Origin of the sequence: Streptomyces sp. NBC_01481 (assembly GCF_026339995.1) — a bacterium.
Lineage (GTDB): Bacteria > Actinomycetota > Actinomycetes > Streptomycetales > Streptomycetaceae > Streptomyces.
In genome coordinates this window covers 1,300,565-1,760,563 of record NZ_JAPEPT010000001.1, presented here as the reverse complement: position 1 = coordinate 1,760,563, position 459,999 = coordinate 1,300,565, and the positions used below count along the sequence as shown (strand labels likewise).

Below are 459,999 nucleotides of genomic sequence, written 5' to 3'. Positions count from 1 at the left end.
GATGCGCGCTGGCTGTAGTACTCGACGGTGGACTCGGTGACCGTGAGGCCGTCGCCGTACGCGCGGCTGCGGGTCATCGGCGCCATGGCGATGCGGTTCGCGAGCTGCGTGCCGGACAGTTCTACGGGGTCGAACGCGGTGGTCATGGGTGCTCCCAGAGAGTTATATGGTCGGCCAAGTATTCGCGCCGGATGCCACTGTAGACCATTAATTGGCCGACCAAGGTAAAATTCTCGGAGACACTGTCCATGTGACAGTCGCACCCTTGCCCAGGAGGCCCCGATGACGCCCGAGACCGCGGCCGATCCCGTCTGTACCGAGTCGCCCGAGACCGCGGCCGGCGCCGTCTGTACCGAGTCGCTGCCGACCGCCGCGCTCGGCGGGCCCGTCAGCCTCGCCGTCTCCCGGGTCGCCCGGCTGCACCGCATGGCGGCGGGCAAGCTGCTGCGGGGAGCCGGGCTCTACCCGGGGCAGGAACTGGTCATGATGCATCTGTGGGACGCCGGTGCCGTGCGCCAGTCGGAGCTGATCAAGGCCGTCGAGCTCGACCCGTCCACCGTGACCAAGATGCTCCAGCGACTGGAACAGGCCGGACACGTCCGCCGCCGCCCCGACCCCTGCGACCGGCGCGCGGTGCTCGTCGAAGCGACCCAGGACAGCTGCGCCCTGCACTCCGCGGTCCAGGCGGCCTGGGCGAACCTGGAGGAGCACACCCTCGCCGGGCTCGACCCCGACGAGCGCGGTGAGCTGACCCGGCTCCTCGGGAAGGTCGAGGAGAATCTCTGCATGCAGACCGCGGACTGCCCCGGCCGGCCTCAGCCGGACAGCACGTCCAGCGCCCAGTCGACGTCAGCGGCCGTGTTGTAGAGATGGAAGGCGGCGCGCAGATTGCCCGCCCGCTCCGAGACGATCACTCCCGCATCGGCCAGCCCGGGGACCCGGTCGCCGAGCCCCGGCACGGCCACGATCGCCGAATCGCCGGGCACCGGCCGGTGTCCGAGCTTCGTCAGGCCGTCCCTGAACCGCCGGGCGAGCGCCGTGTCGTGGGCGTGTACGGCGTCGATGCCGGTCTCTTCGAGCAGCGCGAGGGACTCCTTGGCGCCGTGGTACGAGAGGAATGCGGGCGGTTCGTCGAACCGGCGGGCCGAGCGGGCCAGTTCCTCGATCCGCCCGTAGGTGGTGGCCCACAGATCCTCGGCGGCGAAGGTCCCGGCGTGGATGGGCACCAGGGTCTCCTGAGCCTCCTCGGTCACGGTGAGGAACGAGACGCCGCGCGGGCAGAGCAGAAACTTGAAGGCGCCGGTGACGGTGAAGTCCCAGGCGGCCGCGTCCAGCGGCAGCCAGCCCGCCGACTGGCTGGCGTCGACGAGCGTACGGGCCCCGTGAGCGGCCGCCGCGGCACGGATGGCGGGCATGTCGGCGATCCGGCCGTCCGAGGACTGCACCGAGGAGAACGCCACCATCGAGGTGCCCGGACCGACCGCGTCGGCCAGCTGCTCCAGCGGGGCGTACCGCACCTTGAGATCGCCGCGCACGGTGAAGGGCGTGATGACCGAGGCGTACTCCCCCTCAGGGAAGAGGACTTCCGCGCCGGGGTGCAGTGAGGACGCGATCAGCCCCACGTGCACCGAGACCGAACCGCCGACGGCGACGCACCCCTCGTCCACACTGCTCAGCCGGGCGAAGGACTGCCGGACGTCGGTCACCGCCGACCATTCACCGGCGCCGCCCGGACGCCCTGCCGCAAGTTCGTCGGCGAGCAGCTTCACCGCCTCGACGGTCCGGCGCGGCAGCATCCCGCAAGTGGAGGTGTTCAGATACGTCATCTGCGGCGCGAACTCGGCGCCACCCAGGGGCTCCATGAGATCACCCTGCGGCGCGCTCAACGCCAGGTCAATCGCGAATCGTTGAGACACACCCCTCAGCAGCGCTTAAGCATGTGCTCCGGCCTGCGGAATCTCACACAAACCACGGCGTCGCAGGCCGCCGCGTCCGCGCCGATCGGGTGCCTCATGCCGCGTAAGCCCCGCAGGCGCGGAAACGGGCGCTGGACGTGCTTGCAGACGCCCGTTCCGTGGGTCGGAAGTGTTCCGGCCGGCTCCGCCGAGCTGCCGCTGCCCGACCAGCTCCACCCGGACGCTGCCGCACACCACCGCATCGGCGAACGCTTCGCCGCCCTGGACTTCGGCTCCGGCGGCCCGTTCGCCGCCGAGGATGCCTCAGCGCCCCTGTGATCCTCAGCTGCCGTCGCGCAGCCCGTCGGGCCAGCCCGGTCGGAACGCGATCCGGTCGAAGGTCACCACACAGCCCTCGCCCACCGGGGACTGCGCCAGAAAGCCGACGAGCGCGGCCCCGGCCTGCTCCTCGGTGCCCAGGGCGAAGATCCGTACGAAGGTCCAGCGCTCGCCGTCCGTCGACGCGTGGAAGGCGAAGGCCTTGCCCGTGCGGCTGATCCGCAGCCACGCGCTGTCGCCGTCGAGTGCGAAGGAGTTGGCGTCGTCGGAATGGCCGCGGGTGACGACCGTGCAGATGGTGGGCTTGTCCGGGGAGAGTTCCAGGCAGAGCTTGGCCCACTCCCGTTCGCCGACGTGCAGATAGAGCACGCCGGCGTCGAAGGCCGCTGCGAAGCTGACCGTGACCCGCGCGATGAGCTGGAAGTCGCCCTCCGGCGCGCCGAGCAGGCGCGGCGCATCGGATGCCGGTTCCAGCGCATCGCCCGCGGGCGGGACGAAACGGTCCTGCCGGGCTCCGGCCCAGCCGGTCAGCACGCCCTTCTCGTACGACCAGTTGGCGTCGGGGCCGTACGGGCGCAGCGGGAAGGGGAGTTCGGGCAGTTCGATCTGGTCGCTCACAGCGCTCAGCTTCGCGGAGTCTCCTGGCGGCCGTCCACCCGACGCGGCAGACCGAGCGGGTTGTCGTCGCGCAGCTCCGCCGGAAGCAGTGCCTGAGGCGTGGTCTGGTACGTCACCGGGCGCAGCCAGCGCTCGATCGCGGTCGCGCCGACCGAGGTGGAGGTGGAGGTGGTGGCCGGGTAGGGGCCGCCGTGGTGCTGGGCGGGGGCGACGGCGACGCCGGTGGGCCACCCGCCGACCAGGACGCGGCCCGCGAGCGGGGTGAGTTCGGCGAGCAGCTCGGCGCCCCGGCCCTCGCCCGCGGCCTCGCCGTCGGAGAGGTGGAGGGTGGCGGTGAGGTTGCCCGGGAGGCGGCCGAGGACCGCGGTGATCTCGGCGTCGGACTCGTAGCGCGCGACGACGGTGACCGGCCCGAAGCACTCTTCGAGCAGCAGGTCGTGCGGGCCTTCGGCAGCCAGCAGCCGGGCGGGTACGGAGAGGAAGCCCGCGCTGACGGTGTGCGCGCCGCCCGCGCCCGGGGTGATGGGGGCCTCCACCTGGGGCAGTGCCGCCCGCTCCCGTACGCCGTCGACGAAGGCCGCGCGCATCCGGTGGTCGAGCATCACACCGGGCTCGGTCTCGCTGACGGCGTCCGTCAGGGACTTCAGCAGCCGGTCGCCCGCGTCACCGGCGGGGGCCAGGACGAAGCCGGGCTTGGTGCAGAACTGGCCCTCCCCCAGGGTCATCGAGCCCGCGAGCCCGGCGCCGAGCTCCTCCGCCTGTTCCCCGGCCGCCGCCTCGGTGACCACGACGGGGTTGAGGGAGCCGAGTTCGCCGTGGAAGGGGATGGGCGCGGGCCGGGCGGCCGCGGCGTCGAAGAGCGCGCGTCCGCCGCGTACGGATCCGGTGAATCCGGCGGCCGTGATCAGCGGGTGGCGCACCAGCTCGACGCCCGCTTCGAAGCCGTGCACCAGGGCCACGACGTCCTCGGGCAGGCCGACGTGCTGGGCGGCCCTGCGCAGGACGGACGCGCACAGTTCGGAGGTGCCGGGGTGGTCGGGGTGCGCCTTGACGACGACGGGGCAGCCGGCGGCCAGCGCGCTCGCCGTGTCGCCGCCGGGCACGGAGAAAGCGAGCGGGAAGTTGCTCGCGGCGTAGACGGCGACGACGCCGAGGGGGATCTTGTAACGGCGCAGGTCCGGCCAGGGCGGCGTGCGGCTGCCGTCCGCGTGGTCGATGTGGATGTCGAGATAGGCGCCCTCGTCGACGATGTCGGCGAAGGCACGCAACTGGCCGGTGGTGCGGGCGAGTTCTCCGGTGAGGCGGGTCGGGCCGAGCGCGGTCTCGGCGTCGGCGGCCTCGATGACGTGCTCGCGCGCCTCGTCGAGGAGGTCGGCGGCGGTGCGCAGCAGGAGCGCGCGTACACTCCGGTCGGCGAGCGCGGGGCGGGCGGCGTGTGCGGCGCGGACCGCGCGGTCGATCTCCTCGGTTGTGGACTCCACCGCAACCTGCTCACGCGGGTTCCCGGTTCGGGGGTCGACACTCCAGACTGGTGCTGCTGCCACCGCGGCTTCCTTCCCGCTCTACTGCCACCCATCAGGGCTTTTGTTCGGTATTCTGAACAAAGTTCCTGATGATGAATCTGTGGGGACTCTATTTCCGTGCGTTCTGCGCGGTCAAGAAGGGGCGAGGAGCAATGACAACTGCCGATACCGGTGGGGCACAGGTCAAGTCCGCGGTGCGGACGGTGGAATTGCTCGAGTATTTCGCCGGGCGCCCCGGCATGCACTCCCTCGCTGCGGTCCAGGAGGCCGTCGGCTACCCCAAGTCCAGCCTCTACATGCTGCTGCGCACCCTGGTGGAGCTCGGCTGGGTGGAGACCGACGCGACCGGTACGCGCTACGGCATCGGCGTACGGGCACTGCTTGTGGGCACCTCCTACATCGACGGCGACGAGGTCGTGGCCGCCGCCCGGCCCACCCTGGACCGGCTCTCCGACGACACCACGGAGACGATCCACCTCGCCCGGCTCGACGGCACCAATGTCGTCTATCTCGCCACCCGGCAGTCGCAGCACTATCTGCGCCCCTTCACCCGCGTCGGCCGCCGGCTGCCCGCCCACTCCACCTCGCTGGGAAAGGCGCTGCTCGCCACCCACAGCGACGAGCAGGTGCGCAAGATGCTGCCCGAGACCCTGGCCTCGCTGACCGAGCACACCATCACCGACCGCGAGAAGCTCATCGAGGAGCTGCATCTGATCCGCGAGCAGGGCTATGCGGTGGACCGCGAGGAGAACACCCTCGGGCTGCGCTGCTTCGGCATCGCGATTCCCTACCGCACCCCGGCGCGCGACGCGATCAGCTGCTCGGTGCCGGTGGCCCGGCTCACCCCCGGCCACGAGCAGATGATCAAGGACGCGCTCTTCGACGCCCGCGACCGGCTCACGCTCGCCACCCGGAGGCTGTGAATGGCCCTGCCCGTCGCCCTGCGTGAGGTGCTCGACAGCGATCTGCCGCACTTCTTCCGGCACATGAGTGATCCCGAGTCGAACCGGATGGCGGCCTTCACCTGTGAAGACCCCACCGACCGGGCCTCTTTCGACGCGCACTGGGCACGGATCCGCGCCTCGGACGCGGTCATACGGACCGTGCTGGCCGACGGGTTGGTCGTCGGCCACACCGCGGTCTACGGACCGCCCGAGGAGCGCGAGGTCACGTATGTCATCGACCGCGCGTACTGGGGCCGCGGCGTCGCCACCGCAGCACTGCGCGCGCTGCTCGAACTCGTACCGACGCGTCCGCTGCACGCCCGCGCCGCCGCCGACAACGCGGGCTCGATCCGGGTCCTCGAGAAGTGCGGATTCGCCGTCACCGGCAAGGACCGGGGCTTCGCGCACGCCAGAGGTGCACAGACCGACGAGCTGCTCCTCACCCTGGCGGGCTGAGCCTCCTCCGCCGTACGGCGGAGGCGAATCGTCGCAGCGCAGGAGGTGCTGGCAGGGCCGTGCCGGGAGCGTGGTCGCCATGACACGGACACCGCTCGCTCCCGTCCCCGGGGCCCACGTCCCGCTTCTCGCCCCGCGTGCGCACAGGGTGCTGCGCACCCTCACCGTCGCCTCCTGCGTCCCGTATCTCTCGCTCAAGATCGCGTGGATCGCCGGCAGCAGGATCGGCATCCCCGACGGAAGTGTGCTGCTGGAGCACCGCGGCCTGATCGCCGTCGCCAACAGCGTCACCGTCCTGATGGACGGCACCGTCATCGTCCTGGCGCTGCTGCTCACCCAGGCGTGGGGCCGCCGCGTCCCCGCCTGGCTGCTTGCCACGCCGATGTGGATCGCGGGCGGTCTGCTCGCCCCGATCATGGTCGGTTTCCCGGTCCAGTTGCTGACCCGCGCCGTCACCGGAGCCGAGCCCCACCGGGCGGGGGACAAACCCTTCCTCGACGAGTGGGTATTCGGGGTCGTCTACACGGGCTTCATCGTCCAGGGCCTGGCCCTGGGGACGCTCTTCGTGCTCTACGCCCGCGAGCGCTGGAGCCATGTGTGGCGGGGCCGGATCTGGGACCTGCCCAGTGCCGCCACCGGGCTGACGCTGAAGGTGACCGCCGTGGCTGCCGCCGTGCTCGCGTTCTTCCCGGCCGCGATGCACCTGCTGTGGGCCTGCGGCGCGACGACCGGTCTCTCCGCGACGCGGATCGAGCAGCGCACGGCCGACTTCTATGTGCTCGAAGGGATCAACGCCCTTTTCGTGGCCGTCGCCGTGACCGGAGCGCTGCTGCTCGCCTTCCGCCCGGTCCCCGCACTGCCGCTGAAGACTCCGCTGGCCATGGCCTGGCTGGGCTCGGGCGCGGTGGGCTGCTGGGGCATCTGGCTGCTGATCGCCGTGGTGCTGCCGGGCTCCGAAGACGGCGAGCGGGCATCGGGGTTGATGGCCCTGACCTACGCTGTGGGCATGATCGTCGGCTTGCTCGTCATCACCGGCACGGCCTCGTTCGTGCGACGGCGCGGCGCGTGAGGAGAGTGCTGGGGGCGTCCGCCCGGGCGCTGTTCGGGACGCGGGCCGGGCTTCGCTGGCTCCATCTGATCCTGGGCGGCGCCCTGTTGATGCCGTACTGGCTGGTGGGCACGGTGTTCGTCGGCCCGCTCGTCGGTGCCAAGGACATGTTCTCCGACTCCCTCGCCCTCCAGTTCGGCGCGTACGGCATCGCGCTGCCGATAGCCGCGGTGACGGCGCTGTTGTTCCCGCTCACCAGACCGCTGGCGGTCGCCCTGGCGAAGGCTCTGTGCGGGGTGCCCGCCGAGCGGTTCGCGGAAGGGCCGGCGCGATCGCGGGACGCGCGGCTGCGGGCCTCGGGCTGGTTCACGCTGCATGCGGGAATCGGCGCGCTGATCAGCGGCGCCACGCTCGCGCTGCCGCCGTTCGCCGTGAGCCTGATGGTGCTGCCGTTCTTCCCGGCGCTGCGGGGACGGCTCGAATTGCCCCACTACCCCGCCTGGCAGCTGGCCCTGTTCCCGTTCGCCGGAATGGCCATGCTGGCCGCGCTCGCGGCCTGTGCGGCGGCGGCCGGGGCACTGCTGGCCCGCCAGGCGCCGGTCCTGCTGGGCCCCACACCCGCGGACCGGCTGGCAGCCGCTGAGCGCCGGGCCACCGAACTGGCCGAGCGCAACCGGCTCGCCCGCGAGCTGCACGACTCGGTGGGCCACGCCCTGAGCGCCGTCACCCTGCAGGCGGGTGCGGCCCGCCGGGTCCTGGACAGCGATCCGGAGTTCGTACGGGAGGCACTGGCCGCGATCGAGGAGACCACCCGGCGCACGGTGGGCGAACTCGACTCTGTACTGGGCCTGTTGCGCCAGGACGACGACCACACCACCCAGCTCGACGGACCGACCCTGGACACCCTGGACGGACTGCTCGCGCGCAGTGGCGTCCCGGTGTCGCTCAGCTCCGACGGCGACCTGGCCGCCGTCCCCGCGCCCGTCTCGCGCGAGGCGTACCGCATCGTCCAGGAGGGGCTGAGCAACGCCCTGCGCCACGCCGGGGCGACCCCGGTGACCCTGTGGATCGCCCTGTGCGGCGAGGAGTTGGAGATCACGATGGAGAATCCGCTGCCCGACAGGGCCCCGGTGGTCCGTCCGGGAGGCGGCCGCGGAGTGCGCGGCATAGCCGAGCGGGCCGCGCTGCTGGGCGGACGGGCGCAGGCGGGAGCGCAGGGCACGGTGTGGCTGCTGTCCGCGCGGCTGCCGCTGGGCGGTGACCGGTGAGCGTGATCCGGGTCGTCCTCGCCGACGACGAGCGCATGGTCCGTACGGCGCTGCGCGTCATCCTCGACGCCGAGCCCGACCTGGAGGTGGTCGGCGAGGCGTCGACCGGCGCGGAGGCCGTGCCGGTGGTGCGTGAGCTGCGACCCGACGTGGTCCTGATGGATGTACGGATGCCGGAGATCGACGGCATCCGCGCCACCGAGCAGATCCTGGCCACGCTCGACGAACCGCCGCGGATCCTTGTGGTGACGACCTTCGAGAACGACTCCTATGTGTACGACGCGCTGCGCGCCGGGGCCGCGGGCTTTCTGCTCAAGCGGGCGGCGGCCGAGGAGCTCGTCCAGGCGGTCCGTCTGGTGGCTCGCAGTGACTCGCTGCTCTTCCCCGCGGCCGTGCGCTCGCTGGCAGCCGAGTACGGCGGCCGCCGCACCCCCGCACCCCCGCCGTGGGCGGCGCGGCTGACCGAGCGCGAGGCCGAGGTGCTGCGGCTGATGGCGAGGGGGCTGACGAACGCGGAGATCGCCGGGCGGATGGGCGTGGGTCCCGCGACGGCCAAGACGCATGTGGCCTCGGTCCTGGCGAAGACCGGCGCCAGGGACCGTACCCAGGCGGTGATCGCGGCATACGAGTCGGGGTTCATCTCACCGGGCTGAGGCACGGCTCGTCACCGCGCTGAGGCCGGCTCGCGGATGAGGATTCCCTGAGAAGCCCGGCCGGCCGGAACGGCACGTCCGGCCCGGTCGTCCTCCCTATGGGATGAACAAGACGATCAGGAACGCCGCGGTCTTCTCGCTGCTGCTGGTGCTCGCTCTGCTGATACGGGCGACCTGGGTGCAGGCGTACGAAGCCCGGGCCCTCGCGGACGACGAACACAACCGGCGGAAGATCATCGCGCAGTACGCGCAGCCGCTGGGCGACATCGTCGTGGCCGGGTCACCGATCACGGGCTCGAAGAGGACGGAGGGCAGCGACCTCGCCCACAAACGCACCTACACCGACGGCTCGCTCTATGCCGCGGTCACCGGTTACAGCTCGCAGGCATACGGCGCGACCCAGCTGGAAGGCATCTACAGCCATGTCCTGGACGGCACGGACAGCCGGCTGAAGAACCCCGTCGACGCGCTCACAGGCAAGCAGCAGGAGCCCGGCGATGTGCTCACCACCATCGACCCCGCGGTGCAGAAGGCGGCCTACGAGGCGCTCGGCGACACCAAGGGCGCGGCCGTCGCCATCGACCCGAAGACGGGGATGGTCCTGGGCATGGTCAGCACGCCTTCGTACGACCCCTCGAAGATCAGCGGGACGACGGACGGCGACGCCTGGAAGAAGCTGCTGGCCGACAAGGACAAGCCGCTGGTCAACCGCGCGCTGCGGCAGCCGCTGCCGCCCGGTTCGACCTTCAAGCTGGTGGTCGCGGCGGCAGCCCTGGAGGACGGTCTGTACGACTCGGTGGATTCGAAGACGGACAGCCCCGATCCGTACACCCCGCCCGGCACGACCAGGGTCCTGGAGAACGAGAACAAGGCCGCACCCTGCGAGAACGCGAGTCTGCGCACCGCGCTCCAGTACTCCTGCAACAACGTCTTCGGGAAGCTGGCGGTCGACCTCGGCCAGGACAAGGTCCGGGCGATGGCGGAGAAGTTCGGTTTCAACGATGAGAAGCAGGACTCCCCGGTGCGGGCCCTGCCCAGTGTGTATCCGACCGGGATGGACAAGCCCTCGACCGCCTACAGCGGCATCGGCCAGTTCGATGTGACCGCGACCCCGATGCAGCTGGCCATGGTCTCCGCGGCGATCGCCAACGACGGCGTCCTGCGGGCGCCGCACATGGTCTCCAAGGTCGTGGACGCGGACGGCAACACGCTGCAGTCGTACGAGGACGCGGCATCGAAGCGGATCGTCTCCTCGTCCACCGCCGAGCAGCTGCGCAGCGCGATGGTGACCGTCGTGGAGGACGGCACCGGGACCAATGCCAAGGTCGAAGGCGCCGAGGTGGGCGGCAAGACCGGCACCGCCCAGCACGGCGAGAACAACAGCAAGACGCCGTACGCCTGGTTCACCTCGTACGCCAAGGACTCCGGCAGCGACAAGGAGGTCGCGGTCGCCGTCCTGATCGAGGACTCGGGCGCGGCCCGCTCCGAGGTCAGCGGCAACGGGCTGGCCGCGCCCATCGCCCAGAAGATGATGGCCGCGGCCCTGAAGTCCTGAAGCCCGACGGCTGCTTGAGGCGCGACGGCTACTTCACGCCGAAGAGCTGCTCGACCGGGTCGATCGCGAAGTAGACCGCGAACAGCGCCGCCGTGCCCCACAGCAGCCAGTGCACATCGCGGGCCTTGCCCAGCACCGCCTTGATGACGACATAGGCGATGAAGCCGGCGCCGATGCCGTTGGTGATGGAGTACGTGAACGGCATGACCGCGATCGTCAGGAAAGCCGGGATGGCGATGTCGTACCGCTCCCAGTCGATATGGCGGACCTGCGCCATCAGCAAGAAGCCGACGGCGACGAGCGCGGGCGCCGCGGCCTGGGCGGGGACGACCGTGGCGAGCGGCGTGAGGAAGAGGGCGAGTGCGAAGAGCCCGCCGGTGACCAGGGAGGCGAAACCGGTGCGGGCGCCCTCGCCGACTCCTGCCGCCGATTCGATGTACGAGGTGTTGGAGGAGGCGGATGCGGCGCCTCCGGCCGCGGCGGCGACACCGTCGATCAGCAGCACCCGGCCGAGGTGGGGGACCTTGCCGTTCTCGTCCAGCAGACCGGCCTCGTTGGAGACGCCGACGACCGTGCCCATGGTGTCGAAGAAGTCGCTGAGGATCAGCGTGAAGACCAGCAGGACGATCGTGATGACGCCGACCTGCTCGAAGGCGCCGAAGAGGCTGAAGGAGCCGATGAGCCCGAAGTCGGGGGCGGCCACGATGTCGTCGGGGACGGACGGCACGGTCAGGCCCCAGGCGATGGGCTTGATGTCGGCGATCTCGTTGATGACGATCGCGAGGACGGTCATCACGACGATGGAGATGAGGATCGCGCCCTTCACCTTGCGGGCCATCAGCGCGACGGTGAGCAGCACGCCGAGACAGAACACGAGGACGGGCCAGCCGGAGAGATGACCGCTCGCGCCGAGCTGGACGGGCACGGTGCCGGTGTCGCCGGGGATACGGGTCGCGAAGCCGGCGTCGACGAAGCCGATGAACGCGATGAACAGGCCGATGCCGACGCTGATGGCCTGCTTGAGCGAGGGCGGGATGGCGTGCATGACGGCCTCGCGCAGGCCCGTCACGACCAGGACGCAGATGAGGATGCCTTCGAGGACGACCAGGCCCATCGCGTCGGGCCAGCTCATCAGCGGCGCGATCTGGAAGGCGACGACGGCGTTCAGGCCGAGACCGGCGGCGATGGCGAGCGGGAGATTGCCGCCGAGCCCCATGATCGCGGTCATCACCGCGGCGACCAGGGCGGTGGCCGTAACGAGCTGGGGACCGGAGAGATGGGCGCCGAACTTGTCCTCGGCGCTGCCTAGGATGATCGGGTTGAGCACCAGAATGTAGGCCATCGTGAAGAACGTGGCGAAGCCGCCGCGTATCTCGCGGGCGAAGGTCGAGCCTCTCGCGCTGATGTGGAAGTACCGGTCGACCTGTGCAGACATGGCTCTCCTCGGGGGGGGGCAATCCGGCTGGCGGGTAGCTGGATTGTTCCCGTGAGGAGGGCGTTTGTGGTTATGCGCGTGTTACTTCGCACCGGACTTACTTCATATCCGCCTGCTTCTCATCCGGTTGCTTCACATGGCGATTCATGACGGCTCGGGCTGACCTTCTCAGCGGGTCAACCTGCGTACGGATCGGGGTTCTTGCCCGGTTTGGCAAGGAATGCGAAGTCGCAGCCGGTGTCCGCCTGGGTGATCTGCTCGCCGTAGAGCGCGCCGTACCCCCGCTCGTACCGCTCGGGCGGCGGCCTCCAGGCGGCCCTGCGCCCCGCCAGCTCCTCGTCCGTGATCTCCAGCCGCAGCGTACGCGCGGCGACGTCCAGGGTGATCAGGTCGCCGTTCTCGACCAGCGCCAGCGGTCCGCCGACGTGCGACTCGGGCGCGATGTGCAGCACGCAGGTGCCGTAACTCGTGCCGCTCATCCGGGCGTCCGAGATCCGCACCATGTCCCGTACGCCCTGTTTGAGTAGATGGTCGGGCAGCGGCAGCATCCCGTACTCGGGCATGCCGGGGCCGCCCTTGGGGCCCGCGCCCTTGAGCACCAGTACATGGTCGGCGGTGATGCCGAGTTCCGGGTCGTTGATGGTCCGCTGAAGGGTCCGGTAGTCGGGGAAGACCACCGCGGGGCCCGTGTGCTCAAGGAGCCGGGGCTCGGCGGCGATGTGCTTGATGACCGCGCCGTCGGGGCAGAGGTTTCCGCGCAGCACCGCCACACCGCCCTCCTGGGCGAGGGGGTTGTCGCGCGGGCGGATGACATCTGGGTTGTGGACGCGGGCACCCGCGAGCTGCTCGCGCAGGGTCGGATACGCGACGGTGGGCCGGTCCAGATGCAGTACGTCGGTCAACTGCCCCAGAAACGCCGGGAGTCCGCCCGCGAAGTGGAAGTCCTCCATCAGATACCGGCCGCCGGGCCGGAGGTCGGCGAGCACCGGCACCGTACGGGCGATGCGGTCGAAGTCGTCGAGCGTGAGCCGAACCCCCGAGCGTCCCGCCATGGCGATCAGATGGATCACGGCGTTCGTCGAGCCGCCGAGGGCGAGGACGGTGGCCACCGCGTCCTCGTACGCCTCCCGCGTGAGGATCTTCGACAGCTTCAGGTCCTGCCGCACCAGCTCGACGATCCGGCGGCCGGACGCGGCCGCCATCCGCTCGTGCCCGGAGTCGACGGCGGGGATCGAGGACGCGCCGGGGACCGTGACACCGAGCGCTTCCGCGGCCGCGGTCAGGGTGGATGCGGTGCCCATGGTCATACAGGTGCCCGGCGAGCGGGCCAGGCCGTTCTCCAGCTCGGCCAGCTCGGCGTCCCCTATCAGTCCGGCCCGCCTGTCGTCCCAGTACTTCCACATGTCCGTGCCGGAGCCGAGCACTTCATCGCGCCAGTGGCCCGGCAGCATCGGCCCCGCCGGTACGAAGACGGCGGGCAGATCGGCGCTGGCGGCTCCCATCAGCAGCGCGGGCGTGGACTTGTCGCAGCCGCCCATCAGTACCGCGCCGTCCACCGGATAGGAGCGCAGGAGCTCTTCCGTCTCCATCGCCAGCATGTTGCGGTAGAGCATCGGGGTCGGCTTCTGGAAGGTCTCGGAGAGCGTGGAGACCGGGAATTCGAGGGGGAAGCCGCCCGCCTGCCAGACGCCGCGCTTGACGGCCTGGGCCCGCTCGCGCAGATGAACATGGCAGGGATTGATGTCGGACCAGGTGTTGAGGACGGCGACGACCGGCTTGCCGAGGTGTTCCTCGGGGAGGTAGCCGAGCTGGCGGGTGCGGGCGCGGTGGCTGAACGAGCGCAGCCCGTCCGTGCCGTACCACTGGTGGCTGCGCAGCTGTTCGGGGCTCGGTTCCTCGGGGCGCTCGGCGGTCATGCGTCCCATCCCGCGACCAGGGCGGCGACCTCGGCGCGCTGTTCCGCGGGCAGGGTGCGGCCGGGCGGGCGCACGTCGCGGCGGCTCAGGCCGAGCGAGGCGAGGGCCTCCTTGACGACGGTCACGTTGTTGGCGGACTGGTGGGCCGCGCGCAGTTCCTCGAAGGGCCTGATCCGCTCCCAGACGGTCATGGCGTCCGCGTAGCGTCCGTCGCGCAGCGCGTCGCGCATGGCGAGCGAGACGGCGGGGGCGACATTGACGAGCCCCGAGGTGAAGCCGGTCGCGCCGGCGGACCAGTAGGAGGGCGCGTACAGCTCGGCGAGTCCGGCGACCCAGACGAAGCGGTGCAGGCCGGCGTCGCGCGCGAAGGCGGCGAACCGGGCCGCGTCGGGGACCGCGTACTTGACGCCGACGACATTGGGGCAGCGGTCGCCGAGCTCGGCCAGTGCCCGGCCCGCGAGCAGGGGGTTGCGGATGTACGGGACGACGCCGAGTCCGGGGACGGCGTCGGCGACCGCCCGGTGATAGTCGATCCAGCCGTCCTGCGAGACGTACGGGTGCACGGGCTGGTGCACCATCACCAGCTGCGCGCCCGCGTCGCGCGCGTGGAGCGCGGCGGCGACGGCGGTGGGCACCTCGTGGCCGACCCCGGCGACGATCGTCGCTGCTCCCGCGGCCTCCTCGGCGGTCAGCTCGACGGCGCGCCGGCGCTCGTCGGGGGTGAGGGCGTAGAACTCCCCTGTGTTGCCGTTCGGCGTGAGGGTGGTGACCCCGGCGTCGAGCAGCCGCCGCAGCACGGCTCGCTGGGCCTTCTCGTCGACGCTGCCGTCCGCGGCGAACGGCGTCACCGGGATCGCCACGACATCGGCGAGCGCCGCGCCCAGGGCGGGGAGTTGGGGCTCGGTCATGCTGCGTCCTCCTCATACGGGTCCGGGGCGAAGCCCCAGTTCGGGAAGGGCTGGGTGGGGAAAGACTTCAGCCCAGCCGCGACAGCGCCTCCCCCATCGCCGCCAGGTCCGCGTCCGACGCCAACCCCGCGTGGTACAGCCGCAGTTCATTCGCCCCCAGAGCCGCCGCCCGCGCCGCGTCCTCCCCCAGCGTCCCCGGGCTGCCGCCCATCCCGCTCACCACCGTGAGGTTCGCCGCGAGCACCGCCCCGGGCGCCTCCTGTTCCGCGAAGGGCGCGACCCGGGCAGGCTCGCCCGTGCACGGCACGACCACTCCGTCCGCGACGGACAGGATGTGCGCCGGGTCGACGCCCGCGTTGGCGCCGCAGTGGTGGGCGACCGGGTCGGCGTGCAGCAGGACCTGGAAGCCGTCGGGGGCCGCCGCCCGCACCGCGGTGATGGCGGCCTCCTGGAGCGCGCGTGCCGTCCGCGCCCTGAATTCCAGTGTCGCCGCGGCCGGTTCGTGGCCGAGCAGCTTCTCGATCCGGGCGTCGGCCGGCGCCGCACCCGCCCAGGCGGGCTCGAGTGCGTTGCGTACGGCCGCGGCCAGCAGCTCCGGCTCCAGGCCCTCCTCTGCGTAACCGTCCCGGCAAGAACCGCAGAAGCACAGGGACATCAGATACTGCGCCGCGTCACCGAGGGCGACGCCCGCGGTCTTGTCGTGGGCGTGCAGATGCGCGAGGCCGTACCAGCCGCAGGACTCCAGCTCGGTGCCACGGGCACCCGGCCGGGTCGCCGCCTCGGCCGCGAGGTCGATGAGGAGGGCACGGACAGCGGGCTGGGCGATGCACGGCGCCCAGGGGTAGCGGTCGCCGTAGGCGTTGACGACGGAGGTGTCCGGATGGTCGGCGCCCAGGCGGGAGTTGTGGGCGAGGATCACCCAGGTGTGGACCTCGAGCCCGGCTTCCGCGAGGGCCGCTGCGGCTTCCCCGTACACGTCACCGAGCGCCCAGTCCCCCGCGGCGTACGGGCGCAGCTCGCGGCCCGCCCAGCGCTCCTCGTCCGGCTCGTAGAGCACGGCGGCGTGCTGCGCGGTGACGATCCGGTGCCGGGGGTGGCGCGGGGTCAGGGCGCGGGTGGAGTGGTAGGCGGCGGCGAGGGTGACTTGCTGGACGCCGAGGTCGGCGACGCGGGCCGCGGCGTCGGGGTCGCCGACGACGTCCCAGGGGTAGAGGAAGGCGGCGGTCTTCACGCGCCGTCCTCCAGCAGGGCGCGGCCCCGCTCGATGAGGTCGGCGAGGGCGGTGATGTGCTCGGGGCGGGGTTCGCTCAGCGGCGGCCGTACTTCGCCGACGTCCAGCCCTTCGAGCCGTACGCCCGCCTTGACGAGGGAGACGGCATAGCCGCGGCCGAGATTGCGCAGTTCGACCAGTGGCCCGTAGAAGCCGTCGAGCAGCCGGTTGACGGTCTTGTCGTCACCGGTGATCAGCGCGCGGTAGAAGGCGAGGGCGATGTCTGGCGCGAAGGCGAAGACGGCCGAGGAGTACAGGGTGATGCCGATGCCGCGGTAGGCGAGGCCGGTGAGTTCGGCGGTGGGCAGCCCGTTGAAGTAGAGGAAGTCCTCGTCGGGCAGGTCGCGGCGGACGGCGCCGACGATGCGCTGTATCAGGTCGAGGTCGCCGTGGCCGTCCTTGAGGCCGATGATGCCGTCGGCCCGGGCGAGTTCGACGACGGCCTCGGGGGTGAAGACGGCGTTGTCCCGCTGGTAGACGATGACGTCGAGGGAGGTTGCTTCGGCGAGCGCCGTGTAGTGCCGCAGCAGTCCTGGCTGGTCGGCGACGACGAGATAGGGCGGCATCGCGAGCAGTCCGTCCGCGCCCGCGGCTTCGGCGATCTCCGCGAACCGGACGGCGAGCGCGGTGCCGTAGCCCGCGCCGGCGACGACCGGCACCTCGCCCGCGGTCTCGGCGACGGCCGCGGCGACGCACGCGCCGAACTCCTCGGGGGTCAGGGCGTGGAACTCGCCCGTGCCGCAGCACGCGAAGACCGCGGCCGCACCGGCGTCGATGCCGCGTCTGACATGGGTGCGGAAGGCATCGAGGTCCAGGGCGCCGTCCGGTCGGTACGCGGTGACGGGGAAGAACAGCGGTCCTTGGACCCGGGTGAGCCGGGCGGCGAGCGGGGCTGAGGTCACGGGCGCTCCCTGGGCCGTGCACCGAGCCTGCAACCCGTGCACAATTCTGATCGACGTCCATATTCCTGAACGCGTTCACGCTAAGGCAGCCGCGGAGGGCGGGTCAAGACAGAAAGCCGCAACTCAGAGGCGGAGTCGACCCGTCCGCGCCACACTTGACGGTGTTCGGACCACTCCCTAGCGTGTCCATACATGTGAATGTCATCTATGGACCTGAGCGTTTCGAGGAGAACCATCCATGCCCCCTCCCCGCACCGTCCTGCTCACCGGCGCCGCCGGCGGCCTCGGCACGCTGATGCGGGGGCTATTGCCCGCGTACGGCTACGAGCTCCGGCTCTTCGACGCCACCTCCATAGAGGGCGTGCCGGACGCGATCACCGCGGACCTCGCCGACAAGGAGGCGCTGCGCAAGGCGGTGCGGGGCGTCGACGCGATCATCCACCTCGCCGGAATTTCCCTGGAAGCCCCGTTCGAGAAGATCCTCCGCGCCAACATCGAAGGGACGTACAACCTCTACGAGGCAGCCCGCGAAGAGGGCGTGGAGCGCATCGTCTTCGCCTCCAGCAACCACGCGGTCGGCTTCACCCCGCGTCCCCAGGGGGACGACCCCCTGATCCCCGTCGACACCCCGCGCCGCCCGGACACCTTCTACGGTCTGTCGAAGTGCTTCGGCGAGGACCTGGCCCAGCTGTACTGGGACCTGCACAGCGTCCAGACCGTCTCCGTCCGCATCGGCTCCTGCTTCATGGAGCCCACGTCGGTGCGGATGCTGTCGGTCTGGCTGAGTCCCGGCGACTGCGCCCGCCTCTTCCACGCGGCGCTCACCGCCGAGAACGTCGGCCACACCGTCGTCTACGGCTCGTCCGCCAACACCCGCCTGTGGTGGGAGCTGTCGACGGCGCGCTCGCTGGGCTACGAGCCGCAGGACGACTCGGAGCAGTACGCCGAGAAGCTCGTCGCCGAACAGGGCGAACTCGACCCGGACAATCCGGACCACGCGTATCTGGGCGGCCACTTCACCACCAACCCGCCCCGGTGGCCCTACTGACCGGTCGCGCCGGGCACCCACGCGGGGAAGAAAACACGCCGGCAGAAAATTCGCGTGCCGAACGTCCGTGCCCCGGCCAGGATGTCGGGCATGGCCAAGCCCTTCGGATTCAGTTACGCGCAGCACGGCGACGGCAGCGTTGTCATCACCCACCGCGGCCGCGCGGCCGGGACGCTGCGCGGCACTCGCGCCGAGAAGTTCCTGGCCGAGGTGGGCTCGGGAGACCCCCAGTTGGTCATGGCCCGCTGGACCGGCGCGTACAAGTTCGGCAACGAGCGGACGGCCCGCAACCACCCGCGCAACCGATAGCGCGGGAGATGAATCGAGAGTCGGACCAAAGGTAAGGGAACGGTAAAGCGCCCTCGCTCGTTACATCTGGCATGACAGCTATGACCCCCGGCTCGAACATCCCTCTCTCCGCCCCCCGCGTGGCGGTGGACGTCGCCGCCCCGGTGCGGCTCGACGTATCGGGCCTGCTGCTCACCGCCGACGGCAAGGTGCGCTCCGACGACGACTTCATCTTCTACAACCAGCCGGCGGGCCCCGGCGTCAGCTACCGCTCCGGCGGGGGCACCGCCCCCGACGCGATCGTGGTGGACACCTCCGCCGTCCCGCCCGGCATCGAGAAGATCGTCGTCACGGCGAGCCCCGACGCCGCCGGCCAGACCTTCCAGGGCATCGAGCCCACCGCCACCCTCCGCAATGCCGACGACGGCAGCGCGCTGGCCACCTTCACCCCGCCGCAGCTCGGCCCCGAGACCGCGCTGGTCGTCGTGGAGATCTATCGGCGCAACGGCGTCTGGAAGGCCCGTGCGGTCGGCCAGGGCTATGCGAACGGGCTGGCGGGCATCGCCACGGACTTCGGCGTCTCCGTCGACGAGGAGCCCGCGGCCGCCCCCTCAGCCCCCACTCCCGTCGCCCCGGCACCGGTCGCAGCCGCCCCGGCTGTCGATCCGCGTCTCAGCGCGCCCGTGCCGCCCCCGCCGGCCGCTCCCCCCGCGGCTCCGGCCCCCGGCGCCGGGAAGATCAACCTGGACAAGGGCCGGGTCAGCCTGCAGAAGAACCAGACGGTCTCGCTGGTCAAGGGCGGCCGCCCGCTGCTCTCACAGGTCAAGATGGGCCTCGGCTGGGAGCCCGCCTTCCGCGGCAAGGACATCGACCTCGACGCCTCCGTCATCGCCTACGGCCCGAACCGCAACCACATCGACAGCTGCTACTTCGGCAAGCTGTCGATCCTGAACGGCGCGATCAAGCACTCCGGCGACAATCTGACGGGCGAGGGTGCGGGTGACGACGAGGTGATCGTCGTGGATCTGGGCCGTCTCCCGGCCGATGCGACGGGTCTGGTCTTCACCGTCAATTCCTTCTCGGGACAGAAGTTCACCGAGGTCGCCAAGGCCTACTGCCGGCTGATCGACGCGGCGTCGGGCGAGGAGCTGGTCCGCTTCGATCTGACGGGCGCGGAGCCGCAGACCGGCGTGATGATGGCCAAGCTGATCAAGCAGTTCTCCGGAGAGTGGGAGATGACCGCGATCGGCGACTTCGTGAAGTCCCGCACGGTGCGGGGCATGGTCAAGCCCGCCGCCCAGGCGCTGTGACTGACAGAGCCCCTTGCAACCGCCACCGCCGGGTCCGCCACCGATTCTCAGGTGATGGCGGGCCCGGCGGCCACGGTCTTCAGAGTTTGGCCAGCTTGGAGTATGGGCTCAGGATTCTTCCCTGGCGCCCCGAGAAGTCGACAAGCACAGCGGCGTTGTCTCCTTCGACTGCGATGACTCTTCCGAGCCCGAACTGGTCGTGCGAGACCCGGTCGCCCACTTCGTACTGCTCAATCGGCGGGGCGGCCGCGGCCGGTTTGTTGAAGGGACTGGAGGGCAAATAGCGGCGGGATCCGGCTGACTTTGTCATTACCTGGAGTATGGGCCCTCGGGGGCCCGCGACGCCACGTCGGAACGGCGCGCTGTCGGCGTTGGGCGCCGGCCGGCCGCCGGAACGGGGAGGAAACACCCTCGATCCGGCGCCGATTTCCCCGCGTTTGACCAGGTCGTTCAGGCTCCGGCTCGCGGTCCGTGTCTCTCAGTGCGCGCTCCACTCCGATGAGTGAGGCGGTGTTCGAGAGCCCCGAAATCCGCGACCGTCCGGCCTTCGTGCTGCCGGCCACCGAGCACACCACCACGGTGTCGAAGAACACACTCGGCAGCCGGCCGGGTTCGCGAAGCCGAGATCGCGCAACGGATGGTCGGAGGCCCGGCCGGGATCGCGTACGGCCTGCCGCCCCCTTGACCTCGCGGAGCGCGCGCTCCCGGCTCTCCTTGACCCCCATCCCGAATCCTTCGCGCACGAGGCGGATGTCGCACACAGCCGAGCCCGACGCGGGCGGCTACCGCACCTGGCGGGTGCGCGATGGACTCCAGCGGGGTCGCAGCCCCTGGCCATGGCGTGGGCGACGACGTACTCCAGCTTGCAGGCCTCGTTTGCCGCCGAAGGCGATGCCGGAACTGCAGTCCTCGCGCGTGGTGCAGATCTCCGGCGCCGCCGAGTGGCGGGACAGCCGGTCGAGCCGGTGCACGGGCGAGTGCCCGCACGGCAGCGGATATTGCTCGTACGACGTGGTCGATATTCTCGCTCCCGCGTTCGTCGATGACCGGCGCCCCTGAGCGCCACTACATGGCCCCCTCAGGAGTGTCCCCGTAGCGGTCAAGGATTTCTCGCGCGAACGCCAGCAGGTCGCCGACCCGCTTACCGCTGGGCTGCACCGTGGTCCACAGCTCCAGGTTCTCCGGCCGATTGTCGTCGCGGATCCCGTTCTTGTGATGCACGCTCTCGATTCGCGGGAGCAGCGGGCGTCCGAGAATCTGCTCCATCACCAAGCGGTGCTCCGCCACGCGCTTTCCGTCACGCCAGAGAATTCGGTAGCCGTTCTGTAACGTGCCCCGCGCCTCGTAGCCGTCAATGCCATTCTTGCCGCGGCGCAGACGGTTGTAGTGCATGTGGCAGTACCCGCGACCGCCCCCGTAGCGGGGACGGGCGCACGTCTCGTGGCGGCAAGGCGTGCCTCTCGGCGTCCACTCGAACATGGTCACGTCGGGCGAACCGTAACGCTGCCACCGCAGATAGTGAGTGCCACACATTCCGCGCGCCCTGAAGGGTCTCTGGCACCCTTCGATCTCGCAGGATCTGGGGGCGCGCTTGGGCTTCTCGCCGAGAGGGGCACCATACAAACGCAACCGTCGATAGTGCTTCGCGCAAAGCCCCTGCTCTTCCGCCCTCCCGAACACCCGGCAACGGCAAACAACTTGGTAGCCATAGGTGCAAGCTACCTCGCTGGGAAACGCTCAGGAAATCCATGGCCAATGCATTGACTTACCGTTCTCGATCAAGGAAACAATGCCGAAAGCGGAGTCCGTGAGGCCACCGAAGGTGTGCCGGTTCTGCTTGCCCGAGGGCGCGTGGCCCGCGCGGTACCCGGCCAGGTTCCAGGTGTAGACCGGGATGTGCGCCGGGACCTGCTCGGTCGGGTCGCCGTAGTAGCTGTACGCCGCCTGCTCGTCGGTGACGATCAGCACCCGGTCGTGGTTCTTGTAGTGCTTGCGGACGGCTTCGGTGGTGTTGGTGCCGCCGAGCTCGCCGAAGCGCCCGAGGACCTTCAGTACGGACTCGCCCGAGCGGTACTTCACCCGCGCGCTGCCCGTGCCGAACTCGACGAGGTCCGCGCTTTGCGCCCGCATTGCCACCGCCGCGCCGAACACCGCGGCGGCGTCCGCCCGGTTGAGCTCGGAGCGGTCCGAAAGACGCGACCACATGGAACCCGAGCGGTCGACCAGGATCAGCGACCGGCCGGGCAGCGCGGGCACATTGGCCAGCGAGTGGCCGAGCGCCTTCTCCAGTGCGTACGCCCAGCGCAGCGACGGGGCGTGCTGGTACGCCGCGAGATAGCGGAACGGGAACTGCCGCGACTCCGCGACGACTTCGGGGTCCGAGATCCGCGCGGCGATCTTCGCCGCGACCGTGTCCGAGACCCCGGCCTGGTCGAAGTTCCGCAGATTGCGCAGCAGTGCCATCGCGCCCATTGACGGGATGACGGCCTCCCAGGCCGCCGCGTCCATCGGCCCCTGCAGCCAGCCCGCCAGCGCCTCCCAGGTCATCCCCGCCTCGGCGAGCCGCTCGGCGGCGCCGGGCGCGGTGATCACCGCGCGCCGCTCGTCGGCCGGCAGGGCCATCAGTGCCCGGTGGGCGGTGAGGGTACGGATCGAGGCGGGCGGCTCGGCGCTGTCCGGGTTGTGCCGGCGGTCGAGGGCGTACTGGAACAGCGCGCCCTGCCACGGCTTCGCGGGATCGGGCGACGCGTGGACCAGATTGAGGATGTCGCCGAAGCGATAGCCCTTGGACGCGGTGTCGTACTTCAGCAGCGACTTTCCGCTGTAGAGGCGCGTCACGGCATCCGCGATGCCGCGCTTGACGGGCTTGGGCACAGTGCGGCCGTACTGCGAGGTCCAGTAGCCGAGCAGTTCGCCGGGCTCGTCGGCGCGGCGCAGTACGGAATCGATGACCTGACGGTTCGTCGGACCCGCGGTCGCGGATGCGTCGAGGCGCGCCTTGACGTATTCGGCGGCACCGACGATGGAGGCGGTTCGCATATTGCCCTCGCCGCGCAGCCAGCCGAGCAGTCCCGCGGTCCACGCGGGGTCCTCGACGGCGAGCTTGCGCACAAGACGGGTGAAGCGGTCGTCGCGGTTGCCGGCGGACTCGTAAAAGGTCTGCTGCGAAACGAAGTTGGCGACGGCGAGCAGAAAGAGCTCGGAGCGTGCGTCACGCTCGGAGCCGGTGCCGCCCTGGTGGGTACGCAGGGTGCGGCCGGTCGAGCGCACGGGCGAGGTCGCTCCCGCCTTCGCGGTGCGGGTATTGAAGCGTGCCATGTGAATTCCCCCGAATTCTTGGGGGAAGCGCAGCAAAAGGGGTGCCCGAGATCAGGGGTCGGCGACGGACTGTAGCCGGGCGAGCTTCCTGATTGCTCCACCAACCGTGGCTGGGCGGGATTCGAACCCGCATCCTCCCGGTCCGAGAAGTAACCGTTGCCTGCGCACCGGGCATCCCGAATGCTGAGCCTCCCGAGATCAAAGGTGGCGGCGGCGTGATTTCGTCAGAGGAAGTAGCCGCAGCCTGCGCACCGGGAGGTGCATGAGTTTGTGATGTCCTGGAAAGGCCCTGCCTTCCCCCTCGGACATGGATCACTCTAGGAGGGCAACGTCCGGTTGTGCCAAGGGTTTTACGGGCCGCAACCGAACCGGCGCGCCTGGCGTCGCAGTGATCGGACGGGGGAGGGGCAACCGCATGCAGCAGCTCGCCGGGTACCGGCTCGTCGCGCTGCTCGGTGAGGGCGGGATGGGCCAGGTGCATCTCGCGCGCTCGCCGTCCGGGCGGCTCGTCGCCGTCAAGGCCGTGCATGAGCACCTCGCCGCCGAGCCGGAGTTCAGGGAGCGCTTCCGGCGGGAGGTACTGGCGGCGCGTTCCGTCGGCGGCTCGTTCACCGCGGCCGTGCTGGACGCCGATCCGGATGCTGCCCGGCCCTGGCTGGCGACGGCGTTCTGCTCGGGTCTCACGCTCACCGAGGCGGTTGCCGCGCAAGGGCCGCTCGGGTCCGGCGAACTGGCCACGCTCGGGGCGGCGCTCGCCGAGGCGCTGGCCGCCATTCACGCCGCGGGGCTCGTCCACCGCGATCTGAAGCCGTCCAATGTGGTGGTGACCCGCGACGGCCCCATGGTCCTCGACTTCGGCATCGCGAAGGCCACCGCCGAGGAGAGGCTGACCGGCGCGGGGCAGCTCGTCGGCTCCCCAGGTTTCGTCGCGCCGGAGCTGATCAGGGGCGCGGCCGAACCCGGGCCGGCGGCCGATGTGTTCGCGCTCGGGGCGCTCCTCGCGTACGCCGGGAGCGGCCGTCCGCCCTTCGGTACCGGTCCGGCGCATCAGGTGCTCTACCGGACCCTGCACGGCACACCCGATCTGGACGGCGTGCCGGACGAGCGGTGGCGGGACTTCCTCGGCAGCGCGCTGGCCGCCGGGCCGGACGGGCGGCCGGGAGTCGGCGACGTACTCGGCTGGTGCGTGTGGCGGGCGGCAGACGAGCCGTGGTGGGAGGGGGGCCGGATCGCCGCGCTGATCGGCCGCCGCGAGGAGGACGTGGCCGCGCTCGTCGCGCGCGCGGAGACCGAAGAGACCCCATCCGCCGCGGGCGGACAGGAACGGACTGAGCGGTCCGAGAGCGCGCCCTCCCGGCGGCGGCTGCTGCGCTGGGGCGGCGCCCTTCTCCTCGGCGGCTCCGCGGCCGCCGCCGTTGTGGCGCTGAGCCCGTTCGGCAAGGACGACAAATTACCCAAAGCCTCCCCGCCGCCCGTCAGTTATCAGCACGGCCGGGCGCTGTGGTCCCGCCCCGTCGGCACGGCCGCACTGCTGCGGGACGGCGACGCGCTGTATGTGCGGGCCACGTCCGCGCTCACCCGGCTCGACGCACCTACCGGAGCCGTCCGCTGGACGTACACGGCCGACGACATCACCGATGCCCGGATCGCCGAAGGGCTTGTCCATGTGCTGCGCTCCGGCGACCTGCTCGACCAGGAGATCGTCGCCCTGGATCCCGGAACCGGCCGGGAGAAGTGGGTCACCTCCGATCTGTGGCTCAATCCCCGCCGCCCGCGCGGAGCACCGACCCTCGGCGACCTCCGCAGGGCGGACGGGAGCAAAGCCGCGCTCACCGTCTCCGACGGCATCGCCTGCCTGATCACCTACGCCTCGTACAGCACGCTCTGGGAGCAGCGCACCGCCCGGGGACAGCGCTGGCGTGCGTACGGCTTCGACTCCCGTACGGGGAAGGACCTCTGGTTCTACGAAGGTTCGGCCGCCGGGGTGGTGGGCGTGGACCAGGCGGGCGGCCGGATCGCGGTGGCCGCGTCCGCGACCTCCCAGAACGACGGCGACCGGGAGCTGGAACTGCGCAAGGCGGACCCATTGTTCGTCCTGCGGGCCGCGGACGGCACGCTGGAGAGCAGAATTCCGGGCGGCGCGCTGCGCCCGCAGGCCCATCGCGGCTCCGCCGGCACCAGGTACTACGCCGTGGGGAAGGACATCAGCGGGGTCGACCTGAAGTCGGGCCGCACCCTGTGGCGGCGCGCTCTCGGCGAGCGGGCGGGCGTCACGCCGCTCGCGACCCGCGGGGTGGTGCACACGGCGACCCGGACGGAGTTCGGCGCGCTGGATGCGCGTACCGGGAAGACCCGCTGGAGCCGTACCGATGTGGAGGGGCTCTCGGGCGAGAAGAGGACGCCTCTGGTCGCCGGCTCTCTCGTGTACGTGCGTGGCCCCGAGCCGGGCAGCCAGGAGACGGCCTCCTCCGCCAACGCCTGGGGCGTGCATGCCCTGGACGCGCTCACGGGCAGGCTGGTGTGGGCGGCCGGGCTCGACAGCACCGACGACATCACCGCCGTAGCCGGGCCGGGGCTGATCCATCTGTCGGCGGGCGGCACGCTGTACGCCTTCGCGCTGCCGGAGGCGTCATGACCGGTCCGCTGCTGCCCGGCGATCCCGTGCGGCTGGGAAACGTCACGCTGCTCGCCCGGCTCGGCGCGGGCGGGATGGGCCAGGTGTATCTGGGCCGTACGGCAGGCGGGCGCCTGGTCGCCGTGAAGACCGTCCATCAACACCTCGCCGACGATTCGCACTTCAGGGAACGGTTCCGGCGCGAGGCGGCCGCGGCCCGCGCGGTGACGGGCGCGCACACGGCGGCGGTGCTGGACGCGGACCCCGATTCACCGGTGCCGTGGCTCGCCACCGCGTTTCTGCCGGGGGTGACGCTGCGCCGGGCCGTCGCGGCGGGCGGTCCGCTCGGCGAACCGGTCGTACGGGCGCTGGGTGCCGCGCTCGCCGAGGCGCTGACCAGCATCCATGCGGCAGGTCTGGTGCACCGGGATCTCAAGCCGTCCAATGTCCTTCTCACGGCGGACGGGCCGCGGGTGATCGACTTCGGAATCGCGCGGGCGATCAGCGACCACGGGATCACCGCGGCCGGGGACATCGTCGGCACGCCCGGTTTCATCGCTCCCGAGCAGATCACGGACGAGAGTGAGGTGACCGCGGCGGCGGACGTCTTCGCGCTGGGCGCGGTGCTGGGGTTCGCCGCCACGGGGCGCAATCCGTTCGGCGACGGCACGGTGGCCGTGCTGCTCTACCGTGCCGTGCACGAGGAGCCGACGCTGCGCGAAGTCCCTTTGGATGTACGGGAGTTGATCGCGACCTGTCTGCGCAAGGAGCCGGAGCTGCGGCCGTCGGTGTCCTCCGTGCTCGGGCTGCTGTCCGATCCGGCCGCGCCGCTGTGGTGGCGTGAGGATCCGCTGCGGGAGCTGATCGCGGAAGGGGGCGACGTTCCCGGGGAGCGTACGGCCGTCCTGCCGACGGCACCGATGACGGCGGCCACGGTACGGGTCCCCCCGTCGCCCGAGCGCGCCGAGCGGCGTCGCACCCTGACCCGGCGCGGGCTGCTGCTGGCGGGAGGCGGCAGCGTCGCCGGACTGCTCGGCGTAGCGATCGCGCGCGGCGGGGGCTCCACCGGGGGCGGCGGCGGTGAGCGCCCCTCCGTCACGGTGAAGGCGGGCTCGGCGGTACCCGGGACACTGCGCTGGACTCTCACGGCCGAGGACGGCGACTTCGACGCACTGCTGCTCGCCGGACGACCGGGCACCGTACTGGTGCACGCTTCGACGGGCGTCGGCTCGGGCTATGTCCACGCCTGCTCCCCCGCCGATGCCGCCCGGCGATGGGAGAGCCGGTCCGGGGGCGGTGCGCCGGGCATGTGGGGTGTCGCGGGAGAGACCCTGGTGGCGGGCGAGGCGGGTCTTCCGGCCGTCGATCTGGCATCGGGCGCGGTGCGCGGGAAGGCGGCCGAGCTGCCACCGGCGCCGCTCTGGTACGCCGTGGCGGGCGGCACGCTGGTCTCCGCCTACCCACACCGGACGGACGAGCCGGACCTGCGCGCACTCGATCTGCGTACGGGCGCCGAGCGCTGGACGCTGGAGGGCTCCGAGGCACCGCCTCCCGCCGTGCTGGGCAGCGCGCTGCTGATCGATCCCGCGCTGTCGGAGGGGTTCCGGTGCGTCGATGCCGCGCTCGGCAAGGAGCGGTGGACGTACCGCAAGCTCCGCTCCGCGGAGGGGGCGGCGGCCGCCTGCGCCCTGCCGTCCGTGGGCCGCTTCGCGCTGCTCGGCGAGCAGGGGGCGCTGCACCTTGTCGATGCCCGCACCGGTGACCGCGCGGCGCTCGGCACGCTCGGCACGCCGTTGACGCCGGGCACGACGGCTCTGGGTGAGGCGGGCGGCTACGGCCTCGCGGTCACATCGGGTGTGGTGCACGGCTTCAGTCCGAGGACAGGGCAACTGCTGTGGCGGCAGCGGACGTTCGACCTGGCGGCAGGCTGGCCGCCGCGCACGGGCGGGCTGCGCGGCCCGGTCACGGCGGACGGTGTGCTGCTGCACTGGATGACGGCGGACACCCTGCAGGCGGTCGAGCTCGCCACCGGCAAGGAGCGCTGGCGGCGGCAGCTGCCAGGCATCGCCCAGGTCCCGCCGGCGGTCTCGGGCGGGACCGTCTATGCCGCCACCGGCGAGTCCTGCGCGGCGCTCACCCTCGCAGCCGGTGTGCCGCGGCGCGTCTGGCCGGATCGTGCCGTCCTCGGGCTGAGCGCGGACGCGGCGGGCTGGTACGCCCGCACCGCGAAGACGGTACGGGCGTACAACCGCGTCGTCTGACGGCTTCTAGTCGCGCTGCGCGTGGCGCTTCCAGGGCCCGGTGATCGCGAGCATGATGCCCGGGGTCTGGATGCTGGCGTAGAGCGTCCGTCCGTCGCAGGAGAAGACGACACCGGTGAACTCGCTGAACTCCGGCTCCTCCTCGGTGCCGATGTTGAGTTCGTTGCGGGCGATCGGGTAGGTGCGCCCGCGGTCCGTCGCGCCGAACAGGTGCTGGACGCCCTCGCCGTCCTCGGCGATGACCAGACCGCCGTACGGGGAGACGGTGATGTTGTCGGGGCCGTCGTAAGCGCCGTCCTTGGACGGGTCGGCGTTGACGCCGAGCAGCACCCTCAGGGTGAGGGTGCGGCGCTTGGGGTCGTAGAACCAGACCTGGCCGTCGTGCGCCGCGCCGGGGCTCTCAGCGCGGGCGTAGGAGGAGACGATGTACACGCCGCCGTCGCCCCACCACATGCCTTCGAGCTTGCGGGCGCGGGTGATGTCCTTGTCCGCGAACTGCTTGCGTACGGGGGTCGTGCGGCCGTCGCGGTCGGGCACGTCGACCCAGTCGACGCCGTAGACCGTTCCTATCTTAGTGGCGCGGGACAGGTCGTCGACGAAACGGCCGCCGGAGTCGTAGCACTTGGTCGCCTGGAGTACGCCGGCGTCGTCGGCGAGGTGCCGGAGGTGTCCGCGGCCGTGCTGGAAACCGTGCGGCGGGACCCAGCGGTAGAGCAGGCCGTTCGGACCGGAGGCGTCCTCGGTCAGATAGGCGTGGCCGCGCTTGGGGTCGATGACGACGGCCTCGTGGGCGTACCGTCCGAAGGCCTTGACGGGCTTCGGGTCACGGTTGACGCGCCGGTCGTAGGGGTCGACCTCGAAGACGTAGCCGTGGTCCTTGGTCATGCCGTTCTTGCCGGCGAGGTCCTCGGTCTCCTCGCAGGTGAGCCAGGTGCCCCACGGGGTGCGGCCGCCGGCGCAGTTGGTGGAGGTGCCCGCGATGCCGACCCACTGGGCGACCTCGCCGCTGCGGTGGACCTCGACGACCGAGCAGCCGCCGGACGCGGCCGGGTCGTAGACCAGGCCCTCGGCGAGCGGGACCGGGTACTTCCAGCCGGAGCGGGGGCCCTTGAGCTCGTGGTTGGTGACGAGGAGGGTCACCCCGCGCGGCCCGTCGAAGGTGGCCGTGCCGTCGTGGTTGGAGGGGGTGAACTCACCCGAGTCCAGCTTGGTGACGCCGCTGTGCGTGATGATCTCGTAGCTGAATCCGGCGGGCAGCGCGAGGATCTTCTTCGGGTCGGGGATCAGCGGCCCGTAGCCGAGCTCGTGGTGGCCGTGACCGGCACTCTCGGCGCTCTCGGCGGTGTCCTCCGCGGCGAGCGCGCCGGGCGCGGTGGCGAGCGAGCCGACGACGCCGGTGAGGGCGACGCCGGCGCCGGTGAGCGCGGACTGTTTGGTGAATTCCCTGCGGGTGAGCGGCATCGAGTACTCCTGAAGGAACACATCCGGCTGGCTGATGACTGGCACACACTTCCGCGCGTGCCTGAACGGCGATTTAACTCCGGCCGACATCGGGAGTCCACGCCGTCCATGAATGCCCGCGGGACGGCTGGCGACCTCAACTCGGCTTCGTGTGCGCGTACTTGACGACTCGTCCGAATAATCTTCGTAAAGAAGGTCATCAGGAACGGATCATAACCAAACCCATGATTTAGTGCGGTACTCCTTGACCCACGAGGGCCCTGGCAATAGACATTGCCCTACACCTGCACCACCTGCGGGGGGAGGCGAGCCATCACGGATGGACGTGAAACGGGCTCGCGAACTCCATGAGAGCCGGCTCATGCGGCTGGCCAACGTGACCGGTGTCGGCACCGGGAGGGACGAGCACTCGGGCGTGGACGTGATCGTCGTCTTCGTCACCCGCAAAGTGCCCCGTGACCGGCTCCGGACAGAAGACGTGGTTCCCGCACAGCTCGAGGGCGTACCGGTGCGCGTGCTCGCCATCGGTGATGTGACCGCCCATGACCAGGAGCGCTGAGGGAACCCCTTCGGACCAGGGGAAGAGGTGGACTGGCGTGACGAGCCAGCCCGAAATGATGCGAGGACCGACCGGCGGGCAGGTCAGTGACAGCTCGCGGCAGCAGGCGATGAGCGACTTCCTGCGACCGCAGGCGCCGCTCGCCAACGTCGTCGGCTTCGGCCACGGCGTGAAGTGGAGTGACGGACGCGCGACGGGCCAAGAGGCCGTGCTCGTCTTCGTGACCCAGAAGGTCCCGGAGTCGATGCTGCCCGAACGGGATGTCGTCCCACGGCAGATGGACGACGGAACGCCGACCGATGTGATCGCGGTCGGTCATGTCTCCGCGCAGCGCCTGCAGCGGCAGCAGCCGCGTCGCGGGGTGGAGCCGGAGGCGGCGTACCGGCCCGACGGCAGTGTCGCCGACCAGCTCTCGCAGCTGTCGCAGCCGCTGCTCGAAGAGCTCCGTGAGATGGGCACGCTCGAGCCCCAGCTCCTGCGGCGCCGGCTGCGGCCCGCGCCCTCCGGGATCTCGGTGGGCAATGTGCGGGTGACGGCCGGAACGCTCGGCAGCGTGGTGTACGACTTCCTGCCCGGGGCCACGACGGATCCGCCGGGGCCCGGGCTCGGTGTGCCGGGGAAGTTCTACATCCTCAGCAACAACCACGTGCTCGCCGACTCCAACCGCGCGCAGCTGGGCAGCCCGATCGTGCAGCCCGGTGTGTTCGACGGAGGTCAGGACCCGGCGGACCGGATCGCGACGCTGGACCGGTTCATCACCATCCAGTTCGCACCGCAGATCCCGCTGGACCGGCACAACAACGTCGTCGACGCGGCGCTCGGCAAGGTCGAGTTCGAGGACGCGACGCGCGAACAGTACTTCGGCGCGGCGCCGCGGGCCTGGCGGCGCAGGGCGAATGTGGCGGTCGGCGACCTGGTCAAGAAGACCGGGCGTACGACGAACGTCAGCTTCGGCCGGATCGTGGCGGTCGACGCGACGATCGACGTCAACTACGGCACGGCGGGGACGGCCCGCTTCAAGGACCAGATCCTCACGACGAACATCTCGGCGGGCGGCGACTCCGGCTCGCTGGTGACCTCCTTCGACAATGTCGCGGTCGGTCTGCTGTTCGCGGGTTCGTCGGTCGTGACCGTGGCGAACCACATCGAGAACGTCCGCGCGCTGCTGCGCGTCGAAATCGCCGAGCAGCTGGCCTGACGGGAGGGGGCACGATGACCACGCAGGCACGCAAGCAGAAGGGCGGCGCGCAGGCTCACGCCGAGCACCGCTATCTCAACCCGCAGGGCGCGGAGGTCAAGACGCGCGACGAGGCGTTCGCCAGGCCGCTGGAGGTCTCGGCGGAGGCGCTCCAGGCGACGGCGAAGCTGGAACTGCACAACGGCCAGGTGACGTTCGCGATCGAGCTGAAGTACAACCCGAACACCTACCCGCATGTGGTGACGGGCGGCCAGATCACCTCCGGCATCTGCGGCGCCCCGTGGAACATCACGGGCGGCACGATCGGCGACCAGCTCCGGCTGGACGCGGAGCGGGCGGGCCAGGGCTCGTGCGCGAACACGATCACGATCGTGGGCGAGTACCAGAACCCGCCGGCGTACCGGGGTACGTACGGCTTCGAGGGCGCGACGTCGTCGTTCAAGCACACGACCCGCTACGAGTGCTGACGCTCTGAACCGGGGCTCCGCCCCGGACCCCGCGCCTCAGAGCCGTCCGGCGTTTGAGGACATGCGGCCGAAGGTCGCCCAGGGGGTCCGGGGCGAAGCCCCACCGCGCGGCGCACGCCCTCGGGGCTCGGCGCTCGGGGCTTGCCCCATCGCGCCGCGAAGCGTGCGCGCCCCCGGGGACCTGGGGGCGTCAGCCCCCTGTCCCCTCCCCCCCGGGGGGGGTCTGGGGCCTGCCCCCAGTTACGGGATGGGGGTACTTCCCACGGCCGCCAGGCCGTAGGGGGAGGGCGGGGTGGGGGAAACTCAACCCCCCGACCGCGACCGCGCCTTGAACGCCGCCTTGCGCGCCTCCTTCGCCACCCGCTTGTCCGGGTGCAGCCTCCCCATCGCCTCCAGCACCTCCGCCGTCCCCGGGTGCTCCACCCGCCACGCCGCGTCGAAGAAGCCGCTGTGCCGGCCCACCAGGCCCTCGACCAGGCCCTGGAGCTCCTCCAGGTCCCCGTCCGCCGCGTCCAGTTGCGCCGCGATCGTGTCGATGGCCAGCCAGAAGATCATCGACTCCGGCGGCGCCGGCACGTCCGAAGCGCCGCGTTCCGCCAGCCAGACCCGGGCCAGGCCGCCCAGTTCCACGTCGTCGAGGACCGCCCGGACCGCCGGCTCGGCCTGCGGGCCGACCAGGGTCAGCGCCTGCTGGCAGTGCAGGCGCCGCAGCGGTGCGCCCGCGTCCGCGCCCCGTGCCGCCGCCAGCAGATCGCGCGCCGAGTCGGCGGGCTCCCGCCGGGCGAGCCACTGCTCCGTCTCGGCCCGTGCCGCCAGTTCGGGGTAGCGCGCGAGCCCGTCGAGCAGCACGTCCGCGCCCTTGCCCGCCAGCTCACCGACCGCCGGCGCGTCGATCCCCGCCTCCAGCATCCGCGCCCTGATGCCGTAGAGCCCGAGCGGCGTGAGCTTGACCAGCCCGTACCGGGAGACGTCCTCGTCGTCCACGGGCGGCGCGGGCTCCTCGCCCTCCTCCGCCATCAACGCCTCGTCCACGGGCCGGTATTCGACCAGGCCGACCGGCTCGAACAGCCGGAACTGGTCGTCCAGACGCATCATCGCCACCGACACCTGCTCCAGGACGTCGTCGGTCGGCTCGCCCATGTCGTCGGGCACGATCATCGACGCGGCGAGCGCGGGCAGCGGCACCGGCTCGTCCCCCGCGCCGTGCTCCGTGACGGTCAGCAGATACAGGTTCCCGAGGACCCCGTCGAGGAATTCGGCCTCCGCGTCCGGGTCCCAGTCCAGCGCCTCGTAGTCGATCTCGCCGTCCGCGCGGATCGCGTCGGCCAGGTCGTCGAGGAGCGGCGCGATGGCATCGGCGTGCACGGCCTCCAGCGCGTCCAGCCAGATCGCGAGGATGTCCTGCGGCGCGCCCGAGGTGATCACCGCGAGATTCTCGCCGGCCGTGACCGTGCCGTGCTCGGCGTCGTCGTCGGCGGGGTCCTGGACCTCGACGAGCCCGGTGTCGACGGCTGCCCGCCACGCCTCACTGGCATACGCGGGGCCGTCGCCCTCGGCCCCGAGGCCCAGCTCTTCGGCGGCCGCGGGCAACTGCTCGTCGACGAGTTCGCCGCCCGCGCCGACCCGCGTGTCCGGCCCCGCCCAGCGGGCGAGCCGAACGGCCCTGGTCAGCAGCGGCGTGGCCAGCGCGTCCCGCGCCAGCTCAGCTTCCGAGTGCAGCCGAACCGGCGGGAGGGTGGGGCGGTCTTCGGGCATCTGGTGCTTCTCCTCGCGGGCATACGGGGTCCGGGCGGCACCCAGCGTAGACGTATTTCACCGGGTTTCGCCGCGCCCGGACACTGCGCGCGGGACAGCCGCCCAGCAGCAGGGCGATCGCGCCCCGACGCCGCCCCGCCCGCACCCGGGTTCATCGCCCCGTCCCCTTCCGTACACCCGTCGACTCTTGACAACTCCCCCGCCCAACAAAGAGATTGACGCGCGTAGAACTTTGGCACCACCCCTCATCCCTCACATCCGGAGAACCTTTGATGCCTTCCTCCGTCGTACCGAGAACCGCCGCCGTCGCGGCCGTCGTCTCCGTGGCACTGGCCGCCGGCCTGCTCGCAGGCGCCTCCGCCTCCGCATCCGCCGCCGCCGGGGTCCGGATCCATGACATCCAGGGCGCCACCCGGATATCCCCGCTGGCCGGCCAGCAGGTGACCGAGGTCCCCGGCATCGTCACGGGCGTACGGACCTACGGCTCCAAGGGCTTCTGGTTCCAGGACCCGCAGGCCGACGACAACCCGGCCACCAGCGAGGGCGTCTTCGTCTACACGGGCTCCGCCCCGACCGTCGCGGTCGGCGACAGCGTGCTCGTCTCCGGCACGGTCGGCGAGTACATCCCCGGCGGCACGTCCTCCGGCAACCAGTCGCTCACCCAGATCGCCAAGCCCGCGGTCACCGTGGTCTCCTCCGGCAACGCGCTGCCCGCGCCGGTCATGGTCTCCGCCCGGTCGGTGCCCTCGGCGTACGCCCCCACCGGCGACGCCGCCGCGGGCAACAGCATCAATGCGCTCCCGCTCGACCCCGACACGTACGCCCTGGACTACTACGAGTCCCTGGAGGGCACCGACGTACGCATCGGCACCTCCCGCGTCGTCGGCGCCACCGACCCGTACGCCGAGCTGTGGGTGACGGTGAAGCCGTCCGAGCACCGCACCCCCCGCGGCGGCACGCTCTACGGCTCGTACACCTCGCAGAACACCGGCCGGCTCCAGATCCAGCAGCTGGCGCCGCTCGCCGAGAAGCCCTTCCCCAAGGCGAACGTCGGCGATGTGCTCTCCGGCACGACCGAAGGCCCCCTGGACTTCAACCAGTTCGGCGGCTACACCATCACCGCGCGCACGCTGGGCACGGTCACCGACCAGGGCCTGAAGCGTGAGTCGACGCGCAAGCAGAGCCGCGGCGAGCTCGCGGTCGCCACGTACAACGTGGAGAACCTCGACACGAGCGACCCGCAGGAGAAGTTCGACGCGCTCGCGGCGGCCGTGGTCGACAACCTCGCCTCGCCCGACATCCTCGCCCTGGAGGAGATCCAGGACGACAACGGCGCCAAGAACACCGGCATCGTCACGGCGGGCGAGACACTGAAGAAGTTCACCGCGGCAATCACGGCGGCCGGCGGCCCGGCGTACGAGTGGCGCAGCATCGACCCCGAGAACAACAAGGACGGCGGCGAGCCCGGCGGAAACATCCGCCAGGTCTTCCTCTTCAACCCCGAGCGGGTCTCCTTCACGGACCGTCCGGGCGGCGACGCGAAGACCGCGACCGCCGTCGTCGAGGGGGAGAAGGGCCGCGCGGCCCTGACGCTGTCCCCCGGCAGGATCGACCCGGCGAACACCGCCTGGGAGAACAGCCGCAAGCCGCTGGCCGGTGAGTTCACCTTCCGCGGCCGCCCGGTCTTCGTGATCGCCAACCACTTCGGCTCGAAGGGCGGCGACGAGAGCCTGGCCTCGCACCACCAGCCGCCGAACCGGTCCTCCGAGACCAAGCGCCTGCAGCAGGCTCAGGCCGTGAACGCCTTCGTCAAGGACATCATCAAGGCCGACTGCCGCGCCGATGTCCTGGTCCTGGGCGACATCAACGACTTCGAGTTCTCGGCGACGACTAAGGCGCTGACCGACGGCGGTGCGCTGTACCCGGCGGTCAAGTCCCTGCCCCGCTCGCAGCGTTACTCGTACGTCTTCCAGGGCAACAGCCAGGTTCTGGACCAGATCCTGACCAGCCCGGCGATCGGCGACTTCAGTTACGACAGCGTGCACATCAACGCCGAGTTCGCGGACCAGAACAGCGACCACGACCCGCAGGTCCTGCGCTTCCGCCCGTAGGCAGTAGGCCGGTCCCACGCCCGCGCGGAAGCTCAGCGCGGGCGTGTGCCGGTCAGCCATCAACCCTGGCCGGGGTCAACAGCCCAGGCCGTGACGTCCAGTTCGGCCGCGGTGCCCATGTCGAGCGTGAAGGGCAGCGTCTGCTTCTCCTCGTCCGCGGACGGCGCGATCACCAGATACGCGCCTGGCTTCGGCGGGTCGAAGGAGGTGACGCGGTTCGTCCAGTTCAGCACGGACACCGCACTCTTCCCGGGCGCGAGCGTGATCGGCTCGGGGCCCCGGACCCTGCCCGCGTCCGCCTCACCGTGGGTGATCTTCAGCTTGAGCGGTTCGCGGTCCTTGTCCAGGGCTCCGACCTGCGGATAGCCGTTGACGTGGTACGCACTTCGCCCGCAGTTCCTCAATGTGATCACGGTTGCTCGGCGCCCCATCGCGGCGTTCACCTCACCGATGGTGATCACCACGCCGGAGGCGGGGCACGCCGTCGGCGTGGGCGTCGGACCCGGCGTCGGAGTCCCTGGCAGCGCACCGTACTGGGGGAAGGGGGACGCGGACAGCGAGCCGGCCTTCACCGGCCACGTCCGGCTGGGGTCCGCCGCGCCCCGCGGCGGCTCCTGCTCGCTCGTACAGCCGCCCAGCACCACAGCCGCCATCACCACCGCCGTCGCCACTCCGGTACGCCTCACAGCACATGCCCCCCATGTCGGTCTGCCTCGCCCGGAACCCGATCATGTCAGAGGTGAACGCCTGGGCCATGCCTGCCCGTTCAGCTGAGGGCGGCCGAGTGCCAACTCTTCAGCTCTGCTTGCCCCTCACCCCAAGCAGATCTACGTGGACCTTCACTGTCCCTCGGGCCGACACTGCGGAACATGACCCTTTCACGCCCTTTCGGCCGCGCGCTCTGCGCGATGATCACGCCCTTCACCGCCACTGGCGAACTGGACCTGGAGGCGGCCGCCCGCCACGCGGTCCATCTGGTGACCGAGGGCTGCGACGGACTGGTCCTGAACGGCACCACCGGCGAGTCCCCGACCACGACCGACGCCGAGAAGACGGCGCTGGTACGCGCGGTGTGCGAGGCGGTCGGTGACACCGCGTCCGTCGTGGCGGGCGTCGGCAGCGCGTCCACGCGGCACACGGTCGAGCTGGCACGCGCGGCCGAACAGGCGGGCGCGGACGGCCTGTTGGTGGTCACCCCGTACTACAGCCGCCCGCCGCAGGACGCGATCGAGGCGCACTTCCGTACGGTCGCGGACGCGACGAGACTTCCGGTGATGCTGTACGACATCCCCGGCCGCACCGGCACCCGTATCGAGGTGGACACGATGCTGCGCCTGGCGGGCCATCCGCGGATCGTCGCCGTCAAGGACTGCGCGTACGACCTGCTCGGCTCGGCCAAGGTGATCACCCGCACCTCGCTGGCGTACTACTCGGGCTGCGAGGAACTGAACCTGCCGCTGTACGCGGTGGGCGCCGCGGGCTATGTCAGCACGGTCGCGAACGTCGCACCGCGCCCGTTGCGCGCGGTGCTCGACGCATACGACAAGGGCGACACCGCCGAGGCCGCCCGCCTCAACGGCCGCACGCTCCCGCTGGCCGAACTGATGATGGCCTCGGGCCTGCCGGGCACGGTGACGGCGAAGGCCCTCGTGGACGCGGGCCCGGTCCGCGAACCGCTGCGGCCCGCGGGGCGCGAGGCGGTCGACCGGCTGCGTGCGGCGTACGAGGAGCTGGAAACCGGCTCCTCCGGCGTTTGACGGAGGAGCCTGAGCCCCCGGACAGGACCTAGTTGTGGCTGTGCAGGACCTCGTTGAGCCCGCCCCACACCGCGTTGTTCGGACGCGCCTCCACCGACCCGGTGACCGAGTTCCGGCGGAAGAGGATGTTGCTCGCGCCGGAGAGCTCGCGTGCCTTGACGATCTGACCGTCGGGCATCGTGACCCGGGTCCCTGCCGTGACGTACAGCCCCGCCTCGACCACACACTCGTCGCCGAGCGCGATCCCGACGCCCGCCTCGGCACCGATCAGGCAGCGCTCGCCGATGACGATCCGGACGTTGCCGCCGCCGGAGAGCGTGCCCATCGTGGACGCGCCGCCGCCGATGTCGGAGCCGTCGCCGACGACGACGCCCGCGGAGATGCGCCCCTCGACCATCGACGTGCCGAGCGTGCCGGCGTTGAAGTTCACGAAGCCCTCGTGCATGACGGTCGTGCCCTCGGCGAGGTGCGCGCCGAGGCGGACGCGGTCGGCGTCGGCGATGCGCACGCCCTTGGGCGCGACGTAGTCCGTCATCCGCGGGAACTTGTCGATGCTGGTCACGGCGAGGTGCAGGCCCTCGGCGCGGGCGTTGAGACGCACGGTCTCGACCTGGTCGACGGCGACCGGGCCGAGCGAGGTCCAGGCGACGTTGGCGAGCAGCCCGAAGACGCCGTCCAGGTTCTGGCCGTGCGGCTGGACGAGCCGGTGGCTCAGCAGGTGCAGGCGCAGATACGCGTCGTGGGCGTCCAGCGGCTTGTCGTCGAGCGAGGCGATGACCGTACGGACGGCGACGACCTCGACGCCACGGCGGGCGTCCGGGCCGATGGCCTTGGCGGCGCCCTCGCCGAGCAGCTCGACGGCACGCTCGGCGGTCAGCCGCTCGGTCCCGGCCGGGCCGGCCTCGGCGGACAGTTCGGGGGCGGGGAACCAGGTGTCGAGTACGGTGCCGTCGGTGGTGAGGGTGGCGAGCCCGGCGGCGACGGCGCCGGTGGTGCGAGGAGCAGTGGTGTCGGTCATGAGGAGAACCTAACCGGCGAGGGCGGGCGGGTGCGAACCGGTCTCACGTCCCGGTCGCACCCGCCCCGTCCCCCCCGTCGCCGTGCGCCCGCCCCGGCCCGGCCGGTCAGGGGCGCAGGCTGTGATTGTCGACAACGGCGGTCTTCACGAGGGCGCTGAACCTGACCACGGTGTCCTTCGTGGTGATCTTGCTGTCGAGTTTTCCGCCGGCGAGATAGAGGGTGCGCTTACCGCGGTACTCGAATGTCGCCGGGTCGAGCAGCAGCTCCTCCCGCAGGTTCAGGTCACCGGTGAACGTGAAGTCGGGCTCGTACACGGCCAGGGCAGGCCGGCCGATCGCATCCTTCACGAACGTGCGGTCGATCTTTACGCCGGGGATCTCGCCGAGTGCCCGGTAGAGCGAGGCACGCACCTTCGGCGGAATGAGGTCGACCTCGGAGAGCAACACCATGATCCGCCAGTAGTTGGCGCTGTCGTCTGATCCCTGCGGCGTGCCCGCGACCGGGATCACGTCCCGAAGGGCCAGAAACAGCTTCTGCGGATCGTCCGGCAGCTTCGCGACCTTGGCTCGCATACGCTTCGGTGACCCCCAGTTCCAGTGACCGGTGCGATCGATCTGCTGGGGATTGAGCAGCGTCCGGAACAGCTTGCCGCTGCCGTACTGAGTCCAGCTCTCGGTCTCCATCGTTGGCCAGGAAGCGCCCCTCGATGTCTCCTCGGTGGTCGGATTGAGGTCGTTGACGAAGTTCAGAGGCGCCTGCTTCTCCACGACCTTCCGGTAGATCCACTGGCCGTCCCGCGGCTCGGCGACCGATCCGTGTTCGCTCTGCGGCCGCGGCTCCTGCGTCACCGTCCCCGCTCCGAGCTGGGTCGTCAGGACCGCCGCCGCGGTCACCGCGGCCGCCGCGCCCACTGCCGCGAGCTTCCAGTTGGCCAGGAAGCGACGGGTCCGGCCGGTACGGACCTGCTCGTCGAGGAGCCGCTGCCGTCCGGCGGCCAGCCGGGCGGGGTCCGGAGCCGGCGCGTCCGCGCGGAATTCCTGGAGCGTCTGCATCTCATCCATGACTGACCGCCTCCTGCGGATCGGACGGATCGCGTGCGAGGGTGGGATCGGACTCTCCCAGCGCGGCGCGCACCTTCTTCCGGGCGCGGTTGAGCCGGGAACGCACCGTTCCGACCGGGATGGAGAGCGCCTCGGCGACCTCCTGGTATCCGAGATCCGCCCAGGCGACGAGCAGCAGCACATGCCGGTCACCGGTGGACAGCCCGGCGAGGGCCCCGGCCAGCGGCACGTGCACGGCCTGTGCGGTGACCCGGTCGTCGGCGTGGTCGACCCAGGACTCGGTGACCGGGTCGTGGCCGGTGCGGGCAAGCGCCTTCAGCGCCCGGACCTCGGTGCGGCGCTGTTTTCCGATGAGGTTCGCCGCTATCCCGTACAGCCAGGGCCTGGCGTGCTCCCTGCCCAGGTCGTAGCGCGACCGGGTCCGGAAGGCGCTGAGGAAGGTGTCGGACGTGATGTCGTCGGCGGCTCCGTCACCGAGACGGCGGGCGACGTACCGGTGGATGTCCGGCGCGTACCGGTTGTAGAGCTCGGCGAAGAGCTCGGGCCGCTCCAACGACCCGGCGATGACGGCGGCATCGCCGTCGGGACTGACTGGGCCGCTCACGGGCTCTCCGTCTCTGCCGTTCGGGCCTGCGGGGTTCTGGTCACACCCCCTGTTACCCGGAGTGCGGAAAGGGGTTCACGGAGCACGGGCCGGGAGGGGGTGCGCCGCACCAGACGCGCCCTCGCCCAGCCGTCAGGCACCCCGCGCCCCGATGATCCGGGCCAGCATCTCCCGCGCGTACTCCGCCTCGTACGGCGTGTCCGTCAGCAGCACCTGCAGACAGATCCCGTCCATCAGCGCCACCAGCGCCCGCGCCGTGACCGGATCGGTCCGCCTGGCCAGGATCTCGGCGAGGCCCTCGCACCACTCCGCGGCGACCGGCCGCAGCGCGGGCCGCCGCAGGGCCGCCAGATAGAGCTCGTACTCCAGCTCCACGCCGGTGCGCTCCCCGGCGAGCCACTCCCCCATCAGCCGGGCGAGTTCCTCGGCGACATCGGCGCCGGGGTCGGCGAGCGCGCCACTGTCCCGTACCGCCGCCCCGAATCCTTCGTTGGTCCGGCGCAGCGCGGCGACCATCAGCTCGTCCAGGGAGGCGAAGTGGTAGGTCGTCGAGCCGAGCGGAACATCCGCCTCGGCCGCGACCGTGCGGTGGCTGAGTCCCCCGATGCCGTTCGTGGCGACCACGCGGATCGCCGCGTCGATGATGCGCCGACGCCGCTCGGGGTCGTACCGCCGCGCCATCAGTGCGCACCGCCCAGGGTGAGCACGACGACCCCGACGATCACCAGGGCGATCCCGGTGAGCTTGGCGAGGCTGGTCGACTCGCCCAGGAAGAGCATGCCGATCGCGGCGACGGCGGCCGTGCCGACGCCCGCCCAGATCGCGTACGCGGTGCCCACCGAGAGGGTCTTGAGCGTCTGCGCAAGCAGTGTGAAGGCGAGCAGATAGCCCGCGACGGTGAGCAGCGAGGGCCACAGCCTGGTGAAGCCCTCGCTGTACTTCATGGCCGTCGTCCCGGCCACCTCCGCCGCGATCGCCGCGGCCAGCAGTCCGTATCCCATGTGTACGAGGGTACACATCGTTGCGTACGCTCGTACATATCGGCGGATCGTGCAATATGTATGTACGGGCGCAAGCAACCGGCAGGGCGAGACCCGACGAAAGGCGGCGGACGATGTCCGACCAGGACGAACTCGCACGCATCCACCGCTCCTATCTGACCGCCGCCGCCCTGCACGGCCAGGCCGCCGCCGAAACCCTCGGCCAGAACCCCACCGACGTGTACGCGCTGAGCACACTGGAGCTCGCGGGTCCCCTGACCACCGGCAGGCTCGCCGAGCGGATCGGCCTCTCGCAGAGCGCCACCACCCGGCTCGTGGACCGGCTGGAGCGAGCCGGCCGGGTCCGCCGCGGCCTGGACGCCACCGACCGCCGCCGGGTCGTCGTCGAGTCCGTGCCCCTCACCCCGGAACAGGACGAGGCGGCGTTCGGCGCCGCACGCCGCCGGATGGCCGAGGTCTTCGCGGGCTTCAGCCCCGACGAACTGCGCGTCCTGGTCCGCTACTTCGAGCAGGCTGCGCCCGCGCTGCGCGAGGCGACGGCCGAGACGAGAAAGGCAAAGCGGGGGGCACGGTGACCCCGCCCGCCCCACCCCGCTACGGTGTCCCGTCCGACCAGGCAGAACACACCGGGGCCCACGGCGCCCGGGCCGACGACGCGCGGGAGACACCTCAGTGGCATACGGAAACACACCTCCGCCCGGACCGCCTCCGGGGTGGGGCGGCTGGATGCCCCCGCCGCCGCCCAAGCCCGGGGTGATCCCGCTGGCCCCGCTCGGGCTCAATCCTCGGCGGCGCCTTCAGCACGATCAGGCGCTACTGGAAGCAGCTGTTCGGCATAGCCGCGGCCGTCTACGGCGCGGCGGCGGTCGCCGTCGGAGTCGCACTGGCGATCATGTACGCGGTTGTCGGCGACCACCTGCGCACGATCTACGACGCGACGCGTGACGAGCCTCCCGTCTGGGACGACATCCGTCCGCTGCTCTTCGCCTTCCTCGCCGTCTGGGGCATCGGCATGATCGGGCCAGGGCGCACTCGCGGCGATGCGCCGCTCGTCGAAGCTGGTCCGCGGCGACTGGTGGCGGATCTTCGGCATCACGCTGCTCACCGGCGTCATGGCCGGTATCGCGGCCTATGTCATCCAACTGCCGCTCAGCCTCGTCCAGATGCTCCCCGGCGCGATCGGCAGCTCGGACCTCGGCTCGGACCCGACCGGATCGCAGGTCATGGTCTACCTCGGTGGTGCGATCGTGCTGAGTCTGGTGAGCCAGCTGATCGGGCAGGTGGTGGTCGCCGCGTTCCCGCAGCTGATCGCGAGCCTGCTCTACATCGACCGCCGCATCCGCACGGAGAACCTGGCCCCGACCCTCGCCGAGGCCGCCGCCGTACCGCCCGCCTACTAGAGCTGGTCGCGCTAGGCCGTGTCTGACAAATCTCGCCTGGCGCGCGACGCCCGGCACGCACCCCGCCCTGCGGGCGGACGGCGCTATTTCAGACACGGCCTAGTCGAGCAGCGTCTTCTTCGGGCGCAGTACGCAGAACTCGTTGCCCTCAGGGTCGGCGAGCACCACCCAGGTCGCTTCCGGCCCCTGCCCGACACCGGCCCGCCGGGCCCCGAGCCCGATGATCCGCTCGACCTCGGCGGCCTGGTCGTCGGGCGTGAGGTCGATGTGCAGCCTGTTCTTGACGGTCTTGTGCTCGGGGACGGGCACGAAGGTGATCCCCGGCAGGGAGAACTCGTCCGCGCCGATGGTGATCTCGTCCTCGGCCTCGAAGACCACCTTCCAGTCCAGGACCTGGCTCCAGAAGCGGGCGAGCGCCGGCAGATCGTGGGCGTCGATGACGACGGTGTACAGCGAAACGGCCATGCCTGCCAGTGTGCCTGGCAGGCATGGCCGTTTCGAGGATCTGTCTCGGGAGAGTCCGGCTCAGACGTTGAAGCCCAGCGCGCGCAGCTGCTCGCGCCCGTCGTCCGTGATCTTGTCCGGGCCCCACGGCGGCATCCAGACCCAGTTGATCTTCAGCTCGTTGACGATACCGTCCGTTGCCGCCTTCGCCTGGTCCTCGATCACATCGGTCAGCGGGCAGGCCGCGGACGTCAGCGTCATGTCCAGGGTGGCGATGTTGGACTCGTCGATGTGGATGCCGTAGATCAGGCCGAGGTTGACGACGTCGATGCCCAGCTCGGGGTCGACGACGTCGTACAGCGCCTCGCGGACCTCCTCCTCGGAGGCAGGCTTCATCGTGGCGGTCTCGTTGTCAGTCATGCCGTCTTCCCTTCGGACAGCGCCTGCGCCGTCGCGTCCTTCCACGCCATCCAGCTCAGCAGAGCACACTTCACCCGGGCGGGGTACTTGGAGACACCGGCGAACGCGACCGCGTCCTCCAGCACCTCCTCCATCGCGTCGTCGGGCTCGATCTGGCCCTTCGACTGCATCAGCTCCAGGAAGGTCGCCTGGATCTTCTGCGCCTCGGCCAGCTCCTTGCCGACCAGCAGCTCGTTCAGTACGGAGGCGGAGGCCTGGCTGATCGAGCAGCCCTGGCCCTCGTACGACACGTCCTCGATACGGGAACCGTCGTACTTCACGCGGAGCGTGATCTCGTCACCGCACGTCGGATTGACGTGGTGCACCTCGGCGTCGCCGTCCCGCAGACCACGCCCGTGGGGGTGCTTGTAGTGGTCCAGGATGACTTCCTGGTACATCGAATCCAGCTTCACGCGTCAGTCCCTCATCCGAAGAAGTTACGGACGTGCTCCAGGCCGTCGATCAAGGCATCGACCTCGCCCGGCGTGGAGTACAGATAGAACGACGCCCGCGTGGTCGCAGGAATTCCGTACCGCAGGCAGACCGGCCGCGCGCAGTGGTGGCCGACCCGGACTGCGATGCCCTGCTCGTCGAGAACCTGGCCCACGTCGTGCGGGTGGATGTCTCCCAGAGTGAAGGAGATCGCCGCGCCGCGCTCCTCGGCCGTGGTGGGGCCGATGATCCGCAGGTCGGGGACCTCCAGGAGACGCTTCACCGCGTACTCGGTGAGGGCGTGCTCATGCTGGGCGATCTTGTCCATGCCGATCGAGGTGAGGTAGTCCACGGCCGCGCCGAGGCCGACGGCCTGGGCGATCGGGGGCGTACCGGCCTCGAACTTGTGCGGCGCGGGAGCGTAGGTGGAGGAGTGCATCGAGACGGTCTCGATCATCTCGCCGCCGCCGAGGAACGGCGGAAGGTCTTCCAGCAGCTCCTGGCGGCCCCACAGCACGCCGATGCCCGTCGGGCCGCACATCTTGTGGCCGGTGAAGGCCACGAAGTCGGCGCCGAGCGCCTGTACGTCCAGTGGCATGTGCGGCGCGGCCTGCGAGGCGTCGATCAGGACCAGCGCGCCCACGTCCTGCGCCCGGCGCACGAGCGCGTCGACCGGGTTGACCGTGCCCATGATGTTGGAGACCAGCGTGAAGGAGACGATCTTCGTCTTCTCGGTGATGATCTCGTCGATGTTCGACAGGTCGAGACGGCCGTCGTCGGTGAGGCCGAACCACTTCAGCTTCGCGCCGGTGCGCTGCGCGAGCAGCTGCCACGGGACGATGTTGGAGTGGTGCTCCATCTCCGTGATGACGATCTCGGTCTCGTGGTCCACGCGGTAGGGCTCGTCCGCCCAGCCGAGCATGTTGGCCACGAGGTTGAGCGACTCGGAGGCGTTCTTGGTGAAGATCACCTCGTCGCGGCTCGGCGCGTTGATGAAGGCGGCGACCTTGTCGCGGGCACCCTCGTACAGCGCCGTGGCCTCCTCGGCGAGCACGTGGATACCGCGGTGGACGTTGGCATTGTGCTGTTCGTAGTACTCGCTCAGCACATCGATCACCTGGCGCGGCGTCTGGGACGTCGCCGCGTTGTCCAGGTACACGAGCTTCTTCCCGTCGTGGATCAAGCGCTCCAGGATCGGGAAGTCCTTGCGGATCGCCTCGGTGTCGAGGAGGCCCGGCAGCTGTGTCACGCGGATACGCCACCCTTCGTGTATGCCTCGTAGCCCTCGGCCTCGAGCTTGTCGGCGAGCTCGGCGCCGCCGGACTCGGCGATGCGGCCGTTCGCGAACACGTGCACGAAGTCGGGCTTGATGTAGCGCAGGATGCGCGTGTAGTGGGTGATCAGCAGGGTGCCGACCTCACCGCTCGCGTGGACGCGGTTGACGCCCTCGGAGACCTGGCGCAGCGCGTCGACGTCCAGACCGGAGTCGGTCTCGTCGAGGATCGCGATCTTCGGCTTGAGCAGCTCCAGCTGAAGGATCTCGTGGCGCTTCTTCTCACCGCCGGAGAAGCCCTCGTTCACATTGCGCTCGGCGAAGGCCGGGTCCATCTGGAGCGTCTCCATCGCGAACTTGACCTCCTTCACCCAGGTACGCAGCTTGGGGGCCTCGCCGCGGATCGCCGTCGCCGACGTACGCAGGAAGTTGGAGACCGAGACGCCGGGGACCTCGACCGGGTACTGCATGGCCAGGAACATGCCGGCGCGGGCGCGCTCGTCGACGGTCATCTCAAGGACGTCCTCGCCGTCCAGGGTCACGGTGCCACGGGTGATCGTGTACTTGGGGTGGCCCGCGATGGAGTACGCGAGGGTCGACTTGCCGGAGCCGTTGGGGCCCATGATGGCGTGGGTCTCGCCCTGCTTCACGGTCAGGTCGACGCCCTTGAGGATCTCCCGGGGGCCGTTCTCGGCCTCGACGGAAACGTGCAGGTCGCGGATTTCAAGCGTTGCCATGGGTGACTCAGGACTCCTGGGTGACGGAGACGAGCACATCGTCCCCTTCGATCTTGACGGGGTATACGGGGACGGGGCGCGTCGCGGGGAGGCCGGACGGCTTGCCGGTGCGGAGGTCGAAGCTGGAGCCGTGCAGCCAGCACTCGATCTGGCAGTCCTCCACCTCGCCCTCGGACAGCGAGACATTCGCGTGCGAGCAGACGTCGTGGATGGCGAAGACCTCGCCGTCGGTCCGGACGACCGAGATCGGCGTGCCGTCGAGTTCCACCCGCTTCGGGGTGTCCTCCTCCAGCTCGCTCAGCCCACAGGCTCGGACGAAGGCGGCCATCAGACGGACGCCTCCAGCTCCGCGTCGATCTTGGCGAGCAGGCGCTCCTCGACGTCGGGCAGACCGATCTTCTGGACCAGCTCGGCGAAGAAGCCGCGGACCACCAGGCGGCGGGCCTCGTCGGCCGGAATGCCACGGGACTGCAGGTAGAAGAGCTGCTCGTCGTCAAAGCGGCCGGTGGCGGAGGCGTGACCGGCGCCGACGATCTCGCCGGTCTCGATCTCCAGGTTCGGTACGGAGTCGACCCGCGCGCCGTCGGTGAGGACGAGGTTGCGGTTCATCTCGTAGGTGTCCGTGCCCTCGGCCTTCGCCTCGATGAGGACGTCGCCGATCCACACCGCGTGCGCGTCCTGGCCCTGCAGCGCGCCCTTGTAGGCGGCGTTGGAGCGGCAGTGCGGGGCGTTGTGGTCGACCAGGAGCCGGTGCTCCTGGTGCTGCCCGGCGTCGGTGAAGTAGAGGCCGAGGAGCTCGGCCTCGCCGCCGGTGCCCGCGTAGGAGACCCGCGGGTGCAGACGTACGAGATCGCCGCCGAAGGTGACCACGATCGACTTGAACGAGGCGTCCCGGCCGACCAGCGCATTGTTCTGGGAGACGTGGACGGCCTTGTCGTCCCAGTCCTGGACGGAGACGACGGTGAGCTTCGCGCCGTCGCCGAGCAGGTAGTCGACATTGGCGGCGAGGACCGCGTCGCCGGTGTGGTCGACGACCACGACGGCCTCGGCGAAGGCGCCGAGCTCGATGACCTGGTGGGCGAAGGCGGTGCCGCCCTCGCCGTGCACGGCGATCCGGACCGGCTCCGTGAGCACGGTCTCCTTGGGCACGGTGACGACCGAGGCCTTCTCGAAGGAGGAGTACGCCTGGGCGGCGACGCGGTCCACCGGGGTGCCCGCCCTGCCGATCCGCGCGTCGTCCCGGCCCACGGTCTCGACGACGACGCCTTCGGGCGCGTCGATGTCGACCTTGATGCCGGTGCCGTTCGCGACGGCGGTGCCGTCGTGCAGACCGGCCAGCCGCTCCAGCGGAGTGAAACGCCACTCCTCCTCGCGGCCGTGCGGGACCGGGAAGTCCGCCACGTCGAAGGACGGCGGCGCACTCATGCGGGTGGCGACGGTCGACTCGGCGGCCACCGCGATCGAGCCGGCAGTGGTGGACCCCGCCGGAATGTTCTGAGCCTCAGCCATGGCTGTCGTCGTGCTCTCTCTCTGCCTCTGCGTAAGAAATCAGTCGCTGCTGGGGAGGGCGGGCGGGACCTAGCCGACCGACCCCTCCATCTGCAGCTCGATCAGCCGGTTGAGCTCCAGTGCGTACTCCATGGGGAGTTCCTTGGCGATCGGCTCGACGAAGCCGCGCACGATCATCGCCATCGCCTCGAACTCCGTCATGCCGCGGCTCATCAGGTAGAAGAGCTGGTCCTCGGAGACCTTGGAGACGGTCGCCTCGTGGCCCATGGACACGTCGTCCTCGCGCACGTCCACGTAGGGGTACGTGTCGGAGCGGGAGATCGTGTCGACCAGCAGCGCGTCACAGAGCACATTGGACTTCGAGCCCGCAGCGCCCTCGCCGATCTCGATCAGACCGCGGTAGGAGGTACGGCCACCGCCTCGCGCCACCGACTTGGAGACGATGTTGGAGGAGGTGTTCGGGGCCATGTGGACCATCTTGGCGCCGGCGTCCTGGTGCTGGCCCTCGCCCGCGAAGGCGATGGACAGGGTCTCGCCCTTGGCGTGCTCGCCCATCAGGTAGACGGCCGGGTACTTCATGGTGACCTTGGAGCCGATGTTGCCGTCGACCCACTCCATGGTCGCGCCCTCGTACGCCACGGCGCGCTTGGTGACCAGGTTGTAGACGTTGTTCGACCAGTTCTGGATCGTCGTGTAGCGGCAGCGGCCGCCCTTCTTGACGATGATCTCGACGACGGCGCTGTGCAGCGAGTCCGAAGAGTAGATCGGGGCGGTACAGCCCTCGACGTAGTGGACGTAGGCGTCCTCGTCGACGATGATCAGCGTCCGCTCGAACTGGCCCATGTTCTCCGTGTTGATACGGAAGTAGGCCTGCAGCGGGATGTCGACCTTCACGCCCTTGGGGACGTAGATGAAGGAGCCACCGGACCACACGGCGGAGTTCAGCGAGGCGAACTTGTTGTCGCCGACCGGGATGACGGTGCCGAAGTACTCCTGGAAGAGCTCCGGGTGCTGCTTCAGCGCGGTGTCCGTGTCGAGGAAGATGACGCCCTGCTCCTCCAGGTCCTCACGGATCTGGTGGTAGACGACCTCGGACTCGTACTGGGCGGCGACACCGGCGACCAGGCGCTGCTTCTCCGCCTCCGGGATGCCGAGTTTGTCGTAGGTGTTCTTGATGTCCTCGGGCAGGTCCTCCCAGGACTCCGCCTGCTTCTCCGTGGACCGCACGAAGTACTTGATGTTGTTGAAGTCGATGCCCGACAGGTCCGAGCCCCAGCTCGGCATGGGCTTCTTGTCGAACAGCCGCAGGCCCTTCAGGCGCAGCTTCAGCATCCACTCCGGCTCGTTCTTCTTCGCCGAGATGTCGCGGACGACTTCCTCGGAGAGGCCGCGCTTGGCAGCGGCACCCGCCGCGTCGGAGTCGGCCCAGCCGAATTCGTACGTACCCAGGCCCTCGAGTTCGGGGTGGGCAGTCTCCGTGGGGAGAGTCATGCGGGGTTCCTCCCGGCCGTGCTTGTGGATGCTGATTCGGTGGTGGTCTGTGGGGCGCTGTGCGGGATGAACGTGGTGCAGACGCCGTCGCCGTGGGCGATGGTGGCCAGACGCTGCACATGGGTTCCCAAGAGGCGGGAGAAGACTTCGGTCTCCGCCTCGCACAGCTGGGGGTACTGCTCGGCGACATGGGCGACCGGGCAGTGGTGCTGGCAGAGCTGTTCGCCGACCGGTGCGCTACGCGCCGTAGCAGCGTACCCGTCGACACTCAAGGCCTTGGCCAGGGCTTCGGTGCGCTCCTCGGGGGGAGCGGCGTCGACAGCCTTGCGGTAAGTCTCGGCCTGGGCTTCGAGCCGGTCCCGGGCGAAGGCGGCGACAGCCGCCTCGCCCCCGGCGTTCTGCTCGATCCAGCGAAGCGCGTCGACGGCCAGCGTGTCGTACGACTGGTCGAAGGCGTCCCGGCCGCAGTCGGTCAGGGCGAACACCTTCGCGGGCCGTCCGCGCGTGCGCGCGCCGTAGACCCGCTGCTCACGGGCTTCGATGACGTTCTCGTGGACGAGCGAGTCGAGATGGCGGCGGACGGCGGCCTGGGTGAGGCCCAGGCGTCCCGCGAGATCGGCCACGGTGGACGGGCCGTGGTCCAGGATGGAGCGCGCGACCCGGTTGCGCGTGGAGCGCTCACCGGTCGCGAGTTCCTCCTGCGGAGCCTCGCCAACGTTTTTCACAACGCCATTGTTGCGTAATTCCTCTGAGCGTGACAACTGCCGTCCAAGGGGTGAGCCGGTGCGCTTCATCACTAAGGGTTACCTAAGAACAGGGCGCGCCCGGCTGCTGCCGGACTGGCTCTGACCAGGCAATTCCCGCGAATTCAGCCTGCAAGATCGAAACGGTCGGCGATCCTGATCGAATTCACCGGAGTCTTGCCGGAATTCGCCACGAATCTGAGGTCGAACCGGCCGTCGTACAGGCCCTGCCGGGCGTTCCGGGTACAGCTTCGGATCCGCCGCGCCCGCGATGCTCCGAGTGGTGGACAGTTCACCCGGCGCTGCCCGGCTGGTCGCCGGTTCAGGCCATTCACGTCACGGCCGTACTTGGGTGTCGGCCCCCGCTCCCGGGGGTCCTCCACCCCCGCCTAGACTCCTCGGCATGCGAAGCGAGTCCGTCGTCCAGATCCGGGGCCTGGTGAAGCGGTACGGATCCAAGACGGCCGTGAATGGCCTCGACCTCGAGGTCCCCCGGGGCTCCGTGACCGCCGTCCTCGGCCCCAACGGAGCCGGCAAGACCACCACGGTCGAGACCTGCGAGGGCTACCGCCGCGCCGACGCGGGCACAGTGCGCGTCCTCGGCCTCGACCCGGTCACCGACGCCGCCAAGCTGCGCCCGAGGATCGGCGTGATGCTCCAGTCCGGCGGCGTGTACTCGGGCGCCCGCGCGGAGGAGATGCTGCGCCACACGGCGAAACTCCACGCCCACCCGCTGGACGTGGACGCACTCATCGAGCGCCTCGGCCTCGGCAACTGCGGCCGCACCACCTACCGGCGCCTCTCCGGCGGCCAGCAGCAGCGCCTGGCGCTGGCCATGGCCGTCGTCGGCCGCCCAGAACTGGTCTTCCTCGACGAGCCGACCGCCGGGCTCGACCCGCAGGCCCGGCGCTCCACCTGGGAGCTCGTGCGCGAACTCCGCCAGGACGGCGTCTCCACCGTCCTGACCACGCACTTCATGGACGAGGCCGAAGAGCTCGCCGACGATGTCGCGATCATCGACGCGGGCAAGGTCATCGCCCAGGGCAGCCCTGAACAGCTCTGCCGCGGCGGCGCCGAGAACACCCTGCGCTTCACCGGGCGGCCCGGCCTCGACGTCGGCTCGCTGCTCAAGGCACTGCCCGACGGCACGGAGGCGGTCGAGCTCACCCCGGGCGCGTACCGCATCACCGGCCAGGTCGACCCGCAGCTGCTGGCGACCGTGACCTCCTGGTGCGCGCAGCACGGCGTGATGCCCGACGGCATCTCGGTCGAGCGCCACACCCTGGAGGACGTGTTTTTGGAGCTGACCGGCAAGGAGCTGCGCTCATGATGCGGGATCACGTCGGTTGCCCCGACCGGGGGTCCGGCCCGCGGCGAAGCCGCTATGGGGCACAGCGTCCCCCGGGAAGACACAGCCTCGAACTGACCGGCAAGGAGCTGCGCTGATGAGCGCCGGTACGTACACACCGCGGCCCGGCGCCGCTCCCGTCGGTCGGATGATCGCGGCGCAAGCCGCGTTCGAGACGAAGATGCTGCTGCGCAACGGCGAGCAGCTGCTGCTCACCGTGATCATCCCCTCGCTGCTGCTCGTCCTCTTCTCGACGGTCGATGTCGTCGACACAGGCGGCGGCGAGCCCGTCGACTTCCTGGCCCCGGGCGTCCTCGCGCTGGCCGTGATGTCCACCGCCTTCACCGGCCAGGCCATCGCGACCGGCTTCGAGCGGCGTTACGGAGTGCTCAAGAGGCTCGGCGCGTCGCCGCTCCCCCGCTGGGCGCTGATGGCCGCGAAGACCCTCTCCGTACTGGTCACCGAGGTGCTGCAGATCGTCCTGCTGACGGTCATCGCCTTCGGGCTCGGCTGGTCGCCGCACGGAAACCCCTTCGCCGTACTGCTGCTGCTCGTCCTGGGCACCGCCGCCTTCTCCGGCCTCGGTCTGCTGATGGCCGGAACGCTCAAGGCCGAGGCGACGCTCGCCGCGGCCAACCTGGTCTTTCTGCTGCTCCTGGTGGGCGGCGGGGTGATCGTGCCGCTGGACAAGTTCCCGGAAGCGGTCGCGTCGGTGCTCGCGCTGCTGCCGATCTCGGCGCTCTCGGACGGACTGCGCGACGTGCTCCAGCACGGCGGGGGAGTGCCGTGGGGCGATCTGGGCATCCTCGCCCTCTGGGCGGTGCTCGGACTCGGTGCGGCCGCCCGGCTGTTCCGCTGGGAGTAGCTCACGCGGCATCCGCCGACTCACGCGTCTTCCGCCGGGACTGACTCACGCGCCAGTATGAGCCTGCCAAGATCCGCACGGTGGGAGGCGTCGATGGAGCGGACTGCCGCACTGCGACTGGACGCGGAATGGACCAAGGTCAGGTCCCGCCGGGCCGGCGTCTCACCCCGCGAACGCGAGCGCATGCTCACGGATCTCATCGCGGCGCTCGCCCCGCACGCCGAGGACGACCTCTCGCTCACCGCCCGGCTCAGCCTGCGCTACGGCGATCTCGCCCGGCACCACTTCGACACGGGCCGCCGCGCCGAGGCCGTGAAAGCCATCCGCGAGGCCGTCCGGCGCTGCGAAGAGCCCGCCGGGCACGACGACGAGCACGCCCGCTGGTACGCCAGGGCGCTGATCAGCCAGGCCGTCTATCTCGCCGAGCCGCTCAGCGACGAGCTGGGCATGCCGCGGTACGCCTTCCTCCCGGACGGCGAGCAGCCTCCCCCCGAAGACCACGCGGACGGCCATGCCGCGCTCGCCGCCACCCTGCGGGCCATCGAGGTCTGGGAGCGCCTGGACCGGACCGACCCGCAGAACCGCGAGGGCCTGGCCCAGGCCCATGTCTTCCTCGGCGACCGTCTCGAGGAGCTGGGGCAGCCGGCCGACGCGGCGGCCTGGGCGGTGCGGGCGGAGCGTGAGTTCCACGCCCTGTGGTCGGCCCCCGACGCGCGCGAGCCGACGCATGCCGCCGCGCTGGAGCATCTGAGCGACCAGCTGGAGCGCAGGCTGCGGCGCTGCCCCTTCGAGGGCGGGCTGACGCGGCTGCGCTCGGAGGGACTGCTTCCGCAGCGGCTGCTGCCGCTCGCGGTGGTGGCGGCGCGTATCGAGGGCATCGAGCCAGACGCGATCGCCGAGGGTCTACAGCTGGACGGCACGGAGGTACGGCGGATCCTGCGTGCGCGGTCCTGGCGGGCGGTGTGGCGGTTCGACGTACGCGACGGAGCCGACGGGTCCTGGACCCCGATGCGGCACCCCTGGCGCGGCACGGACGCGGTGACGGACCGCAGCGCTGAGGCGGTCGCGGCGGAGCTGACGGATGCGTTTCTGCACTCGCCCGACCGTCCGCCGCCGTCGGTGCCGTGGCGTATCGCGGTGTGGTGGGAGGAGGAGGACCGCCTCGACGGCTCGCGCTACCGGCGGACGTACGCCCCGGCACCCCCCTCGTGAAAACATGCACAAGGCCCCGCTTACGATAGGGCGCGTGCAAACCCCCCTCGCCTATATCGCCCAGCGCTGGACGCCCACCCCGCAGACCGTCCGGCGTGCCGCGCTCTCCGCCGTCGTGATGAGCGTGGTCATCATCGTCACCGGCGGCGCGGTCCGGCTGACCGGATCCGGCCTCGGCTGCGACACCTGGCCCAAGTGCACGGACGACAGCCTCTTCGCCACGCCCGAGCAGGGCATCCACGGCGCGATCGAGTTCGGCAACCGGATGCTGACGTACGTCCTGTCGGCCGCCGTCGGCTGGGCGATCGTCGCGGCGAGCGCGGCGAAGCCGGTGCGCCGCGGGCTGTCCCGGCTGGCCTGGTCGCAGTTCTGGATCGTCATGGGCAACGCCGTCCTCGGCGGCATCACCGTATGGGCGGGCCTCAACCCCTGGACCGTGGCGGGGCACTTCCTGCTCGCCACCGGGCTGCTCACGGTCGCCGCGGTCACTTGGCAGCGGGCCGGCGAGGGTGACGGCACAGCCCGCCCGCGCGTCCCGCGCCCGGTGCGCAAGCTGTCCTGGGCGATCGTCGTCACCTCCGCGCTGCTGATCGCGCTCGGCACCTCGGTGACCGGCTCCGGCAAGCACGCGGGCGACAGCAGCGATGTTCCGCGTATGCCCTGGGACTGGGCGAACGCCGCGCACGTCCACGCGATCGCCGCCTGGGTCGTCTGTGCGCTGGCCGTCGCGATGTGGCTGGTGCTGCGTGTGGTCGACGCCCCCGACGACACGCGGGCACGCGCCCGCGATCTGCTGATCGTGCTGCTCGCGCAGGGGGCGATCGGTTACGTCCAGTACTTCACGCATGTCCCCGAGGCCCTGGTCGCCGCCCATATGCTCGGCTCCGCGCTGATGTGGATCGCGGTGGTGCGGCTTGCGCTGAGCCTGCGCGAGCGTCCGGAGACGACGGCGGCCCAGGTCCCGGTCCAGGGCGACTCCGCGCTATCGCATGCCTGACAGCGCGTTGTCCGACAGTCCGTAGACGCGGCGGGCATTGCCCGCCGCGATCATCCCGGCGACCCGGTCCGCGTCCGTACGGGACCAGGCGCCGTCGCCGACCCAGCCGTCGAGCACCCGCGCCAGCGCCTCCTTGAAGATCCGCGCGCCCACCACATGCAGTTCGGGCAGCCCGCGCGCGCCGCTGGAGAAGAGCAGCTTCCCGAACGGCGCGAGTTCCAGGATCTCCGCGAGCACGGCCGCCGCCCGCGCCCCCGTATGCACGAGGGCGGGCCCCAGATCGGCGTACACATGCGGGAACACGCTCGCCAGATGTGCGGCGTGACGGTGGTACGGATAGCCGTGCAGCAGCACCAGATCGGTGCCGAGACCCGCCGAGGCGGCCGCGAAGCCGGTCATCAGCATCGGGTCCTCCACGCCGACATGCAGCTGGAGCGGCAGTCCCGAGGCGACCGCGATCCACAGCAGATGCCGCACCAGCACCGGATCGGTGAGCCTGCCGCCGACCTGCCGTCCGGCCAGCCAGCGCCCTGCGGCCCCGCGCACCTCCCCCGGGCCCGGCGGCTCCGGGGCCAGGGCGAGCCCGTGCCCGACGGCCGCGACCGAGGTGAAGGCGACGGCGGAGGCGGCGGCCCCGTGCACGGCCTCGGCGAGGTTCGCGAGGAAGCTGTCGACGGTGCCGGAGGTGTCGGCGACCTGTTCCGCGAGCAGTTCGAGGCGCACGATCTCCCGCGCCTCGGCCGCGCCCGCGGCGGCGATCTCGGGCGGCCCGGTGAGATCCCCGGGCAGTCCCGTGTCCACCAGATAGGTGGAGATCCCGCTGCCTCTCAGCAGGCGTCTGCCCGCCTCCAGCACCCCCAGCTCGCGGCGGCGGGCGAGATAGTGGGCGGGCGGGCAGTGCGGCTCAAGACCGAGCAGCGGCGGGCACCAGCGCCGCACCGCGAAGCCGGTCTGGGTGTCGAAGAACGTGGTGCCGGGTGCGGGCGGCCCGGCGGTCCTGCCCAGGTGCGCCTCGAAGGTGCCGAGGCCCAGCTCGGTGCGGAGCACGCCGTGGCAGTACTGGTCCACGAGGGTCGGGGTGTCGATCATCCGGGCTCCCAGTCATGGACCGTGTTTCCACAGACCTAACGGGTGACACCCCGACGAGGTGTTGCTCAGCCGTTGGACGGACCGCCGAGCTGGATGCCTGCCATCCGGCTCCACTCGTACGGACCGGTGCGGACCTTCGCGGCGAACTCGCCGTCGAACGACTCGTGCAGCGTGATCCCGGCCTTCTCGGCCGCGGCCTCGGCGACGGAGTGGTTCGGCGCGACGAGGTCGCCCCAGCCGCCGTCCTCGCCGACGAGCACGATGCGGGTGCCCATCTGGCCCATGTAGGCGAGCTGCCCCTCGGCGCCGCCGTGCGCCTTGGAGAACGCGCCGATCTGCTTGGCGAGCCTGGCCGCCCTGCGCTCTGCCTGCTTCGCCTGCTTGGTGTCTGCCATGCCGCAATGCTACTCGGCGGGCAGGTGACGGGCGGGGCTGGCCTTGGCCACTGCCCCGCCCGTCGGAAGGTCGAGCTCAGCTCAGGAAGGGGTCGATCGCGACGGCGACGAAGAGCAGCGACACATAGGTGATGGACCAGTGGAAGAGCCGCATCTCCTTGAGCTTGCCGCCCGTCTCGCCCGCCTTGGCACGGTTCTGCAGGGAGTGCGCCTCCCACAGCCACCAGCCGCCCGACACCAGCGCCACCGCGGTGTAGAACCAGCCGGTGTAGCCGAGCGGCGTGAGCAGCAGCGAGACCGCGACCATCACCCAGCTGTAGAAGACGATCTGGCGGGCGACGACCCGGTTGGAGGCGACGACGGGGAGCATCGGAACGCCCACGCGCGCGTAGTCCTCCTTGACCTTCATCGACAGCGGCCAGTAGTGCGGCGGCGTCCAGAAGAAGATGACGAGGAAGAGGATGACCGCGGCCCACGACATCGAGTTGGTGACGGCGGACCAGCCGATGAGGACCGGCATGCAGCCCGCGATGCCGCCCCAGACGATGTTCTGTGCGGTGCGGCGCTTGAGGATCATCGTGTAGACGATGACGTAGAAGAGCAGGGCGCCGAGCGACAGGGCGGCGGACAGCCAGTTGACCAGCAGCCCGAACCAGAGCGTGGAGACGACGGCGAGTACGAGGCCGAAGACCAGGCCCTCGCGCGGCGACACCATTCCGGTGACCAGCGGGCGCTGGTTCGTGCGGTCCATCAGCGCGTCGATGTCGCGGTCGATGTACATGTTCAGCGCGTTGGCGCCACCCGCGGACAGGTAGCCGCCGATGCACGTCGTGAGCACGAGCCAGAGGTCGGGCACATCCTGCGCGGCCAGGAACATCACCGGAACGGTGGTGATCAGCAGCAGTTCGATGATCCGCGGCTTGGTCAGCGCCACGAATGCCTTGACGCGGGCCCCGAACGGCCGATGGCCCCCCGGGCTGGGAGTCAAGACGACCCCTGCGGGTCGGGACTCGACGGCCGTCACGCACACCCCTGACAGAGAAAATCCCAGCAAGCTCCCGGAGTGAAGACCGGTAAAGACTTGCGCGTACCACGCCACTCTAGACGTTGCCCAGACACCGATCTTCGCGGGGGTGGCCTCGTGTTGAGCGGTGACCGGGCGGCGCGCGTATACATCGCCGACAGGCGGGGACCCGGCTGTCGCGGCACCCTGGCTGTGTCCGGCGTTTTGAATGGCGAGCACTCGAAAAGCCGGGCGTTGCTCCGGGGGTAGGCTCGACATCGCGACGCCACGGGTCCTGAGACCGGGCGGCCGCAAGCCCGGTGCTTCCGTCGTCACCGGGATACGAACATGTGGAGAGGAGCCCTGACCCAGGGTGAGCACCAAGCCGACCACCACAGACCTCGAGTGGACCGATCTGGACCAGCGGGCCGTCGATACCGTCCGCGTCCTGGCCATGGATTCCGTACAGAAGGTCGGCAACGGCCACCCCGGTACGGCCATGAGCCTCGCGCCCGCCGCGTACGTGCTGTTCCAGAAGCTGATGCGGCACGACCCCGCCGACGCGGACTGGACCGGCCGCGACCGCTTCGTGCTGTCCGCCGGGCACTCGTCGCTGACGCTCTACATCCAGCTCTACCTGGCCGGGTACGGCCTGGAGCTCGAGGACCTGAAGGCCTTCAGGTCCTGGGGCTCCAAGACCCCGGGCCACCCGGAGTACGGGCACACGACGGGCGTCGAGACGACGACCGGCCCGCTCGGCCAGGGTGTCGCCAACGCGGTGGGCATGGCCATGGCCTCCCGCTACGAGCGCGGCATGTTCGACCCGGACGCCGCTGCGGGCACCTCCCCGTTCGACCACACCATCTGGGCCATCGCCGGTGACGGCTGCCTCCAGGAGGGCATCTCCGCGGAGGCGTCCTCGCTGGCCGGGCACCAGAAGCTGGGCAACCTGGTGCTGCTGTGGGACGACAACCACATCTCCATCGAGGGCGACACGGAGACGGCCGTCTCCGAGGACACCCTCAAGCGGTACGAGGCGTACGGCTGGCACGTCCAGCGCGTCGAGCAGCTGCCGAGCGGCGACCTCGACCCGGCAGGTCTCTACCGGGCCCTGAAGGCGGCGCAGGCCGAGACGGAGCGCCCCTCCTTCATCGCTGCCCGCTCGATCATCGCCTGGCCCGCCCCGCACGCGCAGAACACCGAGGCCGCGCACGGCTCGGCGCTCGGCGACGAGGAGGTCGCGGCCACCAAGCGCGTCCTGGGCTTCGCCCCGGACAAGAGCTTCGAGGTCTCCGAGGCCGTCCTCGCGCACACCCGTGAGGCGCTCGACCGCGGCCGTGAGGCGCGGGGCGAGTGGGAGAAGACCTTCGCCGCGTGGCGTACCGCCAACCCGCAGCGCGCCGCCGAGTTCGACCGGATCCGCGCGGGCGAGCTGCCCGCCGGCTGGGAGGAGAAGCTGCCGGAGTTCGAGACCGGCAAGGGTGTCGCCACCCGCGCCGCCTCCGGCAAGATCCTCCAGGCGCTGGGCGCGGTCATCCCCGAGCTGTGGGGCGGCTCCGCCGACCTGGCGGGCTCGAACAACACCACGATCGACAAGACGTCCTCGTTCCTGCCCGACGGCAACCCTCTGCCGGGCGCGGACAAGTACGGCCGCACGATCCACTTCGGCATCCGCGAGCACGCCATGGCCGCGACCATGAACGGCATCGCGCTGCACGGCAACACCCGTATCTACGGCGGCACTTTCCTGGTGTTCTCCGACTACATGCGCAATGCCGTACGGCTCGCCGCGCTGATGCACCTGCCCGTGACGCATGTGTGGACGCACGACTCGATCGGCCTCGGCGAGGACGGCCCGACCCACCAGCCCATCGAGCACCTGGCCTCGCTGCGCGCCATCCCGGGCCTGAACGTCGTCCGCCCGGCCGACGCGAACGAGACCGCGATCGCCTGGCGCGAGATCCTCAAGCGCTACACCAAGGAGTTCGGCGTCGGCGCCCCGCACGGCCTCGCGCTGACGCGCCAGGGTGTGCCCACATACGAGCGCAACGAGGAAGCCGCCAAGGGCGGTTACGTGATGTTCGACGCCGAGGGCGGCAAGCCCGAGGTGGTCCTCATCGGTACCGGCTCCGAGGTGCAGCTCGCCGTCGAGGCGCGCGAGCAGTTGCAGGCCGCGGGCATCCCGACCCGGGTCGTCTCGATGCCGTGCGTCGAGTGGTTCGAGCAGCAGGACCAGCAGTACCGCGACTCGGTGCTGCCGCCGGCCGTGAAGGCGCGCGTGGCGGTCGAGGCAGGAATCGGTCTGACCTGGCACCGTTTCGTCGGTGACGCCGGTCGCATCGTTTCGCTGGAGCACTTCGGCGCTTCGGCCGACGGCAAGGTTCTCTTCCGTGAGTTCGGCTTCACTGGCGACGCGGTGGCCGCCGCCGCGCGGGACTCGCTTGAATTTGTTAGTGGGCTTGAGGCCGCGGCGCGCTGACGCCCGTATACGACAAGTAGGAGATGCAACTCTCATGACAGACGCACTCAAGCGCCTCTCCGACGAAGGCGTCGCGATCTGGCTCGACGACCTGTCCCGCAAGCGGATCACGTCCGGCAATCTCGCCGAACTGATCGACCAGCAGCACGTCGTGGGCGTCACCACCAACCCGTCGATCTTCCAGAAGGCGATCTCGCACGGTGACGGTTACGAGCAGCAGCTCACCGACCTCGCCGTGCGCAAGGTGACCGTCGAGGAAGCCGTACGCATGATCACGACGGCGGACGTCCGCGACGCCGCCGACATCCTGCGCCCGGTCTTCGACGCCACCGGCGGCCAGGACGGCCGGGTCTCCATCGAGGTCGACCCGCGCCTGGCGCACAACACCCCGGCGACCATCGCCGAGGCCAAGCAGCTCGCCTGGCTGGTGGACCGTCCCAACACCCTCATCAAGATCCCGGCGACGAAGGCCGGCCTGCCGGCGATCACCGAGGTCATCGGCAAGGGCATCAGCGTCAATGTCACGCTGATCTTCTCGCTGGAGCGCTACCGCGAGGTCATGGACGCCTACCTGGCCGGTCTGGAGAAGGCCAAGGCCGCCGGCCTGGACCTGTCCAAGATCCAGTCCGTCGCCTCCTTCTTCGTGTCCCGCGTGGACACCGAGATCGACAAGCGTCTGGACGCCCTGGGCACGCCCGAGGCCAAGGAGGCCCGCGGAAAGGCGGCCGTCGCGAACGCCCGTCTGGCGTACGAGGCGTACGAGGAGGTCTTCTCGTCGGACCGCTGGGCCGCGCTCGACAAGGCGCGGGCCAATAAGCAGCGTCCGCTGTGGGCCTCGACCGGCGTCAAGGACCCGGCGTACAAGGACACGCTGTACGTCGACGACCTGGTCGCGCCCGGCACGGTGAACACCATGCCGGAGGCCACCCTCGACGCCACCGCCGACCACGGCGAGATCACGGGTGACACCGTGCGCGGCACCTACGAGCAGGCGCGTGCCGACCTCGACGCGGTCGCGAAGCTCGGGATCTCCTACGACGATGTCGTCCAGGTCCTCGAGGACGAGGGTGTCGACAAGTTCGCCGTGTCCTGGAACGACCTGCTCAAGTCGACCGAGGCCGAGCTCAAGCGCCTCGCTCCTTCGGAGGGCTGACCACCTTGTCCGGTACTGGCGGAGCCAACCCGCTCCGTGACGCCGCAGACCGACGGCTCCCGCGTATCGCGGGGCCGTCGGGCCTGGTCATCTTTGGCGTTACGGGCGATTTGTCACGTAAAAAGTTGATGCCTGCCATCTATGACCTTGCCAATCGCGGCCTGCTGCCGCCGGGCTTCTCGCTCGTCGGCTTCGCCCGCCGCGAGTGGCAGCACGAGGACTTCGCCCAGGAGGTCCACGACGCCGTCAAGGCCCACGCCCGTACGCCGTTCCGCGAGGAGGTCTGGCAGCAGCTCATCCAGGGGATGCGCTTCGTCCAGGGCGACTTCGACGACGACGACGCCTTCGAGACGCTGAAGTCCACCATCGAGGACCTCGACAAGGTTCAGGGCACCGGCGGCAATTTCGCCTTCTACCTCTCCGTGCCGCCGAAGTTCTTCCCCAAGGTCGTCCAGCAGCTCAAGAAGCACGGTCTGGCCGACCAGACGGACGGCTCCTGGCGCCGCGCGGTCATCGAGAAGCCCTTCGGCCACGACCTGGTCTCCGCCATGGAGCTCAACCAGGTGGTGCACGAAGTCTTCCCGGCCAACGAGGTCTTCCGGATCGACCACTACCTCGGCAAGGAGACGGTCCAGAACATCCTGGCGCTGCGCTTCGCCAACACGCTCTTCGAGCCGATCTGGAACCGCTCCTACGTCGACCATGTCCAGATCACCATGGCCGAGGACATCGGCATCGGCGGCCGCGCCGGCTACTACGACGGCATCGGCGCCGCCCGTGACGTCATCCAGAACCACCTGCTCCAACTGCTCGCGCTGACCGCGATGGAGGAGCCCGCCTCCTTCGACGCGGACGCGCTGGCGGCCGAGAAGACCAAGGTGCTCGGCGCGGTCAAGTTGCCCAGGGACCTGGGCACCGGCACGGTGCGCGCACAGTACGCCGCGGGCTGGCAGGGCGGCGAGAAGGCCGTCGGCTATCTCCAGGAAGACGGCATCGACCCCAAGTCGAAGACCGACACGTACGCGGCCATCAAGCTGGAGATCGACAACCGCCGTTGGGCGGGCGTCCCGTTCTATCTCCGTACGGGCAAGCGGCTCGGCCGCCGGGTCACCGAGATCGCGGTGATCTTCCAGCGCGCCCCGCATTCCCCCTTCGACCACACGGCCACCGAGGAGCTGGGGCAGAACGCCCTGGTGATCCGGGTCCAGCCGGACGAGGGTGTGACCATGCGGTTCGGCTCGAAGGTGCCGGGCACCTCGATGGAGGTCCGGGACGTCTCGATGGACTTCGCGTACGGCGAGTCCTTCACCGAATCAAGCCCCGAGGCGTACGAGCGCCTCATCCTCGACGTCCTGCTCGGCGACTCCAACCTCTTCCCGAGGCTCGCCGAGGTCGAGCTCTCCTGGAAGATCCTCGACCCGATCGAGCAGTTCTGGGACAAGCACGGCAAGCCTCCGCAGTACCAGGCCGGTACATGGGGCCCGGTCGAGGCGGACGAAATGCTCGCACGAGACGGACGGAGCTGGCGTCGGCCATGAAGATCGACCTTACGGACACCACCTCCAGCAAGATCAACAAGGCCCTGGTGCAGGGGCGCCGGGCGATCGGCACCCCGGCCGTCGGCATGGTGCTCACCCTCGTCATCGTCACCGACGAGGAGAACGCCTACGACGCACTGAAGGCCGCCAACGAGGCCTCGCGCGAACACCCTTCGCGCACCCTCGTCGTCATCAAGCGCGTCTCGCGCTCGCCGCGCGACCGGGCCAAGGCCCGCCTGGACGCCGAGGTGCGCGTCGGCGCGGACGCGGGCACCGGCGAGACGGTGGTGCTGCGGCTGTACGGCGAGGTGGTCAACCACGCCCAGTCGGTGGTCCTGCCGCTGCTGCTGCCCGACGCACCAGTCGTAGCCTGGTGGCCGGTGAACTCGCCGAGCGACCCGTCCAACGACCCGCTGGGCACGCTGGCGCAGCGCCGCGTCACGGACACGTACGCCTCCGAGCAGCCGGTACACGAACTGACCGCCCGCGCCGAGGCCTACACCCCGGGCGACACCGATCTTTCCTGGACCAGGATCACGCCGTGGCGCTCCATGCTCGCGGCCGCCCTGGACCAGGTGATGTGCGAGGTCACATCGGTCGAGGTGGAGGGCGAGGAGTTCAACCCGAGCTGCGAGCTGCTCGCCATGTGGCTGGCCGACCGGCTGCACGTACCGGTGAAGCGGTCGCAGTCCGCCGGTCCGGGCCTCACGGCCGTACGGATGGAGACCAGCACCGGGCAGATCGTGCTGGACCGGGCGGACGGCTCGCTCGCGACGCTGTCCATCGAAGGGCAGCCGGACCGGGCGGTGGCGCTCAAGCGGCGCGACACGGCCGAGCTGATCGCGGAGGAACTGCGGCGGCTCGACCCGGACGACACCTACGCCTCGGCGCTGCGGTTCGGCGTCCACCGGCTGGCCGACGGGGATGACGACGCGGCCGACGCGCCCAAGTCAGCCAAGTCCGCCGAGAATTCCGCACCCGCGAAGAAGGCAGCCGGGGCCAAGAAGGCGGCCGCGAAGTGAGTGCACCGCAGCTCGTCGTCCACCGTGACAAAGAGCTGATGGCACAGGCCGCGGCGGCGCGCCTGATCACCAAGATCGTGGACGCGCAGGCCGCACGCGGCTCGGCGTCGGTGGTCCTGACGGGCGGCCGCAACGGCAACGCCCTGCTGGCCGCGCTCGGGGCCTCCTCGGCCCGGGACGCGATCGACTGGCCACGGCTGGACCTGTGGTGGGGAGACGAGCGGTTCCTCCCGGAGGGCGACCCGGAGCGCAATGTCACACAGGCCCGTGAGGCCCTGCTCGACAGCGTGCCGGTGGATCCGGCGCGGGTGCACGCGATGCCCGCGTCGGACGGCCCGTACGGCAGCGACGCGGATGCCGCGGCCGCCGCGTACGCCGCCGAACTCGCTGCGGCGGCGGGCCCGGAGGACCACGGCCCGGTGCCGACGTTCGACGTCCTGATGCTGGGCGTCGGCCCTGACACGCATGTGGCGTCGCTCTTCCCCGAGCTGCCCGGGGTCCGTGAGTCCTCCCGCACGGTGGTCGGCGTCCACGGCGCGCCCAAGCCCCCGCCCACGCGTATCTCGCTCACGCTCCCGGCGATCCGGGCGGCACGCGAGGTCTGGCTGCTGGCGGCGGGCGAGGACAAGGCGAAGGCGGTGACGATAGCCCTCTCGGGCGCGGGGGAGGTCCAGGCACCGGCCGCGGGAGCGCACGGCCGCAGCCGGACACTGTGGCTGCTGGACGCGGCGGCGGCGGCGGGGCTGCCGCGGGGGCTGTACCCGCCGGCGTCGCCCTGACCGGGGGTTCTCCCCCACCCCGCCCCTTCCCGTAACTGGGGGGCTCACCCCCAGACCCCCGGTACGCCCTTCGGGCGTGTCCTCAATCGCCGGACGGGCTGAAATGTGCGGCCGAGCCGCACCTTCAGCCCCTCCGGCGTTTGAGGAGCGGGGTCTGGGGCGGAGCCCCAGTTCGGGAAGGGGCGGGTAGGGGAACAGCCCCGCCGGCGACGAGGAACGGCTCCAGCACCCCCGGCACCGCCTCCGCGGCGAACGCCAGCCCCTCGTCCTCCGCCGCGTCGTAGACCGAGTACGCACCCGCCCCCGCAGCCGTCGTCGCCGTCAGCGTCAGCACTCCCGCCCGGCGCTGGAAGACCGACTGCTTCACGGTCCAGCCGATGACCCCACCCCGCTGCAGCGCGACCGTCGCGCGGCGGACGGTGCCGGAGCGGGCCACCAGATACGCGCCGCTGATGCCGTGCCCCAGCGCGCGGTACGCGTCCAAGGCGAGGACCACCGCGACCGGCAGCCCCACCACCGCGACCGCCGCCGCGAGGTGCAGCAGGACGGGCGTGATCCAGGCACCGAGGACCGTCAGCACCAGCGGGGGCAGCAGCGACGCCGTCAGCGCCCATCTCAGCCTGCGGGTACGCGCGGCCCGCGGGTGGGCGGTCAGCGGGGCCGCGCTCGTCGGGGCGACGGACTCGCGCAGTACCCGCGCTGCCACCTCGTCCGCCACCGCCCGCGGCGCCGGAGGCAGCAGCACCTTCAGATCGCCGTGCTTGTCCTGCTCGTCGTCGACGAGCCCGGTGGCGATCGCGTCGACACGGGCCGCGCCGAGCAGCCTGACGCCGAGCGGCTCGACCAGTTCCACACCGCGCAGCCTGCGCTCCTCTATGGAGATCGAGCGGGCGGTGAACAGGCCCCTGCGCACCCGCAGTGTGCCGCCGGGCTCCCGCTCCAGGCGGTAGTTCCACCACATCTCGATCCAGAGGCCGAGCGCGCCGACGATCCCCGCGACCAGGACCGCGCCGGCCAGAACCAGGACCGTCCAGAGGACGGAGGTGTCCCGGACACGGTCTCCCACCCAGTCGACGACCTTGCCCTGGGCCCCGAACCATTCGCTGACCTGCATCACACCGCCGGCGGCCGCGCCGCCGAGCAGCGGGGCGACGAAAGAGACCGGGGCGTAGCGGAGCCAGGCCGGGTCGAGTGCGGCGAGTTCGCCCTCGCGTATGCCGGGTTCCGGTGCCGCCCGGGCCAGCAGTTCCCTGCGCAGCCTCTCACCCTCGGCCTTGCCGACAGCGTCGAGCTCCAGCGTGGACTCGCCGCCGCTGTGTTCGCCGGTGCCGATGCGCACCTTGACCAGGCCGAGGACGCGCAGCAGCGGATTGGCGGCAAGGTCGACGCTGCGGATGCGTTCGCGGGCCAGCGAGCGGCGCCTGACCAGCAGCAGTCCGGTGTGGAGTTCGGCGCGCTCGGGACCTATGCGGTAGCGGGTGCGGCGCCACCGTACATAGTCCGCGCCCGCGCCCGCCGCGATCATCGGCACGGCCCCGGCCAGTACCCAGGCGAACGCCTGCCACAGCGGCATGTCGCCCGCGAGTCCGAGTGCGGTGGGCAGCCCGGCGCCCGCGGCCACGCCCGCCATGACGAGCGCGGCGACCAGGACCGTACGCCGCTCGAGCCGCTGCCAGTCCCCGTCCGGGGAGCTCATGTCGCGTCCCCGGGTGTTGCCTGGGTGATCCGGGTCAGCTGTTCGGCGAGCCGGGAGGCGAGCTCATGGTCGAGCCCCTCGATCTTGATCGCGCCTTTGGAGGACGCGGTCGTGACAACGACCGTGGCGAGCCGGAAAGCCTGTTCCAGCGGTCCGCGCACCGTGTCGACGGTCTGGATCCGGGACATGGGCGCGATCCGCCACTCCTGCCAGAGCGCTCCCGTACGGACGTACACGGCCTCGTCCGTGACCTCCCAGCGGTGCACCCGGAACCACCAGGCGGGGAAGGAGGCGGCGGCGGCCAGACCCAGCACCGCCACCACCGCGGCGACCGTCAGCAGCGGTGGCCGCGCGGGCGCGATGAGCGCGCCCAGCACGGCCAGTACCACCACCGGGACTGCCGTTGCCAGCAGCCACTGGACCCGCCACCAGCCGACGACCCGCTCGTCGAGCGTATTGTTCGGCGGCCTCAGCCGCACCGCGCCCTCCCCCGTCATCGGCTCAGCGACCGCGCAGCGTGCGGTACTTGGCCACCAGCGTCGCGGTCGAGCTGTCCAGCTGCTCGCCGCCCGTCCCCGCGGTCAGTACCGGCTCGATCTTCTTGGCGAGGACCTTGCCGAGTTCGACCCCCCACTGGTCGAAGGAGTCGATGTTCCAGATGGCGCCCTGGACGAACACCTTGTGCTCGTACAGCGCGATGAGCTGGCCGAGGACGGACGGCGTGAGTTCGTCCGCGAGGATCGTCGTCGTCGGGTGATTGCCCCGGAAGGTCTTGTGCGCCACCAGCTCCTCGGGCACGCCCTCGGCCCGTACCTCCTCCGGCGTCTTGCCGAAGGCGAGCGCCTGGGTCTGCGCGAAGAAGTTGGCCATCAGCAGGTCGTGCTGGGCAACCAGACGCGGCGACAGATCCGCGACGGGCCTGGCGAAGCCGATGAAGTCCGCCGGGATGACCTTGGTGCCCTGGTGGATCAACTGGTAGTACGCGTGCTGCCCGTTGGTGCCCGGCGTGCCCCAGACGACGGGTCCGGTCTGCCAGTCCACGCGGTTGCCCTCGCGGTCCACGGACTTGCCGTTGGACTCCATGTCGAGCTGCTGCAGATACGCGGTGAACTTGGACAGGTAGTGGGAGTACGGCAGCACCGCATGCGACTGCGCGTCGAAGAACGCGCCGTACCAGACGCCCAGCAGGCCCAGCAGCAGCGGGGCGTTGGTCTGAGGCGGTGCCGTACGGAAGTGCTCGTCGACCAGGTGGAAGCCGTCGAGCATCTCCCGGAAGCGGTCCGGGCCGATCGCGATCATCAGCGAGAGCCCGATGGCGGAGTCGTAGGAGTAGCGCCCGCCGACCCAGTCCCAGAACTCGAACATGTTGGCCGTGTCGATGCCGAAGTCGCCGACCTTCCCGGCATTGGTCGACAGTGCGACGAAGTGCTTGGCGACGGCCTCCTGACCGGCGTTCAGCTCGGTGAGCAGCCAGTCGCGGGCGGAGGTGGCGTTGGTGATCGTCTCGATGGTGGTGAAGGTCTTGGAGGCGATGATGAACAGCGTCTCGGCCGCGTCCAGGTCCCGTACGGCCTCGTGCAGATCGGCCCCGTCGACGTTCGAGACGAAGTGGAACGTCAGATCGCGCGCGGTGAAGGAGCGCAGCACATCGTAGGCCATGGCGGGGCCCAGATCGGAGCCTCCGATGCCGATGTTGACGATGTTCTTGATGGGCCTGCCGGTGTGGCCGGTCCACTCGCCGGAGCGGATCCGCTCCGAGAAGGCGGCCATCTTGTCGAGCACCGCGTGCACGGCGGGCACCACGTTCTCGCCGTCCACCTCGATCACGGCGTCGCGCGGGGCGCGCAGGGCCGTGTGCAGAACGGCCCGGTTCTCCGTGGTGTTGATCTTCTCGCCGCGGAACATCGCGTCCCGCAGGGCGCCGACGCCGGTGGCAGCGGCCAGCTCGCGCAGCAGCGCCAGCGTCTCGTCGGTCACCAGGTGCTTGGAGTAGTCGAGGTGGAGGTCCCCGACCTGGAGGGTGTAGCCACTGCCGCGTGCCTCGTCGGCCGCGAACAGCTCCCGCAGATGTGTCTGTCCCAGCTGCTCGCGGTGCTTGCCGAGAGCGGCCCATTCGGGCGTCTGGTTGAGCCTCGTACGGCCTTCTGCGCTCATCTTGGACATCAGCCCACTTCTTCTCGTACCTGCCTGCGTGCCCCGCTGCGTCTCCAACCTAATTGATCAGCGGGGTGCCACGGCGTACGTAGAAGAGACGCATCGCGAAAGACGCGCCGAAGAAGCGGAGGACGCGTCAAAAGGAAAGTCCGGCCGGGCACCCTCGGGTGTCCGGCCGGACCGCAATCTCTAGATCTCGCCCCGCAGTTTGGCCAGCGCTTCGGCGAGAATCGCCTCACCGTCCGCGTCGCTGCGCCGCTCGCGCACATAGGCGAGGTGCGTCTTGTACGGCTCCGTACGCGGCGGGTCCGGTGGATTGTCCCGATCCTGACCGGCCGGGAACCCGCAGCGCGGGCAGTCCCACGTCTCGGGGACCTGTGCGTCGCTGGCGAAGCTCGGCTGCGTCTCGTGCCCGTTGGAGCACCAGAAGGAGATGCGCAGGCGCGGCGCGGACTCGCCCCGCTCGGCCTCACCCATCGGCCCCGCTCCGACCCGGCTTCCCCGGATCGCGTTGCCACTTGCCACGGTCGTAACTCCCTGCGTGATGGTGCTGCACAGCGTCTCACAGCGGCTGCGCCGCGGTGCCCCAGTCTACGTAAGGCCCAACGCTCGTCCAGTGATTGGAGTTACACCCCACTCCGGGACGTGGATGGCCTGGGTCAGCTGTCCAACTTGATCAGCAGACCAAGTACGACAATGCAGGCAAACCACAGCAGACCGATTACCACGGTGATGCGGTCGAGGTTACGCTCGGCGACCGAGGAGCCACCCACCGAGGACTGCATTCCGCCACCGAACATGTCGGAGAGGCCGCCGCCCTTCCCCTTGTGCATCAGCACCAGCAGCAGCAGCAAGCCACTGAAGATGATCAGGGCAATCGAGAACCCGAAAATCACGGCTGGACCAACTTCCTAGGACTGAAATGGAGGACGGGGGCCGGGTGGCATTCCATGCTGCCTACTCGGCCCCCGCAAGGGTACGACGGATCCGCGCTACCGCATACTCACTGGTCGCGGAACCGGACGATCTTGACGAACTCCTCGGCGTCCAGCGCCGCACCGCCCACCAGGGCACCGTCCACATCGGACTGCGCCATGATCGCGGCGACGTTCCCGGCCTTCACCGAGCCGCCGTACTGGATGCGAACCTTGGCGGCTAGCTCCTGGGAGTACAGCTCCGCCAGACGCCCGCGGATCGCACCGCAGACCTCCTGCGCGTCCTCGGGGGTCGCGACCTCGCCGGTGCCGATGGCCCACACCGGCTCGTACGCGATCACGATCGACTCGGCCTGCTCGGCCGGGACGTCCTTCAGGCCGCCGTCGAGCTGCGCGAGCGTGTACTCGACCTGGTTGCCCGCCTTGCGGATGTCCAGGCCCTCTCCGACGCAGAGGATCGGGGTCAGCCCGTGCTTGAAGGCGGCCTTGACCTTGGCGTTGCAGAGCTCGTCCGTCTCGGCGTGGTACTGGCGGCGCTCGGAGTGGCCCACGGCGACGTAGGTGCACTTCAGCTTGGCCAGCATCGGGCCCGAGATCTCGCCGGTGTACGCACCGGAGTCGTGCGCCGAGATGTCCTGGGCGCCGTACTTGATCTTGAGCTTGTCGCCGTCGACCAGGGTCTGTACGGACCGCAGGTCGGTGAAGGGCGGCAGGACGGCGACCTCGACGGCCTCGTAGTCCTTGTCCGCCAGGGCGAAGGCGAGCTTCTGGACGTGCGCGATGGCCTCGAGGTGGTTGAGGTTCATCTTCCAGTTGCCCGCCATCAGCGGGATACGTTCACTCACGGTTTTCAGTCCTCCAGTGCGGCGAGGCCGGGGAGCGTCTTGCCCTCGAGGTATTCGAGGCTGGCGCCACCGCCGGTGGAAATGTGGCCGAATGCGTTCTCGTCGAAGCCGAGCGTGCGCACGGCGGCTGCCGAGTCGCCGCCGCCGACGACGGTGAAGCCCTTGCTGCCGAGCAGCGCCTCGGCGACGGCCTTGGTGCCCTGGGCGTAGTCGGGGTGCTCGAAGACGCCCACCGGGCCGTTCCAGAAGACGGTCTCGGCGTCGGCGATCTTCGACGCGAACAGCTCGCGCGACTTCGGGCCGATGTCCAGGCCCTCCTTGTCGGCGGGGATCTTGTCGGCGTCGACGGTGATGAAGTCGGCCGGGGCCTTGGTCTTCAGGTCGGGGAACTCGCCCGAGGCCAGGATGTCGACCGGCAGGACGAGCTCGACGCCGTTCTTCTCGGCGCGCTCCATGTACTCGGTGACGGTCGGGATCTGGTCCTCCTGGAGGAGGGAGATGCCGACCTCGTGGCCCTTGGCCTTGAGGAAGGTGTAGGCCATGCCGCCGCCGATGAGGATGCGGTCGGCCTTGCCGAGCAGCTGGTCGATGACGCCGAGCTTGTCGGAGACCTTGGCGCCGCCGAGGATCACCACGTACGGGCGCTGCACCTCTTCGGTGAGCTTCTTCAGGACGCCGACCTCGGTGGCGATGAGGTAGCCGGCGGCGTGCGGCAGCCGGGCCGGGAGGTCGTACACCGAGGCGTGCTTGCGGTGGACGGCCCCGAAGCCGTCGCCGACGTACACATCGGCGAGGGCGGCCAGCTGGTCCGCGAACGCGCCGCGCTCGGCGTCGTCCTTGCTCGTCTCGCCGGCGTTGAAGCGGAGGTTCTCGATGACGGCGACCTGGCCGTCGGCGAGGCCCGCGACGACGGCCTTGGCCGATTCACCGACGGTGTCGGTCGCGAAGGCTACATCGGCGCCGAGCAGCTCACCGAGGCGCCGTGCGGCCGGGGCGAGCGAGAAGGCCGGGTCCGGGGCGCCCTTGGGGCGGCCCAGGTGAGAGGCGACGACGACGCGCGCGCCCGCCTCGGCGAGCTTGGCGACGGTCGGCTGGACCGCGCGGATGCGGCCGTCGTCGGTGATCGTGGTGCCGTCGAGCGGCACATTGAGGTCGGCGCGGACGAATACCCGCTTGCCCGCGACCCCTTCGGTGAGAAGTTGGTCGATCGTCTTCATGAAAATGCGGCTCCTCGTACGGCTGGTACGTGCGACAGGGCCTGGGCGGCGCTTCGTTGCGCGGCCCAAGCCCTGTCGCTCACATCGTGGTGCTCTCTTTGCAGATCAGCTTGCAGATCAGAGCTGGCCGCCGACGAAGACCGTGAGGTCCACGAGGCGGTTGGAGTAGCCCCACTCGTTGTCGTACCAGCCGAGGATCTTCACCGACTTGCCCTCCTGGACCATGGTCAGGGAGGAGTCGAAGGTGCAGGAGGCCGGGTCGCCGACGATGTCCGAGGAGACGATCGGGTCCTCGGTGTAGAAGAGAACGCCCTGCAGGTCGCCGGAGTCGGCGGCCTTCTTGAACGCGGCGTTGACCTCGTCCTTGGTGACCTCGCGCTGCAGCTCCACCACAAGGTCGGTGGCCGAACCGGTCGGGACCGGAACGCGCATCGCGATGCCGTCGAGCTTGCCCTTGAGCTGCGGGAGGACCAGCGCGGTGGCCTTCGCGGCACCGGTGGTGGTCGGGATGATGTTCTCGGCGGCGGCGCGGGCACGGCGCAGGTCCGAGTGCGGGAAGTCAAGGATCCGCTGGTCGTTCGTGTACGCGTGGACCGTGGTCATCAGCCCCTTGACGATGCCGAAGTTCTCGTCGAGAACCTTGGCCATCGGCGCCACACAGTTGGTGGTGCAGGAGGCGTTGGAGATGACGTGGTGGTTGGCCGCGTCGTACTTGTCCTGGTTGACGCCCATCACGATGGTGATGTCCTCGTCCTTGGCCGGAGCCGAGATGAGGACCTTCTTGGCGCCGCCGGCGATGTGCTTCGCGGCGTCGGCCTTCTTCGTGAAGATGCCGGTGGACTCGATGACGATGTCGACGCCCAGCTCGCCCCACGGAATATCGGCGGGGTTGCGCTCGGACAGCACCTTGATGGTGCGGCCGTCGACGGTGATCGTGTCGGCGGTGTGGGTCACCTCGGCCTTGAGGCGGCCCAGGATCGTGTCGTACTTCAGAAGGTGGGCGGTGGTCGCAGTGTCACCAAGGTCGTTGACAGCCACGATCTCGATGTCTGCACCCTGCTCCAGCAGCGCGCGGAAGTAGTTACGACCGATGCGGCCAAAGCCGTTGATGCCTACGCGGATCGTCACGAACCGATCTCCTCGTTGGTACGCCGGGTTTCGACGCCGGCGAGCTGTATGGGATGTCCCCGACCGCCTACGACCCTACCCCCCTGGCGGCCTGCGAGTGACATCGAGAGGGCCTGTGCGAGCCACGGTGACTCCTACCCCTCAGTAGGGTTTCGGCAGGGGCAGGAGCCGCCGTGGCGCGCTTCGCGGTGTCAGCTGCCGAGGGCCCTCAGCGCCTTCCCGATGACGTTCTTGCGGTCGCCCGGAGCGGGCACGTGCTCGAGGCCGAAGCCGATCAGCACGCTGTCCTCGGTGGTGACGGCGGCCTGGGAGTGGAAGAGCGCCTGGGCCCGCGCCCAGTCGACCGTGTTCCCCGGGCTGCCGGCCGGAGGCCCTGGCACGGCCCACGGGCCGAGCGCGGTCTCGAAGCCCTCGGGACCCTGCGGGGTGCCTGAGACGACGAGCCTGGTGTCGTCGACGAAGGCGCCGACTCCGCCGGTGCCCGGGTCGGAGACGTACGAGATCGAGAGCTCGACCTGCTTCCCGGCGTAGGCGCTGAGGTCCACGGAGACCTGCTGCCAGCCGTTGGAGGAGCCCGTGAAGCGGTTCCACGCGCCGCTCGTGCCGGTCGCCGTGCAGCCGGAGGCCGCGACCGTCAGGTAGTGGGCGAGGAAGGGGTGGCCATTGACGTAGTAGCCCTCCTCGCACTGGACGGGCACCTCGCTGGTGGTGCCGCCGTTGGCGTCCGGCAGGGTCGTCCAGTCGTCCTGGCCCACGGTGTGCGCCTCGACGACGACATTGTCGAAACCGCGCTCGGTGTCGTAGCTGAGCTGGAACTGCAGACTCGGCTTGGCGGTGGCCGCCGTGCCGGACAGATCCACCGTGCGCGCCAGGCGCATGTACGCGTCGTCCTGGTGCTTCGCCGCGGCGAACCATTCGCCTACGGCGGGCTCGAAGGGCGTGCGGGTCCCCGGATAGGTGCCCGCGGACGCGCTCTCGAACTGCGGGAATTGGTCGGGCTTCAGGGTGTCCGACGTGATGGTGTACGCCCCGGCCAGGTCGAGCGGATTGCCGCTCGCGTCGCCGAGCGCCGCCGTCGCGCCCGCGAGCGCCCCGGAACCGGCGAAGGAGGGCGGGGACTTGAGCCCGACGCGGTTGTAGGCGCCGAGGTAGTACTGGGCGAAGTCGTTGGAGTCCGCGCCGCCCAGGTCGATCGTGCCGCCGGCCTGCTCACCGGCGTTGATCAGCTTGCCGCCCTCGTTGAGGTAGTCCCGTACGACGCCGGTGGTCGCCGCGGAGGGCTGGTCCGCGCCGGTGTACCAGACGACGGTCTTGAAGTGGTCGAGCACGCCGAGGGCGCTGGGGACGCCCTGCGTCGCGACGTCCCAGACCGCGGCACGGCGGCCGTTGTCCGCGAGGGCCTTGGTGTACGCGGCGGTGTTCTTCGCCGGGGCGGTGCCGCCCTCCTCCGCGATCACCAGTGTGTCGGCGCGCGGCCTTTCGGCGATCGTGTAGGTGAAGTGTTCGCTGGCGGTGGGCTCTCCGGCCCGGGTCTCGCCGGTGAACCAGACCTCGACCGTGTCGCCGACGTCCCCGTCCCTGACCTTGGCGCGGTACTCGTCGAAGCGGATGTTGTCGTCCCCGCCATAGGTCTCGCCGCCCTTCCAGCGCTTTAGCGTCTGGTCGTGGGTACGGCCGCCGTTGACGCGGTACTTGAGCTCCTTGTCGCGTACGGACTTACGGGCGACGACAGAGACTTCCTGGTCGCCACCGCGCGCGTAGGAGGTGGTGAAGGCGTCGGGGGTGAAGTCCGCGGCCATCAGACCGAGCGAGGAGGAGGGCTGGTCGGGATGGGCCGCGGTCTCGGCGACGGAGAGCGCGAAGGGGATGTTCTTGGCGAACTCCTGCTGGATCAGCTTCTCGTCGTCGGGGAAGGTGAACACCGATGCGCAGTCGGCCGGGTTCCAGGGGTCGTTGGGGTCGATGCGCGAGGCGGTCCCGCAGGTCGACATCTCCGGGGTGTACATCATCATCCCGTTGACGTTGGCCGCGTGGCCGTCGGCCTCGCCGTTGGTCGTGTAGAGCTCGGAGGAGACCTGGGGGCGGTAGCCGGGGATCGCGGAGTTCTGCGGCGTACCGGCGAGGGACTGGTAGAGCACGTCGTCCGGGGTCGGGGTGGCGACCTGCCATCCGACTCCGTACAGGATCAGCTGGGCCGCGGAGTGGTAGTTGATGCCGTACTCGAAGCCGATGCGCCTCTCGAAGGCGTCGAGCGCCCTGGTCTCGGGCTCCGACGCCGGGCCGGTGCCGCGGTAGGTCTCGGAGGCCGGGTCGGGGGACGAACCCTCGTTGTCGTAGCCCCACTTGTAGGCGAAGTTCCGGTTGAGGTCGACGCCGTCGCCCGGGGTGATCTTGCCGTCGCCGTTGTTGTCGTGGAGGTTCTTGCGCCACTGGCGCTCGTCCGTGCCGGTGAACGTGTAGTCGTAGCCGTCGGGGTTGGCGGAGATGACGAACCACAGTTCGGTGGAGTCGACGATCTTCGTGATCCGCGGGTCCTTGCCGTAGTTCGCCAGGTAGTAGTGCATCAGCCGCCGGGTCATCTCCGGGGTGATCCACTCACGCGCGTGCTGGTTGGACAGGTACAGCGTGGAGGGCTTGGAGCCGTCCCGAAACTTCTTGGCGCCCTTGCTGACCTTGAGGGCGAGGATGTCCTGGCCCTTGACGGTCTTGCCGATGCTGACGACCTTGGTGAGGGCGGGATGGGCCTGCGCGGTGGCGAGGATTTCGCGCTTCAGGCCGTTCTCTCCGCCGTACGGGCGGAAGACGCCGTCGCCGGCTGCCGCCACCCGCCTCTCGGCCGAGGAGGAGACGGTGTGCTCGGTGACCTCGATGCCCTGCTTGCGCAGAGCGGCGGCCTGCTTGTCGGTGAGGTAGAGCTCCACGGTGGCGGCGCCCTTGTCGGGCACCTGCTCGGTCAGTTCATGACCGTCGGCGCCCGCCGCGAGGATCAGCGGGACCTGGGTCTTGGTGACTTGGGCGCGCCATACGGACAGTCCGTCGCCGTCGCCCGCGGGTTGTGCCTGGGCGAGCGGCGCGGCCGCGAGTCCGGCTGTCAGGAGTGATACGGCGGCGAGGATCGATCTCGCTCTTCGTCTCATTGGCCCCCCTTGCTGGTTTCTGCCAGGAAAGTGAACAGACGCCAGACTCATCACACCCCATGGCCATGTCAAGACAGCCACGCCGTCCGAAGGAGTGCACATACAACCGCTGTCGGCGTTCGGGTGAACGGCGACAGCGGTCGGTGGAACGAGCGGTGACGGTGGATCAGCCCACGAGGCCGTCCGCCATCTCCTCGGTGAGGTTGGACTCCGTGCCCGGAATGCCGAGATCCTGGGCCCGCTTGTCCGCCATCGCGAGCAGTCGGCGGATACGGCCCGCGACGGCGTCCTTCGTCAGCGGCGGGTCGGCGAGCGCGCCCAGCTCCTCCAGGGACGCCTGCTTGTGCTCCATGCGCAGCCGTCCGGCCGCCGCGAGGTGCTCGGGCACCTCCTCGCCGAGGATCTCCAGCGCGCGCTGGACGCGGGCGCCCGCGGCGACCGCGGCGCGCGCCGAGCGGCGCAGATTGGCGTCGTCGAAGTTGGCGAGGCGGTTGGCGGTGGCGCGCACCTCGCGCCGCATCCGCCGCTCCTCCCAGGCGAGCACGGACTCGTGGGCGCCGAGGCGGGTCAGCAGCGCGCCGATCGCGTCCCCGTCGCGCACGACGACACGGTCCACACCGCGCACCTCGCGCGCCTTGGCGGCGATGGAGAGCCGGCGGGCGGCGCCGACCAGCGCGAGAGCGGCCTCCGGACCCGGGCAGGTGACCTCCAGCGAGGAGGAGCGGCCCGGCTCGGTGAGCGAACCGTGTGCCAGGAACGCGCCGCGCCAGGCGGCCTCCGCGTCACACGTGGCGCCCGAGACGACCTGCGGCGGCAGTCCCCGGATCGGGCGGCCCCTGCCGTCGACCAGACCGGTCTGGCGGGCCAGCTGGTCGCCGCCCGCCACCACCCGTACGACATAGCGCGAGCCGCGGCGCAGTCCCCCCGGCGCCATCACCATGAGCTCGGAGCTGTGGCCGAAGATCTCCAGGATGTCCCGCTTCAGCCGGCGTGCCGCGATGCCGGTGTCCAGCTCCGCCTCGATCACAATGCGGCCGCTGACCAGATGCAGCCCGCCCGCGAACCGAAGGATCGCCGAGACCTCCGCCTTTCTGCAGCAGGTCCGGGTGACGGGAAGCCGGGAGATTTCGTCCTTCACCGCTGCCGTCATCGCCATGGGCCGATCCTTCCATGCATCCGAAAAATACGGTCGTACGCGGCGGCCAACAGCTCCGGATCATGCTTCGGAACACCATTGGGCGAGGCCACGGGCGCCAGCTCGACCGCGGCGCCGAACCGCTTTGCGGCGTCGGCGAGGGACTCGCGGTCGGGCACAGCGGCCTCGTCGGCCAGCACCACGTCCAGGGCGAGTTTAGGCGCGTGTCGTCCCAAAACCTCCAAATGACGCTGCGGTGAGAAGCCATCTGTTTCGCCGGGCTGCGGCGCGAGGTTGAGCGAGAGGACCCGGCGGGCCCTGGTCTCGATCAGCGCGTCCAGCAGTTCGGGCACCAGCAGATGCGGGATCACCGAGGAGAACCAGGAACCGGGGCCGAGGACCACCCAGTCGGCGTCCAGGACCGCTTCGACGGCCTCCGGCACGGCCGGCGGGTCGTGCGGGACGAGGTGCACGGACTGCACCTCGCCCGGGGTGAGCGCGACGGTGGCCTGGCCACGGACCGTGTCCACCTCGTCCGGGCGGGCCGGGTCGTGGCCCCGTACCAGCGCCTGGAGCTCCAGCGGCACGGCGGACATCGGCAGCACCCGGCCGTGTGCGCCCAGCAGCTTGCCGACCAGGTCCAGCGCCAGGACATGGTCGCCCAGCTGCTCCCACAGGGCGACAATCAGCAGATTGCCGACCGCGTGTTCGTGCAGGTCGCCCTCGGACTGGAAGCGGTGCTGGATGACGCGGGCCCAGGTCTGGCCCCAGTCGTCGTCGCCGCACAGTGCCGCCAGGGCCTTGCGCAGATCGCCGGGGGGCAGCACGCCCAGCTCGTCGCGGAGCCGGCCGCTGGAGCCGCCGTCGTCGGCGACGGTGACGACCGCGGTGAGGTCGCCGGTGATACGGCGCAGGGCGGTGAGCGAAGCGGACAGGCCCATGCCGCCGCCGAGCGCGACGACCTTGGGCTGCGCGCCGCGTTTCCGTCCGGTCGGCGCGTGCGTGGCCCTGCGCAGCCGCCTCAGACGAAGGTTGCGTCCGGTCACTCGCGCCCCAGGTCCCGGTGGACGACGACGGTCTCGATCCCGGCGGAGGAGAGCAGGGCGGCCAGCTTCTCGGACGTGGCGACGGAGCGGTGCTTGCCACCGGTGCAGCCGACGGCGATGGTCACGTACCGCTTGCCCTCACGGCGGTAACCGGCGGCGATCAGCTGGAGCAGCTCGGTGTAGCGGTCGAGGAACTCCTTGGCGCCGGGCTGGTTGAAGACATAGTTCGACACCTCTTCGTTCAGGCCGGTGAAGGGGCGCAGCTCGGGGACCCAGTGCGGGTTCGGCAGGAAGCGCATGTCGACGACGAGATCCGCGTCGACGGGCAGTCCGTACTTGAACCCGAACGACATCACCGTGGCGCGCAGCTCCGGCTTCTCGTCGCCCGCGAACTGAGCGTCCATCTTGGCGCGCAGCTCGTGCACGTTGAGGCTGGAGGTGTCGATCACCAGGTCGGCGTCGCCGCGCAGCTCGCGCAGCAGATCACGCTCGGCGGCGATGCCGTCGACGATCCGGCCGTCGCCCTGCAGCGGGTGCGGACGGCGGACCGACTCGAAACGGCGGACCAGGGCCTCGTCGGAGGACTCGAGGAAAACGATCCGCCGCGTGACCTGCTTGGAGTCCAGGTCGGCGAGGGATTCACGAAGGTTGTCGAAGAACCGCCTGCCGCGTACGTCGACGACGACGGCGATTCGGGCGACATTGCCCTGCGAGCGGGCGCCGAGCTCCACCATCGTGGGGATCAGCGCGGGCGGCAGGTTGTCGACGACGAACCAGCCGAGGTCTTCGAGACACTTCGCGGCCGTGCTGCGCCCGGCACCCGACATACCGGAGATGATGACCAGCTCGGGGATGGCCGCCTCCGCGGCTCCGCCGGGCTCGATCGTGGTGCCCGTACTCACGTCTGCTGCTCCGTCTCCGTCGTGCTCAGTCATGTCGTACTTCCCCCGTCGTTCTCTTCAATGATCTCTCCTGTTGCCGTATTCACGGCAGGGGCGGCCGGAACCGCCTGGGCAAGGGCCACGACCACGGACTCCGCGGTCTTGCGACCCATGCCGGGAACCTCGCAGATCTGCTCGATTGTCGCCTGCTTCAGCCGCTTCACCGAGCCGAAATGCTTGATCAGCGCCTGCTTACGGGTCTCGCCGAGACCGGGCACGGCGTCGAGCGGGCTGATCCTGATGCGCTTGGTCCGCTTGGAGCGCTGGTAGCGGATGGCGAAGTCGTGAGCTGTGTCACGGACGCGCTGCAGGAGATACAGCCCCTCGCTGGAGCGCGGCAGGACCACCGGGTCGTCGTCGTGCGGCAGCCAGACCTCCTCCAGGCGCTTGGCCAGTCCGCAGACGGCGACATCGTCGATGCCGAGCTCGTCGAGTGCGCGCTGGGCGGCGGCCACCTGGGGCTGTCCGCCGTCTACCACGACGAGCTGCGGCGGATACGCGAAACGCTTGCGCTTGCCGTCGTCCTCCGGGGCGTCTTCGGGGGCGTCCTCGCCGATCCACTCCCCCGTCCTGTCCTTCTCGGCCAGATAGCGCTTGAAGCGGCGGCTGATGACCTCGTGCATGGACCGGACGTCGTCCTGTCCCTCGAAGCCCTTGATCTGGAAGCGGCGGTACTCGCTCTTGCGGGCCAGGCCGTCCTCGAAAACCACCATGGACGCCACGACGTCCTCGCCCTGGAGGTGGGAGATGTCGAAGCACTCGATCCGCAGCGGCGCCGAGTCGAGGCCGAGGGCCTCGGCGATCTCCTCCAGGGCGCGCGAGCGGGTCGTCAGGTCGCTGGCGCGCTTGGTCTTGTGCAGGGCGAGGGCCTGCTGGGCATTGCGCTGGACCGTCTCCATCAGGTCCTTCTTGTCGCCGCGCTGGGGGATGCGCAGCGAGACGTTCGAGCCGCGGCGGTCGCTCAGCCACTGGCTGACCGCGCCGGTGTCCTCGGGCAGCGCCGGTACGAGGACTTCCTTGGGGACCGCGTCGCCCTTCTCCTCGCCGTACAGCTGCTGAAGCGCGTGCTCGACGAGGCCGGCGGTGTCGACGGCCTCGACCTTGTCGGTGACCCATCCGCGCTGGCCGCGGACGCGTCCGCCGCGGACATGGAAGATCTGTACGGCGGCTTCCAGCTCGTCCTCGGCGACGGCGATCAGATCGGCGTCGGTGGCGTCCGCGAGCACGACCGCGTTCTTCTCCAGGGCCCGCTTGAGCGCCCCTATGTCGTCGCGCAGCCTCGCCGCCTTCTCGTACTCCATCTCCTCGGCGGCCGCCGTCATCTGCTTCTCGAGGCGGCGGATGTAGGTGCCGGTGCGGCCGGCCATGAAGTCGCAGAACTCCTCGGCCAGTTCGCGGTGTTCCTCGGGGGTGACCCGGCCGACACAGGGTGCGGAGCACTTGCCGATGTAGCCGAGCAGACAGGGGCGTCCCTTCTGCTGGTGGTTCCTCAGGACCCCCGCGGAGCACGTACGGACGGGAAAGACGCGCAGCATCAGGTCGACGGTCTCGCGGATCGCCCAGGCATGGCCGTAGGGACCGAAGTAGCGCACGCCCTTCTTCTTGGCGCCGCGCATCACCTGGACCCGCGGAAACTCCTCATTGAGGGTGACCGCGAGATACGGATAGCTCTTGTCGTCCCGGTACTTGACGTTGAACCTGGGGTCGAACTCCTTGATCCAGGAGTACTCCAGCTGGAGCGCCTCGACCTCGGTGGAGACGACGGTCCACTCGACGGAGGCGGCCGTGGTGACCATGGTGCGGGTGCGCGGGTGCAGACTCGCGAGGTCCTGGAAGTAGTTGGCGAGGCGCTGGCGCAGGCTTTTCGCCTTCCCGACGTAGATCACCCGGCGGTGCTCGTCGCGGAACTTGTAGACCCCCGGCGAGTCGGGGATCTGTCCCGGCTTGGGGCGGTAGCTGGAGGGGTCTGCCATGCGCTCCACCCTACTGGCGGGGGGTGACAGTGCGGGCCCGTGGTGTGTGCCGGGACCCCGCCCTGGAACCCCACGCGCGGGTCCGGTGCGGAACCCCGGGCCGCCAGGCGCGGCGGCGGTGCCAGGCCGCCGTGGCGATCAGCGTTGCGCATCGCGATCCTCCCTATGGGGTGGGGATGGAGGAGCGCGTCCGGAAGCTGCGGTTCAGCATCAGTCCTTGTCGAGGGCAGGTCAACGCGCTTCAATGCGGGGTGACACGGCGCTGTGAATGCCACAGCCGGGATGTGAACACCTTCCGTCCCGTTCCACCAGGACGCCCGTCGCCGCCCACCCTCAGCGGCTCACCCCACCGTGACCATTTCACTCGCTTCCCGAAGGCCGCTGGAGGAACCATGGGGCACACCGAGGCCGATCTGGCACAGGTGCTGCACACCGGCCCCTTCCATCTGGCCCTGCGCGCCGCGCTCGCGGTGCGCGGACTGCCACTCCAGCGCGTCCAGCACCATCTCGCCCACCGCGGCATCAAGGTCGGGGTGACCAGTCTGAGTTACTGGCAGCAGGGCGCGCGGCGTCCGCAGCGGCCCGAGTCACTGCGCGCCGTACGCGCCCTGGAGGACGTACTCGAACTGCCCGGGAACTCGTTGATCAGGCTGCTCGATGCCGGCGAGGGCGGCGGGCGCACGGACGTCGAGCGCCCCGCCGCGCGCTCCTACCGCTCGCTGGTGGAGGCCTCCGGCGCCGTCGAGCAGCTGCTCGCCGATCTGGAGTCACCCCCCGACGGCGGGCTGCACACGGTGGGCCACCACGAGCGGGTGCGGATCGGGTCGGGGCGCGAGCTGCTGGGGCGCGACTCGGCGCATGTCGTACGCGCCCACCGCGACGGGATCGACCGCTATCTGGCCATCCACCACGGCGACCCCGGCTGCGATCCGGCGCGGGTGGAGGTCAGCGCGCTGGAGAACTGCCGCACGGGGCGGGTGCGGTGGCACCGCGAGACCGGGGTGCTCGTCGCGGAGCTGCTCTTCGACGCCCGGCTGCGCGCGGGTGAGACGTACTACTTCGGCTACGGCTTCGAGGACGGGACCGGCGGGCCGAGCAGCGAGTATGTGCGCGGCTTCGGCTTCGCGGGCGGGCAGTACGTGCTGCAGGTGCATTTCGACGAGGGCGCGCTGCCGGTGCGGTGCCGGAGATTCGCGCAGGCCACGACGGGTGCGCTGCGCGGGGCCCGGACGGATCTCACACTGAGCGGGCGCCATCGCACGGTGCATCTGGTGGAGCAGGGCGTACGGCCCGGAATCCTGGGGATCGACTGGGACTGGGAGTGAGTCCGCTCAGGTTCTGTCCGGTCGATCAGGCCGGATCAGTGAGCGGGGTCTGGTGCGTGCAGCTGCAAGGCGGAGGATGGAGCCGACGCGGAGCGTCGGCGACTGACGCAACGCGGCGTGGGGGCACGTCCCGTGCCCGAAGGGCTACGGGGGAGTGCGTGCCAGGGCACGCGAGCCCGGCAAGATCGGCCGGACAGAACCTAAGCGCCAGGACCGGCGACGAGCTTGCCGCCCTCGGCCCTGATCGGGACCTCGGGAAGCGGCACGGTCGCCGGGCCCTGGACCGCCTTGCCGGTCGTCACATCGAAACGGCTGCCGTGGCAGGGACAGTTGCCCTCGGTGCCCTCCACCTTGTCCAGGACGCAGCCCGCGTGCGTGCACTGCGCGCTGAAGGCCTTGTACTGGCCCTTGGCCGGGCAGCTGACGACGAGCCGCTGCTCGCGGTAGAGCTTGGCACCGCCGACCGGGACGGCATCCGCCGCGCCGAGCTCGACGGGTGCGGTCGGCGTGGGATTCTCGGCGTGCCCGAGCTTCGACTCGGTGGAGCAGGCCGCGACCCCCAGCCCGGCTGCGCCGGCGAGGGCGGCGCCTTTCAGCACGGTACGGCGGGCGGCGGACTGGCCGGACATGGAAACTCCACAGGCATCGGTCGATCGGGGCGTCGGTGACAGACCCGACGATACCGACGGAGATCGGCGGTCCTGCCGGTGGGCTCCCTGTCACCCCGGGAGGCGATGGGTTACGTTCGGCCCGTGATCGTCGTCGCCGGAGAGTCCTTGATCGATCTGGTCCCGCAGGGGGACGGCGCACCCCTGCCCGCGCTGCTGCCGCGGCTCGGCGGAGGGCCGTACAACACGGCTGTCGCGCTCGGGCGCCTGGGCGCACCGGTCGGCTTCTGCTCGCGGGTCTCGACGGACGGCTTCGGCGATGCGCTGCTGGACGGGCTGCATGCGGCGGGGGTCAGCACCTCCCTCGTACAGCGCGGCCCCGAGCCGACGACGCTGGCCGTCGCGACGATAGGCGCGGACGGCTCCGCCCACTACGGCTTCTATACGCAGGGCAGCGCCGACCGGCTCTTCGAGCTGCCGCCGCACCTGCCCGATTCGGTGCGGGCCGTGGCGTTCGGTGCCTGCTCGCTGGTGCTTGAGCCGGGCGCGAGTGCGTACGAGGCGCTGCTGCGGCGGGAGGCGGGGCGCGGGGTCTTCACCCTGCTCGACCCCAACATCAGGGCCGGTCTGATTCCGGATGCGGATGCGTACCGGGCGCGGTTCGCCGGGTGGCTGCCGTCCGTGTCGCTGCTGAAGCTGTCGGAGGACGACGCCGAGTGGCTGGGCGGGGTGCCGCAGGGGCCCGGGGCAGTGGTGCTGACGGCGGGCTCGGAGGGTCTGACGGTCCGGACGAGGTCCGGCCTGGAGGTCTCGGTTCCGGCCGTGCCGGTGGCGGTCGCGGACACCATCGGCGCGGGCGACACGGTGAACGCCGCGCTACTGCACGGCCTCGCGGCCCGGGACGCCCTCTCCGCGGACGCGATGGCGGCACTGGACGCGGACGGCTGGCGCGAGGTCCTGCACTTCGCGGCCCGGGCGTCAGCGGTGACCTGCTCCCGCACGGGAGCGGAGCCGCCGTACGCGTGGGAGCTGTTCTAGCCCCCACCCCGCCCCTTCCCGAACCGGGGGCCAAGCCCCCAGACCCCCGTATGCGGCCTTCGGCCGCATGTCCTCAAACGCCGGACGGGCTGAATTTCCGCCGGTCGGGCCTGAGTTTTCAGGCCGACCGGCGGAAAATCAGCCCGTCCGGCGTTTGAGGCGCAAGGAGGTTGGGGGTCCCCCGGACGGAGTCTGGGGGAGGGCGGGTAGGGGAACAGGCCCGCCGCAGGCGACCGCCCGCCCCCGCGGTCAGGCCTTGCGCGCCCTCGCCGTCCGCGCCGTCGCCGTCTTCTTTACCGGCGCCGACTTCGCCGCCACCGCGTTCTTCTTCACCGCGACCGCGTTCTTCGCCGCAGCAGCCTTCTTCGCCGCCGTCTTCGGCGCCCTGCGCGCCGCCGGCACGACCGCGTCGCTGATCCGCTCCACGTCCAGGACGTCCCGCAGGAACTTGCCCGTGTGGCTGGTCGACACTCCCGCGACCTGCTCCGGGCTGCCCTCGGCGATGACCAGGCCACCGCCGCTGCCGCCCTCGGGGCCCATGTCGACAACCCAGTCCGCAGTCTTGATGACGTCCAGGTTGTGCTCGATGACGATGACCGTGTTGCCCTTGTCGACCAGGTTGGACAGCACCTTGATCAGCTTGCTGATGTCCTCGAAGTGCAGACCGGTCGTCGGCTCGTCCAGGACGTAGACCGTGCGCCCGGTGGAGCGCTTCTGCAGCTCGCTCGCCAGCTTGACGCGCTGTGCCTCACCGCCGGAGAGCGTCGGCGCCGACTGACCGAGGCGGACATAGCCGAGGCCCACCTCGTTGAGCGTCCTCAGATGGCGCGAGATCGTGGGGACGGCCTCGAAGAAGTCCAGCGCCTCCTCGATCGGCATGTCCAGCACCTCGGCGATGGACTTGCCCTTGTAGTGGACCTCCAGGGTCTCCCGGTTGTAGCGCGCTCCGTGGCAGACCTCGCACGGGACGTACACGTCGGGAAGGAAGTTCATCTCGATCTTGATGGTGCCGTCGCCCGAGCAGTTCTCACAGCGGCCGCCCTTGACGTTGAAGGAGAAGCGGCCGGGGAGGTAGCCCCGGACCTTGGCCTCCATCGTCTCCGCGAAGAGCTTGCGGACATGGTCGAAGACACCGGTGTACGTCGCCGGGTTGGAGCGCGGCGTACGGCCGATGGGCGACTGGTCGACATGCACCACCTTGTCGACGAGGTCGTCGCCGTCGACCCGGGTGTGGCGGCCCGGCACCGACTTCGCGCCGTTCAGCTCGCGGGCGAGGTGGGTGTAGAGGATGTCGTTGACCAGCGTCGACTTGCCAGAGCCGGAGACTCCGGTGACCGCCGTGAACACGCCGAGCGGGAAGGAGACGTCGATGTCGCGCAGGTTGTTCTCCCGGGCACCGTGGACGGTGAGCAGCCGTCCCGGATCCATGGGCCTGCGGATGTCGGGCGTCGGGATGGACCGCTTCTTGGCGAGGTACTGACCGGTGATCGAGGCCTTGTTGGCCAGCAGGTCCTTCAGCGAGCCGGAGTGCACGACCTTGCCGCCGTGCTCACCGGCGCCGGGGCCGATGTCGACGATCCAGTCGGCCACCTTGATGGTGTCCTCGTCGTGCTCGACGACGATGAGGGTGTTGCCCATGTCGCGGAGCCGTACAAGGGTCTCGATGAGCCGGTGGTTGTCGCGCTGGTGCAGTCCGATCGACGGCTCGTCCAGGACGTACAGCACGCCGACCAGGCCGGAGCCGATCTGGGTGGCGAGCCGGATGCGCTGGGCCTCGCCGCCGGAGAGCGTGCCGGCCGCGCGGTTCAGCGAGAGGTAGTCGAGGCCGACGTCGACCAGGAACCTCAGTCGTTCGTTGACCTCCTTGAGGACCCGTTCGGCGATCTTCTTGTCCCGGGCGTTCAGCGTCAGCCGGCCGAGGAAGTCGGCGCATTCGCTGATGGACATGGCGGAGACCTCGGCGATGGACTTCTCCATCACGGTGACCGCGAGGACGATGGGCTTGAGCCGGGTGCCCTCACAGGTCGGGCAGGGCACTTCGCGCATATAGCCCTCGAAGCGCTCCCTGCTGGAGTCGCTCTCGGCCTCGGTGTGCCGCCGCTTCACGAACTGCACGGCACCCTCGAACGCGGGCGTGGTGTACGCCCGCTCCCGGCCGTAACGGTTGCGGTAGCGGACCTCGACCTGGGTCTTGTGGCCGAACAGCAGGGCCTTCTTGGCGCGCTGCGGCAGCCCGGCCCAGGGCATGTCGGTGGAGAAGCCGAGCGCCTGGGCGAGCCCGCCGATCAGCCGCCCGAAGTACTCCTTGGTGTGCCCGTGGGACCAGGGGTGGATCGCGCCCTCGTCGAGGGACTTCTCCTCGTCCGGGACGATCAGCTCGGGGTCCACCTCCATGCGCGTGCCGATGCCGGTGCAGTCGGGGCAGGCGCCGAAGGGCGAGTTGAAGGAGAAGGAGCGGGGCTCCAGCTCCTCGAAGGACAGGTCGTCGTAAGGGCAGTACAGATGCTCGGAGTACATCCGCTCGCGCTCGGGGTCGTCCTCCGGGAGGTCGACGAAGTCGAGCACGATCATGCCGCCGGAGAGCCCGAGCGCGGTCTCGACCGAGTCGGTGAGCCGGCGCTTGGCGCCTTCCTTGACGGTGAGGCGGTCGACGACCACCTCGATGGTGTGCTTCTCCTGCTTCTTCAGGGTCGGAGGCTCGGCGAGCTGGATCGTCTGTCCGTCGACCCGCGCCCGGCTGTACCCCTTGGTCTGGAGGTCGGCGAACAGGTCGACGAACTCCCCCTTGCGCTCGCGCACGAGGGGAGAGAGGACCTGGAAGCGGCTGCCCTCGGGCAGCTCCAGCACCCTGTCGACGATGGCCTGCGGCGACTGGCGCGAGATGGGACGGCCGCACTCGGGGCAGTGGGGCTTGCCGATACGGGCGAAGAGGAGGCGGAGGTAGTCGTAGACCTCGGTGATGGTGCCGACCGTCGAGCGCGGGTTGCGCGAGGTCGACTTCTGGTCGATCGAGACGGCTGGGGAGAGGCCCTCGATGAAGTCGACGTCCGGCTTGTCCATCTGACCGAGGAACTGCCGGGCGTACGAGGAGAGCGATTCGACGTACCGGCGCTGCCCCTCGGCGAAGATCGTGTCGAACGCGAGAGACGACTTGCCCGACCCCGAGAGCCCGGTGAAGACGATGAGTGAGTCACGCGGGAGGTCGAGCGAGACGTTCTTGAGATTGTGCTCGCGAGCGCCACGGACGATGAGACGGTCGGCCACGCCGGTCCGCACCTTTCTTGAGAGAAGCGGGGGCACAGCCCCCCGTCGCCAGACTATGGGGGCCGCCGGAACGTTTGGATTCCAAGCTGTGAAATGACTGCACCAACCAGGATGCCTCCACCGAGCCTATAGCACGCGCATTCGATTTACGGCCATGCTCCGACACCTTCACCCGATCGAGTGGCCGGGCTATCGTCGGCCCCATGATCGATCCCTTGCGCGACCTGGCATCTGTACGCGAAGCCACCGATCGGCTCCTCACCGCGGCCGCCGGTCTCGACGCCGCGGCCGTAGCCGGACCGTCCCGGCTCCCGGGCTGGAGCCGCGGCCATGTACTGGCTCACCTGTCCCGTAACGCCGAAGCGCTCGTAAATGTTCTCGAAGGCCGCCCGATGTATGTCAGCGGCGAGGCGCGTGAGGCGGACATCGAGCGCGACGCGCCCCGCCCGCCCGCCGCACAGCTCGCGGACGTACGCGACACCGCCGCCGCCTTCCAGGCCGCCGGTGCGGTCCCCGCCGACTGGAGCCGGACCGTCGAGCTGCGCAACGGCATCACCGACGCCGCGGCCCGCGTCCCCTTCCGTCGTCTCGTCGAGGTCGAGCTGCACCATGTCGATCTGGGCATCGGCTACGAGCTGGAGGATCTGCCCGAGGACTTCACCGACCGGGAGATCTCCTTCCTCAGCGAGCGCTTCTCCGGCCGCCCGGACGTCCCGCCGACCCGGATCGTCGCGAGCGACAGGGAACCGGGCGCCAAGGACGCCGGCGAGTGGCACACGGGCGGAACGGAAGGTGCTCCCGTCACGGTCACCGGCCCCGCCGCCGCCCTGCTCGGCTGGCTCGCCGGACGGCGCGACGGGACGGGCCTGGACACAGCCGGAGCCCTGCTGCCGAAGCTGCCCCCGCTATAGGCTGATTCCATGACGTACAGCGGAGTGGTGAAGGTCGGCGGCCGGGCTGACGTGCACGAGTTGACGGACCTGATGATCTCCAAGGTCGCGGTCGGCCCGATGGACAACAACAGCTATCTGCTGCGCTGCCGGACCACCGGCGAGCAGCTGCTGATCGACGCGGCCAACGAGCCCGAGACCCTGCTCCATCTGATCGGCGACGACTCCATCGCGTCCGTCGTCACCACCCACCGCCACGCCGACCACTGGCAGGCGCTGGCCCAGGTCGTCGAGGCGACCGGCGCCCGCACCTATGCCGGACGGTACGACGCGGAGGGCATCCCCGTCCCGACCGACGTACCGGTCGAGGACGGGGACACGATCACGGTCGGCCGCGTCGAGCTGACGGCCCGCCGTCTCGTCGGCCACACCCCGGGCTCCATCGCCCTGATCTACGACGACCCGCACGGTCCCCCGCACCTGTTCACCGGCGACTGTCTCTTCCCCGGTGGCGTCGGTAACACCCACCAGGACCCCGAGGCCTTCGCCAGTCTGATCAACGACGTCCAGACCAAGCTCTTCGACCGGCTGCCGGACGAGACCTGGGTCTACCCGGGCCACGGCAAGGACACGACACTGGGCGACGAGCGGCCGCAGCTGCCTCAGTGGCGCGAGCGCGGCTGGTAGCTGGACACCCCTCTACGGGGTGGCGAAGCTGTCCGCGACCGTCGGCGGCAGTGGGCCGAGGCGCAGCAGCCCGGTGACCAGACGCGCGGCGAGCGTGTGCCAGGTGCGGGCTCCGCGGAGCATGGCGTGGTCGCCGCCGGGCATCCGCAGTGCGCAGGACTCGGCTCCGGCGGCGCGCGCCCTGTCCGCGAGTTGCCAGGAGTCGCGCGGGTTCGTCACGCGGTCGCGGTCACCGTGCACCAGGACGACGCGTTTCCCGGCCAGGTGCTCCACCGGTTCTCCCTCGGGGCACCACGGAGCGAGGCCGACGACGGCCTCCACGAGGGGGTGGCCCGCGGCATGCAGGGCTGCCCGCCCTCCCATCGAGTGGCCGACGAGGACGACGGGCACGGGGCCGGTCAGGAAAGCCAGTTCGTCCAGGGCGCGCAGTGCGTCATGCCCGGCGTCGGCGCGGGCTCCGTTCCAGCCGCGGTGGCGGTAGCGGACCTGTCCGAGCACGACGTCGTGGCCGTCAGTGGCACGCGCGATGGCCCGGGCGAAGGGGCGCATCCGGGCCCCGGGCGGATTCAATACCGGGGGCGGCTCCAGGCCGTCGGCCCGGCCGCCGTGCAGCAGCAGTACGGCGGCCCGCGGCGGCTCCGCGGCCCGGTCGAGCCGGAGCGCGGGCGCGGGCGACCGCTCGGGCCGTGTACTTCTGGGTCTCACGTGATCCTCGTCGGTCGCGGTCCGTAAACCGATGTCCTGGGGCGTCTCCGCCCGATTACCCTCCCGATCATGACGGAGCCCATCTGTCCCCCGAAACCCCGTCCCGGCGACCGCATCGCCGTGATCTCGCCGTCCAGCGGCCTGCCCGGGCTGCTGCCCCTTTGCTGCCGCTGCTGGACCGGGAGTTGATCCGCGACAAACCCAGCCCTTCTTCGGCTTCAGCGACAACACCAAGCTGCTGGCCTGGCTGTGGAACACCGGGATCGTCGGCTACCACGGCGCGAGCGTGATGACGACGGTGATCTGGTCGTCCCCTGTTGTGTCGACCCCATCTTCCGGGTCGCCGGGAACTCCACCGGCATGAGCCCGAAGTCCTTCTCCAGCCGCTGGAGTCCGAGCTCGTACGGACCTTATTCTGCGGAACACGGGCGAGCGCGGCCTGCTGCGGCAGTTCCCCGCGCTGCTGATGGGCCGTCCCAAGACCTGGTCGTTCGCGCAGCCGAACGACCCTGCCTCGGCGGCGCGTTACGCCTCCGGGCAGCGCGAGGCGGTACTGCGGGCGCTGGCCGCGTACGCCCCGCGGACGATGGCCGTTTTCGACGTGGACCTCGGGCACACGCACCCGCAGCTCGTCATCCCTTACGGCGGGTCGGTCCGCGTGGACGGTCCTGCCCGCCGGATCACCGTCACGTACTGAGGACCGGCGAACCCGGCGGGTGCGGAACGGCGTTGACCGTCCGCACCGCCGGGCGAGAGCCACCGGGCGAGAGGCGTCAGGCCTCGACGCTGTCCTTCTGCTCCGCCTCGGCCTCCTGGGCCGAGCCCGCCGCGTCCCGTGCCGCCTGCCTCTTGGAGGCGATCAGGCTCGTGATCGTGGTGACGATCAGCACGCCGCAGATGACCGCCAGCGAGAACGGAATCGAGATCTCGGGGACATGCACCCCGCCCTCGTGCAGGGCATGGAGCACCAGCTTGACCCCGATGAAGCCGAGGATCACCGACAGGCCGTAGCTGAGGTGAACCAGCTTCCGGAGCAGTCCGCCGATGAGGAAGTACAGCTGGCGCAGACCCATCAGCGCGAAGGCATTCGCCGTGAAGACGATGTACGGGTCCTGCGTCAGTCCGAAGATCGCGGGTATGGAGTCCAGCGCGAACAGCACATCGGTAGTGCCGATGGCGAGCATGACCACCATCAGCGGGGTCAGCACCCGCTTGCCGTTGTTGCGGATGAAGAGCTTGGTGCCGTGGTACTTGTCGGCCACACCGAAGCGGTTCTCGATGGACTTCAGGAGGCGGTTCTCCTCGAACTCCTCCTCGTCGTCGTCCGAGCGCGCCTCCTGGATGAGCTTCCAGGCCGTATAGATCAGGAACGCGCCGAAGATGTAGAAGACCCACGCGAAGCTGGCGATGATCGCTGCGCCCGCGGCGATGAAGATGGCGCGCAGGACGAGGGCGATCAGGACACCGACGAGCAGTACCCGCTGCTGGAGGTGGGAGGGCACCGAGAACTTCGCCATGATCAGGACGAAGACGAAGAGGTTGTCGACGCTGAGCGATTTCTCGGTGATGAAGCCCGCGAAGAACTCGCCGGACGCCTGGCTCTCGCCGAACACCAGCAGGCCCAGGCCGAAGAGGGCGGCCAGGACGATCCAGACGACGGTCCAGATCCCGGCTTCCTTGATCGACACGTCATGCGGCTTGCGCCCGATGAAGAAGTCGATTGCGATCAGGGCGCTCAGACCAAGAATGGTCAGCACCCACAGGTTCATTGAAACGTCCACTGCGCCTCCGGCGTCGTACGGCTACTGATCAGCGTCGTCGCTGCCGGAGGTCTCCTCCGCCCGGGCGGTCTCTCCCGCCGCGGGCCGGCGCCCCGGGACCGATACCGGTCCGTACTGACGGGAACGCCGCATCCGGGAGTACTCCCCTCCGCCCAAAGGAGAGTACAGGAATACCCAAGGGAAGGTAAAGCGCTCGGTAAAGCGGGCTTAAAGTGCGCAGGTCAGCGACCCCAGTCGCGGCGGGCGGCGGACACCTTGCCCAGCACCTGACGCAACACGTCGCTGCCCGGCGGGACCGTCAGCGGTTCATAGGTCCAGGCGTGCCGGACCCACGGATCGGCCAGGTGGTCGTCCGGGACGGGAGTGATGCGCAGCAGGGAGCGCCAGAGCGGGTCGAGGACCGGGCCGTACGCGCTCGCGTCCTCGCGGTCCGCGACCATCAGCAGATGGACGCCGACGGCCGGGCCCTCGTCGGCGAGATAGCGGAGCTGGGTGACCGCCCGGTCGTCGAAGCCGTGCGGGAAGTCGTTGACGATCAGCAGCTGCTCCGCCGTGTCCAGGTCGGGCGGGAGCGCGTCGGCCGCGCCGCCGCGGACCGCCATGGTCACCAGGTCCACCCGCTGGGTGAGCGTGGCGAGCGTGGCACTCACACCCTGGGCGCCGGCCGCCGGCGGCCCGGCGAGAACCCCCGTGTCGACCAGCGGGGCGAGCGAGGCGGTCGCCGCGCCCGCCGGGTCGATGACATGGACCGTGAAGTCGCCGGGCGGATAGACCGCGAGCAGCCGGGCCGCGTGCGCGACCGCGCTGTCCATGGCGAGCCTGCGCAGTTGCCCCTCGTCCAGCGACATCGCGGCCTCGGAACCGGTGCGTCCGCTGTCCACCCACAGCCCGCGCTCCAGCGGCAGCCGCACCAGGAGCGGAATGCACAACTCCGGGCTCTCGGGCAGCCGGAGATCGCCGAGGCGCAGCGCCATCGGAACCTCCATCGGGACGCGGTACGCGTGCCAGGCGGGGTTGTCCCAGCGGGCGAAGGCGGGCGGCAGCGCCGGCTCGACGACATCGGACTCGGCGCTGAGCTGGGCCAGGTCGCGGTCGAGGGCCTGGCGGGCCTGGTCGGTCAGCTGCTCGCACTTGGCGCGGGCCGCCTCACGGGCCGCGTCCCCGGCGCCGCCGATACGGCTGCGCGGTTCGGACAGCACCTGGTCGAGCTCCTGGTCCATCCGGCTCTCGGCGAAGTCGACGGCGCTGCGATACGCGGCGACGCTGCGGGCCATGTCCTCGAACATGCCCCAGATCTGGTTGTAGAGCCGCTCCTCCATGGACCAGCCGGTGGCATCCCCCGCGACGGGCGCGGCGGGCTGCCCGGGCCGGGCGGGAGCGGCAGCCGGGGGCGGCGGCGGGGGCGCGACCGACTGGCGGCGCGGGTGCGCGTAGTTGATGGGCCCTCCCGGTGTCTGCGGGGCATCGGGCGTGGGCGTCTGCTGGGGGCCCGTGGAGGACGGCTGCCGGCCGGGGGCCGTGAGGCCGTCGGGGAGCGTGGCGTCGGGACCGGGCGCGGGCGTCTGGTCGGGCCGCGGCAGGTCGGGCCTGAGATACGCGCCGTCGGCGGTGCTCGTCCGCAACTGCGCCGGTTCGGCCCGGGGCGCGCGCTGTGCGCCCGCCGCCCCCTGGATGTCCGCGGCCGTCTCAAGGGCCTTGGCCAGCCCCTGGTCGGCCAGCAGCTGGGCGAGCCCGCCGGCGTATCCCTGGCCCACCGCGCGGACCTTCCAGGCGCCCTGGCGCCGGTACAACTCGACGGCGACGAGTGCGGTCTCGATGTCCAGACCGGTGATGGTGAAGCTGGCCAGCTCGGCGTCGTCCCGGCCGGTGACGGCGAGGAAGGGGGCCGCGGTGGCGCCGAAGTGGGCCGGGCCGCCTGCCCCTTCGGGGAGCGCGAGCAGCACATTGACCTGGTGCACCGCCTCGGGCACCGCGGCCAGGTCGACCGTGAACCGGGGTGCCTCGGTGGCACTTCGGGGCACCTCGACCCCGGGCACGGTGGGCGCGCCGGGGTGCGCTATCCATTCGTCGCGTACGGTCCCCTGCGCGTCCGAGCAGGTGGCGCAGGCGACGACTGGGTGGCCGGCCGACACCCGGATCTCCAGGCGGGTGTCGGGCAAGGGGTGGTTCTGCCCCCGGACCAGCTCGGCCGTCATCGCTCTGTCCCCTCAGTGCTGTGCGGTGGTGGTGGTAAGTGTGCAGCTCCCGGCGGCCTGTTGCCTCCGGGAGCTGCGAGTCTTCCGTACGCGCCTTCGGTACGTCTTCCGTACGAGCCGTGCCTACAGGTGCGGCAGGATCGACGGCATCAGGTCCTGGAAGGTACGGCCGTTGGCCGGGTTGCCGAGAGCCGTCATCTGCCAGCCGCTGCCGGCCCGGTGCACCTTCGCCATGATCTGCGCGGTGTACTGGCCGCCGCCGTCGAGCGTGTAGCGGGCGAGCTCCTGGCCGTTGGTCTCGTCGACGATGCGGCAGAAGGCGTTCTGCACCTCCTGGAACGTCTGGCCGGTGAAGGAGTTCACCGTGAAGACGATCTGGTCGATGTGGACCGGCACCCGCTGCAGGTCGACGAGAATCGCCTCGTCGTCGCCGCCCGAGCCCGCGCCGCCGACCAGGTTGTCGCCGGTGTGCTTGACCGAACCGTCGTCGCTGACGAGGTGGCGGAAGAAGACCACGTCCACCGGCTGCTTGTCGGCGAACAGCACCGCCGACGCGTCCAGGTCGATCTCGCGCGTGCGCGAGCCGAACAGACCGCGGCGCGGCGCCGCCTGCCAGCCGAGTCCCATCCGCACCGCGGTGAGGGTGCCCCCGTCGCTCTTCTGCAGGCTGATGGCCTGACCCTTGGTCATGTTGACCGTCACGCGCTGTCCCCTTCTCCCGAATAGCTGCCGCCCATATGTGCGGTTGTTGAGCACCCTACGCAAGGGCGCCATGGGCGCATCACAATTGGCTCGTTTTTGTGTCGCTCTTGAAACACACACCGGGTGCGGAGGTCAGACAAGGCCCGCCTCCTTCATCTGGCGCAGCTCCTTCTTCAGCTCGCCCACCTCGTCGCGCAGCCGGGCGGCGATCTCGAACTGCAGGTCGGCGGCCGCCGCCCGCATCCGGTCGGTCATCTCCTCGATGATCCCGGCCAGTTCGGCAGCGGGGCGGTCGGTGAGCACCTCGCCCTTCCTGCCCGCGCTCTTGCCGAGCGCCGGGACGGGAGCCTTGGCGCCCTTGCCGGGCTTCTCGGCCTTCACCTGCCGATAGCCGGTGCCGAGCAGCTCCTCGGTGTCGATCTCCTCGCGCGCGATGGTCGCGACGATGTCGTTGATCTTCTTACGGAGCGGCTGCGGGTCGATGCCGCGCTCGGTGTTGTACGCGACCTGCTTCTCCCGGCGGCGGTTGGTCTCGTCGATCGCCTGCGCCATCGCCGGGGTGATGGTGTCCGCGTACATATGGACCTGGCCGGAGACATTTCGCGCCGCGCGGCCGATGGTCTGGATCAGCGAGGTGCCTGAGCGCAGGAAACCCTGCTTGTCGGCGTCGAGGATCGCCACCAGGGAGACCTCGGGGAGGTCGAGGCCCTCACGCAGCAGGTTGATGCCGACCAGGACGTCGTACTCACCGGAGCGCAGTTCGCGCAGCAGCTCGACGCGGCGCAGGGTGTCGACGTCGCTGTGCAGATATCTGACCTGGATGCCCAGTTCGAGGAAGTAGTCGGTGAGGTCCTCGGACATCTTCTTGGTGAGGGTGGTCACCAGGACGCGCTCGTCCTTCTCGGTGCGCTCGCGGATCTCGTGGACCAGGTCGTCGATCTGGCCCTCGGTGGGCTTGACGACCACCTCCGGGTCGATCAGGCCAGTGGGGCGGATGATCTGCTCCACGAAACCGTCGCCGCGCGAGAGTTCGTACTTGCCGGGTGTGGCCGAGAGATAGACGGTCTGGCCGATCCGCTGCTGGAACTCCTCCCACTTCAGCGGGCGGTTGTCGAGCGCGGAGGGCAGCCGGAAGCCGTGGTCGACGAGTGTGCGCTTGCGGGAGGCGTCGCCCTCGTACATCGCGCCGATCTGGGGCACGGTCACATGCGACTCGTCGATGACCAGCAGGAAGTCCTCGGGGAAGTAGTCGATGAGGGTGTTGGGCGCGGTGCCGGGCTCGCGGTCGTCGAAGTGCATCGAGTAGTTCTCGACTCCGGAGCAGGAGCCGATCTGGCGCAGCATCTCGATGTCGTACGTGGTGCGCATCCTCAGTCGCTGGGACTCCAGCAGCTTGCCCTGCTTGTCCAGCTCGGCGAGGCGCTCCTCGAGCTCCTTCTCGATGCCGTTGACGGCCTTCTCCATGCGCTCCGGGCCCGCCACATAGTGGCTGGCCGGGAAGACGTACAGCGACTGGTCCTCGCTGATGATCTCGCCGGTGAGCGGGTGGAGGGTGGACAGCGCCTCGATCTCGTCGCCGAACATCTCGATGCGGACGGCGAGCTCCTCGTAGACCGGGAAGATCTCGATGGTGTCGCCGCGGACCCGGAAGGTGCCGCGCGCGAACGCCACGTCGTTGCGCGTGTACTGGATGTCGACGAAGCGGCGCAGCAGCTGGTCGCGGTCGATCTCGTCGCCGACCTTGAGGGACACCATCCGGTCGACGTACTCCTGCGGGGTGCCCAGGCCATAGATGCAGGAGACAGAGGCGACCACGATCACGTCGCGCCGGGTGAGCAGGGAGTTCGTCGCGGAGTGCCGCAGGCGCTCGACCTCCTCGTTGATCGAGGAGTCCTTCTCGATGTAGGTGTCCGACTGCGGGACGTACGCCTCGGGCTGGTAGTAGTCGTAGTACGAGACGAAGTACTCCACCGCGTTGTTCGGCAGGAGCTCGCGGAACTCGTTCGCCAGCTGGGCGGCAAGCGTCTTGTTCGGCGCCATCACCAGAGTGGGGCGCTGAAGCCTCTCGATCATCCAGGCGGTGGTCGCCGACTTTCCGGTGCCGGTCGCGCCGAGCAGGACGACATCCTTCTCACCTGCGCGGATACGCCGCTCAAGGTCGTCGATGGCCGTCGGCTGGTCACCGCTGGGCTGGTAGGAACTGACGACCTCGAAGGGCGCCACCGTGCGTTCGATCTGGGAAACGGGCCGCATGGAACCACCGTACGACCCACCACTGACAGCCGGGAGTGGATCAGACGCTCAGCGGGTCACCGGGACCATCGGTCGCGGGAGCCCTGGCGGGAGCGCTGGGGCTCCCGGCGCGGGGAACGGTCGGCGGCCCACACCGTGGGCTGCCCGTTCGCCGTTCTGGTGCGCTGGGCGGGCACTCCTGGGCGCATGGCGGCCGCGTCGAGGGGCCGCCAGTCCGGCTCGCCCATCACCAGCAGCGGGTCGAACATCACCACCACTCCGGCGAGGAGCAGGAAGACGACCGGGCCGACGAGCATGGGCGCGAGCAGCGTGGCGGGCTCGTCGCCGCCGCCCGCGGAGCCGGCCGCAGTGTGCAGGTGGACACTGACCGCCGCCATCCCCGTGTAATGCATGCCGCTCACGGCGATGCCCATCACGAGGCTGGCGCCGAGGCTCGCCGCGAAGCCATGGACCGACACGGCCGCCCAGAGGGCGGAGGTGGCGGCGACGACGGCGATCACGACGGAGAGGGCGACGGTCAGGGTGTCGTACTCGAGCTGCCCGTCCAGGCGCATACCCGCCATGCCGAGGTAGTGCATGGTGGCCACCCCGAGGCCGGTGATCGTGCCGCCGGTGACCAGCGCCATCGGGGTCGCGCCACGGTAGCCCACGATGAAGATCCCGATGCCCACCATGACGATCGCGACGGCGAGGCTGGCGAATGTCGTCGTTCCGTCGTAGCTGATGGGGGCCTCGGCGACGGTGAAGCCCATCATCGCGACGAAGTGCATGGTCCAGATGCCCGAGCCGATCGCGGTGGCGCCCAGGGCGAGCCAGCCCGGCTTGAAGGAGCGCCGGTTGCGGACGGATCTGGTGGTGCAGCGCAGGCCGAGGGCACCGCCGAGGCATGCCATGAGGTAGGCCGCCACGGGCGTGACGAGGCCATAGCTGAATCCGTCGACAGTCCCCTGCATCCGGTTACGCCCTTCGCTCCTTGTGATCCCCGCGATCCCTGACGGAACGTCCGGTCCGGGGGCGAGAGTAGGGCTCCCGCGATGGTTAGCAAACATTTGAACAGAGATTTGTCGACACGAAAACAGTCACTGGTGCGTTCTGGGTGGATCCGTTCAGGTTCTGACGGTGAAACGCGGGACGCGCTGGACCGAACCGGCGTTGTCAGTGGCCGGTCGTACGGTGGTCGCCATGAAGAGCTTCGAGTGGACCGTCGTGGACACGGACATCGGACCGCTGCTGCTCGCCGCGACCGAGGAGGGTCTGGTGAGCGTGGTCTTCCATGCGGACCCGGCGGTACGGGACAGAGCGCTCGCGCGGCTGGCGGGGCGGCTGGCCGCCGAGCCGGTCGAGGACGCGACGGGCCTGCTGGCCGAGCCGATACGTCAGCTGGAGGCGTATTTCGCGGGCGGGCTGCGGGAGTTCGATCTGCCGCTGGACTGGTCGCTGTCCGGCGGCTTCAACCGGCAGGTGCTTCGGGAGCTGGCCAAGAGCGTGCCGTACGGCGCGGTCGTCGGGTACGGCGACCTGGCGGCCCGGGTGGGCGAGCCGGGCGCGGCGCAGGCGGCGGGCGCGGCGATGGGGTCCAATCCACTGCCGGTCGTGGTGCCGTGCCACCGAGTGGTGGAGACGGGCGGGGGGCTCGGCGGCTTCGGGGGCGGCCTGGAGACCAAGCGGAGGCTGCTGGCTCTGGAGGGCGTACTGCCCGAGCCGCTGTTCTGAGTCGGCGGGCACCGCGCGCCTCGCCCGCCGGCGGCCGAGTCGGACGGCGGGGAACACGGTTTCGCACGTGCGTACGGGCTGGCACACTGCGCCAGTGACCACCAGCCCTGACGCACCCGACATATCCGAAGCACCGGACGTCTTCGCTCAAGCTCCCCAGCCCGGACGTACGCGGTGACGGCGCTCGACAAGGCCGCCTCGCCCGCACCGGTGACGGCGGACGAGCTGCCCGCGCTGCGACGGCGTATCACCGCCGTGCTCATAGCCAGCCAGATACTGGGCGGGCTCGGCGTCGCGACCGGCATCGCGCTGGCCACCGTCCTGGCACAGCAGGTGAGCGGCACCGAGGCGCTGTCCGGTCTCGCGCCGACCGCGACCGTGGCCGGGACCGCGGTGCTGTCCATGCCGCTGGCCGCGCTGATGACGGCCCGCGGGCGGCGGCCCGGGCTCGTACTGGCGTATCTGCTGGGCGCGTTGGGCGCGGGCGTGGTCGTGCTGGCCGCCGTCGTCGACAACTTTCCGCTGCTGCTGCTCGGCATGGCCGCCTTCGGCGCCGGTTCGTCGGCGAATCTTCAGGCGCGCTTCGCCGCCGCCGACCTGGCCGAGCCCGAGCGGCGGGCCCGGGCCATCTCCAATGTCGTCTGGGCGACCACGATCGGCGCGGTGCTCGGCCCCAACATCGCCGCGCCCGCGGGCCGCAGCGTCTCGGGGCTCGGCATACCGGCGGCCGCAGGACCCTTCGTCTGGGCGGCCGGGGTGTTCCTCGTCTCGGCGGCTCTGGTGCTCGTCCTGCTGCGCCCCGATCCGCTGCTGACGGCGCGGGCGCTGTCCCCGGCCGACCGCTCCCCCGAGGGGCGTTCCCTGCGGGCGGGGATGCGGGCGGTCCGCGAGTCGCCGATGGCACGGCTCGCGCTGGTCACCGTCGCCGCCTCGCACACCGCGATGGTGTCGATCATGTCGATGACTCCAGTGGCGCTCAGCCACCACGGCGCGGGCATCGAGCTGATCGGCCTGGTGATCAGCGCCCATATCGCGGGCATGTACGCCTTCTCCCCGGTCATGGGCTGGCTGGCGGACCGTATCGGCAGGCTCGCCGTGATCGGTCTGGCGGCCGGGCTGCTCTCCTTGGCCGCGCTGCTCGCCGGCACGGCGGGGGCGAGCCATGGCCAGACTGCCGCCGGGCTCTTCGTTCTCGGCCTCGGCTGGTCCGCGGGCCTGGTCTCCGGCTCCACGCTGCTCACCGATTCGGTGCCGCAGCCCGCCCGCGCCGCCGTGCAGGGCCTGTCCGACCTGACCATGAACACCTCGGCGGGCATCGGCGGCGCGGCGGCCGGACTGATCGTCGCGCAGGCGAGCTACAGCTGGCTGAACGTGGTCGGCGCCTGCTTGCTGCTGCCGATGGCGGCTCTGGCCGTTCGCAGGGCGCTCAGCTGACCGCGGCGGCAGACGAGGCGCCGGGCACCAGCAGCCGGGCTCACAGCGAACAGGGAAGCTTTCCACAGCGAGCCTCCCGGCCGGGGGTTTGGACGCCGTACTCCTGTGCCAGGGATGGGGACATGCTGCTGACCGAAGTGACCGAGGAAGTACAGGAAGCGCTCGCCGCGCACCGGCCCGTCGTGGCCCTGGAGTCGACGATCATCGCGCACGGGCTGCCGCATCCGCGCAACCTGGCCGTCGCCGAGGAGCTTGAGGGGCTCGTACGCTCCGAGGGCGCCGTCCCCGCGACCGTCGCCGTGCTCGACGGCACAGTCCATATCGGCCTGGACAAAAGACAGTTGGAGCGGGTCGCGGGAGACGAGGACGTACGCAAACTGGGGCACCGGGATCTTGCGCCGGCGCTGGCCGCAGGGGTCAGCGGGGCGACGACCGTCTCGGCCACGGCGTTCCTCGCGGCGCGGGCCGGGATCCGGGTCTTCGCGACCGGCGGCCTGGGCGGCGTGCACCGCGAGTGGACCGAGACGCAGGACGAGTCGGCGGATCTGCGGCTGCTCGCACAGACCCGGATCGCGGTGGTGTGCGCGGGCGTGAAGTCGGTGCTTGACGTTCCGGCGACGCTGCAGCGGCTGGAGACGCTGGGCGTCGGGATTCTCGGATACGGCACGCGGGAGTTCCCCGGCTTCTATCTGACCTCCTCCGGCCAGCCGGTCGACTGGACCGTCGGGACACCGCAGGAGGTGGCCGAGGTGATCCGGGCCTCGGACGCGCTCGGCGGGCCGGACGCCGCGCTGATCGTCGCGAATCCGGTCCCGGAGACGGAGCAGCTGGATCCGGCGCTGCACGACCGTGTACTGGCCGAGGCGCTCGCCGAGTGCCGGGAGCGGGGCATCGGGGGTCAGGCCGTGACGCCCTTCCTGCTCGACTATCTGATGCGGCGCACGGAGGGGGCGTCGCTGGAGGCGAATGTGGCGGCAGTGCGCGGGAATGTGCGGCTGGCGGCGCGGATCGCGGCGGCGCTGTGACGGTCCCAGGGGCTGCGGGCGCGGATGCCCTGCTCGTCATCGGCGATGTGGTCACCGACGTGGTGGCCCGGCATCGGGCGCCGCTCGCCAGGGGGACGGACACGGCGGCCGCGATCCGTATCCTGCCGGGCGGTGCGGGGGCCAACGTGGCCTGCTGGGCGGCGCGTTGGGGCTGCCGGGACGTACGGCTGCTGGCGCGGGTCGGTCAGGAGGAGGCGGGCTGGCACGACGCGCGGCTGCGGGCCGCCGGCGTAGGGCCGCTCCTCGTCCCGGACGCCGAGGCCCCGACGGCCACGGTCATCGCCCTCGTCGACGAGAGCGCGGAGCGGACCTTCCTCACCGACAGCGGCGCGGTGCTGCGCCTGTCCCCCGCCGACTGGTCGCCGTCGCTGCTCGGCGGGGTCGGACATCTGCATCTGTCCGGCTATCTGCTCTTCGCCGACACCAGCCGCCAACTGGCCCTGCTCGCCCTGGAGTCGGCGCGAGCGCTCGGCATTACGGTGAGCGTGGACCCGGCATCGGCGGGCTTCATCTCCGTGCTGGGCGTGGACCGGATGCTGGCGGCTCTCTCCGGCGCGGACATCCTCCTTCCCAACGCCGACGAGGCCCGCCTGCTGACCGGCCTGCCGGACCCGGCAGACGCCGCGGCGAAGCTGAGTCGCCATGTCCCGCTCACGGTCGTGACACTGGGTGCCGGCGGTGCCCTGGTCGCGGAGTCGGGCACCGTCACGGCCCATGTCCCCTCCGTCCCTGCCGAAGCGGTGGACTCGACGGGCGCGGGCGACGCCTTCACGGGCGCGTTCCTCGCCGCCCGGCTCGCGGGCGCGGACGCGGCGACGGCAGCGGCCGAGGGCTGCCGGGCGGGCGCGGATGCGGTGACACTGACCGGCGGCCGGCCGGATCAGCGCAGGCCGCCCCATGCGGGATGACGCGGATCATCGGCCCGTACGAGCACATCCGCGACGTCCCCGGGTCCCACCTCGTCCTCGTACCGCTCGAAGGCGGGCAGTGTCCAGCGCTCGCTCTCCTGCATACGCCGCCGCAGCGCCGCGGGCGACAGCCGCAGATGCACGCTCAGATCGAACGGGAACCAGTGTCCGAGCAGGAAAGGACCGTGCAGCAACAGCACACCGCCGGGCGGGAGTTCGATGTGGGCGCTGCGGGTGGCCCGGTCGCTCACGGGGTCCCACAGATCGGGCAGCACCCGCCCGCTGCCGCCCACCTCCAGCGGCCCGAAGACCTCCCGCCACAGCGCCCCGGTGTCGTACCAGCCGCTGTAGTACGTCTCGGGGTCCTCGCGCCCGTACTCGAACCGCAGCGAGGCGGGGCGCAGAAACCCTGCGGTCCCGACGACGAGGACGCCCCGCCCGCGCACGCGCAGCGCCTCCCCGATCAGTCCTGCAAGCTCCCCGGTCTGCGCGGCGGGCGCCCCGTCGATGCCGATCCGCAGCCGGGAGCTGCCGTCCTCGGCCTTGGACTCCATGGCCTTGTCGGCGATGGCCCCGGCCAGCCGCTCCCAGGTGATCGCCTCGAATCTCATGGCCTACTTACCGGCGCACGGCGGCGCGTCCGCGTCGTTCGACAACGGGCTGCCCTGGGGCAGCAGATAGGTCACATACAGCACCAGCGGCTCGCTGCCCAGGTTGCTCCCGATGTGCCGGTGCCGCGGCCCGGACGGCTCGACGAAGGCCTTACCCGCGGTGGTGACCTCCACGGAGCAGTCGTCCAGAGTCCGCGTCAGCGTCCCGGACTTGACGACGGCGAGAACCTGCCCGGCGTGCGAGTGCCAGCCGGTGGAACCGCCCGGGGCGATCGTGATCGTCCGTACGACCACATCCGTCTTCCCCCTGGCCTTGAGCTTGAGGGTCCCCTCCGAGACGCCCTGCGCGAGGATCGTGCCCGAAACGCCGCTGCCGGGCGTGGCGTTCGCCGCGGACGGCACGGTCGCGAGCGCCGCGAGGCACCCGGCCAGGACCATCGCCGTGCGCGTTCTGTCCTTGAAGCCCATGGAATCCTCCAGTCAGCCACGTCGCCAAAAACGGCCCCAACGTACCGGAAAACGGGAGCGGGCCCGGGGGCGTAGCCGGCCCCCGAGCCCTGTGATGCCGCCCATGTCGCACGCCGGCACGCTTGAGAACCCAGGTCAGTCATCATGTCGCCGCGTCCTGCCTTTGGACCACCGCACATCGAGCTGCGCGGGCCGGACTTGAACCGGCATTTCGACGCACCGGGGCCTGGGCCCGGTCGATCCGGCGATCGGCGGCGAATGCTGAGTCTGGAGCAATAGTCTGAGATTGATCGCGGTCTGCCTCTGCCGAGTTGGGCTACCGCGGCCCGTCGTTACGGAAAATGCCGCGGGGAGGACTCGAACCTCCACTGGAACCGCGCAGTCACGACAAGCTTCAGTTTCAGCTTGCGCTCCTCGCGCACCCCGCCCGCACACAGGCGGACGGGGAGTCATTGAGGCTACCCGAACAGGTAGCCGAACACGGCGTCACCCACCCGCTGGTCGGTGACCTCCGCGCCGTTGGCCTCCTCGCGGGCGAACTTCACGGCCTGCTGAAGCTTCTCCACCCGCTCCAGCAACTCGTTCACCCGCCGGGCCGGCAGCGCTCCGGAGAACTTCACCGTCGTCCAGTAACCGACCGGTATGTCCTCGTAGTACACCTCGACCTGCGCCGGGTGCTTCTCCGTCGCCTCGGCCTTCACATGGTTGCGCGGCACCTTCTTCGTACGGAGCGTGCGCACCGCCTCCGTCTTCCAGGCGTCCGTCGACGGGTCCTGCGTCCACGACTCCGAGGCGTCGAGCACCGGCAGCTTACGCACAAAGGTGTTGATGTCGGTGAGCTGCTTCTCCAGGAACAGGAGATACGCGACCGGCACATCGCTCACCAGGACGCGTCCGTCCACGGTCACATCGGCACGCGCCGCGCAGTTGGCCCAGTCCTTCGTGGCGGTCACGTCGAACAGCCGGGTCAGCGTCTTCGCGGTCTCGCGCAGCACGTCCTCGGCCTTGACCTGGACTCGCGTGGACTCGGGCGGGAGCTGCTCGCCCTCCTCGTCCTTGGCCTGGTACGTACGCGAGATTCCGGCCAGCAGCGCGGGCTTCTGGAGCCCGTGATGGGCGGCCGTCAGGTCCTGGTGCGCCTTGGACTTGACGCCTTTCTCGACTGCGATGATCTGATTGAGTTTCGCCACGTCGATCAAGGTATCAAGACGGCTCACGCACACTCGAACGATTATTCATCCCTCACCTCCGTCACCGGCTCAGATCCCTCGGGGAGTTCGCACCATGGAGACAGCCGTCATCGCGGTCATCGGCACGCTGCTCGGCTCGGTGGCCACGCATTTCTTCCAGCGCCATACGGCCGAGCGCACGGCCGCCCTCAGCCGCGCCGAACAGCTGCGCCAGGAGCGGATCTCCGCCTACAGCGCCTTCGCCGGCGCGCTCGTCGACTACCGGCGCGGCCAGAACGACCGCTGGCACCGGGCCCAAGAGTCACCGGGCAGCGCGGTGGCCGAGGGGGCGCGCATCGACTCCTACCGGCTGCGCTCCACCGCCCATCAGGCGCTGATCCGCGTCCAGTTGGTCTGCGACGACACCCAGGCGCTCGAACTGGCCGCGTCCGCCTTCGAGGTGACGAACTGCATGCACGAGGCACCGGACGAGGCGGACCGCTCGCAGCGTTCGGAGCAGGCCCGCGAGACGCTGTCCGAGTTCATCGGGGCGGCGGCGCCGGGCGTGCGCTGAGCAACCGGACGGGCCGGCCTGCGAGATGGGCCGCGATGTCCTCGAGGGCCCCCTGGAAGTACGCCTCGTAGTTGCGCCGGGTGACGTAGCCGAGGTGCGGCAGCCCGAGGAAGTTCGGCGCGGTGCGCAGCGGATCGTCGGCGGGCAGCGGCTCGTGGTCGAAGACATCCGAGCCCGCTCCGGTGATCCGAGAGCGCGACATCCTGGTAGTCGTCGAGTACGGCACAGCGCAGCGTCATGGGAGCGGAGGGTACATGGACCTGGTGGTGATCCAGCCGCTGAAAGGGCGGCACTGCCGGGAGTGCCGTCAGGGGCCGCTGCCCATGCATCTGCTGGAGTTCAACGCGCCCGTCTGCCTGGACTGCGCCGACCTCGCTCATCTCGTATTCCTGCCGCGGGGCAGCGCGGCACTCACCCGGCGTGCCCGCGAGGCGAGTTCGCTGTGCGCGGTCGTGGTCCGCTTCAGCCGCCGCCGCAAGCGGTACGAACGACAGGGGCTGCTCGTCGAGGAGACGGCGCTGGTCCGCGCCGAGTCGGCGTGCCTGGCCGACGCGGACGCCCGGGCGAGACGCCGGGAGCGGGACGCGGTGCGCCGGGCTGCCGAGGACGTGCGGTTCACGGCCTCGTTCGCGGCGGAGATCCTGCGGCTGTTCCCGGGCTGTCCGCCCGCCCGGGCTCAGGATGTCGCGGCGCACGCTTCGGCACGCGGCAGCGGGAGGGTGGGCCGCACCGCGGCGGGCCGTTCCCTGGAGGAGGGGGCGGTCACGGCCGCGGTGCGGGCTTCCGTACGGCATCTCGACTCGGAGTACGACGCCCTGCTGATGTCCGGGATCGCCCGCCACGAAGCGCGGGCCCGGGTGGCGGCGGTGATAGAGGGGGTACTGGCGTCCTGGTCCCGGCCTGCGCTTTAGCGGGTGTCGGCGGACCGGGCGCGGCGGTAGAGGACGATTCCGCCGAGCAGCAGGGCGGCACCCGCGGGCGCGGCGAGGGCGGTCCCCGGTCCGGCGCCGGTGTCTGCGAGGCCCACCGGGGGTCCAGGGGTCTCGGGAGCAGGTGTGGAGGTGTGGGGCGCGGCGGGCTTCGGCGGGGTGGCGGGCCGGGGGCGGACGGGCGGCTTGCCGGGGGTGTTGGCGCAGGAGTTCCCAGCGGCCGGGTTGGGCGCTCCCACGGCATCGACGGTGTTCCCGCAGACGTTGACCGGGACATTCACCGGAAGCTGCACCGTGTTGCCGGTCAGCAGCCCGGGCGAACGAGCTGCACCGCCGTCCCCGTTGGAGTCGGCGTGAGCGTGCCCGGCCATGGCGAGCGCGCCACCCGTGAGCATCACGGTGGCCAGAGCCTTTCGGTGAACCTGCCTCATGGGTTCCCTGCCTTCAGGAGAAGTTCGCGGGCACTCGCCCGCACCCGAACCAACGTCCATGAGGCCATTCGAGTTATGGCAAATCGTTCTTTCACTCAATCGAGTGGACGGATTGTCGAACTATCCCTCGCGGCGCGGACTACCCGTTGTAGTCCTGGACACGACGGCCCTTGCGGCGTTCGGTCAACGCGGGCAGCCGCTCGGTGAGTTCGGCTGCGATGGCGGGCACGTCGACCGTCAGCAGCCGCCGGTCCCGCATCAGCACCCGCCCGTCGACGACTGTGGTGCGTACGTCCCCGGAGCGCACGCTGTGCACCAGAGTCGCCGCGATGTCGTGCAGCGGCTGCGTGTGCGGCCCGCTGAGATCCACCAGGATCAGATCCGCCCGCCGCCCGGGCGCGAGAGCGCCGATCTGCTCGCCGAGCCCGATGGCCCGCGCGCTCTGCGTCGTGGCGTGATCGAGCGCCTGCCGGGCGGTCAGCCAGGCCGGATCACCCTCGACGGATTTCTGCACCAGCGCCGTGAGCGTCATGCTCTCCCACACATCGAGGGTGTTGTTCGACGCGGCCCCGTCCGTGGCGAGCCCGACGGGAATCCCGGCGGACGCGAGCGCCCGGATCGGCGTCGTGTCCCAGGCGAACTTGAGGTACCCCTTCGGCGCACTGGCGACGGCGATCCGCCCGCCGCCCCGCCCCAGCACGGCCAGGTCCTTCTCGATGATCCCGGTTCCGTGCGCGATGAGGATGTCCACATCCAGCAGCCCGGCCCGTTCCAGCACCTCGACGGGTGTACGCCCGCACCGCGCAAGGCTGTTGTCCGTCTGTGCCTTGTTCTCCGCGGCGTGGATGTGCACCAACAGCCCGTGCTCGCGCGCGAGCGCGGCGGTGATCGCGAGATCGTCGTCGTCCACGGTGTACGGCGCATGGGGAGCCAGTGACGTGGTGATCCGGCCGTCGGCCGTACCCCGCATCCGCAGCGCGAAGTCGAGCGACCGCTCCCGCCCCTCGGCGCCCTGGCTGGAGAAGTACGCCAGGCCGAGACTTGCCCGCAGCCCGCTGTCCCGCACCGCGGCGGCGACCTTGTCCATCGCGAAGTAGTGATCGGCGAAGGCCGTCACCCCGCCCCTGATCATCTCGGCGCAGGCGAGCCGCGCTCCCAGCTCGACGACCCGGTCGGTGAGGTTGGACTCGATGGGCCAGATCCAGTCGTTGAACCACTCCTCCACCGGCATGTCCTCGGCGATTCCGCGCAGCGCCACCATGGGTGAGTGGGTGTGGCAGTTGATCAGCCCGGGCATGGCGAGTTGTCCCCTGCCGTCGATGCGCTCGACGGCAGGGACTTCGGCGGCGGCGCGCGCGGAGGTGACGGCCTCGATGACCGGGCCGCGTACGACGACGGCCGCGTCCTCGACGAAGTCGATCTCGCCCTGCTCGCCGTGTACGAGGGCGATGCACCCCTCGATGACAAGATCGGCGGGCCGGACTGCTTCCGCAGCAACCATCTGGTCCTCCCTCTGACGTCCTGGGGTTCTCAGTGTGTCGGCCAACTCCGGGACGCCGGGCCTCGTCCGGCCGCTCATGTGGGTGGTATCCGGCCGAAGTTGGCGTGCCGACTTGTGAGCCTGCCGGCTTGTGAGCCTGCCGCTGCTGATCAGTAGCGCACCGGCAGGGCAAGCAGCCCTCGGGCACGCATCGAGGGCCGCCACCGCAGTTCGCCGTACGGGACGTCGAGCTCCAGCCGCGGAAACCGCTCCAGCAGCGCGGACAGCGCGATCTCCGTCTCCAGCCGGGCCAGGGGCGCACCCAGGCAGTAGTGGATGCCGTGGCCGAGGGCGAGGTGACCGGTCGCGTCGCGGCCGATGTCGAGGCGGTCGGGCTCGGTGAAGCGGTGCGGGTCGCGGTGGGCGGCCGCGAGCGAGAGCAGGACGGTCTCGCCCGCCGGGATCACGACGCCGCCGATGGTGATGTCCTCGGTGGGGAAGCGGCGTATGGCCAGCGGGACGGGGCCGTCGTAACGGGCGAACTCCTCGACGGCGCCGCCCAGTCGGGCGGGGTCGGAGCGCAGCGCGTCCAACTGGTCGGAATGGCTGAGCAGGGCCAGGGTGGCGTTTCCGATGAGGTGGACGGTGTTCTCGTATCCGGCGAAGAGGATCAGGAAGGCCAGAGACATCAACTCGTCCTCGCTCAGCCGGTCTTCCTGATCGCGTACCGCGATCAGAGCGGAGAGCAGGTCGTCGGCCGGGCTGGTCCGCTTGCGGGCGATGAGCTGGGTGAAGAACGCCAGCATGGCGCCGATCGCTTCCTTCGCCCGTGACGGCTCGGCAGGGTCCGGGGCAACCAGGACATCGGTCCACCCGGAAATCGCGCCGGTCCTGCGAGGCCACGCCGAGCAGGTCGCAGATGACGGTGATCGGCAGCGGCGCCGCGTACGAGGCGATGAGGTCGGCGTGGCCCTGCGGGGCGATGGCGTCCAACAGCTGGTCGACCGTCTTCCGGATCGGCTCGCGCAACTGCGCGATACGGCGCGGGGTGAACGCACGGGACACCAGCCGCCGAATACGGGTGTGGTCCGGCGGGTCCATGTTGAGCAGATTCGCGTCCAGCGCCGGCGGCAGCGCGAGCCCCCAGTAGCCGCCGGGGGCCGCGTTGCGCTTGTCCAGGGAGAGCCGGGGATCGGCAAGCGCCTGTCGTACGTCGTCGTAGCGGGTGATCAGCCAGGCGGGCAGCCCGTCCGTCCCGGGCCCGCCTCACGGAGCCGCGCGTACGCGGCGTACGGATCGGCCGACAGCTCGCTCGTTGGATCTTGGAGTGCCATGGCTCCACCCTAGACAGCGGCGAGCAACACCGGTCCGGTCAGGCGAAGTTCTCGCTGAGGTAGTGGGTGAGGGCGTCGCTCGTACGGGACAGCTCCGCGGCCTGACTGTCGTTCCGATCCTCTACGCCGCAACCTCCCCCGACGCGGTGCCGGACAGCTTCTACGGCCCGACCGGCCCCAAGCTCCACGCGCGCGTGCAGCCCGCGGCGTTCACCGGCCCGGGCCTCGACCGCGACACAGCCTGGGCCCTCTGGGAGAAATCACAACAACTCGCGGGTGTCCACTACCTCGACGGCTGAGCGGGCAGGGCCGCGGTCCCCGGGACGGTTCGCGGGCGGGCGGCTCAAAGCGACGGCGCCCGCCGTATTCCGGCCCCGCAGTGGGCAGTTCTTCCCCATGACGGATCGCCCGCTGCTCCTTCTCGACGTAGACGGCCCCCTCAACCCGTACGCGGCGCGTCTGCCGCGCCTGCGCGGCTACGCGACACACCGCCTGCACCCCTCGTACTGGCTGTCCCGCCAGCCCCCGGGCTCCCGCCGCCACCGCCGGGGCCTGCGCATCCATCTCAACCCGGCCCACGGCCCACGATTGACCGGCCTCCCCTTCGAACTGGCCTGGGCGACCACCTGGATGCACGAGGCCAACACCATGATCGCCCCGGGCATCGGCCTGCCCACCGACCTCCCGGTGATCGAGTGGCCGGAACTCTTCGCCAAGGACCCGGACGGGCTGTACTGGAAAACCCGGCCGCTGCTGGATTGGGCGGCGGGCCGCCCGTTCGCCTGGGTCGACGACATGATCACGGACCTGGACACGGCACACGTCGCGGCCCACCACGACGCACCCGCGCTGCTGCTGCGGATCCATCCGCGGCGGGGGCTGCGGGAGGAGGACTTCGCGGCGCTGGTCAGCTGGGCGGAGGCCTTGTGGCCCGCTGACCGTCCATGCGCCACCGAGGCCAAGGAGAAGCACCAGCACGAGGCAGCCGACCCCCACCTCCCGCCGGGTTCCTGCTGTACGAAGGCCCCGCGGCGGGACCAAGGCTGAGGGTCGGCCCGAACGATGTCGGGTCAGGTTCAGCCGCGCCAGACCTTGATGTAGGTGACGGCGTCGTTGAGCGTGTCACCGACGTACGGGACGTCGCTGTCGAAGGAGCCGTTGCCGCGCGGGCCGGACAGGTACGACTTGTTGCAGCCGCCCTCGACGAGGAACGACGACAGCCGGCTGGACCACCAGCTGCCCGGGCGGAAGCTGTAGCCCGCCGAGTCGCAGGGGCCGGCGCTGCCGTAGATATGGGTGTAGGCGCCGCCGTAGTCGGCGTGCTCGGCCCACGTCATCAGATGCGTTTCGGCCGCGGCGACCGGCACCGCGGCCTCGGCGCGGGCAGCGGATTCCGATCCGGTGAAGCAACCGCGGGGCACGACCTTGGAGACGGTCTCGCCCGGCTTGACCTTGTCGACGACGATGACGCAATGGGTCTCGGAGGCTGCGCCGCCAGGGGTGCCGGCCGCGGCAGACGCGGGGGTACCCAGAGCCACCAGGCAGGCGGCGGACGCCAGCGCGAGCGAAGTACGGGAGAGATTCACGGGTTCCTCCGGTGAGTGAGTTCAGGGGCGTGCGGGCCCAGCCGCCGGGGCGGTGCTCCCTGGCCTCTGTGGACCACCAGCGTGGATCGGTCCGGGCCCGGAGGCCGAGGTTCCGGGCGACGATTCGAGGACGTTCGAATCCGTGGACGCAGGGGGCGGAGATGATTCAACTCACCCTGGATGTCGCTGGCTTGGCGCGATGCAGGTTCGTCGTCTCACCTCTGCAGCAAGTCACGGGAACTCTGATGCCATGGGGGCTCAGCCCACGGGACGACGTCGAAAGCCGCTTCACAGGAAGCCTGCACGTGCCACTCGTGGTGCTGGCCCCCTCACTGGTCGCGCGGTTTCCCGCGGTGGCCATCGACCCGCTGGACCCCCCCCCCCCGGCCAATGGCCGCCACTGGTCGTCTATCCCCTGACGGCTCCGTCGTCTCGTGCGCACACCGCATCCGCCGAACTCGCCCGCCTCGTCGGCCCGACACGAGCCGACCTGCTCACGGCCCTGGCCCGTCCTGCCAGCACGTCCGAGCTGGCCGCCCGCCACTTCCTCAGCCCCGCAACCGTCTCGTACCACCTCGGCGTTCTGCGCCGGTCCGGTCTCGTCAGCCCCATCCGTGACGGGCGCTACGTGCTGTATCGGCGTACCGAGCAGGGCACCCGGGCAGCTCGAACGACTGTTGCATGTGGGGCAGTTACGGAACGTCGAAGTCCAAGTGATGCCGACGGACCGTGATGACCACGCGGGCCTGGGCGGCGGTTCGTTCCTCCTGCTGGACCTCAGGAACGGCCACAAAGTGGCGCACTCGGAGGCAGCATTGTTCAACCGCGTAACCGCCGAACGCAGAGAGGTCCGTGTCCTTGAAGCGCGGTATGGGATCATCCGAGCGCAGGCTCTCACGCCACGGGAGTCACTGGCATTCATCGAGAAAGTGCTGGGAGAGACATGATCAGCAAGCCCTCTGTCGAGAGTGTCGCCGGGCTGGCGTGGTTCAAGAGCAGCTACAGCACCAGCGATGGCCCCGAGTGCGTCGAGGTCGCCCCCACCCCCGGCACCGTCCACGTCCGGGACTCCAAGGACACGGCAGGCGCGCAACTCGCCTTCACAGACGGCTCATGGTCCGCGTTCATCCCGTTCGCGGCCTCCCGCTAGCGCCCAACTGCCCTAGCCGTCCCAGATACAGCCGTGGCGATGGCGGGTCGGCGGGTGGTCGAGGTCCTCGGCTGATTCGAGCAGATCGTCGGCAGCCCGGAGGTGCTTGACCGCCGACGTACAGAAATCGCGCAGCGCTGCGCGGGCGGCGGCCTCCCGACAGGCACGGCCCGAGACCGGCACGCCGATGGCGCGCGGGTACTCGTACGACGCGAAGCCGCGGACGATACGGCGCGGCATGGGGCGGCGGCCGAGGCGGCGGGACACGTCCAACTCGGCATATGAGTAGCGGAGTTCCGTGATGGCGTGCGCCGTCCACGGGCCGGGGCAGGTGGACCACCAGCTCGTGGCGCGGTGTTTGAGGGGGACGTGGTGGACAGTGCAGGACATGGGCAGACCTCGGCCGGCCCGCCGGTACTTCCGGCGTGGCCGATCTAGAAGTCGGCCGCCGCGAAGCGTCCCCATCGCTTGGTACGCATGACGTGAAGCCTGGCAGGCAGGAGCCCGCGCCGTCGAGCGGATTGCGAATGGCCCGGTTGCTGCGCGGGCGGTGACGGTGCCAACTCACCTGCCGAGCAGTGCGGCGAGTGCTCCCACCGGGTCGGCGTCCGGGGTGCCGCGCGGCCACCAGTCCTCGCGGTCCGGGTCGGACTCGTAGCCGTACCAGAGGCCGTCGCGGCCGAAGCGGAGCTGGAGTGACCGGGTGGAGAGGTGGTTGCGCCAGGGGCGGAAGTGCGGGAAGTCCGCCGCGACCAGGGCGGGGCGCGCGCGGTCGAAGGGGCCCGCCGGTGGGTCCCAGGGCTCTTCTAGTACGGCGAGGGCCGCGAGGCCGCCCTGCCGCCAGGCGGCCACCGCGCGGGCCAGATCGGTGGGGGTGTGGTCGGTGGCCACGGCCAGGTCCCGGTAGAGAGCGCGGGTCGATGCGGTCAGGCCGGAGCCGGGGTGGGCGGCGGCCAGGCGGACCGCGTCCTGCCACTGGGTGAGCTGGGCGACGGGGTCGGTGCCGGTGGTGAGGAGGGTGTGGGCGCGGGCGGCCGCCTCGGTGGCGAGGAGGTCCAGGGCCAGGGGGTCGGGCGCGCCCGGTGTCTGCGGGTATGCCGGGGGGCGGCCCGGGTGGGCGGGCGGGGCGAACGGAGGCGGCAGGGACCTGAGCGGTCGGGGGGCGAGGGCCTCGCTCGCCGGGACCGTCGGCGCGGGGGTGCCGGAAGCGGCTCCGGTGCGTTCGGCCGCGGACCGGGTGGCGTTGCGATGGGAGAGGTCGGCGAGGATTTCGCGTTCGCCACGGCCCCGCATCAGGAAAAGCACGAACGGGTCCTCGTCGAGCAGCCTCGCCGTCTGGTAGCAGAGTGCGGCCGCATGCTTGCAGGGGTAACCGTCGTCCGGGCAGGAGCAGTCGGGAATCAGGTCGCCGGGCGTGGGCAGCAGGTCCGCCACGCTCGCCAGGGCGTGCGGCACATCCTTGTCGAGCAGCGCCGCGATGTGGTCGGGCCGCGCCGCCGCTGTCGCCAGGAAGTCGCCCCAGTCCCCGTCGGTGAGCGTGCGCAGGCGGATCTCCGTGCGGTACGGGCGCGGTCTGGTGCCGTGGACGTACGCCATGACCCGGCCCGGCGTGACCGTGATCGCGTCGACATGGCCACGGCGCGCATACGCACGGCCCCGGGTGAGGCGAGCGTGGTCCAGGGCCGTGTCCTCCAGCGCCTCCACCCAGGCGTTGCCCCACCAACTGGACGCGAAATCCTCGCCTTCGAGGGGTTGAAGGGCGGGGAACGTCCGCCGGCGGTCCTCGTGGCGGGAGTCGGCGAACCGGGCCGGGGTGCGCGGTGTCATGACTGCCTCCGCAGCGAGACGAGGTCGGCCAGCTCACGGTCGGTCAGCTCGGTCAGCGCCGCCTCACCGGAGCCCAGGACCGCGTCGGCCAAGGCCCGCTTGGACGCGAGCATTTCGGCGATGCGGTCCTCCACGGTGCCCTCGGCGATCAGCCGGTGGACCTGCACGGGCTGCGTCTGGCCGATGCGGTACGCCCGGTCCGTCGCCTGTTCCTCGACGGCCGGGTTCCACCAGCGGTCGAAGTGGATGACATGGCCCGCCCGGGTCAGATTCAGTCCGGTGCCCGCCGCCTTGAGGGACAGGAGGAAGACCGGAACCTCGCCGGACTGGAATCGGTCCACCATGCGCTCGCGCTCGGCCACCGGCGTTCCGCCGTGCAGGAGTTGGGACGGGATGGCCCGGGAGGTCAGGTGCGCCGACAGGATGCGGGCCATCGAGACGTACTGGGTGAAGACCAGGACCGAGCCGTCCTCGGACATGATCGTCTCCACGAGCTCGTCGAGGAGGGACAGCTTGCCGGAGCGGCCGGACAGCCTCGCCGTGTCCTCCTTCAGGAACTGCGCCGGATGGTTGCAGATCTGCTTGAGCCCGGTGAGCAGCTTCATCACCAGGCCGCGCCGGGCGATCCCTTCCGCGCCCTCGATCGCTGCCATCGCCTCCCGTACGACCGCCTCGTACAGGGAAGCCTGCTCGCGGGTGAGCGCGACAGGATGATCCGACTCGGTCTTCGGCGGCAGTTCCGGCACGATGCCCGGATCGGATTTCTTGCGGCGCAGGAGGAAGGGGCGGACCAGCCGGGACAGCCGCTCGACCGCGTCCTCGTCCTCGCCGTTCTCCACCAGGCGTGCGTGGCGCGAGCGGAAGGCCTTGAGCGGGCCCAGCAGCCCCGGGGTCGTCCAGTCCAGCAGAGCCCACAGCTCGGAGAGGTTGTTCTCCACGGGCGTGCCGGTGAGGGCGACCCTGGCGGGGGCCGGAATCGTGCGCAGCGCCTTCGCGGTCGCGGAGAACGGGTTCTTGACGTGCTGCGCCTCGTCGGCGACGACCATCCCCCAGGTGTGCGCGGCCAGTTGCTCCGCGCTCGTACGCATCGTGCCGTACGTGGTGAGGACGAAGCCGCCGTCGAGCCCGGGCAGGGTGCGGTCGGCGCCGTGGAAGCGGTCCACGGGCACGCCGGGGGCGAAGCGCTCGATCTCCCGCTGCCAGTTGCCGAGCAGCGAGGCCGGGCAGACCACCAGCGTGGGGGCCTCGCGGTCGCGGTGGAGGTGGAGGGCGATCAGCGTGACCGTCTTGCCGAGACCCATGTCGTCCGCGAGACAGCCGCCGAGCCCGAGCGAGGTCATCAGGTCCAGCCAGGCCAGACCGCGCAGCTGGTAGTCGCGCAGGGTGGCGGTGAGGCCGGAGGGGGCTGCGACGGGGGTAGAGGCCGCGACGAGCCGGTCGCGCAGGCTCGCCAGCGCGCCCGTCGGCACCGCCTCCACCGTTTCGCCGTCCACTTCGGCGGTCCCGGTGAGTGCCACGGCCAGCGCGTCGACGGGCTGCAGCAGCCCGAGCTCCCGCTTGCGCGCCTTGCGTACGAGATCGGGGTCGACCACCACCCACTGGTCCCGCAGCCGCACGATCGGGCGGTGCGACTCGGCCAGTGCGTCCATCTCACGCTCGGTCAGCGGATCGCCGTCGAGCGCCAGCTGCCAGTTGAACTTGAGGAGTTCCTCGCTGTCGAAGAACGGTGTGCCGTCGGTCGCCGAGCCGGGCGCCGGGCGCACCACCGCGGCGGCCGAGAGCGTACGCGCCAGCTCCTTGGGCCAGTGCACGGCCACCCCGGCCGCGGCCAGCCGCGCCGCCCCCGGCCCGAGCAGTTCGTACAGCTCGTCCTCGGTCAGCGGCAGCACATCGGGCACGGCCCGCTCCAGCAGGCGGGCGAGTGGCGGCCAGACCCGGGCGGCGCGGCGCAGCGCCAGCACCGCGTCGATCCGGGCGCGCGGCCCGAAGCTCTCGTCCCCGTCGCCCGCCCACAACCGGGCCGCGTCGATGACGAGCGTCGGGTCGGCGAGACTGTGCACCTGGACCAGGGCCGCACCGGCATTGCGCCGGGCGCCGTCCTCCGCCGCGTCGTCCTCGACCTCGTCGTCCGACCCGTCTGTCGTGACCGGCACGTCCGCCGTGTCGAAGAGGTCGTACGCGGACAGGTCGAGGCGGAGCGAGACCCGCACGCCCGCGTCCATGCCCGCGGCGGCTTCCGCGGCCCACTCCCGCGCCCGGGGCAGATGCTGCGGAGCCGCGGCCGCGAACGGCGCCCCCGCCGCGTGGGCGGCGGCAGGGGTGCGCGGCAGGGTGTCGGCCACCGCGTCGAAGAAGAACCGCACCAGCGCTTCGGGCTCGTGCAGCCGCGGCGGAGTCGGCCCGGCGACGGGGGCAGCATGCGCTTCGTACGGCATGGCGGCGGCGATCGCCCGCAGCTGGGCGATGTCGTCCGCGTCCAGGGGTCCCGCGCGCCACGCGTCATGATCGGTCGCCGTCAGCCCGGGCAGCAGCCTGCCGCGCGCCGCCAGATGAAGAGCGTGCAGAGCGGCCGCGCCCCAGCAGGCGGCGGCGGGGTGCGCGGCCGCGTCGTGGCGGGCGCGGGTGAGCAGCGGCAGGGCCTCGGAGACGGGCAGCAGCACGGCGGGGACGGGAGTGCTGCGGATGTCCGTGCCGTCGCGGCGTACGACGGTGAGCTCGTCGGTGGCATCCTGGAGCCGGTCGCCCTCAGGGTCCCAGAAGGCGACCCGGCCCTCGCGCGGCAGGGCCGCAGGGAGGAAGAGCGCGGCGCAGGTACGCAGCGTCTCCGGGCGATACGGATGCGGACTCGGCATGCCGGACGTCATGGGTCACCTCCCTCCCGCAGGTCGTCAGCGACGCAGCGACTACCGCAGCACTGATCTACGACCTTACGGCGGGGGTCTGACAACGGACTCCGACGACTCTTGCCCCGAACCCGCCTCGGTCATGCCGCAGGCGGCAGCGGCAGCTCGACGGGCGCCGGATCCGCGGCGGTTCCGGACTCCGCCTCCGCCTCGGGCACCCTCTCGGCTCCCGACTCCACGGCCGGCGGCTCGGCCGACCCCGCCTCGATCTCCCCGGACGAAGGCTCGCCGGGCCCCGCCTCGACGGCAGGCGGCTCCTCCTGCTCCCCCTTGGTGACCTGGGCGGGCTGCTCGGCCGCAGCCTGTTGTTGCCCGGGCTGCTGTTGCCCGGGCTGCTGGGCGCGCTCGAGGAAGCGCAGCAGCTCCACCGGGAACGGCAGCACCAGGGTGGAGTTCTTCTCCGCCGCCACGGCCACCACGGTCTGCAGCAGCCGGAGTTGGAGCGCTGCCGGCTGCGCGGACATCACTCCGGCCGCTTCGGCCAGCTTCTTGGACGCCTGCAGTTCCGCGTCGGCGTTGATGACCCTCGCCCGCCGCTCACGGTCCGCCTCGGCCTGCCGCGCCATCGAGCGCTTCATGGCCTCGGGCAGGGACACGTCCTTGATCTCCACCCGGTCGATCTGCACGCCCCACCCCATGGCGGGGCTGTCGATCATCAATTCCAGGCCCTGGTTGAGCTTTTCGCGGTTCGACAGCAGATCGTCCAGATCGCTCTTGCCGATGATCGACCGCAGCGAGGTCTGCGCCATCTGCGAGACCGCGAAACGGTAGTCCTCCACCTGGACCACCGCGTCCGCGGCGTCCACGACCTTGAAGTAGATCACCGCGTCGACGCGCACCGTCACGTTGTCCCTGGTGATGCCGTCCTGCGCGGGCACCGGCATCGTCACGATCTGCATGTTGACCTTGTGAAGCCGGTCCACGATCGGAACGATCATGGTGAATCCCGGGGGGCGCACCTGGCTTCGCAGCCGGCCGAGGCGGAGGACGACACCCCGTTCGTACTGCTTGATCACCTTGGCGGCCGCCATCGCGTACACCGCGGCTCCGGACGCGACGGCTACGCCTGCAACCACCAGCTCTTCGACCATCGGGGCACCCCCTACCCTCCGAGCCGGGTCCTATTACTACGGTATGTCTGGTATACCCCCCGGGGCGAGCCTCTAGCCCTCGACAGTCAGGACGCTCCGGCCAAGGAGGAAGGCCGCACCCTGACGGGGTGCGGCCTTTCCTGAGCCGGATCCGACCCTGATCGGGCTCAGAGGCGCTTGCGGACGAGGGCGAGGAGCTCCGCCGTGTGGTTGCGGCGCACCCAGGCGATCCCGCCGAAGATGACGAAGAGGATGACGGGTGTGATCGCGTACTGACCGTCGAAGACGGTCACCTGGGTGATGAAGGCGCCGATCATCAGGCCCATGAAGGCGAGCGCGGAAAGACCGGAGAGGATCGGGATGACCAGCGCGATCGCGCCCGCCAGCTCCAGACCGCCCGTCAGATACATGAACCAGTCGCCGAAACCGATCTTGTCGAAGGACTCCGCCGCGGAGGAGTGGCCGATGAGCTTGGGCGCGGCGCTCGGGATGGCCATGAACAGCGCGAGCACGATCTGCAGCGTGCGCACCGCGAGGTGCGACCGGCGGCTCCGCGTGGTTCCGGATGTGGTGACGGCGGCAGTGTTCGAGGTGGTGACGGCGGCTGTGGCGGACATGAGGGTCTCCTCCGGTAAGCGTTCCGAGTGCTTTCGAGAGGTAGACGGCGAAGGGACCCAGGACTCATCGCTCCCCCGGGCCCCAACGTGAAAATCTTCAACTCCGGGTCCCCGCAGCCTCCTTGGGACCCCTGGGACGGCTCTCGTCCCGGCTCAGATCTCGAACCAGCCGTGTCCCTGGTACCAGTGACGGCCCGCCCTGAGATGGTCGCCGATCGCCCGCTCCAGCGTCGTGCGGCGCGGCAGCGTCTCCGGCGGCAGCTTCGGGTCGCCGAACACGAAGCCGACCGGATCGCTGTCGTCGGCCTCCTTGATCTCGTACGCCGTCCGGAAGCGGTTCTGGAAGGCGATGATGTTGGAGTCCTGCGGCAGATACTCGGCGAGCTGCGGGTCGAGCAGCCAGGAGTGGCACATGGCGATCCGGTACGGCTCCTCGGGGAAGCGGCGGGCGAAGAACTCCCGGGCGAGCGCGAGGGAACGGTCGCAGGCCCCGGGGGTGATCGGCCCGAGGAAGCCGGGGACATGCACATCCAGGGCCACGTCGTCGGGCCCGAGCGGCAGTCCGGCCGCCCGCACGGCCTCGCCGGTGCGGCTGCCGAGCCGGGAGCGCTGGAACTGCAGCCGCCCCAACTGGTAGATCTCGCCCCGGAAATGCAGGGCCAGCCAGCCCGGGATCGACAGCCCGCCCACCCCGTGGCGTCTGCGGTGGACGGCCATGTGGCGGCCGAGATCGGCGAGGGTGCGCCGGGAGATGTCCTCCGGGACGCGGCGCCCGCGGTGGTACGCCCGTACGTACGGCAGCGCCCCGACCAGCACGTACACCGGGAAGAGGCGGGCCGGCGTGCCCGAGCCCTCTGGCATCCGTGGCGACCCCCCGCCACCGCCCGGCCTGCCGATGTCCTGGACCAGCTTGCGGACGCCCGTCTCAAGGAGTCTGCGCAGCCCGGGGTCCGTCGTCATCCGGCCCCGTAGCGCGAGGAGTTCGTTGATGTCCTCGTGCGGCACCGCGAGATCGAGCAGCACGTCGGCCAGCTCGTCCGATTCCGGCAGCTCCACGTGCCCGGTGGTCACCTGTGACGTCTCCCCTCCGGATCGGCTGTGCGGAAAATGCGCCCGGGACGGGACCCGAGGCGGGTGCATCCTAGGAGGTGGGAGATGCGATGGCCATGCGCACTGGGAGTGAACCGACGACTGCGCGCAGTCCCCTGCGGCTGCGACTCGGGCTGAGTGTATGGGGTCTGATCTGGGCCGCAGCGGGCACCGCGCTCTTCACCCTCGCGGACCACCCGGGCTGGGCGGCGGCCTGCGGCGTCGTGCTGCTGATCGCCGTGGTCGACCTGTCCGTGGTCCTGCACCACATCCACCAGGGCCCGCACTGGCAGCCGGGCCGCGACATTCCGCCCTACGAACCGGACCACGGCAACCCCCGCCGCCCGCGGCACGGACATTAGGGATGTCTTCCGCGCTTCCGCAGCCGGGTCTCGGTCACGCCTCGCCGTCGAAGCGTGCCGCCTTCAGATACTCCGGCTTCGGGTCGAGCGCCGCCGCCAGCCGGAAGTGACGCTTGGCCAGCTCCGGACGGCCCGCCCGCTCGTAGGTGCGGGCCAGGGCGAAGTGGGCGAAGGCGTTGTCCGGCTCGCGTTCCAGGACCAGCTCGAACTCGAGCTCGGCCGGGCGCAGTTGGGCGGCGGCGAAGAAGGCGCGGGCACGCAGCAGCCGGGCCGCCGTGTTCTCGGGATGGGCCGCGATCACCGAGTCCAGCAACTTCACGGCGCCGCGCGGATCCCTCGCGGCGAGCAACTGCTCTGCCGCGCGGTAGTCGATGACGTGCGTCTCCGGATTGCTCTTGGGCACGGTCGCATCCTTCCCCTCACTGCACGGTTCCAACACCGCCTCCGGGAGCGGTATTCCGATCAAACACCTTCCCCGCGCCCGGATTGAGGATGCCTAACGGGAGTCGCGCCCGGAGGCGACGGCCCGCTCCGTCAGCTCCGCCCAGACCTTCCGCACCTGCGGTTCCAGCTGCTCCAGCGGCCCGTCGTTGTCGATGACCAGATCGGCGATCGCCAGGCGCTGCTCGCGCGTGGCCTGCGCGGCCATCCGCGCACGCGCCTCGGACTCCGCCATTCCGCGCAGCCGCACCAGCCGGTCCAGCTGTGTCCCGGGTGCGGCATCGACCACGACCACCAGGTCGTAGAGCGGCGACACCTTGTTCTCGGCGAGCAGCGGTACGTCATGGATCACGACCGCGTCCGGCGCGGCCGCCGCCTCCAGCTCCATCGAGCGGGCGCCGACCAGCGGGTGGACGATCGCGTTGAGCGTCGCCAGACGGTCGGCGTCGGCGAAGACGATCGAGCCGAGCTTCGGCCGGTCCAGCGCGCCCTCGGGGCCGAGAATCTCCGGGCCGAAGGCCTCGACGACGGCCGCGAGCCCGGGAGTCCCGGGCTCCACCACCTCGCGAGCGATCTTGTCGGCGTCGATCAGCACGGCTCCGTACGATTCGAGGAGACGTGAGACTTCGCTCTTGCCGGCACCGATTCCGCCGGTCAGGCCCACCTTCAGCATGGCCCGCAGCCTACGCGAGCCGTTTACGCGTCGCCCTCCCGCTCGGCGAGGAAGCGTTCGAATTCGCGGCCGATCTCGTCGGCGGACGGCAGGTCCACGGGCTCCGCGACCAGATTGCCCCGGGTCTCCCCGCCCGCCATCGCGTCGTACTGGTGCTCAAGGCCCTGGACCAGGGCCACCAGCTCCTCGTCGCCCTCACCGATCTGGCGCTCGATCTCGGTCTGGGTGCGCTGCGCTTCCGTACGCAGCGAATGCGCAATACCCGGCAGGACGAGGCCCGTGGCGGCCGTGATCGCCTCCAGTGCGGTCAGCGCGGCGTCCGGGTAGGAGGAGCGGGCGACATAGTGCGGCACATGGGCCGCGACACCGAGGACGTCGTGGCCGGACTCCATCAGGCGGTATTCGACGAGCGACTCCGCGCTGCCCGGCACCTGGGCCTCGTCGAAGGGGCTGCGGTGGCCCGGCATCAGGTCCGTGCGGTTGCCGTGCGGCGTGAGGCCGACGGGGCGGGTGTGCGGGACGCCCATCGGGATGCCGTGGAAGTTGACCGCGAGCCGCACTCCGAGCCGCTCGACGATCTGTCCGACCGCCGCGGCGAAGCGCTCCCACTCGACGTCCGGCTCGGGGCCGGACAGCAGCAGGAACGGCGCGCCCGTGGCGTCCTGGACGAGCCTGACCTCCAGGCTCGGGGTCTCGTACGCACTCCAGCGGTCGCGTCGGAAGGTCAGCAGCGGGCGGCGGGCCCGGTAGTCCACCAGCCGGTCGTGGTCGAAGCGGGCCACCACCTGGTGCGGCAGTGTGTCCAGCAGGTTGTCGACGATCTGCTCGCCGGTCTCCCCCGCGTCGATGTATCCCTCGAAGTGATACAGCATGACCAGGCCTGCGGACTCCTGCGCCAGCGCCATGTCGACGACGGCGAGGCCCTTCGGCTCCCATTCGTACAAACCCTGCGGATCAAGCACGATTACCGCTCCTCCTCGTGTTCGTAGACAAGAACGACCGGTGACGCACGGACATTCCCACCTCACGCGATGAACACATCGACGAACACATCGCCGCGGAGACCCAGTTCCTCCCCCAGGGGGCACGCCATAACGCAGTAAGGCCCGCTCCCCAGGGGGAGCGGGCCTTACTTTCAGCTAGTCACCAGCTGGGGCAGAGCGTCAGCTCTGGCCACCGGCCAGCTTCTCGCGCAGGGCAGCCAGGGCCTCGTCCGACGCCAGGGCGCCGGAGTTGTCGTCCGACTCCGAGGAGTACGAACCGCCCGTGACACCCGCACCAGCACCCGCACTGGCGGCCGGGGCAGCAGCACCCTCGGCAGCAGCGGCCTCGTCGGCCTCGCGGGACTTGATGACCTGGGCCTGGTGCTGCTCGAAGCGCTGCTGCGCCTCGGCGTACTGGCCCTCCCACGCCTCGCGCTGGGTCTCGAAGCCCTCGAGCCAGTCGTTGGTCTCCGGGTCGAAGCCCTCGGGGTAGATGTAGTTCCCCTGGTCGTCGTACGACGCGGCCATGCCGTACAGCGTCGGGTCGAACTCGACCGAGGCCGGGTCGGCACCGAAGGACTCGTTGGCCTGCTTCAGCGAGAGGCTGATGCGACGGCGCTCGAGGTCGATGTCGATGACCTTGACGAAGATCTCGTCGTTGACCTGGACGACCTGCTCCGGGATCTCCACGTGGCGCTCGGCCAGCTCGGAGATGTGGACCAGGCCCTCGATGCCCTCGTCGACGCGCACGAACGCACCGAACGGAACGAGCTTGGTGACCTTACCCGGGACGACCTGACCGATCTGGTGCGTCCGGGCGAACTGCTGCCACGGGTCTTCCTGCGTCGCCTTGAGCGACAGGGAGACGCGCTCGCGGTCCATGTCGACGTCGAGAACCTCGACGGTGACTTCCTGGCCGACCTCGACAACCTCGGAGGGGTGGTCGATGTGCTTCCAGGAGAGCTCGGAGACGTGGACGAGACCGTCGACGCCACCCAGGTCCACGAAGGCACCGAAGTTGACGATCGAGGAGACGACGCCAGAGCGGACCTGACCCTTCTGCAGGGTGGTGAGGAACGTCTGGCGAACCTCGGACTGGGTCTGCTCCAGCCAGGCACGGCGGGACAGGACCACGTTGTTGCGGTTCTTGTCCAGCTCGATGATCTTCGCCTCGAGCTCCTTGCCCACGTAGGGCTGGAGGTCGCGGACACGGCGCATCTCGACGAGAGATGCCGGCAGGAAGCCACGGAGGCCGATGTCGAGGATGAGACCACCCTTGACGACCTCGATGACGGTGCCGGTGACGATGCCGTCCTCTTCCTTGATCTTCTCGATGGTGCCCCAGGCGCGCTCGTACTGGGCACGCTTCTTCGAGAGGATCAGGCGGCCTTCCTTGTCCTCCTTCTGGAGAACAAGGGCCTCGATCTCGTCGCCGACCTTGACGACCTCGTTCGGGTCGACGTCGTGCTTGATCGAGAGCTCGCGGCTCGGGATGACACCTTCGGTCTTGTAACCGATGTCGAGCAGGACCTCGTCCCGGTCGACCTTCACGATGACGCCGTCGACGATGTCGCCGTCGTTGAAGTACTTGATCGTCTCGTCGATCGCGGCGAGGAAAGCTTCCTCGTTACCGATGTCGTTGACCGCTACCTGCGGAGTGGTGGCGGTGGTCTCGGTGCTGCTCGTCATGTGGGAAAGGGCTCCGGTACGGACAGTGAGTCGTAGGTACTGCTACGCCGAGAGCCCGTATCGCAGCTGCAGAAGCCGGACAGCCTGGGAAGCACCTCTCCCAATAAGAGGGGCGCCTCGTGAACCGAGGGGACATACATACAGATGCGAGCGCGGCCTGCTCTGTCTGAGGCGCGCAGGCCCGCAGCGCAACTTGTAGCATACGGGGGCAGCCGGACACGGTCAATGCGCGAAGGCGCACACCCGGTGCGGAATGCCGCATAAACGGCACAACTGACCACACGGCGGGGCCGCGTTCGGTTCAGAGCCAAGGCCACACCGGCCGCCACTGGCCGCGCTGAACGCAAACTACAACGACGGTGACGATGTTCCAAGATTTTGAGCCGGAAGCGACTCGCCGTATCGCCGGCGACTCGGAGAGCAGCCGCGCGAGCCGCGGCTGGTGGGACCGGAACGCCGATGAGTACCAGACCGAGCACGGGGCGTTCCTGGGGGACGACCGCTTCGTATGGGGCCCCGAAGGGCTCGACGAAGCGGATGCCGGACTGCTGGGTCCCGCCGGGTCGCTGAAGGGGCTCGACATCCTGGAGATCGGGGCGGGCGCGGCACAGTGCTCGCGCTGGCTGGCTGCCCAGGGCGCGCGCCCGGTGGCCCTGGACCTCTCCCACCGCCAGCTCCAGCACGCGCTGCGGATCGGCGACGACATCGCACTGGTCGAGGCGGACGCGGGTGCGCTGCCCTTCCGGGACGGCTCCTTCGACCTCGCGTGCTCGGCCTACGGGGCGGTGCCCTTCGTCGCCGACCCGGTCAAGGTCTTCCAAGAGGTACGGCGGGTGCTGCGGCCGGGCGGGCGCTGGGTCTTCTCCGTCACGCACCCGATCCGCTGGGCGTTTCCCGACGAGCCGGGTCCCGAGGGTCTTGCGGTGGCCGCCTCGTACTTCGACCGCACCCCGTACGTCGAGCAGGACGAGCAGGGGCGCGCGGTATATGTGGAGCACCACCGGACGATCGGCGACCGGGTGCGGGACGTGGTGGCGGGGGGCTTTCGGCTGCTGGATCTGGTCGAGCCGGAGTGGCCCGCCTGGAACAGCCAGGAGTGGGGCGGCTGGTCCCCGCTGCGCGGGAATCTGATCCCCGGCACGGCGATCTTCGTCTGCGAGCGTGACTGAGGGGTGTCCCGGTGATCCGTGACGACGCCCTCGCAGGCCTTCCCGTACACAGCGCCGTGCCCGCGCTCACGCATGCGCTCGACACCCACGGGTGTGCGGTGCTGTGTGCGCCGCCGGGGACCGGCAAGACCACCCTCGTACCGCTGGTGCTCTCGGGTCTCGTCGGCGGCGGCCCCGGGCGACGCGTCCTGGTGGCCGAGCCGCGGCGGATCGCGGCCCGCGCGGCCGCGCGCCGGATGGCGTGGCTGCTGGGTGAGCGGGTGGGCGGCAAGGTCGGCTTCACCGTGCGCGGGGAGCGCGTGGTGGGGCGCGGGACGCTCGTCGAGGTGGTGACCACCGGTGTGCTGCTCCAGCGGCTGCAGCGCGACCAGGAGCTGGCCGGGGTCGACGTGGTGGTCGTCGACGAATGCCATGAGCGCCATCTGGACGCGGACACGGTGGCCGCCTTTCTGCTGGATGTACGGGCCGCTCTGCGTCCGGAACTGCGGCTGGTGGCGGCCTCGGCGACGACGGACGCGCAGGGCTGGGCACGGCTGCTGGGCGATGCGCCGGTGGTGCAGGCCGAGGGCGTCGCGCATCCGGTGGATGTGGTGTGGGCACCTCCTGGCCGGCCCGTGCGGCCGCCGCACGGGATGCGGGTCGACCCCGCGCTGCTGACGCATGTGGCTTCCGTGGTGCGGCGTGCGCTGGCCGAGCGTACGGGCGATGTGCTCTGCTTCCTGCCCGGCGTCGGCGAAATCGGCCGGGTGGCGGGCCAGTTGAACGGTGTCGGCGCCGAGGTTCTCCAGGTCCACGGTCGGGCACCTGCCGCCGTTCAGGACGCGGTGCTGTCCGGCGGCCCCGGGCGCCGGGTCGTGCTCGCGACATCGGTGGCCGAGTCGTCGCTGACCGTGCCGGGTGTACGGATCGTGGTCGACTCCGGTCTGGCCAGGGAGCCGCGCACCGATCACGCACGCGGGCTGAGCGCGCTGACGACTGTGCGGGCCTCACAGGCGGCGGCCCGCCAGCGCGCGGGACGTGCCGGGCGCGAGGCTCCCGGTGCGGTGTACCGCTGCTGGTCCGAGGCCGAGGACGCCCGGCTGACGCGCTTCCCCTCTCCTGAGATCAAGGTGGCGGACCTGACGGCGTTCGCCCTTCAGGCCGCCTGCTGGGGCGACCCGTCGGCCGAGGGCCTGGCGCTTCTCGACGCGCCCCCGGCCGGTGCGATGGCCGCGGCGCGGTCCGTACTGACCGCGATCGGCGCGGTGGACGCGACGGGCCGGGCGACCGCACGAGGCGTACGGATGGCCCGGCTGGGCCTGCATCCCCGGCTGGCGCGTGCGCTGCTCGACGGCGCGCGGGAGGTGGGCGTACGCCGGGCTGCCGAGGTGGTGGCGCTGCTGAGCGAGGAGCCGCCGAGGGAGTACGGCGACGATCTGGCGGCGGTGTGGCGCACGGCGCGCAGGGGCGGCGACGCGTATGCGGCGCGGTGGCGGGCGGAGGCGGGCCGCCTGGCGTCGGGGGTGGACGGAGCCGGCCCGGCGTCTGAGGGCACAACACAGCAGGCCCGTCCGGCGATTGGACACACCGACGACGCCGTCGTCGGGCTCGTCGCCGCACTCGCCTTTCCCGAGCGCGTCGCGCGCGCCCAGGGCGAAGGCACCTTCCTCATGGCCTCCGGGACCGGGGCCGAACTCGGCGGCGGGTCCGGGCTGCGCAGTGCGCCCTGGCTGGCCGTCGCCGTCGCGGACCGGCCCGCGCATGCCGCGTCGGCGCGGGTGCGGCTCGCCGCCGTGATCGACGAGGACACCGCCCGCAGTGCCGCCGCGCATCTGCTCGTCGCGGACAAGGAGGTCCACTGGGAGAGCGGCGATGTCGTCGCCCGCGAGGTGGAACGGCTGGGTGCCGTCCAGCTCTCCGTGCGCGCGCTGAAGGATCCGGACCCCGCTCTCGTACGCGCGGCGCTGCTCGACGGGCTACGGCGCGAGGGGCTCGGGCTGCTGCGCTGGACGCGCGACTCGGAGGGCCTGCGCGAGCGGCTCGCCTTTCTGCACCGGGTGTTGGGCACACCCTGGCCGGATGTGTCGGACGCGGCGCTGCTGGACCGCAGCGAGGAGTGGCTGGAACCGGAACTGTCGCGGGCGCGGCGGCGGGCCGATCTCGGGCGTATCCAGGCGGCACAGGCACTCCAGCGGCTGCTGCCGTGGGCGAGCGGGGACGCGGCGCGCCTCGACGAGCTGGCGCCCGAGCGGATCGAGGTGCCGAGCGGTTCGCGGATCCGGCTCGAGTACGGCGGGGAGCAGCCGGTCCTGGCGGTCAAGTTGCAGGAGCTGTTCGGCCTGCGCGAGACGCCCACGGTCTCGGGCGTGCCGGTGCTGGTGCATCTGCTCTCGCCCGCCGGGCGGCCCGCGGCCGTCACCGCGGACCTGGCCTCGTTCTGGAGGGACGGATACCGGTCCGTACGGTCCGAGTTGCGCGGCCGCTACCCCAAGCACCCCTGGCCGGAGGATCCTTCGACGGCCGAGCCGACCCGGTACACCAAGGCACGCCTCAACCGGGACTCCCCCTAGGCCCTGTCGGCGAAGGCCGTCAGGCGGGGACCGGCTCTGGATCGCGGTCCGCCGCGGGTGCCCGCGGCCGGCGGCTGCGGGCCTCCAGGAACAGCGCGAGCGCCAGCAGCGCGGTGCCGAGCACCACGAAGCCCCAGGGCAGATACGAGGTCATCAGCAGCACCATCCGGCGGTTCGACTTGATCAGGTCGACCGTGTAGTCCACATAGTCGGGGCGCATCTTCACATGCCCGGCGAACGCGGTGACCTTGTCCCGTCCGCCCAGCAGGGTGCCGCCACGCAGCTCCTCCTGGTGGATCTCCTCGCCGTTGACGGGACCGCCGGTGACCGGGTCGACCCAGAACATCCGCTTCGTCGTGTACCAGCGGGTCGTTCCCGTCTGCTTCTCCAGCGTGGTCGCGTCGACGCCGGGGATGGGCATCTTCTTCGGGTAGGGCACCTTGGTCCAGGGGATGGTCTGCTCGAAGTAGTAGACCTCGAGCCCGCGGAACGTACGCGTCCCCCTGTAGTGGATGGGCGCGGACGTACGGGCCTGGGCGTCGAAGTACTCGTAGTCCCGCTTCTCGGTGAGGAAGGGCCACTTGAACTCGATGCCCTCGCGCCGCACCGCGTCCCCGTCGACCATTTCCCCCGTGGCGTGCACGGGCGCCTGGCTGTGGGCGTCGAAGATGTAGCGCTCGGGAATCTGGGAGACCATCTTGCCGTCGGGTCCCTCGACATAGGAGAGGGAGTCCCAGACGACGACATCGCGGCCCGCGCTGCGCTCGATCTTCTCGGACTCCTCCACGTTGCCCTTGAGGGTCTGCACGATGGTGACCTTGGCGACCTGCTTCGCCTGGAGGGTGCCGTAGTCGAGGAGGGTCGCGGGCTTCGCCTCCAGCACCATTTCCTGGTACTGGCTGGGCGGGATCTTCACCAGCCGCGGGAAGGCGTACCAGCGCAGCAGCGGTGACAGCGCGCTGAAGAAGACGGCGAAGGCAAGGAGTACGAGGCTCGCTCTGCGGCGCATGGTCCCCTCCCTCCTACTTCTTGGGGCCGGGGACGCTGGTCAGCAGCGGCTTCGGAGAGGTCTCGCCGGGCGGCGCGCCGATCGCCGAGATGGCGACGACCAGGACGAGGGCGGCGGCAAGCCCGATGGTGGCGGCGACGAGGGCGCGCATGCTCGGCCTCCCGGGGGCTCGGATCCGGACGGATCTGATACGGCGTCAGGGCGGGGGCACCGTAGCAATCGAGCCGCGAGATGAGAACACGTTGCACCGCCCCTGTACCGACGGACGGCACAGGGGCGGTGCGGGAGCTGCTGGGTCAGGCCGCCGGCGCGGCGACCTTGAGCTCGATGGTCACGCTTGCGCCGCCCGCTGTGGTGAGGCGGAGCAGGAAGGTGCCCGTCTGGTCGTCCGCGTAGATCTTCGGGAGCTGCAGCACGCCGTTGGCGTCGGTCGTCAGGTCCGTGAGGGTACGGATCACGTTGCCCTGGGCGTCCTTGAAGTAGGGGCCCTTGTCGTTCACGGCCGGATTGTCCGCGGCGGTGATCATGGTGGCGGTGACCGCGACGCCCGCGGCGATGGCGCCCTTGTAGGTGGCCTTGACCTCGCAGGTGTCCGCGAACTCCGTGCCGGGGGCGGCCGTGAGGACCTTGTCGTCGGTCCTCGCGATGGCGTCCGCCGCCCGGACGGTCACGGTCGCGGTGAAGTCGGCAGGCGGCAGCACCCTGCCCCCCTCGACCGTCGCCCGGACGGTGAAGTAGCCGGTCTTCTCGCCCGCGTGCAGGGTGGGCGATGCGACCGTGCCGTCGGCGCCGGTGGAGAGGACCACGGCCGCTTTCCCGCCGGTGAAGCGGGTGTCGGTGTCGCCGACGATCTCGAAACGGGCGGCCTGGAAGGGGACGGCCTTGCCCGCGGTGTTCTTCACCCGCACCGTGGGCCGCCCGGTGAAGTCGTGGCCGGCCATGGCGCTCAGCTCACCGGTGCCCGCGTCCTCGATACGCGCCACCGGCGACGGGGTCGGCGTGGGTGTCGGCGTGGGCGTCGGCGTAGGGGTCGGGGTCGGCTTGGGGGTGGTGGTGCCGGGCTTCGACGGCGGGGGCGTCGGCGTCGGGGTGCCGCTGGGCGGGGGCGTGGGGGTGCTGCCGGGCGAGGTCTCGGGGTCGCTGCCGGGCCCGTTGGAAATCGGCAGCACGCCGGTGCCGTCCGGGACCTCGTGGGTGCCGCGCTTGTAGTACTCGAACCAGGACAGGACCGTACGCAGATACTCCTGCGAGTGGTTGTAGCCCAGGATCGCCCTGTCGAGATCGGACCTGACCGCCAGGTCCCGGCCGTCGGCGCACAGATAGCGCCCGGCGGCGAGCGCGGCGTCGTAGATGTTGTTGGGGTCGCGGCGGCCGTCGGCGTTGGCGTCCTGGCCCCACCTCTCCCAGGTGGAGGGGATGAACTGCATCGGGCCGACCGCGCGGTCGTGCGTCGAGTCGCCGTCGTACGCACCGTTGTCGGTGTCCGAAATGTTCGCGAAGCCGACGCCGTTGAGGACCGGGCCGAGGATCGGCGAGAGGGTCGTGCCGTTGGCGTCGACATTGCCGCCGCGCGCCTGGCCCGACTCCACCTTGCCGATGGCGGCGAGCAGTTGCCACGGGACATGGCAGCCGGGATCGGAGGCGGCTATGGTCCGCTCGGCCTGCTTGTACGCGGCGAGGACGGTGGCCGGAATGCCCGATTCCGTCGGACCGGTCACGGGGAGATCCCCGGAAGTGCCCGGTTTGTCGGGGGCGTTCAGCGGCGGAAGGTCCGTGTAGTACGGGGAGTTGCCGGTAACCGGAGTGCCGGGCGGCGGGGTGGCGTCGGAAGCCCCCTGGCTGTCGCCCGTGGTGGCATGCGTGATGCCGGGCGCCCCTGAGGCGGAGAGTGCGGCCACGGCGGCCGCTGCCACGGCTGTGGTGGTGGCTCCCCTGCGCAGTCGGCGGCCGAATTGCGCTGCCATACGTCTGTTCCCTCCCCGTAGGCGGCGTCGGCGCTCCCCAGCGCCGGACTCAGGTGACCCTACGGCAACTACACGCCCCGGGGCACCGGCCCCTGACCGCTTTTCACCAGCTCGCCACCTGCCGGTCGCCCGCAGTGCGGAGTTCGAACCCGGAGTTCGACGCCGGAGTTCGAGCATCACGCATACTGGCGTCGTTGATCGATAAGGGTCGACAAGGGTCCAAAGGGTTCCAGGGGGCACGACCATGCCGTTCACGCTGAGCCATGCCGCGGCGGTACTGCCGGGCATCCGCAAGGACGGGGCCGCGCGCGGACCGCTGCTCGCCTCGGCGCTCGTGATGGGCTCGTTCGCCCCCGACATGACGTACTTCGCGGCCACCGCCGTCCCGGGCGGCATGGAGTTCGGGACGTTCACCCATGCCCCGCTCGGGGTGCTGACCGTGGACGTGGCGATCACGGCGGCGCTGGTGGCGGTCTGGGTGATGGTGCGTGAGCCACTGCTGGCACTGCTGCCGACCGCCTGGCAGGGACGTGTTCACGCGTTCGTACGCGGGAGTGCGCAGCACCGCACGGACCGGCGGCCCGTGGCCATGGCGCTGCGGTTCTATGTATCGGCGGTGCTGGGCGCGAGCACGCATGTTCTGTGGGACGCCTTCACCCATCACGGCGAGTGGGGCACACGTCTGCTTCCGGTCCTGAACGAGACGGTGGCCGGGATGCCCCTCTTCTCGTATGCGCAGTACAGCAGTTCGGTGCTGGGTCTGGTGGCGCTGGTGTGGTTCGCGGCGTCCGCGCTGCGTCGGCAGCCCCCGGTCACGGCGCCCCCGTCGGTGCGGCTGCTCGACGCACGGGGCCGGTGGCTCGCGTCGGCGCTGCTGGCAGGGTGCGTGCTGCTCGGCGTCATCCAGCGGTGCGCGCGCTGGTACGCGTACTTCGGGCAGGCCGACTCGCCCCTGGACATCATCCCGACGGCGTGCTTCGGGGCGGGGGCGGGGCTGGCGGTGGGGCTTGTGGTGTACGGGGCGGGGATGCGGTTGCGCGGGCGCGCGGTGGAGCGGGTCTGAGGGCGGGGGCTGCGCCTGCTGCGGGCTTTGCCCCACCCCGCCCTCCCCCTACGGCCTGGCGGCCGTGGGAGGTACCCCCATCCCGAACTGGGGGCAAGCCCCCAGACCCCCGAATGCGACCTCCGGCCGCATGTCCTCAAACGCCGGACGGGCTGAACTCCAGCCCCTTGGGGGTCCCCCCGGACGAAGTCTGGGGGAGTTTGAGGAGCGGGGTCCGGGGCAGAGCCCCGGCGGACGGCCCGCGCGGTCCCGACGTCAGTGCGCCGCCGACTCCCAGTCCGCGCCCACTCCCACCGAGACGTCCAGCGGCGCGCTCAGCGACACCGCCGCGGACATCTCCTTGCGGACCAGCTCCTCAACCCTCTCGCGCTCGCCCGGCGAGATCTCCAGCACGATTTCGTCGTGGACCTGGAGCAGCAGCCGGGAGGAGAGCTTCGCCTCCCTCAGCGCCCGGTCGACGTTCAGCATCGCGACCTTGACGATGTCCGCCGCGGTGCCCTGGATCGGGGCGTTGAGCGCCATCCGCTCGGCCGCCTCGCGGCGCTGGCGGTTGTCGCTGTTCAAGTCGGGCAGGTAGCGGCGGCGGCCGAGCATCGTCTCGGTGTAGCCGGTCACCCGGGCCTCCACGACGACGCGGTGCAGATAGTCGCGTACGCCGCCGAAGCGCTCGAAGTAGGTGTCCATCAGGCCGCGTGCCTCGGCCGGCTCGATGTTCAGCTGCTGGGCGAGGCCGAACGCCGAGAGCCCGTAGGCCAGTCCGTACGACATCGCCTTGATCTTGCGGCGCATCTCGGCGTCGACGGCGGACTTGTCCACGCTGAACACCTGTGAGGCGACGGTGGTGTGCAGGTCCTCGCCGGAGGCGAACGCCTCCAGCAGGCCCTCGTCCTCCGACAGGTGCGCCATCACGCGCAGCTCGATCTGGCTGTAGTCCGCCGTCATCAGGGACTCGAAGCCCTCGCCGACCACGAAGCCACGGCGGATCGCGCGGCCCTCGTCGGTGCGCACAGGTACGTTCTGCAGGTTCGGGTCGGTGGAGGACAGGCGGCCGGTCGCGGCGACGATCTGGCTGAAGCTGGTGTGGACCCGGCCGTCCGCCGCGATCGTCTTGACCAGGCCTTCGACGGTGACTCGCAGCTTCGCCTGCTCGCGGTGGCGCAGCATGAGGACCGGCAGCTCGTGCTCGGTCTGGGTGGCCAGCCAGGCCAGCGCGTCCGCGTCCGTGGTGTAACCGGTCTTGGTCTTCTTGGTCTTGGGGAGATTCAGCTCGCCGAACAGGACTTCCTGGAGCTGCTTGGGCGAGCCGAGGTTGAACTCGTGCCCGACGGAGGCGTGCGCCTCCTTCACGGCCTGCTGCACGGCACCCGCGAACTGCTGCTCCATGGCCTCCAGATGGGGCCGGTCCGCGGCGATGCCGTGCCGCTCCATGCGGGCGAGCAGGGCGGAGGTGGGCAGTTCGACGTCGTGCAGCAGCTCGGCCGCGCCGACCTCGGCCAGTCGCTCGGTGAAGGCGTCGCCGAGGTCGAGGACCGCGCGGGCCTGGGACATCAGGGCGTCGGCCTCGGCCTGCTCGTCCTCCGAGCCGAAGGCGAGCTGGCCGTCGGCAGCCGCGGGGGCGAGCTCGCGGCCCAGATACTCCACGGAGAGCGCGTCCAGCGCGAAGGAGCGGCGGCCCGGCTTGACCAGATAGGCGGCGAGCGCGGTGTCCATGGTGACGCCGTCGATGCTCCAGCCGTGCTCGGGGAAGACCCGCATCGCGTTCTTGGCGTTGTGCATGACCTTGGGCCGGTCCGCGTCCGCGATCCAGTCGGCGAATGCGCGCTCGTCGGCTTCGTCGAGCTGGGTGGTGTCGAACCAGGCGGCCGGGCCCGCGGCGGAAGCGAGCGCGATCTCGGTGACACTGCCGGTGCCCAGCGCCCAGGTGTCGACGGTGGCCACGCCGAGCGGCTGGGTGCCGTGCTCCTGGAGCCAGGGGGCGAGCTCGCCGGTGCCAAGGACCGTGCCGTCCAGCTCGACGCCCGCGGCGGGGGCCGGGGCCTCGTCCTCCTGCGCGCCCGGGTCGACGGCGAGGAGCCGCTCGCGAAGGCTCGGGTTCCGGATCTCCAGTACTTCCAGGAACCCCTTGAGCGCGGTCCTGTCGTACGGAGCGCGCTCCAGGTCCGCGACGGACTTCGGCAGCTCCACGTCCCGTACCAGCTCGGTGAGGTGGCGGTTGAGCTTGACCGATTCCAGGTGGTCGCGCAGGGCCTGGCCGACCTTGCCCTTGACCTCGTCGGCGCGTTCCACCAGCTCCGCGAACGAACCGAACTGACTGATCCACTTCGTGGCGGTCTTCTCACCGACGCCGGGAATGCCGGGCAGGTTGTCCGACGGGTCGCCGCGCAGGGCCGCGAAGTCCGGGTACTGCTGGGGGGTCAGTCCGTACTTCTCCTGGACCTTCTCCGGGGTGAAGCGGGTCAGCTCGGAGACGCCCTTGGTGGGGTAGAGCACGGTGGTGTGCTCGCTGACCAGCTGGAAGGAGTCCCGGTCCCCGGTGACGATCAGCACGTCGAAGCCGGCGGCCTCGGCCTGGGTGGCGAGGGTGGCGATGATGTCGTCGGCCTCGAAGCCGTCCACCGCGAACCGTACGGCGTTCATGGTGTCGAGGAGCTCGCCGATCAGCTCGACCTGGCCCTTGAACTCGTCAGGGGTCTTGGAGCGGTTCGCCTTGTACTCGGGGAAGTCCTGCGAGCGCCACGTCTTGCGGGAGACGTCGAACGCCACCGCGAAGTGCGTGGGCGACTCGTCGCGCAGCGTGTTCGCCAGCATCGACGCGAAGCCGTAGATGGCGTTGGTCGGCTGGCCGGTCGCGGTCGTGAAATTCTCCGCGGGCAGCGCGAAGAACGCCCGGTACGCCAGGGAGTGCCCGTCCATGAGGAGCAGGCGCGGTCGGTTGTCTGCGGTCTTCTTCGATGCTGTCTCAGCCACGTCCACGATCCTGCCACGTGCCACTGACATTCCCGACCGTGGGAAGAGCGTGACAGGATCAAAGGCGTACGCAGCACACGCAGGCTCGAGGGAGAGCGCGATGGCCAGCAAGCCGCCCGCAGGTGATCCGGTCCAGGACGCGCCACAGGTCACGGCCCCGCAGCACGCGGCCGCGGGCCTCCCCGCCATCGGGCACACGCTGCGCATGGCTCAGCAGCAGATGGGAGTGCGCCGCAGTGCGCAGACGCTCCTCAAGGTCAACCAGAAGGACGGCTTCGACTGTCCGGGCTGCGCATGGCCGGAGAGCGACAAGCGGCACACGGCGGAGTTCTGCGAGAACGGAGCCAAGGCGGTCGCCGAGGAGGCGACGCTGCGGCGGGTGACCCCGGAGTTCTTCGCGGCGCACAGCCTCGCGGACCTTGCTTCCCGCAGCGGGTACTGGCTGGGACAGCAGGGCCGAATCACCCAGCCCATGTACCTTCCCGAGGGCGCGGACCAGTACGAACCAGTCAGCTGGGAGCGGGCCTTCGCGATCATCGCCGAGGAGCTCACCGCGCTGGACTCCCCCGACGAGGCGCTCTTCTACACCTCCGGCCGCACCAGCAACGAGGCCGCCTTCCTGTTCCAGGTCTTCGCCCGCGAGTTCGGCACCAACAATCTCCCCGACTGCTCCAACATGTGCCACGAGTCCTCGGGCTCGGCGCTCACCGAGACGATCGGCATCGGCAAGGGCAGCGTCTCGCTGGAGGATCTCCACCAGGCGGATCTGATCATCGTGGCCGGGCAGAACCCGGGCACCAACCATCCCCGGATGCTCAGCGCCCTGGAGAAGGCCAAGAACGCGGGCGCGAAGATCATTTCGGTGAACCCGCTTCCCGAGGCCGGTATGGAGCGGTTCAAGAATCCGCAGACGCCGCAGGGCATGCTCAAGGGGACCGCTCTCAACGATCTCTTCCTGCAGATCCGCATCGGCGGCGACCAGTCTCTGTTCCGGCTGCTGAACAAGCTGATCCTGGAGACCGAGGGCGCGGTCGACGAGGAGTTCGTACGCGAACACACCCATGGGTACGAGGAGTTCGCCGCGGCGGCCGCTGCCGCCGACTGGGACGAGACGCTGGCCGCGACCGGCCTTCGGCGGGCCGAGATCGAGCGCGCCCTCGCCATGGTCCTTGCGTCCCGGCGCACCATCGTGTGCTGGGCGATGGGCCTGACCCAGCACAAGCACGCCGTGGTGACCATCCGCGAGGTGGTCAACTTCCTGCTGCTGCGCGGCAACATCGGCCGCCCGGGCGCGGGCGTCTGCCCGGTGCGCGGGCACTCCAACGTTCAGGGCGACCGCACGATGGGCATCTTCGAGCGGCCCTCGCCCGCCTTCCTGGACGCTCTGGAGACGGAGTTCGGCTTCGCCCCGCCGCGCCACCACGGCTTCGACGTCGTACGGTCCATCCAGGCGCTGCGCGACGGCGAGGCGAAGGTCTTCTTCGCCATGGGCGGCAACTTCGTGGCGGCGACTCCGGACACCGAGGTCACCGAGGCGGCGATGCGGCGGGCCCGCCTGACCGTTCATGTGTCGACCAAGCTGAACCGTTCGCACACCGTGACAGGCACCCGGGCGCTGATCCTGCCCACCCTCGGCCGCACCGACAAGGACATCCAGGCCGGCGGCCGGCAAGTGGTGACCGTCGAGGACTCGATGGGCATGGTGCACGCCTCCCGCGGCAACCTCACCCCGGCGAGCCCCCTTCTGCTCTCCGAACCGGCGATCGTGACCAGGCTGGCGCGCGCGGTCCTCGGCCCCTCCTCGACGACGCCCTGGGAGGACTTCGAGAAGGACTACGGGACGATCCGCGACCGCATCGCGCGCGTGGTGCCCGGTTTCGAGGACTTCAACGCCAAGATCGCCCGTCCCGGCGGCTTCGCACTCCCCCACGCCCCGCGCGACGAGCGCCGCTTCCCCACCGCCACGGGGAAGGCCAATTTCACGGCGGCGCCGGTCGAGTTCCCCGAGGTGCCCGCAGGCCGGCTGCTGCTGCAGACGCTGCGCTCGCACGATCAGTACAACACCACGATCTACGGTCTCGACGACCGTTACCGGGGCATCAAGGGCGGCCGCCGGGTCGTCCTGGTGAACCCGGAGGACGCTCAGGAGCTGGGCCTCGCGGACGGTTCGTACACCGATCTGGTCAGCGAGTGGAAGGACGGCGTGGAGCGCCGAGCCCCCGGCTTCCGGGTGGTGCACTACCCCACCGCCAGGGGCTGCGCGGCCGCGTACTACCCCGAGACCAATGTGCTCATCCCGCTGGACTCCACGGCCGACACCAGCAACACCCCGGCGAGCAAGTCCGTGCTGATCCGCTTCGAGCGCGCGCAGTGACGGTCCGGGCGCCGCGCGTGAGGAGCGCTCGCGGGAAAGGCACCTCCCGCTAAGCGTTCGCTCAGGCATCTGGTAAGACGGTGCACACAGCACGCAACGTACCGAGATCGGAGCCGGACCCCCATGGGCGAGCAGAGAACCGTGAAGTTCCCGCAAGAGGTCATCGACGTATACGCAGCGCTCGGGGTCGACCTGCCCGCGCTGTTCTCCGCCGGGGATCTGGGCAATCGCATGGGCGTCGAGATCGTCGAGGTCTCGGCGGAGCGCGTCGTGGGCACGATGCCGGTCGAGGGCAACACCCAGCCGTACGGACTGCTGCACGGCGGCGCCTCCGCGGTCCTCGCGGAGACTCTCGGCTCGATCGGCTCGATGCTCCACGGCGGGACCACCAAGATCGCCGTCGGCGTCGACCTCAACTGCACGCACCACCGTGGCGTCCGGTCCGGCCTGGTCACGGGCGTGGCAACACCCGTGCACCGCGGCCGCTCCACGGCGACGTACGAGATCGTCATCTCCGACGAGCAGGACAAGCGGGTCTGCACGGCCCGGCTGACGTGCCTGCTGCGCGATGCCGCGGGTCCGGCCGGGGGCTGACCGTCCCGACCATTGTCGCGCCCCGGGCCGGCGTCTAGCGTTCCTCGTATGAGGCCAGGACCACCGCCCCGGGGCGGGCTGTTGCTCGTGTGCGCGCTCGCGTTCGCGATCGCCGCCCTCGCCGGCTGCGGGGGCGGCTCGCGCGGCGAGGGCCGTTCATCCCCCTCGCCTCGGACGACGTCCCCGGAGAAGCTGTGCCAGCAGCTGATATCCCACTGGGCACGGGTCGTGCTCGACGGCGGGAAGCAGGCCAACCTGGACTACCAGGCCATGGGTCTGTCCGACGGGCAGAACCGCATCCTGCTGGACGTGACAGCCGCCGCCCGCGCCGAGCAGAGGCGCCAAGGGCAGGCGGCCGCAAGGAAGTTGATCGACAGTCAGGCTGCAGCCCGGTGCACCGAGCGCTACCGTAGCGGGACCCCGACTGGAGGCCCCTGGCAATGAGCGGAGTCGGCCCGGTGGAGCCGGGCGATGGCACGTACGCGCCGGACGACGACTTCGCTCCCTCCCCGGTTCGGCCGGCGAACAGCCGGGCGGCCGACTTCGCGGCGCGACATCGCCCCGCCCTCCTTGCCGCCGCCCTGGCGGGGATCCTCGCCGCGGGAGCGTCGTACCTCTACGTGACCCGGCCGACGCCGCCCCCGCCGCCGCCCACGCCGTGGCCGGCGCAAGCGGTCGCGCTGGCCTACGAGGCACCCGCCCGGCCGGTCGCAGCGGACGACTCGTTCGACTTCACCGTCACGTTCAGTACGACCTCAGGACCCCCGGTCACGGTGGAGCGGATTACCCAGACCTCGGCAGGTCTGTGGGTGTCGAGCAATCCCGTGACGCCGTTCACTGTGAGTTCCGGAAAGCCACGCAAAGTACTCGTTACGGTTCACGTGTCGGAATGCCGAACAGTGGCACGGAATGCCGGGCTTCCTTTCCTTGACGTAACACTGCGTAATGCTCGTGCAATCCAAGAACACAGTTACATTCTGGGCGATCGGTACGCCCGAGACCTGGCCAGAGCGGTTGGCACTGCGTGCCACCAAGGTCAGATGTCAGGACTCAAACCCACGAACGGTCCTGCACGTTCTCAGCATGCGGACAAGACGAACCGGCCTGAATTCCCCCGTTCCACCCTCGAAAATCCGCTATCCATTACGTCGCGGCATAACAAGAGCGTCACATCATTGCCCAGACCACTCCACCTCCCCCAATACCGCGCTTAGAGTCACCGCCAGTCACCGCGCCGCCGGATTACCTCAGAGTTCGGTTCCAGCGCTCGACTCGGTACGTCCCATGGGGGGCGGCCGTGCCAGGTGAAAGGACTGATCGTGCGTCAACGTTCGCTAGTAGCCATCACGGCTGCGCTCACCGCGGGAGCCTTGTCGCTCACCGCCTGTGGCTCGCGCGACGACAAGAACAGTGGGGCCGAGGGCGGCGGTACCACGGTCGTCATCGGCATCGATGCCCCGCTGACCGGTGAGCTCTCCGCTCTGGGTCTCGGCATCAAGAACTCTGTCGACCTCGCGGCCAAGCAGGCCAACGCCAAGAAGTACGTCAACGGCATCACCTTCAAGGTGGAAGCCTTCGACGACCAGGCCCAGCCGTCCTCCGGACAGCAGAACGCCACCAAGTTCGTCGCCAACAAGGACGTCCTCGGTGTCGTCGGCCCGCTGAACTCCTCCGTGGCCGAGTCCATGCAGAAGGTCTTCGACGACGCGAAGCTCGCCCAGGTCTCGCCCGCCAACACCAACCCGGCCCTGACCCAGGGGCCGAAGTGGAACGGCGGCGAGAAGGCTCGCCCGTACAAGTCGTACTTCCGCACCGCGACGACGGACGCGATCCAGGGTCCGTTCGCCGCGCAGTACCTCTTCAACGATGCCAAGAAGAAGAACGTCTTCATCATCGATGACAAGAAGACGTACGGCGCCGGTCTCGCCGCCACCTTCAAGGCGGAGTTCGAGAAGCTCGGCGGCAAGGTCGCGGGCACCGAGCACGTGAACCCTGACACCAAGGACTTCGCGGCCGTCGTCACCCAGATCAAGAGCTCCAAGGCCGACGTCGTCTACTACGGCGGCGAGTACCCGGTCGCGGGCCCGCTCAGCAAGCAGATCAAGAAGTCGGGTGCCGCGATCCCGCTCGCCGGCGGCGACGGCATCTACAGTGCCGACTTCATCAAGCTCTCCGGCAAGGAGGGCGTGGGCGACCTCGCCACCTCGGTCGGCGCGCCGGTCGAGGAGCTCCCCTCGGCCAAGGACTTCGTGGCCAATTACAAGGCGGCCGGTTACAAGGAGGCCTACGAGGCCTACGGCGGCTACTCGTACGACTCCGCCTGGTCGATCATCGAGGCCGTGAAGAAGGTCGTCGAGGGCAATGACGGCAAGCTTCCCTCCGATGCCCGCGCCAAGGTCATCGAGGCCCTGCAGGGTGTTTCCTTCGACGGTGTGACCGGCAAGGTCGCCTTCGACGAGTTCGGTGACGCCACCAACAAGCAGCTCACGGTCTACAAGTACGAGGGCACTGCCTGGAAGGCCGTCAAGTCCGGCACGTTCGCCGGCTGATCGTCAGTCCGTAACACCTCACCTGCCGCGCGGGGCGTCGCAAGACAAGCGCCCCGCGCGGTGTCACATCCGTCGAAAGACTCGGAGGACCTGCGGTGCACGAACTGCCGCAACAGCTGGTCAACGGCCTGCTACTGGGATCCATGTACGGGCTCGTCGCCATCGGCTACACGATGGTTTATGGCATTGTCCAGCTCATCAACTTCGCCCATGGCGAGATCTTCATGACCGGAGGGTTCGGGGCCCTCACGGTCTGGCTCATCCTTCCCACCGGCACCACCATGTGGCTGGCTCTGCCGCTCATGCTGGTCGGAGCGATCATCGTCGCCACCACCATCGCGGTCGGCGCGGAACGCTTCGCCTACCGTCCACTTCGCACCGCACCCCGCCTCGCCCCGCTCATCACCGCCATCGGCCTCTCCCTGGCCCTTCAGCAGGCGGTGTGGGCCTGGTACCCCGAGGCGAAGTCCTCCCGTACCTTCCCCGAAATCCCCGGCGGCCCGTTCCACTTCGGCAGCATCACCATCCAGACCGGTGACGTCTTCCTGCTGATAGCCGCCCCCATCTGCATGGCGATCCTCGCCTTCTTCGTGATGAAGACCCGCACCGGACGCGGTATGCAGGCCACTGCCCAGGATCCGGACACGGCCAAGCTCATGGGCATCAACACCGACCGCATCATCGTGGTCGCGTTCGCCCTCGGTGCGGCATTCGCCGCCGTCGGAGCCGTCGCGTACGGCCTCAAGTACGGCGAAGTCAACTTCCGCATGGGCTTCATCCTCGGTCTCAAGGCGTTCACCGCGGCCGTCCTCGGCGGTATCGGCAACATCTACGGCGCCATGCTCGGCGGTCTCGCCCTGGGCATCGCCGAAACCATGGCCACGGCCTACATCAACGACATCCCCGGCATGCAGCAGCTCGGCGGCCAGTCCTGGGCCGACGTCTGGGCCTTCGTACTTCTCATCGTCGTGCTCCTCGTCAGGCCACAGGGCCTCCTCGGCGAGCGCGTCGCGGACAGGGCGTGACACCGATGACGACACAGACCACGACCGCGGACACTCCGCGTACCCCGGCCGACAGCGCACAGACGGGCCTCATCGCCCTCCCGCCGCACATCGCGCGAGCGGTGGCAACCGGCGGCGGCGCTCTCACCGTCATCTCCGCGTTCCTCGCCTGGACCTGGACCGCTGCCTTCCCCGGCGACCTCACCGTCTACGGATACCCGGGCGGACTCCAGTGGCTCGTCCTCGTCGCGGGCGCACTGACCACCCTGTTCGGACTCTCCTCGTACGGGGTCAGGGGCCTGAAGTGGCTCGCTCCTGCGGGGGCCGACAGCTCCATCAGGCTCGCCGCACTCGCCGCCTTCTCCACCACCTGGTTCACGCTGATCGCCATCAGCTACCAGCTCGGCGGCCTCGCCAACCTCGAGCCCGGCGGCTTCATCGCGGGAATCGCCACCCTGGCCACCCTCATCGGCGCCCTCGCGCTGCCCTTCGAGCGCCCAGAGCCCGACCCGGCGGACCCCGACGACGCCGGCTGGGACCAGTTCCGGCACAACGCCCGCGCCTCCTTCACCACCTTCAAGGCGGCCTTCGCCAGCGGCACCGCACCGGCCCCCCGCAAGATGTCCTCCTACGTCGAGATCCTGATCATCGTCGCGGCACTCAGCCTCGGCCTGGTCGTCTTCACGTACGGCATCGGCACCGAGTACGACGAGCTGTTCATCGGCTTCCTCATCACCGCCGGTTTCGGCTTCGCCTCCCTCTTCAAGGCCGGCCTCGTCAGCCAGCTGTCCGTGCTCACCGCACGGCACCGCACGGTGACGATGGCAGGCGCCTTCGCCACGGCCGCCGCGTTCCCCTTCACGCAGTCCGACGACCAGTACGCGACCATCGGCGTCTACATCCTGATCTTCGCCACCGTCGCCCTCGGTCTGAACATCGTCGTCGGCCTCGCCGGACTCCTCGACCTCGGTTACGTCGCCTTCCTCGGCGTCGGCGCGTACGCCGCGGCCATGGTCTCCGGATCGCCCTCCTCGCCGTTCGACGTCCACTTCCCCTTCTGGGGAGCGGTCCTCGTCGGCGCCACCGCGTCCATGGTCTTCGGCGTCCTCATCGGCGCCCCGACCCTGCGACTGCGCGGCGACTACCTCGCGATCGTGACGCTCGGCTTCGGTGAGATCTTCCGGATCACCGTCAACAACCTCGACGGCACCTCCGGCCCCGACATCACCAACGGGTCCAACGGCATCTCGTCGATCCCGAACCTGCAGATGTTCGGCTTCGACTTCGGAATCGAGCACAGCATCTTCGGCGTCACCATCGGCCGATTCGCGAACTACTTCTTCCTGATGCTGCTGATCACCCTGATCGTCGTGGTGGTCTTCCGCCGCAGCGGTGACTCCCGCATCGGCCGCGCCTGGATCGCGATCCGCGAGGACGAGACCGCTGCGCTCGCCATGGGCATCAACGGCTTCCGGGTCAAGCTCATCGCGTTCGCTCTCGGTGCGACCCTCGCCGGCCTCGCCGGTACGGTCCAGGCCCACGTCACCTACACAGTGACGCCTGAGCAGTACCAGTTCGCCCACGTCGTCCCGCCGAACTCGGCCTTCCTGCTGGCCGCGGTCGTCCTCGGCGGCATGGGAACGATCAGCGGACCGCTCGTCGGCGCCGCGCTGCTCTACCTGATCCCCGCCAAGCTGCAGTTCCTCGGCGACTACCAGCTCCTCGCCTTCGGCCTCGCGCTCGTACTCCTGATGCGCTTCAGGCCCGAGGGACTCATCCCCAACCGGCGCCGCCAGCTCGAGTTCCACGAATCCGCGGAAGCGCCCACAGTCCTCAGCAAGACAGGGGTCTGATCCATGACCACCGACACCACCACGAAGGGCACCGCCCCGGCCACCGCGCCCGGCGAGACGGTCCTCGACGCCCGCGGCGTCACCATGCGCTTCGGCGGCCTCACCGCCGTACGCTCGGTCGACCTCACCGTCAACAGCGGCGAGATCGTCGGCCTCATCGGCCCCAACGGCGCGGGGAAGACCACCTTCTTCAACTGCCTCACCGGTCTCTACATCCCCACCGAGGGCGAGGTCCGCTACAAGGGCACCGTCCTCCCCGCCAAGTCCTTCAAGGTCACGGCTGCGGGCGTCGCGCGCACCTTCCAGAACATCCGCCTCTTCGGCAACATGACCGTTCTGGAGAATGTGCTCGTCGGCCGCCACACCCGTACCAACGAAGGCCTCTGGTCCGCACTCCTGCGCGGCCCCGGCTTCCACAAGGCCGAAGCCAAGTCCAAGGCACGGGCCATGGAACTCCTCGAGTTCATCGGCCTCGCCGAGAAGGCCGAGCACCTCGCGCGCAACCTCCCCTACGGCGAGCAGCGCAAGCTCGAGATCGCGCGGGCACTGGCCAGCGACCCCGGTCTGCTCCTCCTCGACGAGCCGACGGCCGGCATGAACCCGCAGGAGACCCGGGCGACCGAGGAACTGGTCTTCGCCATCCGGGACATGGGCATCGCCGTCCTCGTCATCGAGCACGACATGCGCTTCATCTTCAACCTGTGCGACCGCGTCGCGGTACTCGTCCAGGGCGAGAAGCTCGTCGAGGGCGACAGCGAAACCGTCCAGGGAGACGAACGCGTCATCGCCGCCTACCTCGGAGAGCCCTTCGAGGGCGCCCCGGGCGAGGAAGAAGCAGCGGAAGTGGAAGCGGCTGAAACCGGGACCACCGGATCCGCAGGCAAGGAGAACGACTGATGACCGCACTTCTCGAAGTCGAGGACCTGCGCGTCGCCTACGGCAAGATCGAGGCCGTCAAAGGCATCTCGTTCAGCGTCGAGGCCGGCGAGGTCGTCACCCTCATCGGCACCAACGGCGCCGGTAAGACCACCACGCTGCGCACCCTCTCGGGCCTTCTGAAGCCCGTCGGCGGCCAGATCAAGTTCAACGGCAAGTCCCTCAAGAAGGTGCCGGCCCACCAGATCGTCTCCCTCGGGCTCGCACACTCCCCCGAGGGGCGGCACATCTTCCCGCGCATGTCCATCGAGGACAATCTGCGGCTCGGCGCCTTCCTCCGCAACGACAAGGCGGGCATCGAGAAGGACATGCAGCGCGCCTACGACCTGTTCCCGATTCTGGGAGAGCGCAGGAAGCAGGCCGCGGGCACGCTGTCCGGCGGCGAGCAGCAGATGCTCGCCATGGGCCGGGCGCTGATGTCCCAGCCGAAGCTGCTCATGCTGGACGAGCCCTCGATGGGCCTGTCCCCGATCATGATGCAGAAGATCATGGCGACGATCGTCGAGCTCAAGGCCCAGGGCACCACCATTCTGCTCGTCGAGCAGAACGCCCAGGCCGCCCTCTCCCTGGCCGACCAGGCTCACGTCATGGAGATCGGCAACATCAAGCTCTCCGGCCCCGGCCGGGAGCTGCTCCACGACGAGTCCGTCCGCAAGACGTACCTCGGCGAGGACTGAGCCCCACACATGCGGAAGGGCCCGCACCCCGGTCAGGGGGTGCGGGCCCTTCCGTATGCCTACTGGCCCTGCGCGGCCTTCTTCTCCTCCGCGTCCTCGATGACCGCCTCCGCAACCTGCTGCATCGACAGCCGCCGGTCCATCGACGTCTTCTGGATCCAGCGGAACGCGGCCGGCTCGGAGAGCCCGTACTGCGTCTGCAGAATGCTCTTCGCCCGGTCGACGAGCTTGCGCGTCTCCAGCCGCTGCGAGAGATCCGCGACCTCCTGCTCCAGCGCCTTGAGCTCCGTGAAGCGAGAAACGGCCATCTCGATGGCCGGGACCACATCGCTCTTGCTGAACGGCTTCACCAGATACGCCATCGCACCGGCGTCCCGGGCCCGCTCGACGAGGTCGCGCTGCGAGAACGCGGTCAGCATCAGGACAGGAGCGATGGACTCCTCGGCGATCTTCTCGGCCGCGGAGATCCCGTCCAGGACGGGCATCTTCACATCCAGGATGACGAGGTCCGGCCGGTGCTCCCGGGCGAGCTCGATGGCCCGCTGACCGTCTCCGGCCTCGCCGACTACCGCGTAGCCCTCTTCCTCCAGCATCTCTTTGAGGTCGAGGCGAATGAGGGCCTCGTCCTCGGCGATCACGACGCGGGTCGTCAGCGGAGGGACATGCGACTTGTCGTCGTCGGCGGGCTGGGGCGAGTCGGGGGCGGTCACGCTGGGCTCCTCGTTCAGGGCATGTACAGCTCTCCATGAGCCTACCCAGCTGCGGTAAGGTGTTGCTGCGGCAGGTCAGGGGAAACCTTTGATTCTGTGAGCCCCGGTAGCCCAATTGGCAGCAGGCAATGGATTCAAAACCCATACAGTGTCGGTTCGAGTCCGACCCGGGGCACCTTTCCTTCGGTTCCAAGGTCACGTTGAAACAGTCGAGGTTCACGTGAACGTGTGATCGTGTCGCCGTTCCGCTCCCAGGCCGTGAAAATCCAGCCAGGCTCGGCCGCATGTACGACGTTGATACTCGCAAGCGAGCCCTGTCACTCATCGCCCAAGGGTGCAGCCTGAACTCGGTAAGCAAGCAGGTGGGCATATCGCGCGCCGCAATCCGCGAGTGGCGAACGCGGATCGAGCCCCTGCCACGCATGCAGGCCCCACCGTGCCCCAGATGCCTTCCCGATCCCGGAGTCCCCGACGATGCCGCCGCGTACTCCTATCTCCTGGGCCTCTACCTTGGCGATGGCTGCATCAGCGCCCACCCACGCGGCGGATACCACCTGCGAATCGCGTGCGCCGACGCGTGGCCAGGGCTTATCGACAGCTGCCGGTCCGCCGTCTTGGCCGTGCGTCCGGAGGGCAGTTGCTGCATTTTGCAGAAGCAGGGCTACGTCATGGTCACGAGCTACGGCAGGCACTGGCCATGCCTCTTCCCCCAGCATGGGCCGGGCAAGAAGCACGAGCGGAAGATCGCGCTCGAACCGTGGCAACAGGAGATCGTCGACGCGCACCCTTGGGAGTTCATCCGCGGCCTGGTCCACTCCGACGGCTGTCGGATCACGAACTGGACCAGCCGCCTCGTCAACGGCGAGCAGAAACGCTACGAGTATCCGCGGTATTTCTTCACCAACGTCTCGGACGACATCCGGCAGCTCTACGTTGGGGCCCTCGACAACGTTGGCGTCGAGTGGAAGCAGGCCAACGCGAAGAACATCTCCGTCGCCAAGCGCACGTCCGTCGCGCTCATGGACCTGCACGTCGGGCCGAAGTACTGACCACACCCCGACCCGACAGACCCAACCAGCCGCCTACGCGTGGCTGTCGTCCTCGCCGATGTGGTGCACCCGTACCAGGTTCGTGGAGCCCGGGACTCCGGGCGGGGAGCCAGCGGTGATCACCACGATGTCGCCCTTCTGGCAGCGGCCGATCTTCAGCAGTTCCTCGTCGACCTGGGCGACCATCGCGTCCGTCGAGTCGACATGCGGGCCGAGGAAGGTCTCCACTCCCCAGGTGAGGTTGAGCTGGGAGCGGGTGGCCGCGTCCGGTGTGAAGGCCAGCAGCGGGATCGGGGAGCGGTAGCGGGACAGGCGCTTGACGGTGTCGCCGGACTGGGTGAAGGCGACCAGGAACTTCGCGCCCAGGAAGTCACCCATCTCCGCGGCCGCGCGGGCCACCGCGCCGCCCTGGGTGCGGGGCTTGTTGCGCTCGGTCAGCGGCGGCAGGCCCTTGGCGAGCACGTCCTCCTCGGCCGCCTCCACGATGCGGCTCATCGTCTTCACCGTCTCGACGGGGTACTTCCCGACGCTCGTCTCGCCCGAGAGCATCACCGCGTCGGTGCCGTCGATGACGGCGTTGGCGACATCGGATGCCTCGGCGCGCGTGGGGCGGGAGTTGTCGATCATCGAGTCGAGCATCTGGGTCGCCACGATGACCGGCTTGGCGTTGCGCTTGGCGAGCTTGATGGCGCGCTTCTGGACGATCGGCACCTGCTCCAGGGGCATTTCGACGCCGAGGTCGCCGCGGGCGACCATGATGCCGTCGAAGGCGGCCACGATGTCGTCGATGTTCTCGACGGCCTGCGGCTTCTCGACCTTCGCGATGACGGGGAGCCGGCGGCCCTCCTCGTCCATGATGCGGTGGACGTCCTCGATGTCGCGTCCGTTGCGTACGAAGGAGAGCGCGATGATGTCCGCGCCGATGCGCAGCGCCCAGCGGAGGTCTTCGATGTCCTTCTCGGACAGAGCGGGGACGGAGACGGCGACGCCGGGGAGGTTGAGGCCCTTGTGGTCGGAGATCATGCCGCCTTCGACGACGGTGGTGTGGACCCTGGGGCCGTCCACCGCGGTCACTTCCAGGGCGACCTTGCCGTCGTCGACGAGGATGCGCTCACCGATGGTGACGTCTCCGGCGAGGCCCGCGTAGGTGGTACCGCACATGTGGCGGTCACCCTCGGTCTCCTCGACGGTGATGGTGAACTCGTCTCCGCGTTCAAGCAGTACGGGACCTTCGCGGAAGCGTCCCAGGCGGATCTTCGGACCTTGAAGGTCGGCCAGGACGCCGACGCTGCGGCCCGACTCGTCGGACGCTTTGCGAACGCGCTGATAGCGCTCCTCGTGCTCGGCGTAGGTGCCGTGGCTGAGGTTGAAGCGGGCGACGTCCATTCCGGCCTCGACCAGTGCCTTGATCTGGTCGTACGAGTCGGTGGCGGGCCCAAGAGTGCAGACGATCTTTGCTCGGCGCATATGTCGAGCCTAGGCCTTACCGGCCGGTAGAGAATTCGTCTCGCATGACCACTCAACAACCTTTACGTGAAGGGTTATTGACAAGTGTTTAATTGTGCGCGGGGGTGCTCCGATGAGCATTCCGAACCGCCGGAGCCCACCCCTCAGCTGCCCCTCTGATCACACTCCGTCACAGCTGTGGCGGCGTCATCGTAAAGCGGGCATTGACCTGCGCGTAGACGGTCTGGCGCTGTGGTTCCAGATCCAGAGCGGGTGCGATTTCGGCGGATTCGGTGCCGCCGTACGCAGCCATGCGCATGGCACCGGGGGCTTGCGGCATTCCGTACGGCACAGCATTCTCCGCGCCCAGGTCGGCGAGCTCGACCAGGGCGGCCAGCCGCGCGCCCAGCGCCTCGGCGTACTCACGGGCCCGCTGGACGGCCTCCTTCACGGCCTGGCGGCGGGCCTCGCCGTGGGCCGGCGAGTCCGGGCGCAGAGCCCACCAGGGGCCGTCGACGCGGGTCAGCTCAAGGTCCGCGAGACGGGTGGTGAGTTCGCCGAGGGCGGTGAAGTCGCTGAGTTCCGCCGTGATGTGGACCCGGCCGTAGTACGCGCGGACGCGTTCGCCCCGGCCGTGCCGGGTCAGTTCGGGCGTGATGGAGAAGGCGCCGGTCTCCAGCTTCTCCACCGATTCGCCGTACGACTTGATCAGGTCCAGGACTGTGGAGTTGCGCCGGGTGAGGTCCTCCAGGGCGCTGCGCCGGTCCGTGCCGCGCGCGCTGACCGTGACGCCGATCCTGGCGATCTCCGGGTCGAACTCCAGCCGCGCCTCGCCGCGGACGGCGACCCGTGGCGTCTCCGGGGTGCCGTACGGAGCGGCGGTGGTGGGTGCGTCGGTGGTCACGGGCGGGCTCCCTCGTATCGCGGTCGTCACGGACCACTCTCCCATCCGGGTCCGACAACGGGTGGTCACCAGATGGAAACCCCCAGGGGGTGTTGCGGAAGGTGGCTCCTGCGCCAGAATCTACGCGCGTTGTGCCATCTCAAGAGGGAGACGAAATGCCGCTCGATCGAAGGACGTTCCTGGGTACGTCCGCCGCTACCGGCGCCGGTGTCGCGCTTGCCGGAGCCACTGCATCCCCCGCCGCGGCGACGGGCCACACACGTCCGCCGAAGCGGTACTCGTTCACCGTCATGGGCACCACCGATCTGCACGGCAATGTCTTCAACTGGGACTACTTCACGGACAAGGAGTTCGACGACAAGACCCACAACGACGTGGGCCTGGCGAAGATCTCCACGCTGGTGAACAAGATCCGCGAGGAGAAGGGCCGGCGCAACACGCTCCTCATCGACGCCGGTGACACCATCCAGGGCACCCAGCTCTCGTACTACTACGCCAAGGTCGACCCGATCACGGCCCGGCGCGGTCCCGTGCACCCCATGGCGCAGGCCATGAACGCGATCGGGTACGACGCCGCGGCGCTCGGCAACCACGAGTTCAACTACGGCATCCCCGTGCTGCGCAAGTTCGAGGAGCAGTGCGACTTCCCGCTGCTCGGTGCGAACGCGCTGGACGCCAAGACGCTCCGCCCGGCCTTCCCCCCGTACAGCGTCCACCGCCTGTGCACCCCGCACGGCCGTGACGTCAAGGTCGCGGTGCTGGGTCTGACCAACCCCGGCATCGCCATCTGGGACAAGGCCAACGTCCAGGGCAAGATGGTCTTCCCGGGCCTCGAGGAGCAGGCCGCGAAGTGGGTGCCGAAGCTGCGCTCCATGGGCGCGGACGTCGTGATCGTCTCGGCGCACTCGGGTTCCAGCGGCACGTCCTCCTACGGCGACCAGCTCCCGTACATCGAGAACGCCGCGGGTCTGGTGGCCGAGCAGGTGCCCGGCATCGACGCGATACTCGTCGGCCACGCGCACACCGAGATCGCCGAGTACTTCGTCGCCAACAAGGAGACCGGCCAGAAGGTCGTGCTCTCCGAGCCGCTCAAGTGGGGCCAGCGGCTGACCCTGTTCGACTTCGACCTTGTGTGGGAGAAGGGCCACTGGACGGTCGAGAAGGTCGGCGCGCAGGTCCTCAACTCCAACACGGCCGACGAGGACCCCAAGATCACCCGGCTGCTCGGCGACGAGCACAAGAAGGTCGTGGCCTACGTCAACCAGATCATCGGCACCTCCACGGCCGGCATGACCACGGCCGACGCGCCGTGGAAGGACGAGCCGATCATCGACCTGATCAACCATGTCCAGGCGGAGACGGTGAAGGGGGCGCTGGCCGGCGGCCAGTACGCCGCGCTGCCCGTCCTCTCGCAGGCCTCCTGTTTCTCGCGTACGGCCGCGATCCCGGCGGGCCAGGTGACCATCAGGGACGCGGCGGGGCTCTATGTCTTCGAGAACACCCTTGAGGCCCGGCTGCTGACCGGCGCGCAGATCAAGGACTACCTGGAGTTCTCGGCGCGCTACTTCGTGCAGACACCGGTGGGCGCTCCGGTCGACACCGCCAAGCTGACCAACGCGGACAACACCCCGGACTACAACTACGACGCGCTCTCGGGTGTCACGTACGAGATCGACATCGCCAAGCCGGCCGGTTCGCGGATCGCAAAGCTGTCCTTCGACGGCAAGCCGATCGATCCGGCCGCGCAGTTCGTGCTGGCCGTCAACAACTACCGGGCGAGCGGCGGCGGGAACTTCCCGCATGTCGCGCGCTCCCAGCAGCTGTGGGCGAATTCGGAGGAGATCCGCAACACGATCATCAACTGGGTGAAGGCGAAGGGCACGGTCGACCCGGCGCAGTTCGCCACGGTGGGCTGGAAGCTGACCCGTGAGGGTACGCCGGTCTTCTGATCAGGCGTGGTCCACGAGTGGGAGCAGGCCCGCCGGCGGGTGCGCCGGGCGGGCCTGTTCGCGTTTCAGGCCGAAGCTGGTGAAGGCGGTGCGGCGCGGCAGCGGGTAGTGCTCCTCGCCGGTGAGGGAGTTGAGGATGCCGGCGCTGCGCCAGGCGGCGAGGCCGAGGTCGGGCGCGCCGACGCCGTGTGTGTGGCGCTCGGCGTTCTGTACGTAGACCGAGCCGGTCACCGGGGGGTCCAGGAGCAGCCGGAACCGGTCGTCGACGCGGGGGCGGCCGGAGGCGTCGCGGCGCATGTACGGGTCGAGGCCGGCCAGCATCCGGTCGAGCGGCCGTTCGCGGTAGCCGGTGGCCAGCACCACGGCGTTGGTGGTGAGCCGGGAGCGGGTGCCCTGCTGGGCGTGTTCCAGATGCAGCTCGACCTTGGTGGTGCCGACGCGGCCCGCGGTGCGCACGGTGACGCCGGGGGTGAGGACGGCGTCGGGCCAGCCGCCGTGCAGGGTGCGGCGGTAGAGCTCTTCGTGGATGGCGGCGATGGTGTCGGCGTCGATGCCCTTGTGGAGCTGCCACTGGCGCGGGACGAGAGCGTCGCGGGTCTGCTCGGACAGTGCGTGGAAGTAGCGGGTGTAGTCGGGGGTGAAGTGCTCCAGGCCGAGCTTGGAGTATTCCATCGGCGCGAAGGCTTCCGTACGGGCCAGCCAGTGGATCTTCTCGGCCCCGGGCGGCCGGGCCCGCAGCAGGTCGAGGAAGACCTCCGCTCCGGACTGGCCGGAGCCGATGACCGTGATGTGCTCGGCGGCCAGCAGCCGTTCGCGGTTGCCGAGATAGTCCGCGGAGTGGATCACGGGGACTGCGGGGGCCTCGGCGAGGGGCCGCAGCGGCTCGGGGACGTAAGGCTCGGTGCCGATGCCGAGCACGAGGTGTCGTGCGTATGCGCGGCCCAGGGCCTCCGCCTCGCCCTCGGCATTGAGCTGGGTGAAGTCCACTTCGAAGAGGTCCCGTTCGGGGTTCCAGCGGACGGCGTCGACCTGATGGCCATAGTGCAGCCCGGGCAGACTGTCGCTGACCCAGCGGCAGTACGCGTCGTACTCGGCGCGCTGGATGTGGAACCGTTCGGCGAAGTAGAAGGGGAAGAGCCGGTCCCGGGAGCGCAGATAGTTCAGGAACGACCAGGGGCTGGCCGGATCCGCGAGGGTCACCAGGTCGGCGAGGAACGGGACTTGGAGCGTGGCGCCCTCGATCAGTACGCCGGGGTGCCAGGTGAAGGCGGGCCGCTGTTCGTAGAAGGTCGCGGCGAGGCCGCCGGGGACGCCGTGGGCGAGGGCGGCGAGGGAGAGGTTGAAGGGGCCGATGCCGATGCCCACGAGGTCGTGGGGCTGGTCCTGTTCTGGTGCGGGCGTGCCGGTCATCGGGGGGTGCCTTCCACGAGTTCGATCAGGACTTCTTGGATCAGAGCGGTCAGGTCGCCGGGGGTGGCGTGGGGGTTGAGGAGGGTGGCCTTGAGCCAGAGGCGGCCGTCCGCGCGGGCACGGCCGAGGACGGCGCGACCCGTGGTGAGGAGGGTGCGGCGGATGGCTGCGGTCTGTTCGTCGGTGGCCGCTGCGGGCCGGAACAGGACGGTGGTGAGGGTGGGGCGTTCGTACAGCTCCAGGTGCGGCTGCTTGTCGATCAGGTCCGCGAGTTGTCCGGCGGCGGCGCAGGTGCGGTCGACGAGCGCGGCCAGGCCGGTGCGGCCGAGCGCCCGGAGGGTGACGGCGACCTTGAGGATGTCGGGGCGGCGGGTCGTCCGCAGGGAGCGGCCTAGCAGATCGGGCAGGCCCGCTTCGGTGTCGTCGTCGGCGTTGAGATAGTCGGCGCGGACGGCGAGGGGCGCAAGGAGTGTCCGGTCCGGGACGGCGAGCAGGCCGGCGGCGACCGGCTGCCAGCCCAGTTTGTGCAGATCGAGGGTGACGGAGTGGGCGCGGTCTAGGCCGTTCAGCTTGGGGCGGTGCTGCTCGCTGAACAGGAGCGGTCCGCCGTACGCGGCGTCGACGTGGAGCTCCGCGCCGTGGCGGTCGCACAGGTCGGCGATCTCGGACAGCGGGTCGATCTGCCCGGTGTCGGTGGTCCCGGCGCTCGCCGCGACGAGACTCGGGCCCGGCAGATCGGTGAGGGCCTCGTCGAGCGCGGCCAGATCCAGGATGCCCGCGGGCGAGGGTACGGTCACCGGCTCGGGCAGGCCGAGCAGCCAGGCGGCGCGGTGCACTGAGTGGTGGGCGGCGGACCCGCAGATCACCTGGACCGCGCCGTGGCGTTCGCGGGCGAGGAGCAGGCCGACCAGATTGGACTCGGTACCGCCGGTGGTGACCAGGGCGTCCGGGTCCTGGGCGTGCGGGTAGACCTCCTCGGCCAGTGCCCTGCTCACCAGGGCCTCCAGCGCGGACGCGGCCGGGGCCTGGTCCCAGGAGTCCAGGGACGGGTTGAGCGCGGACGCGGCGAGATCGGCGGCGACGGCGAGGGCGAGGGGGGAGGTGTGCAGGTGGGCTGCGCACAGGGGGTCGGCGGGGTCGGCGGCGCCGTGCGCGAGGGTGCGGACGAGGGTGCGCAGCGCCTCTTCGGCGCCGGTGCCGTGGTCGGGGAGCACGGGCTCGACGGCCTCGCGCACGCGGGCGGCGACGGCGTCCGGGCCGCCGCTCGGCAGCGGGCCGCCGCGGGCCGCCGCGCCGTCGCGGAGCGCGTCGAGCACGACGGCGAGCAGGGGCCGCAGGGCGTCGGGGCCTGCGGTACCTCCGGCGAGGGCGGGGAGGCCGGGCGGCGGCGTACTCATGCGGGTCCTTCGGTGAGCGCGGGGGCGGGGTGCGCGCATTGCTCAACGATTTGGACGCGAAAGGGGTATTGGTGAGTGGGGGTGGGGTGGGGTGGGGTGGGGGCGCCTGCGGCGGGCCTTGTCCCCTACCCGCCCCTTCCCGAACCGGGGCAAGCCCCAGACCCCGTATGCGACCTTCGGCCGCATGTCCTCAAACGCCGGACGGGCTGGATTCCCGCCGGTCGGCCTGAAAATTCAGGCCGACCGGCGGAAGCTTCAGCCTCGTGGGGTCCCCCCGGACGAAGTCTGGGGGAGTTTGAGGCGCGGGGGTCCGGGGGCAGAGCCCCCGGCTAGCCCGCCCGGACCGACAGTGCGCGGCGCAGGTCGTCCAGTTGGTCGACCAGTTTGCGGCGCAGGGCCGGGAGCATGTCCGTGTTGCGCAGGCACTCCTCGCCCAGGGTCAGCGCCTCCTCGTCCAGCGCGTGGAGCGGGAAGGCATAGCGGCCCGCGGCCTCCGCGATGGCCGGGCCGCGGCGGGCGGCGAGGGCCACCGAGTCGGGGTAGTAGCGGGCGACGTACTCCCGTACCAGATCCGCCTGTTCGGGCTGCCAAAAGCCCTGCGCCGTGGCGGTGAACAGGTAGTTGGACAGCGAGTCGGTGGTGAACAGCCGTTGCCAGGCCGCCGCTTTCGCTTCGGCCGTGGGCAGCGCGGCACGGCAACGGGCCGCGCCCTCCTGGCCGGTGGCGCTCGGGTCGCGGTCCAGTTCGGCCGCGATCGCCGCATCGTCGCTCGCGCCGAGGACGGCGAGCCGGTACAGGATCCGCCAGCGCAGCTCGGGGTCCAGCTCGGGACCGCCGGGGACGCTGCCGTCGCCGATCCACTCCTGGAGCGTCTCCGGCTGCGCGGCCGCGTCGATGAAGTGGCGTACGGCGGTCAGCCGCAGGCCGGGCTCGCTGCCGTCCTCGGTGCGGCGCAGCAGATCGCGGCAGATGCCCCGGATCGCGCCGAGCGCGGCGGGCCGCTCATCGGCGGGGAGGTAGCGGTCGGCGAGCTGGGTCGCGGCGAAGGCGAGGACGCCCTGGACGACGGCGAGGTCCGTTTCGCGCGGGAGGTGGGCGCGGGCGGCCTCCAGGTAGGCGGCGGGGGCGAGTTCGCCGTCGCGGACCATGTCGCGGGCGGCGTTCCAGACGACGGTGCGGGTCAGCGGGTCCGGGATTCCGGAGAGGGAGCGTACGGCGGTGTCCCAGGAGGTGGCGTCGAGACGGACCTTGGCGTAGCTGGCGTCGCCGTCGTTGAGGACGACGAGGGCGGGGCGGCGGCCGGGGTGAGGGCCGCTGCCGTTCTGCGGGATGTCCAGTTCGAGGCGGTCGCGCAGCACGAGCCGGCCGGTGTGCACGGGGTCGGTGTCGTACGCGCCGACGGCGATGCGGTGCGGGCGGCTGCCGTCGCGGGCGACCTTGAGCGACCAGGTGCCCTCAGACTCGGAGACGGTCGGGGTGAGGGTGTCGACGCCGGTCGTACGCAGCCAGGCCTCGGCCCAGCCGGGCACGTCGCGGTCCGTGGCGCCCGCCAGTGAGTCGATGAAGTCGGCGAGGGTGGCATTGCCGAACTTGTGCCGGGCGAAGTGGGTGTTGATGCCTGCCAGGAAGTCCTTCTCGCCCAGCCAGGTGACCAGTTGGCGCAGGGCGGAGGCGCCCTTGGCGTAGGAGATGCCGTCGAAGTTGAGCATCGCGGACGCGGTGTCGGGGACGGCGTCCGGGTCGGGGGCGACGGGGTGGGTGGAGGGCCGCTGGTCGGCGTCGTAGCCCCAGGACTTGCGGCCGATGCCGAAGTCGACCCAGGTGTCGGTGAAGCGGGTGGCCTCGGTGAGGGTCTGGTAGCCCATGTATTCGGCGAAGGACTCGTTCAGCCAGATGTCGTCCCACCACCTGAGCGTGACGAGATCGCCGAACCACATGTGGGCCATCTCGTGGGCGATGACCATGGCGCGGGTCTGCCGCTCGGTGTCGGTGACGGCCGAGCGGTAGATGAACTCGTCACGGAAGGTGACCAGGCCCGGGTTCTCCATCGCGCCGGCGTTGAACTCGGGCACGAAGGCCTGGTCGTAGGAGTCGAAGGGGTAGGGCTCCTCGAACTTCTCGTGGTACCGGTCGTAGCACTGGCGGGTGATCTCGAGGATCTCGTCGGCGTCGGCGTCCAGGTATGGGGCGAGCGAGCGGCGGCAGTGGAGGCCGAAGGGCAGCCCGGCGTGCTCGGTGCGTACGGAGTGCCAGGGGCCGGCGGCCACGGCCGCGAAGTAGGTGGCGAGCGGCTGGGTGGGGGCGCAGGTCCACTTGCCGTCACCCTGGTGCGTGGCGATGCCGTTGCCGAGGACGGTCCAGCCCTCGGGGGCGGTGACGGAGAGCTCGAAGACCGCCTTGAGGTCGGGCTGGTCGAAGGCGGCGAAGACGCGCTGGACGTCGTCCATGAACATCTGGGTGTAGACGTAGACCTCACCGTCGGTGGGGTCGGTGAAGCGGTGCATGCCCTCGCCGGTGCGGGAGTAGCGCATCTGGGCATCGACGTGCAGCTCGTGCTCTCCGGCGCTCAGGCCGGTGAGCGCGAGCCGGTTCTCGACGAGTGACTCTGGGTCTATGGGCTGTCCGTCGAGGGTGACGGAGCGCAGGACGGCCGGCTTGAGCTCGACGAAGGTGTCCCCGGTGGCGCGGGCCGTGAAGTGGATGACGGTCCGGGAGTCGAAGGACTCTTCCCCGCCGGTGAGATCGAGGTCGATCGTGTAGCGGTGGACGTCGAGGAGCTGGGCTCGGGTCTGCGCTTCGTCGCGCGTCAATACGGGCATGGGGCCATGCTGCCTGATGGGACCTCGCCCGCACACGGGGTATCGGTTTCGCCGTCGGCGCACGGGACCAGGGGTGGCTCAGGAGTCGGACGAAGAGGGCGGGCCGGCCGCGATCGTCTCGTGGTGCCTGATCACTTCAGCGATGATGAAGTTGAGCAGTTTCTCCGCGAAGGCGGGGTCCAGTTTCGCGCTCTCGGCGAGCTGCCTCAGCCGCTCGATCTGGCGGGACTCACGGTCCGGGTCGGCGGGCGGCAGATGGTGCTCGGCCTTGAGGTGGCCGACCTGCTGAGTGCATTTGAAGCGCTCCGCGAGCATATGGACGACCGCCGCGTCGATGTTGTCGATGCTCTCGCGCAGACGGTTCAGTTCGGCGCGTACGCCTTCGTCGATGTCCCTCGTGGTCATGGTCATCGAGCTTACGTGGCCGGGCGTGCGCCGATCACGTGGCGATCACCTGGTGGTCACCAGGGTGATCAGGTGGTGATCGTCGGCGGGTGCTCGGGGTCCGGGATCTGGTTGCTCCAGCCGCCGGGGACGCTGCGGCCCTGCTGCTCGCGGAAGCGGATGGGCGCGGTGCCGACGCGGCGGGTGAAGAGGCGGGAGAAGTACGCGGGGTCCTCGTAGCCGACCCGTCGGGCGACGGCGGCGACGGGGAGTTCGGTGGCGGCGAGCAGTTCCTTGGCGCGGCCGAGGCGGATGCCGAGGAGGTAGTCCTTGGGGCTGCAGCCCGCGCCGCGGCGCACGGCGGTGCGCAGTTCGGCGGGGGTCATGCCGTGCCGGGCGGCGTGCTCGGCGACGGAGAGCGGCCGGAAGGCGTCGCGGGCCAGCGCGGTGAGCACCGGGTCGCCCTCGGCGTTGGTGTCGGCGCGGGCGCGGCGCAGGGCGACGAGCAGCTCGTGGACGGCTGCGCCGGTCTCGACCTCCAGGAGCGGGTTGCCGCGGCGCGCGGCCCGTGCGATACGGCCGACGGCGGCGCGGGCGCCCGCGGCGTCGGAGAGGGGGACGACGGGCCGCTCGGGCTCTATGTAGCCCAGTTCGGTGTAGGTGGCGGTGGCGGGCCCGGTGAAGTCGACGAAGCCCTCGTCCCAGCCGCCGGCCGGATCGGGGCCGTAGTGGTGCGGCACGCCGGGCGTGAGCCAGATCAGCGCGGGCGCCGTGACCGTGGTGCGGCGCCCGTCGGGAGCGCGGAACCAGCCGCTGCCCGCGCTGATCACGACGGCGACATGGTGGTCCAGGGTGCGGGGTCCGACGGTGGGCAGGACGCCGTGCTGGAGGCCGACGCCGAGGCAGGCCAGGCCGAGGCGGTGATGGACCGGGCTCGGAGTGAAATAGCGCATCCAGGTGTGGTACATCCGCTTCTCTCCCCTTCCCCGGGCTCCGGGTGCCTGAGTTGCGTCCAAACAGCGCCGATCTTTGTCCATGGACCGGCTCGCCGCCAGGGGGCGATGGTTGGTCGCGGTACGTGACCAGGTCCTGTCCGGTCGATCAGGCCGGGTCAGGGAGCGGCCCGCCGCGGAGCGGCTGATGTCACTGCGGTGCGTGCAGCTGCAAGGCGGAGGATGGGGGTCCCCCCGCCGAAGGCAGGGGGAGAGCCCACGCGGAGCGTCGGCGACTGACGCAACGCAGCGTGGGGGCACCTCCCGTGCCCGAAGGGCTACGGGGGAGTGCGTGCCAGGGCACGCGAGCCCGGCAAGATCGGCCGGACAGGGCCTAGGTGAGGGGCGATACGTGGCTGAGTTCACGGTGGGTGATACGGACTTCCTGATGGACGGGCGGCCCGTACGGCTGTTGTCGGGCGCGCTGCACTACTTCCGGGTGCACGAGGAGCAGTGGGACCACCGGCTGGCGATGCTGCGGGCGATGGGCCTCAACTGCGTCGAGACGTACGTCCCCTGGAACCTTCACGAGCCGGAGCCCGGCCGGTACGCCGACGCGGACGCGCTGGGCCGTTTCCTCGACGCCGCGCGCGGGGCGGGGCTGTGGGCCATCGTGCGGCCGGGTCCGTACATCTGCGCCGAGTGGGAGAACGGCGGGCTGCCTCACTGGCTGACCGGGCGGCTCGGACGGCGTGTGCGCACGGAGGACGCCGAGTATCTGGGGCATGTGGAGCGCTGGTTCACCCGGCTCCTGCCGCAGGTGGTGGAGCGGCAGATCACGCTCGGCGGGCCGGTGATCATGGTGCAGGCCGAGAACGAGTACGGCAGTTACGGCTCCGACCAGAACTATCTGCGCCATCTCGTGGACCTGCTGAGGGGCTGCGGGGTGAGCGTGCCGCTCGTCACCTCCGACGGGCCCGAGGACCATATGCTCACCGGCGGCTCGGTGCCGGGCGTGCTCGCGACGGTGAACTTCGGGTCCGGGGCCGGGGAGGCCTTCGCCACGCTGCGCCGCCATCAGCCCGCGGGACCGCTGATGTGCATGGAGTTCTGGTGCGGCTGGTTCGATCACTGGGGCGACGACCATGTCGAACGCAGGCCCGCCGACGCGGCGGCGGCGCTGCGGGAGATCCTCGACGCGGGCGCGTCGGTGAATGTGTACATGGCGCACGGCGGTACGAATTTCGCGGGCTGGGCCGGGGCGAACCGCAGGGGCGATCTCCAGGACCTCGAACTGGAGCCGACCGTCACCTCCTACGACTACGACGCGCCGATCGACGAGGCCGGGCGCCCCACCGAGAAGTTCTTCAGGCTCCGCGAGGTCCTGGCGCGCCATCACGACGGACCGCTGCCCGAACTGCCGCCCGAGCCCGCCGTCCTGGGCGCGCGGCTGCGTGCGGACCTTCGGGCGTGGGCGCCGCTCGATGATGTGCTGGAGGCGCTCGGCGACGACGAGGTGGAGGCTCCCGTGCCGCCCACCTTCGAGGAACTGGGTGTGGACCGCGGTCTGGTCCGCTACCAGGTGGCTGTGCCGGGCCCGCGCCGGCCGTTTCCGCTGAGCGTCGCGGGCCTGCGGGACCGGGCCGTCGTATACGTGGACGGGGTCGCGGCAGGTGTACTGAGCGGCGAGTACGAGGCCCTGGTGGAGCCGGTGGCCGGTCCCGCGTCGGTGGAGCTGTGGGTGGAGTCGCTCGGTCGCGTCAACTACGGGCCGCGGACGGGCGAGTCCAAGGGCATCACGGGCGGGGTGCTGCACGAGCGGCAGTATCTGCACGGCGTGCGGGCGCGGGGGCTGCGGCTGGCCGCGTTCGAGCCGGCGGCGGTGGAGAAGGTGCCCTTCCGGGCGCCCGAGGGGGGTGCGGCGGGCCTTTACCGCGGCTCTTTCGATGCGGCCGCGGCCGGGGATGCGAGGCTCGAACTCCCCGGCTGGACGCGGGGGTTCGTGTGGGTGAACGGCTTCTGCCTGGGGCGGTACTGGGCGGTGGGGCCGCAGCGGTCACTGTTCGTACCGGGGCCGGTGCTGCGGGAAGGGGTGAACGAGGTGTGGGTGCTGGAGCTGGAGGGGGCGGGAGGCTCATTGTGGCTGGGCTGACTCTTCCCCACCCCGCCCTCCCCCAGACTCCGTCCGGGGGGACCCCCAACCTCCGCGTATGCGACCTTCGGCCGCATGTCCTCAAACGCCGGACGGGCTGGATGTGCGGCCGGGCCGCACATCCAGCCCCGTGGGGGTCCCCCCGGACGAAGTCTGGGGGAGATTGAGGCGCGGGGTCCGGGGGCAGAGCCCCCGGGTACTAAAGCCTGGCCGCCGCGGACTTGATGGCCGCCGCGAAGGTGGACACCTCGGTGTAGACACCCGGGTAGTTGGGCCGTGCGCAGCCCTCGCCCCAGCTGACGATGCCGACCTGGATCCACGCGTTGTTGTTGTCCTTGCGGAACATCGGGCCGCCGGAGTCACCCTGGCAGGTGTCGACGCCGCCCTGCTGGAACCCGGCGCAGATCTCCTCGCCGGCCACGAGCTCGGGGTACGACTGCTTGCAGCTGGCGTCGGAGACGAAGGGCACCTGGGCCTTGAGGAGGTAGCGCTGCTGGCCGCCGCCCTCGCGGGCCGCACCCCAGCCGGCGACCGTGAAGGTGCCGTTGTCGAAGGCCTTGGTGTCGGCGATCTTGAGGGTGGGCAGGTCGATCGGCCTGGCGAGCTTGATCAGCGCCCAGTCCTTGCCGGTGCCGTTGTAGCCGGGGGCCTGCAGGACCTTGGTCGACTTGACCTTGATGGCGCTGGAGCTCTGCAGGTCGACGACTCCCGCGGTCGCGGTGATGCTGGTGTTGTTGCCGGAGCCGCTCACACAGTGCGCGGCGGTGAGCACGATCTGCTTGGTGTAGAGCGCGCCGCCGCAGCCCATGGAGAGCCGGACCATGAACGGGAACTCGCCCTGGGCGGCGCGGGTGCCGCCGACGACGGGCGGGGTGGCTGCTGAGGACGAGGTGGGCTGGAGGCTGATCGCGGCGAGGACGACGGCGCCTGCGGCCGCGCATCTCTGGAGCGCGCGAACGATGTTCTTCTTCAACTGACTGCCTTTCGTGGGGGGTTGAGATGTACGCCCGCACGGATCCAGGCAGCATTGCGGCATGCTGACATGGGCCCGACAAAGCGTGAACCGGATTATGGAGAGTGGATCATCCGGGCCACAAGGACCACTTTTCGGCCAGGTTCACGAGCGGGGATTCGCCTCGGCCTGCCCGTAGAGTTGAAAGCGGCCGACCGTCGTGCATGGGGGGTACGGGACGTGGTGGCGAAGGACAGCGAGGTCGTACACGGCTATCCGCACCTCGACACCGTGCGGGCGGCGATCACCGCTCTGTACAAGCGGATCTCGCCCGACGGTGTGCACTCCTACGCGCCCAGCGTGCTGCCCGCCGACGTCGCCTTCGCCGACCAGGACGATCTCCACCTCGGCGCCCAGCGCGTCGCCCACGCGCTGGTCCAGCATCTGCGGCTGCCGGACGCCCGGATGGTCGTGAGCTTCCGCGAGATGCACCATGCCGCGAGCGTCGAACTCGTCGGGGGACCTGAGTACTTCATTGAGCTGAACGACCGCTTCCGCACGCATCGCAGAGACATCGGGGCGGCTCTCGCCCACGAGATCATGCATGTGCTGCTGCACCGGCTCGATCTGGCCTTCCCCGGCACCCGCGACAACGAGATCCTCACCGACACCGCGACCACCTATCTCGGCGCGGGCTGGCTGCTGCTCGACGCCTTCCGGGAGGACGGCGTCTCCAGCCAGAAGCTGGGCTATCTCACCCCCGAGGAGTTCGGGTACGTCCTGGCCAAGCGGGCGATCGCCTTCGGCGAGGACCCCTCGCCCTGGTTCACCAGCCCGCAGGGCTACACCGCGTACACCAAGGGCCGCGCCATGGCCCTGCGCGACGCCCAGCAGCCGCCGCTGACCACGGCCGGCTGGACGGGACGCCACCGCTATGCCAAGGAGCGCCGCCTCGCCCGGGAGCACCCGGAACCGGCCGCCGCCCACTCCCCCGAAGCCGAATCGTCCGCGTACGCCTTCGAGCAGGGGCCGGACGGGCTGCGCGTCTCCTTCCCCTGCCCCACCTGCCACCAGCGCATCCGTGTTCCCGTGCGCGGGCGGGTACGGGCCCGCTGCGGGCTGTGCCGCACCATTCTCGAATGCGACACCTGACCGACCTTCCGTAGGCTCGAAATATGACGAAAGAGCCGACGGCGGGCGCCCGCGAGATGTTCGAAGCGGTGTACAGCGGCGCGCAGGACGCCGTCGTGGCACTGCTGCGGGCCAGGGTCCCCGCGGACCTGACCGACGCGGACGGGCAGACTCCGCTCTACCGGGCGGCGGTGAGCGACGAAGCGGGCATCGTGCGGCTGCTGCTGGCCGCGGGCGCCGACCCCGGGCGCGGCTCGGGCCCCGAGGGCGGTGATCTGCCGCTGTGCGGGGCCGCGGTAGGCGGGCACACCGAGGTGGTACGGGCGCTGCTGGCCGCGGGCGCCCGGCCCGACCAGCCGGAGGCGTACGGCTTCACGGCACTGCGCTGGGCGGTGACGCTGGGGCACGCCGCGACGGCCGAGGCCCTGCTGGAGTACGGCGCCGACCCCGATCTGGAGGGACCCGGCGGCGAGCGGCCGCTCGTGCTCGCCGCACGCCGCGGCTCCCCCTCGACCGTGCGGGCCCTGCTGCGGCACGGTGCCAAGGCCAAGGAGGCTGCGCTCGCGGAGGCCCGGCAGTGGCTCGCGCGGGATGTGGAGAGCGAGCTGCGCCAGGGGCTGCTCAGCGCGTACGGGAAGGGCCAGGAGTACGAGACGGTGGCGCGCCGGATCGAGGAGGACGGCGGGGTGACCGTCGTCGTCGAGCTGCTCCAGGACGGCGCACCGAGGGCGGGCAGTGAGCAGCAGACCGGCCATGCGGCGATCGTGACGCTGCTCGAGGGGCAGCTGGGGATCCGGACGCCGTACGAGGACCTGGCCGAGCGGGCCCTGCGCTGCGGTGATCCCGGACAGGACGACTGGGTCGAGTCGGTGATGGCGCTGTGGGGCCGCGGCGGCGAGGAGACCTTCCAGGCGGCGGCCGCCTGGTGTGCGAGCGACGATCCGCTGCGCCAGGCGTTCGCTGCGGACGTGCTGGCTCAACTGGGCTTCGGGGAGGAGGACTTGCGCCCGTTCGCCGCCCGCGCGCTGCCACTGCTGCGCGAACTGTCCCGGGAGGCGCGGGAGCCCGAACTGATCCAGGCGGTCGTCCTCGGGCTCGGGCACCACGGGGATCCGGCCGCCCTGCCGGAGATCCTGCGCCATGCCGGGCATCCGGACGCGGAGGTACGCAATCAGGTGGCGCTCTCACTGTTCGGGCTCGTCCCGGGCGATCACAGCGAAGGCATCGGGACGCTGATCACGCTGAGCCGGGACGCGGACCCCCATGTCAGGGACTGGGCGACGACCGCGCTCGCGGACGTGGAAGCCGATACGAAGGACATCCGGGAGGCGCTGGCGGCGCGGCTCACGGACAGCGATGTGGACACGGCGGCCGAGGCGGCCCGGGGGCTGGCGATCCGTCAGGATCCGCGTGCGGAAGCGACCTTGGCGCGGATTCTCGCGGACGCGGACCCGGACGGGTACGCACGCGAGGCGGCCGCGGAAGCCGTGCGGCACATACACGACGACAGGCTCAGGCGGCGGTTGGAGCAGACCGCGCCCCGCTACCGCTGATCGCGCTCGTCGAAGTGCTCACATCAGACGGAGCGCGCCGGGTGCCCGCTCCTGCATGATCTCCACCAGCCAGTCGAAGACGGTCGTACCGATGCCGTCCCTCGCCTGCTCCAACTGCTCTTGGACAGAGGCCCTGTTCGTTGGATGGCACCGCGTCAGCCGGAGCTGAAGCTGTCGTACCGTCTCGTCCCGGCCCAGCGCCGTACGGGAGCGTTCGTGGTCGTGCCACTCGATGACGAAATCGCCGTCGTCCGGAGTCCCCATGCCGCCGCTGAGGCAGTCGGCGAAGGCGTCGAGATTGCGGCCGAAGTAGCCGCCGGGCCCGTTCACGGCTTCGCCGATCACCCGCCAGAAGGCGTCAAGGTCGGTGACCTCCGCCCCGTCGATCACATAGGTCCTGGTCACGGGGCGGAGGATACCGGCTCAGCAGCGGTGGTCGACGAGGTCGAACGAGGCGTAGTGGTTGGCGGTGTAGTAGTCCTCCTGGGACGCGCTGCCCGTGACGATGCGGCGGGCGCCGCGGTTCGGGGAGCCCGGGGTGATGACCGTGTACTCGTGGTAGTAGCCGGAGGAGTGCGAGGGCAGGACGTCTTCACGGTTCGAGAAGACGGTTCCGTCCTGCTTGTACGGGAAGGGCCCGCCCTGCTCGATCAGGTCGAGGGTGTCGTGCGCCTGGGAGGGGAGGTCGGAGTAGCAGATGTGACCGACGTCGGCGGCGGTCGTGGGGGTGACCGCGGCCGTGGGGGTGGCCGTGGCCTGTCCGCCGATGAGGAGGGTGGAGGCGAGGGCAGCGATGCCACCGAGGGTGGCGATTCGTGGGGGGATTCGCATACGCACCATTGATGCGCGTAGACCTTGACGCGTCAACGCCAACTGGGCGGAATTTCCCGGGAGTTAACCGGTCAATGAACCGGCGGACTCCTGCCTTCACATTCTGTCCGCGCGGCTACCGCACGCCGTACACAGGTCCCGGAGGCTCCGCCTCGGCCAGTAGCTTCAGGGCGGCTTCGCCCGCTTCGGCAGGAGTCCAGCGCGCCCCCTTGTCGGCCGTGGGGCCGGCCCGCCAGCCCTCCATGACGGTGATACGGCCCGCCTCGGCCTCGAAGACACGGCCGGTCACGCCCGAACTGGCCCCCGAGCCGAGCCAGACGACGAGCGGCGAGACATCCTCGGGCAGGGCGGAGAGACCGGCGAAGGTCTCCTCGGTCATCCGGGTACGGGCCGCAGGCGCGATGGCGTTGACCTGGACGCCGTAGCGGCCCATCTCGGCCGCCGCGACCAGGGTGAGGCCGATGATTCCGGCCTTGGCCGCCGCGTAGTTGCCCTGGCCGACGCTGCCCAACAGCCCTGCCCCGGAGGTGGTGTTGACGACGCGTGCCACAACCGGCCGCCCCGCTTTGGCCTCGGAGCGCCAGTGCGCTGCGGCATGCTTGAGCGGCAGGAAGTGGCCTTTCAGATGGACGCGCATCACGGCGTCCCAGTCGTCCTCGTCGAGGTTGACGAGCATCCGGTCGCGCAGGAAGCCCGCGTTGTTGACCAGGGTGTCGAGCCGTCCGTAGGCGTCCAGCGCGGCCTTGACGAGAGAGGCCGCGCCCTCGCTCGTCGCGATGTCACCGCCGTGCGCCACGGCCCGGCCGCCGAGCGATTCGATCTCTTCGACGACCTGCCGGGCGGGTCCGCTCGATCCGCCTGCCCCGTCGAGGCCGACACCCAGGTCGTTGACGACGACCTTGGCGCCTTCGGCGGCGAAGGCGAGCGCGTGGGCCCGGCCGAGCCCGCGCCCCGCGCCCGTCACGATCACCACTCGCCCGTCGCACATGTTCCTGCGGGGGCCGGGGGTCCGGGGGCTTTCCCCCGGGATGGCACTGCCGGTCATCTCAGGTCTCCTTGTTGACAGTTGCGGCATCGAGGAAGGCGGGGCGCTCCCCGCCGCCGTGTACCAGAAGCGAGGCTCCGCTGACATACGCCGCCCGCCGGGAGGCGAGGAACACGGCCGCGTCACCGATCTCGCAAGGCTCGGCCAGCCGCCCCAGCGGGACCGTGCGGCCGACCGCGGCGACGCCCTCCTCGTCCCCGTAGTGCAGAGGGGACAGTTCGGTGCGGACCATGCCGAGGACCAGGGTGTTCACCCGCACCTCGGGTGCCCACTCCACGGCCATGGAGCGGGCCAGGCTCTCCAGTCCGGCTTTCGCCGCCCCGTACGCGGCCGTGCCGGGCGAGGGGCGGCCGCCGCTGACGCTGCCGATCATCACGATCGAGCCGCGGGCGGTACTGAGATGTCCGTGGGCCGCGAGCGAGGCGGTCAGCGGTGCGGTGAGGTTGAGCTCGATCACGCGCGCGTGGCGGGCCGCGTCCGCTTCCCCGAGGAGGCGGTACGGCGTGCCGCCCGCGTTGTTGACAAGGGTGTCCAGCCGGCCGTGCCGCGCCACGACCCCGTCGAAGAACTCCCCCACCGCCGCAGGATCGCGCAGGTCGAGGGGTACGAACTCGGCCCCGGCGACGGGCACTTCGGGCGGCCGTCGCGCGCAGACCACCACTGTCGCGCCCGCCCGCAGGAACGCGCGGGCGATTCCGGCGCCCACGCCCCGCGTGCCGCCGGTGACGACGACCACCCTCCCGCCCAGCTCCATCGGCTGCTACCTTCCTCACCTAACAAATGTTTGGTGGAAAGGTAGCTGATCCGCCCATGGGTGTCTCCACCGCAAGCCCCGCGAAGGGCATCTGTACCGTCACGGTCGACTTCCCACCCGTCAACGCCCTTCCCGTACAGGGCTGGTACGACCTCGCCGAGGCCCTGCGCGCGGCCGGCCGGGACCCCGAGGTCCGCTGCGTCGTCCTGGCCGCCGCGGGCCGCGGCTTCAACGCGGGCGTCGACATCAAGGAGATGCAGCGCGACAGCGGACACTCCGCCCTCATCGGCGCCAACCGCGGCTGCTACGAGGCATTCGCCGCGGTCTACGAGTGCGAGGTCCCGGTCGTCGCGGCCGTGAACGGCTACTGCCTGGGCGGCGGTATCGGCCTCGTCGGCAACGCGGACGCGATCGTCGCCAGTGACGACGCCGTCTTCGGACTGCCCGAACTGGACCGCGGGGCGCTCGGCGCGGCCACCCATCTAGCCCGGCTCGTGCCCCAGCATCTGATGCGCGCGCTGTACTACACCTCGCGCACCGCGACCGCGCGGGAGCTGCACGCCCACGGCTCGGTCTGGAAGGTCGTCCCGCGCGACGGACTGGCGGACGCCGCCCTGGAGTTGGCGCGGGAGATCGCACAGAAGGACGGCCTGCTCATCCGGCTGGCCAAGGCCGCCATCAACGGCATCGACCCCGTCGACGTACGCCGCAGCTACCGCTTCGAGCAGGGCTTCACCTTCGAGGCCAACCTCAGCGGGGTCGCCGGCCGTGTCCGCGACACCTTCGGCACCGAAGGCAAGAAGGAGGACCGAGCGTGACCGACAAGACGATGACGCCCGACGACGTCGCCTCCCGCCTGCGCAGCGGGATGACGATCGGCATCGGCGGCTGGGGCTCGCGCCGTAAGCCCATGGCCCTGGTGCGAGCACTGCTCCGTACGGAGATCACTGATCTCACCGTCGTCTCCTACGGCGGCCCGGACATCGGCCTCCTCGCCGCCGCCGGCCGCATCCGCAGACTCGTCACGGCGTTCGTCACCCTCGACTCGATCCCGCTCGAACCGCACTACCGCGCCGCCCGCGAGCGCGGCGACTTCGCCCTCACCGAGATCGACGAGGCGATGTTCATGTGGGGACTGACCGCCGCCGCCAACCGGCTGCCCTTCCTCCCCGTCCGCGCGGGCCTCGGCTCGGACGTGATGCGGGTCAACCCCGAGCTGCGCACGGTCACTTCGCCCTACGAGGACGGCGAGGAGTTCGCGGCCGTACCGGCGCTGCGGATGGACGCCGCGCTCGTCCACCTCAACCGTGCCGACCGGCTCGGCAACGGCCAGTACCTGGGCCCCGATCCCTACTTCGACGATCTGTTCTGCGAGGCCGCCGACACCGCGTACGTCTCCTGCGAGCGGCTGGTCGAGACCGCCGAGCTGACCAAGGGCGCCGCCCCGCAGACCCTGCTGGTCAAACGACACTCGGTCACCGGAGTCGTCGAGACACCGAGCGGCGCGCACTTCACCTCCTGCGCCCCCGACCACGGCCGCGACGAGTCCTTCCAGAGGCTGTACGCGACCACCCCATGGCCCGAGTTCGCGCAGCGCTTCCTGTCCGGCACGAGCGAGCACGACTACCAGTCGGCGGTCCAGGCCTGGCACAAGGAGCAGCAGTGATCAGTCGTTCCGAGTACTGCGTGATCGCCTGCGCCGAGGCATGGCGGGGCAACGGCGAAGTGCTGGCCAGCCCCATGGGACTGATCCCGTCCGTCGGCGCCCGGCTGGCCAGAGCGACCTTCTCCCCCGACCTCCTCATGACGGACGGCGAGGCGATGCTCGTCGGCCTGGACGGGACGACGGAGGGCTGGCTGCCGTACCGCCAGCACCTCGCGCTGGTCACCGGCGGCAAACGGCACGTGATGATGGGCGCGAGCCAGATCGACCGCTACGGAAACCAGAACATCTCCTGCATCGGACCGTGGGAACGGCCCACGCGCCAGCTCCTCGGCGTACGCGGGGCGCCCGTCAACACCCTCAACAATCCGGTGAGTTACTGGGTACCCAGGCACTCCCCCCGGGTCTTCGTCGAACGCGTCGACATGGTCTGCGGCGTCGGCTACGACCGTGCCGCCGGTGCGCGCCACCACCGCATCCCGCGGGTGGTCAGCGACCTCGGTGTCTTCGACTTCGAGACCGAGGACCGCTCGATGCGGCTCGCGTCCGTGCACCCGGGTGTCACGGTCGAACAGATCCATCAGGCCACCGGCTTCACGCTCACGATCCCCCATGGCGTCCCGTACACGCGTGAGCCGACCGGCGCCGAACTCCGGCTGATCCGTGAGGTGATCGACCCGAAGGGGCTGCGCGAACGCGAGGTCCGGGGCTGATGGAGACTGCCCTCACGAAACTCACCGGCGTCCGGCACCCCATCGTGCAGACCGGCATGGGATGGGTGGCGGGACCGCGCCTGGTCTCCGCGACCGCCCGTGCGGGCGCGCTCGGCATCCTCGCCTCGGCGACGATGACCCTCGACGAACTGCGCCGGGCCGTCCGCGAGGTCACCTCCCGGACGGACGCGCCCTTCGGCGTCAATCTGCGGGCGGACGCGGGCGATGCGCGCGATCGCGTACGGATCATCATCGACGAGGGGGTCCGCGTCGCCTCCTTCGCCCTCGCGCCGTCCCGCGAACTGATCGCCGAGCTGAAGGACGCGGGGGTGATCGTGATCCCGTCGATCGGCGCGCGGCGGCATGCCGAGAAGGTGGCGGCGTGGGGCGCGGACGCGTTGATCGTCCAGGGCGGCGAGGGCGGGGGCCACACCGGCGACGTGGCAACGACCGTCCTGCTCCCGCAGGTTGTGGACGCCGTCGACATCCCGGTCATCGCCGCGGGCGGCTTCCACGACGGACGCGGCCTGGTCGCGGCGCTGGCCTACGGAGCGGCGGGCATCGCGATGGGCACGCGCTTCCTGCTCACGTCGGACTCGACGGTGCCGGACGCGGTCAAGGCGAGGTACCTGGCGGCGACGGTCAAGGACATCACCGTCACTACGGCGGTCGACGGTCTGCCGCACCGGATGCTGCGGAGCGAGCTGGTCGACTCGCTCGAGCGTGCGAGCCGTACGCGAGCGCTGGCCCAGGCGGTGCGCCGGGCGGCGGGCTTCAAGAAGATCTCGGGCCTGTCCTGGTCGCGGATGATCCGCGACGGCCTGGCCATGAAGCACGGCAAGGACCTGACCTGGAGCCAGGTCCTGCTCGCCGCGAACACCCCGATGCTGCTGAGGGCCTCGATGGTGGAGGGCCGCACGGATCTGGGCGTGATGGCGTCGGGGCAGGTGGCGGGGCTGATCGAGGACTTGCCGAGCTGCGAGGAGCTGGTGGGGCGGATGATGTCGGAGGCGGCGATGGTACTGGGCGGGCTTGTTCCCCCACCCCGCCCCTTCCCGTAACTGGGGGCAAGCCCCCAGCCCTCGACGGGGCTTCGCCCCGGACCCCGTATGCGACCTTCGGCCGCATGTCCTCAAACGCCGGACGGGCTGAAATTTCTGCCCGTCGGCCTGAATCTTCAGGCCGACCAGCAGAAATTCAGCCCCGCCGGCGTTTGAGGCGCGGTCCCGGACGCGAAATTCAGCCCCTCCGGCGACTGAGGAGCGGGGGTCCGGGGGCGGAGCCCCCGCACGGGGTCTTGGGGCTTGCCCCAGTTCAGGAAGGTGCGGGGTGGGGACAAGGCCCGCCGCAGGCGCCTACGCCGCCGTGCGCCGACCGCCCCGCGCACCACCCGCCGGGCGACCACCCTGGCGGGCCTGGCCACCCTGGCGAGGCTGGCCACCCTGTGAGCCGCCGGCACCGGCACCGGCACCCTGGCCGCCGCCCCCACCGCGCCGCCCACGGCTGCGTCCGCCGCCACCGCCACCGCCCTGCGCACCCTGCCCCGGCACCTGCGCCCGCCGCCGCTGCGGTCGCTGCTGCTGCACCACCGGCTGCGGCACCTCGATGGTGACCGCGACCCCGGACGGCTCGCGCGCGCCCGTGATGCGGCTGAGCTCCTCGTCGCTGGACTTGACCCGCGCCGAGCGCGGATTGATGCCCGCGTCCGCCATCAGCCGGGTCATCTCGCGCCGCTGCTCGGGCAGCACCAGCGTGACGACACTGCCGGACTCGCCCGCCCGCGCGGTACGGCCGCCGCGGTGGAGGTAGTCCTTGTGGTCGACGGGCGGGTCGACGTTCACGACCAGGTCGAGGTCGTCGACGTGGATGCCGCGCGCGGCGACATTGGTCGCGACCAGCGCGGTGACCTGCCCGTTCTTGAACTGGTCGAGCGTGCGGTTGCGCTGCGGCTGCGAGCGGCCGCCGTGCAGCGCCGCGGCCCGTACGCCACTGGCGAGGAGCCGCTTGGCGAAGCGGTCGGCGGAGCGCTTGGTGTCGACGAAGAGGATCACCCGGCCGTCACGGGCGGCGATGCGCACGGCGACGGCCTTCTTGTCGGTCTCGTCCGCGACGTGCAGCACATGGTGCTCCATCGTGGTGACCGCGCCCGCGGACGGGTCGACCGAGTGCACGACGGGGTCGGTGAGGAACATCCGTACGAGCCGGTCGATGTTCTTGTCCAGCGTCGCCGAGAACAGCATCCGCTGACCGCCCGCCTCGACCTGCTTGAGCAGCGCCGTGACCTGCGGCATGAAGCCCATGTCGGCCATCTGGTCGGCCTCGTCCAGGACGGTGATCGCCACCTGGTCGAGTACGCAGTCGCCGCGTTCTATGAGGTCCTTGAGCCGCCCCGGCGTGGCCACCAGCACCTCGGCGCCGCGCCGCAGCGCGCCCGACTGCTTGGTGATCGACAGCCCGCCGACGACGGTGGCGATCCGCAGTTGCACGGAGGTCGCGTACGGGGACAGGGCGTCGGTGACCTGCTGTGCGAGCTCACGCGTGGGTACGAGAACGAGCGCGAGCGGTGCCTTCGACTCGGCGCGTCGGCCCGCGGTACGGGCGAGCAGCGCAAGCCCGAAGGCGAGGGTCTTGCCGGAGCCGGTGCGCCCGCGGCCGAGAATGTCGCGCCCCGCCAGGGAGTTCGGCAGGGTCGCGGCCTGGATCGGGAAGGGCTCGGTCACGCCCTGGGCCACGAGGGTCTTCAGCAGGGCGGCCGGCATGTCCAGCTCGTCGAACGCCTCGACGGCGGGCAGCGCGGGGGTGGTGGTTTCCGGCAGCGTGAATTCCTGCGGGGGCGCCGCCTTACGGGCGGGAGCCTTGCCGGAGCCCTTCGCGGGGCCCTTGGCACGGGAATTGACCGGGCGCTGTCGCGTCGTGGGACGGGCCGGGCGTTCGGAGCGAGTCATGCGGATATTGCCCTCCTGGGCATGTGAGACAGCACACAAGCCGGGGCCCGCACCTTGACGGTGCGGGCCCCGGCTGCGAGATACGCGTCAGGCAATTAGGCCGGGACGATGTTCTCCGCCTGCGGGCCCTTCTGGCCCTGCGTGACGTCGAAGGAGACCTTCTGGCCCTCCTGCAGCTCACGGAAGCCAGAGGTGGCGATGTTCGAGTAGTGGGCGAAGACGTCGGCGCCGCCGCCGTCCTGCTCAATGAAGCCGAAGCCCTTTTCCGAGTTGAACCACTTCACGGTTCCAGTAGCCATGTCATTCTCCTAAAACAGGGGCAAGCCGGAAACTCACACCTCGTGAATTTCCCGTCGCTAGCATTGACCCCCATCCGGAGAAGCCGGAAACAATAATGTGCGCCTGAGGAAGCATTCCCGTCAGGCGCACACAAAGTTCATGGGTACCAAAACTGCAACGACTTCACCGTAGCATGTCCGGCCCCGAAAGGCTCGTGTTCACAGCCGTTCGATGATCGTGACGTTGGCCTGCCCTCCCCCTTCACACATCGTTTGCAGTCCGTACCGCCCTCCCGTGCGCTCCAGTTCATGCAGCAGCGTGGTCATCAGCTTCACGCCCGTGGCGCCCAGCGGATGGCCGAGCGCGATGGCCCCGCCGTTGACGTTGACCTTGCCGGGGTCGGCTCCGGTCTCCTTCAGCCAGGCGAGGACCACGGGCGCGAAGGCCTCGTTGATCTCGACGAGGTCGATGTCGTCGATCGACATGCCGGCCTTCTTCAGCGCGTACGCGGTGGCCGGGATGGGGGCCGAGAGCATCCGGATGGGGTCCTCGCCCCGTACGGAGAGGTGGTGGATACGGGCCCGCGGCCGCAGTCCGTGCTCGGCGACGGCCCGCTCGCTCGCGATCAGCAGGGCCGCCGCGCCGTCCGAGACCTGGGAGGAGCACGCGGCCGTGATGGTGCCGCCCTCCAGGACGGGCTTGAGGGCCGCCATCTTCGCCAGGGTGGTGTCGCGGCGCGGGCCCTCGTCGACGGTGACGTCGCCGTACGCCACGAGCTCCCGCTCGAAGCGGCCCTCGTCGATGGCCCGGATCGCCCGCTGGTGGGAGGTGAGCGCGAACTGCTCCATGTCGCGGCGGGAGATCGCCCACTTCTCGGCGATCAACTGCGCGCCGTGGAACTGGTTGACGGGCTGGTCGCCGTACCGGGCACGCCAGCCCTCGCTGCCGGCAAAGGGGCCCTGGGTCAGTCCGAGCGGCTCGGCGGCCTGCCGGGAGGCGAAGGCGATCGGGATCTGCGTCATGTTCTGGACGCCGCCCGCGACGACCAGGTCCTGGGTGCCGGAGAGCACGCCCTGCGCCGCGAAGTGCACGGCCTGCTGGGACGAGCCGCACTGGCGGTCGATCGTCACGCCCGGCACCTCCTCGGGCAGTCCCGCCGCCAGCCATGCCGTACGGGCGATGTCACCGGCCTGCGGGCCCACCGTGTCCAGGCAGCCGAAGACGACGTCCTCGACGGCGGAGGGATCAACTCCGGAGCGCTCGACCAGGGCCCGCAGCACATGCGCGCCCAGATCCGCCGGGTGGACACCGGACAGCCCGCCCTTGCGCCTGCCCACCGGTGTGCGTACCGCTTCGACTATGTAGGCCTCGGCCATGACTGCTCCCCTTCTGTTCATCCGCGTACGGCGATACCGTCCAGCACCATCGACAGGTACTGGCGGGCGATCTCCTCCGGGCTGTGCTGTCCTCCCGGCCGGTACCAGGACGCCGCGACCCAGACGGTGTCGCGCACGAACCGGTAGGTGAGCCGGACATCCAGGTCGTCGCGGAAGACCTGGTCCGCGACCCCCCGCTCCAGGGTCCCGAGCCATGCCTTCTCGAACTTCTGCTGCGAGTCGGTGAGGTAGTGGAAGCGGGGCTGGGCGGCGAGGTGCCTGGACTCCTTCTGGTAGATCGCGACGGCGGCGCGGTGCCGGTCGATCTCCCGGAAGGACTCGGTGACGAGAGCCTCGATGGTCTCCCTGGGCCCGAGCCCGGCGGCGAGCACGGCGTCGTAGCCCTGCCACAGCTCGTCCAGGAAGGTGGAGAGGATCTCGTCGAGCATCGATTCCTTGGAATCGAAGTGGTAGTAGAGGCTGCCGGCGAGCATCCCCGCCTCGTCCGCGATCTTGCGGACGGTGGTGGCGTTGTAGCCCTGCGCGGCGAACACCTCGGCGGCGGTGTCGAGGAGCTCGCGGCGCCGCCCGGGCGAGGCGGTCACCTGGGTCTTCTTCTTGCTGTCAGTCGGCACGTGCTCATTGTGGTCCAGGGGGTGTCTTTTGGATCAGGCCGGATCAGGGAGCGGCCCGCCGCGGAGCGGCTGATGTCACTGTGGTGCGTGCGATCGCAGGCCGGAGGATGGGGGTCCACCCGCCGAAGGCAGGGGGAGAGCCGACGCGGAGCGTCGGCGACTGACGCAACGCGGCATGGGGGCACCTCCCGTGCCCGAAGGGCTACGGAGGAGTGCGTGCCAGGGCACGCGAGCCCGGCAAGATCCGAAAGACACCCCCTACGCATGCTGGCTGCTGACGGAGATGACCTCGCCGGTGAGGTATGAGGAGTAGCCGCTGGCCAGGAAGACGATCGTGTTGGCGATCTCCCACGGTTCGGCGTACCGCCCGAAGGCCTCCTTGGCGGTCAGCTCCTCGAGCAGCTGGGCCGAGGTGACCTTCACCAGATGGGGATGCATGGCGAGGCTGGGGGCCACGGCGTTGACGCGTACGCCGTACTCCGCCGCCTCGATCGCCGCGCAGCGAGTGAGCGCCATGACTCCGGCCTTGGCGGCCGCGTAGTGGGCCTGGCCGGCCTGGGCGCGCCAGCCGACGACGGAGGAGTTGTTGACGATCACGCCGCCGCGGCCGGTGTCGCGGAAGGAGCGCAGGGCGGCGCGGGTGCAGCGGAAGGTGCCGTTCAGGGTGACGTCGAGGACCGTGCCCCACTGCTCGTCGCTCATGTCGACGAGGGCGGCGGTGCCGCCGAGACCGGCGTTGTTGACGACGATGTCGAGGCCGCCGTGCTCTCGTACGGCCTGACCGAAGAGCGCCCGGACCTGGCTCTCGTCCGTGACGTCGCAGGGCAGTGAAGTCACCGCGTCTGCGCCGAACTCTCCGGCCAGCGCCTCCCCGCTCTCCTTCAGCCTGCGGGTGTGCGCGTCGCCGATCAGGACGCGCGCGCCCTCCTCCAGGAACCTGCGGGCGGTGGCGCCGCCGATTCCGGCGCCTGCCGCGGCGGTGATCACGGCGGTACGGCCCTTCAGCAGGCCATGACCCGGTACGTACTGCGCCCTGTTGTCCGTCACGCCAGCACGTTAACCTACCAAACACTTGTTAGGGAAGGATGCGCGAATGGACCTGCACCACTCCGCCGGCGAGGAAGCCTTCCGCGCCGAGGCCCGCGCCTGGCTCGCCGCGAACGTGCCAGCCGAGCCGCTGCCCTCCCTGGAGACCGAGGAGGGCTTCGCGGCGCACCGCGCATGGGAGGCGCGGCTGTCCGCGGACCGCTGGTCGGTCGTCTCCTGGCCACAGCGGTACGGCGGCCGGGGCGTCGACATCTTCCACTGGCTCCTCTTCGAGGAGGAGTACTACGCGGCGGGAGCGCCGGGGCGGGTCTCGCAGAACGGCATCAACCTCCTCGCCCCCACCCTCTTCGACCACGCCACCGAGGAGCAGCGCGCCCGCGTGCTGCCCACGATGGCGAGCGGAGAGGTCATCTGGGCGCAGGCCTGGTCGGAGCCCGAGTCCGGCTCCGATCTCGCCTCGCTGACCTCGCGTGCGGTGCGGACGGACGGCGGCTGGCTGCTCAGCGGGCAGAAGACCTGGTCGTCGCGGGCGGCGTTCGCCGACCGGGCCTTCGGCATCTTCCGCACGGACCCCGACGCGCCGAAGCCGCATCAGGGCCTGACGTATCTGATGTTCGACCTCGGGGCGCCGGGGGTGACCGTGCGGCCCATCCGCCGCATCGACGGCAAGCCCGCCTTCGCCGAACTCTTCCTCGACGGCGTCTTCGTCCCCGACGAGGACGTGATCGGCGAGCCGGGGCAGGGCTGGCGGATCGCGATGTCCACGACGGGCAACGAGCGGGGCCTGACGCTGCGCTCCCCCGGCCGTTTCCTCGCAGCGGCGGACCGTCTCCTGCGGCAGTGGCGCGCATCGGGCGATCAGGCCGACTCCGCGCTGCGCGACCGGGTGGCGGACGCGGTGATCGGCGCGCGGGCGTATCGGCTCTTCACCTGCGCCAACGCCTCGCGCTTCGCCGCGGGCGCGAGCATCGGCGCGGAGTCCAGCCTGAACAAGGTCTTCTGGTCTCAGTACGACATCGCACTGCATGAGACCGCGCTCGATCTGCTGGGCGCGGACGGGGAGTTGGCGGACGGCGAGTGGGCCGAGGGGTATGTCTTCTCACTGGCGGGCCCCATCTACGCCGGTACGAACGAGATCCAGCGCGACATCATCGCCGAGCGGCTGCTCGGTCTTCCGAAGGGCCGCCGCTGATGCGATTCCTGCTCACCGATGAACAGCGGGCGTTCGGCGACTCGCTGGACGCGATGCTGACGTCGGCGGACACTCCGGCTGCCGCACGGGCCTGGGCGGCGGGGGACCCCGCTCCCGGGCTGGCGCTGTGGTCGCGCCTCGCCGAGGCGGGGGTGTTCGCGCTCGCCGCGCCGCAGGCGTACGAGGGGGTGGGGCCCCTGCCGGTCGAACTGGCCGTGGCTTTCACCGCGTTGGGCCGCCATGCGGTGCCCGGCCCGGTGGTGGAGACGGTCGCGGCGGCAGCACTGCTGACCCGGCTGGCGGAATCGGGGGAGGCGGTCCCGGCGAAACGTCTGCTGCCGGGGCTGGTCACGGGGTCGACCGCCACGCTGGCGGGCCGGGGCGCCTACGCACTGGACACGGATGTGGCGGGCGTGACGCTGGTGGTTTCGGAAGAGGACGCCGGCCCCGGGCCCGGCGCGGACCGCACCGCCTGTCTCCGTATCGCCCACGGACACGGCCCTGTGCGCGTATCCGCCGACCCCGCCCGGCGCTTGGCCGTGCCCGCGGCAGGGGGCGAGGTCATCGCCGAAGGGGTCCAGGTGGCCCGGGCGGCCTCGTACGCCCGGGATGTCGCGCGCCTGGTCACCGCGGCGCAGGCACTGGGTGTCGGGCTCGCGCTCCTGGACCGGACCGTCGCGTACGTCAAACAGCGCACCCAGTTCGGCGCCGCCATCGGCTCCTTCCAGGCGGTCAAGCACCGGCTGGCGGACACCCTGATCGGGCTCGAATTCGCCCGGCCACTGCTGTACGGGGCAGCCCTGTCCATGGCTCCGGCAGACATCGCCGCCGCGAAGGTCACCGCAGGCGAGGCCGCGTACGCGGCCGCCCGTACCGCACTCCAGCTGCACGGCGCGATCGGCTACACCGAAGAGCTCGACCTCTCCGTCTGGCTGCGCAAGGCCCGCCCGCTGCGGGACGCGTGGGGCACCCCCGCGCTCTGCCGGGCGACGGTGCTCGCGGGCTGACCCTGGGGCGGCCAGGACTCAGCGGCGCCGGTGTGTACGGACCGGGCCGCCCGGCCGCCAGACCCGTACCACCAGCTCCTCGCCGTCGACCGACGTCTGCACCACGTCACCGACCTCGACGCGGAAGAGATGGAACGGCTCCGGCGGCCCCGCCTCCGCCACGAAGCGGTTCAGCACCTCGGAATCGGTCACCTCCACCGCGCGCCCGGAGATCTTGACGTCACCGCCTTCCATGGAGTCGTCCGGCCCGGGGTTCGCATGGATCGCGAAGCGCGGATCGCGCATCAGGTCCTGGGCCTTGCGTGAGCCCTGCATCATGCCGAGCCACAACTCGCCGAAGCGGAAGTCGACTTCAAGGCCGGTCACCCGCGGCGACCCGTCCTTGCGCACCGTGGCCAGCACATGGTGCTTGTACCGCTCGAAACGCTGCTGCACGGTCTCGGCGAAGTCCGGCTCCACCGTCCGGAAATCTGCCCACGTCGGAAAGGTCATGACTCCATCGAACCGCGGAAACCCGACACCGGCTGTCGGGATTCACCTGCACGCACCGGCTCGGATGCCCTACCGGGGCGTACGTGCTGTTCTGGTACTGGCCAAAGACCCGCCCTCCGTCCGAGGAGAATCCCGATGGCGATCTTCATGCATGCCAGCCTGCCGGGCATCACGACCGACCAGTACGACGCCCTCAATGCCCAATTGCAGGCACTTCCCGGCGACACCTTCGCGGGGTGCCTGTCGCACACCTGCGTGGCGACCGACTCCGGCCTGGAGATTTTTGACCTGTGGGAGTCCCAGGAGGCGATGGACAAGTTCGGCACGGTGATGATGCCGGTGGCCGAGAAGCTGGGCTTCCCCCAGACTGGCCAACCTCCGAAGGTCGCTCAAGTCCACAACTGGTGGACCCCCAGCTGACACCGCTCAGCCGCTGCGCAGGGTGACGACCGCCGCGTGCCCCTCCGTGTGCAGTGATCCCGGCGACTCGTCCAGCACCGCCGCGTCGTACGGACAGAGTGTCACGTGCGCCTCCTTGAGGACCGTGGGCCCGTCCAACGCGACGATCACGACCGTCGAGCGTGATGGCACCACGACCAGCAGTTCTCCGCGCACCACCGAGGTCAGGCATGCCGTACGGCCCCTGCGGTACATGACGTTGAAATTGACGACGGGACGCCCGTCGACGAGGCGGCCGTCGGTCTCCACGTCGCCGGGGAAGCGGTGGGGCCGGTAGCGCTCGTCGGCCAGTGTGCGGTGTCCGCCGACCGTGAGGTCCATCCCCGCGCCCTCGACGACGGTCAGGATCCGGTCCACGCCGGGGAAGGCGGAGAACGGCCCGTCCGCGCCGACGTCCGCGAGGCTGATCCGCCAGTCGAAGTCGTCCGTCCCGGCGCCCTCGGGCGACACGGCGATCTCGCGGGTGACGCCGCCGCCGTTCTTCCACGGCACGGCCCTGCGGTCGGCGGCGCGCAGCACCCGTACCGTCATCGCACGATGCCCTGGGCTCGCGCGGCGGCCAGCCACAGCGGGAATTCGGAGACCAGCCGGTCGTACAGCTCGGAGTCGGGGACCTGGCGCGGGTCGAGTCCGGCGTGGAAGAAGCCCGCGTTGTCGACGACGCGCTTGGCGGGGACGGCGAGTTCGTCGAGCTTGTGCAGGAAGTCGAACTGCGAGCTCCGCTTGTTGCCGAAGCCGATGAACTGCCAGAACAGCGGCAGCTTCGCCGCCTTGCACAGATAGCGCTCCGCGGCGTGCTTGCTGATCGGGCCGCCGTCCGTCTGGAAGACGACGAGCGCGGGGGCGGTCGAGCCGCTGTCGACGTAGTGGTCGATGACCGCGTCCATGGCCAGGTGGTAGCTGGTCTTGCCCATGTGCCCGAGGCCCGCCACTATCTCGTCGACCCGGCCGCTGTGGTTGTCGAGGGCGATGTCCGTGACCGCGTCGATGTCCGTGGAGAAGAAGACGACCGGCACGGAGCCGTCGTCGTCCAGGTTGGCCGCAAGACCGAGCACCCGGTCGGCGAGCGCCTGCACGCTGCCGTCCTTGTAGTAGTCCTTCATGGAGCCCGAGTAGTCCAGCACCAGATAGACGGCGGCGCGCTGCCCGCTCAGCCCGTGCTTCTGCAGCGATACGCCCGCGCTCTTGTAGAGGCTGACGAGCGCGGGCGCCTTCTCCTCGACCTTGGCGAGGCTGATGGCCGCCATGCGGGGCTCCGTTCGTGCGAGGGGACGGGAGAGTTGAGGCTACGTCACCGGAACTCGACCGGGCCGGTCCCCCGTCAGGACGGAGAATCCGGCCCGGCCTACCCGTCTTCTCAGAGCGCCAGCCACGCCGCGGTGTCGCTCGGCAGCCGGTCACCGTCCAGCGTCCCGCTGGCCAGCAGTACCCGGCTGTGGGCGGGCAGGGCCACCGGCTCGTCGGAGAAGTTCACCACCCACCGGAAGCCAGGCTCACGGCGGAACGAGAGAACGTCGCTGTCCGGGGCGCTCTCCCAGGTCAGCGTGCCGTCGCCGAGGGCTGGGTTGCTCCGGCGCGCGCTCAGCGCCGACCGGTAGAGGTTCAGCATGGAGGCGGGGTCGCGGTCCTGAACCTCGGCGGTCAGGGACTTCCACGCCGCCGGCTGAGGCAGCCACGGCGCCGCGGTGGTGGCGTCGGGGCTGAAGCCGAACGGCGGGCAGTCACCGCTCCACGGCAGCGGGACGCGACAGCCGTCACGCCCTCGGTCGGTGTGACCGGAGCGCTCCCACGTGGGGTCCTGGAGCACGTCCTCCGGCAGATCCTCGACCTCCCACAGGCCCAGCTCCTCGCCCTGGTACACATAGGCACCCCCCGGCAGGGCGAGCGTGAGCAGGGCCGCGGCGCGAGCCCGGCGGGTGCCCAGCTCCAGGTCGGCCGACCGGTCCAGTTGGGACAGCGAGCGCTGCTGCCCCTCCGGCTGCGGCCTGGCGTAGCGGGAGACATGCCGGGCGACATCGTGGTTGGACAGCACGCAGGTGGCGGGCGCACCCACCTCGCCGAGCGCGGTAAGCGACTCGTCGATCACCCGGCGCAGGTGGCCTGCCCGCCAGGGAGCCATCAGATAGTCGAAGTTGAACGCGGTGTGGAGCTCGTCCGGGCGGACATAGCGGGCCAGCCGCTCCGGAGTGCCCGCCCATGCCTCCGCGACGAAGGCACGGGGCTCGCCGTACGCGTCGGCGACAGCGCGCCACCCCTGGAAGATCTCGTGGACTTCGTCGCGGTCCCAGTGCGGGTGGTCACCGACAGCGCCCGCCCGAGCCCTCCGGGGCCGCTCCCCGTCATGCAGACACACCGCGGCGCCCACCCATTGTCCGGTCGGGGACAGGGCAGGCGCCGCAGTCAGTTCCGTACGCCTTTGTACGGGACGACTGTTGGGGCCGGGCTCAGACCGTCAGCGCACGGTCCGTCGGACGGATCGGAGCCGGAAGCTCACTCGCCCCCGTCAGGAAGCGGTCCACACCACGCGCCGCCGAGCGGCCCTCGGCGATCGCCCACACGATCAGCGACTGGCCGCGACCCGCGTCGCCCGCGACGAACACGCCGTCGACGTTCGTCGCGAAGTCCGCGTCCCGCGCGACGTTGCCCCGCTCGTCGAGCTCCAGGCCGAACTGCTCGACCAGGCCGTTCGCCTGGTCCGTACCCGTGAAGCCCATCGCCAGGGTGACCAGCTGGGCCGGGATCCTGCGCTCCGTGGCCGGCTTCTGGGTCAGCTTGCCGTCGACGAACTCCACCTCGATGAGGTGCAGGTACTGGACGTTGCCGTCCTCGTCGCCCTCGAAGTGCGTCGTCGAGACGGAGTAGACCCGCTCGCCGCCCTCCTCGTGCGCCGAGGTGACCTTGTAGAGCATCGGGAAGGTCGGCCACGGCTGACCCGCCGCACGCTCGTCGCCCGGCCGCGGCATGATCTCCAGCTGGGTGACGGAGGCCGCGCCCTGGCGGTGGGCCGTGCCCACACAGTCCGCGCCCGTGTCGCCGCCGCCGATGACGACGACGTGCTTGCCCTCCGCGGTGATCGGCGGGGCGACGAAGTCGCCCTCCTGCACCTTGTTGGCGAGCGGCAGGTACTCCATCGCGAAGTGGATGCCGTTCAGCTCACGGCCCGGCACGGGCAGGTCGCGCGAGACGGTCGCACCGGCGGCGATGACCACGGCGTCGTAGCGCCGCCGCAGCTTCGCCGCGTCGATGTCGCGGCCGATCTCGACCTCGGTACGGAACTTGGTGCCCTCCGCGCGCATCTGCTCGATGCGGCGGTTGATGTGCACCTTCTCCATCTTGAACTCGGGGATGCCGTACCGCAGCAGTCCGCCGATGCGGTCCGCGCGCTCGTACACGGCGACGGTGTGGCCCGCCCGGGTCAGCTGCTGGGCGGCGGCCAGGCCCGCCGGGCCCGAGCCGATGACGGCGACCGTCTTGCCGGAGAGGCGGTCCGGCGCCTGCGGCCTGACGTCGCCCGTGTCCCATGCCTTGTCGATGATGGAGACTTCGACGTTCTTGATGGTGACGGCGGGCTGGTTGATGCCGAGGACGCAGGCCGACTCGCACGGAGCGGGGCACAGGCGGCCGGTGAACTCCGGGAAGTTGTTCGTGGCGTGCAGCCGTTCGGACGCCGCCTGCCAGTCCTCGCGGTAGGCGTAGTCGTTCCACTCGGGGATCAGGTTCCCGAGCGGACAGCCGTTGTGGCAGAACGGAATGCCGCAGTCCATGCAGCGTCCCGCCTGCTTGCTGATGATCGGCAGCAGCGAGCCCGGAACGTAGACCTCGTTCCAGTCCTTCAGCCGCTCGCCCACCGGACGGGTCTTGGCGACCTCGCGGCCGGTGGTCAGGAAGCCCTTGGGGTCAGCCATTGGTCGCCGCCTCCATCATCTTCTCGGTGGTCTCCTGCTCGGAGAGACCGGCGAGCTCAGCGGCGTCCTTGGCGGCGAGCACTGCCTTGTACGTGGTCGGGATGATCTTGCTGAAGCGGTCCACCGCGACGGACCACTCGGCCAGCAGCTTCGACGCGACGGTCGAGCCCGTCTCCTCCTCGTGGCGGCGCACGACATCGTGCAGCCACAGCCTGTCGGATTCGGTGAGCGACTCGATCGCCCGCAGGTTCCCGGAGTTGACGTTGTCCCGATCGAGGTCGATGACGTAGGCGACACCGCCGGACATGCCGGCCGCGAAGTTACGTCCCGTCTCGCCGAGGACCACCGCGCGACCGCCGGTCATGTACTCGCAGCCGTGGTCGCCCACGCCCTCCGAGACGACCGTGGCGCCCGAGTTGCGGACGCAGAAGCGCTCGCCGGTGCGGCCGCGCAGGAACAGCTCGCCGCCGGTCGCACCGTACGCGATGGTGTTGCCCGCGATGGTGGAGTACTCGGCGAGGTGGTCGGCGCCCCGGTCCGGGCGGACGACGACGCGGCCGCCGGAGAGGCCCTTGCCGACGTAGTCGTTGGCGTCGCCCTCCAGCCGCAGCGTCACACCGCGCGGGAGGAACGCTCCGAAGGACTGGCCGGCCGAGCCGGTGAAGGTGATGTCGATGGTGTCGTCGGGCAGGCCCGCACCGCCGAACTTCCGCGTCACCTCGTAACCGAGCATCGTGCCGACGGTCCGGTTGATGTTGCGGATCGCGATCTGCGCGCGGACCGGCTGGGCGGCCTCGGCGGAGACCGCGTTCAGCGCCTCGGCGGCGAGCTCGATCAGCTCCTTGTCGAGGGCCTTCTCCAGACCATGGTCCTGCACGATCAGCTGGTGGCGCACGGCGCCGTCCGGCAGTTCGGGGACGTAGAAGAGGGGCTTGAGGTCGAGGCCCTGCGCCTTCCAGTGGTCCACGGCCCGGTCCGTGTCGAGCAGCTCGGCGTGGCCGACGGCCTCCTCGATCGTACGGAAGCCCAGCTCGGCGAGGAGCTCGCGGACCTCCTGGGCGATGAACTCGAAGAAGTTGACGACGTATTCGGCCTTGCCGGAGAAGCGGTCGCGCAGCACCGGGTTCTGGGTGGCGATACCGACCGGGCAGGTGTCCAGGTGGCACACGCGCATCATGATGCAGCCGGAGACGACGAGCGGCGCGGTCGCGAAACCGAACTCCTCGGCGCCGAGCAGCGCGGCGATGACGACGTCGCGGCCCGTCTTCAGCTGGCCGTCGGTCTGCACGACGATGCGGTCGCGCAGGCCGTTGAGCAGCAGGGTCTGCTGGGTCTCGGCGAGGCCGAGCTCCCAGGGGCCGCCCGCGTGCTTCAGCGAGGTGAGCGGGGATGCACCCGTGCCGCCGTCGTGGCCGGAGATGAGGACGACGTCCGCGTGCGCCTTGGAGACACCCGCGGCGACCGTGCCGACACCGACCTCCGACACCAGCTTCACGTGGATACGCGCGAGGGGGTTGGCGTTCTTGAGGTCGTGGATCAGCTGAGCCAGGTCCTCGATGGAGTAGATGTCGTGGTGCGGCGGCGGGGAGATGAGGCCGACGCCCGGGGTGGAGTGCCGGGTCTTGGCGACCCACGGGTAGACCTTGTGGCCGGGCAGCTGGCCGCCCTCGCCGGGCTTGGCGCCCTGCGCCATCTTGATCTGGATGTCGTCCGCGTTGACCAGGTACTCGGAGGTGACACCGAAGCGGCCGGAAGCGACCTGCTTGATCGAGGAGCGGCGCTCCGGGTCGTACAGACGGTCCGCGTCCTCGCCGCCCTCACCGGTGTTGGACTTGCCGCCCAGCTGGTTCATGGCGATGGCGAGGGTCTCGTGCGCCTCGCGGGAGATGGATCCGTAACTCATCGCGCCGGTGGAGAAGCGCTTGACGATGTCGCTGACCGGCTCGACCTCGTCGATGGAGATCGGCTGCCGGGCCTCGGACTTGAAGCCGAAGAGGCCGCGCAGCGTCATCAGCCGCTCGGACTGCTCGTTCACCCGGTCCGTGTACTTCTTGAAGATGTCGTACCGCTTGGTGCGCGTGGCGTGCTGCAGCCGGAAGACCGTCTCCGGGTCGAACAGGTGCGGCTCGCCCTCACGGCGCCACTGGTACTCGCCGCCGATCTCCAGCGCGCGGTGCGAGGCGGCGATGCCGGAGGCGGGGTAGGCCTTGGCGTGCCTGGCCGCGACCTCCTTGGCGACGACGTCGAGACCGGCGCCGCCGATCTTCGTGGCGGTGCCGTTGAAGTACTTCTCGACGAAGGCCTCGTCGAGGCCGACGGCCTCGAAGACCTGCGCGCCGCGGTAGGAGGCGACGGTCGAGATGCCCATCTTGGACATGACCTTCAAGACGCCCTTGCCCAGCGCGTAGATCAGGTTGCGGATGGCCTGCTCGGGCTCCAGGCCCTCGATGAAGGTGCCGGCGCGGACCAGGTCCTCGACCGACTCCATCGCGAGGTACGGGTTGACGGCGGCAGCGCCGTAGCCGATGAGGAGCGCGACATGGTGCACCTCACGCACGTCACCGGCCTCGACCAGCAGCCCCACCTGGGTCCGCTGCTTGGTGCGGATGAGGTGGTGGTGCACGGCCGAGGTGAGCAGTAGCGACGGGATCGGCGCGTGCTCGGCGTCGGAGTGCCGGTCGGACAGGACGATCAGCCGGGCGCCGTCCTCGATGGCGGCGTCGGCCTCGGCGCAGATCGCCTCGATACGGGCCGCGAGGGCGTCGCCGCCGCCGCTCACGCGGTAGAGGCCGGAGAGCGTCGCGGCGGTCATGCCGGGCATGTCGCCGTCGGCGTTGACGTGGATGAGCTTGGCCAGCTCGTCGTTGTCGATCACCGGGAAGGGCAGGGTGACGCTGCGGCAAGAGGCAGCGGTCGGCTCCAGGAGATTGCCCTGCGGGCCCAGCGAGGAGTGCAGCGAGGTGACGAGCTCCTCGCGGATGGCGTCCAGCGGAGGGTTGGTGACCTGCGCGAACAGCTGGGTGAAGTAGTCGAAGAGCAGCCGGGGGCGCTCGGACAGGGCCGCGATCGGCGAGTCCGTACCCATGGAGCCGAGCGGCTCGCCGCCGGTCCTGGCCATGGGCGCGAGAATGACGCGCAGCTCCTCCTCGGTGTAGCCGAAGGTCTGCTGGCGGCGGGTGACCGAGGCGTGGGTGTGGACGATGTGCTCGCGCTCGGGCAGGTCCTCGAGCTCGATCTCACCGGCCTCCAGCCACTCGCGGTACGGCTTCTCGGCGGCGAGCGAGGACTTGATCTCGTCGTCCTCGATGATGCGGTGCTCGGCGGTGTCGACGAGGAACATCTTGCCGGGCTGGAGGCGGCCCTTGCGGACGACCTTGGCGGGGTCGATGTCCAGGACGCCGACCTCGGAGGAGAGGACCACGAGTCCGTCGTCGGTGACCCAGTAGCGGCCGGGGCGCAGTCCGTTGCGGTCCAGGACCGCGCCGACCTGGGTGCCGTCGGTGAAGGTGACACAGGCCGGGCCGTCCCAGGGCTCCATCATCGTGGAGTGGTACTGGTAGAAGGCGCGCCGGGCCGGGTCCATGGAGTCGTGGTTCTCCCACGCCTCGGGGACCATCATCAGCACCGAATGGGGCAGGGAGCGGCCACCGAGGTGGAGGAGCTCCAGCACCTCGTCGAAGGAGGCGGAGTCGGAGGCGTCCGGGGTACAGACCGGGAAGATCCGCTCCAGCTTCTCCGAGCCGAAGAGTTCCGAGACGAGCTGCGACTCGCGGGCGCGCATCCAGTTGCGGTTGCCCTTGACCGTGTTGATCTCGCCGTTGTGCGCGACGAAGCGGTACGGGTGGGCCAGCGGCCAGCTCGGGAAGGTGTTCGTCGAGAACCGCGAGTGGACGAGCGCGACGGCCGTGGCGCAGCGCCGGTCGGAGAGGTCCGGGAAGAAGGGCTCCAGCTGCCCGGTCGTGAGCATGCCCTTGTAGACGATCGTCCGGGCGGAGAGCGAGGGGAAGTAGACCCCGGCCTCGCGCTCGGCGCGCTTGCGCAGCACGAAGGCCTTGCGGTCGAGCTCGATGCCCGTGCTGGTGCCGTCGCCCACGAAGAGCTGACGGAAGGCCGGCATGGTGGCGCGGGCGCCGCTGCCGAGGAGGTCCGGGGTGACGGGGACCTCGCGCCAGCCGAGGACGTTCAGGTCTTCTTCGGCGGCGATCGTCTCAATCCGTGAGACGGCGTCGTCGCTGTCCACCGCGGGCAGGAAGGCGATGCCGACGGCGTACGAGCCGGCCTCGGGGAGCTCGAAATCCGCGGCCTCGCGGAGGAAGGCGTCCGGGACCTGGAGCAGGATGCCCGCGCCGTCGCCGGAGTCGGGCTCGGAGCCGGTGGCGCCGCGGTGCTCAAGATTCCGCAGGACGGTCAGCGCCTGTTCTACCAGCTCATGGCTGGCAACACCGGTGAGGGTGGCCACGAACCCGACGCCGCAAGCGTCGTGTTCGTTACGGGGGTCGTACATCCCCTGAGGGGCGGGGCGACCGTCCATGGGCGACCAGGCGTCGGAACGCATCGGCTCTCCCGTCGTCGTCGTGGCATGTTCACTGCCGAGGGACGACGTTGGCCCTCTGCGAAATTTCGTGCAGGTTACATGATGGAGTGCTTCTCGGAAAGTGGATAGGTCATTCCAACATGCGGACACCGCCCAAGGCGGTGGAGGTGGGTCACACACGGACAGATCGGTGTCAGTGGACCCGTCGCAGAGCAGGCTTCATTGCCCGCAGCGCCTACGGCTCATGCCCGGTGGTTAAGGGCTCGAAACCGCGGAGTAACGGCGACTTATGTAGCGCCTTGCATAGTGTCGCACCTGCGGCGGTTTTCGTAGAGGGCGTACGTCACAACTTTTGGCCCACGGGCGCCGGGGCGCACGCGGGCCGGGTGGTGGCGGAGGAGCGGGTGGGGGCCGAGAGGCGGGGCGGGTCAGATTGCCGCGCCGAGGAGCGCGCCGAGTCCGTAGGTGACGGCGGCGGCCGCTCCGCCCAGAACCAGCTGGCGCAGTCCGCTGTACCACCAGTTGCGCGCGGTGACACGGGCGACGAGGGCGCCACAGGCGAAGAGCCCGACGAGCGCGAGCAGCAGCGCGGGCCACAGGGCAGTCGCTCCGAGGAGGTAAGGCAGTACGGGCAGCAGCGCGCCCAGAGCGAACGAGCCGAAGGACGAGACCGCGGCGACGGTCGGCGACGGCAGGTCGTCCGGGTCGATACCGAGCTCCTCGCGGGCGTGGATCTCCAGCGCCTGCTCGGGGTCCCTGGAGAGCTGCATCGCCACCTCGCGGGCGAGTGCGGGCTCGACGCCACGGGCGACGTAGAGGGCGGCGAGCTCCTCCATCTCGTCGACGGGGTGCTTACGCAACTCCCGCCGCTCGACGTCGAGTTCGGCCTCCACGAGCTCGCGCTGCGAGGCGACGGAGGTGTACTCGCCGGCGGCCATGGAGAACGCGCCGGCGGCGAGACCCGCGAGACCGGTGATGACGATCGTCTGCTGGGACACCACGCTGCCGGCCACACCGGTCATGAGGGCGAGGTTGGACACGAGTCCGTCCATCGCACCGAAGACCGCGGGGCGCAGCCAGCCGCCGTTGACATCACGGTGGGTGTGGTTGTCGCGGTGCGCCGCGTGAAGCGTCGCCTCGGTTTCGATGATGGACACAGTTCTCCCCTTTTCCGGCAGCGGACTTGATGGTCCGTGCCCCCTCCGACACCCTCGAAAATACGCACGATGTAAGGGCCGCGCCAGCAAGGCAGGCCGTACTTACCTGGAGTCCGGCGGGTGACATCGAGCGGGTGACAGGGATGTTTCTCAGACTCGTCGCCCGCCGCGCGTGGCACAGATGCAGGAACAGGCTCGGTGCGCGCGAAAGGGGCACGCCCCATGGAGTTGATTGCATGCAATCCCGTTGATCCGGCCGGTAAGGCCTCGCTTCTGCGCGATCGGGCCTGTGGTGCGCTGCTGGGCCTCGCGGTGGGCGATGCGCTCGGTGCACCCGCCGAGAACATGCGGCCGTCCGAGATCCGCCGCAGATGGGGGCGTATCGAGGGCTTCGTGAGCGACGACCCGGCGGGCACGGACGACACGGAGTACGCGATCTTCTCGGGCCTGCTGCTGGCGCGGCACGGCTCGGCGCTGACCGTCGCGCACGTCGAGAACGCGTGGCACCACTGGATCGCGGATCTGGACGAAGGCCCGTTCCGGGGTGCGGGTTTCAGTGAACGCGGCACCCTGGAAAATCTCAGGCGCGGGCTCGCCGCCCCCATCTCGGCCCAGCACCGGCACGCATGGAGCGACGGCCTGGCGATGCGGGCGGCGCCGTTCGGGGTCTTCGCGGCGGGCCACCCGGCGGAGGCGGCGCGACTGGTCGCGATCGACGGCTGCGTCAGCCACGACGGCGAAGGCATCTACGGCGGCCAGGCGGTGGCGGCGGGTGTGGCGGCCGCGATGGCGGGCGGCGGCCCGGCCTCGGTGATCGGCGCCGCGCTGTCTGTCGTCCCCATGGACTCCTGGACGGCCCGCTCCCTGCGCCGCGCGGTGGTGGCGGCCCAGCGCACCCACACGGACACCCTGGCGATGGAACGCTCCGTCCGCTCGGCCGTGGTGATCGGCGGCTACCCGTGGACGGACCTGGCCCCGGAGGCGGTGGGCCTGGCCTTCGGCGCGTTCGCGGCGGCCCGGGGAGACTTCCGTACGTCGGTCCTGACCGCGGTCAACATGGGCCGCGACGCGGACACGACGGCAGCGGTGGCGGGCGCCCTCGCCGGCGCCCTGTCGGGAGCGTCGGCGATCCCCCCGACGTGGTCCTCGGCGATCGGCCCGGTCCGCGGGAGCTGCCTCCCTTCGATGAGGGGCTACCACGTCCTGGACATCGCGGAACTACTGACGCCGGACGACGACGCCCAGGTGACCCGATGACGGCGGAGGGCGGGCCGCCGGCCACGGGCGACCTGGGCGGCGGCCCGACTGCAGGGGCCGGGCCGCGGGCCTCACGTGAAGCGCGGTGCGACGCCGCGGTCGGGCGGGGCTGCTCCGGCGGTACGACGGCCCTGGCCGGTCCGCACGGCGCGGCCGCGGCGCCCACCGCGGACGACTCCGCCCGCCCGCGCAGCGGGCAGAGCGCCACCGCCCCGGCCCACGCGCGCGGAGCGCCGAGCACCCACAGTGGGCCTTGGGCGCCGCCCCCAGACTCGGGCGCAAGCGGGCTTAGCCCACTCCGCTCGCGCGAAGCGCCAATTGGCGCCGCAGGCGGCACCACCGCCCCGGCCGCCGCGGGCGGCTCGCGCGAAGCGCCTGGCATCGCCTCGGGCCGGGCACCGGCAGCCCCGGAAGCGCTCCGCTCGGGCGCAGCATCGCCCGCGCCCGCGGACAGCGCAGTCCGCTCGCCCGAAGCGGCGAGCAGCGCACCGGCGGGACCGGCCGGTCTGCAGGCCTTGCGCGAAGCAGTGGGCGACGCCCCGGCCCGCTCGGGCGGAGCGGCGAGCACCCGTCGGGGGCACGGGGGCCTGCCCGCCCGCGCGGCGGAGGCGCACATGTCGCAGCCGGGAAGGGGCGGAGTGGGGGCAAAGCCCCCGGCCCGGCCCATCGAAGGGCTGCTCCTCGGGCTCGCCGCCGGGGACGCCGCCGGGTGGCCCGCCGCGCGGCATCGGGCCGCGCGGATGCCCGAGTGGACCCGGCGGCTCACCCGTGAGCTCGATACCTTCGCCGAGCAGAACGCCACCACCACCCTCCCCGTACCCATCGCCCTCAACCAGCCTCCCGAACCCCTCCGCCTCGGCCCCTCCGACGACGCCGAATGGGCCGCCTTCGCCGCCGAGACCGTGCTCACCGCCGCCGGGGACCTCTTCGCGGGGCTCGCCCCAGGCCGCCGGATGCGCGCCGCCGTCGATCTCGCCTGGAACTCGCTCGCCAGCGAGGTCGCCGCGGCCGCCGACCGCGCCCCCGAGGTCGAGTCCGCCGTGCTCCCCCTCCGCGCCCGTATCTCCGTACGCGCCGGACTCGGCAATCTCGCCACCGGACTGCGTCCGCCCGCCACCGGCCACGACAACCCGCACTACTTCGACGACGCCGCCTGCGTACGCGCCGCGGTCCTCGCCGTCGTCCACCCCGGGGACCCGGCCGCAGCCGCCGAACTCGCCGAGTTCGACGCGCGCTACAGCCAGGACGGCGACGGAGTGCACGGCGCCCGCGCCATTGCCGCGGCCGTCGCCTCCGCGCTCGGCGGGGCATCTGTCGACGCCGCCGTCGACGCCGCACTCGCCGAGCTCCCCGACGCCACCGAGATCGGGCGCAACGCCCACCACGCCGTCAAGCTCGCCCGCCACTCGACGGGCGCCTTCGAACTCGTGCCCCTCTTGGAGCACCAGATCGTCGACCACGTCTACAGCTACGGCATCGCAGCCGCCGAGACCGTCCCCGTCGCGCTCGCCCTCGCCGTCGCCGCCCGCGGCCGGGTCGCCGAGGCCGTGCCCGCCGCCGCCTGTCTGTCCCGCGTCGCCGACTCCGCCCCCGCCCTCGCCGGTGCGCTGACCGGCGCGCTCGGCGGCGGTGACTCCGTCCCGGCAACCTGGCGCGACGCCTGCCGGACCCTCGCCGGCTGCGCCCTCCCCCGCCTCGCCGGGACGGATCTCGTCGAACTCGCCGGGCTGCTCGCACACACGGAACTGACCGCCCCGGGTGGACAATTCCGACATGACGACGACACTCGAGACGCTCACACTCGATGACCGGATCACGGGCAGCCTGATCGGCGCGGCGGTCGGTGACGCGCTCGGCGGCCCGGTCGAGGGCTACTCCCCCGAGCAGATCGTGGAGCGGCACGGCGGCCGCGTCCATGGCATCGTCGGCCCCTGGCACGGCGACGAATGGCGCACCGCCCGCCCCCTCGCGCCGTACCACAAGGGCGACGGGCACATCACCGACGACACCCTGATGACGCATGCGCTGGTCCGCGTGTACGCGACCGTCCGCGACCACCTCGACGCGTACGCCGTCGCCGACCAGCTGGTCCCCGACCTGATCTCGACCCCCCGCTGGATCCCTGAGCTGGAGGCGGAGGCACTTCCCCTGCAACGCGTGTTCCTGGCCGAGAAGTGGATGGTGACCCGCCTCCACTACGGCCACAACGACCCGCGCGAGGCAGGCGTCGGCAACATCGTCAACTGCGGCGCGGCGATGTACATGGCTCCGGTGGGCCTGGTCAACGCGGCCCATCCGACGGCCGCCTACGCCGAGGCCGTCGACATCGCCGGCGCCCACCAGTCCTCCTACGGCCGCGAGGCGGCGGGTGTCTTCGCCGCGGCGGTCGCGGCGGCCGCTCTCCCCGAGGCCACCCCCACCACGGTGATCGACACCGCGCTCTCCCTCGCCAAGGACGGTACGCAGGCGGCGATCGAGTCGGTCGCCGAAGTCGCCGCCCAGCACTCGGACTTCGAGTCGGCACTGGCTCCGCTGCGCGCCGCAGTCGCCCCCTTCGACACGGTCGGCCCGGACTACCGCTCCCCCTCCCTCGCCGCCCGCCGCCCCTCGCGGCTGCACTCCATCGAGGAACTGCCCATCGCCCTGGGCATGCTGATGGTCGGCGACGGCGACTACCGCCGTACGGTCCTCGGAGCCGTCAACTACGGGCGCGACTGCGACTCGATCGCCTCCATGGCCGGTGCGATCGCGGGCGCGCTCCACGGGGAGTCCGCGGTGCCGAGCGACTGGGCGAAGACGGTGGCCGAGGCCAGCCGTATCGACCTGCACGCCCCGGCGCGGGAGCTGGCCGCGGTCGCCCGGGAGATCTTCACCCGTGACCGCGAGCGCCGCCGGGCCCACGAGTCGGCATTCGCCCGCTTGACGGACCTGCCATGACGGGCCTGCGCCTCACCTGGGTCCAGCCGGAGGACCTGCTCGGCCATGAACTGCGCCAGGCGGAGGAGGACGGCCGCGACGCACGGGACGTCCGCAGCCGCTGGCTCCGGGCGGGCGGCCCCCTGGCCCCACCCCGCGCCGGAGCGTCCCCCACCCCCGCGCCCCCGCACCTGCGCGCCCTGGCGCACGAGCTGCTGGACGAACTGGCCCTGCTTCCTTCCCCGTTGACGGAGTACGAGCCCACACCCCTGGCGCTGATCACCGCCGCCTGCCCCGCCTGGCCCGCCCCGCCCGCGACCCGCCCCTCCCCTGGGGCGGACGCACTCCACGCCGCCTGGCTCGGCCGCGCTGTCGGCTGTCTCCTCGGCAAGCCCGTCGAAAAGCTCCCGCTCGACGGCATCCGCGCCCTCGCCCGCGCCACCGGCAACTGGCCCCTCACCACCTGGTTCACCGCCAAGGGCCTCCCCCCTGAACTCGCCGCCGCCCACCCCTGGAACCGCCGGTCCGCCGCCACCTCGCTCGCCGAGAACATCGACGGCATGCCCGAGGACGACGACCTCAACTACCCCCTGCTGAACCTCCTTCTCCTCCAGCGCCACGGAAAGGCGTTCACCACCGCCGAGCTCGCACAGCTGTGGCTCGACGAGCTCCCGGCCGGCCGCACCTTCACCGCTGAGCGCATCGCGTACCGCAATCTCCTCTCCGGCGTCGAACCCCCGCTCACCGCCGCCCGCCGCAACCCCTTCCGGGAGTGGATCGGCGCCGCCATCCGTGCCGACATCCACGGCTGGACGCACCCCGGCGACCCCGCGGCCGCCGCCGCGCAGGCCCACCGCGACGCCTGCCTCACCCACACCGCGAACGGCGTCTACGGTGCGATGTTCATCGCCGCCGCCCTGGCCGCCGCGGCCGGCGGCACAGCCGGTGTGCACGACGCCCTCGCCGCCGGGCTCACCGTCGTTCCTCCCCGCTCCCGCCTCTCACGAGCCGTACGGTTCGGCATCGACACCGCCCGCGCCGAACCGGACTTCGATACCGTCGTGGACCATCTCCACGCCGCACTCGGCCACTACCACTGGGTCCACGCCGTCCCCAACGCCGCCCTCCTCGCTGCCGCCCTCACCCACGCCGACGGCGACTTCAGCGGCTCCATCTGCCGGGCCGTCTCCGGCGGATGGGACACCGACTCCAACGGCGCGACCGCCGGGTCCCTCGCGGGCCTGCTCGCCGGCCGCCCCGACGCCATCCCCGGCCGCTGGACCGCCCCGCTCAAGAACCGTCTCGCCACTTCCGTCGCCGGTTTCTACGGCATCGGCTTCGACACCCTCGCCCACCTCACTCACCAGGAGGTACTCCTCCCATGACCGTCATCGCGGTGCTCGGCAGCACCAACATGGACCTCGTGGCCTACGTCGCCAACGCACCCAAGCGCGGGGAGACCGTCACGGGACGGGAGTTCCGCACGATCCCCGGCGGCAAGGGCGCCAACCAGGCCGTGGCCGCCGCGCGCGCAGGCGGCGATGTCGCGATGATCGGCGCGGTCGGCTCGGACGAATTCGGCGGGCGCCTGCGCCACACCCTCGTCTCCTCCGGTGTCGACACCGATCTCCTGCGCACCGCCGAGGGCCCCTCCGGCACCGCCCACATCGTCGTCGACGACGAGGGCGGCAATTCGATCGTCGTGATCCCCGGCGCGAACGGCACCGTCACCTCCCTCGCCCCCGGCGACGAGGCCCTCATCGCCACCGCCGACACGCTCCTCCTCCAGCTCGAACTCCCCCTCAGTGCCGTGCTCGACGGCGCCGAAGCCGCACGCCGCCACGGTGTACGGACCGTGCTCACCCCTTCCCCCGCCCAGCCCCTGCCTCCCGAACTGCTCGCCGCCACCGACCTGTTGGTGCCCAATGAGCACGAGGCGGCCACGCTCACCGGCGTCGCCGACCCGCACGCCGCGGCCGAGGCCCTGCTGCGCCAGATCCCCGAGGTGGTGATCACCCTCGGCTCGGCGGGCTGCCTGTACGCGAGCCGGGGAACGACGCCCTTCACCGTCCCCGCCCCCAAGGTCACCGCCGTGGACACCACCGGCGCCGGTGACACCTTCGTCGGCGCGCTCGCCGTCGCGCTCGGCGAGGGCAAGCCCGTGGAGCAGGCCCTCGCCTGGGCGTCCGCGGCCGCCGCCCTGTGCGTCCAGCGCCCCGGAGCCTCCACCTCCATGCCGTACCGCCCCGAGATCGACGCCTCATGACCGCACAGCCGAAGCCCCCGGCTCCCTCCCCCCTGCAGGGGCTGCGCGTCCTCGACCTGGCCACTCTGTTCGCGGGCCCGCTCGCCGCCACCATGCTCGGCGACTTCGGCGCGGAGGTCATCAAGGTCGAGCACCCCACCCGCCCCGACCCCTCCCGGGGCCATGGCCCCGACAAGGACGGCGTCGGCCTGTGGTGGAAACTGCTCGGCCGCAACAAGCGCACTGTCACCCTCGATCTGTCCACCCCCGGCGGCCGCGCGACCCTTCTGAGGCTTACGACCACCGCCGATGTCATCATCGAGAACTTCCGCCCCGGCACCCTGGAGAAGTGGCAGCTCGGCTGGGACGAGCTGAGCAGTGCCAACCCCCGTATCGTCCTGACCCGCGTCACCGGCTTCGGGCAGTTCGGCCCGTACTCCCACCGCCCCGGCTTCGGCACCCTCGCCGAGGCGATGAGCGGCTTCGCCTCCATCACGGGCGAGCCCGACGGACCGCCCACCCTCCCTCCGTTCGGCCTCGCCGACTCGATCGCCGCGCTCGCCACCTCGTACGCCGTCATGACCGCACTCGCCGCCCGCACCGCCACGGGCCGTGGCCAGGTCGTCGACATGGCGATCATCGAGCCGATCCTGACTGTCCTCGGCCCGCAGCCGCTCTGGTTCGACCAGCTCGGTTACGTACAGACCCGTACCGGCAACCGCTCCCTCAACAACGCCCCCCGCAACACCTATCGCACCGCCGACGGTTCCTGGCTGGCCGTCTCCACCTCCGCGCAGTCCATTGCCGAACGCGTCATGCATCTCGTCGGCCGCCCGGATCTGATCGACGAGCCGTGGTTCGGCACCGGCAGCGGACGTGCCGAGCACGGCGACGTACTCGACGAGGCGGTCGGCGGCTGGATCGCCCGGCGCACCCGCGCCGAGGCCATGGCCGCCTTCGAGAAGGCCGAAGCCGCGATCGCCCCGATCTACGACGTCCGGGACGTCATGGAAGACCCCCAGTACCAGGCGCTGGACACCATCACCGAGGTCCCCGACCCCGAGCTCGGCCCCCTCCGTATGCAGAACGTCCTCTTCCGGCTCTCCGAGACCCCCGGCGCCATCCGCTGGGCGGGCCGCCCGCACGGCGCCGACACGGATGCCGTCCTCACCGAACTCGGCCTGTCCCGGGCCGATATCGCCGCACTCCGCACCCAGGGCGCCCTATGACCACCCCGCTCACCTATCTGTACGCACCCGGGGACCGCCCCGAAGTCGTGCACAAGGCACTCGCCTCCGGGGCCGACGTGGTGATCGTCGACCTCGAGGACGCCGTGGCCGCCGACCGTAAGAAATACGCGCTGGCCGCCACCGCCGAACTTCTCGCTTCCCCCCAGAGGCTTCCTGTCCATGTCCGCATCAACACCCCCCATGACATCGAGGCCCTCATCGCACTTCCGGGCCTCTGTGCTCTGCGTATTCCAAAGGTCGCACACGGCACTGACATCCGGCGGATCGCGGCCCGCGCCCCGGGCGTCCCCCTGTATCCGCTCCTCGAATCGGCTCTCGCCATCGAGCACGCGTACGCGATCGCCACAGCCCATCCGGCCGTCCACGGCATCGCCATCGGCGAGGCCGACCTCCGCGCGGACCTCGGAGTACGGGACGGCACCTCCCTCGACTGGCCGCGCACCCGCATCGTGGTCGCCGCCCGCGCGGCCGGTCTCGCGCCCCCGGCCCAGTCCGTCTTCCCCGACATCCGCGACCTCGACGCCCTCTACGCCTCCTGCACCCACGGCCGCGCCCTCGGCTTTCTGGGCCGGGCAGCCATCCACCCCCGCCAACTCCCCGTCATCGAGCGGGCGTTCCGCCCGACGCCCGAGGAGATCGAGGCGGCGGAGGAGATCGTCAAGGCGGCCGCGACGGACGGGGGCGCGCTCGCCCTGCCCGACGGCCGCTTCGTCGACGCGGCGATCGTGGCCGCGGCGCAGCGGACGCTGGCTCTCGCCCGCCGCGAGGGCTCATGGGAAGGGAGTTCCTGAAAGCGACGAGGCCGCCGGAACCTTTCGGTCCCGGCGGCCTCGTCGCGCGTTTTTCCCGCGGTCAGCCCTTCTTGGCCGACTCCTCGTCGGCGGAAGCCGCGTCGGCGTCCACGTCCGGCTCGGCCTTCTCGTCACCGTCCGCAGGGTCGGCGTCCCCAGCGACGCCGTCCGCAGCGACATCGGCGGGAGCGTCGTCACCCGGAGCGTCATCAGCGGCGACAGGAGCGGTCTTCGCGGACCTCTCCGGCTCGACGACCTCCTCGCGCCCCGGCCGCACCCTCGCCGAGATCACGATGTACGTCACCGCCAGCACGAAGACGACGATCGATGTCCACACATTGAGGCGCAGTCCCAGCACGTGGTGCGCCTCGTCGACGCGCATGTACTCGATCCAGGCCCGGCCCACGCAGTACGACGCGACGTACAGCGCGAACGCCCGGCCGTGTCCCAGCTTGAAGCGGCGGTCGGCCCGGATGACCAGCAGCGCGACGCCGATGCACCACAGCGACTCGTACAGGAAGGTCGGGTGGTACAGGCCCGCCTCGCGGTTCGTTCCCTCGGTGATCTTGAGGGCCCAGGGCAGGTCGGTCTTCTTGCCGTACAGCTCCTGGTTGAACCAGTTGCCCCAGCGGCCGATCGCCTGCGCGAACGCGACGGCGGGTGCGAGGGCGTCCGCCCAGGCCGGGAGGGGGATCCCGCGGCGGCGGCAGCCGATCCAGGCACCGACCGCGCCCAGGGCGATCCCGCCCCAGATGCCGAGGCCGCCCTCCCAGATCTTGAAGGCGTCGACCCAGTTCTCACCCTCGCTGAAGTACAGCTGGTAGTCGGTGATCACGTGGTAGAGCCGACCGCCGACGAGACCGAAGGGCACCGCCCAGACGGCGATGTCGGCCACGGTGCCGGCTTTGCCGCCCCGGGCGACCCAGCGCTTGTTGCCGTACCAGACGGCCACGAAGACGCCGATGATGATGCAGAACGCGTAGCCGCGCAGCGGGAGCGGTCCGAGATGGATCACTCCGGTCGACGGGCTGGGAATGTAGGCAAGTTCCATGGCAGGACCGACGCTACCCTGCCGGGTGGGACGTACGGCAACCCACCCGGCAACGTCTGGATAACGAGCCCCGCCCCTGTCGCGGCAGACCCTGGGGGCCGCGAACAGTCAGGAGGCGGGAGCGCTCGGGGTCGGTGTGGACCGCTGGGTGCCCGGCTTCTTGCCCTTGTTCGCCTCGGCGACCCACTTCTTCAGGCTGGCCGGGGAGATCCGCTCGCCGCCCTTGTCCGGGAAGACCTTCTCCCCGTTGAGCAGCACGGTCGGCGTGCCGCTGAAGCCGCCGTTCCTGAACGCGGTGGCCGACTTCTCAACCCAGGTGTCGTGCGTGCCGTCCTCCACGCAGGAGCGGAAAGCGGGGGTGTCGAGGCCCTCGACCTTGCCGGCGAGCTCGATCAGCCTGCTGTTCTCGCCGAAGCGGTCCTCCGTCTCGGGCGGCTGGTTCTGGTAGAGGACGTCGTGGTACGCGTCGAACTTGCCGACGTCCTGGGCGCAGGCCGCGGCGTTCCCGGCACGCAGCGAGCCGCTGCCGCCCAGGTTCCCGTCGATGATGGTCGCGAGGTGGTACTCGACCTTGACCTGGCCTGTCGCCTCCAGCTCGTGGATCGTGTCCCGGAAGGCGTTCTCCAACTGGGCGCAGACCGGGCAGCGGAAGTCCTCCCACACCGTGAGCGTCGAGGGGGCATCGCTCGCGCCCACCGGGATGGCGAGCTGGTCCTTGCCCTGCACGCCCGCGGGCGCCTGCGCCGGACCGGCGTCGGAGCCGCCGTCCTTCTTCCCGGCATTGGCCGCGATCACCCCGATCACGGCGGCGAGGCCGAGGACGCCCACCACCGCGGCCGAGACGATCAGCAGCCGCCGGCGCTTCTCGCGCGCCTTCTCCTGCTCGCGTTCCTGCTGGATCCGCTCTCGCGCGGTCCGCTTCCGTTCATGGTTCTTCTCGCTCACATCCCGCAAACGAACCGGGGAGGCGCTGTACGCCTCCCCGGTCCCAGATCCACTCGTACGAGCTACGCGCCCCTGCGCACGCCCTTGGCGAGCTCGGCAGCCAGTTCCCGTACCGCGACCAGGCCCTCGGCGTCGTCCGGTGCATCAAGGAGCCGCTTGACGAAGGCGGACCCGACGATGACGCCGTCGGCGAAGGAGGCGACCTCGGCTGCCTGCTCGGGGTTGGAGACCCCGAGGCCCACGCAGACCGGCAGCTCGGTGGTGGCGCGGGTGCGCCGCACCAGGTCCTGAGCCTGTGCGCCCACGGACTCGCGGGTGCCGGTGACGCCCATCAGCGAGGCCGCGTACACAAAGCCGGAACCGGCCGCCGTGATCTTCGCGAGCCGGGCGTCCTGGCTGCTGGGCGCGACGACGAAGACCGTGGCGAGGCCGTGCTTCTCGGCGTGCTCCCGCCACACAACGGACTCCTCGACCGGCAGGTCGGGCAGGATGCAGCCCGCGCCGCCCGCCTCGGCGAGCTCGGTGGTGAAACGCTCGATGCCGTACCGGTCGATCGGATTCCAGTACGTCATGACGAGGACCGGCTTCCCGGTGGCCTCGTACGCCTCGCGGACCGTACGCATCACATCGGCGATCTTGACTCCGCCACGCAGGGCGATGTCGTCGGCGGTCTGGATGACGGGGCCGTCGAGGACGGGGTCGCTGTGCGGCAGCCCGACCTCGACGATGTCCGCGCCGCCGTCGAGGGCGGCCTTGACCGCCGCGATCCCGCCGTCGACGGTCGGGAAGCCGGCCGGGAGGTACGCGATCAGCGCGGCCCGGTTCTCGTTCCTGGCCTGCGCCAGGGTGTCGCTCAACAGCTCGATGTTGCCGCTCACTTCGCGTCCCCCTCGCCGTCGTACAGCCCGAAGTAACGGGCGGCGGTGTCCATGTCCTTGTCGCCGCGCCCGGACAGATTGACCAGGATCAGCCCGTCCCTGCCCAGCTCCTTGCCGAGGTCCAGCGCTCCGGCCAGCGCGTGCGCCGACTCGATCGCCGGGATGATGCCCTCGGTGCGCGACAGCAGCCGCAGCGACTGCATGGCCTCGTCGTCGGTCACCGCGCGGTACTCGGCGCGCCCGCTGTCCTTGAGGTAGGAGTGCTCGGGGCCGATGCCCGGGTAGTCGAGTCCGGCCGAGATCGAGTACGGCTCGGTGATCTGGCCCTCCTCGTCCTGCAGGACGTACGACCTTGAGCCGTGCAGGATGCCCGGCTCGCCCGCGGTCAGGGTGGCCGCGTGCTCCCCCGACTCGATGCCATGGCCCGCGGGCTCGCAGCCGACGAGACGGACATCCGCGTCGGGGAGGAAGGCGTGGAACAGGCCGATCGCGTTCGATCCGCCGCCGACACAGGCGACGGCCGCGTCCGGCAGGCGTCCCGCCCGCTGAAGGATCTGGCGGCGGGCCTCCACGCCGATGACGCGGTGGAAGTCGCGGACCATCGCGGGGAAGGGGTGCGGTCCGGCGACCGTGCCGAAGAGGTAGTGCGTACGGTCCACATTGGCGACCCAGTCGCGGAACGCCTCGTTGATGGCGTCCTTCAGGGTCCTGCTGCCCGAGGTCACGGGGATGACCTCGGCGCCGAGCATCCGCATCCGGGCCACGTTCAGGGCCTGGCGCTGGGTGTCGATCTCGCCCATGTAGATCGTGCACTCGAGGCCGAAGAGGGCGCAGGCGGTCGCGGTGGCGACGCCGTGCTGGCCCGCGCCGGTCTCGGCGATGACGCGGGTCTTGCCCATCCGCTTGGTGAGCAGCGCCTGGCCCAGCACGTTGTTGATCTTGTGCGAGCCGGTGTGGTTGAGGTCTTCCCGCTTGAGGAAGACCCGGGCGCCACCGGCGTGCTCGGCGAACCGGGGCACCTCGGTCAGCGCGCTGGGGCGGCCCGTGTAGTTGACCATCAGGTCGTTGAGCTCGGCGGCGAAGGCGGGGTCGGCCTTGGCCTTGTCGTACTCGACGGCGACCTCGTCGACGGCGGCGACGAGGGCCTCGGGGATGAACTTGCCGCCGAAGGCGCCGAAGTAGCCCTCGGGGCTTGGGACGTGACCCTCCGGGTCCGGGATGAAGAAGTCGCTGGACATGTGCGACATGCTCCTTGTCAGGGCTGATGCCCCAGAAGTCTGGTGTGCAGGGACACGGTATGCGCGCGCGTCCGGGGTGACGCTCCGCCCCGGACCCCGCTCCTCAAACTCCCCCAGACTTCGTCCGGGGGGACCCCCAAGGGGCTGAAGTTCAGCCCGTCCGGCGATTGAGGACATGCGGCCGAAGGTCGCATACGGGGTCTGGGGCGAAGCCCCGGTTCGGGAAAGGGCGGGGTGGGGAAAACCGCCTAGCGCGCGCAGGCCCCGCGCCATCGCATGCCGTTGACCTGGCCCGGCTCCGAGCCGATGACGTACCGCACCCGGCGGCCGTGCACCCGGCGGGCAGGCGCACGGCAGCCGCGCGGCTTGCAGCCCCGGGCGAGCGGCGCGTGCGGGTCGCGCGCGGGCAGTCCGGCGCGCGCGCCGACCAGCCCCGGGCGGCGGCCCGGGGTGGTCGGTCGGCAGGCGCGGCGGACGGTCATCGCTGGGTCAGCTCCGCCCGTGCCGCAGGGCGGGGTGGGCTCCGGCGGCGACCAGGTCGGCGACCGCCGACTTGGGGTCACGGCCGGTGACCAGGGACTCACCGACGAGAACGGCGTCGGCGCCGGCGTTGGCGTAGGCGATCAGGTCGTGCGGACCGCGCACACCGGACTCGGCGATCTTGACGATGTGTGCCGGGATCTCGGGGGCGACCCGCTCGAAGGTGGAGCGGTCGACCTGGAGCGTCTTCAGATCGCGGGCGTTGACACCGATGATCTTCGCTCCGGCCTCGACCGCGCGCTCGACCTCGTCCTCGTCGTGGACCTCGACCAGCGGGGTGAGCCCGATGGACTCTGCCCGCTCGATCAGCGAGACCAGGGCCTCCTGCTCCAGCGCGGCGACGATCAGCAGCACGAGGTCGGCGCCGTACGCCCTGGCCTCCCACAGCTGGTACGCCGTGACGATGAAGTCCTTGCGCAGCAAGGGGATGTCGACCTTGGCGCGGACCGCTTCGAGGTCCGCGAGGGATCCTCCGAAGCGGCGCTGCTCGGTCAGTACGGAGATGATGGCCGCGCCGCCCGCCTCGTAGTCGGCGGCGAGTCCGGCCGGGTCGGCGATCGCGGCGAGCGCGCCCTTCGACGGGCTGGAGCGCTTGACCTCGCAGATCACATGGACGCCCTCGCCGCGCAGCGCGGCGACGCCGTCCTTGGCTGCAGGAGCCTTGGCGGCGCGCTCCTTGAGCTCGTCGAGGCTCACGCGCGCCTGCCGCTCTGCGAGGTCCGCGCGCACGCCTTCGATGATCTCGTCGAGCACACTCACGCGAGCGGCCCCCTTCCGGGACGGTGATGATGGTTCAGGATCAGCCATCTCGATGGTATCCGCAGCACGGCTCCGGGCTCGCATCCGGTTGACGTCTGTCCCACTACCTGGGACTTCGGTGCGCGATCAGGGAGCGAGGGCGGAGCCGAATGGAAGGTTCCGGACCACGCTGAAGACCAGCAGTACACCGCCGAGCGTCCACCACCAGACGGGAGAGACGGCGATCCGCATGCGCTCGCCGCGTACGGCGCGAATCAGCCAGATCACCCACACCACGGCGAAGACCCCGTAACCCGCGACGGCCATGGCGTTGGAGCCGAGAGCGCCGGTCAGATCGCCGTGGATGAAGGCGTGCGCGCTGCGGAGCCCGCCGCAGCCGGGGCAGTAGATGCCGGTGAGGCGCAGCAGTGGGCAGACCGGGTAGTGGCCCGCTTCGTTGGGATCGACCGTGCCGACGTACGCGAAGGCCGCGGCGACCCCGGCGAGGGTGGCCAGGGGCGTGGCAAGGCGCCGCGCGAGCGGGGCCGGGCCGGGTGCGGGTCCGGCGGAGAAGGGCGAGGAAGGCATGGCGTCCACCCCGTGATTCTGCCCGTTCGTACGGGTAGGCGCAGCCCGGCTGTGCCGGGCTGCGCCTACCTCGTTCAGCTGTGGTGTGCCGGTCTCAGGCGGAGGTCTGCGCGGTGGCAGGCTGCGCGGTGGCCGTGACCGTGGCCGTTTGCGTCCTGGCCCGCACCTGCGCCTCGGTCTCCTTCGGCATGCCCAGGCCCGCGGCCTTCATGGCGCCACCGACGATGCCGCCGAGGAAGACGACGGCGATGCCGCCCCAGAAGCCGACCGGGTTGGCCGCCACCATGAAGACGCCTGCGATGCAGAAACCGATGCAGGCGATGGTGACACCGGTCCAGGCGGCCGGGGTGTGTCCGTGGCTGCTGCCCGCCATGAGTTTGCTCCTCGTTGCAGATGCTCTGGGGTGATTGCGCTGTGGTGAGCCGAAGCTCGTCTCTCATTGTCCCGTACGCCACGGCATGCGATGACGTGGGGTGGCTCACGCTTAGGCCCTGTCCGGCCGATCTTGCCGGGTTGCGCCCGATCGACCGGACAGAACCTAGCGCGTCGGGTCCTCGCCACGGTCCAGGGCCTTCCACAGATCCTCGGGACGGTCCGGGTCCACGACCGCGGCCTTGCGGGCCCGGGGGGTGCCGTCGCGCTCGTAGCGGCCCGACATGGCCGGCCACTGCTTGCCGTACCGCAGCGCGAGCAGGCCCGCGAGCAGGATCAGCAGGCTGCCCGCCACGGTCACATAGGGCCAGGCGGTGTGGGTGAGGGCGTCGACCGTGGCAGCCGTGTCACCGGTCGTCCTCGCCGCCTTCTCGTCGAGGGCCGCGCTGTCGGAGGCCCCGAGGAAGGAGGCGAGCGCCGCGCCCGCGCCGCTGAGGGCGAGCAGGGCGGCGACCAGCAGCCGGCCGGCGCGGCGGACCGCGAAGACGGCCACGAGGGCGGCCAGGCCGACGATGGCGAGGGCTGTCGGGACGCCGGTGACATCGCTGCCTTCGGCGTTGAGCGGCAGGGTGCCGCCGCCGACGGCGGCGCGGCCCTCGGCCCAGATCCGGCCGGAGGAGAGCAGCACGACGGTGGCGCCGACGGCGCCGAGGAGCAGGGCCACGGCGAGGCTGCGCCGGCTGCTGTCGGCGGCGGATGTGGCTGCGGCGCGGGGCTGGGGTACGGGTACAGCACTCACATACCCCACTATCCCTTACCGCCCGTTCACCTGGTGAGGCGGTTCGCCGTATGGACGGCGCGGAGTACCGCGGCCGCCTTGTTGCGGCACTCGGTGTCCTCGCCCACCGGATCCGAGTCGGCGACGACACCGGCTCCGGCCTGCACGAATGCCGTGCCGTCGCGCAACAGCGCGGTGCGGATGGCGATCGCGGTGTCGGAGTCGCCCGCGAAGTCGAGATAGCCGACGCAGCCGCCGTACAGTCCGCGGCGCGAGGGCTCCAGCTCGTCGATGATCTGCATCGCGCGGGGCTTGGGGGCGCCGGAGAGCGTGCCCGCGGGGAAGCAGGCGGTGAGCACGTCGAAGGCGGTACGGCCTTCGGCGACCCGGCCCGTCACGGTCGAGACGATGTGCATGACGTGGGAGTACCGCTCGATCGTCATGAAGTCGACGACCTCGACGCTGCCGGGCTCGCAGACCCGGCCCAGGTCGTTGCGGCCGAGGTCGACGAGCATCAGGTGCTCGGCGCGTTCCTTGGGGTCGGCCATCAGCTCGTCGGCCAGTTCCTGGTCCTCCTGCGGGGTCGTACCGCGCGGCCGGGTCCCGGCGATCGGGTGGACCATGGCGTGCCCATCCTCGACCTTGACCAGGGCCTCGGGGCTGGAGCCGACGACGTCGAAGCCGTCGAAGCGGAAGAGGTACATGTACGGGCTGGGGTTGGTGGCCCGCAGGACCCGGTAGACGTCCAGCGCGCTTGCGCCGCACGGGGTTTCGAAGCGCTGGGAGGGCACGACCTGGAAGGCCTCGCCGGCCCGGATGCGCTCCTTGATGTCCTCGACGGCGTGCTGGTAGTCCTTGCCGCCCCACGGCACGGTGAACTCTGGCAGTTCGGAGGGCGGCAGCTCGGCGGGCGCGGAGGCGAGCGGCCGGGCGAGGTCGTCCTCCATGGCGTCGAGGCGGGCGACGGCGTCCGCGTACGCCTCGTCGACGCCGGTGTCGAGGTCGTTGTGGTTGATCGCGTTGGCGATCAGCAGGACGGTGCCGTCCCAGTGGTCGAGTACGGCGAGGTCCGAGGTGAGCAGCATGGTCAGCTCGGGGAGCTTCAGGTCGTCGCGCTCGCCGGGGCCGATCTTCTCCAGCCTGCGGACGACGTCGTAGCCGAGATAGCCGACCATGCCGCCGGTGAAGGGCGGCATGCCGGACGCGAGGTCGCGCGGGGTGTGCAGCGTCTCGACGGTGGTGCGCAGGGCCTGCAGCGGGTCGCCGTCGACGGGGACGCCCACCGGCGGGGTGCCGAGCCAGTGGGTCGAGCCCTCGCGTTCGGTGAGGGTCGCGGCGGAGCGTACGCCGATGAAGGAGTAGCGCGACCAGGAGCGGCCGTTCTCGGCGGATTCGAGGAGGAAGGTCCCGGTCCGCTCGGCGGCGAGCTTGCGGTAGAGCCCGACCGGAGTGTCGCCGTCCGCGAGGAGGCGGCGGCTGACGGGGATGACACGGCGGTCGGCGGCCAGCTTGCGGAAGGTCTCGAGATCCATGGCGCCCGACCCTACTTGTCCAGGAGAACGTCGGTGTCGAAGCACGTACGGGCCCCGGTGTGGCAGGCCGCGCCCACCTGGTCGACCTTGACGAGGATCGTGTCGGCGTCGCAGTCGAGGGCGACGGACTTGACGTGCTGGACATGGCCGGAGGTGTCGCCCTTGACCCAGTACTCCTGGCGGCTGCGGGACCAGTAGGTGCAGCGGCCGGTGGTCAGGGTGCGATGCAGCGCCTCGTCGTCCATCCAGCCGAGCATCAGCACCTCACCGGTGTCGTACTGCTGGGCGATGGCCGGAACCAGGCCGTCGGTGCCGCGCTTGAGGCGGGCGGCGACGGCGGGATCGAGGGAGCTTGCGGGGACACTGCTGGTCATACGGCCATTGTGCCGTGCCACGCGGGTACGACGGGCGGTGCGTCCACTGGGCGGACCCATCACCGCCGCCGTACGCTGGCGGACATGTCGACCCATGCGAAGCGTGAACGACTTCTGCTCGCCGACCTGTTGGAATCGGCGGGCCCCGAGGCCCCGACCCTGTGCGAGGGCTGGACGGCCAGGGATCTGGCCGCCCATGTGGTGGTGCGTGAGCGGCGGGCGGACGCCGCGGGCGGGATCCTGATCGGCGCGCTCAAGCCGCGCCTCGAACGGGTGCAGGCGGAATTCGCCGCGAAGCCGTACGAGGAGCTGATCCAGCTCATCCGTACGGGACCGCCGCGGATGTCCCCGTACGGCATCAAACAGCTGGACGAGGCGGCGAACACCGTCGAGTTCTTCGTCCACACCGAGGACGTACGGCGAGCGCAGGAGGACTGGACGCCGCGCCAGCTGGACCAGGTCTTCGAGAACGCCCTGTGGTCCCGGCTGGAGAAGGGTGCCCGGCTGCTGGGCCGCAGGTCGCCGGTCGGCCTGGTGCTGCGCCGGGCGGACGGGCAGACGGCGGTCGCCCAGCGGGGCACCCCGGTGGTGACGGTGACCGGGGAACCCAGCGAGCTGACGCTGTTCGCGTTCGGGCGGCAGGACGTGGCGCGGGTGGAGCTGGAGGGCGACAAGGACGCGATCGCGCGGCTGCACGAGATCAAGCCGTTCGGGATGTAGACACGGCTCAGCGGACGGGGTGACCGGCCTCTCGCAGGGTGTCCTTGACCTGGGATATCCGCAGATCGCCGAAGTGGAAGACCGAGGCCGCGAGGACCGCGTCCGCGCCCGCCGCGATCGCCGGCGGGAAGTCCGCCAGGCTGCCCGCGCCGCCGCTCGCGATGACCGGGACCGTGACGTGCCGCCGCACCGCCGCGATCATCTCGGTGTCGTAGCCGTCCTTGGTGCCGTCGGCGTCCATCGAGTTGAGCAGGATCTCGCCCGCACCCAACTCGGCGGCCCGGTGCGCCCATTCGACGGCGTCGATGCCGGTGCCCTTGCGGCCGCCGTGCGTGGTGACCTCGAAGCTGCCCTGGGCCGTGCGCCGCGCGTCGACCGACAGCACGAGGACCTGGCGGCCGAAGCGCTCGGCGATCTCGCGGATCAGCTCGGGGCGGGCGATCGCCGCGGTGTTCACGCCCACCTTGTCGGCGCCCGCGCGCAGCAGCTTGTCCACGTCGTCGGCGCTGCGCACCCCGCCGCCCACGGTCAGCGGGATGAAGACCTGCTCGGCGGTGCGGCGCACCACGTCGTACGTCGTCTCACGGTTGCCGGAGGAGGCGGTGATGTCGAGGAAGGTCAGTTCGTCGGCGCCCTCGGCGTCGTACAGCCTGGCCATCTCGACGGGGTCGCCCGCGTCGCGCAGGTTCTGGAAGTTGACGCCCTTGACGACCCGGCCGTTGTCCACGTCCAGGCAGGGAATGACTCGGACCGCGAGTGTCATGCGGCACCTCCTCGGTACGCCTCGACCTCGACCTCGACGACCAGCCGGGGGTCGACGAAGCCGGAGACGATGAGCATCGACGCTGCGGGACGGACGGAGCCGAACAGCTCCCTGTGGGCGCGGCCGATCTCCTCCACGTCCCGGGCGTGGGAAATGTACATCCGCGTGCGCACCACGTGCTCGCGGTCGAGACCGAGGTCCCTCAGCGCGCCCACGGCCACACCGAAAGCGGTGATCGCCTGGTCGTAGGGAGACCCGTCGAGGACCACTCCGTCGACCACAGAGGTGCAACCGGACACCAGGACAAGGCCGTTCGGCAGTTCCACGGCCCGGGAGTAGCCGAAGGCTTCCTCCCACGGGCCGTCGGATGCGACACGGCGTACGACGCCGGTCATTCCGCCACCGCCGCGAGGGCTTCTTCGAGGGTGAACGCCTTGGCGTACAGCGCCTTTCCGACGATCGCGCCCTCGACGCCCTCGGGAACGAGGCCGGCGATAGCGCGCAGGTCGTCGAGCGAGGAGACGCCGCCGGAGGCGACGACCGGCTTGTCGGTGACCGCGCAGACATTGCGCAGCAGCTCCAGGTTGGGGCCCTGGAGGGTGCCGTCCTTGGCGATGTCGGTGACGACGTAGCGGGCGCAGCCCTCGGAGTCGAGCCGGGCGAGTGTCTCGTACAGATCGCCGCCGTCGCGGGTCCAGCCGCGGCCGCGCAGCGTCGTGCCGCGCACGTCCAGGCCGACCGCGATCTTGTCGCCGTGCTCGGCGATGACCTTGGCGACCCACTCGGGCGTCTCCAGCGCGGCCGTGCCCAGGTTGACCCGGGTGCAGCCGGTGGCGAGCGCGGCCGCCAGCGAGGCGTCGTCGCGGATGCCACCGGACAGCTCGACCTTGATGTCCATCGCTCCGGCGACCTCGGCGATCAGCGAGCGGTTGTCGCCCGTGCCGAAGGCGGCGTCCAGGTCGACGAGATGCAGCCACTCGGCGCCCGCGCGCTGCCAGGCGAGTGCGGCTTCGAGGGGAGAGCCGTAGGAGGTCTCCGAACCGGACTCGCCATGGACGAGGCGGACGGCCTGGCCGTCGCGGACGTCGACTGCGGGAAGGAGTTCAAGCTTCGGCATTACAGCGTCTCGATCCAGTTGGTCAGCAGCTGGGCGCCGGCGTCGCCGGACTTCTCGGGGTGGAACTGCGTCGCCCACAGCGCGCTGTTCTCCACGGCGGCGACGAAGCGCTCGCCGTGGGTCGCCCAGGTGACCTGGGGCGCGCGGATGGCGGGGTTGGTGACTTCCAGTTCCCACTCGTGCACGGCGTAGGAGTGCACGAAGTAGAACCGGGCGTCGGGGTCGACTCCGGCGAAGAGCTGGCTGTCCGCGGCCGCCTCGACGGTGTTCCAGCCCATGTGGGGCACGATCGGGGCCTTGAGCGGGCCGACCGTGCCGGGCCACTCGTCCAGGCCCTCGGTCTCGACTCCGTGCTCGATTCCGCGCGCGAAGAGGATCTGCATACCGACGCAGATGCCCATGACCGGCCGGCCGCCGGCGAGCCTGCGGCCGACGATCCACTCGCCGCGGGCCTTCTTCAGGCCCTCCATGCAGGCGGAGAAGGCGCCGACGCCGGGCACGAGGAGCCCGTCGGCGTTCATTGCCCTGTCGAAATCGCGGGTGATCTCGACGCCCGCGCCGACGCGGGCCAGTGCCCGCTCGGCGGAGCGGACATTGCCGAATCCGTAGTCGAAGACGACGACTTTCCTGCTCGCTGTCATTCCCAGATCCCCTGAATCCGCAGGACACCGGCGACGAGACACATCACCGAGCCGATGCCGAGGAGCACGATCAGGCCCATGGGCATCTTCTGCTTGGAGAAGGAGTACACACCGCCGGCGAGGAAGAGCCCGACGACGATGAGGATGGTGGAGAGGCCGGTCATGGGGTTAGAGCGCGCCCTTCGTGGAGGGGAGGATGCCGGCGGCGCGCGGGTCGCGCTCGCTGGCGTACCGCAGAGCTCGGGCCAGCGCCTTGAACTGGCACTCCACGATGTGGTGGGCGTTGCGTCCGTACGGGACGTGGACGTGCAGGGCGATCTGCGCCTGCGCCACGAACGACTCCAGGATGTGCCGGGTCATCGTGGTGTCGTAGGAGCCGATCATGGGCGCCATGTTCTCGGGCTCGGTGTGCACGAGGTACGGCCGGCCCGACAGGTCCACGGTGACCTGGGCGAGGGACTCGTCCAGCGGCACCGTGCAGTTGCCGAATCGATAAATCCCCACCTTGTCGCCGAGCGCCTGCTTGAAGGCGGCGCCCAGCGCGAGGGCGGTGTCCTCGATGGTGTGGTGCGAGTCGATGTGCAGATCGCCCTCGGTCTTCACGGTGAGGTCGAACAGGCCGTGGCGGCCGAGCTGGTCGAGCATGTGGTCGTAGAAGCCGACCCCGGTCGACACATCGACCTTTCCGTGGCCGTCGAGATCGATCTCGACGACGACGGACGTCTCCTTGGTGGTGCGTTCGACACGGCCAACCCGGCTCATGCGTCGTACTCCTTCTTCAGCTCACGAACCGCGTCGAGGAACGCGTCGTTCTCGTCAGGGGTACCGGCGGTGACGCGTAGCCACCCGGGCACCGAGTTGTCACGGACCAGGACACCCCGGTCGAGGATCTTGCGCCATGCGGCGTGCGCGTCGTCGAAGCGACCGAACTGGACGAAGTTGGCGTCCGATTCGGTGACCTCCCAGCCGATCGCCCGCAGCTCGCCGACCAGGCGGTCCCGCTCGGTCTTCAGCTGCTCGACATACCCGAGCAGCGTATCGGTGTGTTCCAGCGCGGCGAGCGCCGTGGCCTGGGTGACGGCGGACAGGTGGTACGGCAGGCGCACCAGCTGGACGGCGTCGACGACCGCGGGGTGTGCGGCCAGATAGCCCAGGCGCAGACCGGCCGCGCCGAAGGCCTTGGACATGGTGCGTGAGACGACGAGATTCGGCCTGCCCTCGATCAGCGGGAGCAGCGAGGGGCGGTGGCTGAATTCGACGTACGCCTCGTCGATGACGACGAGCGAGGGCTTGGCCGCCTGGGCGGCCTCGTACAGCGCGAGGACCGTATCGGCATCGACCGCCGTGCCGGTGGGGTTGTTGGGCGAGGTGATGAAGACGACGTCGGGACGGTTCTCGGCGATCGCCTTCCCGGCGGCCGTGAGGTCGATCGTGAAGTCGTCGTTGCGCGGTCCCGAGATCCAGCCGGTGCCGGTGCCGCGCGAGATCAGCCCGTGCATGGAGTACGAGGGCTCGAAACCGATCGCGGTACGGCCGGGGCCGCCGAAGGTCTGCAGCAATTGCTGGATGACCTCGTTGGAGCCGTTGGCCGCCCAGACGTTCTCGATGCCGACACGGTGCCCCCCGGTCCGGGTCAGATACGCGGCCAGCTCGGTGCGCAGCTCCACAGCGTCCCGGTCGGGGTAGCGGTTGAGCCCGCGGGCGGCCTCGGTGACGCGCTCGGCGATACGCCGGACCAGCGGCTCGGGCAGCGGGTACGGGTTCTCGTTGGTGTTCAGCTGTACGGGCACGTCCAACTGCGGCGCGCCATAAGGGGACTTGCCGCGCAGTTCGTCCCTGATGGGCAGATCGTCGATGCCGGTCATTCCTTCGGCACCTTCCACCCGAACCTTGCCTTCATGGCCGCGCCGTGCGCGGGCAGGTCCTCGGCCTCGGCGAGCGTCACGACGTGGTGGGTGACCTCGGCGAGCGCGTCTCGCGTGTAGTCCACGATGTGGATGCCGCGCAGGAAGGACTGGACGGAGAGACCGGAGGAGTGGCAGGCGCAGCCGCCGGTGGGCAGGACGTGGTTCGAGCCGGCGCAGTAGTCGCCGAGCGAGACCGGCGCCCAGGGGCCGATGAAGATCGCGCCGGCGTTGCGGACCCTCGCCGCGACCGCGGCGGCGTCGGCGGTCTGGATCTCCAGGTGCTCGGCGCCGTACGCGTTGACGACCCGCAGGCCCTCCTCGACTCCGTCGACCAGGACGATCGCGGACTGCCTGCCGCTCAGCGCGGGGACGATCCGGTCCTCGACGTGCTTGGTGGCCGCGATCTGCGGCTCCAGCTCCTTCTCGACCGCGTCCGCGAGCTCGGTGGAGTCGGTGACCAGCACGGCGGCGGCCATCGGGTCGTGCTCGGCCTGGCTGATCAGGTCGGCGGCGACATGCACCGGGTCGGCGCTCTCGTCGGCAAGGATCGCGATCTCGGTCGGCCCGGCCTCGGTGTCGATGCCGATACGTCCCGTGAAGTACCGCTTTGCGGCGGCGACCCAGATATTGCCGGGGCCGGTCACCATGTTCGTGGGGGCGCACTCCTCGGTGCCGTACGCGAACATCGCGACGGCCTGGGCGCCGCCCGCGGCGTACACCTCGTCGACGCCGAGCAGCGCGCAGGCGGCGAGGATCGTCGGATGCGGAAGGCCCCCGGCTGCGTCTCCTTCAAAACGGGGCTTCTGCGGCGGGGAGGCGAGCGCGATCGACTCGACACCGGCCTCCTGCGCCGGCACGGCGTTCATGATCACGGAGGAGGGGTATACCGAGCGGCCGCCGGGTGCGTACAGACCGACGCGCTCGACCGGGACCCACTTCTCGGTCACCGTGCCGCCGGGGACCACCTGGGTGGTGTGCGCGTCCCGGCGCTGCGCGCGGTGCACGATCCTGGCGCGCCTGATCGACTCCTCCAGGGCGGCCCTGACCTCGGGATCCAGCCGCTCCAGGGCATCGGCCAGCGCGGCCGCGGGCACCCGCACCCGCTCCAGCTTCACGCCGTCGAACTTCTCCGCGTAGTCGATCAGCGCCGACGTGCCCCGATGATGCACGGCCTCGCAGATGGGCCGCACCTTCTCCAGGGCGGCTTCCACGTCGAACTCGGCACGGGGCAGCAGGTCACGCAGCGCGGCCCCCTCGGGGAGGGCGTCGCCGCGCAGATCGATTCGTGAGATCACGGAACCAATTCTCTCAGACCGGATTCGGCAGGTGGTCGCCCGTATCACTGGCTGATATGGGCCCTCCCGCCACTCCTCAAGGAGGCACTTCGCGCCACCCCTCTGGTTTCCGATGTTGTTCATGACCACTAGCGTTCAGTCCGTCACTCAGCGGGAAGAACAGCTGTACGAACCAAGCAAGCGAAGGAGCGGCATTGACCGAGCCGCTGGACGACGGGCCTCCGGACGGACTGAGCCGGACCGAAGTGGACATGTGGAACGCTTTCAGAAACGGGAGTACGCACGACCTGAGCGATCCCAACCCCCTGCTGAACGATCCCTTCTCACCCCGCCCCTGGGGCCCCGAACGCAGCGTCCGCGCGTCCATCGTCGCCCGGCTGCTGCTCAGCGGCCCGCCCGCGCTGCCCGGCCGGGTCGCCGCGCTCAAGCTCCGCGGGGTCCAGATCACCGGCACGCTCAAGCTCGCGGGCGGCAGCATCGCACCGTATGTCGAGCTGAACGGCTGTCGCTTCGACAGCGAAGTACTGATGCCCGAGGCGCACTTCACCACCGTCCGCATGGTCGGCTGCGCGATCCCCCGGATCGAGGCGGCACGGCTGCGCACGGAAGGTGATCTGCATCTGCCGCGCTGCCGGATCGAGCACGGCATACGGCTGACCGACGCGCAGATCGGCACCGATCTGCTGATCAACCAGATCCATGTCCGGCCGGACCGCAGAGGCCGGGCGATCACCGCGGACGGCATGTCGGTCGCACAGGACTTACAGGCCGAACTGATCGAGACGTACGGCGAGTTCAGTCTGCGCGGTGCGAAGGTCGGGGTGTCGCTGAGTCTGCGGGGCAGCCGGCTGCGCGCCGCCGGGGAGCGGCGCGCGCTCAACGCCCCGCAGCTGAGCGTGGAGCGGACCCTCTATCTGACCGGCGCATGGGTGAGCGAGTCCACGGGCAACCAGGGCGCCACTCCCCCCTTCGGCATCGGCAGCGCCGGAACACCGACACGCGGCACCCGGCTGCAGCCCTTCAGGTGCCACGGCGGGGTGCGGCTGGATGACGGGCGCTTCGGCGACGCGGTCGATCTGCACCGGGCCCGCTTCGTACTGAACGCGCGCGAGGAGCTGTCCCTGCGCCGGATCGTCACCCCGGAGCTGCGCTTCAACGCGGAGCGCCCGGAGGAGGGACGCGTCGTGCTGAACGGCGCGAAGATCGTGACGCTGGTCGACCTCGCGGCGAGCTGGCCGGGCCCCGGCGGCCTCGCGATGGGCGGATTCGTCTACGAGAACCTCGTCCCGTACGAGGAGTTCCCGCTCGGCCGCCGTCTGGAGTGGGTGGCCTCGGCGACCCCCGAGTACTCGCCGGAGCCGTACGAACGTCTGGCGACCGTGCTGCGCAACAGCGGCGAGGACGCGGACGCCCGCGAGGTGCTGCTCGCCAAACAGCGCCGCCGGCGCGAGACGCTGCCGCTGGCCGCCAAGCTCTGGGGCTATCTCCAGGACTGGACCGTGGCCTACGGCTACCGCCCCGGCCGGGCGGCCCTGTGGATGGCGGTGCTGTGGGCGGCGGGAGCGGTGGCCTTCGCGCAGGTGGATCCGACGCCGCTGAAGGCGGACGAGCATCCGCAGTGGAACGCGGCGCTCTATGCTCTGGATCTGCTGCTGCCGGTGATCGATCTCGGCCAGGAAAGCTATTGGAGGCTCGACGGCGCCTGGCAATGGACATCGACGGCGCTGATCCTGCTCGGCTGGATTCTGGCGACGACGGTCGCGGCGGGTGCATCCCGCCTTCTACGTCGCGGCTGAGGCACTTTCTTTACGCTCTCTTGGCTTTCGCCAGGACAACCATTCGGCCGCTACGAACTCTTCACAGCTGGACTCTGGCGCGCCTGTTGACCTGCAGTTTTCAATGGTCCGCACCATGTCATTGCTCCGTGCCCTGATTCGCACCGCGCGCATGATCCGTCATACGCCGCAGCTCGCCGACGGCCTGGCGCCCGACGAGGCGGTGCTGCTCGACGCCCCCGACGAGCGGCTGAGCCCGGCACTGGTCGCGGCGGCGCTCGGGGAGTACGAACCGGCCGCCAAGCTGCTGGCGACCACGCGCGAATCAGCCGAATGGGAGAACCGCGACCGGTACGTGATGCGGCTCGCGGCTTTCGCGTACAACCGCGAGGAGTGGCTCACCACATGGCTCGCCGCCGCGCCGCGTGATCCCGACGGGCTCGTCGTCAAGGCCGAGCTCGCGGTGCGCAGAGCCTGGGAGTCACCCGCGAGCACCGAACGGCTGCGTGAGGTCGGACCCCTGATCGACGCGGCGGCCCAGGGCGATCCGAACGACCCCGTGCCGTGGCGGATATCGCTCGACCACGCGCGCGGCACCCATGCCACGCACACGGCCTTCGAGTCGCTGTGGGAGCAGGCGATCCGCCGTTCCTCGCACCACTACGGCTGTCATGTCGCGGCCCTGCAGTATCTGTCCGCGCAGTGGTACGGCTCGCACCGCGAGTGCTTCGACTTCGCCGAACAGGCGGCGGCCGACGCGCTGCCGGGCTCGCTGGTGCGGGCGCTGCCGGTGCGGGCGGCCTTCGCCCAGCTGCTCACCGGGGACACCACCTCCGTGCAGGACGACCGCATCGACGCGGCGGCGGATCTGGCGATCACGCTCTCCGCGGACTACGCGGCCGGGGATCCCTGGCCGGCCGAGGTGCGCAATCTGCTGGCGTACGTGCTGGTGGGGCGTGGCCGGTGGGCTGAGGCACTGGAGCAGTTCCGGCTGATCGGGCCGTATGCGACGTCTTTCCCCTGGACCTTGGTGACCGATGACCCGCTGGGCCAGTTCCTTCACACACGGGACGGCGTACGGATCCAGATCGCCTCGATGACCCCTCTGCGCCCCAGGGCCGGACGAAGCAGGTCTCTGGGCCATTAGTCTTAAGCGCTGTGACCACCGCACGTCTCCCCCTCTTCCCGCTGAACTCGGTACTGTTCCCGGGCCTCGTCCTGCCCTTGAACGTGTTCGAGGAGCGATATCGCGCCATGATGCGCGAACTGTCGAAGACGGACGAGTCCGAGCCGCGCCGCTTCGCCGTGGTCGCCATCCGCGACGGCCGCGAGGTCGCGCCGACCGCGCCCGGTATGCCCGACCCGACCGCGCTGCCCCAGCGCGGTCCCGCGGCGGGCTTCGGCGACGATCCGATCCAGGCCTTCCACCGGGTCGGCTGCATCGCCGACGCGGCGACGATCCGCGAGCGCGACGACGGCAGCTTCGAGGTACTGGCCACCGGAACGACCCGGGTCAAGCTTCTCTCGGTCGACGCGAGCGGCCCGTATCTGACAGCCGAACTGGAGGAAATCCCGGAGGAGTCCGGGGACGGCGCGGGAGCCCTTGCCGAAGGTGTCCTGCGCGCCTTCCGCAGCTACCAGAAGCGGCTGGCCGGCGCGCGCGAGCGCTCACTGTCAACGGGGGCGGACCTGCCGGACGAGCCCTCGGTGGTGTCGTATCTGGTGGCAGCCGCGGCCGTACTGGACACCCCGGCGAAGCAGCGCCTCCTGCAAGCGCCCGACACGGCGACACGGCTGCGGGAGGAACTGACGCTGCTGCGCTCGGAGACCGCGGTGATCCGCCATCTGCCGTCGCTGCCCGCGGTCGACCTGACCCGGGCGCCGACGAGCCCCAACTGACAGGAGCCGCCCGCGTGGCGAAGAAGCCCAAGAAGTCGGCCACGTCCGGCGGCACGCCCGCCACGGTCGCCCTGACCGCGGCGGGCACGGCCTTCACGGTGCACGCGTACGACCACGACCCCGCATCGGCGTCGTACGGCCACGAGGCGGCCGAGGCGCTCGGCATCCGTCCCGACCGGGTCTTCAAGACCCTGGTCGCGGACGTCGACGGCGAACTGACGGTGGCGATCGTCCCGGTGGCGGGCCAGCTCGACCTCAAGGCGCTGGCGTCGGCGGTGGGCGCGAAGCGGGCGACGATGGCCGACCCCGCTGCGGCGGAACGCACAACGGGCTATGTCCGCGGCGGCATCTCCCCCCTGGGCCAGCGCAAACGCCTGCGCACGGTCCTCGACGCGTCGGCGTCGGCCCACGCCACGATCTGCGTCTCGGCGGGGCGCCGGGGCCTGGAGATCGAACTCTCGCCGTCGGACCTGGCGTCGCTGACGGGGGCCGTGCTGGCGCCGATCGGGCGGGCGTAGGGGGTCGACGGGGCGCGGATCCTCGGCTACGACCGTAGGGACGCCCCTACGGGAATGAGGACACGGCATGTCCAAACGCACCCGCAAGAGGAAGTGGCGCATCCGCAAGCACCACGCGAACCACGGCCGCAGGCCGGCTTGACGGTCCGCCTGCGGCGGGGCTTGTTCCCCACCCCGCCCTCCCCCAGACTCCGTCCGGGGGGACCCCCAACCTCCCCGCGCCTCAAACGCCGCCGAGGCTGAAATGTGCGGCCCTGCCGCACATCCAGCCCGTCCGGCGATTGAGGACACGCGCGAAGCGCGTACGGGGGTCCAGGGGGCGAAGCCCCCAGTTCGCGCCGCGAAGCGGGCGCAGGGGTCTGGGGCGGAGCCCCGGTTCAGGGAAGGGGCGGGGTGGGGAACAAGCCCCGCCGCAGGCGTCAGGCGCCCGGGCCCGGGCCGTACGCGACTGACGGCCATTCCGGCTCCGGGTCCCGCGGCCCGAACAGGGCCGTCAGCGCCAGGTGAACCACCATCGCCGCCAGCGGCCACGCCAGCAACGCCCCGCGCGCCTTCAGCTCCAGCGGCGCGTCGAACGTCACGCCCTCCCCCACCGCCCGCGCATGCGCGACCACATCGTCCGTCGGGCCGAACCACTCGCCTATCCCCCACGCCAGCAGCGAGCCGAACAGCCCGCCCAGGGCCAGGGCCACCACCAGCGCGATGCCCCCGCGCCTGCGGAAGAAGAAGACCGCGGCCGCGCTGACCGCGCCGAAGCCGAGGGCCAGCAGCGCGAACGTCCCGTCCGCGCCCACCGCCTCCTCGCCCTCCGTGTCCTTGAGGAAGACCGCCTTGTCGCTGGAGATCAGCGGCACCCGCGGCGCCAGCCACAGCCACAGCAGACCGAGAGCGACGCCCAGGACCGTCAGGGCGACGACGACGAGGATCGCGTCCCGCGTGTCCCTTTTCAGGTCCGCGACGTCCTGCATCTCGGGCTCGTAGAAGCGGGGCCCGGCGGCCGGCTTCTGCCACGGGTCGTTGTGCGGGGGCTGGTGCGGCGGAGTCAGAGGTGCGGTCACACCGCCATCGTGCCAGGCGTCCCGGGACAGTGCCTCACCGGACTGCCGCCCGCCGGTACGCCCACGTGGCGACCGTCAGCGAGACGACACCCACGGCCGCGCAGACGGCGAGATCCAGTCCGACGACCGCCCAGTCCGGGCGCGCCTCGAAGGTCCGGGCGAGGGCCTCGACGCCGTAGGTCGACGGCAGCAGATCACGGGCGTACGAGATCGGCCCGGGCAGCCGGCCGGCCGGCAGCACACCGAGGAGCAGCGCCGCGGACATGCCCAACTGCCCCAGCAGCGTGGCCAGTTCCTGGCGCGGTGCGAGCAGTCCGAGCGCCGCGCCGAGGCCCGCGAGGGCCGCACCGGCGAGCGGGACGACGGCGACGAGCACCCAGAGATGGGTCAGTGGCAGCTGGAACAGGACGCTGCCGGTGACCGCCGTGACGACCGTACCGGGCACGGTGAAGGAGGCGTACGCACCGGCCGCGCCGAGCACCACCGCCGCGGGCGGGACCGGCAGCGTGGCGTAGTGGTCGAGGCCGCCGCCGGCCCGCAGCTGTCCGAAGTACTGGGCGAGAAGGTTGAGCGCGACGAACGCGACGACCAGGACGCTCGATCCGGCGACGACGGCCCGCGCTTCCGCGCCCCCGTCGACGACCCCGCGCATGAGGACCATGATCCCGATCGACTGGAAGGTCGCCACGAAGAGCAGGGGGATCCGGGCGACCCGCGCCCGTGACAGCTGCGCGCGGTACACGGCGCCGAGCGCGGGCAGCAGCCGCGCCCGCGGCGCGAGGGGCGCAGCGGGCGCGGCAGGGGCCACGCTCGTGGCGCTGATCTGCCGGGCCTGTTCGGGATGTCCGGACACCGCCTCCGCGGGCACGGTGCTCACGCCTTGACCAGCCCTTTCGTCGCGTTCCCGCCGAGCGCCAGGTACACGTCCTCCAGGCTGGGCGCGGCCAGTGTGAAGTCGTCGAGCGCCGCGAACGCCGCGCCGCCGGTCACCGCGGCGACCGCAGCCCGTGCCTCGTCCGGGGCGAGCCTGAGCACCCACCGGCGCCCTGACTCCTGCGCGGACGCAGCGCGGCGACTTCGGGCACGTCCAGGGGCGCCCGCTCGCGCCACACCAGCTCGACGCGCACCTCGCCCGCGATCCGTTCCTTCAGCCCTGTCGGGGTGTCGCATGCGATGACCCGGCCGCGTTCCAGCACGGCGACCCGGTCGAGGACGGTCTCGGCCTCGATGACGTTGTGGGTGACGAGCAGGACGGTCGCGCCGTTCTCGGCCCGGCGCCGGTCGACGGCGGCCCAGACCGCGCGCCGTGCGACGGGGTCCATTCCGGTGGTCGGCTCGTCCAGTACCAGGACCGGCCGCTCGCCCACCAGCGTTGCCGCGAAGCAGGCCAGCCGCCGCTGTCCGCCGGAGAGTCTCTTCAGGGGACGGGCGGCGAGCTCGGTCAGCCCGAGCTCCTCCAGGACGGCGTCCCGCTCGGCCCGTGCCTGCCGTGCGGGCAGTCCGCGCAACCGGCCGGTCGTTTCGGCGGCGAGTGCGACGGTCAGTTCGTCGAGGGCGGTGGATTCCTGCCCGAGATACCCGATGAGCCGGGATGCCCGTTCGGGGTGGCGTACGAGATCGTGGCCCAGCACGTCGACGCTGCCACTGTCCGGCCGCATCAGGCCGGTGAGCTGTCGTACGAGAGTGGACTTGCCCGCGCCGTTGGGTCCGAGCAGCCCGAAGATCTCGCCGCGCCGCACCTGAAGCGAAATCCCGTCCGTGGCACGCACCTCGGGTGTCCCGGGGGTGCCTCGGCGAGCGCGCGCGGCGGGGTACGTCTTGACCAGATCCCGCACCGCGCACACCGTACTCACAAGGGACGAGCCTACGGGGTCGGCGGGGCTATTCCCCCGCGGGGGCGTGTTCCGCGGCCGCCCGTACGTCGATCTCGCGCCAGAATCCGGCCCGGATCGCATAGCGGTCGTGCTCGTCGATCTGGTCGTCCTTGTGCGCGAGAAGCCCGAAACGTGCCGCGTACCGCAGCAGTTCGCCGTCGATACGGTGCGGGATCCGCGGGTACATGGTGGACAGCTTCTGCACATGGCCGCTCTCCGGCAGCCGTTCCATCCAGCGCCGGGCGAAGACCTGTCCGACCTCGAAGGGGTCGCCGCCGACCGTGGTGATGTCCTCCTCGCGGTCGGCCCAGCGCTGCTCGGCGCTGGTGAGCTGGGCCAGCGTCGGCAGTGAAGCCGTCTCGGGCGGCTCGCCCACGGTGCCGGCGCCGGGCCGCTCGACCCAGCCCTTGTCGGAGGACCAGCGCAGCGTTGCGCTCGCGGGGTGGGGGGCGGAGTTCTGGCCGGGGGCGCGCAGGCTCGCCAGGTCCTTGGGGGTGGGGACGCCCTTGGCGGCGGCGGGGGCCGGGCCGGGCTCGGAGCCGTTGTCCGAGGGGGTGGACCCTGAGCCGTTGCGTGCGGCATCGGCGGCGCGCTCCTGCGAGGCCGCGAGCGCCGACTCGGGCAGCGGCGCGGAGAGGATCGCCGCGATCTCGGGGCGGGGCGCGGGCGAGGGGGCGCAGATGCCGGTGAGCTCCTTGGCCCGTACCGCCCGGGTGATCCAGGCGCGGTCGAGCACGCGGCGCTCGTCGGCCTCGGCGACCAGGTCCTCCGACTGGTTGTAGTCGCCGTCGGCGGCCTGCACCGCCCAGAGGTGAACGGCGACGCCGTGCTCCTTGGCGGACATCAGCCCGGGCAGCAGATCCCCGTCCCCGGTCACCAGGACCACATCGGAGCAGGCGCGGTTTCTGGCCAGTTCGGTGAGTTCGGCGTGCATGGCCGCATCGACGCCCTTCTGCGCCCAGCGGCCGTCGCTGCGGGTCAGTGCGCCCAGCCGGACCGTCACCCTCGGCATCACGCGCAGTCGCCGGTGCTCGGGCTGCGGTACGCGGTCGGGGGCGCCGTCGAACCAGTAGATGCGCAGCAGCGGGCGTTCCGTATCGGCCTCGGCGAGTTCGCGCAGGCCCAGGATGAGGGCGGCGTGGTCGACGGTGATTCTGGAACGCGCCGGTTCCCCGGCGAGCAGGCTCGCGGCGGCGCCCAGCAGATATCCGGCGTCCACCAGGACAACGCAGCGGTCCACGCGTTCCACCCTCTTTCGGGAACTTCGGGATCGGGGAAGGGTCCGGATCGGGGATTGTTCCGGGTTTCCTTCGAGTCTGCCCGACCACGGGAGGGTTAACGGCCGGAACTCGATCATCGGCGTGGCGGAACCCGAACCTGTGGTGGACAAGCGCCCTTTACGCACCGTAGTGATCCAAAATGCGACGGTTAGGCTGGTATGTGAATCTGGTCGCGGCCCTGGCCCCGAGATCCCCCACAGGAGGTATCACCATGGCCAAGAACAAGAATCGCAAGCAGGGCGGTCAACAGGACCGCGCTTCGGCCGCAGAGCGTGGTGGCGAGAAGGCCAAGTCGACCGCGTACGAGTCGCATGTGCAGCCCCAGTCGCAGGCACAGGGCAGCCCCGCGGATGTTGCGCGTAAGCACCAGCGGCGCTTCGGCCACAACTGACAGGCCGTAAAGCCACAAGGGGCGCGCCCGTGACGACGGGCGCGCCCCTTTGCGTGGGCGTGTGCTTGCGTGGGCGTGTGCGGTGAGCGGAAAGCCTCAGCCGGCCAGGCAGGACGGGCCGAGCAGCACCTTGAGATCACCGAACAGCGCCGGGTCCGCCTGGACGCGGTGCCGGTCGAGCCGGAGCACCGTCGTCTTGCGGGGGCCCTGAAGCTTGATCCGCACCTCGGTGTTGCCCTTGTGGTGGCTGAGGATCTCGCCGAGCCTGCTGACCATCGGCGGCGTGACCTTCACCGTCGGGATGGTGACCACCACGGGGGCGTTGGTCCCGGCCGAGGAGAGGTCGGGGACCATCAGCTCCATCGCGACGAGCCGCGGGATGTCCTCGCGCTTGTCGAGCCGCCCCTTGACGAAGACCACGGTGTCCTCGACGAGTTGGGTCGACACCAGCTGATACGTCGCCGGGAAGAACATGCACTCGATGGAGCCCGCCAGATCCTCGACCGTGGCGATCGCCCAGGCATTGCCCTGCTTGGTCATCTTGCGCTGCAGGCCGGAGATGATGCCGCCGATGGTGACCACCGCGCCGTCCGCGTGCTCACCGCCGGTGAGCTGGGAGATCGCGGCGTCCGTCTTGTCGCTCAGGACGTGCTCGATACCGAAGAGCGGATGGTCGGAGACATAGAGGCCGAGCATCTCGCGCTCCTGCGCGAGCAGATACGACTTGTCCCACTCGATGTCGGAGAACTCGACGTCGAGCCCGAAGCCCGGCTCGTCGGTGGCCTCGTCGCCCATCCCGCCGAACAGGTCGAACTGCCCCTCGGCCTCCTTGCGCTTGACCGCGACCACATTGTCGATCATGGGTTCGTGGTGGGCGACCAGACCCTTGCGGGTGTGGCCCATCTCGTCGAAGGCGCCGGCCTTGATGAGTGACTCGACGGTCCGCTTATTGCAGACGACGGCCTCGACCTTGTCGAGGAAGTCGGGGAAGGAGGCGTACTTCCCCTTGGACTTGCGGCAGCGGATGATCGAGTCCACCACGTTCGTGCCGACGTTGCGCACGGCGGAGAGGCCGAAGAGGATCACGTCGTCGCCCTGGGCGGCGAAGTTCGACTGAGACTCGTTCACATTGGGCGGCAGCACCTTGATGCCCATGCGGCGGCACTCGTTCAGATAGACCGCCGACTTGTCCTTGTCGTCCTTCACCGAGGTGAGCAGCGCGGCCATGTACTCGGCCGGGTAGTTCGCCTTGAGATACGCGGTCCAGTAGGTGACCAGGCCGTACGCGGAGGAGTGCGCCTTGTTGAAGGCGTATCCGGCGAAGGGGACCAGCACGTCCCACAGGGCCTGGATCCCCTGGTCGGAGTAGCCGTTCTTACGGGCGCCGGCCTGGAAGATACCGAAGTTCTTCGCCAGCTCCTCGGGCTTCTTCTTGCCCATCACGCGGCGGAGGATGTCGGCCTCGCCGAGGGAGTACCCGGCGATGATCTGGGCGGCCTTCTGGACCTGCTCCTGGTACACGATCAGGCCGTAGGTGAGGCCGAGGACCTCCTTGAGGGGCTCCTCCAGCTCCGGGTGGATCGGCGTGATCTCCTGCTGGCCGTTCTTGCGGAGCGCGTAGTTCGTGTGCGAGTTCATGCCCATCGGGCCCGGCCGGTACAGGGCCGAGACGGCGGAAATGTCCTCGAAGTTGTCGGGCTTCATCAGCCGCAGCAGCGAACGCATCGGGCCGCCGTCGAACTGGAAGACGCCGAGCGTGTCACCGCGGCAGAGCAGTTCGTACGTCGTGGGGTCGTCCAGCGGAAGGGCGAGCAGGTCCAGATCGATTCCCCGGTTGGCCTTCACCATCTTGACGGCGTCGTCCATGATGGTGAGGTTTCGCAGGCCCAGGAAGTCCATCTTCAGCAGGCCGAGCGACTCACAGCTCGGGTAGTCCCACTGCGTGATGGTCACGCCGTCCGAGGGCCGCACCCAGACCGGGACATGGTCGGTGATCGTCTCGCTGGACATGATCACGCCGGCTGCGTGCACACCCATCTGGCGGACCAGGCCCTCGACACCCTTGGCGGTGTCGATGACCTTCTTCACGTCCGGCTCGTTCTCGTACATCCCCCGGATCTCGCCCGCCTCGCTGTAGCGCGGGTGCTTGGGGTCGGTGATGCCGTTGAGGTCGATGCCCTTGCCGAGGACGTCGGCGGGCATCGCCTTGGTGAGCCGGTCGCCCATGGCGTACGGATAGCCGAGCACCCGGGCGGAGTCCTTGATGGCGTTCTTCGCCTTGATCTTGCCGTACGTGCCGATCATGGCGACCTTGTCGGCGCCGTACTTCTCCGTGACGTACCGGATGACCTCACCGCGCCGGCGCTCGTCGAAGTCGATGTCGACATCGGGCATGGAGATGCGCTCGGGGTTGAGGAACCGCTCGAAGATCAGGCCGTGCTCGATCGGGTCGAGGTCGGTGATGCCCATGGCGTACGCGACGATCGAGCCGGCCGCGGAGCCTCGGCCGGGGCCCACCGCGATGCCGTTGTTCTTGGCCCACATGATGAAGTCGGCGACCACGAGGAAGTACCCCGGGAAGCCCATGTCGATGATGATGCCCATCTCGTACTCGACCTGCTTGAGCCGGTCGTCCGGGATGCCGCCGGGGTAGCGCCGGGCCATGCCGCGCATGGTCTCGTCGCGGAACCAGGTCACCTCGGTGTAGCCCTCGGGGACCTCGAACTTCGGCATCAGGTTGCGCTCTTCGAACCAGCCCTCGGTGTCGATCTGCTGCGCGACGAGCAGGGTGTTGGCGCAGCCCTCCTGCCAGGCGTCCGAGGAGTCCACGGCGTACATCTCGTCTGTGGACTTCAGGTAGTAGCCGGTGCCGTCGAAGCGGAAGCGGTCCGGGTCCGAGAGGTTCTTGCCGGTCTGGATGCACAGCAGCGCGTCGTGGGCACCGGCCTCGTGGGCGTAGGTGTAGTGCGAGTCGTTCGTGACGATCGGCGGGATGCCGAGCTTCTTGCCGATCTCCAGCAGGCCGTCGCGGACCCGGCGCTCGATCTCGATGCCGTGGTCCATCAGCTCCAGGAAGTACCGGTCCTTGCCGAAGATGTCCTGGTACTCGGACGCGGCCTTGAGTGCCTCGTCGAACTGGCCGAGGCGCAGCCGGGTCTGGAGCTCGCCGGACGGGCAGCCGGTGGAGGCGATGAGCCCCTCGGACCACTGGGCGATGGTCTCCTTGTCCATGCGCGGCCACTTCTGCAGCCAGCCCTCGGCATACGCGTCCGAGGAGAGCCGGAACAGATTGTGCAGACCGGTCCTGTTCGCCGCCCAGATCGTCTTGTGGGTGTAACCACCCGAACCGGAGACGTCGTCCCGCTTCTGGTGGGGCTGACCCCACTGGATCTTGCGCTTGTTCCGCCGGGACTCGGGGGCGACATACGCCTCGATGCCGATGATGGGCGTGACGCCCGCCTTCTTCGCCGAGTGGAAGAAGTCGTACGCCCCGTGGAGGTTGCCATGGTCGGTCATGGCGATGTGCGTCATGCCCATCTCGTTGCAGGCGTCGAACATGTCCTTGAGCCGCGCGGCACCGTCCAGCAACGAGTACTGGGTGTGGACGTGAAGGTGCGTGAAAGGCGGCTTGGTCACGGCGGAATGCCTCCGGATAACGGTGGGCGACAGGTTGCAGACAGTCTGGGGGAACAGCGTGGAAGTCTACGTCCTGGCACTGACAGTCGGCGGGCACTCCCGAGTACGGTCATGCGTTGGAGGAGACGGAACCCCGTCCCTTTTGTCATGCACCAGGAGGCACCCAGCGATGTCGGTACCGCGATCCGCCGAGGTCACAGCCGAAGAGCGCGGCGAGCAGATTCTCGCCGTCTTCGAGACAGCCTTCGGCCAGCTGCTGGCGGCCGATCCCGCCGCCTTCCGGGTCAAGTTCCGGAAGATGGCCGCGTCGGCGTTCGCGTTCTACCGGGGCACCGCCTGCCTCTTCTACAACGACCTGGAGCGGGAGCAGCACGGCGGCCCGTTCCTCGACGACCGCACCGGCCGGGTGTGGATCCACGGCGATCTGCACGCCGAGAACTTCGGCACGTACATGGACGCCAACGGCCGGCTGATCTTCAACGTCAACGACTTCGACGAGGCGTACATCGGCCCCTTCACCTGGGACCTCAAGCGGCTGGCCGCGTCGCTGGCGCTGATCGGCTACACCAAGGCGCTCAGCGACGAGCAGATCACCGAGCTGGTGCGGGTCTACGCCGCCGCGTACCGCGAGCGCATCCACGCCCTGGCCACCGGCGCCAAGAACGACGAGGTGCCGCCCTTCACGCTGGACACCGCCGAGGGGCCGCTGCTGGACGCTCTGCGCGACGCCCGCTCGCTGACCCGCTTCGAACTGCTCGACTCGATGACCGAGATCCGTGACTTCGAGCGCCGGTTCGCCCCGGGCGGCGGCTCGATCGAGCTGGACGCCGCCACCCGCTACAAGGTGCTCGCGGCCTTCGACGGCTATCTGGAGACGCTGCCCGAGTCCAGCCTGACGCGGCCCGACTCGTACCGCGTCAAGGACGTCGTGGGCCGGCGCGGCATCGGCATCGGATCCGCGGGCCTGCCCTCGTACAACATCCTGCTGGAGGGCAACAGCGACGCCCTGGAGAACGACGTCGTGATCTATATGAAGCAGGCGCAGACTCCGGCGGTCTCCCGCCACATCACCGACGCGACCGCGCGGGAGTACTTCCAGCACGAGGGCCACCGCACGGTGATCTCGCAGCGCGCGCTGCAGGACCACGCCGACCCGTGGCTGGGCTGGACCGAGCTGGACGGCGCCGGTCAGCTGGTGGCCGAGGTGTCCCCGTACGCGGTGGACCTGGACTGGTCGGACATCGACGACCCCGAGGAGATCGCGGCCGTCGTCGCCGACCTCGGCCGGGCGACGGCGACGATGCACGGCGCGGCGGACGACGAGAGCGGCCACTCGCTGGTGCCGTTCTCCACGGAGCGGGCCATCGACGCGGCGATCGCGGCGGACGAGGAAGGCTTTGCGGAGCTGCTGGTCGAGTTCGCGCACAGCTACGGCACGCAGGCGCGGGCGGACCACCAGATCTTCGTGGACCTGTTCCGTAACGGTCGTATCCCGGGACTGTAGGGGACACCCTCAGGTCGGCCGGATCCTTGCGGCCGGATCCCTTTAAGAGTCCCTTACGGGGACGCATGGGACACTCCCGGTGATGGACGTATCAGGGATGCAGCTCAGGGCGCTGCGGGCGGCGATCTTCACGGCACTGGTCGTGACGCTGTCCGCGGCGTCCCATGTGCTGCTCTCCCGGGTGCCGCTGCCGCTGACCACCGTCGCCGGTCTTTCGGCGGGCGTCTTCGCCGTCGTGTACGCCCTCTCCGGCCGGGAGCGCGGCTACTGGCGGATCGCGAGCCTGCTCGTGCCGCTGGAACTGGCCGCGGACACCGTCTTCACCACCGGCCAGGACGTCTGTTACGGCCCCGGCGGGGGCCCGGTCGCCGGGTCGCTGCGCTCGGTGGGCTTCGATGTGCTGTGCGGCGGCAGTGTCGGCACGGCGCTGCCCGGTGTCGGCGGCCCCGACCACGGCACGGCGGCGGCCCTGCTGCACTCCGCCAACCCGGCCCTGCCCTGGCTGCTGCTCGCCGCGCATCTGTCGGTCGGGCTGCTGGCCGCTGCCTGGCTGCGGCGCGGCGAGTCCGCGCTGGCCGGGCTTGTCCGGGCGGTGGGCGCTTTCGCGTTCCGGCCGCTGATGCTGGCGGCGGCGGTGGTCACGGCACACCGGTCCGTACGCCGCGCGGTGCGCCCTGCGCTCAGCCGCCCCGGCAGCTCCCGCACCCGCCTGCTGGTGCACTCCGTCGGACGACGGGGACCGCCGCGCTCGGCCGCAGTCTTCGCCTGAGCCCGCAGTCCCCTCTTTCCGTATCCCTCTTACGGGTACGACCTCACACGGAGTGAATCAGCATGAGTGCACGTAACAGCCAGGCCAACAAGGCGGCGGCCCGCGAGCGGCTGCGCCAGGAGCGAGAGCGCCAGGCCAAGAAGGAAAAGACCCGCCGCCAGCTCATCGTCATCGGCTCGACGATCGTGGTCCTCGCGATCGCGGGCGGTGCCGGCTACGCGATCATGCAGGCCAACAAGCCGAGCCACTGGGAGTCGGCGAAGGACGAGAAGAACATCACCGCGCCGAAGAACACCTCGGGCGAGAACGGCACGACCGTCGTCATCGGCAAGGCGTCCGCGAAGAAGACGCTGGAGCTGTACGAGGACTCGCGCTGCCCGGTCTGCGCGAGCTTCGAGCAGGCGGTCGGCCCGACGGTGAAGAAGGACGTCGACGCGGGCAAGTACAAGCTGAAGTACGTCGGCGCGACGTTCATCGACAACGCCGACTCGGGCGAAGGCTCCAAGAACGCGCTGAGCGCGCTGGGCGCGGCGCTCAACGTCAGCCCGGAGGCCTTCACCGAGTACAAGGCCGCGCTCTACTCGGCGAAGTGGCACCCCAAGGAGACCGACGACAAGTTCGCCAAGGACTCGTACCTCCTTGAGGTGGCCGACACGATCCCGGCACTCAAGAGCAATGCCGAGTTCAAGAAGAACGTGGAGGACGGCACCTTCGACGCCTGGGCCATGAGGATGTCGGACGCGTTCGGCAAGAGCGGGGTCGAGGGCACGCCGACGCTGAAGATGAACGGCAAGAAGGTCACGGCGGAGGGAACGGACAACCCGCCGATGACGGTGGAGCAGTACAACGCGGCGCTCGCGAAGGCGCTGCAGGGCTGAGCGAAGCGGCGGGGCGGGTGCGCCTGCGGCGGGCTTTCACCCCACCCCGCCCCTTCCCGTAACCGGGGGCGCTGCCCCCGGACCCCCGCGCCTCAAACTCCCCCAGACTTCGTCCGGGGGGACCCCCACGAGGCTGAGATGTGCGGCTCGGCCGCACATTCAGCCCGTCCGGCGTTTGAGGACATGCGGCCGAAGGTCGCATACGGGGGTCCAGGGGGGCGAACCCCCTTGGTTACGGGAAGGGGCGGGGTGGGGAAAAACACCGCTTCGCCCGACTACGACAACCCTCCAGGCAACGCCCCCGTTACCCCCGCCCCACCACCCGGCGAACTTTCCCCATTCCCCCTCGCATTCGCTCTTCCATTCGACCTACCGATCAGTAGTCTGATCGGCCGTGACCAGTAGACTCTCCTCAACTCCCAGTCGCCGCACGGTCGTCAAGGCCGCCGCCGCCACCGCTGTCGTCGCCGCGCCCGCCATCGCGGTCGCCACCTCCGCCGCTTCGGCCTCCGCCGCCGAAGCCCCGGCCTTCCTGCACGGCATCGCCTCCGGGGACCCGCTGCCCGACGGCGTGCTGCTGTGGACGCGTATCACTCCCACTCCCGACGCCGTGCCCGGTTCCGGCAAGGGGCCCGACACCGCGGTGGGTTGGGAGGTCGCGGAGGACAAGGCCTTCACGAAGATCGTCGCCAGTGGCGCCACGACCTCGAAGGCCGCCTCCGACCACACGGTCAAGGTGGACGTAAGGGGCCTGCGCCAGGCCACCGCCTATTACTTCCGCTTCACGGCCGGAGGCAGCGTCTCCCCCGTCGGCCGCACCCGCACCACCCCCGCCACCGACGCCTCGACCCCCGGCGTCCGCTTCGGTGTGGTCTCCTGTGCCAACTGGGAGGCTGGCTACTTCTCGGCGTACCGCCATCTCGCCGCCCGTACCGACCTCGACGCCATCCTTCATCTCGGCGACTACATCTACGAGTACGCGACCGGCGGCTACCCCGAGCCGAAGTACGTCGTTCGCCAGCACTCGCCGAAGAACGAGATCATCACGCTCGCCGACTACCGCACCCGGCACGCCACGTACAAGACGGACGCCGACCTGCAGACGCTGCACGCCGCGCACCCGGTGATCGCGATCTGGGACGACCACGAGTTCGCCAACGACGCTTGGTCGGGCGGCGCGGAGAACCACACGCCGGGCACCGAGGGCGACTGGGCGGCACGCGCCGCGGCCGCGCGCCAGGCGTACTTCGAGTGGATGCCCGTACGCGCGTCGACCGAGGGCACGGTCTACCGCCGCCTGCGCTTCGGCAAGCTCGCCGATCTGCATCTGCTGGACCTGCGCTCCTTCCGCTCGCAGCAGTCGACGGTCGGCAACGGCGGCGTGGACGACCCGGACCGCTCCATCACCGGCCGCGCCCAGCTGGACTGGCTGAAGTCCGGCCTGGCCGCTTCCGACGCCTCCTGGAAGCTGGTCGGCACCTCGGTGATGATCTCGCCGGTGGCCTTCGGCTCCGTACCGGCCTATCTCCTGGAGCCGATCGCGGAGTTGCTGGGCCTGCCCAAGGAGGGCCTCGCCGTCAACGTCGACCAGTGGGACGGCTACACGGACGACCGCAAGGAGCTGCTCGCGCACCTTACCCAGCGCGGCATCAAGAACACGGTCTTCCTCACCGGCGACATCCACATGGCGTGGGCGAACGACGTGCCGGTCAAGGCGGCGACGTATCCGCTGTCGCAGTCGGCCGCGACCGAGTTCGTCGTGACGTCGGTGACCTCCGACAACCTCGACGACATCCTCCATGTCGCACCCGGCACGGTCTCGCTGATCGCCTCCGCGGCGGTCAAGGCGGCCAACCGCCATGTGAAGTGGATCGACATGGACAACCACGGCTACGGCGTCCTCGACGTCACCGCCGAGCGCTCCCAGATGGACTACTACGTCATCTCCGACAAGACCCAGCAGGGCGCGACCACCAAGTGGGCCCGCTCCTACCGGACCCTGTCCGGTACGCAGCACGTCGAGCGGGTCGACCGGCCGGTGCGCTGACCGTCGAATTCCAGCCACTCGGCGCCCTGTTACGCACAGATCACGCCATCAGGCGGGTGGTGTTAATTCGCCATCCGAATCCGGACACACCACCCGCCTTGGTAACCCCACGTGTTACCGGTCCATCTCAAAGTCTGGACCTGGCTGAAAGATTTCGCCCCGATGTCCCAATTGATCTATGGATTGATTGGGCTTGATCGATTCTCATCAAGATCTGTCATGCGCACATAACCTCCCGGCAGTGGCGAGGAAGTCACCTCCGCCCACCCCCCGCTAGGAGTCAACGTGCCCACGCTTGCCCGAATATCTCCCCGTTTGCGCAACCGATTTATCGGTACCGCGGTCATGGCCGGAACTCTCGTGCTCTCCCCGCTCTCCGCACCCGCAGGGATCGCCGCCGCCAAGACCCCCGCGCAGGAGTGCGCCGACACTGCGAGCGTTTCCGCCAACGCCCGTGCGGCCAAGCCCGGAAGCCAGCACGCGGACGAGCCCAACGAAGTGACCGCCACTCAGGCCAAGGCCATGGACGCGGACATGCGCAAGAGACTCGACAAGGCCCGCGCCACCGGCAGAGCGTTCACGACGGCCGCGGCGACCACCATCCCGGTCTACTTCCACGTCGTCCACAGCGGAACGACCGGCAAGCTCAGCGCGACCGACGTCAGCAACCAGATGGCGGTCCTCAACGCCGCGTACGTCGGCCAGGGCACCGGGAACACCGACTCCACCTTCCAGTTCTCGCTGGCCGCCACGGACTACACGGACAACGCCTCCTGGTACAACCTGGCTTCCGGCTCGACCAACGAGAAGGCGATGAAGACCGCGCTGCGCAAGGGCGGCGCGGGCGCCCTCAACATCTACACCGCCAACCTCAGCGGCGGCCTGCTCGGCTGGGCGACCTTCCCGAGCTCGTACAACTCCAGCCCGGGCATGGACGGCGTCGTCATCCTCGACACCTCACTGCCCGGTGGCTCCGCCGCCAACTACGACGAGGGCGACACCGCGACCCACGAGGTCGGCCACTGGATGGGGCTCTACCACACCTTCCAGGGCGGCTGTAACGGCCAGGGCGACTACGTCTCCGACACGCCGTCCGAGAAGAGCGCCGCGTACCAGTGCCCGACCGGCCGCGACTCCTGCAGCCGCAACACGGGAGCCGACCCGATCCACAACTTCATGGACTACACGTACGACTCCTGCATGTACCAGTTCACCGCGGGCCAGGTGCAGCGGATGAAGGACAGCTGGACCGCCTACCGGGCGGGCTGAGGCCTCTCAAGCACGCCCTGGCTGCCCGCCGCACCCGCGGCGGGCAGCATCCGTCAGTCCTCGTGGAGCGATTCCAGGAAGCCCAGCGCCACCCGCCAGGTCTGCTCCGCCGACGCCTCGTCGTAGTCGGGCAGTTCGGGGTCGGTGTACAGATGCCCGGCGCCCGGACAGCGATAAATCTCCACATCGGCGCCCGCCCGCTGCATCTGCAGATACCAGGCGCTCAGCCAGTCGTGCGTCTCGAAGGGGTCGGGGTCCGCGACATGCAGTTGTACGGGCAGCTCGTCCACGCTCGCGCCCTCGGCGATGTCGGACGTGCCGTGAAGAAGCAGCAGCCCGCGCGCCTTCTCATCGCCCAGCGCGAGGTTCTGCGCGATCGATCCGCCGAGCGAGAAGCCCGCGTACACCAGACCCCGGTCCGCATACGGCGCGGAGGCCGCGATCGCGCGGCGCAGCAACTCGTCCGTGCCGATCTTGTCCTTGAGCTCCCTGCCCTCCTCCATGGTGTCGACGGTTTGCCCGTCGTAGAGGTCGGGCACGTGAACCTGGTGCCCGGCTTCGCGCAGCCGGTCGGCCGCCGCGAGAACGGCCGGGCGCAGACCGTAGACCGAATGGAAGAGCATGATGTTCATTCGGACATCGTGCCAGTTCCCGTTAGCGTCGGAGTCATGGAGAACGCACTGCGCCCGTTGACCGTCCTCGGTGGTTCGCTCTTGCTCACGCTGCTGCTCGGCTGGGCTTTCGACCTGCTGCTGCGCCGGGTGGACCGCCGCCACCCCGAGACGCCGCTGTGGGGTCTGCTCCGCCGTTGCGGGCTGCCGCTCCAAGTCGTGCTGCTCACCGCGATACTGAGAGGCAGCTTCAAGGAGACCAGGTGGCAGCTCATCGAGGACCACGAAGCGGGCATCGGACATGTGCTGTCGCTGGTGCTGATCGGCGCCGGGGCCTGGCTGGTGACCCGGATCGTCTCCGCCGTCGTGGAGTCCACGTACGCCCGCTACGCCACCTCCACCCGCGATCCCGCCCGGGTTCGGCGGGTGCGTACGCAAGTCACTCTGATCATGCGGATCATCACGGCGATCGTCGCCGTGGTGGCGTTCGCCGCGATGCTGCTGACCTTCCCCGGCATGGAGAAGCTCGGCGCCTCGATGCTGGCTTCCGCGGGCATCATCGGCATCGTCGCCGGTGTCGCCGCGCAGTCCACGCTCGGCAATCTCTTCGCCGGCTTCCAGATCGCGTTCGGCGACATGGTGCGGATCGGCGACACCGTGGTGGTGGACGGGGAGTGGGGTGTGGTCGAGGAGGTCACGCTCACGTTCCTCGCCGTACGGACCTGGGACGAGCGGCGGATAACGATGCCGGTGTCGTACTTCACCGGCAAACCGTTCGAGAACTGGTCGCGCGGCGGGGCCCAGATGACAGGGACGGTCTTCTTCCATCTCGACCACTCGGCGCCGGTGGGGCTGATGCGCGAGAAGCTGCAGGAGATCCTGGACGATTGCGCGGCATGGGACGGCCGGGACTCGAGCCTCGCTGTCACCGACACCACACCGACCACGATCCAGGTGCGCGCGGTGGTCACGGCGAAGGACGCGGACAACCTCTGGACGGCGCGCTGCGTGGTACGGGAGCGGATGATCGCCTGGTTGTGGGAGAAGCATCCGTACGCGCTCCCGCGCGTCGCGACCTCGCCCGCCGCGCGTGACGCCGCATCCACTTCGCCGACGCCCCCGCCCGAGGAGCCGCACGAGCCGGACGAGGCGCCCGAGGGCGACGCCAACCGGGTGCGCAGGGGCCGCGGTTGACACCGAGTTCGGGACGGCAGGTTCGGCGCGCTGTCACCGTCTCACGCGGGCTGTCCGACTCCCGCCCGGCGCAACGGCCGTGATCAGTACGGAGGTCGCCCGCCCGGGGGTACGGGAGAGGCTCCCGCTACAGCCCGCGCCGCATCGCCCGGTGCCCGATACCCGCGTCCAGGAACTCCGCCCCGTACGCCTCGTACCCCAGCCGCTCGTAGAACCCCAGCGCATGGGTCTGCGCGTGCAGATCCACCGCCGCCAGGCCGCGCTCCCGCGCCGCCTCCTCGATCGCCCGTACCAGCGCCACACCGACGCCCAGCCCGCGCGCCGCCTTGGTCACCGCGAGCCGTCCCAGCGAACCCAACGAGGCCTCGCCGCCGGTCTTGTCCGCCGCGGCCGGTCCGTACAGCAGACGTCCCGTGCCGAGCGGCACCCCGTCCTCGCCGACGGCCAGCACATGCACGGTGTCCGCGTCCTCGGCGTCGAAGGCGTCGTACTCGATCTCCGCCGGCACTCGCTGCTCGACGACGAAGACGTCCTTGCGGACCGCGAAAGCGGCCTCACGGTCGGCCGGGCCGACCGCCACCCGCACCTGGAACCCGGTCATTCACTCTCCGCCGTGATCTTGTCCAGCGCCGACTGCAGGTCCTGCGGGTACGAGCTCTCGAACTCGACCCACTGCCCGTCCGACGGGTGCTCGAAGCCCAGGCGGACCGCGTGCAGCCACTGCCTGGTCAGCCCCAGCCGCTTCCCGAGCGTCGGGTCCGCGCCGTAGGTCAGATCGCCCACACAGGGGTGCTTGTGCGCCGACATGTGCACGCGGATCTGGTGCGTACGACCGGTCTCCAGCTTGATGTCCAGCAGCGAGGCCGCACGGAAGGCCTCGATGAGGTCGTAGTGCGTGACGGAGGCCTTGCCGTCCGCAGTGACGGCCCACTTGTAGTCGTGGTTGGGGTGCCGGCCGATGGGCGCGTCGATCGTCCCGCTCAGCGGGTCCGGGTGGCCCTGGACCAGAGCGTGGTACCGCTTGTCCACGACGCGGTCGCGGAACTGCGCCTTCAGCAGGGTGTACGCCCGCTCCGACTTGGCGACGACCATCAGCCCGGACGTACCGACGTCGAGGCGGTGCACGATCCCCTGCCGCTCGGCCGCGCCCGACGTCGAGATCCGGTAGCCCGCGGCCGCGAGACCGCCGATGACCGTGGTCCCGGTCCAGCCGGGGCTGGGGTGCGCGGCCACGCCGACCGGCTTCACGATCACGACGATGTCGTCGTCGTCGTGCACGATCTCCATGCCCTCGACCGGCTCGGCGACGATCTGCACCGGCGCGGGCGCCTGCGGCATCTCGACCTCGAGCCACGCCCCGCCGTGCACCCGCTCGGACTTTCCTACCACCGAGCCGTCGACCTGCACCTTTCCGGCGGCTGCCAGGTCGGCCGCTTTCGAACGGGAGAACCCGAACATCCGGGAGATGGCGGCGTCGACGCGCTCGCCCTCAAGGCCATCGGGTACGGGCAGGGTGCGGATCTCGGGAACTGTACTCACCCGTCGAGTATGCCTTGTCAGTCCTTGTGGACGGTCCCGTCGGGGTCCAGGCCCCTGAAGGACAGGATCACAATGAGGAATCCGCCGCAGACGATCGCGGAGTCGGCGAGATTGAAGACGGCGAAATGCGCGGGCGCGATGAAGTCGACGACCGCGCCCTCGAAGACGCCGGGCGAACGGAAGATCCGGTCGGTGAGATTGCCGAGCGCACCCCCGAGCAGCAGTCCGAGCGCGATCGCCCACGGCAGGCTGTAGAGCTTGCGCGCCAGCCGGGCGATCACGACGATCACGGTCGCCGCGATGCAGGTGAAGATCACGGTGAAGGCCTCGCCCATGCCGAACGCGGCGCCGGGGTTGCGTACCGCCTCGAACTTCAGCAGATCGCCGATGACCTCGATCGGCTCGTGGTGCTCCAGCTTGGCCACCACGATCATCTTGCTGACGAGGTCGATCAGGTAGGCCACGACCGCCACACCGAAGAGCACGGCGATCTTGCGCCTGCCCTTGGGCTGCTCGGCGGGCGCCGAAGCCTCGCCGTCCACATCTGGCGTACCGATGATGCGCTCCGCCTCTGCCACGTGAGTCCCTCAACCTAGGTGCCTGACTGAGCACGAGGGTACGGCACACACGTACGGAGCCAGAGGGCCCCAGGCCCTGTCCGGCCGGCCTTGCCCGGCTCGCGTGCCGCGGCGCGCGCGTGCCGGACCCCGCTCCCTGCCCCCGCCCGATCCACCGGTCAGGGACCTGGGACATGCCCCAGCCGCATCGTTCCTGCTAGCCGCGTCGTTCCTGCTTCTGCTTGTCCTCGACGCAGAGCGTCGCGCGCGGGAACGCCTGCATCCGCGCCTTGCCGATGGGCTTCCCGCAGATCTCGCAGAGGCCGTACGTCCCCGCATCCAGGCGCAGCAGCGCACGCTCGGTCTGCTCCAGCATCTCGCGCGCGTTCGCGGCGAGCGCCAGCTCGTGCTCGCGCGTGATGTTCTTCGTCCCGGTGTCGGCATCGTCGTCGCCCGCGCCGTCCCCGGAGTCCCGCATCATCCCGACCAGCGCCTCCTCCGAGGTGCTGATCTCGTTGCTCAGCCGGATCGCCTCGCCCGCCAGCTCGGCGCGCGCCTCGGCGACCTCCTCGGGGGTCCACGGGTCCTCGCCGGGTCGTACCGCGAGCTCTCCCGGCGGTGTCGCGGCCGCTGTACGGGCCGTGGGCAGCGCTGTCGCGCTCTTGCCCGCGGCCGATACCCCACCCGCGGTCTTCTTCGCTCCCACCGTCCTGGCTCCTGTCTGCTTCGCGGCCTTGGCCGCCCCCTTGGCCGCGGGCGCGGCCTTCTTCGTGGTCTTCTTCACGGCCTTTTTGGCCACGGCCTTCTTGGCAGGCGCCCTCTTCGCCGTCGGCGTCCCGGCCGTTGCTGCGGTCGTCGTCTCGTCCACGGCCGTCGCCTTCTTCGCGCTCGTCGTCTTCGCAGGCGCCTTTTTGGCGCTCGCCCTGGCAGTCGTCTTGGCAGTCGTCTTGGCGGCCGTCTTCGCCGTCGTCTTCGCGGCCTTCTTCTTGGCCGTCTTCTCGGCCGCGGCCTTCTTCGCCGTGACCTTCTTGGTGGTTGCCTTCTTGGTCGTGGCTTTCGCCGTGGACTTCTTGGCGGCCGTCGTCTTCGTCGGGGTCGCCTTCTTCGTCGCCGTGGCCTTCTTCGTGGTGGCCTTGGCCGCAGCCACCTTCCTGGCGGGTGCCGGCTCCACGACCACCGACACCTTCTTCACTGTCGCCGTGGCAGCCGATGCCTTCTTCGCCACCTTCGCCGTCGTCGGCCTCGCCGCCTGCTTCCCACTGCCTGCCGCGGCCTTCTTCGCCACGGTGCTCTTCTTCCCGCTCGTATCCCTGGCCGCCGCTCCAGCGGCGGTGGATCGTGCGGACGCCGTCTTCTCGGCGATCTTCTTCGCCACCATGGCCGCGGCCCCTTCACATATTGTGATCTTGCTCGCGAATCGTGCTGGGACGATAAATCGACCCAGGCCCCGCGGCAAACGGGCCACGCCGCCGCTGCGGCCCACCCCGGCCTGTGACAAGGCGAACCTGCATCCGTTGTGCCCAGCTCCCCGCCCCGTAACCGCCGCGAAAAAGCAGCCGGACTCCGAGGGTCCGCGTGTGGCCATTCGGGTCAACCGCGCAGCTCGCGAACGGCCCGGCGGACGGCCCCGTGAAAACCGGTCGGCCGCCGCACGCAGGGGCCCGTACACTGGGCGGAGCGAAAGGCGTGGATGGGGACGAGTAGCGTCGTACGCAGCCATGAGCGACCCGGGGACGGTGAGAGCCCGGGGGCGAGCGCGAGGTGAAGCATCACCCCTGAGCCGCCGGAAGAAAGCCCTCGGAGTGTTCGGGGGGTGACTAGACCCGGCATCGCGACCCCAATGAGGGGGCTCACCGGCCACCGTCGGCGGGCCAAGGAGGGTGGTACCGCGGGAGCACAGGCTCTCGTCCCTCCGACGGCACAGACTTTGTCCGTTGGAGGAGCTCGTCGATGACACCACCGCAGTACCGTCAGGTACCCGCCCAGGTCGATCTGCCCGCGCTCGAGCATGCGGTGCTCGACTTCTGGCGCGAGGCCAAGGTCTTCCAGAAGAGCCTCGAGCAGTCCGAGGGCCGCCCCGAGTGGGTCTTCTACGAGGGCCCGCCCACCGCCAACGGCATGCCGGGCGCCCACCACATCGAGGCCCGCGTCTTCAAGGACGTCTTCCCGCGCTTCCGCACGATGCGCGGCTACCACGTCGCCCGCAAGGCCGGCTGGGACTGCCACGGCCTGCCGGTCGAGCTCGCCGTCGAGAAGGAGCTCGGCTTCTCCGGCAAGAAGGACATCGAGGCATACGGCATCGCGGAATTCAACGCGAAGTGCCGCGAGTCGGTGACCCGGCACACGGACGCGTTCGCCGAGCTGACCGACCGCATGGGCTACTGGGTCGACCTCGACGACGCGTACCGCACCATGGACCCCTCGTACATCGAGTCGGTCTGGTGGTCGCTGAAGGAGATCTTCAACAAGGGCCTGCTGGTCCAGGACCACCGCGTCGCCCCCTGGTGCCCGCGCTGCGGTACCGGTCTCTCGGACCACGAGCTTGCCCAGGGCTACGAGACGGTCGTGGACCCGTCCGTCTTCGTCCGCTTCCCACTGACCTCCGGCCCGCTCGCGGGCGAGGCCGCGCTGCTGGTCTGGACGACGACCCCCTGGACCCTGGTCTCGAACACCGCCGTCGCCGCGCACCCCGATGTCACCTACGTCGTCGCGACGAACGGCGAGGAGAAGCTCGTCGTCGCCGAGCCGCTGCTGGAGAAGGCGCTCGGCGAAGGCTGGGAGGCCACGGGCCAGTCCTTCACGGGCGCGGAGATGGAGCGCTGGACGTATCAGCGCCCCTTCGAGCTCGTGGAGTTCCCCGCCCCGGCCCACTACGTCGTCAACGCCGAGTACGTGACGACCGAGGACGGTACGGGTCTGGTCCACCAGTCCCCCGCCTTCGGTGAGGACGACCTCAAGGTCTGCCGCGCGTACGGCCTGCCGGTCGTGAACCCGGTCCGCCCCGACGGCACCTTCGAGGAGGACGTGCCGCTGGTCGGCGGCGTCTTCTTCAAGAAGGCCGACGAGACGCTCGTGCCCGATCTTGAGTCCCGCGGCCTGCTCTTCAGGCACGTCCCGTACGAGCACAGCTACCCGCACTGCTGGCGCTGCCACACCGCGCTGCTCTACTACGCGCAGCCGTCCTGGTACATCCGCACCACCGCCATCAAGGACCGTCTCCTCGAGGAGAACGAGAACACCAACTGGATCCCGGACTCGGTCAAGCAGGGCCGGTACGGCGACTGGCTGAACAACAACATCGACTGGGCCCTGTCCCGTAACCGCTACTGGGGCACGCCGCTGCCGATCTGGCGCTGCGAGGACAACCACCTCACCTGCGTCGGCTCACGCGCCGAGCTCGGCGAGCTGACGGGCACGGACCAGTCGGCGCTGGACCCGCACCGGCCGTTCATCGACGAGGTGACCTTCGCCTGCCCGACCTGCCGGAAGACGGCGACGCGCGTCCCCGAGGTCATCGACGCCTGGTACGACTCGGGTTCGATGCCATTCGCGCAGTGGGGCTACCCGTACAAGAACAAGGAGCTCTTCGAGAAGCGCTACCCGGCGCAGTTCATCTCGGAGGCCATCGACCAGACGCGTGGATGGTTCTACACGCTGATGGCCGTCGGCACGCTCGTCTTCGACAAGTCGTCGTACGAGAACGTGGTCTGCCTCGGCCACATCCTCGCCGAGGACGGCCGCAAGATGTCCAAGCACCTGGGGAACATCCTCCAGCCGATCCCGCTGATGGACCAGCACGGCGCGGACGCGGTGCGCTGGTTCATGGCGGCCGGCGGCTCGCCATGGGCGGCGCGGCGTGTGGGCCACGGCACGATCCAGGAGGTCGTGCGCAAGACGCTCCTCACGTACTGGAACACGGTGGCCTTCCAGGCCCTGTACGCGCGCACGTCCAACTGGGCGCCGTCCGCGGCCGATCCGGCCCCGGCCGAGCGCACGGTGCTGGACCGCTGGCTGCTGAGCGAGCTCAACGCGCTGGTGGACCAGGTCACTTCGGCCCTGGAGGCGTACGACACCCAGCGCGCCGGAAAGCTTCTGTCCTCGTTCGTCGACGACTTGTCCAACTGGTACGTGCGCCGCTCGCGCCGCCGCTTCTGGCAGGGCGACCCGGCCGCGCTGCGTACGCTGCACGACGTCGTCGAGACGGTGACCCGGCTGATGGCCCCGCTGACCCCCTTCATCACGGAGCGGGTCTGGCAGGACCTGGTCGTCCCGGTGACGCCGGACGCCCCCGAGTCGGTCCATCTGTCGACCTGGCCGGCAGCCGATCTGGACGCCATCGACCCCGCTCTGTCCTCCCAGATGGCGCTCGTACGCCGCCTGGTGGAGCTGGGCCGCGCCACCCGCGCGGAGTCCGGGGTCAAGACGCGCCAGCCGCTCTCGCGGGCGCTGGTCGCCGCGGCGGGCTTCGAGTCCCTCTCCCCCGAACTCCACGCCCAGATCACCGAGGAGCTCAACGTCTCCTCCCTGGCCTCGCTCTCCGAGGTCGGCGGCTCGCTGGTCGACACGACGGCCAAGGCGAACTTCCGGGCACTGGGCAAGCGGTTCGGCAAGGGCGTCCAGGACGTGGCCAAGGCGGTGGCCGCGGCCGATGCGGCGGCCCTGTCCCTGGCGCTGCGCTCGGGCACCGCGAGCGTCTCCGTGAACGGCGAGGAGGTGACCCTCTCCCCGGAGGAGGTCATCATCACGGAGACCCCGCGCGAGGGCTGGTCGGTGGCGTCCGACTCGGGCGCGACGGTCGCGCTGGACCTGGAGATCACTCCGGAGCTGCGGCTCGCGGGCCTGGCGCGTGACGCGATCCGGCTGATCCAGGAGGCCCGCAAGAACAGCGGCCTGGACGTCGCTGACCGTATCGCGGTGAGCTGGTCGTCGACGGACCCGTCCATGACGGAGGCCCTGACGGAGCACGCGGGCCTGATCGCGGACGAGGTCCTGGCGACGACGTTCACGACGACCCCGGCGGACGCCACATTCGGCACCCCGTTCACGGACGAGGCCCTGTCCCTGACGTTCCGCCTCCGCAAGGCGTAGCCGCCCCAGCGAGGGGCCCGGGCTTCGGCTCGGGCCTCTTTTGCTGTTCCCCACCACGCCCCTTCCCGAACTGGGGGCAAGCCCCCAGACCCCCGGACGCGAAATTCAGCCCCGCCGGCGTTTGAGGCGCGGGGGTTCGGGGGCGGAGCCCCCGCAAGGGGTCTGTGGCGGAGCCCCAGTTCGGGAAGGGGCGGGGTGGGGATCAGGCCCGCCGCAGGCGCACTGCCCCCCATCCCCCCCCCGCACAAAAGGGCCGGGCCCGGGACAGATGTCCCGGGCCCGGCCCTCAGCCTGCCGACGGCTACGCGCGATTCGCGCGACCCGCCGTCAGTTGTCGTCCTCGTCGATCAGAAACCCACGCATCGGCGACGGCGCCTGCTGCATCGGCTGCGGCGCCTGCGGCCTCACCGGTGCCATCGGCTGAGTCATCGCCGGGGACATCTGCTGCTGGCCGCCGTACGACGGTCCACCACCCATGGACTGGTTGCCGCCCATGGACTGGCCCATCGACGGGTTGCCGCCCATGGTGTGACCCATCGCACCCGCACCGGCCGGAGCCATCGAGGGCGACGGCGGCAGCGAAGCGGCCGCGGGCGCCCGCGGCGGGGCCAGCGAGTCGTCGGCCTGGGTCTCCAGCTGACGCAGCTGCGACTCCAGGTAGGACTTCAGCCGCGTGCGGTACTCGCGCTCGAAGCCCCGCAGGTCCTCGACCTTGCGCTCCAGCGTGGCCCGCGCGGACTCCAGGGAGCCCATCGCGACGCGGTGCTTCTCCTGGGCGTCCCGCTCCAGCGCGTCCGCCTTGGCGCGGGCGTCGCGCTCCAGACCCTCGGCGCGGCTACGGGCCTCGCCGACGATCTTGTTGGCCTCGGAACGGGCCTCGGCGATCGCCTGGTCGGCGGTCTGCTGGGCCAGTGAGAGCACGCGCGCGGCACTGTCGCCGCCGGGTCCCTGCTGCGGCATCTGCGGAGCGTGTCCGCCCATGGGGTTGCCCATCGGGCCACCCATGGGACCGCCCTGCATCGGGCCGGGCCCGTGCGGGCCCTGCGGACCATGACCACCGGGGCCCGGGGGCAGCTGCGGAGCACCACCGGGCAGCTGGGGCGGACCCATCTGCGGGGGTTGCTGCTGCATGGGCGGTCCGGATATGGCGGCGGGCACAGGTGCGCCCGGACCGCGGCCGTCCTGCGGCTCCGGCGGTTTGCGCATGCCCTGCTGCTGGTTCTGCGCGGCCGCACGAGTCGCCGCGGCCAGCTTGGCGCGCAGGTCCTCGTTCTCGCGGAGCAGGCGGGTCAGCTCGGACTCGACCTCGTCGAGGAAGGCATCGACCTCGTCCTCGTCGTAGCCTTCTCGGAGGCGGACAGTCGTGAACTGCTTGTTCCGCACGTCCTCGGGAGTCAGCGGCATCTCTACTTCACCTCTACGTAGTCGTCGGCAGTCGGCAAGACCGTATCGCTCACATCAGTTCCCCACGCCGTTCACGACGGAGATCAGAATGTAGACGATGATCATCAGAACGAAGAAGGACAGGTCGAGTGCCACGCCCCCGAGACGCAGCGGCGGAATGAACCGCCGCAGAAGCTTGAGCGGTGGATCGGTGACAGTGTAGGTGGCCTCCAGAACGACCACCATCGCCTTCCCGGGTGCCCATGAGCGCGCGAACTGGAAGACGTAGTCCATGACCAGCCGGAAGATCAGCACGACGAGAAAGCACACCAGCGCGATGTAGACCACATCCAGTGCGACGCTCATCTCCGCGCTTCCCTCTCCCCTGGCTCTCGTGTCTACCGGCCTCGCGGCCGGGTCGTTCCCGGTGTCGGTTCCTAGCTCTGGTTGAAGAACCCGCCCTCAGCAATGCGGGCCTTGTCCTCCGCCGTGACATCGACGTTAGCAGGAGACAACAGGAACACCTTCTGCGTAACCCGCTCAATGCTGCCATGCAGACCGAAGACGAGTCCCGCGGCAAAGTCGACAAGTCGCTTTGCGTCGGTGTCGTCCATCTCCGTGAGGTTCATGATCACCGGGGTGCCCTCGCGGAAGTGTTCCCCGATGGTACGGGCCTCGTTGTAGGTCCGCGGGTGCAGCGTGGTGATGCGGTAGGGCTCCCGCTCGGACACGACCTTGGGCATGATCACCGGTGCGTTCTTCTCCAGGCTCGGTCGTTCAGGTGTGATGGATGCCACGGGGGCAATTCGCGCCGGACGTCCACTTTCAGCGGGAAGCGGAACCGGATCGCGCTGCGCGGGCGGCTGGACCACCCGCACCGGTTCATCCCTCTCGACCTGGTGCGGGGGCTGGTGGCGCCGGTGGTCCCGCTCGGGCTCCGGCTCGGGTTCGAAGTCGTCATCGGGATCGAAACCCCGGCCGTCGTACCCATCGTCCTCCACGAGGCCGAGGTAGACCGCCATCTTGCGCATCGCGCCGGCCATTCTCTGAGTCCTCCGCTCTGTGGTGGATCGGCATTCGTCACCAAGTGCCAGCGATCCACTCGGTCTGCCCGTATTGTGGCGGGAATGACCATATTTTCTGCTGTGGTCCGACTTGCTTCGCGACGTTACCCGAGCCGGGGTCGGACTCCGAGTACCGCAGTGCCGACGCGCACATGTGTCGCTCCGGCCGCCACTGCTTGTTCGAGGTCCGTACTCATCCCTGCTGACACCATGTTCGCAGCCGGATGCCCGGCGCGCAGGCTGGATGAGAATTCCATCAGCCGCTCGAACGCCGCCTGTTGCCGTCCCGCGTACGGGCCGGTGAGCGGCGCGACGGTCATCAGTCCGTCCAGCCGCAGTCCTGGTGCGCCGTCCACGGCGGCCGCCAACTCCTCGATGCCGCCCGGCGCCACGCCTCCCCGCTCCCCGCGCTCGCCCGACTCGGCATCGAGCGCGACCTGGATCAGACACCCGAGCTCGCGCTCCGCGCGGACCGCGGCGGCGGACAGCGAGGTGACGAGCCTGAGCCGGTCGACAGACTGCACGACATCGGCATAACTCGCCACGGAACGGACCTTATTGGTCTGCAACTGCCCGACGAAGTGCCAGTTGAGGTCAAGATCCGAGCAGGCGGCGGCCTTCGGTGCCGCGTCCTGGTCACGGTTCTCGGCCACATGCCGCAGACCCAGCTCATGGAGCAGCCGCACATCGCTCGCCGGGTAGGTCTTGGTGACCACGATGAGGGTCACCTCCTCCCGCTTGCGGCCGGCGGCCGCGCAGGCCGAGGCGATACGTTCCTCCACGGCCGCGAGAGTGCCCGCGAGTTCGGTCTTTCGGTCCGTCATTCCTGTCCGTCCAGCCAGACGTATCCGGCGAGCCGCCCGGTGGTGCGGTCGCGGCGGTACGAGAAGTGGTCGCCCGATTCCAGTGTGCACACCGCCGACCGCTGCCGGTCCCTGACCCCGAGCGCGTCGAGCTGGGCGTGGACTGCGGCAGTGACGTCTACGGCCGGGGTGCCCCAGCTGGTCTCGGACCAGGCGGCCGGTTCGACCGCGGCCACATCCGCCCGCATCTGCTCGGGAACTTCGTAGCAGCGACCGCAGACGGCCGGTCCGGTGCGGGCGATGATCCGTTCCGGGTCCGCGCCGAGCGACGTCATCGCGTCGACGGCCGCGGGCACGACTCCCGCGATCATCCCGGGGCGTCCCGCGTGCGCGGCGGCCACGACACCTGCGACCGGGTCGGCGAGCAGTACGGGAGTGCAGTCCGCCGTCAGTACGGCGAGGGCGAGCCCGCGCCGCGCGGTGACCACGGCGTCCACCGAGGGAACGGGAGCCTCGCCCCACGGCCCGTCGACCTCGGCGACGTCCTTGCCGTGAACCTGGTTCATCCAGACGACCAGGTCCGGGTCGAGCCCCAGTTCCTTCGCGGCGATCGCCCGGTTGGCGAGGACCGCCGCGGGGTCGTCGCCGACCGCTCCGCCGAGGTTGAGCTCCTCGTACGGAACGGCGCTCACCCCGCCCCACCTGTCGGTGAAGGCGAAGTGCGCGCCGCTCACGATGCCGTGCTGGTCTATCACTTCAAGAAGTCCGGTACGTCCAGCTCTTCGGCCTGGCTGTCCTGGTACGGACGGGCCGGCGGGACCTGCGCGGGCCCGGAGTTCAGATCACCGGCGACCGGAGCGGGCTCGGCCGGAACCGGCTCCTCGCGGGCCGGCAGCGTGCCGAGACCGGACGCCCGCGAGGTCTCCGTGCCGCGCGACGGGGTGGCCGGCGGCTCGTCCCGCTTGTTCGCGGCGGACCCGAGGACGTTTTCGCGGCGGGTCGGCGGCTGTCCGCCGTCGAAGCCGGCCGCGATGACCGTGACCCGTACCTCGTCGCCCAGCGCGTCGTCGATGACCGCGCCGAAGATGATGTTGGCCTCGGGGTGGGCCGCCTCGCTGACCAGCTGGGCCGCCTCGTTGATCTCGAAGAGCCCGAGGTCCGAGCCACCGGAGATGGAGAGCAGCACCCCGCGGGCGCCGTCGATGGAGGCCTCGAGCAGCGGCGAGGAGATCGCCATCTCGGCGGCGGCCACCGCGCGGTCGTCGCCGCGGGCCGAGCCGATGCCCATGAGCGCCGAGCCCGCCTCGGACATCACGGACTTGACGTCGGCGAAGTCGAGGTTGATCAGACCGGGCGTGGTGATGAGGTCGGTGATGCCCTGGACACCCGACAGCAGCACCTGGTCCGCGGACTTGAACGCGTCCAGAACGCTCACCTGGCGGTCCGAGATGGACAGCAGCCGGTCGTTCGGGATCACGATGAGGGTGTCGACCTCCTCGCGGAGTTCGGCGATGCCGTCCTCCGCCTGGTTCGCGCGGCGGCGGCCCTCGAAAGTGAACGGGCGGGTGACCACGCCGATCGTCAGGGCGCCGAGCGTACGCGCGATATTGGCGACGACGGGTGCGCCACCGGTGCCGGTACCGCCGCCTTCGCCTGCGGTGACGAAGACCATGTCGGCCCCCTTGAGGACCTCCTCGATCTCCTCACGGTGGTCCTCTGCCGCCTTGCGACCGACTGCGGGATTGGCTCCGGCCCCCAGGCCGCGGGTGAGTTCACGACCGACGTCGAGCTTGACGTCGGCGTCGCTCATCAACAGGGCTTGCGCATCAGTGTTGATCGCGATGAACTCGACGCCCTTGAGACCGACCTCGATCATTCGGTTGATGGCATTGACACCACCGCCGCCGACACCGATGACCTTGATGACTGCGAGGTAGTTCTGCGGTGCTGCCACGTCGAAGGCCTCTCGCCTCGAGTTACGTGTCGTCGCTGCGCGATTGTCGCGCGGCGCCGACGGATGCCGATGGGACGGTCCGGAACGCCGACCCAAACCCTAACGCTGAAGTTTAGGGTTACCAGTGTGTCTGCTTCTTGGACTCTCCGAACAGGACACTAAGTCGACAAGTGGCGCACGTTCAACGAACACGCCGAACCTCCCGTTTTTCTTTTCACCCTATGTGATCACCCATAGCGATGACCAACCAGGGTGCTGGCCAGCACAGATGCGCGTCAACTACCCGATGCGGCAGGGGCGGTTGGCGCGCTCACGTCGAAGTGCCGCGCCTTGGGCGCGGCTTTCATCAGCGCCGTGAGAGCGCGCGCCTTCGCCTCGCCCTCCTCTGCGCTGCCCCAGACCACCGTACGGCCCCGGCTCAACTTCAGGGTGATGTAGTCGTATGAGCGGACTGTCACAACTCTTGTGTCCGTGGCGACTTTTCCGGGAAGTTCGCCCCACACACGAACCGCCTCGACAACGAGCCGATCAGGTCCGAAACGGCGCAGACTCGGGGACTGGCCCACGGTCAATTCGAGCAGCGGAAGGGCCTTGGGAGCCTTGTCCACCGTGGCGAACCGGACGCCTTCCGCGTCCACTTCGATGAACCGTGCGCCCTTCTCCATAAGCAGGACGGGCTTTCGCTCGGTCACTTTGAGATCGATCCCGTCCGGCCACGACCGTACGACATCCACCGAGTCGATACGGGGCAGCTTATGCCGAAGCCGGGCCTCAATGGCGTCCGTATCGACGGAAATCAGCGGCGAACCGATCGGGACGGCCGCCGCCGCCGTGACCTCGTCCGGTGTCAGAACCTCGGTTCCGGAGGTCTTCACCTGCTCCAGGCGCAGCCACTGGGAGCCGTAGAGCACCCAGATTCCGGTGGCGACGAGAACAACCGCAGCCACGGCGATCAGAAGGGAGCGACGGCCGGGGAAGCGGAGCCGGCGCAGCGGGGAGCCCTGGCGGGGCGGGCGGACCGACCCCTCCGAAGGCCCCCGCGCACCGCGTTCGGCGGTGGTCGGACCGGCCACGCTCCCCTGCCCTTCTTACGCCTTGCGGCGTGCAGCAATCGCCTCGTACACCATGCCGACGAGCAGGTCGTCGGCATCCCTGCGGCCGAACTCGGCGGCGGCACGGGACATCTCGTACAGCCGGTGCGGATCGGCGAGCACCGGAAGGACATTGCCCTGGACCCACGCGGGTGTGAGTTCCGCGTCGTCGACGAGCAGTCCGCCGCCGGCCTTGACCACCGGCTGGGCATTCAGCCGCTGTTCGCCGTTGCCGATCGGCAGCGGTACGTACGCGGCGGGCAGCCCGACGGCGGAGAGTTCGGCGACGGTCATCGCGCCCGCGCGGCAGAGCATCATGTCGGCCGCGGCGTACGCGAGATCCATCCGGTCCACGTACGGTACCGGGATGTACGGCGGCATTCCGGGCATGTTGTCCACGCGCGGCAGTTCGTTCTTCGGGCCGACCGCGTGCAGGATCTGGATGCCCGAGCGCTGGAGCACCGGAGCGATCTGCTGGATGACCTCGTTGAGGCGGCGGGCGCCCTGCGAGCCACCGGAGACCAGCAGCGTCGGCAGGTTGGGGTCGAGGCCGAAGGCGGCGCGTGCCTCGGGGCGGACCCGGGCGCGGTCCAGGGTGGCGATGGTGTGGCGCAGCGGGATACCGATGTAGCGGGAGTTGCGCAGCTTGCTGTCGGGCGTGGCGACGGCCACACCCGCGGCGTACCGCGAACCGATCTTGTTGGCCAGGCCGGGCCGGGCGTTGGCCTCGTGGACCACGATCGGCACGCCGAGGCGCTTGGCCGCCAGATAGCCGGGCAGCGCGACATAGCCGCCGAAGCCGACGACGCAGTCCGCCTTCGTACGCTCCAGGATCTGCTCGGCGGCCTTGATCGTGCCGCGCAGCCGCCCGGGGACGGTGATCAGCTCAGGGGTGGGCTTGCGCGGCAGCGGAACGGCGGGGATGAGCGCCAGCTCGTAGCCCCGCTCGGGCACGAGCCTGGTCTCGAGCCCCTTCTCCGTGCCCAGGGCCGTGATACCCACGGTCGGGTCCTGCCTGCGCAGGGCGTCCGCGAGGGCGAGCGCGGGCTCGATGTGGCCGGCGGTCCCCCCACCGGCGAGTACGACATGCACCGAAATTCACCGCTCTCCGGACGGACGCATCTTGACGCGCCGCCTCATCGTTTTCCATCTCACCCCGGGCCTCCGCACGGCCAGAGCCGCCTTCGCGGCCGGGTCCTCTCGCGCGAAGGCGATCAGCAGCCCCACAGCGAACATGGTCGGCAGCAGGGCCGACCCTCCGTAGGAGAACAGCGGGAGCGGGACACCGGCGATCGGCAGCAGGCCGAGCACCGCACCGATGTTGACCACGGCCTGGGCCGTGATCCAGGTGGTCACACCTCCCGCGGCGTACCTCACGAAGGGGTCCTCCGTGCGTCCGGCCACGCGGATACCCGCATAGCCTAGAGCCGCGAACAGGGCGAGCACCGACAGCGTCCCCGCCAGACCGAGTTCCTCCCCGGCGATGGCGAAGATGAAATCGGTGTGAGGTTCGGGGAGTTGACCCCATTTTTCCACACTTGCACCGAGACCGGAACCGAACCATCCGCCAGACGCAAGAGCATAGATGCCGTGCACAGCCTGCCAGCACTCGCCTTGGGGGCCGAGGTCGATCGCGCCGATGCAGGAGAGCCGGGACATCCGGTTCGCATTTGTCTTGATGAGCATCAGACCGACGAGGGCGGCGATGCCGAGCACGCCCGCGAACAGCCGGGTCGGCGCTCCCGCCAGCCACAACAGGCCGAACAGGATCGCGGTGAGGATGATCGCCGTACCCATGTCGCCGCCGAGCATGATCAGGCCGAGCAGCAGGAAGGCGACCGGGACGAGCGGGACCAGCATGTGCTTCCACTGGGTGAGCAGACGCTTGTCCTGCTTGCGGGCCAGCAGGTCGGCGCCCCACAGGATCAGCGCCAGCTTGCCGAACTCGCTGGGCTGGAGCTGGAAGGGGCCGCCCAGATAGATCCAGTTCTGGTTGCCGTTGACCGCGTGCCCTATCCCGGGGATCTGGACGAGCACCATCAGGAAGATGGCGCCCATGAGCAGCGGGTAGGACAGGGCCCGGTGGAGCTTCGCGGGCATCCGGGACGCGACCAGCAGCAGACCGGTGCCGATGGCCGCGGCGAGGAACTGCTTGCGGAAGAAGTACGAGGCCGGGAGCGACAGCTCCAGCGCCTTGATCATCGAGGCGGAGTAGACCATCACCAGGCCGAGCACGGTGATCAGCAGGCTGCTGCCGAGGATCAGGTAGTAGGCGGTCAGCGGGCGGTCCCAGGCGCGGCGTGCCTGCTCGTACAGCCTTCGTGCGCCCCTGCTGCGGGGCGGGCGGGTGGCGCTTGGCCTGCGGGTGAGGGCGGGGCTCCGCCCCGGGCGCCTCGCCTCGATCGCCGGAGAGGCTCCTTTGGAGCCCGTCCGGCGGCTCCGGACTCGCCCGGAGGGGGCGGCGTCGGTGTCATCGGCCGGCATGGTCGCTGTCCCCTCCAGTCGTGCCTGGCGCGGGGGTGTGGCCGGTCAGGCGCGCTCGGCGGGGAGTTCACGGACCGCGTCCGCGAACGCCTCGCCTCGCTTGTTGTAGTTGGCGAACATGTCCATCGACGCACAGGCCGGGGCCAGCAGAACCGTGTCCCCGGGACGGGCCAGCCGCGCCGCTTCCCGGACCGCCGCCGACATCGCCCCAGTGTCTGTCCGGTCGAGGTCGACGACCGGGACCTCGGGGGCGTGTCGCGCGAGGGCTTCGCGGATCAGGGCGCGGTCCGCCCCGATCAGTACGACACCGCGCAGCCGCTGTGCCGACTTCGAGACGAGCTCGTCGAAGGTCGCCCCCTTGGCCAGACCGCCCGCGATCCACACGATCGGGTCGTAGGCGGCCAGGGAGGCTTCCGCGGCATGGGTGTTGGTGGCCTTGGAGTCGTCGATGTACGCGACACCGGCGACGTCCGCGACCTTCTCGATGCGGTGCGGGTCGGGCCGGAAGCTGCGCAGTCCGTCGCGTACGGCCGCGGGTGCGACACCGTACGCACGGGCCAGCGCCGCCGCCGCAAGGGCGTTGGCGATGTTGTGCGGGGCGGGCGGGCTGACGTCCCCGACCTCGGCGAGCTCCTGGGCCTGCTTGTGCCGGTTGTCGACGAAGGCGCGGTCGACCAGGATCCCGTCCACGACGCCGAGTTGGGAGGGGCCCGGCGTGCCCAGAGTGAAGCCGATGGCCCGGCAGCCCTCCTCGACGTCGGCCTCGCGCACCAGGTCCTCGGTGGCCTTGTCGGCGGCGTTGTAGACGCAGGCGACCTTGTTGCCCTCGTAGATACGGCCCTTGTCGGCGGTGTACGCCTCCATCGAGCCGTGCCAGTCGAGGTGGTCCGGCGCCAGGTTGAGCACGACGGCGGAGTGGGCGCGCAGCGAAGGCGCCCAGTGCAGCTGGTAGCTGGAGAGTTCGACGGCGAGAACGTCGTACGTCGTGTCGCCGAGTACCGCATCGAGGAGCGAGACGCCGATGTTGCCGACGGCAGCCGTGCGCAGACCCGCGGCTTCGAGGATCGAGGCGAGCATCCGCACGGTCGTGGTCTTGCCGTTGGTGCCGGTGACCGCGAGCCAGGGCGCGGCGTCGGGACCGCGCAGCCGCCAGGCCAGTTCGACATCGCCCCAGACGGGGACGCCCGCCCCGGCCGCGGCCTGGAAGAGCGGCTTGTCCGGCTTCCAGCCGGGGGTGGTGACGATGAGCTCGGTGCCCTCGGGCAGGGTCGCCCCGTCACCGAGGCGGACGGTGATTCCCTCCGCCTCCAGTTCGGCGGCCTGGGCGCGGGAGCGCTCGTCGTCCCCGTCGTTGACGACGGTGACGACGGCGCCCAGACCGTGGAGCACGCGGGCGGCCGGGATCCCGGAGACTCCGAGACCCGCGACAGTGACCCGCTTGCCCTGCCAGTCCTGCGCACTCACTTGTCGGCCGCCCAGCCCGCGTAGAAGAGCCCCAGACCCACGATGACGCACATGCCCTGGATGATCCAGAAGCGGACCACCACAAGGACTTCGGACCACCCCTTGAGTTCGAAGTGGTGCTGGAGCGGCGCCATCCGGAAGACCCGCTTACCGGTCATCTTGAAGGAACCGACCTGGATGACCACGGACATGGTGATCAGGACGAACAGTCCGCCGAGGAGGGCGAGCAGCAACTCCGTACGGGAGCAGATCGCCAGACCCGCGAGCGCACCGCCGAGGGCGAGCGAGCCGGTGTCGCCCATGAAGATCTTGGCGGGCGAGGTGTTCCACCACAGGAAGCCGAAGCAGGAGCCCATCAGGGCGGAGGCGACGACGGCGAGATCGAGCGGATCCCGCACCTCGAAGCAGGCGTTGGGGTTGGTGAGTGTCACCGCGTTGGCGCAGGACTCCTGGAACTGCCAGAGCCCGATGAAGGTGTACGCGCCGAAGACCATCACCGAGGCGCCGGTGGCCAGGCCGTCCAGACCGTCGGTCAGATTCACGCCGTTGGACATCGCGAGAATCATGAACAGCGCCCAGACCACGAAGATCACCGGGCCGATCGACCAGCCGAAGTCCGTGATGAACGACAGCTTGGTGGATGCGGGGGTCTGGTTGCGGGCGTCGGCGAACTGCAGTGACAGCACGGCGAAGGCGATGCCGACGATCAGCTGTCCGGCCATCTTGGCCTTGGCCCGCAGACCGAGCGAGCGCTGCTTGACGATCTTGATGTAGTCGTCCAGGAAGCCGACCAGGCCCATGCCCGCCATCAGGAAGAGCACCAGCACACCCGAGAACCTCGGGTCCTCGCCGGTGATCACCTTGGACAGCGCGTACGCGATCAGTGTGGCCAGGATGAAGGAGATACCGCCCATGGTGGGCGTGCCCTTCTTGCTGCCGTGGCTGCGCGGGCCGTCGTCCCGGATGAACTGCCCGTATCCCTTGCGGGCCAGGAGTTTGATGAGCAGCGGGGTACCGACCAGGGTCAGAAAGAGCCCGATGGCTCCCGCGAAGAGGATCTGCCTCATCGGCCGGTGACCTCGCCCTCGGTCGTGGTCTCGAGCAGCGCCTGGGCGACCCGCTCGAGCCCGACCGACCTGGAAGCCTTCACCAGCACGACGTCTCCCGGACGCAGTTCACTGCGCAACAGGTCGACCGCCGCCTGCGCGTCGGACACGTGCACCGACTCCTCACCCCACGAACCCTCGTTATATGCGCCCAGTTGAAGCCAGGACGCTTCCCTGCCCCCGACTGCGACAAGCTTGCTGACGTTGAGCCGGACGGCGAGCCGCCCGACCGCGTCGTGCTCGGCGAGCGCTTCGCCGCCGAGCTCGGCCATCTGGCCGAGCACCGCCCACGTCCGCCGACCCTGGCCCATGGCCGCGAGCGCACGCAGCGCGGCTCTCATGGACTCGGGGTTCGCGTTGTAGGCGTCGTTGACGACCGTCACGCCGTCCGGACGCTCGGTGACCTCCATGCGCCAGCGCGAGAGGGTGCCGGCCTCGGAGAGCGCCAGGGCGATCTCGTCGACGGACATGCCCAGCTCATGGGCGACGGCGGCCGCGGCGAGCGCGTTCGACACGTGGTGCTCACCGTACAGCCGCATGGTCACGTCACTGCACCCGGTGGGGGTGTGGAGTGTGAAGGCAGGCTGTCCTTGCCGGGTGAGCCGGACATTCTCGGCACGTACGTCCGCGTCCGCGGCTTCTCCGAAGAGGATCACGCGGGCCTTGGTGCGGGACGCCATGGCGCGTACGAGGGGGTCGTCGGCGTTGAGGACGGCCACGCCGCCCGCATCGGCCGGGGGCAGACATTCGACGATCTCGCCCTTGGCCTCGGCGATCTGCTCACGGCCGCCGAACTCGCCGATGTGGGCGGTGCCGACGTTCAGTACGAGAGAGACCTTCGGCGGGACCAGGCCGGTGAGATAGCGGATGTCGCCGATGTAGCGGGCGCCCATCTCAAGGACGAGGTGCTCGGTGTCCTCGGCGGCCCGCAGCGCGGTCAGCGGCAGACCGATCTCGTTGTTCAGATTGCCCGCCGGGTAGACCGTGGGGCCTTTGCGCTCAAGGACCTGGGCGATGAGGTCCTTGGTGCTGGTCTTGCCGGAGGAGCCGGTGAGCGCGACGGTCGTGGTGCCGAGGCGTTCGACGACGGAGCGTGCGAGGGCGCCGAGTGCGGCGGTCACGTCCGGCACGACGATCGCGGGCACGCCGACGGGGCGGGTGGCCAGCACGGCGGCCGCGCCTGCCGCCGCGGCCCGCTGGGCGTAGTCGTGGCCGTCGACCTTCTCGCCCGCGAAGGCGGCGAAAAGGGCGCCGGGCTGCACCGCGCGGGAGTCGATGACGACGGGACCGGTGACCCGCAGGTCCGGATCCGGTATGTCGTACGACTGCCCGCCGACGATTTCGGCGATCTCGGCGAGGGAGAGGGCGATCACTGCTTCATCCCACTGTTCGAAGAGCTTGCGGCGTTCTCGATGGCCGCGCGCAGGACCTGGCGGTCGTCGAAGGGGCGGACCACTCCGGCGATGTCCTGGCCCTGTTCGTGGCCCTTGCCGGCGACCAGCACGGTGTCGCCGGGCTGTGCGCGGGCAACGGCCGCGGCGATGGCGGCGGCCCGGTCTGCCTCGACCAGGACGTCGCCGCGTTCGTGGATCGGTACCTCGGCCGCCCCGGCGAGCATCGCGGCCAGGATCGCGAGGGGGTCCTCGGAGCGCGGGTTGTCGGAGGTCAGTACGGCGGTGTCGGCGAGGCGTGCGGCAGCGGCGCCCATCGGGCCGCGCTTGGTCTGGTCCCGGTCGCCGCCGCAGCCGAGGACGATGTGCACCTTGCCCTCGGTGACCTTGCGCAGGGAGCGCAGGACCGATTCGACGGCGTCCGTCTTGTGGGCGTAGTCGACGACGGCGAGATACGGCTGGCCCGCGTCCACACGCTCCAGCCGGCCCGGTACGCCGGGGACGGCGGCGATGCCGTCGGCGGCGGTCTGCGGGTCGATCCCGGCGACGGCGAGGGTGACCACGGCGGCCAGGGTGTTGGCGACGTTGAACGGCCCGGGCAGCGGGGCCTGTGCGCGGATCCGCTCGCCCGCCGGGCCGACCGCCGTGAACGCGGAGCCGACCGCGCTGACTTCGACGTCCTCGGCCCGCCAGTCGGCGTCCGGGTGGCCCTCGGCGGAGAAGCTGGTGACCGGTACGGACGCCTCCTTGAGGAGCCTGCGGCCGTACTCGTCGTCGAAGTTCACGACCCCGAGCCTGCTGCGCTTCGGCGTGAACAGCTGCGCCTTCGCCTGGAAGTAGTCCTCCATGCCGGAGTGGAATTCCATGTGCTCGGGGCTGAGGTTGTTGAAGACGGCGACGTCGAAGACGCAGCCGTCGACCCGGCCGAGCACGAGGGCGTGGCTGGAGACCTCCATGGCGACCGACTGGACGCCGCGTTCGCGCATGACGGCGAACAGGGCCTGGAGGTCGGTTGCTTCCGGGGTGGTGCGCTCGGATTTGATGCGCTCGTCGCCGATCCGCATCTCGACCGTACCGATCAGACCCGTGCTGTGGCCGGCCGCTCTGAGGCCGCCCTCGACGAGGTACGCCGAGGTGGTCTTGCCGGAGGTGCCGGTGATGCCGATCTGGAGCAGGCCGTCGCCGGGGTGCCCGTAGATCTCGGCGGCGAGGGCGCCCATGCGGCCGCGCGGGGCGTCGGTGACCAGCACCGGCAGGCCGGTCGCGGCGGCGCGCTCGGCGCCCGCCGGGTCGGTGAGGATCGCGGCCGCCCCGAGGTCAGCCGCCTGGGCGGCGAAGTCGGCGCCGTGGAAGCGGGCGCCGGGCAGGGCGGCGTACACATCGCCTGGGCGTACCGCCCGGGAGTCGTGGGTGATGCCGGTGACCTCACCGGGGCCGGGGCTCTTCACACCCAGCTCGGCGGCCAGCTCCCCCAGGGATGTCGGGCGGGGCCGGTCCGGACGGGGCGCTCCCGTCTGTTTGGCGGGGGCGTCCTGCTGGGCGGTTCGGTACTGATCAGCGTGCGACACGGCGGTGAGCGTACCCGGCGCACCCGGCCCGCGGCTAAATGAGGGGGCCTCGCGCGCGGACCGGTCCGGCGGGTTCCCGGAATCGGAAGTGATGGTTGTCACTGGTGGTTCCTCCGGGGTCACTCGCCGGCCTGGAAGGTGACGGGCAGCCGGGCGGGGGCGGCGCCGGTAGGTGCGACCTGGAGGGTCTTGAGCGCGAACTCCATGACCTTCTGGTAGATCGGGCCGCAGATCTGGCCGCCGAAGTAGCTGCCCTTGGTCGGGTTCTGGATGGCGCAGTAGACGGTGATGCGGGGTTTGTCGGAGGGCGCGAAGCCTGCGAAGGAGGCGGTGTAGCCCTTGTAGCGGCCCAGTTCCGGATCGACACGGTTGGCCGTTCCGGTCTTGCCCGCGACGCGGTAGCCGGGGATACGGGCCTTGGTGCCGGTGCCTTCCTCGTCGCCGACGACCGACTCCAGCATGGTGGCCAGCGTTCTGGCCGTCTGCTCGCTGACGACGCGGGTCTTGCCGGGGGCGGGCGCCGGGGTGAAGCGTCCGTCGGGCCCCTTGGTGCCGCGGATCAGGGTGGGCTCGATGCGTACGCCGCCGTTGGCGATCGTCGAGTAGACGGAGGCCGCCTGCATGGCGTTGAGCGAGAGTCCCTGGCCGAAGGGGATCGTGTACTGCTGCGAGGTGGACCACTTCTGCGGCGTGGCGAGGATGCCGGGCGTCTCGCCCGGATAGCCGAGCCCGCTGGGGCTGCCGATGCCGAATTTGCGCAGATACGAGTAGAGGACCTGGTTGGCGGCGGGCTGGGTCTTGCCGAGCTGGCCGGTCGCCAGGATGGTGCCGATGTTGCTGGACTTGGCCAGGACGCCGTTGAGCGTGAGGTTCCAGGTGGGGTGGTCGATGTCGTCCTTGAAGAGCCGGTCGCCGCGGTGCAGCCGGTTGGGGACGACGACATGGGTGGCGGGGGTGGCGGCCTTCTCCTCCAGCACGGCGGCCATGGACATGACCTTGGCGGTCGAGCCCGGTTCGTAGGCGTCCTGGAGCGCGGCGTTGCCCATGGCGGCCGAGTTGGCCTGCGTGAGGTCGTTGGGGTCGAAGCCCGGTGCGTTGGCCATGGCGAGCACCTCGCCGGTCTGGGTGTTCTGCACTATCACGTAGCCGCGGTCGGCCCTGGACTTCGTCACCTGCTCGCTGATGGCCTTCTGAGCCGCCCACTGGATGTCGCGGTCGATGGTCAGCTCGATGTCGGAGCCGGGGACGGCGGGGACTTCGCGTGAGCCCGCGGTGGGGACACGGCGGCCGCCGGACTGGGCGTAGGTGATCTCGCCGTCCTTGCCGGCCAGCGCCTTGTCGAGCATGGACTCCACGCCGCCGCCCCCGCGGCCCTCGGCGTTGACGTAACCCAGTATCCCGGCGGCGAGGTCGCCGTTGGGGTAGACGCGTTTGCTGCTCGGCTCCTGGAAGACGCCGCCGATCACATTGGCGCCGGGGCCGCCCTTGGCCCTGTCCGTCCTGGCCTTCTCGGCGAAGACGGACTTGAGGTCCTTGATCTGGTTCCAGACCTGGGGGGTCTGCCGGCGGGCGAGCACGGTGTAGCGGGACTTGGGGGCCTTGAGCTTCTTGGCGAGTTCGGCCGCGTACTTGCCGAGGAGCGGGGCGAGCAGCGCCGCGGCCTGTTCCGGCGCGTCGGGGGCCTTGCTCTCCTTCGGCGTGAACATCTTCGGGTCGGCGATGATGTCGTACGCGTCGACGCTGGTGGCCAGGGCGATTCCGGCCCGGTCGGTGATCTCGCCGCGCTCGGCCGTGAGCTTGTGGCTGAGGTAGCGGTTCTTCTCCGCCTTGGCCGCGTACGCGCTCGCGTCGACGGCCTGTACCTGGAGCAGGCGTACGACGAAGGCCAGCATCACCAGCGTCAGGCCGAGGCTGACCAGGCGCAGGCGGGGGCGGGGACTGCCGAGCCGGATGGCGCGCGGGGCCGGCCTGGGACGGCGGGGCGCGGGACGGACGGACGCACGCCTGGCGGGTCCTGGCACCCGGCGGCGCGGTGGTTCCTTGGGCACTGCGTCACCTGCCGGGGGTCGTCGGGGTCGGCTTCACGGACGGGGGCGACGGCTCAGTCGTCGGGCCGGTGCTGGGCGCGGGCGCAGGGGCCGTGGCCGGGGCCGGGGCCGGGGATGCCGTGGGCGAGGGAGACGGGAGCACCGGCTTGCGGATCTCCATCGGCGACGGGGCGGGGGACGGCAGGGCGGTGGCTTCGCCCGGAACGCCGCGTACCGTGCCGTCCGGATCGAGGAAGGCCGGACTGCCGCCCGGCACCATGCCCAGCTCACGGGCCCTGCGCTCCAGCGCGCCGGGGGCGGAGCGGTTGTCCACGTCCCGCTGCAGCGCCTGCTGCTCGTCGGTGAGTTCGGTGGTCTTCCGCTTCAGCTCGCTCAGCTTGAACGAGCCTTGGTTGAGGGCGGAGTTCAGCAGCAGCAGCGAGATCAGGCCGCCGCCGAGGAGCACGACGACCAGCAGGACGAAGGGAGTACGGGCGGCGGTGCTCGGCCCCGACGGCATCAGCCTGGCGAGCCGCGCGGCCCGCCCCTTCAGCTGCTTGGCCGCTGAGTTCACACGTCCTCCCGGATGCGCTGCGCTCCCCTGAAGCGCGCGGGCGCCGCACGGCGGTTCTCGGCGACCTCCTGCTCGGTGGGGAGCTCCGCACCGCGGGTCAGCAGCTTGAGCCGGGGCTGGTACTCCTCGGGGACGACCGGCAGTCCGGGTGGCGCCGTATTGGCCGCTCCGGCCGCGAAGACGTGCTTGACCAGCCGGTCCTCCAGCGAGTGGTAGGACAGGACGGCGATACGGCCGCCGACGGCGAGCGCTTTGACGGCCGCCGGGATCGCGTGCTCCAGGACGGTCAGCTCGCCGTTCACCTCGATGCGCAGGGCCTGGAAGGTGCGCTTGGCGGGGTTGCCGCCGGTGCGCTTGGCGGCCTGCGGCAGCGCGTCGCGGATCAGCTCGACGAGCCGGGCGCTGTTGGTGAAGGGCTCCTTCTCGCGTTCCCGTACGACTGCCGAGACGATCCGCTTGGCCTGCTTCTCCTCGCCGTACATGCGCAGGATCCGCACCAGCTCACCGGGCGGGTAGGTGTTGAGGACCTCGGCCGCGCTGACGCCGGTCGTCTGGTCCATGCGCATGTCGAGCGGGGCGTCCTGGGCGTACGCGAATCCGCGGTCGGCCTCGTCGAGCTGCATCGAGGAGACGCCGAGGTCGAACAAAATGCCCTGGACGCGGGGGATCCCCAGCCGCTCAAGGACCTGCGGCAGCTCGTCGTAGACGGCATGCACCAGGGTGGCCCGGTCGCCGAAGGGGGCGAGCCGCTCGGCCGACAGCCGCAGCGCTTCGGTGTCGCGGTCGAGCGCGACCAGGCGTGCCTCGGGGAACTGCGTGAGCAGAGCCTCGCTGTGTCCGCCGAGCCCCAGGGTGCAGTCGACCACCACCGCGCCCGGCATCTGCAGGGCCGGGGCCAACAGGTCCAGGCACCGCTGGAGCATCACCGGGACGTGTCGGGTCTGGCTCATGCGCGCCCCTCGCAGGGCTCGGGGCGACATTCGCCAGGCGCACGGCTGCTTATGATTCGCTCGCTGCGCTCGCTCATGCGCCCTCTCAGGTCCGGCGCGGGGTGTACGTACTGCCGGGTCCCCGCCCGCTCAGAAGGGCCGTACGTACGCCGCACACGCGGGGAGAAAAATGGAAATGTGCAGGATGTGTCCGTGAACTGCGCGTCACTTTAGTCCACGCGTCCTCCCGGTCAATCAACCGGATGGCGCGTGGCGCGCGGCACCTGGAGACGCGTCGCGGACGCGGACACTTCACCCGTACGGGCGGGTCCGCATCACACCTGTGGGTTAGCTCACAACAAGGCTCATTGATGTTCTTTGTCCCCCCTCACAGCGGGCTTCGGCCGTCTGTGCGCATTACCGTCGTCCTCATGTCGACTTCCGCGCACCACCCCGCAGAAGCAGCGCTTCCCCGTGGCACGGTCACCGACCGCCTCGTCGAGGCGAACCTGCGCTACGCCGCCGGTTTCCAGGACCCCGGGATGGACGCGCGCCCCGTACTGCGCGTGGCCGTCGTCGCCTGCATGGACGCCCGGCTCGACCTGCACGACGCGCTCGGCCTGGAGCTGGGCGACTGTCATACGATCCGCAACGCCGGCGGCGTGGTCACGGACGATGTGATCCGCTCGCTGACCATCAGCCAGCGGGCGCTCGGCACCCGCAGCGTCATACTCATCCACCACACGAACTGTGGCCTGGAGAGCCTCACGGAGGACTTCCGCCACGAGCTGGAGGACGAGGTGGGGCAGCGTCCGCCGTGGGCGGTGGAGGCCTTCCGGGATGTCGACCAGGATGTACGTCAGTCGATGCAGCGGGTGCGCACCTCGCCGTTCCTGCCGCACACCGACGACGTCCGCGGCTTCGTCTTCGATGTGACGAACGGGCTGCTGAGGGAGATCGACCCCGCTGTGTGACCAGCAGGACACCCGGAGAAATGCGGCAACTCCGACAATTCCCACTCCTTTATCCACAGGCGAGTGACACGACGCGGTAACGGCAACAAGAATGCGGGTGTGACACCTTCCGGAACCTTCCGGAGCTGGTGTCCGTGATTCGGGGTGGGCCGGGCCGTCTGAAAGGCGCCGGCCCGTAGAACGGGCCGAGGAGGGCCGGGTGACGACCTATGACGATCGAGCGAGCCTCACAGATCTGACCACCACAGCGGAGCGGGTGCGCCGGTCGGTGGAGGGTGTGATCGAGGGCAAGCCTGAGGTCGTACGGCTTTCGCTGACCGTGCTGCTCGCCGAGGGGCATCTGCTCATCGAGGATGTGCCGGGCGTGGGCAAGACGATGCTGGCCAAGGCTCTGGCACGGTCCATCGACTGTTCGGTGCGGCGCATCCAGTTCACGCCGGACCTGCTGCCGTCCGACATCACCGGTGTGTCGATCTTCGACCAGCAGCGGCGTGACTTCGAGTTCAAGCCGGGCGCGATCTTCGCCCAGATCGTGATCGGCGACGAGATCAACCGCGCGTCGCCCAAGACGCAGTCGGCGCTGCTGGAGTCGATGGAGGAGCGCCAGGTCACCATCGACGGCAAGACGTACGAACTGCCAAGCCCCTTCATGGTGGTGGCCACCCAGAACCCGGTGGAGATGGAGGGCACCTACCCGCTGCCCGAGGCGCAGCGCGACCGCTTCATGGCGCGCGTGTCCATCGGGTACCCCAGCGCGGACGCCGAGCTCCAGATGCTCGATGTGCACGGCGGCGCCTCGCCGCTCGACGATCTGCAGCCGGTGGCACACGCCCACGACATCGTGAAGCTCATCGACGCGGTGCGTACGGTCCATGTCGCCGACTCCGTGCGGCGGTACGCGGTGGAGCTGGTGGCGGCCACCCGCAGCCACCCGGATCTCAGACTCGGCGCCTCGCCGCGCGCCACGCTGCATCTGCTGCGGGCGGCGAAGGCCTCGGCCGCGCTCAGCGGCCGTGACTACGCCCTGCCGGACGACATCCAGGCGCTGGCGGTCCAGGTGCTTGCGCACCGCCTGCTGCCCACCGCTCAGGCCCAGTTGAACCGGCGTACGGCGGAGCAGGTCGTACTGGAGATCATGCAGCGCATCCCCGTGCCCACGTCCGGCGGCGCCGAGACCTCCTATGTCGCGGGCCGGCAGCCCCAGCCGCCGCTCTACGGCCAGCAGCCCGGCGCCCGGCGGCTGTGATGTCGGCCGGGGGCCCCGCCGCCACGGAAGGCAAGGACACGGGCGGACTGCGGGCGGCCCTGGGCGGACTGACGACGCGCGGCCGTTCCTTCCTCGCGGCGGGCATAGCCGCCGCGGTGTGCGCGTATGTCCTCGGACAGGGTGATCTGCTGCGCGTCGGACTGCTGCTCGCGGTGCTGCCGCTGGTCTGCGTCGCCGTGCTGTACCGCACCCGCTACCGGGTGGCGGGCAGCCGGCGGCTCTCGCCCGCGCGCGTGCCCGCCGGCTCCGAGGCACGCGTGCATCTGCGAATGGACAACGTCTCGCGGCTGCCCACCGGGCTGCTGATGCTCCAGGACCATGTGCCGTACGTGCTGGGGCCTCGGCCCCGGTTCGTACTGGACCGGGTGGAGGCGGGCGGGCGGCGCGAGGTGTCGTACCGGGTCCGCTCGGATCTGCGCGGGCGCTATCCGCTCGGCCCGCTCCAGCTGCGGCTGAGCGACCCGTTCGGGATGTGCGAGCTGACCCGCTCCTTCAGCGCTTTCGACACGCTGACCGTCATCCCGCGGACCGAGGCACTGCCCGCCGTGCGGCTCGCCGGTGAGTCCTCGGGCTACGGCGACGGCCGCCACCGCTCGCTCGCGCTGGCCGGTGACGACGACGTGATCCCGCGCAACTACCGCTACGGCGACGATCTGCGCCGGGTCCACTGGCGCTCCACCGCGCGCTACGGCGAGCTCATGGTGCGCCGCGAAGAGCAGCCGCAGCGGGCCAGATGCACGGTGCTGCTCGACACCCGGCGCATCGCCTATGAGGGCGCCGGTCCCGACTCCGCCTTCGAGTGGGCGGTGTCCGGTGCGGCCTCCGCGCTGGTGCACATGCTGGAACGGGGCTTCTCGGTGCGGCTGTTGACGGACACCGGAAGCTCTGTGCCCGCCGAGGGCGCCGACGGCTTCGCCGGCTCGACCCAGGAGTCCGCGGACTCCGCGGGTCTGATGATGGACACGCTCGCCGTCGTCGACCACTCCGACGGAGCCGGGCTCTCGCGCTCGTACGACGTGCTGCGCGGCGGGAACGAAGGACTGCTGCTCGCGTTCTTCGGCGATCTCGACGAGGAGCAGGCGACCCTGGCCGCGCGCATGCGCCGGCGCAGCGGGGCCGCCGTCGCCTTCGTCCTGGACAGCGGGTCGTGGGTCACGGGCGGCGCGATCGAGGGGGCGGTCGACGACCGGCTGCGGCTGCTGCGCGAGGCAGGCTGGACGGCGCTGGCCGTGCCGCCCGGGGCGCAGCTCTCCGATCTGTGGCGCCAGGCGGGCCGGGAGCGCACCGAGTCCTCCGGCAGCGGTACGAACGGTTTCTCTGGGGGTTGGTCATGAGCGGTCGCGGAAGGCTGGCCCTGTGCGCCTACGCCGCCACGCTGATGGCGGCGGGCGCGATGCTGCCGCTGATCGAACCGGCCAGCTGGATGCTGCAGGCGGTGTTCCTGCTGGCCATCGTGAGCGGTGTGGGGGCGCTGGCCCGGCGCGTGCCGCTGGCCCGGCCGCTGACGGTGGCGGTGCAGGCGCTTGTCCTGCTGTTGCTGCTCACCCTGCTCTTCACCCGGGGCCAGGCGATTCTCGGCGTGCTCCCGGGTCCCGATGCCTTCCAGCGATTCGGCGAGCTGCTGAACGCGGGCGGCGAGGACGTCGGGCGGTACGCCATCCCGGCACCGGCGACCGACGGCATCAGGCTGATGGTGCTCGGCGGTGTGCTGCTGATCGGCCTCGCGGTCGACGCCCTCGCGGTGACCTTCCGGAGCGCGGCCCCGGCCGGACTGCCCCTGCTCGCGCTGTACTCGGTCGCCGCGGGTCTGTCCGGCGGCGGCGCGAGCTGGCTGTGGTTCCTGCTCGCGGCCACCGGATATCTGGTGCTCCTGCTGGCCGAGGGCCGTGACCGGCTTTCCCAGTGGGGCCGGGTCTTCGGCGGTGCAGCGACCGCACAGGGCCCCACGACGGGCAGATACGTCCCCCCAGGGGGCGCCACCCAGGCGCTGGCACCGGTCCGCACGGGCCGCCGGATCGGCGCGCTCGCGCTGGGCGTCGCGCTCGTGGTCCCGGCGGCGCTGCCCGCACTGGACGGCGGGCTGCTGGACAGGGCGGGCAACGGGAACGGCTCCGGCCAGGGCGGCGGCACGATCTCCGCGGTGAACCCGCTGGTCTCGCTGCAGGACAGCCTCAACCAGCCCGAGGACCGCGAGGTCATCCGGTATCGCACCAACACGACGCAGACCAAGGACCTCTATCTGCGGATCGTCGCGCTGGACCAGTTCGACGGGACCGCGTGGAAGACCTCGCAGCGCGACATCTCGGATGTGCCGAATCAGCTTCCCCAGGCACCGGGCCTGAGTCCGTCCGTCGCGGTCACCGAGATCAAGACGAACGTCTCGGCGGCAGGCTCGTACAAACAGAGCTGGCTGCCGCTCCCCTACCCGGCGACCAAGGTGGCGATCAACGGACGCTGGCGTTTCGAGCCCGAGGGCCGGACGCTGGTCGGCGACCGCGGTCAGGACACCCGCGGCGCGCAGTACTCCGTCACCAGCCTGATGGTGAAGCCGACGGCGGAGCAGCTGTCTTCGGCGCCGCGCGCCCCCGCCAAGCTGCTCAGTGAGTACACCAAGGTCCCCGACGCGCTGCCGGGCGACGTCAGGAACATCGCGAAGAACGTGACCAAGAGCGCCACGAACGACTACGAGCGTGCGGTCAAGCTCCAGGACTGGTTCGCCGTCACGGGCGGCTTCCGGTACGACACCCAGGTGGAGTCCGGTACGGGCGCCGGCGCGATAAGCCGCTTCCTGAAGCGGAAGGAGGGCTTCTGCATCCACTTCTCCTTCTCGATGGCCGCCATGGCCAGGACGCTCGGCATACCCGCGCGCGTCGCGGTGGGCTTCACCCCCGGATCCCCGCTCTCGGACGGCAGCATGTCCGTCGGTCTGCAGGAGGCCCACGCCTGGCCGGAGCTGTACTTCGAGGGCGTGGGGTGGACGCGGTTCGAGCCGACCCCCAGCCGGGGCACCCCGCCCGACTACACCCGGCCCCAGTCGCCGAGCGGCGGGCCGAGCACCCCGGCGGAGCCCGAGGGAAGTGCCTCCGCGGAGCCCTCGACCGCGCCCTCCGAGACGGACAACTGCCCGCCGCAGGCGCGCCGTCTCGGTGACTGCGGTGCTGCCGCGCCGCAAGAGGTCGCTCCGCCCACCGACCCGGGAACCCCGGCGAGTACCTGGGTGAGTCTGGGTCTGGGCGTCGTGGCGCTGGTGCTGGTGCCGCTGCTGCCGATGCTGTGGCGGATCAGGACGCGGGCACGGCGGCTGCACTCCGGCGGCCGGGCGCCCGCGGGCGCCGCGGATCCGGCGCTGGTCTCGCTGCGGAAGACCGCCGACGGGCCGGCGGCCGACGCCGAGCGCGCGCTCGCGGAGGAGTCGGCCCGGACGCTGGCGACCTGGCAGGAGATCTCCGACCTGGCCTGGGACCACGGCATCCTGCCCGACGAGTCGCAGACGCCGCGGAAGGCGGCTGCCCGCATCGTCCGGCTGGGCAAGCTGGAGGACGAGCCGGCGGACGCGGTGCACCGGGTGGCCCGGGCGGTGGAGCAGGTGCTCTACGCCCCGAAGCCCAGGCCGGTCACGGGGCTCGGGGACGACGCCCAGCAGGTCCGTGCCGGGCTGCGGGCAGCGGCGAGCCGAGGAACCCGTCTGCGGGCCCTCCTGGCGCCCCGCTCGACCGTCCGGGTGGTGTGGGGCCTCTCGGCGCGCTGGACGGCGTTCACGGACCGCTGGGGCGTGCGCGCGACGGTGACCAGGTGGGGGCTGCTGGACAGGTGGCCGGGCATCCTGCGTCGGCCGTCCCGGCAGCGGGGCTGACGGCTTCGGCCCGAACGGGCCGTCGTGTCATGGGGTCGGCGCAAGCCCGGCCGGCCCCATGGCCCGGGCCCATCTGCGGGTGAGCCGGGGCGAGTGGGCGGGCACAGGGCTGAGGCGAGAGAGCCGACACACGGCTGAGGGGCGACGCGTTCTCGCGTCGCCCCTCAGCCTTATGTCGTGTGTTCCGCTTGCTGCCGCCGATCGGCTCAGCGGCCCTGGCCACCCTGCTCGTCGCGGCGGCGCTGCCACCGCTCCTCGATCCGGTGCATCATCGACCGGCGCTGGCGGGGCCGACGGCGAGCCGTGGCTGCCGTGTCCCCCAGGGTCTGCTGCTCACCCGGTTTGGGCGCCTTGCGCCATCCGGTGACCGCGAGAACCGCACAGCCGAGCATGACGAGAAAACCCACCACGCTGATCCAGATCTGCTGCGCGACCATTCCGGCCATGAGGAGCGCGATACCCACCAGGAAGCCCGCGACTGCTTGGTAGACCCGTCGTCGGGTGTACGTACGCAGCCCGCTTCCCTCAAGCGCTGTAGCGAACTTGGGATCTTCGGCGTACAGCGCTCGCTCCATCTGCTCGAGCATTCGCTGCTCGTGCTCCGAGAGCGGCACGGAGTCCTCCTAGTCGTCGGCCGCGGGGGGCGACCGGTATGCGGCCCTTTCAGGATAGGCAGGGAATCGCCCCCGTGAAACCCGCCCTCTAACCCAATTCGCCAGTCCGGGCCGCCATGGCGGCTCAGGTGCTGAGGCGTAGATTCCCCAACCTCCGATCCGTCATGCCGGATGGTGTCCCCCGATCATACGGGGCGAAGGCCACGATCGGGTGGTGTGTGGCGTACTCCATGTGCGGTTGCGCCGCTGATCAGCCCTGCTTCTCACCCAGTACGTGCAGCTGGGTGGCGACGGCGTGGAAGGCGGGCAGTTCGGCCGCGGCCGCCTCCAGCTTCAGCAGCGCGTCGAGCGCTCCGGGCTCGGTGTCGACCAGGACGCCCGGGACGAGGTCGGCGAAGACCCTGACGCCGTGCACGGCGCCGACCTCGACGCCCGCCTCCGCGACAAGTTCGGCGAGCTGCTCGGCCGTGAAGCGCCGCGGCACCGGGTCACCGGCGCCCCAGCGTCCGGCGGGGTCGGAGAGCGCCTGGCGTGCCTCGGTGAAGTGCCCGGCGAGTGCCCTGGCCAGGACGGCGCCCCCCATTCCGGCGGCCAGCAGGCTGATGGCGCCGGAGGACCGGAGCGCGTCCACGGCGTTGCGTACGCCCTCGGCCGGGTCGTCCACGTACTCCAGGACTCCGTGGCACAGCACCACGTCGTAGCCGCCGCGCTCGACGACGTCGAACAGGCCGTGGATATCGCCCTGGACGCCGCGGACCCGGTCGGCCACACCGGCTTCGGCGGCGCGGCGCTCCAGCGCGAAGAGCGCGTTGGGGCTCGGGTCGACCACGGTGACGCGGTGCCCGAGCTGAGCCACGGGCACCGCGAAGTAGCCGCTGCCGCCGCCGGTGTCGAGGACGTCCAGGGCATCCGTCCCCCTCGCCTTGGCCCGGCGGTCGAGGGCGTCCTTGAGGACGTCCCAGACCACGGCGGTACGGAGGGAGGCGCGGGGGCGCATCGGGTCCGACACGGCAGTTGACTCCTCGGGCGGTTGTACTCGGGCGGTTCTACGGTGAAGACGCAGACCACCCTATTGCCTTCGCCGACCGCCCCCGGCCTCTGCCGGTCCGTTGTCTCACCCCACGGCGTCCCCCGTCCCCGGCTGCTCGATTCGCGGCTGGGGCAGCACGGGCTGGAGCACCAGCATCCGCTCGACCAGGCGCAGAAACATGGCCGCGTCACGGAGCAGGTCGTCGGCGTCGCGGGCGCTGGCCGCGCCCTGTATCCCCGCCTCCGCGCGCGCCCTGCGCCGGGCGCCCGAGGCGAACAGGGCGCTCCACTCGGTCAGTTCGGGCGCTATCTCGGGCAGGACTTCCCAGGCGCTTCGGATCCGCTGCCGCCGGCGGGTGCTGGTCTCGGGCCGGCCGCGGGCGGCGAGGACCGCGGCCGCGGTGCGCAGGGCGGCCAGATGGGCCGTGGCGTACCGCTCGTTCGGCGTGTGGAGAGTGGTGGCCTCGTCCAGTCCCGTACGGGCCTGGGCGAGCAGGTCGAGGGCGGCGGGCGGTGCCGATGCCCGCCGCAGGACGGGATGCACGTCGTTCGCCGGTCCGGTCAGTGAGGGGGCAGGGCCGGTGGCGCGGCGCCGGTGTGCGGCTGCTGCGTAGGAGCTGGCCATGACGAACCTCCTGTCGTCGTGTGACGGCACTGTGGCCGTATGTGTCCATCGTGAGGGGGGCCACTGACAATCGGCTCTGACCTGCTTGTTCTCTGTGGGGACGGGGGCGGGGCCGACGGCTAAGGTGAAGTCAGGAGTTCTGCGGCCAGCCCCCGGAGCAACCATGCGCGGACATCGCGCCGACCCGCCCGACGATGGGCAGCATCTGCTGATCACCCTCGGCCGGCTCGTCGACCAGGCCCTGGCGCAGATCAAGCTGCAGCGGGCCCGGGTAGAGCTGGCCATGGCCCTGCAGCGCCATATGCTCCCGCCCGCGCTTCCGGTCCTACCCGGCCTGCGCATCGCCGCCCGGTACGCGCCCTCGCGGGACGGTCTCGACGTGGGCGGCGACTGGTACGACGCCTTCGTGATGATGGACGGGTCGCTCGGCCTCGCGATCGGCGATGTACAGGGCCACGACGTGGAAGCCATCGCGTTCATGGGGCAGGTCCGCACCAGCCTGCGCGCCATCGCCGAGACGACGAGCGATCCGCGCGAGGTGCTCGGCCGCGCCAACAACCTGCTGATCTCCATGGGCGGCGGCTTGTTCGCGACCTGCTGCTTCCTTCGTTTCGACCCGGTCGGCAGCGACCTCACGGTGTCCAGGGCGGGCCACGTCCCGATGATCTGGGCCACGGCGAGCGGCCGCTCGGGCATCGCCCTCGACCGGGGAGGCCCGCCCCTGGGTGTCCTGCCGGGCGAGCTCTATCCGGTGACACACCGACGGCTCACCGAGCCAGGAGTCCTCGTCCTGCTCACCGACGGGGTCGTCGAAGGACCGACCTATCCGATGGAGGCCGGACTGGCCGAGGTGGCCCGGCTGGTCAAGGTGGGCTTCGACGCCGACCCCGACGTGCTGGCCGCCACCGTCATCAAGGTGGCCGACCGGACGGGTCACAGCGACGACGCCGCCGTGCTCGTCGTCCGCTACGACGGCCCGCGGGGGCCCGGGTGACCGGTCTGCCCCGTCTGACTCGCCACAGCCTTGGGGGGAGCGCAGACTGCTGTGATGCGCACTGCGGAGATCGGCCGCTATGGACCTCCTGCGCTGCGGATCCTCGCTGTCGCCGCCGTCTATTACGGGTCCGCCCGGCTCGGGCTTCTGCAGCAGCTGGTACGCGGTCAGGTCACGCCCCTGTGGCCGCCGACCGGCGTGGCCCTCGCCGGTCTGCTCCTCCTCGGCCCGCGGATCTGGCCGGGCATCGCGCTCGGCGCCTTCCTCGTCAATGTGTCCATCGGCCCCACCCCGCTCGCGGTGCTGGGCATCGTCGCCGGCAACACGCTGGCCCCGCTCGGCGCGTACGCGATGCTGCGGCGGGCGGACTTCCGCACCGAGCTGGACCGGCTGCGGGACGGGCTGGCGCTGATCTTCCTGGGTGCACTGGCCGGAATGCTGATCAGCTCGACCGTGGGCAGCGGGGTGCTGGTGCTCTCCGGGGCGCTGGATGCGGACGACTTCTGGCCGACGTGGTCGGTGTGGTGGACCGGTGACGCAATGGGGGTGCTTGCCGTCACTCCGTTCCTGCTCGCCCTGCGCCGGGCCCGGTGGCCGGGCGACGCCGGGATCGGCCGCTGGATCGAGGCGTCGGCCCTGCTCCTCGGCACGCTCTTCGTGACGATTCTGGCTACGGGTACGAACAGTTCGGCCCTGCTCTTTCTCGTCTTCCCGTTCCTGATCTGGGCGGCGTTCCGCTTCCAGCTGACCGGTGCGGCGCCGTGTGCACTGCTGGTGATGACGCTGGCGATCCTCGCCGCGGCCCGCGAGTCCGGCCCGTTCGCCCATCACGACCTGCTCGAGAACATGGTCACGCTGCAGGCTTTCAACGGCGCCACGGCACTGACCGCCCTGCTGCTCGCGGCGGTCATCACCGAGCGCAACAAGACCCATCAGGAGATCAAGCGGCTCTGCGTACAGCTCACCGAGATGGTGGCTCATATGGATCCCCGTGACGGGCCGCAGACCGGTCGGTGAACCGCCGGTTTTGCTTCGGTCAGGGATCGGAGGTAGTTTTTGAACTGACTAGTCAGTTCAAAAATGGGGGAGGGTACGTGGACAGCCCGCACGGGGCGGCCGTCACCGCCGAGGACTTCGGGCTCAAGGGACCGCGCGGCTGGGCGTTCCGCTCGGTGAACATCGACGCGGAACCCGGCTCGCTGATCGCGATCGAGGGCCCGTCCGGCTCGGGCCGCACCTGCCTGCTGCTCGCGCTCACCGGACGGATGCGCCCCGCCGAGGGCCATGCCCAGGTCGGCGGCCTGGCCCTGCCGCGCAAGATGGCTGCCGTACGCCGCATCAGCGCGCTCGGCCACGTGCCGGGCGTCAGCGAGCTCGACCCGGCGCTGACCGTCGCCGAGCATCTGCGCGAACGGGCCCTGCTGCAGCGCCGTTTCGACGTCTCGCTGCGCGCCCTGCTGCGGCCGCGGGCCGAGCGCCTGGCCGCGGCCCGCAGCCGTGTCGACGAGGCGCTGGAGGCGGCCGGGCTCGACCTGGCAACGCTCCCCAAGGAGAAGCGCACCGCCGTACGCGATCTGGAGCGGCTGGAGGCGCTGCGCCTGTCCGTCGCCCTCGCGCTGATCGGCCGGCCCCGGCTGCTCGCCGTGGACGACACCGACCTCAAGCTCTCCGACACCGACCGGGCCGAGGCATGGAAGCTGCTGCGCTCCGTCGCCGACGCGGGCACGACGGTCCTTGCCGTGTGCAGCCAGGCGCCCAAGGACACGACCATCATCCGCACGAACGAGGAGGGGGCGGCCGATGCGCTCGCCGAAACTGGCCGCGCTTGAGCTGAAGCGGTTCGGCAGGGGGAAGCTGCCGCGCGCCGCGCTCGTCGCGGTCCTGCTGCTGCCGTTGCTGTACGGCGCGCTGTACCTGTGGTCCTTCTGGGATCCGTACGGACAGCTCGACAAGATCCCCGTCGCGCTCGTCAACGACGACAAGGGTGCCAGCGCCTCCGGCAAGAAGATCGCCGCGGGCGACGAGATCACCAAGGGCCTGCGCGAGAGCAAGGTCTTCGAGTGGCACGAGGTGAGCGAGACCGAGGCCCGCAAGGGCGTCGAGGACGGCGCGTACTACCTCTCGCTGACCATGCCCGAGGACTTCAGCGCGCGCATCGCCTCCAGCTCCGGCGACTCCCCCGAGACCGGCGCCCTTCAGGTCCGTACGAACGACGCCAACAACTACATCGTCGGGCAGATCTCACGGACGGTCTTCTCCGAGGTCCGCACCGCCGCCTCCGTCAACGCCTCCCGCACCTTCCTCGACCGGATCTTCATCTCCTTCTCCGGCATCCACGACGCCACCGAGAAGGCGGCGAAGGGCGCCGACCAGCTCAAGGGCGGGATCGGCAAGGCGAAGAAGGGCTCCAAGGATCTCGCGGACGGGCTGAAGGACGCCAAGAACGGCAGTGGCAGGCTGGCCGGCGGCCTGGCCAAGCTGAACAAGGGCGCGAGCGATCTCGAGACCGGCTCCCAGCAGGTCTCCGACGGCACCCAGGCGCTCGCCGACAAGGTCAACGGGGTGGCCGCCGACGTGCGCCCGTACCTCAAGGACAACGGCAAGGCGATCGGGGACGCGGCCCGCCTGGTCGCCGACTCCTCCCAGGCGATACGCCACAACCTCGACATCCTCGTGAAGACGGCCCCCGGCGCCGCGGCCCTGGCCCACAAGTCGGCCGACGAGCTGAGCGCCATCTACAAGGCGCACTGCGAGGACGCCCTCCTCCCCGACCCCGCCTTCTGCCCCGCCCTCAAGCGGGCCAAGGTCACCGCGGCCGATGTCGCCAAGATCGCCGACGACGTCAACGCGCTGGTGAAGGGCAACAGCGGCGATCTGAAGAAGCTCGACCGCCAACTCGCCGATCTGCAGAAGAAGGCGAACGATCTCGCCAAGCGCTCACCGCGCCTCGACGAGGACCTGGAGTCCGCCGTCGGCAAGATCAACGACCTCAACTCGGGTGCGAAGAAGGTCGCTCAGGGCGCAGACAAGCTGCACACCGGGCTGAGCAGCGCCAAGAGCGGCTCCACTGATCTCGACACCGGTGTCGGCAGGCTCAAGACGGGCGCGGGCAAGCTCGACGGCGGCATGTTCAAGCTCGCCGACGGTTCGACCGAGCTGGCCGGCGGACTCAACGACGGCGTCGACAAGATCCCCGACTACGGCAAGAACGACCGCGACCGCCGCACCGAGGTGATGGCCGACCCGGTGAAGCTCGCCAACCAGTCGCTGCACAAGGCGCCCAACTACGGCACCGGCTTCGCCCCGTACTTCATCCCGCTCTCCCTCTGGGTGGGCGCGATGGTCGCGTACATGATCATCCAGCCGCTGAACCGGCGGGCCCTCGCCGCGGGCGCCTCCGCCTGGCGGATCGCGGTGGCCGGCTGGCTGCCCGTCGCCGCGATCGGTCTGGCGCAGGTGGCGGCACTGATGTCCGTACTGCACTGGGGTCTTGGCCTGAAGATGGCGTACGCGGCCGGGACCATCGGCTTCCTCGCCATCGTCACCTGCTGCTTCGCCGCGATCATCCAGTGGCTGAACGCACGCTTCGGGGCCGCGGGCCGCATCCTCGTCCTGGCGGTGCTGATGCTGCAGCTGACCTCGGCGGGCGGCACCTACCCCGTCCAGACCAGCCCGGGGTTCTTCAATGCCATTCACCCCTTCCTCCCGATGAGTTACGTCGTCGATGCGCTGCGCAGGCTCATCACCGGCGGCGGTCTCGGCCCGGTCTGGCAGGCCTGCGCGGTGCTGATCGCCTTCACCGCGGGCGCGCTCGCGCTGACCGCGGTCTCCGCCCGGCGCAAGCAGGTGTGGACGCTCGACCGGCTGCACCCCGAGCTGAGCCTGTGAGAACGCGCGGACCTGTGAGAATCGATTCCATGGACGACGCCATGGACGCCAAGGACAGCACCAGCACAAGACGCCGGGCGACCCGGGCGAAACTCTACGAGGCAGCGGTGACGCTCATCGCCGAGCAGGGTTTCTCCGCAACCACGGTGGACGAGATCGCCGAACGCGCCGGGGTCGCCAAGGGCACGGTCTACTACAACTTCAAAAGCAAGACCGAGCTCTTCGAGGAGCTGCTGCGGTACGGCGTCGGCCTGCTCACCGCCTCGCTCCAGTCCGCCGCCGACGAGACGGCGGAACGCGGCGGCACCAAGGTCGAGGCGCTGGACGCGATGATCAGGGCCGGTCTGGTCTTCATAGACCGCTATCCGGCCTTCACCCAGCTGTACGTCGCCGAACTGTGGCGTACCAACCGGGCCTGGCAGTCGACACTTCTCGTCGTACGCCAGCAGGCAGTCGCCGTCGTCGAGACAGTGCTGCGGGAGGCCGTCGAGAACGGCGAGTTGAGCGAAGAGATCGACATTCCGCTGACGGCGGCCGCGCTCGTCGGGATGGTGCTGGTGGCCGCGCTCGACTGGCAGGCGTTCCAGCCCGAGCGGTCGATAGACGATGTGCACTCCGCCCTGTCGCGGCTGCTGCACGGCCGCGTCAGCGGTCGCTGAGGCCCGGCGCAAGCACGAGCACAGAGACAGAAAAGCGCCGGTCCGGCGAGGCTCGATCCCCCCGAGCCCCGCCGTACCGGCGGTGTTCCCCCCACGTCCCCGTACTCCCCCGTACTCCCCCGATCCGCCAGGGGAGCCGCGCCGTTCCGCCGCCCCGTGTCGGCGGTGCCGGCGCCGCGCCCCCTCCGTGGTCCCCACTCTTCCGTCTGCGCAGGTGACACCCCATCCGCGCGCGTACTCATCTCACCTACTAGGTACGGATACTCAGCCCTGCGCACTCATCCCCACCCGCGGAGCGCGGCGACTGGCTACGATCGCGTCCGTGTCCGTACTCCCTCTCGTCTTCACCAGCGGCTGGGCCAGCGGGATCAACGCCTATGCGGTGGTCCTCCTGTTGGGCGTCTTCGGCGCGGCCGGGCTCACCGACGAGGTGCCCGCGTCGCTTCAGCGCACGGATGTCCTGATCGTCGCCGGGGTGCTCTTTCTCTGCGAGGCGGTGGCGGACAAGATCCCGTACGTCGACTCGATATGGGACTCCGTGCACACCGTGGTCCGGCCGGTCGCGGGAGCGGTCGTGGCCGCGCTGCTGGCCGGGGAGAGCGGCTCGCTGCCGGAGCTCGCGGCGGGGGCGGTCGGCGGCTCGACCGCGCTGATGAGCCATCTGGTCAAGGCCGGCAGCAGGATGGCGATCAACGCCTCGCCCGAGCCGTTCAGCAATATCGCGGTGAGCACGGCGGAGGATCTGGGCGTCGCCGGGATCATCACCTTCGCGATATTCCATCCGGTGGCGGCAGCGGTCATCGCCGGGACGTTGCTCGCGCTCGGCATGGTGACAGTGGTCTTCCTGGCCTCGCGGATCCGCCGGTTCTGGCGGCGCCGGGCGCAGCGGCGGGTGGAGAGACGGCCGACGGCAGCGGCAGGGGTCGACAGACCGCCGTGGTGACCGGGCCGCCCGGACCGGCTGTCAGTGGCGGCCGATAGGGTCGCCGACATGGGACGGATTGCGGTGATCGGCGCCGGGATGGGCGCCATGGCGGCTGCCGCCCGGCTGGCCGTGGCAGGCCACCGGGTGACGGTGTACGAGCGCTCGGAGACGTACGGCGGCGCGGTGGGCCGGTACGAGCGCGAGGGCTTCGTCTTCGACACCGGTCCGGGTCTGCTCCATCTGCCCGCCGTCTGGCGGGACTTGTTCGTCAAGACCGGCAAGGAGCCGCTGGAGCAGTGCGTGGGGCTGGTCCAGGTGGACCCGTCGAGCCGTCACATCTTCGCGGACGGCGCGGCGGTGTCCTTGCCGAACGCCTCACGGGCCGGAATCGTCTCCGCGCTGGACGAGGCGCTGGGCTCGGGCGCGGGCGAGCGGTGGGGCGAGTTTCTGGGCCGGGCGCGGGACGCCTGGGAGCGCACGAGGCGGCCGCTGCTGGAGGAGCCTCTGCGCGGCGACTGGCAGGTGCTGGGACGCGACCCCTATCCGGCGCTGCGGCAGCGCAGGATGCTGCGCGCCCGGCAGGCGTCCACGGTCGCGGAGATCGGTGCCTGGGAGCTGGCCGACCCGCGGCTGGCGGCCCTGCTCGACGCCTGCGCGCTGGCGTACGGCCTGGATCCACGCCATGCTCCGGCGAGCGCCGCCCTGCTGCCGTACATGGAGCAGACCTTCGGCAGCTGGTACGTCGAGGGCGGGATGCGTGAGCTGGCCCGAGCCGTGTACGAGCGGTGTGCGGCCCGGAAGGTGCAGTTCGCCTTCGGGTCCGAGGTGACGCGGGTCCTGGAGAAGGACGGCCGGGCGGTCGGCGTCGAGCTGGCCGGTGGCGCGGTCGCCGGGGCCGATCATGTGGTGGCCGGCGTCGATGCCGCGGGGCTGGTCGGTCCTGGACTGTGGCGGGACAAGGACATAAAGCCCCAAAAGAGAACTGGGGACGAGCCGTTGCCGGGCCGGTTCACGGTGCTGCTCGCTCTGCGCGGGGCGCGCCCCGCATCGGCCGTCCACCGCACGGTGGTGCACTCCCCCGACGCGGGGGCGGAAGCGGCTGCGGTCTTCGGCGGACGGACCGAGGCGCGGCCCACGGTCACCGTGCTGCGGCCCGGCGATCCACGGACCACTCCCGACGACGAGCACGAGGCGGTCACCCTCACGGCCACGGTCACCGGACACGGCGGCGCGGTCGACTGGACGGACACGGCGCTGCGCGAGCGGTACGCCGACGCCCTGATCGAGGCCGCCGCCGCGGCCGTTCCGGAGATACGGGACCGGGTGCTGTGGCAGCAGATCCTCACGCCCGCCGAGACGGGTTCGCTGCTCGCGCCCGCGCTGGCGGGCGCCGGTGGGCGGTATCTGCACCCGGCGAACAGCACCCGGCTGCCGGGCCTGTATCTGGCGGGCGGCCACGCGCACCCCGGCGGCGGACTCGCGCGCGCGGGAATGTCGGGAGCGCTGGTCGCCGGTCTGATCGTGGAGGGCGCGGGCTTCCGCGGCTCTCAGTGACGACGCACTCGGACTTTCACTCGGGCTGACGGGGCGTCAGTAGCGGTACTGCTGCTCGTTGTAGCCGGTCCCGGTGTCATAGCCGTAGCCGTACGGCGAGGGCTGCTCCTGCGGCATCGGCGGCACCTGCTCGCCGTCGCGCTGCTGCGGGACCCACACCCCACCGGGCGGCGTCTCGCCGTGCTGAGGCTGCGCGTAGGGGTCGGCGTACTGCTGCTGGCCGCCGTAGCTGTCGTAGCTCTCGTACGCGTTGTACTGCTGGCCGCCGGCATACGGGTCGGAGTACGCGGCGTACTGCTGCTGCCCCGTCCCGTAGTCGTACTGCCCGGCGTAGGCCTCCTGGCCCGCCGGCTGCTGCTGCTGGTCGTAGCCGGAGTAGTAGTTGTCGTACATGCCGCCGTACTGGGCGTAGCTCTGGTCCGGCTGTTCCTGCTGCTGCTGTTGTTGCTGCGCCGCGTAGGCCGCTTCGCTGTACACGCCGTACTGCCCGGTGTCCTCCGGGAGCGGCTGCGGCTCGTAGACCGGCTCTGGATCGGGGTCCGCGGCCTCGTACGCGAGGTCGGAGACCTCCAGCGTGGGCTCGCGCGGCGGGGCGTCCGATCGGGGACCGGACTTGCGGCGGCGGCTCTCGCCCGGGCTGCCGCCGAGCGCCCAGCCGGTGGAGAAGCCGCGACGGAAGGAGAGGGTGACATATGTCTGGCCGAGCGCGAAGGCTATGGCGCCCACCGCGATCACCACGACGGAGGGCAGCAGTACGCCGAAGACCACACCGAGGAATCCGACGAAGGCGAGCAGCCGCCAGCGCAGCCGCGCCTTGTACTGCAGCAGCACCTCACCGAGCAGCCACAGCGCGACGACGCCGAACGCGATATAGAGGACCGTCCAGCCCATGCCCGCCCCTCTCCTACGGCCGCCGCCCCGGGTCGGGTCGGGTACGACCGATCACGACTGCCCGTGCAGTCCGAGATTCTCGTAGATTTCGAGCGTCGCCGTGGAGTTGTTGAGCGTAATGAAGTGCAGTCCGGGGACTTCCTCGGAGAGCAGCCGTGCACAGAACTCCGTTGCGTACTCGATCCCAATGGAGCGTACAGCGGCCGGATCCTCCTTGACGGTGAGGATCCTCTCTTTCAGGTCCGCCGGGAACGTGGCATTGCTGAGCTGCGCAAACCGCTCCAGCTGCCTCACGCTGGTGACCGGCATGATCTCCGGAATGATCGGCGTGCGGCAGCCCGCGGCCTCGACCCGGTCACGCAGCCGCAGATAGTCCTCGGGCTGGAAGAACATCTGCGTGATCGCGTAGTCGGCCCCGGCGCGGCACTTGTCGACGAAGTGGCGGATGTCGGCGTCCCAGTCCTGCGAGCGCGGATGCATCTCGGGGAAGGCCGCGACGCCGACGCAGAAGTCGCCGGACTCCTTGATCAGCCGGACGAGCTCGGCGGCGTACTTGACGCCCTCGGGGTGCTTGACCCACTCGCCCATGGGGTCACCGGGCGGGTCGCCCCGGACGGCGAGGATGTTGCGGATCCCCGCGTCGGCGTACTGGCCGATCATGTTGCGCAGCTCGGCGATGGAGTGGTTGACCGCCGTGAGGTGCGCGACCGGGGTCAGCGTGGTGTCGGCGGCGATCTGCTCGGTGGCCTTGACGGTGCCCGCGCGCGTGGATCCGCCGGCGCCGTAGGTCACGGATACGAAGTTCGGGGCGACTGCCTCCACCCTGCGCAGCGCGTTCCAGAGGTTCCGCTCGCCCTTCTCGGTCTTGGGCGCCCAGAACTCGAAAGAGTAGGACGTCTTACCGGTCGCAAGCAGGTCGCGCACAGTACGTGCGTGATCCGTCCTGGTCGAAGCTGTGCCAAGGGCCATACTCGCAGGTTATCCAGGGCCTGAGGGTCACCCAACCCGAGTCCACCCATCGGACAGCGAAATTCACCAAAAAGCCTACTGGCCGTAGGTCCGTATCCGCTTGGTGAGATCCGCGGCGGCGGCTGCCGGATCGTCGGCCTCGGTGATCGCACGTACGACGACGATCCTGCGGGCGCCCGCTTCGAGCACCTCGTCCAGATTGCCCGCGTCGATACCGCCGATCGCGAACCAGGGCCGGTCGGTCCCCAGCCCCGCCGCGTAGCGCACGAGGCCGAGCCCGGGTGCGTACCGCCCGGGCTTGGTGGGGGTGGGCCAGCAGGGTCCGGTGCAGAAGTAGTCCACGCCGGGCTCGACCGCGGCTGCGTCCACCTCGGACTCGGCGTGTGTGGAGCGGCCCATCAGGACGTCCTCGCCTAGGATCGCGCGGGCGGCGGGGACGGGGATGTCGCCCTGTCCGAGATGCAGCACGTCGGAGCCGATGGCGTGGGCGACGTCCGCGCGGTCGTTCACGGCGAGCAGCTTGCCGTGCCTGCGGCAGGCGTCGGCGAAGACCTGGAGGTGTTCGAGCTCCTCGGCCGCCTCCATGCCCTTGTCACGCAGCTGCACGATGTCGACCCCGGAGGAGAGCACGGCGTCGAGAAAGCCGGCGAGGTCGCCCTGCTTCTTCCGGGCGTCCGTGCACAGATAGAGCCGGGCGTCGGACAGCAGCTCACGAGCCGTGGACATGGGTGTTCCCCCCGTTGGGTCGGCGATGTGCGGGCGAGGGCCACTCGGCCTCTGCCCGCACACCGCGTGGTGTTGTCCTTCCGGCGTCCGGGGCGCCGAGAACCGGACGCTCAGGACTCCGGAAACCAGGTCAGACGGCGAGCGCCTGGGCCCGGCGCTTCACCTCCGTGCCGCGATTCTCGCTGAGCGCCTGCGCGGGCGTGCCCGGCAGGCTCGGGTCGGGAGTGAAGAGCCACTCCAGCATCTCTTCGTCGGTGAAGCCGTCGTCCCTCAGGAGGGTCAGGGTCCCGGCGAGACCCTTGACCACCTTGTTGCCGTCGATGAAGGCGGCAGGCACCTGAAGCGCCCGGTTCTCACCACGGCGCACGGCGATCAGCTGGCCTTCCTTGACCAACTGCCGTACGCGTGTCACCTCGACATCGAGCATTTCCGCGATGTCGGGAAGGTGGAGCCAGGCGGGGACGAGAGCATCGATCTTTGCGTCAATCTCGGTCACAGGACAAGCGTGCCATCCCGGACTGACAGTCGGTACCCGGGCCCTGCCCGGACTACGTCTGTGCCGCCGTCTTCAGAGGGACGGACGGGTCGGTCGCGAGGTCCGCATCCAGCCGTGCGCCGGCCAGGATGAGCTTGCGTCCCTGCGCCAGATCGCGGGCCCTGCCGACGGCGAGGAGTGCGACCAGGGCGCCCTCGCGCAGCCAGAGCACCGTCCAGGCGGCGCCCGCCGGATCGCCGCGCCACACCATCGTGTCGGCGGTGGCGTGGTGGCCCGCGTACTGCACGAAACGGCCGAACTGCTCGGACCAGAAGTACGGCACCGGGTCGTAGATCTGCTCCGGCTCCCGGCGAGCGCTCGCGATGACGTTGGCGGCCACCGTGCGCGGCCCCTGGAGGGCGTTGTCCCAGTGGTGCACGAGCAGCCGTTCGCCGTAACGGCCGGACGGGAAGGAGGCGCAGTCGCCGACCGCGTACACATCGGGCAGCGAGGTGCGCAGATGCTCGTCCGCGGTGATTGCGCCGTCCGGGCCGAGGACGATGCCGGAGCCCGCGAGCCAGCCGGTGGCGGGGCGTGCGCCGATGCCGACGACCACGGCTCCGGCCGCGAGCTCACGTCCGTCGGCGAGGATCACCGTTCCGGGCTCGATACCGGCCACGCGCGCGTGGGTGATGAGTTCGACGCCGTACTGCGCGTACCAGTCGGTCATCGGGGCGGCGACCTCTGCCGGCAGGGCGCCCGCGAGGGGCCGGTCGGCCGCCTCGACGACCGTGACCGTGCAGCCGGCCTCGCGGGCGGCCGTGGCGAATTCCGCGCCGATCCAGCCCGCGCCGACGACCACCATGTCGTTCTGCTCGGCCAGGACCGGGCGCAGCCGTGCGGCATCGTCGAGGGTGCGCAGCAGATGAACCCCGGCAACGCCCTCGGCGCCCGGCAGCGTGATCGGCTCGGCGCCGCTGGCGATGACCAGGACGTCGTACGGGACGGCTCCTGCCTCGGTGTCCAGTTCATGATCGCCCGGGCGCACGCCCTGCACCTCGCAGCCCAGCCGCAGCTCGATGCCGAGCGCCTCGAAGTCGACCTCGAAGGCCGAACCCTCGGCCTTGCCGAGGAGGATCGCCTTGGAGAGGGGCGGCCTGTCGTACGGCTGATGGGGCTCGGCGCCGATCAGGGTGACGGGTCCGGTGAAGCCCTGCTCGCGCAGGGCCACGGCGGTTTGGACCCCGGCCATTCCCGCGCCGACGACGACCACGCGCCGCGATTCCTGTGCTGTCTGCTGCTGCTCGCTCACCCTGCAACCTTACGCATCTGACGATCCGTCAGGAAGCGTGTTCGGCGACGCCCGTGCCGCCGCCCGCCGGCGACCGCCACAGCGCCTGCTCCCTTACTGCGAGTTGAGGGCTGGGGTTAGGGTGGCCACCGTAAGGCACTCGCGGGAGCCCGGACGCACCGGGCTGAGAGGGAGGCTGGGCGGCCTCCGACCGTACGAACCTGATCCGGGTCATGCCGGCGAAGGGAGGGGCTGGACGCCCATGTCGCGTATTTCCGAAACGCACACGTCAGACGTCCTCGTCATCGGGGGCGGAATCATCGGCCTGGTCACAGCCTGGCGAACCGCACAGCGCGGACTGCGGGTCGCGCTCGCCGATCCCGAGCCGGGCGGCGGGGCCGCACAGGTGGCCGCGGGCATGCTCGCCGCCGTCACCGAACTGCACTACGGCGAGCAGACACTGCTCGGCCTCAATCTGGAATCGGGGCGCCGCTATCCGGCCTTCGTCGCCGAGCTGGAGGAGGCGAGCGGGCAGTCGGTCGGCTACCGCGCATGCGGCACGCTCGCCGTCGCACTCGACGCCGACGACCGGGCGCATCTGCGTGAACTGCATGCCCTGCAGCACCGGTCCGGCCTGGAGTCGGAATGGCTGAGCGGGCGCGAATGCCGTCGCCTCGAACCGATGCTCGCGCCCGGCGTACGCGGGGGCCTGCGGGTGGACGGCGACCATCAGGTCGATCCGCGACGGCTGGCAGGGGCGCTCGTGACGGCCTGCGAGCGCGCCGGGGTGATCTTCCACCGGGGCTGGGCCGAACGGCTTTCGGTGGTACGTGACCGGGCGGCCGGAGCCGTACTGACGGACGGCGAGGAGCTCACCGCGGACCAGGTCGTCCTGGCGGGCGGCAGCCTCAGCGGCAGGCTGGGCGGTGTACCGGCAGAGGTGCTTCCCCCCGTACGGCCGGTGAAGGGCCAGGTCCTACGGCTGACCGTGCCGACCGCGTACGCCCCCTTCCTGTCCCGGACCGTGCGGGCCGTCGTGCGCGGAAGCGATGTCTATCTGGTGCCGCGCGAGAACGGCGAGCTGGTGATCGGCGCGACGAGCGAGGAGCTCGGCTGGGACAGGACGGTCACCGCCGGCGGGGTCTACGAGCTGCTGCGCGACGCGCACGAACTGGTGCCCGGCATCACCGAGCTGCCGCTCACCGAGACCCGCGCGGGGCTGCGGCCCGCCTCTCCCGACAATGCGCCGCTGCTCGGCCCGAGCGCCCTGCCCGGTCTCCATCTGGCCACCGGCCACTACCGCAACGGGGTGCTCCTGACCCCCGTCACCGGCGATGTGCTGGCCGAGCTGCTGGTCACCGGCGTGCTGCCGGACGAGGCGCGCGCCTTCACGCCGCTGCGTTTCTCTCCCGTGCGTCTGGAGCAGCCCGCATGAACGTCTCCGTCAACGGCGAGGCCCGCGAGCTCGCCGCCGGAACCACCCTGGACACCCTGGTCGGCGCCCTCACGTCCGCGCCGTCCGGGGTCGCCGCAGCCGTCAACGAGGCGGTCGTCCCACGCAGCCAGTGGTCGGGCACGCTGCTCGGCGACGGCGATCGCGTCGAGGTTCTCACCGCCGTGCAGGGAGGCTGAGCGCATGGCCGACGACCGTCTGACCATCGGCGACACCGCGTTCAACTCCCGGCTGATCATGGGGACGGGCGGGGCGCCCAGCCTCGACACACTCGAACGCTCCCTCGCCGCGAGCGGCACAGAACTCACCACCGTCGCGATGCGCCGCCTCGACCCGACCGTCCAGGGCTCCGTCCTGTCCGTCCTGGAGAAGCTGAACATCCGCGTCCTGCCCAATACGGCGGGCTGCTTCACCGCGGGCGAGGCCGTCCTGACCGCGCGTCTCGCGCGTGAGGCGCTAGGAACGGACTGGATCAAGCTGGAGGTCGTCGCGGACGAGCGCACACTGCTTCCGGATCCGATCGAGCTGCTGGAGGCCGCCGAGACCCTGGTCGACGACGGCTTCACCGTGCTGCCGTACACCAACGACGACCCGGTGCTCGCCCGGAAGCTTCAGGACGTGGGCTGTGCGGCGATCATGCCGCTGGGCTCGCCGATCGGCTCCGGCCTGGGCATCCGCAACCCGCACAACTTCCAGCTGATCGTCGAGCACGCGCGCGTGCCGGTGATTCTGGACGCCGGGGCCGGTACGGCGTCCGACGCCGCGCTCGCGATGGAGCTGGGCTGCGCGGCGGTGATGCTGGCATCGGCGGTCACCCGGGCGCAGGAGCCGGTGCTGATGGCGGAGGCGATGCGGCACGCGGTGGAGGCGGGGCGGCTGGCGCGGCGGGCGGGGCGGATTCCGCGGCGGCACTTCGCGGAGGCGTCGTCGCCGGTCGAGGGCCGGGCGGTCCTGGACCCGGAACGCCCGGCGTTCTGACCGCTGCGCGGGGGTTTTCCCCTACCCGCCCCTTCCCGAACTGGGGGCAAGCCCCCAGACCCCTGCGCCCGCTTCGCGGCGCGGACCGGGGCTCCGCCCCGGACCCCGTATGCGACCTTCGGCCGCATGTCCTCATACGCCGGACGGGCTGAATATGCGGCCCAGCCGCACGTTCAGCCCCGTGGGGGTCCCCCCGGACGAAGTCTGAGGGAGTTTGAGGCGCGGGGGTTCGGGGGCGGAGCCCCCGCAAGGTGTCTGGGGCGGAGCCCCCCACGCGGCGGAGCCGCAAAATGTCACAGCGGGAAGGGGCGGGGTGGGGGAAAGCCCGCCGCAGGCGCACGGGGCCCGGGGGCGACCCCCGGACAGGGCCCCGCGTCACAGCTCGGCTGCAGTACCGCTCCGGTCCCACCCCACCGCATCCGCCCCGTCAGCCATGACTCGTAGAATCTCCCGCGTGGATACGACCCTCAAGGACCCCCTCGTCGGGCAGGTGCTCGACGGCCGCTACCGCGTCGACGCGCGCATCGCAGTCGGCGGTATGGCCACGGTCTACCGGGCCGTCGACACCCGGCTCGACCGGGTGCTCGCGCTCAAGGTGATGCACCCCGCCCTCGCCACTGACGCCTCCTTCGTGGAGCGCTTCATCCGCGAGGCCAAGTCCGTGGCGCGCCTCGCCCACCCCAATGTGGTCGCGGTCTTCGACCAGGGCGCCGAGGGTGCGTACGTCTACCTGGCCATGGAGTACGTCGCGGGCTGCACACTCCGCGACGTACTGCGCGAGCGCGGGGCGCTCCAGCCGCGGGCGGCGCTCGACATCCTGGAGCCCGTGCTGGCGGCGCTCGGCGCGGCGCACCGGGCCGGGTTCGTCCACCGGGACATGAAGCCGGAGAACGTGCTGATAGGGGACGACGGCCGGGTCAAGGTCGCCGACTTCGGTCTCGTGCGCGCGGTCGGCTCGGTCACCAACACCACCGGCACGGTCCTGGGCACGGTCTCGTATCTCGCTCCAGAACAGATCGAGTACGGCACGTCCGACACCCGGGCCGACGTGTACGCCTGCGGGGTCGTCCTCTACGAGATGCTGACCGGCTCCAAGCCGCACTCCGGAGACACCCCCGCCCAGGTCCTGTTCCAGCATATGAACGAGGACATGCCGGCGCCCTCCGCGCTGGTGCCGGGGCTCGCCGTCGAGCTCGACGAGCTCGTTGCGAGCGCCACCGCCCGCAATCCGGAGGTGCGCCCTTACGACGCGGTCGCGCTGCTGGCACAGGCGCGCGCGGCCCGGGCCCCGCTCAGCGACGAGCAGCTGGACCTGGTGCCGCCGCAGGCACTGGCGGCCGATGAGGCCCAGGCCTCTGCCGCAGGGCTCGCGCCCGCCTCGGAGGACGCCACCAGCGTGATCCCCCGCGTGCTCCCCCGCGAGGAGCCCGGGGTCAACCACACCGCCCGGCTGACGATGCCGCCTCCGGAACCGCCGGAGCCGTCCCGGCCGACGGGGCGCCGCGCCGTCCCCCGGCGCGGCCTGCTCGCCGCCCTGGTCGCGGTGCTGCTCGCGCTCGGCGTGGGCGCGGGCGTCTGGTACATCAATTCCGGGCAGTTCACCCGGGTCCCGGCCCTGATCGGCAAGACGGAGAAGGACGCCAGGCAGGAGCTGAAGAGCGCCGGACTCGATGTGAAGAAGGTCCGGTACGACTTCAGCGAAACGGTCCAGCGCGGCACAGTCATCAAGACCGACCCCGGGACGAATGAGCGCATCCGCGGCAACGACTCGGTGACCGTCTTCGTCTCGCGCGGCCCCGAGATCGTCCGGGTCCCCGACGTCAGGGGCAAGCCACTCGCCCAGGCCGAAAGCGAGCTGGAGAAGGCCGGTCTCGCACCGGGAGTGGTCACCAAGGAGTTCAGCGAGGAGATCGAGCAGGGGGCGGTGATCAGCACGGACCCGGCTTCCGGGACCCGCCGCAGCCCCGATTCCGCCGTCGCCGTCGTCGTCAGCAGGGGTGCGCCGATCGACGTCCCGGATGTGACCGGTGAGTCGGTGGACGACGCCACGAGTCAGCTGACGGGTGCGGGCTTCAAGGTCAAGATCGCCTCCGAGCAGATCAACTCCCCGGAGGAGGCGGGCTCCGTCGCCGAGCAGTCCGCGGCCGAGGGCACCCAGCTGGCCCGCGGCGACACCGTCACGCTGACGGTCTCCAAGGGCCCCCGCATGCTCGACGTCCCCGATGTCGTCGGTCTGAAGGTCGACGAGGCCACGAGCAAGCTGGAGTCGGCGGGCTTCGAGGTCAAGGTCGACAAGAGCTTCCCCTTCCTCGGCGACACGGTCGAGAGCCAGTCCGTCGCGGCGGACCAGCAGGCACCCGAGGGCAGCACGATCACCATCAAGACCAAGGGACTGTAGTTCTCATGCGCAACCCCGTCGGCGGCCATGTCCCCGTGGCCGGCGGCCTCGCCACAACCGGTCTCGCGTACGCCCGTGAGCTGGCGGCGGAGACCGTCCAGGTCTTCGTCGCCAATCCGCGCGGCTGGGCGACGCCGGCCGGAAATCCGGCGCAGGACGAGCGGTTCCGCGCCGAGTGCGCCGCCGAGGGGATCTCGGCATACGTCCATGCCCCGTATCTGATCAACTTCGGCTCGCACACCGAAGCGACCGCGGACAAGTCCGTGGAGTCGCTGCGGCACTCGCTGCGCCGGGGGCGCGAGATCGGCGCGAAGGGTGTGGTCGTGCACACCGGCTCGGCGACCGGCGGCCGGGCCCGTGAGGTGGCGCTCGCGCAAGTACGGGAGCGCATGCTGCCGCTGCTCGACGAACTGACCCACGACGACGACCCGTTCCTGCTGCTCGAGTCGACGGCGGGCCAGGGCTTCTCGCTCTGCTCGCGCACCTGGGACTTCGGCCCGTACTTCGAGGCGCTCGACGAGCATCCCAGGCTGGGCGTCTGTCTGGACACCTGCCACATCTTCGCGGCGGGACACGATCTGGCGGGCCCGGACGGGATGGCGAAGACGCTGGATCTGCTGGTGGGGACGGTCGGCGAGGGGCGGCTCAAGCTGATTCACGCCAATGACTCCAAGGATGTGGCGGGCGCCCACAAGGACCGTCACGAGAACATCGGCGCAGGTCATATAGGCGAGGAGCCGTTCCGGGAGCTGATGCGGCATCCGGCGACCGAGGGCGTACCGCTGATCATCGAGACTCCCGGCGGCAAGGAGGGGCACGCGGCGGATGTGGCGCGGCTGAAGAAACTCCGCTGAGCGAGCTTGATTGAGGAATACCCCGGGGGGGTATACGGTTTCTGCTGTCGACAGGAACCGCTACCTGACGTTGGGGGCTTCTCATGCAGCACGACACCCACAGCGAGCACGCTCACCACGCGCCCACGCACGAGGGTCACGGCACGGTCAGCTGGTCGACGGCCGCCCAGGCGACGCTGCACTGTCTCACCGGCTGTGCCATCGGCGAGGTGCTCGGCATGGTCATCGGCACCGCGCTGGGCTGGGGAAACGTGCCGACGATGGTCCTCGCGATCGCCCTGGCCTTCGTCTTCGGCTACTCATTCACCCTGCGTGGCGTCCTCAGGGCCGGAGTCGGCTTCAGGACCGCCTTCCGGGTCGCCCTCGCCGCCGACACCCTCTCCATCGCCGTGATGGAGCTGATCGACAATGGCGTGATCGCCCTCTGGCCGAACGCCATGGACGCGCATCTCGCGGACCTGCTCTTCTGGGGCGCGCTCGCCATCTCGCTGGCCGTCGCCTTCGTGGTTGCCACACCCGTCAACAAGTGGATGATCGGCCGCGGTAAGGGCCACGCGGTGGTGCACCAGTACCACCGCTGAAGCGCACAGCCGCGACGCCCCCTCAGGACGATGCGGACGGCCCGGCGTGAGCGGCGGCCACTCGCTCCACCCGGGGCCGCCAGTGCTCCAGGCCCGCCACCCGCAAGCCCACGACCTTCCCCGCGTCGTCGGCGCGGCGCAGCGCGAGGCCCGCGGCAAAGTCGGGATCCGCCTCAAACGCGGCCTGCTCCCCGGGCGTCATCGGCCCGCCCTGGAGCGTGAGCGTGCGCGCGCTCTCCGGGGACAGTCCGGCCGCGTGCTCCTGATCGGCAGCCGCCAGATACCGCTTGGCGGGGATGTGGAGCGCGACCAGCCGAGCGACTCTCGATCCCAGCAGGCCACGGACCGCTTCGGCGGCGTGCTCGCCGTGCTCCGCCTCGTCACCGGGCACCAGGTAGTGTCCGATGTCGTGCACAAGGCCTGCGACCTGCAGTTCCTCGTCGTGTGGGTGACGATCCGCCAAGACGGCGGCGACCTGCAGACCGTGGTCGAGGATGTCCACCGGGTCGCCCGAACGGTCCGGGGTGTCCCAGACGTCCTCGCAGTCGGCCAGCATGACTATCAGCCCGTCCACGGACAGCGATCGGTCCCGGTTCATCGTCACTTCCTCGTCATGACACATGCGACTGCTTCTCACCGGGACCAGAATCTGCCGCACACGGCTGTCCACGGTGTGAACGCCGGGCATCCACGCGGTGCCACGCTCCAGGGCCTGATCCAAACGACGCGCCCTAGAGTTCGGGGCCGTCCCCGGGCTCTTCCTGGTAGGAGTAGCGCTGCTCGCGCCACGGGTCGCCGAGATTGTGATAGCCGCGCTCCTCCCAGAAGCCACGGCGGTCGGCCGTCATGTACTCCACGCCCCGGACCCATTTGGGCCCCTTCCAGGCGTACAGATGCGGCACCACTAGACGCAGCGGAAAGCCGTGCTCCGCGGTGAGCAGCTCACCGTCCTTGTGCGTCGCGAAGATCGTGCGGTCCGCGACGAAGTCGGAGAGCCGCATATTGGCGCTGAATCCGTACTCGGCCCAGACCATGACATGGGTGGCGTTCGCTGCCGGCGGGGCGAGCTCCACGATCGTACGGGCGGGCACACCACCCCATTCGGACCCCAGCATGCTGAACTTCGTCACGCAGTGCAGATCAGCGACGACCGTGGAGAAGGGCAGCGCCGAGAACTCCTCATGCGTCCAGCAGCGTTTGTCGCCGTCCGCCGTGGCGCCGAAGACCCTGAACTCCCAGCGGTCCGGCTTGAATTTGGGTACGGGCCCATAGTGAGTGACCGGCCAGCCACGCTGCAGTCGCTGCCCCGGCGGAAGCTCGGACTCCTCTGACGCGCGGTATTCCCGGCTCTCCGGCTGACCCATGCCTTCAATGGTGACAGACCTGGAGGGGTGGTCATGACCAGGTCTGAGCCGATTCGGGCAACTCCTACTAAGCATGCACTTACTGGACTGCCCCGTGCCTCGGTGCGAGGATGCGCGCACCTGCCCCAGTCACACGCGCGGAAGGAGCCTCTGCGATGCAGGGCGACCCCGAGGTCATCGAGTTCCTCAATGAGCAGCTGACTGCCGAGCTGACCGCGATCAACCAGTATTTCCTGCACGCGAAGATGCAGGAGAACTTCGGCTGGACGAAGCTCGCGAAGTACACCCGGGCCGAGTCCTTCGACGAGATGAAGCACGCGGAGGTACTGACCGACCGCATCCTCTTCCTCGACGGCCTGCCGAACTACCAGCGGCTCTTCCATGTGCGCGTCGGTCAGACGGTGACCGAGATGTTCCAGGCCGACCGGCAGGTCGAGGTGGAGGCGATCGACCGCCTCAAGCGCGGCATCGAGGTGATGCGGGCCAAGGGCGACATCACGTCCGCGAACATCTTCGAGTCGATCCTGGAGGACGAGGAGCACCACATCGACTATCTCGACACACAGCTGGAGCTGGTGGAGAAGCTCGGTGAGGCGCTGTACATCGCGCAGCTGATCGAGCAGCCGGAGAGCTAGGCCGGGCAGTCAGGAGTCAGCCGAGCCGCAATTACGCGGCTTCGCTGAGCTCGGGCTGAGCGGCCGACTGGGTGTCGGCGGCCAGTACGGTCGCGCCGTCGCCCTGCTCGAGCAGTTCCCGGCGGGGGCAGGCACCACGACCCAGGAGCCCCTGAATACGGCGCACGCACGATCCGCAGTCGGTACCGGCCTTGGAGACCGACGCGATCTGGCGGGGAGTGCAGGCACCGGCATCCGCGTGTTCCTTCACCTGCTTCTCGGTGATGCCGAAGCACGAGCAGACGTACACGCGGTTCACCTCCCGGGCGGGATCGATGGGTGGCGCCTTTCCCGATGATCGGTGAGGCTAACCTAACCTTACCCGGCGGGGCGGGTCCGTAAAAGCCCCGGATATGCCGATGGGGCGCGGATCACATCGATCCGCGCCCCACCGTCGTTGATCCGTCACTACGGGTCCGCCTACTGGTCCCGGTACATCTCCGCGACCAGGAAGGCCAGGTCCAGGGACTGGCTGCGGTTCAGTCGCGGGTCACAGGCCGTCTCGTAGCGCTGGTGCAGATCGTCGACGAAGATCTCGTCGCCGCCGCCCACGCACTCGGTGACATCGTCACCGGTGAGCTCGACATGGATGCCGCCCGGGTGCGTGCCGAGGGCCTTGTGGACCTCGAAGAAGCCCTTGACCTCGTCGAGCACGTCGTCGAAGCGGCGGGTCTTGTGACCGGATGCCGCCTCGAAGGTGTTGCCGTGCATCGGGTCGGTCACCCAGGCCACCGTGGCACCGGAGGCCGTGACCTTCTCGACCAGCTCGGGGAGCTTGTCGCGGACCTTGTCGGCGCCCATACGGACGACGAAGGTCAGCCGACCCGGCTCGCGGTCGGGGTCGAGCTTCTCGATGTACTGCAGCGCCTCGTCGACCGTGGTCGTCGGGCCGAGCTTCACACCGATCGGGTTGCGGATCCGCGAGGCGAACTCGATGTGCGCGCCGTCGAGCTGTCGGGTGCGCTCACCGATCCAGACCATGTGGCCGGAGGTGTTGTACAGCTGGCCGGTCCGCGAGTCGGTGCGGGTCAGCGCGCCTTCGTAGTCGAGCAGCAGCGCCTCGTGAGAGGAGTAGAACTCGACCGTGCGGAACTCCGCCGGGTCGGTGCCGCATGCCTTCATGAAGTTCAGCGCGTTGTCGATCTCCCGCGCGAGCTGCTCGTAGCGCTGCCCGGAGGGGGACGACTTCACGAAGTCCTGGTTCCAGGCGTGCACCTGGCGCAGGTCGGCGTAGCCGCCGGTGGTGAAGGCGCGCACCAGATTGAGCGTCGCGGCGGAGGCGTTGTACATCCGCTTGAGGCGCTCGGGGTCCGGGATCCGGGCGGCCTCGGTGAAGTCGAAGCCGTTGACGGAGTCGCCCCGGTAGGTGGGCAGCGTCACGCCGTCGCGGGTCTCGGTCGGCTTGGAGCGCGGCTTGGAGTACTGGCCGGCGATACGGCCGACCTTGACCACGGGCACGGACGCGGCATAGGTGAGCACCGCGCCCATCTGCAGCAGGGTCTTGAGCTTGTTGCGGATGTGGTCGGCGGACACGGCGTCGAAGGCCTCGGCGCAGTCGCCGCCCTGGAGCAGGAACGCCTCGCCCTTGGCGACGGCTCCCATCCGGGCGCGCAGCTGGTCGCACTCGCCCGCGAAGACGAGCGGCGGATACGACTCGAGGTCCGCGACGACATCGCGCAGAGCCTCGGCATCGGGGTACTCGGGCTGCTGCGCCGCGGGCAGGTCTCGCCAGGTGTTGCCACCGACAGCGGTGGTCTTAGCGTTCACGGTCACCCTGACCACAGTACGGGGTCGTGTCGGCCGTCCATTCCGCTGCTCAGTAGATGAGACGAATGCGTCAGGCCGCACAGTCGGGGAAACGGCATCGGGTAGGGTTCGGCGCATGTTCGCGCATTCGACTCAGAACTGGTGGTGGACCGCACATCCGGCGGCCCACTGACTGATCGCGCGCAACAGGATCGCGAAGGCCGCCCGAGGGGCGGCCTTCAGTGTTTCCCGGTCCGGGGACAGCGGCCGTTCCTCCCACCCGGAAGGAACACCCCGGATGCCCATCAGCCGACTGCTCGACGACGACTGCCCTCCCTTCGCCCTGCTGCGCAGGCGCACTCCCGGCCGCGACCACGACACCGTCGAGGTCCTGATCGGCGCGGTGCACGAGGCGGAGCGGATTGCCGACATCCCCGCCACCGACCGTCCCTCGCTCGCCCTGGTCCCGTTCCGCCAGATCAGGGAGCGCGGCTTCGACGTACGCGACGACGGGACGCCGCTGTCCGTGCTCGTGGCCGACGAATCGTACGAACTCCCCCTCGCCGACGCCCTGTCGCAGCTTCCCGCCCATGACGTACGGGTCGCGGACGGGGCCTTCGACGTCGGCGACGAGGAGTACGCGGGCATCGTCCGGCGCGTCATCGAGGACGAGATCGGCCGGGGCGAGGGCGCGAACTTCGTCATCCGCCGCACCTACACCGGCCGCATCCCCGGCTTCGGCCGGGCCGACGCGCTTGCCCTGTTCCGGCGGCTGCTCGACGGCGAGCGCGGTGCGTACTGGACCTTCGTCGTGCACACCGGCGAGCGCACCCTCGTCGGGGCCAGCCCCGAGGTCCATGTCCGGATGAGTGGAGGCACCGTCGTGATGAACCCCATCAGCGGCACCTTCCGCTATCCGCCCGTGGGCCCCACCGCCGAGGCACTGCTCCGCTTCCTGGAGGACCGCAAGGAGCGCGACGAGCTCTCCATGGTCGTCGACGAGGAGCTGAAGATGATGTGCACCGTCGGCGACATGGGCGGCGTCGTCGTCGGGCCCCGGCTCAAGGAGATGGCTCATCTCGCGCACACGGAGTACGAGTTGAGGGGCAAGAGTTCCCTCGATGTACGGGACGTGCTGCGGGAGACCATGTTCGCGGCGACGGTCACCGGCTCGCCCGTGCAGAACGCCTGCCGCGTCATCGAGCGCCACGAGGTGGGCGGGCGCGGCTACTACGCGGGTGCTCTCGCGCTGATCGGCAGGGACGCGGGCGGGGCGCAGACCCTCGACTCCCCGATCCTGATCCGTACCGCCGACATCGACGCCGACGGGGCCTTGCGAGTGCCGGTCGGGGCCACGCTGGTACGGCACTCCGACCCGGAGGGCGAGGTCGCCGAGACGCACGCCAAGGCGGCGGGGGTGCTGGCCGCGCTGGGGGTTCGCCCGGGGCGGCCACGCGAGGACGCCGGGCGGCCGGGGCTCGCCGACGACCCCAGGGTGCGGGCCGCGCTCGACGCCCGCCGCGCCGACCTCGCGCCCTTCTGGCTGCGAATGCAGGAGCGGTCCGCGCAGCTGTCGGGCCACGCCCTGGTCGTCGACGGCGAGGACACCTTCACCGCGATGCTGGCGCATCTGCTGCGCTCCACCGGCCTGGAGGTGACCGTACGACGGTACGACGAGCCGGGCCTGCGCGAGAGGGTGCTCGCGCACCCGGGGCCGGTGGTACTGGGACCCGGCCCGGGCGATCCGGGCGACGCCGCCGACCCGAAGATGCGCTTCCTGCGCGCGCTCGCCGCGGAGCTGATGCGCGATCACCGCCACGGGCTGCTCGGTGTCTGCCTCGGCCATGAGCTGATGGCCGCGGAGCTGGGCCTGGAGATCGTACGGAAGGACACGCCGTACCAGGGGACGCAGGAGCGTATCGACTTCTTCGGGCGCGAGGAGACGGTGGGGTTCTACAACAGCTTTACGGCGCGGTGCGATGACGCGGCGGCGGTGGAACTGGGGGCCCGGGGGGTCGAGGTCGCGCGCGATGCGGTGTCGGCGGAGGTGCACGCGGTGCGGGGCGCGGGCTTTGCGGGGATCCAGTTCCACCCGGAGTCGGTGCTGACGCTGCGGGGGCCGGAGGTGGTGCGGGGGCTGGTCGCGTCGATGACGGGGGCGGCGGGGCGGGCCTGATTTTTCCCCACCCCGCCCTCCCCCTACGGCCTGGCGGCCGTGGGAGGTACCCCCATCCCGTAACCAAGGGGCTTCGCCCCCTGGACCCCCGTACGCGCTTCTGGGGGTCCCCCCACGCCCACAGGGCGTAGGGGGAGTGTCCTCAAACGCCGGACGGGCTGAAGTGTGCGGCCGAGCCGCACACCCAGCCCCGCCTGCGATTGAGGCGCGGGGTCTGGGGCGGAGCCCCAGCCTCAGCCGAAGAAGACCCCGACCTCCTCGTACAGCCTCGGGTCCACCGTCTTCAGCTTCGCCGTGGCCTCGGCAATCGGCACCCGCACAATGTCCGTGCCCTGCAGCGCCACCATCTTCCCGAAGTCCCCGTCCCGCACCGCGTCAATCGCGTGCAGCCCGAAGCGCGTCGCCAGCCAGCGGTCGAACGCGCTCGGGGTGCCGCCGCGCTGGACATGGCCGAGGACCGTGGTGCGGGCCTCCTTGCCCGTTCGCCGCTCGATCTCCTTGGCCAGCCACTCACCGACTCCGGAGAGCCGGACATGACCGAAGGAGTCGAGCGAGCCGTCCTTGAGCACCGCCTCGCCGTCCTTGGGCATGGCGCCCTCGGCGACCACCACGATCGGTGCGTAGCTGGCCTTGAAACGCGAGGTCACCCAGGCGCAGACCTGGTCGACGTCGAAGCGCTGCTCGGGAATGAGGATGACATTGGCGCCGCCGGCGAGACCGGAGTGCAGGGCGATCCAGCCCGCGTGCCGCCCCATCACCTCCACCACGAGGACACGCATATGGGATTCGGCGGTGGTGTGGAGCCGGTCGATCGCCTCGGTCGCGATGCCGACCGCCGTGTTGAAGCCGAAGGTGTAGTCCGTGGCGGACAGGTCGTTGTCGATGGTCTTCGGCACACCGACGCACTTGATGCCGTACTCGTCGTAGAGCCGCGCGGCCACACCGAGGGTGTCCTCGCCGCCGATCGCGATCAGGGCGTCGACCTCGTTCTTGGCGAGGTTGTCCTTGATGCGGCGGATGCCGTTCTCCGCATTGAGGGGGTTGGTGCGCGAAGAGCCGAGGATGGTGCCGCCGCGGGGCAGAATGCCGCGTACGGCCGGGATGTCGAGCGCAACCGTGTCGCCTTCGAGGGGGCCGCGCCAGCCGTCGCGATAGCCGACGAACTCGTATCCGTACTCCTGCACGCCCTTGCGGACGACGCCACGGATGACCGCATTGAGCCCGGGGCAGTCGCCGCCCCCGGTCAGTACTCCGACGCGCATGGAAACTTCCCTTCGCCTGGTGAGCCGTAGGACCGCCACGCTAATGGTGATCCAGGTCACTAAGGGATGGGGCGAAGGGTCAATTCCTCTTCGTCATGCGGCGGTTGACGCCCGTCTTTCACCCGTACGAGTAGCGACCGAAGGGCGGGAAGGTCACGCGTCGTCCAGGCCGCGCTCGATCGCGTACCGCACGAGCTCCACGCGGTTGTGCAACTGGAGCTTGCCGAGGGTGTTCTGGACGTGGTTCTGGACGGTGCGGTGGGAGATGACCAGACGCTCGGCGATCTGCTTGTACGAGAGCCCCTTGGCGACGAGCCGCAGCACCTCGGTCTCGCGCTCGGTCAGCTGCGGGGCCTTCGGCTCGTCCCCGCCGGACGACGGCGCGGGCTCGGAGGCCAGTCGGCGGTACTCACCGAGCACCAGGCCTGCGAGGCCCGGCGTGAAGACCGGATCGCCGACGGCGGTGCGCCGCACGGCGTCCGTCAGCTCCTCCGTACTCGCCGACTTGAGCAGATAGCCCGTGGCCCCGGACTTCACCGCCTCCAGCACGTCCGCGTGCTCACCACTCGCAGAGAGCACCAGGACCCGCAGGCCTGGGTGGGAGCCGACGAGCTCCTTGCACACCTGGACGCCGGGCATCCCGGGGAGGTTGAGGTCGAGGACGAGTACGTCGGGTGTGACGGCGCGGGCGCGGCGCACGGCCTGCGGGCCGTCACCGGCGGTCGCGACCACGTCGAACCCGGCCGCACCCAGATCCCGGGCGACGGCGTCCCGCCACATCGGGTGGTCGTCGACGACCATCACCCTGATCGTCTGCTGCTCCGTCATTTCTCTGCCTTCCCCCGTGGAACCTTCAACTCGACTTCTGTGCCCTGGCCCGGGACGGAGATCAGCTCCGCCGAACCGCCCAACTCCCGCAGCCGCCCGCGGATCGACAGGGCGACTCCGAGCCTGCCCTCGCCCTCCGCCTGCGCCAGCCTGCCCTCCGGGATGCCCGGGCCGTCGTCCCGTACCGTCACGATCACCTCGTCCGGCCAGTCCTCGACCAGGATCCAGGCCTGGGCGTCCTGACCCGCATGTCTGGTGACATTGTCCAGGGCGGCACTGACAGCGGCGGCCAGCTCCGCGGCCGCGGCGGCCGGAAGCAGGACCGGAGCGCCCGGCTCGGAGAGCGTCACCTTCGACCCGGCGTGGTGGGCCAGCAGCGACCGCAGATCCTGGAGTTCGGGCCCGCCGGACGGTTCGTCGTCCACATCGACCGTGCGGACCACCGCGCCCTGCGAGGCGTCCTGTGACGCGCGCATCGTGGGAACCAGACCGCTGGAGACCAGGGTGCGCAGCGCAACCTCCTGCTCCCCCGCCATCCGTCCGAGCTCCGCGGCCTCGCCGCCCAGAGCCGTACCGCGTCGCTGCACCATCGCCAGCACCTGGAGCACGCTGTCGTGGATGTCGCGGGCCAGGCGCTCCCGCTCGCGGGTCGCCGCCTCGATCTCCAGGGCGCGGGCGAGGGTGCGCTCGGAGGCGCGGGCGACCTCGACGACGTAGCCGATGGCGATGGAGGCGACCCAGACCAGCAGGACGTTGTGGAACGTGTCCCGGCTGGGCTCGCCGCGCTCGATGATGTTGGCCACGGCGACGAAGGACGAGGCAAAGCCCGCCCAGCGCCAGCCGCCCTTGAGGGCGAAGGCGAGGACGGAACCCGCGGTCCAAATCGTCGGCAGGGTGGGCCCGTCGACGTGCTGCGCCTGGAAGTCGGCGAGCGGGGTGAGCAGTATGCCGGTGAGCGCGATGGTGAGATCGGCGATCAGGAACCGCTTGGTGCAGCGGGTCGCGTTGGCCACCTTGGGCAGCGTGACCAGCGTCCATACGCTCATCACCGCGAGGAAGGCGATCGCCACCCAGGGGCGCTCGAACTTGTCCGGGATGAAGGCGAACAGCAGAACCGCGTAGATCATGGTCAGTACGCGGTATCCGGCGAGCGCACGCCACAGCGGCAGCTCGACCGACATCCGCACGACACGCTCGCGCTTGGCCATTTCCCCCACCCCAGGACGGACTGCGCGGCTACGCGGCCGGCCTGCCCGTCGTCTCTTCCGTGTCCGGCTTCTCCGCCTCGGCTGCCCTCTCTGCCTTCTCCGCTGCCTTCGCGGCGGCCTTTTCGGCCTTCTCCGCCTCCGCGATCTGACGCTTCGCGGCGGTCGCGTAGATGTCGACGTACTCCTGGCCCGAGAGCTTCATGATCTCGTACATGACCTCGTCGGTCACCGAGCGCAGGATGAAGCGGTCGTGCTCCATGCCCTGGTAGCGGCTGAAGTCGAGCGGCTTGCCGATCCGGATCCCCGGGCGCATCAGCTTGGGGACCACCTTGCCGGGCGGCTGGATCTTCTCGGTGTCGATCATCGCGACCGGGATGACCGGAGCGCCCGTCGCGAGCGCCACGCGCGCGAGGCCGCCGGGCTTGCCGCGGTAGAGACGGCCGTCCGGGGAGCGGGTGCCCTCCGGGTAGATGCCGAACAGCCCGCCGCCCTCGATGACCTCGATACCGGCCTTGATCGCCGCCTCGCCCGCGCCTCGGGCCCCCGAGCGGTCCACCGGGAGCTGGCCGACGCCCTTGAAGAAGGCGGCGGTGAGCCTGCCCTTCACCCCCGGCGAGGTGAAGTACTCCGCCTTGGCGATGAAGGTGACCTTGCGGTCGAGCACCGCGGGGAGGAAGAAGGAGTCCGAGAAGGACAGATGATTGCTTGCGAGGATCGCCGGTCCGTCGGCGGGAATGTTCTCCAGTCCCTCCACCCAGGGCCTGAAGGCAAGCTTCAGCGAGCCTCCGATGGAGAACTTCATTGCGCCGTAGATCAACTCTGGTGCCTCCTGTGTGCTGTCGAACAGACCTTAACCCGAGGCGGGCCAGGGATCCCTGTGCTGGGGGGCCTTCGGACCTGGTCGGTGTCAGTCCGGTCGCGTACGGTGAAGTACACCTTCACGACACTGACGCTGTGCCTGACCGGGGCCTGCCACATCAGCGGCCATGCCGCGGGCCCCGAACCCCGAAAGGAGACCCCGGTGCCGGTCCTTCCTGGAGCTGAGCCCTTCCGTCATGAGGGCGGCGAGGTCGGCGTCCTCCTCTGTCACGGATTCACCGGTTCACCGCAGTCGCTGCGCCCCTGGGCCGAGTATCTGGCGGAGCGCGGACTGACCGTGTCCCTGCCGCTGCTGCCCGGGCACGGCACGCGCTGGCAGGACATGCAGGTCACCGGCTGGCAGGACTGGTACGCCGAGGTGGACCGCGAGCTGCGGGTGCTGCTGGAGCGGTGCAGCCAGGTCTTCGTCTTCGGGCTCTCCATGGGCGGCGCGCTGACACTGCGTCTGGCCGCGAAGCACGGCGACTCGGTCAGCGGCATCGTCGTGGTCAACCCGGCGAACAAGGTCCACGGCCTGTCGGCACACGCCCTGCCGGTCATGCGGCACCTGGTGCCCACGACCAAGGGACTGACGAGCGACATCGCCAAGGAGGGCTCGGTGGAGGTCGGATACGACCGGGTACCGCTGCACGCCGCGCACTCCCTGCGGAACTTCTTCCGGCTGGTCGACGGCGAGCTGCCGCAGGTCACACAGCCGATGCTGCTGCTGCACAGCCCGCAGGACCATGTGGTCCCCCCGGTCGACTCGGCCCGCATCCTCAGCCGGGTCTCCTCGACCGACGTCACCGAGATCCTGCTGGAACAGAGCTACCACGTGGCGACGTTGGACCACGATGCGGAGCGGATTTTCGACGAGAGTTACGCGTTCATCGGCCGCCTCGCTCCGAGTGTCGGGAAGAAGGGGAGCACCACCGGTGGCTGAGCAGCACGACGCGGACCGCGAGCCGCAGCCGATCGACGAGGAGGCCGCCTGGGCGGCCATCGTCGCGGGGTACGGCGAGGAGCCGGCCGACCCGCCGGGTGCCAAGCCGTTCAAGTCGGTGGACGACCTCGCCCTGCTGGAGGGCGATCTGAACGAGACCCCGAAGCGCGCCCCGAAGGAGCGCCCGGCCGAGCCGGAGCCGGAGCCCGACGAGGACGACGCCGGAGACGGGGACGCGGACCGGCCGGCGCTGGGGAGCTCCATCACCTTCGCGCCGGGCGTCGGCGGCCCGCGCGACTACCAGGTGGCCGAGCCCCAGGACGAGGACCTCGACGACGGCGACGAGGGCCACTTCGTACCGCCGGAGCCGCCGCCGCTGCCGGAGGCCGATGTCACGGCCAGGTTCGCCTGGCTCGCGGTCGTCGGCGGCCCCGTGCTGATGCTGATCGCGGTGCTGCTGCAGTGGGACATGACGTGGTGGCTGACCACGCTGTGCGTCGGCGGTTTCCTGGGCGGCTTCGCCACTCTGGTGGCCCGGATGTCGCACGGCGACGACGAGGACGACGACGACCCGGGCCGCGGCGCGGTGGTGTAGCCGCTCAGGCCTTTCAGGCGCCCGGGACCCGCAGCGCGGCCAGCACCGGAAGGTGGTCCGTCGCCGCGCGCAGGTCGGCCTCGGTGATCCCCGGGAGGCCCAGCGGCACACCGCATCCCAGCACCTCGACGCCCTGTGCGGCGAAGATCGCGTCGATCCGCTGGTGCGGGTTGTCCGGCGTCGAGGTGTACTGACCGCCCCAGGGCGCGACCGCCCAGCAGTCCTGAAGCGACTCCGCGAGCCTGCGGAAGCTGCGGCCTGTGGGCCGCTCGTTGATATCGCCCGCCGCGATCGCGTACGGCACGTCCATCGCGTCGAGCCGGTCCAGCAGCATCCCGGCCTGTGCGTAGCGCTCGTCGCTCCGCAGGCTCAGATGACAGCTGAGCAGCCCGATCCGGGCGCCCCCGATCCGTACGACCGCGGTGGCGAAGCCGCGCCGGTGCAGTCCGGGGGTGAGCGGCAGCAGCACGTCCTGCGTACGCTCCACCGTGGCGCGCAGCGAGCAGAGCAGAAGCGGCCCGGTGGCGGTCGCCCCGCCCGTCAGGACCACGAGCTCGCTCTTGGCGGCGAGCCGGGCGGCGTGTTTGCGCCAGCGGAAGAAGCGCGGGGCCTCCTGGACGAAGACCAGGTCGGGCCTGCAGGCGCGGATCACCCGGGCCAGCGCGTCCTCGTCGTCACGCAGGGAGCGGATGTTGTAGCTGAGCACCCGGATCACTGCCGAACCGTCCGGCTCGGTGCGGGAGTTGGGCAGCGGGCTCGTAGTCGCCATGGCGATCAAGATACGACAGCGCCCGCCGCTCCCCCATGGGGCGCGACGGGCGCGGTCACTCGTGTCGGGGGCTCAGCCTTGGCGCGCCAGGTCCGCCGCGCCCACCAGGCCCGCCTTGCCGCCCAGTTGGGCAGCGAGCACCTGGGCGTGCGGACGCCACTGGCCGCCGATCAGCCAGCGGCGGAAGGAGTTGCGGATCGGGTCGAGGACCAGCTCGCCCTCGTCCGAGACACCGCCGCCCACGATGAACGCGGACGGGTCGAAGAGCGAGGCGAGATCGGCCAGACCGGCGCCTGCCCAGCGGGCCAGCTCGCGGAAGGAGTCGATCGCGACCGGGTCGCCCTGGCGGGCGGCCGCGCTGATGTGCTTGCCGTCGATGCCCGCGACCGTGCCGTCGCCGAGGCCGAGGAGCACCGCCGCGTTCTCGGGGGTGGCATTGGCGCGCTGCTTGGCGTACCGCACGAGGGCGCGCCCGGAGGCGTACTGCTCCCAGCAGCCCTGGCTTCCGCAGCCGCACAGCAGACCGTCCGGGACCACGCGGATGTGGCCGAACTCCGCCGCCACGCCGAAGCGTCCGCGGCGCAGCTTGTTGCCGATGATGATGCCGCCGCCGAGCCCGGTGCCGAGCGTGATGCAGATGACGTCCTCGTGGCCCTGGCCGGCGCCGAAGCGGTACTCGCCCCAGGCGGCCGCGTTCGCGTCGTTCTCGACGACCACGGGGAGGCCGACGCGCTGTTCGACCTTGTCCTTCAGCGGCTCGTGGCGCCATTGGATGTTCGGCGCGAACAGGACGGTGGCGCGCTTGTCGTCGACGTATCCCGCGGCTCCGATGCCCACGGCCTCGATGTCGTGCCCCTCGCCGGCCCCGGCCACGGCGGAGCAGATCGCGTCGACAATGCCCTCGGGGGTCGACGGGGTGGGCACCGTGTACGTCTCAAGAATGGTGCCCTCTTCGTCGACCACGCCGGCCGCGATCTTGGTGCCGCCGATGTCGACGCCGATGGTGAGTCCCATGTGTCCCTCAGTTTTCGGTCGAGCCCCGCTACGGCCAACCGTACCCGAGGGCGGGCACCGCCCGGCTCAGTCCAGGTCGATGTGCTCGCTCGCCCCGGGGCCCTCGTCGCGGGGGTCCGTGGCGTCCCCGGAGATGTCCGGATCCGGGGTCCGCTCCTGGGTCCAGCGTCGCTCATGGCCCTCGACTGCGGATCGATAGGCGGCGAGCAGTTCGCTGCCGGCCGCCGCGAGGTGGTCGAAGATCTCCGGGTTGCGTTCGATGACGGGCTCGACCGCGGACTTCGCCTGGCTGACCAGCTGCTGCACGGCGCTCTGCGCGGCGATGCCGGGCAGCGACGTCTGGAAGGTGGAGACCCTCTCGGCGACGACGTCGAGGAGTTTGCGCAGCTCCTCGGCGGCGGAGCCCGGCGGTGTGCCGTACTGGGTGCGGCGGCGGGCCTTCTCGGCCTCGAGATCCTCGGCGCAGGCCGTGGCCCAGGCGTCGTCGTCGACGGCGGGACGCTCGGTGGCATCGCTCATGGCGTACTCCTGCGGAAGGACGGGCGGAACGGAGGGTTAGGGGGTGTCCCCTCGTACGCTCGACGTTACCCGAATGGAGGCAGGACCTTCAGCGGGCGCGGGGCCACAGCTCGGGGTCCGGCGTGAAGCGGACCCGCAGCGCGCCGTCCGTGAGTCCGGCGCCGGACACCGTGCAGCGGCGCAGCACGGAGTGCAGCGGAACGATCCTGCGGAAGGGGCCCACGGTGACCAGGAGTTCATCCCCGCGGCGTACCAGCGAGACCTCCTCTTTCACCGCGCCGGGCAGCGGAAGGTGCCAGACGTAGAGCGGGCCCTCGCCGTCGTCGGCCGTGCCCGGGAACTCGACCCGCCAGGGGTCGTCCCTGCGCTCGCCCGGGTCCGGGGCCGGCTCGACGGCGAGTCCGCCGTCTTCGAGGAGAGCGCCGAGGTCGTCGAGGCCGCGCGGGTCCCGGCCGAGGTGGCGCACCTCGCGGAGCGGGATTCCGGGGGCCCACTGCGCGTACCACTCGCGCAGGTGCTTCTCCTGCTGCGCGCAGAGTGTGGCGAGCCAGGTGTCCGGGGACTGCCTCGGCAGGATCCGGTTCGCTACGAAGGTGTCGACATCGAGTCCGTGCAGCGCGAGCCCGGAGCGGGCCGTGCGCAGGACGTCCGCGGCCGCGGGTGAGGGCTCGGCGACCACGCGCAGGGTCGTACCGCGGGCGTCGATCACCGTCTGCACACCGGCCAGTTCGGTGTCCCAGCGATCGGCGGTCGCGTACAGCCACTGCGCGGGCATCGGTACGCCCGCGAGCTGGGCGAGCATCGGGCGCAGCGCCCTGGCGGCCTGCCGCTCCACCGGCAGCAGGCGGCGCAGATAGCGGCGCAGCTGCTCGGGCAGGGCGAGCGCGGCGACGGTCTCGCGCAGTGGCGGCATGTCGACGACGAGCACGTCCCAGTCGCCGCGCGAGGCGACGGTCAGCGCGCGCAGCAGCGCGAACTGCTCGCTGCCGGGGAGTTCGGTCAGCTCCTCGTCCTCCAGCGGCCTCGCGCCCAGCAGGTCGAGCGCGCCGGAGCTTCGCTCCTGAAGGGCCATGAACTCCGCGCGGAATGCGGCGCCGGCCTCGATACGGGCGGCCCACAGCCCGCCGGTGGCCTCGGCCGGTTCGACGAGGCTGCCGGTGACGGGCGTTCCGAGGATGTCGCCCGGCTCCGCGGAGAGGAACAGCGTGCGCTTGCCGCTCCGGGCGGCACAGAGCGCGGTGGCGGCGGCGACGGTGGTACGGCCCGCGCCGCCGAGGCCGGTGACGAGGACCGTGCGCATCAGGCGGTGGGACCGCTCTCGACGCGCTTCTTCAGACCGGCCAGGGCGCGGTCGATGATGACCTTCTCGGCCTTGCGCTTGATCATGCCGAGCATGGGGATCTTGACGTCGACGGTCAGCTGGTAGGTGACCTCGGTACGGTCACCGCCGCCGACCGCGGCCAGGGTGTACGAGCCGTCGATGGCGCGCAGCATCTGGGACTTGACCAGCGTCCAGCTGACCTCGTGGTCGCCGTTCCAGGTGTACGCGAGGGTGTGGTCGTCCTTGATCGCTCCGGCGTCCAGCACGAGGCGGACCTGCTCGGCGCGGCCCTTGGCGTCGGTGGCGAGCACCTCGGCCTCCTTCACCTCACCCGTCCACTCCGGGTAGCGGGCGAAGTCGGAGATCACGCCCATCACGTCGGCCGGCGCCGCCTCGATCGTGATGCTCGAGCTGGTGTGTTCCGCCATCGCTGCGGCTCCTCACAGTGCGGTACGACCGGGGGTGGTGTGGTGTGCAGGCTACCGCGACCGGACTGGTCACCGGCGCGGGGCCCGGTCTCACCACTCCAGTGCCCACGGCCGGCCGGTGGAGGCGAAATGCCCGACGTTGACGCATTCCGTGGCGCCGATGCGCATCCGGTCGACGAGCGGCTGGTGGATGTGGCCGAAAAGCGCGTACCGGGGGCGGGTGCGGCGGATCGCGTCGAGCAGCGCGTGGCTGCCGCGTTCGAAGCGGCGCGCGACCGTGTCGTAGGTGAGCTCGGGTACCTCCGGCGGGATGTGCGAGCAGAGCACGTCGACCTCGCCGATCGCCTCGATCTTGGCCGCGTACTCCTCGTCGGAGATCTCGTAGGGGGTGCGCATCGGGGTGCGCAGTCCGCCGCCCACGAAGCCGAAGGTCCGGCCGCCGATCTCGACGCGCTCTCCGTCCAGGACGGTGGTGCCCGGGCGCGCGTACTCCGGCCAGAGGGCAGGAATGTCGACATTGCCGTAGGTGGCGTACGTCGGGGTGGGGAAGGCCGCGAACAACTCGGCGTACTGGCGTCGTACGGCCGACTCGATGGCGCTGTCCCGGTCCTGCCGCAGTTCGCCCCAGAGCCTGCGGCCCAGGTCGCGGGCCTCGTCGAAGCGGCGGGCGGTACGCAGTTCCACGATCAGATCGGCGTTCTCGACGCCGAAGAGGTCGGGGAAGATGCCGCGCGAGTGGTCGGCGTAATCGAGGAAGAGCACGAGGTCACCGAGGCAGACGAGGGCATCCGCGCCGTCCCCCGCCCGGGCGAGATCCTTGGCGTTGCCGTGCACGTCACTCACCACGTTGACTCGCATGCCTCGCATGACGATCACCCTAGGACGGCCCTGTGACGGCTGGGTAGTGGGGGCGGGCAGGCCGTTCTTCCGAGTCACGACAGGTGTGGACTACGCTCGCGGAGCGATGCCATAAGCGATGCCATACGCGTGTGACGCAGGGAACATCTGGCCGGAACCCCCTATCCGGAACCGAGTACTGGTGGGTAACGTCCGGGCAGTCCAGTCGTGCTCACCCCCAATGAGCACCTGCCCGATCTTGGACCGCAGCCGGTGCATCACACAGAGCCGTGGCGCCGGAGCCCGATGAGGAGCAGCAGTCTTGCGCGAGTTCAGCCTTCCGGCCCTGTACGAGGTCCCCTCAGACGGCAATCTGACGGATCTCATCCGCCGCAATGCCGCAATGCACCCCGATGTCGCGGTGATGGGCAGAAAGGTGGCAGGCGTCTGGACGGACGTCACCGCCACCCAGTTCCTCGCCGAGGTACGGGCCGCCGCCAAGGGGCTGATCGCCGCCGGCGTACGGCCCGGTGAGCGGGTCGCCCTGATGTCCCCCACCCGCTACGAGTGGGTGCAGCTGGACTTCGCGATCTGGAGCGCGGGCGCCGTCACCGTCCCGGTGTACGAGACCAGCTCGGCCGAGCAGGTCCAGTGGATCCTCGGTGACTCGGGTGCGGTCGCGGTGGTCGTCGAGAGCGACGCGCACGCCGCCGCCGTCGAGTCCGTACGCGACCGGCTGCCCGGCCTGCGGCACATCTGGCAGATCGAGAAGGGCGCGATCGAGGAACTGACCGCCGCGGGCGCCGAGGTCGGCGACGAGACGGTCGACGAGCGCAGCGCGAGCGCCAAGGCGGACGACCCGGCGACGATCGTCTACACCTCGGGCACCACCGGCCGCCCCAAGGGCTGTGTGCTCACCCACCGCAGCTTCTTCGCGGAGTGCGGCAACCTGGTCGAGCGCCTGAGGCCCCTGTTCCGTACGGGCGAGAGCTCGGTGCTGCTCTTCCTCCCGGCCGCGCACGTCTTCGGCCGCATGGTCGAAGTCGCGGCCGTGATGGCGCCCATCAAGCTCGGCTGTGTGTCGGACATCAAGAACCTCACCGACGAACTGGCCTCCTTCCGGCCGACGTTGCTCCTCGGCGTGCCGCGCGTCTTCGAGAAGGTCTACAACTCGGCGCGGGCCAAGGCCCGGGCGGACGGCAAGGGCAAGATCTTCGACAAGGCAGCGGACACGGCCATCACCTACAGCCGTGCACTGGCCACTCCCGAGGGCCCCTCGATCGGTCTCAAGTTCAAGCACAAGGTCTTCGACCGGCTCGTCTACAGCAAGCTGCGTGCGGTCCTCGGCGGACGCTGCGAGTACGCGATCTCCGGCGGAGCACCGCTGGGCGAGCGCCTCGGCCACTTCTACCGCGGCATCGGCTTCACGGTCCTGGAGGGATACGGCCTGACCGAGTCGTGTGCGGCGACCGCGTTCAGCCCGTGGGACCGCCAGAAGATCGGCACGGTGGGACAGCCGCTGCCGGGCTCGGTGGTGCGGATCGCGGACGACGGCGAGATCCTGCTGCACGGCGAGCACGTCTTCAAGGGCTACTGGAACAACGAGGCGGCGACCGCGGAGGCGCTGACCGACGGCTGGTTCCACACCGGCGACATCGGCACCCTGGACGAGGACGGCTACCTCGCGATCACCGGCCGCAAGAAGGAGATCCTGGTCACCGCGGGCGGCAAGAACGTCGCTCCCGCCGTGATCGAGGACCGCATCCGCGCGCACGCACTGGTCGCGGAGTGCATGGTCGTGGGCGACGGGCGGCCCTTCGTGGGCGCGCTGGTCACCATCGACGAGGATTTCCTGGGGCGTTGGGCCTCGGACCACGGCAAGCCCGCCGATTCGACGGCGGCGTCGCTGCTCCAGGACGCCGATCTGCTGGCGGAGGTCCAGCGGGCGGTCGACGACGGCAACGCGGCCGTGTCCAAGGCGGAATCGGTGCGGAAATTCCGCATTCTCCCCTCCCAGTTCACCGAGGAGGCGGGCCACATCACGCCGTCGCTGAAGCTGAAGCGCAATGTGGTGGCGAAGGACTTCGCCGACGAGATCGAGGCGATCTACCGCGCCTGACCGGTCTCTCGGGTCCGCTCGGTCTCTCGGGTCCTCGGCGACGAACGGATTGCATCCGCTCGGGCCGGGGACCCGCGCCGTTGGCCCGCTTCCTGCCTTACAGAAGCGTCCGCAGCTTCTCCGCCAGCAGGTCCCAGCGCCACTTCTCCTCGACCCACGCCCGGCCGCGCTCCCCCATCCGCCGCCGCAGCTCGGGATCTTCGAGCAGCGCCACGATCCTCTCGGCCGACTCCTCGGCCGAGCCGCCGCGGACGACCCAGCCCGTCTCTCCGTCGAGTACGGCGTCGGGGGCGCCGCCCGAGTCGCCCGCGACCACCGGAAGACCGGTCGCCGACGCCTCCAGATACACGATTCCGAGGCCCTCGACATCGAGGCCGCCCCGGCGGGTGCGGCAGGGCATGGCGAAGACGTCGCCCGCGCCGAAGTGCGCCGGCAGTTCCGCCCAGGGGACGGCGCCGGTGAAGCGCACGGAACCCTCGACCCCGGTCTCGGCCGCGAGACCCCTCAGCTCGTTCTCGTACGGGCCACCGCCCACGATCAGCAGCACGGCGTTCGGCACCTTCGCCAGGATGGCGGGCATCGCGCGGATCAGGGTGTCCTGCCCCTTGCGCGGCACCAGCCGCGAGACGCACACCACGACCGGACGGCTGCTCAGCCCGAGCCGGGCGCGGACCACGTCGCCGCCGGAGCCGGGGTGGAAGGTCTTCTCGTCGACGCCGGGCGGGAGTTGGACCATGCGTCCGGCCGCCTCGGGCGTCAGCGCCGCGGCGATGCGTGAGCGGGTGTACTCACCCAGATAGGTGATCGTGTCCGTGCCTTCGCCGATGCGGCGCAGCAACTGCCGGGACGCGGGCAGTTGCGCCCAGCCCGCCTCGTGGCCGTGCGTGGTGGCCACCAGCCGCCGCGCGCCCGCCTTGCGCAGAGCCGGAGCCATCAGCCCGAGCGGGGCGGCCGCCCCGAACCACACCGACTGACAGCCGTGCTCGCGCAGCAGCCGGGTCGCCTTTCGGGTGACGCGCGGAGTCGGAAGCAGCATGGTCGTACGGTCGCGTACGACCGTGAAGGGCTGCTCGGCGTCGAAGGCCGCGGTCGCCTCGTGGCCCTCGCGCCCGCGCTTCCAGGTGGAGGCGTAGACGACGAGCTGTTCCGGGTCCAGACGCAGCGCCATGTTGTGCAGGAACGCCTGGATGCCGCCGGGCCTGGGCGGGAAGTCGTTGGTCACGATCAAGGTCTTGTGCATCGCCGCCGACAGTACCGAACGGCCCTGCCTCACCGCTCCCGAGCCGCCTCGCCCGGCATCATAGGCACCCATAAAACGGCACGAATGGGATGGGGTGCTCATGGCCGGCGTCGCCAGCGGGAGCGACAGCGCGAGCGGTGGCGGCAGGCGCCTTCCCCTCGCGGTGTGGATCCTCACCAGGACCGCGCTGATGCTCTGCGTCCTCAAGGTCGTCGCCTTCCCGGGCCCCGATGTCACCACCGATGTCTCGGGGATCTACCAGGGCTGGTACGAGGTCCTGAAGACCGGCATCTTCCCCATGGACGACGTCACCTGGCAGTACCCGCCCGCCGCCGCGCTCGCGGTCCTCTCCCCCGCCGTGCTGCCCTTCCTCGGCTATGCCACCGCCTTCTTCGTCCTCGCCCTGCTCTGCGACGCGCTGGTCCTCTCCCTGCTGCTGTACGCCGGCGGGCGGCCGGGCAAGTCCCAGCGCGGCAGCTGGGTCTGGGTGGCCGGTGTGGCGCTGCTCGGCCCCACCGCGTACGCCCGCTACGACCTGATGGTCACGGCCGTCGCCGTGGTCGCCCTCCTGGCCGGGGTACGCCATCCACGCAGCCTGGGCGCGCTGGCGGCCTTCGGTGCGCTGCTGAAGGTCTGGCCGCTGCTGGTGCTCGCGGGCACCCCGCGCGGCCGGGCGACGAGCCGCTCCTGGGCCACCGCGGCGGGCACGGCGGCCGCCCTGATGCTGCTGTTCGTCTCGGCGATGCCCGGCGCGCTTGCCTTCCTCACCTTCCAGCGCGAGCGCGGCACGGAGATCGAGTCTCTGGGCGCACTGGCCTTCCATGTGGCCCGGCACCACGGCTGGGACGGTCAGGTGCTGCTGAACTACGGCTCGGTGGAGTTCATCGGCCCCCACGTCTCGCTGGTCTCCGCGCTCGCGATCACGCTCACCGCCATCGCGTTCGCCTGGCTGCTGCTGTGGCGGCTGCGCGCGAAGAAGTTCGCGCCGAGCACCCCGTGCGACGCGGCCTTCACCGCCGTACTGCTGTTCACCACGACAAGCCGGGTGATCAGCCCCCAGTACCTGCTCTGGCTGGTCGGTCTGGCCGCCGTCGCGCTGGTCTTCCGGCGCAGCCGGATGGGGCTGCCCGCCTGGCTGGTGCTGGCGGCGGCGGGTGTCACGCTGCTGGAGTTCCCCGTCTGGTTCGCGCATGTGGTGGCGAGCGACCCGCTGGGCGTGGCGCTGCTGGCCGTACGCAACGGACTGCTGGTCGCGGCGACGCTGACGGCCTGCCTGCGGCTGTGGCGCCAGACGGTCACCGAGCCGCGCCGCCGCAAGCTGCTTCCCGCCCAGTCGACCCGCGACAACGCGCTGATGGCCTCCTGACTCCCCACCCGGATGACAACTGGGGGCCAGGCTCAGGCGTCCAGCCGTTCCCGCAGATAATCCCGCCAGCGCACCGTGAAGTCCGCGGGCGACGTCCCCAGCACGTCCGCCATGGCCTTCTCGACCGCGCTCGCCCGGTGCTTGCCACTGCCGACTGCCCGGTAGAAGGCGGTCAGTTTCCGCTCGCCCCAGCGCTCCGCGATCAGTTCGCACGCCAGCCAGCCGCCCTCGTACGCCCGCGCCAGCGTGTCCCCGTCGCCGCCGAAGGCGAAGTCCGCGTCGGCGGGCAGCACGGGCGGCAGGTCGCCGCGCCGGACCGCGCGCTGGAGTTCGGGGGCGATCTGGCCGGTGGAGCTGCCCGTGCCGCGGTACGCGACCCAGTCCGCGAAGCCTTCCGAGAGCCACATCGGGGTGGCCGCCGAGGTGTACGCGCGGGTGGCGACATGGGTGGTCTCATGGGTGAGCACGACGCCCTGGCCGTAGTCGCCGAGCACCGAGTACGCCTCGGGGTTGACGATCACCCGGTCCGCGGGCGCCGTCCCCGCCGCCCCGGTCTCGCCCGTGGTGACCGCCGCTATCCCCCGGTACCCGGCCGCGGGCGCGCCCAGCAGCTCTCCCATGGCGTCCAGCGATGCGGGGACCAGGACGACGACGCGCCGGGCCCAGGGGGACGGCCAGGCTGCCGAGACGGCCGGTACGGCCCGGTCCGCGGTCGCGGCGACCGCGCGCAGCCGCTTGGCGTCCTGGCCGACGGCGAGGACCAGGCTCCGCCTGCCGCGCGCCACCTGGACCTCGCCCTGCTCCCAGAGCTGGCGGCCACCGCCCTTGTCTGCGCGGTCGGCCGTCACGTACCAGCGGCCGTCGTGCCGGGTGAGCTCCAGAGTGCGGGCCGCGGTCACCGGAGCCGTGTCGTAACCGGCTATGCGGTAGCGCAGTTCGGCCTGCGCGACCGCCCGTGTGCCCTGCCGCTTCACATCCCCCAGCCGGTACTCCCAGGAGCTCAGCGGCACATCGGCGAGATTGCGGAACTCCCGTCGCTCCACCGTCCGCAGCGACCCCGCAGCGGGGTCCACGGCCTCCAGATAGGCGCTCTCGTCATGGCCGACGACGGCGGCGGCGCGCTCTTCGAGCGTGCGCTGGATGTCGCGCACGGTGGTGTCCGGCGCCTCGGGGGCCACGCAGCCGGACGCCAGCAGGGCCGCGGCGAGTACAAGACCCGCCGCGTGCCGTATCGCCCGGCGCCGTGCGCGCCCCTGACCTGCCACAGTGCCGATCGTACGGAACGCGGCGCCGAACGGAACGGGGCCTCAGACGCGGGTGACCGACGAGACGGGCATCATGCCGACCGGGTCGTAGCGCACCGGCGCCCCGGGATAGGGCGCGTGGACGACCTGGCCGTTGCCCATGTACATCCCGATATGACTCGCGTCACTGCGGTATGCGACGAGGTCGCCGGGCCGGGCCTCGGACAGCGAGACCTGTCGGCCCGCGTACCGCTGCGCCTGCGAGGTGCGCGGCAGGGCGACTCCCGCCTGGGCGTACGACCACTGGGTCAGGCCCGAACAGTCAAAACCCGAGGGCCCGTTGGCGCCCCACACATACGGGCGGCCCACCGCGCTGCGGGCCGCCATCACCGCGGCGGCCGCCCGCGCGGACGCGGGCGCGAGGCCTGAGAGCTCGGGCATCGCGTCGCGGCCGGAGCGCGAGGCCCGGCCGTAGCCGGCGCGGTCCGCGGAGGGCAGGGAGTTCAGCAGCCGCTGCGCCTCGGTGAGTTTGCGCTCGACGGTGCGTTTGTGGCGGGCGACAGCCACCCGGCTGCGCTCCAGCTCGGCAAGGTCGCGGGTGGCCTCCGCGCGCTCCTGGCCGAGCCGTCGCTGCGCCCGCTGGAGATCGTGCAGGGCGGTCGTCTGGAGCGCGCCGATGCGGTCCAGGGTCTCGGCCTTGTCGAGGTAGCTGTCCGGGTCCTCGGAGAGCAGCAGGGCGAGTGCGGGGTCCATGCCGCCCGAGCGGTACTGAGCGCCCGCCACCGAACCGAGCGCTCCCCGCATCCGGTTGATGCGCTCCTGGCCGCGGGCCACGCTGTCCTGCGCCTGCGCCACCTGGTCGCGCAGCCGCTCCACCCGTTCGCCGGCCTTGTTGAACTGCTCGGTGGCCTGCTCGGCCTCCTGGTAGAGCCGGTCGACCCGGGTGCGGGTGGCCTCCGTCGTGTCCTGCGGTTCGGCGCTCGCCGGAGCGGCGCCGAGAGCCGCGGCGGCGGTCGCCGCCGCCGCTGACAGGACGGTGCCCCGGGCAGTGTGAGTGAGACCGGGCTGTGAGGGCCGTCTGTGGGACGCCACGGGCCGCGCTCCCTTCCGCTGTACGACATGTACGAGGGATGTTGCGCGGCAGACAGTAGCCGTGCGAGCACACAGCGTCCAAAGACCGTTATGGGCACACAAAGTGACGCCCCGCCGGAGACCACAGGTCACCGGCGGGGCGCGACGTCAGTTGGAAGTGACGTAATTCGCCCGTTTGGGCGGGCGCGAGGCGCGTGTCAGATACGCACGCCGAACTGGAACGGCATGTTGTTGATCGACTCGTAGCGCACGCTGGCGCCGGGCTTCGGGGCGTGCAGCACCTGGCCGTTGCCCGCGTAGAGGCCGACGTGGTGCATGTCGCCGTAGAAGATGACCAGGTCGCCCTGCTGGAGCCCGCCCTGCGAGTAGATGCGCGTACCGGCGTTGGCCTGCGACTGGGAGGTGCGCGGTATGGAGACACCGGCCTGCGAGTACGCCCAGGAGGTCAGTCCGGAGCAGTCGAAGGAGCTGGGGCCCGAGGCGCCGTAGACGTACGGCGAACCGATCTTGCTCTGCGCGGCGGCGAAGGCCGCGCCCGCACGCTGCGAGGCGGGGACCGAGTTGCCGAGGTCCGCACGCGAGTTGTCGCGGTTGGCGCGGGACTCGTCGGCGGAGAGCGCGGCGCGCTCCGACGCGGTCAGCGAGTTGAGAAGCTTCTGCGCGGCGGCGAGCTTGCTCTGGACTTCCTTCTTCTTGACGCCCAGCTGCTTGCGCGTGTCGGCGAGGTCACCCAGCTTGTCCTGGGCCTCCTTGCGCTGCTGCGCGAGGGTCCGCTGCTTGGCCTGGATGTCGGCCAGCGCCTCGGTCTGCTTGGCGCCCAGCTGGTCCAGCGCGGAGGCCTTCTCCAGGTAGGTGTCCGGGTCGGAGGAGAGGAAGAGCTGCACCGCGGGGTCGATCCCGCCGGAGCGGTACTGGGCGCTCGCCACCGAACCGAGGCCGTCGCGCAGGGTGTTGAGCTCGTCCTGACCGCGGGCGACCTTGTCCTGCAGCGCGTCGACTTCCTTCTCGAGCTTCTCCTGCTGCTCCTTGGCCCCGTTGTACTTCTCGGTGGCCTTCTCCGCCTCTTCGTAGAGCTTGTCGACCTTCTCCTTGACTTCGCTCTTGCTCGGCGTCGGCTCGGCCTGTGCGGCCTGGGAGGTCAGGGCTACGGCCGCGGCGGCGGTCGCGGTGAGCACGGTCACGCGGGTGCGGCTCGGCTGCTTGGGACGACGGTGGGACGCCACGAAGGCGAGCTCCTTCTTCCTCGAGCCGCCTACCGGGCTGTGGGGGGTTGAATCCCCGGCTCCGCGCATTCAGCACCCCCGCAAAACAGGCTGAACTGCACAGACTCGGCGGTACCTTCGCTGTTCGCCCCGGATGGGCGATCAACCGCGCGAAGGTTCGAGGCCCGACCCTAGTGACCTTCTTGTGATCAGTTCAAATCCTGTCGCAAAAAATCTCCGTCACGGAGCGTTTCTTTACTCACATCACACGCGTAGTAGTGGCCACTTGACACTACGTTCAGTCGAGATGGGTGCGAATTCGGGCATTAGCCACGGGAGTTACTTAGACCCTCGAAAGCCGCTTCAGCAACAAGGCGGACGTGACGGGCCTGGCGCCCGCCTTCGCCACTCCGTCGGCGACCTCCCGGTCGGTGGAGACCACCACCACGGGCCGGCCCGGCGGCTCCGCGCGGACAAGTTGGCGGATCAGCTCGTCGGCGGTCACGCCCGGCTTGGAGAACAGCACCCGCACCCCGCGCGGCGGCGCGAGCAGTACCGGGGCCGCCAGCTCGGCCCCGTCGAAGACACAGGTGATCTCGGCACCCGTCTGCGCCGCGAGGACCGACAGCCCGCCGAGCAGCCGCAGCCGCTGCTTCTCCAGCGGCATCGTCGGATAGCCGGTCTTGGTGACGTTGTAGCCGTCCACCACCAGATGCGCCTGGGGCAGCGCGAGCAGCTGGTCGAGCAGCGCGGGATCGGTCTCGGAAAGCGCGCGGGCCGCGATGTCCTTGGGTGACATCCGGCCCGGCTCGACCGCGTCGACCGTGTCGGCCGGGTGCAGGGCGGCCGGCGGGAGGGCCAGTTCGCGGCGCAGCCCCTGGGCCGCGTCGAGCACGGTGTCCAGCAGCAGCCGCAGCCGCATGTCCTCGATCGAGCGCCCCTCGCGGGCGGCCCGGCGGCCCGCCTCGACGGCCGCCTCCGCCTCCCCGAGGCGCGCCTTGAGCCGCCGGCTCTCACTCTCGGCCGCCGAGACATGGGCGGCCGCCTCCGACCTGATCGACTCGGTGTCGGCGTCCCTGCGGCGCAGAGCGGCCTCTGCGCGCTTCATGTCGTTCTCGACGCTGCGCAGTCTGCGGCGAAGCGATTCGGCTTCCTTGCGTGCCGCCTCCAGCTCCGTACGCAGGTGCTCGGTCTCGCTCTTGATCAGTCCGCGGGCCTGGGCGAGTTCCTCACGCAGCCGCTCCAGCTCGCGCCGCCCGGCCTCGTCCGCGCGCTCGGCGTCGGCGCGCTGGGCCTCCTCGCCCGCGGCGGCGACAAGTTTCACCCATCCGGTGGGCCGAAGGACATATGCGGCGGCCGCCACATCGACCGGATCGGCGGCCGCGGGGGGCGATCCGGACTCCAGCGCGGCGGACAGTTCCGGCTGCGCCTGGCTGAGCCGCTCGCCGATGCGCTGGCGGAAAACGGGGTCGTTCTCCAGGGCGGCGGCCATCGCGTTGCCCGCGAATTTGGCGCGACGAGTCGGGGTGAATCGGGCGTACTGCCGCAGCTGGGTGGGAAGTTCGGCGACGGTCAGGCCGCCGAACGCGTCCGAGACGAGCGCGACGACACGGCGCCGTACGCCTTCCGGCAGCGGGCGGTCGAGCGCCTCGGCCGCGTCACCGGCCGCACCGGCCGGCTCGGCGCCGTTCTCAGGCTGCTCCACGATCCGTCACCCCACTACCGTTCGGGCCGCTCCCTCAGGAGCCGGCGCCCGGCCTGTCCACCAGCTCGATCTGGTCCACCGCATTGCACCAACGGCAGCGCACCGACTCGATGGTCTCACTGACCACCTCGCGCTCCTCGACCGTCGGCTCTCCGGCCAGGTCCAGATGGACGTACTCGACGACCTTGGAGGAGCGGGTGACGTCGAAGCGCGTGAGGTTGCCACAGAGCGTGCAGCGCCAGCGGGTCGTGGCGGTCGGCGAGGGAACCGTCGTCATCGTGCCGTCCTTTTTCGTCGTGCAGGGTGCGGGTGCCGCTGTGCGCCGTCGAACTGCGGGTGTACTGCCCGTAACCCTACGGCCTCGCAGGTACCCCAGGGCGCGGCGAGGCACCCTGTACCGTTCGGTCCCGCTACGCCATGCTCTGTCCATGATCGGTTGGCGGGGTGCGGTCCGGGGCGCGGTCACCGGGCCTTCGGTGACATACGGCGTGATCGCCGTCTGCTGTGCCGTGTTCGTGATCAGTCCGGTCTCGGGCCTCAATCCGGTGTTCGGCACCGGTGACGCGCTGCTCACCGCGCAGAGCGGGTACTTCGAGCGGTGGGGCGTGATCCCCGAGGAACTGATCAGCAGTTCCCCCGACGCTCTCCTCACCCCGCTCACCGCCCTCTTCGTCCACGGCAGTTGGCTGCATCTGCTCGGCAACATGCTCTTCCTCTTCGTCTTCGGGGCGATGGCCGAGGAACGCCTCGGGCAGCTGGAGTTCGCCCTCTTCTATGCCGGCTGCGGCTACCTCGCGCTGCTCGCCTACGCGGTGGCCAACGCCGAATCCGATCAGACCCTGGTGGGGGCGTCCGGGGCGATCTCGGGGGTGCTCGGCGCGTTCCTCTACCTCTTCCCGAGGGCCCGGGTCACCAGTCTCTTCCCGTTCCTCTTCTTCCTGCCGCTGCGCTTTCCCGCGTGGATCGTGCTGATCTTCTGGTTCGTGCTGCAATGGCTGGCCGCCCAGGGCGCGGGCAGCGGTCCTGGGGTGGCGTATCTGGCGCATCTGGTGGGGTTCGGGGTGGGGTTTCTGTACGCCTGGGGACGTTTCCGCCGTAGTACTAGAGTGAAGGCCCAAGCAGCGGCCACTGAGGGAGAACGCCAGCCGTGATCACCGCGATCGTGCTCATCAAGACCAGCGTGGACCGCATCCCCGAGATCGCCGAGTCGATCGCCGCGCTCGACAGCGTGAGCGAGGTCTTCTCGGTCACCGGCACGTACGACCTGATCGCCATGGTGCGGGTGACCAAGCACGAGGACCTGGCGGACGTCATCCCCGGCCGGATCAGCAAGATCCCGGGGGTGGAGGGCACGGACACGCATGTCGCGTTCCGTACGTACTCGCAGCACGACCTGGAGGCGGCGTTCGCGATCGGCCTCGACGCGTAGCGCCTCCGGCGGGGGGTGCGGGAGTGCGGCTCGGCCGCGCGTCGGGCTGATCTTTCCCCTACCGGCCCTTCCCATAACCGGGACTCCGCCCCGGACCCCGCGCCTCAAGGTCCCCCAGACTTCGTCCGGGGGACCCCCCCACGGGCTGAAGGTCCTGGCCGTACCTTCAGCCCGTCCGGCGATTGAGGACACGCGCGCAGCGCGTACGGGGGAACAGCACTGCAGGCGCAGCCGCACCGTGCAGCCCGAGGCGCACGCCCCGCACGGGCCGCCGCCGCCCGGTCAGACCGCCGGGACGCAGCGGCCGTCCTCCGTGTGGTACGTCCACTTCGCGCCGTCCGCGACCAGCTCCTTCACCGCCCGTACGAAGCGCTCCACATGCTCATCCGGCGTACCCGCCCCGAAGCTGACCCGGATCGCGTTGAGCGAGGGCTCGCCGGGCTCCGCCTCCGGGGCGCCGCACTCGCCCGGGTCCTGCGCGTCGGTGCCGAGCAGTGTGCGCACCAGGGGGTGGGCGCAGAACAGGCCGTCCCGGACGCCGATGCCGTACTCCGCCGAGAGCGCCGCCGCGAAGTGCGAGCTGTTCCAGCCCTCGACCACGAACGAGATGACGCCGACGCGCGGGGCATCGTCGCCGAAGAGCGAGAGGACCTTCACCTGCGGGACCTCCGCGAGGCCCGCCCGCACCCTCGCCACGAGCTGCTGCTCCCGCGCCACCAGCCGGTCGAAGCCGGCCTCGGTGAGCGCCTTGCAGGCGGAGGCGATCGAGTAGACCCCGATGACGTTCGGCGAGCCGGCCTCGTGGCGGGCCGCCGTGGTGTGCCAGTCGACGTCGACGCCGCCGTCCGCGCGGCGGGCCACCTTCCGTGAAGCACCTCCGCCCGCGAGGTACGGCTCGGCCTCCTGCAGCCAGTCCGCGCGGCCCGCGAGCACACCCGAGCCGAACGGCGCGTACAGCTTGTGCCCGGAGAAGGCGACCCAGTCGACGTCCAGGTCCCGCACGGAGACCGGGTGGTGCGGCGCGAGCTGAGCCGCGTCCAGGACGATCCGCGCGCCGTGCGCGTGCGCCGCGGCCGCCAGCTCCTTCACGGGCCACAGTTCACCGGTGACGTTCGACGCGCCGGTCACGCAGACCAGCGCAGGGCCGTACGGGTCACGGCCGGCGAGGGCGAGCTCCAGCGTGCGGACCGCCTCGGCCGGGGTGCGCGGGGCGTTCAGATAGGTCACCCGGGCGTCCTGCCACGGCAGCAGCGAGGCGTGGTGCTCGGTCTCGAAGACGAAGACCTCGCAGTCCGCGGGGATCACGGCCGCCAGCAGATTGAGGGAGTCCGTGGTCGAGCGGGTGAAGACGACCTGGTCGTCCGGGCGGCAGTCGAGGAACTCGGCGACCGTGACGCGGCTGTTCTCGAAGAGGTCCGTGGACAGCTGCGAGAGATACCCGGCGCCGCGGTGGACGCTGCCGTAGTACGGCGCGTACGCGGCGACGTCGTCCCACACCCGCTGCAGGGCCGGGGCGCTGGCCGCGTAGTCGAGGGCGGCGTAGGTGACCTCGCCGCCGGTGACCAGCGGGACGGTCACATCGCGGCCGAGCACCGGCAGCGGTGCCCCGCAGGCGGGGTCGGCGGACCCGGAGCAGGCGGAGGAGTCGGAAACGGCGGAGGAGTCGGAGGAGGCAGAAGACGCGACGGTGGCAACGGCGTTGGGGCGTGCGGACATGGCGGTATCTCCCGGCAGGTCAGGCGAATTGGCTTCGGCAGACCCGTGCGGGCGCTCAACGGCCGCTCGCCGCACGGGGGTTGCCTCGACTGCACGGCGATCGCCGCGCGGAGGCGTACTGAAGTGGGGGCTTGTGAAGCCCTATCGCATTCGCTTGCTCACGAGACTGCTCCCTTGAGGACCAGGACCCCAGGGTGTGCAGGGGTCCGCGCTTGCCGCAGACCTCGCTGCCTGCGGCCTGGTCTTCACCCGGGGCACCCCGCCACGGACGGAGGGTTGCCGGACAGCGAGCCGGGGCTTATTCGCTGTCACTCATGACCTGCCGAGAAGTATGCCAGTCGTTCGCGCCGTCGCAAGCCGTGTCCGCATCCCGGGACGCGGGATCCGGGGGCTGCGCCCCAGTGCCCGGCGCCCCGAAATCCCGCGCCCCGAGGGCGCCTACGCGTTACTGACAGCCACCCAGCGCTCGAGCGCGGCTTTGGCCGCACCCGAGTCGATCGACTTCGCGGCCCTGGCCATGCCAGCCGCAAGCTGCTCGTTGAGCGTGCCGTCCGTCGGCTCCAGCGCCACCAGCGCCCCCGCCGCGTTCAGCAGCACCGCGTCCCGTACGGGCCCGGTCTCGCCGCTCAGCAGCCGGCGCGCGACATCCGCGTTGAACGAGGCGTCCGCGCCCCGCAGGGCCTCCACCGGCACCAGGTCGATGCCGATGTCCCGCGGGTCGAAGGCCTCCTCGCGCACCGTCCCGTCCCGCACGACCCACACGCGCGAGGTGGCCGTCGTCGTCAGCTCGTCCAGGCCGTCGTCGCCGCGGAAGACCAGCGCCGAGGATCCGCGCTCGGCCAGTACCCCGGCCATGATCGGCGCCATCCGGGCGTCCGCCACACCCGTGGCCTGGGCCTTCACCTTCGCCGGGTTGGTGAGCGGGCCGAGGAAGTTGAACGTGGTGCGGATGCCCAGCTCCTTGCGGGCGGCCGCCACATGCCGGAGCGCGGGGTGGAACTTCACAGCGAAGCAGAAGGTGATCCCCGCCTCCTCGGCGACCTGGGCGACCCGCTGCGGGGTCAGTTCCAGATTGACGCCGAGCTTCTCCAGTACGTCGGACGCGCCGCTCGCCGAGGACGCGGCGCGATTGCCGTGCTTGACGACCTTCGCGCCGGTCCCGGCGACCACGATCGCGGACATCGTGGAGATGTTCACGGTCTTGGCCCCGTCGCCGCCCGTGCCGACGATGTCGACGCTGGGCCCGGGCACCTCGATCAGGTTCGCGTGCGCGTACATGGTCCGTACGAGACCGGAGATCTCCTCGACCGTCTCGCCCTTGGCCCGCAGGGCCACCGCGAAGCCGGCGATCTGGGCGTTCGTCGCCTCGCCGCTGAGGATGCGGTCCATGGCCCATGCGGTGGCGTCGGCGCTCTGGTCGCGGTTGCTGAGGAGGGCCTCCAGCACGCCCGGCCAGGAGTGGGCCGCCACGCTGTCGCCGCCAACCGGGGTCACAACGTTCATGGTCCACTCCTGGGTCCACAGCCGAACAGGGATGCTCCCACCCTATCCAGCCCCGGGCACAGCGAAGAGCCCCGTCCGGCGAATGGACGGGGCTCCCCCTGTGGCGACCGCGCACGCGGCCGGGTGGGATCAGTGGTGGCCGTGGCCGCTCGTGATCTCCTTGAACTCGTCGGCCGTCGGCTTGGGGATCTGGTTCCCCTCGCCGTAGTAGCTCTTGCTCAGCTTTGCCCTCAGCTTCTGGCTGCGGGTGGGCTTGCGCACGACACCGTTCTCGTCGACCGTCGGGCCGATCTCGACCGGCTCGTACTGCTCGTGCACCGTGAGCGTGTGCAGCGCGCCCTGGCTGAGCGGCTCGTGGACCTCGACGAACTCACCGTGCGGCAGGCGCTTGATGATGCCGGACTCGCGTCCGTGCAGCACCTTGTCCCGGTCGCGACGCTGCAGACCCATGCAGATCCGCTTGGTGATGACGAAGGCGATGACCGGGCCGACGAAGAAGCCGATCCGGGCGAACCAGGTGATGCTGTTGATCGACAGATGGAAGAACACGGCGAACATGTCGTTTCCACCGGCGATCAGCAGGATGAAGTACCAGGTCAGCCACGCCACGCCAAAGGCCGTACGGGTCGGGGCGTTGCGCGGGCGGTCCAGGATGTGGTGCTCGCGCTTGTCCCCGGTGATCCAGGACTCGACGAACGGGTAGACCGCGATCGCGACCAGGACCAGCGGGAAGATCACCAGCGGGATGAAGACACCCAGGGCGAGGGTGTGGCCCCAGGCATTGATCTCCCAGCCGGGCATCGCCCGGATCAGGCCCTCGGAGAAGCCCATGTACCAGTCGGGCTGGGCGCCGGTGGACACCTGGTCCGGACGGTACGGGCCGAGCGCCCAGATCGGGTTGATCGAGGCGACCGCCGAGACCACCGCGATGACACCGAAGACCAGGAAGAAGAAGCCTCCGGCCTTGGCCATGTAGATCGGCAGCAGCGGCATGCCGACGACGTTCTTGTTGGTCCGGCCGGGACCCGCGAACTGCGTGTGCTTGTGGAAGAACACCAGGATCAGGTGCCCCACCAGCAGGCCCATCATGATGCCGGGCAGCAGCAGGATGTGGACCGAGTAGAACCTGGCCACGAAGTCGCCGCCGGGGAACTCCCCGCCGAACAGGAACATCGACAGATACGTGCCGACCACCGGCACCGACAGGATCGCGCCCTGCATGAAGCGGACACCCGTACCGGACAACAGGTCGTCCGGGAGCGAGTAGCCGGTGAAGCCGGTGAACATGCCGAGCACCAGCAGCAGGAAGCCGAACAGCCAGTTGACCTCGCGCGGCTTGCGGAAGGCGCCCGTGAAGAAGACGCGCATCATGTGCACGAGCATGCCCGCGATGAAGATCAGCGCCGCCCAGTGGTGGATCTGCCGGATCAGCAGACCGCCACGGACATCGAAGCTGATGTCCAGCGTCGAGGAGTACGCCTCCGACATCCGCACACCCTGCATCGGGATGTAACTGCCGTGGTACTCCACCTCGTTCATCGACGGGTGGAAGAACAGCGTCAGATACACACCCGTGAGGATGATGATGATGAAGCTGTAGAGGCAGATCTCACCGAGCATGAAGGACCAGTGGTCCGGGAAGATCTTGCGCATATTGGCCTTGGCCAGGCCGTAGATCCCCAGTCGGCCGTCCGCCCAGTCGGCCACCCGCTCGCCGGCGGGCGCCTTGCGCTTGGACTCTGCTGTAGTACTCATCCGCGCTCCCAGAAGGCAGGACCGACAGGCTCGTCGAAGTCGCCGAGCGCCTCGAGGTTGCCCTCGGCGTTCACGCCGATCCGCAGCTGCGGAAGGCGGTGACCGGCCGGGCCGAAGATGACGCGGGCGCCGTCGGCGAGGTCGAAGGTGGACTGGTGGCACGGGCAGAGCACGTGGTGCGTCTGCTGCTCGTACAGGCTGATCGGACAGCCGACGTGCGTGCAGATCTTCGAGAACGCCACGATGCCCTCGTGCGACCACTCGAGCTCGCGCTTGTCCTTGATGTCGTCCGGCTGAATCCGGACGATCATGAGGGCCGCCTTGGCGATTTCCTTCTGGAAGTCCTCCGCGTCCTCCTCCAGGCCCTCGGGCATGGCGAAGGTCAGCGAACCGACGACGACGTCCTCGGGACGCAGCGGCTCATTGGTGTTCACGTTGATGAGCTGCTTGCCCTTGGCCCACAGCGTCGAGCGCAGCTTCTTCTCGGGCAGCGGGCCCAGGTCGCGCAGCAGCACCAGACCGGAGAGCGGCACCATGGCCAGCGCGCCGAACATGGTGTTGCGGATCAGCTTGCGCCGGCCGAAGCCGGACTCCTCGGCGCCGGCCGCGAAGTCGGCCATGACCTTGGCCCGGACCTCGGGCTCCGCCGCGATCGGGTGACGCTCGTCGGCGATCTCCTGATCGGACATCAGGGTGCGGGCCCAGTGGACCGCGCCCGCGCCGATGCAGAAGAGCGCGATCCCGAGGGTCAGACCCAGCGAGAAGTTCAGCGCGCTGACGTGCCCGAACGGGAAGATGAAGACGATCTTGTTGACCGGGAAGGTCACGAACGAGGCGATGAAGGCGATCGTGGCCAGCATCGACAGCGTGAACAGGAAGGCGACCGTGCGCTCGGAGCGCCTGGCGGCCCGCTCGTCGATGTCCTGGACACGCGGCTTGTGGGCGGGCAGGCCCGGGTCCGCGAACGGATCCTCCGCGACCTCTACCGCGCCGTGCGCGGCTGCGTCCTGCTCTGAGGGCAGGTTCTCTTCTGGAATCTCTTGGCTACTCATGACTTCTTGGCCTTAGCGGTGTGGGCCGCGACCCAGACGGCGACTGCGATGAGCGCACCCAGACCGAAGATCCAGCCGAACAACCCCTCGACGACGGGGCCGAGGCCACCGAGCTTGAGGCCGCCGGGGCTCTCGGAGTCCTCACCGTTCACGGTCTGGATGTACTTGATGATGTCCTGCTTCTGCTTCTCCGGCATCGTCGTGTCGGGGAAGGACGGCATGTTCTGCGGGCCGGTCTGCATGGCCTCGTAGACGTGCTTGGGGTCCACGCCCTCAAGGTTCGGGGCGTACTTGCCGTTCGTCAGGGCACCGCCCTCACCGGTGAAGTTGTGGCACTGGGCGCAGTTGGTACGGAACAGGTCGCCACCCTTGGCGATGTCCGCACCCTCGGGGCTGTACTGCTTCTCGGTCGGCGTGATCGGACCGGCGCCGAGGGAGGCGATGTACGCCGCGAGCTGGTCGATCTCACTCTGCGAGTAGATGACCTTCTTCTTCGGCACCTGCGCGCCGGGCTGCTGGGCCGGCATCCGGCCGGTACCGACCTGGAAGTCGACCGCGGCGGAGCCCACGCCGACGAGGGACGGGCCGTCAGAGGAGCCCTCACCGCCGGGTCCGTGGCAGCTGGCGCAGCCGACGGTGTAGAGCTTTTTGCCCTCCTTGATGGCGAGGGACTGGGCGGTTTCATCGGCCTGCGCCTTGTCCGCGGGTGCGAACGCGGCGTACAGCCCCCCAGTTGCCGCCAGCGCGAGGAGTAGGACGACGACCGCCGCCAGCGGATGGCGTCGTCGTGAGGAGAGCTTTTTCACGGATTACCCCGGTGTCAGGATCTTCTGCGTCGATGCTTCTGGACTGTGTCTGCTTCAGGCAGCGAGTGCCCGCGCCGTTACTTGATCATGTAGATCGTGGCGAAGAGGCCGATCCAGACGACATCGACGAAGTGCCAGTAGTAGGACACGACGATGGCGGCGGTTGCCTGCTCGTGAGTGAATCTCCTGGCCGCGTACGTCCTGCCGAGGACCAGCAGGAAGGCGATCAGGCCGCCCGTCACGTGCAGGCCGTGGAAGCCGGTGGTCAGGTAGAACACCGAGCCGTACGGGTCCGAGGACAGCGAGAGGCCGTCCTTCTTGACCAGCTCGGTGTACTCGAAGACCTGACCGCCGATGAAGATCGCACCCATCACGAAGGTGAGCGCGAACCAGGCGCGGAGCTTCTTCACATCGCCCCGCTCCGCGGCGAATACGCCGAGCTGGCAGGTGAGGGAGGAGAGCACCAGGATCGTGGTGTTCGTCGCCGAGAACGGGAAGTTGAGGGCCGAAGCCATTTCCTTCCAGTGCTCTGCGCCCGTCACCGATCGCAGGGTGAAGTACATCGCGAAGAGGGCCGCGAAGAACATCAGCTCGGAACTCAGCCAGATGATGGTTCCGACGCTGGTGAGGTTCGGCCGATTGACCGACGGGTGCGCGTGCCCGGTTTCTACTGTCGTTGCTGTCGCCACGACCGACATTATGTCGGTCGCTTATCCCGCCCTCACTCCGGGGGGTGCCGTTCGGTGTGTCAGTGGGCTCTGTCCAGCCCGAACGGCCCATCGAAGCCATGTCCGAAGAGCTGTTGACAGCCAGTTGATCGGAGTAGCATCCGCGCATCGGTTCCTGATGCAGTGCCGCCGTCGATTCGGAGGAACAATGCAGTCGAGCGCCACGGTCCTGGTCTACAGCGACGACGCCAACACGCGCGAGCAAGTGCGCCTGGCGGCTGGACGCAGGCCTGCGGCCGATGTTCCCCCGGTCGAGTTCGTCGAGTGCGCGACCCTTCCCGCCGTACTCAAGCGGCTGGACGACGGCGGTATCGACGTCTGCGTCCTGGACGGAGAGACGGTTCCCGCGGGCGGTATGGGTGTCTGCAGGCAGATCAAGGACGAGATCTTCAACTGCCCGCCCGTGCTGCTGCTGATCGGCCGCCCGCAAGACGCCTGGCTGGCCACCTGGAGCCGCGCGGAGGCCGCGGTGACCCTTCCGGTCGATCCGGTGGAGTTCGCGGACACACTGGCCGCCCTGCTGCGCGGCCGGCTCGCCGTGGAGGCGTGAGCAGCGTCCGCGCCGGTCAGACCTCAGGACGCAGCCGTGCCGCGTCGGCGGTGCTGCTGCCGTCCGGGGTGTCGGCCACCAGGGCACTGCCCTTGAGCCACTTCTCCCAGTCGAGGTTCCAGTCGCCGAAGCCGTTGCCGAACGGGTCCATCTCGTCACCGGCGCTGTTGACGACCTTGACGATGTCGCCCTCCTTGACGGTCTCGAAGAACCACGCGGCGTTGCCGGTGGACATTCCGGTGCAGCCGTGGCTGACGTTCTCGTACCCCTGTGAGCCGACGGACCAGGGCGCGGCGTGGACGTACTCGCCGCTCCAGGTGACACGCGTCGCGTAGTAGACGGGCAGGTCGTACGAATCGGCGCTGCCCTCCGCTATGCCGATGCTGGTACCGCGCATCCGTACGAAGTACTCCTTGCCGAGCACCACCTTGATTCCGTTGCGCGTGGAGAAGCCGGGCTTGCCGGTGGTCACCGGAATGGTGTTGATCACTTCTCCGTTGCGCTTGACCGTCATCTGGTGCGATCCGGCGTCGGTGATGGCCTCGATACGGTCCCCGATGGTGATCTTCAACGCCTTCGAGGCGCCGCCGTAGAGCTTGGCGGAGACCTTGACGCCCTGGAGGTTGCTGACGGCGTTCACGGTCGCGCCGCTGGGCCAGTACTCCTTGGGGCGGAAGTGCAGTTTCTTGTCGTCCACCCAGTGCCAGGCGCCTTCCACGGCGGGGCTGGACTGGACCTTCAGGGCGCGTTCGACGACGGCTCTGGCCGCCTTGTCCTTCACGGGGAGGCTGAGCTCGGCGGTGATGGGCTGGCCGACCCCGTACGTGCCCGCCTTGGGGCCGAACTTGACCGTCAGGAACTTGGAGGCGGGTGCGGTCTCGAAGGTCAGCGTGCGGACGCCCGGGGCGCCGTTCACGTCCTCCGTGGCCACCCTGACCGTGTACTTGGCGCCGGCCGACAGGGAGCCGGTGGAACGCCATCGGGTGCCGTCGGCGTCGAGTTCGCCCGCGAGGAAGTGGCCGGAGTCATCTATGACGGTCACGTCGGTGATGCGGCCGCCGTCACCCTCGGCGGTGACTTCCAGCGGCTTGTCCGGGTCCACCTTCTCGTCGCCGGTGGGCGTGTTGAAGGAGACCTGCTCGGAGGCGTCGAAGGGCTTCGCGGCGAGCGGGTTGTCCGAGTCGCCGCACGCGGTCGCGCCCGCCCCGAGGGAGACGACCAGCAGGGTGCAGCTGAGGACGGTGCGGATGTGCGGCGTGTGGTTCATAAGCACACGTTATGAAGATCACTCGGCAACGGCGCGCCGAGTGACTGCAAATGGAGGGGGCCCGGGTCCCCCTCAGGAGTGAGGGGGACCCGGGCCCGTCCTGTGCGTTGCTGACGCGGTGCTACTGGTTCTGGTTCTCACCGCGGTAGTACTCGAACACCCAGCCGAACAGGCCGACCAGGATCATCGGAGCCGAGAAGTACAGCAGCCACCAGCCGAAGGCGACGGCGAGGAACGCGAGCGCACCACCGAAGGCCAGCGAGAGCGGCTGCCAGCTGTGCGGGGAGAAGAACCCCACCTCGCCGGCCTCGTCCGCCACGTCGGCGTCCTTGTTGTCCTGCGCCATGGCGTCCACTCGCCGGGCCGTGAAGGCCAGGTAGTAGCCGATCATGATGCTGAGGCCGAAGCCCATGATGAGCGCGGTGGTACCGGCCGGCTCCTTCGACCACACGCCATAGACGATGCCCATGGCGAGGATGAAGACGCTCAGCCAGAGGAACATCTTGCCCTGGATCCTCACTTGCCTGCCTCCTTACCGCCGTTGATGGCCGTGCCGGCACCATGCGTCTCGAGCTGGTCGAGCGCCGCGATCTCCGGGTGGTGCAGGTCGAACGCCGGGGATTCGCTGCGGATCCGCGGCAGGGTGAGGAAGTTGTGCCGCGGCGGCGGGCAGGACGTCGCCCATTCGAGCGAACGGCCGTAGCCCCACGGGTCGTCGACCTCGACCTTCTTGCCGTACTTGGCGGTCTTCCAGACGTTGTAGAAGAACGGCAGGACCGACATGCCGAGCAGGAACGAGCTGATCGTCGAGATGGTGTTCAGCGTCGTGAATCCGTCGGCGGCCAGGTAGTCCGCGTAACGACGCGGCATGCCCTCGGCACCCAGCCAGTGCTGCACCAGGAACGTGCCGTGGAAGCCGATGAACAGCGTCCAGAAGGTCATCTTGCCGAGCCGCTCGTCCAGCATCTTGCCCGTGAACTTCGGCCACCAGAAGTGGAATCCGGCGAACATCGCGAAGACCACGGTGCCGAAGACGACGTAGTGGAAGTGCGCGACAACGAAGTACGAGTCGGAGACGTGGAAGTCCATCGGGGGCGAAGCCAGAATGACGCCGGTCAGTCCACCGAAGGTGAAGGTGACCAGGAAGCCGATCGTCCAGAGCATCGGTGTCTCGAAGGACAGTGAGCCCTTCCACATGGTGCCGATCCAGTTGAAGAACTTCACACCGGTCGGTACCGCGATCAGGAAGGTCATGAAGGAGAAGAACGGCAACAGCACGCCGCCTGTGACGTACATGTGGTGCGCCCACACCGTCACGGACAGACCGGCGATCGCGATGGTCGCGCCGATCAGGCCGATGTAACCGAACATCGGCTTGCGGCTGAAGACCGGGATGATCTCCGAGACGATGCCGAAGAAGGGCAAGGCGATGATGTACACCTCTGGATGGCCGAAGAACCAGAAGAGGTGTTGCCACAGCAACGCGCCGCCGTTGGACGCGTCGAAGATGTGCGCACCGAACTTGCGGTCCGCCTCCAGCGCGAAGAGCGCGGCGGCAAGCACCGGGAAGGCGAGCAGGACCAGCACACCGGTCAGCAGCACGTTCCAGACGAAGATCGGCATCCGGAACATCGTCATGCCGGGAGCACGCATGCAGATGATCGTGGTGATGAAGTTGACCGAACCGAGGATCGTGCCGAAGCCGGAGAAGGCCAGACCCATGATCCACATGTCGGCGCCGACACCCGGCGAGCGGACCGCGTCCGACAGCGGGGAGTAGGCGAACCATCCGAAGTCGGCCGCACCCTGCGGGGTGAGGAAGCCGGCCACCGCGATGATCGAGCCGAAGAGGTACAGCCAGTACGCGAACATGTTCAGCCGCGGGAACGCCACGTCGGGCGCGCCGATCTGCAGCGGCATGATCCAGTTCGCGAATCCGGCGAACAGCGGCGTCGCAAACATCAGCAGCATGATCGTGCCGTGCATCGTGAACGCCTGGTTGAACTGCTCGTTCGACATGATCTGCGTGCCGGGACGGGCCAGCTCGGCGCGCATGAAGAGCGCCATCAGTCCGCCGATGCAGAAGAACGCGAACGACGTGACCAGGTACATCGTGCCGATGGTCTTGTGGTCAGTGGTGGTCATCCACTTCACGACCACATTGCCCGGCTGCTTGCGCCGTACCGGCAGCTCGTTCTCGTACGAGTCGTCAGCTGCTGCGGCGGCACCCTGAGGTTCGTTGAGGATGCTCACAGTTGGTTCTTCTCCGCATTCCTGGCCGGGTCCGTCTGCTCAATGCCCGACGGGATGTAGCCGGTCTTCCCCTCTTCCGCCAGCTCCTTCAGGTGCTGCTGGTAACGCTCCGGGGAGACGACCTTGACGTTGAAGAGCATCCGGGAGTGGTCGACGCCGCAGAGCTCGGCGCACTTGCCCCTGAATGTGCCCTCACGGGTGGGGGTCACCTCGAAGACGTTGGTGTGCCCCGGGATGACGTCCTGCTTGAAGAGGAAGGGGAGGACCCAGAAGGAGTGGATGACGTCGCGAGAGCTCAGGATGAACCGGACCTTCTCGCCCTTGGGCAGCCACAGGGTCGGGCCCGGGTTGCCGTTCTGCGGATTCCGGGTGCCCGGGACACCGGCGTCGTAGACGCCGCCCGCGTTCGCCGGGAAGTCCGCGCGGTACTTGTCCGGAATGGCGCCCAGGTTCTTGTCGGCCTTGGCGTCACCCGTGGAGCCTGCCACGTTCTCGATGTAGTTGAAGCCCCAGCTCCACTGGTAGCCGACCACATTGACCGTGTGGGCGGGCTTGGAGAGAGCGAGGAGCTTCGTCTCGTCACGCGCGGTGAAGTAGAAGAGCACCGAAACGATGATGAGCGGAACAACCGTGTACAGGGCCTCGATGGGCATGTTGTACCGGGTCTGCGGAGGTACCTCCACCTTGGTGCGGCTGCGCCGGTGGAAGATGACACTCCAGATGATCAGCCCCCACACCAGGATGCCCGTGACGAGCGCTGCCGCCCACGAGCCCTGCCAGAGGGAGAGGATCCGGGGCGCCTCCTCCGTTACCGGGGTGGGCATTCCCAGGCGGGGGAAGTCCTTGTATGTGCAACCGGAGGCGGTCGCCAGGACCACGCCCGCGGTCAGCACCTGGAGCAGCTTCCGCCGCATCGGGCGCCGCGACGAGCGGTCGGAGCCGTTGGGACTCACGTAGCGCCTTCCCGAGAGTCTCGGCCCGCGCGGCATGCCGCGGCCGTCTCGCTGGTCGGTCGCCGGCCCTGACGCGGGCAGGGGTTTGGATGTTTATGCGGACCAAACCCTACTGGACGCTATTTGGGGTCGCGCGGGGAGGGTGCCCAACGCGCCGTCCGACACCCCGAAGGGATGGAAAGCCCCTGGAATCCCGGCCTCCGGCAGGCTTCTGACGCCCCTTCCGCGTACTGGAGTTAGCGTGGCGATGTGCCTTACTTCGATGTCGCTTCCTCCGCTCCGCTGCACCCGGTCGCCCGGCAGGCCCTGCAGGCTTCCCTCGACGAGGGCTGGGCCGACCCGGCCCGGCTCTATCGCGAGGGGCGGCGCGCCAGGCTGCTGTTGGACGCGGCGCGGGAGGCGGCGGCGGAGGCCGTGGGCTGCCGCCCGGACGAGCTCGTGTTCACTCCTTCGGGGACGCGCGCGGTTCACCTGGGAATTTCCGGCGCGCTTGCGGCGCGTCGGCGTGTCGGGCGTCACCTGGTCGTTTCCGCGGTGGAGCACTCCTCGGTGCTCCATTCGGCGGGCGCGTACGAGGGGGCGGAGGGCGGGACGGTGACCGAGGTCCCGGTGGACCGGGCGGGCGCGGTGTCCGCGGCAGCCTTCGGCGCTGCCCTGCGCGAGGACACCGCGCTGGCCTGTCTGCAGTCCGCCAACCACGAAGTCGGCACGGAGCAGCCGGTCTCCGAGGTCGCCGACGCCTGCCGGGCGGCCGGGGTGCCGCTGCTGGTGGACGCGGCGCAGTCACTCGCGTGGGGACCGGTGACCGGGGACTGGTCGCTCCTCACGGGCAGCGCGCACAAATGGGGCGGCCCGGCGGGGGTGGGGCTGCTCACCGTACGCAAGGGTGTCCGGTTCGCCCCCCGAGGTCCCGCCGACGAGCGGGAGTCGGGGCGGTCGGCGGGCTTCGAGAACATCCCGGGGATCGTGGCGGCGGCGGCCTCGCTGCGGGCGGTGCGGGCGGAGGCGGCGGACGAGGCGGTACGGCTGCGGGTCCTGGTGGACCGGATCCGCGCGCGCGTGCCGGAGCTGGTCCCGGATGTGGAGGTGGTGGGGGATCCGGTGCGGCGGCTCCCCCATCTCGTCACCTTCTCCTGTCTCTATGTCGACGGAGAGACTCTGCTGCACGAACTGGACCGAGCGGGGTTCTCCGTCTCCTCGGGCTCCTCCTGTACGAGCAGCACGCTCACGCCGAGCCATGTGCTGAGGGCGATGGGGGTGCTCTCGGAGGGCAATGTCCGCGTCTCGCTCCCCCTCGGGACACCGGAGGAGGACGTCGACCGCTTCCTGGAGGTCCTGCCGGGGGTGGTCGCGGAGGTACGCGAACGCCTCGGCGCGCCCGTCTCGCCTGCCGCGACGGCGGGGACGGCGTCCCTGGTGGTGGACGCGCTCGGGAAGCGGTGCCCGATCCCGGTGATCGAACTGGCGAAGGTGATCGGGGACGTGCCGGTGGGGGGCACGGTGACGGTGCTCTCGGACGACGAGGCGGCGCGGCTGGACATTCCGGCGTGGTGCGAGATGCGGGGGCAGGAGTATGTGGGGGAGGAGGGGGCGGAGCGGGGCGTGGCGTATGTGGTGCGGCGGGTGGTGTGAGGGCTCCGCTGCGCGGGGCGCCCCTTCCAACAACTGGGGGCGAGCCCCCAGACCCCCGTATGCGACCTTCGGCCGCATGTCCTCATACGCCGGACGGGCTGAATAAGGGGGTCCGGGGGCGGAGCCCCGGGTTTACTTCAGGTGGGTCCTGACCTCGGCCGCCGCGTCGTGGCCGTACGCCTTCGTGAAGCGGTCCATGAAGTGCGCCCGACGCAGCGTGTACTCCTGTGTGCCCAGCGTCTCGATCACCAGCGTCGCCAGCATGCAGCCCACCTGCGCCGCGCGCTCGTGGCCCACGCCCCAGGACAGGCCCGACATGAAGCCCGCGCGGAACGCGTCACCGACGCCGGTCGGGTCGACCTTGGCGTCCTCCTCGGGGCACCCGACCTCGATCGGCTCCTCGCCCTCCTGCTCGATGCGGACGCCGTTCGAGCCGAGGGTGGTGACCCGGGTGCCGACCTTGCCCAGGATCTCGGTGTCGGTCCAGCCCGTCTTGGACTCGATGAGCCCCTTCTCGTACTCGTTCGAGAAGAGATAGGTGGCGCCGTCCAGGAGCGTGCGGATGTCGTCGCCGCTCATGCGCGCGATCTGCTGGGAGAAGTCCGCGGCGAACGGGATGGAGCGGGTCCGGCACTCCTCGGTGTGGCGGAGCATCGCCTCGGGGTCGTCCGCGCCGATCAGGACGAGGTCGAGGCCGCCGACCCGGTCCGCGACGGACTTCAGCTCGATCTGGCGGGCCTCGCTCATGGCGCCGGTGTAGAAGGAGCCGATCTGGTTGTGGTCGGCGTCCGTGGTGCACACGAAGCGCGCCGTGTGCAGGACTTCGGAGATCCGGACGGACGAGGTGTCCACGCCGTGGCGGTCGAGCCAGGCGCGGTACTCGTCGAAGTCGGATCCGGCCGCGCCGACGAGGATGGGCCCGCTGCCCAGCTGGCCCATGCCGAAGCAGATGTTGGCGCCGACACCGCCCCTGCGGACATCGAGGTTGTCGACCAGGAAGGAGAGGGAGACCGTGTGCAGCTGGTCCGCGACCAGCTGGTCGGCGAAGCGGCCGGGGAAAGTCATGAGGTGGTCAGTGGCGATGGAGCCGGTGACTGCGATTCGCACGGCGAGGACGCTCCTGTGGCGGGGTGGCGTTGACAGTTAACGCTACCGGGTTTGGGCGCCCGCACTGAAGTGCGGAAACTACCCGATAGTAGGCCTTTTGTCATGGACCCCCGATGCATACGGTGCGGATATGACGAAGCCCATCGCCCGGCGCGAGCCGCGAGAGTCCGAGATCAGTCTGGCCCAGCTGCGCGGAGATTGCGCGCGAATGGCACCCCACTGGGTGGTTCCCGCGGCCGCCGTTCCCGCTCCCGTGCCTCCGTCGCACATTCATGGTGTCGTGGTACCGGCGTCTTCGGCCAGGTTGCTCGACGCCATGTCCGAATACGGCGACTGAGTCAAGGGCGTACAACCCAGGGCGCACAACTGAGCGCGCGCAAGGGAACCGTGCGCTCCCCCGCTCCGTCCCATCCGTGACCCCGTGCGACGGGGTCACGGAGACAAGGAGCGATGCGGTGAGCAGTACGGAAGACACGCACGACAGCCCCCGCCGCCGGCGTTCCCCGTTCGCCGTCGCCTCGGTGGCGGCGGCGGTGCTGGTCGCGGGCGGGGGTACGTACTTCGCGACCGCGGGCTTCGGGGGCGGCCACGGCAGCGCCGACGCCAAGAGCGGCGCGCCGGGCCGCGGCGGCAATCCGCCCCCGCTCGCTGTCGACGGCCGTACGGAGGGCGGGGACCGGGGCGGCATCGCGCCCGGTGAGCCCGACCCCTCGGGCGGCGGCGTGGTCTACAAGGCCGAGGGCAAGCTGCCGGCCGGACCGGCCGAGGCCGCTGTCCACCGTACGAAGGGCGCCGTGACCGCGGCCGAGGTGACCCGGCTGGCGAAGGCACTCGGACTGCCGGGCACACCCCGGCTGGTCGGACCGGCCTGGAAGATCGGGGCGGACAAGGACGGCGCGGGCCCCCTGCTCCAGGTCAACAAGCAGGCGCCGGGCACCTGGACCTTCGCACGGTTCGTGGCGACACCGGGCGGCGACAACTGCCTGAAGGGCAAGGAGTGCCCTGCGCGCGGCGAGACCTCACCGACGGGCGCGAGCCCCGTGACTGAGGAGGCCGCGAAAAAATCCGCGTCGCCCGTACTGAAGGCGCTCGGTCAGAGCGACGCCGATCTGGACGCACGCCAACTGATGGGCGCGGTGCGCGTGGTGAACGCCGACCCGCTGGTCGACGGGCTGCCGACATACGGCTGGACGACCGGGATCCAGGTCGGCGCGGACGGTCATGTGGTGGGCGGCAGCGGGCAGTTGAAGACGCCCCTGAAGAGCGACGAGTACCCGGTGATCTCGGCCCAGGAGGCGCTGAAGCAGCTGAACAAGGACTCCGGAGGCAGCGGCACGATCGGGATCGGCGGCTGCGCCACGCCGGTGCCGCTGGAGGGCGAGCAGAAGCCCGAGACCCCGTGCACGCCGAAGACCAGGGTGAAGGGTCCGGAGCAACTGACGGTCACCAAGGCCGTGTTCGGTCTGGCCGCGCAGTACGTGGACGGGCAGCAGGCGCTCGTACCGTCGTGGCTGTTCGAGGTGAAGCCGAAGGGCGGCGCCGAGCCGTTCACGGTCACGCAGCTCGCCGTGGACCCGAAGTATCTGAAGGAGACCACTCCGCCGCAGCAGGACATCAGGCCGACCGAGCCGCCGCAGACTCCCCCGGCACCGTCCGACCGGCGTATCGAGTCCTACACCGTGAGCGGGCGGACTCTGGCCCTGACCTTCTGGGGCGGTGTGTGCAGCGACTACGCGGCGAAGGCGAGCGAGAGCGGCACCTCGGTGTCGGTCCGGATCGTCGAGACGAATCCCGACCCCGGCCGGGTCTGCATCGCCATCGCCAAGGAGATCACCGCGAAGGTGACGCTGGACAAGCCGCTGGGCGACCGGAAGGTCGTGGACGCGGCGACGGGTGAGGCCATCCCGGCGAGGCCGTCCGTCCCGGCGAAGTAGCACGCGGTCACACGAAAAGAGCATACGAAGGCGGCGGCCCCGGCATCGGGGCCGCCGCCTTTCGTACGTGCGAGGTACGAAGCCTTAGCTGAAGGAGTCGCCGCAGGCGCAGGACCCGCTGGCGTTCGGGTTGTCGATCGTGAAGCCCTGCTTCTCGATCGTGTCCACGAAGTCGATGGACGCGCCACCCAGGTACGGGGCACTCATCCGGTCGGTGACGACCTTGACGCCACCGAAGTCCTTGACGACATCGCCGTCGAGCGAGCGCTCGTCGAAGAACAGCTGGTAGCGCAGGCCCGAGCAGCCGCCGGGCTGAACGGCCACGCGCAGCGCCAGGTCGTCCCGGCCTTCCTGCTCCAGCAGGCCCTTGACCTTGGCCGCGGCGGCGTCGGACAGGAGGATGCCGTCGCTCACGGTGGTGGTCTCGTCCGATACGGACATCTGCTTCTCTCCCGGGTTGTACGGAGACTGCTTGCCGACGGTTGCAACCGGCGGGGCCCGGGATTCATTCCGGGCGAGCCCTGGTCTTTCCCCTTCATGCTCGCACACCGGCCCAGCGAGGGGGTGTCCGGCGGATCAGGCTGGATCAGGGAGCGGCGTCATGCGGCTTCGGAACCAAGGCGGAGGAGAGAGGCATGGCGGAGCCATGCCGACCGACGACAACGCAGGAGACGGAGTCGCAGGGCGTCGCGAGCCCAGCCTGATCCGCCGGACACCCCCTAGGGGCAGCGACCTGTGGACGGCGGGGTGTACCGGGGGTGTACGGGAGGGAGCAGGGGGGTGCGTCACATCGACGCTATGGACATCGTCAAAGTGACGTGAAGCAGTTATGATAGATAGCGTCAAATAGACGAGAAGTGCCTCTGCAGAAGAGAAAGGGTGCGTGACGTGACCACCGCCCAAGCCCGCCCTGAGCTCGACGTCCAGCCGACGCCGCTCGCCCTGCTGCTGCTCGGCCGCGAGGCCGACCCCAGGAGCGAGCGCGGCGTGGAGTGCCCCGGCGACCTGCCGTCCCCGTCCGACCCGGACCTGGTGGAGCGCGCCCGCGCGGCCAAGGAGAAGCTCGGCGACAAGGTCTTCGTCCTCGGCCACCACTACCAGCGCGACGAGGTCATCCAGTTCGCCGATGTCACCGGCGACTCCTTCAAGCTGGCCAAGGACGCCGCGGCCCGGCCGGAGGCCGAGTACATCGTGTTCTGCGGTGTGCACTTCATGGCCGAGTCCGCGGACATTCTGACCTCCGAGGACCAGAAGGTCGTGCTGCCCGACCTGGCCGCCGGCTGCTCGATGGCCGATATGGCGACGGCCGAGCAGGTCGCCGAGTGCTGGGACGTACTGTCCGAGGCCGGCATAGCCGAGCAGGTCGTGCCCGTCTCGTACATGAACTCCTCGGCGGACATCAAGGCCTTCACCGGCAAGCACGGCGGCACGATCTGCACGTCGTCGAACGCCAAGCGTGCGCTGGACTGGGCCTTCGAGCAGGGCGAGAAGGTGCTCTTCCTCCCCGACCAGCACCTGGGGCGCAACACCGCGGTGCGCGAGATGGGCATGTCGCTCGACGACTGCGTCCTGTACAACCCGCACAAGCCGAACGGCGGGCTGAGCGTCGAGCAGCTGCGGGACGCCAAGATGATCCTTTGGCGCGGGCACTGCTCGGTGCACGGCCGCTTCTCGCTCGACTCGGTCAACGACGTACGCGAGCGGATCCCGGGCGTGAACGTCCTCGTCCACCCCGAGTGCAAGCACGAGGTCGTGGCCGCCGCGGACTACGTCGGCTCGACGGAGTACATCATCAAGACGCTGGAGGCGGCCCCGGCCGGTTCCAAGTGGGCGATCGGCACCGAGCTCAACCTGGTCCGCCGGGTCGCGAACGCGCACCCCGACAAGGAGATCGCCTTCCTCGACAAGACGGTCTGCTTCTGCTCGACGATGAACCGCATCGACCTGCCGCACCTGGTGTGGGCGCTGGAGTCGCTGGCCGAGGGCAACCTGGTCAACCGGATCCAGGTCGACAAGGAGACGGAAAGCTTCGCGAAGCTCGCGCTGGAGCGGATGCTGGCGCTGCCGTAACGCTTGCGCTGTGCCTGCGAGGGGGCGCCCCGGCCGATTGCGGCCGGGGCGCCCCCCCTTTGCGGACAGGGCTAGCGGGTGATCAGGTCGGCCAGTTCCGCCGGGCGGCTCAGCGCGAGGAGGTGTCCGCCGGGCATCTCCTCGACGGTGATGCCCAGTCGTTCGCGCGCGATGCGGCGCTGGAAGTCGAGCGGGAAGAACCGGTCCTCACGCCCCTGGATGCAGCGGGTGGGGACGTCCGGCCAGGTGCTCAAAGGCCAGGGCTGAGTGAACACGGCCACCGTCGGTCCGGCCTCGCCCTGGGTCATGGCCTCCACGGTCACCTCCTGCGGAACGTCGTGGAAGAAGTCGGTCAGCATGTCGAAGGCCGCGTCCGGGTCCCGGCCCTCCTGCACCGCGAAGGCCGCACGGGCCTTGGCCTGACCGGTGTTCGCCCACCAGTCACCCGCGCTCTCGCCGGGGGCCGGCACCATGGGGCTGAGCAGGATCAGCCCGTCGACGGGGATGCGCTCGCAGACGAGCGGGGCGATGAATCCGCCCAGCGACTGCGCGACGAGGACGAGTTCGCCGCCCGTGGGCGCGCCGATCGCCCGCACGACAGCGTCGGTGTACTCGGCGAGACCCGCGGACTCGTCCTGGGGCAGGTCCATGGTCACCACGTCATGGCCACGTGCGCGCAGCTCGGGCACGACCAGGTGCCAGTACCACGCGCGGCCGTCCGCGCCGGGGATCAGTACGTACCTCGTCATGCGACTCTCCTTACCCCTAAATCACCCCAAAAGCACCGCACCCGGCCGCGTCCCCCACAAGGGATCGCCGCCGGGTGCGGTGCTTCGCGTCTGGTTACACGCCTGCCGGAGCCGGTTCCTCCGCTTTCTCGGAGTTCGGCTCACTCGCCGCGCCCGACCCGGCTGCCCGCTTCGCCGCCTTCTTCTTGGCGCGGCGTTCCTTGCGCAGCTCCACCATCGCGTACAGCGTCGGCACCAGCAGCAGCGTCAGCAGCGTCGAGGTGATCAGACCACCGATCACCACCACCGCCAGCGGCTTGGCGATGAAGCCGCCCTCGCCGGTGACGCCGAGCGCCATCGGGAGCAGCGCGCAGATCGTCGCCAGTGCCGTCATCAGGATCGGGCGGAGCCGGTGGCGGCCGCCCTCGACGACTGCTTCCACCACGCCCAGACCCTGGGCCCGGTACTGGTTGATCAGGTCGATCAGCACGATCGCGTTGGTGACCACGATGCCGATGAGCATCAGCATGCCGATCATCGCCGGGACGCCCATCGGCGTACCCGTCACGATCAGCAGACCGAGCGCGCCGGTCGCCGCGAACGGGATGGACACCAGCAGGATCAGCGGCTGGACCAGGCTCCGGAACGTCGCCACCAGCAGCATGAAGACGATGGCGATCGCCGCCAGCATCGCCAGGCCCAGCGAGGCGAAGGCGTCGTCCTGACCGGAGGAGACGCCGCCGATCGAAGCGGTCGCGCCCTCCGGGAGGTCCAGGGACTTCAGCTTGCTCTGGAGCGAGGCGGAGACCGCGCCCGTGTTGTCCCCGGTCGGCTTCGCCGTGATCGTCGCGGCCCGCGAGCCGTCGATCCGGGTCATCGAGACCGGGGCCGGGACCAGCTTCACATCGGCGATCTCACCGAGCTTCACCGCGCCGAGCGAGAGGTCGCGCAGCTCGGCCAGCGTCGTGGCCGGCTTGGCGGAGGTGATGACGACATCGCGCTCGGTGTCGTCGAGGATCGCCTTGCCCGAGGGGGTGCCGCGCACCGCCTGGCCGACGGCCAGACCCAGCGTGGTCTCGTTGAAGCCCGCGTCCGCGGCCTTCGCGTTCGCCCGGGCGGAGATCCGCGGGATGCTCTGCGCCAGGTCGCTCTGTACGTCGGTGACGTCGTCGAGCTTCGCGACCTCGGCCCGTACCGCCTCCGAGGCCTTCTTCAGGGTGTCCGCGTCGGACGCCTTGACCACGACGCTCAGGTCCTGGTTGCCGAAGCCGTCGCCCGCCGCGATCGTCGTCTCGCCGATGCCCTTGAGCTTGCCGAGTTCCTCGTCGATGCGGTCGCGGGTCTTCTCGTACGACCCCGCGTCCTTCAGCGTGAGCTGGTAGGAGGCCTGGTTGGCGCCCGTACCGCCGCCGAAGGCCGCCAGGAAGCCGGAGGAGCCGACGGTGACCTGGTAGTCCTTGATCTCGTCGATGCCGTCGAGGACCTTCTCGACCTTCCTGGCGGAGGCGTCGGCCGCCTCCAGGCTGGTGCCGGGGGCCAGTTCCTGCTTGACGGACATGACCTCCTGCTCGCCCTGGTCGAAGAAGTTGGTCTTGAGCAGGGGCGCCATGCCGAAGGTGCCGACGAGGACGAGCAGCGCCATGGCGACGCTCGTGAAGCGGCGACGGGTCGCGAAGCGCAGCACCGGGACGTACAGCCGCTGGAGCGGGCTGCGCGCCTCCTTCTCCTCCGCCTTGCGCCGGGCCTCCTCCGGGTCGATGCCGCGTACGGCCTTCGGCGCGCGCAGGAACCAGTACGAGAGCACCGGCACGACGGTCAGCGAGACCAGCAGCGAGGCGAGCAGCGCCGCCGTGATGGTCAGCGAGAACGAGCCGAACAGCTCGCCGACCATGCCGCCCACCAGGCCGATCGGCAGGAACACCGCGACCGTCGTCAGCGTGGACGCGGTGACCGCACCGGCCACCTCCTTGACCGCGGTGATGATCGCGCTCTGCCGCTCCTCGCCGTAGCCGAGGTGCCGCTTGATGTTCTCCAGGACCACGATCGAGTCGTCGACAACCCGGCCGATCGCGATGGTCAGCGCGCCCAGCGTGAGCATGTTGAGCGACAGGTCGCGGGTCCACAGCACGATCAGCGCGAGGACGACCGAGAGCGGTATGGAGACCGCGGTGACCAGGGTGGAGCGGAGTGAGGCCAGGAAGACCAGGATCACGATGACCGCGAAGAGCAGGCCGAGCGCGCCCTCGGTGGTCAGACCGGAGATCGCCTTGGAGACGGCCGGGCCCTGGTCTGAGACGACGGTCAGCTCGGCGCCGGACCCCAGATCCTTGCGGAGCTTGGGCAGCTTGTCCTTGACGGCGTCCGAGATGGCGACTGCGCTGCCGTCGTTGTCCATGGTGGCGAGGACGGCGAGGCTCTGCTTGCCGTTCGTACGGGTGATGGAGACCCGCTCGGACTCCTCCTGCTTGACCGTGGCGATGTCACCGAGGCGCACGGGCCTGCCCTTGACCGGGGTCACCCGCAGGTCCTCGATCTGCTGCAGCGTTGTGAAACCGCCGCCGACCTGGACGGTGCGGCTCTTGCCGTCCTCGGAGAAGGAACCGGCGGGCATGGTGGCGCCGCCCGCCTTGAGTGCCTCGCCGAGGGCCTGGGTGTTCAGGCCCGCGGCCGCGAGCTTCTTCTCGTCGGGGGTGACGGAGACCTGCAGGTCCTGGACACCGTCGACCGAGACCTGTCCGACGCCGTCGATGTCCTCGATGGCCGGGACGACGGTGCGCTCCAGCTGGTCGGCCAGCGCCTGCTGGTCCTTGGACGAGGTGACGGCGAGGACGACGGTCGGGATGTCGTCCGTCGAACCGGCGACAACCTGCGGGTCGACGTCCTCGGGCAGCTGGGTGCGGGCCCGGTTCACGGCCTGCTGGACATCGGCGACGAGCTGCTTCGTGCCGTCCCCGTACTCGAAGCTGGCCATGATCACGGCGTTGCCCTCGCTCGCCGTGGAGGTGATCCCCTTGATGCCGTCGACGGCCTTGAGGGTCGATTCGAGCGGTTCGACGACCTGCTTCTCGACCACATCGGGGGACGCGCCCTGGTAGGGGGCGAGCACCGACACCATCGGGAGCTCGATGGAGGGCAGCAGCTGCTGCTTGAGCTGCGGGATGGCGATCGCTCCGAAGACGATCGCGACGATCGACATCAGACCGACAAGGGCCCGTTGCGACAGGCTGAATCTGGACAGCCAGGACATGGGGTCTCTCTTCTGTGGCTTGCGCGGCAGGAAGGACTCGAAGGGGGGCACAGCTGCCCGCTTATACGATCAGGCATTCGAAGAGGCCCGACCGTCGCTCCCAGGTCCCGTTCCTTATGCCGCGCATACCGCAGCTGGAGTAGGCGGACCGCCGGCTCACTCCACCCTTGGACGTACCAGGCCCGATTCGTACGCGACAACCACCAATTGGGCGCGGTCGCGGGCGCCCAGTTTCGCCATCGCCCGGTTCACATGGGTCTTGACCGTCAGCGGGCTGACCGCGAGACGCTCGGCGATCTCGTCGTTGGAGTGGCCCCCGCCGACCAGGACGAGGACCTCGCGCTCGCGGCCGGTGAGCCCGGCAAGGCGCTCGGAGTACGCCTGGGTCTCCTGCCCGTCGTCCGACGTGCCGCCCTGCGCGAGGAACTTGGCGATCAGGCCCTTGGTGGCGACCGGCGAGAGCAGCGCCTCGCCCGCGGCGGCGATCCGGATGGCGTTGAGCAGTTCCTCCGGTTCCGCGCCCTTGCCGAGGAAGCCCGAGGCCCCGGCCCGCAGTGACTGCACGACGTACTCGTCGACCTCGAAGGTGGTGAGCATGACGACGCGTACGTGCGCCAGCTCCGGGTCCGCGCTGATCATGCGGGTCGCGGCGAGCCCGTCCGTACCGGGCATCCGAATGTCCATCAGGACCACATCGGCCTTGGCGGAGCGGGCCAGGGCGAGAGCCTCGGCGCCGTCCGCGGCCTCGGCGACGACCTCCATGTCGGGTTCGGAGTCCACCAGGACCCGGAACGCGCTGCGCAGCAGTGTCTGGTCGTCGGCGAGCAGCACCCTGATCGTCATCTGTCCTCCCCCGTACGGGTCTTGAGAGGAAGTATCGCCTGCACACGGAAGCCGCCGCCGTAACGGGGGGCGGCAGTCAGCGCCCCGCCGAGTGCCGTGACCCGCTCGCGCATCCCGAGCAGACCGTGGCCGCCGCCGTCCGTCTGCCCGTCAGGGTCCACTCCGTTGTCGAGGACCGTGACCTCCAGCGTCGCGCCGACCCGGATCACGCTGACCTCGGCCTTGGCGTCCGAGCCCGCGTGCTTCTGCACATTGGTCAGGGCCTCCTGGATGATCCGGTACGCCGCGAGGTCGACGGCGGCCGGAAGCCGGACGCCGTCGTCGGCGCGGGCCACCTCGACCGGCAGTCCGGCCTGCCGGAAGGTGACGACCAGCTCGTCGAGGACCTCGAGGCCGGGAGCCGGTTCGGTGGGGGCCTCGGGGTCGCCGGACTGCCGCAGCAGTCCGACCGTGGCACGCAGTTCGTTGAGCGCGGAGCGGCTGGCCTCCCGCACATGGGCGAGGGCCTCCTTGGCCTGGTCGGGGCGCTTGTCCATGACATGCGACGCGACTCCGGCCTGCACATTGACCAGGGCGATGTGGTGCGCGACCACATCGTGCAGATCGCGGGCGATCCGCAGCCGCTCCTCGGCGACCCGCCGCCGGGCCTCCTCCTCACGGGTGCGCTCGGCGCGCTCGGCCCGTTCCCTTATCGCGTCGACGAAGGCGCGGCGGCTGCGCACGGCATCGCCGGCGGCCGCCGCCATCCCGGTCCAGGCGAAGATGCCGAGGTTCTCCTGCGTGTACCAGGGGGTCGAGCCGAAGAACATCGCCGCGCCGGTCAGCACGGTCATGGTCAGCAGGCCGACCCGCCAGGTGGTGGGCCGGTCGGTGCGCGAGGCGACCGTATAGAGCGCGATCACCGCGCTCATCGCGACCGGGGCCGGCGGCTCCCCCACGACCAGCTCGAAGACGGACACCACTCCGGTGAAGACCAGGACGGGCATCGGGTTGCGGCGGCGGAAGACGAGCGCCCCGGCCACCAGGACCATCAGCACCACACTGCGCAGCTCGGGGGTGCGGCTGCCGAACTCCGGGCCGTGCCGCCCGTTCGGGTCGGCGAAGGATCCGGCGACCATACAGACCAGCACGACCGCGGCCAGCGCGCCGTCCAGCGCCAGCGGATGCGCGCGGAGCCAGTGCTGGGTGCGGGCGAACCCGGTGGCGAATGAGGTCACATCGAGCAACGGTACGGCGTGCCGCGGCAGCCGCGTACACCCGCGAGCACAGCAGAAAACAGCAGAATGCCCCGCTCCGGATCAACCGGGGCGGGGCACGCTGTCTGTTGGAGTGCGGAGGCCGGCCGGGGATCGTCAGCCCGGAATGAGGCCGTCGTCGCCGAGCAGTTCCCGTACGTCTTCGAGCGTCGCGTCCGGAGCGGGAAGGATCAGCTCGGACGGCTCCAGGGAGTCGTCCGGCAGCGGCTCGCCGAGCTCCCGGACCTTCTCCAGGAGCGCGTGCAGAGTGCGGCGGAAGCCGGGGCCGTCGCCGCTCTCCATCTCGGCCAGCAGCTCGTCGTCGAGCTTGTTCAGTTCGGTGAGATGGCTCTGAGCCACCTCCAGCTGACCCTCCCCCATGATCCGTACGATCATGACGAGTCCCTACTGCTTGTCGAACTTCGGGCGGTTCTGCTGCGAAGCGGCGTCCTGCGTGCCGTTGCCGCCTTCGATCGCCTGCTGCGAGGAGCTCGGGCCGCCCGCCAGCTCGGCCTTCATCCGCTGCAGCTCCAGCTCTACATCAGTACCACCGGAGATGCGGTCCAGCTCGGCGGCGATGTCGTCCTTCGCCATCCCGGACTGGTCGTCCAGGGCGCCGGAGGCGAGAAGCTCGTCGATCGCGCCCGCCCTGGCCTGCAGCTGCGCGGTCTTGTCCTCGGCCCGCTGGATCGCCAGGCCGACGTCGCCCATCTCCTCGGAGATACCCGAGAAGGCCTCGCCGATCCGGGTCTGTGCCTGGGCCGCTGTGTACGTGGCCTTGATGGTCTCCTTCTTCGTACGGAAGGCGTCGACCTTGGCCTGCAGCCGCTGGGCCGCGAGAGTGAGCTTCTCCTCCTCACCCTGCAGCGTCTGGTGCTGTGTCTCAAGGTCGGTGACCTGCTGCTGGAGCGAGGCACGGCGGGACAGCGCCTCGCGCGCCAGGTCCTCACGGCCCAGCGCCAGCGCCTTGCGGCCCTGGTCCTCCAGCTTGGTCGACTGTCCCTGCAGCTGGTTCAGCTGCAATTCCAGCCGCTTGCGGGAGGTCGCCACATCGGCGACTCCGCGGCGCACCTTCTGCAGCAGTTCCAGCTGCTTCTGGTACGAGTAATCGAGGGTCTCGCGCGGATCCTCGGCCCGGTCAAGGGCCTTGTTTGCCTTCGCGCGGAAGATCATCCCCATACGCTTCATGACACCGCTCATGGGCTTCGCGCGCCCCCTTCTGACGGACTCAGCTTCAGCACTCCAACAGAACCCACAGTACGGGCCCTGCATCTATTACCGCACTGTTCGGGAGCGGATGCGCTCCTCCCCAAGGACGACTGCTCACGGGGCCGATCCGGCCCAAGGAGTAGGTGACCGTCAGGAAAACCACGGGCGACGTCCGCTCTGTCCGGCTTGTGACCGGCTTCTGTTCTGTACTGACGCTCGGTGTTGCGGGATCGTTCCCCACCGGCGTTGGGTCCATGGGTTCCAACCCCGTACCCTTGGGCTTTGTGTTTGGTAGCCGTTCCAAGGAAGAGAAGTCCCCCACCGGCAAGGTGCAGGTAGACCTCTCCAAGCAGCCCCGCGCCCCCGAGGCCCCGAAGGGCCGCCCCACGCCCAAGCGCAGTGAGGCCCAGACCCAGCGTCGCCGTGCCTCCAGCGCGCCGGCCGACCGCAAGGAGGCCACGAAGCGCCAGCGGGAGGCCCGCCGCGCCGACCTGGCCCGGCAGCGCGAGGCCCTCGCCAGCGGCGACGAACGGTATCTGCCGGCCCGTGACAAGGGACCGGTCCGCCGGTTCGTGCGGGACTTCGTCGACTCCCGCTTCTGCATCGCCGAGTTCTTCCTGCCGCTCGCGGTGGTGATCCTGGTCCTGAGCATGGTCCGGGTCGGCTCGCTGCAGAACATCGCGCTGCTGCTGTGGCTCGGCGTGATCGTGCTGATCATCGTCGACTCCATCGGCCTGGCGTTCCGTATGAAGAAGCAGCTGAACGAGCGCTTCCCGAACGAGCCCAAGCGCGGCGCGGTCGCCTACGGCCTGATGCGTACGCTCCAGATGCGCCGACTGCGCCTGCCGAAGCCGCAGGTCAAGCGCGGAGAGCGGCCCTGAGCCCGGAAGTCTCCGGATTCGGGGGCGCTTCGGCCGAATGGCTGGCCGGGCTCGGCGGACTGCGCAACATGGTCCGCCAGGAACTCGTCGCCCGGCAGCTCGACGAGCAGATAGCCGCGCGCTATCCGGTCGGACAGCGGCTGCGGATCCTCGACGTCGGCATGGGCCAGGGCACCCAGGCCCTGCGCCTGGCGCGGGCCGGTCACACCGTGACGGGCCTGGAGTCGGACGCCGAGATGCTCAAGGCGGCCCATGAGTCGCTGGCCGGCGAGCCGGCCGGGATCCGCGAGCGGGTCCGGCTGATCGAGGGCGACGGCCGCGAGACCGGGGTGCACTTCCTGCCCGGCAGCTTCGACGTGGTGCTCTGTCACGGGGTGCTGATGTATGTCCAGGAGCCGGACGCGATGCTCGCGGGGCTGGCCAGAATGCTCGCGCCGGGGGGCCTGCTCTCCCTGTTGGTACGCAACGGCGACGCGCTGGCCATGCGGCCCGGCCTCGCCGGGGACTGGCCGGGGGCACTGACCGCCTTCGACTCGGACACGTACACCAACCGGCTCGGGCTGTCGGTGCGGGCGGACCGCCTGGAGGCGCTGACGGCGACCCTCGCGGGGATCGCGGCGCCGCTGCACGCCTGGTACGGCGTCCGGGTCTTCACCGACAACGTGCCGAACGACGCCCAGCTGCCCGCCGCGACGGAGCTGGAACGGCTGCTGGCCGCGGAGGACCGGGCGGGACGCACGGAGCCCTACCGCCGGGTGGCGGCGCTCCTGCATCTGTGCGGCGTACGGGGCTGAGGACGCGGCTGCGGACACGACCTAGGCCGCATCCGGCCGAATTCGTGGCTGAATTCGGCTTCGGCACAGGCGCGTTGGCGTTTTTCGCGTCCTCACTCAAGTGACCACCGCAGAAGCCACAGAGAAGCCGCCCGTCAGACTCCCGGCCCGGGAGACCTGGCGGGCGCTGTACGCACATTTCCGGCCGCACCGCTGGGTCGTCGCGCTCGGCGCGTCCCTGGCCCTGGTGGGCACGGTGACCGCTCTCGCCCAGCCGCTCGCCGCCAAGTCCCTGGTCGACAAGCTCGGCCAGGACGAGTCGATCACCGGCGTCCTGCTGCTGCTCACCGCCCTGGTGGTGCTCGGCACCGCAATCGAGGCGGTGGGCACGTACATCCTGGAGCGCACCGCCGAGTCCGTGGTCCTTGCCGCACGCCGCTCGCTGATCGGCCGGCTGCTGCGGCTGAAGCTGCCCGAGGTGGAGCGCACCCAGCCCGGCGATCTGATGTCCCGGGTCACCTCCGACACCACGCTGCTGCGCGCGGTGACCACCCAGTCGATCGTCTCGGCGGCGACCGGCGGGCTCGCCTTCCTCGCCACGATCGTGATGATGGGCCTGATGGACGTCGTCCTGCTGGGCGTCACGCTCGGCGTGATCGTGCTGATCGGCGGCTGTGTCGGGCTGCTGATGCCGAAGATCGCGCAGGCGACGAAGCGCTCGCAGGAGGCGGTCGGCGAGATATCCACCGTGCTGGAGCGGGCCTTCGGAGCCTTCCGTACGGTCAAGGCCTCGGGCGCCGAGGAGCGCGAGACGGAGGTCGTGGCCAAGGCGGCGCGGGAGGCGTGGCGGCACGGCGTACGGTCCGCGAAGTGGCAGTCGGCGGCCTGGTCGTCGGTGGGCCTGGCGGTGCAGGTGTCGTTCCTGGCGGTACTGGGGATCGGCGGGGCGCGGGTCGCCTCGGGCGCGATCTCCGTCTCGACGCTGGTGGCCTTCCTGCTGTTCCTCTTCTATCTGATCGATCCGGTGTCGAAGCTGGTGGAGGCGGCCTCGCAGTACCAGGTGGGCTCGGCGGCGATCGCGCGGATCGTGGAGGCGGAGCGGCTGGAGACGGAGACGCTGACACCGCCTCAGGGCGTCCCCGGCACGGGACCCGCGTCGGTCGTCTTCAAGGACGTCACCTTCCGCTACCGGGACGATCTTCCCTATGTCCATCAGGGCGTCTCGTTCGAGGTGCCCGGCGCGGGGATGACGGCGTTCGTCGGGCCGTCGGGCGCGGGCAAGACGACGGTCTTCGGGCTGATCGAGCGCTTCTACGAGGCGGGCGGCGGCCGGATCCTCGTGGACGGCAAGGACATACGGGACTGGCCGCTGGCCGATCTGCGGGCCTCGATCGGCTATGTCGAGCAGGACGCTCCGGTGCTGTCGGGAACGCTGCGCGAGAACCTGGTCTTCGCGGCGCCGGACGCGAGCGAGGAGCAGATCCGGGACGTTCTCGTACGGGCCAGGCTCGATGCTCTGGTTGACCGGCTGCCGGACGGTCTCGAGACGGTGGTCGGGCACCGCGGTTCCAAGCTCTCGGGCGGCGAGCGGCAGCGGGTGGCGATCGCGCGGGCGCTGCTGCGGCGGCCGCGGCTGCTGCTTCTGGACGAGGCGACCTCGCAGCTGGACGCGGTCAACGAGATGGCGCTGCGGGATGTGGTCGCCGAGGTGTCGCGCGAGGTGACCGTGCTGGTGGTGGCCCACCGGCTGTCGACGGTGACGCTGGCGGACCGGATCGTGGTGATGGACGCGGGGAAGGTGCGGGCGGTGGGGACGCACGGGGAGCTGGTGGCGTCGGATCCGCTGTACGGGGAGCTGGCGGCGACGCAGTTTCTGGCGACGGCGCGCTGATCTGGGCGGGGCGGGGGCGCCTGCGGCGGGCCTGTTCCCCATCCCGCCCTCCCCCCAGACTCCGTCCGGGGGGACCCCCAACCTCCCTGCTCCTCAGCGCCGGAGGGGCTGAATGTGCGGTAGGGCCGCACATTCAGCCCGTCCGGCGTTTGAGGACTACCCCTCGGTCGCGTGCAGGCTCATCGGGCCGTAGATCTTCGTGCCGTCCTCCGACAGCACCACCTGGTCCGCCCCGCCCTCCAGCAAGTCCTTCCAGACCTCGCCGATCCAGGACTCCGCGTCACCCTGCGTCGTGAACTCCTCCGGCTGCACCGCCGGCTGGACCTCCGTTCCGTCGGACTTCTCGAAACGCCACGTCCATGCCATGTCCGCCTCCCACTCCCAGGGGCCATCAGCTGATCACTGCTGCCCGCAGCGTAGCCGGGCGCGCACGCCCCGCGGTGACGCGGGAGGATCAGAGGCGTGGAACTCACACTGCTCGGCACCGGCGCGCCCGCCGGACTCCCCCGGCCCGACTGTCCGTGCGCCGTCTGCGCCACCGCGCGCGGGGCGTCCGCGCGGGCCGCGACCGCGCTGCTCGTCGACGGGGCCCTGCTGCTCGATCTCACGCCCGGCGCCGCCCTGGCCGCCGCACGGGCGGGGCATTCCCTCGTCGGCGTACGGCAGGTGCTGCTGACGCATCCGCACGACGGGCCCGCGGTCGATCTGCCCGCCGGGCTGCCCGCGGCCGGGCGGGTGCCGGACGGGCGGGAGTTGACGCTGATCAGCGGGCACCGGGTGCGGGCCGTGTCGATGGACAACCCGGGCACGGGGTACGAGGTGACCTCACCGGATGGCGAGCGGCTGCTGTATCTGCCCCCGGGCGGCGCACCCGCGGGTCTCGCGGAGGGCCTGGCCGCGTACGAGATGGTCGTCGGCGATGTCGTGGGGCGGCCCGACGCGATCGCCCGGCTGCGCGCGTCCGGGGCGATCGGCTCGACCACCGATGTCGTCGCCGTGCACCTGGACCACGACGTTCCCGGCGGCGCCCCGGAGCTGGCTCGCCGGCTCGCTGCCGCGGGTGCGCGGGCCGTGCCCGACGGGACGACGCTGATCGTGGGCGAGTACCACGCCGTACCGGATCTCCCCCGTCGCACCCTTGTCACCGGCGGCGCCCGCTCGGGCAAGTCGCTGGAGGCCGAGCGCCGGCTGGAGACCTTCCCCGAGGTGCTGTACGTCGCGACCGGCGGCGGCCGGGAGGGGGACACCGAGTGGGCGTCCCGGGTCTGGCTGCACCGCGAGCGCCGTCCCGGCTCCTGGCGTACGGCCGAGACCTGCGATCTCGTACCCCTGCTCGCCGAGGACGGGCCGCCGCTGCTGATCGACTGTCTGTCCCTGTGGCTGACCGACGCGATGGACAAAGTGGGCGCCTGGGACGACGCGACCTGGGACACGGGCGGCGAGGACGCGCTGCGCGAGCGGGTCGCCGAGCTGGTCGCGGCCGTACGCACCACCTCCCGCACCGTCGTCGCGGTGACCAACGAGGTCGGCAGTGGCGTCGTGCCCGCCACCGCGTCGGGCCGCCGCTTCCGCGACGAACTGGGCCGTCTCAACGCCGCTTTCGCCGACGAGTGCGAGCACCTCCTGCTGGTCGTCGCGGGCCAGGCCATCGTGCTGCGCAGCTGACGGGCGCCGCACGGACACGGCATGGCTGCCGGTACTGTTCGGCGAATGAGCAGGCTGAATCTCGATGACTTCTCCGATCTGATCGAGCGCCCCGACAGCGGCATCCGGCGTGATGCCGAGGAACGCCGGGAGCGGCTGATCGTGACGCCCGGTTCCCTCGGGCGGCTCGACGAGCTGGGCGAGTGGCTCTCCACCGCGCAGGCCTCGGTGCCGGTCAGGCCCATCGTGCAGCCGCGAGTGGTGCTGTTCGCCGGTGATCACGGAGTGGCCCAACTGGGCGTCTCCGCCCGGGAGTCCGGCTCCGCTCACCGGCTCGTGCGCACCACGCTGGAGGGCGGGAGCCCGGTCGCCGTGCTGGCCCGCCGGGCGGGTGTGCCGGTACGGATCGTGGACGCCGGTCTGGACTGCGACCCGGAGCTGCTGCCCGAGGAGGTCGTACGCCATCGGGTGCGGCGCGGCAGCGGACGGATCGACGTCGAGGACGCGATGACGATCGAGGAGACCGAGGCGGCCGTGCGCCTGGGCATGACGATCGCCGACGAGGAGGCCGACTCCGGCACGGATCTGGTCGTACTCGGCGATCTGAGCGTCGGCGGCACCACGCCCGCTTCCACGCTGATCGCCGCGTTGTGCGGCACCGACGCCTCGGTGGTGACCGGCCGCGGCGGCGCGGGCATCGACGATCTGGCGTGGATGCGCAAGTGCGCGGCGATCCGCGACGCGCTGCGCCGCGCCCGGCCGGTGCTGGGTGATCAGCTGGAGCTGCTGGCGGCGGTGGGCGGCGCGGATCTGGCGGCGACGACCGGCTTCCTGCTGCAGAGCGCGGTACGCCGGATGCCGGTGATCCTCGACGGAGTCGTATCGGCGGCGTGTGCGCTGGTCGGGCAGCGTGCCGCGTTCCGCGCGCCGGACTGGTGGCTCGCGGGCCAGGTGAGCGGCGAACCGGCGCAGGCGAAGGCACTGGACCGGATGGCGCTCAACCCGCTGCTCGATCAGGGCGTCACTGTGGGCGAAGGAACCGGGGCATTGCTCGCGCTCCCCCTCGTGCAGGCGGCTGCCGCGCTCGCGGCCGAACTGCCGGAGCGCACAGAGCCGGTGGAGAGCGATTCGGACTGATGCGACGGCGCGGCCGCCAGTAACCAGGCGACCGCAGCCTCGCCCATCTTGGCGCGTGATGCCCCATATCATCGCGTTTCATGGGAGAGGTCCGTTTGTCCAGCGTCGAGACGAGCCCAAGCACGAGCCGCAGCACCCACCGCTCACGGCGCAGCGCGGCGTTCGCCGTCTGGTATCTGCGCGCCGTGACGTTCATCAACCTCCTGAGCGCCGTCTGGGTCTCTCTCGGCCAGGATCTGCGGCGCCACAACATTGATGACTACTTCACGCCGTATCTGCTGACCGCGGGCTTCGCCTCCGGGGCCTTCACCCTCTTCCTGGCCATCACCATGCGCCGCCGCAAGCGGGCCGCGTGGATCCTCAACTTCGTACTGGCGGGGCTCTTTCTGCTGCTCTTCGTCCTCGCCGTCGCCGTCGACCCCGACATCCGCGAGCACGCCCAGAACTGGATGTCACTCGGCCTGACCACCGCCTTCGTGCTCGCCCTGGCGCTCGGACGGCGGGAGTTCTACGCGAAGGGCGACCGCGCCAACCCCCGGCTGGCCGCGGCCGTCGCCGCCGGCGGGCTGCTGGTCACCTCGCTGCTCGCCGCCATACTCGTCACCGCCACCAACTCCTCGACGGGCCACTCCACCTTCCTGGAGCGCTGGCGCTACGGCGCGATGCGCCTGGTCTCACTCGCCGCCGACGACTCCCGCTTCGCCGGGATCGCGACGCCCGGCTGGGTGAATGTCACCATCAACGTCCTTTCCACGCTGCTGCTGCTCGCCGTGCTGTACGCGGCCTTCCGCTCCCGGCGCGCCGTCGACCCGCTCACCGAGGACGACGAGGAACGGCTGCGCGTTCTGCTCCAGCGCCACGGCGACCGGGACTCGCTCGGCTACTTCTCGCTGCGCCGCGAGAAGAGCGTGGTCTGGTCCCCCACCGGCAAGGCCGCCGTCGTCTACCGGGTCGTCGGCGGGGTCTCGCTCGCGTCCGGCGACCCCATCGGCGACCCGGAGGCCTGGCCCGGCGCGATCGCGCCCTGGCTGGCCGAGGCCCGCGAACACGGCTGGATCCCCGCCGTGATGGGCGCGAGCGAGGAAGCGGGCACCGTCTACGCGCGGCACGGCCTGGACGCGCTGGAACTGGGCGACGAGGCGATCGTCGAGACCGACGACTTCACCCTGGACGGGCGCGCGATGCGGACCGTGCGCCAGGCCTGCAACCGGGTCAAGCGCGCCGGCTACGAGGTGCGGATCCGCCGCCACGAGGAGATCGCGCCCGAGGAGATGGACGTCCTTCTCCGGAGGGCGGACGACTGGCGCGACGGGGCCACCGAACGCGGCTTCTCGATGGCGCTCGGCCGGCTCGGCGATCCGGGTGACGGCCGCTGCGTGATACTCGAATGCACGGACGGCGACGGCGCGCTGCGGGCGGTGCTGAGCTTTGTGCCCTGGGGCCCCAAGGGCCTCTCGCTCGATCTGATGCGGCGTGACCGGGACTCCGAGAACGGCCTGATGGAGTTCATGGTCATCGAACTCCTGCAGCGCGCGAACGAGATCGGGATCACACAGGTCTCGCTGAACTTCGCGATGTTCAGGTCGGTCTTCGAACGCGGCTCGAGGCTCGGCGCCGGTCCGGTGCTGAGGCTGTGGCGCTCGCTGCTCAGCTTCTTCTCCCGCTGGTGGCAGATCGAGTCGCTCTACCGCGCCAACGCCAAGTACCGACCGATCTGGGAGCCCCGTTTCATGCTCTTCGAGAAGAGCGCCGACCTGCTGCGCATCGGCATCGCCGCGGGCCGCGCCGAGGGCTTCCTGGAGGCGCCCGGTCTGCCCAAGTGGATGCACCGCAGACACCTGGAGACCAAGCGTTGAGCACACTGAACGCGTTCGCGCGCCGCGAGTGGGGGCCCCTGTACTCGACTCTTCGGACGGCGATCGTCACCGAGAAGTGGCGGGCCGTTCCGATGACGCTCGGGGCGGTCTGCCTCACAGCGTTCTTCCAGGTGGTGCAGAACCAGTCCTGGGGCTTCGGCCCGGTCCGCGACATCGGCTTCGTCAAAGCCGATGACCCGCTGTGGGTGGCCCTGCTGCGCACCCCGCTGTCGCTGTTCGTGCCCGCGCTGGACCTGCCGGTGTGGGGAGCGCTGGCACAGGTGCTGCTGGTGTTCGGGATCGCGGAGATCTGTCTGGGCGTGTGGCGGACGCTGGTCATCGCGTACGTGGCGACGCTGGCCGGGACGACGTACGCACGGATCGGCGTCTCGCTCGGTCCCGACCATCTCCTCGGGCTGCCCGCCTCCGACGCGCAGGTCGTCGACACCGGCCCGTCCGCGGCCGTCATCGGTCTCGCGCTCTTCGTCTGCTGGCGCTACCACGCCTGGTTCACGGCCTCGCTGGTGATCGCCGCGATGATCGTCGAGGTACTGGTCAAGAACAACCTCGCGGGCAAGGAGCATCTGACGGCGATCGTGGCCGTGTTCGCGGTGATCGGGATTTCGGCGCTACGACGGCGAAGGCGGCGCAGACTTCAGCGCTCGCGCACGGCGGGCCGGTCGGGCGCGCCGCCGATCAGGTCCTGAAGCTTGCGCCGCTTGCGGTCCCAGCGGCGGTCGTGGTGGAAGGAGCGCAGCCGGGCCTTGGCACGGGCCTTGGGCCGGCTGCGGTAGAAGCGCCGGGCCCAGGGCGAGCCGGGCCGGGCGAGACGTACCGCCCCGAACATCCCCACGAACGGCACCAGCACGCTGATGAGGGCCATCCGTGGCTTGCCCTTGAACATCGTGATGAGCACCAGCAGAAAGTTGATCACCAGCGTCAGGATCAGCGAGGCACGGTCCTGGCGTTCGTCGGCGCTCATGTCGTTGACGCCGAGCGGTGCGAAGCCGCTGAGGACCAGCAGCGCCAGGGCCGCGGCGAGCACCACGACCTCCACGCTCTGACGCCCCTGCTCGCTCCAGTAGACGTCGTCGAGATGGAGGATCAGCGCGAACTCGTCCAGGACGAGGCCCGCGCCCATGCCGAAGATGACCGCGCAGACGGCGGCGGCGACGCCGTGCCGTCCGCTACCGACCGCGCCGAAGCCGCCGATGACGGTGAGGATGACGCCGGGAACGACATGGTGGATGTGCATGCCGCCGGGCGTGACGTTCCGGAACGGCCCGCGCCCCGCCCTGATCATCCGGACGATCGTGCGGGTGATCAGGAAGGTGAGCACGAAGGAGGTCAGCGCGAGCAGCATCGGGAGCTTTCCCGGCTCTGTGATGTTGCGGTAAAACCAGTGACCCATGCCACCTGCTCCCGATATGTGGTTCTTGCGCAATTTACCCTCTGTCGGGCCGGCTGGTGGGCCGGGCTACCCTTCGCCGGTGATCTCTTCGGCCGGTATACGTTTCGCCTTCGGCACCCTGACCGTCCTTCCGGTCCGTGTGAAGCGCTGGGACCGGGACGCGGCACGCGCCGGAATGCTGTGCGCGCCGTCGGCCGGTCTGGTCGTGGGCTTCTGCGCCGCGGGCATCGGCGGAGTGCTGACGCTGCTGGGCTCGGGCCCGCTGCTCGCCGCCGTGGCCACCGTCGCCGTCCCGGCGGCGCTCACCCGAGGCCTCCATCTCGACGGCCTCGCCGACACGGCCGACGGTCTCGGCAGCGCCAAGCCCGCCGAGGACGCGCTGCGGATCATGAAGCAGTCGGACATCGGTCCGTTCGGGGTCATCACGCTGCTGTTCGTGCTGCTCGCGCAGGTCGCGGCGGTGGCCGGGCTGTACGCCGAGGGCTGGGCGTACGGCGCGCTCGGCGCGGCGGTCTCGGCCGTGACCGCGCGCCTCGCCCTCACCCTCGCCTCCCGCACGGGCATCCCGGCGGCCCGCCCGGAGGGCCTGGGCGCGGCGGTCGCGGAAAGCGTTCCCGTACGCACCGGGCTGGCCGTCGCGGCGCTGGTCACCGCCGGCTGCGCGGCCGCGGGCGCGCTCCTGGGCGGATACGGCGGCGCACTGCACCAGGCCCTGGCTGTCCTGGCCGGTCTGGGCGCGGCCCAACTCCTGCTGCGTCACTGCGTACGGCGCTTCGGCGGGGTGACCGGGGACGTCTTCGGCGCGCTGGCCGAGACCGCGGCGACGGCTGCCCTGATCGCGCTGGCGCTCGGCTAGGTCGTGTCTTCAAAGTCCCGTCTGCCTGGCGACGCCCGGCACGCCCTTCGGGCGGACGACGCTACTTTGAAGACACTCCCTAGCAAGGCGCGCGCCACACCCCCAGTTCGTACTTCTTCAGCATCGAGCTGAGCTTCAGCCGCCGGGCCTCGGGACAGAACTCACTGGTCTTCAGCTCGTACTCGACATGGAAGACCGCCTTGCCCGCCTCGATGAACGGCGTCATCTCCTCGCACTCCTCGTGCTCCGCGCACTGTTCGTTGACCGCGAAGTCGAAGTCCCCCACCAGCTGCGGGATCTGGTCCAGATCGTTCTTGAGGCCCACGGACATGCCGCGGTCGTGGGCGAGTCGGGCGATCAGGCGGTTGTAGCGCAGCTGGTCGGCGGCGGTGAGAGGGAAGCCGGTGGTGTTGGCGTAGCCGTCCATGTTGTCCGGCTCGACCGCGTCGAACCCCTTGGTGCGGCACATGTCGATGCGTGCCGCCATGAGGGGTTCGAGGATGTCGGTACGGCGGATGTCGAGCCAGCGCTCGCCGTCCCAGCCGTTGCCCCGGCCGAGAACCGACTTCGGAAACTTCCCGGCGTCCGGGCGGAAGTCCTCCCAGGCGCCCGTGGAGAGATAGCAGATGACCTTCCGGCCACGGCGGTGCAGGTCGTCGACCGCGGCCTTCTGGTGGTCGAAGCCGTCGATGTCGTACACCGGCACATCCACGGTCGGATCGAGCCTGCCGCTGAGCTGCCACTGCCAGGCCACACCGGGCTCGGGCTGCCAGCGCCCGGCGGTCGGCCCGGGGGTCGGCATGTCGCTGTCAGGCGATGTGGTGCAGCCCGCGAGTACGAGCAGGAGCAGCGCCAGCAGCAGACATCTCGGACCGCGGGGCGGTTCGGCGGGATGCTGGTAGTACGGCGCCGACACGTTCTTCACGGAATGCTTCTCGGACACACGCGCAGCGTACGGAGGACCTGGGGAGATGATGCAAAGGAGCCCCTTGCTCCCTCGCCCGAACGGGGTGAGTGTGACCGAGGTCTCGCCACCCCGGCGCCGGACGGGTGAACCACCGCCGCCGTGAGCGAGACATGTGACCGCGCGTAGGCTCTTGCCCGGCGTGGGATGCCGATCCATCCCCTGTCTACGGCTCTACGGCCCCGGAACTCAACGGAAGCGAGATTTCACCACCGTGACTGCTCTCACTCTCAGCACCGCCGGCGCGGCGACGCTCCGCGCCGACGCCCTCGTCGTCGGCGTCGCTAAGGGCGCCAAGGGCCCGGTTGTCGCGCCGGGCGCCGAGGCCGTGGACAAGGCGTTCGACGGAAAGCTCGCCTCCGTGCTGGAAACCCTCGGCGCCTCGGGTGCCGAGGGCGAGGTGACCAAGCTCCCGGCCCCCTCTTCCCTCAAGGTGCCGGTCATCATGGCCGTCGGTCTGGGCCCGGTCCCCGAGAAGGACGAGGCGTTCACCGCCGAATCGCTTCGCCGTGCCGCGGGCGTCGCCGCCCGCGCGCTGGCCGGTTCGAAGAAGGCCGCCTTCGCGCTGCCCGTCGAGGCGTCCGAGGACGCGGAGGCCATCGCTGAGGGAGCGCTGCTCGGCGCGTACTCCTTCACCGCCTACCAGGGCGGCGAGAAGGACGCGAAGAACGCCAAGACCGGCAACGGCAACGGCCCGAAGCAGCCGCTCGCCGAGGTCGCCCTGCTCGGCGCCAAGCCGCGCGACAAGGCGTACAAGGCTGCGGCCGAGCGCGCAATCGCGCTGACCGAGGAGATCAACCGCGCCCGCGACCTGGTCAACACCCCGCCGAACGACCTCACCCCCGAGGCCTTCGCCGCCGTGGCCACCGCCGCCGGCAAGGAGCACGGCATCAAGGTCCAGGTCCTGGACGAGAAGGCGCTCCTCAAGGGCGGCTTCGGCGGCATCCTCGGCGTCGGCCAGGGTTCGCAGAACCCGCCGCGCCTGGTCAAGCTCTCCTACACCCACTCCAAGGCGGCCAAGACGCTCGCCCTGGTCGGCAAGGGCATCACCTACGACTCGGGCGGCATCTCGCTCAAGCCGGCCGGCCACAACGAGACGATGAAGTGCGACATGAGCGGCGCCGCCGCGGTGTTCGCCGCCGTCGTCGCGGCCGCCCGTCTGGGTCTGGCCGTCAATGTCACCGGCTGGCTCGCGCTCGCCGAGAACATGCCGTCGGGTTCGGCCACCCGCCCCGGCGACGTGCTGCGTATGTACAGCGGCAAGACGGTCGAGGTGCTCAACACCGACGCCGAGGGCCGTCTGGTCCTGGGCGACGCGCTCACCAGGGCCTGTGAGGAGAACCCGGACGCGATCGTCGACGTGGCGACGCTGACCGGCGCGATGGTGATGGCACTGGGCAACCGCACCTTCGGCATCATGGCGAACGACGACGCCTTCCGTACCTCGATCCACGAGATCGCGGAGGAGGTCGGGGAGCAGTCCTGGCCGATGCCGCTCCCCACCGAGCTGCGCAAGGGCATGGACTCCCCGACCGCCGACATCGCCAACATGGGTGAGCGGATGGGCGGCGGCCTGGTGGCCGGCCTGTTCCTGAAGGAGTTCGTGGGCGAGGGCATCACCTGGGCGCACCTGGACATCGCGGGCCCGGCCTTCCACGAGGGCGCGCCGTTCGGCTACACCCCCAAGGGCGGCACCGGCTCCGCGATCCGCACGCTGGTGAAGCTGGCCGAGCGCACGGCCGACGGCGACCTGGGTTAGTCACTGCCGGGCCCGGCCCCCGGACCCGTGCCCCGATCGCAGGCGGAGGGAATCTTTGAGCCCGTACTGCGCTTGAGGACACGGAGGTCCAGGTCCGGGCCCGCGGTAGGGGGATACCCCTAAACCGGCCCCGGGTCCCGCCGTCCGTCAACAAGTGCGAAGATGGGTTCTCGGCAGGACAGGGCCCCCACCACAGGGCCGAAGAAACAGCGGCCGAACACCAGCCGCCGCCCGGTCACAGAGGACCGGCGACCGGCGCACATGCATGGAGGACGTGACGTGGCGAACGACGCCAGCACCGTTTTCGACCTAGTGATCCTCGGCGGTGGTAGCGGCGGTTACGCTGCGGCGCTGCGTGGAGCTCAGCTGGGCCTGGACGTCGCCCTGATCGAGAAGGGCAAGGTCGGCGGCACCTGCCTGCACAACGGATGCATCCCCACGAAGGCACTGCTGCACGCCGGCGAAATCGCCGACCAGGCTCGTGAGGCCGACCAGTTCGGCGTCAAGGCCGCCTTCGAGGGCATCGACATGGCGGCGGTCCACAAGTACAAGGACGAGGTGATCTCGGGCCTGTACAAGGGTCTCCAGGGTCTGATCGCCTCCCGCAAGGTCACCTACATCGAGGGCGAGGGCCGGCTGTCCTCCCCCACCTCCGTCGACGTCAACGGCCAGCGCGTCCAGGGCCGCCACGTCCTTCTCGCCACCGGCTCCGTACCGAAGTCGCTGCCGGGCCTCGAGATCGACGGCAACCGCATCATCTCCTCGGACCACGCGCTGGTGCTGGACCGCGTCCCGCAGTCCGCGATCGTGCTGGGCGGCGGCGTCATCGGCGTCGAGTTCGCCTCCGCTTGGAAGTCCTTCGGCTCCGACGTCACCGTCATCGAGGGCCTGAAGCACCTCGTCCCGGTCGAGGACGAGAACAGCTCGAAGCTTCTTGAGCGCGCGTTCCGCAAGCGCGGCATCAAGTTCAACCTGGGCACCTTCTTCGAGAAGGCCGAGTACACCGCGGACGGCGTGCGCGTCACGCTCGCGGACGGCAAGGCCTTCGAGGCCGAGGTGCTGCTCGTCGCCGTCGGCCGCGGCCCCGTCTCCGCCGGTCTCGGCTACGAGGAGCAGGGCGTCGCGATGGAGCGCGGCTATGTCCTGGTCGACGAGTACATGCAGACGAATGTCCCCACGATCTCCGCGGTCGGCGACCTCGTCCCGACCCTCCAGCTCGCGCACGTCGGCTTCGCCGAGGGCATCCTGGTTGCAGAGCGGCTGGCCGGTCTGAAGACCGTTCCGATCGACTACGACGGTGTGCCCCGGGTGACGTACTGCCACCCCGAGGTCGCCTCCGTGGGCATCACCGAGGCCAAGGCCAAGGAGATCTACGGTGCGGACAAGGTCGTCGCCCTGAAGTACAACCTCGCGGGCAACGGCAAGAGCAAGATCCTCAAGACCGCGGGCGAGATCAAGCTCGTCCAGGTCAAGGACGGTGCCGTGGTCGGCGTCCACATGGTCGGTGACCGTATGGGCGAGCAGGTCGGTGAGGCTCAGCTGATCTACAACTGGGAGGCTCTGCCGGCCGAGGTCGCGCAGCTCATCCACGCGCACCCGACGCAGAGCGAGGCGCTCGGCGAGGCCCACCTGGCACTCGCGGGCAAGCCCCTGCACTCCCACGACTGAGCCCCCGCGGGCCCGACGACCACTTCCGCACATTCGTTAGGAGCAACAGAAACCATGTCGGTTTCCGTAACCCTTCCGGCGCTCGGCGAGAGCGTCACCGAGGGCACTGTCACCCGCTGGCTGAAGGCCGAGGGCGAACGAGTCGAGGCCGACGAGCCGCTGCTCGAGGTGTCGACCGACAAGGTCGACACCGAGATCCCGGCCCCGGCCGCGGGCATCCTCGCCTCCATCAAGGTCGCCGAGGACGAGACCGTCGAGGTCGGCGCCGAGCTGGCGATCATCGACGACGGCAGCGGCGCGCCCGCCGCCGCCCCGGCTCCGGCTGCCGCCGAGGCCCCGACCGCCGTGGCCGAGACCCCGGCCGCCCCCGCCGCTCCGGCTCCGGTCGCCCAGGCTCCGGCCCCGGCCGCCGAGCCCGCTCCGGCCGCTGCCCCCGCGGGCGGCGCCACCGGTACGGACGTCGTCCTTCCGGCGCTCGGCGAGAGCGTCACCGAGGGCACCGTCACCCGCTGGCTCAAGCAGGTCGGCGAGAGCGTCGAGGCCGACGAGCCGCTGCTCGAGGTCTCCACGGACAAGGTCGACACCGAGATCCCGGCCCCGGCTTCCGGTGTGCTGCTGGAGATCACCGTCGGCGAGGACGAGACCGCGGAGGTCGGCGCCAAGCTGGCCGTGATCGGCGCCGCGGGTGCGGCTCCGGCCGCGGCTCCCGCGCCCGCCGCCCCGGCCCCGGCCGCTGCTCCCGCTCCGGCTGCTCCCACCCCGGCTCCGGCTCCGGCTCCGGCTCCGGCTCCGGCTCCGGCTGCCCCTGTGGCTCCCGCGGCCCCGGCTCCGGTCGCTGCCGCTCCGGCGACCCCGTCGGCGGAGCCGACCAAGGCAGCACAGTCCCCGGCCCCTGCTGCTCCGGCCGCGCCCGCCGCTGCCGAAGCGAGCGACGCGTACGTGACCCCCCTGGTCCGTAAGCTCGCCGCCGAGAACGGCGTTGACCTGGCCTCGGTCAAGGGCACCGGCGTCGGTGGCCGCATCCGCAAGCAGGACGTCGTCGCAGCCGCGGAGGCCGCCAGGGCCGCCGCTGCCGCTCCGGCTCCTGCCGCCGCCGCACCGGCCGCCGCGAAGGCTCCGGCCCTCGCGGTGTCCCCGCTGCGCGGCCAGACGGTCAAGATGACCCGCATGCGCAAGGTCATCGGCGACAACATGATGAAGGCCCTGCACACCCAGGCCCAGCTGACCTCGGTCGTCGAGGTCGACATCACCAAGGTGATGAGGCTGCGCAACCAGGCCAAGGACGCCTTCGCCGCCCGTGAGGGCGTCAAGCTGTCCCCGATGCCGTTCTTCGTCAAGGCCGCTGCCCAGGCGCTGAAGGCCCACCCGGTCATCAACGCCCGGATCAACGAGGACGAGGGCACCATCACGTACTTCGACTCGGAGAACATCGGCATCGCCGTGGACTCCGAGAAGGGTCTGATGACGCCGGTCATCAAGGGCGCGGGCGACCTGAACCTGGCCGGTATCTCCAAGGCCACCGCCGACCTGGCCGGCAAGGTCCGCGGCAACAAGATCACTCCGGACGAGCTGTCCGGCGCGACCTTCACCATCAGCAACACCGGCTCGCGCGGCGCCCTGTTCGACACGGTCATCGTGCCGCCGAACCAGGCCGCCATCCTGGGCATCGGCGCCACCGTCAAGCGTCCGGCGGTCATCGAGACCGCCGAGGGCACCGTCATCGGCGTCCGTGACATGACGTACCTGGCGCTCTCCTACGACCACCGCCTGGTGGACGGCGCCGACGCGGCCCGCTATCTGACGGCCGTCAAGGCGATCCTCGAAGCGGGCGAGTTCGAGGTCGAGCTCGGCCTGTAGGGCTCAACAGCAGTACGACGGCGCCCCGTCCGGAGTTGTTCCGGACGGGGCGCCGTATTGTCAGGGGTGCCAGATCGTTTCCGGAGGAGCCCTCATGACCCCGCCCGTCGTCCACTCGCTGCGCGAACAGATCCGCGAGCACATCGTGGAGGGGATCGTCAGCGGCCGCTGGAAGCCCGGCGAGCGGATCGTGGAGCGGCGCATCGCGACCGAGCTGCAGGTCTCCCAGACGCCCGTGCGTGAGGCGCTGCGGGAGCTGGAGAGCCTGCGGCTGATCGAGTCGGCGCCCAACAAGGGCGTACGCGTACGGAATCTCACCGCCGCCGATCTGGAGGAGAGCTACCCCGTACGGGCCGGTCTGGAGCAGATCGCCGCCGAGCTGGCGGCCGGGCGTCTCGCCGACGACTGCTCGGCGCTCGAACCGCATGTGGCGGCGCTGTACGAGGCGGACCGGGCCGGGGACTCGGCGGCGCAGGTGCGGCACACGGTCGCCTTCCACCGGGAGCTGGTACGGGCCGCGCGCAACGGCGTACTGCTGCACACCTGGGAGGGGCTGGGCATCGAGGTGTTCACGGCCCTGTCGATCCGGTGGCTGGGGACGGTGCAGAAGTCGTACGCGGAGGAGCACGAGGAACTGGTGGCGGCCTTCCGGCGGCGCGACCCGGAGATCGGCACCCTGGTCAAGGCCCACGTCCTGGGCTGCGCGCCGCGAGCCTGATTCTCGGCCCGTCCGGCGTTCGAGGACGGACACACCGGGTGACCGGGCGGACCGCGGTGACCGGCGCTTGCCGGAAACGCCCCGTTTTACGACGGCACCCTGTGCCCCATTTCGCGGCACTGGATGCCAATTTCCCGCCAAGCTTTGATCGATCATCGATCAGGGACTTACAGTCATCTCCGGGTCCACCGACCCACCCGCCCTGTCCTGCCAGACACGGCACCCCCTATCTCCACCCCCCTCCTGTCCGGAAGGCGGCGACCATGCCCGACCCCGTACGCGTACGCAAGCTTCCGAGCGAGCTCGACCAGCTCCCGGACCGCGACGCCGAGGAAACCGCCGAGTGGGCGGCGTCTCTCGACGCCGTCACCGAGCACGCAGGACCGCACCGCGCCGCGTATCTGATGCGCCGTACCCTCCAGCACGCCGAGACGGCCGGGGTTCCCGTGCCCCGGCTGCTGGAGACGGACTACGTCAACACCATCCCCACCTCCGCCGAGCCCGCGTTCGACGGTGACGAGGCGATGGAGGCCCGCATCACCGCGTGGAACCGCTGGAACGCGGCCGCGATGGTCACCCGCGGCTCCCGCTTCGGCGTCGGCGGCCACATCGCCACCTTCGCCTCCGCCGCCTGGCTCTACGAGACCGGCTTCAACCACTTCTTCCGCGGCAAGGAGGGCGACGGCAGCGGCGACCAGCTCTACATCCAGGGCCACGCGTCCCCCGGTATCTACGCCCGCGCTTTCCTCGACGGACGCCTCACCGAGGCGCACCTCGACAACTTCCGCCAGGAGGCCGGCGGCAACGGCCTCCCGTCCTACCCGCACCCTCGGCGCCTGCCGTGGCTGTGGGAGTTCCCGACCGTCTCCATGGGCCTCGGCCCGCTCTCCGCGATCTACCAGGCGCGGTTCAACCGCTACCTGCACAATCGCGGGATCAAGGACACGGCGAACTCGCACGTCTGGGCCTTCCTCGGCGACGGCGAGATGGACGAGCCCGAGTCGACCGCCGCCCTCGCGCTCGCGTCGCGTGAGCGGCTCGACAACCTGACCTTCGTCATCAACTGCAACCTGCAGCGCCTCGACGGCCCGGTCCGAGCCAACTTCAAGATCGTGCAGGAGCTGGAGGCGCAGTTCCGCGGCGCCGGCTGGAATGTCGTCAAGTCGCTCTGGGGCTCCGCCTGGGACGAGCTGTTCCAGCTGGACACGACGGGCGCGCTGGTGCGCCGCCTGCGCGAGGTCCCGGACGCGCAGTTCCAGACGTACGCCACCCGCGACGTCGCGTACATCCGCGAGCACTTCTTCGGCGCCGAGCCCGCGCTCGTCGAGCTGGCGAAGCTGATCAGCGACGCGAAGATCGCCGAATGCTTCTACACCTCCCGCGGCGGCCACGAGGCCCGCAAGGTGTACGCGGCGTACCGCGCGGCCGTCGAGCACAAGGGCGCACCGACGGTGATCCTCGCGCAGACGGTGAAGGGCTACACCCTCGGCAAGGGCTTCGAGTCAAAGAACGCCAACCACCAGATGAAGAAGCTGACGACCGACGAGTTCAAGGGCATGCGTGATCTGCTCGGACTCCCGATCGCGGACAGCGCCTTCGCCGACGGCCTGGTGCCCTACGGCCACCCCGGCGCCGACTCCGCCGAGGTCCGCTATCTCCAGGAGCGCCGCGCCGCCCTCGGGGGCCCGGCCCCGGCCCGCCGGGTGCACGCGGTCGCGCTGCCCGGACCCGATGAAAACACTGCGCGTGGGTTCAAGGCGCTCGAAAAGGGCTCCGGCAGGCAGGAGATGGCCACCACCATGGCCTTCGTACGCCTGGTCAAGGACCTGATGCGGGACAAGGAGACCGGCAGGCGCTGGGTCCCGATCGTCCCGGACGAGGCCCGCACCTTCGGTATGGAGTCGCTCTTCCCGTCGGCCGGCATCTACTCCCCGCTGGGCCAGACGTACGAGCCGGTCGACCGCGACCAGTTGATGTACTACAAGGAGGCCAAGGACGGCCAGATCCTCAACGAGGGGATCACCGAGGCCGGGGCCATGGCCGACTTCATCGCCGCGTCGACGTCGTACGCGACGCACGGCGAGCCGATGATCCCCTTCTACATCTTCTACTCGATGTTCGGCTGGCAGCGCACGGCGGACCAGATGTGGCAGCTCGCCGACCAGCTCGGCAAGGGCTTCATCGTCGGTGCGACGGCCGGTCGTACGACGCTGACCGGTGAGGGCCTGCAGCACGCGGACGGCCACTCGCATCTGATCGCGTCCACGAACCCGGCGTCGCTCAACTACGACCCGGCCTTCGCGTACGAGATCGCGGTCATCGTCAAGGACGGTCTGCGCCGGATGTACGGCCCCGCCGCGGAGAACGTCTTCTACTACCTCACGGTGTACAACGAGCCGAAGGTGCAGCCGGCGATGCCTCAGGGCGTCGAGGAGGGCATCCTGCGCGGTCTCTACCGCTTCAAGGAGGGCGTGCCCGCAACCGCCGACGCCCCGCGGCTCCAGCTCCTCGCCTCAGGCACGGCGATCCACTGGGCCCTTGAGGCACAGGAACTGCTCAGCGGCGACTGGGGAGTCACGGCCGACGTCTGGTCCGCGACCTCGTGGGGCGAGCTGCGCCGGGACGCGCTGGAGGCCGACGAGGCCCTGCTCCACGGCGAGCAACGCACCCCGTACGTCACTCAGGCGCTGGACGGAGCGCCGGGCCCGGTCCTGGCGGTGTCCGACTGGATGCGCCAGGTCCCCGACCAGATCAGCCAGTGGGTCGAGCAGGACTACTCCTCGCTCGGCACGGACGGCTTCGGCCTGTCGGACACGCGTGCGGCGGCCCGTCGCCACTTCGGTGTGGACGCCCAGTCGATCACGGTCGCGGCGCTGGCCCAGCTGGCCAAGCGCGGTGAGGTCCCGGCCTCGGCGGTGAAGGAGGCGCGCGAGCGCTACGGCCTGTAGAGGCCACGGATTCCGTGGCGAAGGGGGCGGCGCGGTGCGCGCCGCCCCCTTCGTGGTCAGACCTGGACGATTCGGATGCGGTCCTCGCGCGGCCGGTCCGGCTCCGCGCACAGTCGCTCCATGTCCTCCCTGTCGCTGGTGTAGAGCACAACCGGGCGTGGTGACTTCTTCGCGACGGCGGCCACGACCGCGTCGATTGCATACTTGTGGCCGTGCAGGCCACAGTCTTCGAGCAGGTCTGCGGCAGACCGTGCTATCTCCTCAGTCACGGACTCAACGGTCAGCCGGGACAGCACGAACCCCGGCCGCTCGCGCCGCACCTTGGCGTAGTGCGCCTCGGGGATCGTCATGGCGCAAACGACCACGCTCGCGCCGATGTTCCGGGCGAAGTCAACCCTCTGGGATGCCTTGACGTCCTGCGCCAGAAGCTGTGACAGGGCTTCGCAATCGAAGACGAACGTCCCCCCGATCAGCCCTCCATGGCGGCGCGCCACTCCTCCTCGACCTCCTTGACGATCTCCGGATCGATGGGCCCGTGCTCCGCCACGTGCGCGTCGACGATCTCCCCCAGCTTGTCCATCCGCAGTTGCCGCTCCACGGCTTCGGTGACATACCGGCTGAACTGATTCTTCCCGACCCGCGACCGCACATCTGCGATCGTCGTCCCCGGCATCGAGACGCTGACCTTGACGGCGCGCGCATCACCGACCGGCTCGGGTTCCTGCTGGTCAGCGGTGCTGTGACCGGTCCGCTCCATGAGTTGAACTCCCATGCCATCGAAGTTACTACCCTCAGTCGCAAGGCTAATCGTTTCAGCGGCCCGGCGCTTCCGTGACCGGGAGCGCATCGCAGTGCGTGCGCCGATCGTCCGCCCCGCGCGCCCCCACCCGTGACAATGTCTCCATGCGCGCCGCCCGGCTGATCAGGATGGTTCTGCTCCTCCAGACCAGGCCCTCGATGACCGGGGCCGAGCTGGCACGCGAGCTGGACGTGTCGGAGCGGACCATCACCCGGGACGCGCTCGCGCTGTCGGAGGCCGGGGTACCGGTCTACGCCGACCGTGGCCGGGCCGGTGGCTACCGTCTCGTCGGCGGCTACCGCACCCGGCTCACCGGGCTCGGGCGCAGTGAGGCCGAAGCCCTGTTCCTGTCGGGGCTGCCGGGCGCGCTGCGGGAGATGGGCCTTCAGGACGCGGCGTCCGCGGCGCGCCTGAAGGTGTCCGCGGCGCTGCTGCCCTCACTGCGGGACGCCCCACAGAACGCGGCGCAGCGCTTCCATCTCGATGCCCCCGGCTGGTACCAGGAGCCGCGGACGCCGGATCTGCTGCCCGCCGTGGCGGAGGCAGTGTGGGACGACCACCGGATCAGGGCTCGCTACCGGCGTCAGGATGCCGAGGTGGAGCGGGAGTTGGAGCCGTACGGGCTCGTGCTCAAGGCGGGCGTCTGGTATCTGTGCGCCCGCGCCGGCACGGCCTTCCGGGTGTACCGGATCGACCGGTTCACGGGCGTGGAGCCGGACGGCGAAGTCTTCGAGCGCGACGAGGAGTTCGACCTGCCCGGCTTCTGGGAGGAGCGCGCGGCGCAGTTCGCGCGCTCCATCCTGCGTGCCGAGGTGGTGGTGCGGCTCACCGAGGAAGGCGCGCGCCGGCTGCCGTACGTCACCGACCGGGCAGCGGCCCGCGAGGCGCTGGCCGCCGCGGAACCGCCGGACGAGCAGGGCCGGGTGACGCTCACGCTGCGGGTGGAGTCCCACGAGGTGGCGTACGGCCAGCTGTTCGGTCTGGGACCCCATGTGGAGATGCTGGAGCCCGCGGAACTGCGCGCCCTGTTCGCCGAGTCGGCGGAACGCGCCGCGCGGCTCTACCGGTAGTCCTCCATGGACGGCTTGTCCCCGGTCTGCTCCGCCGCCTTCTCCGCCATCATGTACGCCCAGACGTCCGGCCGGCTGCCGTCCGCGTCGGTGACTCCGTACTCCTTGGCCAGGTCACCGCTGGACAGTGACTGTCCGTTCCAGCGGGCCCGCTCCGGATCGGCGGCGAGCGCGGCGACTCCCCGGCCGAGATAGACGGGCGACTCGGACAGCGCCCAGTGCGGCTGCCTGTCGATCCCGTCGCGCCAGGTCTCCTCGGTGAGTTTGAAGATGTCGAGCATCTCCTCGGAGCGGATGAAGCCCGGAGTGACTGCGACGGCCGTGGCGCCCACACTCTTCAGCTCCTCGCCCAGGATGAAGGCCATGCGGATCGGGGCGTTCTTGGCGAGGTCGTAGTAGAAGTTCTCGCGGAAACCCTTGTTGGTGGCGGCCGTGCCGTCGGTGACCTCGACGACCAGACCGCCGGGCTGCTTCACCAGCAGGGGAAGCGCGATGCTGCTGGTGATGATGTGGCTCTTGGCTCCGAGATCGAGCATCCGCAGCCCACGGTCCAGCTCGACGTCCCACATCTTCGTGTTGAAGTCGAGCAGGAAGTTGCCGCCCCAGATGTCGTTGACCAGGATGTCGAGCCGGCCGTGGTCCCGCTCGATCCGCCCGACCAGCGCCCGTACCTGCCCGGGCTCCAGATGGTCCGTCGGTACGGCGATGCCTTCGCCGCCCGCGGCCGTGACCAGTTCCGCCGTCTCCTCGATGGTCTCCGTCGCCCGGCCGACCTCGCTGACCTGCTCGCGGGTGGTCCTTCCGGTCGCGTAGACGGTCGCGCCCGCGGCGCCCAGCTGTACGGCGATGGCACGGCCCGCGCCCCGGGTGGCGCCCGCGACCAGTGCGACTTTCCCTGCCAGGGGTGTTTTCGTCGTCATGGACCGACCGTCGCACGGATACCCGACATCCTCTGTCCGCCATTCATCAGCTCATCGAAAGACTCAGCATTTCGGCGGCTCCGCGTGCGCAGCCCCCCGCCAACCACGATGCTTGTCCCGTGATGGACGAGACGGAGTTCTGGGAGATCATCGACAGCACCCGCGAGGCCGCCGAGGGCGACCCCGAGGACCATGCCGAGCTGCTGGTCGAGCGGCTGTTGCAGCTCGACCCCGACTCCGTGCTGGATTTCGCACGGCACTTCGAGGCCCGCTACAACCGCGCGTACACCTGGGATCTGTGGGGTGCGGCCGCCGTGCTGCTCGGCGGCGCCAGCGACGACGCGTTCGACTACTTCCGCTGCTGGCTGATCGGTCAGGGCCGGGAGATCTTCGAGGGCGCCGTGCACGATCCGGACACGCTCGCCGAGCTCCTCGACGAGTTCGACGAGGACATCGACGGGGACGGCGAGGAGCTGGGCTACGCGGCGGACGAGGCGTACGAGCAGCTCACCGGCGTTGTCGCACCGGATCTGGGAATCCCGCCGCAGGCGGCCGAGCCGGTCGGCACGCCGTTCGACTTCGACGACGACGCGGCCCTGGCGGGGCGTTTCCCCAAGCTCTGGGAGCGTTTCGGGGAGCCGTAAGAACTCCCGTGCGGGGCGGGCGAGTTGCTTTTCGCCGCCGCTCAGCGGGTGAGGCCGCGGCCCATCATCACGTCGTCGACGTACTGCCCGTCCAGGTAGAACTCCCCCGGCAGCACGCCCTCGACCACGAAGCCCTCCGACTCGTACAGCGCCCGCGCCGGCTTGTTGTGGCCGAGCACCCGCAGTGTCATGCGCACCGCGCCCTGCCGCCGCGCCTCGTCGAACGCCGCCCGCAGCAGTGCCCGCCCGATGCCGCGCCCGCGCGCCCGGCCGGCCACCGCGAGCCCCTGGATCTGGCGCACATGCTGGTTGCAGGCGAGCGGGGTGGGCGGGATCAGCCGTATGTAGCCGACGACGCTGCCGTCGGCGTCCTCGGCGACCAGGAAGTGCTCGGGCCGGTGGTTCGAGTCGAAGAACGGATCGTAGGGCGGCCGGGGCTTTTGCTGTACGGCGTGCAGCGGCGACCAGGTGTCGCGGTCGAGCTCGCCGAGGGCCGCCTCGTCGGCGAGCAGTGCGGGACGTATGTGCGACTCGGACATGGACGTCACTGTGCCATGCGGCTCCCGCGGGGCAGGATGAGCCCATGCGAATCGCGGTCACCGGCTCCACCGGGCTCATCGGTACAGCACTCGTACGCTCGCTGCGCTCGGACGGGCACGAGGTCGTGCGCCTGGTGCGCCGCCCACCGCAGGCCGGGGACGAGGTGGAGTGGGATCCGGAGCGGCAGTACGTCGACGCGGCGGGACTGGTCGGCTGCGAGGGCGTCGTGCACCTCGCGGGCGCCGGGATCGGCGAGCGCCGCTGGAACGACGCGTACCGCAAGAAGATCAGGGACAGCCGCGTGCTGGGCACGGCCGCCGTGGCGGAGGCCCTGGCCTCGCTGGCCGAACCGCCGCGGGTGCTGGTCTGCGGCAGCGCGATCGGCTACTACGGCGACACCGGGGACCGCGCGGTGGACGAGAGCGCGCCCCCGGGCGACGGATTTCTGCCAAACATGGCCGTGGAGTGGGAAGCGGCGGCGGCTCCGGCGCAGGAGGCGGGCATCCGGACTGCCATCGCCCGCACCGGACTTGTGGTCGCACGCGAGGGCGGGGCCTGGGGCCGGATGTTCCCGCTGTTCAAGGCCGGCCTCGGCGGGCGGCTCGGCAACGGCAGGCAGTACTGGAGCTTCATTTCGCTGCACGACGAGGTCGCGGCGCTGCGGCATCTCCTCGATACGGAGTCGCTGTCCGGGCCCTTCAACCTCACGGCCCCGGACCCGGTCACCAATCGCGAGGTCACGGCGGCGATGGGCCGCGCACTGCACCGTCCGACGGTCTTCGCGGTCCCGGCCCCCGCGCTGCGGATCGCGCTCGGCGAGCTGACCGGGGACATCCTGACCAGCGCGCGGGTGCTGCCGACGCGGCTGCTGGAGTCGGGCTTCTCGTTCGCGTTCCCCGGCATCGACGAGGCGATCGGCGCGGCCGTGCACGCGTCCGTCTGAGCTTCGGGTCCGGGGGTCGATCGCATCGGGAGCGCGGGGGTCGATCGCGGGGCGAAGCCCGGGCGGCGCTCCCGGAAGGAGGCGTGCGCCCCCGCGCACCGGTGCTCCACCGCATGCGCGACTCCCGGTTCGGCCACCCCTGCCTAGTCTCGGGCGGAACTCGGGTATTCCTCGGGCCTGTTGGGGGCATGAGCCTCCCACCAGCCGCGCCGACCTCGGGGAGGGGCACGTGCTCAGCACCGCTCATCATGCGGACGTCATCATTGTCGGGGCCGGAATCGCCGGTCTCTCGGCGGCTCATCAACTGACCGGCGCAGGCGTCTCGGTCAGGGTTCTGGAGGCCGCCCCCGAGGTGGGCGGCCGGATGGCCACCGAGGAGCTCGACGGTTTCCGGCTCGACCGCATAGGCCAGTTGCTCAACACTTCGTATCCCGAACTGCGCCGTACGGGCGGGCTCGGGGACGTCGTCCTGCGGCCCTTTTCGCCCGGTTTGCTCGTGCACAGCGGGGGACGGCTGCAGCGCACCGGTGAAGTGGTCCGCCGAACCGGCGAACCGGGGGGCGCGCGATGGGGGTCTCCCCACACCCTCCGGGGCGTAGGGGGAGCATTCACCGTCGCACGCGCCCTCGCGAGCGCCCCCAGGCCGCTGGACCAGGCGCGGCTCGGCGCGTCCCTGGCCCGCCTCGCGGGCACCTCGGTGGAGCGCCTGCTCGCCCGCCCCGAACGGGCGACGGCGGGCTCGCTCTGCGCCCGCGGAATGCCGGCGCGCACGGTCCACGGCTTCCTGCGGCCGCTGCTCTCCACGCTGCTCTGCGACCCGGCGCTCATCACGTCCAGCCGGTGCGCCGATCTCGCGCTGCGCGGCTTCGCACGCGGCCTGATGTGCGTGCCCGAGGGCGGCGCCGCGGTGCTGCCCCGCCAGCTGGCGGCCGCCCTGCCGCCCGGCACGGTCCACACGGGCATCCGCGTCAGCGACGCCTCCATCTCCCGGGTCAGAACCCGGGAGTACGGCGAACTGCGCTGCCGCGCCCTGCTGCTGGCCACCGGCGCCCGCGCGGCCGCCGAACTGCTGCCGGGGCTGCGGGTGCCGCCCTTCCACCCGGTGACGGTGCTGCACCACACCGCGCCCGGGGCCCCGCTCGCCGACCCGGCCCTCGTCCTGGACGCGGACCGCGGCGGGCCCGTCTCGCACACCGCGGTCATGAGCGAGGTCGACCCCTCGCGCGCACCGGCCGGCCGGGTGCTGATCTCCTCGACCGTGCTCGGGACTCCCCCGCCGTATCTGGACCGCAGGGTCCGGGCGCACCTCGCCACGCTGTACGGCACGCCGACCGACGACTGGGAACTCCTGTCGGTCCACCACGACCCGGAGGCGGTCCCTGCGATGCCCCCACCCCACGACCTGCGCCGCCCGGTGCGGCTGCTGTCGGGCCTGTACGTCTGCGGGGACCACCGGGACACGAGCACGGTGCAGGGGGCGCTGTTCTCGGGCAGAAGGGCGGCGGAGGCGATCCTGCGCGACTTCGGCGTCCAGTCCCCACGCCAGGAGGCGGCCGCGCTCTCGACGGCCGCCTAGCGCACCCCCTCTGGGGCTCCGCCCCCGAACCCCCGCGCCTCAATCGCCGGCGGGGCTGATTGTTCAGCCCGTCCGGCGTTTGAGGACATGCGGCCGAAGGTCGCATACGGGGGTCTGGGGGCTTGCCCCCAGTTCGGGAAGGGGCGGGGGTGGGGAACAAGCCCGCCGCAGGCGCGCGGGGTCCGGGGCGCAGCCCAGGGTCCAGGGGGCGAAGCCCCTTGGTTACGGGAAGGGGCGGGGTGGGGAACAACCCCCGCCCTAGCCCAGCGCAGCGACCCGGTCCCGATAGTTCCGCACCGCCGCCGCGTCCCGGTACGGCTCCAGCCGCCGCTCGAAGTCCCGCACGTACTCCACCGCCCGCGCCGACCGCATCTCCGACGCCTGCAACGCCGCCTCCGCCCCCAGCGCGCACGCCTGGTCCAGCTCCCCCAGCCCGAGCCGGGCGGACGCGAGCACCACCCGGCAGAAGAGGCGGCTGCGCGCGTACGCCGGAGCGCGCAGCTGCAGCGAGCGTTCCGCGTGCTGCACCGCCGAGCGGTACTGCTGCAGATCCCGGTGGCAGTGCCCGAACTCGTCCGCGAGCTGCGCCTCGTCGAAGAAGCGCGCCCAGTGCGGCACATCGTCCCCCGGCCGCGCCGTCTCCAGTGCCCGCTCGGCCCGCACCAGCGCGGCGGTGCACGCCCGCACCTCGCCGAGCACCCCGTGCCCGCGTGCCTCGACGGCGTGCAGCAGCGCCTGCACGACCGGCGGCGCCGAGGAGCCCACGCCCTGCTGGGCGACGCGGGTGAGCTGGACCGCCTCGCGCCCGTGCCCGAGGTAGACCGCCTGGCGGCTCATCGTGACCAGCACATACGAGCCGTACGCCCGGTCGCCCGCGGCCTGGGCAAGCCGCAGCGCCTGGACGAAGTAGCGCTGGGCGAGACCGTGCGCCGCAATGTCGTACGAGGTCCAGCCGGCCAGCCGGGTCAGATCCGCGGCCGCGGCGAACAGCCGCCGCCCGGTCACCTCCCCGTATGTGCCGCGGAGCATCGGCTCGGCCTCGTGCTCCAGATAACGCACCAGGGCCTGCCGGGCGTGCCCGCCGCCGTAGGCGTTGTCGAGGCTGCGGAAGAGCTCGCCGACCGAACGCAGCGCCGCGATGTCGCCGCCGGAGACTTTCTGGCCGGGCCCCCGTTCGGTGCCGCGCTGGCGGGGGACGGAGGCGCGGCCCTGCTGGGGGACACGGATCGTGCCGTTCTGCACGGCTTCTCCCCGGCTCACCCGCTCGTCGGCCCGGCCGATCAGCCAGTCCCGGCTCGGCACCACCAGACCGGCCGGGGTGAAAGCAATCTTGCGCAGCTCCACATGGCTGCCGGAGTCCTTGCGCCACAGCCCGCTGACGATGTCGACGGCCTCTTCGGGCGTGGCCGCGAACTCCAGACCGGCGTAGACGGGGGCGCAGGCGTCGAGACCGAGGTCCTGCGCCGACAGCCGGCGGCCGAGCCGCCGTGTGAAGACCTCGGCGATCAGCGCGGGCGTCGTACCGCGCGGCTGCTGTCCGCGCAGCCAGCGGGTGACGGACGTCTTGTCGTAGCGCAGATCGAGTCCGTGCTCGAGGCCGAGCTGGTCCACCCGGCGGGCGAGTCCTGCGTTGGAGAATCCGGCTTCTGCGATGAGCGCGGCGAGCTGTCGGTTGGGGATGCGCTGTGGGGGTCGTTCCGTCATCAGCTGTGCGGTCTCCTGCCTTCCGGGCCGGGGAGCAGCCCTCATGGAACGGCGCGAATTTAGCGGCACTTCCCACCCACACCGCCACCTTCGCTTCACATTCATCCGATCGTGTGAGGATTGAGGTCGCCACTGACGGACATCCGGCGAACATCCCTGCCCGGCCGCTTTCCCGAGGGCCGCCGTACAGTGGCTGGGGCGTGATGAGTGCACGCTGAAGGTTCTAGGGAGGCACAGCCGTGAGTGAGCTCCGGTTCGTCCATCTGGGGTTCGGCGACGAAGCCGTCGAGTACCAGGAGGCGTGGCAGAAGCAGCGCGAGGTTCACGCCGCCCGCTTCGCCGACGAGATCGAGGACACCTGTCTGCTGCTCGAGCATCCGCCGGTGTATACGGCGGGGCGGCGTACGCAGGACAGCGAGCGCCCCCTCGACGGCACTCCCGTCGTCGACGTCGACCGCGGTGGCAAGATCACCTGGCACGGCCCCGGCCAGCTGGTGGGCTACCCGATCCTCAAGCTGCCGCGTCCGGTGGATGTCGTCGCGCATGTCCGCAGGCTGGAGGACGCCCTGATCCTCACCTGCGCGGAGTTCGGCCTGGAGACGAGCCGGGTCGAGGGCCGAAGCGGCGTCTGGGTACTGGGCGACCCGGTGGACCAGCGCCCGGCTGTCGGCGGCCTCTCGCTCGACTTCGACCCACGGCTCCAGGACGACGAGTTCGATCCGCGGCTGAACGGCCCGGAGTACGCGCCGTCCAACGCGGGCCAGCGCCGCGAGGACCGCAAGCTCGCGGCGATCGGCATCCGTATCGCCAAGGGCGTCTCGATGCACGGCTTCGCGCTCAATGTGAACCCGGACAACACCTGGTTCGACCGGATCGTGCCGTGCGGGATCCGGGACGCGGGCGTGGCCTCGCTGGCGAACGAGCTGGGCCGCGACATCACGATCGCGGAGGTGCTCCCCGTACTGGAGAGGCAGCTGCGCGACGTACTGGAGCACGCGGACCTCAGGCCGCGTGTGATCGAGCGCGAGGCGGAGCAGCCGCGCGAGGCGGAGAAGGCGACCGTCTGAGGAATGCGGCCGTCCGGCCGCAGGTTGGCCAGACGTAAAGCCGTACGAATTACGGGCGTACCCTGGTGTTCGCCGAAGAATCGAAGCTGTAGGGAGCCGGTCGTGTCCGCAGTCGCACCCGACGGACGCAAGATGCTGCGCCTGGAGGTCCGCAACAGCCAGACCCCCATCGAGCGCAAGCCCGAGTGGATCAAGACCCGGGCGAAGATGGGCCCCGAGTACACGCAGATGCAGAAGCTCGTGAAGAGCGAGGGTCTGCACACCGTGTGCCAGGAAGCCGGCTGTCCGAACATCTACGAATGCTGGGAAGACCGCGAGGCGACCTTCCTCATCGGTGGCGACCAGTGCACCCGGCGCTGCGACTTCTGCCAGATCGACACGGGCAAGCCGCAGGCGCTGGACCGTGACGAGCCGCGCCGGGTGGGCGAGTCCGTCGTCACGATGGACCTGAACTACGCCACCATCACGGGCGTCGCGCGCGACGACCTGGAGGACGGCGGCGCCTGGCTGTACGCGGAGACCGTGCGCCAGATCCACTCGATGACCTCGCAGCGCGAGGCCGGCCGCACCAAGGTCGAGCTCCTCATCCCCGACTTCAACGCGGTGCCCGAGCAGCTGGCCGAGGTCTTCTCCGCCCGCCCCGAGGTGCTCGCGCACAATGTCGAGACCGTGCCGCGGATCTTCAAGCGGATCCGCCCCGGTTTCCGTTACGAGCGCTCCCTCGAGGTCATCACGCGCGCCCGCGAGGCGGGCCTGGTCACCAAGTCGAACCTGATCCTGGGCATGGGCGAGGAGCGCGAGGAGGTCAGCGAGGCGCTGCGGCACCTGCACGAGGCGGGTTGCGAGCTGATCACGATCACGCAGTATCTGCGTCCGTCGGTGCGCCACCACCCGGTCGAGCGCTGGGTGAAGCCGCACGAGTTCGTGGAGCTGAAGGAGGAGGCCGAGGAGATCGGCTTCTCCGGTGTGATGTCGGGCCCGCTGGTGCGTTCCTCGTACCGCGCGGGGCGGCTGTACCAGCAGGCGATGGAGCGGCGCGGCGCCGCAGTGGCGACGTCCCAGACTGTGTGAATTCAGGCACAAGCAACTACCGCCGAGTAATGGCGAGTTGGGCGCGGCCCGTACTCCCCCCGCAGGTCGGGGCGGCGTACGGGCCGCGTCAGTCTTTCCGGCACGGGCGTAAACGTTTCATCGGTGTTTGACCCCGGGGTCACGCCCTGGTAACACCAATCAGTGACGCTAGCTCTACGCACAGCACGCACCACCCCGCGTCACACCGCACGCACCGCCTCCCCGTTTTCACCCCGTACCCCCCGCACCGTCCGCACCACGTCGATCCTCACCCCGAGGGGGACCTCCACCATGCAGGCCGCGCCGGTTCGACCCGTACGCGCAAACGCCATCCCGTCCGTCACCGATGCTCTGCGCGCCATGGAGTCGCTGCTTCTTCGCAGCGGGCAGCGCACCGCCCGCAGGAACGCATGGACCGCCGTCCTCGAAGACCGGCGCAGGGCCAAGGACCGGGTCGATGCACAGCATGTACTGGAGGCCGTGGCGGGTCGCACTTCCTAGGCCACGTAAACTTCCAGTCATGGCGAGGAAGGCAAACACAGACAGCGCTGACGCTGCTGCGAACCCCGGGCGACTGAAGCAGATCGCCCTGACGTACAAGATGACCCGGAAGGCCGACCCGAAGGTCGGTCTTGTCGTCGCGGCTGTGGGAATCGTCACCTTCGGTGTCTTCCTCGCGATCGGTTTCTTGATCGACCACCCCGTATATCTGGGCATCCTCGGATTCCTGCTGGGCTTCCTCGCGATGGCGATCGTCTTCGGACGCCGCGCCGAGCGGGCGGCCTTCGGGCAGATGGAGGGCCAGCCCGGCGCGGCGGCCGCGGTGCTGCAGAACGTGGGGCGCGGCTGGACGACGACTCCCGCGGTTGCGATGAACCGCAGCCAGGACGTCGTGCACCGGGCGGTCGGCAAGGCCGGCATCGTGCTGGTGGCCGAGGGCAACCCGAACCGGCTGAAGACGCTGCTGGCGGCCGAGAAGAAGAAGATGGCGCGCATCGTGGTGGACGTGCCGGTGCACGACATCATCGTGGGCGACGGCGAGGGCCAGGTGCCGCTGAAGAAGGTGCGCACCACCATGCTGAAGCTGCCGCGCGTGCTCACCGGCCCGCAGGTCACGGTGGCGAACGACCGCCTGCGTGCGATGGGCGACCTGATGAGCAACATGCCGCTGCCGAAGGGTCCGATGCCGAAGGGCATGCGGATGCCGCGGGGCGGGAAGATGCGCTGATCCCTGTGGAACAAGGTGGTGGCCCGGGACTCTGGTCCCGGGCCACCGCCTTTTCCCGGGCGGCATTCGCGCCCCTCAGCCGGACCCGTTGAGAACATCTGAGCGGTTTCTGTCGTACTGGGACGAGGCTGCCGTTATCGAGGCACCAAGGCCCCTGATCTGCCCGGCTACCGATCCGGACCGCGATGTACCTATCCCGAGTTGTTCCCGCCGCGCTTACAAGTGCGCTCGTTGCCGTGCTCACCGGCTGTTTCTCCAGTAGCAGCGGCGCCGCTGCCGACGAGACCGCAGTCGCCACGGACAGCCCCTCGACACGGGCAGTGAAGGTCGTCGAGCCGGCCCCCGCCCCGGCGCCTCCGGAGCCGACCCCGGAGAAGACCTCCACGCGGACCCAGACCTCCTCGATGAGCATTCCGTCGATCGGGCTCGAGGATCTGCGGGTCGTCCCGTACGAGGGGACGACCGACGACTGGCCCGGTACGCGGATCCAGAACGAAGGCGTGGCCGCCAGCCCGTACGGGGACGGTGGCGGTGTCGGGCCCGGGGAGGTCGGGAACCACCTGGTCACGGCACACAGGATCTCCTTCGGCGGGCCGCTGCGCGATCTCCCGGCCGTCGAGAAGGGCGACTCGGTCCTCATCACGTCGGGCGGCAAGGTCTACGAGTACAAGATCACCGCGACCCGTGAGACCTCCTTCCGCTCCCCGCGGTCGCTCACCGAGCAGCGGGCGGCGGTTCCCGGCCGCCCCGGGGAGCGCGCCACCCGAGCGATGATCACGATCTCCACCTGCGCGACGCCGGAGGACACCGCGGCCGGGAACCACTGGCGGGACGACCGGGGCGACCCCGAGCACCGGATCGACAAGGTCGGCGTGCTGGCGGAGACGCGGGATGCCCCGGGTACGTCCCCCTGAGGTCAAAAGGTGGTGGCCCGGGACTGAGCCCCGGGCCACCACCCTTTGCACCTGCTGTATCTGCGCTCTAGATCCGCACCTGAACGGCGCGTGCGAGCCGGTCGTGCAGCCCGCGCCCGTCGCGGTCCCAGATCAGGGCCGGGATGGCGAGGGAGAGGAGCACGCTGCGCACCAGGACCCGGCCGGCCCCGAGCCGTCCGCCGTCCTCGGCGACGACGCGCAGTCCGAGGAGCCGCTTGCCCGGCGTGAAGCCGACCGTACCGATGGTGAGCATGCTCAGTACGAGAAAGATGCCGAGCGCCCAGTTCCCGGCGGCCTGCCGGTCACCATTGGCGAACAGTCCGTATGCGATCAGGAGGCACAGCCCCCAGTCGACGAAGACGGCGCCGAAGCGCCGCCCGAGGGGGGCGATGGAGCCCGGTCCGGCCTCCGGCAGGCCGAGCCGCATACCGCGGTGGCCGAAGTCGGCGCCCATGTCCTCGGCGGCCGCGCGCGGCCCGGACAGCCACGATCCGATTGCTTGCCTGTTGTCCACCGGACCACGGTACTGCGCCCGGTTTGGATCACTTGGGTCCGGGTCCTCGACAAGACCCTGAACCCCGGCGACGAGACCCCGGCCCCCCGGTCCGGTTAACTTGGGCGAAACAAATGGGTCATGCTTGAGAAATCCGGCCTGCCTAAGGTCGGTTCCAGCGTGTGCCACCGCACTGGCCGCACGACGAGCTACCACCCCGCCCGTCCCGGGTCGGGAGTAGGAGGAGTTGGATGTTCCAGAACGCCGATGACGCCAAGAAGTTCATCGCGGACAACGACGTCAAGATGGTCGACGTCCGGTTCTGCGACCTTCCCGGCGTGATGCAGCACTTCACGATCCCGGCGACGGCGTTCGACCCGTCCGACGAGCTGGCCTTCGACGGCTCGTCGATCCGCGGCTTCCAGGCGATCCACGAGTCGGACATGGCGCTGCGCGCGGACCTGTCGACGGCGCGGCTCGACCCGTTCCGCAAGGACAAGACGCTCAACATCAACTTCTTCATCCACGACCCGATCACGGGCGAGCAGTACAGCCGTGACCCGCGCAACATCGCGAAGAAGGCGGAGGCGTACCTCGCCTCGACCGGCATCGCCGACACGGCGTACTTCGGCCCCGAGGCCGAGTTCTACGTCTTCGACAGCGTGCGCTTCGCCACCACGGCGAACGAAGGCTTCTACCACATCGACTCCGAGGCAGGCGCCTGGAACACCGGTGCGCTGGAGGACAACCGCGGCTACAAGGTCCGCTACAAGGGCGGCTACTTCCCGGCCCCGCCGGTCGACCACTTCGCCGACCTGCGCGCCGAGATCTCCCTGGAGCTGGAGGCGTCCGGCCTCCAGGTCGAGCGCCAGCACCACGAGGTGGGCACCGCCGGCCAGGCCGAGATCAACTACAAGTTCAACACGCTGCTCGCCGCGGCCGACGACCTGATGCTCTTCAAGTACATCGTGAAGAACGTTGCCTGGCGCAACGGCAAGACCGCGACCTTCATGCCGAAGCCGATCTTCGGCGACAACGGCTCGGGCATGCACGTCCACCAGTCGCTGTGGCAGGGCGGCGTCCCGCTGTTCTACGACGAGCAGGGCTACGCGGGCCTGTCGGACACCGCCCGCTACTACATCGGCGGCATCCTCAAGCACGCCCCGTCGCTGCTGGCCTTCACGAACCCGACGGTGAACTCCTACCACCGCCTGGTCCCCGGCTTCGAGGCCCCGGTCAACCTGGTCTACTCGCAGCGCAACCGCTCGGCTGCGATGCGTATCCCGATCACGGGCTCGAACCCGAAGGCCAAGCGCGTCGAATTCCGCGCCCCGGACCCGTCCTCGAACCCGTACCTGGCGTTCTCGGCGCTGCTGCTGGCGGGCCTCGACGGCGTCAAGAACAAGATCGAGCCGGCGGAGCCGATCGACAAGGACCTCTACGAGCTCGCGCCCGACGAGCACGCGAGCGTCCCGCAGGTCCCGACCTCCCTCCCGGCGGTGCTCGAGGCGCTGGAGGCGGACAACGAGTACCTGCAGGCGGGCGGTGTCTTCACGTCCGACCTGATCGAGACGTGGATCGACTACAAGCGGACGAGCGAAATCGCCCCGATCCAGCTGCGGCCGCACCCGCACGAGTTCGAGCTGTACTTCGACATCTAGGATCGCGTCGGGTCGCAGCGGGATTCCGCTCGCCCGGGTCGTCTGTGGGCCGTCGGCCGTGCTCTTCCCCTTCCGGAAGGCGCGGCCGACGGCTGTTTTCTGCGCGTGGCTCAGGCGCTGACCGGAAGCCCGGCGGCAACCTTCTTTGCACGCTCTCGCCTCTTGGCTCGACCCCATCCCGCGCACCACTAAGAATCCAGACCGGGCTTTGGCAATGAGCTGTCGGCTACCACCCTTTGGGCAGTGTTTCCGCGTTGATGCGGCAAGTGCCCGAACTCTCGCGCCTCCCCGCCTGCCCTGAGCCAAGCGAGTAACTGCCGCAGGCGTAGCCGCCGAGGTGCATGGGTGCCCGGGTCGGCGATGAGCTTCTCGATATGAGCAGCGGCTTCGGCGTCCAGTCCTGCGGCCTGCATGTCGATGAGCAAGATGAGCTCAAAGCCTTGTGGAGGGTTTGGGAAGCCGAGAGCCTGCTTCCACAATCGGAGGGCCGCCTGCCGCTGTCCCAATGCTGCAAGTTCCGCAGCGACGTCACACATCTGATGCCACTTGGCCCAGGGGTGGGTCAGCAGAGTATCGACGACATAGGGTGCCGCCTCCGCGCCCTCCGCTGAGAGCAGGACGCGCAGCCCACGTAGTACGTCGTCTTGACCACCCGCGGGTAGCGCGACCAGCTGTCGGGCAAGTTCGCAGGTCAGTTCAAGGTGATCCTCTTGTTGCGGCAGGACTTGCAGCACGCCCTGGAGCCAGTCGGAGTCGTCGGCCAGTGCGGGCGTGCGTTCCCAGATCTCCAGTAGGCCTGCTGCTGCATCGCCGCCTCTTGCCTTGAGTAGGACCCGTGTCGCCTGCTCATATCCGGCAGGTGAGCCCTCAGGTGTCCGTAGCGAAAGCTCGGCCACTTCTCCCGCTTCTCCGATTGCACCGCTATCCAGGAGGGCCTCCGCCACAACAGGCCGATCCATGGGGGTGAGCGACGTGCCGCGGGAAATAAGCTCCATGACCCCATCTACGGCAGGTAGCCCCTCCGCTTCCAACCAGGCCTTGACCGCGTACGCAGCCCCGTACGTCCCCCAGCGACCCTCACTTTGCACCACGTGAGCCCAGTCGGCGGCCTCCCGCGCATCGCCGAGATCAGCCAGTGCCCGGTGGAGGTACGCAGGGACCCACAGGTAGTGTCCCGCGTCGGCCGTGCTGCGTTCCAAAGCGGCCTGAATCTCGGAGCGCCCCTCCTGCCCCTGTGCCTTGGCCCACAAGGATGCTGCCCACTCCGTGGCTCCGGTGGAATGCGACCGGAGCAGGGTCAGAGCAATACGGGAGGCGGCCTGGATCTCACCTGACTTCTCCAGTGCCTTTCCCACAGCCATGGGGCTGAACTGGTCCGTGCGAGGCCAGGAAAGCACGATCTCGGTCAGTTCCTGCGCTGCGCCGGGCATCGCGGTGAGCCATGCCTCCGTAGCCCGTTGCATTGAGTTCCACCCTGCAGACGGGTCCTCCAGTACCTTGCGGGCGAGCCGAACGGCGTCTTCGCGCATTTCCATCTGCGCGAGAGCCTGGGCCGCGTGCGACAGATGCCAGCTGTTGACGTCCGGCTCCGCCGTCAGTTGCCAGGCACGCCGACGGACCAATTCCCGTGCCCGGTCGCCGAGCGCGCCGGCCACTCGTGCGGCCTTGCCGAGCAAGCCCGCCACGCCGCTCAGCACTTCACCAAGCAATTCCTCCGTCAGTTCCGCGGGGCCGCACCGGCTGAATGCCTCCAGGGCGAACAGCCGTTTCCCGCCGTCCAGAAGCTCACTGCGCGCCATGCGCTCCAGCCTGTCCAGCACACCGGGCTCCGCCCCGAGAGCGCCCAGCGCCGCGAAAGCCTGTTCCTGGTCCTCCTCGTCACGGGCGCAGCAGCCGATACTCTCCAGTCGCTCGATCAGAAGCCGACGGTTCTCCTCGCCGAAGCGGGCTCCCTCGGCGAGGAGAAGACCCGCTAGCAGAGGGCGCTCATGGCCTCCTGCCGCCCCCGTAAGTAACTGGTCGGCGATCCGATCGGCCTCGCATTCCTCCCGCTCAGCCCATAGACACAGGACGAACATCGCCAAGGTCTGCTTGTCGTCGTTGAAGGCACGGAGGATCCAGGACTCCAGCTCGGGGAAGTCGGGACCAATGCGCTCCGCGTACGACCGGGCGGCGAAGAACTCGGCGAATGAGTGGTGCAGGAAGCGGTAGTCGTGCTGCTCTTGGACGAGCAGCCCTGTCCCTCGCAGGAAGTCCCTTACGTCCGTCTGCCATCCTTCCTGGGCGATGTACTCGTGGCCATGTTCGCGGATCCAGGCAAGCGCCGCCTCGAACAGCGAGTCCTCGCCCCCCAGTCGGTGCTGCCCGAGCACGCCGAGGAGCCGACGCTTCTCCTCGTCCAGCCAGAGGTGCATTGCCATGCGGTCCGGCTCAGAGGCGTAACGCCGACGCAGCTCCGCCCGAACCGCGTCGCTTCGTGTGAGCAGGTGGCTGAAGAAGCGCTGGTAGAGACTGAGCCGGCTGGTCGGGAGCTGGTTCGTGGGGTCTACGGTGGCATTCACCGCGGCGATCGTGGCAAGCAGCGGGTTGTGGACAAGTTCCTGGAGTCGACCGTCCTCGATCTCCTCGAGGAATCGTTGAGCGGCGGCCCACGCCGACGCCTTGTCCTCGTACTGTGCCGCGAACCACTTACCAGCGAAGTCCTTCAGCTCCTCAGCGCCGAAGGGCTCCATGCTGTACTCGCCTACCGATGGCCCGCGAAGCGGAGCGAGCTCGCCGTCGGGCAGCGGGCGGCTGGTGATCACAAAGCGGTAGTCCCCGTCCGTGCGCGTGTGCAGCGCGATCATCCTGATGACCTTGGCACGCGAGACCCGGTCGGCGACTTCGTCCAGGCCGTCCACCAGAACCATCCAGCGTGCACCCTGCGCGCGGCCGCGGAAGAGCCCGGGATCTGGATCGGCGATCAGGCTGTGCCCCAGGCTGCGGCGCGCGGCCTGTCCCAATGTGGCGCTCCACGAGCCCGTCTCGCCCAGGAGGGTGCGCGCGGCGATCCTCACGGGGAGCAGAGGCTCGTCGACCGGCGCATTGAGACTGCTGTCCTCTCGCAGCCAAATGCGGGAGAGGGTCCAAGCGAGGTGGCTGGACAGCGTGGACTTGCCGGCGCCGGGCTCGCCGGTGATAAGTAGATGTTGGTGGCGGGCCAGCGCCTTCGGCACCGGCAGCTGGTTTTCGGTGGGCCGAGCCTCGTCGTGGCGGAGGGTGGCCATAGGCGCCAGCGCCCCAGGGCTCTCGCCCAATGGCATCCCCTTGCGAGTCAGGCCGTCTCCCACCGCGTCGGGTACTCGGATCCGCTGCCTCACATACACGGCGGAGAGCGGTGGTTCGGTAACGCCCAGCATGTCGTACGGCAGCCTTTCCACCGCCCTCGCCTGAGCCTCCAGCAAGTTGCGGACGATGAGCGACGGCAGGGGCAGTTCAGTCCAAGAGGACAGCCTCAGGGCCTGTACTTCCTTCGCCGCGCTCGCGGCACGGTCCATGGCCTCCTTCGCCCGGGTCCAGACGGGCATGACATCGGATGGCTCACGCCCCAGGGCAACGGCGAAGGACCGGATGACCTCCGGTTTCACCATCCTGGTGGCGCCGCAGACGCCATAGACGACGTTCTTGTGAGAGATCTCCGCCCGCACCACGGCGTTGAGGCTCTCGTAACCGGCGTCCGTCACGGCCTGACGGAACCAAGCCGCTAGTTCTTCAAGTTCCGAATAGCGCTGGTCGCCTTTCGGTGGACGTCCCCCAACCACCGGTCCCCCCGATTCACCAACTGCCCGTAGTTTCTTGGAGTTTCTCAAGCCTAGTGGGAAACTCCCCGCAGCTCGCAGGGTTGGGACATGCCCATCACCGCCCTATCTCGGCGAGGAGAATCTCGTGACACAGTTCGCAGCCATCGATCCCGCTCTCGCGGCCGTTCTCATGGCCGTCGCGGTCGCCGCCGGACTGCTTCGCGCCTGGATCACTCACCGCACCGCTGTGAGGATGGAGGAGGAGCACACACGGCGTATCTGTGTCGCCGTGGAGGGGTCGACACCGATACACCGGGCTGCCGTGGTGCGGGCATGCGCGGAGCTGGAAGCGGCCTCCTGGACCGGCCCCCACCTGACACGACGGCCGGTCCAGCGCCGTCGTGTCAGGTGAGGGCACCTAAGAGAGGACCTTCACGCCCTGCACGACGGTCAACCTGAGAGCCGTCGCATTCGTGCCCTCCGGCGGGTGCACCACATCAATCGGAGTGTGTGCGAGCGGCTTCAGACCAAAACCTGACGCGCAGAGAGCAGAGGGCCGTTGAAACGCGACTCCCCCGCCTACGAAACCCTGACCTGTGCCCTCCTCCAGGGCCGTCTCCGGGCCGTGGGAGGTCACTCAAGGGCGGCCGTGGATGACCGCCAACGACTGCCCCGCCGCAGGTGAACAGGGTCGTCGTTGGCAAGTGCGCAGGCCAGAAAACCGGCGCATCAGGCCTTGGACATCTAGGATCGCCACGGGTCCGAGCGGGGTTCCGCTCGCCAGGGTCGTCTGTGAGCCGTCGGCCGTGTTCTTCCCCTTCCGGAAGGCGCGGCCGACGGCCGTTTCTGCGAGTGGCGCTCAGGTGCTGCCGTCGGCGCCATTCGTCTGAAGCACCAGGTGGCTCCACCGGACGCCGTCACGGCCGTGAAGATCGGGACGCTCGCTGCGGTGGACCGTCCGCAAGCCGTATATGCCACCCAGCTCGGCTGTCTCAGCAGCGGACACGTCGAACATGTGGCGGCCATCGGGCACAGGGCCGTGGCGCAGATTGACGAAGAACCGGCCCCCCGGCACCAGCAACCTGGCGATCCTGGCCATAGCGTGGCGGCGTTCCCCGGCGTTTAGATGCATCCACACCGCGGTGGCGAAGACCGCGTCGAAGCGGCTTGTGTGCCGGCTCAGCGTCAGGTCCGGAAGAACGTCGTCGACCCAATCAATCCCGCTGTCCGCATGGATTCGCTGTCCATGCGCCCGCAGCTCCACAGTCGGCTCGACAGCCACGACGCTGTGTCCACGGGACGCCAACGCGGCGGCATCGCGTCCGGTCCCTGCGCCCACATCCAGGATGCGGCCTGGCTCGACAGGAACCAGTTGCAGCACGTCTCTGTGGACTTCGTCGAAGGTGACTTCCTCGTACTGGACGGCCAGCACGTCCGCCGTCTCGGCATACCCAGCGGTTCCCCTGGCCGGGCTGATCCCATCCCCGGTGCGGGCCAATTGATCACTCATGGCCGAAGGCTACGGCGCACTGGTTCTCAACATCACCCTGTCGTGTGGCGGAGGAAGCGGGGGCGGACCCTCAGGCATGACGGCCTCGACATCGGATGTCACTCATGGACGACAGTTACCGCTCAACTCACGCAGCGGCCCTGGCCGCTGTCAGACGGCTGCCACCCGCTCCATCTCGATGGCGAGGGCGCCGAGCGCTTCCCGTGGCGCTGATAGACGGACAGGTGGTCCTAGCGCAAGGACTTCTCAATCGCCTCGAAGACGTCCGAGTCGGTTTCCCTCTGCCAGTCAGGAAGGTCAGCCCAGTCGGCCACGTAACCCGGCTTCGGATCTTCGAATTGCCTGAACATCTGGGCGGTCCAGCAAGTCGCGACGAAGCGGCCCTTCTGCTCACGGGTGAGCCGGGAGGCGTGGCCGTCGCTGACGCCGAGGAACTGGCGCACCTGCTCGTAGACGGCACCAGCGGCGTCCCGCTCCCAGTCGGGGGTTTCTTCCCAAGGGGTTACGTAGCTGGGCTTCGGCTCGCCGGGGAAATGCGCATGGACACCTGCGATCCAGGTTTCACGAAACAGTCGCGCGCCCTCGGTCTGCGACATGCCTGCCCCTCTCATCACGTCGTGGTCAGTCCGCTGATCTCGGCGTCCAGCTCGGCGATTCGGTGGTCGCCGGCGATGGGGCCGAACTCAGTCCGTAGGGACTGGAGTCTACGGGCGACGTAGCCGGAGCAAGATTCGCGAGCCAGGTGCAGCGCCTCGCAGCCGTAGGTCAGGACCTGCTCGAGGTCGTGCCGCTTCGCTCCGACGGCGGCAAGGTCGGTCAGCACCGCTCCTCGTCGCCGTAGGGACTGGCCCTGTGCGAGGGGTCCCTGGCTGAGGGCGGTGGTCAGGGCTGCCTCGGCAAGGTCGAGGCGCCCGAGTTGTACGTAGCGGGCTCCGCGTTCCTCGGCCAGCCGGGAGCCGTCGAAGCGCAGCCAGCCACTGTTGTGCGCCAGCCCGCCGAGGTCCAGTACCTTCGCCGCCTCATCAAGGGCGCGCTCACAGGCGGTGAATTCACCGAGTCCGGCGTGTGCCTCGGCCTGCACGGAGGCGACCCAATGCCGCGTCGCGAGGGAACTGTCGCCACGCTTTGCCACTCTCTCGGCAACCGACAAGACGGCTGCGGCCTCCCTGTACCGGTCTTCGTGCAAATCGACGTACGCGAGCCGGACGAGCGCACAGGCCCACAGGTCGAAGGAGCCTGAGTCTTTGCTGGCTGATGCGGCAAGAGCGTAGGAGGCAGCAGCGTCTGTGTAGCGGTTGCTGTCGAAGGCCAGCTCACCGGCCAGCTGGAAGAGGTCACCTGCGGCATTGCACAAGGCTTGCGCCTCGGCGTCGGCTCGTCCGTCCAGTGACTTGTTCAGTGCCGTGAGCTGATCGCGGACGATCGGGTACACAGAGCCTTTGGCGCGGGCGAGTTGGTAGACCTGCCACAGGTGATCGTTCATCCGCATGAAATCCGCCGAGGTGCCGCGATGCACGCCCGCAGCGAGTGCCGCGGTTTCGTCGGCAGGCAGGGCGGCCAGGGCGCCCGTTATGGCGAGCACGCGCAGAAATTCGCGTCGGATCATTTCGTCGATGTCTCCCGGGCCGGGACGGTCGCTAGGTGGCGGCCCTGCGGACTCCTGAGAGTTGGCTCGTGGCTGTGGCACCAGTGCGTCGAGTTCGGCAAGGTCCAGTTGCAGCGCCTCTGCAAGCTTGCGCCGTAGTGGCGGCTGAGGCACGGTCTTTCCGCTCTCCCAGCGACCGACCGTTGTGCGGTCGACTCCGAGCGCATGAGCAAGCCCTTCCTGACTGTAACCCAGGACCTTCCGCCGCTCAGCAAAGCCCACCAAGGCCTCCTCTCCCGTGCTCCACCTCCCTTGCCCAGGTGGCCTCCGGTGCACGCGATGTGCATCAAGAGTGCCGCATCGATGCCGTGGATCACTCCAACTCGGCGCGGTTGTCTTGACGTTGTCAGCAACAAGAACCGGGCGAGAGCGGCAGGAGCTACGGGCATGGGGAAAGTTCGGGTTCATACCCCCGCTGGAGGAGCCATGACTACCGGGGCGAACATCGACCAGTGCCTGAGCATGAGCCTGACAGTAGAACCCGCGAAGTTGAGTGCGGTCCGCCGGGACATCGCTCTCCACCTGGATGGCTGGGGCCTCGAAGCCCTCACAGACGACGTGCTCCTGGTCGTCTGCGAGTTACTGACCAACGTCTTTGTGCACGCCGAGGGCATTTGCGACCTCGTGATCGAGCCCGCACCCCGCTGCTTGACCGTTCTGGTGAGTGACACCGTGACCGCTCCGCCCACGAAGCAGCGGAGTTCGGTCTCTGAGGAAAGCGGTCGGGGCCTCGTCCTGGTGGAGGCACTCACCGACCACTGGGAAACAGCGATCACCGACATGGGGAAGGTCGTCACTTGCACCTTCCGGACTACGGACGACGCCACGTCGGTCCCACAAGCCCCGCCCCGTTCCAAAGCAGCCGTGGGCGGATACCGGCACCGAGATTCATGCCCCTTGGGTCTCCAGCGCCATCACGCACCACAGGAACCGATCGAGAGGAGCATTACCGACATGACCCTCATGCTCGACAGCCGGAGCCGTACGACGTTCCGCGACCCTCGCGCCCTGTTCAACGCCGTACGGCCGCACGTAAAGGAGTGCACGTACAACGTCTTCGAGAGCCCCGGTTCCGAGGGTGACCTGTGGGAGCGGGAACTGAAGCTCCTCATGCGCGACAACGTCATGGTCCGCAACATGGCGGAGCGCATCCTGGACAACGCCATCGCCTACACGATCACGGCCATGGAGCATCCAGAAGTGCACCTGGGTGTCGGCAAAGTCGTGGACGTGGGCGTTCACCAGATCATCCTCGACACCCCCGTGTACTTCGCCGTCTGCGACATCTACAACGGCGGTCGGTACAAGCACCACGCGCCGCTCATCGAGCGCCGCACGGACGGACTCGTCATCCGCACCGCCGACTTCATCAACGCCAACGGCTTCCGGGCCGACGAGGAACTGTGGGCCATGGACGGCGCGTCGTGCTCCCCATGCGACGACAAGGTGCCTGACAGCCACTGACACACCTAGAGTGGGCGCCCCCGCACCGCATTCTCCGGCGGGGGCACCCGCGGTCCCAATCACCCTGCGGAGGAAGAACGTTGGCTGCTCTGCACAACATCGACCACGAACGCGAGCTGTGGGACACCTTCGCCAAGAGCGCCTGGAAAGACATGCCCGACGCGGAGCCGGTTTTCTGCTGGACCCAGTACGCCGGGCACGGCCCGGGCCCCGAACTGCTCGGGAACCCGGAAAGTGTCCTGGAGATCGGATGCGGTACCGGGCGGGCACTCGCTCACCTCGCCCAGAAGGGTGTCAAGGCCAGCGGTATCGACCTGTCGCCTGTCATGGTGAAGGCCGCCGCCGAACGTTGGGGGCCGCTGGGGGTGCAATTCGTGTGCGCCGAAGTCCTTGATTTTCTCGCAGCCAGTACCGAGACCTGTGACGCCATCTACTCGAACTTCGGGGCCGCCTGGTTCACCGACCCGGAGAGGCTCTTCCCTCTTGTCGCGGCACGTCTCAATCCCGGCGGCGTCTTCGCCTTCTCCCAGCCGCCCGCCATTCCCGGCGCGTACGGCCCACAGGGCATGTACAAGGGCGGGTTCGCCGGGAAGGCGATGTACACGTACCGCTACAGCTACGAGCCGTCCACCTGGGAAGAGCTCCTGCGCAGCGCCGGATTCGACCATGCAGAAGCCCAAGAGATCGATGCGCCCGAGTCGGGCCATATCGGCACGTTGCTCGTGCGCGGCGGCCGTCCGAAGCTGGGCTAGTGCTGTGACCGCACAGGTTCACCGGGTTGCTCGGAAGCTGCGATGGCAGAGCCGGTCAAGGTCCGGAGAGGACCGACCAGGAGGGCCGGCAGTTACAACGCATCGTGCGCCGGGACAGCACGAGCCCGGTCCGCCACCGGCGGGCGATGATGCTGCTGGCCTCGGCCGGCGGACCGCGTGCTGGTGATCGCCCAGCTGGTCCAGGCCGACCAGGACACCGTCCGTGATGTGATCCACAAAAAGAAGGCCATCCGCTGGGGCGGCGGGCCCCTGCTCGCTGCCGCCTGACGGCTTGCTTGGCCGTGGCGCCTTCAGGTGCCGGGGACTGTCTCGCGGAGGAACTGCGTCAGCAGGTCGGCGACTGCGCCGGGCCGTTCCAGGCCCGGCAGGTGGCCGGCCCACGGCAGTTCCAGGTGGCGGGCGCCGGGGATCCGCTCCGGCAGACGGGCGGCGATCTCGCGGAAGTCCGCCAGGTCGTGCGCGCCCGACACGGCCAAACAGGGTGCCTTGATCTGCGAGAGGTCGACCTGCGCCTCGGCCGGAGTGAACTCCTCCTTTGCCGCTGACTGCACCTCGAACGCGTGCCGCTGCATCCGGCGGACCCGCTCCCGGGTCTCGTCACCGGCCTCCGGACCCAGCCACGTCTCCACGTTCAGCTCGACGGCCCCCGCGAGGTCGCCGGCCTCGAACAGCGCGTCCTCCCGTTCGGCGAAGGACCGCAGCGCTGGACCGGGCACATGCCCGGGCATCGCGGAGCCGAGCAGCACCAGGGCCGTGACCGCGTGCGGACGGGTAGCAGCCACCTCCAGGGCTACCTGTCCGCCGTACGAGGCCCCGACCAGTGCGGCTTGCTCGATGCCCAGGTGCTCCAGGAGGTCCGTGACGTCTCCGGCGTCGCCGTACGGGCGGTCCGCCACCGGGGAGTCGCCGAACCCCCGGAAGTCGCACCGGACCACCCGGTACCCGGCGTCGACCAGCACCGGCCATTGCGGGTCCCACATGCGCCGGTCACACACCGAGGAATGCAGCAGCACCAGGGCAGGACCGTCCCCTGACACGTCGTGAGAAAGAGTCATCCGGCGGACGGTAACGGACACCACGTCCCGAGGACACCGCATTTTGGCGCCGACCCGCGACGCAAGCCCTCTGGGGTCGTGAACCCGGCAAACCTTCCCGGTCACAGCACTAGGGGGCCGAACGGCTGCTCAGGGCGCCGCGGCAGGTCGGTCCACCGACGCGACCAGCTTCTTCGGCGCCAGGACGCAGTAGCTCTCCGTGAGCAGTTCCTCGACCTCGTCCCAGTCGACCGCGTCGCCGAGCACCATGCCGACCACATCTCTCCCCCACGCCGGCCGGAAGTACGGATGGCCCGCGCTGCTCAGCGCTTCGAGTTCCGGGCTCGGTGAGCGGAAGGTCAGCACGGTGACCGGGTCGTTATTCGCCGCGGCCAGGGCGTAGGCGGGTGGACGGCCCGAGGCGACCCGCAGGACGTGGGCGAAGGTCCGTCGGCGGATTCGCCAGCGGGTGCCCACCCACGCCTCCTCCTCGTACGCCTCCGGCAGCCGCAGGCACAGCGGGCGGAGCCGGGCGACGAGCTCGGGCGGGACGTCGGCTGGATCCGTCAACTTGGCTCTCCTTCATGTCGAAAGTGCCGAAACGTCAGAGGTGCCGAACCGCACGGCCGCCCGAGCCTACCGGCGGTTCAGTCCTCGGAACCCAGCAGTTCCCGCAGTTCGGCCACCGCCTCCCGCAGCCTGTCCGCGAACGTGTGCATCTGGTCGGCCACCGCCTGCGGCGTGCTCAGGTAGACGTTGAAGCGTTCCGGCAGCAGGACGTACGCGACGCCGATGCACTGGAGGCTCGTCGAGCCGAAGCCGAAGTACTGGATGTTGTGGGACGGCGCCGAGCTCGTGCTCAGGTAGTCGTCGCGCATCGTCAGCCAGCCCGGTGTGCGGTACAGCGCGGGCTGTTCGGTGACTCCGAGCTCCGTGCCGCGGCGGCGCTGGATCAGTTCCAGTTCCCACAGGTGCTGTTCGGGCACCTGAACGGCCTGGCATTCCTTCGCGCGGGTCACATGGGCCTGGGCCGCAGCATGGAAGGCGGCGCGGCGGGTGGCCGAGTCCGCCGAGGGGTTCTCCATCGTCGCGACGAAAGCGACCATCTCCGGGGTGACGACCCGCATCGCCTCGGTCCGCCCGTGCCGGTACTGGCGGGTGGCGATCGACTCGTACGTCGCGCCCAGGTCGCCCTTGGCCCGCTGGTGGGCCAGCTGGTAGGCGACCTGGACGAACGCGTCGGGCGAGACCCCCAGCGCCTTGGCCGTAGTGGCGCCGAAGTCGTCGAACGAGACGGTGGCCGTCGCGGTGGCCTGTCCGTACGCGGCGAACGCTTCGGCGGCCGAACGTGCCTGGGCCCGCAGGGTGTCGTCCAGCTCGAACGCGAGAGGTTCCAGCGCGGGCAGCCCCTGGGAGCGGGCCCCGGACTGCTGGGAGTGTTCCTCGGGCGGGGAGCTGAGCAGGGCGTCGGTGAAGCTGAGGATGGTCGTCCCGTCCAGCTCGCAGTGCTCGATGTTGATACCCGCCCGGCCGTCGGCGAAGACGACGAACGACACGGCCTTGTCGAACCACCGGTTGCCGCGGTCGCCGTACAACAGCTCGTCGCAGGCCTCCTGGGTGTCCGCCGGTGCGAAGTCCTCCAGGCAGACGCAGAACAGCGCGGTCTCGATGTCGTCGAGAGCCTCGGCGTTGCTGGGGTGGGAGGCGATCAGGGACTGCCGGGTGGCCGCCCATTCCGCGCGGGCCATGGTGGTGAGGTGGCCCACCGGCACGTCCGCCGGTTCCGCGCCGGCCTTCATGACGGCGCTCAGGCCCGCCTCGATGTCGTCCAGGCTGTGCGGGACACCGTCCTCGCCGAGGACGTCCAGCCGGAACATGCCGCCCCGGAAGAACACCACGATGTGCCGTGCGTCGGACGGGCCCGGCCATGCCTCGGTGTAGGGGGCGCGTACGGTGTCCAGCTCGGCGCCGGGGATTCGGGTGGTGGAGAACAGGAACTTGTTCTGCACCATCGACTGGGGCACGCCGCGCTGGACCACCGGCGGGATGAGCCCCTGGTCGAGCTGCCGCTTGTAGTTGAGCGCCCCGGCGACGAGCCCGGCCGCCCGTTCCAGCTGCGCCTGGCCGGTGTCCTGGAACAGGAAGAAGAAGTTGGCGTTGAGCGCGATCCGGTCCCGGCGGCCCAGGTAGCGGTACGGCCAGAACGTGTCGAGCCAGCTGTGCACGCCTTCCGTGGCGTCGTACGCCTCAAGCGCCGCGTGCAGCACCCGGCCGGGGCCGTCGGGCCGGAGGAAGGCGGCCACCTCCGCCTCCGTCGCCGCCCGCTCGTCGGCGGTCAGCAGCGGCGCGCTCCAGGCGAGGAACCTCTCGCAGCTCGCCTCCAGTGTGGGCAGCGGCACGCGCGGAAGGCTGTCCTCCTGGGCGAAGGTCGCGTTGCCTGTTACATCCTGACTGATCTTCAACTCTGCTCTCGATTCGGATCGTTGGGGCCGGACGGGCGGTGCGGCCGCGAAAGGTGGAGCTGTGCGTACATCCAGCCTTCCGCCTCCAGGCCCCGCGCATCCACCCCGTTGGACGACATCGTGTCCAGGACGAGCGTCTGTTCCTCCGGAGAGGCGAATCTCCGCTGTTTGAAGACGCCTTCGACATGGATGGTCCGGTAGCCGAGTTCGGCGAGCGCGTGCTCGACGGGGTCGAACGGGAACATCCGCAGCGCGAAGTGCGCCATCCAGGGCCGGTGGGTGCCCTGCGCCTCGACGACGCGCTTGAGCGTCCGCTCGGTGACGTAGCCGAGGCAGCCCGTCGAGATCACCAGGTCCGTACCGGCGAACTGGGCGTGCTGCTCCGGTGTGGGCTCGTGCGCCTCCAGGTCGGCGTGCACGGCGTCGTCGAGGAAGCCGGCGTCGAGTGCGTATGAGAGCGCACTGGCGGAGGTGTCGAGGCCGACAAAGCGTACGGGCTGCGCGGGCTGCCGCGACCGGGCCAGCTCTTTGTCGCGGGCGAGCAGGGCCTCGCGGCTCTCCCCGTCGCGCTCCTCGTCGTCACTGCCCGCGTAGAGCTCGTACAGCTCGTCCATGGTTGCGTCGTACTTTTGCAGGGCGGCGTTGATTCCGTACGAACAGCCTATGTCCAGCACCTTCGGCACGGCGACGTGCTGGGAGTCCCGGTACTCCTTGATGAGCTTCGCGAAGTAGGGCTTGGCCAGTTGCGGAACGCAGTAGCCGAGGGGGCGCAGCACGCTGAAATAGGCGCGCGGATCGGGCTGGGTGTAGATGTGGTCGAGCGAGACTTTTCCGGTCGCGTCGAAACGCACAGGGCTTACTCCTCCATGGTTCGCGCGGATCGCGTGGATCGCAGGGTGGGGGGACACGGTCTGCGACGAGCGTCAGTCCAGCAGCCGGTCGCCGCGGACGGCCCGGCCCTCGGCCGCCACGTGCTCGGGCAGGACGCGGCCGAAGAGCTGCCGGGTCCGTGCCACGCTCCCGATGACGCCGGGGCGCTCGCTGTAGGCGAATATCGCGGAGTGGCGCGCGATGTCGCCCCGCACGGGGCTGACCCGGTGCAGCGAGTAGCGGCCCTTGAAGAGTTGCAGGTCACCGGGTTGCAGGGACAGGGACCGGATCAGCCGCTCGCCCCGGCCGTCCAGTACGTCGCGGACGTCGTCGAAGCGCTCGTCCTGCGCGGACCTGATGTTCGGGCAGTACTCGAAGACGCCGCCGGACTGCGCCTCCTGGGTGAGCATGCTGACGGTGAACTCGTTGGTGTCGAAGTGCCAGGGATGTTCCATGCCCGGCTCGACGACGTTGAGAACCAGCCCGGAGAGCGGGTCGGCCAGTTCGTGAAGCTGCGGCAGTCCGAAGCAGCGGGCGACGAAGTGCTGGAACGCGGTGTGGGAGTAGAGCCGGCTGATGAGGGAGCCCGCGGGGATACGGTCCCGCGCGACGAACGCGTTGCCCCGCTCGAAGGTACGCCGGCCGGGGTGGTCCTCGGGCAGAGCCGAGTCCACGGGGATGTTGTAGACGTTGACGGTCTCGGTGTCGAAGTGCGCGCGCGGGGCGATGGCCGAGCACTCCTGCCGCAGGACGTCTCGGAGTGAGGGGCGGATGAAGTCCGGCAGTACGGTGCAGCCGACGGTCGACAGTTCGCGCCGGGCACGGGAGACGACGGCCTGTCCCTCGGCGCTTTCGAGTTCCGACAGGGGGTAGCGGGCCGTGTCGACCACCTGGTCGAGCGTGACGGCTTCCAGAGTGCTCATACGATCCTCTCAACACCCGAACTCAACTGAGAAGTAACGGAGTTGAAGCTCCCACAGTGCCGCGAGGATGTCTGTGACACGTCACACGCGCCGGGGGCCGTTTGGCGTCGGCTCAGGATGCCCAGCCGCGCAGTGAGATCTGTGGGCCACCGGACAGGTAGTGGCGCAGGGCCGTGGCCGAGGTGGGTACGAATTCCTCGGGGAGGTCGCCGGTGTCGGCCCAGCGGACCTGGGCGTGCTTGGCGGGTTCGCGGTTCTCGGGTTCCCCGGCCCATTGATGAGTGGCGAAGACGACGGTGAGAAACCCGTTGGGCGCTTCGACACCCCAGGCGCCGTGGACGACCTGGGCGAGGCGGAGCTCGTCGGTCTTGACGATCAGACCGGTCTCCTCGCGGAGCTCGCGGACCGCGGTTTCGGTGATGGGCTCGCCAGGCTCGCTCTTGCCGACGGGGAGGTCCCACCGGCCGGGGGCGAACTTGTTGCCGGGACCGCGCTGAAGGAGGACGACGCGGTCGGTTTCCCGGTCGTGGACGATGACGGCGGCGACGAGGACGGTCATCGCATCGAGCGCGGGCGGAAGGGCCGGAGGGCGGTTCTCGGTGTTCGGCTGGGCCACTGCGATCCCCTCGTTGGTCAATCGGTCGGCGGGTCGGGCCGATTGGGCAGCTTGGACAGATGGGGCACCCTAGCGGCACGGTCACCCTCACGGGCTCCGGGTTTGCACTAGAGCAATAGTCGATTGCGGCTAGTACAGGAGCGGGCTACGGTTCGGATCATGCCTGCCAAGACACCGCAGCCCGTGACGCTGACCGGCCACCACGTACGCCTCGAACCGTTGACGACGGATCACCTCTCAGACCTCTTCGCCGCGGGCGGGGGCGACGACGAGGTCTGGCGCTGGCAGGGCGGACCCACTCCGCACACGGAGGACGAGCTCGGCCACAAGCTCCGTGAACTGCTGAAGGAAGCCGAACAGGGCAGGTACCTCCCGTTCGCCGTCATCCGGTGCGAGACCGGCAGGGCCGTCGGCTGGACCACGTACATGGACGTCGATACGGAGAACGAGCGCCTGGAGATCGGCTGGACCTGGTACGGCCGCGCGGCGTGGCGTACGGCGGTCAACACCGAGACGAAGCTGCTGTTGCTCAACCACGCCTTCGAGGAACTGGGCATGGGGCGCGTCCAGTTGAAGACGGACCATAGGAACGAGCGGTCCCAGGCCGCCATCGCCCGCCTCGGGGCGCAGCGGGAAGGCGTCCTGCGCCGCCACAAGCAGCGCCCGGACGGGACGTGGCGGGACAGCGTCTACTTCTCGATCCTCGCCGACGAGTGGCCCGGGGTGAAGGCGCGCCTCGGCGACCGGCTCCGGCTCCGGGGTTCTGAAGGATGACCGCCGGCGGGGCGCGCATACGATCGGGTCGCATGGGGATCACCGTGCAGAAGCTGACGTACTACCCGGTCAAGGGCTGTGCCGGGACCGGCGTCGAGACCGCCCGGGTCGGCGTGATGGGGCTGGAGCACGACCGGACGTTCATGGTCGTCGACACCGCGGACGGGTCGTTCCGCAGCCAGCGGGCGCTGCCCGCCATGGCCGCGGTCCGGCCGGAGATCGTCGGCGGGGGCGCCGCGCTGCGGCTGTACGCGGACGGGGTCGAGAGCGTACTGCTGGACGTCGACCCGGACGGGGAGCGGCGGACGGTGAGCATGTTCGGGCGGGAGATCGGGGAGGGCGCGGATCAGGGGGACGCCGCCGCCGAGTGGTTCTCGCAGGTGCTGGGCGCGAAGTCCCGGCTGGTGCGGGTGCCTTCGGACTTCGACCGGGACGGGTGGGGCGAGACGCCCGGCAAGGTCGGTTTCGCGGACGCGCATGCGGTGCTGGTGGCGTCCCAGGCCTCGCTCGACGGCCTGAACGCACGGATCACGGCGCGGGGCGCGGCCCCGGTGCCGATGGACCGCTTCCGGGCGAACATCATCCTCGCCGGCTGCGCCGAGCCGCACGCCGAGGACGAGATGCGCCGTCTGCAGATCGGCACCGTGCACCTCGCGTACGCGGTCAGGGCGATGCGGTGCAGCGTCCCGCTGGTCGACCAGCTCACGGGCCTGCGCGCGGGCCCGGAGCCGATCCGCACGCTGGCGACGTACCGGCGGGAGCCGGAGTACGAGAACAAGGTCAGCTTCGGCATGAAGGCGGCGGTCGTGGAGCACGGGTCGCTGGCGGTGGGAGACCCGGTTCTGCCGACGTGGGCGTCAGGGACGGCTGCCTGAAGCTGACTGAAGGCCCTCGCTCAGCAGCGGGGAGCCGGTTTGCTGTAGGTCGTGTTGCTGGGGTTCGCCACGTAGTAGTCCGTGACATAGCGGCCGTTCTCGAGGCGGTCCCATATCTTCGTCGTGCCGACCGCCGAGCCCGACTTCTGGCAGACCACCCACGCCAGCGCCCCGTTGGGGGACGTGCCGCCTATGGAGGACGAGGTGCCGGGGCCGGTGTGTTCGGCGACGGTCGCGGTGGTCTGGTAGGGGTACGTGCAGCGCGGCAGCGGGGCACTGTACGTGGTGTTGGACGGGGTGCTGACGTAGTAGTCGGTGACGTACGTGCCGTCCGCGAGCTTGTCCCATATGGCCGTGGTGCCGACCGCGGAACCCGGCGCCTGGCAGACCACCTTGAGCGCGGACCTGGGCGCGTACGTCTTCGCGACGGGGTAGCTCGTCGAGGGGCCGGTGCGGGCGTTGAGAGTGGTGGCGCTCGTCGCCGTGTAGGTGTACGCCACGGTGGCGACCGGCGCGTCGAGCCTGTCGGTGTCGATGTTGAGGGTGACACCGCCGTACGTCTCGTCGTGGTCGCCCTTGAACTGCTTGGCCCGCTGGTGCACCGCCCACTTGGAGTCGGCGATGTTGGTCCAGCCCTTGAGTGAGTCGACTCCGTCGAAGCGGGCGATCCACAGTGCGTCGGGGCGGGCGTACGAGGTGGAGGTGTAGACGTCGGAGAGCTGCTTCGCCCCGAGGTTGAGGTTCATGTACACCCCCGAGACATAGCCGAGCCGGTGCAGCTCCTTCGTCCAGCCGGAGAGGAATGACAGCACGCCGGTCCGGCAGGTGGCGTCGGTCTGCGAGTACGCCTCGATGTCGTTGTAGAACGCGCTGCCGGGCTGCATGCCGAGCGCCTTGCCCTTGGCGACGGCGTCGCCGGCCGCGGCGGTGCCCTGGCCCTTGGCGGTCGCGGCGGCCCGGCTGATCTTGGCGTCGGTGGGCCTGCCGCCGCACGGCGGTTGCAGGCCTTTGTAGATGGGCAGCAGGCGCCACTTCAGCGCGGACACGGACGCGACCCAGGACGCGGTCAGTTGCGGCTGGGCGCAGGTGCGGGTGATGCCCCCGATGTACACGCCCACGGCGCGGTACGGCGAGGCGCCCCACGCCTGGATCGCCGACAGCGGTGGCGCCGTACAGGTGTCGAAGGCGAGTCCGGAGTAGTGGGTCGCGCTCGCCCCCGCGGCATACGCGACCGAGGTGGCCGGTTCGGCCGCGGCGGGCGGGCCGAAGGTGAGGGCCGAGCCGGCGCTCAGTAGGCCGGCGGCCGTGAACACGAGAAATCTGCGGCGGATACGTAGGCCGTGGTGCGGATGCGACATGGCTGCCCCCGGAGTGACTCGGACCGTGAGACCAGAATGCGCGGTTCTGCGCCGATCGGACCCTGCGACACCGGGGTTTTGTCGAAAGCAACCTGCCGCCGTCCCGCCGCTGTCACCCAGGAGCACCCGGGTGACAGCGGCGGGACGGCATGCCTCAGTCGGCGAACTCGTCGGCGCCCGTAACGGATCGGGGCACGTAACGGATCAGCGGCCGTAACGGATCAGCGCCCGCACCATCCGGCACGTCGTGTCCGACGGCGGGTGGATTCCGATGCTCTCCGCCGTCGCTCGTATCCTGCGGTTGTCCGCCGTCGCCGGGTGATAGACCCCCGAGTCGAGCAGGGCGATCGCCAGGCGCATGGCTTTGAGCCGGCGGTTGTGCGAGACGTACCACTCGCGCGGCTGTCCGGCCGGGAGCGGCTTCTTCTTCAGCGGCTGGTACATGGACGAGGACAGAGACGCGGACACGGACACAGGCTTCGAAATGAGTGTGGCAACGGCCATCGGCAACCTCCTGGCGCGGTGGCGGGACCATCCCGAACTACTGTTCAGTCTACTGGCCACCACTGACAATCAGCCCTGGCCAGGCGGTGTTTGAGTGGCGCCTGAGCGGTACCGTGGCGGCATGGAGATCTGGATCAACCCCGCCTGTTCCAAGTGCCGCAGTGCTGTCGATCTGCTCGACGGCGAGGGCGCGTCGTACACCGTCCGGCGCTATCTGGAGGACGTGCCGAGCGAGGAGGAGATCCGGGCCGTCCTCGCGCGGCTCGGGCTTGAGCCGTGGGACATCACACGGACGCAGGAGGCCGAGGCGAAGGAGCTCGGGCTCAAGGAGTGGGCGCGGGACGAGGGTTCCCGGGACCGGTGGGTCACCGCGCTCGCGCGGCACCCGAAGCTGATTCAGCGGCCGATCATCACCGCGGACGACGGGACGTCGGTCGTGGGGCGTACGGAGGAGGCGGTACGGGACGTGCTCGGCCGGTCCTCGCGGTAGCTCGGACCGGTACGAGCTCACAGCGGCACGGAGTACCGGCGGCGGTGCGTCAGCGCTTGTCCGTGCCCGCGATCTTGCCCGTCGCGAGCGCTATCCGGTTCCACGTGTTGATGGTGAAGATCAGCGCCAGCAGGTGAGCCAGCTCCTGCTCCTCGAAGTGCGCCGCCGCCTGCGCGTACACCGCGTCCGGCACCCCGCCGTCCGCGACCAGTGTGACCGCCTCCGTCAGGGCGAGCGCCGCCTGTTCCTTCGCCGTGAAGAAGTGCTTCGCCTCCCGCCAGACGGACGTCATGTGCAGGCGCTCCTCGCTCTCGCCCGCCTTGCGTGCGTCGCCGGTGTGCATATGGAGGCAGTACGCGCAGTGGTTGAGCTGCGAGGAACGGATCTGCACCAGCTCCACGAGCGTCGGGTCCAGGCCCTCGCGCGCCGCCGCGTCCAGCCCGATCACGGCGCGGAAGGCCTTCGGGGCCAGCTTGGCGAAGTTGACTCGGGTCACGGTCTGCTTGATCTCTGTCGTCGTCATGTGTACGAACCTAGAGGCGCAGGCGACCGGCAGCGGGGTGCATTTCATTGGCAGAATCATGGGTCAATTCGGCGGAGAGTCTCGGCGCCGATCTGCATCTGGAGCTGAGCGGCGCGGGCAGTCGGCGGGCCGTGCTGATGCGGGCCCTGCGGGAGGCCGTGCGGAGCGGGCGGCTTGCGCCCGGGACGAGGCTGCCGCCTTACCGTTCCCTCGCCGCCGATCTGGGGATCGCCCGCAACACCGTCGCCGACGCCTACGCCGAGCTCGTCGCCGAGGGCTGGCTCACCGCGCGGCAGGGCTCGGGGACCCGGGTCGCCCAGCAGGTCGCGCCCGTGGCTCGCGCAGGCAGACAGCGCACCCCGGCGCGGGCCGGGCGCCCGGCGTACGACCTGGTGCAGGGGCGGCCGGACCCCTCGGCCTTCCCCCGTGGCGCCTGGCTGGCGTCGGCGCGGCGGGCGCTGACCCTCGCGCCGCACGACGCCTTCGGGCCCGGCGATCCGCGCGGGCGGGCCGAGTTGAGGGAGGCGCTCGCGGAGTATCTGGCGCGGGTGCGCGGCGTGCGGACCGCTCCGGATCGGGTCGTCCTCTGCTCGGGAGCCGCCCATGCGCTGCGGCTGATGGCGTCGGTCGTGGGCGGCCGGTGGGCGGTGGGCGGTGGAGTCGTACGGGCTGCCCTTCCACCGCGGGCTGCTGGCGGACGAGGGCGTACGCACCGTGCCGCTGGCGGTCGACGAACACGGCGCGAGGGTCGGCGAGTTGGGGAAGGTCCGTGCCGTGCTGCTGACTCCGGCGCACCAGTTCCCGACCGGCGGGCCGCTGCACCCCGAGCGGCGTGCGGCCGTCGTGGACTGGGCGCGCTCGACGGGCGGGCTGGTCCTGGAGGACGACTACGACGGCGAGTTCCGCTACGACCGTCAGCCGGTCGGCGCCGTACAGAGCCTCGAACCCGACCGGGTGGTGCTGATGGGGTCGGTGAGCAAGAGCCTCTCCCCCACCCTGCGGCTCGGCTGGATGGTGCTGCCCGAGCATCTGGTGGACGACGTGGTGGCCGCGAAGGGCGAGCGCGAGCAGCACTCCAGCGCCACGGAGCAGCTCACGCTCGCGGACTTCATCACCTCGGGGGCGTACGACCGCCATGTGCGCAGGATGCGCCAGCGCCACCGCCGCAGGCGCGATCAGCTGGTCGCGGCTCTGGCGGAGCGGGCTCCGCATGTGCGGGTCAGCGGGATCGCGGCGGGGCTGCATGCCGTGCTCGAACTTCCGCCTGGGACCGAGCGGGCCGTGGTGAAGGCCGCGGCCTGGCAGGGGCTGGCGGTGGAGGGGCTGTCGGACTACCGCCACCCGGACGTCCCGGCGGAGAGGCATGACGGCCACGACCGGCGCGACGGGCTCGTCGTCGGGTACGCCACGCCGCCCGAGCACGGCTACGCGGGAGCGCTGGACGCGCTGTGCCGCGCGCTGCCGCCGGAGTGAGTCGCCCCGGGAACCCTCTGAGCTGCGCCAACCTTAAGGAAAGTTAAGGAAGTTGTGGGTGGGAGGGCTGAGAAACACGCGATGCGTACTCGTACGTAACGGCACACGGAACCGACCCGACAGGAGTCCCACGTGTCGCGCAAGAAGACCCTCAGCGGTAAGAAGAAGATCGCTCTGCTCGTCGGCGCCGCCGCAGTAGTGGGCGGTACGGCAGTGGCCATGACCGGCACCAGCAACGCGTCGGTGGCCTGCGACGGACTGACTCAGGCCCTGAAGAACAACGAGAGCTTCATCGCCGGCCAGCGCGCCAATCCGGACGCGCAGTCCGAGGCCCGGATCGTGAACCGGCAGGCGGTCATCGAGGAGATCAAGCGGAAGCAGGCGGCTTCCGGGTGCGAGCTGGGAGGCGGGGGAGGTGAGGCCGCTCAGCCGCCCGCGGAGGACCAGGGCGGCGCCCAGAACGGCGACCAGGGCGGAAACCAGGCCGGTGACCAGAACGGCGGCGGACAGGCCAACGGCGAAGTCGTCTGCGCCGGATCGACCGTCACCCTCTCCGGCGAAGCCGGCGCACCCGCCGCCTCCAGCAACCAGTTCCCGATCGGCACCACCCTCAAGGTGACCAACCTCGACAACAACAAGGCCACCACAGTCAAGGTCACCTCGACCTCCGGCAGCTGCGCCCTGCTCAACAACGCCGCCTTCGAGCAGGTCCGCGAGCCCGGCAAGAACCTCATCCGCAAGGCCAGGATCGAGAAGATCGGGAGCGGCGACCAGGCCGGCGATCAGGGTGGCGACCAGGCCGGTGACCAGAACGGCGGCCAGGGCGGAAACCAGGCCGGTGACCAGAACGGCGGCGGACAGGCCAACGGCGAAGTCGTCTGCGCCGGATCGACCGTCACCCTGTCCGGCGAAGCCGGCGCACCCGCCGCCTCCAGCAACCAGTTCCCGGTCGGCACCAGCCTCAAGGTGACCAACCTCGACAACAACAAGTCGACGACGGTCAAGGTCACCTCGACGTCCGGCAGCTGCGCCCTGCTGAACAACGCGGCCTTCGAGCAGGTCCGCGAGCCCGGCAAGTTCCTGATCCGCAAGGCCAGGATCGAGCGCGTCGGCTGACCCTGACAGTCGTCAACGGGAATCCCAGGACGGTGCCGAACCCCCCACGGCACCGTCCTGGTCACCGATCGAGCAGGAGCTCCGCCTCCGCCAGGATCTGCGTCACCCGCAGCCCGAACCGTACGTCGCAGTCGTGCGCCCGCCCCGTACGCGCCGACTCCAGCAGCGCGTCCACCGCCGCCCCGAACGAGCGCACCGCGTCTCCCCACACCGGCAGTTGGACCTTCCCCCGTTCGCCGACGAGCTCGATGCGCACGCCCGACGCCCTCACCGGCGCGCTCAGGCCCAGCGTCGCCGTGCTCGACGCCCCCGACGTGTGCCGCAGCACCAGATGCACGGTGTCCTTGGGCCCGCGCGCCGCGGTCACCTCCGTCACATCGCCGAACGCCGGGATCAGTACGGAGAGCACATGCGGGCCGACGTCCCACAGTCCGCCCTTCTCACGCCGCCACGGCGAGGCAGCGTACGGACTGTCCCCACCCGGCGCGTACAGCGAGCCGAGCCACTGCGCATGAGCCGTGAACCAGCCACCCGCCGCCACCTGTTCGGCGATCCAGGACGCCGTGTCCGCGGCGAAGCGCAAAGTGCAGAAGACCACCGAAGCGACCCCGGCTCGCTCGGCCGCCTGTGCCGTCTCGCTCGCCGCGGCCACGCTCGTGGCGACCGGCTTGTCCAGCAGAAGATGGCAGCCCGCCGCCGCGGCGCGGGCGGCGAGCGGTGCCTGGATGTCCGGCGGCAGCGCGAAGGCGACCGCGTCACTCGCGGCGAGGAGGGCGTCCACGCCGTCGTCACCGGAGAAGGCGGCTGTACCGTGCGCGCCAGCCAGGGCGGCGGCCGCCTCGGGCCGTCTGGCCCACACCCCGCTGAAGTCGACCCCCGGGTGCGCGGCGAGCGCGGGAGCCTGGGTGCGCTCCGCCCAGGGGCCGGCGCCGATCAGTCCGATACGCAGCTGCTTCGCGGGCTTCGTCATGCGGCCCAGTCTGCCCGTCAACGCCGCAGGCCCCTCGATCCCGACGGAGTCCGTGTCCCGCCGATCCCTTGTATACGACATGGACGCCGCTCAAGCAGGGGGTCAAGCGGCTGGCCGGAGACGAAATCCGCAGGTGAGGCAGGGGGCAGAGGGGGCTCACGCCAAGCCGGGCCGGGCCACCGGTCCGGCGTAACGTGGGGTTCACAAACGGGCAACGGACGGGAAATCCCGTATTGCGAAGCTGCGCGACATACCGCTGCACCCGCAAAGGATGAGGCACCGTGACCTTCAAGGCTGAGTACATCTGGATCGACGGCACCGAGCCGACCGCCAAGCTTCGCTCGAAGACGAAGATCCTGACGGACGGCGCCGAGCTGCCCATCTGGGGCTTCGACGGATCCAGCACCAACCAGGCCGAGGGCCACGCCTCCGACCGGGTGCTCAAGCCGGTCTTCTCCTGCCCGGACCCGATCCGCGGCGGCGACGACGTCCTTGTGATGTGCGAAGTCCTCAACACGGACATGACCCCGCACGAGTCCAACACGCGTGCCGCGCTCGCCGAGGTCGCCCAGAAGTTCGCCGCCCAGGAGCCGATCTTCGGCATCGAGCAGGAGTACACCTTCTTCAAGGGCGCCCGTCCCCTCGGCTTCCCCGAGAGCGGCTTCCCCGCCGCGCAGGGCGGTTACTACTGCGGTGTCGGCGCCGACGAGATCTTCGGCCGCGACATCGTCGAGGCGCACCTGGAGAACTGCCTCAAGGCGGGTCTGGGCATCTCCGGCATCAACGCCGAGGTCATGCCCGGCCAGTGGGAGTTCCAGGTCGGCCCGCTCTCCCCGCTGGAGGTCTCCGACCAGCTGTGGGTGGCCCGCTGGCTGCTCTACCGCACCGCCGAGGACTTCGAGGTCTCCGCGACCCTGGACCCCAAGCCGGTCAAGGGCGACTGGAACGGCGCGGGCGCGCACACCAACTTCTCGACCAAGGCGATGCGCGAGGGCTACGAAGCAATCATCACCGCCTGCGAGTCGCTGGGCGAGGGCTCCAAGCCGCTCGACCACGTCAAGAACTACGGCGCGGGCATCGACGACCGCCTGACCGGCCTGCACGAGACCGCCCCGTGGAACGAGTACAGCTACGGCGTCTCGGACCGTGGCGCCTCGGTCCGTATCCCGTGGCAGGTCGAGCAGGACGGCAAGGGCTACATCGAGGACCGCCGCCCGAACGCCAACGTAGACCCCTACGTCGTCACGCAACTGATCGTCGACACCTGCTGCACCGCGCTGGAGAAGGCCGGCCAGGTCTGATCCAGCCGCCATGCCGCGTACACAAGGGCGTCCACCGGTCCGGCCGGTGGGCGCCCTTCGGCGTGCCTCACGCAAAGGGAACGCAAGAGCCGTATCAAGGTGCGGAAGCCGAGTGCTGCCGCACCATGTCATCTGATTCAATAGACACATGGCCAGCTACCAGCACACCGCGACAGGTCGCACCGACCTCGAGCCGTTCTGGCCTACCCGGCAGCACCACGACTTCGACCGGGTGTGTTGCCGCGCGGTGAACGCGCGGGCCCTCTAAAGCCGCTCACCCCGGTCTTCGGCCAGCGCGCACGACGTACGTCCGTCCTCTCGACTCGACGACTTCCTCCGCGCGAAAGAGCTGACCTCTCATGGCGAACTCCCGTTCCGTCTCTGCCCTCCCCGCCACCACCCTGCCCCCCGAGGGCCGTCACCGACTGCGTGCCGTCGAACGCGACGAGGTCGTCGCACCGGCCGCCCTCGTCGATGTCGCCGATTTCCTGCCGCCGGGTGCCACCTGGCTGCCCGCGCCGCCGCACACCCTGCCCACTCTTCCGGGCCGGCCGCCGATGGTCGGCTACCTCGTCCTCGTACCGGCCGAGCAGCAGCCGCAGCGGGAGCAGGAGCCCGGCGAGCAGGGTGACGGTCCTGTACGGATCGACGCCTCGCAGCGCACCGCCCTGGTGGACGGGCGGGTGCTGGATCTGACCTACCTCGAGTTCGAACTGCTCGCGCATCTGGTGGCGCACCCCCACCGGGTGCACACGCGCGACCAGTTGGTGACCATGGTGTGGGGCTACGGGCATGTGGGCGACGGCCGGACCGTCGACGTCCATGTGGCGCGGCTGCGCCGGAAGCTGGGCGCCGAGCACCGCCGTACGATCCAGACCGTGCGGCGGGTCGGCTACAAGTACACGCCGTAGCCCCGACGCGCCGCAGTCCGTCGCCCCGACGCCCCGGTGTTTCCCTGGCAGCGGAATCCCTGTGCCGAAGGCCGCCCTACCAGGCAGAGTCGCCGGTATGAGACTTCTGATTCTGGGGGGCACGGAGTTCGTCGGCCGTGCGGTGGTCGAGTCGGCACTGGCCCGCGGCTGGGAGGTCACCGTCTTCCACCGCGGGCGGCACGAAGCACCGGCCGGTGCGGCCACGTTGCTCGGCGACCGCACGGCGCCGGAGGGCCTGGCGGCGCTCGCCGAGGGCGAGTGGGACGTCGTCGTCGACACGTGGTCGGCGGCGCCGTCCGCCGTACGGGACGCGGCCAGGCTGCTCGCGGGGCGCGTCGGTCGCTGCGTCTATGTGTCGAGCTCTTCCGTTTACGCATGGCCGCCGGCGGCCGGTTTCGACGAGACCAGCCCGGTCGTCGAGAGCTCGGCCGACGCGGGCGATGTGCCGTACGCGGAGGCCAAGCGGGGCGGTGAACTGGCCGCGGTCCAGTCCTTCGGCGAGGGCCGCGCGCTGCTGGTCCGCGCGGGCCTGATCATCGGCCCCTGGGAGAACATCGGCCGCCTGCCGTGGTGGCTGGGCCGGATCGCCCGCGGCGGTCCGGTCCTCGCACCGGGACCGCGAGACACGCCGCTGCAGTACATAGACGTACGCGACCTCGCGGACTGGATGCTCCAGGCGGCGGAGCGGGGGCTGAGCGGTCCGTACAACCTGGTGAGCGAGCAGGGGCACACGACGATCGGGGAACTGCTGGAGGCGTGCGGGCGGGCGACGGGGTCGGTGCCCGAGCTCCGGTGGACCCCGGCCGAGGCGATCCTCGCGGCGGGCATCCGGCCCTGGACGGACCTGCCGATCTGGATCCCCCGGGCCGAACAACCCCAGCTCTACGACGCGGTGCACGGCGTCGGCGTCGCGAAGGCGGTGGGGGCGGGGCTGAGGTGCAGGCCGGTCGTCGCGACGGTGGAGGACACGTGGGGGTGGCTCCAGTCGATCGGGGGGACGGCGCCGCAGCGGCCTGACCGGCCGGTGGTGGGGTTGTCGCGGGAGGTGGAGGCGGAGGTTCTGGGCGGGGTGTGAGCGGTCCGCCTGCGGCGGGGCTGTTCCCCTACCCGCCCCTACCCGAACTGGGGGGCAAGCCCCCAGACCCCCGTACGCGCTCCGCGCGTGTCCTCAAACGCCGGACGGGCTGAATGCGCGGCCCTGCCGCACATATCAGCCCCGTGGGGGCCCAACGCGGTCAAGCACGCGGGGGCCGACCGGATCTGGGTCGACCTGACGTACTCGGGCGGCTCGCTGCGGATCGCGGTCACGGACAACGGCAAGGGCGGCGCGACGATCGGCACCGGATCAGGACTGAGCGGCATCGAACGCAGGCTCGGTACATTCGACGGCGTACTGGCCGTCAGCAGCCCTGCGGGCGGCCCCACCATGGTCACCATGGAGATCCCTTGCGCGTTGTTCTAGCCGAAGATCTGTTCCTGCTGCGTGACGGACTGGTCCGCATGCTGGAGGCGTACGACTTCGAGATCCTGGCGGCCGTGGAGAGCGGGCCCGAACTGACCAGGGCGCTCGCGGAGTTGGAGCCGGACGTCGCCGTCGTCGACGTCCGGCTTCCGCCCTCCCACACGGACGAGGGCCTGCAGTGCGCGCTGGCGGCGCGGCGGGCCCGGCCGGGGCTGCCGGTGCTCGTGCTCTCGCAGCATGTGGAGCAGCTGTACGCGCGCGAGCTGCTGGCCGACGGCAACGGCGGGGTCGGCTATCTCCTCAAGGACCGGGTCTTCGACGCGGAGCAGTTCATCGACGCGGTACGGCGGGTGGCGGCCGGCGGGACGGCGATGGATCCGCAGGTGATCTCCCAGCTGCTGTCGCGGCGGTCGCAGGACAAGCCGATGGGCGGACTGACCCCGCGTGAGCTGGAGGTCATGGAGCTGATGGCGCAGGGCCGTTCCAATGCGGCGATCGCCTCGCAGCTGGTGGTCACGGAGCGGGGGGTGGCCAAGCACACGTCCAACATCTTCGGGAAGCTGGGCCTGCCGGTGTCGGACGACGACAACAGGCGGGTGCTCGCGGTGCTGGCGTATCTCGACCGCGGCTGAGCGACGGGTCAGGCCTCGTACTCGCTGAGGTCGATCGCGTAGACGTGCAGCGGGAAGCCGTACACCGGGTGCGTCGTCTCGTGGTCCAGCTCCATGCCGAGCTTGCGCATCACGTTCTCCGACGCGTCGTTGCCCAGCCGCGCGATGCTGATCACCCGGTCCAGGCCGCGGTCCCTGAGCGCGAACTCCAGTGTGGCGGCGGCGGCTTCGGAGGCGTACCCCTGGCCCCAGTACGGGGTGCCGAGCCGCCAGCCGATCTCCACCGCGGGCAGTACCTCGGGCAGGAAGGTGGGCACGGACAGGCCGACGAAGCCCGCCAGTTCGCCCGAGGCGAGCAGTTCGACGGCGAAGAGTCCGAAGCCCTCCTCGTCCCACTCCTCCTCCCATCGCTCGATGTCCTCGGCGGTCTGCTCCGCATCGTGTACGGAGCCGTCTCCGATCCACTGCATGACCTGCGGGTCCGCGTTGATTTCGGCCATGGGGGCGAGGTCGTCCTCGCGCCAGCGGCGCAGCAGGAGCCTGGGGGTGTGGATCTCGGTCATGCGCCCCATCCTGCCATCCCGGCCGCCGTCCGACTTCGGCGCAATCCACCGGGTTTGCTTCTGGAGAATTCTACGAATTCCCGCTTCAAACCAGCTCTGCTTGAACACCCCATGAGCCCCACCCGTATGGATGGTCGCGCTTCTCCCTCAGTCGGGACCCCCTTATACCCACACCCGACGACGAAGCAGAGGAGTTCCATGGGACGCACAAGAAAACGCTCGACGCTGGCGAACCGGGCGATCGTTGCCTCGGCCGCATTGATCCTGGGCGGGGGTGGGCTGGTCGCGGTCAATACGTATGCATCCGCGGGCGAAGGCTGGTCCTGGTCCGGTCAGGAAAACGAGCAGACGCAGACGAAGGCCGCCGGAGCTGAGATCTCCACGATCGACTGCCCCGAGGTCGCGAACGATATCCGCGAGGTGCCGGAACAGGCACGTCCGGAGGTCGACGGCGAGCTGGCGAAGATGGACAGCCAGATCACCGACGCGTACAAGCAGTTCGCAGACCAGAAGGAGGAGATCGAACGGGATCCACAGCTGGCTCAGAACGCCATTCTGAATCCGCTGAAGGACAAGCGGACGGCGAGCATCGAGCGTATTTCCATCGCGATCGGCCGGTCCGGCCAGCCGCCCCAGGGACTTGACTCCCTCGCTCAGTGCAGCCTGCGCGCCGACGACAACGCCGACAACCAGGACGACCAGAACGGCGACCAGAACAACGACGACGGTCAAGGCGACATCGGCCAGGACGGCGGTCAGAATGGTGACCAAAATGGCGGCCAGGACGACAATCAGGGCGATGACCAGGGCAATGACAATGGTCAGGGCGACGATCAGGGCAACGGCAACGGACAGGGCGGCAATGGCCCCGAAGCAGCCGACTTCGTAGACATCCAGTCCGTCCAGCCCAACGTCCAGCAGCCGCAGCAGCGCCGGGGCGGCTCCAGAGGATCGTTCGCCACCAAGTGCGGAACGAACGAGAACGGCAAGTTCAATCCGGACAACGTCATCGTCGCACCTGGTGTGAGCAATGGCGCGCACCATATGCACGACTACGTCGGCAATCAGGCCAACGACGCCTTTGCCAGCGACGACGATCTCGCGAACGGGGACACCAGTTGCCAGAATCAGGGCGACAAGTCCACGTACTACTGGCCCGTGCTGCGTCTGCAGAACGGACAGAACGAGAACGACGCCGATGCGGACGGCGGCGGTAAGGACCAGAACGTCGGAGAGATCCAGACTCCGTCCCAGGTCACGCTGAATTTCGTCGGCAACCCGGTCAGCAAGGTGACCGCGATGCCCCGCTTCCTGCGCATCATCACCGGTGACGCCAAGGCGTTCGTCAACGGCGACGCGAACGCGAACGCTTCCTGGAGCTGCACCGGTTTCGAGGACCGTCAGCTGAAGGACAAGTACCCGATCTGCCCCGAGGGCAGCCAGGTGGTGCGGTCGTTCAAGTTCCAGAGCTGCTGGGACGGCCAGAACACCGACAGCGCCAATCACCGCACGCATGTGGCCTTCGCGGACGAGAACGGCAACTGCGGCAATGGATTCCAGGCGATTCCCCAGCTGGTCCAGCGGATCGTCTATGACGTCCCGCCGGGTCCCGGTTTCGCGGTCGACTCCTTCCCCGAGCAGCTGCACAAGCCGGTCACGGACCACGGCGACTTCATCAACGTCTTCGACGAGAACCTGATGAACAAGGTGGTGAACTGCATCAACAACGGCCAGAAGTGCCGGTGAAGCGCTGACACGATCGCCTGAAACGGCCGGATCGGCCCCCCTGGGAAGGGGGGCCGATCCGGCCGTTTTCTGTCAGCTCCCGTGGTGTCCCGAGTGGCCGCCCTCGCTCCCGGCACTGTCACCGGTGCTCCCGGAGTGGTGCTCCGAGCCGGTCTCCACCGTCCCGCCGAGGCGGCCGCGCAGCGCGGTCACCACCTTGGCGTCGCCGACCGCGACCCATCTGCGGCCCACAAGGTACGAGCCGCCGTAGTCATTGGCCTCGTTGATCCATTCGCGCTGGCCCCGGTCGGTGGTGAAGGTGGCCAGCACATACTTGCCGTCGCCGGTCGTGCAGTTGGCCTGCCGCAGTTCGGCGGCGTCCGTCTGGATGTTCGGCTTGCACTTCGCCTGCTCGGCCAGCTGCTCCAGGGTGCCGGTCGCCGTCGTGGGGGCCTTGTCGCCGTCCCCGCCACGCCCGTCGCCGTCGTCGCCCGATCCGCAGGCCGCGACAAGGGTCAGTGCCAGAACTGCCAGTGCTGCGCGGGCCGTCCGCCTCGCGCCCGTGTTCGTACTCGTCCGCATCCGGCCATCGTGCCTTGTCGGCCGCCTTTTGCGCCGCCGAACTCCCGGTAACCTGCGCGACGCACGCACCTGTTGTGACGGGAGCAACATGGAGGAGCGCCGATGGCCGGGTTGTCGAGACGTACGGTACTGGGCACCGCGGGAGCAATCGGCTTAGGTGCGGCACTCGCCGGGCACGCCTCGGCGGCCGCCGCGCCCGCGGCGCCGTTCGCCACCTCGCCCGCCCGGGAGGCGCTCGGGCGCCTGCTGCCCCGGCACGCCGGCCAGTTCCGGCTGCGGGCCCTGGAGGGCCCCGAGCGCTTCCGGGTCACCGGCTCCCGGGGCCGTGTCGAGGTCGAGGGCACCAGTGCGGCCGTACTGCTCACCGGGGTGCACTGGTACCTCAAGTACGTCTGCCGGGCGCACATCTCCTGGTCGGGCAGTCAGCTCGACCTGCCGGCGCTGCTGCCCGCGCCGCGCACGGCACTGGAGCGCTCCGCGACCGTCCCGCACCGGTTCGCGTACAACGACACGCACGACGGCTACACCGCCCCGTACGCCGACTGGGCCCGCTGGGAGCGCCTGCTCGACGTCCTCGCCCTGCACGGCTGCAACGAAGTCCTGGTCACACCCGGCCAGGAGGCCGTCTACCACCGCCTCCTGATGGACTTCGGATACTCCGACAACGAGGCCCGCACCTGGCTGCCGGCGCCCTCGCACCAGCCGTGGTGGCTGCTGCAGAACATGAGCGGGTACGGCGGCCCGCTCTCCCCCGAGCTCATCGGCCGACGCGCGGACCTCGGCAGACGGATCGCCGACCGGATGCGCGAGCTCGGGATGCACCCGGTCCTGCCCGGCTACTTCGGCACGGTCCCGGACGGCTTCACCGCCCGCAATCCCGGTGCCCGTGTCATCCCCCAGGGCACCTGGAACGGGCTGCGCCGCCCCGACTGGCTGGACCCGCGCACCCAGAGCTTCTCCGATGTCGCCGCGGCCTTCTACCGGCACCAGCAGGAACTGTTCGGCGACACCTTCCACTTCAAGATGGATCTGCTGCACGAGGGCGGCACACCGGGCGACGTCCCGGTCGCCGACGCCGCCCGTGCGGTCGAGACCTCGCTGCAGACCGCCCGGCCCGGCGCCACCTGGGTGATCCTCGGCTGGCAGGCCAATCCCCGGCCGGCGCTGCTCGACGCCATCGACACCGACCGGGTGCTGATCGTGGACGGGCTCTCCGATCTGGACACGGTCACCGACCGCGAGAAGGAGTGGGGCGGGGCTCCGTACGCCTTCGGCACCATCCCGAACTTCGGCGGGCGTACGACCATCGGCGCGAACACCGACCGCTGGACGGCCAAGTTCACCGCCTGGCGCGACAAGCCGGGCAGCGCGCTGGCCGGAACCGCGTACATGCCGGAGGCCGCCGAGCGCGACCCGGCCGCGCTGGAGCTGTTCTGCGAGCTCGCCTGGCGCGAGGAGACGATCGACAGGGAAGCATGGTTCGAGGAGTACGCCGAGATCCGCTACGGCGGCGAGGACGGCGCGGCGCGGGCCGCCTTCGCCGCGCTCGCCGCGACGGCGTACAAACTCACCAGCACCGACGGGCGGCCCTACGACTCGCTGTTCTGCCGCCGCCCCGGCATGACCTCGTCGATCGGTACGGCCTTCGATCCGGCGGGCTTCGACCGGGCTTTCGCGGCGCTGCTCGGCGTGCGGCCCTCGCTGCGGGACAGTGACGCCTACCGGCACGATGTGACCGACCTGGCCCGCCAGGCGCTCGCCAACCGCTCGCGCACGCTTCAGCTTCCGCTGCGGGCCGCCTACCAGAACAAGGACGTGGACACCTTCCGCGCCGTCTCGGCGCTGTGGCTGAGGCTCATGCGGCTGAGCCACACGATGGCGGGCTGTCACCGCTCCTTCCTGCTCGGCCCCTGGCTGGAGGACGCCAAACGGCTGGCCACCAGCGCGGACGAGGCGGTCGAGCTGGAGCGCACGGCCCGGGCGCTGATCACCACCTGGGCGAACCGGGCGGCGGCCAATCAGCTCAGCAACTACGCCAACCGCGACTGGCACGGGCTGATCAACGACGTCCATCTGCCGCAGTGGGAGGCCTATCTGGAGGAGCTGGCCACCGCCCTGGCCGAGGGCCGCGCCCCGGCGCCCTTCGACTGGTACCCGGCCGAGGAGGCCTGGACGAAGGACCGGCGGGTCTATCCGGTGCGGGCCACGGGCGACGCGTACCGCACGGCCCGCAGGGTGTACGACACCCTCGCCACCGCCCCCTACCAGGGCTACGTCGACGTCACCGTGAAGCCGCCCGCCTTCACGCCCGGCAGCACCGGCACCGTCGCGGCCGCCTTCCGCAACCTCAGCGGGCTGCGCTCCACCGGCCGCGTCGACTTCGAGCTGACCGGCCTGGACGCCGAGCCGCAGGGCGAGCCCTTCCTGGACAGTGTCCCGGCGGGCGGCACCGGCACGGTCTTCTGGCGGGTGACGGCCCCGATCGATCCCATCGCAGAGCCGCTGCGTGCGATGCCGTACGCGCTGCGCACGCAGTACGGGCCGCGCGGCGAGGAGCGCGTGACCGTCCCCCAGCAGGGCTCGCTCTTCCTCGCGTCGCCGCTGGATGCCGGGTGGCGTACGTACACCAGCAACGCGGCCGTCTTCGGGCAGGCCGGCGACCGGTTCGCGATCAACGGCGGGGGCACCGACCTGTGGCGGGGCACCGCCCACTTCGGCACCGCCTACCGCGAGAGCGGTCTGAGGGTGGGCGCGAGCGTCGAGCTGCGGGTGGACTCCCAGGAGAACACGAGCAGTTGGGCCCGGGCGGGCATCGTCGTACGCAACGGCCTCGCACGTCCGGGCGATGCCGGTTTCCTCAATCTGGCCGCCACACCGGGGCAGGGCGTCGTCCTGTCGTACGACACGAACGGCGACGGCACCCTGGACACGTACAAACGCATCCTCGGCGTCAAGGCCCCGGTGCTGCTCCGGCTGACCCGCGACGCCGGGACCTCCTTCACCGGCTCCTGCTCGACGGACGGCGGCGCCACCTGGCGCCCGGTCGCCACGGTGTCCGTTCCGGGAGCCGCGGACGTCCAGGACGTGGGACTTTTCATGAGCGCGGCCAACGGCGGCGGCGGAGCGCGGGGCACGGTCCACTTCAGCGGGTGGTCGGTCACATAGGTTGTTTACATTGATATCGCCCCCTTCCGATCCTTCGGGGCCTGTCCGAGCCAGGGAGCCGCCCGCCGTGACCGCGATCCCCGCCACCACCGTCGCCAATCTCCGCGACCTCGGAGGCACACCCCTGCCCGCGGGCCATGCCGTGCGCTCCGGTCTGCTCTTCCGCTCGGGGCAGCTCGACCGGCTCGATCCCACCGCCGATCCGGTCGTCGCCGCCCTCGGGATCCGTACGATCGTCGACTTCCGCACGCAGGCCGAACGCCTCGCCCGACCGGACCGCCTCCCCGCCGGCGGCCGGCTGCTCCTCGCCGACGTGCTCGCCGACCGGGTCTCCTCCGGGCTGCTGCCTGCCGCCGCGAAGCTCAAGCAGGTGCTGGCCGATCCGGTGCTCGCCGAGCGGGAGTTGGGCGGCGGCCGGGCCCAGCAGATGTTCGCCGACACCTACCGCGGCTTCGTCACCGCCGACTCGGCGCGCGCCGCCTACCGCGCCTTCCTGATCGAGGTCGCGGACCCCGACGCGGGCCCGCTGCTCTTCCACTGCACGGCGGGCAAGGACCGCACCGGGTGGGCCGCGACGATCGTCCTCACCCTGCTCGGCGCGCTGCCCGAGGCGGTGGAGGCGGAGTATCTCGCCGTGAACCCGGCGGTGCGGCAGGCCTTCGCACCGCTCATCGAGGGCTTCATCGCACAGGGCGGCGACCCGGAGACCGCCCTCGCGGTCATCGGCGTCGTGCCCGAGTATCTGGCGGCCGCGCTGGACGAGGTCGAGGCCCGCTACGGCACGATGGAGAAATACGTGGTCGAAGGGCTCGGCGTGCCGGTCCAGGCGATCGAGCGCATCCATGAACGGCTGGCCGGCTGAGATCGAGCCCCGATCGGGGGGCGGCGGGTGACCATAGGACCATTCGCTCGTTCTGCTGAACGTGCGCCCACAGGATGTCGTCACCACCCCCGCCCCGTCCGCCCCCGCTCCCGACCCCGGCCCGGTCGCGGTCGAGCAGGCCGAAGCGGCTCTCGTCGAGCACTACACCCGGCTCGTACGGATCGCGTATCTCGTACTGCCCCCCACCCTCGGCCGCAATCGCCGCGTCCTCACCGCGCACGCGCTCGTGCAGCGCTCCCTGCCGCGCGGCCGCACCACACCGGCGGGCGCCGCCGACCCCGCGGACTCCATCCCCGGCTCGCGCCGGGCGCCCGGCGACGCCGACCCCGGCTATGTGTACGTACGGGGACGGGTGCTGCGCCAGGCCCTGGACGCCGGGCTCCCGCTGAAGCGGCTCGCCCGGCCCAGGCGCGCCCAGCTCCCGCCGCTGCTTCCCCATGTGTGGGGGCTGCGGGTCTTCCCCCGCTCCGGCGGAGCCGACGAACTCGCCCTGGACCAGCACCTGTCCGCGCTCACCGGGCCCGCCCGCGCTGCCTATGTCCTGCGCGGCCTGGAGGAACTGGCCGACACCGACGTACATCAGGTGCTCGGCGCCGCCGGGGTGGCGGACCCGCATGCCGCGCTGGCCGAGGCGGACGGGATGGAGGCGGCGGTGGGGGCCGGCGCGGCCGCACTGCTCGAATCCGCCGAGTTCGATCCGTGCTCCCTCCAGGCCCGCCCCACCGATCTGATGCGGCGCCGCCAGCACGTCAAGGCGGCCCTGGTCGCGGCAGCGGCTCTCGCGGTGTGCGGGGCGCTGCTCGGGCTGCCGGGCGACGGCTGGGGCCCCGACGGAGCTGCCGCGCCGCCCTACGCCCGCAATCCCACGGCCGAAACCGCCCTGGACCCGGCCAAGTTGATCCGCGTCTCCCCCGCGGCATGGCAGCAGTCCACCCGTACGGACTTCTCCGTCTGGCCGACCCGTGGCGGCCTCACCGATGACGCGGCCCTGCTGCGCCGGGCGCTCGCCGTGTGGGCGCGGCCCGGCAGCACGGTCCAGGTGTCCGCGACCCCCGGCACACCGCCGGGACCGCCGATGGGTTCGCCGCAGCTGCTGTACGCGGGCGAGGTCGACCGGGCGAACGTGGTGCTGCTGCACGACGGGCTGCGGGTGGTCCGCTACGCCGAGCCGAAGGACGGCGGCGGGGGCGTGGCGCTCGACTTCGCCCGCACGGACGCCGCGGACGCGGCTTCGTCGGGGGCGCTGGTGGCGGGCCGTACCGCGAGCAACGTCCGCTATCTGACGGCGCCCTGGGTGCGGGCGACGTCCGTACGGGACCTGCTCGACCCGGCGGGCGCGGCGCGGCCGCTGACCCGGGGCCCGGACGGGGTCACCTCACCGCTGCCGAGCCCGGCGCAGGCCAGGGACTGCAAGACCTGGGACGTGCTGGAGCTGCGTGACGGCACGGCCGAGCGGCTGGTGACCGACCTCGGCGAACTGACCCCGGCCCGGCTCACCTCGGGCCCGCCGTCGGCGCCGCGGGACGTCACCGGGGAAACGGCCCGGGCCTCGTGGGCCCGTACGGCCTGTCTGCTGCCCGGGGTGCGGGCGCACGGTGTACGCAGCGTCAACTCATGGACGTACGCGAAGCAGTCCCTGCCCGAGTCGAACGGCACGGCGGCGTGGCTTTGCACGCGGGCGGAGACCTGGCGGGGCACGGGGAGCCGGGTGATGGCCCAGTTCCAGGCCCCCGGCGCGCAGGCGGGCTCCCCCGGTGCGATCGCTGCGCGTTCCGAGGACTCGCCGTCCTGCGGGGTGCGTGACGCGAAGGTCCTGGCGGGTGTCCTGTGGAAGTCCCGGGCGGGCCACTGGTACGTGCTCGCGGCGGGCAGCGACCAGTTCAGGTCGCTGACCACATCGGGCGGGGTCGACGGCAGCGCGCGGGGCAATGTGCTGGCGGTCCCGGCGAAGGAGGGGGCCCGGGCGGAGCTCAACGGCAGCCTGGGCGACGGGAGTCGCGTGGGTGCCCTGCACTAGCCGGGGCCTCACCGTCCCGGGTGCCCCCTTGTGGCCCGCTCCGCGGTCCCGGTCTCCCGGCCGCTCCGCGGCCAGATGTGGTGCCGGGTTGCCCGGCACGCACGGCCCGCACACCAGCCCTCCGCGCCGGACCACTTTAGCGCTCCGCGGCCTGCTGAGCTGCCCGTAGGCCCGGCACCATGGAGCCCCGGCGGGCCCAGTCCACCCGGGCCCGGGCGACTGCCCAGCCCACCGGTTGACCGCTCCGCGGTCACGAATCTCGGCCGCTCCGCGGCCTGCTGAGCTGTCCGGCGAGGCCAAGGCACCCGCTTCCACCTCCGTGGACCTCCGACGCTGATGCGGCCTGTCGGGGTGCCCCGGCACCCCAAGTCCACCGCACCCGCGGCACTGCGGCGCGACCCCGCGCCCCGCGCCCCCTCAACTTGGGGCGGGTGGGCGGGGAAGACCCCGGCCCACCGTTCATGCTGCCGGGCGGGCGGCCGGTGCCGGACCTGTAGAACAGGTGCGCGGCCGCCGTGGGTAGGCTGTGCGCATGACGACCGGGGTACGCCGCAGGATGGGCGTCGACGAGCGCAGACAGCAGCTGATCGCCGTGGCTCTCGAGCTGTTCAGCCACCGCTCCCCCGACGACGTGTCGATCGACGAGATAGCCGCGGCCGCCGGTATCTCGCGGCCTCTCGTCTACCACTACTTCCCCGGTAAGCAGAGCCTGTACGAGGCCGCGCTGCGCCGCGCCGCCGATGAGCTTGCCGGGCGTTTCCACGAGCCGCCGCAGGGGCCGCTGGGGGCGCGGCTGCTGCGGGTCATGGGCCGGTTCTTCGACTTCGTGGACGAGCACGGGGCCGGTTTCTCCGCGCTGATGCGGGGTGGTCCCGCAGTCGGCTGTTCGACGACGAACGCGATGATCGACGAGGTCAGGCAGGCGGCGTACGAGCAGATCCTGGCGCATCTGGGGATCGGCGAGCCGCCCGCGCGGCTTCAGTTGGTCGTACGGTCCTGGGTGTCGCTCGCCGAGTCGACGGCGCTGATCTGGCTGGACGGGCGCAGGATCCCGCGCGCCGAGCTGGAGTTGCAGCTGGTGCACGACTTCGCGGCACTGTGCGCGGTGAGCGCGGCCTACGACGAGGAGATGGCGGGCATCCTGCTGCGCGTCCTGCGCGACGAGCCGGCCGATGGGCCGTTCGGCGATCTGGTCGGCCGGCTCGTGTCGCTGGCGCCCTCGCTGGCGCCCTCGCTGGCGCCCTCGCTGGACCGGGTGCCGACTCAGCGCTTGCGGTAGGACGACTCCAGGTCGCGCACTTCGGCGGTGGTGACGGGCGCGATGCCCTCCGCGGGATTGAGATGACCGGCGAGGAGTTCGAGGACGGCCTCCGACAACTGGGCCTTCAGCTCGGGGCTGCGGCCCGGCAGCAAGGCGATCCCGATGTGGACGAGGGCGTCCGCGGGCATACCCCCGGCGACGACCGTCTCGTCGACGCGGCGGAAGCGGGTCTTGCAGGCGGAGAGCTGGGTGTCGATCGTCTCGACGATCAGCGGGTGCAGGGCGAGCGCGAATCTGCGGCGGTCGAAGGCGGACTCGAGGCTGTCGGAGTAGTCGACGGTGATCTGCGGCATCGGGCGCTCCAGCACAGGTGATCGGTGGGACCGGGCGGTTGTGGGACCCACCCTTTCGCGGGTCTCCACGATCCCGTCAATAATGCGGGAGTGAAGATCACTTGTCGGCTCGCCGCCCATTCCGATACGGAAACCCTTGTCTCGCTCTTCGACGGGGCCGCGCGCTGGATGCAGCTCAACGGCATCGCACAGTGGAAGCCCGGCGACAAGGACGCCGACCATTTCCGGCACTGGATCAAGGAGGGTGAGGTCTGGATCGCGGAGAGAGAGGACGGCGACGCCATCGGGGCGTACGAACTGTGGTGGGAGGACCAGCCCGCCTGGGGGATCCAGCCTCCGGTAGCGGGGTATGTGCACCGCCTGATGATCGACCGGGACACGGCTCCGGAGGGCTTCGGCCGGCTGCTACTGGCGCACGCCGAGCAGCGCATCGCCGACTCGGGGCGGGAGTTCGTACGGCTGGACTGTCTGTCCAGCAATCCGGCGCTGCGGACGTACTACGAGGCGGCGGGCTACCGGGTCGCCGGCGAGGAGCCGCGCAAGGTGGCCAAGGACGGCAGCCGCTACGGAGTGGTCCTGCTGGAGAAGCAGGTCAAATGAACCCCGTCAATTCAAGCCCCTCAGCGGAAGTCCCTCAGCTGCAGCCGGTCAGTTGAAGCGCCAGCAGAGCGACGTCGTCCTCGCCCGTGCCGAAGCAGTCCAGCAGGGTGTCGCAGAGCGGGGAGACGCCCGGTGGCGCGTGGGCCGCGGCATTGCGGAGGCGTTCGAGCGAGACCGTGAGGTCCGTGCCGCGGGTCTCGATCAGGCCGTCCGTGACCAGCAACAGCCGCTCTCCCCCGACCAGTCGGGCGTCGGTCGGCGGGGGCCGGTCCAGGCCGAGGCCGAGCAGCGGGCCCGCGGTCTGGACGTAGGTCGCCGTGGCTCCGGCGGAGACGATCAGCGGGGGGATGTGGCCCGCGTTCGCGATCTTGATGCGGCCGCCGCGGGGGTCCATCAGGGCGAGGCAGACCGTGGCCGTGGAATCCGGGTGGTAGCGCTGGAGCATCCGGTCCAGGCGGTGCAGCAGCACGGCCGGGTCGCTCTCGTCGGTGGCGTACGCGCGCAGGGCGTGCCGCAGTTCGACCATCACCGTTGCCGCGTCCAGGGAGTGGCCGACGACATCGCCGACGCCGACGAGGACGCCGTGCGGAGTCGGCAGGGTCACATAGAAGTCGCCGCCGATCTCGGCCTGGGTGGAGGCGGGGACGTACCGTACGGCGATCTCGGCGCCGGGGATCTCGGGCAGCCGCTGCGGCAGGAAGCTGTGCTGGAGGGTGAGGGCGAGATGCCGTTCCTCCGCGGATGTACGCAGTGATTCGGCGGCCAGGGCCGTGGCCCGGGCGAGCTGGGTGAGCAGCAGCGCGGCCTCCGGATCGGCCCTGCGGTAACCGGGGGTGGCCAGGCAGACCGGCGGCTGGTCCTCGCTGCTGCGGGCAAGCAGCAGCCGGGCGTCGGTGGCGAGGCCGCGCCGGAAGAAACCGGCCGGCCACAGCGGTTTGGGTGCGACCAGGCTCTGGACGCCGGTGCGTCCGGACATGGCGCGCTGGAGCAGTCGGGCGACGGCCGTGCGCGCGCTCTCGTCGGGGCGGGGGCCGCGCTCGCCCGCGCGCCCCACGTACAGTTCACCGCCGGAGCCGAGGACGAGAGCGACCGCCGGACCGCCGACGAGCCGCGCGGTCCCGGCGGTGGCCGCGTCGGCCAGCTCCTGCGGGCTGCGTGCGGTGTGCACCTCCATCGTCGCGGCGGCCAGCTGCGTCATCCGCTCGGCCTGGGCCTCGGCGTCGTGGCGGGAGCGGGCCCCGCGCAGGGCGGCGCGCATGACCGCCTGGATCTCCTCCGGCTCGACGGGGACCGTCAGATACGCCTCGGCCCCGGCGTCCAGGCCGCGGGTGCGGTCCTGCGGGGTGACGGCGGTGGCGGAGAAGTGCACCACCGGCATGGTCGCGACGACGGGCAGCTGCTTGATGCGGCGGCACAGTTCGAAGCCGCTCATGTCGGGCAGTCCGACATCCACCAGCGCGGCGTCCGGCAACGCACCGGCCTTGAGCCTCGTGTCGAGCTCGACCAGTGCGTCGCCGGCGCTTGCGGCGGGGATCACCAGATGCCCCGCCCTGCGCAGGACCGCGCCCATGGCGTAACGGTTGGCATCGGTGTCGTCCACCACCAGCACGGTGGTGCCGTCCATCCGGTCACCGTAACGCCGCGGGCCTCACTTCCGTTCGAAGACGGCGACAGTACGCCCTGGAACGGCGAAGGTTCCCGAACTCCCTTCGAACGAGGCCTTCTTGACGGTAGAGTCCGCCCCCGCCGCCTGGAAGGGGTGCAGGCCGTAAGTACGGCCCGCGAGGGCTTCGGCCCGCTGTGTCTGCGTGTCCGGCGTCGCGTTGAAGACGACCACCAGGTCACCGAGGGCCATGGTGATCACGCCGGGGGTCTCGTCCCTGCCCGAGAGCGGGAAGGAAACCGTGGACTGCACCTCGCCCGCCGACGCCAGGCTGAAGGCCTTCTCGGTGGCGCGGATGGTGAGCAGATCCCGGTAGGCGGCCGATGCGCCGTCGATCCGGTCGCAGCCCACCGTGAGCGAGGGCTCCGTCAACAGCGGCTTGGCGAAGGGCCATTTGGACTTGTTGTCGGCCTGCGGAGGCAGTCCGCGCCCGAAGCCGTTACCGTCCTTGCAGTCCCAGTGGATCGCGTTGAACCAGTCGCCGCTGTCGTACGAATTGCGGTCGAGCGACTTGGAGCGCAGCAGGTCCGACCCGGCCTGGGAGAGCGCGGGCCCCTGCGAGAGCGCCGCGGTCGCCATCGCGAGGACCTGCATCCGTGCCCGGTCGGCCGGCGAGGTGGCCCGGGGGAGCTTGAAGGCGAGCGCGTCGTAGAGGGATTCGTTGTCGTGGGCGTCCGCGTAGGCGAGGGCGTCGCCGGGGGCGGCCGCGTATCCGGCGGGGGCGCCGTTGTAGTCGACCTCGGAGCCCTTGACGGTGCGGCCGGAGCTGTCGGTGAAGGTGTACGCGGCGAGATTGCCCGTGAGGCCGACCTTGATCAGGTCCTGGTAGTGCAGCAGGCGGGCCTTCTGCTCGGCGGGAGTGCCGTTCGCCGCGGACGAGTTGGGGTCGGTGTACAGGCCGGAGGCGAAGCCCTGGATTCCCGGGTCCTCGTCGAAGGGGCCGCCGCCACGGACCGCGTCACGGGCCCGGTCGGAGAAGGTCGCGATCCCTGTCCCGGCCATGTTCTTCTGGGTCGCCTGGACGAAGCGGGCGTCGTCCGCGATCTCCCCGAAGTTCCAGCCCTCCCCGTAGAGAATGATCTTCTTGCCGTCCACGCCGTCACGCTCGACGGTCAGCGCGTCGAGAGCCTTGCGGACCGCGAGGATGTTGGCCTTCGGGTGGTGTCCCATCAGGTCGAAGCGGAAGCCGTCGACCTTGTACTCCCTGGCCCAGGTGACGACCGAGTCGACGACGAGCTTGCCCATCATGGCGTTCTCGGGCGCGGTGTTGGCGCAGCAGGTGGAGGTGGCGACGGTGCCGTCGGCGAGGAGGCGCTGGTAGTAGCCGGGCACGATCCTGTCGAGTACGGACTTGTCGGCCTGGCCGCTCGCCACCGTGTGGTTGTAGACGACGTCCATGACCGTGCGCAGGCCGCCCTCGTTGAGGGACTGGACCATCTGCCGGAACTCGACCGTGCGCCGGGTTCCTTCGGGGTCGGAGGCGTAGGAGCCTTCGGGGACGGTGTAGTGCAGCGGGTCGTAGCCCCAGTTGTACGCGTCCTTCGCGGCAGCCTTGGCGATGCACGCCTGCTGCTCCTCGGAGTCGGGCGCGTACACCTTCAGGTCGCAGTCGGGGACGGTCTGGCCGGACTTCTTCTCGGGGATGGTGCCGATGTCGAAGGCGGGCAGGAGGTGCACGTAGGACGTCCCGGACGCGGCGAGCGCGCGCAGATGCTTCGTCCCGGCCGATTCGCGGTCGGTGAAGGCGAGGTACTGGCCCGGGTGCTTTGAGGTGCGGTCGGCGACCGAGAAGTCGCGGATGTGCAGCTCCTGGATCTGTGCGTCGCGCAGCGGCACGGCCGCGGGCTTCTTCAGGGTCGACCAGCCCTTGGGGGCGAGACGCGGATCGGCGAGGTCGACGACCAGGCTGCGGGCCGAGTCGGTGGTCAGGGCGGTGGAGTACGGGTCGGTGACCTTGTTGGTGACGACCTTCTGGACGCTGGGCGCCCAGACCTTGACGACATAGCGGTACGGCTTGCCCGCCCAGCTCTTCGGCCCGCTGACCGACCAGACGCCGCTGGTGCCGTTCCGCCGCATCGCGACCGTCGTGCCGTCGAGTTCGAGGGAGACGGACTGAGCGGTGGGGGCCCACAGGGACAGGGTGGGGCGGCCGCGGTCGAAGACCGGACCGAGCTTCGCGCCGGTCGCGTCGTACAGATCGTCGAGAACTCCCGGGATCTGTACGCCGGTCGCGGCGAGCAGTGCGCCGTTGGCCGCGCGCTGGGTGGCGATCAGCTGGCCGCGCAGGGCATCGCGCACCCGGTCGCGGTCGCGCGGGTCGACGCTGAAGGCCGGATACGCGGCGAGATGCGGGTACCTGGCCTTCTGCGCGTCGGTCAGGGCGGCGGGGTTCAGCCTCAGCCAGCGGCCCTCGTCGCTGAGCGCCCCGTCGACGACGGAGATGCCGCCGTTCGCCGCGTACACCAGCTGCTGGCTGGTCGCGTCGGTGGCCTTCACCTTCCAGACGACCGTGTCCCGGTCGATCCACTGGGCCTCGGCCTTCGCCAGGTCGAGCGAGGGCGCTCCGACGGTCTGCGGCAGCAGGTACTTCGGCTGCCCGGCCAGCAGCCAGACCTCGTTCGTATACGTCGCGAGGTCCAGGGACTGGTCGTTCGGCAGGTCCTTCTGGTCGCCCTTGTGGACGATGTAGCTGAGCGAGGTCGCGCCCGCGGCGAGCGGTACCTCGAAGGTCACTCCGTACGCGTCCTTCTTCACCGGCTGGAGCGGCCTGGACCAGTCGGTCGGATCCTTCGCGCCGGTCCAGGTGTGCAGACCCCAGCCGTCGTAGTCTCCCCCAGAGCCTTCGGCCTGGGAGGTACCCACATCGGGCCGGTGGTAGTGCAGGACGGCCTTGGTCTTGTCCTGCGGCGGGTAGGCGCCGTCGGGCGCGGTGGCGGACTGGCCGTCCTTGCCCTGCGCGATCCAGACCTGGCCGGTGCGGGCGAGGTCGATCGTCCGCTGCGGGCCGTCGGCCGAGCCGTTCTTCTCGACCGTGTACGGGAGGGCCGAGGCGCCTTCGGCGAGCTTGACCCAGGCGAACGCGCCGTACGCGTCACGCCCGGTGAACGCGGCCTGCTGCTCGCCGGCCTTCAGCTGCCAGCCGTCGTAGTCGCCGTCGGGGCGCTGGTAGTGGACGACCGCGTAGTCGCGCTCGACGGCCACCGGCTTCTCGGGCGGCGGGGCCTGCCCGGCGGTCGTCTGCGCCAGGGCACTGGCTCTGCGTCCCGCGCCGTCGACCACAACTGCCTTGTAGCGCAAGGGGGTTCCGGCCGCCACCGTGGCGTCGATGTGCTGGGTGACCTTGTACGGGGCGTGGTCGGCCGAGCCGAGGGTGCGCCAGGGGCCGTTGCCGGTCTGGGCGGCGAAGACGACTCGGTCGAGCTGCCCGCCGCCGGTCTGGGCGCTGATCTCGACGGTGCCGTTGGCTCCGACGGCCGGGGCCTTGAGGGTGACGGTGGGCTTGGCGGCGGGCTGAGCCAGGGGCTTTGCGGCCTTCAGCACCAGCGACGACAGCGCGGGCACGGTGAGGGTGATCTTCCCGTCGGTGGCGTGCACCGCGCCAGAACCGCCGTACAGCGTGACAAAGTCGGCCGCGTCCGCAGGGACGGTCACGGTCGTGGGCGCGGCCTGGTTGTTGGCGGCGACGATGTACTCCGTGCGCGTCCTGGCATCCGTACGGGAGAAGGCGTGCACCGAGTCCTTGGCGTATCGCTCCTTCTGGACGCCGTCGCGCAGCGCCGGGTGGTCCTTGGTGAGCTTCGAGAGCGCGGCGATCGAGCGGTAGAGCGGGTGCCCGGTGTCGTACGCGTCCGACGCGTGCGTACGGTCCGTGCCCAGCTGGTCGTCGTCCAGATAGTCGGGGGTCTTGGAGGCGAACAGGCTCTGGCGGGCGTCCTTGTCGCCGCCCGCGCCGGTGAAGCCCTGCTCGTCGCCGTAGTAGACGACCGGGTTGCCGCGGTTCAGGAACATCAGTTCATTCGCGAGCCGCGCCCGCTTCAGCAGCTCGGCGTCGTCGGCCTGTGGATGGTCCTGCCTGAGGAAGGTGCCGATCCTGCCCATGTCGTGGTTGCCGAGGAAGGTCACCTGCTCATAAGCGTTGGCCTTGTCGCTGGTGTAGCGGTAGTCGTCGGCGAAGACCTTCCCGAGACGCTCGGCGGATGCACCCTGCGAGGCGAAGGCGCGGGCCGCGTCCTGGAAGGGGAAGTCGAGGGTGGCGTCGAGCCGGCCGCGGGTGACGTACGGCGAAGTGATCGCCGTGTCCGCGGAGAAGACCTCGCCGAACATGAAGAAGTCATCACGGCCGTGCCTGGCGGCGTACGCGTCGAGCGCGGTGGCCCACTGGGTCCAGAAGTCCATGTCGACGTGCTTGACGGTGTCGATGCGGAAGCCGTCGATGTCGAAGTCGCGGACCCACTTCTCGTAGATCTGCTCCATGCCCTTCACGACCTCGGGACGCTCGGTCCACAGGTCGTCGAGGCCGGAGAAGTCGCCGTACTCGGAGCTCTCGCCCGCGAAGGTCGAATCGCCCCGGTTGTGGTACATCGTGGGGTCGTTGAGCCAGGCGGGAACCTTCTGACCACTGGCCTTGGGGGTGTACGGGAAGGAGTCGGCGTCGACCTTGCCGATCGCCGCGCGGTCGTCGAAGGGGCGGCCGTCCTTGTCGAGGTACGGATAGGCGCCCTTGGGGCGGTAGCCGTACTTCTTCTCCGCGTAGTCGACGGTGTCGGCGGTGTGGTTCGTGATGACGTCGAAGAAGACCTTCATGCCCTTGCCGTGGGCCTTGTCGATCAGCTTCTCGAGATCGGCGTTGGTGCCGAAGTGGGGGTCGACCTGGGTGAAGTCGGTGATCCAGTACCCGTGGTACCCGGCCGACGCGTCCTTGCCGGTGCCCTGGACGGGCCGGTTCTTGAAGATCGGCGCGAGCCAGATGGCGGTGGTGCCGAGGCCCTTGATGTAGTCGAGCTTCCCGGTCAGCCCTGTGAGGTCGCCGCCCTGGTAGAAGCCCTTGTCGGCGGGGTCGTATCCGGTCTCCAGGCGCGAACCGGTCAGCCCGCCGCGGTCGTTGGACGTGTCGCCGTTCGCGAACCGGTCGGGCAGGACGAAGTAGAACTGCTCCCGGGTGAGATCGTGCCGGGCGGGCTGCGCGGCGAGCGCGGCGTCGGAGGGTGGGGCGGGGGGTCTGGGGGCGGAGGCGGCGGGGCCGGCGGATATGAGCGCGGCGAGAATCGCGACCGCGGTGCCTAGGGCGGTGCGGCGGGTGGTGGTCACCGGTTGGGTCTCCTTGGGCGGGGTGTACGTGTGGGTGTCGGGGGGTTGGGGGTGAGGGGCGGCGCGGGTGCGGGGCGCCTGCGGCGGGCCTTCACCCCACCCCGCCCCTTCCCGTAACCGGGGCTCCGCCCCGGACCCCGCGCCTCAATCGCCGGCGGGGCTGAATGTGCGGCCGGGCCGCACATTCAGCCCGTCCGGCGATTGAGGACACGCGCGAAGCGCGTTCGGGGTCTGGGGCGGAGCCCCGGTTCGGGAAGGGGCGGGTAGGGGACAAGGCCCGCCGCAGGCGCAGCGTTACGTGCGGAACGTGTCCGACAAGCTCACCGAACCGCTCGCCGGCACCGTCGCCGACCGGTTCGCGCCCGTCTCCCACGTCACCGACCCCGCCGCGTCCTTGCGGAGGTACTTGTACTCGAACGCCGTCCCCGCGGGCAGCGCGACGTCCAGCTTCCAGACCGGATAGCTCGCCGGGTCCAGCTTCAGCGCGCCGGCCGGGTTCCAGTTGCCGAGCGCCGGCTGGTTGCCGGTGACGTAGATGTTCTGTCCGGTCACCGTCGTCGCGTTGACGTTGAAGGACGCGCCCGCCGCCGAACTCGACCCACAGTTGCGGGCGTTGACATGCAGCGCGAGCGCCGTGTTCGAGCCGAGCGTCGCCGTGAACTGGCCGGAGCCGTTCACCGTCACACCCCTGCCGGACTGCACGTCGCAGTAGTCGCCGGCGGGCAGCGAGGTCTGGAAGGTCCGGGTGAGCGAGGACCCCTCGTGGTTGATGGCGACGTACGCCTTCGAGCCGCGCCCGAAGGCGATCTGGTCCGCGCCGTTGTCCCACCAGTTCGTCACGGCCTGACCGCGCGCGGTGTTCCGGAAGGCGACCATGGAGGAGATCTCCCGCCAGGCGTGCTGGCACTTCCAGCCGTCGCTGTAACAGGCGTTCACCGTGCCGCCGCCCGGCGGGCCCGCTTCCTTGTCGGACCACTCGTAGCCGGAGTGGATGTCCGGGGAGCCGTAGGGCCAGGCCAGCATGAAGACGTTCGCGAGCGTGTAGTTGGCGCCGTCCTTGTAGTTGAGGGTGTCGCCGCCGCGCTCGGTGTCGTGGTTGTCGACGAAGACCGCCGACTTCCCCGACTCCATGTAGCCCCAGCCCTCGCCGTAGTTCTTCAGGTAGGCGAGGTTCTCGTTGTTGAGGACCTGCTTGAGGCCGCGGGCGTAACGGAACTCCTGGACGTCGCCGTTGCCCAGGTACTCGCTCGGCGAGACCGCCTCGCCCGCGCCGTAGATCGCCTCCTGCTTCCAGTACACGCCGGGGTTGCTGAGCCGGGACTTGATGTTGGCGAGGTCGGCGGCGGGCATGTGCTTGGCGGCGTCGATACGGAAGCCGTCGACGCCGAGCGTGAGCAGATCGTTCAGGTAGGCGGCGATGCGTCCGCGTACGTAGTCCTCGCCGGTGTCCAGGTCGGCGAGCTGGACGAGCTCACAGTTCTGGACGTTGGCGCGGTCCTGGTAGTTGGTGATGGTCGACCGGCAGTCGTCCATGTCGGCGCCGGAGTAGATGCCGGGGTAGGAGTACTTCTCGTAACTCGAGCCGCCCGTGCCGGTACCGGACGCGGATGCCATGTGGTTGATGACGCTGTCGACGACGACCTTGACGCCCGCCGCGTGACAGGTGTTCACCATGCTGCTGAACGCGGCGCGGTCGCCGAGACGGCCGGCGATCCTGTAGCTGACGGGCTGGTACGAGGTCCACCACTGCGGGCCCTGGATGTGCTCCTGGGGCGGGGAGACCTGGACGAATCCATAGCCCGCGGGTCCGAGCTGGTCGGTGCACGCCTTGGCGACCGAGGCGAAGTTCCACTCGAACAGGACGGCGGTCACGTCCTTGTCGCCGGGCGGCGTTGCCTGGGCGGCTCCAGGTGGCGCGATCACTGCGACCGCCACGCCCGCCACCAGGGCGAGCGCGGCAGCCAGAGGTCTGCTGGCCATGTGTCCTCCTGCACAGCACTGTGCATACGTGGGGGAATGCGGGTGACGGTGAGCCTTGCCCGGCAACGCGCCATGCCCGTAAGGCCTTTGTGGTGCTGATGATTCTTGCTGCAAGAACGCAGAAAGTTATTGCGGTCGCGACCGTACGAGGCTCGCGGGCCGGGGTCAACCCCTTTGGACACGTGGTCGTAGCACCGTGGAAATCTTGCCGTTTCCTCGTTGCAAGACCTTTCGCAAGCCTTGCAGTGGTGTTACGTTCAACCATGACTCCGGGCCGGTCGGCCGGGGGCCCGGCATGCCCGGGCCCCACGCGCCCGGCCGGCCGGTCCGGTCCCGGCGGATCGGGGTGCCTGCGGCGGGTGTTCCCCTACCCCAGGAGAAGCGGAAGTTCCGCGCCGTGTTTTGCCCCGGGCCGACAGCTTCCTGGACTATGGCCACATGGCCTCCATGAAGCAGTTCGACCCCGCGTCCGGGACCCGCGATTTCCTCGCCGCCGAGTTCGAAAGGCGCGAGCGTGCTTTCGCGACCATCCGCACCGTGTTCGCCCGCTACGGCTTCCAGCCGCTCCAGACCCCGGCGTTCGAGCGGCTGGACGTGCTCACCGGCAAGTACGGCGACGAGGGCGACAAACTGATCTTCAAGATTCTCCGGCGCGGCGAGCACGAAGCCACCGGAGAGGCCGATCTCGCCCTCCGCTACGACCTCACCGTCCCCCTGGCCCGCGCGGCAGCCGCGTACGGCAGTCAACTCCCCTCGCCGTACAAGCGGTACGCCATCGCGCCCGTGTGGCGAGCCGACCGGCCCGGCAAGGGACGATTCCGCGAGTTCGTCCAGTGTGACCTGGACATCGTCGGCTCATCCTCGCCGCTGTCGGACGCCGAAGTGGTCCTGGCGCTGCACGACGCCCTTGAAGCCCTCGGTGTCCCGGAGTTCCGATTCCTGGTGAACTCCCGGCACGTCCTGTTCGGTCTGCTGGAGGCATACGCCGTCCCGGAGGACCTTGGTTCCGGTGCACTGATCACTCTGGACAAGCTCGACAAGCTCTCCCCGGAGGCCGTCGTGAGCGAGTTGGTGGCCAGCCGGGGCCTGTCGCCGGAGGTGGCACAGGGCTTGGTCGATGACCTCACCGCTCCCGATGCCGTTGAGCGTGTCAGGGGAGAACTGAAGTCCAGTGAAATCGGTCGGGCTGGTTTGGCCGAGGTCGACCGCCTACTGGAACTCACCAAGGACGCGATCCCCTCCGAGCGCATCGGGTTCACGCCAAACCTCGTGCGCGGGCTCGACTACTACACCGGGATCATCTTTGAGGTGGTTGCCCCGGGCATGCCCGGATCGATTGCTTCCGGAGGCCGTTATGACGGTCTCATTGGCCGTCTTGGAGGCAAGGACTCCCCGGCATGCGGCGGATCGCTGGGCATCGAACGCATCCTGCCCCTGCTCTCACAGGCGGACGAAGCCACCTACTCGCAGATTGACGTGGCCGTCACGGTCATGGGCGAGGAGCAGGCCGCCGACAGCTTCCGGCTCGCGGCCGAGATCCGCCGTGCCGGAGTCCGCACAGGTGTCTACCTCGGGTCGAGTGGGAAGTTCGCCAAGCAGATGAAATGGGCCAGTGACCAGGGGGCCCGTTTCTGCGTGATCTACGGCGCGAACGAACGCGAAGCCGGCACGGTCACGTTGCGGGACATGGACAGTGGCGAACAGGTCCAGGTCCCGTTCGATCAAGCCGCCGCAGAACTCTCGCGGCGGTGCGCACCATCCAGTTGACGCGCAGCGGACCCTTCCGCTGCCGACTGTTCCGAGGAGGAGCGGATGGGAAGGCAAGGCGATCGCATATTCCAGATCACTGCTGAGCGGGGGTTTCCGGACCCCTGGCTCAGCTTCGGGGACTCCCTCTGCGATGAGGCAGCACTCAGCACAGAACTGACCCGCGCCATCAGTAAGGCCCGCAAGGAACCCGCGGACACGACGCGCGCAGAGGTCACCCGGCTGTTCCAGGCGAAGAAGGCGAACCTTCGCCGCTGCGCGGCCATCCTGGACCAGGTACTCATTGACTACGACGCGTCCGGCATGTGGAGCGTCCTGGACGAGCGAGCCGCCAGGCTGGACGTCCAGGACGTGCTGGAGACCTGGGGACGCACTCAGGCGCTCCACCCGTTCCCCGTCGTGCTCAGGAGCCTTGAGTTCAACTGGGGCTACATGAAGGAGCACGGGGTCCGGGCGTTCTACGAGATGACTCGGGGCTACGTCTCACGGCTCCAGGAGAACACCGAGCGGTGGCATGAAGCCTGGAACGGCGAAGTCGCAACCGGCGTGGTGGACCGCATCACGTCCATCGAGTGCGACCTGGCCAGCATCGAGGCTCCGATGCACTGCGACGTGTGTAAGAAGACGATCACGGCGCTGCTGTACCTCGATGAGTAGCCCGAGGTGACCCAGTGGGCATAGAGGAGGCCCCCGCTCCGGCACTCGACCTGTCCAGGGTTCGCCAGCCGGAACGGGGGCCTCGGTGTCCGCTCTGGTCACGCGGCGGGGGAACCAGATGAGCCCCACCCCGCCGAGTAACGGGGTCTTCCTGGGGGCTCCCGCGACCAGAGCGGAGTCTTACGGGGCGTACGAGCGCCGCGCGCCGAGCACAAAGCCGCATGAGGCGCTGATCGCCACGATCAGCAAGGGCCGGCGAACCGGCCGACGTAGGCCGCTAAGAGCGTCACGCTTCGACCTCCCGGTAGGGGTTGCCCCGGCCGGGCTCCACCCGCCAATAGGTCTCAGTGATCAGCTTGAACCCCCGATGGCCCGGATTGCGGCCCGTGTGATCAAGCGCCCAAGTCTGCTGCGGCGAACCGTCGTTGTCCGCAGCGTCAGACATGACGTGGCATGACATGCACATCATTTGGAAGATCGCGACCGGCACCCCTTCCCGGTTGTCTGAGCTGAGCGTCCACTCTGCGAACGCGTGCACCTCACGAACACTCACAGCAACCCCCGCCCCCAACGGCTGTCCTTGTTGACCTCAGCGATGCGGGGCACCAGGCGCTCACGAGCAGTCGGCCGCCGGAACGAACTCGTCTGCCACTCGTCCCCGTTGGGAGCCCTGAGGGTCAGGAGAGACCCGTCCCAGCCCGTCACCGTCCCTACGCGGCCCGTCCGCGCGTCGGCGGTCAACTCCCCTTCCCTCGGCACGTATGAGGGCTCTGAAGGCTTCCCTGCACTCATGCGACCAACCGCCTGAGTCCCGCCCTAACGGCGCGCAACGTTGCAGGGGTCGGCTCCGCATAGCCCGTGCGCGGCACCCACTCCGGGGCAAGTCGCCAGAAGCCGCCGTGTTCTATCAGCGCCTCCAGCTCCGACACCTCGTCGGCCGGGGCGGGATTGCTGGTCCGGTCTGCCATGGTCGCTGCGCCCTTCACTCCGCCGATATACCTGTCTGTAACCAGATGAGCACAGGGTCGCCTAGAATTGGTCTACTTGAACGCCGCCTTTCAAGTGCCGCTGCCAGCCGCGCACTTGGTCGGAGGGCTGAAGGGAGAGGTCAAGCACGTGAGTGGTGAGTCATCCCCGGAGAACTTGAATCCGCTGGAGAGTTTCGGGCTCGACGTCAGACAGGTGCGCGCAGCCCGCAAGATCACACAGAAGGGCTTGGGCAGCGCCACGGGCTACTCGGAGAGCTACGTGAGCAAGGTCGAATCCGGGGCAGTGATGCCGAGCGAGAAGTTCACCGAGGGCTGTGACCGCGCGTTCGGGACAGGCACTCTGTTCGTGCGCCAACTCCGGCGTCTGCTCGAAGGGGATCACCCCAGTTGGTTCGTGCCGTACATCCAGCTTGAGCGCCGGGCCGCTCAGATTCTCGACTACTCGACGACATTCATCATGGGCATGTTGCAGACGGAGGAGTACGCCCGTGCCGTCTTCCGCGTGGGTAACTCCCGGGAGGGGGCGGCCGTGATGGAGAGCAAGGTCTCGGCCCGCATACGGCGTCACGAGGTCATGGAGCGGGACTCACCTCCGTTGCTGTGGGTCGTGCTCCACGAGGCATGCCTTCGGACTGAGGTAGGAGGGCCGGACATCATGGCGCGACAGCTTCAACGCCTGGTCAGCGAAGCCGAGTCACCCCATGTCACGCTGCAACTTCTGCCCTTCGCCGCGGGGGCACCCGCCCTCGGCGTACCTTTTACGTTGCTGGCGTTCCATGACGCGCCTACCATTCTTCACGCAGACGGGCCGCAGGGGGGACGCCCGTACGAGACAGCCAAGACCGTGGCCGCCGCCCAGGCGACCTACGATCGGTTGCGGGCCGATGCGCTGTCTCCCGATGCTTCGGTTGCCCGCATGAGGGACATGTTCAAGGAGCGCACAACATGAGTGACGGAATCAGCCCGATGGCCATGGAGTGGGTCCGGTCGTCGTACAGCGGGCCCGACGGCGGGCAGTGCGTCGAGTGGTCACCGGCTTTCGCAAGGGCTCACCAGGTGGTCCCCGTACGGGACAGCAAGTATCCCGCCGGCCCTGTGCTGATGTTCTCTCCCGAAGGGTGGGCCGGGTTGGTCGAGTTCGCCCGCAACGCCAACGCGTAGCCCGCAGCCGATCACCGCGCCCCCGGTTCACCGCGAGCCGGGGGCTCCGCTATGCCGTATCCACCGGTCGGCCTGAATTTCAGGCCGACCGGCGGGAATTCAGCCCCGCCGGCGATTGAGGCGCGGGGGTCCGGGGGCGGAGCCCCCGCACGGGGTCTGGGGCGGAGCCCCGGTTACGGGAAGGGGCGGGGTGGGGAACAACCCCCCGCCAGAACCTACCGCCGCGCCTGCGCCGTCGAGCCCCGTACCACGAGCTCCGGCTGGAAGACATATTCCGTGCTCTGTACGGGACTTCCCTGGATCTCCTCCAGCAGCGCACCCACCGCCGCCGCAGCCATCGCCTTCACCGGCTGGCGTACCGTCGTCAGCGGCGGATCGGTGAACGCCACCAGCTGCGAGTCGTCGAAGCCGACCACCGAGAGGTCGTACGGCACATCCAGGCCCCGCTCCCGGGCCGCCCGGACCACGCCGAGAGCCATCATGTCGCTGCCGCAGACGATCGCGGTGCAGCCCTTGTCCAGCAGCGCTCCGGCCGCCTGATGGCCGCCCTCGACACTGAACAGCGAGCGCTGGACAAGCTGTTCGGCCGCCGCGGCGGTGTAGCCGTGGATGCCGACGAGGGCGTCCGTGAACCCCTCGGCCTTGCGGCTGGCCGGCACATAGCGCAGCGGGCCGATCGCGAGACCGATCCGCTCGTGCCCCAGCTCGGCCAGATGGTGTACGGCCATCCGCATCGCCGCCCGGTCGTCGCAGGAGACGCAGGGCGCGCTGATGTGCTCGCTGTAGCCATTGATGAGGACGAACGGGACGCCCCGGCCGACGAGTTCGGCGTACCGCGAGTGGTCGGCCGAGGTGTCGGAGTGCACCCCGGACAGGAACACGATGCCGTTGACACCGCTCTGCTGGAGCTGTTCGACCAGTTCGTCCTCGGTCGCGCCGCCCGGCAGCTGGGTGCACAGGACCGGCGTGTAGCCGTGCCCGGCCAGGACCTGTTCGACGGCCTGGGCGAAGGCGGGGAAGATCGGGTTGGTGAGCTCGGGGGTCAGCAGCCCGACGAGTCCCGCGCTGCGCTGCCTCAGCCGTACGGGCCTCTCGTAGCCGAGCACGTCGAGCGCCGCGAGCACCCGCTGGCGGGTACCGCTCGCGACGCCCGACTTGCCGTTCATGACCCGGCTGGCCGTCGCCTCGCTGACCGAGGCCTGGGCCGCGATGTCCGCGAGCCGCGGGGTGGCGCCGGTCTGGACGGCACCGCCCCGCGACGACTCGCCCCGCGCGGGGGGAATGGTCACTCCGTCCACCACACAGTGCTGTCCGCGGGCAGTTCGACGTCGCCGCCGGCCGGCTCGACGGCGGTGCTTGCCAGCAGGACACGGCCGGGGGCCGGGATCCGTACGGCCGCGCCCGTGGTGTTCACGGCGCAGACGAAGCCGCCCGGGCGCCGCAGGGCGAGCACGCCCTCGGGGGCGTCCAGCCACTCGACCGCGTCGCCCGCGCCGAGCGCGGGGTGCTCCCGGCGCACCGCGAGCGCGCTGCGGTACAGCTCCAGGGTCGAGCCCGGAACCCCGGTCTGCGCCTCGACGCTGAGCGCGGCCCAGCTGTCCGGCTGGGGCAGCCAGCTGCCGCCCGTGCCGAAGCCGTACGAGGAGCCTTCGGTGGTCCAGGGGATCGGCACCCGGCAGCCGTCGCGGAAGCCGTCCTGGCCCTCGGTGCGGCCGAAGGCCGGGTCCTGGCGTACCTCGTCGGGCAGATCGGTGACGTCGGGGAGGCCGAGTTCCTCGCCCTGGTAGAGGTACGCGGAGCCGGGCAGTGCCAGCATCAGCAGGGTGGCGGCGCGGGCCCGGCGCAGGCCGAGTTCGCGGTCACCGGGCTCGCGGATCTGGGTGCCGCCGGGCGGGTTCGCGAAGCGGGTGGCGTGCCGGGTCACGTCGTGGTTGGAGAGCACCCAGGTGGCCGGGGCGCCGACGGGCCGCATGGCGCCCAGCGACACGTCGATGACCGCGCGCAATTCGGCCGCGTCCCAATGGGTGCCCAGGTACTGGAAGTTGAAGGCCTGGTGCAGCTCGTCGGGCCGGACGTAGTTGGCGGTGCGCTCGACGGTCGGGGTCCAGGCCTCGGCCACCGCGATCCGGTCGCCCGGGTACTCGTCCAGGATCGTGCGCCAGGCGCGGTAGATCTCGTGGACACCGTCCTGGTCGAAGAACGGCATGACATCGCTGCCCAGCAGCTTGAGCTGGTCGCCGGAGCCTATGTCGGGCAGACCCGCCGCCTTGACCAGGCCGTGGGCGACGTCGATGCGGAAGCCGTCGACGCCCATGTCGAGCCAGAAGCGCAGGATCGAGCGGAACTCGTCGGCGACGGCCGGGTGTTCCCAGTTGAAGTCGGGCTGCTCGGGCGCGAAGAGGTGCAGGTACCAGTCGCCGGGGGTGCCGTCCGGGTTCTGGGTACGGGTCCAGGCGGAGCCGCCGAAGATGGACTCCCAGTCGTTGGGCGGCAGTTCACCAGCGGCGCCCTTGCCGGGGCGGAAGTGGTAGCGCTCGCGCAGCGGTGATCCCGGGCCCTCGCGCAGTGCGCGCTTGAACCATTCGTGCGCGTCGGAGGAGTGGTTGGGCACCAGGTCGACGATGATGCGCAGCCCGAGGTCGTGGGCGTCGCGGATCAGCGCGTCGGCGTCCAGCAGCGTGCCGAACATCGGGTCGATGGCGCGGTAGTCGGCCACGTCGTACCCGGCGTCGGCCTGCGGGGAGGCGTAGAAGGGGCTGAGCCAGACGGCGTCGACACCGAGTTCCTTCAGGTACGGCAGCCGGCTGCGGATGCCCGGAAGGTCGCCCATGCCGTCGCCGTTCCCGTCGGCGAAGCTGCGGGGGTACACCTGGTAGATGACGGCGCTTCTCCACCAGTCCGCCGAAGCGGTCCGGTCGGTGGTGTGATGGGCGTCAGCCAGGTACTGGGTCATTCTCGATCCCTTGGAGGCTCGGAGGCTCGGTGCAGCGGTTCGGGCGAAACGTCGGACAGCAGGGCGCACCCGGCCGGTGTTCGGGCCGGGTGCCCCGGGGCGTACGGGTCAGGATTTGGCGGCGCCGGCGGTGAGACCGGTGACCAGGTGGCGCTGGACCAGATAGAAGAACAGCGACGCGGGGATGGCGATGAGCACGGAGGTCGCGGCCATCAGGTCCCACTGGGTGTCGTGCTCGCTGATGAAGCTGGTCAGGCCGACGGCGAGGGTGTACTTGTCCTCGCTGAGCATGAAGACAGACGCGTAGGCGACTTCGGCCCAGGCGGTGAGGAAGGTGTAGAAGGCGGCGACCGCCAGGCCGGGCCGGGCGAGCGGCAGGATCAGCCGGTAGAAGGTGCCGAAGGGCGAGAGGCCGTCGACCCGGCCGGCTTCGTCGATCTCCTTGGGGATGGTGTCGAAGTATCCCTTGAGCAGCCAGGCGCAGTACGGGATCGCGGTGGTGCAGTAGACCAGGATCAGCGCCCAGTAGGTGTCCAGCAGACCCAGGTTGGCGAGGATGTTGTACAGCGGCACCATGAGGATGGCGACCGGGAACATCTGCGTGACCAGGAAGGTCCACATCAGCTGGCGGTGCCCGGGGAAGCGCATGCGGGAGACCGCGTAGCCGGAGCTGGCGGCGATGAAGACGCCGAGCAGGCACGTACCGAGCGCGACGATCAGCGAGTTGGCGAACCACTGGAGGAACTCGGTGTCGCCGAGAACGGTCGTGTAGTTCTCGAAGCTGATCTTGTCTGCGATGTCGCCCGGGTGCAGGTAGTCGGTCTTGTCCGGGCCGAGCGAGATCCAGGCGATCCAGCCGATCGGGAAGGCCGCTATGAAGGCGGCGGCGATCAGCACGGTGTGGATGAGCACGGACGCGGAACGGGGGCGCTCGCCGCGCTTCAGCTGCCGCTTGCCCGCGGCGGGCTTACGGGGCGGGACGGCGGCTGCCCGTTCGGCGGCCGCGACCGGGGCATCTGCGGTGGTGCTCATGGGGGTCGCTCCCCTCTCTTTCGTCATGGCTGGTTCCTTGTCCGAGGCGGCCATCAGACGGCCTTCTCGTTGCGGGCCAGCCAGCGCCGGTAGAAGGAGGCGAAGACGATGAGCATCGACAGGATGATGACGCCGTACGCGGCGGAGCCTGCGTAGTCGCGCGGGTCCTGGCCGAAGCCGAGGCGGTAGGCCCAGGTGACGAGGATCTGTGCCTCGGGCGCTCCGGTCGCGCCGAACAGCAGGAAGATCACGACGAACTGGTTGAAGGTCCAGATGATGCCGAGCAGCACGACCGTGCTGCTGACGGAGCGCAGGCCGGGAACCGTGACATGGCGGAAGCGCTGCCAGGGCGTCGCACCGTCGACCTCGGCTGCCTCGTAGAGCTCGGACGGGATCGACTGCAGGCCGCCGAGCAGCGAGACCATCATGAAGGGGACGCCGACCCAGGTGTTGACCATGATGGCGGCGGTCCGCTGCCAGAAGGGGTCACTCAGCCAGGGCGCGGTGGGCAGATGGAGCGAATCCAGCGCCAGGTTGAGGACACCGCCGTCGTCGGCGAGGATCAGTCGCCAGGCGAAGACGGTGACAAAGGTCGGCACGGCCCACGGCAGGATCAGCACCATCCGGTAGAAGGTGCGGCCGCGGAGCTTGCGGTTGAGCAGCAGCGCGAGCCCCATGCCGATGCTGTAGTGCAGGGCCACGCAGACCACGGTCCAGACGATGGTCCAGGTGAAGTGGGGCCAGAACTGGTGGTCGCCCCCGGAGAGGATCTCCGTGTAGTTGTCGAAACCCACCCAGGAGAAGCTGTCGGGGATCTTGTTGACGCCGATCGTCTTGCCGACGTTGTTGCTGTTGGCGTCGGTCAGCGACAAATAGATGCCGCGGATCAGCGGGTAGACCACCAGCACGCCGATGACCGCGACCACCGGGGCCACCATCGCCCAGGCGTACCAATTGCGGTTGTACGACTGCCTGATACGGCTGATCGGCCCGCGGCGCGGCGCAGAGCCACGGCGGGTCTTCTCGCTTCCGCCCTCGACGGCGACGGTCATCTTCGACACCTTTACGACAGATTCTCAGGAGGGTGTACGGCGTGCGCCGTGGTGGTACGGCCGGGGTTTCCCGGCCGTACCACCACGGGCGGCAGACTTAGGAGAAGTCCTTGAGCAGCTTCTTGTAGGACTCGGCGGTGGTGTCCAGGCCCTTCTGGGTGCTCACCTTGCCCTGCAGGATCGCGGTGAGGTTGGTGCCGAGGTCGGCGAAGAGCGAGCTGTACTCGGGCAGTTCCGGACGCGGCCGGGCGGAGCCGGCGAGGATCGCCTGGAACTCGGCGATGCCCGGGGTGGCCTTGACCTCGGCGGTGTAGGCGGAGGTGCGGGTCGGCAGCGTGCCGTTCTTCAGCGCGATCTTGGCCTGGGTCGCACCCGAGGTCATGAAGCCGACGAACTTCTGGGCCGCGGCCTGGTGCGCCTTGTCGGAACCGGCGTAGACCGAGAGGTTGTGGCCACCGGTCGGGGCGCCGGCCTTGCCGGTGGAGCCGGCCGGGACACCGGAGATGCCCAGGTTGGCCTTGTCCTTGAACGCGGTGCCCTTGTAGATGTTCGTCAGCTCCCACGGGCCCTGGACGATCATCGCGACCTTGCCGGTGTTGAAGGCGTCCATCATGTGGGCGTAGGAGTCGGCGGTCACATCGAGCTTGGCGACACCCGGCGCGGCGAGGAGGGCCTTGGTCGCGTCGACCGCCTTGACGGCCTCGGGCGAGTTGACGGTGATCTTCTTCGAGGCGGCGTCGACCATGTCGGTGCCCTCGCCGAAGAGGAAGGGAAGCTCGAAGTAGGAGTCGGCGCGGAGCTGGAAGCCGTCGACGCCCGCCTTCTCCTTCACGGCCTTGGAGACCGTCTTGATCTCTTCCCAGGTGGCCGGGGCCTTGTCGAAGCCCGCCTTCTTCAGGATCTCCTTGTTCCACATCAGGCCGAGGGAGTCGGTGACGAAGGGGGCACCGTAGGTCTTGCCCTCGTACTGGGCCTGCTTGAGGAGCGAGGGGGTGATGTCCTCGGTCTTCCCCAGCGCGTCCGTGCCGTCGAGCGGGGCCAGGAACTGCGACTTGGCCCAGGAGGCGGTCCAGCCGACCTCGGCGCGGATGATGTCGGGGGCACCCTTGCTGCCGGCCGCGGTCTGGAACTTGTTCTGAGCCTGGTCGAACGGGACGTTGACGTAGTTGACCTTGATGTCCTTGTTCGCCTTTTCGAACTCGGCGATCATCGCCTTGTACGTAGGCGCCTCATTGGTCGCGTTCGACGTGTCCCACCAGGTCAGGGTGACCGGGCCGCCGGCCTTGTCACCGCTGTCGCCGTCTCCGCCGCACGCTGTCGCTGCCATTGCCAGTGCCGCAACCAGCGCGGTGGCCGCTATGCCACGCCGCATGTGAACTCCTTCAGAGATGCCCGAGATGGCGGAGGCGACCAGGCCCCCTGCCGACCGCTCCCTCGCGGCGCCGGGTTCGGGCCAGAACGTAACAAGGATGAAAGAGACCCGAAAGACCTTGCGGCAATTTTCTGCAAGAGCAGGGGATCGTTACATCCACGTGTCCTGACAGTTGCCATCGCATCGCTTGACGGCGGCCGTTTCTGCCGTCCAGGGCGCTCCACGGTGGGCTGCAACTACTTTCGCAAGCTCTTGCAGGGCTGTTATTTTGGTTCCCGGAGCACCGTCACCACCGGGCCCGTACCCACGTTGACCTCGTTAGTTGTACGTCCCCCCGCCCCGGACCTGACGAGAGGGACCCCGAATGACCCACGAGCTCGCTTCCGCCGTCGGACTTCCCGCCCCCACGGCGGCCGAGGGGCCGCTTGCTGCAAGCAATTCCAGCAAGAGCCGCGGCTGGTGGCGCGATGCCGTCATCTACCAGGTGTACGTGCGCTCCTTCGCCGACAGCGACGGCGACGGCATCGGCGATCTGCGCGGGACCACCCAGCGCCTGCCATATCTCGCCCAGCTGGGCATCGACGCCGTCTGGCTCACGCCGTTCTATGCCTCTCCGCAGGCCGACGGCGGCTACGACGTCGCCGACTACCGGGCCGTCGACCCGCTCTTCGGGAACCTCGCCGACGCGGACGATCTCGTACGCACCGCCCACGAGCTGGGCATGAGGGTGATCGTGGACATCGTCCCCAACCACACCTCGGACCAGCACCCGTGGTTCCGGGCCGCGCTCGCGGGCACGTCCGGGGGGCAGGCCCGCGAGCGCTACCACTTCCGGCCCGGCAAGGGCCCGGCCGGCGAGCTGCCGCCCAACGACTGGGAGTCGGTCTTCGGCGGCCCCGCCTGGACCCGCACGGCCGACGGCGAGTGGTACCTCCATCTCTTCGCCCCCGAGCAGCCGGACCTCAACTGGGACAACCGGGAGGTCCACGAGGAGTTCGAGTCCGTCCTGCGTTTCTGGCTGGACCTCGGCGTCGACGGTTTCCGGATCGATGTCGCGCACGGCATGGTCAAGGCGGCCGGACTGCCGGACATCGGCCACAAGGAACAGGCCAGGCTCATCGGCGCGCAGAAACTGCCCTTCTTCGACCAGGACGGTGTGCACGAGATCCACCGCTCCTGGCGCAGGCTCCTCGACTCCTACCCCGGCGACCGGATCGGCGTGGCCGAGGCCTGGGCACCGAGCCCGGACCGGCTCGCGCTGTACGTGCGCCCCGACGAACTGCACCAGGCCTTCAACTTCCAGTTCCTGCGGTGCCCCTGGGACCCGGCGTCGATGCGCGCCGTGATCGACGAGTCACTGGCCGCGACCGCCTCGGTGGGCGCGACCACCACCTGGGTGCTCTCCAACCACGACGTGGTCCGCCACCCCACCCGCTACGGAGGCGGGCGGCGCGGGCTACGCCGGGCTCGCGCGGCCGCGCTCCTGATGCTCGCGCTGCCCGGCTCCGCGTACGTCTACCAGGGCGAGGAGCTCGGTCTGCCCGAGGTCACCGATCTGCCCGACGAGGTGCGCCAGGACCCCGCCTTCTTCCGCGCGGCGGGCCAGGACGGCTTCCGCGACGGCTGCCGGGTGCCGATCCCGTGGGCCGGCCAGGAGCCGCCGTACGGTTTCGGCCCCGGATCCAGCTGGCTGCCGCAGCCCGACAGCTGGCGGGAACTGTCCGTCGAGGCGCAGAGCGGCGACCCGTACTCGACGCTCGAGCTCTACCGCTCGGCGCTGGAGCTGAGGCGCCGGCTGCCGGGCGGGCCGATGCGCTGGCTGCCCGGGCCCGACGGGCTGCTCGCACTGTCCCGGCCGGGCCTGGTCTGCACGCTCAACACCACCGGATCCGTCATCGAAATCCCGCTGCCGGGACGGCTGTTGCTCTGCTCCGACGGTATGGAACCATTGGGAGACACAGCCCGTATTCCGGCCGATTCCTGCGCGTGGTGGGCAATCTGACATGCGACCGGTACAGTCCAATCCCGTGACCGCACGGCTCGCCGACATCGCAGCCCAGGCGGGGGTCAGCGAAGCCACAGTCAGCCGCGTGCTCAACGGCAAGCCCGGTGTGGCCGCGGCCACCCGTGAATCCGTACTCGCGGCGCTCGACGTCCTCGGATACGAGCGGCCGGTGCGACTGCGGCAGCGCAGCGCGGGACTGGTCGGCCTCATAACTCCGGAACTCGACAACCCGATCTTTCCGGCGCTCGCCCAGGTCATCGGCCAGGCCCTGACCCGGCAGGGGTACACACCGGTCCTGGCCACCCAGACCCCGGGCGGTTCCACCGAGGACGAGCTCACCGAAATGCTGGTGGACCGCGGGGTCTCGGGGATCATCTTCGTTTCGGGCCTGCACGCGGACACCACCGCCGACATGCAGCGTTACGACCAGCTGCGCGGCCAGGGCGTCCCCTATGTCCTCCTGGGCGGCTTCTCGCCCAAGGTGAAGGCCCCCTTCGTCTCCCCCGACGACCGGGCCGCGATGCACCTCGCCGTGACCCATCTCGCCTCGCTCGGCCACACCAGGATCGGACTCGCGGTCGGGCCCAAGCGCTTCGTGCCCGTCCTGCGGAAGATCGAGGGTTTCCAGCAGGCCATGGAGGTCCAACTCGGCCTCTCCGCCGAGGAGTCCGAGCAGCTGATCCAGCACTCCCTCTACAGCCTCGAAGGCGGCCAGGCAGCCGCCGGCGCCCTGATCGGTCTCGGCTGCACCGCCGTGGTGTGCGCGAGCGACATGATGGCGCTCGGCGCGATCCGGGCCGCGCGGGGTCTTGGCCTGGAGGTGCCGCGCGACATCTCCGTGGTGGGCTTCGACGACTCCCCGCTCATAGCGTTCACGGATCCGCCGCTGACCACCATCCGGCAGCCGGTCCTCGCCATGGGGCAGGCGGCCGTCCGGACCCTGCTGGAGGAGATCGGGGGCACCCCAGCCCCGCACAGCGAGTTCGTCTTCATGCCTGAGCTGGTGGTACGGGGATCAACCGCTTCGGGGCCCGTACAACGCCCCTCGGGGTGACCCCCTGGAAGCTGTAGTCCATAGGGTGGAGAGAATGCGTACTGAACCAGACCGAGGGATGATCGGTGTGGGACGCGAATCTGGCAGACTCTCTCCCCATGGGTGAAGCGACCGTGAAGACACTGGAAGGCCGGACGGCCACCCCGCCACCCATCGTGGACGAGGAACGCCCGGCATCGACGCCTGCGCCGAGCGGTCGGGCGCGCTCACCGCGCCGTCCACGGCTGTGGTTCGAGATACTCCTGATCGCGGTCAGTTACTGGACGTATTCACTCATCCGCAATGCGGTACCGGAGCAGAAGTCCGCGGCACTGAGCAACGCGGACTGGATCTGGGACGTCGAGCGCTCCCTGGGCCTCGCCTTCGAGCAGTCGGTCAACCACGCCATGAACTCGGTGTCATGGCTGATCGTGTCGATGAACTACTACTACGCGACGCTGCACTTCATTGTGACGATCGGCGTGCTGGTCTGGCTCTACCGCGGCCATCCCGGGCGTTACGCGGCCGCGCGTCTGGTGCTCTTTGCAACGACCGCGGTGGCACTGGTCGGTTACTACCTGTATCCGCTCGCTCCGCCGAGGCTGATGAACGGCCAGGACTTCATCGACACCGTGCTGGTCCATCACACCTGGGGCTCGATGGCCTCGGGCAACCTGAAGAACATGTCGAACCAGTACGCCGCCATGCCGTCCATGCACATCGGCTGGTCGCTGTGGTGCGGCCTCATCATCTTCGCGCTGGCGTCCGCGCCCTGGGCGAAGATCCTCGGAGTCCTCTACCCGGTGGCCACGCTCGTGGTCATCGTGGCGACCGCGAACCACTTCTGGCTGGACGCGGTCGGCGGCATGATCTGCCTGGCCTTCGGCTTCGCGGTCTCGTACGCCTGGTGCCGGGCGCTTCCGCACCAGCTGCCCCGGCAGGTGGACCGTCCGGACCGCGAGGCGCGGCTGCTCCCCCGCATCACCGCGGGAAGATGACCCGCCGCCCGGCGGCCGCGTCCGCCGGATCCCGGTAGCCGGGTGCGCGCCGCGCCGTCTCCGGCTCGGGACAGCCCGGGCGTCGGGCGCCGCAGGCGTCGGCCAGCAGCCACTACCCGGCCCGTGGGCCCGGGCTCTCCGCGTCACGAAGCCGACGCTCGGGCGGGTGATTTTCCCCCACCCCGCCCCTTCCCGAAACCGGGGGCTGGCGCCCCCGGCCCCCGGGGCGCCCGTTTCGCGGCGGGGCGGGCGACTGCCGCGTGCCGCGGAGAACGGCCCTGGTCAGGAGCGGGGCATCCTCCGCACCGCGAAGCCGGTGCTCGGGGGCGCGGGGGCGCCAGCCCCCGCTTGAACCCACATCCCCCGACCTCCCCAGCCCGCTGGCATGACCACCCTGGCTGGCACACGCCGCGAAGCCGGCGCCGAGCGGGGCTGGGGGGACCAGCCCCCGCTGCTCAACCCACTGCGCCGCGAAGCCGGGGTTCGGGAGCGCGGGGGCGCGGGGGCGTCAGCCCCCGCTGAGCCCCACCCCCCGGGGGCCCGGGGGCGCAGCCCCCGGATACGGGAAGGGGCGGGGGTGGGGAAACTCCCTGCGCCGCGCCGCAAAGCCGGGCGCTCAGCGGGCCGGGGGCGTCAGCCCCGGCTTGTCCCCGGGGGCAAGCCGGGGTTCGGAGGCAGCGCCACCGCAAGGGTCCGGGGCGCAGCCCCCGGATACGGGGAGGGGTGGGGTGGGGGAAAACACCCCCCGGCCGCACCCCTACGCTCCGTAGAACAGCACCTCCACCACCGCCCGCGCCCGCCGCGTCATCCGGCGGTAGTCGTCCAGCATGTCCCCGCTGTGCCCCATATACAGCTCCCCCGTCACCCCCGGCCCGTACCCCAAGTACCGTCCCACCGCCGCCAGTTCGCGGCCGTCCGAGGGGAACGTGTCGCCCGGGCGGCCGCGGACCAGCATCACGCCGTTGCGGACGCGGGTTGCCAGGACCCATGCCTCGTCGAGGATCTGCGCGTCCTCCGTGTCGATCAGGCCCGCCGCGTGTGCCGCCCGCAGGGCCTCGCGGGTGCGGGTCGTGCGCAGGCCCGGTTCCGCCCAGCCGTGGCGCATCTGGAGCAGTTGGACCGTCCATTCCACGTCGCTCAGCCCGCCGCGCCCGAGCTTCGCGTGGAGCGTGGGGTCCGCCCCCCGCGGCAGGCGTTCGGACTCCATCCGAGCCTTCAGCCGCCGGATCTCGCGGACGGCGTCCTCCCCGAGCCCCTCAGCCGGATACCGCAGCGGGTCGATCAGGTCGATGAAGCGCCGCCCCAGCTCCAGGTCCCCCGCCATCGGCTCCGCGCGCAGCAGCGCCTGGCTCTCCCACACCAGCGACCACCGCCGGTAGTACGCCTCGTAGGAGGCGAGGGTGCGGACCAGCGGACCGCTCTTGCCCTCCGGCCGCAGATCCGCGTCGATCAGCAACGGCGGGTCTGTCGTGGGCAGTTGGAGGAGTCGGCGCATCTCCGTGACGACCGTGTTCGCCGCCCGCGTCGCTTCCTGTTCGTCCACGCCCTCGCGCGGCTCGTGGACGAAGAGCACGTCCGCGTCGGAGCCGTAACTCTGCTCGTGTCCCCCGAAGCGCCCCATGCCGATGACCGCGAACCGGGTCGGCAGCTCGTCGCCCCACTGCTGGCGCACCGCGGCCCGCAGCGCGCCCGCGATCGTCGCCGCGTTCAGCTCGGTGACCGCGCTGCCGACCCGGTCCACGAGCGCGCCCGGGTCCGCCTCGGCAGGGCTTTCCTCGGTGCCGTAGGAACCGATCAGGTCGGCCGCCGCGGTACGGAACAGCTCCCGGCGGCGTACGCCACGCGCCGCCGCGACCGCGCCCTCCGGGGTGTCGGCGCGTCCGACGGCCGCCAGGATCTCCTGCTCCAGGTGCTCGCGGCCGCGCGGCCTCAGGCCCTCCGGATCGCCGAGCAGCGCCACCGCCTCGGGGGCCCGCAGCAGCAGGTCGGGGGCGAGCCGCCCGGCGGACAGCACGCGCGCCAGGTTCTCCGCGGCCGCACCCTCGTCGCGCAGCAGCCGCAGATACCAGGGCGTCTTGCCGAGCGCGTCGGACACCTTGCGGAAGCCCAGCAGACCGGCGTCCGGATCGGCGGAGTCGGCGAACCAGCCGAGCAGCACCGGCAGCAGGGTCCGCTGGATCGCGGCCTTCCTCGTCACGCCGGAGGAGAGCGCCTCCAGGTGCCGCAGGGCCGCCGCGGGATCCGCGTAACCGAGCGCCTCCAGCCGCTGCCCCGCCGCCTTCGGGCTGAGCCGCGTCTCGCCGGGCGTGAGCTGGGCGACGGCGTCCAGCAGCGGCCGGTAGAAGAGCTTCTCGTGCAGCCGCCGTACGACGGCCGCGTGCCGCTTCCACTCCTTGTTGAGCTCGGCGACCGGGTCGGTACGCAGCCCGAGCGAGCGCCCGAGGCGCCGCAGATCGGACTCGGCCTCGGGCACCAGATGCGTACGCCGCAGCCGGTACAGCTGGATGCGGTGCTCCATGGCGCGCAGAAAGCGGTACGCCGCATCCATCTGGGCGGCGTCCGCACGTCCCACGTAGCCGCCCGCCGCCAGCGCCCGCAGGGCCTCCAGCGTGGTGCCGCTGTGGAGTGTCGCGTCGCTGCGGCCGTGGACCAGCTGCAGCAGCTGTACGGCGAACTCGACGTCCCGCAGCCCGCCCGGGCCGAGCTTGAGCTCGCGTTCGATCTCCGCCGCGGGGATGTTGTCGACGACGCGGCGGCGCATCTTCTGCACGTCCGCGACGAAGTTCTCGCGCTCGGAGGCCTGCCACACCATGGGCGAAACGGCCTCGATGTAGTCCTCGCCGAGCCCCGGGTCCCCGGCGACCGGCCGGGCTTTGAGCAGGGCCTGGAACTCCCAGGTCTTGGCCCAGCGCTGGTAGTACGCGACATGGCTGGACAGGGTGCGCACCAGCGGGCCGTTGCGTCCTTCGGGCCGCAGATTGGCGTCGACCGGCCAGATCGTGCCCTCGACGGTCGTCTCGGAGCAGATCCGCATCAGATGCGAGGCCAGCCGGGTCGCGGCCTGCACGGCCTTGCTCTCGTCGGCGCCGTTGGCGGGTTCGCCGACGAAGATGACGTCCACGTCGGAGACATAGTTGAGTTCGTGGCCGCCGCACTTGCCCATGGCGATCACTGCGAGTCGGCACTGCGCCGCATCGCCGGGCGCCGAGGTGCGGGCGATGGCGAGGGCGGCGCGAAGGGTGGCTGTGGCCAGGTCGGCCAGTTCCGCGGCGGCCTGGGCGACATCGGTCGTACCGCACACGTCGCGGGCCGCTATGGACAGCAGGCACCGCCGGTAGGCGACGCGCAGCGACACCGTATCGGTGGCATCGGCGAGGCCGCGCTCGAAGTCGGCGACGCCGGGGTGCAGATCGGCCGCCTCGTAGGTGACGAGCGCCTGCCAGTCGCGCGGGTGGCGGGCGAGATGGTCGCCGAGTGCCTCGGACGAGCCGAGCACGCCGAGCAGCCGGTCGCGCAGGGGCTTCGCTGTGATCAGGGTGTCGAGGAGGCTCTGCCGGCCGGCGGGGGGCTGCGCCTCGACGAGCCGTACGAGGGCGCGCAGCGCCAGGTCGGGGTCGGCGACGGCGCCGAGCGCGTCGAGGAGGACGGGGTCGGAGCGTACGGAGGCCATGTCGGAGAGGCCGAGAAGCCGTTCGGCGGCGGACGGATCGGTGAAGCCGTGCCGCAGCAGACGTGTGAAGGTACTGCTTCTGCGCCCCGACACCGTCATCCCGTCGTCTCCGTCCTGCCCGCTCAAGGATCGTCCCGCCCGATCAAGGCCCCTGATTCGAGCCTAGGCCCTGTCCGGCCGATCTTGCCGGGCTCGCGTGCCCTGGCACGCACTCCCCCGTAGCCCTTCAGGCACGGGAGTGCCCCCATGCCGCGTTGCGTCAGTCGCCGACGCTCCGCGTGGACTCCATCCTCCGCCTTGCGATCGCACGCACCAGACCCCGCTCACTGATCCGGCCTGATCGACCGGACAGAACCTAGCCGCCGGTGCGCGATCAGGACCCTCGTGATGCCGCCCGGCCCGTCGGCCGATGAATAGGGGCGCCGCTCGCGGTCTACACATTCGGTGACCCGAGTGGAGAGGACCGCACCATGCCCGAGAACGAACCCCTGACCAAGCTGGACGCCCGCTACAGCGACGAAAAGGCCACCGCCGACGACTGGACCGATGCGGTCGAGCGCCTGAAGGCGGCCGAAATCTACTGGCTGTCGACCGTGCGCCCGGAGGGCCGTCCGCATGTCACCCCGCTGATCGGCGTCTGGCACGACGGCGGGCTGCATTTCTGCACCGGCGCCGACGAGCGCAAGGCGAAGAACCTCCGCGACAATCGGGAGGTGGTCCTCACCACCGGGGCCAATGCCCTCAGCGAGGGCTACGACGTGGTGGTCGAGGGCGCGGCGGCACGCGTGACAGACGAGACGCGACTGCGCGCGCTGGCGGACGCGTACGTCGAGAAGTACGGCTCGGACTGGACCTTCGAGGTCCGTGACGGCGAGTTCGTGCACCAGGCCGGCACCGCTCTGGTCTTCCGCGTGGAGCCGCGCACGGCCTTCGGCTTCGCGAAGAGCCCGTACAGCCAGACCCGTTGGCAGTTCACCGAATAGAGGAGCTCGACCGATGGCACCCACGGAACCGATGGAACTGACGCTTGAAGTGATCATGATCCCGGTCACGGACCTCGACCGGTCGAAGAAGTTCTACGAGGAGGGCTGCGGCTTCAAGGTCGACCTCGACCAGGAAGTGGCTCCGGGCATCCGCATCATCCAGATGACCCCGCCGGGCTCGCGCTGCTCCGTCTCCATGGGCAGCGGCCTCCCGGGCCCTCCCGGCCAGACGCCCATGGCCCCCGGCTCGCTCCAGGGCATCCAACTGTGCGTGACGGACATCGCGGCGGCCCGCGCGGCCTTCGTCGAGCGGTCGGTGGACGTCAGCGAGATCCAGCACGTGGGCGCGAGCGGCTGGGAGGACGGCCCCGGCGACACATGGAACTCGTTCATGTTCTTCCAGGACCCGGACGGCAACGGCTGGGTCATCCAGGAGGCTCCGGCACCGCTTTCGGAGCGCTGAGCGGACGCGAGTATGTGACGCCGCACAGCGTCACACAACTCCCGGTCCTGACAAGCCCGTTGCCCAACCCGCCTGTCTCCCGGCCGAATCGACCGGCTTCCCCGCCCCGCTCCTTCGTCACCCTCAGTAAGCCAGGCCCCTCAGCGTCAGTTGACCGGTCCGGACCCTGGCACCGGGGGCACCGGCCGGGTGTTACCCACAGTGATCACAAATGTGGCAGGCAAGACAAAACGCACATACGTTGATGGCAGGTGACGCGATACTTCCGTGACAAGGACAGTAATGGGCACTCCGCGCGTACTTGTGATCGAAGACAATCTGGACGTCAGTGCCCTGCTGGAGCGTCATCTGCGGGGGCTGGGGTGCCAGGTGGCCGTCGCGGGCACCGGCGAAGAGGGCCTCGAACTCGCCTTCGCGGACCCACCCGACATGGCGATCATCGACATCCTGCTCCCCGGTATCGACGGCCGGGAAGTCATCCGCAGACTGCGCGCGGACAGCCGTACGGGCACGTGCCACCTCGTCGTCTCCTCAGTGCTCGACCAGCAGGATCTCAAGGAGCTGGCGGTGGACGCGATGCTGGCCAAACCGTTCCGGCGCTCAAGCGTGATGCGCCTTCTCGACTCCTTCCGGAATTCCGCAGCCCAGGAGACGTAATGCCTCGAGTCCTCATAGCCGATGACGATGGCGACATACGGGACCTCGTCGCTTTCAAACTGACCCAGAGCGGTCATGAGGTCATCGCCGTGGAGGACGGCATGGCCGCGCTCAAGGCAGCGCGCAGCCAGCCGGTCGATGTCGCTCTGCTCGACATACGCATGCCCGGGATGTCCGGCCTGGATGTGTGCCGCGAACTCCGCGCGGCGCCCGAGACCGCCTCGCTCCCCGTCATCCTGATCACTGCCCGCTCCCAGGAGGGAGACGTCGAGACGGGATTCGCCGCGGGAGCCGACGACTACATCATCAAGCCGTTCAGCCCGCGCGAACTGAGCAGCCGCGTCCAGGCCGTGCTCACCAGGGCGTCCCGGTGATCGCCACCAGTCTCGTTACTGGCGCACTGATGTGCCTGGTGACCGTCGTGGTGCTGCTGGGGGTACTGATCGTCGGCCTGCGCTTCGTCCGTCACTACCGGCAGCGCCGACAAGACCGGATCGTGGCCCCGGTGCGGGGGGTGCTGCTGGAGCTCCTGTGCGCGGAGGAGGACGAGCAGCGCGAGGCGCTGGACCTGCTCTCGGAGCTCGACGACCGCACCTGGGGCGCTCTGGAGCCAACGGTGGCGCTGATGTTCGGCAAGGTCTCCGGACAGGCCAGGACCGCGCTCATCGAGTTGTTCGAGCGCCGCGGGGCCACCGCGGATGCCGTGGCGGATCTGGGCCGCCGGGGCGCCGTCCGGCGGGGCCGCGCCGCGGAAGTGCTCGGCCAGCTCCGTCACCGGCCCGCGGCCCCACCGCTCTGCCGCCTGCTGCACGACCGCGACCCGGAGGTGCGGCTGGTCGCCGCGCGGGCGCTGGGCCTGATCGGAGAACCCTCGGTCGTCCCGCAGCTGCTGGACTGCCTCTACGGACCGCGGACCGTACCGCCCGCCGTGGTCACCCGGGCGCTGACGTCCTTCGGGCCGGAGGCCCTGCGGAGCATCGCGGCGGGTCTGGAACACCCGGAGCCGCTCGTCCGGGCGGTGGCGATCGAGACGCTGGGCGCGATCGGCGGGGTCTCCAGGACCGCCGAGATCGCGAGCGCTCTGCGCGAGGATCCCGATGCGGAGGTGCGTATCAGGGCCGCCCGCGCGCTGGGCAGGCTCGGCATGCCGGACGGCCTCGAGCCGCTGCTGGCCGCGGTGGGCCCCGGTCAGCCGGTCGCCCTGCGCCGGGTGGCCGCCGGGGCCCTGGGCAGCCTGGGTGCCGTGGCCGCCACGGCCCGGCTGCGGGGTCTGCTCGGCGACCCGGATGATCATGTGGCCGGCACCGCGGCCCGGTCGCTGCTGCGGCTCGGCGACGTGGGCGGCGTCGAATTGCGGGCAGCCGCCGACGGGCGTTGGGGCCTGCGGGCGGCGGCACAGGCCAGGGCGGCGCTCGCGGAGTCGTCCGTCATCGGCGCCTCCTCCGCCCACGTCGCCGAGGCGGCCCCGTGAGTGCGGTGAGCGCTGCCGACATCCTGAGCCCGGTGCACGCACCCGGCGCCTGGAGCCTGGCGAGCGACGGGTCGCTGGGTTGGCTGCGGGACGCGGGGCACACCCTGATCACGGTGAGCGACGGCGCGATCCTCGTGTACTTCGCGGTCATCAACACCTGCTATCTGCTGCTGATCCTCGTCGCCTTCGGAGAGCTCGTCAGGAGGCTGCGCCGGGCATCCTTCGCGGGCTACGAAGACGCCTCCGCGAGTCCCTTCACCCCGCCGGTGTCGCTGATCATGCCCGCGTACAACGAGGAGACATCGATCGCGGAGGCGGTCCGGGCCATGCTCCTGCTGCGCTACCCGGTCTTCGAGGTCGTCGTCGTGGACGACGGCTCCGCCGACGGGACGCTGGACGCCCTGCGGGAGGCGTTCGACCTCGTCGAGGTGGAGCGCGTCGTGCCCGACGACGTACCGCTGCGCGGTGCGGTGGAGTCGGTCCATCTGCCCAGGGGCGGACCGGTGCCGCTCGTGGTGGCCCGCAAGGAGAACGGCGGCAAGGCCGACGCCCTCAACGCCGGAATCAACCTGGCACGCTATCCGCTGCTGTGCATGGTGGACGCGGACTCGATCCTGGACTCCGAGTCGCTGCTGGCGGTTGCCAAGCCGTTCTGCGACGACCCGATGCGGGTGGTCGCCACCGGCGGCGTGGTCGGCATCGCCAACGGCTGCACCGTCGTCGCGGGCCGTGTCGTCGAGCCGCGCGTACCCCGGGAGCTGCTGGGCCGCATCCAAGTGGTCGAGTATCTGCGGGCCTTCATGCTCGGACGTACGGGGTGGTCGAAGGTGGGCGGCCTGCTGGTCATCGCCGGTGCCTTCGGTCTCTTCCGGCGGGACATCGTGGTGGCGGTGGGCGGCATGGACGCGGGCTGCATCGGCGAGGATGCCGAGCTGGTCGTCCGCCTGCACCGGTATCTGCGTGACCAGGGCCGCGACTACCGCATCGTCTTCGTCAGCGAGCCGATCTCCTGGAGCGAGGCGCCGTCGACGAGGAAGGCCCTGGCGGGACAGCGGCGGCGGTGGCATCGCGGGCTGACGGAGATCCTGCTGAAGCACCGCCGCATGATCGGCAACCCCCGGTACGGCCGGATCGGGCTGGTATCGCTGCCCTTCTACGTGTTCTTCGAACTGCTCGCCCCCGTCATCGAACTGGCCGGTCTCGTCCTGGTACCCGTGAGCGTGCTGCTCGGTGCGGTCGATCCGGACTTCGTGTGGCGCTTCCTGCTCGTCGCGTACGGCTACGCCCTGGTGGTCAGTCTGGTGTCGCTGGCGGTGGAGGAGTACGCCTTCCACCGGTTCGCACGGTCGCGGGACATCTGGGGTGCTGTCGTCGGGGCGATTGCCGAGAACATCGGATACCGCCAGCTCACCGCGTGGTGGCGACTGCGCGGCATGCTGCAGGGGCTGCGCGGCTCTCCGCAGGCGTGGGGGTCCATACCACGCAGCGGATTCGCCGAGACCGGGCAGGCGCGCGCGGGCGGAGGTGATCGTGCATGAGCGGACGCAAGGGACGGGGCGGCAAATCCGTCACGCGGCGGCTCGGCACCGCGTTCGGCGTGCTGATCGGCCTCATCGTGCTGGTCGCGAGCGGAGTGCTGACCGCCGCGTTCATCGGATACGGGGCGAGCGACGAGATCGTCGACCAGACGCAGCCGGCTCTCGCCGACAATCTGCGGTTGCATGGCGAGGCTTCCGACATGCAGCGTTCCATGCGCGGCTATCTCCTCACCGGCGATCAGAAGCTGCTGGATGTCTACCGGACGGCGCGCCAGGCATACCCAGCCGTACTCGCCTCCGCCCTTGAGCATGGCGATCCTGCGACCGATCGGAGTCTGAGGACACAGGAACAGCAGCTTCAGGCCTATGTGCGCATCGCCGACCAACAAGCGGGAACCACACCGAGAAGCGAGCAGGCGGCACGGCTCACGCGTGAGGGCACAGTCCGGTACAACGCGTTCGAGGCCACCAACCGCGAGCTTGATGACCGGTTGAGCGAGGAAGTCCTGCGGATGGACGAGCGCGCCGACGGGATTGTCCGCGTCGGTGCCGTCTGGGTCGCTGTCCTGCTGCTCGCTGCGCTGGCCATCGCCGTGTACACGTCGCTGCGAACCACCCGTGCCCTGGTCCGGCCGCTCAAGCGCGTGGAGCAGACACTCGGCCGGTTGACCGCCGGGGAGCACTCGGCACGGGCGAGGGAGCAGGGGCCTGCCGAGATCCGCGCGGTGGCCCGGTCGGTGAACCTGCTCGCCGACGAAAGCGCGCGCCTGCGCGGGATCGACGACGAGCGGCGCCGACTGTCGAAGATTGCCCGGGACGTCGGCATCCGGATCCGCGAGCGCCTCGATGTGGATGAGGTCCTGGACGCGGCCTGCACGGGGATCGGCGCGGGTCTGGAAGCCGACCACGTGTTCATCCTGCTCGTCCAAGAGGACAGCCCGGTGGTCCCGGTGGCGCGGGCATGGAACGCAGAGCAAGGTCTGCTCACGGCCGAGGGGTTGCAGGCGCTCCCTCCCATCCCCGCAGAGGTGGTCCGCGACCACTACCGGCGAGGAATGACCTGGTCCATCGACAATCTCCCCGACTATCTCTTCGCCGGCGTGCCCCTGCCGGACGCCCCCGGCTCCTTCGGCAGGACGGGCCTGCCGGAGGAAAATCGAGACGCCGCGAGGGCCCTGGGCCTGTACTCCGTCTTGCTCACGCCGATCGGAGTGGGGGAGGAACCGCTCGGAGCCGTGTGCCTCTCCCGCAGTGCGCCGGAGCACCCCTGGCGCGCTGTGGAGATCGACATCGCGGAGTCGATGGCCTCCGGTGTCGGCCGGGCGATGCACAACTCGATGCTCTACGGGCAAGAGGCGGCCCTGGTGGAGAAGTTGCGCGCGCTGGACCAGGCCAAGAGCGAATTTCTGTCGACCGTCTCCCACGAGTTGCGGACTCCGCTGACCAGCATCGTGGGATATGTCGAGCTGCTCAGGGACGACGAAACGGGCCCGCTCTCGGAGCCGCAGCATCGCATGCTGGACATCGTCGACCGCAACGCCAACCGGCTGCGCGCGCTGATCGAGGACCTGCTCACCCTGTCCCGGATCGAGGCCGGCACCTTCAGTTCGCAGAAGGTGGAGGTCGACCTGCGCCAACTGGTGGGCTCGGCCGTGGACACCATCAGGCCCGCCGCCGAGGCGGCCTCCGTCCACCTGGAGACCGACTGCCCCGAAGAGCCGCTCGTGCTGGAGGCGGACAGCGACCAGATCGACCGGGTCCTGATGAACCTGCTGTCCAACGCCGTGAAATTCACTCCCAGCGGCGGGCACGTACGCGTCCAGGCTGCCGCAGACGACGGCGAGGTGGTCCTCAGCGTCAGCGACACCGGTATCGGCATCCCCCAGAAGGAGTGCGAGCAGCTCTTCAGCCGGTTCTTCCGGGCCTCGAACGCCGTGGACCAAGCCATCCCGGGCACGGGACTCGGGCTGACCATCGTCCACACGATCGTGGCGAACCACGGAGGCACGACGGAAGTTCGCTCCCAGGAGGGCGAGGGCACGACGGTGACCGCACGGCTGCCGCGGGTGGCCGCGCCGGAGACCGTGAACGCCCCCTGAACTGCCCTCGCCGGGCGTGTTGTTCAGGCCAGGCAGGAGGTGCAACCCGATGAAGCTGCCGCTGAGGAGCCGCCGCACGTGGTCGGCGGTGACGTCCGCGCTCGCCGTCCTCGCCGTGGGCTTCGGCCCATCGGTGGCGCGTGCCACCCCGCCGTCCGCCGACGGGTGGGCCGTCGAGTGGACCGATGACTTCGACGGCAGAGCCGGAACCGCGCCGGACCCCAAGAACTGGATCACCGACGTCGGCACCAGCTATCCCGGCGGTCCGCCCCACTGGGGAACCGGTGAGGTCCAGCGGTATACGGCCGACCCGGCCAATCTGAGCCAGGACGGCCGAGGCAACCTGCGCATCACACCGCTGCGGGACAGCGCCGGCCGATGGACCTCCGCCCGCATCGAGACGCGCCGCAGTGACTTTCGGCCACCGGACGGCAGGAAGCTCCGCATTGAGGCCCGCATCCAGCTCCCCGGAATCACCGGCCCCACGGCCTTGGGTTACTGGCCGGCCTTCTGGACCCTGGGCAGCCCCTTCCGTACCGGCGAGGGAGTATCACCCACCGTCGGCGAGTTCGACGTTCTGGAGAACGCCAACGGCGTCAACCGGATCTGGGGTGCCATGCATTGCGGGACGAGCGAGGGCGGCCCCTGCGAGGAGAGCACGGGCCTCGCCGCCGACACCACCTGCCCCGGCTCGGTCTGCACCGGCCGCTTCCACACCTACGCCGTCGAGTGGGACCGCAGCGTGAAGCCGGAGCGGGTTAGCTGGTACGTCGACGGCAGGCGCTACCACTCCGTCAGCTCGGCACAGATGAACGAGGCCACCTGGGACGCCGCAACGGGCCACGGGCACTTCATCCTCCTCAACCTGGCCATCGGCGGCGGCTTCCCCAAAGCCATCGCCGGGCACATCACGCCCACTCCGGAGACCCGCCCCGGCAGTTCCATGCTCGTCGACCACGTCACGGTGCTCACCACAGGCGCGTCAGAGTGACGCGGGCCGGTCGATCTCGGCCCATGCGGTCTTGCAGGGTGCGGGCCCGTCGTCGACGCCCCAGCGATCGGCCAGCGCCTCGACGAGCAACAGGCCGCGCCCCGACTCCGCATCCGGCTCCGGGCAGTCGGAGCGCTGGGGCCGCCTGTCCGCGCGGGCATCGGTGACCTCGATGCGTAGCGTCCCGGCGTTGCCGACGGTGAGCGTGAGACGGAAGTCGCGCCCGGGTACGCGGCCGTGCAGCGCGGCGTTGGCGGCCAGCTCGGCAACGATCTGCTCAGCCGTCGCGAACGAATGTCCCCACTCCGTCAGTTGCTGCACCGTCAGGCGGCGGGCAAGCCGGGCGCCTCGGCGCGTCGAGGACAGCAGGATCGAGAAATGGCGTACAGCAGTCACGGATCGGGTGATTTCTTGATTCACGTCACTCAGCGTGGCCGCCCACACCTACTCTGAACAGTAATGAAGTCGGTACGCAGCGTAACTGTCCGGGCGGCGCCCGGTTGTGTCCGGACAGTGCGGACGGGTGGAGGTCGGCGGCATGGACGACGGTACGGAGCAGCAGAGTTGGGACGACGAGAGCGGGGCGGTCCTCAGGATCGTCGGCCGTCAGCTGAAGGCGTGGCGGGAGGCGGCAGGGCTCAGGCAGGCGGAGCTGGGGACGGCGATCGGGTACAGCGAGGAACTGGTCTCCTCGGTGGAGCGCGGTCGGCGTGCTCCGAAGGATGTGTATCTGCAGAGGACGGATGACGTCCTGGGCGCGGGCGGCAAGATCATCTCGATGCAGAGGGACGTGGCGGAGGCCCGGTATCCGAAGAAGGTACGGGACTTGGCGAAGCTGGAGGCGGAGGCGGTCGAACTCGGCGCGTACAACCACTCCATGGTCCACGGGTTGTTGCAGACCGAGGAGTACGCGCGAGCACTGTTCGGCATGAGGCGACCGCTGCTCGGCGAGGAGGTCATCGAGCGCGAAGTCGGCGCCCGAATGGCACGGCAGGCGATCGTCGACAAGACGAAGACCCTGCCTGTTTTCAGCTTCGTTCAGGACGAGGTGACGCTGCGCCGACCGACGGGCGGCAAAATGGTACAGCGGCGACAGCTCGAACGGCTCTTGGAGGTAGGGCAGTTCCGGAACGTGGAGATCCAGGTAATGCCGACGGACCGCGAGGAACATGCCGGACTGACTGGCGGATTCCGGATCTTCAAGCTCCAGAGCGGTGCGACGCTGGGTTACACGGAAGTGCTGCGCATCACGCGCCTGATCTCCGAGCCCAGGGAGGTGCAGTTCCTGGAGATGCAATATGGAAGCATTCGGGCGCAGGCTCTCACGCCACGGGAGTCGCTGGCCTTCATCGAGAAACTGCTGGGAGAGACATGAGCATCGAGCCCAAGCTCGACTGGTTCAAGAGCAGCTACAGCAGCCCCGAGCCCGACTCGGACTGCGTCGAGGTGGCGTGGTTCAAGAGCAGCTACAGCAGCGGCGAACCCGGCTCCGACTGCGTCGAGGTAGCGACCACCTCCAGCGCCATCCGAGTCCGCGACTCCAAGAACACGACCGGCCCACAGCTCGCCTTCGCCCCTCAGGCATGGGCAGACTTTGTCACGTACGCAGCCGACCACTGACCCCGGAGGCCCCCGCATGGACTGGACGCTCGAAGTGATCGTGGTCCCCGTCTCGGACGTGGACCGAGCCAGGGACTTCTACCGCGACAAGGTCGGCTTCAAGGTCGACATCGACACCCGCGTCACCGACACCATGCGCATCGTCCAGCTCACGCCTCCCGGCTCCGGCTGCTCGATCGTCATCGGCGAGGGCATCGGGGGCCCCGACGGCAAAGGCTCCGAGCCCGGCTCGTACTCCGGGCTGCAGTTGGTCGTCTCGGACATCAAGGCGGCCCATGCCGAGCTCGTCGAGCGTGGTGTGGACGTCTCCGACCCGGTCGAGATCGCACCGGGCGACGGCGGGACCTTCATGCACTTCGCGGACCCGGACGGCAACGCCTGGGCAGTGCAGGAGTACCGCGTACGAGCCACGAAGCCGCTGCATGAGGTGCTGCGCCCGAGCACGGCCGACAGCGACTGAGGGACCACGCCCACGTCTCAGTGACCGACGTCGTGGTCGCCCGCTTCGACGAGTCCGCTCTCGTAGGCGAAGATCACGATCTGGATGCGGTCACGCAGACCGAGTTTGGTGAGAATGCTCGACACGTGCGACTTGACGGTGGCGGGCCCGATGAAGAGCTGGGCGGCGATCTCCGAGTTGCTCGCACCCCGCGCGGCGGCGACCACGATCTCGAGTTCGCGCTCGGTGAGTCGCTCCAGGCGGCCCGCCACGGTGGTGTTGACGACACGTCGCTCCGCGAACTGGTCGATGAGGCGCCGGGTGATCGACGGTGCCAGCAGCGCCCCGCCCTCGGCCACGGTGCGCACGGCGGTGGCGAGCTCCTCGGGGGGAATGTCCTTGAGCACGAAGGCGCTGGCACCGGCACGCAGCGCCTTGTAGACGTACTCGTCCGGATCGAACGTGGTCAGGATCAGGACCCGCACGTCCCAGTCCGCCTCCCGCAGGATTTGGGAGGTGGCCTCGATGCCGTCCATGCCGGGCATGCGGATGTCCATGAGGATCACGTCCGGACGATGTTTGCGTGCCGCCTCGACGGCCTCGAGTCCGGTCCCGGCCTCGGCCATGACCTCGATGTCGTCATGGACCCTCAGGATCATGACGAAGCCCCGGCGGACCAGCGCCTGGTCGTCCACGACAACGACACGGATACTCACGCCGGTTCTCCTCCAGTGGGCAGATGGGCGGCCAGCCGGAATCCGCCGCCGGGACGCGGCCCCGCTTCGAGGCTGCCGCCGAGGAGGAGTGCTCGCTCCCGCATGCCGACGATCCCATGGCCGGGCACAACGCCGTGGGCGCCGGCCGACACGGACTGGACGGCGGCTCCGCGACCGTCGTCGAGCACCTCGATGGTGAGGCCGCCACTCTCGTAGCTCAGGCGCACCTCGGTGCGGGTCCGCGGTCCGCTGTGCTTGAGCACGTTGGTAAGCGCCTCCTGGACGATGCGGTACGCCGACAGCTCCACGCGGGCCGGGAGAGCGGCCTCGACACCGCCGGTCACCGCGACGTCCAGACCCGCCTCGCGGACCTGCTCGAGGAGCTGCTGAAGGTCGGCCAGCCGGGGCTGGGGGCCCAGCCGGTCGCGGTCGGCGTCCGGCCGCAGTACTCCCAGCAGGTGACGCAGTTCGTCCAGCGCCTGGCGCCCGGCTTGTTCCACCGCCGCCATCGCTTCCAGGGCCTCCTGGGGATCGTTGGCGGCCACCATCCGGGCCGCACCCGCCTGCACCGTCATCATGCTCACCCGGTGGGCGACCACGTCGTGCAGTTCGCGGGCGATGTGGGTGCGCTCCTCGGCGACGATCCGGCGCGTCTCGGCGGCCTGCTCCTCGCGGAGTCGGACGGCGCGCTGCGCACGCAGCCGCAGACGCCGACCGATGTACCAGGCCCCGGACATGACCAGGGCGCCGAAGCCGATCTCCCCCCAGGGGACGGAGTTCAGCAGGCCGTCGATCACGACCGCGGCGATGGCGGCAGCGATGGCCGCGGCGGTACAGAGTCGGCTCCGCCGGGTGTCCGCGGCGTATCGCCCGACGCTGTACAGCGCCACGATCACGATCCCGCCCAATGTGGAGTAGCTGCTCCCCAGCGTCGGCCCCCAGGCGACGAGCGCCACTGCCACGACCGCGACAGGTTCGCGGCCACGCCAGTAGAGCGCCGCGCCGGCCACGGCGTACAGCAGCAGGACCGGGACGGGCACGTCGGTGATCGGACGGACGCGGAGCGCATCGCCGGGCGCTTCCTCCACGAACACCGCGGCCAGGAGCATGGCGGCAGCGAGGACGGCGTCCGCGGTCCGCGGCCACCGGGCGAAGGGCCCGCGGAACCTGCCCGGCCCGCCGCGGACCAGCGTCTCTGAGCTCAGCGCCGTGCGGTTCATCATCGCTCCGTCAAAAGGCTTTCCGGCTCGCTGGCGTTGGCCATAAGGGTGCACCGGGCACGCCATCGTAGGTCCAGGTCGCAGGCGCAGTCACCCGCCTGCGGGCGGATGCCGGGCTCCCCCGCCGGGGGGAGGTGCCGCAGCGTTCTCCCCGTCCCGCGCGGGAGCCCGCGGCCCGTCCGGTGGCGGGGGACAGCACCGGCGCCGGAAACCCACGATGGAACCGCTCACAACTCCTGCCTCCAGCGCGCCACCGGCCGGGGGCGGACAGCGGCCATCTCACGGGAGCCCACACAGCCATGAACCGATTCACCCGTCGTATCGGCAGCGCGAGCGCCCGCCGACCATGGGTCACCATCGCCACCTGGGCGGTTGCCCTCCTCCTGGTGCTGCCCCTGGCCGCAACCGTCGGCGGCTCGTTCGTCGACGACCTGGTCGCTCCCGGCAGCCAGAGCGAGGAGGCGATGGAGCTGCTCGAAGAGCGCTTCCCGGAAGCGTCCGGCGGCGGTGCCATGGCGGTCTTCGCCGCGCCGGAAGGGGAGCGGCTGGAGCGCCACCGGCCTGCCGTCGACGCCGCGGTCGCCCGGATCGCCGGCGTGGAGCACGTCGCCACCGCGGCTGGCCCCTTCACCGCCGGCACGCTCTCTCCGGACGGACGTATCGGCTTCGCCCGGATCACCTTCGACGTGCCCGCGATGGAAGTGGACCCCAAGGAGATCGAGGCCCTGACCGACGCGATCGAGCCCGCACGCGGGGACGGCTTCGTCGTCGAACTGGGCGGTGACGCCGTCTTCATCAACGCCGAGACGGAGACCTCGGGCGCGGAGGCGGCGGGCCTGCTCACCGGACTCGTCATCCTGGTGGTGGCGTTCGGCACGATCCTGGCCGCGCTGGTGCCGATCGTGCTCGCCCTGGTGGCCGTCGCCGCGGGCCTGGGCAGCGTCATGCTGCTGGCCAACGCGCTGGATGTCTCCACCGCGGCCCCCACGATCGGCGCGATGATCGGCCTGGGCGTGGGCATCGACTACGCCCTGTTCATCGTGGCCCGTCACCGCGAGAACCGCGCCGCCGGTCAGGACAACACCGCCGCACTGTCGAACGCCATGGGGTCCTCGGGCGCGGCCGTCCTGTTCGCCGGCGGCACCGTCATCGTGGCGATGGCCGCTCTCGGGCTGACCGGCCTGGGCTTCCTGACGTCGATCGGCCTGAGTACCGCCCTGGTCGTTCTCTTCGCCGTGGCGACCGCCCTGACATTGCTGCCCGCCCTGCTGTCGCTCCTGGGTGACCGTGTCCACAAAAGGAGCCGCCGGGCACGCAAGCGCCCTGTGAAGAAGGCCGAGGACACGGCATGGTGGCGCTTCGCCCACCGTGTGTCCGGGCGGCCGTGGCGCTACCTGCTCGCCGCATCCGCGGTCCTGCTCGCACTGGCCGCCCCCGCGCTGCGCATGGAGACCGGCTTCCCCGACGCCGGCGACGACTCCACGAGCACCACCCACCGCCGCGCCTACGACCTGCTGGCCGAGGGCTTCGGCCCGGGCTTCAACGCCCCTCTGCTGATCGTCGCCGATCTGACCCGCCCCGGCGCCGAGGCCGAGGACGTGCCCGCTCTGTCCCGGCGCATCGCCGCCGACCCCGGCATCGCCACGGTCGGCGAGCCACAGACCTCCGCGGCCGGGGACACCGTCGTGCTGTCCATGTTCCCCACCACCGCCCCCGCCGACGCCGAGACCTCCCGGACCCTTGAGCGCGTCCGTGACCTCGTCCCCGACAACGTCGCCGTATCCGGCCTGACCGCCATGACCGACGACCTCACCGAGCAACTCGCCGACACCCTGCCGGTCTTCATCGCCGCGATCCTGGCAGCGTCGTTCCTGCTGCTGATGGTGGTGTTCCGCTCCGTCGCACTGCCGCTGAAGGCCGCCCTGGTCAACCTGTTGTCCATCGGCGGGGCATACGGCGTGGTGGTCGCCGTCTTCCAGTGGGGCTGGCTCGGGGGCCTGTTCAACCTGCAGGACACCTTCCTGATCGCCTCGCCCATGCCGACGATCTTCTTCGCGGTCCTGTTCGGCCTGTCCATGGACTACGAGGTGTTCCTGCTCTCGCGCGTCCGCGAGGAGTACGCCGCCACGGGCGACACCACCGAGTCGGTGGCACGCGGCATGGCGGCCACCGGCCGTGTGATCACCTCTGCCGCACTGATCATGGCGGTGGTGTTCCTCAGCTTCGTCGCCAACCCGTCGCCGCTCGTGAAGATGATGGGCCTGGGCCTGGCGACCGCGATCGTGCTCGACGCGACGATCGTCCGCATGGTGCTCGTGCCCGCGGCGATGGCGCTGATGGGGCGCGCGACCTGGTGGCTGCCCGGCTGGCTCGACGCTCGGCTGCCCCACATCGGCGTCGAGGACGCCGACCGGCAGCCTGACCCCGAGCCGGTGCTGGCTGCCGCGCCCGGAAGCCGCTGAAGGCATCCAAGCACGGTGCGGCTCACTCGCAGAGAAGGCCGACGGCCAGAAGCCGCCGGCCCTCTCTGCCGCCACACCCTTCCCTGACCTGCCCCTAGGTCCTTTCCGGCCGAGCTTGCCGGGCTCACGTGCCCTGGCACGGCACCTCTCCCCCGTAGCCCTTCGGGCACGGGAGGTGCCCCATCGCCAGGCCCGCTCTCTGATCCGGCCTGATCGACCGGCCAGGACCTACAGAACCGGCAGGTTCTTCCGCAGCTCGAAGGCCGTGACCTCGCTGCGGTACTCCTCCCACTCCTGCTTCTTGTTGCGGAGGAACTTGTGCGGCTAGGGGGCGCCCTGCGGCAAAGGAAACCGGGATGCCCCTGACCAGGGTCCGAACGGCCGTTGACGGTCGTTGATGGTCACCCAAGGCCAGCCTTCGACGGCCCACAGACGGCCCGGCCAGGACGGCCGCGCTCTGCTACGCCGGATCGCCACCGACCTGGCGGTGATGCTCGCCGACGGCGGCGAGGCCAGCGCGGACCTGGCCGTACTGCGGGACCAGACAGCGCTCTTCGGCCCTGTCGCCTCGACACCAACGGCCTGGCGGCTGCTCGCCGACACCGATGACAGGACACTGCCTTCTTTGCGCTCGCCCCGTGCCCAGGCCCGGGAAGCCGCCTGGCTGCAGGCCGCCGAGCACGGTGAGGGCATATCCGCAGTCCACACCGCGGGACGCGTGCTACCTGGCCTGGTCCTGGACCTCGACGCCACGCTGATCACCTGCCACTCCGAGAAATCAGTTGCCCCTTAAACGACGCCTCACCACCCAACCGAAACGGCGACCTTAGCTGTGAGTGGGGCGCGCTGCCGCGCCGAGGTGGGTATGTCGCTGGTGGTGAGGTCCGACTTGGACACGGGCGATCCTGTCCGGGCGGCGCCAGCGGGCCCGGGTTGGCACGAGCACCCTTCGGGCCTACGGCAAGCGTCGCTGGACCTTCCCGCTGGGCAAGCGGTTCTGCCGCCAAAAGCACGAGGTGGCCGGAGCGCCCCCTGAAAGGGTGCCGTGATCCCACCCCTTGATGGGCTACTTGGCGAGCGCCTTTCAATTTGGCGGCATAGCTTGTTTGCAAGCCATGTGGCTTGCAAACCTGAGGGGAACACCCATGTCTGTGCGTTTTGATCGGACGGTGGTCGCTCGGGAAGAGGGCGACCACTTCTACACCGACAAGGTCAGTGCGCGGCGGCGCAGCTTTGCGCCGAGCCCGAACGAAGCGGTTATCACCTTCCATGAACCTCCCAATGAGTCCCGCTTCAACGAGATGATGGCGGCGTCGCGGTTCACGGTCAGTGCGGGACTCAATCTGAAGCGCGGATTCGCGGCAGTCGAAATGGCGGATGGCGACCTGGATTCGGAGATTTCCTCGGCCCTGGGGCACACGGAGATCGCCAACGCGATCCCTGTCATGGTCGACGACGAGGGACTGACACGTCATTTCCTTCCGGATGAGCTGACCGTTCAATTCACACAAGGCATCGGAAAAGGGAAGGCGGAGGAGATCGTCGCGCAGCTCGGGAGCAGGGTGATCCGCAAGCAGCGGACCCCCGGCTATTTCACGATCGCCGTACCTGAGGGCCGGGGTCTCTTCGAAACCATTCGAGAGGTATCTGACCTCGCGGAGGTGGTGTTCGCCGAGCCTAGCGAGGTCAGCTTCAACAGCGCCACGCTCAGGGCCCCCAACGACACCGACTTCGGACTGATGTGGGGCCTTCAGAACACCGGTCAGACGGTCAACGGAGTCGCGGGGACTGCGAATGCCGACATTGACGCCCTGAGGGCCTGGGACCTCGGGCTCGGTCACCCCGACGTCATCATTGCCGTCATCGACACCGGTGCTGACCTGAACCATGCCGACCTGCAGGCAAACATTCTGCCCCGCGGCGTGGATGACTGGGATTTCGCCGACGCGGGCGACTCATCTCCCGACGACGCCAACGGCCACGGTTCGCACGTCGCGGGAATTGCTGCTGCGGTCAACAATCAGATCGGCGTGATCGGTGTTGCGCCACGGTGCCGGCTAATGCCGCTACGGGTAGACCTCGCTGCGGGTCTTAACCAGAACCGTGCCGACGCGCTCAACTACGTGGCACAGCAGGCCGCAAACAATCCGAACCGCCGTTACGTTATCAACTGCAGCTGGCACATGAACGGCGACCACACCGCTGTGCACAATGCCATCATCAACGCGGTCAACAGCAATGTCGTCGTGGTCTTCGCCGCCGGGAACGCGGGCGCGAACATCGACGTCACCGCGACGTACCCAGCCGTGTATCCAGAGGTCATCGCGGTTGCAGCAACCGATCAGAACGACCGCAGGGCGACCTTCTCCAACATCGGCCGGGCCGTCGACGTTGCGGCACCTGGGGTAAATATCCACTCCACGTTCCTTAGTGGGGGCTATGCGCTGATGGACGGCACCTCGATGGCGGCGCCGCATGTCGCCGGTCTGGCCGCCCTAATCTGGTCGCGTCATAGGGCCCTGACCAACCAACAGGTGCGGGACGCGATCGAGACAACGTGCGACAACGTCGACGCCGCAAATCCTGCTCTGGTCGGGCTGCTCGGCCGTGGGCGGATCAACGCCTTTCAGGCGCTCGCATCTCATATGCCGCTGTACTGGTCCGGCGCGAACGTCACCGTATTCGGCAGGGACCTCGCGGGCAATCGGAAGTCCGTGTACCTGGTCGCCGGTGACGGGCGGCTGGCCCAGATCTGGGACCAGGACGGCTGGAACCTCGACTTCCCCGCTGAACAGGCCGGCTTCCAGGACCTGCGCTTCCAAGGTAGTCCGGCCGTCTTCCCGAGAGACCTGGCCCGGAACCTGAAAACCCTCTACGCCATCACCAGCGACGGGGGCCTCGCCCAGATCTGGGACCAGGACGGCTGGAACCTCGACTTCCCCGCCGAGCAGGCCGGCTTCCAGGACCTGCGCTTCCAAGGCAGTCCGGCCGTCTTCCCGAGAGACTCGGCCCGGAACCTGAAAACCCTCTACGCCATCACCAGCGACGGGCGCCTCGCCCAGATCTGGGACCAGGACGGCTGGAACCTCGACTTCCCCGCCGAGCAGGCCGGCTTCCAGGACCTGCGCTTCCAAGGCAGTCCGGCCGTCTTCCCGAGAGACTCGGCCCGGAACCTGAAAACCCTCTACGCCATCACCAGCGACGGGCGCCTCGCCCAGATCTGGGACCAGGACGGCTGGAACCTCGACTTCCCCGCCGAGCAGGCCGGCTTCCAGGACCTGCGCTTCCAAGGCAGTCCGGCCGTCTTCCCGAGAGACTCGGCCCGAAACCTGAAAACCCTCTACGCCATCACCAACGACGGGCGCCTCGCCCAGATCTGGGACCAGGACGGCTGGAACCTCGACTTCCCCGCCGAGCAACTGCGCTTCCAAGGCAGTCCGGCAGTCTTCCCGAGAGACCCCGACAGGAACCTGAAAACCCTCTACGCCATCACCAGCGACGGGCGCCTCGCCCAGATGTGGGACCACGAGGGCTGGAACCATGACTTCCCCGCCGAGCAGGCTGGCTTCCCGACCCTGCGCTTCGAAGGTGCCCCCGCTGGATTCGCCAGGGACCTCGGCAGAAACCTGAAGTCCCTCTACGTGCTCACTACGGACGGACAGCTGGCCCAGATCTGGGACCAGGACGGCTGGAACCTTGATTTCCCCGCCAGCTGATCTCGTTTTCTGACGTCGAAGTTGTTCTTGGACGGCTCCTTGACGCGCTCCCACTGACGGTCACGCCGCGTCGGAAGGAGACCGTCCAAGAGCTCTCGAACGACCTCGCGGTGTGGCGCACGCAGGACGGTCCCGTCCGCCGCGGCATGGGCGGCGACCTTCATTTTCGTCGTGCTGGACCGCATCATGAAGCGCTCGGGTGAAGTTCGCACCCTGTACCAGGACCTCACCAGGGAAGGCTCACGGTCGCTGAAGATTCCGGTACGGATGTCCAACGGGGCCCCCGGCACCCGCTCGTGCACTGTCCAGTTCAAAATCAAGGTCATCGCCGACGAGCTGAAACGCCGGGGAGCCACCCCCGATCATCCGGCCACGGTCGGAATCGGCATCAGCCTCGATGAGATCCAGCGGGCCAACAACCGCCGCTGCGAGCCGCACGAGCGCATCGAATACGCCGAGCTGCCTCCCACCAAACCCACCTGCTACCCGGAGGCAGCGTCGGCGCCCCAAGCTGATCTCGGCAAGCTCATCTGCATCGCCGACCAGGACTTGCCCGCGAACTGCTCTACGTCGCGAAGCACGCGATCGCACACGAAGCCCAGCCCTTCATACAGGCGGATCGCGCTGGAGTTGTCGGTCCAGACTCCCAGCTCGACCCGCTCCAGGCCAAGCTCCCCGAACGCGGCAGCCAGCACCCTCGCCAGCATCGCGGCGCCAACCCCCTTGCCCCGGGCCTCCGGCGCCACGAGGACCCGTCCGATCCGACCGCTGGCCCCCTCTGCGTCGAGCCGCACCGAGGCATGGCCCACGACCTGGTCACTGGCCGGATCAATCGCCATCCAGCTCCGGCGCAGCGGCGTCGCGGACTCAGCCGCATACTCGGCAAGCTGCCGCTCGTCCAACGGCCAGCTGAAGTTGATGCCGGACCACGTCCATAGCTCAACCGGTCCATCGATCCACGCTGCGAGCAGTCGGCCGTCAGCGAGCGTGAAATCCCGCAGCTCAACCACGGGTCAGCCCTCGGTGCAGAACCATCGTCATGGCCCAGACCCTACCGAGCCGCCGACGATGCGCCCGCGCGGGGGATCACGGACCCGACACGACGTCGGATTCCAAATAACTTGCCCGTTCCACCGTCCCGAGACCTGGCACAGCATGCGCCGCGAAGAGCCCGAGCTGTTCGTCAAGGCGTGCCAGCTCGAAGCGCTCCTGAACGAACGGCGTGACGAACTCGGCAAGGACCACGTCTATCTGACCCGGTTCGCTCAGCCGCTCCACAAGGCCATCCCGGATGGGGTCGACCTGCTGCCATTCTACGAATTCGACTCCGGCTGCGATTCCGGCTGGTGCATGACCTGACCCGATGAACGCCCGAGGGCGGCGGCACTCCCGTGCAAGGACACACCGCCGCCCCCGGTCTCCCCTTGCCCGAAGACAGAACAGGAGACCCCCAGCATGACACCTGAACCCGCGCCCGTGCAGCACGCCAATGTGCTGCCGATGCGCGACCGCACCACGGAAAACTTCACTCAGGCCCCGCCCAACGACGTGACGGCCGAACAGTCCGTTCTCGGATCCATGCTGCTTTCCGTCGATGCAATCGAGGAAGTTGCCGCAGTAGTGGACCCGGGCGACCATTACCGTCCGGCGCACGAGACCATTCACCGGGCGATTCTCGATCTGCACGCAGCACGGCAGCCGGCCGACCCCATCACGGTCGCCTACCATCTGGACAAGCGCGGCGAGTTGAGCCGTGTCGGCGGAGCAAGTTACCTGCATACGCTGGTGAACGAAGTCCCCACAGTCGCGAATGCCGAGTGGTACGCGGAAATCGTGCGGGACAAGGCCAATCGGCGCCGCCTCATTGCGGCCGGAACCCGGCTCATGCAGGCCGCATCGTCCGCAGACAGCGATACTGACGAAATTCGGGCAGCCGTTCTCGACGAGGTCACCGCGCTTGTCAAGGAACAAAGCGATCCCCTGGAAGAGCTCCCGGAGCGAACCGCCGGACCGCCGAACCCTCTCTACGACCCACAGCCAGGAATCCACCGTCCGCACCGCCAGGGCCCGACCCCGCACCCGGCGGTGTTCTGCGGCTGGATTGGTGAGACCGTACGGGAATTGGACCCCACCACCGAGGCCGACCCGATCGCAGTACTGGCCAACTTTTTGTCAGCGGCCGGAACGGTCATCGGCCGACGCCCGCACCTCATGGTGGGCAATGACCGCCATCCGTGCCTGATTGGCTGAACAGGAACTGATCGAAAATCTCGGAAGCGGCGCACCCCAGCTTGATGCTGCGACGTTGCACCCATGGGTGTGGGGAAGCGTTCAGGGGCTTTGGAGCAGTGGGCACTTCCGTGAAGCCGTGGGAATGGCAGCCAAGGCGGTCAACACCCAGGCTCAGGCAAAGCTGGGGCGGAAGGACCTCTCCGAGGCGAGGCTCCTGGGGGAGGCCTTCTCCACCAAGCCCCCAAGCGGTGGGCATCCACGGCTCCGCCTCGGAGACGACGACGGAAGCGACACGTTCAGGAGCCGTCACGAAGGTGCGGCCAGCTTCGCCCGTGGTGTCTACTCCGCGATTCGCAACCCATCGCCCACGAAATCGATCACGAGCTGGACGAGAACGAAGCTCTTGAGCAATTGGCAGCGTTCAGCATCCTCGCTCGATGGTCGACGCGGACGTGGAGACCACGCCGTGAGCGCGGACGACATCAGTAACGACGCGCTGTAGGCCTACGGCCTCGCTTGGAGCCAGCCGGGCCGACACCCAGACGGGCTCGCTTCTCCCACCACGGCCCACAGACGGCCCAGGGCCACATACCGGCTCCGTGGAGACAACCGTGTGGTCGTCTCCACGGAGTTTCTTGAATAGGCAATACCGCTCTGACCTGTGCTTACAGCACCGGGAGGTTCTTGCGCAGCTCGAAGGCCGTGACCTCGCTGCGGTACTCCTCCCACTCCTGCTTCTTGTTGCGGAGGAAGAAGTCGAAGACGTGCTCGCCCAGCGTCTCGGCGACCAGCTCGCTCCGCTCCATCAGCGCGATCGCCTCGCCCAGGTTCTGCGGCAGTGGCTCGATCCCCATCGCCCTGCGCTCCGCGTCCGACAGCGCCCACACGTCGTCGTCCGCGCCCGCCGGGAGTTCGTAGCCCTCCTCGATGCCCTTGAGGCCCGCGGCGAGCAGCACCGCGTACGTCAGATACGGGTTCGCGCCGGAGTCGATGGAGCGGACCTCGACGCGGGCCGAGCCAGTCTTGCCCGGCTTGTACATCGGGACACGGATCAGCGCCGAGCGGTTGTTGTGGCCCCAGCAGATGTACGAGGGGGCCTCGCCGCCCGCGCCCGCGCTGCGGGCCGAGCCGCCCCAGATGCGCTTGTAGGAGTTGACCCACTGGTTCGTGACGGCCGAGATCTCCGCCGCGTGCGTGAGCAGGCCCGCGATGAAGGAGCGGCCGACCTTGGAGAGCTGGTATTCGGAGCCGGACTCGTAGAAGGCGTTCCGGTCTCCCTCGAAGAGGGAGAGGTGGGTGTGCATCCCGGAGCCGGGGTACTCGCTGAACGGCTTCGGCATAAAGGTCGCCTGGACGCCCTGCTCCAGCGCGACCTGCTTCATGACCAGGCGGAAGGTCATGATGTTGTCGGCCGTGGAGAGCGCGTCCGCGTACCGCAGGTCGATCTCCTGCTGGCCCGGCGCGCCCTCATGGTGGCTGAACTCCACCGAGATGCCCATGGATTCGAGCATGGTGATCGCCTGACGGCGGAAGTCCATGCCGACGTTCTGCGGGGTGTGGTCGAAATAGCCGGAGTTGTCGGCCGGGGTGGGCCGGGTGCCGTCCAGTGGCTTGTTTTTCAGCAGGAAGAACTCGATCTCCGGGTGGGTGTAGAAGGTGAAGCCGAGGTCGGAGGTCTTGGCAAGGATCCGCTTCAGCACATACCGCGGGTCCGCGAAGGACGGCGAGCCGTCCGGCATCAGGATGTCGCAGAACATCCGTGCCGTGCCCGGGGCCTCGGCCCGCCACGGCAGAATCTGGAAGGTGCTGGGATCCGGCTTGGCGATCATGTCGGACTCGTAGACCCGCGCGAAGCCCTCGATCGCGGAGCCGTCGAAGCCGATGCCCTCGTCGAAGGCCTGCTCCAGCTCGGCGGGGGCCACCGCGACCGACTTCAGAAAGCCGAGCACATCGGTGAACCACAGGCGCACGAAGCGGATGTCGCGCTCCTCGAGGGTACGGAGCACAAACTCCTGCTGCTTATCCATTTCCACCCATCCTTGCTGGTCAAGCCGCCTGCTCCGCACGAGCATGCCATCCGTGGGTTTCAGGCGCGTTGCGTGCCTCGTCCCACGGCCATCTGTACCGGCTGAGCCCATTGTGGGTCAGAGCCCGCGGCGAGACGACCCTGAGGCCCCTGCCAACCCGTCCGGTAGGGCGGGCGATGGCTTTTTGGCAGCCCCGTATGAGGTGCCGGAGGCCCCCGCACACTACGATCTGCGCCCATGGGGGGTCCGCGGCTCAACCACATCGCGCACACCGCGCGTCCCATGGCA

407 protein-coding genes, 1 tRNA gene, 16 pseudogenes and 2 riboswitches (2 of these 426 only partly in view) are annotated in these 459,999 nt (G+C 70.2%); of the genes and pseudogenes, 192 read left to right on the top strand and 232 right to left on the bottom strand.

The window, feature by feature from the left end; translation table 11 throughout:
- Positions 1-146, bottom strand: partial view of an alkene reductase gene (locus OOK40_RS08110; RefSeq protein WP_266477712.1) — the beginning only. The gene continues 934 nt to the left of window position 1, outside the view; only the first 146 of its 1,080 coding nucleotides appear in the window; the start codon lies at positions 144-146; its stop codon lies beyond the left edge, outside the window.
- A gap of 136 nt (positions 147-282) precedes the next feature.
- Between OOK40_RS08110 and OOK40_RS08105 the strand changes: the two genes are divergently transcribed.
- On the top strand, positions 283-867 hold the full coding sequence (locus OOK40_RS08105) for a MarR family winged helix-turn-helix transcriptional regulator (protein WP_266477710.1): 585 nt from the start codon (positions 283-285) through the stop codon (positions 865-867).
- On the opposite strand, the gene OOK40_RS08100 is transcribed toward OOK40_RS08105, so the two are convergent.
- Positions 816-1,862: an aminotransferase class V-fold PLP-dependent enzyme gene (locus OOK40_RS08100; RefSeq protein WP_266477708.1), complete on the bottom strand. Its 1,047-nt coding sequence runs from the start codon at positions 1,860-1,862 to the stop codon at positions 816-818. The genes OOK40_RS08105 and OOK40_RS08100 overlap by 52 nt on opposite strands.
- Before the next feature lie 195 nt (positions 1,863-2,057).
- Between OOK40_RS08100 and OOK40_RS08095 the strand changes: the two genes are divergently transcribed.
- Positions 2,058-2,234, top strand: coding sequence for a hypothetical protein (locus tag OOK40_RS08095; protein ID WP_266479106.1), 177 nt, complete (start codon positions 2,058-2,060; stop codon positions 2,232-2,234).
- 3 nt (positions 2,235-2,237) lie between these two features.
- Here the strand turns inward: OOK40_RS08095 and OOK40_RS08090 are convergent, their stop codons facing one another.
- Entirely contained in the window at positions 2,238-2,852 is a 615-nt protein-coding gene (locus OOK40_RS08090) for a DUF1349 domain-containing protein (RefSeq protein ID WP_266477706.1), read from the bottom strand.
- 5 nt (positions 2,853-2,857) lie between these two features.
- On the bottom strand, positions 2,858-4,396 hold the full coding sequence (locus tag OOK40_RS08085) for an aldehyde dehydrogenase (NADP(+)) (RefSeq protein ID WP_266477704.1): 1,539 nt from the start codon (positions 4,394-4,396) through the stop codon (positions 2,858-2,860).
- A gap of 131 nt (positions 4,397-4,527) precedes the next feature.
- Here OOK40_RS08085 and OOK40_RS08080 point away from each other — a divergent pair, with 131 nt between their 5' ends.
- From OOK40_RS08080 to OOK40_RS08055, 6 genes are all read left to right on the top strand, one after another.
- Complete coding sequence (locus OOK40_RS08080) at positions 4,528-5,298, top strand: IclR family transcriptional regulator (RefSeq protein WP_266477702.1); 771 nt, start codon at positions 4,528-4,530, stop codon at positions 5,296-5,298.
- Positions 5,299-5,775 carry a GNAT family N-acetyltransferase gene (locus OOK40_RS08075; protein WP_266477701.1) on the top strand — a complete coding sequence of 159 codons (477 nt, stop codon included), beginning with the start codon at positions 5,299-5,301 and terminating at the stop codon, positions 5,773-5,775.
- Positions 5,776-5,854: 79 nt separating this feature from the next.
- Entirely contained in the window at positions 5,855-6,844 is a 990-nt protein-coding gene (locus OOK40_RS08070; protein ID WP_266477700.1) for a hypothetical protein, read from the top strand.
- A complete protein-coding gene (locus tag OOK40_RS08065) occupies positions 6,841-8,091 on the top strand; it encodes a sensor histidine kinase (protein WP_266477699.1) in 1,251 nt (416 codons plus the stop codon). The genes OOK40_RS08070 and OOK40_RS08065 overlap by 4 nt, the downstream gene beginning before the upstream one ends.
- A gap of 5 nt (positions 8,092-8,096) precedes the next feature.
- Entirely contained in the window at positions 8,097-8,744 is a 648-nt protein-coding gene (locus tag OOK40_RS08060; protein ID WP_266479002.1) for a response regulator transcription factor, read from the top strand.
- 103 nt (positions 8,745-8,847) lie between these two features.
- Positions 8,848-10,299: a penicillin-binding protein 2 gene (locus tag OOK40_RS08055; protein ID WP_266477698.1), complete on the top strand. Its 1,452-nt coding sequence runs from the start codon at positions 8,848-8,850 to the stop codon at positions 10,297-10,299.
- Positions 10,300-10,327: 28 nt separating this feature from the next.
- Here the strand turns inward: OOK40_RS08055 and OOK40_RS08050 are convergent, their stop codons facing one another.
- The 5 genes from OOK40_RS08050 to OOK40_RS08030 form a co-directional block, all read right to left on the bottom strand.
- Entirely contained in the window at positions 10,328-11,734 is a 1,407-nt protein-coding gene (locus OOK40_RS08050) for an NCS2 family permease (protein ID WP_266477697.1), read from the bottom strand.
- Positions 11,735-11,910: 176 nt separating this feature from the next.
- Positions 11,911-13,650 (bottom strand): L-arabinonate dehydratase, encoded by a 1,740-nt coding sequence (gene araD / locus OOK40_RS08045; RefSeq protein ID WP_266477694.1) that lies wholly within the window; start codon positions 13,648-13,650, stop codon positions 11,911-11,913.
- On the bottom strand, positions 13,647-14,558 hold the full coding sequence (locus OOK40_RS08040; protein WP_266477692.1) for a dihydrodipicolinate synthase family protein: 912 nt from the start codon (positions 14,556-14,558) through the stop codon (positions 13,647-13,649). Before OOK40_RS08040 ends, araD begins: the two co-directional genes overlap by 4 nt.
- A 67-nt stretch (positions 14,559-14,625) precedes the next feature.
- Positions 14,626-15,789, bottom strand: a complete 1,164-nt coding sequence (locus tag OOK40_RS08035; RefSeq protein WP_266477690.1) for a hypothetical protein — start codon at positions 15,787-15,789, stop codon at positions 14,626-14,628.
- Positions 15,786-16,730, bottom strand: coding sequence for a 5-dehydro-4-deoxyglucarate dehydratase (locus tag OOK40_RS08030; RefSeq protein ID WP_266477688.1), 945 nt, complete (start codon positions 16,728-16,730; stop codon positions 15,786-15,788). The genes OOK40_RS08035 and OOK40_RS08030 overlap by 4 nt, the downstream gene beginning before the upstream one ends.
- A 238-nt stretch (positions 16,731-16,968) precedes the next feature.
- Between OOK40_RS08030 and OOK40_RS08025 the strand changes: the two genes are divergently transcribed.
- The 3 genes from OOK40_RS08025 (at position 16,969) to OOK40_RS08015 (ending at position 19,376) form a co-directional block, all read left to right on the top strand.
- On the top strand, positions 16,969-17,778 hold the full coding sequence (locus OOK40_RS08025; RefSeq protein WP_266477686.1) for an NAD(P)-dependent oxidoreductase: 810 nt from the start codon (positions 16,969-16,971) through the stop codon (positions 17,776-17,778).
- A gap of 90 nt (positions 17,779-17,868) precedes the next feature.
- Positions 17,869-18,087: a hypothetical protein gene (locus tag OOK40_RS08020; protein WP_266477685.1), complete on the top strand. Its 219-nt coding sequence runs from the start codon at positions 17,869-17,871 to the stop codon at positions 18,085-18,087.
- A gap of 71 nt (positions 18,088-18,158) precedes the next feature.
- Entirely contained in the window at positions 18,159-19,376 is a 1,218-nt protein-coding gene (locus OOK40_RS08015) for a TerD family protein (protein WP_266477684.1), read from the top strand.
- Positions 19,377-19,455: 79 nt separating this feature from the next.
- Here the strand turns inward: OOK40_RS08015 and OOK40_RS08010 are convergent, their stop codons facing one another.
- The 3 genes from OOK40_RS08010 to OOK40_RS08000 form a co-directional block, all read right to left on the bottom strand.
- Complete coding sequence (locus tag OOK40_RS08010) at positions 19,456-19,686, bottom strand: hypothetical protein (RefSeq protein ID WP_215093417.1); 231 nt, start codon at positions 19,684-19,686, stop codon at positions 19,456-19,458.
- Positions 19,687-20,441: 755 nt separating this feature from the next.
- A complete protein-coding gene (locus OOK40_RS08005; RefSeq protein ID WP_266477682.1) occupies positions 20,442-20,768 on the bottom strand; it encodes an HNH endonuclease in 327 nt (108 codons plus the stop codon).
- Positions 20,769-21,113: 345 nt separating this feature from the next.
- Positions 21,114-22,694 (bottom strand): TROVE domain-containing protein, encoded by a 1,581-nt coding sequence (locus OOK40_RS08000; protein WP_266477681.1) that lies wholly within the window; start codon positions 22,692-22,694, stop codon positions 21,114-21,116.
- Positions 22,695-23,109: 415 nt separating this feature from the next.
- Between OOK40_RS08000 and OOK40_RS07995 the strand changes: the two genes are divergently transcribed.
- A complete protein-coding gene (locus tag OOK40_RS07995; protein ID WP_266477680.1) occupies positions 23,110-25,329 on the top strand; it encodes a PQQ-binding-like beta-propeller repeat protein in 2,220 nt (739 codons plus the stop codon).
- On the top strand, positions 25,326-27,569 hold the full coding sequence (locus OOK40_RS07990) for a protein kinase (protein ID WP_266477678.1): 2,244 nt from the start codon (positions 25,326-25,328) through the stop codon (positions 27,567-27,569). Before OOK40_RS07995 ends, OOK40_RS07990 begins: the two co-directional genes overlap by 4 nt.
- Before the next feature lie 6 nt (positions 27,570-27,575).
- Here the strand turns inward: OOK40_RS07990 and OOK40_RS07985 are convergent, their stop codons facing one another.
- Positions 27,576-29,030 (bottom strand): alkaline phosphatase PhoX, encoded by a 1,455-nt coding sequence (locus OOK40_RS07985; protein WP_266477676.1) that lies wholly within the window; start codon positions 29,028-29,030, stop codon positions 27,576-27,578.
- 319 nt (positions 29,031-29,349) lie between these two features.
- On the opposite strand from OOK40_RS07985, the gene OOK40_RS07980 reads away from it, so the two are divergent.
- Genes OOK40_RS07980 through OOK40_RS07970 form a run of 3 tightly spaced genes read left to right on the top strand, consistent with a single transcriptional unit; the run spans position 29,350 to position 31,254 of the window.
- Entirely contained in the window at positions 29,350-29,589 is a 240-nt protein-coding gene (locus tag OOK40_RS07980) for a hypothetical protein (protein WP_266477674.1), read from the top strand.
- A 37-nt stretch (positions 29,590-29,626) separates the two neighbouring features.
- A complete protein-coding gene (locus OOK40_RS07975; protein WP_266477672.1) occupies positions 29,627-30,787 on the top strand; it encodes a hypothetical protein in 1,161 nt (386 codons plus the stop codon).
- 14 nt (positions 30,788-30,801) lie between these two features.
- Positions 30,802-31,254, top strand: a complete 453-nt coding sequence (locus tag OOK40_RS07970) for a hypothetical protein (RefSeq protein WP_266477670.1) — start codon at positions 30,802-30,804, stop codon at positions 31,252-31,254.
- A 303-nt stretch (positions 31,255-31,557) separates the two neighbouring features.
- Here the strand turns inward: OOK40_RS07970 and OOK40_RS07965 are convergent, their stop codons facing one another.
- Positions 31,558-33,009, bottom strand: coding sequence for a hypothetical protein (locus OOK40_RS07965; RefSeq protein ID WP_266477669.1), 1,452 nt, complete (start codon positions 33,007-33,009; stop codon positions 31,558-31,560).
- 272 nt (positions 33,010-33,281) lie between these two features.
- Between OOK40_RS07965 and OOK40_RS07960 the strand changes: the two genes are divergently transcribed.
- Entirely contained in the window at positions 33,282-35,120 is a 1,839-nt protein-coding gene (locus tag OOK40_RS07960; protein WP_266477668.1) for an endonuclease/exonuclease/phosphatase family protein, read from the top strand.
- A 59-nt stretch (positions 35,121-35,179) separates the two neighbouring features.
- On the opposite strand, the gene OOK40_RS07955 is transcribed toward OOK40_RS07960, so the two are convergent.
- Positions 35,180-35,806, bottom strand: coding sequence for a DUF4232 domain-containing protein (locus OOK40_RS07955; RefSeq protein WP_266477666.1), 627 nt, complete (start codon positions 35,804-35,806; stop codon positions 35,180-35,182).
- A 183-nt stretch (positions 35,807-35,989) separates the two neighbouring features.
- Between OOK40_RS07955 and dapA the strand changes: the two genes are divergently transcribed.
- Positions 35,990-36,877, top strand: coding sequence for a 4-hydroxy-tetrahydrodipicolinate synthase (dapA, locus tag OOK40_RS07950; RefSeq protein WP_266477664.1), 888 nt, complete (start codon positions 35,990-35,992; stop codon positions 36,875-36,877).
- A 28-nt stretch (positions 36,878-36,905) separates the two neighbouring features.
- On the opposite strand, the gene dapD is transcribed toward dapA, so the two are convergent.
- The 5 genes from dapD to OOK40_RS07925 all read right to left on the bottom strand — a co-directional run bounded on the left by dapD (position 36,906) and on the right by OOK40_RS07925 (position 40,563).
- Positions 36,906-37,895, bottom strand: a complete 990-nt coding sequence (gene dapD, locus OOK40_RS07945) for a 2,3,4,5-tetrahydropyridine-2,6-dicarboxylate N-succinyltransferase (RefSeq protein WP_266477662.1) — start codon at positions 37,893-37,895, stop codon at positions 36,906-36,908.
- A gap of 106 nt (positions 37,896-38,001) precedes the next feature.
- Positions 38,002-38,958, bottom strand: coding sequence for a CU044_5270 family protein (locus OOK40_RS07940; RefSeq protein ID WP_266477660.1), 957 nt, complete (start codon positions 38,956-38,958; stop codon positions 38,002-38,004).
- Positions 38,951-39,562, bottom strand: a complete 612-nt coding sequence (locus OOK40_RS07935) for an RNA polymerase sigma factor (RefSeq protein WP_266477659.1) — start codon at positions 39,560-39,562, stop codon at positions 38,951-38,953. The genes OOK40_RS07940 and OOK40_RS07935 overlap by 8 nt, the downstream gene beginning before the upstream one ends.
- Positions 39,563-39,694: 132 nt before the next feature.
- Positions 39,695-40,243: a TetR/AcrR family transcriptional regulator gene (locus tag OOK40_RS07930; RefSeq protein ID WP_266477658.1), complete on the bottom strand. Its 549-nt coding sequence runs from the start codon at positions 40,241-40,243 to the stop codon at positions 39,695-39,697.
- Positions 40,243-40,563, bottom strand: a complete 321-nt coding sequence (locus OOK40_RS07925; RefSeq protein ID WP_266477657.1) for a multidrug efflux SMR transporter — start codon at positions 40,561-40,563, stop codon at positions 40,243-40,245. The genes OOK40_RS07930 and OOK40_RS07925 overlap by 1 nt, the downstream gene beginning before the upstream one ends.
- A 113-nt stretch (positions 40,564-40,676) precedes the next feature.
- On the opposite strand from OOK40_RS07925, the gene OOK40_RS07920 reads away from it, so the two are divergent.
- Positions 40,677-41,138 (top strand): MarR family winged helix-turn-helix transcriptional regulator, encoded by a 462-nt coding sequence (locus OOK40_RS07920; RefSeq protein ID WP_266477656.1) that lies wholly within the window; start codon positions 40,677-40,679, stop codon positions 41,136-41,138.
- A gap of 465 nt (positions 41,139-41,603) precedes the next feature.
- The gene (locus OOK40_RS07915; RefSeq protein WP_266479104.1) at positions 41,604-41,963 is read left to right on the top strand and encodes a hypothetical protein; all 360 of its coding nucleotides are present in this window, start codon (positions 41,604-41,606) and stop codon (positions 41,961-41,963) included.
- A gap of 99 nt (positions 41,964-42,062) precedes the next feature.
- Here OOK40_RS07915 and OOK40_RS07910 read toward each other — a convergent pair whose 3' ends face one another.
- The 9 genes from OOK40_RS07910 to OOK40_RS07870 form a co-directional block, all read right to left on the bottom strand.
- Complete coding sequence (locus OOK40_RS07910; RefSeq protein ID WP_266477655.1) at positions 42,063-42,428, bottom strand: VOC family protein; 366 nt, start codon at positions 42,426-42,428, stop codon at positions 42,063-42,065.
- 60 nt (positions 42,429-42,488) lie between these two features.
- Positions 42,489-42,827, bottom strand: coding sequence for a metal-sulfur cluster assembly factor (locus tag OOK40_RS07905; protein WP_266477654.1), 339 nt, complete (start codon positions 42,825-42,827; stop codon positions 42,489-42,491).
- Positions 42,824-43,279, bottom strand: coding sequence for a Fe-S cluster assembly sulfur transfer protein SufU (sufU, locus tag OOK40_RS07900; RefSeq protein WP_266477653.1), 456 nt, complete (start codon positions 43,277-43,279; stop codon positions 42,824-42,826). The genes OOK40_RS07905 and sufU overlap by 4 nt, the downstream gene beginning before the upstream one ends.
- An 11-nt stretch (positions 43,280-43,290) precedes the next feature.
- Positions 43,291-44,547, bottom strand: coding sequence for a cysteine desulfurase (locus OOK40_RS07895; RefSeq protein WP_266477652.1), 1,257 nt, complete (start codon positions 44,545-44,547; stop codon positions 43,291-43,293).
- Positions 44,544-45,308, bottom strand: coding sequence for a Fe-S cluster assembly ATPase SufC (gene sufC, locus OOK40_RS07890; RefSeq protein ID WP_266477651.1), 765 nt, complete (start codon positions 45,306-45,308; stop codon positions 44,544-44,546). Before sufC ends, OOK40_RS07895 begins: the two co-directional genes overlap by 4 nt.
- Before the next feature lie 7 nt (positions 45,309-45,315).
- Positions 45,316-45,636 (bottom strand): non-heme iron oxygenase ferredoxin subunit, encoded by a 321-nt coding sequence (locus OOK40_RS07885; RefSeq protein ID WP_266477649.1) that lies wholly within the window; start codon positions 45,634-45,636, stop codon positions 45,316-45,318.
- Positions 45,636-46,817: a Fe-S cluster assembly protein SufD gene (gene sufD / locus OOK40_RS07880; protein WP_266477647.1), complete on the bottom strand. Its 1,182-nt coding sequence runs from the start codon at positions 46,815-46,817 to the stop codon at positions 45,636-45,638. Before sufD ends, OOK40_RS07885 begins: the two co-directional genes overlap by 1 nt.
- A gap of 69 nt (positions 46,818-46,886) precedes the next feature.
- Entirely contained in the window at positions 46,887-48,308 is a 1,422-nt protein-coding gene (sufB, locus tag OOK40_RS07875) for a Fe-S cluster assembly protein SufB (protein ID WP_266477645.1), read from the bottom strand.
- A complete protein-coding gene (locus OOK40_RS07870) occupies positions 48,305-49,033 on the bottom strand; it encodes a metalloregulator ArsR/SmtB family transcription factor (RefSeq protein WP_266477643.1) in 729 nt (242 codons plus the stop codon). Before OOK40_RS07870 ends, sufB begins: the two co-directional genes overlap by 4 nt.
- Positions 49,034-49,454: 421 nt before the next feature.
- On the opposite strand from OOK40_RS07870, the gene OOK40_RS07865 reads away from it, so the two are divergent.
- The 4 genes from OOK40_RS07865 (at position 49,455) to OOK40_RS07850 (ending at position 53,473) form a co-directional block, all read left to right on the top strand.
- The gene (locus OOK40_RS07865; protein ID WP_266477642.1) at positions 49,455-50,381 is read left to right on the top strand and encodes an ABC transporter ATP-binding protein; all 927 of its coding nucleotides are present in this window, start codon (positions 49,455-49,457) and stop codon (positions 50,379-50,381) included.
- Between the two features lie 115 nt (positions 50,382-50,496).
- On the top strand, positions 50,497-51,264 hold the full coding sequence (locus tag OOK40_RS07860) for an ABC transporter permease (protein ID WP_266477640.1): 768 nt from the start codon (positions 50,497-50,499) through the stop codon (positions 51,262-51,264).
- Positions 51,265-51,357: 93 nt separating this feature from the next.
- A complete protein-coding gene (locus OOK40_RS07855; protein WP_266477639.1) occupies positions 51,358-52,476 on the top strand; it encodes a hypothetical protein in 1,119 nt (372 codons plus the stop codon).
- A gap of 4 nt (positions 52,477-52,480) precedes the next feature.
- Positions 52,481-53,473 (top strand): heme A synthase, encoded by a 993-nt coding sequence (locus OOK40_RS07850; protein ID WP_266477637.1) that lies wholly within the window; start codon positions 52,481-52,483, stop codon positions 53,471-53,473.
- Here OOK40_RS07850 and OOK40_RS07845 read toward each other — a convergent pair.
- The 3 genes from OOK40_RS07845 to OOK40_RS07835 all read right to left on the bottom strand — a co-directional run bounded on the left by OOK40_RS07845 (position 53,459) and on the right by OOK40_RS07835 (position 55,981).
- Complete coding sequence (locus OOK40_RS07845) at positions 53,459-54,562, bottom strand: amidohydrolase family protein (protein WP_266477636.1); 1,104 nt, start codon at positions 54,560-54,562, stop codon at positions 53,459-53,461. The two genes, OOK40_RS07850 and OOK40_RS07845, sit on opposite strands and share 15 nt — an antisense overlap.
- A 65-nt stretch (positions 54,563-54,627) precedes the next feature.
- Positions 54,628-54,957: a hypothetical protein gene (locus OOK40_RS07840; RefSeq protein WP_266477634.1), complete on the bottom strand. Its 330-nt coding sequence runs from the start codon at positions 54,955-54,957 to the stop codon at positions 54,628-54,630.
- 76 nt (positions 54,958-55,033) lie between these two features.
- On the bottom strand, positions 55,034-55,981 hold the full coding sequence (locus OOK40_RS07835; protein WP_266477633.1) for a heme o synthase: 948 nt from the start codon (positions 55,979-55,981) through the stop codon (positions 55,034-55,036).
- Between the two features lie 352 nt (positions 55,982-56,333).
- On the opposite strand from OOK40_RS07835, the gene tkt reads away from it, so the two are divergent.
- Genes tkt through pgl form a run of 5 tightly spaced genes read left to right on the top strand, consistent with a single transcriptional unit; the run spans position 56,334 to position 62,931 of the window.
- On the top strand, positions 56,334-58,439 hold the full coding sequence (tkt, locus tag OOK40_RS07830; protein WP_266477631.1) for a transketolase: 2,106 nt from the start codon (positions 56,334-56,336) through the stop codon (positions 58,437-58,439).
- 34 nt (positions 58,440-58,473) lie between these two features.
- On the top strand, positions 58,474-59,592 hold the full coding sequence (tal, locus tag OOK40_RS07825) for a transaldolase (RefSeq protein WP_266477629.1): 1,119 nt from the start codon (positions 58,474-58,476) through the stop codon (positions 59,590-59,592).
- A gap of 5 nt (positions 59,593-59,597) precedes the next feature.
- Complete coding sequence (gene zwf, locus OOK40_RS07820) at positions 59,598-61,130, top strand: glucose-6-phosphate dehydrogenase (RefSeq protein ID WP_266477627.1); 1,533 nt, start codon at positions 59,598-59,600, stop codon at positions 61,128-61,130.
- Positions 61,127-62,152: a glucose-6-phosphate dehydrogenase assembly protein OpcA gene (gene opcA / locus OOK40_RS07815; RefSeq protein WP_266477625.1), complete on the top strand. Its 1,026-nt coding sequence runs from the start codon at positions 61,127-61,129 to the stop codon at positions 62,150-62,152. The genes zwf and opcA overlap by 4 nt, the downstream gene beginning before the upstream one ends.
- Entirely contained in the window at positions 62,149-62,931 is a 783-nt protein-coding gene (gene pgl / locus OOK40_RS07810; RefSeq protein WP_266477623.1) for a 6-phosphogluconolactonase, read from the top strand. The genes opcA and pgl overlap by 4 nt, the downstream gene beginning before the upstream one ends.
- A gap of 124 nt (positions 62,932-63,055) precedes the next feature.
- Here the strand turns inward: pgl and OOK40_RS07805 are convergent, their stop codons facing one another.
- The 13 genes from OOK40_RS07805 to uvrC all read right to left on the bottom strand — a co-directional run bounded on the left by OOK40_RS07805 (position 63,056) and on the right by uvrC (position 79,138).
- Complete coding sequence (locus OOK40_RS07805) at positions 63,056-64,627, bottom strand: PH domain-containing protein (protein ID WP_266477622.1); 1,572 nt, start codon at positions 64,625-64,627, stop codon at positions 63,056-63,058.
- On the bottom strand, positions 64,624-65,124 hold the full coding sequence (locus OOK40_RS07800) for a PH domain-containing protein (RefSeq protein ID WP_266477621.1): 501 nt from the start codon (positions 65,122-65,124) through the stop codon (positions 64,624-64,626). The genes OOK40_RS07805 and OOK40_RS07800 overlap by 4 nt, the downstream gene beginning before the upstream one ends.
- A 4-nt stretch (positions 65,125-65,128) precedes the next feature.
- The gene (pgi, locus tag OOK40_RS07795; protein WP_266478998.1) at positions 65,129-66,781 is read right to left on the bottom strand and encodes a glucose-6-phosphate isomerase; all 1,653 of its coding nucleotides are present in this window, start codon (positions 66,779-66,781) and stop codon (positions 65,129-65,131) included.
- Between the two features lie 189 nt (positions 66,782-66,970).
- The gene (locus OOK40_RS07790) at positions 66,971-67,306 is read right to left on the bottom strand and encodes an RNA polymerase-binding protein RbpA (protein ID WP_003976875.1); all 336 of its coding nucleotides are present in this window, start codon (positions 67,304-67,306) and stop codon (positions 66,971-66,973) included.
- A gap of 134 nt (positions 67,307-67,440) precedes the next feature.
- A complete protein-coding gene (gene secG / locus OOK40_RS07785) occupies positions 67,441-67,677 on the bottom strand; it encodes a preprotein translocase subunit SecG (RefSeq protein ID WP_266477593.1) in 237 nt (78 codons plus the stop codon).
- Positions 67,678-67,784: 107 nt separating this feature from the next.
- On the bottom strand, positions 67,785-68,561 hold the full coding sequence (gene tpiA, locus OOK40_RS07780; protein WP_266477591.1) for a triose-phosphate isomerase: 777 nt from the start codon (positions 68,559-68,561) through the stop codon (positions 67,785-67,787).
- A 5-nt stretch (positions 68,562-68,566) separates the two neighbouring features.
- Positions 68,567-69,778, bottom strand: a complete 1,212-nt coding sequence (pgk, locus tag OOK40_RS07775) for a phosphoglycerate kinase (RefSeq protein WP_266477589.1) — start codon at positions 69,776-69,778, stop codon at positions 68,567-68,569.
- Positions 69,779-69,895: 117 nt separating this feature from the next.
- A complete protein-coding gene (gene gap, locus OOK40_RS07770) occupies positions 69,896-70,906 on the bottom strand; it encodes a type I glyceraldehyde-3-phosphate dehydrogenase (protein ID WP_266477587.1) in 1,011 nt (336 codons plus the stop codon).
- Between the two features lie 191 nt (positions 70,907-71,097).
- Positions 71,098-74,043, bottom strand: coding sequence for a M14 family metallopeptidase (locus OOK40_RS07765; RefSeq protein WP_266477585.1), 2,946 nt, complete (start codon positions 74,041-74,043; stop codon positions 71,098-71,100).
- A gap of 166 nt (positions 74,044-74,209) precedes the next feature.
- Positions 74,210-75,199 (bottom strand): DNA-binding protein WhiA, encoded by a 990-nt coding sequence (whiA, locus tag OOK40_RS07760; protein ID WP_215093490.1) that lies wholly within the window; start codon positions 75,197-75,199, stop codon positions 74,210-74,212.
- A complete protein-coding gene (gene yvcK, locus OOK40_RS07755) occupies positions 75,190-76,224 on the bottom strand; it encodes a uridine diphosphate-N-acetylglucosamine-binding protein YvcK (RefSeq protein WP_266477579.1) in 1,035 nt (344 codons plus the stop codon). The genes whiA and yvcK overlap by 10 nt, the downstream gene beginning before the upstream one ends.
- A complete protein-coding gene (gene rapZ, locus OOK40_RS07750; protein ID WP_266477577.1) occupies positions 76,221-77,159 on the bottom strand; it encodes an RNase adapter RapZ in 939 nt (312 codons plus the stop codon). The genes yvcK and rapZ overlap by 4 nt, the downstream gene beginning before the upstream one ends.
- Positions 77,156-79,138 carry an excinuclease ABC subunit UvrC gene (uvrC, locus tag OOK40_RS07745; RefSeq protein WP_266477575.1) on the bottom strand — a complete coding sequence of 661 codons (1,983 nt, stop codon included), beginning with the start codon at positions 79,136-79,138 and terminating at the stop codon, positions 77,156-77,158. Before uvrC ends, rapZ begins: the two co-directional genes overlap by 4 nt.
- Before the next feature lie 392 nt (positions 79,139-79,530).
- On the opposite strand from uvrC, the gene OOK40_RS07740 reads away from it, so the two are divergent.
- Entirely contained in the window at positions 79,531-80,463 is a 933-nt protein-coding gene (locus tag OOK40_RS07740; protein ID WP_266477573.1) for a hypothetical protein, read from the top strand.
- A 200-nt stretch (positions 80,464-80,663) separates the two neighbouring features.
- On the opposite strand, the gene OOK40_RS07735 is transcribed toward OOK40_RS07740, so the two are convergent.
- Positions 80,664-81,092, bottom strand: coding sequence for a Rieske (2Fe-2S) protein (locus OOK40_RS07735; protein WP_266477571.1), 429 nt, complete (start codon positions 81,090-81,092; stop codon positions 80,664-80,666).
- A 123-nt stretch (positions 81,093-81,215) separates the two neighbouring features.
- Between OOK40_RS07735 and OOK40_RS07730 the strand changes: the two genes are divergently transcribed.
- The gene (locus tag OOK40_RS07730; protein ID WP_266477569.1) at positions 81,216-82,109 is read left to right on the top strand and encodes a carbohydrate kinase; all 894 of its coding nucleotides are present in this window, start codon (positions 81,216-81,218) and stop codon (positions 82,107-82,109) included.
- 249 nt (positions 82,110-82,358) lie between these two features.
- Here OOK40_RS07730 and uvrA read toward each other — a convergent pair whose 3' ends face one another.
- Positions 82,359-85,373, bottom strand: a complete 3,015-nt coding sequence (gene uvrA / locus OOK40_RS07725; protein ID WP_266477567.1) for an excinuclease ABC subunit UvrA — start codon at positions 85,371-85,373, stop codon at positions 82,359-82,361.
- Between the two features lie 203 nt (positions 85,374-85,576).
- Here uvrA and OOK40_RS07720 point away from each other — a divergent pair, with 203 nt between their 5' ends.
- Together OOK40_RS07720 and OOK40_RS07715 are read left to right on the top strand one after the other, a co-directional pair.
- Entirely contained in the window at positions 85,577-86,284 is a 708-nt protein-coding gene (locus tag OOK40_RS07720) for a maleylpyruvate isomerase family mycothiol-dependent enzyme (RefSeq protein ID WP_266477565.1), read from the top strand.
- Between the two features lie 9 nt (positions 86,285-86,293).
- Positions 86,294-86,950, top strand: coding sequence for an MBL fold metallo-hydrolase (locus OOK40_RS07715; protein ID WP_266477563.1), 657 nt, complete (start codon positions 86,294-86,296; stop codon positions 86,948-86,950).
- A gap of 12 nt (positions 86,951-86,962) precedes the next feature.
- On the opposite strand, the gene OOK40_RS07710 is transcribed toward OOK40_RS07715, so the two are convergent.
- Positions 86,963-87,655, bottom strand: a complete 693-nt coding sequence (locus OOK40_RS07710; protein WP_266477561.1) for an alpha/beta hydrolase — start codon at positions 87,653-87,655, stop codon at positions 86,963-86,965.
- Between the two features lie 69 nt (positions 87,656-87,724).
- On the opposite strand from OOK40_RS07710, the pseudogene OOK40_RS07705 reads away from it, so the two are divergent.
- Together OOK40_RS07705 and OOK40_RS07700 are read left to right on the top strand one after the other, a co-directional pair.
- A pseudogene (locus OOK40_RS07705) lies at positions 87,725-87,947 on the top strand (LD-carboxypeptidase); the annotation flags it as partial.
- Positions 87,948-88,067: 120 nt separating this feature from the next.
- Positions 88,068-88,352: pseudogene (locus OOK40_RS07700) on the top strand (LD-carboxypeptidase); the annotation flags it as partial.
- 76 nt (positions 88,353-88,428) lie between these two features.
- Here the strand turns inward: OOK40_RS07700 and OOK40_RS07695 are convergent.
- The 5 genes from OOK40_RS07695 to OOK40_RS07675 all read right to left on the bottom strand — a co-directional run bounded on the left by OOK40_RS07695 (position 88,429) and on the right by OOK40_RS07675 (position 95,539).
- Positions 88,429-89,436 (bottom strand): TerC/Alx family metal homeostasis membrane protein, encoded by a 1,008-nt coding sequence (locus OOK40_RS07695; protein ID WP_266477559.1) that lies wholly within the window; start codon positions 89,434-89,436, stop codon positions 88,429-88,431.
- 221 nt (positions 89,437-89,657) lie between these two features.
- The gene (locus OOK40_RS07690) at positions 89,658-91,631 is read right to left on the bottom strand and encodes a TerD family protein (RefSeq protein WP_266477557.1); all 1,974 of its coding nucleotides are present in this window, start codon (positions 91,629-91,631) and stop codon (positions 89,658-89,660) included.
- 123 nt (positions 91,632-91,754) lie between these two features.
- Complete coding sequence (locus tag OOK40_RS07685; protein WP_096629140.1) at positions 91,755-92,333, bottom strand: TerD family protein; 579 nt, start codon at positions 92,331-92,333, stop codon at positions 91,755-91,757.
- 132 nt (positions 92,334-92,465) lie between these two features.
- Entirely contained in the window at positions 92,466-94,586 is a 2,121-nt protein-coding gene (gene uvrB / locus OOK40_RS07680) for an excinuclease ABC subunit UvrB (RefSeq protein ID WP_266477552.1), read from the bottom strand.
- A gap of 56 nt (positions 94,587-94,642) precedes the next feature.
- Positions 94,643-95,539: an MHYT domain-containing protein gene (locus tag OOK40_RS07675; protein WP_266477551.1), complete on the bottom strand. Its 897-nt coding sequence runs from the start codon at positions 95,537-95,539 to the stop codon at positions 94,643-94,645.
- 229 nt (positions 95,540-95,768) lie between these two features.
- Between OOK40_RS07675 and OOK40_RS07670 the strand changes: the two genes are divergently transcribed.
- The 4 genes from OOK40_RS07670 (at position 95,769) to OOK40_RS07655 (ending at position 99,687) form a co-directional block, all read left to right on the top strand.
- Positions 95,769-96,299, top strand: coding sequence for a methylated-DNA--[protein]-cysteine S-methyltransferase (locus tag OOK40_RS07670; RefSeq protein WP_266477550.1), 531 nt, complete (start codon positions 95,769-95,771; stop codon positions 96,297-96,299).
- Between the two features lie 174 nt (positions 96,300-96,473).
- Entirely contained in the window at positions 96,474-97,733 is a 1,260-nt protein-coding gene (locus tag OOK40_RS07665; protein WP_266477549.1) for an MFS transporter, read from the top strand.
- A 122-nt stretch (positions 97,734-97,855) separates the two neighbouring features.
- The gene (locus tag OOK40_RS07660; protein ID WP_266477548.1) at positions 97,856-98,758 is read left to right on the top strand and encodes a pseudouridine-5'-phosphate glycosidase; all 903 of its coding nucleotides are present in this window, start codon (positions 97,856-97,858) and stop codon (positions 98,756-98,758) included.
- A complete protein-coding gene (locus tag OOK40_RS07655) occupies positions 98,755-99,687 on the top strand; it encodes a carbohydrate kinase family protein (protein WP_266477547.1) in 933 nt (310 codons plus the stop codon). The genes OOK40_RS07660 and OOK40_RS07655 overlap by 4 nt, the downstream gene beginning before the upstream one ends.
- Here OOK40_RS07655 and OOK40_RS07650 read toward each other — a convergent pair.
- The 3 genes from OOK40_RS07650 to OOK40_RS07640 all read right to left on the bottom strand — a co-directional run bounded on the left by OOK40_RS07650 (position 99,660) and on the right by OOK40_RS07640 (position 101,956).
- A complete protein-coding gene (locus OOK40_RS07650; protein ID WP_266477546.1) occupies positions 99,660-100,298 on the bottom strand; it encodes a uridine kinase in 639 nt (212 codons plus the stop codon). The two genes, OOK40_RS07655 and OOK40_RS07650, sit on opposite strands and share 28 nt — an antisense overlap.
- Positions 100,299-100,301: 3 nt before the next feature.
- Positions 100,302-100,766 carry a cupin domain-containing protein gene (locus tag OOK40_RS07645; protein WP_266477545.1) on the bottom strand — a complete coding sequence of 155 codons (465 nt, stop codon included), beginning with the start codon at positions 100,764-100,766 and terminating at the stop codon, positions 100,302-100,304.
- Between the two features lie 458 nt (positions 100,767-101,224).
- A complete protein-coding gene (locus OOK40_RS07640) occupies positions 101,225-101,956 on the bottom strand; it encodes a hypothetical protein (protein WP_266477544.1) in 732 nt (243 codons plus the stop codon).
- Positions 101,957-102,050: 94 nt separating this feature from the next.
- Between OOK40_RS07640 and OOK40_RS07635 the strand changes: the two genes are divergently transcribed.
- Positions 102,051-102,509, top strand: a complete 459-nt coding sequence (locus OOK40_RS07635; RefSeq protein WP_266477543.1) for a hypothetical protein — start codon at positions 102,051-102,053, stop codon at positions 102,507-102,509.
- Here OOK40_RS07635 and OOK40_RS07630 read toward each other — a convergent pair.
- Positions 102,478-102,696: pseudogene (locus tag OOK40_RS07630) on the bottom strand (NAD(P)-dependent oxidoreductase); the annotation flags it as partial. The gene OOK40_RS07635 and the pseudogene OOK40_RS07630 overlap by 32 nt on opposite strands.
- A gap of 67 nt (positions 102,697-102,763) precedes the next feature.
- Between OOK40_RS07630 and OOK40_RS07625 the strand changes: the two are divergent.
- Complete coding sequence (locus OOK40_RS07625; RefSeq protein WP_266477542.1) at positions 102,764-103,420, top strand: DUF2293 domain-containing protein; 657 nt, start codon at positions 102,764-102,766, stop codon at positions 103,418-103,420.
- Here the strand turns inward: OOK40_RS07625 and OOK40_RS07620 are convergent.
- The 3 genes and pseudogenes from OOK40_RS07620 to OOK40_RS07610 form a co-directional block, all read right to left on the bottom strand.
- The gene (locus OOK40_RS07620; RefSeq protein ID WP_266477541.1) at positions 103,417-103,869 is read right to left on the bottom strand and encodes a chaplin; all 453 of its coding nucleotides are present in this window, start codon (positions 103,867-103,869) and stop codon (positions 103,417-103,419) included. The genes OOK40_RS07625 and OOK40_RS07620 overlap by 4 nt on opposite strands.
- A 139-nt stretch (positions 103,870-104,008) precedes the next feature.
- Positions 104,009-105,370 carry an amidohydrolase gene (locus tag OOK40_RS07615; protein WP_266477540.1) on the bottom strand — a complete coding sequence of 454 codons (1,362 nt, stop codon included), beginning with the start codon at positions 105,368-105,370 and terminating at the stop codon, positions 104,009-104,011.
- Positions 105,371-105,519: 149 nt separating this feature from the next.
- Positions 105,520-106,683 (bottom strand): annotated as a pseudogene (locus OOK40_RS07610) (cytochrome P450).
- A 62-nt stretch (positions 106,684-106,745) separates the two neighbouring features.
- Here OOK40_RS07610 and OOK40_RS07605 point away from each other — a divergent pair.
- Positions 106,746-106,982, top strand: a complete 237-nt coding sequence (locus tag OOK40_RS07605; protein WP_266477539.1) for a hypothetical protein — start codon at positions 106,746-106,748, stop codon at positions 106,980-106,982.
- Positions 106,983-107,079: 97 nt separating this feature from the next.
- Positions 107,080-107,610, top strand: a pseudogene (locus OOK40_RS07600) (hypothetical protein); the annotation flags it as partial.
- A gap of 149 nt (positions 107,611-107,759) precedes the next feature.
- Here OOK40_RS07600 and OOK40_RS07595 read toward each other — a convergent pair.
- Entirely contained in the window at positions 107,760-108,269 is a 510-nt protein-coding gene (locus OOK40_RS07595; protein ID WP_266477538.1) for a hypothetical protein, read from the bottom strand.
- A gap of 199 nt (positions 108,270-108,468) precedes the next feature.
- Between OOK40_RS07595 and OOK40_RS07590 the strand changes: the two genes are divergently transcribed.
- The 3 genes and pseudogenes from OOK40_RS07590 (at position 108,469) to OOK40_RS07580 (ending at position 109,419) form a co-directional block, all read left to right on the top strand.
- The gene (locus OOK40_RS07590) at positions 108,469-109,002 is read left to right on the top strand and encodes a winged helix-turn-helix domain-containing protein (protein ID WP_323136040.1); all 534 of its coding nucleotides are present in this window, start codon (positions 108,469-108,471) and stop codon (positions 109,000-109,002) included.
- A pseudogene (locus tag OOK40_RS07585) lies at positions 108,932-109,216 on the top strand (Scr1 family TA system antitoxin-like transcriptional regulator); the annotation flags it as partial. The gene OOK40_RS07590 and the pseudogene OOK40_RS07585, both read left to right, overlap by 71 nt.
- Positions 109,213-109,419 carry a DUF397 domain-containing protein gene (locus tag OOK40_RS07580; RefSeq protein WP_266477536.1) on the top strand — a complete coding sequence of 69 codons (207 nt, stop codon included), beginning with the start codon at positions 109,213-109,215 and terminating at the stop codon, positions 109,417-109,419. The pseudogene OOK40_RS07585 and the gene OOK40_RS07580, both read left to right, overlap by 4 nt.
- A gap of 12 nt (positions 109,420-109,431) precedes the next feature.
- Here OOK40_RS07580 and OOK40_RS07575 read toward each other — a convergent pair whose 3' ends face one another.
- The 6 genes from OOK40_RS07575 to OOK40_RS07550 form a co-directional block, all read right to left on the bottom strand.
- Positions 109,432-109,809, bottom strand: coding sequence for a hypothetical protein (locus tag OOK40_RS07575; RefSeq protein ID WP_266477535.1), 378 nt, complete (start codon positions 109,807-109,809; stop codon positions 109,432-109,434).
- A gap of 174 nt (positions 109,810-109,983) precedes the next feature.
- A complete protein-coding gene (locus OOK40_RS07570; RefSeq protein ID WP_266477534.1) occupies positions 109,984-111,246 on the bottom strand; it encodes an SWIM zinc finger family protein in 1,263 nt (420 codons plus the stop codon).
- Positions 111,243-114,110 carry a DEAD/DEAH box helicase gene (locus OOK40_RS07565; protein WP_266477533.1) on the bottom strand — a complete coding sequence of 956 codons (2,868 nt, stop codon included), beginning with the start codon at positions 114,108-114,110 and terminating at the stop codon, positions 111,243-111,245. The genes OOK40_RS07570 and OOK40_RS07565 overlap by 4 nt, the downstream gene beginning before the upstream one ends.
- A gap of 119 nt (positions 114,111-114,229) precedes the next feature.
- The gene (locus OOK40_RS07560) at positions 114,230-115,240 is read right to left on the bottom strand and encodes a slipin family protein (protein WP_266477532.1); all 1,011 of its coding nucleotides are present in this window, start codon (positions 115,238-115,240) and stop codon (positions 114,230-114,232) included.
- A gap of 167 nt (positions 115,241-115,407) precedes the next feature.
- Positions 115,408-115,857 (bottom strand): DoxX family protein, encoded by a 450-nt coding sequence (locus OOK40_RS07555; protein WP_266477531.1) that lies wholly within the window; start codon positions 115,855-115,857, stop codon positions 115,408-115,410.
- Between the two features lie 153 nt (positions 115,858-116,010).
- Positions 116,011-116,928: an acyltransferase domain-containing protein gene (locus OOK40_RS07550; protein ID WP_266477530.1), complete on the bottom strand. Its 918-nt coding sequence runs from the start codon at positions 116,926-116,928 to the stop codon at positions 116,011-116,013.
- A gap of 95 nt (positions 116,929-117,023) precedes the next feature.
- Between OOK40_RS07550 and OOK40_RS07545 the strand changes: the two genes are divergently transcribed.
- A complete protein-coding gene (locus OOK40_RS07545) occupies positions 117,024-117,308 on the top strand; it encodes a DUF6343 family protein (RefSeq protein ID WP_266478994.1) in 285 nt (94 codons plus the stop codon).
- 34 nt (positions 117,309-117,342) lie between these two features.
- Here OOK40_RS07545 and OOK40_RS07540 read toward each other — a convergent pair whose 3' ends face one another.
- The 4 genes from OOK40_RS07540 to rpsA form a co-directional block, all read right to left on the bottom strand.
- Entirely contained in the window at positions 117,343-117,711 is a 369-nt protein-coding gene (locus OOK40_RS07540; protein WP_266477529.1) for a tetratricopeptide repeat protein, read from the bottom strand.
- A gap of 93 nt (positions 117,712-117,804) precedes the next feature.
- Positions 117,805-118,422, bottom strand: a complete 618-nt coding sequence (gene coaE, locus OOK40_RS07535; RefSeq protein WP_266477528.1) for a dephospho-CoA kinase — start codon at positions 118,420-118,422, stop codon at positions 117,805-117,807.
- 23 nt (positions 118,423-118,445) lie between these two features.
- The gene (locus tag OOK40_RS07530) at positions 118,446-119,384 is read right to left on the bottom strand and encodes a PAC2 family protein (protein WP_266477527.1); all 939 of its coding nucleotides are present in this window, start codon (positions 119,382-119,384) and stop codon (positions 118,446-118,448) included.
- Positions 119,385-119,585: 201 nt separating this feature from the next.
- Positions 119,586-121,094 carry a 30S ribosomal protein S1 gene (gene rpsA / locus OOK40_RS07525; RefSeq protein WP_266477526.1) on the bottom strand — a complete coding sequence of 503 codons (1,509 nt, stop codon included), beginning with the start codon at positions 121,092-121,094 and terminating at the stop codon, positions 119,586-119,588.
- Between the two features lie 365 nt (positions 121,095-121,459).
- On the opposite strand from rpsA, the gene OOK40_RS07520 reads away from it, so the two are divergent.
- Both OOK40_RS07520 and hrpB read left to right on the top strand, forming a co-directional pair.
- Complete coding sequence (locus OOK40_RS07520) at positions 121,460-122,263, top strand: class I SAM-dependent methyltransferase (protein WP_266478991.1); 804 nt, start codon at positions 121,460-121,462, stop codon at positions 122,261-122,263.
- A gap of 11 nt (positions 122,264-122,274) precedes the next feature.
- Positions 122,275-124,812 carry an ATP-dependent helicase HrpB gene (hrpB, locus tag OOK40_RS07515; protein WP_266477525.1) on the top strand — a complete coding sequence of 846 codons (2,538 nt, stop codon included), beginning with the start codon at positions 122,275-122,277 and terminating at the stop codon, positions 124,810-124,812.
- A gap of 19 nt (positions 124,813-124,831) precedes the next feature.
- On the opposite strand, the gene OOK40_RS07510 is transcribed toward hrpB, so the two are convergent.
- The 3 genes from OOK40_RS07510 to OOK40_RS07500 all read right to left on the bottom strand — a co-directional run bounded on the left by OOK40_RS07510 (position 124,832) and on the right by OOK40_RS07500 (position 127,785).
- Complete coding sequence (locus OOK40_RS07510; RefSeq protein WP_266477524.1) at positions 124,832-125,821, bottom strand: DUF3068 domain-containing protein; 990 nt, start codon at positions 125,819-125,821, stop codon at positions 124,832-124,834.
- Positions 125,822-125,834: 13 nt separating this feature from the next.
- Entirely contained in the window at positions 125,835-125,972 is a 138-nt protein-coding gene (locus OOK40_RS07505) for an SPW_0924 family protein (RefSeq protein WP_266477523.1), read from the bottom strand.
- A gap of 145 nt (positions 125,973-126,117) precedes the next feature.
- Positions 126,118-127,785, bottom strand: a complete 1,668-nt coding sequence (locus tag OOK40_RS07500; RefSeq protein ID WP_266477522.1) for a lytic transglycosylase domain-containing protein — start codon at positions 127,783-127,785, stop codon at positions 126,118-126,120.
- Between the two features lie 244 nt (positions 127,786-128,029).
- On the opposite strand from OOK40_RS07500, the gene OOK40_RS07495 reads away from it, so the two are divergent.
- Positions 128,030-128,848 carry a DUF4184 family protein gene (locus OOK40_RS07495; protein ID WP_266477521.1) on the top strand — a complete coding sequence of 273 codons (819 nt, stop codon included), beginning with the start codon at positions 128,030-128,032 and terminating at the stop codon, positions 128,846-128,848.
- 255 nt (positions 128,849-129,103) lie between these two features.
- On the opposite strand, the gene polA is transcribed toward OOK40_RS07495, so the two are convergent.
- A complete protein-coding gene (gene polA / locus OOK40_RS07490; RefSeq protein WP_266477520.1) occupies positions 129,104-131,815 on the bottom strand; it encodes a DNA polymerase I in 2,712 nt (903 codons plus the stop codon).
- A gap of 100 nt (positions 131,816-131,915) precedes the next feature.
- Between polA and OOK40_RS07485 the strand changes: the two genes are divergently transcribed.
- From OOK40_RS07485 to OOK40_RS07445, 8 genes are all read left to right on the top strand, one after another.
- A complete protein-coding gene (locus tag OOK40_RS07485; protein ID WP_266477519.1) occupies positions 131,916-134,189 on the top strand; it encodes an FdhF/YdeP family oxidoreductase in 2,274 nt (757 codons plus the stop codon).
- 123 nt (positions 134,190-134,312) lie between these two features.
- Positions 134,313-134,783, top strand: coding sequence for a PaaI family thioesterase (locus tag OOK40_RS07480; RefSeq protein ID WP_266477518.1), 471 nt, complete (start codon positions 134,313-134,315; stop codon positions 134,781-134,783).
- 48 nt (positions 134,784-134,831) lie between these two features.
- On the top strand, positions 134,832-135,227 hold the full coding sequence (locus tag OOK40_RS07475) for a hypothetical protein (RefSeq protein WP_266477517.1): 396 nt from the start codon (positions 134,832-134,834) through the stop codon (positions 135,225-135,227).
- An 875-nt stretch (positions 135,228-136,102) separates the two neighbouring features.
- The gene (locus OOK40_RS07465) at positions 136,103-137,332 is read left to right on the top strand and encodes a branched-chain amino acid ABC transporter substrate-binding protein (RefSeq protein ID WP_266477515.1); all 1,230 of its coding nucleotides are present in this window, start codon (positions 136,103-136,105) and stop codon (positions 137,330-137,332) included.
- A gap of 95 nt (positions 137,333-137,427) precedes the next feature.
- The gene (locus OOK40_RS07460) at positions 137,428-138,357 is read left to right on the top strand and encodes a branched-chain amino acid ABC transporter permease (RefSeq protein WP_266477513.1); all 930 of its coding nucleotides are present in this window, start codon (positions 137,428-137,430) and stop codon (positions 138,355-138,357) included.
- Between the two features lie 5 nt (positions 138,358-138,362).
- Complete coding sequence (locus tag OOK40_RS07455; RefSeq protein ID WP_266477511.1) at positions 138,363-140,189, top strand: branched-chain amino acid ABC transporter permease; 1,827 nt, start codon at positions 138,363-138,365, stop codon at positions 140,187-140,189.
- Positions 140,190-140,192: 3 nt separating this feature from the next.
- On the top strand, positions 140,193-141,086 hold the full coding sequence (locus OOK40_RS07450) for an ABC transporter ATP-binding protein (RefSeq protein ID WP_266477509.1): 894 nt from the start codon (positions 140,193-140,195) through the stop codon (positions 141,084-141,086).
- Complete coding sequence (locus tag OOK40_RS07445) at positions 141,086-141,802, top strand: ABC transporter ATP-binding protein (RefSeq protein WP_266477507.1); 717 nt, start codon at positions 141,086-141,088, stop codon at positions 141,800-141,802. Before OOK40_RS07450 ends, OOK40_RS07445 begins: the two co-directional genes overlap by 1 nt.
- A 59-nt stretch (positions 141,803-141,861) precedes the next feature.
- On the opposite strand, the gene OOK40_RS07440 is transcribed toward OOK40_RS07445, so the two are convergent.
- The gene (locus tag OOK40_RS07440) at positions 141,862-142,512 is read right to left on the bottom strand and encodes an ANTAR domain-containing response regulator (RefSeq protein WP_266477505.1); all 651 of its coding nucleotides are present in this window, start codon (positions 142,510-142,512) and stop codon (positions 141,862-141,864) included.
- Positions 142,513-142,612: 100 nt separating this feature from the next.
- On the opposite strand from OOK40_RS07440, the gene OOK40_RS07435 reads away from it, so the two are divergent.
- Together OOK40_RS07435 and OOK40_RS07430 are read left to right on the top strand one after the other, a co-directional pair.
- Positions 142,613-142,687 (top strand) — tRNA-Leu (locus OOK40_RS07435).
- A 109-nt stretch (positions 142,688-142,796) separates the two neighbouring features.
- On the top strand, positions 142,797-143,561 hold the full coding sequence (locus OOK40_RS07430) for a transcriptional regulator (RefSeq protein ID WP_266477503.1): 765 nt from the start codon (positions 142,797-142,799) through the stop codon (positions 143,559-143,561).
- 33 nt (positions 143,562-143,594) lie between these two features.
- Here OOK40_RS07430 and pyk read toward each other — a convergent pair whose 3' ends face one another.
- Positions 143,595-145,028, bottom strand: coding sequence for a pyruvate kinase (gene pyk / locus OOK40_RS07425; RefSeq protein ID WP_266477501.1), 1,434 nt, complete (start codon positions 145,026-145,028; stop codon positions 143,595-143,597).
- A gap of 169 nt (positions 145,029-145,197) precedes the next feature.
- On the bottom strand, positions 145,198-145,911 hold the full coding sequence (locus OOK40_RS07420; protein WP_266477499.1) for an SIMPL domain-containing protein: 714 nt from the start codon (positions 145,909-145,911) through the stop codon (positions 145,198-145,200).
- A 155-nt stretch (positions 145,912-146,066) separates the two neighbouring features.
- Here OOK40_RS07420 and OOK40_RS07415 point away from each other — a divergent pair, with 155 nt between their 5' ends.
- The gene (locus OOK40_RS07415; protein ID WP_266477498.1) at positions 146,067-147,860 is read left to right on the top strand and encodes a bifunctional UDP-sugar hydrolase/5'-nucleotidase; all 1,794 of its coding nucleotides are present in this window, start codon (positions 146,067-146,069) and stop codon (positions 147,858-147,860) included.
- On the opposite strand, the gene OOK40_RS07410 is transcribed toward OOK40_RS07415, so the two are convergent.
- The 5 genes from OOK40_RS07410 to OOK40_RS07390 form a co-directional block, all read right to left on the bottom strand.
- A complete protein-coding gene (locus OOK40_RS07410) occupies positions 147,861-149,270 on the bottom strand; it encodes a lysine N(6)-hydroxylase/L-ornithine N(5)-oxygenase family protein (RefSeq protein ID WP_266477492.1) in 1,410 nt (469 codons plus the stop codon).
- Positions 149,267-150,667 (bottom strand): aminotransferase class V-fold PLP-dependent enzyme, encoded by a 1,401-nt coding sequence (locus tag OOK40_RS07405; protein WP_266477486.1) that lies wholly within the window; start codon positions 150,665-150,667, stop codon positions 149,267-149,269. Before OOK40_RS07405 ends, OOK40_RS07410 begins: the two co-directional genes overlap by 4 nt.
- Positions 150,668-150,996: 329 nt before the next feature.
- The gene (pepN, locus tag OOK40_RS07400) at positions 150,997-153,486 is read right to left on the bottom strand and encodes an aminopeptidase N (protein ID WP_266477484.1); all 2,490 of its coding nucleotides are present in this window, start codon (positions 153,484-153,486) and stop codon (positions 150,997-150,999) included.
- 78 nt (positions 153,487-153,564) lie between these two features.
- Entirely contained in the window at positions 153,565-153,891 is a 327-nt protein-coding gene (locus OOK40_RS07395) for a chorismate mutase (RefSeq protein WP_266477482.1), read from the bottom strand.
- 68 nt (positions 153,892-153,959) lie between these two features.
- Positions 153,960-154,838 (bottom strand): AraC family transcriptional regulator, encoded by an 879-nt coding sequence (locus tag OOK40_RS07390; RefSeq protein ID WP_266477480.1) that lies wholly within the window; start codon positions 154,836-154,838, stop codon positions 153,960-153,962.
- A gap of 376 nt (positions 154,839-155,214) precedes the next feature.
- On the opposite strand from OOK40_RS07390, the gene OOK40_RS07385 reads away from it, so the two are divergent.
- Positions 155,215-156,954 (top strand): beta-galactosidase family protein, encoded by a 1,740-nt coding sequence (locus OOK40_RS07385; RefSeq protein WP_266477478.1) that lies wholly within the window; start codon positions 155,215-155,217, stop codon positions 156,952-156,954.
- A 199-nt stretch (positions 156,955-157,153) separates the two neighbouring features.
- On the opposite strand, the gene OOK40_RS07380 is transcribed toward OOK40_RS07385, so the two are convergent.
- Positions 157,154-157,927, bottom strand: a complete 774-nt coding sequence (locus OOK40_RS07380) for a trypsin-like serine protease (RefSeq protein WP_266477476.1) — start codon at positions 157,925-157,927, stop codon at positions 157,154-157,156.
- Between the two features lie 222 nt (positions 157,928-158,149).
- On the opposite strand from OOK40_RS07380, the gene OOK40_RS07375 reads away from it, so the two are divergent.
- Positions 158,150-159,058: a hypothetical protein gene (locus tag OOK40_RS07375; protein ID WP_266478988.1), complete on the top strand. Its 909-nt coding sequence runs from the start codon at positions 158,150-158,152 to the stop codon at positions 159,056-159,058.
- A gap of 23 nt (positions 159,059-159,081) precedes the next feature.
- Positions 159,082-160,590, top strand: a complete 1,509-nt coding sequence (locus tag OOK40_RS07370; RefSeq protein WP_266477475.1) for an ankyrin repeat domain-containing protein — start codon at positions 159,082-159,084, stop codon at positions 160,588-160,590.
- Positions 160,591-160,608: 18 nt separating this feature from the next.
- Here OOK40_RS07370 and OOK40_RS07365 read toward each other — a convergent pair whose 3' ends face one another.
- From OOK40_RS07365 to OOK40_RS07350, 4 genes are all read right to left on the bottom strand, one after another.
- Positions 160,609-160,995, bottom strand: coding sequence for a barstar family protein (locus OOK40_RS07365; protein WP_266477474.1), 387 nt, complete (start codon positions 160,993-160,995; stop codon positions 160,609-160,611).
- Positions 160,996-161,013: 18 nt separating this feature from the next.
- The gene (locus OOK40_RS07360; protein WP_266477472.1) at positions 161,014-161,421 is read right to left on the bottom strand and encodes a ribonuclease domain-containing protein; all 408 of its coding nucleotides are present in this window, start codon (positions 161,419-161,421) and stop codon (positions 161,014-161,016) included.
- Positions 161,422-161,536: 115 nt separating this feature from the next.
- Entirely contained in the window at positions 161,537-162,466 is a 930-nt protein-coding gene (locus OOK40_RS07355; RefSeq protein WP_266477471.1) for an SDR family oxidoreductase, read from the bottom strand.
- 1 nt (position 162,467) lies between these two features.
- Entirely contained in the window at positions 162,468-163,220 is a 753-nt protein-coding gene (locus OOK40_RS07350) for an SDR family oxidoreductase (protein WP_266477470.1), read from the bottom strand.
- A gap of 56 nt (positions 163,221-163,276) precedes the next feature.
- Here OOK40_RS07350 and OOK40_RS07345 point away from each other — a divergent pair, with 56 nt between their 5' ends.
- From OOK40_RS07345 to OOK40_RS07330, 4 genes are read left to right on the top strand one after another with little or no spacing between them, the layout of a single operon-like run.
- The gene (locus tag OOK40_RS07345) at positions 163,277-164,038 is read left to right on the top strand and encodes an enoyl-CoA hydratase family protein (RefSeq protein ID WP_266477468.1); all 762 of its coding nucleotides are present in this window, start codon (positions 163,277-163,279) and stop codon (positions 164,036-164,038) included.
- Positions 164,035-164,886 (top strand): CoA transferase subunit A, encoded by an 852-nt coding sequence (locus OOK40_RS07340; protein WP_266477467.1) that lies wholly within the window; start codon positions 164,035-164,037, stop codon positions 164,884-164,886. The genes OOK40_RS07345 and OOK40_RS07340 overlap by 4 nt, the downstream gene beginning before the upstream one ends.
- The gene (locus OOK40_RS07335) at positions 164,883-165,596 is read left to right on the top strand and encodes a CoA-transferase subunit beta (protein WP_266477466.1); all 714 of its coding nucleotides are present in this window, start codon (positions 164,883-164,885) and stop codon (positions 165,594-165,596) included. The genes OOK40_RS07340 and OOK40_RS07335 overlap by 4 nt, the downstream gene beginning before the upstream one ends.
- A complete protein-coding gene (locus tag OOK40_RS07330) occupies positions 165,596-166,657 on the top strand; it encodes a nitronate monooxygenase family protein (protein ID WP_266477464.1) in 1,062 nt (353 codons plus the stop codon). Before OOK40_RS07335 ends, OOK40_RS07330 begins: the two co-directional genes overlap by 1 nt.
- Positions 166,658-166,951: 294 nt before the next feature.
- Here the strand turns inward: OOK40_RS07330 and OOK40_RS07325 are convergent, their stop codons facing one another.
- From OOK40_RS07325 to OOK40_RS07305, 5 genes are all read right to left on the bottom strand, one after another.
- Positions 166,952-168,541, bottom strand: coding sequence for a DEAD/DEAH box helicase (locus tag OOK40_RS07325; protein ID WP_266477463.1), 1,590 nt, complete (start codon positions 168,539-168,541; stop codon positions 166,952-166,954).
- A 95-nt stretch (positions 168,542-168,636) separates the two neighbouring features.
- Positions 168,637-168,840 carry a cold-shock protein gene (locus tag OOK40_RS07320; RefSeq protein ID WP_003969786.1) on the bottom strand — a complete coding sequence of 68 codons (204 nt, stop codon included), beginning with the start codon at positions 168,838-168,840 and terminating at the stop codon, positions 168,637-168,639.
- 198 nt (positions 168,841-169,038) lie between these two features.
- Positions 169,039-170,196 carry an acetyl-CoA C-acetyltransferase gene (locus OOK40_RS07315; RefSeq protein ID WP_266477462.1) on the bottom strand — a complete coding sequence of 386 codons (1,158 nt, stop codon included), beginning with the start codon at positions 170,194-170,196 and terminating at the stop codon, positions 169,039-169,041.
- Positions 170,197-170,213: 17 nt separating this feature from the next.
- The gene (locus OOK40_RS07310) at positions 170,214-170,831 is read right to left on the bottom strand and encodes a TetR/AcrR family transcriptional regulator (RefSeq protein ID WP_266477461.1); all 618 of its coding nucleotides are present in this window, start codon (positions 170,829-170,831) and stop codon (positions 170,214-170,216) included.
- 258 nt (positions 170,832-171,089) lie between these two features.
- Entirely contained in the window at positions 171,090-171,878 is a 789-nt protein-coding gene (locus OOK40_RS07305) for an SDR family oxidoreductase (RefSeq protein WP_266477459.1), read from the bottom strand.
- Between the two features lie 46 nt (positions 171,879-171,924).
- Between OOK40_RS07305 and OOK40_RS07300 the strand changes: the two genes are divergently transcribed.
- Complete coding sequence (locus tag OOK40_RS07300; RefSeq protein ID WP_266477458.1) at positions 171,925-173,070, top strand: acyl-CoA dehydrogenase family protein; 1,146 nt, start codon at positions 171,925-171,927, stop codon at positions 173,068-173,070.
- Positions 173,070-174,077 carry an acyl-CoA dehydrogenase family protein gene (locus OOK40_RS07295; protein WP_266477457.1) on the top strand — a complete coding sequence of 336 codons (1,008 nt, stop codon included), beginning with the start codon at positions 173,070-173,072 and terminating at the stop codon, positions 174,075-174,077. Before OOK40_RS07300 ends, OOK40_RS07295 begins: the two co-directional genes overlap by 1 nt.
- Before the next feature lie 18 nt (positions 174,078-174,095).
- Here the strand turns inward: OOK40_RS07295 and OOK40_RS07290 are convergent, their stop codons facing one another.
- Entirely contained in the window at positions 174,096-174,569 is a 474-nt protein-coding gene (locus tag OOK40_RS07290; protein ID WP_266477456.1) for a pyridoxamine 5'-phosphate oxidase family protein, read from the bottom strand.
- A 135-nt stretch (positions 174,570-174,704) separates the two neighbouring features.
- Here OOK40_RS07290 and OOK40_RS07285 point away from each other — a divergent pair, with 135 nt between their 5' ends.
- Positions 174,705-174,989 carry a hypothetical protein gene (locus OOK40_RS07285; protein WP_266477454.1) on the top strand — a complete coding sequence of 95 codons (285 nt, stop codon included), beginning with the start codon at positions 174,705-174,707 and terminating at the stop codon, positions 174,987-174,989.
- Between the two features lie 6 nt (positions 174,990-174,995).
- On the opposite strand, the gene OOK40_RS07280 is transcribed toward OOK40_RS07285, so the two are convergent.
- The 6 genes and pseudogenes from OOK40_RS07280 to OOK40_RS07255 all read right to left on the bottom strand — a co-directional run bounded on the left by OOK40_RS07280 (position 174,996) and on the right by OOK40_RS07255 (position 184,624).
- A complete protein-coding gene (locus tag OOK40_RS07280; RefSeq protein ID WP_266477452.1) occupies positions 174,996-175,559 on the bottom strand; it encodes a HutD family protein in 564 nt (187 codons plus the stop codon).
- The gene (locus tag OOK40_RS07275) at positions 175,556-176,275 is read right to left on the bottom strand and encodes a VWA domain-containing protein (RefSeq protein ID WP_266477451.1); all 720 of its coding nucleotides are present in this window, start codon (positions 176,273-176,275) and stop codon (positions 175,556-175,558) included. Before OOK40_RS07275 ends, OOK40_RS07280 begins: the two co-directional genes overlap by 4 nt.
- Positions 176,276-176,385: 110 nt before the next feature.
- Positions 176,386-177,327 (bottom strand): annotated as a pseudogene (locus OOK40_RS07270) (alpha-amylase family glycosyl hydrolase); the annotation flags it as partial.
- A gap of 145 nt (positions 177,328-177,472) precedes the next feature.
- The gene (locus tag OOK40_RS07265) at positions 177,473-178,933 is read right to left on the bottom strand and encodes a glutamate synthase subunit beta (protein WP_266477449.1); all 1,461 of its coding nucleotides are present in this window, start codon (positions 178,931-178,933) and stop codon (positions 177,473-177,475) included.
- Positions 178,926-183,488, bottom strand: a complete 4,563-nt coding sequence (gltB, locus tag OOK40_RS07260; RefSeq protein ID WP_266477448.1) for a glutamate synthase large subunit — start codon at positions 183,486-183,488, stop codon at positions 178,926-178,928. Before gltB ends, OOK40_RS07265 begins: the two co-directional genes overlap by 8 nt.
- Before the next feature lie 407 nt (positions 183,489-183,895).
- A complete protein-coding gene (locus OOK40_RS07255) occupies positions 183,896-184,624 on the bottom strand; it encodes a VIT1/CCC1 transporter family protein (protein ID WP_266477447.1) in 729 nt (242 codons plus the stop codon).
- A gap of 222 nt (positions 184,625-184,846) precedes the next feature.
- Between OOK40_RS07255 and OOK40_RS07250 the strand changes: the two genes are divergently transcribed.
- The 7 genes from OOK40_RS07250 (at position 184,847) to OOK40_RS07220 (ending at position 193,083) form a co-directional block, all read left to right on the top strand.
- A complete protein-coding gene (locus OOK40_RS07250; protein WP_266477445.1) occupies positions 184,847-185,881 on the top strand; it encodes an ADP-ribosylglycohydrolase family protein in 1,035 nt (344 codons plus the stop codon).
- A gap of 614 nt (positions 185,882-186,495) precedes the next feature.
- Positions 186,496-187,689: an ADP-ribosylglycohydrolase family protein gene (locus OOK40_RS07245; protein ID WP_266477443.1), complete on the top strand. Its 1,194-nt coding sequence runs from the start codon at positions 186,496-186,498 to the stop codon at positions 187,687-187,689.
- The gene (locus OOK40_RS07240; protein WP_266477441.1) at positions 187,655-188,818 is read left to right on the top strand and encodes an ADP-ribosylglycohydrolase family protein; all 1,164 of its coding nucleotides are present in this window, start codon (positions 187,655-187,657) and stop codon (positions 188,816-188,818) included. Before OOK40_RS07245 ends, OOK40_RS07240 begins: the two co-directional genes overlap by 35 nt.
- On the top strand, positions 188,815-190,182 hold the full coding sequence (locus OOK40_RS07235; RefSeq protein ID WP_266477439.1) for an ADP-ribosylglycohydrolase family protein: 1,368 nt from the start codon (positions 188,815-188,817) through the stop codon (positions 190,180-190,182). The genes OOK40_RS07240 and OOK40_RS07235 overlap by 4 nt, the downstream gene beginning before the upstream one ends.
- Positions 190,179-191,063, top strand: coding sequence for a ribokinase (gene rbsK, locus OOK40_RS07230; protein ID WP_266477437.1), 885 nt, complete (start codon positions 190,179-190,181; stop codon positions 191,061-191,063). Before OOK40_RS07235 ends, rbsK begins: the two co-directional genes overlap by 4 nt.
- A complete protein-coding gene (locus tag OOK40_RS07225; protein ID WP_266477436.1) occupies positions 191,060-192,271 on the top strand; it encodes a CaiB/BaiF CoA-transferase family protein in 1,212 nt (403 codons plus the stop codon). Before rbsK ends, OOK40_RS07225 begins: the two co-directional genes overlap by 4 nt.
- Positions 192,268-193,083: a CoA ester lyase gene (locus OOK40_RS07220; protein WP_266477435.1), complete on the top strand. Its 816-nt coding sequence runs from the start codon at positions 192,268-192,270 to the stop codon at positions 193,081-193,083. The genes OOK40_RS07225 and OOK40_RS07220 overlap by 4 nt, the downstream gene beginning before the upstream one ends.
- Before the next feature lie 61 nt (positions 193,084-193,144).
- Here OOK40_RS07220 and lgt read toward each other — a convergent pair whose 3' ends face one another.
- The 11 genes from lgt to hisI all read right to left on the bottom strand — a co-directional run bounded on the left by lgt (position 193,145) and on the right by hisI (position 202,117).
- On the bottom strand, positions 193,145-194,134 hold the full coding sequence (lgt, locus tag OOK40_RS07215) for a prolipoprotein diacylglyceryl transferase (RefSeq protein WP_266477434.1): 990 nt from the start codon (positions 194,132-194,134) through the stop codon (positions 193,145-193,147).
- Between the two features lie 108 nt (positions 194,135-194,242).
- Positions 194,243-195,079 (bottom strand): thioredoxin domain-containing protein, encoded by an 837-nt coding sequence (locus tag OOK40_RS07210; protein WP_266477433.1) that lies wholly within the window; start codon positions 195,077-195,079, stop codon positions 194,243-194,245.
- Positions 195,080-195,141: 62 nt separating this feature from the next.
- The gene (trpA, locus tag OOK40_RS07205) at positions 195,142-195,957 is read right to left on the bottom strand and encodes a tryptophan synthase subunit alpha (protein ID WP_266477432.1); all 816 of its coding nucleotides are present in this window, start codon (positions 195,955-195,957) and stop codon (positions 195,142-195,144) included.
- Positions 195,954-197,195 carry a tryptophan synthase subunit beta gene (gene trpB / locus OOK40_RS07200; RefSeq protein WP_266477430.1) on the bottom strand — a complete coding sequence of 414 codons (1,242 nt, stop codon included), beginning with the start codon at positions 197,193-197,195 and terminating at the stop codon, positions 195,954-195,956. The genes trpA and trpB overlap by 4 nt, the downstream gene beginning before the upstream one ends.
- A gap of 248 nt (positions 197,196-197,443) precedes the next feature.
- Complete coding sequence (gene trpM / locus OOK40_RS07195; protein WP_266477429.1) at positions 197,444-197,677, bottom strand: tryptophan biosynthesis modulator TrpM; 234 nt, start codon at positions 197,675-197,677, stop codon at positions 197,444-197,446.
- A 7-nt stretch (positions 197,678-197,684) separates the two neighbouring features.
- A complete protein-coding gene (gene trpC, locus OOK40_RS07190) occupies positions 197,685-198,494 on the bottom strand; it encodes an indole-3-glycerol phosphate synthase TrpC (RefSeq protein WP_266477427.1) in 810 nt (269 codons plus the stop codon).
- A 126-nt stretch (positions 198,495-198,620) separates the two neighbouring features.
- Entirely contained in the window at positions 198,621-199,061 is a 441-nt protein-coding gene (locus OOK40_RS07185) for a DUF2752 domain-containing protein (protein ID WP_266478984.1), read from the bottom strand.
- A 94-nt stretch (positions 199,062-199,155) separates the two neighbouring features.
- A complete protein-coding gene (locus OOK40_RS07180; RefSeq protein WP_266477426.1) occupies positions 199,156-199,434 on the bottom strand; it encodes an HGxxPAAW family protein in 279 nt (92 codons plus the stop codon).
- 165 nt (positions 199,435-199,599) lie between these two features.
- Positions 199,600-200,241, bottom strand: coding sequence for a TIGR02234 family membrane protein (locus OOK40_RS07175; RefSeq protein WP_266477425.1), 642 nt, complete (start codon positions 200,239-200,241; stop codon positions 199,600-199,602).
- Positions 200,242-200,258: 17 nt separating this feature from the next.
- Positions 200,259-201,743 carry an anthranilate synthase component I gene (locus OOK40_RS07170; RefSeq protein WP_266477424.1) on the bottom strand — a complete coding sequence of 495 codons (1,485 nt, stop codon included), beginning with the start codon at positions 201,741-201,743 and terminating at the stop codon, positions 200,259-200,261.
- 11 nt (positions 201,744-201,754) lie between these two features.
- A complete protein-coding gene (gene hisI / locus OOK40_RS07165; RefSeq protein ID WP_266477423.1) occupies positions 201,755-202,117 on the bottom strand; it encodes a phosphoribosyl-AMP cyclohydrolase in 363 nt (120 codons plus the stop codon).
- Positions 202,118-202,201: 84 nt separating this feature from the next.
- Here hisI and OOK40_RS07160 point away from each other — a divergent pair, with 84 nt between their 5' ends.
- On the top strand, positions 202,202-202,837 hold the full coding sequence (locus tag OOK40_RS07160) for a TIGR03085 family metal-binding protein (protein ID WP_266477421.1): 636 nt from the start codon (positions 202,202-202,204) through the stop codon (positions 202,835-202,837).
- 7 nt (positions 202,838-202,844) lie between these two features.
- Here the strand turns inward: OOK40_RS07160 and hisF are convergent, their stop codons facing one another.
- From hisF to hisD, 8 genes are read right to left on the bottom strand one after another with little or no spacing between them, the layout of a single operon-like run.
- Positions 202,845-203,600, bottom strand: coding sequence for an imidazole glycerol phosphate synthase subunit HisF (gene hisF / locus OOK40_RS07155; protein WP_266477420.1), 756 nt, complete (start codon positions 203,598-203,600; stop codon positions 202,845-202,847).
- Positions 203,597-203,995 (bottom strand): RidA family protein, encoded by a 399-nt coding sequence (locus tag OOK40_RS07150; RefSeq protein ID WP_266477419.1) that lies wholly within the window; start codon positions 203,993-203,995, stop codon positions 203,597-203,599. The genes hisF and OOK40_RS07150 overlap by 4 nt, the downstream gene beginning before the upstream one ends.
- Positions 203,992-204,717, bottom strand: coding sequence for a bifunctional 1-(5-phosphoribosyl)-5-((5-phosphoribosylamino)methylideneamino)imidazole-4-carboxamide isomerase/phosphoribosylanthranilate isomerase PriA (priA, locus tag OOK40_RS07145; RefSeq protein WP_266477418.1), 726 nt, complete (start codon positions 204,715-204,717; stop codon positions 203,992-203,994). The genes OOK40_RS07150 and priA overlap by 4 nt, the downstream gene beginning before the upstream one ends.
- Entirely contained in the window at positions 204,717-205,358 is a 642-nt protein-coding gene (hisH, locus tag OOK40_RS07140) for an imidazole glycerol phosphate synthase subunit HisH (RefSeq protein WP_266477417.1), read from the bottom strand. Before hisH ends, priA begins: the two co-directional genes overlap by 1 nt.
- Positions 205,355-205,522, bottom strand: coding sequence for a hypothetical protein (locus OOK40_RS07135; protein WP_175258652.1), 168 nt, complete (start codon positions 205,520-205,522; stop codon positions 205,355-205,357). The genes hisH and OOK40_RS07135 overlap by 4 nt, the downstream gene beginning before the upstream one ends.
- 4 nt (positions 205,523-205,526) lie before the next feature.
- Entirely contained in the window at positions 205,527-206,120 is a 594-nt protein-coding gene (gene hisB / locus OOK40_RS07130; protein WP_142216534.1) for an imidazoleglycerol-phosphate dehydratase HisB, read from the bottom strand.
- Positions 206,117-207,223 (bottom strand): histidinol-phosphate transaminase, encoded by a 1,107-nt coding sequence (locus OOK40_RS07125; protein WP_266477415.1) that lies wholly within the window; start codon positions 207,221-207,223, stop codon positions 206,117-206,119. The genes hisB and OOK40_RS07125 overlap by 4 nt, the downstream gene beginning before the upstream one ends.
- Positions 207,220-208,560 (bottom strand): histidinol dehydrogenase, encoded by a 1,341-nt coding sequence (gene hisD / locus OOK40_RS07120; protein WP_266477413.1) that lies wholly within the window; start codon positions 208,558-208,560, stop codon positions 207,220-207,222. Before hisD ends, OOK40_RS07125 begins: the two co-directional genes overlap by 4 nt.
- A gap of 194 nt (positions 208,561-208,754) precedes the next feature.
- Here hisD and OOK40_RS07115 point away from each other — a divergent pair, with 194 nt between their 5' ends.
- From OOK40_RS07115 to ybaK, 4 genes are all read left to right on the top strand, one after another.
- Entirely contained in the window at positions 208,755-210,356 is a 1,602-nt protein-coding gene (locus OOK40_RS07115; protein ID WP_266477412.1) for an oxidoreductase, read from the top strand.
- A gap of 103 nt (positions 210,357-210,459) precedes the next feature.
- Positions 210,460-211,482 (top strand): hypothetical protein, encoded by a 1,023-nt coding sequence (locus OOK40_RS07110; RefSeq protein WP_266477411.1) that lies wholly within the window; start codon positions 210,460-210,462, stop codon positions 211,480-211,482.
- Positions 211,483-211,493: 11 nt separating this feature from the next.
- Entirely contained in the window at positions 211,494-212,234 is a 741-nt protein-coding gene (locus tag OOK40_RS07105) for an LON peptidase substrate-binding domain-containing protein (protein WP_266477410.1), read from the top strand.
- 14 nt (positions 212,235-212,248) lie between these two features.
- Positions 212,249-212,752, top strand: a complete 504-nt coding sequence (gene ybaK, locus OOK40_RS07100) for a Cys-tRNA(Pro) deacylase (RefSeq protein WP_266477409.1) — start codon at positions 212,249-212,251, stop codon at positions 212,750-212,752.
- 419 nt (positions 212,753-213,171) lie between these two features.
- Here the strand turns inward: ybaK and OOK40_RS07095 are convergent, their stop codons facing one another.
- From OOK40_RS07095 to OOK40_RS07080, 4 genes and pseudogenes are all read right to left on the bottom strand, one after another.
- Positions 213,172-213,840 (bottom strand): ABC transporter permease, encoded by a 669-nt coding sequence (locus OOK40_RS07095; protein WP_266478979.1) that lies wholly within the window; start codon positions 213,838-213,840, stop codon positions 213,172-213,174.
- Positions 213,841-213,844: 4 nt separating this feature from the next.
- On the bottom strand, positions 213,845-214,633 hold the full coding sequence (locus OOK40_RS07090) for an ABC transporter permease (RefSeq protein WP_266478976.1): 789 nt from the start codon (positions 214,631-214,633) through the stop codon (positions 213,845-213,847).
- Positions 214,634-214,683: 50 nt separating this feature from the next.
- Positions 214,684-215,654: pseudogene (locus OOK40_RS07085) on the bottom strand (ABC transporter ATP-binding protein).
- Between the two features lie 37 nt (positions 215,655-215,691).
- Complete coding sequence (locus OOK40_RS07080; RefSeq protein ID WP_266477408.1) at positions 215,692-216,924, bottom strand: NYN domain-containing protein; 1,233 nt, start codon at positions 216,922-216,924, stop codon at positions 215,692-215,694.
- Positions 216,925-217,175: 251 nt separating this feature from the next.
- On the opposite strand from OOK40_RS07080, the gene OOK40_RS07075 reads away from it, so the two are divergent.
- Complete coding sequence (locus tag OOK40_RS07075; protein WP_266477406.1) at positions 217,176-217,355, top strand: hypothetical protein; 180 nt, start codon at positions 217,176-217,178, stop codon at positions 217,353-217,355.
- Between the two features lie 96 nt (positions 217,356-217,451).
- Here the strand turns inward: OOK40_RS07075 and dnaE are convergent, their stop codons facing one another.
- Positions 217,452-220,991, bottom strand: coding sequence for a DNA polymerase III subunit alpha (dnaE, locus tag OOK40_RS07070; RefSeq protein ID WP_266477405.1), 3,540 nt, complete (start codon positions 220,989-220,991; stop codon positions 217,452-217,454).
- Between the two features lie 169 nt (positions 220,992-221,160).
- Here dnaE and OOK40_RS07065 point away from each other — a divergent pair, with 169 nt between their 5' ends.
- The 5 genes from OOK40_RS07065 (at position 221,161) to OOK40_RS07045 (ending at position 227,458) form a co-directional block, all read left to right on the top strand.
- Positions 221,161-222,495 carry a DUF2252 domain-containing protein gene (locus OOK40_RS07065; protein WP_266477403.1) on the top strand — a complete coding sequence of 445 codons (1,335 nt, stop codon included), beginning with the start codon at positions 221,161-221,163 and terminating at the stop codon, positions 222,493-222,495.
- Positions 222,496-222,577: 82 nt separating this feature from the next.
- Entirely contained in the window at positions 222,578-223,264 is a 687-nt protein-coding gene (locus OOK40_RS07060; RefSeq protein WP_266477402.1) for a hypothetical protein, read from the top strand.
- Positions 223,265-223,326: 62 nt separating this feature from the next.
- Entirely contained in the window at positions 223,327-224,142 is an 816-nt protein-coding gene (locus OOK40_RS07055) for a DsbA family protein (RefSeq protein ID WP_266477401.1), read from the top strand.
- A 394-nt stretch (positions 224,143-224,536) separates the two neighbouring features.
- Positions 224,537-226,189, top strand: coding sequence for an alkaline phosphatase (locus OOK40_RS07050; protein ID WP_266477400.1), 1,653 nt, complete (start codon positions 224,537-224,539; stop codon positions 226,187-226,189).
- 345 nt (positions 226,190-226,534) lie between these two features.
- Positions 226,535-227,458, top strand: a complete 924-nt coding sequence (locus tag OOK40_RS07045; protein ID WP_266477398.1) for a zinc metalloprotease — start codon at positions 226,535-226,537, stop codon at positions 227,456-227,458.
- A gap of 53 nt (positions 227,459-227,511) precedes the next feature.
- On the opposite strand, the gene OOK40_RS07040 is transcribed toward OOK40_RS07045, so the two are convergent.
- Positions 227,512-228,090: a dienelactone hydrolase family protein gene (locus OOK40_RS07040; RefSeq protein WP_266477397.1), complete on the bottom strand. Its 579-nt coding sequence runs from the start codon at positions 228,088-228,090 to the stop codon at positions 227,512-227,514.
- Between the two features lie 36 nt (positions 228,091-228,126).
- Between OOK40_RS07040 and OOK40_RS07035 the strand changes: the two genes are divergently transcribed.
- A complete protein-coding gene (locus OOK40_RS07035) occupies positions 228,127-229,263 on the top strand; it encodes a mechanosensitive ion channel family protein (protein ID WP_266477396.1) in 1,137 nt (378 codons plus the stop codon).
- A 127-nt stretch (positions 229,264-229,390) separates the two neighbouring features.
- On the opposite strand, the gene OOK40_RS07030 is transcribed toward OOK40_RS07035, so the two are convergent.
- The 4 genes from OOK40_RS07030 to OOK40_RS07015 form a co-directional block, all read right to left on the bottom strand.
- On the bottom strand, positions 229,391-229,864 hold the full coding sequence (locus OOK40_RS07030; RefSeq protein WP_266477395.1) for a GNAT family N-acetyltransferase: 474 nt from the start codon (positions 229,862-229,864) through the stop codon (positions 229,391-229,393).
- Positions 229,861-230,802, bottom strand: coding sequence for an RluA family pseudouridine synthase (locus OOK40_RS07025; protein WP_266477394.1), 942 nt, complete (start codon positions 230,800-230,802; stop codon positions 229,861-229,863). The genes OOK40_RS07030 and OOK40_RS07025 overlap by 4 nt, the downstream gene beginning before the upstream one ends.
- Before the next feature lie 17 nt (positions 230,803-230,819).
- Positions 230,820-231,380 carry a signal peptidase II gene (gene lspA, locus OOK40_RS07020; protein WP_266477393.1) on the bottom strand — a complete coding sequence of 187 codons (561 nt, stop codon included), beginning with the start codon at positions 231,378-231,380 and terminating at the stop codon, positions 230,820-230,822.
- Between the two features lie 196 nt (positions 231,381-231,576).
- Positions 231,577-232,737, bottom strand: coding sequence for a TraR/DksA C4-type zinc finger protein (locus tag OOK40_RS07015; RefSeq protein WP_266477392.1), 1,161 nt, complete (start codon positions 232,735-232,737; stop codon positions 231,577-231,579).
- Positions 232,738-233,309: 572 nt separating this feature from the next.
- Here OOK40_RS07015 and ileS point away from each other — a divergent pair.
- Positions 233,310-236,447 (top strand): isoleucine--tRNA ligase, encoded by a 3,138-nt coding sequence (ileS, locus tag OOK40_RS07010; RefSeq protein ID WP_266477390.1) that lies wholly within the window; start codon positions 233,310-233,312, stop codon positions 236,445-236,447.
- 327 nt (positions 236,448-236,774) lie between these two features.
- Here ileS and OOK40_RS07005 read toward each other — a convergent pair whose 3' ends face one another.
- The 16 genes from OOK40_RS07005 to rsmH all read right to left on the bottom strand — a co-directional run bounded on the left by OOK40_RS07005 (position 236,775) and on the right by rsmH (position 254,306).
- Entirely contained in the window at positions 236,775-237,851 is a 1,077-nt protein-coding gene (locus OOK40_RS07005) for a DivIVA domain-containing protein (protein ID WP_266477388.1), read from the bottom strand.
- 54 nt (positions 237,852-237,905) lie between these two features.
- Entirely contained in the window at positions 237,906-238,196 is a 291-nt protein-coding gene (locus tag OOK40_RS07000) for a YggT family protein (protein WP_266477386.1), read from the bottom strand.
- Between the two features lie 71 nt (positions 238,197-238,267).
- Positions 238,268-238,873 carry a cell division protein SepF gene (locus OOK40_RS06995; protein WP_266477384.1) on the bottom strand — a complete coding sequence of 202 codons (606 nt, stop codon included), beginning with the start codon at positions 238,871-238,873 and terminating at the stop codon, positions 238,268-238,270.
- Between the two features lie 125 nt (positions 238,874-238,998).
- Complete coding sequence (locus OOK40_RS06990; protein WP_266477383.1) at positions 238,999-239,718, bottom strand: YggS family pyridoxal phosphate-dependent enzyme; 720 nt, start codon at positions 239,716-239,718, stop codon at positions 238,999-239,001.
- Positions 239,715-240,452 carry a peptidoglycan editing factor PgeF gene (gene pgeF, locus OOK40_RS06985; RefSeq protein WP_266477381.1) on the bottom strand — a complete coding sequence of 246 codons (738 nt, stop codon included), beginning with the start codon at positions 240,450-240,452 and terminating at the stop codon, positions 239,715-239,717. Before pgeF ends, OOK40_RS06990 begins: the two co-directional genes overlap by 4 nt.
- A complete protein-coding gene (ftsZ, locus tag OOK40_RS06980) occupies positions 240,449-241,651 on the bottom strand; it encodes a cell division protein FtsZ (RefSeq protein WP_266477380.1) in 1,203 nt (400 codons plus the stop codon). The genes pgeF and ftsZ overlap by 4 nt, the downstream gene beginning before the upstream one ends.
- 275 nt (positions 241,652-241,926) lie before the next feature.
- Positions 241,927-242,724: a cell division protein FtsQ/DivIB gene (locus OOK40_RS06975; RefSeq protein ID WP_266477379.1), complete on the bottom strand. Its 798-nt coding sequence runs from the start codon at positions 242,722-242,724 to the stop codon at positions 241,927-241,929.
- Positions 242,725-242,739: 15 nt separating this feature from the next.
- Positions 242,740-243,834: an undecaprenyldiphospho-muramoylpentapeptide beta-N-acetylglucosaminyltransferase gene (murG, locus tag OOK40_RS06970; RefSeq protein ID WP_266477378.1), complete on the bottom strand. Its 1,095-nt coding sequence runs from the start codon at positions 243,832-243,834 to the stop codon at positions 242,740-242,742.
- Positions 243,835-243,840: 6 nt separating this feature from the next.
- Positions 243,841-245,226 (bottom strand): putative lipid II flippase FtsW, encoded by a 1,386-nt coding sequence (gene ftsW / locus OOK40_RS06965; RefSeq protein WP_266477376.1) that lies wholly within the window; start codon positions 245,224-245,226, stop codon positions 243,841-243,843.
- 45 nt (positions 245,227-245,271) lie between these two features.
- Complete coding sequence (gene murD, locus OOK40_RS06960) at positions 245,272-246,690, bottom strand: UDP-N-acetylmuramoyl-L-alanine--D-glutamate ligase (RefSeq protein WP_266477374.1); 1,419 nt, start codon at positions 246,688-246,690, stop codon at positions 245,272-245,274.
- Entirely contained in the window at positions 246,687-247,757 is a 1,071-nt protein-coding gene (gene mraY, locus OOK40_RS06955; protein WP_266477373.1) for a phospho-N-acetylmuramoyl-pentapeptide-transferase, read from the bottom strand. The genes murD and mraY overlap by 4 nt, the downstream gene beginning before the upstream one ends.
- Positions 247,754-249,169, bottom strand: a complete 1,416-nt coding sequence (gene murF / locus OOK40_RS06950; RefSeq protein WP_266477371.1) for a UDP-N-acetylmuramoyl-tripeptide--D-alanyl-D-alanine ligase — start codon at positions 249,167-249,169, stop codon at positions 247,754-247,756. Before murF ends, mraY begins: the two co-directional genes overlap by 4 nt.
- Positions 249,166-250,755 carry a UDP-N-acetylmuramoyl-L-alanyl-D-glutamate--2,6-diaminopimelate ligase gene (locus OOK40_RS06945; protein ID WP_266477370.1) on the bottom strand — a complete coding sequence of 530 codons (1,590 nt, stop codon included), beginning with the start codon at positions 250,753-250,755 and terminating at the stop codon, positions 249,166-249,168. The genes murF and OOK40_RS06945 overlap by 4 nt, the downstream gene beginning before the upstream one ends.
- Positions 250,756-250,874: 119 nt before the next feature.
- Entirely contained in the window at positions 250,875-252,803 is a 1,929-nt protein-coding gene (locus OOK40_RS06940) for a penicillin-binding protein 2 (RefSeq protein WP_266477368.1), read from the bottom strand.
- Positions 252,804-252,807: 4 nt separating this feature from the next.
- A complete protein-coding gene (locus tag OOK40_RS06935; protein ID WP_266478972.1) occupies positions 252,808-253,302 on the bottom strand; it encodes a septum formation initiator family protein in 495 nt (164 codons plus the stop codon).
- A 50-nt stretch (positions 253,303-253,352) separates the two neighbouring features.
- Positions 253,353-254,306, bottom strand: coding sequence for a 16S rRNA (cytosine(1402)-N(4))-methyltransferase RsmH (gene rsmH, locus OOK40_RS06930; protein ID WP_266477367.1), 954 nt, complete (start codon positions 254,304-254,306; stop codon positions 253,353-253,355).
- A 410-nt stretch (positions 254,307-254,716) separates the two neighbouring features.
- On the opposite strand from rsmH, the gene OOK40_RS06925 reads away from it, so the two are divergent.
- The 4 genes from OOK40_RS06925 (at position 254,717) to OOK40_RS06910 (ending at position 260,379) form a co-directional block, all read left to right on the top strand.
- Positions 254,717-255,259: a carbonic anhydrase gene (locus OOK40_RS06925; RefSeq protein WP_266477366.1), complete on the top strand. Its 543-nt coding sequence runs from the start codon at positions 254,717-254,719 to the stop codon at positions 255,257-255,259.
- 199 nt (positions 255,260-255,458) lie between these two features.
- Positions 255,459-256,505: a MoxR family ATPase gene (locus tag OOK40_RS06920; protein ID WP_266477365.1), complete on the top strand. Its 1,047-nt coding sequence runs from the start codon at positions 255,459-255,461 to the stop codon at positions 256,503-256,505.
- Positions 256,505-257,860 (top strand): DUF58 domain-containing protein, encoded by a 1,356-nt coding sequence (locus tag OOK40_RS06915; RefSeq protein WP_266477364.1) that lies wholly within the window; start codon positions 256,505-256,507, stop codon positions 257,858-257,860. Before OOK40_RS06920 ends, OOK40_RS06915 begins: the two co-directional genes overlap by 1 nt.
- Positions 257,857-260,379, top strand: coding sequence for a DUF3488 and DUF4129 domain-containing transglutaminase family protein (locus OOK40_RS06910; RefSeq protein WP_266477363.1), 2,523 nt, complete (start codon positions 257,857-257,859; stop codon positions 260,377-260,379). Before OOK40_RS06915 ends, OOK40_RS06910 begins: the two co-directional genes overlap by 4 nt.
- A gap of 206 nt (positions 260,380-260,585) precedes the next feature.
- Here the strand turns inward: OOK40_RS06910 and OOK40_RS06905 are convergent, their stop codons facing one another.
- From OOK40_RS06905 to OOK40_RS06895, 3 genes are all read right to left on the bottom strand, one after another.
- Positions 260,586-260,993 carry a DUF3040 domain-containing protein gene (locus tag OOK40_RS06905; RefSeq protein WP_266477362.1) on the bottom strand — a complete coding sequence of 136 codons (408 nt, stop codon included), beginning with the start codon at positions 260,991-260,993 and terminating at the stop codon, positions 260,586-260,588.
- Between the two features lie 250 nt (positions 260,994-261,243).
- Positions 261,244-262,002 carry a methyltransferase gene (locus OOK40_RS06900; RefSeq protein ID WP_266477360.1) on the bottom strand — a complete coding sequence of 253 codons (759 nt, stop codon included), beginning with the start codon at positions 262,000-262,002 and terminating at the stop codon, positions 261,244-261,246.
- A 105-nt stretch (positions 262,003-262,107) separates the two neighbouring features.
- Entirely contained in the window at positions 262,108-262,647 is a 540-nt protein-coding gene (locus tag OOK40_RS06895; protein ID WP_266477358.1) for an SAV_6107 family HEPN domain-containing protein, read from the bottom strand.
- A 163-nt stretch (positions 262,648-262,810) separates the two neighbouring features.
- Here OOK40_RS06895 and OOK40_RS06890 point away from each other — a divergent pair, with 163 nt between their 5' ends.
- The 7 genes from OOK40_RS06890 to OOK40_RS06860 all read left to right on the top strand — a co-directional run bounded on the left by OOK40_RS06890 (position 262,811) and on the right by OOK40_RS06860 (position 270,667).
- Entirely contained in the window at positions 262,811-263,641 is an 831-nt protein-coding gene (locus OOK40_RS06890; protein ID WP_266477357.1) for a PP2C family protein-serine/threonine phosphatase, read from the top strand.
- Between the two features lie 54 nt (positions 263,642-263,695).
- Positions 263,696-264,658 (top strand): MASE1 domain-containing protein, encoded by a 963-nt coding sequence (locus OOK40_RS06885; protein WP_266477356.1) that lies wholly within the window; start codon positions 263,696-263,698, stop codon positions 264,656-264,658.
- Positions 264,659-264,735: 77 nt separating this feature from the next.
- Positions 264,736-265,470 carry an ATP-binding cassette domain-containing protein gene (locus OOK40_RS06880; RefSeq protein ID WP_266477355.1) on the top strand — a complete coding sequence of 245 codons (735 nt, stop codon included), beginning with the start codon at positions 264,736-264,738 and terminating at the stop codon, positions 265,468-265,470.
- On the top strand, positions 265,442-267,529 hold the full coding sequence (locus OOK40_RS06875) for a YhgE/Pip domain-containing protein (protein ID WP_266477354.1): 2,088 nt from the start codon (positions 265,442-265,444) through the stop codon (positions 267,527-267,529). The genes OOK40_RS06880 and OOK40_RS06875 overlap by 29 nt, the downstream gene beginning before the upstream one ends.
- A gap of 29 nt (positions 267,530-267,558) precedes the next feature.
- A complete protein-coding gene (locus OOK40_RS06870) occupies positions 267,559-268,188 on the top strand; it encodes a TetR/AcrR family transcriptional regulator (protein ID WP_266477352.1) in 630 nt (209 codons plus the stop codon).
- A 322-nt stretch (positions 268,189-268,510) separates the two neighbouring features.
- Entirely contained in the window at positions 268,511-269,131 is a 621-nt protein-coding gene (locus OOK40_RS06865; protein ID WP_266477350.1) for a DUF4126 domain-containing protein, read from the top strand.
- 48 nt (positions 269,132-269,179) lie between these two features.
- The gene (locus tag OOK40_RS06860; RefSeq protein WP_266477348.1) at positions 269,180-270,667 is read left to right on the top strand and encodes an NAD(P)/FAD-dependent oxidoreductase; all 1,488 of its coding nucleotides are present in this window, start codon (positions 269,180-269,182) and stop codon (positions 270,665-270,667) included.
- Between the two features lie 36 nt (positions 270,668-270,703).
- Here the strand turns inward: OOK40_RS06860 and OOK40_RS06855 are convergent, their stop codons facing one another.
- The 5 genes from OOK40_RS06855 to OOK40_RS06835 all read right to left on the bottom strand — a co-directional run bounded on the left by OOK40_RS06855 (position 270,704) and on the right by OOK40_RS06835 (position 274,980).
- Entirely contained in the window at positions 270,704-271,558 is an 855-nt protein-coding gene (locus tag OOK40_RS06855) for a hypothetical protein (RefSeq protein ID WP_266477347.1), read from the bottom strand.
- A 51-nt stretch (positions 271,559-271,609) separates the two neighbouring features.
- The gene (gene metF, locus OOK40_RS06850) at positions 271,610-272,527 is read right to left on the bottom strand and encodes a methylenetetrahydrofolate reductase [NAD(P)H] (RefSeq protein ID WP_266477345.1); all 918 of its coding nucleotides are present in this window, start codon (positions 272,525-272,527) and stop codon (positions 271,610-271,612) included.
- A 75-nt stretch (positions 272,528-272,602) separates the two neighbouring features.
- On the bottom strand, positions 272,603-273,253 hold the full coding sequence (gene thiE, locus OOK40_RS06845; RefSeq protein WP_266477343.1) for a thiamine phosphate synthase: 651 nt from the start codon (positions 273,251-273,253) through the stop codon (positions 272,603-272,605).
- Positions 273,254-273,383: 130 nt separating this feature from the next.
- A complete protein-coding gene (locus tag OOK40_RS06840; protein ID WP_266477341.1) occupies positions 273,384-273,749 on the bottom strand; it encodes an Rv2175c family DNA-binding protein in 366 nt (121 codons plus the stop codon).
- A 52-nt stretch (positions 273,750-273,801) separates the two neighbouring features.
- Positions 273,802-274,980: an NAD(P)/FAD-dependent oxidoreductase gene (locus OOK40_RS06835; protein ID WP_266478969.1), complete on the bottom strand. Its 1,179-nt coding sequence runs from the start codon at positions 274,978-274,980 to the stop codon at positions 273,802-273,804.
- Between the two features lie 191 nt (positions 274,981-275,171).
- Positions 275,172-275,284: riboswitch (TPP riboswitch) on the top strand.
- Here OOK40_RS06835 and thiO point away from each other — a divergent pair.
- From thiO to OOK40_RS06805, 6 genes are all read left to right on the top strand, one after another.
- Complete coding sequence (thiO, locus tag OOK40_RS06830) at positions 275,282-276,454, top strand: glycine oxidase ThiO (RefSeq protein WP_266477339.1); 1,173 nt, start codon at positions 275,282-275,284, stop codon at positions 276,452-276,454. Its footprint overlaps the riboswitch before it by 3 nt.
- Positions 276,451-276,651, top strand: a complete 201-nt coding sequence (gene thiS / locus OOK40_RS06825; protein ID WP_266477337.1) for a sulfur carrier protein ThiS — start codon at positions 276,451-276,453, stop codon at positions 276,649-276,651. The genes thiO and thiS overlap by 4 nt, the downstream gene beginning before the upstream one ends.
- 4 nt (positions 276,652-276,655) lie before the next feature.
- Positions 276,656-277,450, top strand: a complete 795-nt coding sequence (locus OOK40_RS06820; RefSeq protein WP_266477335.1) for a thiazole synthase — start codon at positions 276,656-276,658, stop codon at positions 277,448-277,450.
- Positions 277,451-277,904: 454 nt separating this feature from the next.
- Complete coding sequence (gene pknB, locus OOK40_RS06815; RefSeq protein ID WP_266477333.1) at positions 277,905-279,848, top strand: Stk1 family PASTA domain-containing Ser/Thr kinase; 1,944 nt, start codon at positions 277,905-277,907, stop codon at positions 279,846-279,848.
- A 5-nt stretch (positions 279,849-279,853) separates the two neighbouring features.
- Positions 279,854-280,702, top strand: coding sequence for a deoxyribonuclease IV (locus OOK40_RS06810; RefSeq protein WP_266477331.1), 849 nt, complete (start codon positions 279,854-279,856; stop codon positions 280,700-280,702).
- 83 nt (positions 280,703-280,785) lie between these two features.
- Positions 280,786-281,283, top strand: coding sequence for a DUF4396 domain-containing protein (locus OOK40_RS06805; RefSeq protein WP_266477329.1), 498 nt, complete (start codon positions 280,786-280,788; stop codon positions 281,281-281,283).
- Positions 281,284-281,305: 22 nt separating this feature from the next.
- On the opposite strand, the gene OOK40_RS06800 is transcribed toward OOK40_RS06805, so the two are convergent.
- A complete protein-coding gene (locus OOK40_RS06800; RefSeq protein ID WP_266477328.1) occupies positions 281,306-281,881 on the bottom strand; it encodes an HD domain-containing protein in 576 nt (191 codons plus the stop codon).
- A 133-nt stretch (positions 281,882-282,014) separates the two neighbouring features.
- Positions 282,015-282,647 (bottom strand): sulfite oxidase-like oxidoreductase, encoded by a 633-nt coding sequence (locus OOK40_RS06795; protein WP_266477327.1) that lies wholly within the window; start codon positions 282,645-282,647, stop codon positions 282,015-282,017.
- Positions 282,648-282,802: 155 nt separating this feature from the next.
- Between OOK40_RS06795 and bfr the strand changes: the two genes are divergently transcribed.
- Positions 282,803-283,282 (top strand): bacterioferritin, encoded by a 480-nt coding sequence (bfr, locus tag OOK40_RS06790; RefSeq protein ID WP_142216594.1) that lies wholly within the window; start codon positions 282,803-282,805, stop codon positions 283,280-283,282.
- A gap of 31 nt (positions 283,283-283,313) precedes the next feature.
- Here the strand turns inward: bfr and OOK40_RS06785 are convergent, their stop codons facing one another.
- Both OOK40_RS06785 and OOK40_RS06780 read right to left on the bottom strand, forming a co-directional pair.
- A complete protein-coding gene (locus tag OOK40_RS06785) occupies positions 283,314-283,580 on the bottom strand; it encodes a bacterioferritin-associated ferredoxin (protein WP_266477324.1) in 267 nt (88 codons plus the stop codon).
- 161 nt (positions 283,581-283,741) lie between these two features.
- Complete coding sequence (locus OOK40_RS06780) at positions 283,742-285,094, bottom strand: class II 3-deoxy-7-phosphoheptulonate synthase (RefSeq protein ID WP_266477322.1); 1,353 nt, start codon at positions 285,092-285,094, stop codon at positions 283,742-283,744.
- 109 nt (positions 285,095-285,203) lie between these two features.
- Between OOK40_RS06780 and OOK40_RS35420 the strand changes: the two genes are divergently transcribed.
- Positions 285,204-285,260, top strand: a complete 57-nt coding sequence (locus OOK40_RS35420) for a trp operon leader peptide (RefSeq protein WP_071528813.1) — start codon at positions 285,204-285,206, stop codon at positions 285,258-285,260.
- Between the two features lie 105 nt (positions 285,261-285,365).
- Positions 285,366-287,243 (top strand): anthranilate synthase family protein, encoded by a 1,878-nt coding sequence (locus tag OOK40_RS06775; RefSeq protein WP_266477321.1) that lies wholly within the window; start codon positions 285,366-285,368, stop codon positions 287,241-287,243.
- A 233-nt stretch (positions 287,244-287,476) separates the two neighbouring features.
- Here OOK40_RS06775 and OOK40_RS06770 read toward each other — a convergent pair whose 3' ends face one another.
- The 4 genes from OOK40_RS06770 to OOK40_RS06755 all read right to left on the bottom strand — a co-directional run bounded on the left by OOK40_RS06770 (position 287,477) and on the right by OOK40_RS06755 (position 291,343).
- A complete protein-coding gene (locus tag OOK40_RS06770; RefSeq protein WP_266477320.1) occupies positions 287,477-288,505 on the bottom strand; it encodes a 6-phosphofructokinase in 1,029 nt (342 codons plus the stop codon).
- Between the two features lie 153 nt (positions 288,506-288,658).
- Positions 288,659-289,333: a response regulator transcription factor gene (locus OOK40_RS06765; RefSeq protein ID WP_266477318.1), complete on the bottom strand. Its 675-nt coding sequence runs from the start codon at positions 289,331-289,333 to the stop codon at positions 288,659-288,661.
- Positions 289,330-290,541, bottom strand: coding sequence for a MacS family sensor histidine kinase (locus tag OOK40_RS06760; RefSeq protein WP_266477317.1), 1,212 nt, complete (start codon positions 290,539-290,541; stop codon positions 289,330-289,332). Before OOK40_RS06760 ends, OOK40_RS06765 begins: the two co-directional genes overlap by 4 nt.
- Before the next feature lie 28 nt (positions 290,542-290,569).
- Positions 290,570-291,343, bottom strand: a complete 774-nt coding sequence (locus OOK40_RS06755) for a 1-acyl-sn-glycerol-3-phosphate acyltransferase (protein ID WP_266478966.1) — start codon at positions 291,341-291,343, stop codon at positions 290,570-290,572.
- A gap of 219 nt (positions 291,344-291,562) precedes the next feature.
- On the opposite strand from OOK40_RS06755, the gene OOK40_RS06750 reads away from it, so the two are divergent.
- Together OOK40_RS06750 and OOK40_RS06745 are read left to right on the top strand one after the other, a co-directional pair.
- Positions 291,563-292,342 (top strand): carboxylesterase, encoded by a 780-nt coding sequence (locus tag OOK40_RS06750; RefSeq protein ID WP_266478963.1) that lies wholly within the window; start codon positions 291,563-291,565, stop codon positions 292,340-292,342.
- Positions 292,335-292,937, top strand: coding sequence for a hypothetical protein (locus tag OOK40_RS06745; protein ID WP_266477316.1), 603 nt, complete (start codon positions 292,335-292,337; stop codon positions 292,935-292,937). Before OOK40_RS06750 ends, OOK40_RS06745 begins: the two co-directional genes overlap by 8 nt.
- A 13-nt stretch (positions 292,938-292,950) precedes the next feature.
- On the opposite strand, the gene OOK40_RS06740 is transcribed toward OOK40_RS06745, so the two are convergent.
- The 6 genes from OOK40_RS06740 to OOK40_RS06715 all read right to left on the bottom strand — a co-directional run bounded on the left by OOK40_RS06740 (position 292,951) and on the right by OOK40_RS06715 (position 297,846).
- Complete coding sequence (locus OOK40_RS06740) at positions 292,951-293,706, bottom strand: endonuclease/exonuclease/phosphatase family protein (RefSeq protein ID WP_266477314.1); 756 nt, start codon at positions 293,704-293,706, stop codon at positions 292,951-292,953.
- A gap of 72 nt (positions 293,707-293,778) precedes the next feature.
- Complete coding sequence (locus OOK40_RS06735; RefSeq protein ID WP_266477312.1) at positions 293,779-294,720, bottom strand: ROK family glucokinase; 942 nt, start codon at positions 294,718-294,720, stop codon at positions 293,779-293,781.
- A gap of 66 nt (positions 294,721-294,786) precedes the next feature.
- Complete coding sequence (locus OOK40_RS06730) at positions 294,787-295,239, bottom strand: DUF5304 domain-containing protein (protein ID WP_266477310.1); 453 nt, start codon at positions 295,237-295,239, stop codon at positions 294,787-294,789.
- Between the two features lie 88 nt (positions 295,240-295,327).
- Positions 295,328-296,539 carry an ArsA family ATPase gene (locus OOK40_RS06725; protein WP_266477308.1) on the bottom strand — a complete coding sequence of 404 codons (1,212 nt, stop codon included), beginning with the start codon at positions 296,537-296,539 and terminating at the stop codon, positions 295,328-295,330.
- Positions 296,539-296,988 (bottom strand): SRPBCC family protein, encoded by a 450-nt coding sequence (locus OOK40_RS06720; protein WP_266477307.1) that lies wholly within the window; start codon positions 296,986-296,988, stop codon positions 296,539-296,541. Before OOK40_RS06720 ends, OOK40_RS06725 begins: the two co-directional genes overlap by 1 nt.
- A gap of 90 nt (positions 296,989-297,078) precedes the next feature.
- Positions 297,079-297,846: a metallophosphoesterase gene (locus OOK40_RS06715; RefSeq protein WP_266478959.1), complete on the bottom strand. Its 768-nt coding sequence runs from the start codon at positions 297,844-297,846 to the stop codon at positions 297,079-297,081.
- Between the two features lie 301 nt (positions 297,847-298,147).
- Between OOK40_RS06715 and OOK40_RS06710 the strand changes: the two genes are divergently transcribed.
- The gene (locus OOK40_RS06710) at positions 298,148-299,944 is read left to right on the top strand and encodes a long-chain fatty acid--CoA ligase (protein ID WP_266477305.1); all 1,797 of its coding nucleotides are present in this window, start codon (positions 298,148-298,150) and stop codon (positions 299,942-299,944) included.
- A gap of 97 nt (positions 299,945-300,041) precedes the next feature.
- Here the strand turns inward: OOK40_RS06710 and OOK40_RS06705 are convergent, their stop codons facing one another.
- A complete protein-coding gene (locus OOK40_RS06705; protein ID WP_266477303.1) occupies positions 300,042-301,184 on the bottom strand; it encodes a glycosyltransferase family 4 protein in 1,143 nt (380 codons plus the stop codon).
- A gap of 100 nt (positions 301,185-301,284) precedes the next feature.
- Between OOK40_RS06705 and OOK40_RS06700 the strand changes: the two genes are divergently transcribed.
- On the top strand, positions 301,285-302,550 hold the full coding sequence (locus OOK40_RS06700; RefSeq protein ID WP_266477301.1) for a glycosyltransferase 87 family protein: 1,266 nt from the start codon (positions 301,285-301,287) through the stop codon (positions 302,548-302,550).
- Between the two features lie 32 nt (positions 302,551-302,582).
- Here OOK40_RS06700 and OOK40_RS06695 read toward each other — a convergent pair whose 3' ends face one another.
- The 5 genes from OOK40_RS06695 to OOK40_RS06675 all read right to left on the bottom strand — a co-directional run bounded on the left by OOK40_RS06695 (position 302,583) and on the right by OOK40_RS06675 (position 308,070).
- Positions 302,583-303,815 (bottom strand): hypothetical protein, encoded by a 1,233-nt coding sequence (locus OOK40_RS06695; RefSeq protein ID WP_266477299.1) that lies wholly within the window; start codon positions 303,813-303,815, stop codon positions 302,583-302,585.
- A 42-nt stretch (positions 303,816-303,857) separates the two neighbouring features.
- Entirely contained in the window at positions 303,858-304,886 is a 1,029-nt protein-coding gene (locus tag OOK40_RS06690) for an NlpC/P60 family protein (protein ID WP_266477297.1), read from the bottom strand.
- Positions 304,887-305,083: 197 nt separating this feature from the next.
- Complete coding sequence (locus tag OOK40_RS06685) at positions 305,084-306,109, bottom strand: C40 family peptidase (RefSeq protein WP_266477295.1); 1,026 nt, start codon at positions 306,107-306,109, stop codon at positions 305,084-305,086.
- 322 nt (positions 306,110-306,431) lie between these two features.
- Positions 306,432-307,793 (bottom strand): NYN domain-containing protein, encoded by a 1,362-nt coding sequence (locus OOK40_RS06680; protein ID WP_266477293.1) that lies wholly within the window; start codon positions 307,791-307,793, stop codon positions 306,432-306,434.
- A gap of 34 nt (positions 307,794-307,827) precedes the next feature.
- Positions 307,828-308,070, bottom strand: a complete 243-nt coding sequence (locus tag OOK40_RS06675; RefSeq protein ID WP_266477291.1) for a hypothetical protein — start codon at positions 308,068-308,070, stop codon at positions 307,828-307,830.
- 151 nt (positions 308,071-308,221) lie between these two features.
- On the opposite strand from OOK40_RS06675, the gene OOK40_RS06670 reads away from it, so the two are divergent.
- Positions 308,222-308,944 (top strand): rhomboid family intramembrane serine protease, encoded by a 723-nt coding sequence (locus OOK40_RS06670; RefSeq protein WP_266477290.1) that lies wholly within the window; start codon positions 308,222-308,224, stop codon positions 308,942-308,944.
- Complete coding sequence (locus OOK40_RS06665; protein ID WP_266477288.1) at positions 308,941-309,222, top strand: Lrp/AsnC family transcriptional regulator; 282 nt, start codon at positions 308,941-308,943, stop codon at positions 309,220-309,222. Before OOK40_RS06670 ends, OOK40_RS06665 begins: the two co-directional genes overlap by 4 nt.
- Positions 309,223-309,507: 285 nt before the next feature.
- Here the strand turns inward: OOK40_RS06665 and OOK40_RS06660 are convergent.
- The 6 genes and pseudogenes from OOK40_RS06660 to OOK40_RS06635 all read right to left on the bottom strand — a co-directional run.
- Positions 309,508-310,938 (bottom strand): annotated as a pseudogene (locus OOK40_RS06660) (aminotransferase class V-fold PLP-dependent enzyme); the annotation flags it as partial.
- Between the two features lie 203 nt (positions 310,939-311,141).
- Positions 311,142-311,258: riboswitch (SAM riboswitch) on the bottom strand.
- Positions 311,259-311,376: 118 nt separating this feature from the next.
- Positions 311,377-312,441, bottom strand: a complete 1,065-nt coding sequence (trpD, locus tag OOK40_RS06655; RefSeq protein ID WP_266477285.1) for an anthranilate phosphoribosyltransferase — start codon at positions 312,439-312,441, stop codon at positions 311,377-311,379.
- 129 nt (positions 312,442-312,570) lie between these two features.
- Complete coding sequence (locus OOK40_RS06650; RefSeq protein WP_266477283.1) at positions 312,571-314,196, bottom strand: cytochrome bc complex cytochrome b subunit; 1,626 nt, start codon at positions 314,194-314,196, stop codon at positions 312,571-312,573.
- Positions 314,193-315,248, bottom strand: a complete 1,056-nt coding sequence (locus OOK40_RS06645; RefSeq protein ID WP_266477281.1) for a ubiquinol-cytochrome c reductase iron-sulfur subunit — start codon at positions 315,246-315,248, stop codon at positions 314,193-314,195. Before OOK40_RS06645 ends, OOK40_RS06650 begins: the two co-directional genes overlap by 4 nt.
- Complete coding sequence (locus OOK40_RS06640; RefSeq protein WP_266477279.1) at positions 315,245-316,054, bottom strand: c-type cytochrome; 810 nt, start codon at positions 316,052-316,054, stop codon at positions 315,245-315,247. The genes OOK40_RS06645 and OOK40_RS06640 overlap by 4 nt, the downstream gene beginning before the upstream one ends.
- 77 nt (positions 316,055-316,131) lie before the next feature.
- Positions 316,132-316,752, bottom strand: coding sequence for a heme-copper oxidase subunit III (locus OOK40_RS06635; protein WP_266477278.1), 621 nt, complete (start codon positions 316,750-316,752; stop codon positions 316,132-316,134).
- A 178-nt stretch (positions 316,753-316,930) separates the two neighbouring features.
- Here OOK40_RS06635 and OOK40_RS06630 point away from each other — a divergent pair, with 178 nt between their 5' ends.
- Positions 316,931-317,332, top strand: a complete 402-nt coding sequence (locus OOK40_RS06630; protein WP_266477276.1) for a hypothetical protein — start codon at positions 316,931-316,933, stop codon at positions 317,330-317,332.
- 16 nt (positions 317,333-317,348) lie between these two features.
- On the opposite strand, the gene OOK40_RS06625 is transcribed toward OOK40_RS06630, so the two are convergent.
- From OOK40_RS06625 to coxB, 4 genes are all read right to left on the bottom strand, one after another.
- The gene (locus tag OOK40_RS06625; protein WP_266477274.1) at positions 317,349-318,599 is read right to left on the bottom strand and encodes an Ig-like domain-containing protein; all 1,251 of its coding nucleotides are present in this window, start codon (positions 318,597-318,599) and stop codon (positions 317,349-317,351) included.
- Positions 318,600-318,720: 121 nt separating this feature from the next.
- On the bottom strand, positions 318,721-319,119 hold the full coding sequence (locus tag OOK40_RS06620) for a cytochrome c oxidase subunit 4 (protein WP_266477272.1): 399 nt from the start codon (positions 319,117-319,119) through the stop codon (positions 318,721-318,723).
- Entirely contained in the window at positions 319,116-320,852 is a 1,737-nt protein-coding gene (ctaD, locus tag OOK40_RS06615; RefSeq protein ID WP_266477270.1) for a cytochrome c oxidase subunit I, read from the bottom strand. The genes OOK40_RS06620 and ctaD overlap by 4 nt, the downstream gene beginning before the upstream one ends.
- Positions 320,849-321,805 carry a cytochrome c oxidase subunit II gene (coxB, locus tag OOK40_RS06610; RefSeq protein WP_266477269.1) on the bottom strand — a complete coding sequence of 319 codons (957 nt, stop codon included), beginning with the start codon at positions 321,803-321,805 and terminating at the stop codon, positions 320,849-320,851. Before coxB ends, ctaD begins: the two co-directional genes overlap by 4 nt.
- Positions 321,806-322,054: 249 nt before the next feature.
- On the opposite strand from coxB, the gene OOK40_RS06605 reads away from it, so the two are divergent.
- Positions 322,055-323,437: a cysteine desulfurase/sulfurtransferase TusA family protein gene (locus OOK40_RS06605; protein ID WP_266477267.1), complete on the top strand. Its 1,383-nt coding sequence runs from the start codon at positions 322,055-322,057 to the stop codon at positions 323,435-323,437.
- Between the two features lie 132 nt (positions 323,438-323,569).
- On the opposite strand, the gene OOK40_RS06600 is transcribed toward OOK40_RS06605, so the two are convergent.
- Complete coding sequence (locus OOK40_RS06600; RefSeq protein ID WP_266477265.1) at positions 323,570-324,544, bottom strand: carbohydrate kinase family protein; 975 nt, start codon at positions 324,542-324,544, stop codon at positions 323,570-323,572.
- 130 nt (positions 324,545-324,674) lie between these two features.
- Here OOK40_RS06600 and OOK40_RS06595 point away from each other — a divergent pair, with 130 nt between their 5' ends.
- Positions 324,675-324,881 carry a hypothetical protein gene (locus OOK40_RS06595; RefSeq protein WP_266477263.1) on the top strand — a complete coding sequence of 69 codons (207 nt, stop codon included), beginning with the start codon at positions 324,675-324,677 and terminating at the stop codon, positions 324,879-324,881.
- 118 nt (positions 324,882-324,999) lie between these two features.
- Positions 325,000-326,478 (top strand): hypothetical protein, encoded by a 1,479-nt coding sequence (locus OOK40_RS06590; protein ID WP_266477261.1) that lies wholly within the window; start codon positions 325,000-325,002, stop codon positions 326,476-326,478.
- A gap of 84 nt (positions 326,479-326,562) precedes the next feature.
- Here the strand turns inward: OOK40_RS06590 and OOK40_RS06585 are convergent, their stop codons facing one another.
- The gene (locus OOK40_RS06585; RefSeq protein ID WP_108148255.1) at positions 326,563-326,919 is read right to left on the bottom strand and encodes an iron-sulfur cluster assembly accessory protein; all 357 of its coding nucleotides are present in this window, start codon (positions 326,917-326,919) and stop codon (positions 326,563-326,565) included.
- 438 nt (positions 326,920-327,357) lie between these two features.
- Between OOK40_RS06585 and nadA the strand changes: the two genes are divergently transcribed.
- Positions 327,358-328,548: a quinolinate synthase NadA gene (gene nadA, locus OOK40_RS06580; RefSeq protein ID WP_266477257.1), complete on the top strand. Its 1,191-nt coding sequence runs from the start codon at positions 327,358-327,360 to the stop codon at positions 328,546-328,548.
- 71 nt (positions 328,549-328,619) lie between these two features.
- On the opposite strand, the gene OOK40_RS06575 is transcribed toward nadA, so the two are convergent.
- From OOK40_RS06575 to OOK40_RS06550, 6 genes are all read right to left on the bottom strand, one after another.
- The gene (locus tag OOK40_RS06575; protein ID WP_266477255.1) at positions 328,620-329,297 is read right to left on the bottom strand and encodes an alpha/beta fold hydrolase; all 678 of its coding nucleotides are present in this window, start codon (positions 329,295-329,297) and stop codon (positions 328,620-328,622) included.
- A 94-nt stretch (positions 329,298-329,391) separates the two neighbouring features.
- Positions 329,392-332,523 (bottom strand): efflux RND transporter permease subunit, encoded by a 3,132-nt coding sequence (locus OOK40_RS06570; RefSeq protein ID WP_266477253.1) that lies wholly within the window; start codon positions 332,521-332,523, stop codon positions 329,392-329,394.
- A 156-nt stretch (positions 332,524-332,679) separates the two neighbouring features.
- Positions 332,680-333,366: a response regulator transcription factor gene (locus OOK40_RS06565; RefSeq protein ID WP_266477251.1), complete on the bottom strand. Its 687-nt coding sequence runs from the start codon at positions 333,364-333,366 to the stop codon at positions 332,680-332,682.
- The gene (locus OOK40_RS06560) at positions 333,363-334,583 is read right to left on the bottom strand and encodes a sensor histidine kinase (RefSeq protein WP_266477249.1); all 1,221 of its coding nucleotides are present in this window, start codon (positions 334,581-334,583) and stop codon (positions 333,363-333,365) included. The genes OOK40_RS06565 and OOK40_RS06560 overlap by 4 nt, the downstream gene beginning before the upstream one ends.
- A 135-nt stretch (positions 334,584-334,718) precedes the next feature.
- Positions 334,719-334,997, bottom strand: a complete 279-nt coding sequence (locus OOK40_RS06555) for a hypothetical protein (RefSeq protein ID WP_266477247.1) — start codon at positions 334,995-334,997, stop codon at positions 334,719-334,721.
- Between the two features lie 9 nt (positions 334,998-335,006).
- Positions 335,007-335,801: a PspA/IM30 family protein gene (locus OOK40_RS06550; protein ID WP_266477245.1), complete on the bottom strand. Its 795-nt coding sequence runs from the start codon at positions 335,799-335,801 to the stop codon at positions 335,007-335,009.
- Between the two features lie 338 nt (positions 335,802-336,139).
- Between OOK40_RS06550 and OOK40_RS06545 the strand changes: the two genes are divergently transcribed.
- The 3 genes from OOK40_RS06545 (at position 336,140) to OOK40_RS06535 (ending at position 339,355) form a co-directional block, all read left to right on the top strand.
- A complete protein-coding gene (locus tag OOK40_RS06545; protein ID WP_266478956.1) occupies positions 336,140-336,691 on the top strand; it encodes a DUF3043 domain-containing protein in 552 nt (183 codons plus the stop codon).
- Between the two features lie 68 nt (positions 336,692-336,759).
- Positions 336,760-337,485 carry a bifunctional 2-polyprenyl-6-hydroxyphenol methylase/3-demethylubiquinol 3-O-methyltransferase UbiG gene (locus OOK40_RS06540; RefSeq protein WP_266477243.1) on the top strand — a complete coding sequence of 242 codons (726 nt, stop codon included), beginning with the start codon at positions 336,760-336,762 and terminating at the stop codon, positions 337,483-337,485.
- Between the two features lie 100 nt (positions 337,486-337,585).
- Positions 337,586-339,355, top strand: a complete 1,770-nt coding sequence (locus OOK40_RS06535; protein WP_266477241.1) for an ABC transporter ATP-binding protein — start codon at positions 337,586-337,588, stop codon at positions 339,353-339,355.
- Positions 339,356-339,511: 156 nt separating this feature from the next.
- On the opposite strand, the gene OOK40_RS06530 is transcribed toward OOK40_RS06535, so the two are convergent.
- Positions 339,512-339,721, bottom strand: coding sequence for a hypothetical protein (locus OOK40_RS06530; protein WP_266477239.1), 210 nt, complete (start codon positions 339,719-339,721; stop codon positions 339,512-339,514).
- 96 nt (positions 339,722-339,817) lie between these two features.
- Between OOK40_RS06530 and OOK40_RS06525 the strand changes: the two genes are divergently transcribed.
- From OOK40_RS06525 to OOK40_RS06510, 4 genes are all read left to right on the top strand, one after another.
- The gene (locus tag OOK40_RS06525; protein ID WP_266477237.1) at positions 339,818-341,020 is read left to right on the top strand and encodes a bifunctional adenosylcobinamide kinase/adenosylcobinamide-phosphate guanylyltransferase; all 1,203 of its coding nucleotides are present in this window, start codon (positions 339,818-339,820) and stop codon (positions 341,018-341,020) included.
- A gap of 45 nt (positions 341,021-341,065) precedes the next feature.
- On the top strand, positions 341,066-342,136 hold the full coding sequence (gene cobT / locus OOK40_RS06520; RefSeq protein ID WP_266477235.1) for a nicotinate-nucleotide--dimethylbenzimidazole phosphoribosyltransferase: 1,071 nt from the start codon (positions 341,066-341,068) through the stop codon (positions 342,134-342,136).
- Positions 342,137-342,216: 80 nt separating this feature from the next.
- Positions 342,217-343,992, top strand: coding sequence for a phosphatidylglycerol lysyltransferase domain-containing protein (locus tag OOK40_RS06515; RefSeq protein WP_266477233.1), 1,776 nt, complete (start codon positions 342,217-342,219; stop codon positions 343,990-343,992).
- A complete protein-coding gene (locus OOK40_RS06510; RefSeq protein ID WP_266477231.1) occupies positions 343,989-344,699 on the top strand; it encodes a hypothetical protein in 711 nt (236 codons plus the stop codon). The genes OOK40_RS06515 and OOK40_RS06510 overlap by 4 nt, the downstream gene beginning before the upstream one ends.
- Here OOK40_RS06510 and OOK40_RS06505 read toward each other — a convergent pair.
- The gene (locus tag OOK40_RS06505) at positions 344,648-345,403 is read right to left on the bottom strand and encodes a hypothetical protein (RefSeq protein WP_266477229.1); all 756 of its coding nucleotides are present in this window, start codon (positions 345,401-345,403) and stop codon (positions 344,648-344,650) included. The genes OOK40_RS06510 and OOK40_RS06505 overlap by 52 nt on opposite strands.
- Positions 345,404-345,482: 79 nt before the next feature.
- Here OOK40_RS06505 and OOK40_RS06500 point away from each other — a divergent pair, with 79 nt between their 5' ends.
- The gene (locus OOK40_RS06500) at positions 345,483-346,259 is read left to right on the top strand and encodes an adenosylcobinamide-GDP ribazoletransferase (protein ID WP_323136039.1); all 777 of its coding nucleotides are present in this window, start codon (positions 345,483-345,485) and stop codon (positions 346,257-346,259) included.
- 79 nt (positions 346,260-346,338) lie between these two features.
- On the opposite strand, the gene OOK40_RS06495 is transcribed toward OOK40_RS06500, so the two are convergent.
- Positions 346,339-347,121, bottom strand: coding sequence for an endo alpha-1,4 polygalactosaminidase (locus tag OOK40_RS06495; protein WP_266478953.1), 783 nt, complete (start codon positions 347,119-347,121; stop codon positions 346,339-346,341).
- A gap of 316 nt (positions 347,122-347,437) precedes the next feature.
- On the opposite strand from OOK40_RS06495, the gene OOK40_RS06490 reads away from it, so the two are divergent.
- From OOK40_RS06490 to aceE, 5 genes are all read left to right on the top strand, one after another.
- A complete protein-coding gene (locus OOK40_RS06490) occupies positions 347,438-348,982 on the top strand; it encodes a leucyl aminopeptidase (RefSeq protein WP_266477226.1) in 1,545 nt (514 codons plus the stop codon).
- Between the two features lie 279 nt (positions 348,983-349,261).
- Entirely contained in the window at positions 349,262-350,650 is a 1,389-nt protein-coding gene (gene lpdA / locus OOK40_RS06485; protein ID WP_266477224.1) for a dihydrolipoyl dehydrogenase, read from the top strand.
- 54 nt (positions 350,651-350,704) lie between these two features.
- The gene (sucB, locus tag OOK40_RS06480) at positions 350,705-352,507 is read left to right on the top strand and encodes a 2-oxoglutarate dehydrogenase, E2 component, dihydrolipoamide succinyltransferase (RefSeq protein WP_266477222.1); all 1,803 of its coding nucleotides are present in this window, start codon (positions 350,705-350,707) and stop codon (positions 352,505-352,507) included.
- A gap of 94 nt (positions 352,508-352,601) precedes the next feature.
- Complete coding sequence (locus OOK40_RS06475) at positions 352,602-353,225, top strand: GntR family transcriptional regulator (protein ID WP_266477221.1); 624 nt, start codon at positions 352,602-352,604, stop codon at positions 353,223-353,225.
- A gap of 263 nt (positions 353,226-353,488) precedes the next feature.
- Positions 353,489-356,173, top strand: a complete 2,685-nt coding sequence (aceE, locus tag OOK40_RS06470) for a pyruvate dehydrogenase (acetyl-transferring), homodimeric type (protein ID WP_266477220.1) — start codon at positions 353,489-353,491, stop codon at positions 356,171-356,173.
- A gap of 56 nt (positions 356,174-356,229) precedes the next feature.
- Here the strand turns inward: aceE and OOK40_RS06465 are convergent, their stop codons facing one another.
- Together OOK40_RS06465 and OOK40_RS06460 are read right to left on the bottom strand one after the other, a co-directional pair.
- Positions 356,230-356,667, bottom strand: coding sequence for a DNA-binding protein (locus OOK40_RS06465; protein ID WP_266477219.1), 438 nt, complete (start codon positions 356,665-356,667; stop codon positions 356,230-356,232).
- Positions 356,643-356,945 carry a hypothetical protein gene (locus OOK40_RS06460; protein ID WP_266477217.1) on the bottom strand — a complete coding sequence of 101 codons (303 nt, stop codon included), beginning with the start codon at positions 356,943-356,945 and terminating at the stop codon, positions 356,643-356,645. Before OOK40_RS06460 ends, OOK40_RS06465 begins: the two co-directional genes overlap by 25 nt.
- Positions 356,946-357,076: 131 nt before the next feature.
- Here OOK40_RS06460 and OOK40_RS06455 point away from each other — a divergent pair, with 131 nt between their 5' ends.
- A complete protein-coding gene (locus OOK40_RS06455) occupies positions 357,077-358,042 on the top strand; it encodes a YafY family protein (RefSeq protein ID WP_266477216.1) in 966 nt (321 codons plus the stop codon).
- On the opposite strand, the gene OOK40_RS06450 is transcribed toward OOK40_RS06455, so the two are convergent.
- A complete protein-coding gene (locus OOK40_RS06450; RefSeq protein ID WP_266477215.1) occupies positions 358,033-358,962 on the bottom strand; it encodes an SDR family oxidoreductase in 930 nt (309 codons plus the stop codon). The two genes, OOK40_RS06455 and OOK40_RS06450, sit on opposite strands and share 10 nt — an antisense overlap.
- A gap of 122 nt (positions 358,963-359,084) precedes the next feature.
- On the opposite strand from OOK40_RS06450, the gene OOK40_RS06445 reads away from it, so the two are divergent.
- A complete protein-coding gene (locus tag OOK40_RS06445) occupies positions 359,085-359,606 on the top strand; it encodes a DUF4240 domain-containing protein (protein ID WP_266478950.1) in 522 nt (173 codons plus the stop codon).
- Positions 359,607-359,647: 41 nt separating this feature from the next.
- Here the strand turns inward: OOK40_RS06445 and OOK40_RS06440 are convergent, their stop codons facing one another.
- Positions 359,648-360,145: a GNAT family N-acetyltransferase gene (locus OOK40_RS06440; RefSeq protein WP_266477214.1), complete on the bottom strand. Its 498-nt coding sequence runs from the start codon at positions 360,143-360,145 to the stop codon at positions 359,648-359,650.
- A gap of 44 nt (positions 360,146-360,189) precedes the next feature.
- On the opposite strand from OOK40_RS06440, the gene OOK40_RS06435 reads away from it, so the two are divergent.
- Entirely contained in the window at positions 360,190-361,089 is a 900-nt protein-coding gene (locus OOK40_RS06435) for a TIGR01777 family oxidoreductase (protein WP_266477213.1), read from the top strand.
- A gap of 229 nt (positions 361,090-361,318) precedes the next feature.
- Positions 361,319-362,665, top strand: coding sequence for an NAD(P)/FAD-dependent oxidoreductase (locus OOK40_RS06430; protein ID WP_266477212.1), 1,347 nt, complete (start codon positions 361,319-361,321; stop codon positions 362,663-362,665).
- A gap of 258 nt (positions 362,666-362,923) precedes the next feature.
- Here OOK40_RS06430 and OOK40_RS06425 read toward each other — a convergent pair whose 3' ends face one another.
- Entirely contained in the window at positions 362,924-364,369 is a 1,446-nt protein-coding gene (locus OOK40_RS06425; protein WP_266477211.1) for a regulator, read from the bottom strand.
- Between the two features lie 239 nt (positions 364,370-364,608).
- Between OOK40_RS06425 and lipB the strand changes: the two genes are divergently transcribed.
- From lipB to OOK40_RS06400, 5 genes are all read left to right on the top strand, one after another.
- Positions 364,609-365,436 carry a lipoyl(octanoyl) transferase LipB gene (gene lipB, locus OOK40_RS06420; protein WP_266477209.1) on the top strand — a complete coding sequence of 276 codons (828 nt, stop codon included), beginning with the start codon at positions 364,609-364,611 and terminating at the stop codon, positions 365,434-365,436.
- Positions 365,437-365,538: 102 nt separating this feature from the next.
- Entirely contained in the window at positions 365,539-366,507 is a 969-nt protein-coding gene (gene lipA / locus OOK40_RS06415; protein ID WP_266477208.1) for a lipoyl synthase, read from the top strand.
- Positions 366,508-366,798: 291 nt separating this feature from the next.
- A complete protein-coding gene (locus tag OOK40_RS06410) occupies positions 366,799-367,008 on the top strand; it encodes a hypothetical protein (protein ID WP_266477206.1) in 210 nt (69 codons plus the stop codon).
- Between the two features lie 19 nt (positions 367,009-367,027).
- Positions 367,028-367,735: a DUF4191 domain-containing protein gene (locus OOK40_RS06405; protein ID WP_266477205.1), complete on the top strand. Its 708-nt coding sequence runs from the start codon at positions 367,028-367,030 to the stop codon at positions 367,733-367,735.
- Positions 367,736-367,920: 185 nt separating this feature from the next.
- The gene (locus OOK40_RS06400) at positions 367,921-368,649 is read left to right on the top strand and encodes a sortase (RefSeq protein ID WP_266477204.1); all 729 of its coding nucleotides are present in this window, start codon (positions 367,921-367,923) and stop codon (positions 368,647-368,649) included.
- A gap of 67 nt (positions 368,650-368,716) precedes the next feature.
- Here OOK40_RS06400 and OOK40_RS06395 read toward each other — a convergent pair whose 3' ends face one another.
- Entirely contained in the window at positions 368,717-369,184 is a 468-nt protein-coding gene (locus OOK40_RS06395) for an RDD family protein (RefSeq protein ID WP_266477202.1), read from the bottom strand.
- A gap of 230 nt (positions 369,185-369,414) precedes the next feature.
- Between OOK40_RS06395 and glnA (OOK40_RS06390) the strand changes: the two genes are divergently transcribed.
- Complete coding sequence (glnA, locus tag OOK40_RS06390) at positions 369,415-370,824, top strand: type I glutamate--ammonia ligase (RefSeq protein ID WP_266477200.1); 1,410 nt, start codon at positions 369,415-369,417, stop codon at positions 370,822-370,824.
- A 188-nt stretch (positions 370,825-371,012) separates the two neighbouring features.
- Here the strand turns inward: glnA (OOK40_RS06390) and OOK40_RS06385 are convergent, their stop codons facing one another.
- On the bottom strand, positions 371,013-374,546 hold the full coding sequence (locus tag OOK40_RS06385) for an NACHT domain-containing NTPase (RefSeq protein ID WP_266477199.1): 3,534 nt from the start codon (positions 374,544-374,546) through the stop codon (positions 371,013-371,015).
- A 202-nt stretch (positions 374,547-374,748) separates the two neighbouring features.
- On the opposite strand from OOK40_RS06385, the gene OOK40_RS06380 reads away from it, so the two are divergent.
- Complete coding sequence (locus tag OOK40_RS06380; protein ID WP_266477198.1) at positions 374,749-375,015, top strand: hypothetical protein; 267 nt, start codon at positions 374,749-374,751, stop codon at positions 375,013-375,015.
- Between the two features lie 447 nt (positions 375,016-375,462).
- On the opposite strand, the gene OOK40_RS06375 is transcribed toward OOK40_RS06380, so the two are convergent.
- The 3 genes from OOK40_RS06375 to OOK40_RS06365 all read right to left on the bottom strand — a co-directional run bounded on the left by OOK40_RS06375 (position 375,463) and on the right by OOK40_RS06365 (position 377,980).
- Complete coding sequence (locus tag OOK40_RS06375) at positions 375,463-376,113, bottom strand: bifunctional 2-polyprenyl-6-hydroxyphenol methylase/3-demethylubiquinol 3-O-methyltransferase UbiG (RefSeq protein WP_266477197.1); 651 nt, start codon at positions 376,111-376,113, stop codon at positions 375,463-375,465.
- 230 nt (positions 376,114-376,343) lie between these two features.
- Positions 376,344-376,709, bottom strand: coding sequence for a hypothetical protein (locus tag OOK40_RS06370; protein WP_266477196.1), 366 nt, complete (start codon positions 376,707-376,709; stop codon positions 376,344-376,346).
- 14 nt (positions 376,710-376,723) lie between these two features.
- Positions 376,724-377,980 (bottom strand): helix-turn-helix transcriptional regulator, encoded by a 1,257-nt coding sequence (locus OOK40_RS06365; RefSeq protein ID WP_266477195.1) that lies wholly within the window; start codon positions 377,978-377,980, stop codon positions 376,724-376,726.
- On the opposite strand from OOK40_RS06365, the pseudogene OOK40_RS35415 reads away from it, so the two are divergent.
- From OOK40_RS35415 to OOK40_RS06350, 4 genes and pseudogenes are all read left to right on the top strand, one after another.
- Positions 377,924-378,547 (top strand): annotated as a pseudogene (locus tag OOK40_RS35415) (ATP-binding protein); the annotation flags it as partial. The gene OOK40_RS06365 and the pseudogene OOK40_RS35415 sit on opposite strands and share 57 nt — an antisense overlap.
- A 165-nt stretch (positions 378,548-378,712) precedes the next feature.
- Positions 378,713-379,222, top strand: a complete 510-nt coding sequence (locus OOK40_RS06360) for a hypothetical protein (RefSeq protein ID WP_266477194.1) — start codon at positions 378,713-378,715, stop codon at positions 379,220-379,222.
- Positions 379,223-379,302: 80 nt separating this feature from the next.
- Positions 379,303-379,974, top strand: a complete 672-nt coding sequence (locus OOK40_RS06355) for a class I SAM-dependent methyltransferase (RefSeq protein WP_266477193.1) — start codon at positions 379,303-379,305, stop codon at positions 379,972-379,974.
- Between the two features lie 42 nt (positions 379,975-380,016).
- Positions 380,017-380,214, top strand: a pseudogene (locus tag OOK40_RS06350) (IS630 family transposase); the annotation flags it as partial.
- A 71-nt stretch (positions 380,215-380,285) separates the two neighbouring features.
- On the opposite strand, the gene OOK40_RS06345 reads toward OOK40_RS06350, so the two are convergent.
- The 6 genes from OOK40_RS06345 to OOK40_RS06320 form a co-directional block, all read right to left on the bottom strand.
- Positions 380,286-381,050 (bottom strand): alpha/beta fold hydrolase, encoded by a 765-nt coding sequence (locus OOK40_RS06345; RefSeq protein ID WP_266477192.1) that lies wholly within the window; start codon positions 381,048-381,050, stop codon positions 380,286-380,288.
- 129 nt (positions 381,051-381,179) lie between these two features.
- Positions 381,180-381,599, bottom strand: a complete 420-nt coding sequence (locus OOK40_RS06340; RefSeq protein WP_266477190.1) for an MmcQ/YjbR family DNA-binding protein — start codon at positions 381,597-381,599, stop codon at positions 381,180-381,182.
- A 77-nt stretch (positions 381,600-381,676) separates the two neighbouring features.
- Positions 381,677-383,485: a choline/carnitine O-acyltransferase gene (locus OOK40_RS06335; RefSeq protein WP_266478946.1), complete on the bottom strand. Its 1,809-nt coding sequence runs from the start codon at positions 383,483-383,485 to the stop codon at positions 381,677-381,679.
- A 2-nt stretch (positions 383,486-383,487) separates the two neighbouring features.
- The gene (locus OOK40_RS06330) at positions 383,488-384,342 is read right to left on the bottom strand and encodes a class I SAM-dependent methyltransferase (protein WP_266477189.1); all 855 of its coding nucleotides are present in this window, start codon (positions 384,340-384,342) and stop codon (positions 383,488-383,490) included.
- A 72-nt stretch (positions 384,343-384,414) separates the two neighbouring features.
- Positions 384,415-385,284 (bottom strand): arpA protein, encoded by an 870-nt coding sequence (locus tag OOK40_RS06325; protein ID WP_266477188.1) that lies wholly within the window; start codon positions 385,282-385,284, stop codon positions 384,415-384,417.
- 112 nt (positions 385,285-385,396) lie between these two features.
- Positions 385,397-385,900, bottom strand: coding sequence for an NUDIX domain-containing protein (locus tag OOK40_RS06320; protein ID WP_266477187.1), 504 nt, complete (start codon positions 385,898-385,900; stop codon positions 385,397-385,399).
- Between the two features lie 159 nt (positions 385,901-386,059).
- Between OOK40_RS06320 and OOK40_RS06315 the strand changes: the two genes are divergently transcribed.
- Both OOK40_RS06315 and OOK40_RS06310 read left to right on the top strand, forming a co-directional pair.
- The gene (locus OOK40_RS06315; RefSeq protein WP_266477186.1) at positions 386,060-386,674 is read left to right on the top strand and encodes a GNAT family N-acetyltransferase; all 615 of its coding nucleotides are present in this window, start codon (positions 386,060-386,062) and stop codon (positions 386,672-386,674) included.
- Positions 386,675-386,706: 32 nt separating this feature from the next.
- The gene (locus OOK40_RS06310) at positions 386,707-387,549 is read left to right on the top strand and encodes an MOSC domain-containing protein (protein WP_266477185.1); all 843 of its coding nucleotides are present in this window, start codon (positions 386,707-386,709) and stop codon (positions 387,547-387,549) included.
- A 20-nt stretch (positions 387,550-387,569) separates the two neighbouring features.
- Here the strand turns inward: OOK40_RS06310 and OOK40_RS06305 are convergent, their stop codons facing one another.
- Positions 387,570-388,907 (bottom strand): glycoside hydrolase domain-containing protein, encoded by a 1,338-nt coding sequence (locus OOK40_RS06305; protein WP_266477184.1) that lies wholly within the window; start codon positions 388,905-388,907, stop codon positions 387,570-387,572.
- 204 nt (positions 388,908-389,111) lie between these two features.
- Positions 389,112-389,411, bottom strand: a complete 300-nt coding sequence (locus OOK40_RS06300) for a hypothetical protein (protein ID WP_266477183.1) — start codon at positions 389,409-389,411, stop codon at positions 389,112-389,114.
- A gap of 121 nt (positions 389,412-389,532) precedes the next feature.
- Here OOK40_RS06300 and OOK40_RS06295 point away from each other — a divergent pair, with 121 nt between their 5' ends.
- Entirely contained in the window at positions 389,533-389,901 is a 369-nt protein-coding gene (locus tag OOK40_RS06295) for an arsenate reductase family protein (protein WP_266477182.1), read from the top strand.
- 49 nt (positions 389,902-389,950) lie between these two features.
- On the opposite strand, the gene OOK40_RS06290 is transcribed toward OOK40_RS06295, so the two are convergent.
- A complete protein-coding gene (locus tag OOK40_RS06290) occupies positions 389,951-390,424 on the bottom strand; it encodes a carboxymuconolactone decarboxylase family protein (RefSeq protein WP_266477181.1) in 474 nt (157 codons plus the stop codon).
- 47 nt (positions 390,425-390,471) lie between these two features.
- Between OOK40_RS06290 and OOK40_RS06285 the strand changes: the two are divergent.
- The 3 pseudogenes from OOK40_RS06285 to OOK40_RS06275 all read left to right on the top strand — a co-directional run.
- Positions 390,472-391,897, top strand: a pseudogene (locus OOK40_RS06285) (PLP-dependent aminotransferase family protein).
- Between the two features lie 132 nt (positions 391,898-392,029).
- A pseudogene (locus OOK40_RS06280) lies at positions 392,030-392,659 on the top strand (hypothetical protein); the annotation flags it as partial.
- A 9-nt stretch (positions 392,660-392,668) separates the two neighbouring features.
- Positions 392,669-393,013 (top strand): annotated as a pseudogene (locus tag OOK40_RS06275) (hypothetical protein); the annotation flags it as partial.
- 61 nt (positions 393,014-393,074) lie between these two features.
- Here OOK40_RS06275 and OOK40_RS06270 read toward each other — a convergent pair.
- Positions 393,075-393,983, bottom strand: coding sequence for a Gfo/Idh/MocA family protein (locus tag OOK40_RS06270; protein ID WP_266477180.1), 909 nt, complete (start codon positions 393,981-393,983; stop codon positions 393,075-393,077).
- A 281-nt stretch (positions 393,984-394,264) separates the two neighbouring features.
- On the opposite strand from OOK40_RS06270, the gene glnII reads away from it, so the two are divergent.
- The 5 genes and pseudogenes from glnII to OOK40_RS06245 all read left to right on the top strand — a co-directional run bounded on the left by glnII (position 394,265) and on the right by OOK40_RS06245 (position 398,310).
- Positions 394,265-395,284: a glutamine synthetase gene (gene glnII, locus OOK40_RS06265; protein ID WP_266477178.1), complete on the top strand. Its 1,020-nt coding sequence runs from the start codon at positions 394,265-394,267 to the stop codon at positions 395,282-395,284.
- A 359-nt stretch (positions 395,285-395,643) separates the two neighbouring features.
- Positions 395,644-396,195, top strand: a complete 552-nt coding sequence (locus tag OOK40_RS06260) for a winged helix-turn-helix domain-containing protein (protein WP_266477176.1) — start codon at positions 395,644-395,646, stop codon at positions 396,193-396,195.
- A 97-nt stretch (positions 396,196-396,292) separates the two neighbouring features.
- Positions 396,293-397,291 carry an NAD-dependent epimerase/dehydratase family protein gene (locus OOK40_RS06255; RefSeq protein ID WP_266477175.1) on the top strand — a complete coding sequence of 333 codons (999 nt, stop codon included), beginning with the start codon at positions 396,293-396,295 and terminating at the stop codon, positions 397,289-397,291.
- 153 nt (positions 397,292-397,444) lie between these two features.
- Positions 397,445-397,678, top strand: a pseudogene (locus OOK40_RS06250) (sensor histidine kinase); the annotation flags it as partial.
- Complete coding sequence (locus OOK40_RS06245) at positions 397,663-398,310, top strand: response regulator transcription factor (RefSeq protein WP_266477174.1); 648 nt, start codon at positions 397,663-397,665, stop codon at positions 398,308-398,310. The pseudogene OOK40_RS06250 and the gene OOK40_RS06245, both read left to right, overlap by 16 nt.
- A gap of 8 nt (positions 398,311-398,318) precedes the next feature.
- Here OOK40_RS06245 and OOK40_RS06240 read toward each other — a convergent pair whose 3' ends face one another.
- A complete protein-coding gene (locus OOK40_RS06240; RefSeq protein WP_266477172.1) occupies positions 398,319-398,852 on the bottom strand; it encodes a GNAT family N-acetyltransferase in 534 nt (177 codons plus the stop codon).
- Between the two features lie 198 nt (positions 398,853-399,050).
- Here OOK40_RS06240 and OOK40_RS06235 point away from each other — a divergent pair, with 198 nt between their 5' ends.
- Positions 399,051-400,598, top strand: coding sequence for a DUF1996 domain-containing protein (locus tag OOK40_RS06235; RefSeq protein WP_266478943.1), 1,548 nt, complete (start codon positions 399,051-399,053; stop codon positions 400,596-400,598).
- Positions 400,599-400,670: 72 nt separating this feature from the next.
- Here the strand turns inward: OOK40_RS06235 and OOK40_RS06230 are convergent, their stop codons facing one another.
- Positions 400,671-401,159 (bottom strand): hypothetical protein, encoded by a 489-nt coding sequence (locus OOK40_RS06230; RefSeq protein ID WP_266477166.1) that lies wholly within the window; start codon positions 401,157-401,159, stop codon positions 400,671-400,673.
- A gap of 102 nt (positions 401,160-401,261) precedes the next feature.
- Between OOK40_RS06230 and OOK40_RS06225 the strand changes: the two genes are divergently transcribed.
- From OOK40_RS06225 to OOK40_RS06210, 4 genes are all read left to right on the top strand, one after another.
- Positions 401,262-404,324, top strand: a complete 3,063-nt coding sequence (locus tag OOK40_RS06225; protein ID WP_266477164.1) for an alpha-N-acetylglucosaminidase — start codon at positions 401,262-401,264, stop codon at positions 404,322-404,324.
- Between the two features lie 67 nt (positions 404,325-404,391).
- Positions 404,392-405,186 (top strand): tyrosine-protein phosphatase, encoded by a 795-nt coding sequence (locus OOK40_RS06220; RefSeq protein ID WP_266477162.1) that lies wholly within the window; start codon positions 404,392-404,394, stop codon positions 405,184-405,186.
- A gap of 61 nt (positions 405,187-405,247) precedes the next feature.
- Entirely contained in the window at positions 405,248-407,224 is a 1,977-nt protein-coding gene (locus OOK40_RS06215; protein WP_266477160.1) for a hypothetical protein, read from the top strand.
- A 532-nt stretch (positions 407,225-407,756) separates the two neighbouring features.
- Positions 407,757-408,503, top strand: coding sequence for a TetR/AcrR family transcriptional regulator (locus OOK40_RS06210; protein ID WP_266477158.1), 747 nt, complete (start codon positions 407,757-407,759; stop codon positions 408,501-408,503).
- Here the strand turns inward: OOK40_RS06210 and OOK40_RS06205 are convergent.
- Positions 408,488-408,838 carry a 5-carboxymethyl-2-hydroxymuconate Delta-isomerase gene (locus OOK40_RS06205; RefSeq protein WP_266477156.1) on the bottom strand — a complete coding sequence of 117 codons (351 nt, stop codon included), beginning with the start codon at positions 408,836-408,838 and terminating at the stop codon, positions 408,488-408,490. The two genes, OOK40_RS06210 and OOK40_RS06205, sit on opposite strands and share 16 nt — an antisense overlap.
- 90 nt (positions 408,839-408,928) lie before the next feature.
- On the opposite strand from OOK40_RS06205, the gene OOK40_RS06200 reads away from it, so the two are divergent.
- Entirely contained in the window at positions 408,929-409,438 is a 510-nt protein-coding gene (locus tag OOK40_RS06200; RefSeq protein WP_266477154.1) for a GNAT family N-acetyltransferase, read from the top strand.
- A gap of 34 nt (positions 409,439-409,472) precedes the next feature.
- Here OOK40_RS06200 and OOK40_RS06195 read toward each other — a convergent pair whose 3' ends face one another.
- The 3 genes from OOK40_RS06195 to OOK40_RS06185 form a co-directional block, all read right to left on the bottom strand.
- Positions 409,473-411,062: a fused response regulator/phosphatase gene (locus OOK40_RS06195; RefSeq protein WP_266477152.1), complete on the bottom strand. Its 1,590-nt coding sequence runs from the start codon at positions 411,060-411,062 to the stop codon at positions 409,473-409,475.
- 24 nt (positions 411,063-411,086) lie between these two features.
- Positions 411,087-416,408, bottom strand: a complete 5,322-nt coding sequence (gene pulA / locus OOK40_RS06190) for a pullulanase-type alpha-1,6-glucosidase (protein WP_266477150.1) — start codon at positions 416,406-416,408, stop codon at positions 411,087-411,089.
- 294 nt (positions 416,409-416,702) lie between these two features.
- The gene (locus OOK40_RS06185; protein WP_266477149.1) at positions 416,703-418,388 is read right to left on the bottom strand and encodes a carbohydrate-binding module family 20 domain-containing protein; all 1,686 of its coding nucleotides are present in this window, start codon (positions 418,386-418,388) and stop codon (positions 416,703-416,705) included.
- A 438-nt stretch (positions 418,389-418,826) separates the two neighbouring features.
- On the opposite strand from OOK40_RS06185, the gene hisS reads away from it, so the two are divergent.
- Both hisS and OOK40_RS06175 read left to right on the top strand, forming a co-directional pair.
- Positions 418,827-420,155, top strand: coding sequence for a histidine--tRNA ligase (gene hisS, locus OOK40_RS06180; protein ID WP_266477148.1), 1,329 nt, complete (start codon positions 418,827-418,829; stop codon positions 420,153-420,155).
- A gap of 45 nt (positions 420,156-420,200) precedes the next feature.
- Positions 420,201-420,812 carry a hypothetical protein gene (locus OOK40_RS06175; protein WP_266477147.1) on the top strand — a complete coding sequence of 204 codons (612 nt, stop codon included), beginning with the start codon at positions 420,201-420,203 and terminating at the stop codon, positions 420,810-420,812.
- Between the two features lie 286 nt (positions 420,813-421,098).
- Here the strand turns inward: OOK40_RS06175 and OOK40_RS06170 are convergent, their stop codons facing one another.
- Complete coding sequence (locus tag OOK40_RS06170; protein WP_266477146.1) at positions 421,099-421,257, bottom strand: hypothetical protein; 159 nt, start codon at positions 421,255-421,257, stop codon at positions 421,099-421,101.
- Between the two features lie 599 nt (positions 421,258-421,856).
- Here OOK40_RS06170 and OOK40_RS06165 point away from each other — a divergent pair.
- Positions 421,857-422,750, top strand: a complete 894-nt coding sequence (locus OOK40_RS06165; protein ID WP_323136038.1) for a helix-turn-helix transcriptional regulator — start codon at positions 421,857-421,859, stop codon at positions 422,748-422,750.
- Entirely contained in the window at positions 422,747-422,962 is a 216-nt protein-coding gene (locus tag OOK40_RS06160; protein ID WP_266477145.1) for a DUF397 domain-containing protein, read from the top strand. Before OOK40_RS06165 ends, OOK40_RS06160 begins: the two co-directional genes overlap by 4 nt.
- Before the next feature lie 215 nt (positions 422,963-423,177).
- Here the strand turns inward: OOK40_RS06160 and OOK40_RS06155 are convergent, their stop codons facing one another.
- From OOK40_RS06155 to OOK40_RS06135, 5 genes are all read right to left on the bottom strand, one after another.
- Positions 423,178-424,245 (bottom strand): LacI family DNA-binding transcriptional regulator, encoded by a 1,068-nt coding sequence (locus OOK40_RS06155; protein ID WP_266478938.1) that lies wholly within the window; start codon positions 424,243-424,245, stop codon positions 423,178-423,180.
- Positions 424,246-424,247: 2 nt separating this feature from the next.
- Positions 424,248-425,915 (bottom strand): glycoside hydrolase family 13 protein, encoded by a 1,668-nt coding sequence (locus OOK40_RS06150; protein ID WP_266477144.1) that lies wholly within the window; start codon positions 425,913-425,915, stop codon positions 424,248-424,250.
- A gap of 108 nt (positions 425,916-426,023) precedes the next feature.
- Positions 426,024-426,947, bottom strand: coding sequence for a sugar ABC transporter permease (locus OOK40_RS06145; protein WP_266477142.1), 924 nt, complete (start codon positions 426,945-426,947; stop codon positions 426,024-426,026).
- Positions 426,948-427,000: 53 nt separating this feature from the next.
- On the bottom strand, positions 427,001-427,999 hold the full coding sequence (locus tag OOK40_RS06140; RefSeq protein WP_266477140.1) for a carbohydrate ABC transporter permease: 999 nt from the start codon (positions 427,997-427,999) through the stop codon (positions 427,001-427,003).
- A gap of 97 nt (positions 428,000-428,096) precedes the next feature.
- Complete coding sequence (locus OOK40_RS06135; protein ID WP_266477138.1) at positions 428,097-429,371, bottom strand: extracellular solute-binding protein; 1,275 nt, start codon at positions 429,369-429,371, stop codon at positions 428,097-428,099.
- 364 nt (positions 429,372-429,735) lie between these two features.
- Between OOK40_RS06135 and OOK40_RS06130 the strand changes: the two genes are divergently transcribed.
- The 3 genes from OOK40_RS06130 to OOK40_RS06120 all read left to right on the top strand — a co-directional run bounded on the left by OOK40_RS06130 (position 429,736) and on the right by OOK40_RS06120 (position 433,407).
- Complete coding sequence (locus OOK40_RS06130) at positions 429,736-431,373, top strand: alpha-amylase family glycosyl hydrolase (RefSeq protein WP_266477136.1); 1,638 nt, start codon at positions 429,736-429,738, stop codon at positions 431,371-431,373.
- 25 nt (positions 431,374-431,398) lie between these two features.
- Positions 431,399-432,430, top strand: a complete 1,032-nt coding sequence (locus OOK40_RS06125; RefSeq protein WP_266477134.1) for a LacI family DNA-binding transcriptional regulator — start codon at positions 431,399-431,401, stop codon at positions 432,428-432,430.
- 98 nt (positions 432,431-432,528) lie between these two features.
- A complete protein-coding gene (locus tag OOK40_RS06120; protein ID WP_266477132.1) occupies positions 432,529-433,407 on the top strand; it encodes a phosphatase PAP2 family protein in 879 nt (292 codons plus the stop codon).
- A 757-nt stretch (positions 433,408-434,164) separates the two neighbouring features.
- Here the strand turns inward: OOK40_RS06120 and OOK40_RS06115 are convergent.
- Positions 434,165-437,176 (bottom strand): bifunctional [glutamine synthetase] adenylyltransferase/[glutamine synthetase]-adenylyl-L-tyrosine phosphorylase, encoded by a 3,012-nt coding sequence (locus OOK40_RS06115; RefSeq protein ID WP_266477130.1) that lies wholly within the window; start codon positions 437,174-437,176, stop codon positions 434,165-434,167.
- 371 nt (positions 437,177-437,547) lie between these two features.
- Between OOK40_RS06115 and OOK40_RS06110 the strand changes: the two genes are divergently transcribed.
- From OOK40_RS06110 to OOK40_RS06075, 8 genes are all read left to right on the top strand, one after another.
- Entirely contained in the window at positions 437,548-438,060 is a 513-nt protein-coding gene (locus OOK40_RS06110; RefSeq protein ID WP_266477128.1) for a pyridoxamine 5'-phosphate oxidase family protein, read from the top strand.
- A 31-nt stretch (positions 438,061-438,091) separates the two neighbouring features.
- On the top strand, positions 438,092-438,523 hold the full coding sequence (locus OOK40_RS06105; RefSeq protein ID WP_266478934.1) for a VOC family protein: 432 nt from the start codon (positions 438,092-438,094) through the stop codon (positions 438,521-438,523).
- Positions 438,524-438,805: 282 nt separating this feature from the next.
- Complete coding sequence (locus OOK40_RS06100) at positions 438,806-439,180, top strand: response regulator (protein WP_266477126.1); 375 nt, start codon at positions 438,806-438,808, stop codon at positions 439,178-439,180.
- On the top strand, positions 439,180-439,554 hold the full coding sequence (locus OOK40_RS06095) for a response regulator transcription factor (protein WP_266477124.1): 375 nt from the start codon (positions 439,180-439,182) through the stop codon (positions 439,552-439,554). The genes OOK40_RS06100 and OOK40_RS06095 overlap by 1 nt, the downstream gene beginning before the upstream one ends.
- Positions 439,551-440,651, top strand: coding sequence for a HEAT repeat domain-containing protein (locus tag OOK40_RS06090; protein ID WP_266477122.1), 1,101 nt, complete (start codon positions 439,551-439,553; stop codon positions 440,649-440,651). Before OOK40_RS06095 ends, OOK40_RS06090 begins: the two co-directional genes overlap by 4 nt.
- Positions 440,648-442,189: a glycosyltransferase gene (locus OOK40_RS06085; RefSeq protein WP_266477120.1), complete on the top strand. Its 1,542-nt coding sequence runs from the start codon at positions 440,648-440,650 to the stop codon at positions 442,187-442,189. The genes OOK40_RS06090 and OOK40_RS06085 overlap by 4 nt, the downstream gene beginning before the upstream one ends.
- Positions 442,186-444,288 carry an ATP-binding protein gene (locus OOK40_RS06080; protein WP_266477118.1) on the top strand — a complete coding sequence of 701 codons (2,103 nt, stop codon included), beginning with the start codon at positions 442,186-442,188 and terminating at the stop codon, positions 444,286-444,288. Before OOK40_RS06085 ends, OOK40_RS06080 begins: the two co-directional genes overlap by 4 nt.
- A gap of 49 nt (positions 444,289-444,337) precedes the next feature.
- Positions 444,338-445,279: a glycoside hydrolase family 16 protein gene (locus OOK40_RS06075; RefSeq protein ID WP_266477116.1), complete on the top strand. Its 942-nt coding sequence runs from the start codon at positions 444,338-444,340 to the stop codon at positions 445,277-445,279.
- Here OOK40_RS06075 and OOK40_RS06070 read toward each other — a convergent pair.
- Entirely contained in the window at positions 445,271-445,675 is a 405-nt protein-coding gene (locus tag OOK40_RS06070) for an ATP-binding protein (RefSeq protein WP_266477115.1), read from the bottom strand. The two genes, OOK40_RS06075 and OOK40_RS06070, sit on opposite strands and share 9 nt — an antisense overlap.
- A gap of 142 nt (positions 445,676-445,817) precedes the next feature.
- Between OOK40_RS06070 and OOK40_RS06065 the strand changes: the two genes are divergently transcribed.
- The 3 genes from OOK40_RS06065 to OOK40_RS06055 are packed head-to-tail and all read left to right on the top strand — an operon-like array spanning position 445,818 to position 447,359.
- Positions 445,818-446,654 carry a helix-turn-helix transcriptional regulator gene (locus OOK40_RS06065; protein WP_266478931.1) on the top strand — a complete coding sequence of 279 codons (837 nt, stop codon included), beginning with the start codon at positions 445,818-445,820 and terminating at the stop codon, positions 446,652-446,654.
- Positions 446,651-446,899: a DUF397 domain-containing protein gene (locus tag OOK40_RS06060; protein ID WP_266477114.1), complete on the top strand. Its 249-nt coding sequence runs from the start codon at positions 446,651-446,653 to the stop codon at positions 446,897-446,899. Before OOK40_RS06065 ends, OOK40_RS06060 begins: the two co-directional genes overlap by 4 nt.
- A gap of 16 nt (positions 446,900-446,915) precedes the next feature.
- Positions 446,916-447,359, top strand: coding sequence for a VOC family protein (locus tag OOK40_RS06055; RefSeq protein ID WP_266477112.1), 444 nt, complete (start codon positions 446,916-446,918; stop codon positions 447,357-447,359).
- A 17-nt stretch (positions 447,360-447,376) separates the two neighbouring features.
- On the opposite strand, the gene OOK40_RS06050 is transcribed toward OOK40_RS06055, so the two are convergent.
- Both OOK40_RS06050 and OOK40_RS06045 read right to left on the bottom strand, forming a co-directional pair.
- Entirely contained in the window at positions 447,377-448,054 is a 678-nt protein-coding gene (locus OOK40_RS06050; RefSeq protein WP_266477110.1) for a response regulator transcription factor, read from the bottom strand.
- Positions 448,051-449,274 carry a sensor histidine kinase gene (locus OOK40_RS06045; protein WP_266477108.1) on the bottom strand — a complete coding sequence of 408 codons (1,224 nt, stop codon included), beginning with the start codon at positions 449,272-449,274 and terminating at the stop codon, positions 448,051-448,053. Before OOK40_RS06045 ends, OOK40_RS06050 begins: the two co-directional genes overlap by 4 nt.
- A gap of 299 nt (positions 449,275-449,573) precedes the next feature.
- Between OOK40_RS06045 and OOK40_RS06040 the strand changes: the two genes are divergently transcribed.
- From OOK40_RS06040 to OOK40_RS06030, 3 genes and pseudogenes are all read left to right on the top strand, one after another.
- On the top strand, positions 449,574-451,736 hold the full coding sequence (locus OOK40_RS06040) for an MMPL family transporter (protein WP_266477107.1): 2,163 nt from the start codon (positions 449,574-449,576) through the stop codon (positions 451,734-451,736).
- Positions 451,737-452,202: 466 nt separating this feature from the next.
- Positions 452,203-452,514, top strand: a pseudogene (locus OOK40_RS06035) (IS1380 family transposase); the annotation flags it as partial.
- A gap of 337 nt (positions 452,515-452,851) precedes the next feature.
- Positions 452,852-455,452 (top strand): S8 family serine peptidase, encoded by a 2,601-nt coding sequence (locus OOK40_RS06030; protein ID WP_266477106.1) that lies wholly within the window; start codon positions 452,852-452,854, stop codon positions 455,450-455,452.
- 482 nt (positions 455,453-455,934) lie between these two features.
- Here OOK40_RS06030 and OOK40_RS06025 read toward each other — a convergent pair whose 3' ends face one another.
- Positions 455,935-456,462 carry a GNAT family N-acetyltransferase gene (locus OOK40_RS06025; protein WP_266477105.1) on the bottom strand — a complete coding sequence of 176 codons (528 nt, stop codon included), beginning with the start codon at positions 456,460-456,462 and terminating at the stop codon, positions 455,935-455,937.
- Between the two features lie 145 nt (positions 456,463-456,607).
- Between OOK40_RS06025 and OOK40_RS06020 the strand changes: the two genes are divergently transcribed.
- The 3 genes from OOK40_RS06020 (at position 456,608) to OOK40_RS35410 (ending at position 458,186) form a co-directional block, all read left to right on the top strand.
- Positions 456,608-456,811, top strand: coding sequence for a hypothetical protein (locus OOK40_RS06020; RefSeq protein ID WP_266477103.1), 204 nt, complete (start codon positions 456,608-456,610; stop codon positions 456,809-456,811).
- A gap of 96 nt (positions 456,812-456,907) precedes the next feature.
- On the top strand, positions 456,908-457,702 hold the full coding sequence (locus OOK40_RS06015; RefSeq protein WP_266477102.1) for a DnaB-like helicase N-terminal domain-containing protein: 795 nt from the start codon (positions 456,908-456,910) through the stop codon (positions 457,700-457,702).
- Positions 457,695-458,186, top strand: a complete 492-nt coding sequence (locus OOK40_RS35410; protein WP_353961854.1) for a TIGR02391 family protein — start codon at positions 457,695-457,697, stop codon at positions 458,184-458,186. Before OOK40_RS06015 ends, OOK40_RS35410 begins: the two co-directional genes overlap by 8 nt.
- 163 nt (positions 458,187-458,349) lie before the next feature.
- Here the strand turns inward: OOK40_RS35410 and glnA (OOK40_RS06010) are convergent, their stop codons facing one another.
- Complete coding sequence (gene glnA / locus OOK40_RS06010) at positions 458,350-459,711, bottom strand: type I glutamate--ammonia ligase (protein ID WP_266477101.1); 1,362 nt, start codon at positions 459,709-459,711, stop codon at positions 458,350-458,352.
- A gap of 237 nt (positions 459,712-459,948) precedes the next feature.
- On the opposite strand from glnA (OOK40_RS06010), the gene OOK40_RS06005 reads away from it, so the two are divergent.
- Positions 459,949-459,999 carry the 5' portion of a hypothetical protein gene (locus tag OOK40_RS06005; RefSeq protein ID WP_266477100.1) on the top strand. 342 nt of this gene lie beyond the right edge of the window, so the window shows 51 of its 393 coding nt (coding positions 1-51); the start codon lies at positions 459,949-459,951; its stop codon lies beyond the right edge, outside the window.

Bases quoted from the DNA above. Each gene is read 5' to 3' on its own strand.
- OOK40_RS08105 (WP_266477710.1), top strand. From the start codon at position 283: ATGACGCCCGAGACCGCGGCCGATCCCGTCTGTACCGAGTCGCCCGAG.
- OOK40_RS08100 (WP_266477708.1), bottom strand. From the start codon at position 1,862: ATGGAGCCCCTGGGTGGCGCCGAGTTCGCGCCGCAGATGACGTATCTG.
- OOK40_RS08080 (WP_266477702.1), top strand. From the start codon at position 4,528: ATGACAACTGCCGATACCGGTGGGGCACAGGTCAAGTCCGCGGTGCGG.
- OOK40_RS08075 (WP_266477701.1), top strand. From the start codon at position 5,299: ATGGCCCTGCCCGTCGCCCTGCGTGAGGTGCTCGACAGCGATCTGCCG.
- OOK40_RS08070 (WP_266477700.1), top strand. From the start codon at position 5,855: ATGACACGGACACCGCTCGCTCCCGTCCCCGGGGCCCACGTCCCGCTT.
- OOK40_RS08055 (WP_266477698.1), top strand. From the start codon at position 8,848: ATGAACAAGACGATCAGGAACGCCGCGGTCTTCTCGCTGCTGCTGGTG.
- OOK40_RS08050 (WP_266477697.1), bottom strand. From the start codon at position 11,734: ATGTCTGCACAGGTCGACCGGTACTTCCACATCAGCGCGAGAGGCTCG.
- araD (WP_266477694.1), bottom strand. From the start codon at position 13,650: ATGACCGCCGAGCGCCCCGAGGAACCGAGCCCCGAACAGCTGCGCAGC.
- OOK40_RS08040 (WP_266477692.1), bottom strand. From the start codon at position 14,558: ATGACCGAGCCCCAACTCCCCGCCCTGGGCGCGGCGCTCGCCGATGTC.
- OOK40_RS08025 (WP_266477686.1), top strand. From the start codon at position 16,969: ATGCCCCCTCCCCGCACCGTCCTGCTCACCGGCGCCGCCGGCGGCCTC.
- OOK40_RS08020 (WP_266477685.1), top strand. From the start codon at position 17,869: ATGGCCAAGCCCTTCGGATTCAGTTACGCGCAGCACGGCGACGGCAGC.
- OOK40_RS08015 (WP_266477684.1), top strand. From the start codon at position 18,159: ATGACAGCTATGACCCCCGGCTCGAACATCCCTCTCTCCGCCCCCCGC.
- OOK40_RS08010 (WP_215093417.1), bottom strand. From the start codon at position 19,686: ATGACAAAGTCAGCCGGATCCCGCCGCTATTTGCCCTCCAGTCCCTTC.
- OOK40_RS08005 (WP_266477682.1), bottom strand. From the start codon at position 20,768: ATGCACTACAACCGTCTGCGCCGCGGCAAGAATGGCATTGACGGCTAC.
- OOK40_RS08000 (WP_266477681.1), bottom strand. From the start codon at position 22,694: ATGGCACGCTTCAATACCCGCACCGCGAAGGCGGGAGCGACCTCGCCC.
- OOK40_RS07995 (WP_266477680.1), top strand. From the start codon at position 23,110: ATGCAGCAGCTCGCCGGGTACCGGCTCGTCGCGCTGCTCGGTGAGGGC.
- OOK40_RS07990 (WP_266477678.1), top strand. From the start codon at position 25,326: ATGACCGGTCCGCTGCTGCCCGGCGATCCCGTGCGGCTGGGAAACGTC.
- OOK40_RS07985 (WP_266477676.1), bottom strand. From the start codon at position 29,030: ATGCCGCTCACCCGCAGGGAATTCACCAAACAGTCCGCGCTCACCGGC.
- OOK40_RS07980 (WP_266477674.1), top strand. From the start codon at position 29,350: ATGGACGTGAAACGGGCTCGCGAACTCCATGAGAGCCGGCTCATGCGG.
- OOK40_RS07970 (WP_266477670.1), top strand. From the start codon at position 30,802: ATGACCACGCAGGCACGCAAGCAGAAGGGCGGCGCGCAGGCTCACGCC.
- OOK40_RS07965 (WP_266477669.1), bottom strand. From the start codon at position 33,009: ATGCCCGAAGACCGCCCCACCCTCCCGCCGGTTCGGCTGCACTCGGAA.
- OOK40_RS07960 (WP_266477668.1), top strand. From the start codon at position 33,282: ATGCCTTCCTCCGTCGTACCGAGAACCGCCGCCGTCGCGGCCGTCGTC.
- dapA (WP_266477664.1), top strand. From the start codon at position 35,990: ATGACCCTTTCACGCCCTTTCGGCCGCGCGCTCTGCGCGATGATCACG.
- dapD (WP_266477662.1), bottom strand. From the start codon at position 37,895: ATGACCGACACCACTGCTCCTCGCACCACCGGCGCCGTCGCCGCCGGG.
- OOK40_RS07940 (WP_266477660.1), bottom strand. From the start codon at position 38,958: ATGGATGAGATGCAGACGCTCCAGGAATTCCGCGCGGACGCGCCGGCT.
- OOK40_RS07930 (WP_266477658.1), bottom strand. From the start codon at position 40,243: ATGGCGCGGCGGTACGACCCCGAGCGGCGTCGGCGCATCATCGACGCG.
- OOK40_RS07925 (WP_266477657.1), bottom strand. From the start codon at position 40,563: ATGGGATACGGACTGCTGGCCGCGGCGATCGCGGCGGAGGTGGCCGGG.
- OOK40_RS07920 (WP_266477656.1), top strand. From the start codon at position 40,677: ATGTCCGACCAGGACGAACTCGCACGCATCCACCGCTCCTATCTGACC.
- OOK40_RS07915 (WP_266479104.1), top strand. From the start codon at position 41,604: ATGCGCCGCTCGTCGAAGCTGGTCCGCGGCGACTGGTGGCGGATCTTC.
- OOK40_RS07910 (WP_266477655.1), bottom strand. From the start codon at position 42,428: ATGGCCGTTTCGCTGTACACCGTCGTCATCGACGCCCACGATCTGCCG.
- OOK40_RS07905 (WP_266477654.1), bottom strand. From the start codon at position 42,827: ATGACTGACAACGAGACCGCCACGATGAAGCCTGCCTCCGAGGAGGAG.
- sufC (WP_266477651.1), bottom strand. From the start codon at position 45,308: ATGGCAACGCTTGAAATCCGCGACCTGCACGTTTCCGTCGAGGCCGAG.
- OOK40_RS07885 (WP_266477649.1), bottom strand. From the start codon at position 45,636: ATGGCCGCCTTCGTCCGAGCCTGTGGGCTGAGCGAGCTGGAGGAGGAC.
- sufD (WP_266477647.1), bottom strand. From the start codon at position 46,817: ATGGCTGAGGCTCAGAACATTCCGGCGGGGTCCACCACTGCCGGCTCG.
- sufB (WP_266477645.1), bottom strand. From the start codon at position 48,308: ATGACTCTCCCCACGGAGACTGCCCACCCCGAACTCGAGGGCCTGGGT.
- OOK40_RS07865 (WP_266477642.1), top strand. From the start codon at position 49,455: ATGCGAAGCGAGTCCGTCGTCCAGATCCGGGGCCTGGTGAAGCGGTAC.
- OOK40_RS07860 (WP_266477640.1), top strand. From the start codon at position 50,497: ATGAGCGCCGGTACGTACACACCGCGGCCCGGCGCCGCTCCCGTCGGT.
- OOK40_RS07855 (WP_266477639.1), top strand. From the start codon at position 51,358: ATGGAGCGGACTGCCGCACTGCGACTGGACGCGGAATGGACCAAGGTC.
- OOK40_RS07850 (WP_266477637.1), top strand. From the start codon at position 52,481: ATGCACAAGGCCCCGCTTACGATAGGGCGCGTGCAAACCCCCCTCGCC.
- OOK40_RS07845 (WP_266477636.1), bottom strand. From the start codon at position 54,562: ATGATCGACACCCCGACCCTCGTGGACCAGTACTGCCACGGCGTGCTC.
- OOK40_RS07840 (WP_266477634.1), bottom strand. From the start codon at position 54,957: ATGGCAGACACCAAGCAGGCGAAGCAGGCAGAGCGCAGGGCGGCCAGG.
- tal (WP_266477629.1), top strand. From the start codon at position 58,474: ATGACAGACGCACTCAAGCGCCTCTCCGACGAAGGCGTCGCGATCTGG.
- opcA (WP_266477625.1), top strand. From the start codon at position 61,127: ATGAAGATCGACCTTACGGACACCACCTCCAGCAAGATCAACAAGGCC.
- OOK40_RS07805 (WP_266477622.1), bottom strand. From the start codon at position 64,627: ATGAGCTCCCCGGACGGGGACTGGCAGCGGCTCGAGCGGCGTACGGTC.
- OOK40_RS07800 (WP_266477621.1), bottom strand. From the start codon at position 65,124: ATGACGGGGGAGGGCGCGGTGCGGCTGAGGCCGCCGAACAATACGCTC.
- pgi (WP_266478998.1), bottom strand. From the start codon at position 66,781: ATGAGCGCAGAAGGCCGTACGAGGCTCAACCAGACGCCCGAATGGGCC.
- pgk (WP_266477589.1), bottom strand. From the start codon at position 69,778: ATGAAGACGATCGACCAACTTCTCACCGAAGGGGTCGCGGGCAAGCGG.
- OOK40_RS07765 (WP_266477585.1), bottom strand. From the start codon at position 74,043: ATGAGACGAAGAGCGAGATCGATCCTCGCCGCCGTATCACTCCTGACA.
- whiA (WP_215093490.1), bottom strand. From the start codon at position 75,199: ATGGCGATGACGGCAGCGGTGAAGGACGAAATCTCCCGGCTTCCCGTC.
- rapZ (WP_266477577.1), bottom strand. From the start codon at position 77,159: ATGACTGAGCACGACGGAGACGGAGCAGCAGACGTGAGTACGGGCACC.
- uvrC (WP_266477575.1), bottom strand. From the start codon at position 79,138: ATGGCAGACCCCTCCAGCTACCGCCCCAAGCCGGGACAGATCCCCGAC.
- OOK40_RS07740 (WP_266477573.1), top strand. From the start codon at position 79,531: ATGGGGCACACCGAGGCCGATCTGGCACAGGTGCTGCACACCGGCCCC.
- OOK40_RS07735 (WP_266477571.1), bottom strand. From the start codon at position 81,092: ATGTCCGGCCAGTCCGCCGCCCGCCGTACCGTGCTGAAAGGCGCCGCC.
- OOK40_RS07720 (WP_266477565.1), top strand. From the start codon at position 85,577: ATGATCGATCCCTTGCGCGACCTGGCATCTGTACGCGAAGCCACCGAT.
- OOK40_RS07715 (WP_266477563.1), top strand. From the start codon at position 86,294: ATGACGTACAGCGGAGTGGTGAAGGTCGGCGGCCGGGCTGACGTGCAC.
- OOK40_RS07690 (WP_266477557.1), bottom strand. From the start codon at position 91,631: ATGACGGCCGAGCTGGTCCGGGGGCAGAACCACCCCTTGCCCGACACC.
- uvrB (WP_266477552.1), bottom strand. From the start codon at position 94,586: ATGCGGCCCGTTTCCCAGATCGAACGCACGGTGGCGCCCTTCGAGGTC.
- OOK40_RS07675 (WP_266477551.1), bottom strand. From the start codon at position 95,539: ATGCAGGGGACTGTCGACGGATTCAGCTATGGCCTCGTCACGCCCGTG.
- OOK40_RS07670 (WP_266477550.1), top strand. From the start codon at position 95,769: ATGAAGAGCTTCGAGTGGACCGTCGTGGACACGGACATCGGACCGCTG.
- OOK40_RS07660 (WP_266477548.1), top strand. From the start codon at position 97,856: ATGCTGCTGACCGAAGTGACCGAGGAAGTACAGGAAGCGCTCGCCGCG.
- OOK40_RS07650 (WP_266477546.1), bottom strand. From the start codon at position 100,298: ATGAGATTCGAGGCGATCACCTGGGAGCGGCTGGCCGGGGCCATCGCC.
- OOK40_RS07645 (WP_266477545.1), bottom strand. From the start codon at position 100,766: ATGGGCTTCAAGGACAGAACGCGCACGGCGATGGTCCTGGCCGGGTGC.
- OOK40_RS07635 (WP_266477543.1), top strand. From the start codon at position 102,051: ATGGAGACAGCCGTCATCGCGGTCATCGGCACGCTGCTCGGCTCGGTG.
- OOK40_RS07625 (WP_266477542.1), top strand. From the start codon at position 102,764: ATGGACCTGGTGGTGATCCAGCCGCTGAAAGGGCGGCACTGCCGGGAG.
- OOK40_RS07620 (WP_266477541.1), bottom strand. From the start codon at position 103,869: ATGAGGCAGGTTCACCGAAAGGCTCTGGCCACCGTGATGCTCACGGGT.
- OOK40_RS07615 (WP_266477540.1), bottom strand. From the start codon at position 105,370: ATGGTTGCTGCGGAAGCAGTCCGGCCCGCCGATCTTGTCATCGAGGGG.
- OOK40_RS07590 (WP_323136040.1), top strand. From the start codon at position 108,469: ATGCAGGTTCGTCGTCTCACCTCTGCAGCAAGTCACGGGAACTCTGAT.
- OOK40_RS07580 (WP_266477536.1), top strand. From the start codon at position 109,213: ATGATCAGCAAGCCCTCTGTCGAGAGTGTCGCCGGGCTGGCGTGGTTC.
- OOK40_RS07575 (WP_266477535.1), bottom strand. From the start codon at position 109,809: ATGTCCTGCACTGTCCACCACGTCCCCCTCAAACACCGCGCCACGAGC.
- OOK40_RS07570 (WP_266477534.1), bottom strand. From the start codon at position 111,246: ATGACACCGCGCACCCCGGCCCGGTTCGCCGACTCCCGCCACGAGGAC.
- OOK40_RS07565 (WP_266477533.1), bottom strand. From the start codon at position 114,110: ATGACGTCCGGCATGCCGAGTCCGCATCCGTATCGCCCGGAGACGCTG.
- OOK40_RS07560 (WP_266477532.1), bottom strand. From the start codon at position 115,240: ATGGTCGAAGAGCTGGTGGTTGCAGGCGTAGCCGTCGCGTCCGGAGCC.
- OOK40_RS07555 (WP_266477531.1), bottom strand. From the start codon at position 115,857: ATGTCCGCCACAGCCGCCGTCACCACCTCGAACACTGCCGCCGTCACC.
- OOK40_RS07545 (WP_266478994.1), top strand. From the start codon at position 117,024: ATGCGCACTGGGAGTGAACCGACGACTGCGCGCAGTCCCCTGCGGCTG.
- coaE (WP_266477528.1), bottom strand. From the start codon at position 118,422: ATGCTGAAGGTGGGCCTGACCGGCGGAATCGGTGCCGGCAAGAGCGAA.
- rpsA (WP_266477526.1), bottom strand. From the start codon at position 121,094: ATGACGAGCAGCACCGAGACCACCGCCACCACTCCGCAGGTAGCGGTC.
- OOK40_RS07520 (WP_266478991.1), top strand. From the start codon at position 121,460: ATGTTCCAAGATTTTGAGCCGGAAGCGACTCGCCGTATCGCCGGCGAC.
- OOK40_RS07510 (WP_266477524.1), bottom strand. From the start codon at position 125,821: ATGCGCCGCAGAGCGAGCCTCGTACTCCTTGCCTTCGCCGTCTTCTTC.
- OOK40_RS07505 (WP_266477523.1), bottom strand. From the start codon at position 125,972: ATGCGCGCCCTCGTCGCCGCCACCATCGGGCTTGCCGCCGCCCTCGTC.
- OOK40_RS07500 (WP_266477522.1), bottom strand. From the start codon at position 127,785: ATGGCAGCGCAATTCGGCCGCCGACTGCGCAGGGGAGCCACCACCACA.
- OOK40_RS07495 (WP_266477521.1), top strand. From the start codon at position 128,030: ATGCCGTTCACGCTGAGCCATGCCGCGGCGGTACTGCCGGGCATCCGC.
- OOK40_RS07485 (WP_266477519.1), top strand. From the start codon at position 131,916: ATGGCCAGCAAGCCGCCCGCAGGTGATCCGGTCCAGGACGCGCCACAG.
- OOK40_RS07480 (WP_266477518.1), top strand. From the start codon at position 134,313: ATGGGCGAGCAGAGAACCGTGAAGTTCCCGCAAGAGGTCATCGACGTA.
- OOK40_RS07475 (WP_266477517.1), top strand. From the start codon at position 134,832: ATGAGGCCAGGACCACCGCCCCGGGGCGGGCTGTTGCTCGTGTGCGCG.
- OOK40_RS07455 (WP_266477511.1), top strand. From the start codon at position 138,363: ATGACGACACAGACCACGACCGCGGACACTCCGCGTACCCCGGCCGAC.
- OOK40_RS07450 (WP_266477509.1), top strand. From the start codon at position 140,193: ATGACCACCGACACCACCACGAAGGGCACCGCCCCGGCCACCGCGCCC.
- OOK40_RS07445 (WP_266477507.1), top strand. From the start codon at position 141,086: ATGACCGCACTTCTCGAAGTCGAGGACCTGCGCGTCGCCTACGGCAAG.
- OOK40_RS07430 (WP_266477503.1), top strand. From the start codon at position 142,797: ATGTACGACGTTGATACTCGCAAGCGAGCCCTGTCACTCATCGCCCAA.
- pyk (WP_266477501.1), bottom strand. From the start codon at position 145,028: ATGCGCCGAGCAAAGATCGTCTGCACTCTTGGGCCCGCCACCGACTCG.
- OOK40_RS07415 (WP_266477498.1), top strand. From the start codon at position 146,067: ATGCCGCTCGATCGAAGGACGTTCCTGGGTACGTCCGCCGCTACCGGC.
- OOK40_RS07410 (WP_266477492.1), bottom strand. From the start codon at position 149,270: ATGACCGGCACGCCCGCACCAGAACAGGACCAGCCCCACGACCTCGTG.
- OOK40_RS07405 (WP_266477486.1), bottom strand. From the start codon at position 150,667: ATGAGTACGCCGCCGCCCGGCCTCCCCGCCCTCGCCGGAGGTACCGCA.
- pepN (WP_266477484.1), bottom strand. From the start codon at position 153,486: ATGCCCGTATTGACGCGCGACGAAGCGCAGACCCGAGCCCAGCTCCTC.
- OOK40_RS07395 (WP_266477482.1), bottom strand. From the start codon at position 153,891: ATGACCACGAGGGACATCGACGAAGGCGTACGCGCCGAACTGAACCGT.
- OOK40_RS07390 (WP_266477480.1), bottom strand. From the start codon at position 154,838: ATGTACCACACCTGGATGCGCTATTTCACTCCGAGCCCGGTCCATCAC.
- OOK40_RS07370 (WP_266477475.1), top strand. From the start codon at position 159,082: ATGACGAAAGAGCCGACGGCGGGCGCCCGCGAGATGTTCGAAGCGGTG.
- OOK40_RS07360 (WP_266477472.1), bottom strand. From the start codon at position 161,421: ATGCGAATCCCCCCACGAATCGCCACCCTCGGTGGCATCGCTGCCCTC.
- OOK40_RS07355 (WP_266477471.1), bottom strand. From the start codon at position 162,466: ATGACCGGCAGTGCCATCCCGGGGGAAAGCCCCCGGACCCCCGGCCCC.
- OOK40_RS07350 (WP_266477470.1), bottom strand. From the start codon at position 163,220: ATGGAGCTGGGCGGGAGGGTGGTCGTCGTCACCGGCGGCACGCGGGGC.
- OOK40_RS07345 (WP_266477468.1), top strand. From the start codon at position 163,277: ATGGGTGTCTCCACCGCAAGCCCCGCGAAGGGCATCTGTACCGTCACG.
- OOK40_RS07330 (WP_266477464.1), top strand. From the start codon at position 165,596: ATGGAGACTGCCCTCACGAAACTCACCGGCGTCCGGCACCCCATCGTG.
- OOK40_RS07325 (WP_266477463.1), bottom strand. From the start codon at position 168,541: ATGACTCGCTCCGAACGCCCGGCCCGTCCCACGACGCGACAGCGCCCG.
- OOK40_RS07320 (WP_003969786.1), bottom strand. From the start codon at position 168,840: ATGGCTACTGGAACCGTGAAGTGGTTCAACTCGGAAAAGGGCTTCGGC.
- OOK40_RS07315 (WP_266477462.1), bottom strand. From the start codon at position 170,196: ATGGCCGAGGCCTACATAGTCGAAGCGGTACGCACACCGGTGGGCAGG.
- OOK40_RS07300 (WP_266477458.1), top strand. From the start codon at position 171,925: ATGGACCTGCACCACTCCGCCGGCGAGGAAGCCTTCCGCGCCGAGGCC.
- OOK40_RS07295 (WP_266477457.1), top strand. From the start codon at position 173,070: ATGCGATTCCTGCTCACCGATGAACAGCGGGCGTTCGGCGACTCGCTG.
- OOK40_RS07290 (WP_266477456.1), bottom strand. From the start codon at position 174,569: ATGACCTTTCCGACGTGGGCAGATTTCCGGACGGTGGAGCCGGACTTC.
- OOK40_RS07285 (WP_266477454.1), top strand. From the start codon at position 174,705: ATGGCGATCTTCATGCATGCCAGCCTGCCGGGCATCACGACCGACCAG.
- OOK40_RS07280 (WP_266477452.1), bottom strand. From the start codon at position 175,559: ATGACGGTACGGGTGCTGCGCGCCGCCGACCGCAGGGCCGTGCCGTGG.
- OOK40_RS07275 (WP_266477451.1), bottom strand. From the start codon at position 176,275: ATGGCGGCCATCAGCCTCGCCAAGGTCGAGGAGAAGGCGCCCGCGCTC.
- OOK40_RS07265 (WP_266477449.1), bottom strand. From the start codon at position 178,933: ATGGCTGACCCCAAGGGCTTCCTGACCACCGGCCGCGAGGTCGCCAAG.
- gltB (WP_266477448.1), bottom strand. From the start codon at position 183,488: ATGCGTTCCGACGCCTGGTCGCCCATGGACGGTCGCCCCGCCCCTCAG.
- OOK40_RS07250 (WP_266477445.1), top strand. From the start codon at position 184,847: ATGGAGTTGATTGCATGCAATCCCGTTGATCCGGCCGGTAAGGCCTCG.
- OOK40_RS07245 (WP_266477443.1), top strand. From the start codon at position 186,496: ATGTCGCAGCCGGGAAGGGGCGGAGTGGGGGCAAAGCCCCCGGCCCGG.
- OOK40_RS07240 (WP_266477441.1), top strand. From the start codon at position 187,655: ATGACGACGACACTCGAGACGCTCACACTCGATGACCGGATCACGGGC.
- OOK40_RS07235 (WP_266477439.1), top strand. From the start codon at position 188,815: ATGACGGGCCTGCGCCTCACCTGGGTCCAGCCGGAGGACCTGCTCGGC.
- rbsK (WP_266477437.1), top strand. From the start codon at position 190,179: ATGACCGTCATCGCGGTGCTCGGCAGCACCAACATGGACCTCGTGGCC.
- OOK40_RS07225 (WP_266477436.1), top strand. From the start codon at position 191,060: ATGACCGCACAGCCGAAGCCCCCGGCTCCCTCCCCCCTGCAGGGGCTG.
- OOK40_RS07220 (WP_266477435.1), top strand. From the start codon at position 192,268: ATGACCACCCCGCTCACCTATCTGTACGCACCCGGGGACCGCCCCGAA.
- lgt (WP_266477434.1), bottom strand. From the start codon at position 194,134: ATGGAACTTGCCTACATTCCCAGCCCGTCGACCGGAGTGATCCATCTC.
- trpB (WP_266477430.1), bottom strand. From the start codon at position 197,195: ATGTCCAGCGACTTCTTCATCCCGGACCCGGAGGGTCACGTCCCAAGC.
- trpM (WP_266477429.1), bottom strand. From the start codon at position 197,677: ATGACCGTCCGCCGCGCCTGCCGACCGACCACCCCGGGCCGCCGCCCG.
- OOK40_RS07185 (WP_266478984.1), bottom strand. From the start codon at position 199,061: ATGCCTTCCTCGCCCTTCTCCGCCGGACCCGCACCCGGCCCGGCCCCG.
- OOK40_RS07180 (WP_266477426.1), bottom strand. From the start codon at position 199,434: ATGGCGGGCAGCAGCCACGGACACACCCCGGCCGCCTGGACCGGTGTC.
- OOK40_RS07170 (WP_266477424.1), bottom strand. From the start codon at position 201,743: ATGGATCTCGAGACCTTCCGCAAGCTGGCCGCCGACCGCCGTGTCATC.
- hisI (WP_266477423.1), bottom strand. From the start codon at position 202,117: ATGACCAGCAGTGTCCCCGCAAGCTCCCTCGATCCCGCCGTCGCCGCC.
- OOK40_RS07160 (WP_266477421.1), top strand. From the start codon at position 202,202: ATGTCGACCCATGCGAAGCGTGAACGACTTCTGCTCGCCGACCTGTTG.
- hisF (WP_266477420.1), bottom strand. From the start codon at position 203,600: ATGACACTCGCGGTCCGAGTCATTCCCTGCCTGGACGTGGACAACGGC.
- OOK40_RS07150 (WP_266477419.1), bottom strand. From the start codon at position 203,995: ATGACCGGCGTCGTACGCCGTGTCGCATCCGACGGCCCGTGGGAGGAA.
- priA (WP_266477418.1), bottom strand. From the start codon at position 204,717: ATGCCGAAGCTTGAACTCCTTCCCGCAGTCGACGTCCGCGACGGCCAG.
- hisH (WP_266477417.1), bottom strand. From the start codon at position 205,358: ATGACAGCGAGCAGGAAAGTCGTCGTCTTCGACTACGGATTCGGCAAT.
- OOK40_RS07135 (WP_175258652.1), bottom strand. From the start codon at position 205,522: ATGACCGGCCTCTCCACCATCCTCATCGTCGTCGGGCTCTTCCTCGCC.
- hisB (WP_142216534.1), bottom strand. From the start codon at position 206,120: ATGAGCCGGGTTGGCCGTGTCGAACGCACCACCAAGGAGACGTCCGTC.
- OOK40_RS07125 (WP_266477415.1), bottom strand. From the start codon at position 207,223: ATGACCGGCATCGACGATCTGCCCATCAGGGACGAACTGCGCGGCAAG.
- OOK40_RS07110 (WP_266477411.1), top strand. From the start codon at position 210,460: ATGGTCCGCACCATGTCATTGCTCCGTGCCCTGATTCGCACCGCGCGC.
- OOK40_RS07075 (WP_266477406.1), top strand. From the start codon at position 217,176: ATGGCCAAGAACAAGAATCGCAAGCAGGGCGGTCAACAGGACCGCGCT.
- OOK40_RS07065 (WP_266477403.1), top strand. From the start codon at position 221,161: ATGTCGGTACCGCGATCCGCCGAGGTCACAGCCGAAGAGCGCGGCGAG.
- OOK40_RS07060 (WP_266477402.1), top strand. From the start codon at position 222,578: ATGGACGTATCAGGGATGCAGCTCAGGGCGCTGCGGGCGGCGATCTTC.
- OOK40_RS07055 (WP_266477401.1), top strand. From the start codon at position 223,327: ATGAGTGCACGTAACAGCCAGGCCAACAAGGCGGCGGCCCGCGAGCGG.
- OOK40_RS07045 (WP_266477398.1), top strand. From the start codon at position 226,535: ATGGCCGGAACTCTCGTGCTCTCCCCGCTCTCCGCACCCGCAGGGATC.
- OOK40_RS07040 (WP_266477397.1), bottom strand. From the start codon at position 228,090: ATGAACATCATGCTCTTCCATTCGGTCTACGGTCTGCGCCCGGCCGTT.
- OOK40_RS07035 (WP_266477396.1), top strand. From the start codon at position 228,127: ATGGAGAACGCACTGCGCCCGTTGACCGTCCTCGGTGGTTCGCTCTTG.
- OOK40_RS07030 (WP_266477395.1), bottom strand. From the start codon at position 229,864: ATGACCGGGTTCCAGGTGCGGGTGGCGGTCGGCCCGGCCGACCGTGAG.
- OOK40_RS07015 (WP_266477392.1), bottom strand. From the start codon at position 232,737: ATGGTGGCGAAGAAGATCGCCGAGAAGACGGCGTCCGCACGATCCACC.
- ileS (WP_266477390.1), top strand. From the start codon at position 233,310: ATGACACCACCGCAGTACCGTCAGGTACCCGCCCAGGTCGATCTGCCC.
- OOK40_RS07005 (WP_266477388.1), bottom strand. From the start codon at position 237,851: ATGCCGCTGACTCCCGAGGACGTGCGGAACAAGCAGTTCACGACTGTC.
- OOK40_RS07000 (WP_266477386.1), bottom strand. From the start codon at position 238,196: ATGAGCGTCGCACTGGATGTGGTCTACATCGCGCTGGTGTGCTTTCTC.
- OOK40_RS06995 (WP_266477384.1), bottom strand. From the start codon at position 238,873: ATGGCCGGCGCGATGCGCAAGATGGCGGTCTACCTCGGCCTCGTGGAG.
- OOK40_RS06990 (WP_266477383.1), bottom strand. From the start codon at position 239,718: ATGACGGACCGAAAGACCGAACTCGCGGGCACTCTCGCGGCCGTGGAG.
- ftsW (WP_266477376.1), bottom strand. From the start codon at position 245,226: ATGCCGGCCGATGACACCGACGCCGCCCCCTCCGGGCGAGTCCGGAGC.
- mraY (WP_266477373.1), bottom strand. From the start codon at position 247,757: ATGAGGCAGATCCTCTTCGCGGGAGCCATCGGGCTCTTTCTGACCCTG.
- OOK40_RS06935 (WP_266478972.1), bottom strand. From the start codon at position 253,302: ATGCCGTCGGGGCCGAGCACCGCCGCCCGTACTCCCTTCGTCCTGCTG.
- rsmH (WP_266477367.1), bottom strand. From the start codon at position 254,306: ATGAGCCAGACCCGACACGTCCCGGTGATGCTCCAGCGGTGCCTGGAC.
- OOK40_RS06925 (WP_266477366.1), top strand. From the start codon at position 254,717: ATGTCGACTTCCGCGCACCACCCCGCAGAAGCAGCGCTTCCCCGTGGC.
- OOK40_RS06915 (WP_266477364.1), top strand. From the start codon at position 256,505: ATGTCGGCCGGGGGCCCCGCCGCCACGGAAGGCAAGGACACGGGCGGA.
- OOK40_RS06910 (WP_266477363.1), top strand. From the start codon at position 257,857: ATGAGCGGTCGCGGAAGGCTGGCCCTGTGCGCCTACGCCGCCACGCTG.
- OOK40_RS06895 (WP_266477358.1), bottom strand. From the start codon at position 262,647: ATGGCCAGCTCCTACGCAGCAGCCGCACACCGGCGCCGCGCCACCGGC.
- OOK40_RS06890 (WP_266477357.1), top strand. From the start codon at position 262,811: ATGCGCGGACATCGCGCCGACCCGCCCGACGATGGGCAGCATCTGCTG.
- OOK40_RS06885 (WP_266477356.1), top strand. From the start codon at position 263,696: ATGCGCACTGCGGAGATCGGCCGCTATGGACCTCCTGCGCTGCGGATC.
- OOK40_RS06875 (WP_266477354.1), top strand. From the start codon at position 265,442: ATGCGCTCGCCGAAACTGGCCGCGCTTGAGCTGAAGCGGTTCGGCAGG.
- OOK40_RS06870 (WP_266477352.1), top strand. From the start codon at position 267,559: ATGGACGACGCCATGGACGCCAAGGACAGCACCAGCACAAGACGCCGG.
- OOK40_RS06860 (WP_266477348.1), top strand. From the start codon at position 269,180: ATGGGACGGATTGCGGTGATCGGCGCCGGGATGGGCGCCATGGCGGCT.
- OOK40_RS06855 (WP_266477347.1), bottom strand. From the start codon at position 271,558: ATGGGCTGGACGGTCCTCTATATCGCGTTCGGCGTCGTCGCGCTGTGG.
- metF (WP_266477345.1), bottom strand. From the start codon at position 272,527: ATGGCCCTTGGCACAGCTTCGACCAGGACGGATCACGCACGTACTGTG.
- thiE (WP_266477343.1), bottom strand. From the start codon at position 273,253: ATGTCCACGGCTCGTGAGCTGCTGTCCGACGCCCGGCTCTATCTGTGC.
- OOK40_RS06835 (WP_266478969.1), bottom strand. From the start codon at position 274,980: ATGGCCGGGGTCCAAACCGCCGTGGCCCTGCGCGAGCAGGGCTTCACC.
- thiO (WP_266477339.1), top strand. From the start codon at position 275,282: ATGTCGCGTATTTCCGAAACGCACACGTCAGACGTCCTCGTCATCGGG.
- thiS (WP_266477337.1), top strand. From the start codon at position 276,451: ATGAACGTCTCCGTCAACGGCGAGGCCCGCGAGCTCGCCGCCGGAACC.
- OOK40_RS06820 (WP_266477335.1), top strand. From the start codon at position 276,656: ATGGCCGACGACCGTCTGACCATCGGCGACACCGCGTTCAACTCCCGG.
- OOK40_RS06810 (WP_266477331.1), top strand. From the start codon at position 279,854: ATGCGCAACCCCGTCGGCGGCCATGTCCCCGTGGCCGGCGGCCTCGCC.
- OOK40_RS06805 (WP_266477329.1), top strand. From the start codon at position 280,786: ATGCAGCACGACACCCACAGCGAGCACGCTCACCACGCGCCCACGCAC.
- OOK40_RS06800 (WP_266477328.1), bottom strand. From the start codon at position 281,881: ATGAACCGGGACCGATCGCTGTCCGTGGACGGGCTGATAGTCATGCTG.
- OOK40_RS06795 (WP_266477327.1), bottom strand. From the start codon at position 282,647: ATGGGTCAGCCGGAGAGCCGGGAATACCGCGCGTCAGAGGAGTCCGAG.
- bfr (WP_142216594.1), top strand. From the start codon at position 282,803: ATGCAGGGCGACCCCGAGGTCATCGAGTTCCTCAATGAGCAGCTGACT.
- OOK40_RS06775 (WP_266477321.1), top strand. From the start codon at position 285,366: ATGCCCATCAGCCGACTGCTCGACGACGACTGCCCTCCCTTCGCCCTG.
- OOK40_RS06770 (WP_266477320.1), bottom strand. From the start codon at position 288,505: ATGCGCGTCGGAGTACTGACCGGGGGCGGCGACTGCCCCGGGCTCAAT.
- OOK40_RS06765 (WP_266477318.1), bottom strand. From the start codon at position 289,333: ATGACGGAGCAGCAGACGATCAGGGTGATGGTCGTCGACGACCACCCG.
- OOK40_RS06760 (WP_266477317.1), bottom strand. From the start codon at position 290,541: ATGGCCAAGCGCGAGCGTGTCGTGCGGATGTCGGTCGAGCTGCCGCTG.
- OOK40_RS06755 (WP_266478966.1), bottom strand. From the start codon at position 291,343: ATGAAGTTCTCCATCGGAGGCTCGCTGAAGCTTGCCTTCAGGCCCTGG.
- OOK40_RS06740 (WP_266477314.1), bottom strand. From the start codon at position 293,706: ATGGCGACTACGAGCCCGCTGCCCAACTCCCGCACCGAGCCGGACGGT.
- OOK40_RS06735 (WP_266477312.1), bottom strand. From the start codon at position 294,720: ATGGGACTCACCATCGGCGTCGACATCGGCGGCACCAAGATCGCGGCC.
- OOK40_RS06730 (WP_266477310.1), bottom strand. From the start codon at position 295,239: ATGAGCGATGCCACCGAGCGTCCCGCCGTCGACGACGACGCCTGGGCC.
- OOK40_RS06725 (WP_266477308.1), bottom strand. From the start codon at position 296,539: ATGCGCACGGTCCTCGTCACCGGCCTCGGCGGCGCGGGCCGTACCACC.
- OOK40_RS06720 (WP_266477307.1), bottom strand. From the start codon at position 296,988: ATGGCGGAACACACCAGCTCGAGCATCACGATCGAGGCGGCGCCGGCC.
- OOK40_RS06715 (WP_266478959.1), bottom strand. From the start codon at position 297,846: ATGCGAGTCAACGTGGTGAGTGACGTGCACGGCAACGCCAAGGATCTC.
- OOK40_RS06705 (WP_266477303.1), bottom strand. From the start codon at position 301,184: ATGCACAAGACCTTGATCGTGACCAACGACTTCCCGCCCAGGCCCGGC.
- OOK40_RS06700 (WP_266477301.1), top strand. From the start codon at position 301,285: ATGGCCGGCGTCGCCAGCGGGAGCGACAGCGCGAGCGGTGGCGGCAGG.
- OOK40_RS06675 (WP_266477291.1), bottom strand. From the start codon at position 308,070: ATGACGACGGTTCCCTCGCCGACCGCCACGACCCGCTGGCGCTGCACG.
- OOK40_RS06670 (WP_266477290.1), top strand. From the start codon at position 308,222: ATGATCGGTTGGCGGGGTGCGGTCCGGGGCGCGGTCACCGGGCCTTCG.
- trpD (WP_266477285.1), bottom strand. From the start codon at position 312,441: ATGAACGTTGTGACCCCGGTTGGCGGCGACAGCGTGGCGGCCCACTCC.
- OOK40_RS06650 (WP_266477283.1), bottom strand. From the start codon at position 314,196: ATGAGTACTACAGCAGAGTCCAAGCGCAAGGCGCCCGCCGGCGAGCGG.
- OOK40_RS06645 (WP_266477281.1), bottom strand. From the start codon at position 315,248: ATGAGTAGCCAAGAGATTCCAGAAGAGAACCTGCCCTCAGAGCAGGAC.
- OOK40_RS06635 (WP_266477278.1), bottom strand. From the start codon at position 316,752: ATGTCGGTCGTGGCGACAGCAACGACAGTAGAAACCGGGCACGCGCAC.
- OOK40_RS06630 (WP_266477276.1), top strand. From the start codon at position 316,931: ATGCAGTCGAGCGCCACGGTCCTGGTCTACAGCGACGACGCCAACACG.
- OOK40_RS06625 (WP_266477274.1), bottom strand. From the start codon at position 318,599: ATGAACCACACGCCGCACATCCGCACCGTCCTCAGCTGCACCCTGCTG.
- OOK40_RS06595 (WP_266477263.1), top strand. From the start codon at position 324,675: ATGACGAAGCCCATCGCCCGGCGCGAGCCGCGAGAGTCCGAGATCAGT.
- OOK40_RS06585 (WP_108148255.1), bottom strand. From the start codon at position 326,919: ATGTCCGTATCGGACGAGACCACCACCGTGAGCGACGGCATCCTCCTG.
- OOK40_RS06575 (WP_266477255.1), bottom strand. From the start codon at position 329,297: ATGACGAGGTACGTACTGATCCCCGGCGCGGACGGCCGCGCGTGGTAC.
- OOK40_RS06570 (WP_266477253.1), bottom strand. From the start codon at position 332,523: ATGTCCTGGCTGTCCAGATTCAGCCTGTCGCAACGGGCCCTTGTCGGT.
- OOK40_RS06565 (WP_266477251.1), bottom strand. From the start codon at position 333,366: ATGACGATCAGGGTGCTGCTCGCCGACGACCAGACACTGCTGCGCAGC.
- OOK40_RS06555 (WP_266477247.1), bottom strand. From the start codon at position 334,997: ATGATCGTACGGATCATGGGGGAGGGTCAGCTGGAGGTGGCTCAGAGC.
- OOK40_RS06550 (WP_266477245.1), bottom strand. From the start codon at position 335,801: ATGAGCGGTGTCATGAAGCGTATGGGGATGATCTTCCGCGCGAAGGCA.
- OOK40_RS06540 (WP_266477243.1), top strand. From the start codon at position 336,760: ATGGTCCGCCAGGAACTCGTCGCCCGGCAGCTCGACGAGCAGATAGCC.
- OOK40_RS06530 (WP_266477239.1), bottom strand. From the start codon at position 339,721: ATGGCATGGACGTGGCGTTTCGAGAAGTCCGACGGAACGGAGGTCCAG.
- cobT (WP_266477235.1), top strand. From the start codon at position 341,066: ATGAGCAGGCTGAATCTCGATGACTTCTCCGATCTGATCGAGCGCCCC.
- OOK40_RS06515 (WP_266477233.1), top strand. From the start codon at position 342,217: ATGGGAGAGGTCCGTTTGTCCAGCGTCGAGACGAGCCCAAGCACGAGC.
- OOK40_RS06505 (WP_266477229.1), bottom strand. From the start codon at position 345,403: ATGGGTCACTGGTTTTACCGCAACATCACAGAGCCGGGAAAGCTCCCG.
- sucB (WP_266477222.1), top strand. From the start codon at position 350,705: ATGTCGGTTTCCGTAACCCTTCCGGCGCTCGGCGAGAGCGTCACCGAG.
- OOK40_RS06475 (WP_266477221.1), top strand. From the start codon at position 352,602: ATGACCCCGCCCGTCGTCCACTCGCTGCGCGAACAGATCCGCGAGCAC.
- aceE (WP_266477220.1), top strand. From the start codon at position 353,489: ATGCCCGACCCCGTACGCGTACGCAAGCTTCCGAGCGAGCTCGACCAG.
- OOK40_RS06460 (WP_266477217.1), bottom strand. From the start codon at position 356,945: ATGGGAGTTCAACTCATGGAGCGGACCGGTCACAGCACCGCTGACCAG.
- OOK40_RS06455 (WP_266477216.1), top strand. From the start codon at position 357,077: ATGCGCGCCGCCCGGCTGATCAGGATGGTTCTGCTCCTCCAGACCAGG.
- OOK40_RS06450 (WP_266477215.1), bottom strand. From the start codon at position 358,962: ATGACGACGAAAACACCCCTGGCAGGGAAAGTCGCACTGGTCGCGGGC.
- OOK40_RS06445 (WP_266478950.1), top strand. From the start codon at position 359,085: ATGGACGAGACGGAGTTCTGGGAGATCATCGACAGCACCCGCGAGGCC.
- OOK40_RS06440 (WP_266477214.1), bottom strand. From the start codon at position 360,145: ATGTCCGAGTCGCACATACGTCCCGCACTGCTCGCCGACGAGGCGGCC.
- OOK40_RS06435 (WP_266477213.1), top strand. From the start codon at position 360,190: ATGCGAATCGCGGTCACCGGCTCCACCGGGCTCATCGGTACAGCACTC.
- OOK40_RS06425 (WP_266477211.1), bottom strand. From the start codon at position 364,369: ATGACGGAACGACCCCCACAGCGCATCCCCAACCGACAGCTCGCCGCG.
- OOK40_RS06410 (WP_266477206.1), top strand. From the start codon at position 366,799: ATGCAGGCCGCGCCGGTTCGACCCGTACGCGCAAACGCCATCCCGTCC.
- OOK40_RS06405 (WP_266477205.1), top strand. From the start codon at position 367,028: ATGGCGAGGAAGGCAAACACAGACAGCGCTGACGCTGCTGCGAACCCC.
- OOK40_RS06400 (WP_266477204.1), top strand. From the start codon at position 367,921: ATGTACCTATCCCGAGTTGTTCCCGCCGCGCTTACAAGTGCGCTCGTT.
- glnA (WP_266477200.1), top strand. From the start codon at position 369,415: ATGTTCCAGAACGCCGATGACGCCAAGAAGTTCATCGCGGACAACGAC.
- OOK40_RS06375 (WP_266477197.1), bottom strand. From the start codon at position 376,113: ATGAGTGATCAATTGGCCCGCACCGGGGATGGGATCAGCCCGGCCAGG.
- OOK40_RS06370 (WP_266477196.1), bottom strand. From the start codon at position 376,709: ATGTCGCAGACCGAGGGCGCGCGACTGTTTCGTGAAACCTGGATCGCA.
- OOK40_RS06360 (WP_266477194.1), top strand. From the start codon at position 378,713: ATGACCCTCATGCTCGACAGCCGGAGCCGTACGACGTTCCGCGACCCT.
- OOK40_RS06345 (WP_266477192.1), bottom strand. From the start codon at position 381,050: ATGACTCTTTCTCACGACGTGTCAGGGGACGGTCCTGCCCTGGTGCTG.
- OOK40_RS06325 (WP_266477188.1), bottom strand. From the start codon at position 385,284: ATGAGCACTCTGGAAGCCGTCACGCTCGACCAGGTGGTCGACACGGCC.
- OOK40_RS06315 (WP_266477186.1), top strand. From the start codon at position 386,060: ATGCCTGCCAAGACACCGCAGCCCGTGACGCTGACCGGCCACCACGTA.
- OOK40_RS06310 (WP_266477185.1), top strand. From the start codon at position 386,707: ATGGGGATCACCGTGCAGAAGCTGACGTACTACCCGGTCAAGGGCTGT.
- OOK40_RS06305 (WP_266477184.1), bottom strand. From the start codon at position 388,907: ATGTCGCATCCGCACCACGGCCTACGTATCCGCCGCAGATTTCTCGTG.
- OOK40_RS06300 (WP_266477183.1), bottom strand. From the start codon at position 389,411: ATGGCCGTTGCCACACTCATTTCGAAGCCTGTGTCCGTGTCCGCGTCT.
- OOK40_RS06295 (WP_266477182.1), top strand. From the start codon at position 389,533: ATGGAGATCTGGATCAACCCCGCCTGTTCCAAGTGCCGCAGTGCTGTC.
- OOK40_RS06290 (WP_266477181.1), bottom strand. From the start codon at position 390,424: ATGACGACGACAGAGATCAAGCAGACCGTGACCCGAGTCAACTTCGCC.
- OOK40_RS06270 (WP_266477180.1), bottom strand. From the start codon at position 393,983: ATGACGAAGCCCGCGAAGCAGCTGCGTATCGGACTGATCGGCGCCGGC.
- OOK40_RS06260 (WP_266477176.1), top strand. From the start codon at position 395,644: ATGGCGAACTCCCGTTCCGTCTCTGCCCTCCCCGCCACCACCCTGCCC.
- OOK40_RS06255 (WP_266477175.1), top strand. From the start codon at position 396,293: ATGAGACTTCTGATTCTGGGGGGCACGGAGTTCGTCGGCCGTGCGGTG.
- OOK40_RS06240 (WP_266477172.1), bottom strand. From the start codon at position 398,852: ATGACCGAGATCCACACCCCCAGGCTCCTGCTGCGCCGCTGGCGCGAG.
- OOK40_RS06235 (WP_266478943.1), top strand. From the start codon at position 399,051: ATGGGACGCACAAGAAAACGCTCGACGCTGGCGAACCGGGCGATCGTT.
- OOK40_RS06230 (WP_266477166.1), bottom strand. From the start codon at position 401,159: ATGCGGACGAGTACGAACACGGGCGCGAGGCGGACGGCCCGCGCAGCA.
- OOK40_RS06225 (WP_266477164.1), top strand. From the start codon at position 401,262: ATGGCCGGGTTGTCGAGACGTACGGTACTGGGCACCGCGGGAGCAATC.
- OOK40_RS06210 (WP_266477158.1), top strand. From the start codon at position 407,757: ATGACGACCGGGGTACGCCGCAGGATGGGCGTCGACGAGCGCAGACAG.
- OOK40_RS06205 (WP_266477156.1), bottom strand. From the start codon at position 408,838: ATGCCGCAGATCACCGTCGACTACTCCGACAGCCTCGAGTCCGCCTTC.
- OOK40_RS06195 (WP_266477152.1), bottom strand. From the start codon at position 411,062: ATGGACGGCACCACCGTGCTGGTGGTGGACGACACCGATGCCAACCGT.
- OOK40_RS06185 (WP_266477149.1), bottom strand. From the start codon at position 418,388: ATGGCCAGCAGACCTCTGGCTGCCGCGCTCGCCCTGGTGGCGGGCGTG.
- hisS (WP_266477148.1), top strand. From the start codon at position 418,827: ATGGCCTCCATGAAGCAGTTCGACCCCGCGTCCGGGACCCGCGATTTC.
- OOK40_RS06175 (WP_266477147.1), top strand. From the start codon at position 420,201: ATGGGAAGGCAAGGCGATCGCATATTCCAGATCACTGCTGAGCGGGGG.
- OOK40_RS06170 (WP_266477146.1), bottom strand. From the start codon at position 421,257: ATGTCTGACGCTGCGGACAACGACGGTTCGCCGCAGCAGACTTGGGCG.
- OOK40_RS06160 (WP_266477145.1), top strand. From the start codon at position 422,747: ATGAGTGACGGAATCAGCCCGATGGCCATGGAGTGGGTCCGGTCGTCG.
- OOK40_RS06150 (WP_266477144.1), bottom strand. From the start codon at position 425,915: ATGACCCAGTACCTGGCTGACGCCCATCACACCACCGACCGGACCGCT.
- OOK40_RS06145 (WP_266477142.1), bottom strand. From the start codon at position 426,947: ATGAGCACCACCGCAGATGCCCCGGTCGCGGCCGCCGAACGGGCAGCC.
- OOK40_RS06140 (WP_266477140.1), bottom strand. From the start codon at position 427,999: ATGACCGTCGCCGTCGAGGGCGGAAGCGAGAAGACCCGCCGTGGCTCT.
- OOK40_RS06135 (WP_266477138.1), bottom strand. From the start codon at position 429,371: ATGCGGCGTGGCATAGCGGCCACCGCGCTGGTTGCGGCACTGGCAATG.
- OOK40_RS06130 (WP_266477136.1), top strand. From the start codon at position 429,736: ATGACCCACGAGCTCGCTTCCGCCGTCGGACTTCCCGCCCCCACGGCG.
- OOK40_RS06120 (WP_266477132.1), top strand. From the start codon at position 432,529: ATGGGTGAAGCGACCGTGAAGACACTGGAAGGCCGGACGGCCACCCCG.
- OOK40_RS06115 (WP_266477130.1), bottom strand. From the start codon at position 437,176: ATGACGGTGTCGGGGCGCAGAAGCAGTACCTTCACACGTCTGCTGCGG.
- OOK40_RS06110 (WP_266477128.1), top strand. From the start codon at position 437,548: ATGCCCGAGAACGAACCCCTGACCAAGCTGGACGCCCGCTACAGCGAC.
- OOK40_RS06105 (WP_266478934.1), top strand. From the start codon at position 438,092: ATGGAACTGACGCTTGAAGTGATCATGATCCCGGTCACGGACCTCGAC.
- OOK40_RS06100 (WP_266477126.1), top strand. From the start codon at position 438,806: ATGGGCACTCCGCGCGTACTTGTGATCGAAGACAATCTGGACGTCAGT.
- OOK40_RS06095 (WP_266477124.1), top strand. From the start codon at position 439,180: ATGCCTCGAGTCCTCATAGCCGATGACGATGGCGACATACGGGACCTC.
- OOK40_RS06080 (WP_266477118.1), top strand. From the start codon at position 442,186: ATGAGCGGACGCAAGGGACGGGGCGGCAAATCCGTCACGCGGCGGCTC.
- OOK40_RS06075 (WP_266477116.1), top strand. From the start codon at position 444,338: ATGAAGCTGCCGCTGAGGAGCCGCCGCACGTGGTCGGCGGTGACGTCC.
- OOK40_RS06065 (WP_266478931.1), top strand. From the start codon at position 445,818: ATGGACGACGGTACGGAGCAGCAGAGTTGGGACGACGAGAGCGGGGCG.
- OOK40_RS06060 (WP_266477114.1), top strand. From the start codon at position 446,651: ATGAGCATCGAGCCCAAGCTCGACTGGTTCAAGAGCAGCTACAGCAGC.
- OOK40_RS06055 (WP_266477112.1), top strand. From the start codon at position 446,916: ATGGACTGGACGCTCGAAGTGATCGTGGTCCCCGTCTCGGACGTGGAC.
- OOK40_RS06045 (WP_266477108.1), bottom strand. From the start codon at position 449,274: ATGAACCGCACGGCGCTGAGCTCAGAGACGCTGGTCCGCGGCGGGCCG.
- OOK40_RS06040 (WP_266477107.1), top strand. From the start codon at position 449,574: ATGAACCGATTCACCCGTCGTATCGGCAGCGCGAGCGCCCGCCGACCA.
- OOK40_RS06030 (WP_266477106.1), top strand. From the start codon at position 452,852: ATGTGGCTTGCAAACCTGAGGGGAACACCCATGTCTGTGCGTTTTGAT.
- OOK40_RS06020 (WP_266477103.1), top strand. From the start codon at position 456,608: ATGCGCCGCGAAGAGCCCGAGCTGTTCGTCAAGGCGTGCCAGCTCGAA.
- OOK40_RS06015 (WP_266477102.1), top strand. From the start codon at position 456,908: ATGACACCTGAACCCGCGCCCGTGCAGCACGCCAATGTGCTGCCGATG.
- glnA (WP_266477101.1), bottom strand. From the start codon at position 459,711: ATGGATAAGCAGCAGGAGTTTGTGCTCCGTACCCTCGAGGAGCGCGAC.